The organism is Stutzerimonas sp. FeSN7 (assembly GCF_030263795.1).
Classification (GTDB): Bacteria; Pseudomonadota; Gammaproteobacteria; order Pseudomonadales; family Pseudomonadaceae; genus Stutzerimonas; species Stutzerimonas stutzeri.
Genome location: NZ_JARPMN010000001.1, coordinates 1 through 461,373, shown reverse-complemented (window position 1 = coordinate 461,373; position 461,373 = coordinate 1). Strand labels below are relative to the sequence as shown.

Here is a 461,373-nt window from a genome sequence, read left to right as displayed (position 1 = left end):
TTCTGCTGGCGCAGCCAGCGCAGCGCGGCCTCGGCGTCATCCACCTCACCCTCGACCATGTCATGCGCGCCGGCACTGCCGCCGACACCCCGGTAATTGAAGCGCAGCGTGCTGTAGCCGGCATCCCGCGCGGTGCGCTGCAGGGTCGAGACCACCTTGTTCAGCATGGTGCCGCCCTTGACCGGGTTCGGATGGCAGATCAGCGCCAGGCCGCGGGCCTGCGGCTGATCGAAATACAGCGCTTCCAGTACCCCGCAGGGGCCATCGATAGAGAGGGGCTCTTCGCGTTTCAACAAAACAGGAACTCCGTGACCTTGGGACGAGTCGACTCGTCTTGCTAACTAGCTGCCGATAACCGCCGCCTCGCGTTGCGGTATACAGAGCAGGTACGAGACGTTAACGTAAGCACAGCCGTTTATATAGAGGAAGGACTCGTGGAACAGACCCTCGCGACCTGGTTGCTCCCGATCGTCGGCCTGATCGCCGGCATCGCCATCGGTTATCTGGTGGCGCGCAGCAGCGCACCCAACCGCACACAGCGTCAGGTCGACGACCTGCAAGAGCGCTTCGACACCTATCAGAGCGAAGTGGTCACCCACTTCAACACCACTGCCAGCCTGCTGCGCAAGCTCACCCAGAACTACCAGGACATCCAGGAACACCTGTCCGATGGTGCCAGCCGCCTGGCGCTCGACGAGCAGACCCGCCAGCGCCTGATGGCCGCCCTGCACGAGGAAAACCATGGCTCGCGCGAGCGGCTCTCCTCGCCGGCCTTCACCGAACCGCCCAAGGACTACGCTCCCAAAGGCGACGATACCCCCGGCACCCTGCACGAAAACTTCGGCCTCAAGAGCCGTCACTGATCCATCGCCTGGCGCAGACACTGCGCCAGGCGCCCCTCTCCTACTGACGCAAGCGCATCGACAGGTCCACCGCCTGTACATGCTTGGTCAGCGCCCCGATCGAAATGTAATCCACGCCGGTTTGCGCAACGCTGCGTAGCGTGTCGTCGCTGATTCCACCTGATGCTTCGAGCTTGGCCCGGCCCGCCGTGATCGCCACGGCCGTGCGCATGTCGTCGAGCGTCAATTCGTCGAGCATGACGATATCCGCCCCTGCCCCCAGCGCCTGCTCGAGCTCGTCGAGGCTCTCCACCTCGATTTCCACCGGCTTGCCCGGCGCGATGCGATGCGCAGCCGCCACCGCCTCGGCGATCCCGCCACAGGCGGCGATGTGGTTCTCCTTGATCAGAAAAGCGTCATAGAGGCCGATCCGGTGGTTATGGCAGCCCCCGCAGGTCACGGCGTACTTCTGTGCCAGGCGCAGGCCTGGAATGGTCTTGCGAGTGTCCAGCAGGCGCACGCCCGTGCCCTCGACCATGTCGGCGTAGTGTCGGCAACGAGTGGCCACCCCCGACAGCATCTGCAGGAAATTCAGCGCGCTGCGCTCGCCGGTCAGCAACGCCCGAGCCGGCCCTTCCAGGTGGAACAGCACTTTGTCCGCCTCCACCCGGTCCCCGTCGGCGACCTGCCAGTGGACTGCGACCCGAGAGTCCACCTGCCGGAACACCGCGTCGACCCATGCGGTTCCACTGATCACCGCCGCCTCGCGCGTGATGACCGAGGCATGTGCCAACCGCTCGGCAGGGATCAGCTGCGCGGTGATATCTCCGCTGCCGACATCTTCGGCTAAGGCGCGGCGTGCATTGGCATCAATTTCTGCGGATAGATCGGCAAGGCTGAGATTCGGCATGTCGGGCTCCTCGAGTTTGCGCGGAGTATAAAGGCTCGCACCGACCGCGGCAGCGTCAAGCTGCCGACAGCCTACGGATCGCTCGACCGGCTTTTTTTACCTCCTGGCGGAAAACCTGCGAGCATCTGTGAGCCAGGTCATGTCCAATGAAAAACTGACCTTGGCAGGGGAGCACAATGCTTATAATCCCCTCCAAGAATATTGACGCCACCTAACTGACGATACTTGCTGACGAGGCGTCGTTGTAAAATCAAAGCGCTCGGCTATGCTGCGTCTGGATCCGGTTCGACAGAAGAAACCCGCACAAGATTGCGGGCTCGCCCGGTACCTTCCGCCTTGCCCTGCCGACTTGGTTACCTATATAAGACGCTGCCGAATTCAAGCGTTGTGACCGCCGCAAAGCAGGCGACCGCAGGAGAGTCTCGATGCGAACCGATGCGAAAGTGGTGCACCTGAACAAGGTTGCCCCTGAGCACAAGCCGTCTTCACCGGCAGGCCGCCTTCCGGTGGCGCTCATCAGCGTGCGCGACAAGGCCGCCCAGCAACTGCGTCAGGCGCTGCAATCGCTGTTCGACAACGCCGATGACTCGCTCTTCGAGATCGCCGATCGCGCGACCAGCAACGCCGAACAGAACGCTTTTTTCGAGGCTATGCGCGACCTGCGCATGAAGCGCCGCAACATCGAACGCGGCTTCCTGCAGCAGCTGTTCGAAGCATTCGCCAAGCTCAACCAGTATGAAATCGGCAAGCCGCCCGCGCTGGATGCCGTCTCCTTCGACAGCCTTTCCCTGGTGCAGAACGACGAGCTGGAAGAATCCGTAGCCGTCGACACCATGGTCGCCAAGGTCATGAGTCGTGCCGCCCAGCCGCTGGGCCACCTGACCACGCGCATGAACGCGCTGATCAGCAAGAAGCTCGACGACAAGAGCAACCCCCTCGGCCCTCATGCGCTCTGTGATTATTTCATCGAAGCCAGCAGCAGCCTGGGCGTGCAGATCAAGGTCAAGCTGATCATCTTCAAGCTGTTCGAGAAGCATGTTCTTGGCGATATCGACCAGCTATATGCCGAAGCCAATCAGACCCTGGTGGCTGCCGGCATCCTGCCCGAACTCCAGTCTGCACCGCCGCGCCGGCAGCAGCGCCCGGGCGGTCCGGCTGCCAGCCACACCTCGCCAGCGACGCATAGCCAGCCGGTCCATGTCGACGAGGGGCTACAGGAAGCCGCTTTCAGCGCCTTGCACAACCTGCTGTCCGACCTGCGCGGCAGTAGTGTTCTGCCTGCCCGCAACGTGCCCAGCGACGCCATTCCGATCTCCAGCGGAGACCTGCTCCGCCTGCTGTCGCACATGCAGACCCGCGCGCCACAGACGGTCGACGATTTCGATCTGCAAGAGCAGCTCGGTAGCCTGCTGAGCCGGGTAAGTGCCAAGACCGGAAAATCGCGGGTGGTTGGCGAGATCGATGACGACGTCATCAACCTCGTCTCCATGCTGTTCGAGTTCATTCTAGACGACCGTACCCTGCCGGATTCTCTCAAGGCCCTGATCGGGCGCCTGCAGATCCCGTTGCTCAAGGTCGCGGTAATCGACAAGACCTTCTTCAGCCGCGGCAGTCACCCTGCGCGCCGCCTGCTGAACGAAATCGCGTCGGCAGCGATGGGCTGGGGCGATCAGGACGAGGCGCAACGCGACAGCCTCTATCAGAAAATCGAGCAGATTGTGGCCCGCCTGCTCAACGACTTCGTCGATGATCCGGCGATCTTCTCCGAGCTGCTGGCCGATTTCCTCGCCTTCATTGGTGACGAGCGACGCCGCAGCGAACTGCTCGAGCAGCGCACCCGTGACGCCGAAGAGGGTCGCGCCAAGGCTGAAATCGCTCGCCAGGAAGTCGAGCACGCGCTGAACCAGCGCCTGCTGGGCAAGACCCTGCCGGAAGTGGTGGTGCGCCTGCTGCAGGAGGCCTGGAGCAAGGTTTTGCTGCTTACCTGTCTGAAGCACGGCACCCAGTCCGAGGAATGGCAGGCAGCCCTGGACACCATGGATGATCTTGTGTGGAGCGTGACTCCCCACGAGGACGACGAATCCCGCGCGCGCCTGCTGGAGCTGGTCCCGAGCCTGCTCAAGGCATTGCGTGAGGGCCTGGTCAGCGCCGCATTCGACCCTTTCTCCACCGGCGACTTCTTCACCCAGCTCGAAGCACTGCATGTACAGACCCTGCAGCGCATTCAGCAACCGCAAGCCACTCCAGGCGCATCCGGACCGGCCGCTGACGCGTCAGGCGAGTCGATCGCCGCCGCAGCGGTCGAGGCTGCGCCGGCCATGGTCGAGGTGGTGGACGAGATCGTGCTGCTGGCACCCGGCGAGAGCCGCGAGCCCGAGCCGGAAATCAGCCTGCCGGACAACGACGAAGCGCTGATCCAGGTGGACAATCTGCGAGTCGGCAGCTGGGTGGAATTCCAGGAGGATGAAGAGCACAAGCTGCGCTGCAAGTTGGCCGCGGTGATCAAGCCCACCGGCAAGTACATCTTCGTCAACCGCACCGGCATGAAGGTCCTGGAGAAGACCCGCATGGGCCTGGCCAGCGAGTTCCAGCGCGGCGCCATTCGCCTGCTCAACGATACCCTGCTGTTCGACCGCGCCCTGGAATCAGTGATCGGCAACCTGCGAAAGCTGAAGAACACCTGATCCGCGCCGAGCATGCCTGCCGGCATGCTCCTTCCCCTGCGCGGCAAAGCGCCGCACTTCGCGCTTGGCTTTTGACCCCGCGCAGCTAGAATGCCTGCATTCTACTCGAGGTGCCTATGCCCAGCCGCCTGAACCCCGAAGACCAGCAGCGCGTCGATGAATACCTCCGCGCCCCGCAGCATCAGGTCGAACGCCAGCCGTTTCGCCCCTGGATCCTGCTGCTCGTCGTGCTGGCGGTGGTAGTCGGCCTCGGGCTTCTGAGCCGCCTCCTGAGCCGCCTGGTGCTTTGAGCCTCGCTCGCCCCGTCGCGCCGCCGTTTCTCTTGCAGCTATGAGTCATTCCCATGTCACATCGAATCGTAATCGTCGGCGGCGGCGCTGGCGGCCTGGAGCTTGCTACCCGCCTGGGTAGAACCCTGGGCAAGCGCGGCAAAGCCAGGGTCACCCTGGTCGACGCGAATCTCACCCACATCTGGAAGCCGCTTCTGCATGAAGTGGCAGCCGGCTCGCTGAACTCGTCAGCCGACGAGCTCAACTATGTGGCGCAAGCCAAGTGGAATCACTTCGAGTTCCAGATGGGCCGCATGGCCGGCCTGGACCGTGCGAACAAGTGCATCCGCCTGGAAGCCACACGCGACGAGTTCGGCGTGGAGCTCGTGCCCTCGCGTGCGTTGAATTACGACACCCTGGTGATAGCGGTCGGCAGCACGACCAACGATTTCGGAACCCCCGGGGCCGCCGAGCACTGCATTTTCCTGGATACCCGCGAGCAGGCCGAACGCTTCCATCGCCAGCTGCTGAGCCGTTACATGAAGGCACATGCCGGTGAAACCGGGCCGAGCGGCATCAGCATGGCCATCGTCGGCGCTGGCGCCACTGGCGTCGAACTGGCCGCCGAACTGCTGCATGCAGCCAAGGAGCTGGCCGCCTATGGCCTCGATGGTATCAAGCCGGAAGATGTGAAGATCACGCTCATCGAGGCCGGCCCGAAGGTTCTGCCGGCACTGCCCGAGCGCATCAGCCAACCGGTACACCAGACACTGCTCGACCTGGGTGTGAAAGTGCTGACCGGCGCAGCGGTCAGCGAAGTCACCGCCGACGGCCTGCACACCAAGCAGGGTGAATTCGTGCCGGCCAGTCTCAAGGTCTGGGCGGCCGGTATCAAGGCACCCGCCTTCCTGCATGAAATCGATGGGCTGGAGACCAACCGGATCAATCAACTGGTCGTCCACCCCACCCTGCAGAGCACCCGCGACGAGAACATATTCGCCTTCGGCGACTGCGCCGCCTGCCCGCAGCCGGACAGCGACCGCAACGTGCCGCCTCGCGCCCAGGCAGCCCACCAGCAGGCGTCAATGCTGGCCCGGTCGATCCGCAACCGACTGGAAGGCAAACCCCTACCGATCTACCGCTACAAGGATTACGGCTCGCTGATATCGCTCTCGACCTTCTCGGCCGTGGGCAATCTGATGGGCAATTTGACGGGCAACGTCATGCTCGAGGGCTGGCTGGCGAGGATGTTCTATATCTCGCTGTACCGCATGCACCAGATTGCACTGTACGGCATGCCGCGCACGCTGCTGATGATGCTGGGCGACAAGCTCAGCCGTAGTACCGAACCACGCCTGAAACTCCATTGACGCATTGATGGCGCACCCGAGCGGTGCGCCATCTGGCAAGCACTAAACGGCAGGCAATAAAAAAGCTGGATGCCCGTATGGACATCCAGCTTTTCATGCTTGCCGAGCAAGCCTGTATGGTGGGTCGTGTAGGATTCGAACCTACGACCAATTGGTTAAAAGCCAACTGCTCTACCAACTGAGCTAACGACCCAAAAATGGTCGGGGTAGGGGGATTCGAACTCCCGACATCCTGCTCCCAAAGCAGGCGCGCTACCGGACTGCGCTATACCCCGATTGGAATTTGGCTCCGCGACCTGGACTCGAACCAGGGACCCAATGATTAACAGTCATTTGCTCTACCGACTGAGCTATCGCGGAACAACTAGCATTCCAGCTCCTTGGCGTTACGTTCCCGCCTCAGAGGCGCGCCATTTTACGGTTCCAAACCCTGCTGTCAACCCTAAAAATGCGATTAGCGACAACAGTTTGCGTCCGGCGCGCGACCGCGACCCGTTGATCGGACGACCGCATGGCATTCGTCATGCCATGCGGATTGCCCTGGGCCTCAATCGAAGACGATCTGCTCGCCCTCCACCCGAGCCTTGACGCTGCTGCCCGGGGCGAACTGACCCGCGAGGATCTGCTGCGCCAGCGGGTTCTCGATCCAGCGCTGGATCGCGCGCTTGAGCGGCCGCGCACCGTAAACCGGGTCGTAGCCGACGGCGATCAGCTTGTCCATCGCCTCCTGGCTCAGCTCCAGGCTCAGCTCGCGCTCGGCCAGGCGCTTGCGCAGCCGGCCCAACTGGATCTCCGCGATGCCGGCGATCTGCTCGCGGCCGAGCGGATCGAACACAACCACCTCGTCGATACGGTTGATGAACTCCGGACGGAAGTGGTGCGCCACCGCATCCATCACCGCAGCGCGCTGCGCATCGGGGTCGCCGACCAGCTCCTGGATCTGCGCCGAGCCCAGGTTCGAGGTCATGACGATCACGGTGTTCTTGAAGTCTACGGTCCGGCCATGGCTGTCGGTCAGACGACCATCCTCGAGCACCTGCAGCAGCACGTTGAACACGTCCGGATGAGCCTTCTCCACCTCGTCCATCAACACGACCGAGTAGGGTTTGCGACGCACTGCCTCGGTCAGGTAGCCGCCCTCCTCGTAGCCGACGTAGCCCGGCGGTGCGCCGATCAGACGTGCGACCGAATGTTTCTCCATAAACTCGGACATGTCGATGCGGATCATCGCCTCTTCGGTATCGAAGAGGAATTCGGCCAGTGCCTTGCACAGCTCGGTCTTACCCACACCGGTCGGACCGAGGAAGAGGAAGGAACCGCTCGGCCGGTTCGGGTCGGCCAGCCCGGCGCGCGACCGACGCACGGCATTGGCCACTGCCACTACCGCCTCATGCTGGCCGATGACACGTGTGTGCAGCATGTCTTCCATGCGCAGCAGTTTGTCCCGCTCGCCTTCGAGCATCTTCGACACAGGAATGCCGGTCCACTTGGAGACCACCTCGGCGATCTCCTCGTCGGTCACCTTGTTGCGCAGCAGCTGGTTTTCCTTCTTGCCGTGCTGGTCGACCATTTCCAGGCTGCGCTCGAGGTCTGGGATGATGCCGTACTGCAGCTCGGCCATGCGCGCCAGGTCGCCCTTGCGCCGCGCCGCCTCGAGATCGGCCTTGGCCTGCTCGATCTTCTGCTGGATCTGCGCGGAGCCCTGCACCTCGGCCTTTTCCGACTTCCAGATCTCCTCCAGATCCGAATATTCCTTCTCCAGCTTGGCGATATCGTCCTCAAGCTTGGCCAGGCGCTTCTTGGTGGCCTCGTCGTCCTCCTTCTTCAGCGCCTCGCGCTCGATCTTCAGCTGGATCAGCCGGCGGTCGAGACGATCCAGCTCTTCCGGCTTGGAATCGATCTCCATGCGGATGCGGCTGGCGGCCTCGTCGATCAGGTCGATGGCCTTGTCCGGCAGCTGACGATCCGTGATGTAGCGATGGCTGAGCTTGGCCGCGGCGATGATGGCGCCATCGGTGATGGTCACGCCGTGGTGCACCTCGTAGCGCTCCTTGAGGCCGCGCAGGATGGCAATGGTGTCCTCCTCGCTCGGCTCGTCCACCAGAACCTTCTGGAAGCGGCGCTCCAGCGCGGCATCCTTCTCGATGTACTGACGGTACTCGTCAAGGGTGGTGGCGCCGACACAGTGCAACTCACCCCGGGCAAGAGCGGGCTTGAGCATGTTGCCGGCATCCATGGCGCCCTCGGCCTTGCCGGCACCGACCATCGTGTGCAGCTCGTCGATGAACAGGATGACTCGGCCTTCCTGCTTGGACAGCTCGTTGAGCACGGCCTTGAGACGCTCCTCGAACTCGCCGCGGAATTTGGCTCCGGCGATCAGCGAGCCCATGTCCAGCGCCAGCAGACGCTTGTCCTTCAGGCCATCCGGCACCTCGCCATTGACGATGCGCTGGGCCAGCCCTTCGACGATGGCGGTCTTGCCGACACCGGGCTCGCCGATCAGCACCGGGTTGTTCTTGGTGCGCCGTTGCAGGACCTGAATGGTGCGGCGGATTTCGTCGTCACGGCCGATCACCGGATCGAGCTTGCCCTCCTCGGCGCGCTTGGTCATGTCGACGGTGTACTTGTCCAGCGCCTGACGCGACTCCTCGGCATTGGGGTCATTGACCGCCGCGCCACCGCGCAGGTTGCTGATGGCGTTCTCCAGGGCCTTCTTGCTCACGCCCTGGGCCAGCAGGAGCTTGCCCAAGCGGGTGTTGTTGTCCAGCGCGGCAAGCAGTACCAGTTCGCTGGAGATGTACTGGTCGCCCTTCTGCTGGGCGAGGCGATCGGCCTGGTTGAGCAGACGCGCCAGATCCTGCGACAGGTTCATGTCACCGGTGGGGTTCTGCAGCTTGGGAAGCTGGTCCAGCTCCTTGGTCAGGGCCTGGCGCAGCGCGTTGATGTCGAAGCCGACCTGCATCAACAAGGGCTTGATCGAACCGCCCTGCTGCTCCAGCAGAGCCTGCATCAGGTGCAACGGCTCGATGGAAGGGTGATCCAGGCCAACGGCAATGGATTGGGCATCGGAGAGCGCAAGCTGAAGCTTGCTGGTCAATCGATCGATACGCATGGATGTTCATCCTCAGGTAAAGCGGGCCGGCACCATGAATCGCGCCTTACAAATAACCCGCGAGATGGAGCATAGATGAGGATGATTGTTGGAGATTCAAGGCGGATGACATTGATGCAGGTCATGCCGGGACCGCGGAGTCACGGCGCTATCGAACCGCTAGGTAGGGCTAAGGCTGCAGCCAGATCAGACTGGCGAAGCGCCCCGTGCGTGAGGCACGGCGATAGGAATAGAAACGCGGATCGCTGAAGGTGCACAGCCCGCCGCCGTAGACGGCTTCGACTCCGACCGCGGCCAGGCGAATACGCGCAAGCTGATACAGATCGGCCATGAAGCGCCCCTCGTTGCGGCTCGGCACGAATGCCGCCGCAGCCGCCGGGTGCTGCGCGACGAATGCCTCGCGCACCTCGCCCCCCACTTCGAAGGCAGCGGGCCCGATCGCCGGCCCCAGCCAGACCAGCACGTCTTCGGCACGAATCGCCAGCGCCTCGAGCGTTGTTTCCAGCACGCCGCCAGCCAGCCCGCGCCAGCCGGCGTGCGCCGCCGCGACACGACTGGCGGCGCGGTCACAGAACAGCACCGGCAGGCAGTCGGCGGTGAGCACCGCACAGGCTTCGCCCGGCGTCTCGCTCCAGCTGGCATCGGCAGTGGCGCAGACACCGGGAAGTGCCTTCACGGCCACACAGGAATGCACCTGTTCCAGCCAGATCGGCTGGCAACCCAACACATCGCGCAGATGCTGGCGATTGCAGGCCACCGCAGCCGGATCATCGCCGACATGATCGCCGAGATTGAAACTGTCGAACGGAGCCGCGCTGACACCCCCCTGGCGGGTCGTCACGCAGGCACGAACGCGTGCCGGCGCCGGCCAGTCGGGCAACAGCCAATTCTCGTTGCCGACAGTCACCCGACGAAGGCCTCGCGATCCTGTTGCAGGAGCGTCAGCAGCCAGACGAAGTCGTCCGGCAATGGCGACTCCCACTTCATGCGCTGCCCGGTCACCGGATGATCCAGCTCGAGGAAGCGGGCATGCAGCGCCTGCCGTGGGAACTCGCGCAGCGTCTGCACCAGTGTCGGATTGGCAGCGGGCGGAATACGGAAACGCCCGGCATACAGCGGATCGCCCACCAGCGGGTAGCCGAGGTGGGTCATGTGCACACGAATCTGGTGGGTACGCCCGGTTTCCAGCTTGACCCGCACATGGGTGTGCGAGCGGAAGCGCTCGAGCACACGATAGTGACTGACCGCGGGCTTGCCCCCCTCCACCACCGCCATGCGCTGGCGCTGCTGGCCGTGACGGCCGATCGGCGCATCCACGGTGCCGCCGGTGATGATTACGCCGATGACGATGGCTTCGTAGATACGGCTGACACTGCGCGCCTGCAGCTGCTCCACCAGGCGGGTCTGTGCCTGCAGCGTCTTGGCCACCACCATCAGCCCGGTAGTGTCCTTGTCCAGACGATGAACGATGCCGGCGCGCGGCACGTTGATCAGGTCAGGTACGTGATGCAGCAACGCGTTGAGCAGCGTGCCGTCGGCATGCCCGGCCGCCGGATGCACCACCAGCCCGGCCGGCTTGTCGATCACCAGAATCTGGTCGTCTTCATAGACGATGTCGAGCGGAATGTCCTGCGCCACCCATTCGCCCTGCGCCTGCTGTTCGGCGCTCAGCTCGAGCACCGCACCGGCATGCACGGTGTCGCGGGGGCGCAGGACGGCGCCATCCACCGTCAGCAGACCATCCTTGATCCAGGCCGCGAGGCGCGAACGCGAGTGTTCGGAGAAGAGCTGCGCCGCGACCTGATCGAGACGTTGCCCGCCTAGGTCAAACGGCACCTCGGCACGGAGTTGAATGGCCTGTTTGGAGATCGTGGACATACGGCGAGATAGATTCGTCAGAGAGAGGCGAGCGGCATCCGTTGCTGATGGATGCCCGGAGGACCGCAGATGGCGGAGCGGCCTTTGGTTTCGGCTACACGCTTGTGTTTAAATACGGCGTCTTTGTCCCGGCGCACCGGGGCGCCCATCATAACAGGACGGCTCCGCGCGAGACAGCCAGCCGTCACAGGGACGCAAGCCGCCATGCAAGTGAAACACCTGCTGCTGATCGCCATTTTCGCCCTTACCGCCGCCTGTTCATCCAACGAAACCGTCGACGAAAACCTGGGCGAGGTCGAGCTGTACCAGCAAGCACAGGCCGACCTGGACAACAAGAGCTATACCAGCGCCATCAGCAAGCTCAAGGCGCTGGAGTCGCGTTACCCGTTCGGTCGTTTCGCCGAGCAGGCGCAGCTCGAGCTGATCTACGCCTATTACCGCAACGCCGAGCCGGAAGCTGCACGCTCGGCTGCCGAGCGCTTCATCCGCCTGCATCCGCAGCACCCGAACGTCGACTACGCCTACTACCTCAAGGGCCTGGCCTCGTTCGATCAGGACCGCGGCCTGCTCGCTCGCTTCTTGCCGCTGGACATGACCAAGCGCGACCCGGGCGCTGCCCGCGACTCGTTCAACGAGTTCGCCCAGCTCACCAGCCGCTATCCGAACAGCCGTTATTCGCCGGATGCCAAGGCGCGCATGATCTATCTGCGCAACCTCCTGGCAGCCAACGAGATTCACGTCGCCCACTACTACCTCAAGCGCCAGGCCTACGTGGCCGCCGCCAACCGCGGGCGCTATGTGGTGGAAAACTTCCAGGGCACACCGGCCGTGGCGGACGGTCTGGCTGTGATGACCGAGGCCTACCAGCGCCTCGGCCTCGATGACCTCGCCGATGCCAGCCTCAAGACCCTTCAGCTCAACTACCCGGATCATGCCACCCTCGAGGACGGCAAGTTCACCCCCATCGAGCGCGAAGAAGACACCCGCAGCTGGTTGAGCAAGGCCACGCTCGGCCTGATCGAAGGCGAAGCGCCGCGTCCCGACACCTCCCGCGCCAACCGTGACGTTTTGCGCCAGTACGAGAACGCTGCGCGTGACCTGCCGGAAGAACTGCGCCCCGTACTCAAGGAAGTGGAACAGCAGGAGCCGAAGCGCTCCTGGTGGAGCCGCCTGACCTTCGGCCTGTTCGACTGAAATGGGCTGACCATGCGCCGCTGCGTCGAGCCCTGTGCTCGTCACCGTCGGCGCACCGGGCCAGGACCGGCCCTGGCTCGACCAGTGGCCGGTCGCCACGCATAAACAGGAAGGAATCGATATGGGGCTGTTTCGACTGCTGTTCTGGATCGCACTGATCGCCGCCGCCTTCTGGCTGTGGCGCCGCCTGACCCGGAAGAAGACGCCTACCGCGCAACAGCAGGGCAGCCTGCCGATGGTCCGCTGCGCTCAATGCGGCGTGCACGTGCCGCAGAACCAGGCCCTGCAGGCCCATGACCGCTGGTACTGCAGCCAGGCTCACCTCGAGCAGGACAGCACCTCTGGTGGGCACTGAGAACCTCACCTTCCTCGGCGATCAGGGGCGGCGCATCCTTCGCCTGTATCACCTCTACCGCCTGACCATTGGCCTCGCGCTGGTGCTGCTGATCAGCAGCGACCTGCACAACGATCTGCTGCAGATGAGCAATCCGCAACTGTTTCAGTACGGCGCCTGGCTCTATCTGATCCTCAACATCATCGTCGCGGTGCTGGTGCAGAGCCCCGAGCGCGACCTGCCAGTGCTCAGCCTGGCGCTGATGGACGTGATCCTGCTGTCGGGATTGTTCTATTTTGGCGGAGGAACGCCGAGCGGCATCGGCAACCTGCTGATCGTCGCCGTCGCCATCGCCAATATTCTCCTGCGGGGGCGGGTCGGTTTCTTCATCGCCGCGGTCGCTGCCACCGGCCTGATCTACCTGACCTTCTACCTGAGCATCAGCCGTTCCGAAGCCAGCAGCCAATACGTCCAGGCCGGTGCGCTCGGAACGCTGTGCTTCGCCGCAGCCTTTCTCGTCCAGGGACTGACTCGGCGCCTGCAGGTCAGCGAGACTCTGGCCCGCCAGCGCGCCGAGGAGGTCGCCAACCTCGAGGCCCTCAACGCCCTGATCCTGCAGCGCATGCGCACCGGCATCATGGTGTTGGACCCGCAGGAGCGCGTGCTCCTGGCCAACCAGGGGGCGCTGCAGTTGCTCGGCCAGGAATCGCTGGCCGGCGAGCGCCTCGCGCCGCGCTGCCCGGAGCTGCTCAAGGCACTGCAGCACTGGCGTGGCAATCCTACACTGCGCCCGCCGAACCTCAAGGCCACCCCCGGCGGACCGACGCTGCAGCCGAGTTTCGCCGCCCTGCAGCACGGCAACAAGCTCGACACTCTGGTGTTCCTCGAGGACATCTCGCAGATCGCCCAGAAGGCCCAGCAACTCAAGCTCGCCTCCCTCGGACGACTCACAGCCAGCATTGCCCATGAAATCCGCAATCCGCTGGGCGCCATCAGCCATGCTGCTCAACTGCTACAGGAATCCGAAGAGCTGGACGGCCCGGATCGGCGGCTGGCGCAGATCATCCAGGACCACTCGCGGCGGATGAATCTGGTCATCGAGAACGTGCTGCAGCTTTCCCGGCGCCGCCAGGCGGAGCCCCAGCTGCTGGATCTCAAATACTGGCTGCATCGCTTCGTCAGCGAGTTCCGCCAGGGGCTCAGCCCGCAGCAGACGGTTCACCTGGAAACCATCGGCAGCTCGCTGCAGACGCGCATGGATCCCAACCAGCTGACCCAGGTGCTCACCAACCTGGTGCAGAACGGCCTGCGCTACAGCGGCAAGGAGCACGATCGCGCTCAGGTCTGGCTCCGCCTGTTTCGCGACGAAGCCAGCGATCTGCCGGTCGTTGAGGTCCTCGACGATGGGCCCGGCATCGCCGCCGAGCAGTTGCACAACGTTTTCGAACCCTTCTTCACCACCGAGAGCAAAGGCACCGGGCTCGGGCTGTACATCTCCCGCGAGCTGTGCGAGAGCAACCAGGCACGCCTGGACTACCGCGAGCGCGCCGAAGGCGGCAGCTGCTTCCGCATCGTCTTCGCGCACCCGCGCAAGCTGAGCTAGGCGCGGCAGAACAGTTGCCGGCAACGCATCACACATCGACCAAAGCGGCAGCCACGGCGGCGCCGGGAGAGTTAACATGCTCGCCAGCCGCCCGGAAGGCGACACCCGCTTCAGGAACCAGAGCAAGACCATGACCGCGCGCCAGAAAGCCCTGATCATCGACGACGAGCCGGACATCCGCGAGCTGCTGGAGATCACCCTCGGCCGCATGAAGCTCGATACCCGCAGCGCACGCAACCTAAAGGAGGCGCGCGAGCTGCTGGCACGCGAGCACTACGACCTGTGCCTGACCGATATGCGCCTGCCCGACGGCAGTGGCCTCGAGCTGGTCCAGCACATCCAGCAACAGTACCCGCAACTGCCCGTGGCGATGATCACCGCCTATGGCAGTCTGGATACCGCCATCGGCGCACTCAAGGCCGGTGCGTTCGACTTTCTCACCAAACCGGTGGATCTGAACCGCCTGCGCGAGCTGGTCAGCACCGCCCTGCGCCTGCGCGCGCCCGCAGCCGAGGCGCCGGTGGACAGTCGCCTGCTGGGCAGCTCGCCGCCGATGAAAACCTTGCGCAAGCAGATCGGCAAGCTCGCCCGCAGCCAGGCACCCGTCTACATCAGCGGCGAGTCGGGCAGCGGCAAGGAACTGGTGGCACGCCTGATTCACGAGCAGGGCCCGCGCAGCGAAAAGCCATTCGTGCCGGTCAACTGCGGTGCCATTCCGTCGGAGCTGATGGAAAGCGAGTTCTTCGGCCACAAGAAGGGCAGCTTCAGCGGCGCCATCGAGGACAAGCCCGGCCTGTTCCAGGCCGCGAACGGTGGCACGCTGTTTCTCGACGAGGTGGCGGACCTGCCGCTGCCGATGCAGGTCAAGCTGCTGCGCGCCATCCAGGAAAAGGCCGTGCGTGCCGTTGGCGGTGCGCAGGAAGTGATGGTCGATGTACGCATCCTCTGTGCCACCCACAAGGATCTCGCCAGCGAGGTCGCCGCAGGCCGTTTTCGCCAGGATCTCTACTACCGCCTGAATGTCATCGAACTGCGTGTACCGCCACTACGCGAACGCCGGGAAGACATCGGCCTGCTCGCCGATGTCATGCTGCGCCGTCTGGCGCAGGAATGCGGCGAGGCCACGGCCCGCCTGCATCCCGATGCCCTGGCCAAGCTGGAGAACTATCGCTTTCCGGGCAACGTCCGCGAGCTGGAGAACATGCTCGAACGCGCCTACACCCTGTGCGAAGGCGACGAGATCAAGGCTGGCGACCTGCGCCTGGCGGATAGCCCAGGCCTGCCGGAAAACGGCGAAGCCAGCCTGGCGCAGATCGACAACCTGGAGGACCACCTGGAGGAGATCGAGCGCAAGCTGATCATGCAGGCCCTCGAAGAAACACGCTGGAACCGCACCGCGGCCGCCCAGCGACTGGGGCTGACCTTCCGCTCGATGCGTTACCGTCTGAAGAAACTCGGACTGGACTGAGTGGCAGGCGTAGACGCCTGCCACCGGACACGAACGCTGCGTCCTACCCCTGCGACAGCAGGTTGCGCAGATCGATGATCGCCGCGTTGGCGCGGGAGATGTAGTTGGCCATCACCAGCGAGTGATTGGCCAGCACGCCGTAGCCGCTGCCGTTGAGCACCATCGGGCTCCACAGCGGCTCCTGCGCCGCCTCCAGCTCACGAATGATCTGCCTGACGCTGATCGTGGCGTTCTTCTTGGCCAGCACGTCGGCGAAGTCCACCTCGATCGCCCGCAGCAGATGTGACAGCGCCCAGGCCTGACCACGCGCCTCGAAGAATACATTGTCGATCTGCATCCAGGGCGTCTCGACCACCTGCTCCTTGACCTGCGGCACGATGCCGGCCCGCTCCTGCTCCGGTGCGATATCGGCATCCAGGCGCACCCGACCGACACTTGCCGACAGGCGCTGGGACAACGATCCGAGGCGGGTCGCCGCATCACCCAACCAGTTGTTCAGGTTGTCGGCGCGGGTATAGAACAACGCCTTGGGCTCCGGCTCGCTGAGGCGGGCCAGATAGCGATCCAGACTGCGGATGCCGTTGCGGTATTCACTTTCCGAGGCAGGCAGGGTCCAGCTGCGGTTGTCGAAGTTGAACAGCGGCTCGGCCTTGGCCAGATCCGGGTCCTCGGTGGACTGTGACTGCGAACGGGCGAAATCCTTGCGCAGCGCCCGCGCCAGATCACGAACCTGCACCAGCACGCCGTATTCCCAGCTCGGCATGTTGTCCAGCCACAGCCCCGGCGGGGCGATGTCATTGCTCAGATAGCCGCCGGGCTTGTCCAGCAGGGTACTGGCCACGCGCTTGAGGGTTTCCACCGTCGTATAGCCGCTGACCAGCTGGCGCTGCGAAGCCTCCGCCGCCTGGCGCGTATGCTGCTGTACCGGAAACAGGTCCGGCTCGCGACTCCAGTACCATCCCAGCAGCAGCGTCACCAGCAGGTAGATGCCCAGCAGAGCGGCAAGAATCAGCAGAAGCGGGTTGCCTGCGCGTTGGCCAGCCGCTCCGGCCGAGCCGTTGGAGCGGCCGAGGCGAGCGAAGCGATTCTTCCAATCCGACATGGGCTGTGTGTCCTTCTGGCGAGTTCAGGGGTTCGACCGCCCGGCACCGGAGACGTTGCGCAGGCATGCTTTTTTACTATAACGCAGGGCCCAGGCGTGCTCAGCGCCAAATTGAGAACCACTACCGCGCAATGCCCTTCCAAAGCGCACCGACGGTGATAGCATACAGCTATTACAACGCACCAGGGCAGCGCACCAGGGCAGCGCACCTGGCGCGCCAGGAATAGTCGCGATGTCGGATCAGGAAGAGCTTAAACAGCATTTCGCCCAGCGGGTCATCCACCAGGCACGGGAAGTGCTGGAGGTCTGGCAGCAACTGCAACGCAGCGAATGGAACGAGGACTACCATGCCGCGTTGACCGAAGCGACGACTCGTCTTCGGCGCTTTGCCGATCGCTTCGAGCAGACCGAGCACAGCGAGCTGGCGTTGAACATCGAGGATTGCCTGAGCGACATCCGCGACAACCGCGGACGCCTGTCCAGCAGCACCATCTCCACATTGAGTCAGCTGATCTATCGCCTTGCCCGCACCGGACTGCGCCACAGCGATCCGCACAACCAGGCGTTCCTGCCGCCGCTGAGCAAGCCGGTGTACATCGCCCTGCAAGACAAGGAGCGCGCCGAGCATCTGGTACGCCAGCTGGGCTTCTTCAGCATGTCCGCACAGGCCTTCAGCAATGTCGCCGCGTTCCGCACGGCGATGCATCGCCGGCACCCGGCCGCCATCGTGATGGAGGTGGACTTCAACGGACCGGGCGAAGGGCTGCGCCTCGCCGAACAGGTGCAACTCGGTCTGGAGCCGAAGCTGCCCATGCTGTTCTTCAGCCACGCCGAAACCGACACGCCGACTCGCCTGGCCGCCGTCCGCGCCGGCGGTCTGGAGTTCTTCACCGGTACCCTGGACGCCAGCAGCCTGCTGGAGAAGATCGAGATATTCACCCGCACCGCGCATTACGAGCCGATTCGCGTGCTGATCATCGATGACTCGCGTGCCCAGGCGACGCATACCGAACGGGTGCTGAACAACGCCGGCATCGTCACCCAGACCCTGACCGAGCCGATCCAGGCCATCGGCGCACTCGCCGAGTTCCAGCCGGACCTGATCATCCTCGACATGTACATGCCAGACTGCCAGGGCACCGAGCTGGCCAAGGTAATCCGCCAGCATGAGCGCTACGTCAGCGTGCCGATCATCTACCTGTCCGCCGAGGACGATCTGGACAAGCAGCTCGACGCCATGGGCGAAGGCGGCGACGACTTTCTCACCAAGCCGATCAAGCCGAGCCACCTGATCGCCACGGTACGCACCCGCGCCACCCGCGCGCGCAGCCTGAAGGCACGCATCGTGCGCGACAGCCTCACCGGTCTGTACAACCACACCCACAGCCTGCAGCTGCTCGAGGATGCTCACTTGCGCGCCCGTCGCGACAATCGACCGCTGAGCTTCGCCATGCTCGACATCGATCATTTCAAGCAGGTCAACGACACCTTCGGCCACCCCATGGGTGACCGGGTCATCAAGAGCCTGGCGCTGTTTCTCAAGCAGCGCCTGCGCAAGACCGATCACATCGGCCGCTATGGTGGCGAGGAGTTCGCCGTGGTGCTGCCAGACACCCCGGCGGAGGCCGCCTGCACGGTACTGAACGAGATCCGCCAGCGTTTCGCCGAGATCCGTTTCCCGGCACAGCCGCGCGATCTGAGCTGCACCTTCAGCTGCGGCATCACCGAGCTGACCGCCGATGCCGAGGTCAAGACGCTTACCCAGCAGGCCGACGAGGCGCTCTATCGTGCCAAGCACGCAGGCCGTAACCGCGTCGAGCGTTACTAGCCGCCAATACAGGCGCGGCCGCCAACGTCGCGGGTCGTGTAGCGATCGTCGGAGCGGCCGGCTGTCACGCAAACGACATCAAACTGCCATACCTTGCAAGGTCTCCGAATTGCTTTGCGAGGCGAGCATGCGCCTGAAGTCGCTCACCACTCTCAATACCCTGCTGCTGATCGCAGTGTGTCTGGCACTGGGCGCGACGCTCTGGTGGTCCGAGCGCGCCATGGAGCGCCCCTACCTGCTGATGGTGCGCTATCTGGCACTGTCCCAGCAGTTTCAGCAGCAGGCGGTGGACAACATTCACGGCTACCTCGCCAGCGGTGACGCGCTGCGCCACAGCCAGGCGCAGCAGGCACTCAGCGAATTCGCCGATGACAGCAGCGCGCTACCGCAGGACCTGGCCGCGCGGCTGCGTCCCAGCCTCGCCGAACTGGCGCGCTTCACCGCCAACGAGCTGCTGGCCGCGGGCAAGCTGGCCGGCGACCCGCAAGGGCTGCTGCTGCAGGCCGAGCGCGAAATGGCCGGCGTGCTCTCGCAGCTCGACGACTACCGCGCGCACGCCGATCATCCACGCGCCGCAGACTATCAGCGCCCCCTGTTCGCCGCCGGGCAGCAGCTGTTTCGTCTGAGCCACGCCCGCGCCAAGCTGGTGAGCAGCGGCCATGACGAGCTGGCCTCCGAGGTGGAGCAGGTGCTGCGCAGCCTGGAGCAGGAGGCGGCACGACTCGACACGCTGCCGCTGCTCGGCGTGCTCACCCAGAACCAGTCGGCCACCAGCACCTTTGCCGCGCTGCTCGACCTGGGGGCGGCAGCGGATCAGCACAGCGAAGACCGTGGCATCGCCCTCAAGCGCGAGTTCGCCAGCCTGATCAAGCGCTACCCGGCCGAGCTGCAGCGCACCCGCGAGCTGATCCGCCAGCGCAGCGCGCTGCTCGACAGCAGCGCGCAGAAGATTGCCAGCGTCGAGCAGGCGCTGGCCGAACTGGAGCCCGCCGTGCGCGCCGAGCACAGCCGCATCCAGAGCGAAGTGCGCCTGATCCAGATCGGCATCATCGCGCTGATCCTGCTCATCGCCCTGGCGATCGACCGCCTGCAGCGTCAGCTGACTCGAGCCCTCGGCCAACTGGTGCCGGCCCTCTCCAGCTGGGCGAAGGGCGATTTCGCCAGCGCGGTGCGCATCGAGACGAAAATAACTGAAATCACCGATATCGAGACCTCGCTCAACCGCCTGCGCAGCTACCTGCTGGAGCTGGTTGGGACGCTGCGCCAGCAGGCAACCCAGGTTGCAGCCAGCAGCCGCAACCTCGATGAAATGAGCAGCGATCTGCATGACGCGGCCCAGCGCCAGACCGGCGAAACCGCGCAGATTCGCGATTCGCTGGGCGAGCTGGAAGCGACCATCCAGCAGGTGGCCGATGGCGCTGGAGAAGCGGCTGAAGCGAGTCGCGCCGCCGCCCGAGCGGTGCAGCACGGCCAGCAGGTGATCGGCCAGAGCCTGACCGGCCTGCATGGGCTGGTCAGCGAGGTACAGGGCAACGCTGTGGCAATCGAACGACTGGCCGACGAAACCGTCACCATTGGCAAGGTCCTGACGGTCATTCGCGCGATTGCCGAGCAAACCAATCTGCTGGCGCTCAATGCGGCGATCGAAGCGGCCCGCGCCGGCGGGCATGGCCGAGGCTTCGCCGTGGTCGCGGACGAAGTGCGCTCACTGGCACAGCGCACCAGCGGGGCCACCGAGGAAATCCAGCAGCTGATCGGCCGTCTGCAGCAGGCCGCACGGCAGTCCGTAGAGGCGATGCGCAGTCAGGTCGAGCATGCCGAAAGCACCGCGAGTCTCGCCCAGAGTGCCGATCAGGCGCTGGACGAGATCGTCTCGACCATCGCCACCATCAGTCGCATGGCCGAACGGATCGCCCAGGCCACGGCCCAGCAGGGCGAAGCGGTGGGCGAAATCCGTGGCCACAGCGAACGCATCCACCAACTGGGCGACGCCAACCTGAACCACATCAGCCGGGGCCGTGAGCAGAGTGCGCAGATGCTACAGCTGGGCAGCGAACTGGATCGTGCGACCCAGGCGTTCAGGTTCTAAAAAAGAAAACGGAGCCTGGCGCTCCGTTTTCCTATGCCGAAGAACCGCTACCGCTAACGGGGTGCAACCGGGCGCTGCGGCTTGCGGCCCTTGCCGGCGGGCTTGCCACCGTTGGCCGCCTTGCGCCGCGCCTCGGCGGCGGCCTTGGCCTGCTCGCGCTTGTCCCAGACGTTGCCGTCGTGGCTGCGTGGCGGCAGGCCGTTGTGCTGGGTGAGGATCTTGCCACCCTGCCCGGCCTTCTTGCTGCCGACCGGCGTGGAGTTCTTGCGTCGCGCGCTCTGGTAGCCGTCCACCGCCGGCTGGTGCGCGGGGATCAGCTGATGCTTGCCGCTGCCGATCAGGTCGGCGCGACCCATGCGGATCAGCGCCTCGCGCAAGAGCGGCCAGCCCTTGGGGTCGTGATAGCGCAGGAAGGCCTTGTGCAGGCGACGCTGCTCCTCGCTCTTGACGATGGTCACACCCTCGCTCTTGTAGGTCACCTTGCGCAGCGGGTTCTTGCCGCTGTGGTACATCGCGGTGGCGGTGGCCATTGGCGAGGGATAGAAGGCCTGCACCTGGTCGGCGCGGAAGCCGTTGGCCTTGAGCCACAGGGCGAGGTTGAGCATGTCCTCGTCGGTGGTGCCCGGATGCGCGGCAATGAAGTACGGAATCAGGTACTGCTCCTTGCCCGCCTCTTTCGAGTACTTCTCGAACATGCGCTTGAAGCGGTCATAGGTGCCGATGCCCGGCTTCATCATCTTGTCCAGCGGACCACGCTCGGTATGCTCCGGCGCAATCTTCAGGTAACCGCCGACATGGTGGGTGACCAGCTCCTTGACGTACTCCGGCGACTCGACGGCGAGGTCGTAGCGCAGGCCGGAGGCGATCAGGATCTTCTTCACGCCCGGCAGTGCACGCGCCTTGCGGTACAGCTCGATCAGTGAGCCGTGATCGGTATCGAGGTTCTCGCAGATGCCGGGGAACACGCAGGACGGTTTGCGGCAGTGCTTCTCGATTTCGTGGCTCTTGCAGGCCAGGCGATACATGTTGGCAGTCGGGCCGCCGAGATCGGAGACCACACCGGTGAAGCCCGGCACGTTCTTCATTTCCTCGATCTCGTGCAGGATCGACTCGTGGGAGCGGCTCTGGATGATGCGCCCCTCGTGCTCGGTGATCGAGCAGAAGGTGCAGCCACCGAAGCAGCCGCGCATGATGTTCACCGAGAAGCGGATCATCTCGTAGGCGGGAATCTTCGCGCCGTGGTATGCCGGATGCGGCACGCGCGCATAGGGCGCGGCGAACACGAAGTCCATTTCCTCGGTGGTCAGCGGAATCGGCGGCGGATTGAGCCACAGCTCACGGTCGTCGTGACGCTGCACCAGCGCGCGGGCGTTGCCTGGGTTGGTTTCCAGGTGCAGCACCCGGTTGGCGTGGGCGTACAGCGCCGGATCGTTGCGCACCTTTTCGAAGGACGGCAGACGGATCACCGTGCGCTCACGCGTAAGCTTCGGGTGCGGCAGCAGCTCCACCGGCCGGGCTTCGTTCGGGTCGTCTTGCGGCCCCTTGTCCTTCTCGATGGCGCACGCGGGCAGGTCCTGCGTGTTGACGTAAGGGTTGATGAGCTTGTCGATCTTGCCCGGGCGGTCGATGCGCGTGGAGTCGATCTCGAACCAGCCTTCGGGTGTGTCCTTGCGAATGAACGCGGTGCCGCGCACGTCGGTGATCGCTTCAACCGGCTCGCCACGCGCCAGGCGCTGCGCCACCTCGACGATGGCGCGCTCGGCATTGCCGTAGAGCAGGATGTCCGCGGTGGCGTCCAGCAGGATCGAGCGGCGCACCTTGTCCGACCAGTAGTCGTAATGAGCGATGCGGCGCAGCGAGGCCTCGATGCCGCCGAGCACCACCGGCACATGTTTGTAGGCCTCCTTGCAGCGCTGGCTATAGACCAGGCTGGCGCGATCCGGCCGCTTGCCGGCCAGGCCTCCCGGGGTATAGGCGTCATCGGAGCGGACCTTGCGATCGGCGGTGTAGCGATTGATCATCGAGTCCATGTTGCCGGCCGCGACGCCGAAGAACAGATTCGGCTCGCCGAGCTGCATGAAGTCGTCTTTGCTCTGCCAGTCCGGCTGGCTGATGATGCCCACGCGAAAGCCCTGGGCCTCGAGCAGACGGCCGATGATCGCCATGCCGAAGGACGGATGATCGACATAGGCGTCACCCGTGACGATGATGATGTCGCACGAGTCCCAGCCGAGCTGATCCATCTCCTCCCTGCTCATCGGCAGGAACGGCGCCGGACCGAAACACTCGGCCCAGTACTTGGGATAGTCGAACAGTGGCTTGACGGCGTGCATGGCGGAAAACCGGGGCAACGAAAACGGGCGCGGAATATAGCACAAAAAATAACCAAGCCCGACCACTGTGCAGGGTCTTTATCGGCCTTGCCGACAGGCGCGCGCTGCGCTTTCGTCTCCCGCTATACTCGCGCCACCCGACCCACGCATCGAGCCCGGGAGATCCTGGTGCACGCCGTCCTCCTTGCCCTGCTGCTGTGCCTAGGCACGCTCTTGCCAGCCCATGCCGATACCGCCCTGATCGGCGTGCATGACAGCGGCCGAAGTCTGAATGCCCATGTGGAACTGCTGATGGATCCCGGCGCCGAGTTGAAGGTGACGGACCTGCAACGCCCTGAGGTGCAGGCGCGCTTTCAGCCGTCGCAGGGCAAGGCCAGCGTCGGCCAGAGCCCGCACCCCTGGTGGGTTCGGGTCACGCTGCAGCGGGCCAGCGACGCGCCGTCTCGATGGTGGCTGGAAGTTGGCTCGGTGACCCTGAAAGACCTGCGCATCTATTTGCCGGACGGCAACGGTGGCTGGACCGAGCGTCAATCCGGCGAGCTGGTCGGCTTTCACGAAGGGCGCGACCACGCGTACCGGCGCATGCTGTTCCGCCTGCCGGAGCTTAGCGACCAGCGCCCGCTGACCTTTTATCTGCGCAGCTACGATCCGGCCGGCAACTCCTTTCCGCTCAAGGTCTGGCAGCTCGACGCCCTGCAGGAGCAGGCAGTGGGCGAGAACCTGTTTCTCGGCCTGATCTATGGCCTGATCCTGGCCATGCTGCTGTACAACCTGTTCATCTTCCTCAGCCTGCGCGATACCGCCTATTTCTGGTACGTGATGACCACCAGCGGCGCGCTGCTGATGATCCTGGGCATGACCGGACACGGCTTTCAGTACCTCTGGCCGAACGGACCGGTGCCCTTCTGGCTGGATCGCATCAGCATCCCGGCGCTCTGGGGCTTCAGCGCCTGCCGCTTCACCCAGACCCTGCTGCAGACCCGCCGTTTCGTGCCCTGGGCCCATCGCCTGCTGACCTTCGCCCTGTGCCTCTATGTCACGGCCGTGCTGCTCAACATCTTCGGGCTGCGCGCGTTCGGCGCCTGGGTCTTCGTCGCGCTGGCCCTGACCGCGATCCCGGCCTCGCTCTGGGCCTCGTTCCGCCGCTGGCGCCAGGGTTACTTTCCCGCCCTGCTCTACCTCTGCGGCTTCGGCGTGATCCTGGGCAGCGTCAACCTGCTGTTGCTGCGCGCCACCGGCGTGATTCAGCCGGCGGCCTGGAGCGGCTACGTCTTTCCGCTGGCGGTGGCGGCCGAATCCATCCTGTTCTCCTTCGCCCTGGCCTCGCGCATCCAGATACTCAAGCAGGAACGGGCGGCGGCGCTGGAGCATGCCGACCGGGAGAAGTCCGCGCGACTGAAGCAGGTCCAGGCCAGCGCCGAACAACTCAGCCTGGCGGTGGAGGCGCGTACCGCCGAGCTGGCACAGGCCAACCGGGACCTCAGCGAACGGGAAATCGAACTCAAACAGGCCGCCTTCCACGACCCGCTGACCGAACTGCCCAATCGCCGCTACCTCATCGAGCGCGTCGAAGCGGCCATCGCCGAGGCCGCGCGGCGCGGTGAGTCGATTGCGCTGCTACTGATCGATCTGGACCACTTCAAGCCGATCAACGACGGCCATGGCCACGACGCCGGTGATCTCCTGTTGCGCACACTGGGCCAGCGACTGCGCAGCCTGGTGCGCAGCAGCGACATGGCAGCCCGGCTGGGCGGGGATGAATTCGCGATACTGCTGACCGGGGCAACCGTTGAACAGGATGCCGGGCAGGTCGCCGAACGCCTGTTGCACGAGCTGTCGTTGCCGGTGCCTTACCGGGGCACCAGCCTGGCGGTGACCGTGAGCGTCGGCGCCGCGTTCTTTCCGCACCATGCCGAGGAGTTCAGCCGGCTCTACAAGGCCGCTGACGAGGCGCTCTACCGCGCCAAGCAGCAGGGCCGGGCGAGCTGGGTCCAGCAGGACGGCCGCGCGCCGGCCGATCAGCCGACATAACGGCGCGGCACCCGCCCGGTCACCTTGGTCAGCAGCTCGTAGCCGATGGTGCCGCAGGCCTGGGCGAGCTCATCGATAGGCATCTGTGCGCCCCACAGCTCCACCGCGTCGCCGAGCTGCGCCTGCGGCAGGTCGGTCAGATCCACGGCGAGCATGTCCATCGACACCCGCCCGGCCAGCGGCACGCGCTGCCCATGGATCACCAACGAGGTGCCGGAAGGCGCGGTACGCGGATAACCATCGGCATAGCCGCAGCTGACGGTGCCGATACGCGAAGGGCGCTGCGCCACCCAGCTCGCACCGTAGCCAACGCTTTCACCGACCGGCACGTCGCGCACCGCGATCAGCGCGCCGGTCAGCGTCATCACAGGTTTCAGTCCAAGCTCCCGGGCGCTCAGCTCGGCGAACGGCGTCGCACCGTAGAGCATGATGCCAGGCCGGATCCAGGCCATATGCGCCTGCGGCAGGGTCAGCACGGCGGCGGAATTGGCCAGCGAACAGTGCTCGAACGGGAGCTCCAGCAGCTCTGCGTAGCGCTCCAGCTGGGTTTCGGTCAGCGCATGGCCACGCTCGTCGGCGCAGGCGAAGTGACTGATCAGATTGAGTTCGCCGACCTGGGCCCCTCCCTTGAGCCGCGCGTGACACTCGCGCAGGCCGTCCACGCTGAAGCCCAGCCGGTGCATGCCCGAATCCAGCTTGAGCCAGACGTTCAATGGCCGCGCCAGGTCGGCGGCCAGCAGCCAGTCGGCCTGGCGCGCGTCCTGAACGGCGATGTCCAGCCCCAGCTCGGCCGCGCGCAGATACTCGGATGGCTCGAAGCAGCCTTCCAGCAGCAGGATGCGCGCTTCGGGTGCGCATCCGCGAATCACCTCCGCCTCTTCCAGGCAGGCCACGGCGAAACCATCGGCAATCTCGCGCAATGCCGTTACCGCCTCTGGCGCACCATGGCCATAGGCGTTGGCCTTGACCACGGCGAAGGCCTTGCGCTGGGGTGCGCATTGTTTGGCGAGCAGGTAGTTGTGACGAAGCGCGGTCAGGTCGACCGTGGCAACCAGCGGACGCATGGGACTGTTCCTGTACAACGGCGGGTGAGGCTGGAATCTTACTCCGCTCGGCACGACCGTGCAGACCGGAACTCGGCGAGGGGCATGGACGACACCCTGCCCCGACGCCGAGCGAGGCGGACGACTAGTCGTCGTCGAACTGATAGCTGCCCGGCGCGAGGTTCTCGAAGCGCGAGTACTTGCCGAGGAAGGCCAGCCGGGTGGTGCCGATCGGGCCGTTCCGCTGCTTGCCGATGATGATCTCGGCGACGCCCTTGTACTCGGTTTCCGGGTGATACACCTCGTCGCGGTAGACGAACATGATGATATCCGCATCCTGCTCGATCGCCCCCGATTCACGAAGGTCTGAGTTCACCGGGCGCTTGTTGGGTCGCTGCTCCAGCGAGCGGTTGAGCTGCGACAGAGCGATCACCGGACAGTTGAATTCCTTCGCCAGGCCCTTTAGCGAGCGCGAGATTTCGGAAATCTCGTTGACCCGGCTGTCGCCGCTGGACCCTGGAATCTGCATCAGCTGCAGGTAGTCGACCATGATCAGCGCGATCTCGCCGTGCTCGCGGGCCAGGCGACGGGTCCGCGCACGCATCTCCGAGGGGCTGATGCCAGCGGTATCGTCGATGAACAACTTGCGATCGTTGAGCAGGTTGACGGCCGAGGTCAGTCGCGGCCAGTCATCGTCATCGAGCTTACCGGCGCGCACCTTGGTCTGGTCGATGCGCCCGAGCGAAGCGAGCATACGAATGACGATGGAGTCGGCGGGCATTTCCAGAGAGAACACCAGCACCGCCTTGTCGGTACGCAGCACGGCGTTTTCCACCAGGTTCATGGCGAAGGTGGTCTTGCCCATGGACGGACGGCCGGCAACGATGATCAGGTCGGCCGGCTGCAGGCCGCTGGTGGCTTCGTCCAGATCGGTGAAACCGGTGGACAGGCCGGTGATCGCCTCGCCAGCATTGAACAGGGTGTCGATGCGGTCGATGGCCTTGACCAGAATGTCGTTGATGCCGATCGGCCCACCGGTCTTCGGTCGCGCTTCGGCAATCTGGAAGATCAGTCGCTCGGCTTCGTCGAGGATCTCCTCGCCGGTGCGGCCCTGCGGGGCATAGGCGCTGTCGGCGATCTCGTTGCTGATGCCGATCAGCTGGCGCAGCGTCGCCCGCTCACGAATGATCTGCGCGTACGCCTTGATGTTCGCAACCGACGGTGTGTTCTTGGCCAGTTCGCCGAGATAGGCGAGGCCGCCCACCTGGGACAGGTGCCCCTCCTTGTCCAGCTGTTCGGACAGGGTGACCACGTCGAACGGCGAGTTGCGTTCGGCCAGGGCGAAGATGGCGCGGAAGATGAGGCGATGATCGTGGCGATAGAAGTCGCCGTCGGATACCTGGTCGAGCACACGCTCCCAGGCATTGTTGTCCAGCATCAGACCGCCAAGCACCGCCTGCTCAGCCTCGATGGAGTGTGGCGGCACCTTGAGCGCGGCGGTTTCCAGATCGTACTGCTGGGGGACACTGATGTCGTTCATGGCACTCGAAATTCGAAACTACGGAAAAAACAAAGGGCACGTTCCACTCGCGCGGAAACGTGCCCGATGTTACTCGTCAGGCACCAGCGGTGCCAGACGACGGCTTAGCCGGCTACGACGATCAGCTTGACGGTCGCTTCGACGTCGGTGTGCAGGTGCACAGCCACGTCGTATTCGCCGGTCTGGCGAATGGTGCCGTTCGGCAGACGAACTTCGCTCTTGGCCACTTCGACGCCGGAGGCGGTCAGGGCATCGGCGATGTCGGCAGTGCCGATGGAACCGAACAGCTTGCCCTCATCGCCCGCGGTAGCGGTGATGGTGACTTCCAGTTCGGCCAGCTGAGCAGCGCGAGTTTCGGCAGAAGCCTTCTTCTCGGCAGCAGCTTTTTCCAGCTCGGCGCGGCGGGCTTCGAACTCGGCGATGTTGGCCGGGGTCGCAGCGGTAGCCTTGCCTTGCGGCAGCAGGTAGTTACGGCCGTAACCGGCCTTGACGTTTACCTTGTCGCCCAGGTTGCCCAGGTTGGCGATCTTTTCCAGCAGGATGACTTCCATTTGAGTCTTACCTCTTAACTTTTAACCTTCACCGTTCGCAGGTCCCGCGCCGTTCTTGCCGGCCGCGCGACCACGAAAATCAAACAGACTGTCGACAATGGCCAAAACGGCCAGTAGCGGATAAATCAACTGCATGAACAGCACCAGCGTGACGTACAGCCCCACCAGCCAGAACCGCGGCAGACGCCCCTGAGCGACCAGTCCGTGCATCAGCGCGAGACCGGCGAACACCAGCGGCACACTGCACAGCGGCGTCAGCACGGCCAGCTGCGCACCGAGATTCGGCCCCAGCAGCATGCCCACCAACAGCAGCATCGCCAGCATCGGCGGAAACCGCAGCGCACGAAACTCGCTGCCGAAACCACCCGGGTTGTACAGCGCGGCCTGCCAGTAGCGCCCCAGCATCAGGCTCAGCAGAGTGACGATCTGCAGCAACGCGGCCAGCAGGCCGGTCAGCACGGGCACCAACAGCGACTCCAGACGCCCGCGCTCTTCCACCGAAAGCTGCTGATAGGCCCCCGACAGCGCGTCGGGCAACACTTTCTGCAGTTCGCTGGCCAGCGCCGCAATCGGCTCGCCGAACACCGCACCGAGCGCCCAGACATACAACAGTCCGAGGCCCACGCTACATACCATCACTCGCACCCACGACGCATGACTGCGCAGCAGGAGCGCCAGCCCCAGCGAACCGAGCAGTACCAGCAGGGTTCGCGGATCGCCGAAGTACCACCAGGCCAGGGCCGGTATCACCGCCCAGACCAGCACACTCAACGCATCGTTCAGCCCGCGTCGCAGCAGCACGAGACTGCCTGCGGCAGCGCTCAGCCAGAACAACATGGGCAGTGCCGCAGCACCGGCCACCACGAAGATGGCCTGCATGCGGCCGCGCATGATGAACTCAGCCAGGGCGCGCATGCGATTTATCCTTTACTTCTGTCGACCAGCCGGATCAACGGCCGTGGCTGTCGGTGTAGGGCAGCAGGGCCAGGTAGCGGGCGCGCTTGATAGCGGTGGCCAGCTGACGCTGATAACGTGCCTTGGTTCCGGTGATGCGGCTAGGAACGATCTTGCCGGTCTCGGAGATGTAGGCCTTCAGGGTGTTGAGATCCTTGTAATCGATCTCTTTCACGCCTTCGGCGGTGAAGCGGCAGAACTTACGACGACGGAAAAAACGTGCCATGAAATAGGCTCCTCAATAGATCCGTGGATTACTCGTCAGCGTTGTTATCGCTGTCACTGTCGTTCTCGTTGGAGCCGTCAGTGTTGTCAGGGCGATCACGACGCTCGCGGCGCTCGCTACGGTTTTCCTCGGCCTTGAGCATTTCGGACTGCTCGGTCACGGCTTCGTCGCGACGAATGATCAGGTTGCGGATGACGGCGTCGTTGTAGCGGAAGTTGTCTTCCAGCTCGGCCAGGGCCTTGCCGCTGCACTCGACGTTCAGCATCACATAGTGAGCCTTGTGCACGTTGTTGATGGCATAAGCCAGCTGACGACGGCCCCAGTCTTCCAGACGATGGATCTTGCCACCGTCTTCTTCGATCAGCTTGGTGTAACGCTCCACCATGCCGCCGACCTGCTCGCTCTGGTCCGGGTGAACCAGAAAGATGATTTCGTAATGACGCATAACTGCTCCTTACGGGTTGCAGCCTGCCGACGATGCGGTCAGGCAAGGAGTGAATGACTTGTTGTCTTGCTTGCAGAAAGGCGCGCAAACGCCTGCCATCCAGGCAAGGGGCGCCATTCTAGAGAAGGGGCAACAGCGGCGCAAGGCAAACTGGTGATTATTTGACCAGCACGTGGTAATCAGCCACGTAGCGCCTCGCGCTCGGCGCGAATGCCGTCGAGCAGCTCGCGCACCTGGTGGATATCGTAGGGTTTGAGCATGGTGCGCAACCGCTCGACGCCGACGTCCGAAGCGTTGACGGCGTAGCCCGAGGCGATCACCACGGACAGTCGCGGATGCCGCGTCGCCGCCTCGCGCGCCAGGTCGATGCCACTCATGCCGGCCAGACCGACATCGGTCAGCAGCACGTCGAACGGCTCCCGCGCGAGCGCCTCGAGCGCTTCCTCGGCTGTCTCGCTGGCCACGACATCATGACCGAGTTCCATCATCACCTCGCCGGTCAGCATGCGCAGCGTGGGATCGTCCTCGACGAAGAGAATCTTGAGCGCACCGCCATCGGCCTCTGGCGCGACAGCCCCGGAAGAGGACGGCGCGCCCGCAGACGCTGGCGCTGGTTCAGCCGGAAGCTCCCCATCAGCCGCGCATGCCTGCTCGTCAATATGACGGGGCAGATGCACACGCACGGTGGTGCCTCCGCGCTCGCCGCTTTCCAGGCTGACGAAACCGCCGCTCTGCTTGACGAAGCCATAGACCATGCTCAGCCCGAGGCCGGACGCGTTGCTCGCCTGCTTGGTAGTGAAGAAGGGCTCGAACGCCCGGGCGCGGACGTCCTCGCTCATGCCGCTGCCTTCATCGATCACGCTGAGCAGCACATAGTCGCCGCCCTGCCCCGACGGGGCATCAGCAGCGATCAGACGATTCTCCAGGCGCAGCACCACGCGGCCGCTGCCAGACATCGCATCACGCGCATTCGCGGCCAGATTCAGCACCACGCTCTGCAGATTGCCGACATCGACGAACACCGGCCAGGGCTGGCCGAGCACTTCCAGCTCCAGCTGTACGGCCGAACCCAACGCGCCGTTGAGCAATTCATGCATCTGCTCGAGCAGCTGGGGCAGATGCACCTGCCTTGGCAGCAATGGCTGACGACTGGCGAAGGCCAGCAACTGCGAAGCCAGCCGGGCGCCTTTCTCCACGCCGCTGACGGCCGAATCCAGACGCCGGGCAGCGGTCTCGTCGCCACCGAGGCTGCGACGCAGCAGCTGCAGGTTGCCACCGATGATCTGCAACATGTTGTTGAAATCGTGCGCGATGCCGCCGGTCAGCTTGCCCACCGCCTCCAGCCGCTGCGCCTGCTGCAGAGCCTGTTCGGCGACCTGCCGCTCCGCCTCGCTCTGCTCTAGCGCCAGGGTTCGCTCGCGCACCAGCTCCTCGAGATGTTCACGATAGCGCTGCAATTCCGTTTCGTTGCGCTGCTGCTCGGTTACATCCTGCCCCTGCACGAAGATGCCGGTGACGTTGCCCTCGTTCTCGATGATCGGCTGCAGCACGAAGTCCAGAATCGTCTCTTCCGGCTCCCGGTCCGCTTGGCGCTTGAGAAACAGCGACACGCGCTTGCCGATATAGGATTGCCCGGTGCGGTAGACCTCGTCCAGCAGGTCGATCAGCCCCTGGTCGACAACTTCGGGCAGGCCCTCGCGAACCGTCTTGCCCAGCAGCTGGCGATGCCCGGTCACCTCTCGGTAGGCATCGTTGACCAGCTCATAGACGTGATTCGGCCCGCGCAGGAAACAGACGAATCCTGGCGCCTGCGCGAAGAGGCGCCGCAACTGCTCGCCCTCGGATTGCAGCAGCCTGGCGCGGGACATGACGCCTTGCTCGAGCTGCTGCACAGGCTGATGCCCGGCAGCCTGCTTCAGCGAATCCTTCATGGCCTGCAGCTCGGTGATGTCGGAGGTGTGCTGCAGGATGGCCACGACTTCGCCCTGCTCATCCAGGATCGGCGTGTGCGTGGCGCTCCAGTAGCGATCCTCGTAGACAGACCCGAGCGGCGTGTGGCGGGCGATGGAATAACGGATTACCGGCAGCGTATCGATGGCCTTGCGGCTGAGCACGCGGGCAAAGGAGTCGAGCAGCTCCTGCACACGAGTCGTCTCGGGGCTGAGCGGGTCTGCTGCGAACGCTTCGTGAAGGCGCTGCCCCTGGATCTCCTCCAGCCTGCGGCCGGTCAGGGCCAGGTAGGCCGCGTTGGCATCCAGGATGACCAGATCGCGGTCGAGCAGAACATAGGCGTTCGGCGACAGCCGGAACAGGCTTTCAAAAGACGGGCGCTGCTGCATACAACCTCCATGGTACGAGCCTGACGCCGCGTAACGAACCCAGCAAGGCTCCGAGTCTGGAGCCCTCAAGCAATATGATGAAAAGACGCTATCCGGCGAACCAGCCTGTGACAGCGATTGACCACAAAAAGGTCAGTCGGTTTCCGAACGAACCGGAAGGATCGGTCCGGGATCAATCGGTCGCCGCACCCCGCCCACGCTGACGTAGCGCTTCGAACAGGCAGACACCGGTGGCAACCGATACGTTGAGGCTGCTGACGCTCCCCGCCATGGGCAGGCGCACCAGATAGTCACAGTGCTCGCGGGTCAGTCGACGCATCCCGCGTCCTTCGGCGCCCATGACGAGCACGATGGGGCCGGTGAGGTCCTGCGCATAGAGCGACTGCTCAGCCTCGCCAGCGGTTCCGACGACCCACAACCCTTTCTGCTGCAACTTTTCCAGGGTGCGCGCCAGGTTGGTGACCGCCACCAACGGAATCACCTCGGCGGCACCACAGGCCACCTTGCGCACCGTGGCATTGAGGGTGGCGGACTTGTCCTTCGGCACAATCACCGCCAGCGCGCCGGCCGCGTCGGCCGTACGCAGACAGGCGCCGAGGTTGTGCGGATCGGTCACCCCGTCGAGCACCAGCAGCAATGGCGGGCCTTCGGCGCGATCGAGCAGCTCGTCGAGCATCGCCTCACCCCACACCTGACTCGGGCTGACGTCGGCCACCACGCCCTGATGCACGCCCTCGACCCAGGCATCCATCTCGCGGCGCTCGCACTGGCCGACACTGACCCGCGCCTGCGCGGCCAGTTCGATCAGCACCTGCACACGCGGGTCGCCCCGGCCTTCGGCCAGCCATACCTGCTTGACGCGCTTGGGATGATGGCGCAGCAACGCTTCCACGGCGTGCAGGCCATAGATCTTTTCCAGCTGACTCATGACTTGGCCTTGCGCTTTCTGGGACCACCGCTGGAGGCTGGCGACTTCTCGGCCGACTTGCCAGCGGACTTCGGCTTGGATGTGCCAGACCTGGACTTGCTGCCGCCTGCCTTGTCGGCCTTGCCCTTGCGGCCGCCCGACTTGGCCTCGGCCATCAATGCCTGCTTCAGCTCACGGCTCTTGCGGATATCGGCGTTACCCGGCTCACGGCCGCGCTCGCCGCTGTCACGCTGGCCAGCTGTCTTGCTGCCCCCGGCGATCAGCTCGAAGTCGATCTTGCGTTCGTCCAGGTCGACGCGCATGACACGCACCTCGACGCTGTCGCCAAGGCGGAAACTGCGACCGCTACGCTCACCGGAGAGGCGGTGATGCAGCGGGTCGAAGTGGTAGTAGTCGCCCGGCATCGCCGTGACATGCACCAGGCCCTCGACATAGATGTCGGTCAGCTCGACGAACAGGCCGAAGCCCGTGACCGCGGTGATCACACCAGGGAAGGTCTCGCCGACGCGATCCTTCATGAACTCGCACTTGAGCCAGTTGACCACGTCGCGGGTGGCCTCGTCGGCGCGCCGCTCGGTCATCGAACACTGTTCGCCCAGTTGCTCCAGCGCCGCCTCGTCATACGGGTAGATGCGCGCCTTGGGCATGCTCGGGGCGCCTTCACGCCGCACGTGCGGCGTGTCTCGCCGGGACCGGATGACGCTGCGAATGGCGCGATGCACCAGCAGGTCCGGATAGCGCCGGATCGGCGAAGTGAAGTGTGCATAGGCTTCGTAGTTCAGACCGAAGTGACCATGGTTCTCGGCACTGTAGACCGCCTGGCTCAGCGAACGCAGCATCACCGTCTGGATCACATGAAAATCCGGACGCCCCTGGATCTTCTCCAGCAGCGCCTGGTAATCCTTGGGCGTCGGCCCCTCCTTGCCCTTGTGCAGGGAAAGCCCCAGCTCACCGAGGAAGGCGCGCAGCTTCTCCTGACGCTCCAGCGGCGGTGCGTCGTGCACGCGATACAGCGCAGGGATCTCATGCTTCTGCAGGAACGCCGCGGTGGCGACGTTGGCGCAGAGCATGCACTCCTCGATCAGCTTGTGCGCATCGTTGCGCTCGGTGGGCTTGATCGCGGCGATCTTGCGATCGGCACCGAAGACGATGCGGGTTTCCTGAGTCTCGAAATCGATCGCACCGCGGGTATGGCGCGCCTTGAGCAGCACCTTATAAAGCGAATAGAGCTGCTTGAGGTGCGGTAGCACTTCGGCATACTCGGCGCTGAGCCGCTTGCCTTCGGCAGACTTGGGCTGCTCCAGCATCGCGCTGACCTTGTTGTAGGTCAGCCGTGCATGGGAGTGGATCACCGCTTCGTAGAACTGGTAGTCGGTCATCTTTCCCGACTTGCTCAGGGTGATCTCGCAGACCATGGCCAGACGATCGACATGGGGATTCAGCGAGCAGAGGCCGTTGGACAGCTCCTCGGGCAGCATCGGCACCACGCGCTCGGGGAAGTACACCGAGTTGCCGCGAACCACAGCTTCCTTGTCGAGCGCCGAGTCCACCTTCACATAGTGCGACACATCGGCAATGGCCACATACAGACGGAACCCGCCGGTCAGCAGCTTCCAGCCGCCCGGCTTCTCGCAGTAGACCGCATCGTCGAAGTCGCGAGCATCCTCGCCGTCGATGGTGACGAACGGCAGATGGCGCAGGTCGACGCGCTTGTGCTTGTCCTTTTCCTCCACCTCGGGCTTGAGCCGCGCAGCCTCCTTGAGCACCGCCTCGGGCCATACGTGCGGAATATCGAAGCTGCGCAGCGCGACGTCGATCTCCATGCCCGGCGCCATGTAGTTGCCGATCACCTCGACGATATCGCCCTGCGGCTGGAAGCGCTGCGTCGGCCAGTGAGTGATCTTTACCTCGACGAACTGACCCGGCTTGGCATCCAGCGCCCGCCCGGGCGTGACCAGCACTTCCTGCTGAATCTTGGGGTTGTCCGGAACGACGAAACCGACATCGCTCTCGATGTGATAACGGCCCACGATGCTCTCGTGAGCGCGGCTGATCACCTCGACGATGGCGCCTTCGCGGCGCCCACGGCGATCGAGGCCCGCGACACGCGCCAGACAGCGGTCACCATCGAACACCAGGCGCATCTGCGCCGGGCTGAGGAACAGGTCGTCGCTGCCATCATCGGGGATGAGGAAGCCAAAACCGTCACGATGGCCGCTGACGCGCCCGCAGACCAGGTCCAGCTTGTCCACCGGGGCATAGGTGCCGCGCCGGGTGTAGATCAGCTGGCCGTCTCGCTCCATCGCACGCAGGCGGCGACGCAGCGCTTCGATATCTTCGTCGGACTCCAGCCCGAACTCTTCCACCAGCTCTTCACGGGCAGCTGGCGAGCCACGTTCGCCGAGATGCTGAAGAATCAGCTCACGGCTGGGAATAGGGTTTTCGTACTTTTCCGCTTCACGAGCGGCCTCGGGATCGAGGGATTGCCAATCGGCCATTAAGAGATGTCACCTTTCATTCATTTATAGAGGCAGAACGCCCTTTTTCTATTGAAGCGCGAATCGCTGCCGGACGGCAGCTTTCATGCGAATTATTTTTCGCCATCAGGGGTTTACAAGGCCAAACCTCGGCCGTATAGTTCGCGCCCACAATGTCTGGCAGACGTTGTAACACGGAAACGGCCAAGTATCATCGTTTCTCGTGCCCAGGTGGCGGAATTGGTAGACGCACTAGGTTCAGGTCCTAGCGGTGGCAACACCGTGGAAGTTCGAGTCTTCTCCTGGGCACCACTCTTCAAATGAAACCCGCATCATTGATGCGTGTCTCAGGCAGTAACGAAGATTGCCGACTTCGGCCGATTCGAATCGGCAAAATGGCAAAAAAGTCGGTGAGCAATCATCGCAATGTGCCCAGGTGGCGGAATTGGTAGACGCACTAGGTTCAGGTCCTAGCGGTGGCAACACCGTGGAAGTTCGAGTCTTCTCCTGGGCACCACTCTTCAAGAAAAAACCGAGCCCCCTGGCTCGGCTTTTTCGTTTCAGCCCGATAAAAATCCCCGTCGACCCAGACTCGCGTTGTCGCCAGCTCCAGTGAGCAAAAGACCGCCCGAAGGCGGTCTTTCTACCATGCGCGCTATCAGGCGTACGGATGACGCAACACGATGGTCTCGTTGCGGTCCGGACCAGTGGAGATGATATCCACTGGCGCCTCGATCAGCTCTTCCAGTCGCTTGATGTAAGCGCGAGCATTGGCCGGCAGCTCGTCAAGACTCTTGGCGCCAACGGTCGACTCGCTCCAACCCGGCATGTCCTCGTACACCGGCTGCAGACCGTCGTAGCTGTCGGCATCGGTCGGCGCATCGACCAACACTTCGCCATTGCGATCCTTGTAGCCGACGCAGATGCGGATGGTCTCCAGCCCGTCGAGCACGTCGAGCTTGGTCAGGCAGATCCCGGAGATGCTGTTGATCTCGATGGCACGGCGCAGGATGACGGCATCGAACCAGCCGCAACGACGCGCACGCCCGGTGGTCGAGCCGAACTCATGACCACGCTCAGCCAGGCGGGCGCCGACGTCATCGAACAGCTCGGTGGGGAACGGACCGGAGCCCACACGAGTGGTGTAGGCCTTGGTGATGCCGAGGATGTAGTCCAGGTACAGCGGACCGAAGCCGGAACCGGTCGCCGTGCCGCCAGCCGTTGTGCTGGAGCTGGTCACGTACGGATAGGTGCCGTGGTCGATGTCCAGCAGCGAGCCCTGCGCACCTTCGAACATGATGCAGGCACCCTGCTTGCGCAGCTCGTGCAGACGGGCGGTGACATCGGTGATCAGCGGCTTGAGGATTTCCGCGTAGCCGAGGGCCTCGTCGAGAGTCTTCTGGAAATCAACCGGCTCGACCTTGTAGAAGTTCTGCAGCACGAAGTTGTGGTAGTCCAGCAGTTCGCGCAGCTTGACCGTGAAGCGCTCCGGATTGAACAGGTCACCGATGCGCAAGCCGCGACGCGCCACCTTGTCCTCGTACGCCGGACCGATACCGCGGCCGGTGGTGCCGATCTTGCCTTCCGAGCGCGACGCCTCGCGGGCCTGGTCCAGCGCCACATGGTAGGGCAGGATCAGGGTGCAGGACGGGCTGATGCGCAGGCGCTCGCGCACCGGCACACCCTTCTCTTCCAGCTTGGTGATTTCCCGCAGCAGCGCATCGGGCGCGACCACTACGCCATTGCCGATCAGGCATTGCACGTTGTCACGCAGGATGCCGGACGGGATCAGGTGCAGCACGGTCTTCTCACCGTCGATGACCAGGGTATGACCGGCATTGTGGCCGCCCTGGTAACGCACGACCGCAGCCGCCTGATCGGTCAGCAGATCGACGATCTTGCCCTTGCCCTCATCACCCCACTGGGTGCCCAGGACCACGACATTCTTACCCATAACCCTTTGTCCTCTTCGGCGAAGCATGCCGGCCGCAACCGGCGATAATCGAAACCTGGCCGGCGCCGCGAGCATGCGGCGCCATAGCCATCAGGACGCCAGCGAAGCCACCGTCCAGATACCATTACTCAACTGCAGCTGCCGATCACAGCCCAACTGCGCGGCATCGGCTTGCGACTGGCCGTCCAGCGCCTGCACCACGCGCTCACCCTGGCGGCGCAGATCGCGAATCGCCCCCCAGAGGCCGGACTCGTCGCCGTGTGGCGCCCAGATTCCGGCAACCGGCGTGGTCAGATCGGCGTTACCCAGACCGACCAGCGTTTTCAGATCGGTGGAGAAGCCTGTCGCCGGGCGCGCACGCCCGAAATCGGCACCGATGTCGTCGTACCGCCCGCCCTGGGCGATCGACTGCCCCACGCCCGGCACGAACGCGGCGAACACCATTCCAGTATGGTAGTGATAGCCACGCAATTCGCCCAAATCGAAGTACAACGGCACCTGCGGATAGCGCAGCGCGAGCTGGTCGGCCACCGTCGCCAGGGTTTCCAGCGCCGCCTGTACGTCAGCGGGCGCAGCGGCCAGCGCATGCCGAGCGTCGTCGAGCGTCTCGCGCCCACCACACAGACGCGCCAGCGCGCGGAGCATCGAGGCGAGGGCCGGATCAAGCGCCGCGGTCAACTGCTCGATCTCGTCCATGGCCTTGCGCTGCAGCGCGTCGAACAGGCGCTGCTCGGCCTCGCCACTCAGTGCGGCCGCCTTTGCCAGGCCGCGATAGATGCCTACATGACCGAGGTCCATGTGCACGTCGGGCACATCGGCCAGTTCGAGCATCTCCAGCATCAGGCTGATGACCTCGAGATCGCTGGACGCAGACGCATCACCGTACAGTTCTGCACCGAGCTGAATGGGGCTGCGCGAGGTGGAAAGCGCCTGCGGCTTGGCATGCAGCACGCTGCCGGCATAGCACAGCCGGCTCGGCCCTTCACGACGCAGGGTATGCGCATCGACGCGGGCCACCTGCGGGGTGATATCGGCACGCAGCCCCATCTGACGGCCGGAGAGCGGATCGATGACCTTGAAGGTGCGCAGGTCCAGGTCCTGCCCGGAACCGGTGAGCAATGACTCGAGGAATTCCACGTGCGGGGTGATGACCAGCTCGTAGCCCCAGCGCTGGAACAGATCCAGCACGCGCCGACGCGCCGTTTCGATACGCGCCGCCTCTGGCGGCAGCACCTCTTCGATGCCATCTGGCAAGAGCCAGCGGTCTACCGTTGCCATTCGCGAAATCACCTCTCGTTCCGGTAAGCCCAGACGAAAACCGCGGCTGCAGCCTCAGCTGGCCTCCGGTCGCGTGCAGTTGTGTTCGAACCATGGCATCCGAGCCATGCCCCTGAGGGGTCGGCATGACCACCGCATGCCTGGGATAGCCTGCGACCTCAAGGGCACAGACGCAAAAAAGCCGGGATTTTCCCGGCTGGCGGATCATAGCAACCTTTTCCCCATGGGTCACCCGGCGACACGCGCGTGCCGCCGGAGAACCCCGGGCAAATGGCCGTGAAACGCTACTTGTTGCTCTGCAGATAGCGGAAGAAGTCGCTCTTCGGATCGAGCACCAGCACATCTTCCTTGCTGGAGAAGCTCTCACGGTAGGCCTGCAGGCTACGATGGAACGCGTAGAACTCCTGATCCTGTCCGTACGCGGCGGCATAGATCGCAGCAGCCCTGGCATCACCATCACCGCGCAGCTCCTCCGCCTCGCGGAAGGCCTCGGCCAGCAGCACCCGGCGCTGACGGTCGGCGTCGGCACGAATACCTTCGGCCAGCTCCTTACCCTTTGCGCGATGCTCGCGAGCCTCGCGTTCACGCTCGGAACTCATCCGCTCGAACACGCTGCGGTTGACCTCGCGGGGCAGATCGATGCCCTTGACGCGCACATCCACCACCTCGATACCGAGCTCCTGCTGAGCGGCGCGATTGAGACTGGTGGTGACCTGCGCCATCAGTTCGTCACGCTGGCCGGAGACCGACTCGTGCAGGGTGCGCTTACCGAACTGGTCACGCAGCGCCGCCTCGAGACGACGCGCCAGACGCTCATCGGCAATCTGCTTCATCCCCGACGTCGCGGTATAGAAACGCTCGGCATCGTCCACACGCCACTTGGCATAGGAGTCGACCATCAGCGCCTTCTTCTCCAGCGTCAGGAAGCGTGACGTGGTGCTATCAAGCGTCAGCAGTCGCGCATCGAACTTGCGCACCGAGTTCACGTACGGAATCTTCATGTGCAGCCCCGGCTTCACGTCAGGCTCGACGATCCGGCCGAAGCGCAGCAGCACGGCACGCTCGGTCTGGGAAACGATGTAGAAGCTGTTCCACAGAACGATGGCCAGCACCACACCGACGATCAGGGCGGTAAGGGATTTATTGCTCATCAGCGACTCTCCCTCGTACGAACTTCACGCGGATCCAGCTCCGGCGGCAGACGAGTGCCCTGGGTTGCCGCCGCACCCGACGCCACTCCGGCAGGTGCCGGCGTGCTTGCGCCACGGCTGTTGATCATCTTGTCCAGCGGCAGATAGAGCAGATTCTGCCCACCATCGCCACTCACCATGACCTTGCTGGTATTGCTCATGACTTCCTGCATGGTTTCCAGATACAGACGCTCGCGCGTGACTTCCGGTGCCTTGCGGTACTCGGCGACCAGCTTGCTGAAGCGGTCGGCCTCACCCGTCGCCCGTGAAATCACCGCATCGCGGTAACCGCTGGCCTCTTCCAGCATGCGCTGGGCCTGACCACGAGCCTCGGGGATCACGCCGTTGGCGTAGGACTCGGCCTGGTTCTTCTCGCGCTGCTCGTCTTCCCGCGCCCGGATCACGTCATCGAACGCTTCCTGCACTTCACGCGGCGCCGCAGCACTCTGGATGTTGACCTGGGTGACGACGATGCCGGTGCCGTAGTTGTCGAGGAAGCGCTGCAGGCGTTCCTTGACCTCGCCGGCCATGACCTCACGACCCTCGGTGAGCACCTGATCCATGGCAGTGGAGCCCACGACGTGGCGCACGGCACTGTCGGTGGCGTGCTGCAGGCTGATTTCAGGCTGATCGACGCTCAGCACGAAGGACTGCAGATTGCTGATCTTGTACTGAACGGTCAGCGGCACCTCGATGATGTTCTCATCCTCGGTGAGCATCTGCCCCTGCTTGCTGTACGAGCGCTCGCGCGTCACGTTCTCCTGGAACTTGCGGTCGATCGGCGGGAAGTAGATGTTCAGGCCCGGCCCCACCGTCTCGTGATACTTGCCGAAGCGCAGCACCACGGCCTGCTCCTGCTCGTCGACGATATAGATGGCGTTGAACAGCCACACGGCCAGCAGCACCACCAGCGCCACCCAGACAAGGCCGAAACCGCCGCGCTTGCCGGAGCCACCAAAGTTGCCGCCACCACGTTTCTTGCCGCCGAACATGCCGTTCAGGCTGTCCTGCAGCTTGCGGAAAGCCTCATCGAGATCCGGTGGCCCCTTCTGGTCGCCACCGCCGCCACGACGGCCGCCGCCACCACTGCCCCAGGGATCCTGGTTGTTCGAGTTGCCACCCGGCTCATTCCAAGCCATAGCGCTCTCCATTCAAATAAAGCTAAAGACGCGCCCACGGCGCGCCCGCCAATGCTACAGAAAGCCCCGAACGACCGGCAAAATTGCCGATCGAGGCTTTATTGCAAAGTGTGTTGCTCGATGAACTCGTCCACCCGCAACCCTTCGCGGCTGATCAAGCGATTCAGTTCGACCCGCGGCAAGCGAACTTCCAGCAGGCTGCCACCCTCCTCGTCGTGCGTCTCGCGCTGCACCGCACCCAGCTCGAAGAACTGCGCACGCAAGCGCCCCAGCCTCTGCGGAAGGCACAACGTGCCGACGAAGAGATCGTCGCCGAGCAGCTCGGCGACGGCCTGACGCAGCAGGTCCAGCCCCAAATCGTCACGGGCGGACACCCAGACGCGCTGCGGCTTGCCATCGGCATCGCGCTGTATCTGCGGCTCGATACCCTCGAGAAGGTCGAGCTTGTTGTACACCTCGAGCATCGGCAGCTCGTTGGCGCCGATCTCGCCAAGCACCGCGAGCACCTGCTCGATCTGCTGATCACGTTCGGGCTCGTGAGCATCGATCACGTGCAGCAGGAGGTCGGCGTTGCTGGACTCTTCCAGCGTCGCCCGGAACGATTCCACCAGCTTGTGCGGCAGATGACGGATGAAGCCCACCGTGTCGGCCAGGATCACCGGCCCGACATCCTCGAGCTCGAGGCGGCGCAGCGTGGGATCGAGCGTGGCGAACAGCTGATTGGCGGCGTAGACCTCGGATTCGGTCAGAGCATTGAATAGCGTGGATTTGCCGGCGTTGGTGTAGCCCACCAGCGACACGGAAGGAATGTCCGCACGACGCCGGCCACGACGGGCCTGCTCGCGCTGGCCACGGACCTTTTCCAGACGCTGCTTGATCTGCCGGATGCGCACGCGCAGCAGGCGACGGTCGGTCTCCAGCTGGGTTTCACCCGGCCCCCGCAGGCCGATACCGCCCTTCTGCCGTTCGAGGTGGGTCCAGCCGCGGACCAGCCGCGTGCTCATGTGTTCGAGCTGCGCCAGTTCGACCTGCAGCTTGCCCTCGTGGGTACGCGCCCGCTGGGCGAAGATGTCCAGAATCAGGCCGGTGCGATCGAGCACACGGCATTCGAGCGCGCGCTCGAGGTTGCGCTCCTGGCTGGGGGTCAGCGTGTGATTGAAGATCACCAGCTCGGCCTCGCCTTCCTTGACGAGGTCATGCAGCTCCTCGACCTTGCCGCTGCCGATCAGGAACTTGGCGGAGGGCTGGTGGCGGGAAACATTGACGAAGCCAACCGTTTCCGCCCCCGCCGAACGCGCCAGCTCCTGGAACTCCTGAGGGTCCTCGCGCGCCGCGGGATCCTGGCCGTCCAGGTGCACCAGGATAGCCCGCTCACCGCCACCGGGACGTTCGAAGAACAAAGAAACCTACCTCAGTCGTTACCCGACTCGGATTGCTCGGCATCGCCAGCGGTCGGCAGACGCACGGGGCGGCCCGGAACCACGGTGGAAATGGCGTGCTTGTACACCATCTGGCTTACGGTGTTTTTCAGAAGGATGACGAATTGGTCGAAGGATTCGATCTGGCCCTGCAGTTTGATGCCGTTGACCAGATAGATGGAAACCGGGACGCGTTCCTTACGCAGTGTGTTGAGGTAAGGGTCTTGTAGCGAATGCCCTTTTGACATGTGCCGCACTCCTTAGAGGATCTGTTTTCATTAGTGTTCTAAACGTACAACCGACGATCCACTTGTTGAGAATAGACGGTCAATTAGCAGTGTCAGCTCAATATGGAGAGCGATTGCAGGTATTTCAATGCGCGCGGCAGATTGTCGCAGGACAAACTGTCCAGCCAGTGAACCTCCCCCCAGCTTCGCAACCAGGTGAACTGACGCTTGGCCAGTTGCCGGGTGGCGATGATGCCGCGCTCCACCATTTCCTCGCGAGTCGATGAGCCGTCCAGGTATTCCCACACCTGACGATAGCCAACCGCGCGAATGGATGGCATGCCGAGGTGCAGGTCGCCACGAGACCGCAAGGCTTCGACCTCTTCGACGAAGCCCTGTTCAACCATGTGCCGGAAACGTCTCTCGATGCGCTCGTGCAGGATGTGGCGTTGCGCGGGAGCGATACACAGTTGCGCGACAGTATAAGGCAAGACGCCGGAGCCTGGCGCGTCTGGGCCGGCTTTTTGCGACCTTTGTCGGGCGCGATGCTCGCTCATGGTCAAGCCGCTGACACGATGGACCTCCAGCGCGCGCACCAGCCGCTGCGGATCGTTGGGATGAATGCGTGCAGCCGACTCCGGGTCCACCTGCGCCAGCCGGTCGTGCAGCACCTGCAGCCCCTCGCTTGCTGCCAGGGCTTCGAGTTCCGCGCGCACCGAAGCATCAGCCGCCGGCATGTCCGCCAACCCTTCCTGCAACGCCTTGAAATACAACATGGTTCCGCCGACCAGTAACGGAATGCGGCCGGCGGCGGTGATCTCCGCCATGGCCGCCAGCGCATCGCTGCTGAACTCGGCAGCCGAGTAGCTCTCAGCCGGATCGAGGATGTCCACCAGGCGGTGCGGGAACTGCGCCAGTACCTCGGCAGAGGGCTTCGCCGTGCCGATGTCCATGCCACGGTAGACCAGCGCCGAGTCGACGCTGATCAGTTCGCAGGGAAGCACGCGCGCCAGCTCCAGCGCCAGGTCAGTCTTGCCCGAGGCGGTGGGACCCATGAGAAAGATGGCGGGAGGCAGAGAAGACATCGGCGGGCTCGGCAGGCGTGGCCGCATAGTTTCCAGTGGCAGGCGGCAGGTCGCAAGCACGGCCTGCCGCCCGGAGCCGGGTCAGCGGCCGCGCAGGAACAGCTTGTCCAGATCGTCCATGCCCAGCTGCGTCCAGGTCGGGCGGCCGTGGTTGCACTGCCCACTACGCTCGGTGTGCTCCATGTCGCGCAGCAAGGCATTCATCTCCGGCAGCGTCAGGCGGCGGTTGGCACGTACCGCGCCGTGGCAGGCCATGGTCGCCAGCAACTCGTTGAGGTGTGCCTGGATGCGGTCGCTGGTGCCGTACTCCAGCAGATCGGCAAGCACGTCACGCACCAGCTGGGTGGCCTCGGCCTGCTTGAGCAACGAAGGAATCTGACGGATCGCCAGGGTTTCCGGACCGAGGCGCTGCAACTCGAAGCCGAGCATCTGGAACCACTGCGCGTGCTCTTCCGCGCAATCGGCCTCGCGCTGACTGAGTGCAATGGACTCGGGCACCAGCAGCGGCTGGCCGCGCAGCCCTTCGCTGGCCATGGCAGTCTTCAGCCGCTCGTAGGTGATGCGTTCGTGGGCGGCATGCATGTCCACCAGGACCATGCCCTGGGCATTCTCGGCGAGGATATAGACCCCCTTGAGCTGCGCCAGCGCGTAACCCAGTGGCGGCACGTCATCCTGGCTGGCCGGCAGCGGCGCCGCGGCGCTTTCGGGCAGCGGAGTGAAAAACTCGCGGTAGGCGCCCTGGGCCTCGGCGGTATAGCCGGCCGACGCCGGGCGTGGCGCCTGATAGCCCGCCCCCGCACCCCGCCAGGCGGATGTCTCGCCTTGCGGCCGCTCGAGCACGCTGGCCGACAGGCTCATCTCGCTCTGTCCGGCGAACTCGCCGGCAGCCAGTCCGGACACCTGGGTCATCGGCGCTACGCTCGCCGGCGCGGCCAGCTGGTCCTCGGGACGCACATCGCCCAGCGCGCGGTGCAGCGTGCCGTAGAGGAAGTCATGGACCATACGGCTGTCGCGGAAACGCACCTCGTGCTTGGTGGGATGCACATTGACGTCCACCACCGCCGGATCGACGTCGAGGAACAGCACGAAGGTCGGATGCCGGCCGTTGAACAGCACGTCGCGATAGGCCTGGCGCACCGCATGGGCGACCAGCTTGTCGCGCACCATGCGCCCGTTGACGTAGAAGTACTGCAGGTCCGCCTGACTGCGCGAGAAGGTCGGCAGTCCGACCCAACCCCAGAGCCGCAGCCCGTTGCGTTCGATCTCGATGGGCAGCGCCTGCTCCAGGAAGGCCGGCCCGCATACTGCAGCGACGCGCCGCGCACGGGCGCTGTCGTCGTTGGCCTGATGCAACGCCAGCACGCCCTTGCCGTTGTGGCGCAGATGGAAGGCCACATCGAAGCGCGCCAGCGCCAGGCGCTTGATGACCTCCTGCAGGTGGTCGAATTCGGTCTTCTCGGTGCGCAGGAACTTGCGCCGCGCCGGCGTGTTGAAAAACAGATCACGCACTTCCACCGAAGTGCCCACCGGGTGAGCCGCCGGCTGCACTCGCGCTTCCATTTCGCGCCCCTCGGTTTCCACCTGCCAGGCCTCGCTGGCATCGGCGGTACGCGAGGTCAGCGTCAGACGCGAGACGGAGCTGATCGAGGCCAGCGCTTCGCCGCGAAAGCCCAGGCTCATGACTCGCTCGAGATCTTCCAGATCGCGAATCTTGCTGGTGGCGTGGCGGGCCAGGGCCAGCGGAAGGTCGTCCGGCGGTATACCGCAGCCGTCGTCGCGAACCCGCAACAGCTTGACCCCGCCCTGCTCGACGTCCACCTCGATACGACCGGCGCCGGAGTCCAGGCTGTTCTCCAGCAGCTCCTTGATCACCGAGGCCGGGCGTTCGACCACCTCGCCAGCGGCGATCTGGTTCGCCAGCCGCGGGCTGAGCAGCTGGATGCGTGGCGCTTGCGTCATGGCTGGGACGCCAGGGTGGTAGCGGGAATGTTCAGCGTCTGGCCGATCTTGATCACATCGTTGCTCAGGTTGTTGGCGCTGCGCAGCGAGGCCAGGCTGACCTGATAACGCTGGGCGAGCAGCGCCAGGCTTTCGCCCGAGCGCACGACATGCTCGCGCGGGCCGGCGGCGATCTTGCCGGAATCACGCAGCCAGGCGACGTAGGTCCCCGGCGGCGGATTCTCGTGGAAGAACTGCCGCACGCCACTGTGAATGGAGCGCGCCAGCGCCTGTTGATGACTGGATGTCTGCAGTTTCTTGGCTTCCGACGGATTGGAGATGAAGCCGGTCTCGACCAGGATCGAGGGGATGTCCGGCGACTTCAGCACCATGAAGCCGGCCTGCTCGACGCGCCGCTTGTGCAGCGGCGTGATGCGCCCCATGTTGCTGAGCACCTTCTGCCCGACGTTCAAACTGGACGACAGCGAGGCGGTCATCGACAAATCCAGCAGTACGCCGGCGAGCATCTGATCCTTGTCGCCGAGGCTGACGTTTCCGGCACCACCGATGAGGTCGGAGCGGTTTTCGCTGTCGGCCAGCCAGCGGGCGGTTTCCGAGGTAGCGCCGCGGTCCGACAGGGCGAACACCGAGGCGCCGTACGCTGCCGAGCGCGGCGCGGCATCGGCGTGGATCGAGACGAACAGGTCGGCGCCCTTCTTGCGGGCGATCTCGGTCCGTTTGCGCAGCGGAATGAAGTAATCGCCGGTGCGCACCAGTTCGGCGCGGAAGCCTTTCTCGGCGTTGATCTGGCGTTGCAGCTCCTTGGAAATCTGCAACACCACGTGTTTCTCGTAGACCTTGCCGGGGCCGATGGCGCCCGGGTCTTCGCCGCCGTGGCCGGCGTCGATGGCGATCACGATGTCACGCTTGCCACCCGAGGTGGCCGGCAGCTTCACCGCCGGCAGGGTCGGCGAGACCGGAGCAGCCGGGGTGGACGGTGTGGCGGTCGCCGGCGGCTGGGTGGCGGCACGGGCCGCAGTGGCCTGGTCGAACAGATCGACCACCAGACGGTGTCCATACTGCTGGTTGGGCGCCAGGCTGAAGCTCTTCGGCGAAACGGGTGCATGCAGGTCGACCACCACGCGCAGCGTGTTGGCATCGTGCTGACCGGCGCGCAGGGACGCGACCGGCGTGTTCTGCAGAGCGAGCTTGTCGAGCTCGGTTTTCAACGTCGCGCCAGTGACGTCGATGACCAGCCGGTCGGGTGCGGTGAGGGTGAAGATCTTGTGTTCGACCGGCCCTGACAGGTCGAACACCAGGCGGGTGTTGTCCGGCGCACGCCACAGACGCACGCTCTGCACATCGCTGGCAGCAAACAGGTCCGTCGCCATCAGCGACAGCACCAGGCCAACAACCAGGGTGCGAATGCGCATCCCCAAACCCATGTTATTCATAGCTCTCCGTCGGTCAGGGCGACACACCAGGCTTCGCCCCGCGCGGTATGGGGCGACAGGCGCAGCGTTCGGCCGGCCTCATGCGGCGTAATGGTAATGTCCATGTCGGCCTTTGGCAAAACGCCGGCCCCGCGCTCCGGCCACTCGATCAGGCACAGCGCGTTGCCCTCGAAATAATCGCGGATGCCGAGAAACTCCAGCTCTTCGGGATCGACCAGACGATACAGATCGAAATGGAACACCTGGACCTCGCCCAGTTCGTAGGGCTCGACCAGCGTGAAGGTCGGGCTCTTGACCTTGCCCTCGTGGCCGAAACCACGGATCAGGCCGCGTGACAGCGTGGTCTTGCCGGCGCCGAGGTCGCCATGCAGATAGATAACGCCCCGACCACCGGTCACCCGGGCAATGCGCGCGCCCAGTGCGAGCATCGCCGCCTCGTCCCCGGCATACAGATTCACTTCAGGCATGGCGACTGCTCCTCGAACAACTGACGAATCACCGGAATCAGATCACTGGCGGCCAGGCCGCGACCCAGCGGGCCAAGGCGCTCACCGGCGGCGGCGTGCAGCCAGGCGCCCAGGCAGGCCGCCTCGAACGGCGCCAGCTGCTGCGCCAGCAAGGCACCGAGCACTCCGGCCAGCACGTCGCCGAGCCCGGCACTGGCCATCGCCGGATGGCCGCGATCGCACAGGGCCAGCCGGCCATCCGGCGCCGCGACCAGCGTGCCGGCCCCCTTGAGCAACGCGACGCACCCATAACGCTGCGCCAGCGCCCGCGCCGCCGCCGGGCGATCGGCCTGCACCTCGCCGACCGAGCACTTCAGCAGTCTCGCTGCCTCGCCCGGATGCGGCGTGATCAGGCAGCCGGACGGCAATTCGACGGCACCGGTAGCGAGCAGGTTCAACGCATCGGCATCCCAGACCTGCGGCTGCTCGCGCTGCGCAGCCGCGGAAATCAGGCTACGCCCCCACGGCGCCTGGCCGAGGCCGGGACCGACCACCAGCACATCGGCACGTTCCAGCAGCGCCGTCAGGCTGTAGGTGGACTCGACGCCATTGCACATGACCTCCGGCCGGCGCACCAGCGAAGCGCTGACGTGCTCCGGGCGGGTCGCCAGGGTCACCATGCCGGCCCCACAGCGCAGCGCCGCCTCGGCGCTGAGCAGCGCGGCGCCGCCGGTACCCAGATCACCGCCGATCACCAGCACCTGGCCGAAACTGCCCTTGTGCGCGGTCGGCGAACGAGGTGCGACCCGCGCCAGCGAGCCATGGTCGAGGCGCACGGCCTCACTGGCCACCTGCGCGACGGTTCCCGGGTCGGCCTGCAGGTCGTCGAACACCAGCGCGCCGACGCGATCCGGGCCGCCGGCGGTGAACAGGCCGAGCTTGAGGCCAATGAACGTCACGCTGAGATCGGCGCGCACTGTTTGCCCCAGCACCTGACCGGTGTTGGCGCAGAGCCCGCTGGGCAGGTCGATTGCCAGCACCGGACGGCCGCTGGCGTTGATCGCCGCGATCGCGCTCGCATAGGGCTCGCGCACCGCGCCGGTCAGACCGGTGCCGAGCAGCGCATCCACCAGCACGCCCTGCAGCGGCGCCTCCGCTCGCCAGGGTTCGATGGGCACTCCGCAATCTCGCGCTTCGGCGCAGGCCAGCGCCGCGTCGCCCTGCAGCGTCTGCGGATCGCCCACCGCCAGCACCCGCACCTGCCAGCCAGCGCGCTGCGCCAGCGCCGACAGCAGGTAGCCATCGCCGGCATTGTTGCCGCGCCCCGCGAGCACCGTGACAGCACCTGCATCGGGCCAGCGCCGGCGCAGCGCGCGCCAGGCGGCATGAGCGGCACGCTGCATCAGTTCGAAACCGGACGTACCGGCGGCAATCAGGCGCGCATCGAGTTCGCGCACCTGGGTGGCGTTGTACAGGGCGACGGGCAGAGAATCGGTCATCGGTGCAGGGATCATCGCGGCGGAATGTCTGGCAGAATTATACGCACCCGCTCACTTCCAGCCGCAGTCTCCGATGTCCAGCTCCGCTCTCGATCCCGTCGTACTCGCCGACTCCATCAAGGAGTGGGGCCGCGAGCTCGGCTTCCAGCAGGTGGGGATCACCGGCGTCGACCTTGGCGAGCACGAGGCGCACCTCGAGGCCTGGCTCCAGGCGGGCTATCAGGGCGAGATGGACTACATGGCCGCCCACGGCAGCAAGCGCTCGCGGCCGGACGAACTGGTGCCCGGTACGCTGCGGGTCATCTCGTTGCGCATGGACTACCTGCCGGGCGACACCCGCATGAGCCAGCAGCTGGCCGACCCGGAGAAGGCCTATGTGTCGCGCTATGCCCTGGGCCGGGATTACCACAAGCTGATCCGCAAGCGCCTGCAGCAGCTGGCCGAGCGCATTCAGCAGGTGGTCGGTCCGTTCGGTTTCCGCGCCTTCGTCGACAGCGCGCCGGTGCTGGAGAAGGCCGCCGGCCAGCAGGCCGGGCTCGGCTGGATCGGCAAGAACACCCTGCTGCTCAACCGCAAGGCCGGCAGCTGGTTCTTTCTCGGCGAGCTGTTCGTCGACATCGCGCTGCCGGTGGACGAGCCGGTGTCCCGCGATCACTGCGGCAGCTGCCACGCCTGCCTGGACATCTGCCCCACCGAGGCGTTCGTCGGCGAACGGCTGCTGGACGCGCGGCGCTGCATTTCCTACCTCACCATCGAGCTCAAGGGGCCGATCCCGGTCGAGCTGCGCGACAAGATCGGCAACCGCGTATTCGGTTGCGACGATTGCCAGATCGTCTGCCCCTGGAACCGCTTCGCACGCCCCACCGAGCAGAGCGACTTTCAACCGCGCCATAGCCTGGACAACGCTGAACTGGCGACCTTGTTCCGCTGGACGGAAGAGGAATTTCTCAGCCGCACCGAGGGCTCGCCGCTACGCCGCGCCGGCTACGAACGCTGGCTACGTAATCTCGCAGTGGGCCTGGGCAATGCGCCGTCGAGCATCCCGGTGCTGGAAGCGCTTCAGGCACGCCGCGACGATCCGTCGGAGCTGGTGCGCGAGCATGTGGAGTGGGCCCTGGCCCAGCACGCCGGTCGCGCACCGGCCTGAAACACCCGGCTAGGGCGCCGGGAGCGCCGCGGCGTCGGGCGCGGCGGCGCTCAGTTGGCGCAGCTCCTCGGCATCCAGCGTTTCCTGTTGCAGCAACTGCCGGGCGCAGCGCTCGAGCAGCTCGCGCCGTGCCTCGAGCAACGACAGGCTGCGCTGGAAAGCCGCCTGCACCAGCTCCTGCACTTCCTCGTCAATGGCCGTAGCGGTGCTTTCGGCGTAGTCGTGCTGCGGTTTGAGGCCGAGCAACGCTTCGTTGCCGAGAAAGGCGTTGGGCTCACGTTCCAGCGCCAGATGGCCGAGGCGCGTGGACATGCCGTAACGGGTGACCATGGCGCGGGCGATGTCGGTGACCTTTGCCAGGTCGTCCGCCGCGCCGGTGGACAGATGGGCGAACACCAGCCACTCCGCCGCGCGGCCGCCGAGCAGCACGGCCATCTTGTTTTCCAGCTCCTCGCGGGTCATCAGGAAGCGATCCTCGGTGGGCCGCTGAATGGTGTAGCCCAGCGCGCCCATGCCGCGCGGGATGATCGACACCTTGTGCACCGGATCGACGCCCGGCAGCGCCATGGCCACCAGCGCATGGCCCATCTCGTGGTAGGCGACGATCTCGCGCTCGCGCGGGTTGAGCAGGCGATTGCGCTTCTCCAGCCCGGCGATGATGCGTTCGATGGCCGCGGTGAAGTCCTGCATCGCCACCGCCTCGGCGTTGCGCCGGGTTGCCAGCAGCGTCGCCTCGTTGACCAGGTTGGCCAGGTCGGCGCCGGTGAAGCCCGGGGTCAGCGCGGCGATGGCCTGGGGATCGACATCGGTACCCAGCCGCGACTTCTTCAGGTGCACGTTGAGAATCTGCACCCGCCCGACCTTGTCCGGCCGGTCCACCAGCACCTGGCGGTCGAAACGGCCGGCGCGCAGCAACGCCGGGTCGAGGATCTCGGGGCGGTTGGTGGCCGCCAGCAGGACGAGCCCGCTGGAGGTGTCGAAGCCGTCCATCTCCACCAGCAGCTGGTTGAGCGTCTGCTCCTTCTCGTCATGCCCGCCGGACAGGGGGCCGGCACCGCGGGCGCGGCCGAGGGCGTCCAGTTCGTCGATGAAGATGATTGCCGGTGCCTGCGCCCGCGCCTGCTCGAACAGATCGCGCACCCGCGCCGCACCGACACCGACGAACAGCTCGACGAACTCGGAACCGGAAATGGAGAAGAATGGCACCTTCGCCTCGCCCGCCACGGCGCGCGCCAGTAGCGTCTTGCCGGTGCCCGGCGGGCCGACCAGCAGCACGCCCTTGGGCATGCGCCCGCCGAGGCGGCCGTAGGTTTGCGGGTCGCGCAGGAACTCGATGATTTCCTTGAGCTCGTCCTTGGCCTCGTCCACGCCGGCAACATCGGCGAAGCTCACCTTCATGTCGGTCTCGACGTAGACCCGCGCCTTGCTCTTGCCGATCTGCATCATGCCGCCGCCCCCCAGGCCGCTGCCGATGCGCTTGAGCAGGAACAGCCAGATGCCGAAGAACATCGCCGCCGGGATGATCCACGACAGCAGGTCGCGCACCAGCGTGCTTTCCACCTTGCCGGTGTAGCGTACCGGGTACTGCTGCAGATGCTCGGCCAGCTGTGGCTCGACGCGGTTGGTGATGAAACGACGCTGACCACCGGCCAGGGGCTCCTTGAGCCGGCCTTCGATGCGCCGGTCCGTGATGGCCAGTTCATCTATGCGCCCTTCCTTGAGGTGCTGCTCGAACTCGCTGTAGGGGATGGTCGCCACCTCCTGCTGCGCCGACAGCAGGTACTGGAGGCCGAGAAACACCAGGATGGCGATCATCCAGTAGTTGAAATGGAACTGAGCGCGGTCTTTCACACCGTTTCTCCTTGTGGCGCGGACCCGTCAACTATGCCTGTGCGGCCGCGAGCTTGCCTGGACCCAGATCAGTTATGCCGCGGTTGCCGGCAATCAGAGCCCGCCGCGTACACCGAGCCCGACGCCCAGCTCCGCCGCGACGGCGAAGGGCAGCAACAGCGTGTCCAGCAAGGCGCTGGCCGGCAGATCGAGCGCGGCATACTTGGGCGCCACGGCACCGAAGCGATCCAGCGGGCAGCAGCCGCCGTTGAGGCTGTACCAGTCCAGGCGCGTGCCGGAATAGATGATCGGCGCGCCAGGCTTGGCGGCATCCAGCGTGCGGACGCTGGCGCAGCCGCCGAGCAGACTCAGCGTCGTCAGTACCAGCAGCGCCCGGCCGATCATCTCAGTCGTCGCTGACGATATGGTGCTCACCCCAGCGCGGCAGCATGTCCTGCGGGATGTTGAGCAGATTGAGGATCCGCGCGACGACGAAATCGACCAGGTCGTCGATGGTCTGCGGCTGATGATAGAAGCCTGGCGAGGCCGGCAGGATCACCGCGCCCAGATTCGACAGCTTAAGCATGTTTTCCAGATGAATGCTCGAATAGGGCGCCTCGCGTGGCACCAGAATCAGCTGGCGGCGCTCCTTGAGGGTGACGTCGGCGGCGCGTTCGATCAGGTTGTTGCAGGCGCCGGTGGCGATTGCCGACAGGGTGCCGGTGGAACAGGGCACCACCACCATCGCCGTCGGTGCGCCGGAGCCGGACGCCGGCGGGGCCATCCAGTCCTCCTTGGCGAACACGCGGATCTGCCCGGCGGCGGCACCGGTGTACTCGGAGAGGAAGGCCTGCATGGCCTGCGGCTTGGCCGGCAGCACCACGTCGGTCTCGGTGGCCATCACCAGTTGCGCGGCCTTGGAAATCAGGAAGTGCACCTCGCGGTCTTCCTGGATCAGGCAATCGAGCAGGCGCAGACCGTACTGCGCGCCGGAGGCGCCGGTCATGGCCAAGGTGATGCGTTCCGGTCCGCTCATTCAATTTGCTCCTGATGCCATTCGCGTGGAAATGCCTGCGGCGATTTCCAACCTACGCCAGTGCGGCGGCCAATTGGCCGTGCAACCCACCGAAACCGCCATTGCTCATCACCACCACCTGGGTGCCCGGCACGGCATCGGCTTTCACTTTGGTAATGATCGCCTCAAGCGAATCGCAGACCGTGGTCGGCACCGGCGAGCCGGCGACGGTCGCGGCGAGATCCCAGCCAAGGTTGGCCGGTGCGTACCAGATCGCCTGATCGGCCAGCGCCACCGACTCGGCCAGGCCCTCGCGGTGCGCGCCGAGCTTCATCGAGTTCGAACGCGGCTCGACCACCGCGATGATCGGCGTATCGCCGACGCGCTTGCGCAGGCCGTCGAGGGTGGTGGCGATGGCGGTCGGGTGATGGGCGAAGTCGTCATAGATCGTCACGCCATTGACCTCGGCGACCTTCTCCATGCGCCGCTTGACGCTACGGAATTCGCTCAGCGCCTCGGCGCCCTGCTTCGGCAGCACGCCGACATGCCGTGCCGCCGCCAACGTCGCCAGCGCATTGTTGACGTTGTGCCGGCCGGTCAGCTCCCACTCCACCACGCCCTGCACCTCGCCGTCGAAGAACACTTCGAAGCGCGAGCCGTCGGCGCTGAGCAGCTTCGCCTGCCACTGGCCGCCGTCGCCGGTGGTCTGCACCGGCGTCCAGCAGCCCATACCGATGACGCGCTTGAGCGCCGTTTCCGGCTCGGGATGGATGATCAGCCCCTCGCCCGGCACAGTGCGCACCAGATGATGGAACTGCCGCTCGATGGCGGCGAGATCCGGGAAGATATCCGCGTGATCGAACTCCAGATTGTTCAGGATCGCGGTGCGCGGGCGGTAGTGGACGAATTTGCTGCGCTTGTCGAAGAAGGCGCTGTCGTACTCGTCGGCCTCTACCACGAAGAACGGCGTACCGCCGAGCCGCGCGGAGATGCCGAAGTTCTGCGGCACGCCACCGATGAGAAAGCCCGGGCTCATGCCGGCATGTTCCAGCACCCAGGCCAGCATGCTGCTGGTGGTGGTCTTGCCATGGGTGCCGGCCGCCGCCAGTACCCAGCGCCCCTGCAGCACGTGATCGGCCAGCCATTGCGGGCCGGAGACATAGGGCAGCCCCTTGTTCAGCACGTATTCCACTGCCGGGTTGCCACGCGACATGGCGTTGCCCACCACCACCAGATTGGGTGCCGGTTCCAGATGCGCCGGCTCGTAGCCCTGCATCAGCTCGATGCCCTGAGCCTCGAGCTGCGTGCTCATCGGCGGATAGACGTTGGCATCGGAGCCGGTGACGCGATGGCCGAGTTCCTTGGCCAGCACCGCGAGCGAACCCATGAAGGTGCCGCAGATGCCGAGAATATGGATATGCATTGATGACCTCTGAAGGACGCCGCGCCAGACGGCATGGCCGCGCATTCGACGCTGGAAAACTGCGGCGCAGATTAGCACAGGGTCCGCTGCGGGGCGGTCGCACCGCACGTCGCCTCGCCTGCCGACGAACGGAGCCTGTTCTACGCTGAAAGACAGCAGTCATCACAATTACAAGACCGGAGACTCATCATGCGTTACGCCCATCCCGGCAGCGAAGGCGCTGTCGTTTCCTTCAAATCCCGCTACGGCAATTACATCAACGGCCAGTTCGTCGAGCCGGCCGGCGGTCAGTACTTCACCAACCTTTCCCCGGTCAACGGTCAGCCCATCGCCGAGTTTCCGCGCTCCGACGCCGCCGACATCGAGAAGGCCCTGGACGCCGCCCATGCCGCCGCCGATGCCTGGGGCAAGACCAGCGTGCAGGCGCGTTCGCTGATCCTGTTGCAGATCGCCGACCGCATCGAGCAGAACCTGGAGATGCTCGCCATCACCGAGACCTGGGACAACGGCAAGGCGGTGCGCGAGACGCTCAACGCCGATATCCCGCTGGCCGCCGACCACTTCCGCTACTTCGCCGGCTGCATCCGTGCCCAGGAAGGCACCAGCGCCGAGATCGACGAACACACGGCGGCCTACCATTTCCACGAGCCGCTGGGCGTGGTGGGGCAGATCATCCCGTGGAACTTCCCGATCCTGATGGCCGCCTGGAAGCTCGCCCCGGCGCTGGCCGCCGGCAACTGCGTGGTGCTCAAACCGGCCGAGCAGACCCCGCTGGGCATCAACGTGCTGCTCGAATGCATCGGCGACCTGCTGCCGCCGGGGGTGCTCAACGTGGTGCACGGCTACGGCCGGGAAGCCGGCGAAGCACTGGCCTCGAGCAAGCGCATCGCCAAGATCGCCTTCACCGGCTCCACCCCGGTGGGCTCGCACATCATGAAGCGCGCCGCCGAGCACATCATTCCGAGCACCGTGGAGCTGGGCGGCAAGAGCCCGAACATCTACTTCGAGGACATCATGCAGGCCGAACCGGCCTTCATCGAGAAGGCCGCCGAGGGGCTGGTGCTGGGCTTCTTCAACCAGGGCGAGGTGTGCACCTGCCCGTCCCGCGCACTGGTGCAGGAGTCGATCTACGCGCCCTTCATGGAAGCGGTGATGAAGAAGGTCGGGCAGATCAAGCGCGGCGACCCGCTGGACACCGACACCATGGTTGGCGCCCAGGCCAGCCAGCAGCAGTTCGACAAGATCATGTCCTACCTGAAGATCGCCCAGGAAGAAGGCGCCGAAGTGCTCACCGGCGGGGCGGCCGAGAAACTCGAAGGCTCGCTTGCCACCGGCTATTACATCCAGCCGACCCTGCTCAAGGGCACCAACAAGATGCGCGTGTTCCAGGAGGAGATCTTCGGCCCGGTGATCGGCGTCACCACCTTCAAGGACGAGGCCGAGGCGCTGGCCATCGCCAACGACACCGAGTACGGCCTCGGCGCCGGCGTCTGGACCCGCGACATCAACCGCGCCTATCGCATGGGCCGGGCGATCAAGGCCGGCCGTGTCTGGACCAACTGCTACCACCTCTACCCGGCGCACGCGGCGTTCGGTGGTTACAAGAAGTCGGGCGTCGGTCGCGAGACGCACAAGATGATCCTCGACAGCTATCAGCAGACCAAGAACCTGCTGGTGAGCTACGACATCAATCCGCTGGGCTTCTTCTGATGGGCTGAGCGCGGTGGGCTTTGGCTCACCGCGCGTTCGAACAAGACACCTGCCGGGCTCCGCCATGGTGCTGTGGAGCCCGCAAAAGGTGCGTTCCTGCCGACATCCACCGACAAAACACCGGGAATCCCGTATTCCGTGCCGGGGCATGACGCTTGCTAGGGAGAGAGGTGCCAACCCGTCCAAGAGGATTCCCCCATGGCTCTCGAACACAGCAGTTCAACGCCACCGCACCACGCAATCGATTTCGAAACCGTTGGCAGTAGCTATTTCCAGGAACGCGAACTGAAGAAAGGCGCCGCCGGCTGGGTGCTGCTGGTCGGCCTTGGCGTCGCCTACGTGATTTCCGGCGACTACGCCGGCTGGAACTTCGGCCTCGCCCAGGGCGGCTGGGGCGGGCTGTTCATCGCCACGCTGCTGATGGCGACCATGTACCTGTGCATGTGCTTCTCGCTGGCCGAGCTGTCGTCGATGGTCCCGACCGCGGGCGGCGGCTATGGTTTTGCCCGCACCGCCTTCGGCCCATTGGGCGGCTTTCTCACCGGCACGGCGATCCTCATCGAATACGCCATCGCGCCGGCGGCGATCGCCGTGTTCATCGGCGCCTATTGCGAGTCACTGTTCGGCATCGGCGGCTGGATGATCTATCTGGCCTTCTACATCGTCTTCATCGGCATCCATATCTTCGGCGTCGGCGAGGCGCTGAAGCTGATGTTCATCATCACCGCGGTCGCCGCCCTTGCCCTGGCGGTGTTCATCGTCGCCATGGTGCCGCACTTCTCGGTGGACAAGCTGCTCGATATCGCGCCGACCACCGCTGCCGGTGCCAGCAACTTCCTGCCCTACGGCTACGTCGGCATCTGGGCGGCGATTCCCTACGCGATCTGGTTCTTCCTCGCCGTCGAAGGCGTGCCGCTGGCCGCCGAGGAAACCAAGAACCCGCAGCGCGACATGCCCCGCGGGCTGATCGGCGCCATGCTGATACTGGTCGCCTTTGCCGGGCTGATCCTCCTGGTCGGCCCTGGCGGCGCCGGCTCCAGCACTCTGGTGGCATCCGGCAACCCGCTGGTGGAAGCGCTGACCACGGCCTACGGTTCGTCCACCTGGATGAGCGGCTTCGTCAACCTGGTTGGCCTGGCCGGGCTGATCGCCAGCTTCTTCTCGATCATCTTCGCCTACTCGCGGCAGATCTTTGCCCTGTCGCGGGCCGGCTACCTGCCGCGCAACCTCTCGCTGACCAACAAGAACAAGGCGCCGGTGCTGGCCCTGGTGATCCCCGGTGTGATCGGCTTCCTGCTCTCGCTGACCGGCCAGGGCGACCTGCTGATCCTCGTCGCGGTGTTCGGCGCGACCATCTCCTACGTGTTGATGATGGCTTCGCACATCGTGCTGCGCCTGCGCCGGCCGGATCTGCATCGCCCGTACAGGACACCTGGCGGCATCGTCACCTCGGGCGTGGCGCTGGTACTGGCCTGCATCGCGGTCATCGCGGGCTTCCTGGTCGACCCGCGGGTGGTGATCGGCGCCGCGATCATCTACGGGATCTTCATCGCCTATTTCGCGATCTACAGTCGACACCATCTGGTGGCCGGCACGCCGGAAGAGGAATTCGCGGCGATCGAGCAGGCCGAGGCGACACTCAAGTAGGGAGAGCAGCCATGACGTACTCGCACAGCGTGGGCGGCACCACCTGGCGCTTCGACGATCTGCGCGAGGTGATGGCCAAGGCCAGCCCGGCGCGATCCGGCGACCTGCTCGCCGGGGTCGCGGCGGGCAGCGACGCCGAGCGAGTGGCGGCGCAGATGTGCCTGGCCAATGTGCCGCTCAGGCGTTTTCTCGAAGAAGCACTGATCCCCTACGAAAGCGATGAAGTCACTCGGCTGATCATCGACAGCCATGACGCCGCCGCCTTCGCGCCGATCAGCCACCTGACCGTGGGCGATTTCCGCAACTGGCTGCTCGGCGAGGAGGCGGACGAGTCGTCGCTGAAAGCCCTCGCACCGGGGCTGACGCCGGAAATGGTCGCCGCGGTGTCGAAGATCATGCGCGTGCAGGACCTGATCCTGGTCGCGCAGAAGGTCCGCGTCGTCACCCGCTTTCGCAACAGCATCGGCCTGGCCGGACGCATGTCCACCCGACTGCAGCCGAACCATCCCACCGACGACGGCGCCGGCATCGCCGCGAGCATTCTCGACGGCCTGCTCTACGGCAACGGCGACGCGGTGATCGGCATCAACCCGGCCACCGACAGCACCGCCGGCATCTGCGAGCTGCTGAAGATGCTCGACGCGGTGATCAGTCGCTACGAGATCCCGACCCAGGGTTGCATCCTCACCCACGTCACCACCTCCATCGAGGCGATCAACCGCGGCGCGCCGCTGGACCTGGTGTTCCAGTCCATCGCCGGCACCGAGGCGGCCAACGCCAGCTTCGGCATCAACCTGGCAACGCTGCAGGAAGGCTACGAGGCCGGCCTGTCGCAGAAGCGCGGCACCCTCGGCGACAACCTCATGTATTTCGAGACCGGCCAGGGCAGCGCGCTCTCGGCCAACACCCATCACGGCGTCGATCAGCAGACCTGCGAGGCCCGCGCCTACGCCGTCGCGCGCCGCTACAAGCCGCTGCTGGTGAACACCGTGGTCGGCTTCATCGGCCCGGAATACCTCTACAACGGCAAGCAGATCATCCGCGCCGGGCTGGAGGACCACTTCTGCGGCAAGCTGCTCGGCGTGCCCATGGGTTGCGACATCTGCTACACCAACCACGCCGAAGCCGACCAGGACGACATGGACATGCTGTTGACCCTGCTCGGCACGGCGGGCATCAACTTCATCATGGGCATCCCGGGCTCGGACGACGTGATGCTCAACTACCAGACCACTTCCTTCCACGACGCCCTCTACGTGCGTCAGGTGCTCGGCCTGCGGCCCGCGCCGGAGTTCGAGGAATGGCTGGCGAAGATGCAGATCCTCCGACAGGACGGCAATCGCCTGCAGCTCGGCCGTGACCTGCCCGAAGCCTTCCGCCGGGCGCTGGAGCAGCAGGCATGAGAGGCCAGGGCAAATCCGGCAGCGGCCTAGACCGCGCAGTGGCCGCGCACGGCTTCTCCGGCGAGGCCGCTACCATGAGCGTCCGACGCCTGGGCCAGCGTATCGACCATAGGGAGCCGCAATGAACCACATCCCCAATCCCTGGCAGCACCTGCGCCAGCTGACCCCGGCGCGCATCGCCCTTGGCCGTGCCGGCACCAGCCTGCCGACGGTGGCGCAACTGGATTTCCAGTTCGCCCATGCGCAGGCCCGTGATGCCGTGCACCTGCCGCTGGACTGCGCCGCGCTGACCGCCGAGCTGGACAGGCACGGCCTCGCCTGCCTGCCACTACACAGCGCCGCCAGCGACCGCCAGACCTATCTGCAACGCCCCGACCTCGGCCGACGCCTCGACGAAACCAGCGCCGCCACGCTCGACGCCGAGGCCGGCGACGGCTGCGACCTGGCACTGGTGATCGCCGATGGCCTCTCGGCCCTGGCCGTGCAGCGTCATGCGGCACCCATGGCACTGAAGATCGCCGAACAATGCCAGGCCGAAGGCTGGTCCCTCGGTCCCGTCGCGCTGGTGGAACAGGGCCGCGTGGCGGTGGCCGACGAGATCGGTCAGCGTCTCAAGGCGCGCATGGTGGTGATCCTGCTCGGGGAGCGACCGGGCCTCAGCTCGCCGGACAGCCTGGGCCTTTACTTCACCTGGGCACCGCAGGTCGGCCGGCACGATGCGCAGCGCAACTGCATCTCCAACATCCGCCCCGAGGGGCTGAGCTACAACCTGGCCGCGCACCGCCTGCTCTACCTGATGCGCGAAGCCAGCCGCCGACAGCTATCCGGCGTCCAGCTCAAGGACGAGGCCGACGTGCCGGCGCTGGACGGTCAGCCGCGCGCCGGCAACTTCCTGCTCGGCTAGCCGGCATCAGGCCGGCTGCCAGGGCTCCAGCGTCTGGCTGTAGACCACCGCGCCGTCGATGTCGCGCAGGCTCACGCTCAGCGCACCGCTCTGGGCATCGATCTCCACCTCGCCGAAGAACTGGAAGCCCGCCCGCGGCGAGCTGTTCGCCGTCGGCGGCGCCTTCTGGAACACCACTTCCGGGCCGAAGGTGCCGTCCAGCGGATTAGGCCCGAAGCTGCCGGCGTTCAAGGGGCCTGCGACGAACTCCCAGAACGGCTCGAACTGCTGGAAAGCGGCGCGGTTGGGGTGGTAGTGGTGCGCGGCGCAATAGTGCACATCGGCGGTCAGCCAGACGGTGTTGCGCACCCGTGCACGCTGGATGAAGGCGAGAAGCTCGGCGATTTCCAGCTCGCGACCGAGCGCCTGACCATCGTCACCGTTGGCGATCGCCTCCCAGCGACGCATGCCCTGGGCGTCCACGCCGTCCGGCACATGCAGGCCGATGGGCATGTCGGCGGCGATCACTTTCCAGGTCGCCCGCGAGGCGCGCAGCTCGCGTTTGAGCCAGCGCAACTGCTCACGGCCGAGGAAAGCCGTCTGCGCGCCCTGCTCGCTCTGCAGATTATCGGTGTTCGGCCCGCGGTAGCTGCGCATGTCCAGCACGAACACGTCCAGCAACGGCCCGTAGCTGACCTTGCGATAGATGCGCCCGAGCTTGTCGCCGCGGGCGATGCGCATCGGCGCGTATTCCAGGTAGGCCTGGCGCGCACGGCGGACCAGGGTGTCGATGTCGCGCACCTGCTGATAGCGATCGTCCAGCTCCTTGCTCGGCGACCAGTTGTTGGTCACCTCGTGATCGTCCCACTGCCAGATCTGCGGCACCTCGGCGTTGAAGGCCCGCAGGTTCTCATCCAGCAGGTTGTAGCGGTAGTTGCCGCGAAACTCATTGAGCGTCTCGGCAACCTTGCTCTTCTCTTCGGTGACCAGGTTGCGCCAGACGCTGCCGTCCTCGGCGGTCACCTCGGCGGGAATCGGCCCGTCGGCGTAGATCACGTCGCCACTGTGCAGGAAAAAGTCCGGCCGCCGCCGACGCATGCTTTCGTAGATGCGCATGCCGCCGAAGTCCGGGTTGATACCGTAGCCCTGGCCGCAGGTGTCGCCGCCCCAGACGAAGCGGATATCGCGCGGGCGCTTCGCGGCGCTGCGCAGGTGGCCGAACCAGGGCTCGCTGAGCACGCCGCTGCGGGCATCCTCGAAACGTGCCCGGTAGAAGATCGACTGATCCGCCGGCAGCCCACGCAGGTCGACGCGGGCGGTGAAGTCCTGACCGGCATCGGTTACGGAGGACACCATGCGCCGCGGGTTGCCGAAGCGGCTGCGCGTATCCCACTCGACGATCAACCGGCCAGGGCGGTCGCAGCGGCTCCAGATCAGCGCGCGATCGTCCGTCACGTCGCCGGACTGCACGCCGTCAAGCATCTGCGGGCGCGCCCGCGGCGCGGCGATGATGGCGGGCGCGACGCCCAGGGCCGGCAGGGCGAGGCCGGCGCCGATACCCTGCAGCAGCTGGCGGCGCTTTTGATCCGGTGCGGTCATTTCGGAAGTCTCCTGGCGAGTGGGGGGTCATTCCGATGTACCCGTCCCGCTTGACAGTCCCGTGACGCGCCGACCGACGGCACGCTCAGCCGGCCGCCAGCAACAGCACCGCGTCGATCTCGAACAGCATGCCGTCCAGTGCCAGACGCGGCACGGGAATCAGCGTACAGGCCGGCTTCGGACCCGGCCCCAGCGCCCGCGCGAGTTCGTCGCCGAACACCTGCAGCCGCGCTTCGCTGTGATCGACGATCAGTACACCGAGCCTGGCAATCTGCTGCGGTGTACCGCCCGCGGCCTCGATGGCGATACACAGGTTGCGCAGCGCCTGGCGCACCTGCTGGCGGAAGTCCTCGGACAGCTGTCCGTCGGCGGTTTCACCGCCCTGCCCGGCGATGAAGGCCAGTCGCGCGCCGGGCGGCAACAGCGCCACATGGGAATAGCCGTTCGGGGCGGGGTCGTACAAGCCCGGCGGGTTGATCAGGGAAAGTCCCCCTGGGCGGTTCTGTTCACGCATGGCAGGCTCCTCGTCTACAGGGTTCGGCGGGCAAGGCCAGCAGTAGCGCCGCTCGCCCGGAGTACTCACCGTAGCAGCCGCCCGGCGATCCCACCGGTGTTTCGCAGAGGCGGTCGCGGGCCTTCGTGGCAGCCGAGGTCCGGCTTGCCGCTGGTGAGCGCCGCGCTTATGGTGAGCGCCCCGCCCCGCTGGAAACATCAGCCATGTGGTCCTTTCGCGCCTGGCAGCGCAAACGCATCCTCGCTCGCAACCCGGTCGATGCCGATCTGTGGCAGCGGGTGCTCGACAGCCTGCCGATTCTCGACGGTCTCAGCGACGACGAACTCGCCCGCCTGCGTGAGCGCGCCGTGCTGTTCCTGCACGACAAGCGCCTCACCGCGCTGCCCGGCGTCGAGCTGCAGGCCGAGGACCGTCTGCGCCTGGCGCTGCAGGCGCAACTGCCCCTGCTGCACCTGGCGGACCTCGGCTGGTACCACGGCTTCCACGAGATCGTGATCTACCCCGATGATTTCCTCAGCCCGCAGAAGCACCGCGATGCCGCCGGCGTCGAGCATGAATGGGACGCCGAACACAGCGGCGAAGCCTGGCTGCAGGGCCCGGTGATCCTGGCCTGGCCCGGGGTGCAGGAAAGCGGCGGCTGGGAGGCCTACAACCTGGTGATCCACGAACTGGCGCACAAGCTGGACATGCTCAACGGCGATGCCAACGGCCTGCCGCCGCTGCATCGGCAGATGCGCATCGATGCCTGGGCCAGCGCCATGCAGGGCGCCTACGACCGACTCAACGCCGCGCTGGACGCCGACCCGGAAGCCGAGACGCCGATCGACCCCTACGCCGCGGAAAACCCGGCGGAATTCTTCGCCGTCACCAGCGAGTACTTCTTCAGCGCCCCGGACGTGCTGCAGCAGAGCTTTCCCGACGTCTACGCGCAGCTGGCGGCGTTCTACCGGCAGGACCCGCTCGCTCGACTGCAACGCCTGCAGGCCGAACATCCCGCCTATCGGGAACCTGCGTAGGCCTGGCGCGTCGAAGCCGGCGTGCATTGCGCGCGACATTGCGCCTATAATCGCGCCCACTTTTTCCCGCCCCCAGGCCGCGCTGGCCGATCAGGAGCCCATCGTTCATGAGCTACAGCAAAGTCCCGGCTGGCAAAGACCTGCCGAACGACATCTACGTCGCCATCGAGATCCCGGCCAACCATGCGCCGATCAAGTACGAGATCGATCACGACACCGACTGCCTGTTCGTCGACCGCTTCATGGCCACCCCGATGTTCTACCCGGCCAACTACGGTTTCATCCCGCATACCCTGGCCGATGACGGCGACCCCCTCGACGTGCTGGTCGTGACCCCCTATCCGGTTGCCCCGGGCTCGGTCATCCGCTGCCGTCCGGTCGGCGTGCTGAACATGACCGACGAAGCCGGCGGTGACGCCAAGCTGATCGCCGTCCCGCACGACAAGCTGACCCAGCTGTACAAGGACGTGAAGGAATACACCGACCTGCCGCCGCTGCTGATCGAGCAGATCAAGCACTTCTTCGAGAACTACAAGGATCTCGAGAAGGGCAAGTGGGTCAAGGTCGAAGGCTGGGAAGGCGCCGACGCCGCCCGTGCCGCCATCATCAAAGCTGCCGAGGCTTACCAGAAGTAAGTCGAGGCACTGAAGAAAAGCCGGCCACAAGCCGGCTTTTTAATGGGTTCTTCGCGGACTCTGGGGGAAGAGCGAGTTGACAGTCAGGGAAGCAGGTAAATTGGTAGTCGCCAAACCAACCATCCACCTGTCCCTGCTGTCGCCGTGCATCCTATTGATCTTGCCTCGTTCTGGCCAGGCTATGACGCCGTTGCCTGCCGTTCATCCGCCAACAACTCCCTTCTGATTGAGCTTGAGCCTCAAGCCGGTTCAGTGCCCAGGTGCGGGCGTTGTGGTCAGCTCAGCCCGTTGATTCACGAGCGCCGGATTCGTCTGGTGCGCGATCGTGATCTGTTCGATCAGCGCGTCTTGCTTCAACTACCCGTGCGCCGAGTCGATTGCCTGAGTTGTGGGCGGGTGACCGAGCGGATCGACTGGCTGGAGCCTGCATCTCGCCTGACCCGGCGGTTACGGGTCTGGCTCGAAAGCCTGCTGCGGCTGCTGCCGATCAGCCACGTCAGCCAGCTCACCGGCCTGCACTGGCACACCCTCAAAACGCTCGATAAACGACGCCTTCAAGCCGAGGTAGGCACCTTCGATTCAAGCGGTGTCCGCCGGTTGGTGATGGACGAGTTCGCCCTGCACAAGGGGCATCGCTATGCCACGGTCATCATGGACGCCGAGCGAACGCGGGTGTTGTGGGTCGGCCACGGCAACAGCCGTGAGGCGATCCGCCCGTTCTTTGAATTGCTCGGCGAGCACTGCCAGCAGATTGAGGCGGTGGCCATGGACATGAACACGGCTTTCGACCTGGAGGTGAAGAAGCATTGCCCGCAAGCCGAAGTGGTGTACGACCTGTTTCACGTCGTCGCGCGCTACGGTCGGGATGTGATCGACCGTATCCGGGTTGACCAGGCCAACCTCCTGCGCGAAGACAAGCCGGCACGAAAGGCGGTCAAGCAAAGCCGCTGGCTGCTGCTGCGCAATCGCAACAACCTGAAGGACGGACAAGCCGTGCAGCTTCAAGAACTACTCGCGGCCAACCAGCCGCTGGCTACGGTCTATGTCCTCAAGGATGCGCTGAAGGATGTCTGGTTCGCCCCCAGCGTACGAGAGGGCTGGCGCCGCTGGCGAACCTGGTTGCGGCACGCCCGGGACAGCGGCCTCGCGCCGCTACAGCGATTCGCTCGCAACCTGCGCAAATACGCCCGAGGCATCCTCGCCAGTGCCAACTTCCACATGCATACCAGCGTCCTTGAGGGCGTCAACAACCGCATCAAGGTGATCAAGCGTATGGCCTATGGTTTTCGGGACTCGGAATACTTCTTCCTGAAAATCAAGGCTGCCTTCCCCGGGAAAGCGCGATGAACCTTTTAATGCCCGCAAATCGGCCTTATGCCACCAGCCCCGCTTCGACTATCGCTAGCCCCGCACCTGGTTGCGCCCGCCACGCTTGGCTTCGTAGAGCGCCTGGTCCGCTCGCGCCATCAGCTGATCCACCTCGCCCGGTAGGCCCTCCATCTGCGCCAGACCGATGCTGACCGTCACCGTGATGTCACCGGCCGCCGTGGGCATCGGCGTCTGGGCCACGGCAGTGCGGATCTTCTCGGCCACGCAGCGTGCCCCTTCGGTATCGGTATGCGGCAACACGATGGCGAACTCCTCGCCGCCGAGCCGACCGAACAGGTCGTGAGCGCGCAGCATTCCGGCACAGGTCTCGCTGAACTGCTTGAGCACGGCATCGCCGATCGGATGGCCGTGCACGCCGTTGACGCGCTTGAAGTGATCGATATCGAGCATCAGCAGGCTCAGACTCTCGTTGTGGCGGCGCGCCCGCGCGAGCTCAGCCTCCAGACCTGCGAGAAAGGCCCGGCGACTGCTGACGCCGGTCAGTACATCGGTGTTGGCCAGCTGTGCCAGCTGGCCGTGGGCGAGGCGCAAGCGAGCGATGCTCTGGAAGTAGCGACTGCTCAGCAGAAAGATCAGCAGCGCCACCACCGACAATGCCAGGGAGATGACACCTGCCGAAACGGTCAGCAATGTCTTGCGCTCCTGGAATGCCGCCATGAAGTCCGTCGGCGACAACAGCACGACCACCACCACGCCTTGGTCAATCAGGCGCCGATAGGCGCCGAGGCGATACTCCCCATCGATGACGCTGACGCCTTCGTAGAAGCCCCGCTGGGGGGCCTCCGGATCGAAGTAGGGCTTGTCCTCCGGCACCTTGAAGCGCCCGTAGCGCCCCGGAATCTGCGTTCCGGAGGCGATGGCTCGCACGCTGCGATCGGTGCCCAGCAAAACGATGCTGCCGTTGGGGCCGACGTCGATCTGCTGGTAGTAGTCGGCGAAGAAGCTGGTGGGCACGGAAAGCACCAGTACCCCGGCAAACTCGCCGTTCTGGTGGATGGGGCGGGTGAACTGGATGGTCCACTGTTTCGAAACCCGACCAAGCACCGGCTTGCTGATGAACAGCCGATCCTCCTGCGGGTTGTCGCGATGCACGCGAAAGTGCTCGCGATCGCTCAGGTCCACATGCTTTCCGGACGGCCCGAGGTTGGAAAAGACCAGCCGGCCGTCCCGGTCGATCACCGCCAGCTGTGCAATGAAGCCGCCATAGGCCTTGAGCTCCTCGTCCACGTGGCGGCCGAAGTCCATGTGCTCCAGGACGTCTTCACGCATGTCCAGCAACACGATGTCCATCAGCCGGATGGTGCTGAGCACGTGGGCCTCGAAGGCGGTGGCGAGGTTCATCGCGTTGTTGCGCGCCGCCTGCACCGTCAGCGTACGTTCATGCTTGATCTCGTCCAGCACGAACGCCCACATCGGTCCCAGCGTCAGCACGAGCACCAGGGCTGCCAGAAGTCCTGCCTTGCGTTTCAAGCTTCACCCCGTCGCGTCCTACGCGAAGTTCTTGTTCTCGAAGCTAACAGACGAACGGTAGCGCCGGCCAGACACGTGACCGGACAACGCACCGGCACGACGCGCGCCCGCCCGCGCTTTGTACGCAAGGGCAACACAGCCATCAGGCTGGATCAGGCCATCGCCACTGGCTGGCGCACCGGAAGAAGTTCGTGGACGACCAGCACCTGCCGGGTCAGCGTACTCATCAGCAAGGCCGAGCTCTGGTACGCGCGCCGCTGACCATCACGGCCGTGCTCGTAGCTGAAGACAAACGGATCGCCAGTGCCGGCGAGCAGCGCCTCGATGCCGTCTGCCAGCCTGGCACCGGCATCGAACCCGTCGCCAGTGGCCGCACGGCAGCGCGCCAGGTAGTCCAGCGACTTGCATCCGGACAAGGCAGCCGGAGCGTTGCCGCCGGCCATCCAGACCTGATTGGCAGTGATCAGCCTGCCGTTGCCATCGACCACCCCGATGGCCAGCGGCAAGGCATCGATGATCCCGCGGGTGAACGCCTCGGCGTCTTCCAGACGTGCCTCGCGCCGCTGCTGCTCGGTCACATCCTGCAGGCAGCCGACCAGCAAACCGCCCAGAGCACCGAGGCCCTGGAAAACCTGCCCAGGTTGATCACCGACTATGCCCGTGCCACTTGCCGGAGTTGAGCACGGTGCCGCTGCAGACGAGCGTCGCTGATGCGATTCAGCGCACCGCCGATACGTCGCGCCTATATCCCCTGCTTTCGAAGGGATTCCCGTGACCGTACGGTTTCGCTATGGTGGCTAACAGGTATCACGGAGTGATCGCATGGTTCGGGGCTCAATCCTCTTGCTGTTGTTTGTCGCCTTGCTCGGCTGCCAGCCCGAATCGGATTCGATCCGTATCGGCAGCAACCGCTGGCTTGGCTATGCGCCGATCTATCTGGCGGACGATCTGGGCTGGACTGCCCCCAGTGGCATCCGTCTGGTGGAATACCCGAACACCACAGGTGTGCTGCGCGGCTTTCGCAACGGCATGCTGGACGCCGCCATGCTCACCCTCGACGAAACGCTGCTGCTGCAGGACAGCGCGGCGGAGCTCGACCTGGAGATCATTCTGGTCACCAACGTCTCAGCTGGCGCCGATGCGCTGTTCGCCCGCGCGCCGCTGACCAATCTCAAGGACCTGGCCGGCCAGCGCATCGGCGTCGAAAACACTGCGCTGGGCGCCTACTTCCTGTCCCGCGTGCTGGATCAGGCCGGGCTGCGGATCGACGATCTGCAGGTGGTCAGCCTGCCGGTGCATGAGCAGGCCGCCGCCTTCGCCGCCGGCGAAGTCGACGCTGTCATCACCTTCGCTTCGGAGGGCCCGGCGCTGGAAAGCAAGGGCGCCCGGCGCATCTTCGACAGCCGCCAGCTGCCGGGCGAGATCGTCGACGTACTGGTGGTCGACCGGCAACGCGTCACCCGCGAGCAGCGTCGGCGCCTCCGGGCCCTCTGGTTCGATGCGCTGCGCACCTGGCAGGACAATCGCGGCGAAACCGATCCGCGCCTGCATGCGCGCCTGGGCCTGACGCCGATGGCACTGCAGGTCACCCTCGACGGCCTGTTGATGGGTGATCGCGCCGTCAACCGTGAGTGGTTCGACGAGGGCCAGTTGCAGCAGAGCATCGGCCAGCTCAGCCAGTATCTGCGCGAACGCCGGCTGCTCAACGGTTCGAACCCAGCCAATCTGATCGCTCGCTGCGAGGGCCCAATATGCTGACAAGGTTGTCGCTGCGTCGATCAATACCCCTGCTGCTGGGCATCTTCGGTCTGCTGTTCACGGTCATGCTGACCGCCTGGCACCTGCCGACCCGTATCGAGGAAACCCTCGCCGGCTGGCGCAATCACACCTCGCAGCATCTTGCCCTGCTGCAGAGCAGCCTGAGCGATCATCGCCGCCTCGGCCGCAACGCCGAGCTGGAAACCGAGCTGGCCGATCTGGCCAGCCTGGAAGGTGTGCGCTGGGCGATGGTGATCGACCGCAGCCTACAGGTGATCGCCACGACCCAGCTGGGTCTGTCCCCCGAGCGCCTGACGCTGATCGATGCCGGCGAACTCGCGAAACAGGTGAACGGCGGCCGCGCGGGCTGGTTCGGCGAAGGCTCCAGGCAGCTGGCGATCTACCCGCTGGACCGCGTCGCCCAGGACGGCACGCCGCTGCGCGAAGCGCTGCTGGTGGAGTACGACTTCGCGCCGATGCTGGCGCAGACCAAGCGCGAGGCCTGGTTCTACCTGGCGCAGACGCTGACCCTATTGCTGCTGCTCGGATTGATCCTCAACCGCCTCTATGGCCGCCTGCTGACGCGCCGCCTGGCCCGCATCGACCAGGCCGCACGCCAGTTCGCCATCGATCAGCAACCGCAGAACCTGTCGGTCGGCGGCCGCGACGAGATCGGCCGGCTGGCCAGAACCCTCAATCAGATGATGAACCAGCTGCACGAGCGCCAGCTGGCGCTCAGCGAAAGCGAGCAGCTGTTCCGCGACCTGGTGGACACCGCGCCGATCGGCATGCTGGTGGTCGACCGCGAGCTGCGCGTGCTGCAGGCCAACCCTGCGGCAGCAGCGCTGTTCGGCTGTACTCCGGCGGAGCTGTTGGGCAACCTGCCGAGTGATCGCCTGCTGGAAAGCGATGCCACCACCCGGCTGCTGAGCACCCCGGCGAACACGCCGCTGGAGCTGACCGGTCGCCGTCATGATCGGGAGGTGCCACTGGAGATCAGCTGCACGCCATTCCAGCGCTACGGCGTTCGCCATTTCCTCGTGCTGCTGCGCGATATCAGCGACCGCCTGCGCGCCGAACAGCGCCTGCGTTTTCTCGCCCACTTCGATCCGCTGACGCAGCTGGCCAATCGCAACTACCTGGTGCAGCGCCTCGAACAGTTGCTCGCGGCGCGCCTGCCGCTGACACTGCTCTACCTCGACCTGGACCACTTCAAGCGCATCAACGACAGCCTCGGCCATGAGATCGGCGACAAGCTGCTGGTGCAGATCGGCGACCGCCTGGGCCGGCTGATGCCGGAGCATGCGCTGCTGTCACGCAGCGGCGGCGACGAATTCATGCTGCTGCTCGACGGCAGCGACCACGCCCGCGCCGAGCAGCTGGCCCAGTGCATCATCGAAGGCTTCCAGCCGCCGGTGCGCATCGGCCAGTACGAGTGCTACGTCAGCCCGAGCATCGGCGTTGCCATCAGCGACGGCCGGCACAGTGCCAGCGACCTGCTCAAGCAGGTGGACCTCGCGCTGTATGCGGCCAAGGACGCGGGGCGCAACTGCACGGTGTTCTACAACGAGTCGCTCAGCGATGCCGCCGCCGGCCGCCGCGCCCTCGAGCAGGCTCTGCGCCGGGCGCTGGACCGGGACGAGTTCGTGCTGCATTACCAGGCCCAGGTCAACGCCCAGGGCGAGCCCGAAGTCATGGAAGCGCTGCTGCGCTGGAATTCGCCGGAGCGCGGACTGGTACCGCCCGGAGAGTTCATCCCGGTGCTGGAAGAGAGCGGCATGATCATCGAGGCGACCCGCTGGGTGGTCCGAGAGGCCTGCCGCCAGGCCTGCCGCTGGCACGCCATGGGCCATCCGCTTCGCATCGCGATCAACCTGTCGCCGCTGGACTTCCGCCAGGCCGATCTGGCGGGCAGCCTGCTGGCGATCCTCGCCGAAGAGGGTGCATCGCCCGACATGCTGGAGCTGGAGATCACCGAAAGCGCGCTGCTGGAGGCCGACGAACATGTGCAGCAGACCCTCGGCCGTCTCAAGGCCGCCGGTTTGCCACTGCTGCTCGATGACTTCGGCACCGGCTATGCCTCGCTGACGTACCTGCAGCGCTTCCGCTTCGACGGTATCAAGATCGACCGTGAATTCGTCAGCGGGCTGCCCGACAGCGAGCAATCGGTAGCCCTGGTGCGGGGCATCCTCACCATGGCCAGCCACCTTGGGCTGCATGTGGTGGCCGAAGGGGTGGAGAACGAGCGTCAGGCGGCCTTCCTGCGCCTCAACGGCTGCCCCAGCCTACAAGGCTTCCACTATGCGCGACCGCAGCCGGCAGCGCAGTGCCGTCTGCAGCTGAATGGCCGGCCGGTCAATCTGCAGCTGCCGCTGGACGGCTGATCGGCATCGATAGCGGCAAAGCGCCTGCAATTGCGAAGCGTTCGCATCTGAGTTAGGTTCGTCCCCCCTCCCGGTGGCACGCACCCATGCGCAACAACAACAAGATTCCCGATGCCTGTCTGCAATGCTATGTCCATCACCGCCAACGGCTGGTAGCCCATCTGACCCGCCTCGGCGGCTGCCGAGCACTGGCCGAGGACCTGGCCCAGGATGCCTGGCTGAAACTGGCGCAGGTCATGCCCGAGCAGAGCCTCGCCAACCCCAAGGCCTATCTCTTTCGCATCGCCACCAATCTCTTGCGCGATGCCCTGCGCCATCGCGCGCTTGTCGGTGCTGGCGACGAGGCACCGCTGGAACTGATCGAGGCCGTGCAGGCCGACCCCTGCGGGCTGGTGGAACACCAGTGTGCGCTGCGATGCGTCCTGCGCCAGCTCGACGACTTGCCGCCACGCTGTCGCCAGGTGTTCGAACTGGCGCGGCTGGAAGGGCTCAGCCAGGCGGAGATCGCCGAGCGCCTGGGCATTTCGGTGAACACCGTGATCGCTCAGCTGGCCAAGGCGCGCCAGCGCCTGGAGCGCCCGTAATTTTTTTCTTCGACCCCGTAATGGTTTTTCCGCGCTGATTCGTCTTGCCTGTGCCCTTGCGCAATTGAGAGTAATTCTCGATTAAACGGCATCCTCGCAGATGCTTTCGTGCGGCCACGCCGCCAGACAAGAAACCACCGACGCCGCGAAAACGGCCCGCTTCGGGTCGCGGCCGCGCTCGGCCCGAGGAATGTGCATGACCCCGTCCAGTACCGTAGTGCCCTTCGCCCCCGGCCCCGCCAGCAACGGGCTGTTCACCCGCAGCAATCATGATGACTACCGCCGGCTCCTGCAGCAGGGTCTGAACCTGGTGCAGCAGTGCCTGCAGCGTCAGCAGCAGCCGTTCAGCGGCATCCTTCCGCAGGAGCTGGCAGCCGACTTCGAACGCGTCGATCTCGAGCGCCCGCTGGGCGACGCCGGCGCCGCGCTGCGCGAGCTGGATCAGCTCTATCTGCGCGACGCGGTGTATTTCCACCATCCGCGCTACGTCGCCCATCTCAACTGCCCGGTGGTGCTGCCGGCGCTGCTCGCCGAAGTGCTGGTGTCATCGCTCAATTCCTCGCTCGACACCTGGGACCAGAGCGCCGGCGGCACGCTGATCGAACAACGCCTGATCGACTGGACCTGCGCGCGCATCGGCCTCGGCAGTCAGGCCGACGGCGTCTTCACCAGCGGCGGCACCCAGTCCAATCTGATGGGGCTGCTGCTGGCCCGTGAGCACGTCTGCAACCGCTTGCCCGGCCACGGCGGCAACCTCCAGCACGGGCTACCGCCGGACGCGGGCCGACTGCGCATCTTCGCCTCCCGCGCCAGCCACTTCAGCGTGCAGAAATCCGCCGCGCTGCTGGGGTTGGGCTACGACGCCGTGCGCAGCATCGAAACCGACAGTGCCCAATGCATGAGCGTGCCGGCGCTGGCCCAGGCGCTGGCGGACTGTCAGCGCCTGGGCGAGCTGCCCATGGCCGTGGTCGCCACCGCCGGCACCACCGACTTCGGAAGCATCGACCCGCTGCCGGAGATCGCCGCGCTGTGCCAGCACTATGGCGTCTGGTTGCACGTCGATGCGGCCTATGGCGGCGGCCTGCTGGTCGCGCCGCGCTACCGTGGCTGGCTGACCGGCATCGAGCACGCCGACTCGGTCACCGTGGACTACCACAAGTCGTTCTTCCAGCCGGTCAGCTGCAGCGGCTTCTTCGTTCGCCAGCGTCAGCACCTGAGCTACATCACCCACCACGCCGACTACCTCAACCCGCGCAGCCAGACCCGCGAGGGCACGCCGAACCTGGTCAACAAGAGCATCCAAACCACCCGCCGCTTCGACGCGCTGAAGCTCTGGCTGACCCTGCGCATCCTCGGTGCCGAGCATCTCGGCGCGATGTTCGAGGAAGTCATCGACCGCGCCGCCGACACCCATCGCCTGCTCACCGACGACCCGGCCTTCGAGGTCTTCGCCCCCCGCCTGAGCACGCTGGTGTTCCGCTTCGTCGCCGCAGGCGTGGCGGACGAGCGCCTGGACGAGATCAACCGCGAGATCCGCAAAGCGATCTTCCGCTCCGGCGCGGCGGTCATTGCCGCCACCGTGGTCAAGGGCCGGCAGTACCTCAAGTTCACCCTGCTCAACCCGGAAACCACGCTGGACGACCTGTGCGCCATCGTCGAGCTGATTCGTGGCCACGGCACCCGCCTGCTCGATGACCTGCCCAGCAGCGCCAACCAGTAAGGAGATCGCACATGAACAAGATGTATGACTTCATCGGTATCGGCATCGGCCCGTTCAACCTCGGTCTGGCCTGCCTGGCCGAGCCCATCGACGGGCTCGACTGTCTGTTCCTTGACCGCGCCGAGGGTTTCAACTGGCATCCCGGCATGATGCTCGACAGCGCCACCCTGCAGACGCCGTTCATGGCCGATCTGGTGACCCTGGCCGACCCCACCAGCCGCTTCAGCTTTCTCAACTATGCCAAGCAGGTCGGGCGGCTGTACGCCTTCTACATCAAGGAAGACTTCTTCCTGATGCGCCGCGAGTACAACCAGTACTGCCAGTGGGTGGTCGAGCAGCTCGACAGCCTGCGCTTCGGGCATTTCGTCCAGCACGTCGACTACCTCGACGAGCGCCGCTGCTACCGGGTGCGCGGCGTGCACACGCGTAGCGGCGAGGGCTTCGAGTTCCTCACCCGCCGTCTGGTGCTCGGCACCGGCACCACGCCCCATCTGCCGACCTGTTGCGAGGCACTGGCCGAGCACGTCAGCCACAGCGGCAACTACCTGCAGGACAAGTCGCGACTGCAGGGCAAACGCTCGATCACCGTGGTCGGCAGCGGCCAGAGCGCGGCGGAGATCTACTACGACCTGTTGCAGGAAATCGACCGCCACGACTACCAGCTGAACTGGATCACCCGCGCGCCGCGCTTCTTCCCGCTGGAATACACCAAGCTGACGCTGGAAATGACCAGCCCGGAGTACATCGACTACTTCCACAGCCTGCCGCGCAGCACCCGGGAAAAGCTCATCGACAGTCAGAAGGGCCTGTACAAGGGCATCAACGCCACGCTGATCAACGCCATCTACGACGAGCTGTACAACCAGAGCCTCAAGGGCGAGGTGCCGACCCAGCTGCTGACCAACGCCGAGCTGCGTCGCTGCCAGCGCCTGAGCGATGGCACGCTGGAGCTGGAGTTCTTCCAGCATGAGCTGGAGCAGGGCTATCGCCACCGCTGCGACGCACTGGTGATGGCCAGCGGGTATCAGTACCGCCTGCCGCGCTGCATCCAGCCGATCGCCGAGCGCATCGCCTGGCAGGCACCGGAACGCTTTGCCGTGGCGCGCAACTACAGCATCGACCGCAACGGCGGTGAGGTCTTCGTGCAGAACGCCGGGCTCGTCGATCACGGTCTGGTCACGCCGGATCTCGGCATGGGCTGCTACCGCAACGCCTGCATCCTGCGCGAGATCTGCGGGCGCGAGCACTACGCGGTGGAGACGAAGATCGCCTTCCAGCAGTTCAGCCTGCCGCAGCCGCTCACGCCCCAGGGCGCGGTGGCGGCGCGATGACGCTGCGACGCGCACTGATCGGCATGACGCTGCTGGCCGTGCTCGGCGACAGCCTGCTGATGCCGTTCTACCCGCAATACTTCGCCGAGCGTTTCGGCGAGTTGCGCAGCGAGCAGGTCGGGCTGTACCTGGCCGCGGTGTGCCTGGTGGCGATGCTCGCACTGCCCGTGTGGGTGCGCCTTGCACGCCATGCCCACCCGCTGCGGCTGCTGATCGTCGGTCAGCTGGTAGCCGGCGTGCTGGCACTGGCCTGCGCGGCCATCGACCGGCAGTGGCTGTTCTGGCCGGTGTCGCTGGCGATGATCGCCTTCAAGGCTAGCTATCTGCTGATGTATCCCTACGTCATGGGTCTGGTAGGCACCGACCAGCAGGTACGCACCATCGGCCTGCTTTCGGTGGTGGTGCACCTGGGCGCAATCGCCGGCGCGACGCTGGGCGGCGGCGTGCTGCACTACCTCAGTCCGGCGCGGATGTTCGTGCTGATGGGCCTGATGGACTTCGTGCAGATGGCCGTCAGCCTGCTGCTGTTGCGCCATGCGCCGCAGCCCACCCGGGTCGATGCGAGCACACCACCGAGGCCACGGGAAGAACATCTGGCCATTGCCCGACTGTGCCTGCTGATGCTCGCGTTCTACTTCTGCATCTACCTGGCGCGGCCGTTCTTCACGCTGTACTGGGAGCAGCTCGGTGGGCCTCAGGCCAGCTGGATCACCGGTCTGGTCTATGCCATTCCCGGCATGCTGGCGCTGCTAGCCCTGGCCCTGCACTACCACGCCGGTCAACGACTGACCGCCTGGCTGCTGCTGGGGGCCGCCGGGCTGGCGCTGCAGGGCATCGAGCAGATGCCGACGGTGCTCGCCGGACGTGTGCTGTTCGGCTGGGCGCTGTACCAGCTCACCGTCGCGCTGGATGCGCGACTGTTCGCCCTCAGCCGGCCGGAGCATTACGGCCGCGACTACAGCCTGATCAACATCTTCCAGAACCTCGGCGTGCTCGCCGCTTCGTGGCTCGCCGGATTGGTGGTGCGCGATGCCGGCCTCGCCGCGCCGTTCTTCCTTTCCGCCCTCGGCCTCGTTCTCACCGCCTGCGTGCTGCGCTGGCTGCTGGTTTCAGCAGCGACGCGTGCGCCCCTCTGTGGAGCCAAATCATGAATACCGCTCTTTCCCGCGCGGATGGTCCGCGCTTCGTTCGCTACTGCGCGCTTGGCGCCATGCACTTTGAAACCGTGCAGCCAGAACATTTGCCGTTACTGCATGACTGGCTGCGCCGCGACTACGCGCGCTTCTGGGCCATGGGCCATTTGAGCTTGGCTCAGTTGACCAATTACGTCGACGAAATCCAGCGCAGCAGCCATCGCGACATTGCCCTCGGCATGTGCAACGGCGAGCCGGCGTTCCTGTTCGAGGGCTATCACCCGGCCCACGACCGCCTCGCCGACCACTACCAGGTGCGCCCCGGTGACCGCGGCATGCACCTGCTGCTCGCCCCCTGCGAGCGCCCGGTGCACGGCTTCAGCCTGGAAGTGATGCGCAGCATTCTCGCCTATCAGTTCGCCGACCCTTTCGCCCGCCGCATCGTCGTCGAGCCCGACGCCCGCAACGCCAAGGTCCATGCGCTCAACCGCCGGGTCGGCTTCGTCTATCAGTGCCTGCTGCATCTGCCGGAGAAGGACGCCTGCCTGGCGTTCTGCACCCGTGCGCAGTTCCTCGCCACCCTTCAGGAGAACCCGCAATGAATCAGCTCGTACGCCTGCCGACCGCTACCAGCGACCTGGCCACCGACCATCTGCAAGCCGAACTCTGGGCCCGCGCCAATCGCCTGCTGCTGAAAAAGGCGCTGGCCGAGTTCAGCCACGAGAAGCTGCTCAGCCCCGAGCCGCTGGGCGACAGCCACTACCGCGTCGCCGTGCCGGACAGCTCGACCGAGTACCGTTTCAAGGCGCGGCGGCTGGCGCTGGATCACTGGTCGATCGCCACCGACTCCATCGAAAAGCTCAGCAACGGGGAACCACAGCCGCTGGATGCCCTTGCATTCATCATCGAGTTCAGCGACGTCCTCGGCCTTTCCGAAACCAACCTGCCGCTCTACCTGGACGAGATCAGCAGCACCCTGTTCGGCAGCGCCTACAAGCTCGCCAACAGCCCGCTGAGCGCGGCCCAGCTGGCCCTGTCGGACTTCCAGCAGATCGAGACCGGCATGCGCGAAGGTCATCCGGGATTCGTCGCCAACAACGGGCGGATGGGGTTCGACGCCCAGGATTACCGCGCCTACGCGCCGGAAGCCGCCAGCCCGGTGCGTCTGGTCTGGCTCGCCGTGCACCGCAGCCGCGCCAGCTACAGCGCCATCGACGGGCTCGACCAGGCGACCCTGTTGCGCGAGGAACTGGGTGGCCAGCTCGGCGTGTTCCACAACCAGCTGCAGGCGCTGCAGCTCGACCCGGACGACTATCTGCTGATGCCGGCGCATCCCTGGCAGTGGCACAACATCCTGGCCATCGGTTTCGCCGCGGAGATCGCCAACCGGCAGATCGTCTATCTCGGCCTGAGCAACGATCGTTACCTGGCGCAGCAGTCGATCCGCACCTTTTTCAACCAGAGCGAGCCGCAGCGGCGCTACGTGAAGATCGCCCTGTCGATCCTCAACATGGGCTTCATGCGCGGGCTGTCGCCCTATTACATGCAGGCGACCCCGGCGATCAACGCCTACCTCGCGGGCCGCGTGGCGCGCGACCCGCTGCTGCGCGACTGCGGCTTCCAGCTGCTGCGCGAGGTGGCGGCGATCGGCTATCGCAACCCTTACTACGAGCAGGCGCTGCCGGCCAGCAGCCCCTACCGCAAGATGCTCTCGGCGCTCTGGCGCGAGAGTCCGCTGGGCCACATCGAACCCGGCCAGCGGCTGATGACCATGGCCGCGCTGCTGCACAGCGACGGCGACGAGCGCGCCCTGCTGCCGACGCTGATCAGCACCTCGGGACTCACCGCGGACCGCTGGCTGCGGCAGTACCTCAATGCCTACCTGAAGCCGCTGCTGCACTGCTTCTATGCCCATGACCTGGTCTTCATGCCCCACGGCGAAAATCTGATCCTGGTGCTGGAAGACCATGTGCCGGTCCGCATGCTGATGAAGGACATCGGCGAGGAAGCGGTGATTCTCGATGCCGAGGCGCAGATTCCCGAGGCGGTTGGCCGCCTCGCGGTATCGGTGCCGGACGAGCTCAAGGTGCTGTCGATCTTCACCGACGTGTTCGACGGCTTCTTTCGCTACCTGGCGCAGATTCTCGACGAACAGGGCGGCCTGCCGGAGCAGCGCTTCTGGCAGCAGGTCGCCGACTGCATCGCCGACTACCAGGCCAGCCAGCCGCAGCTGCGCGACAAGTTCGCCCGTTACGACCTGTTCGCCGAGGAATTCGCCCGCTCCTGCCTGAACCGCCTGCAGCTGGGCAACAACCGACAGATGCTCGACCTCGCCGATCCGGCCGGAGCGCTGAAATTCGCGGGCACCCTGAAGAACCCCGTGGCGCGCTATGCACCGGAGCGCTGAAGCGCGCTGGCCGGCCACGGATTCGCTGGGCAGCCTGCTGCTGCGCCTGCGTCGCGTGCTGCCGGGCCTCGATGGCCGGGTCGGCGCACCCCGCGCCGACGAGCTGACGCTGGAGCATCCGCAGTCTGTGGCCAGGCTGCTGGCGCACTGGCGGGCGGCCTGTCCGGAAGCGGGCCGCCACTACTGGGCGGCGCGCTGCTGGACGCTGCTGGTCTGGCAGCCCATCTACCTGCAGGTGCTCGCGGTGCGCCTGGCCGGCCAGGCCCCGTGCCTGGACGGCCTGGCGCAGGGCGTCGAACAGGGCTTCGTCGCCGGGTTCTGCCTGCCCGATCACCCGCCACTGCAGGGCGAGCCCCAGCGCCTGCTGCGCCATGCCGGCGCCCAGATCCGTGGCTTCTGTGAACAGGCCCAGGCCGTCAGCGGGCCGCTGCTCGGGCTGCATCCCAAGCTGGCGCAGCGGCTGGCGGCCGACTGCGTCATGGCCGCACTGCTGCATAGCCAGCGCCTCGACGGTTGCGGCAACCTGCAACTGTGCCGGGCGGCTGACGTCTGGCTGGCGGCTTGCGCCATGTCCGGCGCCAGCGGCCTGCTCGCGGTACCGCTGGCCGAAGGCGGTACGCGCCTGGGCCTGCAGCGCAAGGCGTGCTGCCAGCACTTTCGCCGCGCCGATGGCGAACTCTGCGACAGCTGTCCGAAGCTGCCGCTCGCCGAACGGGAAAGGCGACTGCGCGAGCAGGCCCACTGAGCGGCGGCGCGGGTTGACGGGCACCCCGCCGGGCTACGCAGGTTGATACACATCACGCGGGCAAACCTTGTGGCTGCCACCGGCGTTTCTTTGCTAATGTCGCGCCCGTTTCCGACTCGCCGCCGACGACAGGTTCCCGCCATGGCCCGCAAGAAAGCTGCACTCGATTTCGAACAATCCCTTGCCGAGCTGCAACAGCTGGTGGAGCGCCTGGAGAGCGGCGAGCTGTCGCTGGAAGACTCGCTGACCTGCTTCGAACAGGGCATCGGCCTGACCCGCGACTGCCAGGCGGCGCTGAGCCAGGCCGAGCAGAAGGTGCAGATCCTGCTGGAACGCGACGGCAGCCTGCAGGAAGCCCCCTTCGAGTCGGCCCCCGAAGCATGATGATCGGCGACTACCAGAAAGGCTGTCAGCAGCGCGTCGACGGCTGCCTCGAAGCCCTCTTCGTCCCGCCGCTGCCGCAGCTCGAGCGGCTCTACCAGGCCATGCGCTACAGCGTGATGAACGGTGGCAAGCGCGTCCGCCCGCTGCTGGTCTACGCCGCCTGCGAAGCACTGAATGGTGACAAGGCAAGCGCCGACGGCGCCGCCTGCGCGGTCGAGCTGATCCATGCCTATTCGCTGGTGCACGACGATCTGCCGGCCATGGACGACGACGACCTGCGTCGCGGCCAGCCCACCACCCACAAGGCTTTCGACGAGGCCTGCGCCATCCTTGCCGGCGACGGCCTGCAGAGCCTGGCCTTCGAGGCCATGGCCCAGGAACGCCACAACCCGCAGGATGCCGCCCTGCGCCTGCGCATGTTCGCCGTGCTGGCGCGCGCCGCCGGGCCTGCGGGGATGGTCGGCGGCCAGGCCATCGACCTCGGCTCGGTGGGCCTCAAGCTCGATCGCGATGCCCTCGAGCTGATGCACCGACACAAGACCGGGGCGCTGATCGAGGCCAGCGTGCAACTCGGCGCCCTCGCCAGTGGCCGTGCCGATGCCGACAACCTCGCCTCGCTGAGCCAGTATGCACGCGCCATCGGCCTGGCCTTCCAGGTCCAGGACGACATCCTCGACGTGGAAAGCGATACCGCCACGCTCGGCAAGCACCAGGGCGCCGACATTGCCCGGGACAAACCGACCTACCCGGCCCTGCTCGGCATGGACGCGGCCAAGGCCTACGCCCTGGAACTGCGCGACCAGGCATTGCACGCCCTGCGGCCTTTCGACTTCGCCGCCGAGCCGCTAAGGGAACTGGCGCGCTACATCGTTGAACGGCGCAATTGACCTTTCGCCGAAATCGCAGTCAAACCCCTACCGGACCCGGGGCCGTTCTTATCGAGGGGCCCATCGGGTAAACTGCCGCTCTTTTTTCAACGACAACGATCCGCCTGATGCCCAAGACGTTCCATGAGATTCCTCGGGTGCGCCCCGCGACGCCCGTTCTTGACCGAGCGGCGACCCCCGAGCAGCTGCGCCGACTGGGCGAGGCGGAACTCGAAGAGCTTGCCAACGAACTGCGCCAGGAGCTGCTGTACAGCGTCGGCCGCACCGGCGGGCACTTCGGCGCCGGCCTCGGCGTGATCGAACTGACCATCGCCCTGCACTACGTCTACGACACACCGGACGACCGGCTGGTCTGGGACGTGGGCCACCAGGCCTATCCGCACAAGATCCTCACCGGCCGCCGCGAGCGCATGGGCACCCTGCGCCAGAAGGACGGCCTGGCCGCCTTTCCGCGCCGGGTCGAGAGCGAGTACGACACCTTCGGCGTCGGTCATTCCAGCACCTCGATCAGCGCCGCCCTGGGCATGGCGGTCGCCGCGCGTCTGAAAGGCGAGCAGCGCAAGTCCATCGCGGTGATCGGTGACGGTGCGCTGACCGCCGGCATGGCCTTCGAGGCGCTCAACCACGCCCCGGAAGTCGGCGCCAACATGCTGGTGGTGCTCAACGACAACGACATGTCGATCTCGCGCAACGTCGGCGGCCTGTCCAACTACCTGGCCAAGATCCTCTCCAGCCGCACCTATTCGAGCATGCGCGAAGGCAGCAAGAAGATCCTCTCGCGCCTGCCAGGCGCCTGGGAAATCGCCCGCCGCACCGAGGAATACGCCAAGGGCATGCTGGTGCCCGGCACGCTGTTCGAGGAGCTGGGCTGGAACTATATCGGCCCCATCGACGGCCACGACCTGCCGACCCTGATCGCCACCCTGCGCAACATGCGCGACCTCGACGGCCCGCAGTTCCTCCATGTGGTGACGAAGAAGGGCAAGGGCTTCGCCCCGGCCGAGGCCGACCCCATCACCTGGCATGCGATCAGCAAACTGGAGCCAGTCGGCGCGCCGCCAGCGCCGAAGAAGCCCTCGGGGCCGAAATACTCCAACGTCTTCGGCCAGTGGCTGTGCGACATGGCCGCCGCCGACCCGCGCCTGACCGGCATCACCCCGGCGATGAAGGAAGGCTCCGACCTGGTGGCGTTCAGCGAACGCTATCCGGACCGCTACTTCGACGTCGCCATCGCCGAGCAGCACGCGGTCACCCTGGCTGCCGGCATGGCCTGCGAAGGCCTGAAGCCGGTGGTGGCGATCTACTCCACCTTCCTCCAGCGCGCCTACGATCAGCTGATCCATGACGTCGCGGTGCAGAACCTCGATGTGCTGTTCGCCATCGACCGCGCCGGCCTGGTCGGCGAGGACGGCCCGACCCATGCCGGCAGCTTCGACCTGTCCTACCTGCGCTGCATCCCCGGCATGCTGGTGATGACGCCCAGCGACGAGAACGAGATGCGCCGCATGCTCACCACCGGCTACCACTTCGAAGGGCCGGCCGCGGTGCGCTACCCGCGCGGCAGCGGCCCCAACGCCAGCATCGAGCCGGCCCTGGAACCGCTGGAAATCGGCAAGGCCGTGGTGCGCCGTCAGGGCAGCAAGGTGGCGCTGCTGGTGTTCGGCGTGCAGCTGCCCGAGGCGCTGCAGGTCGGCGAGGCGCTGGACGCCACGGTGGTCGACATGCGTTTCGTCAAACCGCTGGACGAAGCCCTGCTGCGCGAACTGGCGGGCAGCCACGAGCTGCTGGTGACGGTCGAGGAGAACAGCATCATGGGCGGTGCCGGCAGTGCGGTGGCCGAGTTCCTCGCTGCCGAAGGCGTGCTGCGACCGATCCTGCACCTGGGTCTGCCGGACTACTACGTCGAGCACGCCAAGCCCAGCGAAATGCTCGCCGAGTGCGGCCTGGATGCAGCCGGCATCGAAGCGGCGGTGCGCAAGCGCCTGGCGGCACTCGGCAAAGCCTGACGTCGTTTTGGTGGATGGGTGAAGCGTCATCCACCCTACGTCTGACGTGGCCGTAGGGTGGAAAACTGCGCAGCATTTTCCACCAGCCAACGCCTCGTCCACCTCCTCCCCACATTCAACGCAACAACAAATCACCCTCGATCGGCACGTAACGCGTTGCCGCACGGATCAATGACTGCGCGGTGAGCCCCGGCACGCCGTAGGCAGTGGCCTCGACGCCAGCGGCTCGCACCCGTTCGAGCAGCAGGTCGAAATCACCGTCACCGGATGCCAGCACCACCTCGTCGACCCGCGCCGCTGCATCCAGCACATCGATGGTGATACCCACGTCCCAGTCGCCCTTGGCCGAGCCGTCGCTGCGCTGGATATAGGGTTTGAGCTTCACCGTGAAGCCCAGCTTGCGCAGGATCTGCTGAAACTGCTGCTGGCGCGGATCGCCGCGCTCGATGGCGTAGGCATAGGCTTCGACGATAGTGCCGCGCCGGCTGACGTCGGCCCACAGCGCCGAGTAGTTGAAGTGGCAGCCATGGGCCTGACGCACGGTGTAGTAGAGGTTCTGCACATCGGCGAACAGGGCAATCTTCTTCACGCGGCGGCCTGAAATCTGAATGGACCGCCAGTATGGACGGCGAAATCGCGCATGTCCCGCCTCGCCCGCATCCGTTACAGTGGCGCCCCCGAAACGCTCCCTGACTGCGGACTGCAATGAACGTTCTTGCCATCCTGCGCGACGCCTGGTTTTTCTACTCCCGCCACTTCCTGACTATCGTCCGGCTCTGCCTGCCGCTGATCCTGCTGGAAAGTCTGACCCGTCTGGGGATCGATCACTGGCTCGGCGATAACGCACCGCCCGCCCTGGACCTGCTGGTGGGCCTGATCTTCTACCCGCTGTACGTTGGCGCGCTGATCCTCTTTCTGGACGCGCGCAGCCGTGGCCATGATCCGGCTCTGGGCGCGGTCTATGCCCGGGCGCTGCCATTGTGGCCAGCATTGGCAGTGCTTTCGGGGCTGGGCACGCTGTTGATCCTGCTCGGTGCCTCGCTGTTCGTGCTGCCGGGCATCTGGGTAATGGTCAAGATCGCCTTCGCCGAGTACCTGCTGGTGCTGCGCGGGCTGACGCCGCTGGCAGCGCTGAAGCAGAGCTTCCAGCTCACCCGCGGGCGTTTCCTGCTGGTCCTGGGCTGTGTGATGACCGTGCTGTTGCCGGTCTGGATGCTCGAGGTCTGGATCGCCGCTCAGCTGTTCGCTGACGAGACCCCGCCGCTATTGCCGGCGATGCTGCTCGATGGCGTGGTCGGCCTGCTGCAGCTGCTGCCGACCATCATGCTGTTCCGCTGCTTCATGCTTTGCAGCGAACCGCCGGCAAGGCAGTCGGAGCCCGGCTGAGTCGCCATTCGGCTGGACCCGCGGTCAGCCGTCGACGGCCTGCTAGGCTTGCTTGGCCATTCAAGGAGAACGCACCATGGCCGAACAGAACCCCAGCATCCTTTCCCACATTTCCCTGGGCAGCAATCGCTTCGACGAGGCGGTTGCCTTCTATGACCAGGTCCTCGCCACCCTCGGCTGCAAACGCATCCTCGAACACCCGGGTGCGGTCGCCTGGGGCCGCGAATATCCCGAGTTCTGGGTCCAGCGCCCCTTCGACGGCGGCACCGCCTCCGTCGGCAACGGCACCCACGTGGGCTTCTTCGCCGCCGATCAGGCTGCCGTGGATGCCTTCCACCGAGCCGCCATCGCCGCCGGCGCGGTCGATGAAGGCGCCCCCGGACCACGGCCGGAGTATGGCGAGCCCTATTACGGTTGCTTCGTCCGTGATCTGGACGGTCACAAGATCGAGGCGGCCTACTGGGACGCCGCGCTGATGGAGCAGCTCTACGGCAGCGGCGAGTGACCGCGGAGCATCAGGTTCGAGTGCCGAGCAGCCGTGGCAGCAGCAGGTGCTGGTACAGCCGCGGGCACCAGCGCGCCAGCAGCCGCGCCTTCCAGTCGAGATTGGAGTGCACCAGCAACGCGCGCCGACGCAGCGCGGCCTGGTAGATCGCCTCGGCGACATCCTGCGGCGAGGCGACCCGACCGATGTCCAGCACCGGCGACGGCGCGGTGGAGCCGTCGCCGACCAGCACGTTCTTGCGCAGGTCGGTGGCCGTATAACCGGGGCAGACCAGCATCACATGCACCCCGGTATCGCTCAGCTCGCCGCGCAGCGTCTCGAACAGCCCGTGCAGTGCGTGTTTGCTGGCGTTATAGGCGGCGCGGTTGGGCACAGGGGCATACTGCGAAAGCGAGCTGAGCACGATGATCTGCCCGTCCCGGGCTATCAGGCTGGGCAGTGCCGCCTGGGTGCAATGCAGCGCGCCGTAGAAATTCACCGCCATCACCCGCTGGAACACCGCCAGGCTGGTGCTCGCCACCGGGCTGCGATGGGTGATGCCGGCATTGTTGACCAGCACGTCGATGCCGCCGTAACGCTCGATCACCAGCGTCACCGCACGCTGCACCGCCTCGGCATCGCTGACGTCGCAACACAGCCCCAGAGCCTCGGCGTTGTGGTGATCGGCCAGGTGCTGCACCAGGCCATCCAGCGCATCCTGATGCAGATCGAAGATCACCAGCCGCGCGCCAGCCTGGGCCATGCGTACCGCCAGGGCGCGGCCGATTCCTGCGCAGCCGCCGGTGATCAGCACCAGCTTGCGGTTGAACACCTTGCGATCAAACACCTTGCGCTGCATACCTGTACTCCTCGCCCGCGACATCGCGCCTTGCCTTGAGCATAGGTCGAGATAAGCGGACATACCTCACGTCACGGCAAGATGCCTCATGGACAACAGCGCAACGCCTGCGCATGCTTGCCGGACCAGCGCAAGCCAGTGATCGATCTCTTGAAAGCATTCTTCCAACTGGCCGTGGCCCTGCTCTGCAGTCTGTCTGCCGGGGCCATGGCTTCGCAGCGAATTCTCAACGTCGGCTATTACGAATTCGCCCCCGCCATCTATACCGACGCCCACGGCACGGCGCGAGGCGAGCTGGCGGAGCTGACTCGGCGTGTCGCCCGCCAGGCCGGCTACGGCGTGCACTTTCGCGCGCTACCTGGCGCACGGCTCTATGCGGCGCTGGAGAATGGCAGCATCGACCTCTGGCCAGGCGCCCAGGGCAAGCCCGAGCTGGCCGCCCATACGCTGGAGGGTCGGCATACCCTCAGCCAGATCAACCTCAACCTCTATCACCGCGCCGGTACACCGGTGCCGCGTATTCCCGACGATCTGGCCGGCAAGGCGCTGATTCTGATCGGCGGCTACAGCTACTGGCCGAACATCAACGCGATCCTCGAAAACCCGGCGCTCGACCTGCGCCTGCTGCGCACCAGCAATCACCTGTCGGCGCTGGAAATGCTGCGGCGCAAGCGCGGCGACTACCTGCTCGACTACCAGATCCCGGTGGAGCAGGCCCGGCAGCGCCTGAACATGGAAGAGCTGCCCTACCTGCGCCTGACCCAGGTGCCGATCCACTTCATCGTTTCACGCCATACGCAAGACGCCGAAGCCATCGTCGAGGCACTGGATCAGGCCTACGAAACGCTGCGCCAGGCCGGCGAAGACCTCAGCCTGCCCTCCGACTGAGCCTCACTGCCCGCGGGGCTTGGCCCTGGCGGTGGGCTCGGCGATCAGCGGATCGTCCGGCCAGTAGTCATTGATATCACGTTACGTTCACTACATTGACACTGCCAAACCGTGCGGAATCCCTACCTATAACCGCTATATCGGCCTCTTCCAATTGACTGTCAAACTCGACCCCATGTATTGACACAAACTGACGCAGATCAAGAGCTGGTTTGACAGGCATAGCAGAGCGAGTCAGCTCTAACACCTCAAAAAGATTGACACCCTCGCAACTCGGCGCACCATCCCGGATGCACGCAAACTGAGCATGGGGCGGCGGCCTGAGCGCCCGCTATTTCTCGATCCAGGCCAGCCATGAATGGCCACTCTAGCCATTCGCGACCGGCAGAAACCGGCCAAAAGCGGCCTGTAGCAGGCAGCGTAAAAGGTCAGGAGCTGACGGCCACCGAACAATGTCTCCGTCCATGGCAGTTGGTTGCAATAGGTCTGAAGCGACCCTTGGCTCAGGATTGAATCGGTTAGCCTGCAGCTGCGCGAACCTCACCAATGCAGCTGCCTTGATGAGAGACTTGGGCGCTGTGGCTTGCTTAGGCTTGTCTGCGCAGGTCAAAAAACTGGCAACCAGAGTTGAGACCCACCAGCCAACCAACCCTAGAGTGGTATTCCCGATACTTTCAATAACAGGGAATGCGTATGAAACTCAAACTCTTGGCGACGGTTCTAGTGGGCGCCGCTCTGACCGCCGGGTATCAGTACCTTGCCGTCCCCGACCTGCAGAAGAAAGACCCCGACGCCGGCCTCAGCCGTGATGAAATCCGGCAGCGCGATGAACGTGCGCAGGAGAACTGGGCCTACTCACTGGGGCTGCAGGCCTATGTCTGGGGCCTGCCGCTGACCATCACCGACCGTGAACGCCTGCTGCGACTGAATGAGCGCAAGCTGAAATTCGTCACCGAGCGCCAGATCTGCCCCTGCGCCCCCATCAACCAGATTGGCCACATGACCAAGCTGGCTACCTCGCAGGATGAGCTGCCTTATACACCCAACAACGACACGATCTACAGCGGCGTCATGCTGGAGCTCAAGGATGATCCGGTGATCCTCAGCCTGCCGGATGTCCAGGACCGCTACTGGAGCGTGCAGGTCGCCGATGCCTATCTGGAGAACCTGCCCTATATCGGCACCCGGGCGACCCAGGGCAAGGGCGGTCACTATCTGTTCGCCGGCCCTGACTGGCAGGGCGAAGTACCCACAGGCGTCGAACTGCGGCGCCTGTCGACCAACTCCGGCGCCCTCGCCCTGCGCTACGGGGTGAGCAAGGAAGATCCTCAGGACCTGCCCCGCGTGCTGGAACTGCAGAAACAGGTGCACACCACCTCGCTCAGCAATTGGGGCAAGCCCGATGGCTTTGGCAAGGTGACCACCGTGAAGATGTCCCGCAAGGAATACAGCGGCGACCTGGCCCTCTTCGAGCGCATGGTCGATCTGCTGAATGAGAACCCACCGCGTTCGGAGCAGCGCGCTGCCGTGTCCATGTTCCAGAGCATCGGCATCGAGCTTGGCAAGCCCTTCGATGCCAGCCGGCTGCACCCGGCCACGGTGGCTGGCCTTAAGCGTGCACTGGCCGACAGCCAGGACCTGATGACTTGGAAGGTGAAGTACCGCGGCACGCCCTACCCGACCCGCTGGAACAACCTGCACGAGGGCAGCTACGGCTTCCACTTCATCAACCGCGCAGAGGGTGCGCTCGAAGGTCTGATGGTGCATGACCGCGAAGAAGGGGTGTACTTCAGCACCTATGAAGATGGCACCGGCCAGTTGCTTGATGGCCAGCAGCGCTACATCTTGCACTTCGAGCGTGATGCACTGCCCCAGCTTCAGGACAAGGGTTTCTGGTCCATCACCCTGTACGGCACCAACTTCCAGCTGGTGGACAATGCCATCGACCGCTACTCCATCGGTGACCGGACCCCGGGACTGACCTACAACCCGGACGGTTCACTGACGCTATATATCCAGCACCAGCCCCCCACCGGGCTCGAAAGCAACTGGCTGCCTTCACCTGATAAAGGGTTGTTCCGTTTGAACTACCGCATCTATCTGCCCGATGAGAAGACGCGCAATCCAAAGACGCTGCAGCAGTTCATTCCGCCCATCCAACCCCAGGCGCGCAGCTGAGCCCAACATGCCGGGGCGCCCTCTCGCCCCGGCTGACTCAGTGGCGCTCCCTGAGCGCGCGCCGGTACTGTCCGGGACTGCCACCGGTCCAGCGCTTGAAGGCACGGTTGAAGCTGCTCTGGTCGATAAAACCCAGATTGAATGCAATCTCGTTCAGGCTCATCCCCGACATGCCCAGATAGCGCAGCGCCAGGTCCTGTCGAATCTCATCCTGCAGTTCTTTGAATGATGTGCCCTCCTCGGCCAACTTGCGATGCAGGTTGCGGCCACTCATGTTCAGGCGCTCGGCAATGTGCTCTAGCCCAAGCTTGTCGCTACTGAGCAAGGCGATGATCTCCTTGCGCACTTGCAGGCTGACCTGCTCGTGGCGCATTCGCCCCAGATAATCGCGCAACAACTGCTCGTTCATTCCAGCAATCATGGCGTTGGCCGCCGGCAGCTCCCGATCCAGCACGCCGGAAGCCATCAGCATGACATTCGCCTCGGCGCCAAAGTACACGGGCACGCCGAAAAACTGTTCAAAAGCCTCTAAGCGGTGAGGTACCGGACGGCACAAACGAACCTCGAGCAGCCCTTCGGCAGCACTGGCTCCAAGTAACTCGCGAAAGGTTCTGAACAACACCCCCATGAAGGCATCAACAGGGAAAAATGGCCGCTGTGCCGAACCGGAGCTATCAGAGCCCAGTATCAATGCCACCCCCACAGGGCTCTCGACCACCTCGATTGCCGCGATGGTAGTGACCACCCGCACATAGCGCTGCAGCCGATCGAGCGCCTCTCGCAGGGTGGAGCTGGCCTGCAGCGCAAAGATCAGGGCATTGAGGTGAGTCGGATAGAGATTGGCAGCGACCTGAAGACCAAAAGAGTCATCGCCGGTCCGTTCGACACAAAGCCGCCAGAGCTTCCACATGTTGACCACGGCAACTCGCAGCTCTGGATCACGAATCACCCTGGGATCGATACCGGCCTCCAGCATCAGCGGCACCGCCTCGATGCCATACCCCTGCAGCGCTCGCTGAATAGCCAGCGCCCAGGTGGCAATGGTCGTATGGGCTAGTTCGTGGGGCGGACTGCTCATCCGAATTCCTGTCTGAAATTGTCAAAAACGCGGCTGTGCGCGCCAAGAAACAAGGGACTTACGCGGCCTATCTTAAGCCCCCCGGCAAGCGGGGCAACCGTTTGCACTCACAACAACAAAAACAGTTTCCGAGGCATACCATGCACCAATTACGCAGAGGCCATGGCGCCCTTGTGTTTACACTGCTGGCCGTCAACAGCACGCTCTGCCACGCCGCTACCTTCGAACTCGACAACGGCATCAGCGGCCGCTGGGACACCAGCCTGTCAACTGGCATGAGCATCAGCACCAGCGATCCAGACAGGAATCTCCTGCCCACTGTCTATGACGGACGCGCCGCCGGCATCAACGGTAACGACGGGCGCATGAACTTCAAAGCCGGAGACACCATATCAAGGGTGGTCAAAGGTACCACCGAACTGGCGCTTAGCCGGGACAACCTCGGGCTGCAGATCAGCGGCAAATTCTGGCACGACGACCTGCTGGAAAACGGCGACGCCCGCTTCAAGGACTTCGACGACTCGGGCTTCGATTCGCTGGCCAAGTTTTCCGGCGCCGAACTGATGGATGCCTACGTCTGGGGCGAATTCCAGCTCAATGACCGGCCGCTGGATCTCCGTCTCGGTCAGCAGGTCCTGAGCTGGGGGGAAAGCACCTTCATCCAGGGCGGCCTCAATGTGATCAACCCGATCGACGCCAACGCCCTAACCACGCCCGGGGTCGAGATCAAGGAAGCGCTGATTCCGGTCAACCTGTTCAATCTGTCGCTTGGCATCAGCGAGAATCTCTCGACCAGCGCCTTTTACCAACTGGAATGGCGCGCCACGGTACAGCCAGGTTGCGGCACCTTCTTCGCCCAGTCGGATGCCAGTCAGCCAGGCTGCGGCCCACTGTATGCCGTTTCAGGTCGAACGGAAGCGCAACAGGAGAACATGCAGCTGGTCAATCCGCTGCTGCCGGCCGGGGCCAACATGGTTATTCCGCGAATCAGCGACGATACCCCCGCAGATGCCGGGCAGTGGGGGGTGCGCCTGGACTACTTCGCCGAAGAGCTGAACAGCACCGAGCTTGCCTTCTACGTGATGAACTATCACAGCCGGCTGCCCTATACCAATGCGATCACCGCCGACTATTCCAAGCGTCCGGGCAGCGGCTTCTTCCTACCCGGAGTTACCAACAACCCGCTCTATGGTGGCAGCAACGCCAAGCCGCTGGCCCAGGCGCCGCTCTACCAGATGGCCTTCCCCGAAGACATCCGGCTGTACGGCATCAGTTTCAACACCTCAGGACCCTGGGGTATCTCTATGTCCGGCGAGCTGAGCCACAGGCCCAACCAGCCGATCGCCATCAACGGTCAGGACTTTCTCTACGCCAGCGGCTTTCTCGACACCGAGTCACCCATCGTCGACGAACTGTTTGGCCTGGACATTCAAGCCCCGGGAAGCGGCCCTATTCTGGCCAAAGCCGCCGGCCTCTATGGGACACAGGTGCAGGGCTATCGGCGCAAACCGGTTAGCCAGCTGCAACTGACGGCCATGCAAACTTTCAGCGACATCTGGGGCGCAGATAACCTGCTGTTGATTGCCGAAGTCGGCACCGTGCACGTGGCGGATCTGGAGCCGGTCGAGACCCTGGCCTATGGCCGCGACGCCGTCTACGGTTCCGGCGTAGAAGGTGCCGCCATTGCCTGCAAGAACCCGGCGTTGAAGCAGGACTACTGCCAACGGGAGGGATATACCACGCCCTGGTCCTGGGGCTATGCAGCCCGAGCCAACCTGACCTACAACGACCTGCTGCCGGGCACCGTGGTCACCCCATCGTTGGCCTGGCGTTATGACGTCGAAGGTTATGCCCCCTCTCCGGCTCCGCAATTCGTCGAAGGCCGCCAGGCCGTCACACTGGCCGTGAACTTCGACTATCTGGAGCGCTACAACGCCGCCGTCAGTTACACCGACTTCTTCGGTGGCGACTTCAATCCGCAGACCGACCGCGACTTCATCTCATTCACCCTTGGCGCCAAGTTCTGAGGACTTATCCATGCTTAATAGCCCAATCTCCCGCCACACACTCCTGGCACTAAGCCTGATGATCAGCATGCCCGCTTTCTGTGCCGTCTCGGCCGAACAGGCGGCACAGCTAGACCAGCAACTAACGCCCATGGGCGCCGAACGTGCTGGCAATACCGACGGCAGCATCCCCGCCTGGGACGGCGGATACAAGCCATCGACCTCAGGCGGAGCGCTGGTCGATCCCTATGCCGCCGAGCAACCGCTACAGCGCATCGACTCCGGCAACATGGCGCAATTCGCCCAGTGGCTGAGCCCAGGCACGCAAGCCATGCTCCGTCAGTACCCGCAGAGCTTCCATCTGCAACTGTATCCCTCGCACCGCAGCGCGGCCTATCCCGAGTCCATCCTGAAACAGAGCCGGCAAAACGCCACCCGGATCAGACTGAACGCCAGTGGTAGTGGCCTGGAGGGTGGCTACACCAGCGGCGTGCCGTTCCCCGTCCCCCTGCGTGCCGAAGAGGTTATCTGGAACCATGTCACCCGCTACCGTGGCGGGGCGGTCAAGCGCGAGGTTCACCGCATGCCGGTGCAAACCAGCGGTGCCTATCAGGCCAGCCTCATCCGCCAGACACAGGTCTTTGCCAGCAATGTCCGGGACAACACGCCAGACAGCAATCTGCTCTTCTATTTCATCGGCCAGACCCTGGCTCCGGCGCGCCAGGCCGGCAACATCGCCCTGATTCACGAGCCCCTGGATCAGGTACAAACCCCACGCCAGGCCTGGGCTTACAACGCCGGACAGCGGCGTGTCCGGCGAGCCCCTACACTGGCCTACGACTCACCACAGAACAGCTCGGATGGCCTGGCCACATCGGACAACATGGATATGTACAACGGTGCGTTCGATCGCTACGACTGGACCCTCAAAGGCAAGCGCGAACTGTTGATTCCTTACAACAACTACCGACTGCACGACAAAGGGCTGAAGTACGCACAAATCATCCAGCCTGCGCATTTGAATAGCGACTACGTGCGCTATGAGCGGCATCGGGTCTGGGAGGTAGAGGGAAAGCTCAAAGCAGGCCAGCGCCACATTTACGACAAGCGCACGTTTTTCATTGATGAGGACACCTGGCAGATTGCCCTAGCGGACCATTACGACGCCCGTGGTGAGCTATGGCGAGTATCGGCAGCCTACCAGTTGAACTTCTACAACGACCTGGTGCCCTGGATGACCGCCGAGGCTATTCATGATCTGCAGTCTCGCCGTTATCTGGTCAGCGGCCTGAGTAATGAGACCCCGAGCGAGGCCAGCTTCGGCCATGAGGCTCTGCGCCAAGACTTCAAGCCAGATGCCTTGCGCCGCTTGGGCGGGAAGAACTGAAGGATCGGTCTTCGGCGAGTCAGCCACCGGCGTCGGACGACGATCTGCTGCAGGTTGACCGCCTTGCCATGCCCTTCCCTAACGGGCCAACCAAGCATCTTGGCGCTGGCGCACGGTGGTATCGTGGGCCAGAAGCACCTCGATAAAGCATTGCGCAGCAAGTGATAGGCGTCTGCCGCGCAGATGAGCAATCCCGAAACGCCCGCGCAGGCCAGGGTCAAGGCTGCGTAAAGCCTGTAAGTCGCCGCGCCGCAGTTCGTCTTCCACCATAAACCAAGGCAATATTGCCAGCGCCTCACAGCCCTGTAGGAGCTGTTTGATAATGGCCGAGCTATCGCAGGTGATGGCCAGCTTCCACTGCTCACGCCAGGTGTTCTGTAAGGCTCTAGGTAGGCGCTTGAGCAGCTGCTCACGAATATCCTCGGGAAGGTTGGGTCCGGCCAGTGGATACTTCAACAGCATCTCCAGACTAGGCTCGGGGTGCTCAAGCAAGGGATGACCGGCGCGGCACATCGGCAGCGTGTGGTGCTCACCAAGGGCCTGTATCGTATAGCTGGGGTCGTCCTCGATCTCGTGCAAGTCGGCCACCAGCAGATCTATTTCCCGGCGTTGCAAACGCGCGGGCAGTTCTTGCCAGGGTGCCAACACCACCTCCAAATGCACGCCGGGGTGCGCGCGGTTCAAAATGGCCAGCACCGGGGCGACAAGCGCGGCGCCGGCAAACGGACCTACTCCCACACGCAACTCACCTTGCTCCAGGCCGCGCGCCAATTGTAGGTCACGCTGCAAGTCCTGGGCGTGCAGCAGCAGTTGCCGGGCATGCTGCAATAACAGTTCGCCCATCGTTGTGGGGGTCACTTCGCGGTGGCTGCGATCAAACAGCTGCTCGCCAACCTGAGCTTCCAGCGCTTGCAGGCTGCGGGTCAGCGCCGGCTGGGAGAGGTGCAGCGCCTCTGCGGCGCGGGCAAAGTTGCCATGTTCGACCAGGGCCAAGGCATGACGCAGGTGACGGAACTCTATATTCATGTCTTTTGCTCATCAATTAAATGATTTGATTGCATTGGACGCATAGTAGATCGCACGCCATGCTCTGACCAGACACTCTCTGGAGAACGCCGATGAACCTGCCCTATCGCTGGATGCTAACCAGCACCTTGTTGCTACTCAGTGCATGCAGCGACGGCCCTGCGCCCAGTCACAGCGCCGCCACGCCACGCACGCAAGCTGCCCAGGCCGAGGTGGCGCAGAGCTATGACCTGAGCCATGTCGAGGGCCTAGCCCAGGCACGCCGCGGCCTAATTGCCACGCCTCAGGGCCAGGTGCGCGATGCCGAAGGCGAAGTGATCTGGGACTTCGATAGCTTTGCGTTTATCCAAGGTGAGGCCCCCACTACCGTCAACCCCAGCCTGTGGCGGCAAGCGCTGCTGAATAACCAGGTTGGGCTGTTCAAAGTCAGCGACAAAATCTATCAGCTACGCGGCTTCGACCTAGCCAACATGACGCTGATCGAAGGCGACAGCGGCTGGATTGTCATCGACCCGCTAACCAGCCGGGAAACCGCCGCCTTCGCTATGGACTTCGTTGCACAACATCTGGGCTCACGCCCGGTGAGCGCGATGATCTTCAGCCACAGCCATGTCGATCACTTTGGCGGTGCTCTCGGCGTGATCAGCGCCGAAGACGCCAAGGTGCGTCAGCTACCGGTGATTGCCCCGGCTGGGTTTATGGAAGAGGCCACCAGCGAAAACCTGATGATGGGCATCGCCATGGCCCGCCGTGCCACCTTCATGTACGGCAAGCGCCTACCGCGCAGCGCCGAGGGCCTGGTAGACAACGGCCTGGGCAAGGCGGTTGCCTTCGGGCACATGGGCATTCTGCCGCCCACCCAACTGATCGACGGCCGCGAACAGACGCTGGACGTGGATGGAGTGCGCTTCGTCTTCTACAACGTACCCGAGAGTGAAGCCCCGGCGGAAATGACCTTCAGCCTGCCGGAGCTGAACGCCTTTGGCGGCGCCGAGCTACTCTCGCAAACCCTGCACAACCTGTACACCCTACGCGGCGCCAAGGTACGCGATGCCTTGCAGTGGGCCAACTACATCGACGCCAGCCGCGCGCAAGCCGCTGGCGCCGAGGTGCTGTTCAACCAGCACCACTGGCCAGTGTGGGGGCAGGACAACATCCAGACCTTCCTCACCACCCAGCGTGATGCCTACCGCTACCTGCACGATCAAACTGTTCGCCTGATGAATGCCGGCCTCACCGCGCCGGAGATCGCCGAGCAACTGCACCTGCCGCCCAGCCTCGACCGCCATCTGAACGTGCACGACTACTACGGAACCCTCAAGCACAACGTGCGCGGCATCTATCAGTTCTACCTAGGCTGGTTCGACGCCAACCCGGCCAACCTCGACCCACTGCCGCCGGTGGCCGCCGCCGCCAAGTACGTGGCCCTGGCCGGCGGCCGTGAGCCGCTGCTGGCAGCCGCCGAGCAAGCCTATGCCGAGGGCGATTACCGCTGGGCCGCGGAGCTGGGCAAACATCTGCTCTATGCCGATCCGGACAACCAGGGCGCCCGCGATCTGCAGGCACGCAGCTTCGAGCAACTGGGCTATCAGGCCGAGTCGGGGCCCTGGCGCAACTTCTACCTGAGTGGCACCTATGAGCTGCGCCACGGCCTGCCGGAAGAGGGTTTCACTCCGGTAATGATGCTCGATATGCTCAAACACACCGCTCCCGAGCGCTTCCTGGACGTGATGGCCACCAAGCTCAATGGCACGGCGGCAGCCGACAGCGCGCTGCGTATCAACCTCAACTTCACCGACAGCGGCGCGCGCTATCACTTGTGGATCGAGAACGCCGTGCTGCATCACCGCCGTATGAATGAAGGCGAAGTCGCCGAGGCCGACGCCAGCCTCAACCTGAGTAAGGACTTCTTCTTGCAGATAATCAGTGGGCAAGCCGGCGCCGCAGCCCTGCTCAGCTCCGATCAGGTGTCGATCGACGGCAACCCCCTGGCCCTTGGGCGCTTCTTCAGCCTACTGGATCAGCCAGACGGACGCTTCCCCATTGTCACGCGGTAGTAATTGGACTATGCCAACCAATTGCGCCGAGATAAAGTGGCGGGCTTGGCCGTACCCGCAAACAGGTCCAGCTATCGTAGAGCCCTCGATAGTTAGACTTAAGCCCCATGTTGCTGTGAGTGGAGCTGGCCGTTTTCACTCTGACTGGCTGCACAGGTGTTTTGAATCATCTTGGATAGGATGCTTCGGGCCGGAAGTAGCACCTAGCTAACGGCTGCTTTTGGCCGGTAGCCGCCCATAACTGCTACTGGAATCGCCGGTGTAAATCTGGGAAGAGCAGTTGAGCGAACCATACTGGGAAGCCAGGATAAAGGTCGCGAGACTTGGGTGACGGCGCTTCTACCACCCCAAGCAGCAGCAACTCCTTGAGCTGATTGGCCGCCGTCTTATCGTGCAGGTTGAAGTACGCCTTGAAGTCGGCGCGCGACACCTCACCCTGAATAATCAGTAGGTATAGCGCACGTGCCCCCTCAGGCTTGATGCCTGCATGGATGAAGCGGGGTTCGAATTGGACAATTCGTGCCAGCCGTTCGCGCAGGACTGGCATTGCCATAGCCTCACGCGTGTATTGAATCTGGTCCTTACATACCGAAAGCATGAAACGTACAAACTCAACCAACCCGGCCTGGGTCAACTGCCCATGCCCATCCAAGTAGGCCCGGCGGCCTTGATCAGCTGCACTGAGGCGCGCGTAATACTCGTCCTGCTTACGGGCCAGGCCCCGTGAGATGGACCACAGAGATGAGCCCAACCCGATTCTCGTTAGTTGCAAGTGCGTTGCCATCCGAACAACACGACCGTTACCGTCCTCGAATGGGTGCACGAACGCCAGTCGATGGTGATAGGCCATGCTCGCCAGCAGCTGGGAGCGCGGGTCAATTGCACTACCGTAAACCTGCTGCAGTCGGATCAGCATCGGCGTCACAGCCTCCCAGGCTGGTGCGTAATGCCCACCAACAACCACATCCTCTTGCGCCTCATCACGAAGTCGGCCGGGTACCATCAAACGGCCTTCACTCCCCCAGAGGTCAGGGTCCTTCGCACCCTCAAACAACCTGCGATGGAACGACTTCAGAAGATTCACTCCGAACATATCGCTCCACGTGATTTCACTGCGACGACGATCAAGCACTCGTTCAAAGGCTTCCTGTGCCTGGATATGCATAATCGCCAGAAGGCCCAGCTCTTTGGCCTCCCTACGCTTGATCCCTTGAGACAGCTCTGCAGGCTCGGTGTACTGACCTTCAATCAGGTTGCTGTAGTAGCTGTTGGTCAAACGCATCAGCTTACCCAGCCGTTTGGCTGTTTCAGGGGCTACTGAGCCTGCAAGCTGTCCAGCTAGAAAAGGCAGTGAGTCAGCCAGTTCCAACACATCAGGCGGGTACCCAGGATGGGCGGGAACAATGGGCTCAAGCCAGTGGATTCCTCTGATGAGCTGATCGTCCATGCCTTTTTATTTTCTGATTTATTTTCTGATTTATCAGGACTGTCAAGCCCCTTCAATGCCTGGCTTACAGGCTACTCACACACCAATCACAAGGGAATATTTTTCTCATTTCATTTCGGATTTAACGCTGATTTAGTTCTCCACTCACCTGCCCGATGTGAAGCCTTGCAATCCTGGGGAATTCACCTGGTAGGGACGGCCTGCTCTTTACGCAAAGCAACGACCAGCGAAGGTCCGAAAATCACTCGGAGGTGGAGCTGAATACATTCGACCAGCATGTAGTGCTTGCCAGGAGCTCTTCGCCTTTCCCTGCCATAAGAACATCACCAGCGCTCGGGTAATGGCGCAGCAGGTGCTTTGCACTGGATCGAACATCGTCCGGCAATTCAGCATTACGAGACAGCTCAATCAAAAAAGCTCTGGTATGGATTACAGCCCTGGTGCGCTCATGTGGCATGGTCATGCCAAGCCCTCCAAATACTGATCTACACCCAAGCTGATTGGGGCCAACAGGCGCCTGGTCAAACCGTTTAGCCTTCTCAACTTATACAACGCCGCCGTATTCGATGCAGCGCAATAACCGACGCACTTGGAGAGCGCCAAGAATGGTGGTGCATAAAGAATGTGGTGTCCTCCCATCCAGGGCAAAATTGGGAGATGCTAGCCATGCCATAGCGGTAGCACGGCTCCCGAATACCTCTGTAGCAAGCGCTTCGACCTGTTCAAGGCGCTCAGCAGTCCCTGATTCGCACATCAGCTCTTTTCCCAGTAGTTACCCTTGCAGACCAAGCCAAAATCCTCAGAGGAAAATGGCTGATCATCATCGAACATACCATTGACCATACGCTCTCGACGCAATCCACTCAGCACCCTGAAGAAACAAGGCTCGCAGAGATGCACCCGGTAGTGCTCGCCGTCATGCTGCGAGCCATATCCCCATTGGGCTTCAAGCTTACCGTGCTGAAGGCCATAGCCGGGAACACGCGTGCCAGAAGTGCACACGTCGCAGATCACATCTTCAATAACATCGACCAATGCCTGCGACTTAATCTCCATACGCACCTCTCGATTACGTTCCAGGCAGCAACAGCCGGTTATGGATTCATGCTCACTGGTATCCTGTGATCAGCTTCGACTGGGTGAGCATCAAAAACAAGCCAGTAGCTGCTGCCGGTAATGCTGGGAAAAGCTGACCTGGTAAGCGGGCTCAATTGCAAAGCCACTTAGCGAATTAATGAGCGTAGCCTGCGACCCAGTACCAGTTTCTGCACTCCCCAACCCTGCATCTTCGATACTTTCTGCATGCCCCAAAACCCCCACTGGCTCAGACCTGTAGCCTGGAGTAAAAACAGGCCTCTGCACACCGCTCATAACTGCAAGGTCATCAGGCAAGTCATCCGAAATTCGCTCCGCAAAACCCTGAAGCGTTGGCTCCGCCAACATGAATAGCCATGCCTGGTCGTCGGACTCACCTGTGCGCCGTAGCACTCGCCCCAGCACTTGCCGGTAATGCAGTTCGGTGCGGATACGGCTGAGGTAGCAGCACACTTGTAGGCGCGGGATGTCGGTACCTTCGCTGATCATTCCGACGGCCACAATCCAGCGGCAGGTGCTGCTCCGGAATGCATTGATCACCTGCTGCGCATCCGGGGTTTTGTTGGTCACGATGCGGCACTCTTCACCCATTGCTTCTAGAGCCAGTGCAACTTGCTGGGCGTGTTCGATGTCTGTGGCCACCACCAAACCAGCGGCATCAGGTTTGATCTGGCGTAGCTCGTTCAGCTTGCTGCAGCCAAGATCGAGGATTGGATTGATCACCTCGTCATGACGCAGAAGTTCCTCATAGGTGACAGGTGACTCCCCTAAAAGCTTGGCGATGCTGGGAAACAGCCTCACGGAGCTATCCGCGCCAAGCTCTTCCGTAAGTTTCACCTTCTGATTGTCGAGCAACACAATGCGAGGTGATCGGCACACGTCGTCGGCAATGGCATCTTTCAAGCCATAACGGTAATCACAGATCAAATGCCCCTCGGGCGAAGAGTAGCGAGCCAATGCGATGGCCTTGTCGTCCGAACGCCAGGGCGTGCCAGACAGGGCCAGGGTGAAGGCAGCCCGGTCCTGTATCCGATGCAGTATCTGCTGCCCCCAGGCATTGCTGAGCAGCGGATCGTGGCCGGCGCAATGGTGGATCTCATCGAAGACCACGAACACCCGGTAGTCATCAAGCAGCTGCCAGAATCCCTCATCACGGTATTCCATAGCCTGATAGGTATAAGCCGCGCCCACGGCACCTATCTGGCCGTCGAGACGCCTGCCTAGCACAGCCGCAAAGGTCGAACGAAAACCCTCCACGACCTGGCAGGACGGCGCAAAGCACAGCACCAAATCGATTCTGTCCTGCTCAAGCAGTCGGCTGGCCAGTTCTGCAGCCATGCGGGTCTTTCCGGCTCCCGGCGTTGCCTGGCAGAAGAAGTGCGGCGTGACGGTAAAGTGCTCCAACGCCCGAGTGATGCAGCTGTTCTGCCAGCTGCGTAACGAGCTGCTCATCGTGGTGCAGCGAGCGTTTTGAGGGTCTTTTCGATGGCGCGCAGATGCCCCAAGAGGCGAGAACTGCGATCCCTGGCTTCCAGGTAATCGCCTTCAAGCTTGTCCCGTAGATGCGGCATTTCGTCCAGAAGCAGTTTGAATCGCTCTGCCTCGCCCATTGAAGTGAGAAAGTCCAAGCGGATTTCCTTGTGGAGCGCTTCCAACTGCAAATCCGTATTGGCTGACGACTTGAGCGGCAAAGCTTCCACGTCGCGTGCTCCCGTGTCTAGTTCGGGCACTCCGGCAGCCATAAGGCTGTTCTCGAAACCGTTGTCGATCAATTCCAGTTGCAGATGTACCGGAATCGGCTGCAGGTGGTAGACCTGCCCTCGAACACGACGATCCTCATCCAGCACAAGCCAGCCTGCGCGCACTAATCGGCGGATCTGCTCATACACATAGCGGCGCACATCGGCGATACGGAATTGTGTGCCACTCAAGCGAGCGGCATAGGCATCGCGCAGTTCGCGGGTCGTAAACGATGTACGCCCAGGCTCCTGAAGCAGCTCATACAGACGCCTGTCGAAGATAAACGAGGCCGATTTCATTGAGGCACCAGAAGAAATAGCGCGAAAATGCGGATTATAATCCGTGGCCTGTACGTCCGCAAACGCACGATATTGCCGCCTCAAGTTGAATTGAGACGGTCATGGATAAGCTGGCGAAGGCGTTAGGGGAACGCATCCGAATGCAGAGGAAGGCCTGCCGGATTTCCCAGGATGCACTGGCGCTGGCGTGCAGTCTCGACCGCAGCTATGTAGGCCGGATCGAGCGTGGTGAGGTCAACATAACCGTAGAGAAGCTGTATCGCATCGCAAGCGTGCTTGAATGCGATCCATGCAAACTACTGCCTTAGGTGGGGTTCTACCCCGTTAACACGGAAACTTTCGAATAAGCTCACGCCGAGGTGAAGGTCATGTCATTGTTATTACGCAGCAGGGATTCGACCTTGGCCGAGCGGCCCGAGCGGCTATCAACCAGCGAGCGTTCCAGTTCGCGCACCCGTTTCCACAACTTCATATTCTGAGCCAGCACGTTGTCACGCTGCATCTGAGCGATTGATAGCTCTTTTTCCAGCGCGGCCAACTGACTTTCCATCTGACGGATTTGTTTGCCGCTCGATAAACCCGCCCCTTTGCTGGCCTCTGCCCGAACCGCCTCGATTTGAGCCAGTAGCGGTAAATGCGCTTTACGCGACCTCTTTAAGTACCCACGATCAAATCCAGCTTCCAGACTGACTATGCTTGCAGTGAGTTTCGACAGGTCTAAACCCACATGCTCTGGCACAACTGGCTTCCCAACCAGGAGGCGCTGCAAGGCTTCCTCGCAAGCGCCCAACCCCTTACTTTTTCCGTCACCAGACTTCATCGTTAAACCTCCACTGAGTCGATCAGTCGGACTTTGAAGGCGACTAGCCGATCAATCTCAGCCTTGACGATCTGATATTCGCCCGAGTCTTCTGAGTAATTGGACAACTCGTCCTGAGCATCCTCAATGGCAGCAACCAGCTTTTTACGCTGGATAATGGCGCCATCGCAGCTCGTACATTCTGTGTAGTCACCGAGCATAAAAGAGTCACAGCGGCCCACCTTTGAACAGCCACCCAGCAACGTCGGCCGGTAACTAATTTCACCGTTTTTCACCCGTTTTTCGGTGTCAGCGCGGACATCTTCAATCTGAATCTCACCTGCCTTGCCCCGCTCTTTCTGTTTCTCCATGTACGAGCCAGTGCCGCCGAACAGCGGTTCCTCATTAAACAGGAGATCGGCAATCAACTGGTTCGCCACCGACATGGGCATGGCCATCTGATACTCGAAGGCGAAGTGATTGCTTGGCAGGACAAAGTCTTTCTTCTTGTCGTCGTAGTAGCCAAAAACGGTGCGCAGGTTATCGTAGTGATTCGCGTAATAGCGCGACATTTCAATGGTCATGTGCTTGAACTGCGCCCGCACCGTCGGCAACGAAAGAAAACCGCTACTGCTGCCATAGAATGCCAGCGAGCGCCGAAACTGATGGCTTGTCAGCGGCCAGGGCCGGCCGACAGCAAACGCTGGCTCATTGTAAAAGTCCCGAGAAGGATCGCTCTGCGCCAGTTCCTGCAAGTCCTCTGCCTGGATCGACAGCCCGTGCAAAGCAGTTCCGTGTTTCGCTCTACACTTAAATGTCGTCACGCCAACCTCGGCACTGGTCCGCGCATAACAAACAATGGAAGGATTGAGAAACAGCGGACAGCGGGCATCCAACTCGATTTTGTAAAGTTTGGCGAGTCCGCGACAAATCGCCTGGGCGACTTCGACCGCCTTGACGACCTCCCCCGGCGCGAACCATGCGCCTTCTTTCTTGTAGCCGGCGAACTTCGTGGTGGTCGAGAGGACGTTTACTGACTGCGGCTTATCACGCTCAATGCCCTGGTCATCGACGACCACCGGCCTGACGACGTGATCGGACAAACAGTGATACGACATTCGCATCACCTCCTGATCGCGCATGCCGGTATAGAGGTGGATCACCGTTTTCACCACATACTGCATCTGGATCAAGACACGTTGCAGGTTCTTCTTATGAGAACACTCAAACTCACCGGCAAACACTGAAGTCAGATCGTGATCCTTGATCGCTTGCCCCATATCGGGCTGCCAGTATGCCTTACCACCGATACCCGATCTTCTCTGATGCTTATGCGTCGTGCCGTAATACTCATTAGCAAAGCATGCGATAAAAGACTCGAAAACCCCAACACCTTCATAAAACTGATCGAGCAGGTCGCCAGTAGAATTGATGAGATTCAAATAGATTCGAGTCGGAATGACTGGATGCTGCCTGAAGTCGGGCTGCGACTTACAAAAGTTGGCGGGATTGAGCACGGCATAACCCAGCCGTTCTTCGCCCACCCTGGTCAAGCCTTTCAAGATCCCAGCAAGAACTCGTTTTTCGGGGCTTTTTTGGCCAATAAATGCCGCCAGATAAACTGGCACAGTAAATATTTGCTGTAAGGACAGCACGCCAACCATGGGCTTCGGTTTTTGCTCATAGCAGAACTGCGTGGCCATGCGCAGCACAAACCAATACTGGAGCAGTGTGGTCACACTCAGCTTACCGAGTCGCCCGCCACCGGCAAAATAGATCAGGCAATACAGCAGATGTTTGGCCTCTTCTATCAGCGCCTGCTGCTGTTGGCCACTTTCGTCGAACACCGTATCAAAAAGTATTCGCCCGAGTTTTTTTGCACTCAGCCGGTATGGGTTAAAGTCCCAAACAGGCTCACCGTATACCGCCTTGGCGTTGCCGTTCTCATCACGACAAAGAACGAAATCGGGCGCGGGCTTGCCGTAGAGTTGCGGCGCGTTATCTGGCTCACTGGTAGGCGGAAACTGACCGCTGGAAAAGAGACTGCCGATGGACTGGACAACAGCGTTCAAAATACCACCCCCATTTTTTCATACCGGCTCAAGCGTCTTTCCCAGAACGGCGTAAGTTCACCGTATTCAAATACCCTAGCCTTGATCGCTTCAACCAACTGCTTCACCGCATCTGAACGTTCGCCAAGCGCCTCAAGGATGAACTCGATTCGGATCGACAATTCTTTGTAGAGCGCTTCAGCATGGGCCGCATCGGGCGCTGCTTTACGCACCGCATTGATCACATACTGCAAGCTCACAATCTTGTGCAGGTCTTCTTCATCGCTGTGACACATATAGTGCTCGCAGTACAAGCAGCCGTATTGGCTGCGGCAGTTCGGCTCAATTGCAACAGCCCCAAAATCGCGCACAGGGATAGGCTGGTTGAACCCGTCACAGTGGCCCGCCGCCGTTGCGATCTCGCCCTTTGCAGGCCTCTGGCTGCGCTCACGCACGACTTGGGCGGCATGGCGCATGACCTGCCAGAACTGTCCGAACTCGGCTTCCTGCTGCTCAGGCGTAGCCTCCGAATAAGTCGAAAGATTCACCGCCACGCTTTGATTCAAGGTTGCCGCTACCGTTGACGGCGACAGGCCAGCGGCGTGCATCCCAAGGCTTTTGTGCTTGCGCATCTTGCGCGGCGAAAGTCTCGGCACATTGGGGTCGAGGAAGGTGCCGCTGATGGTGTTAAAGAACCCAGACAGATATTGAGTTGTCTTAAGATCAGAAAATTCGTTATTGGTCCTTGCTCGTTCGTAATTCGCGGGCATCGTAAAGAACAACCGCTCATGCGTCGCGCCATTCAGAATCCACTCACGGAGCTTCAAGTATTCCTTGAGCAGCGGCAAACCCGTGCCCCGTCCGATGTTGTAGAGGGTTTCTTTCCCGCCCGCACGAAACTTCACAGCCGACAGCTCTTTCTTGATTGGAGACTTCTCAACCTCGAGCGCGTCTGCATAGCTAAACTGGTCAAACTCGGACGGCGTGGCGCCTGTGATCATCATGAAAAGACTTGCGTAGGCTTTCGCGGCAAGACCCGCCACTTGAAGCCGGTGCCAGTAGCTCTCATCTTCGTTGGCCACATCCAAGTTGGCCATTGCTCTTAATAGCGTGGCCTCTGCTGCCGATTTAATGGGTAGCCTTCGCCCCAATTTTTCATAAGCTGCACGGAATTCTTCGACTGTCGAAATCCGTCGCTCGCCGGCATTATATGAAGGCACCGATTCCTTGAATGGGCCAACCCAACCGTGGTTTGATGGAAACCCAACCACCTCATAATCCCTGATACTCACAACGAAAGGATATGACTGGCTGTTCAGGACGAAAGCGCTGCATTGCCGGGCAATAGCCAAACAAACGTCCCAGTAGACCTCAGCATTGACATCGCTGGCTGCCTCAGAGCCTCCATCCGAAATGATCCTGACCGCACCCGCAAGAATATGGTGGCTGTCTTCTGGGTAAAGCAGTTCAATCAACCTAGAAATATGGCGCTGTGTATTTTTCGCACTGACGGGTTTCAATGCCTGATGGGCTATTTGATGATTCAGGTGCGCGGTATAGTCTCGATAGGCTTGCTGGGCTTGCGCTGCACTGGCAAACATTTCCCTGTAGCCATGCGTGTTCAGCCAGTCGATAAAGTATTCGATAAATTTCAATCGCGTTAGAGCAGTCTCATCACGCTGACCGACTAAGGACTCCAGCAGTCTCACAATCAATTCACGGCGGCTTTCAACAAAAGACTCAATAACCACCGGCGTGCCACGATCATCGAAAACTTTTTCATTCTTACCACGCATCAAATATGCAAAACTGCCAATATCAAACGGCTTCTTCATCACCTTCGGAGACAGTTGCAAACGCAAGCGCTCAGGCTCGGCAAAATCTTGGGTAACTTCACTTAGCGTAATAATCTGCGTATTGGCACGATGCTCGAATTGCTGAAGACTATTCATCGTGCGCCTCCACCTTCAGCACTGCGTAGCCGCCATTGAACAACTTGCCCTCCCAAATCTCTTGGGCAATGACCTTTTCGTGAGTCATCTTGAACAATTTTAGGTAGTTCTCTGTCGTTTCCCTGGACTCGTGGTGCATGCGCTTCTGAATAAAGTCAATGTCTTCGCCCGGTTTCAACGGTCCTTCCTGAACCAATGGCTGCAAGCGCTGGTAGAGCTGATAGCCATAGGTCGCTCGCAGCCAGTGATATGAAAAGTCTTTCGGGAATGGGCTAGAGGCTTTTTGGATCAACTTGCGCTTAATCGTTTCCGTTACCTGTCCTGCCTGCCGCGACTTCACAATTTGATAGCGCGGATCGCTTTTGGCCATGTAATAGCAGTTGCCTTGATCGGAGAGAAACAAATACATATCGTCCTCGGCTACCGATAGGCCGGGATGACTGATCTCTAACTGAGCGCGGAACTTCTCCCGGCGCGCCTTCATCATCGGGCTTTTGGCAAGCGTGACCAGTTCTTCGGCAAGTTGCTTCGGAACGTACAGGACTTGCGGCTTGTCGTATTTCGTATCAATGCCTGTGCCCGGGCCGGCATGTAATTTATAGGCACCCTCTTTCTCCAGCCTGTCCTCTGTAAAGCCCTTCAAATGCTTCAAGCGCATGGTCAGAACGCTTTGCTTGCGGGCGCCCGTCATTAGTGCGGTCATCAGTATCAATCGCTCAAACGCAGACCATTCTTCTTCATTGCGAATGGAGGCAAGAAACGCACCCAACTCACGATTGGAAAGCGGCCGAAGATCTTCGCCGTCTTCCCGCACGAACCCCAGCGGCACTGAACTAACAGGCGGCGTGCGCCGAGTTTGACTACGCTTTTCTGCTTCTATGACCTTGTAGCCTTTAGAACCCTGCACCATGAACCGTACCTGCTTGATCGTATCGACACGCTTCATGTCGAGATCATGCCAATGCGCGGTAACGTACTTGTAAAAGTGGTAGACCTCAGAAGTGTATTGATTGATCACCTGATTACTGCGAGTGCCTTCGTTAATCAGGTGATAGAAGTATCGGTAGGTCGGACGAAGCGGAGGCCGAGCACCGGAGAAGTCGAGCCAATCAAGGTTGTTATCTTCACAGAACAATAGGTAATCAAGGAGTTTGCTGGCACGCCGCCGAACATCGTCAGTGCGCCGATTGATCGGAGCCTTGTTACTCATGATGCTCAGCAAATAATCGTTCGCTTCGTGCCAGGGATTGCCATCTGCATGAAACAAGAACGGGAAGTTAAATAAGTCCCGGTCATTCCCGCCAGCGACCTCGTCGAGTTGGAAAACGGTCTTGGAATCATTCCCTTCGAGCGCCAATGTGGCCGAACCGGGCGGGGCTTCATGGACATACAGACTGGCGAAGGCGTCACGTAGATGCTGGATGAGACCCAGGCGGCCTTCGTGACGCGGATTGGTGTAGGACATGATTCGCCCCCTCAAAGAATGAGTCAACCATAAATGTTACGCGAGGAATCACACAGCAGGATCAGTCAATCTTTTTATTGTTAAGGGATTCAACCCAAGGGTCCAACTTATGGAATAGCTTGGGATAGCGCCCCTTCAGATCCTTCTTCACCTCGGCATAGGTATTGGCCCAGAAGCTCGCCAGGTCCTGGGTGACCTGTACCGGCCGGCGCGCCGGCGACAGCAGATGCAGCTTGACGACCTGCCGGCCAGCGGCGATACGCGGCGTGTCGGCCAGGCCGAACAGCTCCTGCAGGCGCACCGCCAGCACCGGCGGCTGCTCGCTGTAGTCCAGCCGAATGCGCGAGCCGGAGGGCACCGTGACGGCCACCGGTGCCTGCTCCTCCAGGCGCTGCGGCAGCGGCCAGGGCAGCAGGGTGGCGAGCATCGCGGCGAGATCGAGCTGGGCGAAGTGCGCCAGCCGCGTGACCTTGCCCAGATAAGGCAGCAGCCAGTCCTCCAGGCGTGCCAGCAGTGCGGCGTCGCTGACATCCGGCCAGTCGCTGGTGTCGCCCGCATCCAGCTCGAGCTGGCGCAGCAGGCCGATGCGCGCCTGCCACTGGCGCAGCTCCGGCGTCCAGGCCAGCAGTTCCAGCCCCTTGCGCCGCACCAGAGCGAGCAGCGCCTTGCCACGTGCCTCTTCGTCCAGCGTCGGCAGCGGTTCGCGACTGAGCACCAGCTCGCCGACCCGCCGCTGCCGCTCGGCACGCAGCACGCCCTCGCGCTCGTCCCATTCCAGCTCGTCGCGCACGGCGACCTGCTCGGCCAGCGCGCTCTCGAACAAGGCCGGGTCCAGCGCCACGGCGCGATAGATGCGCTCCTCGCGCTGGCCCTGATGGCTGCCCAGCTCGGCGATCACCAACCAGGACTCCTTCATCAGCGGGTCCGGCTCGCCGAACTGCGCCGCGCGGCCGTTGGCCAGCCGATAGCCACCGCCGCCCTCGCGGCGCTGGCGGGCCACCCGGTCCGGATAGGCGAAGGCCAGCAGCGCGGCCAGCGCGTGTTGCTCATCGAGTTCAGCAGCCGGCGCCGCCGCGGCAGCGCGCAGCAAGCTGCGAAACTGCCGGGCCAGTTGCCGGACGCGCTGCACCCCAGCACCACGACCATCCTGCAACTGATGCAGGCGCAGGGCGAGATCGGCTCCGCCGCCGCGCGGCCCGCCGGATTGAATATCACGCTCGACCAGCAGCGCCGCCACGTCGGCAGCCAAGGCAGCCACGCCCAACGCCTGCCCGCGCAGCAGCATGTGCGCCAGGCGCGGATGCACCGGCAGCTCGGCCATCGCCTGGCCGTGGCGGGTCAGCTGCCAGCCGCCGTGCTCGCTGCGCTGCAGCGCACCGAGGCGCTCCAGCAGGGCCTGCGCCTGGCCGTAGGCGGCGGCCGGCGGACGATCGAGCCAGGCCAGCTCGTCGGGCTCGACGCCCCAGCGCGCCAGCTGCAGCGCGACGCCGGCAAGGTCCGCCTGGAGAATTTCCGCCTCACCGTAGGCCGCCAGCTGCCCGTGCTGCTCCTCCGACCACAGCCGGTAGCAGGCGCCCGGCTCCAGCCGCCCGGCCCGCCCCGCCCGTTGCGTGGCCGAGGCGCGGGAGATGCGCCGGGTTTCCAGGCGGGTCATGCCACTGCCGGGATCGAAGCGCGGCACCCGCGCCAGCCCGGCGTCCACCACTACCCGTACACCTTCGATGGTCAGACTGGTCTCGGCGATATTGGTCGCCAGCACCACCTTGCGCAGGCCCGCCGGTGCAGGCTCGATGGCCGCACGCTGCTGGGCCAGCTCCAGTTCGCCATGCAGCGGGCAGAGCAGGATGTCGCCGCGCCCCTCCAGCTGCTCGGCCAGCGCCTCGTTCACCCGACGGATCTCCGCCTGCCCGGGGAGGAACACCAGCACGCTGCCGCGCTCGTCCTGCAGCGCCTGCAGCACCGTCTGCACCACCCGCGGCTCGATGCGCTCGCCCGGCGCCAGCGGGCGGCCCCAGCGCTGCTCCACCGGGTGCATGCGCCCCTCGCTGCGCACCACCGGTGCCTCGTCGAGCAACGCCGACAGGCGCTGGCCCTCCAGCGTCGCCGACATCAGCAGGAGCTTGAGCGGCTCGTCGCGGAGCAGCTGACGCGCATTGAGCGTCAGCGCCAGGGCCAGATCGGCATCCAGGCTGCGCTCGTGGAATTCGTCGAAGATCACCAGCCCGACGCCTTCCAGTGCCGGGTCGTCCTGCAGGCGGCGCGCAAGGATGCCCTCGGTGACCACCTCGATGCGGGTGTTCGGCCCGACCTTGCTGTCCAGGCGGATGCGGTAGCCCACCGTCTCGCCGACCCGCTCGCCCAGCTCGCTGGCCAGGCGTTCGGCGGCGGCGCGGGCGGCCAGCCGGCGCGGTTCGAGCATGATGATGGTCTGCCCGGCCAGCCAGGCTTCGCCGAGCAGCGCCAGCGGCACGCGGGTGGTCTTGCCGAAGCCGGGCGGCGCCTCGAGCACGGCTTCGTCGCGCTGCTGCAGGGCCTGGCGCAACGCCGGCAGAACTTCGTCGATCGGTAGGGAATTCATGAGCACTCGCTTCGGGCAGACGATTCAACAACCGAAGCGCCCGCCCGAAGCTGGGCGCATCAGTTGACGCTGTAGCCGCGTCCGGTCAGGCAGGCACCGAGGGCGCGCTTGTAGGTGTCGGCAACGCTGGCCGCCGGGGCCGTCCGGGCGCTGGCCGGGTCGAAACCGCTCTGGCTGACCGCCCAGCTATGGCACTCGTAGCGGTCGCGGCTCTGCTGCTCGGCACTCTGGCCCTTGGCCGGATAGGCGATCACATCATATCGCGTGGCCTCGCTGGCCGGCAGCGGCGGCTGGCTGACGGGTTCGTAGACGTTGCGCTCGGCATTCCACAGGTAATAGGTTCCGGCGGCGACGAAGTAGAGCATGCTGCCGATCCACACTTCCCGCGCGCCGGCTGGCAGTCCGTGCCCATGACGCGGCCCTGGCGCAGGGTAGGGCCCCGGGCCGCCCGGCCCACGCTGCATTCCCGGCCCCGGTCCCGGCCCGGGCGGTGCGGCAAGGGCGGTCGCTGCAACGCAGAAGGAAAGGAACGCGCCGAGCGCGGCGCGCGGCAATGATCCGAACATGGTGGTGCACTCCGAGTGAGAGGAATCGCCACGCGATTATCCGCCGGAGCCGCGCCGGGCTCCGTCAATGCTCGGTAAGGACTGGGTAAAGCTGCCGGGCGCCGAACACCCGTGCATGCGGCATGGTCTGATGTCGAGAAAACATCATCCAGCCCTTGTATAGTTGCGCCACTTTTCCAGGAGGTCTTTATGCGTACCCGTAACCGAATCATCGGCGGCGTGTTGGCCGCGTCCCTGTTCACCCAGCTGACCGCCTGCGGCACGCTGTTCTACCCCGATCGCCGCGGGCAGATCGAAGGCCGCATCGACCCGGCCATCGCCGTGCTCAACGCCGTCGGCCTGCTGTTCTACGTCATCCCCGGACTGATCGCGTTCGGCATCGACTTCGCCACCGGTGCGATCTACCTGCCGGACAACCAGTACTCCATGGCGCCGGAGAAATTGCAGGAAGCGATCGGCGCCGATGGGCAGATCGACCAGGCCCGCCTGAAAGCCATCATCGAGGCGGAAACCGGCCGCAGCCTGCCGCTGGACGACCCGCGACTGATCCAGCACAACGGCAGCGTCGAGCAGCTGGCCGCCTTCGGCCTGCGCCCGGCCGCCTGATGCCCACGAGGGACAGCCGCCGCCGATGAGCATCAATCGCGACCACGCCCGGCTCATGCGCCGGGCCACCGCCGCGGCATTGGCGACGGCCATCCTGCTGGCGCTGAGCAAGGCCGTCGCCTGGTGGCTGAGCGGCTCGGTGAGCCTGCTCGCCGGTCTGACCGACTCGCTGCTCGATGGCGCCGCCTCGCTGCTCAACCTGCTGGCGGTGCACTACTCGCTGCGCCCAGCCGACGACGATCACCGCTACGGCCATGGCAAGGCCGAGGCGCTGGCCGGGCTGGGGCAGGCGGCATTCATCTGCGTCAGCGCGATCCTCGTCGGCGTGCAAGGCGTCGACCGCCTGCTGCATCCGCAACCGTTGGGCGCGCAGGGTGTCGGCATCGCGGTGATGATTTTCTCACTGGTGATGACCGCCGTGCTGCTGACCTACCAGCACCACGTGGTCAAGCTCACCGGCTCCACCGCCATCCGCGCCGATTCGCTGCACTACCGCTCCGATCTCCTGCTGAATACCAGCATCCTGCTCGCGCTGGTGCTGGCCAGCTTTGGTTGGGAGCGAGTGGACGCGCTGTTCGGCATCGCTATCGCGCTGTACATCTTCTGGAGCGCGATCAGCATCGTCCGCGAGGCCGGTGCCGTGCTGATGGATACCGAGCTGTCGCCAGAAATCAGCGAGCAGATGCAGCAACTGGTCTGCGAAGTGCCCGGCGTGCATGGCTGCCACGATTTCCGCACACGGGTTTCCGGCACGCGCTGGTTCGTGCAGTTGCATCTGGAGCTACCCGGGGACCTGCCGCTGTCACAGGCACATGATCTGTGCGTGGCGGTGGAGAACGCGATTCACGATCGCTATCCGAATGCGGAGGTGCTGGTGCATGCCGACCCGCTTGAGGTGGCGCCGCCGAGGCGGTGAGCCTTCGACCAGTGTCAGGCGTCGGGGCGATAGAGCCCCTGTCTGTATCGCTTGCAGGTTTGCAGACCTTCATCGCCGATCACATCCAACCCCCCACGACGCCCACAACGAAAAAGACCACGCCTGGGCGTGGTCTCTTCGATTCGTCTGGCCGATGGTAACGGCTGCTTCGCACGGTGCCTCGTGAGCGCCGGAGGCCCGGACCGTCGGTCTCGGTAAGACTTTCGGTGACCGCGGCGGGGATCGCGTGCCGTGGTCGTTCTGCCGGGGGCTGAAGTTGAGATAAAGCTTACGCCGCCCCGACCGGCACCGGATTGCGAAGATTGCTGATCACGGCATCACTTGCGCAATCAATAGCCCTGGATTCATCATCATGCGCAATCTGATCCCAAAGGCATCCCTCCGTGAGCAAACTCGACCGCTACGACTTGCGCATTCTCGCCGAACTGCAGCACGACGCCCGCATCTCGAACCAGGAGTTGGCCGAACGCATCGGACTGTCGCCCTCGCCCTGCTCACGCCGCGTCAAGCAACTGGAAGACGACGGCTATATCGCTCGCCAGGTAGCCCTGCTCGACCGCAAGAAGCTCGGCCTGACGCTGACCGCCTACGTGCTGATCGGCATGGACCGGCACACCCCGGAGCGCTTCGAGCACTTCGAGGGCGTGATCGGACGCTGCCCGGAAGTGCTGGAATGCAGCCTGGTCACCGGCATGGATGCCGACTACCAGCTCAAGGTGGTGGTGCCGGACATGGACCACTACCAGCAGTTCCTGCTCGGTACCCTGACGCGTATCGAAGGCGTCTCCAGCGTGCGTTCCAGCTTTGTCCTGCGTCAGGTGGCATCGAGCACCGAGCTGCCACTGGAGCATTTGCGCAGCTGAGACGCAGCGCACAGGCTGTACCCTACTTTCCGAAGGGTTACTGCCTATAATCCGCGCCCTTGTATCCGGTGTCGCCAGGCGCGCCGGACAGCCGAATGCGACGCCCCGTGCAGGCGCCGCTCCCGAACCTTCGTGCCAGGGATGCCCCATGAACGACACCAACCGCGTCATGCAGAGCTATGGCCGCTGCTGCGCGAGCCCCCGCTTCTTCGATGACTTCTACGCCACCTTTCTCGCCAGCTCGCCAGCGATACGGGAGAAGTTCGCCCGTACCGACATGACCGCGCAGAAGCAACTGCTGCGCGCCGGCATCCTCAACCTGGTGCTGTTCGCCCGCGGCATGCCGGATACCAAGCTCCGTGCGCTGGGCCAGAGCCATTCGAGGGCACAGCTGGACATCCATCCGGAGCTCTATGACCTGTGGATCGATGCCCTGCTCAAGACCATCGGGCAACACGACGAGGACCTGCAGCAGGCGGACCTGCAGGCCTGGCGCGCGGTGCTGAACAAGGGCATCGATGTGATCAAGGCGGCCTACTGAATTCGGGCGAGACATTTCGCCGCACCGGCCCCCGGTCGGTGCGATCCGAACGCTTTGCGAGCACGACCGTCCAACCAGCGGTGGCACACGCGCCGCTTTGCGCAGGCGTATACTGCCCCGCTTTCGCGCCCGGCCTGCCACGGGCGCCGTCGTCGAAGTCAGTCAGGAGAACCCTGTGGATCCCGAAGTTTTCGAAAAGTGGATGATGATCGTGCTGGTCGGCGGGCTGATGGCCTTCATGGCCTTCATCATCTGGGACCTGGCCAAGAAGTCGAAGGCCGGGCGCCTTGGCACCGCCATCCTCTTCCTCGGTCTCGGCCTGTGCCTGTTCGCGTTTCTCGCCAAGCCGGTCATCGGATACATCATCGAAGTGACTCAGGGCATCCCGCACTGAGTTGAGGCACCGGCCGGCGCGCTACAGCTGCGCCGGCACTTCCCGCCACTCGCCCGGCTGCAGGCCGTCCAGCGCCCAGGGGCCGATGCGCACCCGTACCAGGCGCAAGGTCGGCAAGCCAACCGTCGCCGTCATGCGCCTCACCTGGCGATTGCGCCCTTCGCGAATCACCAGCTCCAGCCAGCTGGTCGGTACGCTCTTGCGAAAGCGCACCGGCGGATTGCGCGGCCACAGCTCGGGCTCATCGAGCTGCCGCGCTTCGGCCGGCAGGGTCATGCCGTCGTTCAGCTCGACGCCCTGACGCAGCCGCTCCAGCTGTGTCTCGTCCACCTCGCCTTCCACCTGCACCCAGTAGGTCTTGGGCAGCTTGTGCTTCGGGTCGGCGATACGCGCCTGCAACCGACCGTCGTTGGTCAGCAGCAACAGACCCTCGCTGTCGCGATCCAGGCGCCCGGCGGGGTAGACGCCCGGCACCGAGACGAAGTCCTTCAAGGTCGCACGACCATCGGCATCGGCGAACTGCGTGAGCACGTCGAACGGCTTGTTCAGCAGCAACAGCCGCGGCTCGGCCGGCGGCGCCTTGGCGACGCGCCGCGGCGCAGGCGCTCTGGCAGGCGATCGCGAGGATGGAGAACGCGGTGGGCGGGGCATGGCGACGGGTCTCGGAGCGGGCCGGCCATGCTAGAAGCCAGGCCTGCAACGGGCAAGTGGCGGGCGGGCACCGAAATCGGGCAAAGCGGGCCCTGGCAGTGCACCACGCGCCCTGCGATGCACCAGCATGGCTCACCACGAAAGCTGCCGGATCAACCCAGGATCGGCGCAAAGCGGCGTCGTAGAAGGCTTTGCGCCATTTGGCACGGATGCTGCCATTGCTCCAGGCGTTCCGATGTACCCAGCCCACAGTTGCGCACGGACAGCCAAGGAGCCCCAAATGAAACGCCGTCCTCTGATCAAGACCACCCTCGCCGCCAGTGCCCTGATGCTCAGCGGTCTGTTCCCCTTCACCCTGCAGGCCGCCGAAACCATCAAGGTCGGCATCCTGCATTCGCTGTCCGGCACCATGGCCATCTCCGAGACCTCGCTCAAGGACATGGCGCTGATGACGATCGACGAGATCAACGCCAAGGGCGGCGTGCTCGGCAAGCAGCTCGAGCCGGTGGTGGTCGATCCGGCTTCCAACTGGCCGCTGTTCGCCGAGAAAGGCCGTCAGCTGCTGACCCAAGACAAGGTCGCGGTGACCTTTGGTTGCTGGACTTCGGTTTCGCGCAAATCCGTGCTGCCGGTCTATGAAGAACTCAACGGTCTGCTGTTCTACCCGGTGCAGTACGAAGGCGAGGAACTGTCGCCGAACGTCTTCTACACCGGCGCCGCACCGAACCAGCAGGCCATCCCCGCCGTCGAGTACCTGATGAGCGAAGACGGCGGCAGCGCCGAGCGCTTCTTCCTGCTCGGTACCGACTACGTCTACCCGCGCACCACCAACAAGATCCTGCGCGCCTTCCTGATCAGCAAGGGCGTGCCGGAATCCAGCATCGAAGAGGTCTACACCCCCTTCGGTCACAGCGATTACCAGACCATCGTCGCCAACATCAAGAAATTCGCCGCCGGCGGCAAGACGGCCGTGGTGTCGACCATCAACGGCGACTCCAACGTGCCCTTCTACAAGGAGCTGGCCAACCAGGGCCTGGACGCCACCGACGTTCCGGTCGTCGCCTTCTCGGTCGGTGAAGAAGAGCTGCGTGGCATCGACACCAAGCCGCTGGTCGGGCACCTGGCCGCCTGGAACTACTTCCAGTCGGTGGAGAACCCGGTCAACGAAGCCTTCGTCAGCAAGTGGAAGGCGTACGCCAAGGCCAAGAACCTGCCGGGCGCCGACAAGGCGGTGACCAACGACCCGATGGAGGCCACCTACGTCGGCATCCACATGTGGGCGCAGGCGGTCGAGAAGGCCGGCAGCACCGAGGTGGACAAGGTACGCGATGCACTCGCCGGGCAGACCTTCAAGGCACCGAGCGGCTATACCCTGACCATGGACGAGAAGAACCACCACCTGCACAAGCCGGTGATGATCGGCGAGGTCCAGGAGGACGGTCAGTTCTCGGTGGTCTGGGAAACCGAAAGCCCGGTCCGCGCCCAGCCGTGGAGCCCCTACATCCCGGGCAACGACAAGAAGCCGGATTACGCGGTGAAGTCCAACTAACCGCTGCGGTCGTCATGGTGGATAGGTGACGCACCGATTTCGCGTCCCGATCCACCACACGATCGCTCGGCTTTCGTTGGGCGGATCGGAACGCGTAGTCGAGACGTTCTCATCCGCCCGCCCATCGCCGCCACCTCCATCAAGAGAGCCCGCGGCGCCCCCTGGGGAATTCACGCATGAACACTGCCCTGCACCGATTATTGCTGCTGCTCCTGCTGGTTCTGCCCTGGGCAGCCCAGGCCGGAGACGCGGCCGACTACGCCAAGGCCAGCCCGGCCAAACAGGCCAGGCTGCTGGAAAGCTGGGCCGCCGCGCCCGCGCCTGAGCGGCTGCCGCTGATCGAAGCGCTGCGTGCCAATCGCGTGGCCATCGACCAGAACAAGACGCCCTTCATCGAGGAAAACGGGGCCTACCGTGCCCTCGAAGGTGATGCCGAGCCAGTCGGCACGCCGAAGAAGCTGCGCCTGAACAACCGCCTGCGCGGCCTGCTCAACACCGCCCTGGCCAGCCACCAGCTGTTCGCCGAAGACCCCGCACAGCGCCTCGCCGCGGCCAAGCGCCTGCAGCGCAGCGGCCAACCGGAACAGCTCGAGCTGCTTCAGCAGCGCCTGGACGCCGAGGACGATGCCGCCGTCAGCGAAGCGCTGACCCTGGCGCTGGCCAACCTGCAGCTGACCGCAAGCGACCCCGCAGTACGCCTCGCCGCGGTGCGCCTGCTCGGCGAAACCGGCGCGCCCATGGCGCGGGTGCGCCTGGAGAACCTACTGGCCGACGAGGCGGAAACCGACGCCAACGTGCGCAAGGCCGCCGAGACCAGCCTGGCTCAGGTCAAGCGCAAGCTCCTGATCGGCGAGCTGCTCGGCCAGGCTTTCAGCGGCCTGTCGCTGGGCTCGATCCTGCTGCTCGCCGCCCTCGGCCTGGCGATCACCTTCGGCCTGCTCGGGGTGATCAACATGGCCCACGGCGAGATGCTCATGCTCGGGGCCTATACCACCTACATGGTGCAGGTGCTGATGGCACGGCTCGCCCCGGAAGCCCTCGCCTTCTATCCGCTGGTGGCGTTGCCGGTGGCCTTCTTCGTCACCGCTGCGATCGGCATGGCGCTGGAACGCACGGTGATCCGCCACCTGTACGGCCGCCCGCTGGAAACCCTGCTGGCGACCTGGGGCATCAGCCTGATCCTGATCCAGCTGGTGCGGGTGCTGTTCGGCGCGCAGAACGTCGAGGTCGCCAATCCGGCCTGGCTGTCCGGTGGCCTGCAGGTGCTGCCGAACCTGGTGCTGCCGTACAACCGCATGGTGATCATCGGCTTCGCGCTGTTCGTGGTGCTTCTGACCTGGCTCTTGCTGAACAAGACGCGCCTGGGCCTGAACGTGCGCGCGGTCACGCAGAACCGCAACATGGCCGCCTGCTGCGGGGTGCCCACCGGGCGCATCGACATGATGGCGTTCGGGCTGGGTTCCGGCATCGCCGGGCTCGGCGGCGTGGCCCTGAGCCAGATCGGCAACGTCGGCCCGGACCTCGGCCAGAGCTACATCATCGATTCCTTCCTGGTGGTGGTGCTCGGCGGTGTCGGTCAGCTGGCCGGCAGCATCTTCGCCGCCTTCGGCCTCGGCATCGCCAATAAGATCCTCGAACCGCAGATCGGCGCCGTGCTGGGCAAGATCCTCATCCTCGCGCTGATCATCCTCTTCATCCAGAAGCGTCCGCAGGGGCTCTTCGCTCTCAAGGGGAGGGTCATCGATTGAACCAGCCACTTACCCTCACCGCCGCGCAGAAAGCCGGGCCGAAAGCCACGGTCATCGCCCTCGGCCTGGCGCTCGCCGTCCTCGTCGCCATGCCGCTGTTGCACCTGCTGCCGGCCGAGCATGCCCTGCACGTTTCGGCCTACACCCTGACCCTGGTGGGCAAGATCCTCTGCTACGCCATCGTCGCCCTGGCGCTGGATCTGGTCTGGGGTTACGCGGGGCTCTTGTCCCTCGGCCACGGCCTGTTCTTCGCCCTCGGCGGTTACGCCATGGGCATGTACCTGATGCGCCAGAGTGCCGGTGACGGCCTGCCGGCATTCATGAGCTTCCTCGCGTGGAACGAGCTGCCCTGGTACTGGTACGGCACATCGAGCTTCCTCTGGGCCATGTGCCTGGTGGTGCTGGTGCCCGGCGTGCTGGCCTTCGTCTTCGGCTTCTTCGCCTTCCGCTCGCGGATCAAGGGCGTGTACTTCTCGATCATGACCCAGGCGCTGACCTTCGCCGGCATGCTCCTGTTCTTCCGCAACGAGACCGGCTTCGGCGGCAACAACGGCTTCACCGATTTCAAGACCATCCTCGGTTTCTCGATCTCGGCGCCGGCGACCCGCGCCACGCTGTTCCTCGCCACCGTGGCGCTCCTGGCCGGCAGCCTGTACCTGGGCTTTCGCCTGGCGCGCAGCAAGTTCGGCCGGGTGCTCACCGCCCTGCGCGATGCCGAGAACCGGCTGATGTTCTGCGGCTACGATCCGCGCGGCTACAAGCTGTTCATCTGGACGCTGTCGGCGGTGCTCTGCGGCCTGGCCGGTGCGCTCTACGTGCCGCAGGTGGGGATCATCAACCCCAGCGAGATGGCGCCGACGCAATCCATCGAGGCCGCCGTCTGGGTCGCCCTCGGCGGGCGCGGCACGCTGATCGGCCCGCTGCTCGGCGCAGGCCTCGTCAACGGCATGAAGAGCTGGTTCACCGTGGCCTTCCCCGAATACTGGCTGTTCGCCCTCGGTGCGCTATTCATCGTCGTCACCCTGTACCTGCCCAAGGGCGTCATCGGCCTCATCAAGCGGAGGGGCGAAGAATGAAAACCGTACCCTGCAGCGCCGTCATCGACGGCTTCGACCCCACCGGCGGTGGCCTGACCCGCGATGCCATCGGCCTCGGCCGGGTCGCCGAGAAGGGCCTGGACGTACGCCACGGCACCATCCTCAGCCTGGAAGACATCAACGTCAGCTTCGACGGCTTCAAGGCGCTGACGAATCTAAGCCTGTACATCGGCGTCGGCGAGCTGCGCTGCATCATCGGCCCCAACGGCGCCGGCAAGACCACCATGATGGACGTCATCACCGGCAAGACGCGCCCCACCAGCGGCAGCGCCTGGTTCGGCGAAACCCTGGACCTGTCCCGCATGAGCGAGGTGGACATCGCCCAGGCCGGCATCGGCCGCAAGTTCCAGAAGCCCACGGTGTTCGAGGCGCTTTCGGTGTTCGAGAACCTGGAGCTGGCGCAGAAGACCGACAAGTCGGTGTGGGCGAGCCTCAGGGCCAGGCTTTCCGGCGAGCAGAAGGACCGCATCGACGAAGTGCTGGAGACCATCCGCCTCGGCCAGTCGCGTCATCGCCCGGCCGGGCTGCTGTCCCACGGGCAGAAGCAGTTCCTCGAGATCGGCATGCTGCTGATGCAGTCGCCGCAGCTCTTGCTGCTCGACGAGCCGGTGGCCGGCATGACCGACGCCGAGACCGAGTTCACCGCCGAGCTGTTCAAGTCGCTGGCGCGCAAGCATTCGCTGATGGTGGTCGAGCACGACATGGGCTTCGTCGAGACCATCGCCGACCACGTCACCGTGCTGCACCAGGGCCAGGTGCTGGCCGAGGGTTCGCTGCAACAGGTGCAGGCGGATGAGCGGGTGATCGAGGTGTATCTGGGGCGTTGAGCAAACAGGTGGATGGCTTCGGCCATCCACCCTACGCCCGTCGAATCGTAGGGTGGATAACGCCGCAGGCTTATCCACCGAAAGCGGCGCAGCTTTTTCCACGCGTCACGAAAGAAACAAGGACATCGACATGCTGCAAGTCCAGCAACTGCACCAGTACTACGGCGGCAGCCATATCCTGCGCGGCCTCTCGTTCGAGGCGAAGGTCGGCGAAGTCACCTGCCTGCTCGGACGCAACGGCGTCGGCAAGACCACCCTGCTCAAGTGCCTGATGGGCCTGATCCCGGCCAAGGAAGGCGCGGTGAACTGGGAGGGCAAGCCGATCACCGGCTTCAAGCCGCACCAGCGCGTGCACGCCGGCATCGCCTATGTGCCGCAGGGGCGCGAGATCTTCGGCCGCCTGACCGTCGAGGAAAACCTGCTGATGGGCCTGTCCCGTTTCAGCGCCAGGGAAGCCAAGGAAGTACCCCAGTTCATCTACGAGCTGTTCCCGGTTTTGCAGGAAATGAAGCACCGCCGCGGCGGCGACCTCTCCGGCGGCCAGCAACAGCAGCTCGCCATCGGCCGAGCGCTGGCGAGCAAGCCGCGCCTGTTGATCCTCGATGAACCCACCGAAGGCATCCAGCCCTCGGTGATCAAGGAGATCGGCGCGGTGATCAAGAAGCTCGCGGCCCGCGGCGACATGGCGATCCTCCTGGTGGAGCAGTTCTACGACTTCGCCGCCGAACTGGCCGACCAGTACCTGGTGATGAGCCGCGGCGAGATCATCCAGCAGGGCCGCGGCGAAACCATGGAAGCCGAAGGCGTACGCGGGCTGGTCGCGATCTGACCGGCCAGCGCACCACAACAGCGCATTTATCGCTCGACGCACCAGCCCGATGCACAAAAAGAACAACCTGAGACGCTGCCCAAGATGCCAATCCACGTCGAAAAAACGCCATAGCGCCGATCTGTCAGGCCGCGCACCAATGCAGCGCATAACGGGCATGGCGATTGCTCTGCTTTCCTGACCGACAGATCGAAAAGCCTGCACCCATGAACGCCCCTGCACCGCTGCTCACCCCCCATTGGCATGCCGAGCTGGAGCTCGGTTATGCGCCGTGCGCCGGCGCAACACGGCCGGTGCTGCGTCGCCACACGGGGCCGTTGCGGGTGCAGAAGCATCTCTATCCCGAGGGGCCGGAGGTTTGTCAGCACATCATCGTGCACCCACCGGGCGGCATTGCCGGTGGCGATCGGCTGGATATCAGCGCCACGGTTGCAGCCAGTGCCTGGGCGCAGCTGACCAGCCCCGGTGCAGCCAAGTGGTATCGCGCCGCCAGCCCGGCCTTTCAGGACCTGCAGCTGCGCGTCGAGGCCGGTGCCACGCTGGAATGGCTGCCGCAGGAGACCATTGTCTATTCCGCAGCGCAGGCCGAGCTGAGCACGGTCATCGAGCTGGAAGGCGATGCGCGGCTGTTCTACTGGGACATCGTCGCCCTCGGCCGGCCGGCAGCAGGCGAGCGCTTCGACGCCGGGCATTTCCAGGCGCGCCTGGATATCCGTCGCGATGGTCAGCTCATCTGGCACGAACGCCAGCGCATCGCCGGCGGCGACGGCCTGCTGGATTCGCCGATCGGCCTCGACGGGCATTCGGTGTTTGCGACCCTGATCGTCAGCGGCGAAATCGACGCCGAGCTGATGGAACGCTGCCGTGAACTACCCAGCCGCGTGCGTGGCGACCTGACCCAGCTGCCGGGCCTGGTGGTCGCGCGCTGTCTCGCGGACGAAGCGCTGCATGCGCGCGCCTGGCTGATCGATCTGTGGCGGCTGTTGCGCCCTGAACTGCTGGGCCGCGAGGCGGTACCGCCTCGCATCTGGAGTACCTGAATGACCGGTGGGCAAGGCTGCGCCGTTGCCCACCCTACGCCGGCGCTTGCCAAGTGCCGCCCGATGATCGCTGCGTGGTCTCGACCACGAGCCGGTGGATGTGAAAAGCGACATCCACCCTACGACTGGAGCTGTTATGGATTTATCGCCGAGAGAAAAGGACAAGCTGCTGATCTTCACCGCCGGCCTGGTGGCCGAGCGCCGGCTGGCCCGCGGTGTGAAGCTCAACTACCCGGAGGCCATGGCCTACATCTCCGCCGCGCTGCTCGAAGGCGCGCGCGACGGCCAGACGGTCGCCGAGCTGATGCACTACGGCACCACCCTGCTCAGCCGCGAGCAGGTGATGGAAGGCGTGCCCGAGATGATTCCGGAAATCCAGGTCGAGGCGACCTTCCCGGACGGCACCAAGCTGGTCACGGTGCATCAACCAATCGCCTGAAATATCGGTCAATGTCTACTGCCCACGACCTTGAACCGTTCTTGAAGGAAACCAACGTGCAGATACGCGACGCCCTGGACACCGACCTCGAAGGCATCCTGCAGATCTACAACGACGCGGTGCAGAACAGCACGGCGATCTGGAACGACCACTGCGTCGACCTCGCCAACCGCCAGGCCTGGCTGGCCGAGCGTCACGCGCAGGGCTACCCCGTGCTGGTCGCAATCGACGAGCTGGGCCGCGTGGCCGGCTATGCCTCCTTCGGCCCCTGGCGCCCGCATGACGGCTTTCGCCACACCGTGGAGAACTCGGTCTACGTCAGCCCCGACCATCGCGGCAGCGGCATCGGCCGCAGCCTGATGAAGGCACTGATCGAGCGCGCCCGCATGCTCGACAAGCACGTGATGGTTGCCTTCATCGAAAGCGAAAACCGCGCCTCGGTGCATATGCACCAGCAACTGGGCTTCATCCATGTCGGCCAGATGCGCCAGGTCGGCTGCAAGTTCGGCCGCTGGCTGGACCTGACCATGATGCAACTGACCCTGAACAGGACCTCGAAACCATGATTCCCGGCGAATACCAGATCCAGGACGGCGACATCGAGCTCAACGCCGGCCGCCGCACCCTGACCCTCTGCGTGGCCAACAGCGGCGACCGACCGATTCAGGTCGGTTCGCACTACCACTTCTTCGAAACCAACGACGCGCTCACCTTCGATCGCACCGCCTCGCGCGGCATGCGCCTGAACATCCCGGCCGGCACCGCGGTGCGCTTCGAACCGGGCCAGAGCCGCGAGGTGGAGCTGGTCGAGCTGGCCGGCGAGCGCCGGGTGTTCGGCTTCGCCGGGCGGGTGATGGGCGCGCTCTAGGGCACAGCGCTTTTCGTAGGGTGGAGAACGCCGAAGGCTTTTCCACCGTGAACAGGATCGGTGGATGGCTTCGGCCATCCACCCTGCGCGAGACGATACGGATGAAGATTTCCCGCCAAGCCTATGCCGACATGTTCGGCCCCACCGTTGGCGACAAGGTGCGCCTGGCCGACACCGACTTGTGGATCGAAGTCGAAAAGGACTTCACCACCTATGGCGAAGAGGTGAAGTTCGGCGGCGGCAAGGTGATCCGCGACGGCATGGGCCAGAGCCAGCTCTGCGCCGCCGAGGTGGTCGATACCCTGATCACCAACGCGCTGATCCTCGACCACTGGGGCATCGTCAAGGCCGACGTGGGCCTCAAGGACGGCCGCATCGCCGCCATCGGCAAGGCCGGCAACCCGGACATTCAGCCCGATGTGACCATCGCCATCGGCGCCAGCACCGAAGTCATCGCCGGCGAAGGCATGATCCTCACCGCCGGCGGCATCGACTCGCACATCCACTTCATCTGCCCGCAGCAGATCGAAGAGGCGCTGATGAGCGGCGTGACCACCATGATCGGTGGAGGCACCGGGCCGGCCACCGGCACCAACGCCACCACGGTGACGCCCGGCCCCTGGCACATGGCGATGATGCTCAAGGCCGCCGACGCCTTTCCGATGAACATCGGCTTCACCGGCAAGGGCAACGCCTCGCTGCCCGAGCCGCTGATCGAGCAGGTCAGGGCCGGAGCCATCGGCCTCAAGCTGCACGAGGACTGGGGCACCACCCCGGCGGCCATCGACAACTGCCTGTCGGTCGCCGATCAGTACGACGTGCAGGTGGCCATCCATACCGACACGCTGAACGAATCGGGCTTCGTCGAGACCACCCTCGGCGCGTTCAAGGGCCGCACCATCCACACCTACCACACCGAAGGTGCTGGTGGCGGCCACGCGCCTGACATCATCAAGGCCTGCGGCTTCGCCAACGTGCTGCCCAGCTCGACCAACCCGACCCGGCCGTTCACCCGCAACACCATCGACGAGCACCTGGACATGCTCATGGTCTGCCACCATCTCGATCCGAGCATCGCCGAGGACGTGGCCTTCGCCGAGAGCCGCATCCGCCGCGAGACCATCGCCGCCGAAGACATCCTGCATGATCTCGGCGCGTTCTCGATGATCAGCTCCGACAGCCAGGCCATGGGCCGCGTCGGTGAGGTGATCACCCGCACCTGGCAGACCGCCGACAAGATGAAGAAGCAGCGTGGCGCCCTGCCCGGCGACGGCGCGGGCAACGACAACTTCCGCGCCAAGCGCTACATCGCCAAGTACACCATCAACCCGGCAATCACCCACGGCGTCAGCCACGAGGTGGGCTCGATCGAAGTGGGCAAGTGGGCCGACCTGGTGCTCTGGCGCCCGGCGTTCTTCGGCGTGAAGCCGAGCCTGATCCTCAAGGGCGGCGCCATTGCCGCGAGCCTGATGGGCGACGCCAACGCCTCGATCCCGACGCCGCAGCCGGTGCACTACCGGCCGATGTTCGCCAGTTACGGCGGTTCGCTGCACGCGTCGAGCTTCACCTTCATCAGCCAGGCCGCCTTCGAGGCCGGCGTGCCGGAACAGCTGGGGCTGAAGAAGAAGATCGGCGTGGTCCGGGGTTGCCGCCAGGTGCAGAAAAAGGACCTGATCCACAACGACTACACGCCGGACATCCAGGTCGACCCGCAGAACTATCAGGTGCGCGCCGATGGCCAGCTGCTCTGGTGCGAACCGGCCGAAGTGCTGCCGATGGCGCAGCGCTACTTTCTGTTCTGATCAGTCTGTTCTGATCGACCGCTTCTGATCGGCAGCGCACCAGGGCTGGAAGGCCGCTTGCCTTCGACCCGGCGCGCGTTTTGACCATCGCCGCAAGGTTGATGCGCGCGCTGCACTTCGTCGGTTCGCGAGTGAATCAACCGTTCGATGGATTGGGAAAGTCAGGCATGCATTTACCGTCTGACAACCCAAGCGCAACGCTCTACCCAGGGATGCATGGATGCGCAGCGACCACCGGCCACCGTGGCTGGCGGAGGCATTGCCGGCGTCGCGTTCGGGGAAAGCGGGCGATTTCGGGTAACCGCGTCAGCTGAAAAACCAGCGGCGCGATTGACTGAATCCTACGGAGAAACAATCGATGTTCAAAATCAACGCGCTTTTCGCTGCTGTCCTCGCCGTCTCTGCCACCCAGGCTTTTGCGGCCAGCAGTGAAGCGGTTATCGAACAAAACGGTGTTGACCAGATCGCCGATGTCTATCAGGAAGGCGTCGGCCAGGCTTCGTACATTTATCAGACCGGCGCTTCGCAGCAGAACAGCGCCACGACCACCCAACTCGGCCAGGACAACTTTTCCGAGGTGACTCAGCAGGGTGCCTTGCACCAAGCCGATGTCATTCAAACCGGCGTCGAGGGCGAGGTGTTCATCAGCCAATACGACCGGGACAACAGCACGATCGTAGAGCAGGCGGGCTTCGCCAACAGCGCCGACGTGATCCAGGATGGCGTGAGCAACGATGTGGTGCTGATCCAGGACGGCGCGTACAACAGCACCATTGTCGATCAGTTCGGTGAAGGCAACGAAGCGCTGGTCTCCCAGAGCGGCCAGGAAGGCATCGTCGATCTCATCCAGACTGGCGACATGAACGTGGCCGATATCGATCAGGCTGGAATCGGCAACTCCGTCGATCTGGAACAGCAGGGCGACGGCAACCTCGCGCTGGTCGATCAGTTCGGCGATTCCAGCCAGGCTATGCTGCTGCAGAGCGGCACCGACAACTTCGCGACCGTGACCCAGGCAGGCTTTGCCGACTACGCCAGCATCAGCCAGACCGGCAGCAACAACACCGCGGTCGTTACCCAGCAGTAATCGCGTCCATCGGCCGATTCGGTCGGGAAGCCAGGCCCCCACGCAGGGCCTGGCTTTTTTATGCGCCATCGGAAAGCACCCTGCTGGTGCATTGCACGCACCTAAGGCTCTCGAGCGGCGCACCGTAGACAGGCCGCTGCACTCATCCCCGGCTAAATCCGCATCAGTTTCTGTATACAAAAAATTCAGGCGAACTGTCTGGGAGCGCCTAGAATTCAGGGGTTGGCGAAGTGGCGCGCTACGCCACGGCCGATAAATTCGCGAGCTCTGCCTTACGCGGAACAAGAACTGCATACAAAAACTCCACAGTCTTGCTCAGAGCGCCCTCCCATGAACCGTGACGACTTCCAGATCAAACAGTTCGATCCCAGCCTGTACAACGCCGATCTCGCACCACTCGCCCCGCCTGGGCGCAAATGGGGCTGGTTCGAGATCTTCAACGTGTGGTCCAACGACATACAGAGTCTGTTCGGCTACACGCTGGCCGCCACGCTTTTCATCAGCTACGGGCTCAATGGCTGGGCGGTTCTGACGGGTATCGTCCTGGCCGGCTTTATCGTGATGGGGCTGGTGCACCTCACCGGAAAACCGAGTGTGAAGTACGGCATTCCATTCCCCGTCATGGCGCGGGCGAGCATGGGCGTACGCGGCGCTAACTTCCCGGCGGTCGTCCGCGGCATCGTCGCGATCTTCTGGTATGGCGTGCAGACCTACTTTGCCTCGACTGCCGTTGCGCTGCTGCTCCGGGCCTTCATGGGCACCGATCCACAGGCGGCGACACTGCTCGGCCTGACTGCCATCGACTGGGCCGCCTACGTGATGGTCTGCGTGTTTCAGGTAGCGCTGTTCGTTCGCGGCGTCGACTGGGTAACGCGCTTTCTCAACTGGGCCGGCCCGCTGGTCTACCTGGTGATGATCGTGCTGATGATCGCCATCTGGTATCAGGCCGGCCCGAGCCTGCTGGGCGCCCTTGGCGACATCTTCAGCGGCAGCGGCGAACATGCCGGCGGTCCGATTGCAGCATTCGCGGCAGTGGTCGGCACCATGGTCGCCTACTTCGCAGCGGTGGTAATCAACTACGGCGATTTCGCCCGCTTCGTGAAAGACGAGCGGCAGATGCGCATCGGTAATTTCTTCGGCCTGCCTGTGAGCCTGGCGATATTCTCGATGATCGCGCTGGTGATCACCGCCGGCACCGTGGTCGTATTCGGAGAGACGCTGACCAACCCGACCGACATCGTGGCACGCATCGACAATGTCACCCTGACGGTGGTCGCCGCGATCACCTTCTTCGCCGCTACGGTGGGCATCAACCTGGTCGCCAACTTCATCCCTCCGGCCTACGACATCGCCAACCTGGCCCCCGCCAGGATCAGCGCCCGGACCGGTGGCTTCATCACTGCCGCCATCGCCTTTTTCATCGGCGCGCTGTGGGTGGCCTTCATCAGCGAAGTGGGCATCGCCGCCTTTGTCGATACGCTGGGCGCGGCGCTGGCGCCGCTGTACGGCATCATCGTCGCCGACTATTACCTGGTGCGCCGCCAGCACCTGGACCTGCAGCAGCTGTTCTCCACCGAGCGCAGCGGGATCTACCACTTCAATGCCGGCTGGAACCGCAAGGCGATGATCGCCTTCGGCGTCAGCGCGCTGTTTTCGGTGGCCTCGGTGTGGGTGCCGGGCCTGGAGAGCCTGTCCGGCTTCGCCTGGCTGCTCGGCGCGCTGTTCGGCGGCGTGCTGCACTACGGACTGATGCGTAACCAGCCGTTGCTCGCTCGGGCGGTGCAACCCGCTCCGCTCGGCTGACCGGCGCCTGCTGCAGAGGTCGGCCATGTTAAAGTGGCCGGCCTTTTTACGTCGCTCAGGGCCTGCAGATGGTGCGATCCATCCTCGACGACCTGCTTACCGTGCAACGCATCAGCGCTGTACCGGCCATCCTGCAGGTGGTCAGCGAAACCACCGGGCTGCGCTTCGCTGCGGTCGCCCGCGTCACCGAGTCGAACTGGACCGCCTGCGCCGTGCTCGATCGCATCGAGTTCGGTCTGAAGGTCGGCGGCGAGCTGGACATCACTACCACGCTGTGCAGCGAGATCCACGCCTCCCACCAGCCGATCATCATCAGCCAGGTCAGCGCCGACCCCGACTACCGCAACCATCACACGCCGCGGATGTATGGCTTCGAAAGCTATATCTCGGTACCGGTGCTGCGCGCCGACGGCAGCTTCTTCGGCACGCTCTGCGCACTCGATCCGGAGCCCCGCGACCTCTCCAGCCCGGCGACGCGGGCGATGTTCGAGTCTTTTGCCCGCCTGCAGACCCTGCAGATCGATGCCGAAGAGCAACAGCAGGCTACGCGTGCGGCGCTGGCTGACGAGCGCATCACAGGCTATCAGCGTGAGCAGTTCATCGCCTTGCTCGGCCACGACCTGCGCACCCCGCTGGCCTCGATCCAGGCGGCCAGCGACCTGCTGCTGCGCCGCTCGACGGAAGTCGGCACCCAGCAACTGGCCGAGCACGTGCGCACCGCCAGCCAGCGTGCCTCGCGCATGGTGGATGACCTGCTGGATTTCGCCCGCGGTCAGCTGGGCAACGGCATTCCGCTGAACTGGACGACGCCACCGGAGCTCAATCGCACCCTGCTCCAGGTGACCGACGAGCTGCGCAATGCGCATCCGCGACGGGTGCTGCTCGAGCGGCTGTCGCCAATGGAGATGTTCGAGTGCGATCCGGACCGCATCGCGCAGCTGCTCGCCAACCTGATCACCAACGCGCTGCATCACGGCGCCAGCACCGGCCCGGTGATCGTGACGGCGCAGACCGACAACGGGCATTTCGAACTCGCCGTGCACAACCGCGGCACGCCGATTGCGGCCGAACACCTCGAGCGGCTGTTCCAGCCCTACTGGCAGGACCAGGGAGGCTCCAGCCGAGGAGGCCTGGGGCTCGGCCTGTTCATCGTCGACCAGATCGCCCGTGCCCACGGCGGCAGCATGCGTGTCAGTTCCAGTGCCGAAGCGGGCACCACCTTCACTTTCTCGATGCCGATCCGCCGCGATTGATCAACGCAGCTGGCTGTCCTTGCTGCCGCGACGGTTGTAGCCGCTGAACCTGGCATCTTCCTTGTCCTGCGCCGCCTGGCACTTGATGCACAGGCGTACACCCGGCACCGCCTGACGGCGCGCCTCGGGAATCTTCTCTCCGCATTCTTCGCAGTGCTTCAGGCTTTCGCCCCGAGCGAGTCGGCTGCGGGCGCGCTGTACGGCATCTTCGACGGTGCTGTCGATCTGCTCCTGTACCGCGCCATCTCCTGCCCAACCGGTGGCCATCGCAACCTCCTCGGCCCGCCGGGCCAGTTCTTGGGTGTGCCTGCATTGGAACGGTATTCGCGCCGGGGGTTTCCAAAAAGCGGCGCCGTGAACCGCCGGATTTCCGTTAGGCCACGCACCGGCGCCGCCTGTCGATCCGCTGGCGCCAAATCGACGAGCGGGGCTCGCAGCCCGACCAGCTTGACTATCCTCGGCCCGGTTCAGGCAAGCCGTGGCAGCCAGCAGCGCTCCAGTCCGGTCTTGCCGCAGGTGGTCGTCACCGGTCGGCCGTTCAGTCTTCTCACCAGTGAAGCAGCATATGCACAGACGATATCTGCTCGCGCTGGCCATCGCGCTCGGCGGCTGCGCCAGCCAACCTGAAGTGGTGGAACGCGAGGTCGGCCAGTTCGACCTCAAGCTCGGCACCGCGCCGACTCGCAGCATGGCCCAGGGTCTGGTGCAGCCCACCACGGCCGGCACCTTTCGTGGCGGCCTCGATCTGACCCACGCCAGTGGCGTCTACCTCGGCCAGTGGTCGCCCAGCGTCGGACTGCTCGACGGCAGTCAGCTGGAGCTCAACAGCTATGTCGGTTACGCCCAGCCACGGCTCGACGATTCGCTGGGTTACGAGCTCGGCGTGATCCGCTATAGCTTTCCCGAGCTGCAGGCCAAGAACCGCGAGGAGTACTACGCCGGCGTCAACCTGGGCAGCAGCCGGCTGGGTGGCGCGCTGAGCAGCTCGCTGGGGCGGACCGACAGCACGCTGTTTCTCGACCTGGGTGCGCTGCGGCCGTTCGATGTCGGGGTACGCCTGAAGTACGCCAGCCACACCCTGGACAGCCCGCTGTACTACCCCGGCGGCAGCGTGCGGGTGTTCAACGACTGGTCTCTGAACCTGTCGCGGCGCCTACTCGGCATGCAGCTGGATCTGTCCTACACCGATACCAGCCTGCGCGGCGCGCAATGTGGCGTCTATTCGGGGCAGAACACCTATTGCGAAGGGTTCATGATGTTCAAGGCCGAACGCTCGTTCTTCTAGCGTCGCCGACGTCTGCCGGCGCTATCCCCATCGAAAGCGCAGCTGCGCATTGCCGACCGCCAGCAGGAAGGCCGCTGCGGCGAAGCCGTAGAGCAGCCCGAGGTTGCCATCCTGAAACAGCCAGGAGCCCAGCACCGGCCCGGTGGCCATGCCCATGAAGCGGAAGAAGTTGTAGCTGCCCACAGCGGTGGCGCGGTTGTGCTGGTACAGGTCCATCAGCAGACTGGTCTGCACCGGCAGCGACAGCCCGAGAAACAGCCCGAACGCCGTTACCGCCACCACCAGCGCGACCAGTGACAGAGGCGCCACCGCCACAAACAGCAGCAGGCTGAGCGCATTGAGCAGCGCCGTGATCAGCAGCATCGGCCGCGGTCGCCAATGCCCGAGCAGCCGACCGCCGACGTAGCTGCCGATCACCACGGCCACCGACAGCGGCAGAAACACCAGCCCTTTTTCGCTGGCGCTCAGGCCGTAGACCGCATCCAGCACCCGCGGCATGAACACCAGGTAGTTGTAGAAGGCGTAGTACTGCACGAAGCTCAGCAGCATGATCGCCAGCCCCTGGCGGTTGCCCAGTACCTCCAGGTACTGCGCCGGATGAAAGGCGCGCGGCTCCCCGGCCGGCCGGGTTTCCCGCAGCCAGATGGCGTTGCTCAGCAGCGCGGCCGCACCGACGAGGGCCAGCAGCAGGAACACGTAGTGGAAGTCCAGATGCTCGCCGACGAAACCGCCCACCACCGGGCCGACCACCGGCCCCAGCGCCACCATCATCTGGAACGAACCCATCGCCCGGCCGCGCGCGGCGCCTTCGAAGCGATCGCCGATCACCGTGACCGCCACCACCGCTCCGGCGGCGATGCCGACCGCCTGCAGCGCGCGGAACGCCAGCAGTGTCTCGATGCGATCGGCCAGGAAACAGCCCAGGGAAGCGACGATATAGATTGCCAAGCCGGCCAGCAGGGTGCGCTTGCGCCCACTGCGATCCACCAGCGGCCCGTAGATGAGCTGCATGAAGGCCAGCACCAGCGTGAAGATCGAGATGCTGAGGTTGATCAGAAACGGCGTGGTGCGCAGCGCACCACCGAGCTCCGGCAGGATCGGCGCATACACGGTCTGAGTGAACGGCCCGAGAAAGGCGGCGAAGGCGACCATGAAGGTCAACAGGCGTGGGCTCATCAAGGCTCCAGTGGCGGCGGTGTTGCCCACCCGGGCAGCGATGGCTGTCCGGGCGGGTCAGCGGCTTACTCCTTGACCTGCATGTACTCCTCGGCCCAGACGACGTACTCGTCCGCGGTGGAATACTTGACCGACAACTGCGAGGCGTTGAGGTCCAGGGCGTCGACCTGACGCTGCTCGCGCAGGCAGTCGTAGGTCGCCTTGATCGCTGCGAAGTAGGCTGCGTGGCCGTTGACCACGATGCGCACGCCGAGCGCGGCCAGCCGCGCGTTGTCGCGCAGGTTGGGGTTGCCGTAGGTAACCAGCATCAGCGGCTTGCTGAGCTGGCTGGCGATGCTTTCCAGGTGATCGAAATCCTCGATGCCGACCAGGCAGATGGCATCGGCACCGGCCTTTTCGTAGGCCTGGGCGCGTGCGATGACTTCCTCGAAGCCGATCACGCCGGCGTTGGTGCGACCGATGATGGCCATTTCCGAATCGACTCGCGCCTCCAGCGCCGCGCGAATCTTGCCGACGGCCTCGAACATGCCGATGAGGTCGGTGGAGCGGCGACCGAATTTGGGTGGCAGCAGGGTGTCCTCGATGGTCAGCGCGGAGATCCCGGCGCGCTCCAGCTCGGAAACGGTGCGCATCACGTTGAGCGCGTTGCCGTAACCGTGGTCGGCATCGGCCAGCACCGGCAACTGGGCGACGCGGCAGATGCGCGTGGCCTGCTCGACGAACTCGCTCAAGGTGATGAGGTTGAAGTCCGGCGCGGCCAGCACCTGCAGCGAGGCCACCGAGCCACCGAGAATGCCGACCTCGAAGCCGAGATCGGCGGCGATGCGTGCCGACATCGGGTCGAACACCGACGCCGTGTGGAAGCAGCGGTCGGCGTTGAGCAGCTCGCGGAAGTTGCGGCGCAGGTCATGATGAGAGAGTCGCGGCATATAGGCTCCGTTTGTTGTATGCGTTGCACGCAAGGGTCGAATCGCCCTGTCTGTTCATTTCAATATCGATGCTGAGAAGCTGTTCGGCCATCCGAATGGCACATTCGCCGTTTATCCGCCGGCGGCGGGCTGGCGGCGCTGCACATAGGCCATGCACAGCCCGCTGGCGATGATCACCGCCATACCGAGCAGCGCTCCGGCATCCGGTGCGTGATCGAAGGCGAGGTAACCCACCACCCCGGCGAACACGATCTGGCTGTAGGTGAACGGCGCCAGCGTCGCCGCGCTGGCGAAGCGGAAGGCGTTGGTCAGCAGCAGATGACCGAGCATGGCCATGCCACCGAGGGCGCCCATCAGCAGCGCGTCGTGCAGCGTCGGCGTGCGCCAGTTGAAGATCACCAGCACGCTCAGGGCCACGCAGCCGACCAGGCTGGTCAGGTAGTTGCTGGTCACCGGATGGTCGGTTCCGGCCAGGCGCCGCGTGATCAGCTGATAGACCGTGAACGACAGCGCCGCGCCCAGCGGCAGCAGCGCTGCCGGAGTGAACAATGCCGACCCCGGACGCACGATGATCAGCACGCCGAGCAGACCGAACCCCACCGCGATCCACTGGCTGGGATTGATTCGCTCACCGAGCAGCGCCGAGGCGACGGTCACCAGCACCGGCGTCAGGAAGATCACCGCGGTCGCCTCGGCCAGCGGGATGAAATGCAGGCCGTTGATGAACAGCAGGCTGACGCTGACCAGGCTCAATCCGCGCAGCAGCTGCGGCCAGGGCCGCAGGGTGCGGAACACGCGCTGCCCCATGCGCGGCACGAACAGCGCCGTCATCAGCACCGTCTGCGCCACGTAGCGGGCCCAGATGACCAGAAAGACGGGGTAGATCTCCGAAAGGTGTTTGGCCAACCCGTCATGGCTGGCCAGCAGCAGACCCGACAGCAGTATCAGCAGAACGCCATAGAGCGGGTGGTGATGATCGTTCAACGCTCGCCTCACTTGTTAGCAGACTAAGCATTATGCCTGCCAAGGCCTGCGGATGCTCCATCAATCGGCTGACTGGTGCTGCCACGGCGACGAGCCGGCTGGCCAGTTGACACCGTCTGACCGCGGACCTGTACACCCGCCCCGGCAGGCCGTCCGCTGGCGAGCAAAACACCGCCGTTTCGCGTATGATCGCCGGCTTTTTGCCGGGCCGCGTGGCGTTTCGCGGCGTTCGAGTGTAGTCGTGATGTACCAGTTGAGAGCGATGCAGGAGCGCGATATCCCTGCCGTCCTGGCGATCCAGGAAGAGTCCTATGCTGCCGAGGTACTGGAAGACGAAGCGGTGATCCGCTCGCGCCTGGCGGCCTGCCCGCACCTGGCCTGGGTAGCCGAGGACGCCGAGGGGGTCTGCGGCTACCTGTTCGCCTACCCGTCCCGCCTGGGCAAGGTCACGCCGCTGGACGGTGAATTCCATAGTGACGGTGAAGCCGATTGTCTGTACCTGCATGATCTGGCCGTGGCCCGTCGCGCCGCCGGTCGCGGCATCGGTCCGGCGCTGGTACGCCACAACCTGAAGCAGGCCAGCAGCATCAGGCTGCGCTATTCGGCGCTGGTGTCGGTACAGGATTCGACCGGTTTCTGGTCGCGCCTGGGCTACCAGGCCCATGACGAACTCGAACCGCCACAGGCCGGCAACCTGGCCAGCTATCAGATACCGGCGGTGTACATGGTGCGCAGCCTGCACCAGTAAGGCGCACGCTTGCGCCACGACCGCACGGCGCGCACCGTAACGGTGCGCGACAGGCCCCAATATCTGGCACAAAGATCCCTGTAGCCGCCACCAGCCCTGTCCGGACGCCCGATTGGCAAGCCCCTTGCTCTGCTTCGGCAAACGATCCGACCGGAACATTTGCAATGCTGGTGATTCGCCAACGCATCGCGGCCCGCCCTGAATGGCAGGCCGAACTCGAACTGACCTACGACGCGCGCAGCAAGAGTCGCCTGCGCTGCTTCAGCAGCAGCGGCGAAGACGTCGGCCTGTTTCTCGAACGCGGCCAGCCGCCGCTCGCCGACGGTGAGTGCCTGCTGGCAGCCGATGGCCGTGTGGTGCGCGTGCGCGCCCGCCCCGAACAGCTGTTGCACGTCACCTGCGCCAGCGCCTTCGAGCTGACCCGCGCGGCCTACCACCTGGGCAACCGCCATGTCGCCCTGCAGGTCGGCGACGGCTGGCTGCGCCTACTCGACGACTATGTACTCAAGGACATGCTCTTGCAGCTGGGCGCCCAGGTCGAACACATCGAGGCGCCCTTCCAGCCGGAGCATGGCGCCTACGGTGGCGGCCATCATCATTCCCACGCCGGCGAGGCGGAGTTCAGTTACGCACCGCGCCTGCACCAGTTCGGCGTACGCCCGTGAACGCGGCGGGCGCGCCCGTCCCGGCCTGGGCCCTGCTCCGGCTGGCCAGCCCGCAGCTGCCGATCGGCGGCTACAGCTATTCCCAGGGGCTGGAGATGGCGGTGGAGAACGGCCAGGTGAACGACCCGGACAGCGCCCGGCGTTGGCTGGAGGATCAACTGCTGCTCAACCTCGCCCGCTTCGAGGCGCCGCTGCTGCTCGCACACTGCGAAGCAGCGGCACAGGACGACTGGCCGCGCCTGTTGCATCTGGCTGCCGAACACCGCGCCAGCCGCGAAACCCGCGAGCTGCAGCTGGAAAGCCGGCAGATGGGCTATTCCCTCGCGCAGCTGCTCGACGGCCTGCCGGAACTCGACCAGCCGGGGCGTGACTGCCTGGCCGCCGCCGACGAGCCCGGCTTGACCCTGGCCTGGGCGCTGGCCGCCCGTGCCTGGCGGATCGAACCCGCCGATGCACTGGCCGCCTGGCTGTGGGGCTGGCTGGAAAATCAGCTGGCGGTGCTGATGAAGACCCTGCCGCTGGGGCAGCAGGCGGCGCAGCGGTTGACCTCGCAGCTGTTGCCGGTCCTGAGCCAGGCGCAGCGGGAAGCGAGTCAGCTGCCGGAAGCGGCCTGGGGCAGCGCGCCGTTTGGATTGGTGCTGACCAGCATGGCGCATGAGCGGCAGTACAGTCGGTTGTTTAGGTCATGAGGGTCACAAGCTTTCAGGCAACTCGGACCCCAACCCCCGTCAGGAAGCCGAGCGCAGTTGCCGTGGAGGGGGTTGAGCGGCATGGATGCCGCGAGAGCTGCGATGGGTCGGGGCCGCCGTCGGTAGGGATGGCCCTTCGCAGCGTGCCCCCGGAGCGGCGATGGAGTGAGGGCACCCTTCGCGCAGCGAAGGGCCGGATGTCGGCGTCGCCTTCTCTTTGGTTACTTTCTCTTGGCGAGACAAGAGAAAGTGACGCGCCGTGCAAGGCGCAACCTGCAGTCCCAGCCGAGAAAGCGCGGCGCCTGACAACACTGCGTACGCCACCGTCGATCACCCAAGGATTTCTATTCCCCCTGCCCCAATCGGCAGCAGCACCCTTCGCATCAACCCCGAGGCACCCACACTGCCTCCCAGAGGAGACCACCCATGAGCACACAACCCCTGCGCGTCGGCATTGGCGGGCCGGTCGGTTCCGGCAAGACCGCCCTGACCCTCGCCCTGTGCCAGGCCCTGCGCGACCGTTACAACCTCGCCGTGGTGACCAACGACATCTACACCCAGGAAGACGCCCAGTTCCTCGTGCGTAACGAGGCCCTGGCGCCCGAGCGGATCATCGGCGTGGAAACAGGCGGCTGTCCGCACACGGCGATCCGCGAGGACGCCTCGATCAACCTCGAGGCGGTGGAGCAGCTCAACCGGCGCTTTCCCGGCCTGGATCTGATCATCGTCGAGTCCGGCGGCGACAACCTCTCGGCCACCTTCAGCCCGGAGCTGTCGGACCTGACCATCTACGTGATCGACGTGTCCGCCGGCGACAAGCTGCCGCGCAAGGGCGGCCCGGGCATCTGCAAGTCCGACCTGCTGGTGATCAACAAGATCGACCTCGCACCCATGGTCGGTGCCTCGCTGGAGGTGATGGACCGCGACGCCCGCAAGATGCGCGGCGAGCGCCCGTTCGTCTTCAGCAACCAGAAGGTCGGCCAGGGTCTCGAGGAGATCATCGCCTTCATCGAAAAACAGGGAATGCTCAGCGCCGCCTGACGTCCGCCCGATCACCCAAGGAGTCTCTATGAACCTGCGCAAACCACTGCTCGCCACCCTTCTACTGCTCAGCCCGACCCTGGCACTGGCACACCCCGGCCACGATCACGCCGGCGTGCTGTCCGGTATCGCTCACCCCGTCTTCGGTCTCGATCACCTGCTGGCGATGGTCGCCGTCGGGCTATGGGCGGCCCAGCAGACCGGCAAGGCGCGCTGGGCGCTGCCGCTGATCTTCGTCGCCACCATGCTGCTGGGCGGCCTCGCCGGCTTTGCCGGTATCGAGATGCCGCTGATGGAAACCGGCATTGCCGGCTCGGTATTCGCACTGGGCTTGCTGGTGGCACTGGCGGTACGTCCGCCTCTGCCGGTGGCCGCCCTGCTCACTGCGCTGTTCGCCATCAGCCACGGCGTCGCCCATGGCCTGGAACTGCCGGAGCTGTCCAGCCCGTGGGGTTATGCCACCGGCTTCGTGCTGGCCACGGCCGCCCTGCACGCGGCCGGTTACGCAGCGGTGCGCTACCTGCCGCAGGCCGCCGCGCCGCTGGTGCGCATCGCCGGTGCCGCCTCGGCGCTGACCGGCGCCTGGCTGCTGGCCAGCTGAGCGCGGCGATGCGTCAGTGATAGTGCCGTCGCAGCGCTACGTTGAGGCGATCGACCACCTCGGCCCAGCCGGCATCCTCGAGGATCTCCTCACGCAGGAAGCTCGCCTGGGCCGGCGTCCAGAAGGGCGCGTCCGCCAGGTAGATGTCGTCCGCCAGGGGTGAGTGGGTTTCGATGAAGCGCCTGATCGACACGTCGTCGTTGGGCAGCCCCAACTGTTCGAACAGGTTGTGGAAGGCGTGAGTCGATGCGTCCATGTTGAGCCTCCGATGCTGACGCGGGGATGAACCTCTTGAGTATCGTCCATCCCCGCGAAAGCGCCGGCGCGAATCAGCGGAACGGCGGCTCGTCGAAGCTGCGCAGCTTGCGCGAGTGCAGCGAGTTCAGCTGGCTGCGCAACAGGTCGAGGGCGGCGATGCCGATCTTCAGGTGCTGGGTCACGGCGCGCTCGTAGAACGCATTGGCCGACCCGGGCAGCTTGATCTCGCTGTGCAGGGGCTTGTCCGACACGCACAGCAGCGTGCCGTACGGCACGCGCAGGCGATACCCCTGGGCGGCGATGGTGCCGCTCTCCATGTCCACCGCCACCGCCCGCGACAGGTTGATCAGCGGCCGCTCCTGGGCCCAGCGCAATTCCCAGTTGCGATCGTCGTAGGTCAGCACGGTGCCAGTGCGCAGACGCTTCTTCAGTGCCTCGCCCTGCTCCCCGGTGATGCGTGCAGCCGCATCCTGCAGCGCCTGCTGCACCTCGGCCAGCGCCGGCAGTGGAATGTGCGGCGGCAGCACGCGGTCGAGGATGCCGTCGCGCCGCATGTAGGCGTGCGCCAGCACGTAATCGCCGATGGACTGCGACTGCCGCAACCCGCCGCAGTGGCCGATCATCAGCCAGCAATGCGGTCGCAGCACGGCGAGGTGATCGGTGATGTTCTTGGCGTTGGACGGACCGACGCCGATGTTCACCAGGGTGATGCCGTGGCCGTCATCGGCAATCAGGTGATAGGCGGGCATCTGGTAACGGTGCCAGAGCACACCGCCGATGATCGCCTGCGCCTCGCCCTCCTCCATGCCACGCTCGATGATCACGTTGCCCGGCAGCACCATGCGGGTGAAACGGGTGTCGTCACGCAGCATGTCCAGGCCGTGGCGGATGAACTGGTCGACGTAGCGGTGGTAGTTGGTCAGCAGAATCCACGGCTGCACATGGCGCCAGTCGCTGCCGGTGTAGTGCACCAGTCGGCGCAGCGAGAAATCCACCCGTGCGCCGTCGAACAGTGCCAGCGGATAGGGGTCGGCGTGCTCCCAGTCGTAGAGCCCGTCGGCGATGTCGTCGGTCGCGGCGGACAGGTCGGTGCTGGGAAATACCCGCGCCAGCTCGGCCGCAGTCACGCCGGTGCCGGCCAGCTCGTCGCCCTGTTCGATCACATAGGGATAGGGAATGTTGCGGTCGCTCATGCCGACCTCAACGGTGACGTTGAAATCCTGGATCAGCGGCTTGAGCTGATCGAGCAGGTAGGCGCGAAACGCGGCCGGGTGGGTCACCGTAACGCTGTACACGCCGGGCGCCTGCACCTTGGCATAGGCGCGGGTCGAAGCCGGCACTTCGCCGTGGCATTCATAGGTCAGACGCAGCTGCGGATAGCGGAACAGGCTGCGCTCCTGCAGGCTCGGCTCGGCGCGGCTGGTCACGTAACGTTTGAGCGCCTGGTTGAGCGCCGTGGTGGCGCGCGCGTGCAGTTCGGCAAGGTAGTCCACTGCAGCTTCTGCGCTGGTGGCAATGCGGAAAGTATCACCGGCTGGATTCATGCTGGATTCCTTGTTCAGTCGTTGGAAACATCTTGCCTGCTCATCGATGACAGCGATAGCGCCGCAGACACCTCATCCGTTGCTCGCCTCACGCCAAGCCCCTCGGCCAATGCCTGCAGCGCCTGCTGCAATGGCACCAGCCCGGGCGCCGCACTCAGGCTGAGGCGAAGCGCATCCGGCGCATCGGGGCCGACGGCAAACACCTGTGCCGCCGCGCACTCGATGGAAGCGGCGTGGGCAATGCCGGCCAGGCCGACCTCGCCATCCGTGGCCGTCAACCAAAGGTGCGGCGAAGCGGGCCCCGTCACCCTTGGTCCTAGCAGCTTGCGCGCCATCTTCCAGCGCCGCTCGATCTGGCGACGCTGCCAGGCCAGCCGACGCAGCGCCGTGCCGTCCTCGATCCACTCACTTGCCAGGCGCAGGCACAGCGGCGAGAGCGCCCAGCCGGTGGCCTGCGCTTCCGGATCGATGCGCCCCAGCCATGACCCGGGCGTGGCGATGAAACCGAAACGCAGCCCGGGCGCGACGGTCTTCGACAGGCTGCCGACCAACACGCTGCGCTCACCCAGCAACGTCGCCAGCGGTGGTTCGTCACCGAGGGCTCCGTAGACATCATCCTCGATGATCAGCAGATCGTGCCGACGCGCCAGCTCCGCGATCGCCTCGCGCCGCCCGCGGTCCATGCTGACGCCCGTGGGATTCTGCAGGCAGGGCGTCAGCACCGCGACCCGCGCACCGGTGGCCCGAGCCTGGCGATCGAACTCCTCGGGCACGATGCCGTGCTGATCGAGCGCCACACCATGCAGAGGCAGGCGCAGCTGACGCGCAGCGGCCTTGATGCCGGGCGAGGTCAGCGCCTCGACCAGCACCGGTTCGCCCGGCGCGCACAGGCCCAGCATGGCGGCAAACACACCCTGCTGTGCACCGGCACAGAGCAGGATCTGCCCCGGCGGCAGCTCCAGCCCGCGACGCTGCAACCAGCGGCTGACCGCGACGCGCCCGCGCTGCAGCGCCGAGGCCGAGGGGTAGCCCTGCAACAGCGCAAGCTCTGACGATGCTCCCAGCGCCGCCAGGCTGCGGTGCAGATCCCGATCGTCCGCGTCCAGCACCGGCAGATTGGTCGACAGGTCCAGGCGCGCCGGCACGGCCTCCGGCTGCTTGAGCAGGAACAGGCTGGCCTCGCGGCTGCTTGCCAGCACAAAGGTGCCCCGGCCGACCTCACCGCCAACCAGATGCCGTCGTGCGGCCTCGCGATAGGCCTGCATGGCCGTGCTCGGATTGAGCCCCAGCGCCCAGGCCAGCCGGCGCTGCGGAGGCAGGCGATCGCCTGGCTTGAGTTCGCCGCGCTCGATTGCCGCGGAGATCGCATCCACCAGCGCCAGATAGCGCGGTTGATCGTTATCGCTAAGCTTCGGAAGCCACATTGTCTGCCATGCAATATAAGGATTTACCCATACAATGATCCGACCTAGGCTCTCCGTCAAACTACTGAAGGAGCCGCCATGTTCGATCTCACCGCACTGCGCCAGGCCGCCGAACTGATCGGCCGGCATGTTCCGCCGACCCCACAGTACAACTGGCCGCTACTGTCGCAACGCCTCGGCTGCGAAGTCTGGGTCAAGCACGAAAACCACACGCCGGCCGGTGCATTCAAGGTTCGCGGCGGCCTGCTCTACGTGCATGAGCTGCTCGGGCGCGAGCCACGACTGCCCGGCATGATCAGCGCCACCCGCGGCAATCACGGCATCAGCCTGGCGATGGCCGCGCGACAGGCCGGCGTGCCGCTGAAGGTTCTGGTACCGCAGGGCAACTCGACGGAAAAGAATGCGGCGATGCGCGCCTGCGGCGCCGAAGTCATCGAACACGGTGAGGATTTCGACACGGCGCGCCAGCAAGCCGCCGAGCTGGCGAGACAGAGCGGCTGGCATTTCGTCCCCGCGCTGCATCCGGACCTGATTCGCGGGGTCGCCACCTATGCCCTGGAGCTCTTCGAGGCCGCGCCGCCGCTGCGCCGCGTCTACGTGCCCATCGGCATGGGCTCGGGGATCTGCGGCCTGATCCGCGTCCGCGACCTGCTGGGGCTGGACTGCGAAATCGTCGGCGTCGTTTCCAGCGCAGCGGACGCATACGCACAGAGCTTCGAGCAGGGGCGGATCGTCTGCACCGAAACCGCCGATACGTTCGCCGATGGCATGGCCTGCCGGATGCCTGCTGCCGAAGCACTGGAGATCATTGCCGAAGGTGCCGCACGCATCGTGCGTGTCGATGACGGCGAAATCCGCCGGGCGATCGTCGCGCTCCACGAAGACACCCACAACACCGCGGAGGGCGCCGGCGCCGCCGCACTGGCTGCCGCCATTCAGGAACGCGCGCTTAACACGGGGGAACGCATTGCCGTCGTGCTCAGCGGCGCCAACATCGATCGCCGTGTGCTGGCGGGGATACTGGCGGGCCACGCGCGGTGTTCCGACTGACGTGTGCGATGCCAGCAAGGCAGAAGGCTGCCTGTTAAATCAGGAAACGAGTCCGTCGCCGCAGGCAATTCCCGTCTGGCCTGCGCAACGCCATACTCGCGCCCGCCCGGCTCAGCGTGCGCCTGCGAGGCGCCGGCCGGGGCATCGATCGACAGACAGGTAGGCATCATGCAGGTAGCACATCCGGAAACGAGCCGCAGTCGCCTCGGCCAGTTCATCGAACGGCCAGCGTTCCAGCGCGGCATTCTGCTGCTCATCGTGATCAACGCGGCGATTCTAGGCATGCAGACCTCGGCCGCGCTGGTGGCGCGCTGGGGCGAGGCGCTGGTACTGCTGGATTCGCTGATCCTGGCGGTATTCGTTGCCGAGATCGCCGCGCGCATCTATGTCCACCGTGCAGCGTTCTTCCGCGATCCCTGGAGTCTGTTCGACTTCAGCGTGGTCGCCATCGCCCTGGTGCCGGCCAGCGGTCCGTTCAGCATCCTGCGTGCCTTGCGCGTGTTGCGGGTGATGCGCATGGTGACCATGGTGCCGTCGATGCGCCGCGTGGTCGGCGCACTGTTGTCGGCAATTCCCGGGCTGGGCTCGATCGCCATGGTGCTGGCGCTGGTCTTCTACGTCTCGGCGGTGATCGCCACGGGCCTGTTCGCCGCCGACTTCCCCGAGTGGTTCGGCAGCCTTGGTCGTTCGGTGTACACCCTGTTTCAGGTCATGACCCTGGAAAGCTGGTCCATGGGCATCGTGCGCCCGGTGATGGAAATCTTTCCCTATGCCTGGGTGTTCTTCATCCCGTTCATCCTGATCGCCACCTTCACCATGCTCAACCTGTTCATCGCGATCATCGTCAATGCGATGCAGACGGTCACCGACGCAGACCGCGAAGCCACCCAGGCGAGCATCGAGGCGGCGCGCGAGCATATCGAAACCGACCTGCACGACGAGGTCCGCGCCCTGCGCGGGGAGATCGCCGAACTCAAGGAATTGCTGCGCCAGCAGCCTCGTCCCTGACGCTGCAGGCCCGACGGCAAGGGGCTGCCGCCGGACAAGGGCTCATAGATGCGGTGCGCTGCGCGCCAGCAGCGCGGCGATATCCAGCCCCCTCGGCAGGGTGCCGTGCACCCGCCCGTGGCCATCCAGCCGGCTGGCGATGAAGGCATCCGACACCGCGGCATCGCCCGCTTCGAGCAGCAGCTTGGCCTGCAGCGCCACGGCTACCTCTTCGGTCAGCTGACGGGCGCGGTACTGGATGTCCTCGGTGTCGCCGAAGGCCGCCTTCAGTCGCTGGATATGCGCCTTCAGGCGCGCGTCACCGTGGCCATCGCCGAGTTCGGCGAACAGCACCTCCAGCACGCCGGGCTCCTTGGACAGCGCGCGCAGTACATCCAGGCATTGCACGTTGCCGGAGCCTTCCCAGATGGAATTCACCGGCGCCTCGCGATAAAGCCGCGGCAGGATGGTTTCCTCGACATAGCCGGCGCCGCCGAGGCATTCGCTGGCCTCGGCGATCATGGTCGGGGCGCGCTTGCAGATCCAGTACTTGCCGATGGCGGTGACCAGGCGGGCGAACTTGTCTTCGTGCTCGTCACGGCGATGGTCCTGGGCGCGGCCCATGCGCAGGGTCAGCGCCAGCGCTGCCTCGCTTTCCAGGGCAAGGTCGGCCAGCACGTTCTTCATTAGCGGCTGATCAAGCAGGGCGCGCCCACCTACCCGGCGGTGCGCGCAATGATGCATGGCCTGTGTCAGCGCCTGACGCATCAGCGAGCTGGAGCCGATCATGCAGTCGAAACGGGTCGAGGCGACCATCTCGATGATGGTCGGCACGCCGCGGCCCTCCTCGCCAACCATCCAGGCCAGCGCGCCGCGGTACTCGACTTCGCTGGAGGCGTTGGCCCAGTTGCCCAGCTTGTTCTTCAGACGCTGGATATAGAAGGCGTTGCGCGTGCCGTCCGGGCGATGGCGCGGTAGCAGGAAACAGGACAGCCCCTTGTCGGTCTGCGCCAGGGTGAGGAAGGCGTCGCACATGGGCGCCGAGCAGAACCACTTGTGGCCGATCAGCTCGTAGGCCTGCCCCGGCCCGCCAGCACCGACCGCAAAGGCACGGGTCGTGTTGGCACGCACGTCGGTGCCGCCCTGCTTCTCGGTCATGGCCATGCCGATGGTAACGCCGGCCTTCTGCTCCATCGGCACGTTGCGCGGGTCGTATTCGCGGGCGAGGATCTTCGGCAGCCAGCGTTCGGCAAGGTCAGGCTGCAGACGCAACGCCGGCACGCTGGCGTAGGTCATGGTCAGGGGGCAGCTGCTGCCGGCTTCGGCCTGGTTGTGCAGGTACATCAGCGCCGCACGCGCCACCTGCGCGCCGGGCTGGGGATCGGTCCAGGGCAGCGAGGGGATGCCATGCTCGACGGCGGTGCGCATCAGCTCGTGATAGGCCGGATGGAATTCCACCAGATCGATCCGATGACCGTAGCGATCATGGCTCTTGAACACCGGCCTGTTCTCGTTGGCGAGAAAGCCGGCCTGCATCAGTGGCCCACCGGCCAGCGCGCCATAGACATCCAGCCGCCCCTGGGCCCAGCCGGCATGATAGCGCTGCGTCCATTGTTGCAACGGCAGGTCGAGGCGGTAGAGGTTGGCGCCTTCGAGCGGCGGCACCTGATTGGTGACCTCGTGGGTTTCGGCACAGGTCTGCGGAATCATCTGACGGCCCTCGTTTCGTTGCCGATGCGCGGCGGCTGTCAGCAAGCGTAGTCGGCGCATGCGAGCAACGGGCGGCGCGGTTGGATCAGCAGTGAAACACGCAGCGGCAGACCGCTTGAAGCGAGGTATCGGCCAAAAGGTCCGCGCCTCAGGCAATCGGCGCGGACGGCGGATTACCGTTCGGTTGACTCGCGAGCATCTGTTCGGGGCCATGCAGCGGGAAGCGCACGCGGATGCAGAAGCGACTGCCCAGGCCGGGCCGCGACTGCTGGCTCAGCTGCCCGCCGAACACTTCGATCAGCCCGCGGCTGATCGCCAGGCCGATGCCGAGCCCGCCGTAGCGTCGGGTCATGGAGCCATCCACCTGGCGGAACTGGTGATAGAGGTAGGCCTGATCGGCGTCGCTGAAACCGATGCCGCTGTCGATCACTTCTACCTCGAGCTGCACCTGGCGCTGTTCCATCGCGCCGCCGAAGCGCAACGTCACGGCGCCCCGCGAGGTGAACTTCACCGCGTTGTCGAGCAGATGACAGATGCTTTGCTCGAACTTCTCGCCGTCCCCGTACACGCGGTCCGGCAGCTTGCCGTCGAATTCCAGATCGAAGGCCAGCGCCTTGGCGCGCGCCTGGGGGCCGAACTGCTGCTCCAGCCGCACCGCCGTGTCGCGCAGGCTGAAGCGCTGGGCCTGCAGGCGCAGCTTGCCGGCGCGCAACTCGCTGAGCACGAGGATGTTGTTGACCAGGCGCATCATGTCCCGCGCCGAACCGGTGGCAATGTGCTGGTACTGCTGCAGTTCCTCCGGAGTTTCCGACGCCGGCAGCAGCTCGAGCGCGCCCATCACGCCCATCATCGGCGTGCGCAGCTCGTGGCTGATGTTGGAGAGAAACTCGTCCTTGAGCCGGTTGCTCTCGGCCAGCTCGCGGTTCAGCTGTTCCAGGTCGGAGCGGGCGTTCTCCAGGATCTTTGCCCGCTCGTCCTTCAGCGCGTTGATGCGATCGGCCAGCGCCATCGAAAGCAGCACCACCTCCAGCGCGGCCCCCAGCTGGCTGGCGTACATCGTCAGGAAGTTGTGCGGCAGGTGGCCCAGCACCATCAGGGTGTTGATCTGCCCTCCGACCAGCAGCGCGCTCCAGGCGATGATGAAATAGCGCGCCACACGCATGCCGCGCAGCCAGGCCAGGATGCCAGCGGCGAACACCGCCAGGGTGAAGAGCAGCGCCAGCGCGGTGGCCAGGCGCAGCGACAGGCCATAGTCGGTGGTCAGCGCCAGCACCATGACCACCACCGAAAAACCGATGATCAGCCGCAACAGCCGGTCCATCCAGCGGCTGTGCTCGGCGGTGCGCAGGAAGCTGCGGGTGAACAGGCAGCCGAACAACCCGGTGGCGCCGATCAGCAGGGGGGTCGCAGCGTTGGCCCACCAGGGCCGATCCGGCCAGAGAAACTGCACCCCGGCGCCGTTCACCGAGACCTGATAGAGGCCAAACGCGGCGATGTAGAGGATGTAGAACAGGTAGCTCTGGTCGCGGATGCTGATATAGATGAACAGGTTGTAGACCAGCATCGCCAGCAGCACGCCATAGATCATGCCCAGTACGTAGATGCGTCCCGGCTGCGCCTCCAGATAGGCGTGCTGCGACCAGAGGCTCAGCGGCACCTGAATCGAGCCTTCGCTCTCCACCCGCAGGTAGACGCGCTGCGGCTGCTCGGGCTGGAGCTCGAGTTCGAACAGGTAGTTGCCCTGACGGATCTCGCGACTGGCCCAGGGCCGGGTGTCGCCGGTATCCCGGGCGAGGCGGTAGCCACCCTGCCCGTCGGACAGATAGAGCTGCAGGCTGTCCAGTGGCGGATACGCCACTTCCAGCAACCAGCGCCTCGCCCCCTGGGCGATCTGCGGCCGGTAGCTCAGATCGATGCGAACCCAGTGCACGGAGCGTGAATAGCCGGCGTTGAACACCGGCGTTCGATTGCGCTGGAAATGGCTTTCGAATGCGGGCGACGCGATGTCCTCTATGCTGATCTCTCCGCGCGGGTCCTCGAACACTTCCATCACCTGCCCGAGCGGCAAATGACGGGTGTGTTCGTCGAGCTCGACGGCGGCGGCCAAGGCAGGCAGAACAGCCAGAAAGAAGAGGAAGACGTACCGCATGATGCCTCGTGCAGGCCAGGCGACTACTGCGAACCCACCGTCGGTGAACTCTGTCGCCCGGTCCGAAAACCAAAGTGCCAGCAATCTACCACAGCGGCGTGCGCACCCGGAAAAAGCCGATTCGCCAGGATGACTTGGCCGATGACCGGTGCGCGCGGCGGTGGCGGATAGACGCACAACTGCCGCGTCCCGCCAGCGCGGTTTGGTGATAAGCTCGCACGCCATGAAAAACTTCACTTCCCGTCCCGTCGTCCTCTGCCTGTCCGGCCACGATCCCAGTGGCGGCGCCGGCCTGCAGGCGGACATCGAAGCCCTGCTGGCACAGGCCTGCCACGCTGCGCCGACCGTCACCGCGCTCACCGTGCAGGACACCGTCAACGTCTCCGACTTCCGCGTGCTCGACCGCGAGTGGGTACTCGCCCAGGCCAACGCAGTGATCGCCGACCTGCCCATCGCCGCCGTCAAGCTGGGTATGCTCGGCTCGGTGGAGATGGTCGAGACGGTGCTCGAGATCATGGCCCGGCTGCCGGGCGTGCCGCTGGTCTGCGACCCAGTGCTGCGCGCCGGCGGTGGCGGTGCGCTGGGCAAGGAGGATGTCGGCTACGCCATGCGCGAGCGGCTGTTCCCGGTTTCCACCATCGCCACGCCGAATCTGCCGGAAGCTCGGATCCTTGCCGAACTGCCGGAGGGCAGCGCCGACGAGTGTGCCGAGCGCCTGCTGCCGCATATCCGCCACCTGCTGATCACCGGCGGCCATGGCGACGAGAGCGAAGTGCACAACCGCCTGTATTGCCGCGACGGCAGTCGTCACGACTTCACTTGCGCGCGCCTGCCGGGCAGCTATCACGGCTCCGGCTGCACCCTGGCCAGCGCCCTGGCCGGCCGTCTGGCACTGGGCGAGGAACTGACCAGCGCGGTCCGCTCAGCGCTCGACTACACCTGGCGTACGCTGCGCGATGCCGAGGCCCCCGGCCACGGCCAGTACGTGCCGCGCCGCCTGCCCCTGGACCTGGCCTGACTGGAGACCAGCGCATGAAGGAATCGTCCCGCCTGCGCGGCCTGTACGCCATTACCGACAGCAAATTGCTGGCCGATGGCCGCCTGCTGCCCTATGTCGAGGCGGCACTGAAGGGCGGCGCCCGCCTGCTGCAGTATCGAGACAAGACCAGCGACGAGGCGCGGCGGCTGCGCGAGGCCGATGCGCTGCAGGAGCTCTGCGCCCGCCACGGTGCTCAGCTGATCATCAACGATGATGCCGAGCTGGCCGCGCGCCTGGGCGTTGGCCTGCACCTGGGCCAGGAAGATGGTTCGCTGGCAGCCGCCCGGGCCCTGCTCGGCCGCCAGGCGATCATCGGTGCCACCTGTCATGCGCAACTGCCGCTGGCCGAGCAGGCGGCGCGTGACGGCGCCAGCTACGTCGCCTTCGGCCGTTTCTTCCAGTCCCATACCAAACCCGGCGCACCGGCAGCCAATCACGAATTGCTGCGTGAAGCCCGCGCCCGTATCGGCCTGCCCATCGTCGCCATCGGTGGCATCACGCTGGACACCGCGCCATCACTGATCGCCGAAGGCGTGCAGATGATCGCCGTGATCCACGCCCTGTTCGCCGCCGACAGCGCCGCCGAGGTCGAGCGCCGCGCCCAGGCCTTCAGCCAACTGTTCAACACGCCCTGATTCCGCCACGGTGGGTCGCTGATGCCGGCCCGCCCCTGTTTTGCGAGGCCCGCATGTCCCGTTCCGAAACCCTCTTTGCCAGCGCCCAGACCCACATCCCCGGCGGCGTCAACTCGCCGGTTCGCGCCTTCCGCAGCGTCGGCGGCACCCCGCTGTTCCTCAAGCACGCCGAAGGCGCCTATGTCATCGACGAGGACGACAAGCGCTACGTCGACTACGTCGGCTCCTGGGGCCCGATGATCCTCGGCCACAGCCATCCGCAGGTGCTGGATGCGGTGCGTCGCCAGCTCGAGCACGGGCTGTCCTACGGCGCACCGACCGCGATGGAAACCGAGATGGCAGAGCTGGTCTGCCGCCTGGTGCCGTCCATGGAGATGGTCCGCATGGTCAGCTCCGGCACCGAGGCAACCATGAGCGCGATCCGCCTGGCCCGTGGTTACACCGGTCGCGACGCCATCATCAAATTCGAGGGCTGCTACCACGGCCACTCCGACAGCCTGCTGGTGAAAGCCGGCTCCGGCGCCCTGACCCAGGGCGTACCAAGCTCAGCGGGCGTGCCGGCGGACTTCGCCAAACACACCCTGACCCTGGCCTACAACGACCTCGACGAAGTCGAAGCCACACTGAAGGAAAAGGGCGAGCAGGTCGCCTGCATCATCGTCGAGCCGGTGGCCGGCAACATGAACTGCGTGCCGCCGGCGCCGGGCTTCCTCGAAGGCCTGCGCCGCCTGTGTGACGCGCACGGCGTGGTGCTGATCTTCGACGAGGTGATGACCGGTTTCCGCGTCGCCCTCGGCGGTGCCCAGGCCTACTACGGCGTGACGCCGGACCTTTCGACCTTCGGCAAGATCATTGGCGGCGGCATGCCGGTGGGCTGCTTCGGCGGCAAGCGCGCCATCATGGAACGCATCGCCCCGCTCGGCCCGGTCTACCAGGCTGGCACGCTGTCGGGCAATCCACTGGCCATGGCCGCTGGCCTGACCACCCTGGAGTTGATCAGCCGCCCCGGCTTCCATGACGAACTGGGCGCCTACACCAGCCGCATGCTGCAGGGCCTGCAGGATCGCGCCGATGCCGCCGGCATCCCCTTCGTCACCACCCAGGTGGGCGGCATGTTCGGTCTGTATTTCAGCGGCGCTGACGACATCGTGACCTTCGCCGACGTCATGGCCAGCGATGCCGACCGCTTCAAGCGCTTCTTCCACCTGATGCTCGAGGGTGGCGTTTACCTGGCGCCGAGCGCGTTCGAAGCCGGCTTCACCTCCATCGCCCACGGTGATAAAGAGCTGGTCATCACCCTCGACGCCGCCGAGCGCGCCTTCGCCAAGCTCAAGTGAACGCGCCGATGGAACTGTTGCAGTCCCTGCTGCTGACGCTTGCCGCTGCTGCCAGCGCGATCCTGATCGGTCGCGCCCGGCGCCGTTACGGCGAAGCGGATCAACCGGCGCTGTTCAGCGCGATGCTCGCCTTCATCCTTGCCGCGGCCAGCGGGGCGACCGGCCTCGCTGGCGGATTGGCCGAGGCCCAGCAGTGGCTGGAACGCGCCACCCTGCTGCTCGGTCTGCCGCTGCTCGCGCTGGCGGCGCTGACCCTGGCACGACGCTGGGCCTGGAGCCGGCCGAACTGGGGCCGGGTGGTGCTCGGCCTGTGCGTATTCTTCGAACTGGCACGACAGCTGGGCTGGAGCGAGCCCTATGCGCTCGGCCTGCTGCTCGCCAGCGCGCTGCTGGTGATCTATGCGGCGGTGCTGCAATGGCCGGACCGCTTGCCGAGCGGTGCTGGCGTCGCGGCCGGCGTGCTGTTGCTGCTCATGCTGCCGATACCCGGCGGCAGTGCTATCGACAATCCGCTGGCCGGGGCAGAGCCACTGCTGCTGGCCATCGCCAGTCCGCTGCTGGCGCTGCTGTTGCTGCGCTTGCCGGGCAGCACAGGCGAACAACAGCCAACCGCGACATAAAAAGCCGATGGCAGGCGGTTAAAGGCTTTGTAAGCAGACTGCAGCTTATCCATAATGTGACGGCTGGCTCGTTCCAGCCTTTCATTATCGCCCTGCTCCTCGAGGCGCCAGATTTTCATGATCCGCACCGGCCGCATCCTGTCTTTGGGCTGTCTGCTGCTTCTCTCGCCTCTCACGGCCCTGGCCGGCGGGAACACCCTGCTGATCCCGGCGACCGCCCGTTGCGCGCTCAACACGCTCCCCGAAGAACTGCCCGAGGCGCTGCGCAGCTGCCAGCAGGCCGCCAGTGAAGGCGACGTGCAGGCCGCCTACGAACTGGGCGAATTCCACTACGATGGCCGCCGCGCACCGCGCGACCTGGCCAAGGCGCTGTACTGGTTCGAACAGGCATCGCTGCGCGGCCATGCGGCGGCGCAGCACCGCCTCGGCGTAATGTTCTTCCGGGGCGAAGGCGTCAAGGCGAACAACGTCCAGGCCTATATCGTGCTGAAGATGGCTGCGGTCAACGGCGAGGACGAGGCGCTGGACACCGCCGACCGTGTCTCCGCGCAGATGCGCCGCGACGAACTGGAGATCGCCACTCAGGTGCTCGGCCAGATCTTCCGCGACTATCTCATGCAGCTGCAGGCCGCCGACGCGCCGCTCATTCCCTGAGGCCTGGCGAGGCAGCCACCCTGCGGCATCCGTCCGCGCTTTCCCCTGCCCGGCGGTGGGCATATAATCGCCGGTCATTTTTTGCACAACGCCGGCCCGTAACATGACCCGCAAGCTTTTCATCGAAACCCATGGCTGCCAGATGAACGAGTACGACAGCTCGCGCATGGTGGACCTGCTGGGCGAACACCAGGCCATGGAGATCACCGAGAATCCGGCAGAAGCCGACGTGATCCTGCTCAATACCTGCTCGATCCGCGAAAAGGCCCAGGAAAAGGTCTTTTCCCAGCTGGGCCGCTGGCGCGAACTGAAACAGGACAATCCGCAGCTGGTGATCGGCGTCGGCGGCTGCGTCGCCAGCCAGGAAGGCGCGGCGATCCGCGACCGCGCGCCCTATGTCGATGTGGTGTTCGGCCCGCAGACACTGCACCGCCTGCCGGAAATGATCGATGCCGCGCGCACCACCAGGACGCCGCAGGTGGATATTTCCTTCCCCGAGATCGAGAAGTTCGACCGCCTGCCCGAGCCGCGCGTCGACGGCCCCAGCGCCTATGTCTCGGTCATGGAAGGCTGCAGCAAGTACTGCACCTTCTGCGTGGTGCCCTACACCCGCGGCGAGGAAGTCAGCCGGCCGCTGGCCGATGTGCTGGCGGAGATCGTTCACCTGGCCGAGAACGGCGTCAAGGAAGTCACCTTGCTGGGGCAGAACGTCAACGGCTATCGGCACGACGGCCACGACTTCGCCGACCTGCTGCATGCAGTGGCAGCGATCGATGGCATCGGACGCATCCGCTACACCACCAGTCATCCGCTGGAATTCTCCGACGCCATCATCCAGGCCCACGCGGACATCCCGCAGCTGGTGAAATACCTGCACCTGCCGGTACAGGCCGGTTCCGACCGCATCCTCGCAGCGATGAAGCGCAACCACACCGCGCTGGAATACAAGTCGCGCATCCGCCGCCTGAAGGCCGCGGTCCCGGACATCCTGATCAGCTCGGACTTCATCGTCGGCTTCCCCGGCGAGACGGACAAGGACTTCGAACAGACCATGAAGCTGATCGAGGACGTCGGCTTCGACTTCTCCTACTCCTTCGTCTACAGCGCTCGTCCTGGCACCCCAGCGGCGGACCTCGCCGACGACACACCGGATGAGGTCAAGAAACAACGCCTGGCGATCCTTCAGCAGCGCATCAACCAGCAGGGCTTCGAGAACAGCCGACGAATGGTCGGCACTACGCAGCGCATCCTGGTCAGCGACTACTCGAAAAAAGACCCCGGCATGCTGCAGGGCCGTACCGAGCACAATCGCATCGTCAACTTCCGCTGCGACAACCCGCGACTGATCGGCCAGTTCGTCGACGTTCACATCGACGATGCGCTGCCACACTCGCTGCGTGGCAGCCTGCTATCTTGAGAGTGACGGTCGCGGGCCCGTGTGATTGCATCGGCGCCGCGACCGGCTGCCCGACTGTGCTTTCCGCATTGCGCCCGCAGCGCTATTCTTTCCCTCACCACTTCGCCGATCACGGCCACATATAAAAGCCCTTGAACGCACCCATAGAACCGCATCGCTTCACCCTCGAACCCTTTGAAGCCCGTCGCTTCGCCAACCTCTGCGGCCAGTTCGACGAGCATCTGCGCCTGATCGAACAACGCCTGGAGCTGGAAATCCGCAACCGCGGCAACCAGTTCGAACTGGTCGGCCCGAGCAACGTGGCCAAGTCCGCCGAGAACCTCCTGCGCCGCCTGTACCGCGAGACCAAGACCACCGAGCTGTCTCCGGACATGGTGCACCTGTACCTGCAGGAATCCGGCATGGAGGAACTGGCCAACCCGAACGCCCAGCAGGGCGTGGCGCTGCGCACCAAGAAGGGCATGATCCGCCCGCGTGGCGCCAACCAGCAGCGCTACGTCAAGGCCATCCTCGACAACGACATCAATTTCGGCGTGGGCCCGGCCGGTACCGGCAAGACCTACCTGGCGGTCGCCTGCGCGGTGGACGCGCTGGAACGCGAGCAGGTGCGCCGCATCCTGCTGGTGCGCCCGGCGGTGGAGGCCGGCGAGAAGCTCGGCTTCCTGCCGGGCGACCTGGCGCAGAAGATCGACCCCTACCTGCGCCCGCTGTACGACGCGCTCTACGAAATGCTCGGCTTCGAGTACGTGGCGCGCCTGATCGAGAAGCAGGTGATCGAGATCGCTCCGCTGGCCTACATGCGCGGGCGTACGCTGAACAACAGCTTCATCATCCTCGATGAGAGCCAGAACACCACCCAGGAGCAGATGAAAATGTTCCTGACCCGGATCGGCTTCGGCTCCACCGCCGTGATCACCGGCGACATCACCCAGGTCGACCTGCCGCGTGGCACCAAGAGCGGCCTGGCGCACGTCATCGAGGTGCTCAAGGACGTCAACGGCATCAGCTTCACCCACTTCAAGCCCAAGGACGTGGTGCGCCACCCGCTGGTGCAGCGCATCGTCGAGGCGTACGAGTCGTTCGAGGATCGTCAGTCGCCGGCCAGCAAGCGCGCCGCACAGGATGCCGCCGGTGATTGAACTCGACTTGCAGTGCGCCAGCACTGGCGCCGCGCCCGCTGCGACGGACCTGCAACGCTGGTGCGAACTGGCGCTGCGCCAGCGCAGTGGCGACTCCGAGCTGACCATTCGCCTGGTCGACGAGGAGGAAGGCCGCGAGCTCAACCGCACCTGGCGACAGAAGGACTACGCCACCAACGTGCTGTCGTTCCCGGCCGATGTGCCGGACGAATTTCTCGACATTCCGCTGCTCGGCGACCTAGTCATCTGCGTGCCTGTGGTCGAGCGCGAGGCAGCAGAACAGGGCAAGGCCCTCAACGCGCACTGGGCGCATCTGGTCATCCATGGTTGCCTGCATCTGCTCGGCTACGATCACATCGAAGATGCCGAAGCCGAGGAGATGGAAGCGCTTGAGCGCCAGCTGCTGGCTGAACTGGGGCACCCCGACCCCTATGCTGAAGATTCGCCCGAAACGGGCATTTGCAAGGACTCTTGAGTCAACGACATGAGCGAAGATCGATCGATCAGCGGGCAGAAGACCTGGCTGGAAAGAATCACCCAGGCTTTTGCCCATGAACCCAAGAATCGCCAGGAGCTGCTGGAGATCCTGCGCGAGGCCCACCAGAACAAGCTGCTCGACAACGAGGCGCTGGCCATCGTCGAAGGCGCCATCCAGGTCGCCGACCTGCAGGTACGCGACATCATGGTGCCGCGGTCGCAAGTGATCAGCATCAAGGCCGACCAGTCTCCACGCGAATTCCTCCCCGCCATCATCGCTGCCGCGCATTCGCGCTATCCGGTCGTCGGCGAGAGCCTCGACGAGGTGATCGGCGTGCTGCTGGCCAAGGATCTGCTGCCGCTGATCCTCAAGGAGGACCAGCAGAACTTCGACATCAAGGACCTGCTGCGCCCGGCCACCTTCGTGCCCGAATCCAAGCGCCTCAATGTGCTGTTGCGCGAGTTCCGCGCCAACCACAACCACATGGCCATCGTCATCGACGAATACGGCGGCGTGGCCGGCCTGGTGACCATCGAAGACGTGCTCGAGCAGATCGTCGGCGATATCGAGGACGAGCACGACGTCGAGGAAGACAGTTATATCCGACCGTTGCCCAGCGGCGACTTTCTGGTCAAGGCGCTGACGCCGATCGACAGCTTCAACGAGTACTTCGGCAGCGCCTTCCCCGACGACGAGTTCGATACCGTTGCCGGCCTGGTGATGAGCACCTTTGGCCATCTGCCCAAGCGCAACGAGGTGACCGAGATCGACGGTTTCCGCGTTCGCGTATTGAACGCCGACAGCCGCCGCGTGCACATGCTGCGCCTGAGCCGCCTGGAAAGCGCTTGACCTGCGACTTGCCGCCCGCCCGCGGGCGGCAAGCGATCGGCCAGCTTGCCGGATCGCCTCGTTGCCCTTAGCCTGCGCCGCAATCCCCGCCCAAGGAAACCCCATGCACTGGTTCACCCGCCCCGGCTGGCCGGGCAATCTGCTGGCGCTACTGGCCGGCACGCTGACCACGCTCTCTTTGGCCCCCTTCGACATCTGGCCGCTGGCCCTGTTGTCGGTGGCACTGCTCTACCTCGGCCTGCGCGAAACCGGGCCGAAACAGGCGGCGCAACGCGGCTGGTGCTACGGCTTCGGCCTGTTCGCCTCGGGCGTCAGCTGGGTCTATGTGAGCATCCATGACTTCGGCGCGGCGTCGCCGCCATTGGCCGGGCTGCTGACGTTCGGCTTTGTCGCCGGCCTGGCGCTGTTCTTCGCCCTGCTCGGCTGGCTCTGGGTGCGGCTGCTGCGCAATCGCCATTCGGCGCTCGGTGACGCGCTGGCCTTCACCGCGCTCTGGCTGGCCTTCGACGCCCTGCGTGGCTGGCTGCTCACCGGCTTTCCCTGGCTCTATATCGGCTACAGCCAGCTCGACGGCCCGCTATCCGGCCTGGCGCCGGTGGGTGGTGTCTGGCTGCTGAGCTTCGCCATCGCCCTGAGCGCCACCCTGCTGGTCGCGCTGCCGCGACTGCGTGCCGACAAGCCGCGCCTGCTGGCTGGCGTCCTGTTGCTGATCGCCCCCTGGCTGACCGGACTGGCGCTCAAGGATCGCGCCTGGACCCAGGACAAGGGCAACCCCCTGAGCGTGGTTGCGGTACAGGGCAACGTCGAGCAGAGCATGAAGTGGGACCCCAAGAAGCTGGAGATGCAGCTGCTGTTGTACCGCGACATGACCTTTCGCAGCCGCCCGGCGGACCTGATCGTCTGGCCGGAAACCGCCGTGCCGATCCTCAAGGAACACGCCGAAGGCTACCTGGCGATGATGGCTGGCTTCGCCGAGCAGCGCGGATCGGCGCTGATCACCGGTGTGCCGGTGCGCCAGCCCAACGCCGACGGCGAGCTGCGCTACTACAACGGCCTGACCACCGCTGGCGAGGGTGCCGGCACCTACCTCAAGCAGAAGCTGGTGCCGTTCGGCGAGTACGTGCCGCTGCAGGAACTGTTGCGCGGGCTGATCGCCTTCTTCGACCTGCCAATGTCCGATTTCGCCCGCGGCGAACCCGGCCAGCCGCTGCTGCAAGCCAGAGGCCTGCAGATCGCGCCCTACATCTGCTATGAGGTGGTCTATCCGGAGTTCGCCGCGGGCCTCGCGGCGCAGAGCGACCTGCTGCTGACGGTGAGCAACGATGCCTGGTTCGGCCGCTCCATCGGCCCGTTGCAGCACCTGCAGATGGCGCAGATGCGCGCGCTGGAGGCCGGGCGCTGGATGATCCGCGCGACCAACAACGGCATCACCGTGCTTATCGACCCCTATGGGCGCATCACCGAGCAGATTCCGCAGTTCGAACAGGCCGTGCTGTATGGCGAGGTCACGCCAATGCAGGGGCTTACGCCCTACCTGCGCTGGCGCTCCTGGCCGCTGATCGCGGTATGCGTGTTGCTGCTCGGCTGGGCACTGGTCAGACGCAAGTCCGCATAGGGACGCTCTGTGTCCCTGCGACTGGGAGAGAGCATTCCGCTCATTCGTTCGCCGAGCGATAAACCAGCGGGTACACCGCCATCCCCACCACTTCGTTGAGCAGCAGGCCGTTCTGCCAGAATGCCTTGGATTCCGGCAGCCAGCCATTGAGCGGACGCGCGTTGTGCCCGCCCAGAAAGCCGACGGGCGCGGCGATCACCTCGATGCCGTTCTGCTCGAAGCACCAGCGCGAGCGCGGCATATGTGCGGCCGAGGTGACCAGCACCACCCGCTCGACGCCGGCGGCGCGCAGCATCTCGGCGCTGAACAGGGCATTCTCCCATGTGGTCCGGCTGCGCTCCTCGAGCCAGCGCGTGGCCACGCCGAAGTCGCGCTGCAGCACCTCTGCACCGAGCATGGCCTCGCTGGGCGGCTGCCCGTAATGCAGACCACCACTGGTGAGAATCGGCAGCCCGCTGGCCTTGGCCAGTCGTGCCGCATAGCGCAGGCGCTCCAGCGCGGTGTAGCCGGGCTGATCGCCGCCCCAGGCCGGATCGTTCTGCTCCCGGCCCGCGCCCAGCACCACAATGGCCCCGGCTTGCCCGCTCAGTTGCGACCAGCGTGCCTCCACCAGTGCCGGCTCGCGCTCCACCGCGCGCGCCGTCCATTCGACGACGATCGGCAGGCTCATCAGCCAGAGCCCGGTGAAGCCGGTGACGAAACACAGCGCCGCCAGCCTTGGCGAGCGGCGGCGCAGCCACCAGCCCAGCAGCAACAGAAGCAACAGCACACCTGGTGGCAACAGCAGTTGCTTGAAGAAATAACGAATCGGCATCCCAGCTCTCCGGCAAAGGACGACACTCTAGCGGCTGTCAGCCGATCTGTCGGCGCAGGCTGAGCTCAATGCCGCGGGTAGGTGTGCAGCCGTTGCCGGGCACGCAGCAGCTGTGAACCGCATGCCGGGCATGCCGCAGGCCCGGCACCTTCCGGCCAGCTCACCTCGGCGTTGCACAGGGCGCAGCTCAGGGTTTGCTGCAGATGCAAGGGGGCATGCCTGGGGCGCATGCCATGCCGCTGGCGACTGCCGCCGCGTACGGCGGGTCGCATTGCCTGGCGCGTGAGATGGGCCTGTTCCTCGGCGGCGGCATGCCAGCCGGAAAGCCATTGGGAATCGCGCTGCAGATAGGCACGGATCAACTCGAACTCGGCGGGGGTCAGCCCGCGCACCTCGAGCTCGCCAGCGACATCCGCCTCACCGGACGCGCTTCGCTCCGCCTCCTGCAGCGCCGACGTCAAACGCTGCAGCACCCGTGCATATAGACTGCTGTCCTCCGCTCGCGGCTCTCTGTCCATCTACCTCACCTCACGTTCGTCCCGCCCCTGGATCAAGCGTAGCTCAGCCTGGCCCGCTCAAGCCGGACACGACGGACGGAACCCAAGGCGATGACGGCAAATCGGGTTTCCCTAGGCTGCGGGGGGTCATGTATGCTACGGCGCTTCCATGCCTCCGCCCGCCATTCGCCGGGTCGCGTTTGCACAGGGTCCTTCGGACCTGCCTGCCGCGCCTGCGCCAGCGTATTCGCGGAGAGCCAGCCCCTACCCAACGCCAGTAGCCATGCACGAACAGTATCAGCCCCGCGAGATCGAAGCCGCCGCGCAATCCCACTGGGATTCGCAGAAATCCTTTGAAGTGAGCGAACAGCCCGGCAAGGACACCTTCTATTGCCTGTCGATGTTCCCCTACCCCAGCGGCAAGCTGCACATGGGCCACGTGCGCAACTACACCATCGGCGACGTGATCGCCCGCTACCAGCGCATGCAGGGCAAGAACGTGCTGCAACCGATGGGCTGGGACGCCTTCGGCATGCCGGCCGAAAACGCCGCGATGAAGAACCAGGTGGCGCCGGCCAAATGGACTTACGAGAACATCGCCTACATGAAGGCCCAGCTGAAAAGCCTGGGCCTGGCCATCGACTGGTCGCGCGAAGTCACCACCTGCAAGCCGGACTACTACCGCTGGGAACAGTGGCTGTTCACCCGTCTGTTCGAGAAGGGCGTGATCTACCGCAAGAACGGCACGGTGAACTGGGACCCGGTGGACCAGACCGTGCTGGCCAACGAGCAGGTCATCGACGGCCGTGGCTGGCGTTCGGGCGCGCTGATCGAGAAGCGCGAAATCCCGATGTACTACTTCAAGATCACCGCCTACGCGGATGAGCTGCTGGAGAGTCTGGACGAGCTGGACGGCTGGCCCGAGCAGGTCAAGACCATGCAGCGCAACTGGATCGGCAAGTCGCGCGGCATGGAGATCAGCTTCCCCTACGATGTCGCCAGCATCGGCAACGAAGGTGTGATGAAGGTCTTCACCACCCGCCCCGATACGCTGATGGGCGCCACCTACGTGGCGGTGGCCGCCGAACACCCGCTGGCGACCCTGGCCGCACAGAACAACCCCGAGCTGCAGGCCTTCATCGACGAATGCAAGCGCGGCGGCGTTGCCGAAGCCCACATCGCCACCCAGGAGAAGAAGGGCCTGGCCACTTCCCTGCGCGTGCAGCACCCGCTGACCGGCGAGCTGCTGCCGGTATGGGTCGCCAACTACGTGCTGATGAACTACGGCGAGGGCGCGGTCATGGCCGTGCCGGCGCATGACGAGCGCGACTTCGAATTCGCCAGCAAGTACGGCCTGCCGATCAAGCCGGTGGTACGCACCAGTGCCGGCGACGAGACACCCGCCCCCTGGCAGGACGCCTACGGCGAGCACGGCCAGCTGATCAACTCCGGGATCTACGACGGCCTGGATTTCGAAGGCGCCTTCGATGCCATCGAAGTGGCGCTGCAGAAGAAGGGCCTCGGCCAGGCGCGTACCCAGTTCCGCCTGCGTGACTGGGGTATCAGCCGCCAGCGCTACTGGGGCTGCCCGATCCCGATCATCCACTGCGACAGCTGTGGCGATGTGCCGGTGCCGGAAGACCAACTGCCGGTGGTGCTGCCCGAAGACGTGGTGCCGGATGGCGCCGGCTCGCCGCTGGCCAGGATGCCCGAGTTCTACGAATGCACGTGCCCGAAATGCGGCGCACCAGCCAAGCGCGAAACCGACACCATGGACACCTTCGTCGAGTCGTCCTGGTACTTCGCCCGCTACGCCAGCCCGAACTATGACAAGGGCATGGTCGACCCGCAGGCGGCCAACCACTGGCTGCCGGTGGATCAGTACATCGGCGGTATCGAACACGCCATCCTCCACCTGCTCTATGCGCGCTTCTTCCACAAGCTGATGCGCGACGAAGGGCTGGTGTCTTCGAATGAGCCGTTCAAGAACCTGCTGACTCAGGGCATGGTGGTCGCCGAAACCTACTACCGCACCCTGGAAAACGGCGGCAAGGACTGGTTCAACCCGGCCGACGTCGAGGTCGAGCGTGACGCCAAGGCCAAGGTCATCGGCGCCAGGCTCAAGACCGACGGCCTGCCGGTGGAGATCGGCGGCACCGAGAAGATGTCCAAGTCGAAGAACAACGGCGTCGACCCGCAGGCGATGATCGATGCCTACGGCGCCGACACCTGCCGTCTGTTCATGATGTTCGCCTCGCCGCCGGACATGAGCCTGGAATGGTCCGACTCCGGCGTCGAGGGCGCCAGCCGCTTCCTGCGCCGCGTCTGGCGCCTGGCCCACGCGCATGTCAGCGCCGGACTTCCGGGCGCGCTCGATGTGGCCGCACTTAACGATGAGCAGAAGGCCGTGCGCCGCGCGATTCATCTGGCGATCAAGCAGGCCAGCACCGATGTCGGCCAGCACCACAAGTTCAACACCGCCATCGCTCAGGTCATGACGCTGATGAACGTACTGGAAAAAGCGCCGACCGCCGGGGAACAGGACCGCGCCCTGCTGCAGGAAGGCCTGGAAACCGTCGCCCTGCTGCTGGCACCGATCACCCCGCATATCTGCCACGAACTCTGGCAGCAGCTGGGCAAGCCGGGCGCGATCATCGACGCGCAGTGGCCCAAGGTCGACGAAGCCGCCCTGGTGCAGGACAGCCTGACCCTGGTGGTACAGGTCAACGGCAAGCTGCGCGGCCAGATCGAAGTGCCGGCCAGCGCCAGCCGGGAAGAGGTGGAGACCGCCGCGCGCGGCAACGAGAACGTACTGCGCTTCACCGAAGGCCTGACCATCCGCAAGGTCATCGTGGTGCCGGGCAAGCTGGTCAACATCGTCGCTAACTGATTCGGTCCCGGCGCCTGCGCCGGGCCTGCAAGGGGATAACAAGATGAACAAACGGAATCTGGTGGTGCTGGGTCTGACATTGCTGCTGAGCGCCTGCGGTTTCCAGCTGCGCGGCACCGGTGATGTGGAGTTCGGTCTCAAGGAAATCGATCTGCAGGCCCGCAACAGCTATGGCGAGACGGTCCAGCAGCTCGAGAGCCTGCTGCAGAGCAATGGCGTGCGGGTGACCCCCAGCGCGAAGTACAGCCTCAACCTGGCCCGCGAGCAGACCCGCCAGCGCACCGCCAGCTACACCAGCTCGGCACGCAGCGCCGAGTACGAGCTGACCAGCACTCTCGATTACGAATTCCGCGGCCCGCAGAACCTGCTGTTGCTCGAAGACAGCATCGAGGTGCAGAAGGTCTACGTGCACGACAGCAACAACCTGATCGGCTCGTCCCAGGAAGGCGACCAGCTGCGCCAGGAAATGCGCCGCGAACTGCTGCAGCAGCTCGCCCTGCGTATCCAGCGCATCACGCCGTCACAGCTCGACCGCCTGCAGCAGGAAGCCGAAGCCAAGGCACGCGCCGAGGCGGAGGCCGTCGAAGCCGCCCGCCGCGCCCAGGACGCGCAACCGCAGCAGTCGCCCATCCAGCTACCCGTCCGCTGAGCCTGCACGGGGGCCGTAGCGCCCCCGTCTTCTGCCCATGAAGCTCTCCCCCGCCCAACTCGGCAAGCACCTGCAAGGCAGCCTCGCGCCCGTTTACGTGGTCTGTGGCGACGAGCATCTGCTGTGCCAGGAAGCCTGCGATGCGATTCGCGCTGCTACTCGCGCACAGGGGTTCAGTGAGCGCCAGGTCTTTCATGTCGAGACCGGCTTCGACTGGGGCCAGCTCATCGAGGCTGGCGCCAGCCTGTCGCTGTTCGCGGAAAAACGCCTGATCGAGTTGCGCATTCCCAACGGCAAGCCAGGGGACAAGGGCGCCGCGGCGCTACTGGACTATCTGGCGCGCCCGGCCGAAGACACGGTGCTGTTGATCAGCCTGCCCAAGCTTGATGGCAGCACGCAGAAGACAAAGTGGGCCAAGGCGCTGATCGACGGCAAGGACGTGCAGTTTCTGCAGATCTGGCCGGTAGACGCCGCGCAGCTGCCGCAATGGATCCGCCAGCGGCTGGCCCAGGCCGGTCTATCCGCCGATCAGGAAGCCGTCGAGCTGATCGCGGCACGGGTCGAGGGTAATCTGCTCGCCGCCGCGCAGGAGATCGAAAAGCTGAAACTGCTGGCCGACGCCGGCCAGATCAGTGCTGATACTGTGCAAGCCGCCGTAGCCGACAGCGCCCGCTACGACGTCTTCGGCCTCATCGACGCGGCACTCCACGGCCAGGCCGCCCACGCGCTGCACATGCTCGAAGGCCTGCGTGGCGAGGGTGTGGAAGCGCCGGTGGTCCTCTGGGCCTTGGCGCGCGAGCTGCGCCTGTTGGCCAACATCTCCCAGCAGTATGGTCAGGGCGTTCCGCTCGATCGCGCCTTCAGCCAGGCTCGCCCACCAGTCTGGGACAAACGACGCCCGTTGGTCTCCAAGGCACTGCAACGGCACGACGCCGCAGGCTGGAGCCGCTTGCTGATGGCTGCACAGCGCATCGACGAGCAGATCAAGGGCCAGGCCGAAGGCGACCCCTGGATCGGGCTGGCCAATATCTGCCTGCAGCTGAGCGGCCGCCGGCTGGGCGCGGGCTGACATCGCCGCCTGCTGGACATTTTTTGTACAAGCCCTATGATGCCCTCGCCCGATGCCGGGCTACCTGAGGGATACATCATGAGCACACGCAAGAAGCGGCCGAACAAGGCCAAACGGCTGGTCGCGCAACCGCTGTTCCGCCAGCGCCAGGAAACGCCCAAGAAAGGCAAAGGCAGCTACCGCCGCGAAGCCTCCCAGTCCACCAACTGGGAGGCTTCGGTCCTTCTGACGGCCTGAAAACCCAACACCCCGAAAGCGTGATAATGTCAGCGGCCGACGACACCTTTCGAGAGTGGTGCATGTATTACACCTTCGTTCCCGTTCTGCTGCTGCGAACGCTGGTCGCCGCCTCGGCGATGAGCCTGGTGGTCGCCTGTGCCGCCGAACCCCTCGCGCAGTCTTCTCTTGTCGACAACGCGGCCGCCCCCTCCGGTCAGCGTAGCGACAATGCCGTCGTCGACGCGCCAGCAGAAGCCACGCATCTCAGCTTCAGCCAGTGGCGCGAGCAGTTCCGTGCAGAAGCCCTGGCAGCGGGCATTTCCGCCACCACCTTCGACCGCGCCTTCGCCGGGGTGCAGCCCGATCCGGCGGTGATCGAAGCCGATCGCAGCCAGCCGGAGTTCACGCGCCCGGTCTGGCAATATCTGGAAAGCGCAATTTCGCCCCAGCGGGTCCGCAGCGGACAGCGCCTGTTGAACGAGCACGCCGCAACCCTGGACCGCATCGAGGCACGCTACGGCGTCGATCGCGAAACCCTGGTCGCCGTCTGGGGCCTTGAGAGCAGTTTCGGCCAGATCATGGGCGACAAGTCGGTGATCCGCTCGCTGGCCACCCTCGCCCACGAAGGGCGCCGCCCCGCCTTTGCCAAGAGCCAGCTGATCGCGGCGTTGGAGATCCTCCAGCACGGCGACGTGTCACCGCAGCAGATGCGCGGTTCCTGGGCTGGCGCCATGGGTCAGACGCAGTTCATCCCGACCACCTACAACACCCATGCGGTGGACTTCGACGGTGACGGCAAGCGCGACATCTGGAACAGCTCGGCCGATGCCCTGGCGTCCGCCGCTCACTACCTGCAGGCCTCTGGCTGGAAGCAAGGTCAGCCCTGGGGCTTCGAGGTGCAACTGCCCAGCGGCTTCGACTACGCCCTGGCCGACAACGAGATCCGCAAGCCACTGGCCGAATGGCGCCGCCTCGGCCTACGCGGCCTGCCCGGCGGACGAGACGAAGCCAATGCCAGCCTGCTGCTGCCAGCCGGACACCGTGGTCCGGCATTCCTGATCATGGACAATTTCCGCGCGATCCTGCGTTACAACAACTCCTCGGCCTACGCGCTGGCCATCGGGCTGCTGTCCGAGAGCTTCCAGGGCAAAGGCCAGGTAGCGGGTAGTTGGCCGCGTGGCGAGCAGCCGCTCAGCCGTTCGGAGCGCCTGGAGCTGCAGGAGCGCCTTGTCGCTCAGGGCTTCGACCCCGGCACCCCGGACGGCATCATCGGTGCCAATACGCGCAAGGCCATCCGCGGCTTCCAGCAGCGCCTCGGCTGGCCCGCCGACGGTCATCCCACCCAGGAACTGCTCGGCCGTCTGCGTGCGCAGCCCTGACTAAGCCCAGCCAACGAAAAAGCCCCGGCAGGTTATGCCGGGGCTTTTTTTTGCGTTCAGCCCTACGTGAGTGCCAGACGGCCTCAGTGCTTGATCGCGACTTCATAGAGGTAATCGGGAAGCGGATCGATCACCACCTGCTGCCCCTGGTAATAGGCCTTGACCGCTTCGCGCGGTACGACGCCATGGGGAACCCGCTGGTCGCCGCCCAGCCGCTGGCGAGCACGGTAGTCGATGACGCAGCCATCGGCTTCGACCCAGAAGTGTGGCGCAACCACCTTACCGTCCAGCTCGACCTGCCCCAACATCGCACGGTACGGAATACGCTGTTTGGCCAGACGCGTCACGACCAGGCGGCTCATCGCGTCGCACTCGACCTTTGCGGCATCCAGATCGTCAAGCAAGTCCTTCAACTGGGGTTCGTTCATCTGCAGTGGCCCTCGGTTGGCCTCATGGTGTAAACGAGCGCCACTATAGACCAAAGTCTAATGCGGCGTAATGCCGCAATTTTCTTGCCAACGCTTCGCTGGCAAACCGAACGGATTCCGCCACGCGGGCAGCAAAAAAGTGCCGGTGTCAAGTCTTTCGTGTAAATCACGAAGGGCTTGAAACCGTATGTGGGGCAGTAGGTTAGCTCTTTTCGGGGCCGCTTTGCAGCACTGCGGCTTCGTGGGCTAGGAGCCACATAAGAGCGTCGGGAGGGGAAGCCGCATCGCACTGTGTCGTGCTTGATTGCCGAGGAACGGCGGGCCTGCCGCATCATCATAGCCCAAGAGGCTTGGCGGCATCCAGAACGAAGAACGCGCAGCCTTGGGGCTGCGCGTTCGATGGATGCGGCGGGCGATGTACGACACCATCATGCCGGCTTCGATGGCGCGCTCCGCGTGGCCGTGCCCTTCCTGAATCCCCTGTCTCCCGCCATGAAGGCTTCCAGCATGTGCGGGATCAGCGTCATGGCATCTACCGCCTCGCCATACGCCTGCGCGTGCAGCGCGGCGTAGCGATCGAGGTCGGCTTTCAGGCTGGCCGGACAGGCGAAGGTCAGCTTGACGCTTTCGGTCTTGGGCAGCGGCCCGAGCCGCAGCTTCTTGGTCGTGCTCATTGCGAAGCCCCCCGGTTGAAGAACAGCGGCTGGTACGGCCGCAGCACAAGATCCCGGTTGACGATGATCCGCACCGGCAGGCCGGGCCGGCTGGTCAGCGTGGGTTGGATGTTCATGTTGCGCCGGGTCATCTCCTGGCCGACCTGATTGATGCTGTCCTGTGCGCTGTCGCGTCCGGCGATGACGATGCGGTTGCCGTCCTGGCGGTTCTCCGGCGCGGCCAGCTCGGCGCCAACGCCCAGCAGCGTCGTCAGCACAGCACCGGCGACGATGCGATCCCAATGCCAGTCCACGTCGTCTTCCAGGCCGGCGTAGCCGGCCGGGTCGGTGCCCACGAGGTTGTCGAGCGTCAGCGAGGACGTATCGGGCAGGATGATCCGGTTCCACACCACCTGCACGCGGCTCTGCCCGTAGCTGACCTGGCTGTTGTAGCGCCCGAGGATGCGCGATCCCTGCGGGATCAGCAGGAACTTGCCCGTGGCCGTGTCATAGACCGGCTCTGTCACCGTGGCGATCACGTCGCCCGGCAAGTCCGACTTGATACCTGTCACCAGCGCGCCGGCGATCACCGTGCTCGCCATCACCTGATAAGGCGATGCCGGCAGCGCCAGGTTGCCGGAATTGCGGGTTTCCGTAGAGCCGCCTTTCAGGAATGCCTCTTTCTGGTCTTGCCGGTTCTGCACGGCGGTCGGATCGGCTGGCTGTGCAGCCACAGAGGCCGGCCCGGCAGCGAGTGGGTCGAAGGCCGCGAGCGCGCTGGCAGCGCCAGGCACCCCCGGCGCCGCCTGCGCCACCGTGGCGGCGGCCTGGCCTTGGCCGCCCGAGCGGAAGAACACCGACGAAGCCGCCGCCGCATCAGCTTCCTTGCGCAAGGCATCCTCGGGATCGTGACCCGGAGGCGTATAGGCCGGTGTCACCGGCTGCTGCGAGTTCACGATGGCCGGGCCAAGATCGCCCGGTAGTGGCGGCCCCAGTTCGGGTGCGGCGGGCGGCAAGGCCGGCAGCTTCGAGTAATCGGTTGGCAGCGCGTCCAGCCCTTCGGACTTCGACACGCGATCGACGTTGTAAAGCTCGGCCTGCTCGCTGGCTCCGCGCCGCTGCGGCTGCAATGACCAGATCGTGGCCCCGAACACGGCGACCGACAGGCCGCCGGCAAGGATGGCCAGCGTGCGCCGATTCAGGCGCGTGACCGGGCGCGGCTGGGCGCGCAGCGCCACCGCCTCGGGCGCTACCTTGCCCGCCTGCGGCGTGGCAAGGTCAGGGGCGTCGTCTTGGCTCATGGTCAGTTCCTCCGCGCAACGCCGTCCGTGCGCTCGATTCGCACCACGTCGCCCTTGTCACTGCCCAGGCGCAGTTCGGCCGCGCCGAACAGCCGATCCACGATGTAGTACGGCGAGCGGAAGCGGTAGTTCACCAGTTGTCCATCGCCCTGCGCGCCGATGACGAACAGCGGTGGCAGCTCGCCTTGCGCGATGCCCGGCGGAAACTGGATATAGACCTTCTCGCCGTCATCGAAGGCGCGCAGCGGCTTCCACGGCGGATTGCTGCCGCTGATCGCGTAGCGGAACCGCAGCTTCTCCAGCGACAGTCCGGTATCGACCGGGGCGGCGGCACTGGCCGCCTGCGCCTGGCGCTGCAATGCCAGCATCCGGTCGCGCGGGTACTCCCATGACGCCGACGCCATCCACGTCTTTTCCGTCGAGGTCAGCTCAAGCAAATAGGTGCGGCGGCTGGTAGTGATGACGAGGTTGGTCTTGAGGCTCGAGCGAATCGGCTTGACCAGCACGTTCACGCGCAACTCGGCGCCGCTGCCGCTGGACGTGTCACCCACGATCCAGCGCACGGTATCGCCGGCGGCTACCGTCACCAGTTCTTCGCCCGGCTGGAGCGAAATCACGGTCACGCGACCCACGGCGGCATAGACCTGATACAGCGCGCCATCGGTGAAGGGCCAGACTTGAATCGCGTTGACGTAGCCCTCGCGCGTGGGTGCGACGCGGGCCTCGGCATTGGCGCGCGAGACGCGCACCTTCTCGTCGGCCGGTTCCGGCGTGGGTTTGGCGTCTTCTGCTTCGGGCGCTGGCTTCAACTGCGCCGGCATCGGCAACACCTCGGGTACGGCCACCACCTCCACCGGCGCGGGCGGCTCGGGCAGCGGCTGAGCCTGCACCGGCTCATCGAGCGAAATCACCGGCGGCGGTTTGCCCTGCGTGGCGCAGCCCGCCAGGGCCGCAAGCATCAGCACGGAAACGTAAATACGGAAAGACAGGTTCATGGCTTGGCTCCTTCGGAAGAATCCAGTTCTCGGCTCCACGACAAGCCGTTGACGTAGATGCCCAGGGGGTTCTTGCGCAGGCGTTCTTCGGTGCGCGGCGGCTGGAGCACGATGGACACCACGGCCGTCCACCGCTCTAGGCCAGCCGCGGCGCCGTTGACGTAGCGGCGTTCCGTCCAGCGCACGTTGAAAGACGTGTCGCTGGCGCGCACGACGCTGGCGATCTGCACTGTCACCGACTCCCTGCCGATGCGTGCGAATGGGTCGTTGACCCGCGCGTAGTCGTTGAGCACGGCTGCGCCCTTGTCGGTCGTATAGTCGTAGGCGTCCAGCCAGTTTTGGCGGACGACGATGGGGTCGATGGACAGCGAGCGCACCAGCGTCACGAAGCGCGCAATGTGGTGCGCGGTCTGCGCATCGTTGGGCCGGTAAGGCGTGGCGGCTTCGCCGACGGCGCGCACCTGGCCCGCGCTGTCCACCTCCACCACGTAGGGCGTCACGATGGACTGCGCCGAGCGCCACACCAGGCCGCCAGCCATCAGCAGCGCGAGTGTCAGGCAACCGAAGGCCATCAGCCGCCAGTTCTTCGCCTGCACGCGCGGCGAGCCGATACGCTCGTCCCATACCTGGCCGGCAGCTTGGTACGGCGTGGCAGGCTGCGGCGTGTCGGCATAGCGCACCTGCGGTTTCTTGAATCGCATTGTCAGTTCTCCTTATGAATCGGAATCGCGCAGGCTCGGCCCCTGGCCGGAGCCGCCGCCGTCGCCGCCGCGCAGCGCATGGGCGGTGGTGGTCGCGGCATGGGTGAGTTGCTGGCGGCGATGCAGCCGCTTGGCCCAAGCGGGCTGTGTATTGGCTGCGCCGGACGTGGCCTCGCCTGCGGCGGCCTGGCCGGATGCTCCGGCTGCCGAGTCGCCGTCAGCCGCCTGGCCGTTCCAACCAGAGCGGAAGGGAGCTGCCATGCGTTGCCCAGCAGCGGAAGCACGGGATGCGATGCCGCGCCCGGCGGACTGCGCGCCGGTCTTGGCGACGTTGCCCAAGCCGGCCATCGCGCCCTTCGCGCCACCGCCTGCGGCGGCGGAACCGGCCTGAAACGCCGAGCGTGCGCTGCTGGCCGTCGAGGCGGCAGCACGCGCGCCGCTGCCAGCGAGCTTGGCGGCGGCAGGCGCCATGCGCGCCCCGGCCATGACGGCGCCGCCTACGCCCGTCGCGGCAGCGCCGACGGCAACGGCCGTGCCGGCGGCGCCGACAGCGGCCCCGGCCATCGCGCCCGCGCCGAGTTGCGGCGCACCGGACACCAGGCCCGTGGCGATACCGGGGCCGAAGATCCCGAGCGCCAGCAAGGTGAGCGAGGCCAGCATGATGACCAGCGCATGGTCGATGGAAGGCTCGGCGGGATGGACTTGGAACTCCGCGAACACGCCCGAACCGATGCCGACGATGACAGCCAGCACCAAGACCTTGACGCCAGACGACACCACGTTGCCAAGCACCTTTTCCGCCAAGAAGCTCGTCTTATTCCAGAGCGCGAAAGGCACCAGCACGAAGCCTGCGAGCGTGGTCAGCTTGAACTCGATCAACGTGATGAATAGCTGGATCGCCAGCACGAAGAAGCTCAAGACCACAATCAGCCAGGCGAGGAACATCACCGTGATGGCGTCAAGATTGACGAACACCTCGGGGAAGCCGGCCATCTCGCCGACTTGCTCCAGAATCGGCGCTCCTGCGTCGATGCCGGTTTTCGCCAGCCGGCCCGGCTGCAAGAAGTTCTCCATCGTGATGGCCGAGCCGGTGGCGGTGATGCCCAGCCCGGCGAAGGAGCGGAACACGATGCCGGCCAGCCAGTTGAAGTTGCCGATGATGTAGGCGAAGGCACCGACGTAGAGCACCTTGCGCAGCAGCTTGGCGATGACGTCCTCGCCCTGGCCGGTGGCGTGGCTCATCGCCCAATACAGTCCGGCGATCGTCATGTCGATGACGATCAGCGTTGCGGTGAGGAAGGCCACTTCGCCCTGCAACAGCCCGAAACCCGAGTCGATGTAGGCGGCGAAGATACTGAGGAAGCGGTCGATGATGGTCACGTCATTCATGGCGCGTCCTCTTGATCGGATGCGGCCGGCGATTCGCTGCCGTCGTCCGATTCGGCCGGTGCATCGAAACTTGGCGGGATCGGCGGCAGGTCGGCCAGCGTCTGGTACTCATCCGGCCCGGCCTGGCCGGAGAAGAAGCGCCGCCGGAAGGCTTCGGCGGCGGCGCGGCAAGCGTCCTCGCCCGTGGCCTGCCGGTCGGCCGCGCATTGCGCGCGCAATGCCTTGAGCCGCACGGGATCGGCGGTCAGGGCATCGGCAAGGTTGTCGGTCGGCTGCTCGCTGCAAGCGGCCAGCAGCGCCACAAGCAGCGAAACCGACAGGGCGAGGACGCATCGCATGGCGGCCTCCGTCAGTTGCCGTAGAAGTCCACGCGCTGCGGCGTGTACGGCGTGCCTTCACCCAGGAAGCGCCGCCGCACCTCGCGGGCGCGTTCGGTGGCCGCCGCCTGCCGCGCCAGCTCCAGCGAGGCGGCCCGGTCTTGCGTGATCTGGAGCCGCTGCGACTGGATCGACTGCTTGGCCTGCAAAGCCAGCAACTGGTTCATGGCCTGCATCGCCTGCAACGCGCCTTCGGCCGACTGGCTCTTGCCCACGAGGTCGGCCAGCACGCTTTCGTCTTCGCCCAGGTTCTGCGATACCTGCGCTTGCATCTGCATGGTGGTCTGCAAGCCGTGGAGCGTGTTCCTCCAACGCTCCTGCGCGTCGCGGTACATCTGGTCGCCGCTGACGGTGGCGGCGTACTGCTCGGGATACAGGCGCGCGAACTCCCGATCCAGATTCGTCACGTCGTAGGCCAGGCCGCGCGCCTGGGCGATTAGCCGCTCGGTCGTCGCCAAATTGGCGCGCAACTGGTTCACCACGCTGGACGGCAGGCTGGCGAGGTTGCGCGCCTGGTTCATCAACATCTGCGCTTCGTTCTGAAGCTGCTGGATCTGGTTGTTGATCTGTTGCAACGTGCGGATCGCGGTCAGCGTGTTCTGCACGAGGTTCGTGGGATCGACCACGACCCATTGCGCATGGGCGGTGGCGGTGCAAAGCATGGCCGCGATGGCGGCGGCGATAAGGCGCTTATTCATGGCAGGTTCTCCAGAGGTTGGTCAGCGAGGGAACCCGGCGCGAGGCCGGGGAACGAGGGCAGCAGGTCGGCCGCCCAATCGAGGCCGCGATGGCGCAGCCAGGCGCCCGCGAAGCCGGGCACGCCGGCGTCCAGCAGCACGCGGTCTATGTCGCGCTGGTCTTGCGGCGTGGAAGCGCCCGCAAACGCCAGAGCCGCCGGCCCCAGGTCGAGTTCGAACAGGCGGTTGCCGAGGCGGGATTGGTAGTAGTAGTCGCGCTTGGGCTGCGCGGTGGCGACGATCTCGATCTGCCGCCTGTTGAGGCCGAAGCCCTCGTAGATCGTGCGGATCTGCGGCTCGGTGGCCTGCGGATTTGGGAGAAAGATCCGACTGGCGCAGCTTTCGATCACTGCCGGGGCAATGCTCGAATCCTTGATGTCGGCCAGCGACTGGGTGGCAAAGATGACGCTGACATTCTTCTTGCGCAGCGTCTTGAGCCACTGGCGAATGCGGGCGGCGAACACCGGGTCATCAAGGAACAACCAGGCTTCATCAAGGATCAGCAGCGTGGGCGCGCCGTCGAAGCGTTCATCGAAGCGGGCGAACAGGTAGCCCAGCACAGCCAGCACCGCCGCCTTGCTGTGCATCAGCTCTTCCATCTCGAAGCCCTGCACGCTGCCGGAACCCAGCCGGTCGGCATCGGCGTCCAGCAGCTTGCCGTGGGCACCGCCCAGCACATAGGGCGCGAGCGCCTGGCGCAGTGCGTTCGATTGCAGCAGCACCGACAGGCCCGTCAGCGTGCGCTGCTCCACCGGTGCACCGGCGAGGCTGCCCAGTGCCGACCAGATCGCGGCCTTCTCGTCCGGGCCGATGGCGACACCTTCATGCAACAGGCGGCCTTCCACCCATTCGGTCGCCCAGGTGCGGTAGCCCTCGTGGTCGATGCGGGCCAATGGCTGGAAAGCAATCGCCCCGTCATTGCCCAGGTCGTAATGCTCGCCGCCGAGTCCCAGGATGGTGGCGCGCATCGAGCGGCCCATATCGAAGGCGAAGATGCGTGAACCGGGATAACGGCGGAACTGCATCGCCAGCGTGGCGAGCAGCACCGACTTGCCCATGCCGGTCGGCCCCGCGACCAGCGTGTGGCCCACGTCGCCGATGTGCGTCACCAGCCGAAACGGCGTCGCGCCATCGGTGCGGGTGACAATCAGCGGCGGGCCATCCAGATGCGCGTTCTTCTCTGGGCCGGCCCACACGGCAGACAGCGGCATCATGTGCGCCAGGTTCAGCGTCGAGACGATGGGCTGGCGCACATTCGCGTAGGCGTTACCGGGAATGGACGACAGCCAGGCATCCACCGCATTCAAGGTTTCAGGGATGGTGACGAAGCCGCGCCCCTGAATGACGCGCTCCACCATGCGCAGCTTTTCATCAGCTACGGCGGCATCCGTGTCCATGACGGTGACGGTGGCCGTCAGGTAGCCGAAAGACACCTGATCGCTTCCCAGCTCCTGCAAGGCGGCATCGGCATCGGCGGCCTTGTTGTTGGCGTCGGTATCAACCAGCGGGCTTTCCTGCTGGAATACGGTTTCGCGCAGCAGCGCGACGACGTTCTTCCGTTTGGCGAACCATTGGCGGCGGAGGCGGCCGAGTTCTTTTTCTGCCTCGGCTTTGTCCAGGCACAAAAAGCGCGTGCTCCAGCGGTAGCCAAAGCCCAGGCGGTTGAGGTCGTCGAGAATCCCCGGCCAGGTCGAGGTCGGGAAGCCCCGCACCGACACCACGCGCAGGTGCTGGTCGCCCAACATGGGAGCCAGACCACCGACCAGCGCCGAATCGGCCAGCAGCGCGTCGAGGTGGAAAGGCACTTCGGGCACGGCCAACCGGTAGCGTCGCGTCGAGACCGTGGCGTGCAGGTAGGTCAGCGTCTGCGCGTCATCCAGCCAGGCGATTTCCGGCATCACGCCATCGAGCAGGTCGAAAACCCGATCGGTTTCCGCCACGAAGGCATCGAGTCGGCCCCGCCAGTCCACGCCATCGCCCGGCGCATGCTCGTAGAGCAGCTTGGCCGCACGGGCGCGCGATTCCTCCGGTGGCAGGTAGGCCAGGGTCAGGTGATAGGCGCTTTCATAGTGATGGCCAGATTCCTCGAAGGCCGCGCGGCGTTCTTCTTCCACCAGCCAAGACAGCGGTTCGGGAAACTCGGAACATGGGTAGCCCGCCGCTGCGCGGCGCTCGGCCTCGATAAACAAGGCCCAGCCTGAACCCAGACGGCGCAGTGCGTTGTTGAGCCGAGCCGACGTGGCGATCAGCTCGCCTTGCGTGGCGCTGTCCAGATCCGGCCCACGAAAGCGGGCCGTGCGCTGGAACGAGCCATCCTTGTTCAGCACCACGCCCGGCGCGATCAGCCCGGCCCAGGGCAACCAATCGGCCAGCAGCGCGGGCCGCTGGCGGTATTCGGCAAGGTTCAGCATGTCGGTTTCTCCCTATGCGTCCAGCAGCGGCTTGTGCTTGATGTGCCGGGCGAAGACCTGCATGAACTGCGGATCGACACGCGCACCCCAGACCGCCAGCGAATGGCCTGCGATCCACAGCACCACACCGGGAATCCAAAGCTGCAGGCCCAGCCCGACGGCGGCGGCCAGCGTGCCGTTGGCGATTGCCACGGTGCGCGGCGCACCGCCCAGCAAGATCGGCTCGGTCAGCGAGCGATGCAGCGGCACTTCAAAGCCCGGAAGATCTGTGGCCGTGCTCATACGACGGCCCCACCTGAGAAGCTGAAGAACGACAGGAAGAAGCTCGAAGCCGCGAAGGCGATGGACAGGCCGAAGACGATCTGGATCAGCTTGCGAAAGCCGCCACTGGTATCGCCGAAAGCCAACGCCAGGCCGGTGGCGATGATGATGATCACCGCGACGATGCGGGCGACTGGCCCCTGGATGGATTCGAGAATGGATTGCAGGGGACCTTCCCACGGCATCGAGGAACCGGCGGCCTGCGCAGTACCCGCCAGCAACAACATCAACACGGCGAGTAGCAGCCCTTGCCCTGCGGGTCGGGCCAGGCGGCGCAACCGCGCCATGCTGGACAGGCGAGAAAACGGATTTACGGAAAGACGGAAAGCATCAACGTGCGTCATGGCAGTTCTCCAGGTTGGTCAGTGGTCAGGGAAGGCGCAGCGGCAGCGGCTGCAAGAGGAACCGGCGGCAACTCGGGAAGCGGCGCTTCCAGTGCATCCGCCAGGCGGTAGCCCGCGCCGTCGAAACCGACGACGCGAGAAATGGTTTCGACGTGGCGTTTGCGGCCACGGCCTGCGATGTGGATCACCACATTGACCGCCTCGGCGATCAGGGCGCGGGGCGGATTCACCGCGACTTCAAGGATCAGTTGCTCTAGGCGCAGCAGTGCGCCCAAGGCAGAGCCGGCATGGATGGTGGCGATGCCACCGGGGTGGCCCGTGCCCCAGACCTTCACCAGATCCAGAGCTTCGCCGCCGCGCACTTCGCCGACGATCACGCGATCCGGGCGCAGCCGCATCGTGGCGCGCACCAGTTCCTGCATCGACACCACGCCTGCGTGGGTGCGCAGCGGCACATGGTCACGGGCCGCGCATTGCAGTTCGATGGTGTCTTCGAGCACCAGTACGCGGTCGCCGGTGGCGGCGATCTCGGCCAGCAAGGCATTCGCCAGTGTGGTCTTGCCGGTACTGGTGCCTCCGGCGATCAGGATGTTCTGCCGCTCACGCACGGCATGACGCAGGAACTCGGCCTGCCCTGCGCTCAGGATGCCGTCGGCCACATAGCGATCCAGACCGATGATGCTCACGGCACGCTTGCGCAGCGCAAAGGCCGGGCCGGGTGCGGCGGGCGGCAGGATGCCCTCGAAGCGTTCGCCGGTTTCTGGCAGTTCGGCGGTCAAGAGCGGTTGGCCGCGATGCACCTCCGCGCCGACATGGGCGGCGACCAGGCGGATGATGCGTTCGCCATCGGCCTCGGGCAGTTCGACGCCCAGCGGTGCGCGGCCAGAGGACAGCCGATCCACCCACAATGTCCGGTCGGGGTTGAGCATCACTTCCACTACGTCCGGGTCTTCCAGCGCGGCGGCAATCACCGGCCCCATCGCCGTGCGCAGCATCTGGATGCGGCGATCCTGGGACGCCGCAGCGGATGAACGCGGTTCGGGCGGGATTTGAGGAACGGCACTCATGGCGTACGCTCCGCTGTGCGTTCATGGGCGGCTACCATCGCCGCCGCGTCATCCATGCGCATGCCGAACTCACGATCTTGGGAGTGCAGCTCTTCCACCACGTCGCGCACCAAGCTGCGGCCACGCAGCAGGTGGCGGCCCAACTGTTCGACGAATTGCTCGAAGCGCGCCTTGCCCTGGGCGCGGGCTGCATCCTGATGGGCTTCGGGCACCGGCGTGCTGACGGTCAGGAAGTAGCGGATGAACAACGCCAGCGTTTCTATCTGGATGTTCTGATCACGCTCCAGACGCTCGGCCTGCCGCGACAGGCGGTCCAGCCGTTTGGCGATGGCGGCCTCGCGCTGGTCGCCCGCGTCTGGCGACAGCCAGGACGCCAGCGCCGCCGCGACGATGGACGACTTGGACACGCCTTTCTTGGCGGCCAGTTCATCGAGCCGCTTGGCGTGCTCATGCTGGATGAACAGGTTCAATCGGTATTGGCTCATAGGTCGATTCCGTCGTTGGGGTCGAGAGATGCCAGCCGCGCCGTGCGTTGCAGAGCGGGATCGAGCTGGCCGGGAAGCAGCTGGGGCATGTCGTCGTCATCGAGCAGCGACAGATCGCTGGTCGTGGCATCCATCTCGGGGGCATAGGCGATGGCTTCGGACAGTTCGGGCTGACGGCGGGGGCCGCCGTCATCGGTCGAACCCAGGGTCTCCAGGTCATCGGCGAATGCCGTGGCCGGTGCCGCAGGAACCGCAGGTATTGCCAGGTCGCTCCAGTCGTCAGGTCGTACCGGCGGCACATCGGCATAGCGGCCTGCTGCCACCGCAGGCGGCGGTAATACCCGTTGCTTGAAATTGGCGTCGGCGAAGTAGCGCAACTTCTTCGCCTTGATCGGCGCGACGCTGGACACCATCACCACCGCCTCATCGGTCGGTAGCTGCATCACTTCGCCTGGCGTCAGCAGCGGACGTGCCGTTTCTTGGCGCGACACCATTAGATGGCCGAGCCACGGTGCGAGCCGGTGGCCTGCGTAGTTGCGCTGGGCGCGCAACTCAGTGGCCGTGCCCAAGGTTTCGGAAATGCGTTTGGCCGTGCGTTCGTCGTTGGTGGCGAAGGTCACACGCACATGGCAGTTGTCCAGAATCGAATGGTTCTGGCCGTAGGCTTTGTCGATCTGGTTGAGCGACTGGGCGATCAGGAAGCTACGGATGCCATAGCCCGCCATGAAGGCCAGCGCCGTCTCGAAGAAGTCCAGCCGACCCAGCGCTGGGAACTCGTCGAGCATCAGCAGTAGCTTGTGGCGGCGCTCGATGCCGTCGGAGCCATCCAGCGATTCGGTGAGCCGTCGCCCGATCTGGTTGAGGATCAGCCGGATCAGCGGCTTGGTGCGGCTGATGTCCGAAGGTGGCACCACCAGATACAGCGACACCGGATACTCGGATGCGATCAGGTCGGCGATGCGCCAGTCACAGCGCGAGGTGACTTCGGCCACCGTCGGATCGCGGTACAGGCCGAGGAAGGACATGGCGGTGCTCAACACGCCCGAGCGTTCGTTGTCCGACTTGTTCAGCACTTCTCGGGCAGCGGATGCGACGATCGGGTGAGGTGCATCACCCAGGTGCTTGGTCGTCATCATCCGATGCAAGGTCAGCTCGAAAGGACTGGCCGGGTCGGAGAGGAAATTAGCAACGCCGCGCAGCGTCTTGTCCTCGCCGGCATAGAGCACGTGCAGGATGGCCCCGACCAGCAGCGCGTGCGAAGTCTTCTCCCAGTGATTGCGCTTCTCCAGCGCGCCTTCGGGATCGACCAGGATGTCCGCGATGTTCTGCACGTCGCGCACTTCATGCGCGCCGCGCCGGACTTCCAGCAGTGGGTTATAGGCTGCCGACTTCGCATCGGTAGGGTTGAACAGCAGGCAATGCGAGAAGCGCGAGCGCCAGCCTGCTGTGATCTGCCAGTTCTCGCCTTTGATGTCGTGGATGACTGCGGACGCGGGCCAGGACAGCAGCGTCGGCACCACCAGGCCTACGCCCTTGCCCGAGCGCGTGGGCGCGAACGTCAGGACGTGTTCCGGGCCTTCATGGCGCAGGTACTGCCCGGCATGCAGGCCGAGAAAGACACCAGCAGGCTGCGTGAGCCCGGCCTTGCGAATGTCGGCGGCATTGGCCCAACGTGCCGAGCCATAGGTCGTGACCAGGCGCGATTGCCGCGAGCGCCACACCGACATGGCGATGGCGACCGCCACGGCCAGTAGGCCGCTGCCCGCCGCGATCATGCCGCCAGTGTCGAAGACCTGCGGCGCGTAGGCGTCGAAGAAGAACCACCACTCGAACAGCTTCCACGGGTAATAGACCGGCGTGCAGTACAAGTCGAACCAGGGCGAGCCCAGGCGTAGCTGATAGCCCAATGCGGCGGCTGTCCATTGCGTGGCACCCCACACACCGGCGATCACAATGCCGAACACGGCGGCGATCTGCCCGAACAACACACCCTGAGCTTGCATACCCTGGCCTCCGATTTCTCCTGCGCTGATTCCCCGTGGAAAACGCGGCACAAAGGCGTGCCGCAGGCGTCAGGATCGGTGTCGGTTCAGTGCCGGTCAAAGACCGTTATCGGCAGTAAGGTGATACAAAAAGCATGGTTTCATGCAGGGACGAAACCAGTAAAAACGCCGCAGGCTTGAGCGCGCTGCGGCGTGTCGAGAAAGAAAGTCAGGATATGCGGCAAACCGCCAACGGTCAGAACTTCGGCGGCGTCTCCGATGGCGTGTAAGGCACCTTGCCGTCTCCGAAGAAGCGCTTGTTCGTTGCTTCGGCCACGCGGTTGCACAGCACATCGCCCATCGTCGGACGCTCGGTCTTGCATTGGCGGCGCAGCTCCTTCAAGCGTTCAGGGGCGGCAGCCAGTTCTTCGACGGTAGGCACATTGGCTTGCTGTTTCGGCGGCTCGGACGGTCCGCAGGCCGTAAGTGCAGCAACCAACAAGAACGGGGTAATCAGCTTCATGGTCATGGATCGTTGTCCTCCAGGGAGTCGGGTTCAACGGGTGATGTAGATCTGTAGCCTTCTGGTGATTCGATGGCCAACACGCGCTCGATGAAGCGCTCCAACACGTCCGAGGATTCGCCTTCCCGATGCAGCACATAGGTCGTCAGCATGGGCGCACGCCCCGCGAGTGGCCGGGCGACAACGCCGGATTCGCGGCTGGCCGCAATGTGCGGTGCTCCGGTGATCCCCAGCGCAAAGCCCGCTGATACCAGGGCCATCATCAAATCGCACGAAGACACACGCTCGGCAATCAGCGGTTCCGTGTCCGCCCGGCGTAGCACACGCTCGACCTGGCGCGCATGGCCTTCGCATGCTTGTGGATCGCACAGCACCAGAGGATGGCGCAGCACCTCTTCCAGCGGGATGCGTTTGTGCCTGAGCAGCGGATGCCGAGCAGGCACTGCCACCATCAGGGGATCACTCCAGACTGCTTGAGCCACGACGCCATCGCCCACTTCATCGGCCTGCGCGAAACCCACGTCGTACAGGTCGTCATGCAGCCCTTTGATCTGCTGAGACAACGGCACCTCGAACAGCCGGATCTCTACTTCGGGTTCCTCCTGCCGGCACAGCGCCAGCAACGCCGGCAGGCGCGAAGGCGTAATGCCGTCGGACAGGGCAATGCGCAATTGCCCATGAAAGCCGTTGGCCGCTGCCTGCACGCTGTCGCGGGCTTGCTGCAAGGCCGTGAAGATGCGCGGCACATGTTCCAGAAACAGCTTGCCCGCCCGTGTCAGCTGTGTGCTGCGGCTGGTGCGGATGAACAACTGTTCGCCCAGGTCTTCTTCCAGTTCCTTGATGGTGCGCGACAGCGGCGACTGCTCGATGTGCAGCCGCTCGGCGGCCCGGGCGAAGTGGAGTTCCTCTGCCACAGCCAGGAAACAGCGCAGATGCCGAAGCTCCATCGCGCGCCCTCCCGTCAGCCCGCTAACCGCTGCGTTCTCGCCAGCATCAGCAACAACACGCAGACCAGCAGGGCTGCACCGAGGTTGTAGAGCATGCCGGCCACGAAGGCCGAGGCGTACACGCCGGCCTGTGCGGCAACACTTTCATCGGCAGCCAGCGCCGCTGCGAACAGGATGCCGACCACGGCCACACCCAGCGCCGCACCGACCTGCTGCACGGTCGAGATCACGCCCGACGCCATGCCGGCCTGCGCTTCATCGACAAAGCCCAGCACCAGATTCAGCAGCGGCGTCATGATGAACCCTTGGCCAGCGCCAACCACGACCAGCACGGGGATCAGCCGCGCGGGCACCAGCTCCGCGCCAGCCATCCACACCTGTGCGATCAGCAGCCCGATGGACACCGCATAGACCATCGCACCCGCCACGATGGCCCGCGTCCCCCAGCGCGCCACCAAACGTGGCGCGGCCAGGGATGCCAGCACGAAGCCCACGCTGCACGGCGCGAAGATGCTGCCCGCCATGAAAGGGTCAAGTCCCAGTCCGGTCTGCACCAGCAAGGCGAAGCACAGGAAGAAGGAACTGGACGTGGAATAGACCAGCAGCACCAGCACCGCGCCCAGCGCGAAGCGGCGCTGGGCCAACAGGCGCATGTCCACCAGTGGCAAGCCGCCCGCCATACGCCGTTGCTCTTGCTGCCGATGGAACAGGGCCAGCAGCAGCACCGCCACACCTAGCGACAACAGGCTCCACGCCGGCCAGCCCTGCCCAGGCCCCTCGATCAGCGGCACCAGCAGCAACGTCAGCCCGGCGCTGACCAACGCCACGCCCATCCAGTCCAACGCCGGGCGCTGCGGTGCGCAGGACTCGGGGATGGTGCGTGCCGCCGCGATGGCGAACAGCCCAATGGGCACGTTGATGAGAAAGATACTGCGCCAGCCCAGGCCGAACAGATCGGCATGCACCAGCCAGCCGCCAAGCACCTGCCCGGCGATGGCCGCCAGGCCCAGCGTCATTCCCAGCAGGCCAAAGGCGCGGCGGCTGTCGTCACCGTCGAAGTTGACGCGGATGGACGCATAAACCTGTGGGAACAGCAAGGCGGCAGCCAGCCCTTGCAACACCCGCGCACCGATCAGGAATTCCGCGCTGGGCGCCAGCCCGCACAAGGCCGAGGCCAGCGTGAAGCCGGCCATGCCGGTGACGAACAGACGCCGTCTCCCGAACAGGTCGCCCAGCCGCCCGCCGGTAATCAGCAGCACGCCGAAGGCCAGTTCATAGCCAGCGACGATGAAGCCGATCTGCGCGAAGTTCGCGCCCAGATCGGCCTGCATGCTGGGAATGGCGACATTGACCACGAACAGGTCAAAGATCGTGACGAAACCGGCCAGCAGCAGCACGGATAAACCGAGCCACGGCGGGCCGCTGACGGCGCGCGCAGGCGGCGTCGAGAGGCAGGAATTCGAGTTCATCTTGCGTATCCAGGGTAAAGACGCGATCATTCTCAAACTCTTTTTAAACAATTACAATTTAACTATTTATGCTATTACTTAAAACAACGAGATAAATGATGCGAACTCTGGAACGAACCCGCTCCGATCTGGCGGCTTTCCTGCGGGCGCACCGCGAACGCCTTTCGCCTGCCGACGTGGGCTTGCCCAGCGGTGGCCGCCGCCGCACGCCAGGACTGCGGCGCGAGGAAGTCGCCGCGCTCGCCGGTGTTGGTCTGACCTGGTACACATGGCTGGAACAGGGGCGCGACATTGGCGTGTCGGCCACCTTTTTGGATAACCTGGCGCGGGTGCTAAAACTGGATGCTGCCGAACGCCGCCACCTGTTCCTGCTGGCCCACGAACGGCCGCCCGCCGAACCGGGCAAGACCTGGTGCGTGCTGCCGCCGATGGTGCGCCGCCTGATGCACGATTTACCGCACCCGGCCTTCGTGCTCAATCTGCGATGGGACGTATTGGGCTTCAATGCACCGGCTGATGCACTTTTCGGTTTCGGCAAGCACACGCCCGAGCGGCGCAATCTGCTCTGGCTGCTGTTCACCGATCCGGCCCTGCATGCCCGTTTCCACGAATGGGAAGCACAAGCCCCGCTGATGCTCTCCAGCTTCCGCCGTGACTTCGCCCGCGCCACGCAGGAAGCGGACATTCATGAACTGGTGGATGAGCTGGAACGGGTGTCGCCGGAGTTCAAGGCGTGGTGGCGGACGCATGATGTGCATGCGTCCTGCAACGGCGTGCGCAAAATGGTCATCAACGGTCAGGCCGAACCGTTTGAGCACACATCATTGACGGTTGACGAAGACCGGCACCTACGGTTGGTGGTGTATGCGCAGCAGCTCAAAACCGCTGACGGTGAATGATGAGTCGATAGCGTTATCCAATCGTTGGCCCACGCTGCCGTCCAATCTCCCACGACACCCCGCCGCCGCGTACTGTCGCAGCGAGCTGCTGCCCCAGCCGCTGTTCGATCACCGGCTTCCACGGCACGAGGCTGAACCCCTTGCCGTTGTCGAGCATGGCGTAACGCCCGCTGGCGAGCATGACCGAGCGCCGGTAGATACCGGCCAAACGCTGACCGTCCGTGACCGGGCGATGCTCCAGGCCGGTCTCGGCGGCAATGTCCTTCGCGGCTTGCGTCAGTTCCCGATTGCGCAGCGTCGCCAGCAGATTGCGGGCCAGGATCACGCGCTGGCCGCGCTTCTCCGCCAGTCCCTGTTCGGCTAGGAAGTTGGCGCGCTGCTGCATGGCTTGCTTAACGTCGCCGCCAAAGCCCAGATCGCCCAGCCCTTTGCCGCCGCCGATCAGTTGCTGGTCGAGCCAAGTGGCCCCGATCACGCGGGCCTGCCGCTCGATGGGAAGATGGGACTTCATTTCCACGGCCACGCCACCCAGGCGCTGCGCGTCGTACTGGCGGCCACGCTCGGCCAGGTCGTCCGGCACCTTCCATAGCCCTTCGGCCACGCGCTCCACGATGCCCGCCCGGCGCAGGGCTTCCAGCCGCCGAACGTGGGCGGCGACAACCTCCTGCGGGTTGCGTCCGGGCTTGACGCGGCCTTGCTCGATCGCCAGGTGGTGATCGGTGCGGTACAGGCCATCGCTTGCCAGTGCGGCGATGTTCTTGTCGGCCGCCCGTACTTCGGCGGAACCGCGCACCTCAACCACGGCTCCGGTGGGATAGTTCGCCAGCTCATCGCGGGCATTGAGCGCGACGTAGTGGGCCTTGCCGTCCACGCCGTCGATGACCAGATAGCCCCGGTCGCGCAGCTCGTCGGCCAGCCCCTTGGTGGCCACGCGGCCGACGATGGTTCGGCCACTTTCATTGTCATCTTGGCCCGGCTCGAACACCGCCAGCTCGCGCGGCTGGCCGCTCATGGCGCGCTGCATGGTGCGGATGATGTCGCCGCGCTCGCCCAGGGCGCGCAAGGTTTTCTCCGCGTCGGCATGGACAGCCCAGGTGCCCGGCTGCGTCTCGTCGGCTAGGCCCAGGCGCTGCAAGCGTTGCAGCCGGCCGATCAGCAGCAGGCGCTGGCGTTGCAGCGCCGGTGCGTTGAACTGTTCGATCTGCACCCTGCCATCGTCGCCGGCTTCGCGTTGCAGCGTCCGGTCGAGACTCGTCCACCGCTCCTGTTCCACCTCGCGCCCCAAGGTCTGCTGGATCTCCAGTTCGGTGCGCGGCCCCAGCCATTCCGTCGCCAGCTCGGCGGCCCGGTGGCGGAAGCCGTGGGCGATGTAGTCGCCGGCGATGATGAGGTCTTTGCCGGTGTCGTCGCGCCCGCGCACGATCAAGTGGGTATGCGGGTTGTCGGTGTTCCAGTGATCGACCGCCACCCAATCCAGGCGCGTGCCCAGGTCGGCTTCCATGCGGTTCACCAGATGACGGGTGTAGGTGCGCAGGTCGTCCAGCTCGGCGCCGTCCTCCGGTGAGACGATGAAGCGGAAATGGTGCCGGTCGTCGGCGGCCCGCTCCTTGAAGGCATCCAGGTCGGCTTCGTCGGTCTGCGACCCGTAGGCCCGCCCAGGTTCGCCATCGCGGCCGGCGCCGTCGCGCTCGATGTAGCGCAGGTGCTTGGCGAGCGACTGCGGGCTGGCGTTGCGCTGGTTGACCAGCAGGGTCTTGATAGTCACACGCCGCGACATGGGCGTCAGCTTCGCGCCCGCGAAACGCGCCGCCGTATGGCCGCGCCCCAGGCGCGAGCCGGGCCGCTGGCCTGCGCGCTGGCCGTTCCCGCCAGCCGCAGGACGGCGCACCGCCGACTTGCCGCCGCTGGCCTTGCCCGCCTGCTTGAGCACCTTGGAAACAAAGCTCTGCCCCTGGCCCTTGCCCCGGTTCTTCGGAGCACTCGGGCGCACCCGGAAATCGTCGTCGCGGCGGTCGGTCATCGCTGCTCTCCCCGCAAGCTCTGGCGTGTCCTGTCGTGCGAAGCACGCGGACATGCCTGCATTGGCGCGACCCTCGCGCCCCACGCGGCACGGCGGCGAAGCCGCTCCGTGCCGCGCCACCCCCATGTGCAGACAGGCTTTCGACGCGGCCCGGTGCCGCGTCCTTTTGTCTTGCCTTCCGCCTTTGCCCCTCGCTGTCGCTCCGGGCGTCGGCGGCCCGGCGGCGCTGCGCTGCTTGCAGCCAGCCCGCCGGCGAACGCGCCAATGGCCGCAGGCCGGGCGCGTTCGAGGCAAGACACCTGCACGCTGGACGGCTGCGCCGGATGTTGCGCGAGGCGCGGCGCGAATGCGCCCGCGCTGCACGCGCGACGACACGGCGGCAGCCACTGGAACGACATGCTCGATGGCACGACGAGAGGCACGGCAACGTGCAGCGAATCGACGGCCATCATGGGCGTGTCTCCAGCCAGACCGGGTGCGCGACGCCGATCACGGCGGATGCGCTGACCGGGCCGAAATAGCGGCTGTCGAACGATGCCGGATTGGTCACGCTCAACAGGAACAGCTCGCCCGGTTCGAGGCGGCGGCAAAGCTGCAAGGATGGCAGCGGCCGGCCCAGCCGGTCGGCAGGCAGCGAGGCGGCCGCAGGCACGCCGTCGATGCGTACCTGCCCGGCGACCATGCAAACGTGTTGCGGCGCGACCGCGCCCACACGTTTGAGCAGCGGAACGCGGGTCGGCAGGTAGCCGCGCTGCGCAGCCAGCATGGCGGCCCTGTCGGGCAGCGGCACCAGCACGATGCTGTCCACGGACAACGGACGTGGCAGCGAGGCGGTGCGCGGGTCGAACGGTTCGATGCGATACCAGCCGACCGCCACGCTGTCGGACGGGTTGTAGGTCAGACGCGGCAGCGGCGACACGAAAGCCGCCCAGGCCAGCGCAGCGAGGCCGACGGCAGCGAAGCCCGCCAGCACGATGCGAACGCGCAGGCGCGAGCGAGGATGCGGCGCGGCTTCGTGCGTGCATGTGGTGTTGGATTGGGTCGTCATGGCAGCGCCTTTCCGGCCAGCCAGGCGGCGTGCCGCTCGGCGGTGTATTCGGGCAGCGCCAGGCGGGCCGCCAGACGGTTGCCCAGCGTGCGCCAGTACGCGGGCGACACGTCGATGGCGGCGATGCCTTGCCCTTCGATGCCGTCGATGCGTTCCAGCACGGCAGGCACCGCGTTTTCGCCTTCGGCGTGCAGCAGCAGGCGTGCGCCCGGCCGCACGCCGGGGATGCGCTGCATGTCGTCCAGCGGCGTGGCGGCTTGCATCACCATGAGTTGCCAGCGGATCGTGCCGTAGTCGTTTGCTTCCCAGCGCACGCGGCAGAACATTGCACGCGGCAGGAACACCGCGCAGCGCCGCCAGCGGTCGAGCCGCAGCGTGCGCGCCGGCTCGCCGAAGCGCAGGTAGAGCTTGAAGCGCGGTTCGATGTAGGCGAGCGATACGCGAGTCAGCGGCACGCTGCCAGCTTGGTCGGCGAGCGTCGAAAGCGAAGGCGGCGGCGCAGCAGCCGGTGCAGCCGTCGCCGCATGAGCGGCAGGCAAGGCGGATCCGTTCATGGCAGGTTCTCCGGGCGCTTGTCGGGAAACTCCCGCTCCAGCAGGCCGCGCAGCAGTTCGGCCACGGTCACGCCCTGGCCGAAGGCGGCGATCTTGATGCGCGCGCGCAGCGCAGGCGTCACGTCGAGCGTCAGGCGTGCGGTGTAGAGGTCGCCTTTGTTGAGTGCATCGGCATCGCCCTGGCGAATCCACGCCTCGGCGTGCGGATTCGCGGGCGGACGTGCGCCGATGCCGACGCGCTTGCTGCGCGGGCTGCTCATGTCGGCCACCGCAGCAGTTCATCGGTGAGCACGGCAATCTCGCGTGCGGCGGCGCTGTCGGGCGCGGTTTCGCGGGCGAGCCGGCCAGCGGCCACGCTGTCGGCGAAGACGATGCGCTGGCGCACTTCGCTGTGCAGCGCCGGCAGCGGCTGTTCGGCCAGCGATTGCCGTGCTTCCCTGCCGATGATGGTGGTACTGACGCGCCGATTGATGACGAAGGCCGCGCGCAGCGCAGGCCGAAACACTTGCGCTTCGCGGATCAGCGCCACCATCTCGGCGCTGGCCCACAGGTCGTAGGGGCTGGGCTGCACGGGGATCAGCACGCGCTCGGCCGCCAGCAGCGCGGAGCGCGCCAGTGCCGCGATGCGTGGCGGGCCGTCGATGATGACGTGATCAGCCCACCTGGCGAGTTCTGGCGCCTCTTGATGCAGCGTTTCGCGTGCGAGGCCCACGGCGCTGAACAGCCGTGGCAAGCCTTGCTGGCTTCGGCGCTGTGTCCAGTCCAGCGATGAACCCTGCGGGTCGGCGTCCAGCAGCACGACGTGCTGGCCGCGCATCGCCAGCTCGCCGGCGATGTGGGTGGCGAGCGTGGTCTTGCCCACGCCGCCTTTCTGGTTGAGAAACGCGAAGATCATGGCGCGGCCCTCCCTGCTGGAAAGCCGGCCTGGCCGTGCCGTTTCGTGGTTGTCCACCGAAACGACGCGTTTCTACTAAAAGTTAGAGATTTATAGTTAGGTAAGTTAGAGGGGTCGCAAACCCGCGTCGTTACTGGCTTTGCGGCGTTTTCGTACTCCTGATAGCACGATAGGCGTACTCCCGATAGCACGATACCCGGCACTCCTGATAGCACGAGGCCGTCCACAGCTTTTCCCGCAGTTATCCCCGTGCCGTGAACGGCACGGGCCGGAAGGTCAGCAGTTCCAGCTTCTCGTCCGGCATCGACTCGATGCCCAGGACGTAGCCGGGCAGCGACTGCCGCGCGACCAGCACGCGCAGGTCGTAGGCGAAGTCCGAGAAGCGCGCCGCGCTGCCGGACTTGCGGTGCAGATGCCGGAAGTCGAATTGCCAGCCGTGTTCCTGCCGCCCGCCGTGCTTGCGCACCAGGCGATACAGCCAGCGTTCGATGCCACCTTTCAAGCGGAAATAGGCCGGGTCGATGGTCAACACCAGGGCGGCATCGAGCACGCCGGCATAGAACCAGTCCGGCAGGATCAGCTCGATGCCCAGCGGCGTGCCGCTGGCGTCGGCCAGCTCGCGCCATTCGTTCACCCACGAAAAGCGGTGCAAGCGCCTCCCGGTGGTTTCGCGGATGGAAGTCGCCACGCTGGTCGATTGCAGCCGGTCGAGCGCGGCTTTCAGGCGCTGGTAGTCGTTCAAGGACGTGCCGCGCCCGATGAAGCGCAGGATTTCGTAGGGCGTGGCGTGTATCCAGCGCGACGGGCGAATGCCTGCGTCGCGCGCCTCCACGATCTGCGAGGCCGCCCAAATCAACACGTCGGCATCCCATATCGTGGCGATGCCGTGCTCGGCCGTGCCTTCCACGCGGATGGTGATGTTCCCGCTGCGGAAGTCGATCGGCGCCGTGCGCCGCGACTTCGCCAGCGAGAAGAACGGAAAGGCCATCAAGTCCTGGCTGTCGCGCGGCGCCATGCCGTCGCCCGGCAGCGCGCGGAACAGGTCGAGCTGTTCCCGCTGCTGCGATCGCTGCCCCGACGGCAGCGATGGGCTGGACATGACGATGGCCACCGGCGAGCCGACGATCAGCGGCCATCACGGTAGTCGCCCGCGTGACGCTCGGCATATTCCGGGTCGGACGTGGCCTCGTAGCTGCGCTGGTCGGCCCAGGCATCGAGGTCGGCCACCGCGTACATGACGCGGCGGCCGAACTTGCGGAACTTCGGGCCGCCGCCGATCACGCGCTGTTTCTCCAGCGTGCGCGGCGACAGACGCAGGTATTCGGCGGCTTCGTCGTTGGTCAGGTAGCGTTGGGGCTGCACGGGCGCAGCGACAGCAGCGGCGGCAGGCCGCAAGGGAGCGGGTCGCATGGGATGTACCTCCATCAAGCCCGGCCACACCACGCGGCCGGATAGAGGCACTTTCAAGAAAGCAAGGCTTCCTGCTCAGGGACGTTTTGCAGGGGATGCAGCGCGTCCCTGTGCAACGGGCGGAAGCTGTGCCAGGCGGCGATAGCCGCCGCGCATCAGCGCATCGCCCCGGTGCACCAGTCGCCGCACGCGGGCGCGCAAGGCGCTATCGGCGTACCAGTCGGCGGCGACAGCATCGACGCCGAACAGCCCTTCGGCCACGTCGCGCAGGGACGCGCCCGCGAGGGTGCCGTCGAGCGCCTGGAGCGTGTTCAACTCCAGCAGCGCAGCGGGTGCCGGCCGCGACCGTGCCGTTCCCGCTGGCGCTGCATCGCCAGCGGCGGCCAGCTTGTCCAGTTCGGCCGCCAGCGCCTGATAGCGTCCGCAGGATGCGGCGCAGGCGCGAATGGCATAGGCGTAAGCCATGCCGTCGGCCAGGCCGGGAGCGATCACCAGCCGCAGGCAGCAGCCCAGCCAGCGTGTCAGCAGCACCAGGCGCTTGCCGTCGTGGATCAGGTGCTTCTGGCCGGGAAGGCACCAGAACGCGAAAGCCACCGCGTCGGGCGGCGGGTCGGCGTCCGGGTAGAGCTGCACTACCGCATCGTGATCGGGGAACCAGGCCGGGTGCGCGTCGCGCGCATCCAGGGCGGGATCTTCCAGCAGGCGCAGTCCCCAGCGCGCGGCGGCCTCTGGCCGGCGGCGGCGGCGCAGCCAGTCGCGGCGGTAGTCGGGGTGGCGACGCAGGTATTCCCACGCCAGCGCGGGGCCGTCGAGGTGCAGCATGTAGAGATACGCGGCGGTCGGATACCAGTGTTCGGCGCTCGGGTCAGCCATGACGCAGCCTCCTGTCATTCAGCAGGAACGTCGCCACGGATTCCGCTGTGCGGGAGCTATCGAGTCGCCATCAAGTCGTCATCGAAATCGGGGTACTCTGTAACTGCGGTGTCAAGACCGATTGGCTCCAGGGCATTGCGGAAATCGTCTGAATGCGACGGTTGCGCGCCACAAAAATGGTGCGCAGCATGGAGCACCGTGCAGCAGCCCGCGCCATAGATCATGACTGTTTGCATCAGAAGCGCACCGCTTCGGTGCAAGAGTGCGGATTCAGACCAATCAGGTCTTGGGTAAGACTGAAATAGTCAGAATGCGCCGTCGTTGGCTGGGACTGCTCAGTCGGTGATCGAACCGTTTTCCTCGGCCAGCCGCAGGTACTCCGACAGCCGCCGCACGGGCTGGAAGTAGCGATCGCGCATCACAGGTTGCTTGTGCGGCCCGACGATGGACGCCAGATCGGACAGCTTCACATGGCCCAGGCCGGGCATGCCTATTCCCAGGTCGATCAGCCCCCATGCCGTATCGCCATCGGCCGGGTCGAGCGCGGCCAGCAGCCAGGTGGCGTGCGCGTCGGGGGTGAACAGTCGCACCGCCGGCATTGGGTCGATGCTTCGGCCAGCGGCGCGTGCCGCGCCGACGGCGAGCAGTTGCGCCCGCTGTTCAGCGGTGACGAGCGGCTGGGTCATGGCCCGAATCCCCACGCATCCGAGGATGCACGGATACGATTTTCCACCGAAGCGCGGAACCGCCGAAGCGGATGCGTGCTTTGGCGGGAAAGCACGAAGGCGCAAGCCATCGAATCCGTACATGCACGGAAACGCGGAAGCGGAATTGCGCAGGCCAGGAAAGACACAGATGCGGTTCCCAGATTCTGTCGGAATCCGCCCATGCGGATTTCTGCAAAGGCACGAATACGGAAATCAACGACACCAAATGCGCACTATAGTTTGTAGCCCTATAGTGCGCAATCGGCTGTCATCTTGGTTTTCTAAGGAAAACCATAGGTGGCGGCGAAAGACTCATTGGCGACAGCAATACGGACGGTCAGGAAAGCGCGCGGCTTGAGCCAGGAAGCGTTCTCCGACGTGTCCAGCCGTACCTACCTGAGTTTGCTGGAGCGCGACCTGAAGAGCCCGACCATGCACAAGCTGACCGAGCTGTGCGAGGTCATGGACGTGCATCCGCTCACGTTGCTGACGCTGGCCTATGCCGGCGACAGCACGCGCAGGGCCGATCAGCTTCTGGCGCAGGTGCGCCAGGAGCTGGAGGCGGTGTTGAAGGAACGCGACACGCCGTAGGCGCGTGCGTGACGTGCTGCGCCAGCAGCACGGCGCCCCGCCGCAATGGACGGGGCGCGGTGGGCGGCCGTCAGGCTGCCTTGGGCTTGCTGCGCGACCAGATCAGGTCGTGCGTGCCGTCCTCGTTCTCGATCAGGCGGGCATAGACCGTCGCCGGGAACGAAGGGTCGTCGATGCTCACGGACAGGTACTCGCGCCCGGCCTCACTGGTCTTCTTCCACGCCGCGCCGATCTCGTGGCCGGCCGCCTGAAGGTGGAAGTCGGGGGCGTTCTCGCTGTCGCCCTTGTCGTTGGGAACCAGCTTGACCTTGACGTTCAGGGTCAGGGTGCGGAGCTGGCCGGTGAAGCCGTCTTTCTCTGCGGTGAAGGTGCCGATGTTAGCCATGATGTTTCTCCTTTCGGGTTGAACAAGGTCGCGCCAGTGCGTCCTTGTTGTGATCCGGCCGGCGGGGGATGGGCTGGCCGCACCGCGCAGCGGTCGCAACACCGTGGAGAACCTGGAAGCGAAAAGAATTTGCCGCGCGAGGAAGCCGCGCAGCGGCGGGGAAATTGTTTTCGCTGGAAGGTTGCGGCCATGAAGCCCAAGGCGTAGCCGTTCCCTCGCCAGGATTCACGACAAGCCAAGGACGCACGGGCCGCCCGCCCCCGAAAGGAGACATGGCCGACTCGGCATCCCCGCGTGACGGCTGCACCGGCTTGCGCCCTGACGCGAACCAGGTCAAAGCCCCGACGACAAGGCCAGAGCGCCCCTGCCGCAGCGCGCGACCACATGCTTGAGGCGTGGTGTGGATGCTCCATAGCGAGGCCGGGTGGCGTGTCGGTGAATCGCCCTTCGTGACGTACAGGCGCGAATCGCCAGCGTCGGGGACGGCACGCTATCGCACAACCTGCCGCAGCAAGCCGGGGCGTAGCCCTACAAGCCCCGCCCATTGCGGCGGGGCGCCATCGAAACCTTGCCCGCGCCAGCGGGCACCGATGGACGTGTCGCGTGCAAGGCACTTGCACGTCCGCCCCGTTGCCGCCTGGACGAAGGCGGCAACGGGGCGATTTTGACTTCGACGTTGGAACCGGGCGCGGCCACCGACGCCCCGGATTTTTGACCACCGGCCCCAAGGCGGAACGGCTTGGGGCCGGTGCTGCTCGTTATTCCTTGGTTTCGACAATCCACCACGCGGCACGCGGCAAGGTGTGGCCGGTAATGGGATGTAGGTCGGTCAGGTCGGCGCGGGCCGTCCAGCCACGCGGCGGACGGTAGCCGCGCACGTCGCCATCGCCGTGCCAGCGGCGGGCGCGTACCGTACCGGGGGCATAGATCGCCGCCATGCGCGGGCGGTCCGTGGTGTTGCGGCTCATGATAGGAATCCTTGGCGTGAAGCGCCCCGGCCGGAACCGGGGCGCTATCTGCGGTGCAGGATCACGCGGCCAGTGCCTCGGCCTGCGGCAGCTCATCCGCCACGGCGGCGACTTCCTCCGGCGCTTCGGCGCCCGCATCCACTGCCACGGCCTGCGCGTCCTGTTGCGGGCTTTCGGTGCGGAAGATGGCGGGCATCCAGCCCGTACCATCGGCCAGCCGTTCCGCTTCGCTGGCAATGTCGGCCTTCTTCAACTTCGCCAGCCGTGCAGCGTGCGACGGTGCGAACTCGCCCACGGCTTCCAGAATCGCGGCCTTCGGCACATGCTGGAAATACCCGTCTGCGGTGGGCTGCCACCATGCGGCCATGTCCAGCCCCACAGCCTGCGCCAGTTCCGCGCCCGGCTGGTGCGCAGTGGCGCGAGGCGTCACCACGTCCACGGTCGCCGCTACGCATACCGCCAGCAGCCGCACCAGTTCGCCTTGCTCCATCGCCAGCAGCGCGACGAACAGTTCGGCGCTGTCCTGCGGCAGCGCTTCGCCCGCGACCTGCTGCAACTCGCGCTGGGCGACGGCGGCGGGCGACTCGGGCCAGTCGGGGGCCATGCCTTCCAGCCGGTCTTGCACTTTCAGGCTCACGCCCAGCGGCAAGTCGTGGCCGTAGTGGTTGTCCTGCAAGACGCTCTGCACCATGCCATGCACCAGCGCGGCCAGCGCGACTTGCGGATGCCGGGCGACTTCGATTTGCAGCGCGGCGGTGCGGTGCGCGCTCAACCGCTGCGCCAGCCGGTCGGACAGGCTCGCGGCCTTGGGCTGCTCGGTGTCCTCGCCTTCGTCGTCGTTCCCGGCCTCGCCTTCCGCGCTGCCGAAACCCTGCCGCAAGCGTTCCAGCGTGCGCAGCGCCTTGGCTTCTGCCTCGCGCAGCAGCCCGCGATGAATCACGGCTTCGCCGCTGCGGTCGAGGGTGACGATGGCGCCGGCCACGGCGCGCACATCCGGGGCGTAGCCCTGCAAGGCTTCCTCCACGGCTTGCAGTTCCCCGGCAACCTGTTCGCGGCGCGGTTCCAGCGCTTCGGTCTTGTCCTCGTCCTCGGCGTCGTAGGCTTCTTCCAGTTCGGTGTCGATCTTGTCGAGGCGGGTTTGCAGCGAGGCGATGCGGCGGGCTTCGCGGGCGCTCGGTTCGCGGCGCTGGCGCGGTGCGTTCTGGAACGCCTGCCGCTCGGCGTAGCTCATGTGCGGCACGGCTTCGACCCACGCCCAACCCTCGGCGCGCACGTCCCCAGCCAGCGCATCCAGCTTGCCGCGCACCAGCGTTTCCAGCAGCGTGGCGTCGGTCAGGTAGGTTCCGGCATCGCCTTCCGCGAACAGGTCGCGGCGGATGCCGCCGCCCGCCGCCGTGTAGGCGTCCAGCCCGGCGAAGCGCACCAGCGGATGCGTGGCGTCGATTTCGCGTTCGGTCAGGCGTTCGCGCAGCGCGGACGCGCCACGCTGCCATTCTGGCGCACCGTAGAACGCGCTTTCCTGCGCGGCGTGGTCGTCGGTGATGGTCAGGGCCATCAACTGTTCCAGGGTGACGGCTCCGGCGCGGTAGTCGGCCAGCAGGCGCGGCGAGACGTTGGCGAGTTTGAGACGGCGCTGCACCACCAGCGGGGTCACGCCGAAGTCGGCGGCAATGTCTTCGATGGGGCGGCCTTCCTTGACCAGTGCGGCGAACGCCTCGAACTGGTCGGCCGGGTGCATCTGCTCGCGCAGCAGGTTTTCCGCGAGGCTGACGGTACGGGCCGAAGCATCGGGCACCAGCAGGCACGCCACTTCGTAGTCGGCAGGGATGCGCTTCTTCTTCGCCAGCAGCTTCAACGCGGTCAGTCGGCGGTCGCCGGCCACCACTTCGTACTGCTCGCCATCGGCGGCGAGGATGACGACGAGATTTTGCAGCAGGCCGATGCGGGCGATGCTCGCGGCCAGTTCGGGAATGGACAGGCGCGGGGTCTTGCGTGCGTTGCGCTTGGAGCGGCGCGGCAGCAACTGCGAGAGTGGAACCAAAATCAGGTTCTTGCTCGGGTCGGCCACTTCCAGCGGCGCGGCAGTTTCGATGGCGCGGGTTTCGGTTTGGGTAACGGCGTTCATGGTGATAACTCCTTGCGGTTAGGGATGCAGCAGCGAGAGAAGCGGCAAGGGCTGCTGCCTGCCCCTGCCGCGTGGGGGTTCAGGCTTTCAACTGGCGCATGCCATCGGCCAGCAGCCAAAGCGCACGGTTGAGGCGGATGTTCTGGTCGATGCCCTGTACCGGGCGGGTTTGCTGGCGGCGTCCGTTGGCGCTGCGCCCGCGCAGGCCGCCTTGGGTCAGGTTCTCTTGCGTGCGGTTGAACACGCTCCACAAGTCCGGGCGGCGGTCATCAAAGCGGCGCGGCATCAGGATTTGCGATTCCGTGATGGGCGCGGGCTTGTCGGGGTCGTCGTACTTGAGGGCCAGCGCGGCGCGGGCGAACACTTCGGATTCGCCATCGTTCAAGGTGATGGCGCGCATGGAATCGCGGGATTCCTGCACGCGGTCGAAGCCGCGCAAGACTTCGTAAGCGCCTTCGATGACGGAACCGGCCACGTCGCCTTTGTGGGGCACGCGCACGTCCGCCACCGTGTCGCCGCAGACAAGGCCATTGCTGCACACGAACCGGAACATTCCGGCCAGCATCTGATAGCTGCTCGTGCCGTCATGCGAGTTCAGCAGCACGATTTCGTTAGCCTCCGCGCCGTTGATCTGGCTGGCGTGGCGCAGGCGCAGCATGTGTTTGGTGTAGTCGCGGCGGTCGTCGTGGCGCACGCGGGTTTGCGCTGCCATGAAGGGTTCAAACCCTTCCTTGCGTAGTTCCGCCAGCACGGCGGCGGTGGGGATATAGGCGTACCGTTCGGAACGGCTTTCGTGCGGCGCGTCCGCGAAGATGGACGGGGCCACACGGCGGATTTGGTCATCGGACAGCGGGTAATCGCTGCGCAGCGACGGGGAACGGGAAGCGAATCGGGATGCGAGTTGCATTGCATTTCTCCTGACGAAAAGGGTTTGCTGTTCAAACCGCACACCGGATTCCTAGATTCGGAGCCCAGCCTTTCGGCTGTTCGGTGCGGTCGGCACGAGGAACCCGGTTGGCCCTGTTGCCACCGTCTTTCCTGAGTTCATCGCCCGCGGCCAAAGGAGCGCGCGGACGGGGGCCGTCAAGGAGACAAGCGCAGGGTTGGTGCGGCCCGCAGGCGCAGCCGAGGACACGGCCCTGCGCGCCTTGACGGCACACGGGAGCGGGCTACGGTCGCGGGTAAGGTGATGAAGTCAGGGGAGACGGCTGGACAAGGCAACGGCCATCCCTTTGTGCTGACCGCACGCAAGCGAAGCGCGCAGGCCCGAAGCTGGAAGCCGGGCCGGAGGCGTCAGGGATGTGGAAGGCTGGCGAATGCCAGTCCCGTCAGGGATGAGCGAATAGCGAACCTGGAGCAGCGCGGTCCGCGAAGCGGAGACGCAGGCGCACACTTTCAGCTATCATTTGTAAGGAAATTTACAAGAAAGTATTTCAAGCCAGCGATTAATTACGACTTCAGTTAAATAACTATCGCAATCCTCAATTCGAGATTTGCTTCATCGAAGCACCAACGACAAATGGAGATAAGTCATGGCGAATAAATGCTTTCTGAGCTTTCACTATAAACAGGATAGTTGGCGCGTGTCGCAAGTTCGGCAAATCGGAGCTATCGAAAAACAGCCTCTACTGGATTCGAACAAATGGGAAGAAATCAAGAAAGCAGGCGATGATGCCATCAAAAAATGGATCGCCGACAACATGAAAGGCAAAGAATGCCTTGTCGTACTTGTGGGCGAGAAGACTGCCAGCCGCCGCTGGGTCAAACACGAGATAAAGAAAGCCTGGAAGGACGGGCTGGGTGTACTCGCCATCCATGTCCACAATCTGAAAGACTCAGACGGAAATCAGTCGTCGAAAGGATCTAATCCGTTTACAGGCCTCACCGTTGATGGAGAAGCTGTCACGGGTAAAGTCTACGATCCGCCATACACCACCAGCACCAATGTGTATGACTACATCAAGTCGAATATTGAAACTTGGGTCAGCGACGCTATAAAGGCACGATGAACCGGCAATATCTGAATTGCATCCTGCGAGGTGTCGTTTGCTGTGGAGGATGCGGGTCACCTACATCCAAATTTGCCTGGGTTTAGTGTAATAGATGGAGTCAAAATGCCACGCAGAACATTCTTTTCTTTTCACTATGAGCCTGATGTATGGCGCGCCTGGAATGTCCGCAACAGTTGGGTTGTGAAGGAATCCGATGAGGAAAGCCGGGGCTTCTTTGACAGCAGCGTGTTTGAGGCATCGAAAAAAGAGAGTGACGATGCACTAAAGACTTTTCTCCGCAAGGGGTTGGAGAATACTTCGGTAACTTGTGTCCTTGCTGGAACCCATACATGGTCACGGCGATGGGTGCGCTACGAAATTGCTCGCAGTGTTATCAAGGGAAACGGCTTGCTAACCGTTTTCATTCACGGTGTCCAGAATAAAGACAAAGCGACATCTACAAAGGGTGCTGATCCATTGGCGCAGATGGGACTTTATAGAACCGATCGCGGCATATATCTCGCCGAGTGGAAGGACGGAAAGTGGGTGGCCTACGCAGATTACACGCTTGCGATTCCTGAGGGTGATCTGTGGTTCACAGCACCAAAAACGAATAGCGTAGTCCAACTGTCAAATCACTGCCTGAGTTACGATTTCATAGGCCAGGATGGCAGGAAAAATATTGGCGGATGGATTGAAACTGCTGCGGGAATGGCTGGCCGATGAGCGAGAACTCAAGCATGAGATCACCCTACCAGCTTATCCTGCTGGGTGCGGTCCATGGGCATGACACTCGCCTCCGCCGTAGCGTTGATCTGGCGCTTCAGGGGCTCGGGATTCCGAGCAACGCAATTACGTTTCTCAGCGATGCCAACGCCTCTAACCGCAGCTTAAAATCGCCGGTGATGGCAGTATTTTTCGGCTCGTCGGAAAGCACTGCCGATACCGCACTTGTGACGGAGTTGATTGATGACTCGATCGTTATCGCTCCGGTCGTTTCGGATTTGTCCCAGGTTCATGCAGAAATTCCGCCGCAGCTCAGACATGTCAATGCTATTGTATTGGGCACCAACGATGAAGGCATCACCCGCCTCGTTACGCTAGTCCTTGAGACATTTAGGCTGTTGCGACGTGAGCGACGACTTTTCATCAGTTACAAACGAACAGGGTCTCAGCCGCTGGCCGATCGGTTGTACGATGCGCTCGATGCTCGTGGCTTTGACGTTTTCATCGACGTGAGGTCAGTGCCTCCAGCCGCAGATTTCCAATCACAACTCTGGCACAGGATGTCGGATTCCGATGTCGTGGTGCTGATCGACACACCTGGCTTCAGAGAAGGTCGTTGGACGGCTGAAGAATTGGCGCGCGCAAACGCGACCAATGTGCAAATCTTGCACCTACTATGGCCGGGGCAAAAGGAAGACCCTGCATCGTCCTTCAGCCACTTCATGAAGCTTAGGCGTCGGGACTTCTTTGGATTTATTCCAATGCGGGGGCGTTGGGCCACGAAGGGATTGGTGACGAGAATTTGCGACGAGGTCGAACGGCTACGCGCACCAGCAATTGCCGCCCGCCACCGATATTTGGTCGATAACTTTTGCGACGCCGCCCGCGACGAGGGACTTGATCCAAGTGTTCAGATTGAAGGCTGGATTTCTCTCAAAACCGAGTCCAATCGAACGCTGGCGATCGTACCGGCAGTGGGAATACCAACCGCTGATCGCATCAACGAAGTGTTCGAAGCCATTACCAACCCCACTGTTGAGACGAGAGAAATATGGGTGATTTACGACAATAGAGGTGTACTGAGAACGTGGCTCTCTCACCTAGATTGGCTTGACTCGTATTTGCCGATCCGGGCCGTGCAAATGTCGAAGGCGCCACAACTTCTGAAGGAGCTCACCGCATGATAGATATATTTCTATCTGCCAGCGTGCCTTTGCCTGATCGCAATCGGGTATTTTTCGACACCGCCGATGTTCTTGCTATACGGGAAGCAATCAAGGCTTTGGTTGAAGTAGTGTTGCCGATTGGACGAATCACGTGCGGCGGCCATCCGGCGATAACGCCGCTATTGGCTCTCTTTTCCCGCGAGGCAAACCTTGACCGCAACAGGGTGGCGATTTACCAAAGTAAGCTTTTTGAGGGTCGATTGCCTCCTGAGCTAGCGGAGTTCGTCGACGTGCATATGGTGCCAGCGGTTGATGGCAACAGAGAAGCCAGTTTGACGGCCATGAGGCAAGCAATGATCGAAAGCCGCCGTTTCAGCGCAGCGGTGTTCGTCGGCGGCATGGAGGGGATCTATGAGGAGCATAAATTGTTCGTCGAACACCATCCCAAAGCTACAGTGCTCCCGCTTTCAACAACAGGGGCCGCCGCCAAAATAATTTATCAACAGGGAGAATATGATCCAATTTTTTCACGCGACCGAACCTATTCCAGCTTATTTCGTCGAAAGCTTCTGCCTGTGGATTAGCCGGGAAATTTTGCAGTAACTGCGTTCAGTAAGCTTGATGGAGCGAATAAAAAAATGGGGCCGCCTGTGCAGCCCCCTCGGTTCACAATAGCCCTCGCTCTGCAAATGAAGTTGTTTCCTGCCCGGCCACAACGACGTGATCCAGTGTGCGCACCTCCACCAGCGTCAGAGCCTCTTTCAGTCGCTGCATCAGTGAAAACCTGGCGAGTTGGATAGAAGGGGCGGTATCCGCTCGCTAAAATGCTGGAGCAATTCGTCAGAACAGCGATCCAGTCTTCATTGGATGTCCATACAGTTCAGAGATTTGCCCTTGAAACTGCGTCTGTCCGCCATAGCTCGGATGCCTCACGCAGATAACAGGCACGCTATCCGTGATTCGATGAGCGGCTGCGGCAGCATCGTTGCCGATGGCGACGATGCGCGAGGGACGAAGCAGAACGATGAGCTGTTGTAGTAGCTCTTCGCCGGCTCGCCTTTCACGGGCGTTGTGTTGCCGGTTGGTGAACGGATCCCCTGATTCATGAGGGTGAAGTGGGAAAACATTCCAGAGAAAGATGCGAGCATCAATGTGCTCTAGCATTCCCCATATAACCGCAGCGGTTCGCTCGGCTACGGCATTGCCGACTGTGGGCCGTTCTGGAGCCAGATCGACATTCCAACGTTTGGCATGTTGGCTCATGTGAACATCGTCAGTCAGGGCCAACCCAGTTCGGCGGCCTCCGCGATACCCCAAATCTCGACCGATCCAAATCGCATCTACAGGCTCCTCTGAAGCGCGACGCAATAATGCGGAAAGTGCGGCGGCGCGGCGGCGGGGCGCGTCTCGACGATCATGAACTTCACAGCGATCAGAATAAGGATTGAAGCAGTCCTCAAATTGCAGCGAGGAAACTGATTCAACAAAGGGGTGGATTTTCATTCTTAAGACTCAAGCGGCATATATTGTAGGGTGCGTTCTTTTCGGTTGCCGATGATCCAGCCGCCTTGATTTTTCTTGATTTGACGGAATACGGAATATCCGTCCATGATGGCTTTTTCCCAAAGCTTTAGCGGGCACTTCTCAACCTCATAGCCACTCACAAACTCTTCAATGGTTTTGAGAATCCCAAGGGAAACCTTTTCTTGATTCTCAAAATAGTTTAATTCCTTGGCTCTAGAGAAAATCCATGCCGTAAGCCCTTCCTCAACGACGATTGCCCGGCCGCTGTCTTGCTCTTCATCATATTTGGACTGGCTCTTTCGCTTGTGCTTGATCAATGCCCGTATTACAGGTGACCAATGCAAGATGGCTGCATATGCAAAATGGAAAACATCATGAAATCGGTAGCCATCTCGGTCAGCGATGTTGTCGGTCAGGGGATCACCTATGAATACGCCATTCCATTGGAGATAGCTTTTGCCGCTACCGCGTTGATTGACTCGGATCTTGAACTCTCTAGGGAGCTGCTCTTCTATTCCAAACTCGCTATCGAAATCAAGGCCAATCAGGTCAACCGCCTGTGGCTCCAAGAATGCACCCCTAGCTTTCCGGAGGTTCCCCCGCGCTACGTCCGAGAACGCCAACTCTGCGGCATGGATTGCATCGAGATAGGCTCGCGCGAAGGTGACCACGTCATTGCGCGCAGGCCCACTTCCCAGCAGAGCTGCGGCCGCCTGCCCCAAGCGTACCAAGGTAATGTCCAACGACGCAGGGGCCGCCACAGGCATGGCGATGTAAGCGAATGCACCTTCGGCTATGTCGCTTGCTGCCCCTATGTTCTTGAAGTTCCCGTGATTCGCCGCCTCGGCAAAGATATCTTCAAGTGGAGCTTGCATGCGCCGGCAGATCGCAGCCAAATACCAAAGCGTATCACCGAATTCTTCTTCCGCCGCCCTTCTGAAACCAGGGTACGCAGATTTTTCCCGGACATGTTTTTTGACAGTAGACATTATTCCACCGACTTCCCCATAAAGCCCTTGAAGGACAGGATTGAAATCGGTTGGACTGAGTACATCCGTAGCTGCAATTTCCGAAGCGTAGTCCGAAAGCAGCAGAGAACCTTCCTTGTGCATCGGTTACCTCCGAAGCGTCAGCCATTCGAATGGAGCGCCCTGATATCCATTCAGCCCAAAGCTACGAACCCATTGCTCTAGGTTCGCAATCAGTTTTGGATCGTCAAAAGTAGTTAGACCTATTCCTGTTTTGCATAGAGACCGGCCTTGCTGGTCTTTTAGCTCTTCCGGGAACTCCGGCCCCTCTCCTCCGAAGTACACGAAGTCATTGCTGATGAGAACCCTGTTTACACCCGTGTCGCGAGTGACGTGATCAGGATTAAGTGAACCATCGGGGCGAGAGTGAAAGGAATCTCGTTGCTGCCAGACGGCCGCTGGTGCGGCTCTGAAGTAGATATTGTCCCCGCAACTTTGCTTCCGACTACCGTTGCGATAGGGCTTTTTAGATTCAAACCGTGGATCTGCCCCATATTCATCAAATGTCATCGTTTCGGTGACTTGCATCGCATAAACCAGATACCCGCCTCGCCGAACACTTCGATCATTGCTGCCACTGCCTACCACCCAATCACCGATGTCAGCGCCCTTGCGGATATTTGGCTTGCAGGTTGCAAGCGTGCAGTATTCGTAAAAGGGATTGGGTGCGAAACCACTGTCGTACCGCACCACGTAGGAGTGGACACGTGCCATCAGCAGGGATGCCTTTTCAGAGGAACCGGATCACAGGCGCCACCGTCGGGTTTTTCCCATGTATCTTTTCCGTTGATCGCATCAATGATTGAGTCACCATTCCAGCCGACCAAGGCATCGGCGTATTCTTTCAGTGCCTCAGGAATGTCGCATTCCTTCTCACCATGCTCCCAGATGCCAACAATACGTTTGCCTTGCTTGGCTGCATATTCGATTTCCCAGGTCACCCAGTCGCTATCTTTCGTCTGGGGTGAGACGTAGCAAATAAATACGCCCGCCCAGTTTATCGCTGGGGCCAGAATCTGCGTCTTGATGTAATGCTCATCCGTGGCGTTGTTGAACTTTCCTGTATGGATGGAGGAGTCCCTTACATCCATCCCTTTCGGAGCCAGCAGATCTTTGAGCTTTTGGAGCCCATGATCGTCCTTATGGACATGGCTGATAAACACGTTCCTTTTCTCTGCCATCTGTCACCTCCATCGACGTTTTGATAGCGTAAAAGATCGTAACTGAAATTAGGTGGTTATGGCAGAAAACGCAGATCAATCAAAGGATCGCCCGGAGCCCCTTGTCGGCGATGATGTTGAGCAGCTTCAGCGCCGGGCCAGCGGGTCGGGTTTCACCTTGCTCCCACTTGCGCACGGTCGAGGCCGAGGTGTGCAGGTGATGCGCGAACACCGGCTGGCTGAATTTCAGCGTCTCCCGTAGGCGCCTAATGTCCTCGGCGCCAAACTCCCGCACTGGCGGCGGGCAGATCGCGTCGAACTCGCGCATCGTCACCTTGCTGATCGCACCCACTTCATGAAGCGTGGCCAGGTCGTCACGCAGGGATTCAATGATCTTGCTCACAATGCACCTCCAATAACACGCCCGACTGCAACGCCTTCGATAACGTTTCCCCGGACAGTTGCAAGAACGCTTTGCCGGCGAATTGCAGCGCCTTCTTCTCGTCCTGCGTGATGTTCGCCTTGTCGTTCTTCGGGAACCCATGCAGGAACACGTAGCGGCTGCCGATCCTGGCCGATACCAGTGTGCGGTAGCCGCCGCTTTTACCACCACCGGGGCGGGCCACCCGCTTCTTGTAGAGGGAGCCGCCCAAGTCCGCGTCGATCAGACCGCTTTCCATCTCCTGAACCGCCTTGCACAACGCGGCATCGGACAGCTTCTCGCCCGACTGCCAGCGTGCAAAGTCCTTGCGCTTGAGGATGACCGTCATTTCGACCTCCAAACTATACCCGAAACGGGCATACTTTTCCAGTCTCCGGTGTAGCACCTAGATAGAAGGGATGGCCCGCCCGATTGTCGTGACGCCGGCACGACAATCGGAGCCGACTGGACGGGATGCCGGCCACCGATCCGCGGGCATCCTTGACCGAAATCAGCAGCGCATAGGCCGACCACGGCAGCGTGAAGACCTTGGCCAGCTCGGCGAGGCCGAATTTCCCAGACACTGTCTCGGAAATTGCGGAACGGGGATAGTCGGCCGCCAAGGCAGCGGGGGGCGCCACCGAAAGCGTCCTCTTGCTCATGCCGTGGCCTCCGCAGGGCGCCGCGCGCCCGTGATGGCCTGCCGCCGACTCGCCACCAGTTCGGCAGCATCCCGCACCGGCTTGTCCTCGGTGTGGACGTAGTGCATGAACATCGCCACGGTCTTGTGGCCCGTCAGCTTCATGCCTACCTTGGTCGGCACTCCCGAATTGGCAATGTCGGTCGTGGAGCGGTGGCGGATGCCGTGCGTGCCGACGTGTGGGACGCCGGCTGCCTTGAGCACCCGGCACCATCCGCCATAGTGCTCGCCAAAGGTCAGGTGCTTGGTCGGGTCGTTGGGCGAAGGCAGGACGTAGGGGCAACCTTCTCGGCGCGGTGCCGTCGAGAACAGTCGATAGGCTTCCGCGCTCATGGGCTTGGAGAGGCCGCCGGTCTTGCTGTCGGGCCAGACCACGCGCCGGTTCTCCAGATCGACCCAATCCCATTCAAGCATGCAGATTTCGGAGCGGCGGCCGGCGAACTCGAATTGCAGGCGAATCGCCAGCGGGATGACGTAGTTCTCCAGTCCTTCCGCCTCCAGCTTCTCCAACTGGCGGAAGATCAGCGCCAGTTCGTCGTCCACGATGAGCCGGGTTTCCTCGCCGGGCGGGTACATCGGGACGTGGCGGCACGGGTTCGTGCCGTCCGGGCGGTAGCCCCACACTTCGGCCAGGTTGAACATCTTGCGCAGCACGCCGAAGGCGTTGTTCGCCTCGGCGGGCTTGTAGGCCAGTTTCTCCATCAGCCCGGCAATGTCGGGCCGCTTCACGTCCTGCACCTTCTTGCGGCCGATCAGCGGGACGATGCAGCGGTCGATGACGGCCTGATAGCCGCGCTGCGTGCTCGGCTTGTTGCGCTTCTTGGAGTAGTCCTCCATGAACTTCTTGCACAGCGCTTCGACCGTGGGCGCCTTGCGCGCCTCGGCCTTGGCGCCGCCGGGGTCGCCGCCTCGGCGAACCTCGGCCAGCCAGTCCTGCGCCATGACGCGGGCCTGCTCCACGGTCAGTTCCCCGAACAGGCCCAGCGAGGGCTTGCGGGGCTGCCCGGAGTTCGTGCGGTACTGGAGCATGAACACCCGACGGCCCTTCGGGGTAATCTTGCAGAGGAAACCCGGCACCACGGTATCCCGTAGTTCGATGTCCTTGGCCTGGGGTTGCGCCGACTCTACGGCGGTCTTGGTGAGCTTGATCTTCGCCATGATGACTCCTTGGAACGACCCGAATTCCAAGAGCCAGATAGGAGCGGCGCGAGGGAAAACCGGGTCAAGTTTCAGAAAGCACCGGCATATGATGGACGCGCGTAAGTCCTTGATAAACCTGCTTCATCGAGCTACGGCGCAGTCCAGCGAAGTACCGGGCTGGAGTCATCGTCAAACAAAAAAGCCGCGGAGGCGATTCGACGCCTGCGCGGCTTTCCTTGGAACGACCGGACCGCCGGGTCCGATCAGTCGTGCTTGGCGCCGTGAGCCTGCTGGTCAGCGTGGTACGAGGAGCGCACCAGCGGGCCCGAGGCGACGTTCTTGAAGCCCATCTTCATGCCTTCCTCGGCGAACCAGGCGAAGGTGTCCGGGTGCACGAAACGCTGCACCGGCAGATGGTTGCGCGACGGCTGCAGATACTGGCCAAGGGTCAGCATGTCGATGTCGTGCTCGCGCATGCGCTGCATGACCTCGATGACTTCCTCGTCGGTCTCGCCAAGGCCGAGCATCAGCCCCGACTTGGTTGGCACGCCCGGCACGCGCTGCTTGAACTTCTCCAGCAGATCCAGCGACCACTCGAAGTCCGATCCCGGGCGCGAGGACTTGTACAACCGCGGCACGGTTTCCAGGTTGTGGTTGAACACATCCGGCGGCTCAGTGGCGGTGATCTCCAGGGCGATTTCCATGCGCCCGCGATAATCCGGCACCAGGGTCTCCAGCTGAATGGACGGCGACAGCTTGCGAATCTCACGCAGGCAGTCAGCGAAATGCTGGGCGCCGCCGTCGCGCAGGTCATCCCGGTCCACCGACGTGATGACCACGTACTTCAGGCGCATGTCGGCGATAGCCTGGGCGAGGTTCTTCGGCTCATCCGGGTCCAGCGCGTTCGGCCGGCCATGGCCGACGTCGCAGAACGGGCAGCGGCGCGTGCAGATGTCGCCCATGATCATGAAGGTGGCGGTACCGCTGGAGAAGCACTCGCCCAGGTTCGGGCAGGAGGCCTCCTCGCAGACGCTGTGCAGCTTGTGCTTGCGCAGGGTCTGCTTGATCTGGTCCACCTCCGGCGATACCGGGATGCGCACGCGAATCCAGTCCGGCTTCTTCGGCAATTCATCGGTGGGGATGATCTTCACCGGAATCCGCGCGACCTTCTCGGCACCGCGCAGTTTGACGCCAGCCTCAACCTTGGCCGGGCGCTTGCCTGCCGTTTCTACACTACTCATAAGCTTCGATTCCGCCCGCGAGGGTCTTCTGTTGCGCGTATCCGAGCTGCCGGACCAGATGGTCACGCAGTCGATCGGCCACTTCAGAGATGTCGATCGGCCCGATCAGGTCACGCAACTGGGTCATGGGCAACCCTGCATAACCGCAGGGGTTGATGCGCCGGAAAGGTTCGAGATCCATGTCCACGTTCAGCGCCAGGCCGTGGAAGGACCGGCCGTTGCGAATGCGCAGGCCCAGGGAAGCGATCTTCGCGCCGCCGACATAAACGCCCGGTGCATCGGGCTTGGCCACCGCCTCGACGTCGTACCCGGCCAGCAGATCGATCAGACTCCGCTCGATGCGGCTGACCAGCTCACGCACGCCGATGCCGAGCCGACGTACGTCCAGCAACAGGTAGCCGACCAGCTGACCCGGCCCGTGATAGGTGACCTGACCGCCGCGGTCCACCTGCACCACCGGAATCTCGCCCGGAAACAGCAGGTGCTCGGCCTTGCCGGCCTGGCCTTGTGTGAATACGGGCGGATGCTGCAGCAGCCAGATCTCGTCGCCACTGTCGGCATCACGCGTATTGGTGAAATGCTGCATGGCCTGCCAGGCAGCCCGATACTCGATCAGCCCTAGCTCACGCACACCCACGTCGTGGGTCATCACAGCACCATGTGGACACGACCGGTGGCCCGCAGGTCGACATGGATAGCCTGCAGCTGCTCGACACCGGTGGCGGTGATCAGCACCTGCAGCGAAAGGAAGCGTCCGTTGCGGCTGTCACGGGTGACCACGGTAGTCTCGTCGAAGTCCGGCGCATGGCGCTGAATGACTTCGATCACCACCTCGCGGAACCCCTCGCCGGCCTCGCCGATCACCTTGATCGGGTAGCGCTCGCAGGGGAAGTCGATCTTGGGTGCAGCGATATCGTCTTGGCTATCGGTCATGGCGTAACGGACTCGTGATCCGCACGTGCGCCGCGGCGGGGTCAGCCGGAGCGCACTCGAGCGTGGTCAGTTGAACAGGCTGTAGAAGAACAGGCGAATGCTATCCCAAAAACGGCGGAACAGCCCACCCTCTTCGACGGTTTCCAGCGCCACCAGATCGGTGCTGCGCACGACCTTGTCGTCCAGCTTGACCTCGACCTTGCCGATCACGTCGCCCTGCTGGATCGGTGCGGTCAGCGTGCCGTTGAAGCTCATGACAGCCTGCAGCTTCTCTACCTGGCCGCGTGGCAGAGTCATGGTCAGGTCCTGAGCCAGACCGGCCTTGAGCTTGCTCTGCTGCCCCTTCCAGACCTGGGCTTCGGCCAGCTCGGTGCCTTTCTGGTAGAAGGTGCGGGTCTCGAAGAAGCGGAAGCCGTAGGTCAGCAGCTTCTGGGTCTCCGCGGCACGGGCCTGCTCGCTGTCGGTACCGAACACCACGGAGATCAGGCGCATGTTGTCACGCACGGCGGACGCCACCAGGCAGTAGCCGGCCTCTTCGGTGTGGCCGGTCTTCAGGCCGTCGACGGTCTTGTCGCGCCACAGCAGCAGGTTGCGGTTGGGCTGCTTGATGTTGTTCCAGAAGAATTCCTTCTGCGCATAGATCGCGTAGTGCGCAGGGTCTTCGTAGATGATCGCCCGCGCCAGCTTGGCCATGTCATTGGCCGAGGAGTAGTGCTCCGGATGCGGCAGGCCGGTGGCGTTGACGAAGTGAGTGTTGCTCATCCCCAGGCGCTGCGCGGTGCTGTTCATCATGTCGGCGAAGGCTTCTTCGCTGCCGGCGATGTGCTCGGCCATTGCGACACTGGCGTCGTTGCCCGACTGGATGATGATGCCGTGCAGCAGGTCATCCACCGAAACCTGGGTGTTGACCTGGATGAACATGCGCGAGCCGCCGGTACGCCAGGCCTTCTCGCTGACGGTGACCATGTCGTTGTCGCTGATCTGCCCTTTCTGGATCTCCAGGGTGGCGATATAGGCGGTCATCAGCTTGGTCAGGCTGGCCGGTGGCAGGCGTTCGTCGCCGTTGTGCTCGACCAGCACCTCGCCGCTGGCGGCGTCCATCAGCATGTAGGACTTGGCCGCCAGCTGCGGAGCCGACGGCAGGATCTGGGCCGCCCAGACGGTCGGAGCGACCGTCAGCAGAGTCAGGACAATGAAGCGTTGCACGAGGCTGGTGATGTTCATCCGAATCTCAAGTTAGTCAGGTAAAACAAGGCAGGGATTGCAAAGGCTCAGTCGGCCGCGACCCGCCGCGGCTGCCCGAGGTTGGCCAGGCGAACGCTCTGCTCGAGCTGCACGGCCTCATCCGGCGTGTCGATGGGCCCCAGCCGCACCCGGTGCAGGGTCTGCTGGTTGTGTACCACCGAGCTGATGAACACCGGTGCAGACACCACGCCGCTCAGCTTGTCCTTGAGCAGCTGTGCCGCATCCGGATTGGCGAAGGCGCCAACCTGGAGAAACAGGCCAGAGGCTGCGGGCGAAGCGTTTTTTTTTGCGTCGATTTCCAGCGGCACCGTCGCCGCAGCGTGCTGCTGCGGCGGCGGGGTGTACTGTTCGATCGGCTGGGCGATGCTGGTGGCCGGCTTGCTCGCCGCCATCTGCGGCTGCGCCATCATCGCCGGAACGGGGCGCCCCTGTGCCGCCCACCACTGCTGCGGATCGATGCCCTCGACCTTGACCCGCGCCGTGCCGGTCTCGGCGAACCCCAGTTTCTTCGCCGCGGCGAAGGACAGGTCGATGATCCGGTCGGAATAGAACGGGCCGCGGTCGTTGACGCGCAACGTCACGGTGCGTCCGTTATCCAGGTTGGTGACCTTGACGTAGGTGGGCAGCGGCAGGGTCTTGTGCGCCGCGCTCATGCCGTAGAGGTCGTACTTCTCGCCATTGGCAGTGGGCTGCCCGTGGAACTTGGTGCCGTACCAGGATGCCGTCCCGGTGGCCGAGTAACGATGGCCATCGCTGATGGGGAAGTAGGTCTTGCCCAGCACCGTATAGGGGTTGGCCTTGTACGGTCCGTAATGCGGCATCGGCACGGCGTCCGGGATCTGCGAGACGTCCACGTCCCACCAGGGCGCGCCATCCTTGTGCGGCCGCGCGTAATCGCCAGGGCCGCTACTGGTGGTGCTCTTGCTCGGCGTGGTGCTCGGCGCCGGGGTCGAGGAGCAGCTTACCAGCAGGGCTCCCGTCACGCCCAAGGCGACCAGTCTTGTCCAGAGAGGGCTCATTGTTCGCCTCGCGCGTCAGCCAGCAGCTGGGACAGCTGATGTACGGCCATGGCGTACATCACGCTGCGGTTATAGCGGGTGATCACATAGAAGTTGGGCAGGCCCAGCCAGTATTCGTCGCCCTCGGCGCCTTCCAGGCGGAAAGCGGTCACGGCGGTCTGGTCTGCCACCGACTTGTCGAACTGCCAGCCAAGGGCGCGCATTTCTCCGGCGTTCTTCTGCGACTCGAGGCCGACGGTCAGGCCTTCCTCGAAGCGCTCGCCAGAGACCTTCGCCCGTGCCACTACAGGTTCACCGGCGGCCCAGCCATGCTGTTTGAAATAGCTCGCGGCGCTGCCGATGGCGTCGGTGGGGTTGTTCCAGATGTCGATGTGGCCGTCACCATCGAAGTCCACGGCATAGGCGCGGAAGCTGCTCGGCATGAACTGCGGCAGGCCCATGGCCCCGGCGTAGGACCCCTTGAGAGTCAGCGGGTCGACCTGCTCCTCGCGGGTCAGCAGCAGGAATTCCTTGAGCTGCTGGCGGAAGAAGGGCTGACGCGGCGGGTAGTCGAAGCCCAGGGTCGACAACGCATCGATCACGCGATGGCTGCCGGTGTTGCGACCATAGAAGGTTTCCACGCCGATGATCGCCACGATAATTTCGGCCGGCACGCCGTACTCGGCTTCGGCACGGGACAGCGCCGCCTCGTTCTCGCGCCAGAAGTCGACACCCTGGGCGACGCGCGAGTCGGTGAGGAAGATCGGCCGATATTCCTTCCACGGCTTGACCCGTTCGGCCGGCCGCGAAATGGCGTCGAGAATGGCCTGCTTGCGCTCGGCCTGCTTGAACAGATCACGCAGCTGTTCGCTGGCGAAACCGTAGTCGCGGGTCATCTCCGCGATGAACTCGTCCACGTTGGCGCCGGTGTAATCCGCGGCCTGCAGCGGCACGCTCCCCAGCACAGCGCCGGCCAAGCCTACGCTACCCAGCATCCGTGCCACCCAGCCCCGCCGTAATGAAGTCAACAAAGTCACTCTCGTCAAACCTGTGCGATCCACTTGCGATGGGTGTGGATCGACATCAAAACCCCGAACCCTGACAGCAGGGTCACCAATGAAGTTCCACCGTAACTGATGAAGGGCAAAGGCACCCCCACCACCGGCAACAGCCCACTGACCATACCGATATTGACGAAAACGTAAACAAAGAAGGTCATCGTCAACGCACCGGCCAGCAGTTTTCCGAACAGCGTCTGGGCCTGCACCGTGATCACCAGGCCGCGGGTGATCAGCAGGATATACACCAGCAGGAGCAGGCAGACTCCGACCAGACCGAACTCTTCGGCGAGCACGGCGATGATAAAGTCAGTATGGCTTTCCGGCAAAAAATCCAGGTGCGACTGGGTACCGGCCAACCAGCCCTTGCCGAACACCCCGCCCGAACCGATCGCCGCCTTCGACTGGATGATGTTCCAGCCGGTGCCCAGGGGATCGCTTTCCGGATCGAGGAAGGTCAGCACCCGCTGCTTCTGGTAGTCGCGCAACACGAAGTACCACATCGCCACGGCGATCGGCACCACCGCCGTCACCGCACCGATGATCCAGCGCCAGCGCAACCCGCCGATGAACAGCACAAAAGCGCCGGAAGCCAGGATCAGCAACGCGGTACCCAGATCGGGCTGCTTCAGGATCAGCACGAAGGGCACCAGGATCAGCGACAGGCTGATCGCGGTGTGCTTGATGCTGGGCGGCAGGCTGCGCGAGGACAGGTACCAGGCGATCGTCATCGGCATGATGATCTTCATGAATTCCGACGGCTGGAAACGAATCACGCCGGGGATGTTGATCCAGCGCGTCGCCCCCATCGCCGTGTGTCCGGCCACCTCGACCGCGACCAGCAACGCCACGACGCCGAGATAGCCCAGCGGCACCCAGCGCGCCATGAACCGCGGTTCGAACTGGGCGATCACCAGCATGGCGCCGAGGCCGAGTCCGAAGGAGGTGGCCTGCTTGATGACCAGATCCCAGTTCTTGCCACTGGCCGAATAGAGGATGAACAGGCTGCCGGCGGCCAGTACCAGCAGCAGCACCAGCAGCAGCCCGTCGATATGCAGGCGCTGCAACAGGCTGGCGCGGCGGCGCAGCACGTCCTCGCGGGACAGGGTACGGTCGAAATTGCCGCTCATGGCTTCTTCCCTTCGGCAGTCAGCGGCGGCGCGAACTCGGCCTTGAGCTTGCCCTCCTCGTCGAGCAGCCAGGCATCCATCACCTGCTTGGCCACCGGTGCGGCGACGCCGGAACCGGACTCGCCGTTCTCCACCATCACCGCCACCGCGATCTTCGGGTCATGCACCGGGGCAAAGGCAACAAACAGGGCATGGTCGCGATGGCGCTCGGCCAGCTTGGCACTGTCGTATTTCTCGCCCTGGCGGATCGCCACGACCTGCGCAGTACCGCTCTTGCCGGCGATGCGATAGACCGAGCTTTCGCCGACCTTCCGCGCCGTACCCCGGGCGCCGTGCAGTACCTGCTCCATGCCATGGGTCGCGTAATCCCAGAAGCGCGGATCGCGCAGCTGGATATCCGGCAGCGGCTCCGGATCCACCGGCGGCTCGCCACCGATGCTGCGCGCCAGGTGTGGGCGAATCCACTTGCCACGGGTCGCCATCAGCGCCGTGGCCTGAGCCAGCTGCAGTGGCGTGGCCTGCATGTAACCCTGACCGATGCCGAGAATGACCGTCTCGCCGGGATACCAGGGCTGGCGATAACGCGCCCGCTTCCAGTCACGCGACGGCATCAGCCCGGCGGTTTCCTCGTACATGTCCAGCGACACGCGCTGGCCAAGACCGAAGCGGGTCATGTAGTCGTACATGCGATCGACGCCCAGCTTGTGCGCCATGTCGTAGAAATAGGTGTCGTTGGAACGGGCAATGGCCAGGTCGAGATCGACCCAGCCGTCGCCGCTGCGATTCCAGTTGCGGTACTTGTGCTGCACGTTGGGCAGCTGGAAGAAGCCCGGGTCGAAGACCCGGCTGGTGGGCGTGATCACCCCGGCATCGAGGCCGGCCACGGCCATCATCGGCTTGATGGTCGAGCCCGGCGGATACAGCCCGCGCAGCACGCGGTTGTACAGCGGCCGGTCGATGGAGTCGCGCAGCTCGCCATAGTCCTTGAAGCTGATACCGGTGACGAACAGGTTGGGGTTGAAGCTTGGCTGGCTGACCATCGCCACCACCTCGCCGGTGTCCGGCAGCAGCGCGACGATCGCACCACGGCGCCCGCCCAGCGCCTCCTCGGCGGCTTCCTGCAGATCCAGATCGAGGGACAGGGTGATGTCCTTGCCGGGTATCGGATCGGTCCGCTTGAGCACCCGAAGGACCCGTCCGCGGGCGTTGGTCTCGACTTCCTCGTAGCCGACCTGGCCGTGCAGCTCGTCCTCGTAGAACTTCTCGATGCCGGTCTTGCCGATGTGGTGCGTGCCGGCATAGTTGACCGGGTCGAGCTGCTTAACCTCCTGCTCGTTGATCCGCCCGACGTAGCCTACCGAATGGGCGAAATGCGGCCCCTGCGGATAATGACGGACCAGCTGCGCCGCCACCTCGATGCCCGGCAGACGGAACTGGTTCACCGCGATACGGGCGATCTGTTCCTCGGACAGCTCGTACATGATCGGTACCGGCTCGAACGGCCGCCGCCCCTGCAGCACGCGCTTCTCGAACAGCCCGCGCTCCTCCTCGCCCAGCTCCAGAATCTCCACCACCGCGTCGAGCACGACCCGCCAGTCGCCAGCGCGCTCGCGGGTGACGGTCAGACTGAAGCTCGGGCGGTTGTCGGCGATGACCCGCCCCTGGCGGTCGAAGATCAGCCCGCGGTTGGGCGGGATCGGCTGCACGTGAACGCGGTTGTTCTCCGACAGCGTCGAGTGGTGCTCGAACTGCACGACCTGCAGGTAGTACATGCGCGCCACCAGCACACCGATCAGCAGCAGCACGAAAACGAGGCCCACGATCACGCGTTGGCGCACCAGCACGGCGTCCTTTTCATGATCCTTGAGCTGAATCGGTTGCGGCATATCGAAGGCGTTCGCGTACTACTTGTGATAGGGGTGACCGGACAGCAACGTCCAGGCGCGATAGATCTGTTCGCCGATCAGGATTCGTACCAGCGGGTGCGGCAGGGTCAGCGGCGACAGCGACCAGCGCTGCTCGCTGCGTGCACAGACCTCAGGTGCCAGCCCTTCCGGGCCGCCCACCATGAGGTTGACGTTGCGAGCATCGAGCCGCCAGCGTTCGAGTTCCGCGGCCAGCTGCTCGGTGCTCCAGGGTTTGCCGTGCACCTCGAGCGTGACGATACGCTCGCCCGGCTGGACCTTGCCCAGCATGGCCTCGCCTTCCTGGCGAATCAACCGTGCCACGTCAGCGTTCTTGCCACGGGTGTTGAGCGGGATTTCGTGCAGCTCCAGCGGCAGCTCGGACGGCAGGCGCTTGACGTATTCCTGCCAGCCGTCCTCGACCCAGCGCGGCATCTTCGAGCCGACCGCGACCAGCTTGATCCGCACGGTTTACTCCGGGTCGTGGGCGTGCTGCGCGCGGCTCTGCTCGGCGCCCTGCCACAGACGCTCGAGGTCGTAGAACTGGCGAGTCGGCACCTGCATCACGTGGACGACCACATCGCCCAGGTCGAGCAGCGCCCACTCGCCGCCGTCCAGCCCTTCGCTGCCGAGCGGGCGTACACCCTGCTCCTTGGCCTTTTCCAGCACGTTCTCGGCCAGCGATTTGACGTGCCGGCTGGAGCTGCCGCTGGCGATGATCATGTAGTCGGTGACGCTGGTCTTGCCCTGGACATCGATGGTGGTGATGTCCTGGCCTTTCAGATCTTCCAGGGCGGCGACCGCCAGCTGGACCAAAGCTTCAGTTTGCATAACGTGAAAACAACCTCAGTTCGACGCCCGGTACAGTCCGTGCGCGTTGATATAAGCCAGTACGGCATCGGGAACCAGGAATCGGACCGACTTGCCGCTGGCCAGCAATTGGCGAATCTGCGTGGCGGACACTTCCAAGGGTGTCTGCCAGACGAAGGCGATCTGTCCGCTGCCGCCGCTGAGCGCCTGCGGGTCCGGCACGCTGCGCGCGGCCAGCAGATCACGTAGTTCCTGCGGTGCCTCGCTACCGGCATCCGGTCGCTGTAGCACGAGGATGTGGCAGTAATCGAGCAGCTCCTCCCAGCGATGCCAGGTCGGCAGCCCGCAGAAGGCATCCCAGCCCACCACCAGCAGCAACTGGTCATCCGCCGCCAGTTCGGCGCGCAGCGACATCAGCGTATCGATGGTGTAGGACGGCTTGTCCCGCTCCAGCTCGCGGGCATCGACGCACAGCGGCGGCAGATCCTGCACCGCCAGGCGGACCATTGCCAGGCGATCCTGCGCCGAGCAGTTGGGCGTATCGCGGTGCGGCGGCCGCGCATTGGGAATCAGCCGCAGCTCGTCGAGCCCGAACATCTCGGCCACTTCCAGCGCGCCGCGCAGGTGACCGATGTGCACCGGATCGAAGGTGCCACCAAGTATGCCGATGCGCCGGGCGCCGCCTGCGTGATTCATCAGGTACGGACGTGACCGTCGCCGAAGACCACGTACTTTTCGCTGGTCAGCCCTTCCAGGCCGACCGGACCGCGGGCGTGCAGCTTGTCGGTGGAGATGCCGATCTCCGCGCCCAGCCCGTACTCGAACCCATCGGCGAAGCGGGTCGAGGCATTGATCATGACGGACGCCGAATCCACCTCGGTGAGGAAGCGGCGGGCATCGGTGAAGTTCTCGGTGACGATCGCATCAGTGTGCTGCGAGCCGTAACGATTGATGTGTTCGATGGCCTCGTCCAGCGAGTCGAGCATGCGGATCGACAGGATCGGCGCGTTGTACTCGGTGGACCAGTCCTCTTCGCTGGCCGCCAGCACTTCGTTGCCGAGCAGCGCGCGCGTGCGCGGGCAGCCCCGCAGCTCGACGCCCTTGTCGCGGTAGATGGCGGCCAGCGGCGGCAGCACCTGCTCGGCGATGCCCTGGTGCACCAACAGCGTTTCCATGGTGTTGCACGGCGCGAAGCGCTGGGTCTTGGCGTTGTCGGCGATGCGGATGGCCTTGTCCACATCCGCCGCAAGGTCGACATAGACGTGGCAAATGCCGTCCAGGTGCTTGATCACCGGAACCCGGGCGTCGCGGCTGATGCGCTCGATCAGGCCCTTGCCACCACGCGGCACGATCACGTCGACATAGTCCGGCATGCTGATCAGCGCGCCGACCGCGGCGCGGTCGGTGGTATCCACGACCTGCACGGCAGCAGCCGGCAGACCGGCTTCGGCGAGGCCGAGCTGGATGCAGCGGGCAATCGCCTGATTGGAATGGATCGCCTCGGAGCCGCCGCGCAGGATGGTCGCGTTGCCCGACTTCAGGCACAGGCTGGCCGCGTCGATGGTCACGTTGGGCCGCGATTCGTAGATGATGCCCACCACGCCCAGCGGCACCCGCATCTTGCCGACCTGGATGCCGGATGGCATGTAACGCATGTCGCGAATCGCGCCGATCGGATCAGGCAGCGTGGCGACCTGGCGCAGGCCCTCGATCATGCCGTCGATCACCTTTGGCGTCAGCGCCAGACGATCGAGCATGGCGGCGTCCAGGCCATTGGCAAGACCGCCGGCCAGGTCCAGCTCATTGGCCCGCACCAGTTCGTCGCGAGCGGCATCGAGCGCCGCGGCGGCGGCCTGCAAGGCGCGGTTCTTCTGCGCCGTGCTGGCGCGCGCGAGCACCCGCGAGGCCTCGCGCGCGGCGCGGCCCAGGCGGGTCATGTAGTCGAGTACTGACTCGGTCATGGATCTAGCTGGCCTGACTGAAGGGAAAGCGGCTGATTATAGCCACGCTGCGCGCCCGCGCACAGCGGCGCCGGGCGAAAGGCATGCGGTGCCGCACGGCATTCGTCCGCCGCGACGGCAGCGTACGCATGGCAGTCCCGGCGAGTATGCTTTGCCGAGGAAACCCCGCGCCCTCTGGCCGGGTCGAAAGGCGGTCTTGCTTCAAGGAAACCGGCATGGGCCAATGGCTCGAAACCCTTACCCAATGGCTGGCCGCCAACCCCCAATGGCTGGGGCTGGCGCTCGTGATCGTCGCCTGCATGGAGTGCCTGGCGGTGGTCGGGCTGATCGTGCCGGGGACGGTGATGGTCTTCGCCATCGCGGTGCTGGCCGGCAACGGCGTGCTGACCCTGGGCGAAACCCTGGTGCTGGGCTTCATCGGCGGGCTGCTCGGCGATCTGTTGTCCTACGCCCTGGGCCGCCGTTATCACCAGGGCATCCGCAGCCTGCGCGGCCTGCGCGACCATCCCGAGTGGCTGCTACGTGCCGAGCATTACTTCCAGCGCTACGGCGTTGCCAGCCTGCTGGTCGGTCGCTTTATCGGCCCGCTGCGGCCGATGCTGCCGATGACCGCCGGCATGCTCGACATGCCGTTCGGGCGTTTTCTGCTGGTCAGCCTGTGCGCCGCCGCCGGCTGGTCGATGGCCTATCTGCTGCCCGGCTGGAGCGCTGGCGCCGCCATGCGCCTGCCGCTGGAGGAAGGTTTCTGGAGCGAGGCGGCGGTGGTCGTCGGCGCGTTGTTGACGCTGATCGCCACCACTGCCTTCGGCAGTCTGCGCCAGCTGCGCTGGGTCACTGCACTGGCGACCGGCCTGAGCATCGCGATCCTGCTCGGACTGTTTCTGGGCTGGCCGCACCTCAAGGAGCTCGACGAAGGGCTGCTTGCGGTGATCCAGGGCGAACGCAGCATCACACTCGATCGGGTCATGGTGCTGATCACACGCGTGGGCGACTTCCAGACCCAGCTCTGGGCCGGCGTATTGCTGTGCGTGCTGCTCCTGGTCCTGCGCCAGTGGCGTGCCGCGATCTTTTCCATCCTTACCCTGCTGGGCACGGCCATGGCCAACGGCGCACTCAAGGCCTCCTTCGCCCGTGTCAGGCCGGAGGTTCTGATGGAGCCGCTGAGCAGCTACAGCTTTCCCAGCGGGCACAGTTCGGCCGCGTTCGCCTTTTTTCTCACCCTGGGCGTACTCGCCGGCCGCGACCAGCCGCCGCGCCTGCGCCTGGCCTGGCTGGTGCTGGCCAGCCTGCCGGCCACGGCGATAGCGCTTTCGCGGGTTTACCTGGGGGTGCACTGGATGACCGACGTCACCGCCGGTGCATTGCTCGCGGCGAGCATCTGCGCACTCAGCCTGACCCTGGTGCAATGGCGCGCACCGATGGCGGCGCTGCCGGCCAAGGTGTGGTGGCTGATCCTGCCGGCCTGCCTGGGCCTGCTCGGTGCGTTCAGCGTCTGGGCGCTACCGACGGCGATGCAGATGTATCGCTATCAGTAGTACGACGGCTCGACCGCTACGCGCCTTCCTGCAGCTGCTCGAGCAGGTTCTGAATCTGCGCCAGTTGCAGCTCCGGGTCATCCAGCCCAAGCAGTTCGACCTTCTGCCGGGCCTCGAACGGCAGCAGATAGGCCAGCTGGCTGGCCAGCGCGGCCTGATCGCGCACCGGGCCGCCGAGCCCCAGAGTCTTCACCATGGGGTGCTGACCGAGCGCCTCGAGCAGCACCAGCAGGTCGGCGTGTTCGTCCGCCAGCGGCAGGGCATCGCCCTCGTTGCGCCAGGCGACCTGAGCGACGGTCAGCTGATCGCGCAGCACCTCGAAGGTCTGGACGTCGAAGCGGCGCCCACCCTCGACCCGGATGCCGAGCAGACCATTGGGCAGTTGCTGCCAGTCGCGAATCAGCGCTTCGCAGCCGACGCGCGCGAAGGACGCCGGCGCCGCGCCGACCTCGCTGCCGTCGAGGATATGCACGACACCGAAGCCGTGGCCGGCCTTGAGGCACTGGCTGACCATGTCGAGGTAGCGCGCCTCGAATATCTGCAGATCAAGCATGCAACCGGGGAACAGCACGGTATCCAGCGGAAACAACGGCAACTTCATGCGGACTCCATCACAGCAGCAGGGCGACCGCCAGCGGCAGCAGTACCGCCGTCATCACCCCCATCAGGCTCATGGCCAGCGCCGCGAAGGCACCGCATTCGTCGCTTTCCTGCAGCGCCTGCGCGGTGCCCACGGCGTGGGCGGTCAGCCCCAGCGCAATGCCGCGGGCCGCAGGATGCTGAACGCCAAACCGGCGCAACAGTTCCGGACCGAGAATCGCGCCGAGCACGCCGGTGATCATCACGAACACCGCTGCCAGCGCCACCACGCCGCCGATCTGCTCGGCCACCAGCATGGCGATCGGCGAGGTCACCGACTTGGGCGCCAGGGTCATCAGGATCATCTCGTCCGCGCCGAACGCCCAGGCCAGCGCCATGCCCAACGCCGTGGCGAACACACCGGCGACGAGCAGGGTGATCACAATCGGCCCGAACAGCTCGCGGATGCGCCGCAGGTTCAGGTACAGCGGCACGGCCAGGGCCACGGTGGCCGGCCCCAGAAGCAGCGTCAGCCACTGGGCGCTGATGCGGTACTCCGCATAGTCGATGCCGCACAGCAGCAGAATGCCGACCACAAGCAGCATCGATACCAGCACCGGCTGCAGGAACACCCAGCGCGTCTTCTCGTAGGCGGCGAACGCCAGCTGGAATGCCGTCAGGGTGATGCCGACGCCGAACAGCGGATGATGAATGAGCGCCTGCCAGGCCGCGTGCCAGTGCAATTCCATCATGCGTCCTCCTGGCGGCGCTGTTTGCGCCGGATCAGTGCCTGCATCAGCCAGCCGGTGAAAACCAGCGAGATCAGCAACGAAATCACCAGCACACCGACGATGGCCCAGAAGTCGTCGAGAATCGCCTCGGTATAAGCCATCACGCCGACTGCCGGCGGCACCAGCAGCAACGGCAGGTAGCGCAGCAGGCTGCTTGCCGCCAGCTGCAGCGATTCGCTGGCGCGGCCGCGCGCCAGCAGGCCGGCGAACAGCAGCACCATGCCGATGATGGGTCCCGGCAGCATGGGCAGCAGCAACACGTTGAGAACGGTGCCGAGCAGCTGGAACGCGACCAGCCAGGTCAGGCCTCTGAGCAGCATGGGAGCCTCCCGCAAAATGGCGACAGTATAAGGGGCAACGCGCACAGGCGCCCGCGCTGCGCTATGACGGCCCATTCGCGCTGCCGATGCTGGTTTGCCAGGGCTGCGCGCCGTGCTGATCTAGCCCGGTGCCAGGACGCGCTTCGGCGCGTGCCGCTCCCTACAGCCTTCCATGCTGGATCACAAGAACAATCCGGAGGACACATGCCACAGGTACCCGTCGCGCAACTCAAGGACTACATCGGCAAGGAACTGGGCCATTCCGAATGGCTGACCATCGATCAGCAGCGCGTGGATCGGTTCGCCGACTGTACCGGCGACCACCAGTTCATCCATGTCGACCCCGAGAAGGCCGCCCAGACACCCTTCGGCGGCACCATCGCCCACGGTTTCCTCTCGCTCTCACTGCTGCCGATGCTCTCCGGAGACCTGCTGGTCGTGCCCGAGGGCACGCGCATGGGGGTCAACTATGGCCTGGACAGCCTGCGTTTCATTCAGCCGGTGCGCGTTGGCTCGCGGGTTCGGCTGGGGCTGACGCTGATCGATGCCCACGAGAAGAATCCCGGCCAGTGGCTGCTCAGGGCCCGCGCTGTGATGGAGATCGAAGGCTCGGAGAAACCGGCCTACATCGCCGAAACGCTGGCCCTGTGCATCCTCTGAGCAGCGCGCCTGCCCGGATGTCGCAGGCCGTTGGGTTTGCGGCATACTGCGGGCCTCCTGCCTGAGCGGATGCCCGCATGCTGCGCCTCGTTCCCCTGCTGTTGATCGGCCTGCTCACCGCCTGCGGCGAGGGCGAGCCATTCACCCCTGCCGATGCGGTGCTGCCCGACGGCGGCCGCTACCGCGGGGAGATCGTCGACGGCCTGCTGCAGGGCAGCGGACGTATCGACTACCCGAACGGCAGCTACTACTTCGGCGAGTTCAAGCACGGCCAATGGCACGGCTTCGGCACCTGGAACGGCGCCACCGGCGATCGCTACGAGGGCGAGTTCAAGCACGGCCTGTTCGACGGCCTCGGCCGTTTCAGCTACGCCGAAGGCGGCGTCTATCAGGGTGAATTCCATGCCGGCCGCATGCACGGTCACGGTCGCTTCAGCCAGGACGGCACCGTCTACGAAGGCGAGTTTCGCAACAACCTCTACCACGGCATGGGCCGCCTGGACTATGCCGACGGCCTCAGCCATCGCGGCCAGTTCAGCCAGGGTCAGCCGGAGGGGCCGGGCATCCGCCGCGACGCCGACGGCGAGCTCAGCGGCTACTTCAGCGCCGGCAGCCTGAACGGCGCCGGCAGCTACGTGACCGGCCAGGGCGAGCGCTACAGCGGCGAGTTCGAGAATGACCAGTTCCATGGCCAGGGCCGCTACGAGGATCTCGACGGCAACCTCTGGAGCGGCACCTTCGTCCGTGGCGAGCTCAATGGTACCGGCAGCCACATCGCAAGCGATGGCAGCCGCTACGTCGGCCAGTTCCGCGGCTGGCGCTATCACGGCCAGGGCCGCCTCGATCGCGCCGATGGCAGCTTCTATACCGGCGGCTTTCGCCTCGGACGCTTCGACGGTGAAGGCGTGCTGACCGCTGCCGACGGCAGCGAAATGCGCGGCACCTGGCGCAACGACCGACGCGTCCGCGACGAACAGGGCCGTGCCCTGCCCGATCCGCTGGAAATCGCCTTGCTGGAGCAGGGCGACCTGCTCGACAGGGCCATCGACGCCCTGCCGCCGTCCACGCCGGCGGCGGAGCTCTATACGCTGACGCTCGCCGGCGATGGTCGCCAAAGCGTGTTCATGCGCGAGGCGGATTACGTGCAGCGGCTGCTGGCCGAACGTTTCCATGCCCACGGCCAGCTCAGCCTGGTCAACCATCGCGACCACCTTGCCGACCGCCCACTGGCGACGCGGGAGAACCTGGGACGTGCCATCCGTGCCCTGGCCGAGCGCAGCGGCGAGGAAGACCTGATCTTCCTCTACTTCACCAGTCACGGATCGGCCGAACACGAACTGGTGCTGAGCCAGCCGCGCCTGAGCCTGGACGATCTGCCTGCCCGCGACCTTGCCGGACTGCTCGCGCCGCTGGCCGGACGCAAGGCGGTGGTGGTGATCTCTGCCTGCTATTCCGGGGGCTTCATCGAGCCGCTGAAGAACCAGCAGACCCTGATCATGACCGCCGCGCGCGCCGACCGCGTGTCGTTCGGCTGCTCGGAACAGAGCGACTTCACCTACTTCGGCCGCGCGCTGTTCGCCGAAGCCCTGCAGGAAACCGACGATATCGTGCAGGCCTTCACGCTCGCTTCGGCCAAGGTTGCCGAACGCGAGCAGGCCGACGACTATCAGGCATCGGAACCGCAATTATGGGCACCTGAACCGGTCGTCCAGCGCTGGCAGGAACTCCAGCAGCGGCGCGCCGCCCAATGATCGCCACAGGAGCACAACCATGTATTTGACGCCACAGCGCATTCTGCTTGCCGGCGCCACCGGACTCACTGGCGAGCATCTGCTCGATCGACTGCTCAACGAACCCACCGTCGAGCGCGTACTGGCGCCCACGCGCAAACCGCTGGCCGCGCATCAGCGCCTGGAAAACCCGGTCGGCGAGCTGCCGGCGCTGCTGCCGACGCTGAGCGGCACGATCGACACGGCCTTCTGCTGCCTGGGCAGCACGCTCAAGCAGGCCGGCAGCCAGGAGGCCTTCCGCGCCATCGATCATGACCTGGTGCTGGCATTCGCCCGCCGCGCCAAGGAAATGGGGGCCCGGCATCTGCTGGTGATCAGCTCGCTCGGCGCCAACCCGGACAGCTCGATCTTCTACCTCAAGGTCAAGGGCGAGATGGAAGCGGCGCTGCAGCAGCAGGACTGGCCGCAGCTGACCATCGCGCGCCCGTCGCAACTGCTCGGCCCGCGTCTGGAAATGCGCCTGAGCGAACGCATCGCCGCGCCGCTGTCGCAACTCTTGCCAGGCAAGTACCACGGGATCGAAGCCTGCACCCTGGCGCGGGCGCTCTGGCGCCTGGCGCTGGAGGAAGGCGATGGCGTGCGCATCGTCGAGTCGGACGAACTGCGCAAGTTGGGGAAATAACAGGCGGGAAGCTGCAAGCGGCGTAGCGTGGATGTCGTTTCTCGCATCGACGCTACGCCCATCAGGTTTTTTCTGCGGCTTGTGGCTTGCCGCTGAAGCGGCTCTATCAGACCTTGATGAAATGCTCGCGGTAATGACGCAGCTCGGCGATGGAGTCGCGGATGTCGTCCAGCGCCAGGTGGGTACCGCCCTTCTTGAAACCTTCCATGATCTGCGGCGCCCAGCGTGCTGCCAGTTCCTTGAGCGTCGAGACATCCAGATTGCGGTAGTGGAAGTAGGCTTCCAGCGTCGGCATCTGCCGGTAGAGGAAACGACGGTCCTGGCAGATGCTGTTGCCACAGATCGGCGACTTGCCCTTGGGCACCCACTGCTCGAGGAATTCCAGGGTCAGGCGCTCGGCCTCCGCCGTGGAAATCCGGCTCTCGCGCACACGCTGGGTCAGCCCCGAACCGCCGTGCTGGCGAGTGTTCCACTCATCCATGCGGGCGAGGACTTCGTCGCTCTGGTGCACGGCGATGACCGGTCCCTCGGCCAGCACGTTGAGCTGGCTGTCGGTGACGATGGTGGCCATCTCGATGATGACGTCGTTGTCCGGATCCAGACCGGTCATTTCCAGGTCGATCCAGATCAGGTTCTGCGGGTTCTGCATGAGGGGCTCCTTGGCTGTGCGGCGCAGTTTAGCCGCTCGTGCCGGTGCCGTCAGGTGGCGGGCCGGCCGGGTACCAGATCAGCAAACGTGAACCGCGCCAGTCGTCGATCGACAGCACCTCGGCCGGTTCCACGCCGGGCACTGCGAAACTGTTGCTGATCAGCATCGCACCGGGGCGCATTTCCGCCCGCGCCTTTTCCCACAGCGCCGCCATGGGTGCCGGTGACAGGAAACAGTAGACGACATCGTATTCGCCGAGGTCGACGCGCCACAGGCTGAGCGGGTGGACCTGGCAGTTGCGCCGCGGCAGGCAGCGCAGCCAGGACAGGGCGAAGGTCAGCGGCGCGGTTTCCACCCCGACGAAGCGCGCCGCAGGATATGCCCGCGCCAGCCGCACCAGGGTACCGGCCAGCCCACTGCCCAGATCGATGAGGCGAAAATCCGTCGGCAACACCGCCAGCCGCGCGCGCAACCGGCGCTCGGTCTGCGAGCCGGTCAGGTAGAGCGGCACCCGCTCGCCGAAAGCGTTCCAGTTGAGCAGCAAGAGCAGCGCGAAGCCGCTCAGCGGCGCCCATGCCGGCACGTCCAGATCGCGGAACAGCAGCAGACCGGGCACGAACAGCAGGTTGATCGGCAGCCACCAGACCGACAGGCCGAGCCGCGCCCCGATCAGTGCGGCCAGGGCGCCCTGTGCGAACGCCGCGAGGAGCAGTCCCGGGCGCACGGCAAAGCCCCAGACCAGGCCGAGCGACAGCAGCCAGACGAGCGGCAGCGCCAGCAGCTGGGCCAGCAGCGCGCGCAGGACGGGCAAACGAGTGAGCGTGGTGGCGGACATGGCCGGCAATCATCTAACCAGGGTCACCCAGTCTAGCCGCCTACCGACGCGCCATACAGGCCGCAGCCCGCCGGGTTCGGCATGCTAGACTCGCCGACCAAAACTCCGAGACAGCCCCAACCCATGGCCAAACGCCAACTCAACCGCCGGCAAAGCTGGCGCATCGAGAAGATCCAGGAAGAGCGCGCCGCCCGTGCCGCGCGTCGCGAGAGCCGTGCCCTCGAGGAGCTGGAGGGCGGAGACCTGGGCCCGGAACAGACCGGGCTGGTCATCGCGCATTTCGGCGTACAGGTCGAGGTCGAGGCACTGGAGGGCGAACACAGCGGGCAGGTGTTCCGCTGCCACTTGCGGGCCAACCTGCCGGCACTGGTCACCGGCGACCGCGTGGTCTGGCGCCCGGGCAACCAGGGCATCGGCGTCATCGTCGCGCAGCTGCCGCGGCATTCGGAGCTGTGCCGGCCGGACATGCGCGGTCAGCTCAAGCCCGTGGCGGCCAATGTCGACCTTATCGTCATTGTCTTCGCCCCGCTCCCGGAGCCGCACGCCAACCTGATCGACCGCTATCTCATCGCCGCCGAGCACGCGGGCATCGCGCCGCTGCTGCTGCTGAACAAGGCCGACCTGATCGACGAACACAACGAGGTGGCGCTGAACCGGCTCCTGGACGTGTACCGCCAACTGGATTATCCGCTGCTGGAGGTCTCGGCCCATGGCGGCGCCGGCATGGATGAGCTGAAGGCGCGCCTGGACGGCCATGTCAGCGTGTTCGTCGGGCAATCCGGGGTGGGCAAGTCGTCGCTGGTCAACAGCCTGTTGCCGGGCGTGGACACCCGCGTCGGCGCGCTGTCGGAAATGACCGGCAAGGGTACGCACACGACCACCACCGCGCGACTGTTCCACTTCCCCGGTGGCGGCGAGCTGATCGACTCACCCGGCATTCGCGAATTCGGCCTCGGCCACGTCAGCCGCGCCGATGTGGAAGCGGGCTTCATCGAATTCCAGGAGCTGCTCGGCCACTGTCGCTTCCGCGACTGCAAGCATGATCGCGAACCGGGCTGTGCACTGCTCAAGGCGCTGGAAGACGGCCGCATCCAGCCGCAACGCATGGCCAGTTACCGGCACATCCTCAGCAGCCTGCCGGAATCGGACTACTGATAAGCGGGCTGCTCAGCGCGCACCGGGTTCACTGAACTTCAGCACGCCATCCTCGAAGATGTTCAGCCGCTCGCGCAGCTGTTGCGGCTGCAACGGCTCATTGAGCGCCGGCGCGCCACCGCCACCGCCGCTTGCTGGCGGCTGAGCCGCCTCGCCCGCATCGGACTTCTGCGACGCATCGGGCTGCTCGCCCTCGATGGAGCGCTGCGCCTTCTTGGTCAGCACAAGGATATCGATGCGACGGTTCACCGGATTGAACGGGTCCTTGCGATCGAACAGCGCAGAGGATGCGTAGCCAACCACCCGCGCGATCTGCTCTTCCGGATAGCCACCGTACACCAGCGTTCGCCGAGCCGCGTTGGCGCGGCTGGCCGACAGCTCCCAGTTGCCGAAGTCACCACGCCCGGAAAACGGCTTGGCGTCGGTGTGCCCGCTGATGCTGATCTTGTTCGGCACCGCGGCGATGGTGTCCACCAGCGCCAGCAGGATGTCCTCGAAGTAAGGCTGTAGCTGGGCGCTGCCGAGGGCGAACATCGGTCGGTTCTCGGCATCCATGATCTGGATGCGCAGGCCGTCCTGGGTGATCTCGAAGAGGATCTGGTCCTTGAACTTCTGCAGCTCGGGGTTCTCGTCGACCTTGTTCTGCAGTTCCTGCAGCAGCAACTCCAGCCGCTCGCGCTCGATCTGCTCGGCGAACGTCTCGGCCTGCTGGGCGTCGATCTGCGCCTCGCTCTGCGCCGGCTCCAGCTCGGGATTGAGGGTGCGGTCCGGCGAAGGCGTCGGCGTGCCGCCCAGATCGATGACATGGGGGCTGGCGCTTTCGGTGAACCCGATGGGGTCCTGAAAATAGCCGGAGATGAGTTTCTTCTGTTCCGGCGTGGCCGAACTCATCAGCCACATCACCAGGAAGAACGCCATCATCGCCGTGGCGAAGTCGGCGAAGGCGATCTTCCAGGCGCCACCGTGATGACCGCCAGCGACCTTCTTGACCCGCTTGACGATGATCGGTTGGGTATTGTTCATGGCGAACCTTTAGCTGCCACGCATGGCTTGCTCGAGCTCGGAGAAGCTCGGGCGGTGCGCCGGATAGAGAACCTTACGGCCGAACTCGACGGCCAGGCTCGGCGGCATGCCGGACGCCGAGGCCACCAGGGTCGCCTTGATGGATTCGTATACGTTCAGCTCCTCCTTGGCATCGTGCTCCAGCGCCGCCGCCAGCGGGCCGAAGAAGCCGTAGGAGGCGAGAATACCGAGGAAGGTACCCACCAGCGCCGACCCCACCTTGTAGCCGATCATCGCGTTGTCCGCCTCAGCGAGGATGGACATGGTGATCACGATACCCAGCACCGCCGCGACGATACCCATCGCCGGCAGACCGTCGGCCACCTTGCTGACCGCGTGGGCCGGATGATCGAGTTCCTCCTTCAGGCTGGTCAGCTCCATGTCGAACAGGCCTTCCAGCTCATGGGGCGCCATGTTGCCGGAAGACATGATGCGCAGGTAGTCGCAGGTGAAGGCGGTCATCCGCTCGTCCTGCAGGAAGCCGGGGTACTTGCTGAACAGCGGGCTCGCGGCCGGGTCCTCGAGGTCAGCCTCGATGGCCATCATGCCTTCACGGCGGCTCTTGTTCAGAATCGCGTAGAGCAGGCTGAGCACTTCCAGGTAATAGGCGTGGGTGAAGCGCGTGCTGAACATCTTCAGCGACTTCTTGAAGACGATCATGGTGGTGCTGCCCGGGTTGGCCTGCAGGAAGCCACCCAGCGCCGCGCCGCCGATGATCATCACCTCGAAGGGATGGATGAGCGCGCCGATCTTGCCGCCGGATAGTACGAACCCGCCCAGCACGCTGGCGAACACGACGATGATGCCGATGATTTTGACCATAGGAGGTACGTCTGGAACCTGATTACGAGCCGTTCGGACTGCGGCAACAACTGCCGCAAAACCCCGCCGTACGGCCTTGCAGAAGGAATGTTGGAAGAATTGTTCTGGTTATCGGAACTTTTGCGCCAGACTAAAGGCCATCCCGATGAAAAGCTAGTTCGGCCATGACCACCACACCCCCGCTGCCCCGTACGCTACCTGCCTGGATCAAGGCACTCGACGACGCTCCCCTGCCCGCCTTCGCCGCCGTTCATGGCAAGGTGCGCCTGGCGCTGCGCGACGCCAGCAAGTCGATGCGGCAGATTGCCGAGCTGATTCAGGACAGCCCGGTGCTGGCGCTGCGCTTCATTCAGGAAGCCAATCGCGGCATCGGCGATGGCCAGCCAGCGGAAAGCCTCGAGGTCGCGCTCAGCCGCATCGGCCTGCAACGCGCCGAGGCGCTGCTGGCTCGCATACCGGCGATGGAGGCCCAGGACATGCCGCGGCCGCTGCGTCAGGTGGTGCTGATCAGCCGGCATGCCAGCCAGCAGGCCAACGGACTGTTCGCCGCCCGCCTCGCACGGCTGTGGCAGGACATCCACTGGGGCAGCCTGCTGTTTCTCGCCCCGGCCTGGGCGCTGGTCGGCGCCTATCCGCATCTGCTGGACGCCTGGGAGCAGCGAGTGCTGGTCAAGGGCGAGCCGGCCAGCCGCGTCGAGCGCGAACTGCTCGGCGTTTCCCTGCTTGAACTGTGCCTCGCGCTCGCCGAGCACTGGCGCCTGCCGGACTGGATCATTCAGGGCTACCGCCTGCTGGGCGCCGACCGGCGCAGGCTGATCAAGGCGCTGCACATCGCCCACGACAACGAGCACCCGCTGCACCAGCAGCAGATGCTCGACGCCGATCCGGAATTGCGGCGCTGGCTGACGCTGCCGAGTAACACCATCGTACTGGCCAACGGCCTGGCGCTGTCGGCGCACCACAGCTGGAGCGGCATCCACAGCCTGCGCTGGCAACGCCTGGCCGGGCTGTATCTGCAGGTCCCGCTGGGGGAATTGCAGCAGATGGTGCACCAGCAGGCAGTCATCAGCGCCCGCGATTTCGGCGCGACCGATCTCTGGCACCCCGCCCAAGGGTTGCTGTGGCCGAGTGGCAGCCGCTTCCAGGTGTTGCGCGAAGTACCCGCGGCCACATCTGCACCGACGGCCGATCTGACCGAATGGCGCGAACACTGCCGCCGCCTGCTTGCCGAACCCAGCCCGTTCAGCAACGTGCTGCAGCTGACCGCCACCGCCAGCCAGGCCCTGACCAGCGCCGGCATGCAACGCTCGCTGGTATTGCTGGTGGATCGCAAGCAGAACCGCCTCGTCGCCCAGCAATGCGTCGGCCTGCCCGGCGATGCCGCACGGTTGACGCTTGCACCGGAGCAGAGCCAGGTCGTGCGTCGCCTGCTGGAAAAACCGGCCCAGCTGCGTCTGCAGCCGGCCAACATGGCACAGTTTTCCGCTCTGCTGCCCGGCGGCCTCAAGGCACTGTTCGCCGGCGAACACCTGCTACTTCGCTCACTGGGCGTCGACGGTCGGGTATTGATGCTGGTCGTGGCCGATCAGAACGGCGCGCCGCTGTCCGACGCCAGCGTGCAAACATTCGCTAAAACATCACAATGCATCGAGCGCGCTTTGAGTCTGTTCGGCAGGCGCGGGGGCTGAGCTTTTTCGCTAGACTTCGCCCCTTCAACGACTAGTCGAGGCCTGCCGTGTCCGCCTTTTCCAATCTGCCACTGGTGATCGAGCCCGCCGATCTGGCCACCCGCCTCGATGCGCCCGAGCTGATCCTGGTCGACCTGACCAGTGCTGCCCGCTATGCCGAAGGCCACCTGCCGGGCGCCCGCTTCGTCGATCCCAAACAGACCCAACTGGGCCGACCGCCCGCACCAGGCCTGCTGCCCGAACAGGCGCAGCTGGAACGGGTGTTCGGCGCGCTGGGCCATCGCCCCGATGCGGTGTACGTGGTGTACGACGACGAAGGCGGCGGCTGGGCCGGACGCTTCATCTGGTTGCTCGACGTGATCGGCCACCGGCACTACCACTATCTCAACGGCGGGCTGCATGCCTGGCTGGACGAAGCCCGTCCGCTGAGCCGGGAGATACCCGAAGCGGCGACCGGTACACCACACCTGGTCGTGGACGACGCCCCGACCGCCACCCGCCACTACATCGAGAGCCGCCTCGGCGCCGACGACCTGGTGATCTGGGACGCCCGCTCGCCGGCCGAATACCGCGGCGAGAAGCTCTTCGCCGCCCGCGGAGGCCATATCCCCGGGGCGGTCAATTTCGAGTGGACCGCCGCCATGGACCCCGCCCGCGCGTTGCGCATCCGCGAAGACATCGCCGAGCGCCTGCTGGCACTGGGCATCGTTCCGGACAAGGAAATCGTCACCCACTGCCAGACTCACCACCGCTCCGGCTTCACCTACCTGCTGGCCAAGGCGCTGGGCTATCCCCGCGTCAAGGGCTATGCCGGTTCCTGGGCCGAATGGGGCAACCTGCCTGACACCCCGGTGCAGCAATGAAAAGGACACACATGAAAGACCGCCTGTTCGTCATCAGCCAGTATGTGCTGCCGCATCACCTGATTTCCCGCCTGGCCGGCTGCCTGGCCGAATGCCGCCTGCCCTGGGTGAAGAACACGTTCATCAAGTGGTTCGTCCGGCATTTTCAGGTCGACATGCGCGAGGCGCAGATCGAGGAGCCGACGGCCTACGGACATTTCAACGCCTTCTTCACCCGCGCCCTGAAGGACGGCGCCCGTCCGCTGGACAGCACGCCCGGCGCGATCCTCAACCCCTGCGACGGCGCCATCAGCCAGCTCGGCAAGATCGAGCAGGGCCGCATCTTCCAGGCCAAGGGCCACAGTTTCAGCGCCATGGAGCTGCTCGGCGGCGATCATGAGCGTGCAGCACCGTTCATGGGCGGCGCCTTCGCCACAGTGTACCTATCGCCCAAGGACTACCACCGCGTGCATATGCCGGTCAGCGGCACGCTGCGGGAGATGGTCTATGTGCCGGGCCGGATCTTCTCGGTCAACACCGTCACGGCGCAGGGCGTGCCGGAGCTGTTCGCGCGCAACGAGCGGGTCGTCTGCCTGTTCGACACCGAGCACGGCCCCATGGCGATGGTTCTGGTGGGCGCGATGATCGTTGCCAGCATCGAGACCGTCTGGGCCGGGCTGGTGACCCCGCCCAAGCGCAGCCTGAAGACCTTCCGCTACGACGAAGCGGCTCGCGCGCCTATCCACCTGGAAAAGGGCGCGGAGATGGGCCGTTTCAAACTGGGCTCCACCGTGATCCTGCTGTTCGGGCCGGACCGCGTGCGCTGGGCCGAACAGCTCGGCCCGCTGAGCCCGGTGTGCATGGGCGAGTCGCTGGGTCAGGCGGCGATCACCGCAGCCGCGAGCAAGGCCATCGAGCTTCAGTAAAAGGCGGGGCGCGACATTTCGGTAGCCCTCGGCTGCCGAATATCGGGTAATATCATCGAGCCATCATTTAGTCCTGCCCGTGCCGGCAGATATTGATAGAGTTCACATTACCCATGCCCTGAGCCGCCGCGGAGTCCGCCCGTTTTGGATAGACAGAGCCATCATCTGCTGTTGCGCGCACCCGCACCGACTCGGCAGACCCTGTCCTTCTGTGACGCCAGCGTTCGCGGTGTGACCGGCTGGCTCGCCGGCCTGCCGAAAGCCAACATCGGCGAGACCGCGCGCCAGCTCTATCAAGCGCTGATCGAGCTCAATCAACTGCGCATCGCCTCCGACACCCGCCTGCAGTTGCTCGAGCTGCTGCGTCCGGATGTCGACTTCGTCTGCAACCAGCTGGAAAAACACTTCGTCAACCAGCCGATCGTGCTCAGCGAGCGCCCGCGCAAGGTCGCCGGGCTCTGCCAGGCGTTGCAGAACCACTTGGCGGTGGGCTACAAGCTGATCGTGATACGTGTGGTCTCGCAACCCGATCGCGAGCGTCACCAGCTGCTGTCCATCGCGCTGCAGCGGGCCATCCACTGCCTTGGCGCACTGCTGATCCGCTCGACCCAGCTTTACGGGCCAGCGGCACCCGGGCTATGGCTGGAGCTGCACCAGCTCTACCAACTGGCAGTGGAACAGGGCACCGAGCGCCTGCTCATCCGCGACCCGCTGGCCCGTCATGCCAAGGGGTTGAGCGCGGAACAAAGCTATCTGGCATCCCTGCTGCTCGGCTGTGCGCGCTGCAATCAGATGCGTCAGCAGAGTATCGTCAAGCTCGCCGCCGCACTGGAGGCGTGGAGCGGCATGGCGCAGATCCAGGCGGTCGGTGCCGCCGGCAGCCTGTTCCTGTTTTCCCCGCTGGTCGATGGGCCACCGCGCTACCGCTCGCTGTTTCCCGAGCGGGAGCAGCAGAACCTGCTCGGTATCAGCACCCAGCCACTGGTGGAAGTCATCGAGGAGCATCTTCGTCTGGCGCCGGACAATCGCCAGCTGACCCGCCTGCCCGCGGCGGCGGGGCTGGACGATGACCTGCTGCGGCACCTCTGCTCCGCCTGGGGCGCAATTTCCGAACGCACCTTTCAGCGCATCCCTGCCCAAGGCAGCCTGACCCTGTGCATCGGCATGACCGCGCTGCACTATCAACTGGCCGGCCAACGCCCGTTCAACGAAGTTCTGGAGCTGCAAGGCACCTCCAACCGTGCGGTGTTCAAGCTGCATAACGGCGCGGCGGATGTCTGGGCGAATGCCTTCGACGCGCAGAGCAGTACCGTCGAGCTGCTGCCGACCCATGACCATATCGAATTCGTCAGCCCGAACCTGACGCGCACGGCCGCCGCCGTCAAAACCGCCGCGCCTGCCAGCGCTCAACCCAGGCGGCCGAGCGAGACGGAAAACCATCCCCTGTATCAGGTGCAGCTGGTCGACCACAGCCCCGGCGGCTACTGCCTGGCATGGGAAGGCGAAGTGCCCGGCCAGCTGCAGACCGGCGAGCTGCTGGGGCTGCGCGAGGGCAGCTCGCAGAGCTGGAGCATCGCCGTGGTGCGCTGGATACGTCAGGTGCGCGGCGGTAGCACGCAGATGGGGGTCGAGCTGATCGCGCCCCAGGCCCAGCCGTGCGGGTTGCGCCTGCTGCGCAAGGACGACCAGGGCAGCGAATACCTGCGCGCCTTGTTGCTGCCGGAGATCGGTGCGATCTCCCAACCCGCCATGCTGATCGCACCGCGCCTGCCCTTCCAGGAAGGCCACAAGGTTCTGATCAAGCGTGAGGGCGAGGAACAGCGCGCCGTGCTCAATCGGCGGCGCACCGGCACCGGCAACTACAACCAGTTCGAATATCGCTCGCTCGGGCAGGTGGCGCCGGAGCGAGAGACACCTGTCACAGGCTGGAAAACCCACACGGCGGGCGGGGATGAAGATTTTGACTCACTCTGGAAGTCGCTGTAGATTGCCGACTCTCGCATTCTTGCCTGCCCGCGCCGCACCGGCGCGCACTTAAGCTGTTGCCATGGCCCTGCAAAAGAAAACCATCCGCCTGCTGATTCTCGAAGACTCGCAGAACGAGGCTGAGCGTCTGGTCAGCCTTTTCCGCAATGCCGGACAGGCGACCCGGGTGCATCGACTGACGTCCAGCGACGACCTGGCCGAAGCCCTGACGCAGACCTGGGACCTGCTGATCAATGCACCGCAAAGCGAGAACCTCGACCCCAGCGAGGCGATCGGCGCCATTCGCCGGCAGGCCAAGGACATCCCGATCATCCAGCTGACTGCCGGCAACGATGCCGAAGCGATCACCGAAGCATTGATGCTCGGCGCCCAGGATGCGCTGCCGCAGGGCGAGGATGAGTGGCTCCTGCTGGTGGCCAACCGCGAGCTGGCCAACCTGGAAGAGCGTCGCGCACGACGCTCGGCGGAAGTGGCGCTGCGCGAGGCCGAAAAGCGCTGCCAGTTGCTGCTCGACAGCTCGGTGGATGCCATCGCCTATGTGCACGATGGCATGCACATCTACGCCAACCGCGCCTACCTCGAGCTGTTCGGCTACGACGACGTGGAGGATCTGGAAGGCATGCCGATGATCGACCTGATCGCCGGCACCGACCAGAGTCGCTTCAAGACGTTCCTGAAGAACTACCAGACCCTCGAAGGCGCCGCCGAGCTTGCCTGCGGTGGCGTGCGCGCCGACGGCGACACGCTAAAGACACGGATGATCTTCTCGCCGGCGGCCTACGACGGCGAGCCCTGCATCCAGGTCGTGATCCGTGCCGAGAACGACAGCGCCGAACTGCAGAAACTGCGCGAAATCAGCAGTCAGGACCCCGTGACCGGCCTGCTCAACCGCAACAGCTTCCTCGAAGTGATGGATGCCGCCGTCGAGCGCGCCGTGAACGCCGGACAGAGCGCCAGCCTGGCCTATGTTCGCGTCGACCGCTTCGCCGCGCTGCAGGCGGACATCGGCCTGGCCGACTCGGATGAGCTGCTCAGTCAGCTGGCCACCCTGCTGCGCGGACACTTTTCCGGCGACAGCCAGCTGGCACGCTTCGCCGACGACGTGTTCACCGTGCTGCAGCCCGGCCTCACTCCGCAGCAGGCCGAACCCGAACTGCGCAAGCTGCTGAGCAAGGTCGAAGGCCATCTGCTCGACGTCGGCGGCCGCACGGTGCAGACCACCCTCAGCATTGGCGTCGCCGGCCTCGACGAAAAGACTGCCAAGGCTCAGGACGCCATCGAGCGCGCACACCGCTGCGCCGATGACCTGAGCGATGGCAATGCGCTGAAAATCTACAACCCGGCCGACGAGCTGGCCGCCGCCGCCAACCGCGGCGACATCATCGCCATGCTCAAGCAGGCCCTGGAGAACAACAGCTTCCGCCTGCTGTTCCAGCCGATCATCAGCCTGCGTGGCGACAGTTTCGAACACTACGAAGTGCTGCTGCGCCTGCTCGATCCGCAAGGCGTGGAGGTACCGCCCAGCGAGTTCCTCAGCGTCGCCAGCGAGGCGGGCCTGGCCACCAAGATCGATCGCTGGGTCATCCTCAACTCCATCAAGCTGCTGGCCGAACACCGGGCCAAGGGCCATCGCACACGGCTGTTCCTGCACCTGTCGGCTGCCAGCATCCAGGACGCCAGCCTGCTGGCCTGGCTGGGCGTCGTGCTCAAGGCGTCGCGCCTGCCGGGCGATTCGCTGGCCTTCGAATTGGGCGAAGCCGATGCCGTGGCCTACCTGAAGCCGGCCAAGGCGCTGGCGCAGGGGTTGGCCGGGCTCGGCTGTCGCATCGCGCTGTCCCAGTTCGGCTGCGTGCTCAACCCGTTCAACACGCTCAAGCATCTGGACGCCGAGTTCATCAAGGTCGACGGTTCCTACACCCAGGACCTCACCCGCCAGGAGAACCAGGAAGCCCTGAAGGCACTGCTGGCCGAGCTGCATGAGCAGCAGAAGCAGAGCATCGTGCCCTTCGTCGAAAGCGCCACGGTACTTGCCACCCTCTGGCAGGCCGGCGTCAGCTATATCCAAGGCCACTACCTGCAGGGCCCGAGCCAGTCGATGGACTACGACTTCTCCTCCGACGAAGAATGACCTCCGGGCTGGCTCCCACCAGCCCGAAGACAGCCTTCTGCGCCAACTCGCCCTGACTTGATCGCGGTCATCCGCCGGCTTCCACGCTGGGCTAGAGTGTCCGGACGTCTTCACTTCCAAGAGGAGTCGCACCATGGCCATGATGAAAGCCGCCGTGTTCGTCGAGCCGGGCCGCATCGAACTGCAGGACAAGCCCATCCCCGAGATTGGTCCCAACGATGCGCTGCTGCGCATCACCACGACCACCATCTGCGGCACCGACGTCCACATTCTCAAGGGTGAATACCCGGTCGCTCCCGGCCTGACCATCGGTCACGAACCGGTGGGCATCATCGAAAAGCTGGGCTGCAACGTGAAGGGCTACCAGGAAGGCCAGCGGGTGATCGCCGGCGCCATCTGCCCCAGCTTCACCTCCTACGCCTGCCAGGACGGCCTGCCCGCTCAGGATGGCGGCTGCTCCTGCCATGGCTACAAGCCCATGGGCGGCTGGCGATTCGGCAATACCATCGACGGCACTCAGGCCGAATACGTGCTGGTGCCCGACGCCCAAGCCAACCTGGCGCCGGTGCCGGACGCGCTGACCGACGAGCAGGTGCTGATGTGTCCGGACATCATGTCCACCGGTTTCGCTGGCGCCGAGGCGGCCAATATCAAGATCGGCGATATCGTGGTGATCTTCGCCCAGGGCCCGATCGGGCTGTGCGCCACCGCCGGCGCCCGGCTGCGCGGCGCTGGCACCATCATCGCGGTGGACGGCGTGGATGCGCGGCTGGATATCGCGCGCAAGATGGGTGCGGATGTGACGCTCAACTTCCGCAATGTGGATGTGGTGGAGGAAGTGCTGAAACTGACCGGTGGCCGCGGCGTCGACGCCTCGATCGAGGCGCTGGGTCTGCAATCGACCTTCGAAAGTGCGCTGCGGGTGCTCAAGCCGGGCGGAACCCTGTCCAGTCTGGGCGTCTACTCCAGCGACCTGAGCATTCCGCTGGGCGCCTTCCATGCCGGCCTGGGCGACAACAAGATCGTCACCTCGCTCTGCCCCGGCGGCAAGGAACGCATGCGCCGACTGCTCAATGTGGTGGCGTCCGGCCGCGTCGATCTCGCCCCGCTGGTCACCCATCACTACGCGCTGGACGACATCGGTGCCGCCTATGACCTGTTCGCCAATCAGCGCGACGGTGTGCTGAAGGTGGCGATCAAGCCCTGACGGCCGTGTGCTGGCCGGGCGCGCCGTTCGCCGCCCGGCCGGTGCGCATCACTCCGAACCCTCGCGGTCGCGGAAGCCCAGCAGATAGAGGATGCCGTCCAGGCCCAGGGTGGAGATGGCCTGCTTGGCCGACTGCTTGACCAGCGGCTTGGCACGGAAGGCGACGCCGAGCCCGGCGAGGCCGAGCATCGGCAGGTCGTTGGCTCCATCACCCACGGCGATGGTCTGCTCCAGGCACAGTCCTTCCTGCTCGGCCAGTTGGCGCAGCAGATCGGCCTTGCGCTGGGCATCGACGATAGGCTCGACCGCCACGCCGGTGACCTTGCCGTTTTCGATCTGCAGCTCGTTGGCGAATACGTAGTCGATGCCCAACTTGGCCTGCAGCTGCTTGGCGAAATAGCTGAAGCCGCCGGAGAGGATCGCCGTCTTGTAGCCCAGGCGCTTGAGCTCGGCGAACAGCACCTCGGCACCCTCGGTCAGGCGCAGGCTGGCGCCGATATCGGCCAGCACGTTTTCCGACAGTCCCTCGAGCAGCGCCAGGCGTTCCTTGAAGCTGGCGCGGAAATCCAGCTCGCCGCGCATCGCGCGCTCGGTGATCTCCGACACCTGCTCGCCAACGCCAGCGGCCTTGGCCAGCTCGTCGATGACCTCGGCCTCGATCAGCGTGGAGTCCATGTCGAACACGGCCAGGCGACGGTTGCGCCGGTAGACCGAATCGCGCTGGAAGGCGATATCGACGTTCAGCTCCTGCGCCACGCTGAGGAACTCGGCACGCAGTGCGGCCGTGTCGGCCGGTTCGCCGCGCACGGAGAGTTCGATGCAGCCCTTGCCCCGCTCTTCGGGCATGTCCAGCGGCATACGCCCGGACAGCCGATCGATGTGGTCGATGTTGAGCCCGTACTTGGCGGTGATCGAGCTGACCCGCTGCAGCTGCTCGGCGGTGACCTTGCGCGTCAGCAGCGTGACGATGTGCCGGGCCTTGCCTTGCCCCGCGACCCAGTGCTGGTAGTCAGCCTCGGAAACCGGCGTGAAGCGCACCTGCTGGTCGTGCTTGTAGCCCATGAAGAGCACGTCCTTGAGGACCGACGAAGCGCGCTCGTTATCCGGAATCTCGATCAGGATGCCGAACGACAGCGTGTCGTGGATCACTGCCTGGCCGATGTCGAGAATGTTCACGCCACCCTGGGCGAGCACGCCGGTAATGGCCGCGGTCAGGCCCGGGCGATCTTCACCGGTGATATTGATCAGGACGATTTCGCGCAAGGCGCAGCTCCCATGGCAGGCAATGAAGGCCGGCATTCTACATCAGCTGGCAAGGGGGCTGGACAGCCGCCACCGCCTCCGCACGCGCAGCGCCGGCGGCGCAATTCGTCAGCTTACCGTTGCAGACCTTTAGCGCCCCCCGCGCTATCCGTATACTGCTCGGCAATTTCCCGACGAGAAGAGCCGCGCTCTGTGAACCGGCCCGCATCCGTAAAGCCAGACAACTTCTTCCTCATGCTCTATCGCGCCGTGCGCCAGCACCGCGTGCCGCTGGTGTTGCGCATCGCCGCCCATACGCTGCTGCTCGTGGCGTTGGCGCTGATCATCTACGCCTGGGTGATCGGCATGCAGTTCAAGCACGCCATGGCGCAGCAGGCCGATGCCCTCGGCCAGAGCCTGGTCACGCAGACTGCCGCCTCGGCCACCGATCTGCTGGTGGCCAACGACATCCTCAGCCTGAACGTGCTGCTGAGCAATCTGGTGAAGAATCCGCTGGTCGCCCACGCGGCGATCTACAGCGTCGACAACCGCGTGCTGGCCGAGTCCGGCACGCGCCCGCAGAAGGGCCTGCTCGGCGATGACAGCGGCCTTTATTCGACCCCGATCAGCTTCCAGGAGGTAATCGCCGGCCACCTGCGCGTCAGCCTCGACATGCAGCAGTTCCAGCAGCCGATGACCATCAGCCTGCAGAGCATGGGCCTGCTCAGCCTGATCCTGCTGGCCCTGACGCTGATGCTGAGCCTGCGCCTCGGCCGCCAACTGGCGACACCGTTGATGCAGATGCGCCTCTGGCTGCGCGATCCGGACGATCCTGCGCCGGGTGCCGGGCGCCAGGACGAGATCGGTGACCTTGCGCGCCAGTTGCAGGCACGGCTGGTGCCGGAAAAGCCCGAGCCGGAACTCGACCTCAGCGATGCGCTCGATGACGATTATTTCGAGCGGGATGACGATCGCGCTATCCCGCAGCGCACGCAGTCTCGCCCCGAACGCTTCGACATCGATCTGGACGATGACGAGCCGCAGCGCCCGGCACGACTGTCGGCCAACTTCGACGACGACGAACTGGAGATCGCCGACGACGAACCGCCATTCGATAGCCCGGCGCCAGCCAGCAGCGCGCCGCAGCCTAGCGTTCCGCGTTCGACCCGTAGTGCCGTGCTGGCCATCCAGCTCGGCGCCCAGGACCAGCTGCGCCGCCTGCCGCGGCCTCGCCTGACCGAGCTGCTGCAGCGCTACCGCGATTGCCTGCAACAGGCCGCCACGCTCTACCAGGCCGAGCTGCACACGCTCAACGACGGCAGCAGCCTGATGCTGTTCCACAGCCAGGACGACGAGCAGAACTACCTGACCCATGCGATCTGCTGTGGCGAGCTGATGCGTGCGCTGGCCCATGCACTGCAGATCGACGTCGCCGACAGCGGCATCACGCTGCAGCTGCAACTGGGCCTGACCCAGGGTGATGGCCTGTTCGACCTGAGCCAGGGCGATCTCTTGCTCAGCGAGCCGGCACAGGCGGCACTGGACATGTCGCTGCACAGCCGCAACCTGTTGCTGGTCGAAAGCAGCATCAGCGAAGACCGGCTGATCCAACAACGAGCCCGCATCCGCCCGATCGCCAGCCCCGAAGGTGCCTGCTGCGTCGAGCGCCTGCTGGACCCCTACCCTTCTTTGCTGGAACGCCAGCTGGCCCGGATGCACGAGCTGCGCAGCCGCACCTACTGACGCGCTCGCGGGCGAGCCCCCGCTGCCTGCAAGGCGGGCTGACGATTGGCGAAGGCGGCAGCGCATCTCGCCGGCCCCTTCCACCCGCAAAAAGAAAAGGTTCATCGCGCTTTCCCGGGGAAGGCGGCCTTGATTTTCAGGAAGAAGTATTCCGAGTCCCGGAATCCATAGGCCATGCGCTTGATCACCTTGATGCGGTTGTTAACACCCTCAAGGACGCTGGTATGCATGTGGAAGCGAGCACTGGCAAGGATGCCTCGGGCGTATTTGCGCAGGTTGCGAGCAAAGCGTTGCAGCGGTGCGAGGCCGCTCTCGCGAGCATGTCGCAGCCAGGTTCGCCAGCGTCGCCAACCCTCTCGTACGCTGGGGGCGTACCAGACATCCTTCAGGGCATCCTTGAGTACATAGACCGTAGCCAGCGGCTGGTTGGCCGCGAGCAGTTCCTGTAACTGCACGGCCTGTCCGTCCTTCAGGTTGTCGCGATTGCGCAGCAGCAGCCAACGACTCTGTTTGACCGCCTTTCGTGCCGGCTTGTCTTCGCGCAGGAGGTTGGCCTGGTCGACCCGGATTCGGTCGATCACATCTCGCCCGTAGCGCGCCACCACATGAAACAAGTCGTACACCACTTCGGCTTGAGGGCAATGTTGCTTCACCTCCAGGTCGAAAGCCGTGTTCATGTCCATGGCCACCGCTTCGATCCGTTGGCAGTGCTCGCCGAGCAATTCAAAGAACGGGCGGATCGCCTCGCGGCTGTTGCCGTGGCCGACCCACAGCACCCGTGTTCGCTCGGCATCCATGATTACCGTGGCGTAGCGATGCCCCTTGTGCAAGGCGAATTCGTCCATCACCAAGCGGCGGACGTCGCTCGAATTGAAGGTGCCTACCTCAGCTTCCAAGCGGCGTTTGTCGAGCGTTTTGAGGGTGTGCCAGTGCAGGCCGCTGAGGCGGCTGACGTGGCTAATCGGCAGCAGTCGCAGCAAGCTTTCGAGCCAGATCCGTAACCGCTGGGTCAGGCGAGATGCAGGCTCCAGCCAGTCGACCCGCTCGGTCACCCGACCACAGTTCAGGCAATCGACTCGGCGCACTGGTAGTTGAAGCAGGACGCGCTGATCGAACAAATCACGATCGCGCACCAGACGAATCCGGCGCTCATGAATCAAAGGGCTGAGCTGGCCACAACGCCCGCATTTGGGAACCGAGCCGGCTTGAGGCTCAAGCTCAATCAGAAGGGAGTTGTTGGCGGATGAGCGACAGGCAACGGCTTCATAGCCTGGCCAGAAAGCAGCAAGATCAATAGGATGCACGGCGACAGCAGGGACAGGTGAAGGGTGTGTTTGGCGACTGCCAATTTACCTGCTTCCCTGACTGTCAACTCGCTCTTCCCCCAGAATCCGCGAAGAACCAAAGAAAAGCCCGACCAGGATCACCAGTCGGGCTTTTTCAGTCGTACTTCACCACTCAGCGGTGTCAGAAGCGGAAGACTTCCAGGTCGGTTCGGATCGGCTCGGCCGCCGGAATGCGCGGTGCCGGCGGTTCGGCCGACTTGCTCACCTGTGGCTTGGCCGGCGCCGGCTTGGGCGGCGTCTTGGCGACCAGCGCGGGCTCGACCGCCCCGGCCACCATCTCGCTCAGGCGCTGCAGCAGGGCGCTCTGCGCGCGCACCTGATCGGCGGTGGTGCCGAGGTGCTCTTCCTGCAGGCGCACCAGACGGCTGCCCAGATGCTTGCCGGCCTTGTCGCGCAGACGCCACTGCGCCTCGAGTACCGCCGGATACGCAGGCCCGGAATCGAGGCGGGTGATGGACAGCTCGATCTGTACCTCCGGCGCGAAGCCTTCGTCGGCGGGACCGAGCACCAGACTTTGCGTATCCAGGCGCCAGGCCAACTGGCGCAGCATGAGCTGCTCGATATCGGCCTTGAGGCTGCCCGCCCAGCGGGCCTGCTGGTCATCGGCAGCCAGGCTGCCGTCGGCCAGACGCTGCAGCAGCGCATCGCGCTGCAGATAATCGGCGAGGGTAACCGGCGCCAGCAGCACGGCCGCGCCATCGATCCGCTCCGGCACCTCGGTGGTACCGCTGTCCAGGCGATACATGGGTGCCGGCTGCAGACCGACACAGCCGGTCAGGCCGATGCTGGCCAGCAACAACACAGTCGGAACACGCAGCAAGTTCTTCATTACCGTCATAACACCACAGTTCAGGCCACTGGCGACCCTCTCGGCCGCCGTCGCCTCGTGCCCATGTCGCGTCGGACAGCATGTCGTCGACGCGCAACTAGGCACCGGGCAAAACGCCGCAGGCTGGAAAGGCCGCTATCTTCCGTGAATCTGGCCGTCGATTCCAGCGCCAATGCACATTGTCACACTTCTACCAGAAGGCCTTCGACGCGCTGGAAGCCTCGCGGCAGCTTGTTGCCGCGCCTGCCACGTTCGCCCTTGTAGTGCTCGAGATCCTCGGCCTTGAGCGACAGCGTGCGCTTGCCAGCCTGCAGAACCAGGGTGGCGCCAGCCGGCAGCACGGCGAGATCGACCAGGTACTCCTCGCGACTGGCCACCCGCTCCCCGGGAATGCCGATGATCTTGTTGCCCTTGCCCTTGCCCAGCTGCGGCAGATCACGCACCGGGAAGACCAGCAGGCGGCCTTCGGTGGTGACCGCGGCAAGCCAGTCGTCCTCGCGGCTGGCCAATGGTCGTGGTGCGACGACGCGGGCGCCGGCCGGCAGGGAGAGCAGCGCCTTGCCAGCCTTGTTCTTGGCCTGAAGGTCCTCGCCCTTGACGACAAAACCATAGCCGGCATCCGAGGCGATCACATAGAGCGCCTCATCGTCGGGCAGCAGCACGCATTCGAAGCTGGCGCCTGGCGGCGGAGTCAGCCGGCCGGTGAGCGGCTCGCCCTGGCCACGTGCCGATGGCAACGTGTGGGCTGCCAGCGAGTAGCTGCGGCCGGTGGAGTCGATGAACACTGCATACTGGTTCGAGCGGCCCGCCGCCGCCGCCTTGAAGTTGTCGCCGGCCTTGTAGGAAAGCCCGCCAGCATCGATGTCGTGACCCTTGGCGCAGCGCGCCCAGCCCTTCTCGGAAATCACCACGGTGACCGGCTCGGACGGCAGCAGCTCGTTCTCCGTCAGGGCTCGGGCCTCGGCGCGCTCGACAATCGGCGAGCGGCGGTCATCGCCATAGGTTTCGGCGTCTTCCAGCAGTTCCTTGCGCACCAGCTTCTTCAGCTTGGCTTCGCTGCCGAGCAGTGCCAGCAGCCGCTCGCGCTCCTTGGCCAGCTCGTCCTGCTCGCCGCGGATCTTCATCTCTTCCAGACGCGCCAGCTGGCGCAGACGGGTGTCGAGGATGTAGTCAGCCTGAAGTTCGGACAATTCGAAACGCGCCATCAGCACCGGCTTGGGCTGATCCTCGGTCCGGATGATGTGGATCACCTCGTCGAGGTTGAGGAACGCCACCAAAAGGCCTTCCAACAGGTGCAGGCGCTTTTCCACCTTGTCCAGGCGGAACTGCAGACGACGGCGCACGGTACCGATGCGGTAGGTCAGCCACTCGCTGAGCAGGGTGCGCAGGTTCTTCACCTGCGGCCGGCCGTCGAGGCCGATGACATTGGTGTTGACCCGGTAGCTGGATTCCAGGTCGGTGGTGGCGAACAGGTGCTGCATCAGCGCCTCGACATCGACCCGGTTGGAGCGCGGGATGATGACGATGCGGCAGGGGTTCTCATGGTCCGACTCGTCACGCAGGTCGGCCACCATCGGCAGCTTCTTGGCCTGCATCTGCCCGGCGATCTGCTCGAGCACCTTGGAACCTGACACCTGGTGCGGCAACGCGGTGACCACGATATCGCCGTCCTCGACCCGGTAGACGGCACGCATGCGCACCGAACCACGGCCGGTTTCGTAGATCTTCAGCAGGTCCGCACGCGGCGTGACGATCTCGGCCTCGGTCGGGAAATCCGGTCCCTGCACATGTTCGCAGAGCTGCTCGACGCTGGCACTCGGCTCGTCGAGCAGACGCACGCAGGCGGCGGCGACTTCGCGCAGGTTGTGCGGCGGTACGTCGGTGGCCATGCCCACGGCGATGCCGGTGGTGCCGTTGAGCAGCAGGTTGGGCAGCCGCGCCGGCAGGGTCGCCGGTTCGTCCAGGGTGCCGTCGAAGTTCGGCACCCAGTCCACCGTGCCCTGCCCCAGCTCGGACAGCAGCACCTCGGAATAGCGTGACAGGCGCGCCTCGGTGTAGCGCATGGCGGCGAAGGACTTGGGATCGTCCGGAGCACCCCAGTTGCCCTGACCGTCGACCAGCGTGTAGCGGTAGCTGAACGGCTGTGCCATCAGCACCATGGCCTCGTAGCAGGCGCTGTCGCCGTGCGGGTGGAACTTGCCGAGCACGTCACCGACGGTACGCGCGGACTTCTTGTGCTTGGCGTCGGCGTTCAGGCCGAGTTCGCTCATGGCATAGACGATGCGCCGCTGCACGGGTTTGAGGCCGTCGCCGATATGCGGCAGCGCGCGATCCATGATCACGTACATGGAATAGTTGAGGTAGGCCTGCTCGGTGAAGTCGGCGAGGGAGCGCCGCTCCACGCCGTCCAGGCTCAGGTCGAGGGATTCGCTCATGGTCGATCCGTTACATGCTGGCGCAGCACCAGGGTGCCGGCGCGCTGGGTGAATTCAAGTTGTTTCAGGGCGCTCATGCCGAGCAGAACCTGTTCGCTGCGAAAGCCGGGGGCGACGATGGCGCGGACGTCGCGCAGCACGATGTCGCCCAGGCTGAGGCTGTTCAACACGGTGCGATAGCCGGTGGTCTGGCCGTTGGCGGTGTGCAGCATCACCGGCGCACCGCGGGACAGGCCCAGCCGCTCGGCCAGCTCGGCCGGCACGGCGACGTCCGTGGCGCCGGTGTCGAGCAGAAAGGTGACCGTTTCGCCATTGATCTTGCCGCTGGCGACGAAATGCCCCTGGACGTTGCCAGCCAGCTGCACCTCGATCTGCTCGCCATGCAGCTGGGATACCGGCTGGCGGTTCGGGTTGAGGCGATCCTCCTCCCAGGCAGCGAAGAAGCGCGTCGCCAGGTACAGCCCGACGCCCCAGGCGAGCACCAGCATCACCCGCCCGGCACGACGCCCGGCCGTCTGGCTCACGGCCGCGCCATCCAGCCGCCGCTCGGTGCGGCGAAACGCCAGACGATGGGTCGCTTCTCGCCGTCGCCGCGCGCCTTGCCGTTGTTGTCGACGCCGATCCAGGCCCCTTCGGCGTCGATCCACAGCGCCTCGGCATTACCGAACGGCTCGCGGTAGCGGCGCTCCTCGGTCAGCGCCTCGGCGGCAAACGACCAGCAGCGTTCGACCGTCCCGTTCGCCGGGCTGCGCCGGCAGACCCGATATGCAGAGGGCTCCAGCACGAACAGCTTGTCGTTGAAATAGGCCAGGGCCGAGAAGCTGCGCGGCAGCGGCGTATCGCCGAGCGCCGCGGGGGGCTGCTGATGCCCGCCCTGCGCCATCAGCACACAACCGCCGGTGCACTGCCAGCTGCTCTGCTTGCGGTGCATCACCAGCAGCCCGCGGCGTTCGCGCTCGGCGGCCAGCCACATGCGTTCGGCCTTCGGGTCGACTGCAATGCCCTCGAACAGCGCGTTGAAATGCCAGAGCATGCCACTGGCCCGTGCCTGACGAACCAGGGACTCGGGCAGACGCAGCCATTCCGCCGTGCCGGCCGGGCTCACCCGCAGCACGGCGGCATGCGCCTCGCTGACGACGTAGCGATTGCCCAGCGCATCGCAGCTCAGCCCTTCGAAATCGAGGTGGCCGCCGCGCACATGGCCACTGAGCCAGGCGCGCATGCGCATGCCCCAGGGCAAACCACTATTGGGCGGCGGGCCGGCTTCGAAGCGCTCCGGTACGGCCTGCCAGGGCGAGACGCTGGTATCGAGCCGGTACACCACGTCGTCTTCGCGGTCGGATACCGCCCACAACGCATCTCCGCACCAGGCCATTCCGGACAGATTGCCGCCGCTCATGCCCTGCACGGGATGCTCGCTCAACAGCTTCAGCTCGGGCGCCGGTTCGTTGGCCCAGAGCGGTGCCGAAACCAGGCTCAGCAGCGCCAGCCCACGGCGGATCAAACCAGCACCTCCGCCAGGTTGCCCTTGGACTCGAGCCAGCTCTTGCGGTCGCCAGCGCGCTTCTTGGCCAGCAGCATATCCATGACTTCGCGGGTGCCCTCGAAGTCATCCAGGGTCAGCTGCACCAGCCGGCGGGTGTTGGGGTCCATGGTGGTCTCGCGCAGCTGTGGCGGGTTCATTTCGCCGAGCCCCTTGAAGCGCGTCACCTGCGGCTTGCCGCGGCGCTTCTCGGCCACCAGCCGCTCGAGGATGCCGTCACGCTCGGCCTCATCCAGCGCATAGAAGATGTCCTTGCCCAGGTCGATGCGGTACAGCGGCGGCATGGCTACGTAGACATGACCGGCCTCCACCAGCGGGCGGAAATGCTGGACGAACAGGGCGCACAGCAGGGTGGCGATATGCAGGCCGTCGGAGTCGGCATCTGCGAGGATGCAGATCTTGCCGTAGCGCAGCTGGGCCAGGTCGGTGGCGCCCGGGTCGACGCCGATGGCCACGGCGATGTCATGTACTTCCTGGCTGGCGAGCACCTCGCCGCCGTCGACCTCCCAGGTATTCAGGATCTTGCCGCGCAGCGGCATGATCGCCTGAAACTCCTTGTCCCGCGCCTGCTTGGCGGAGCCGCCGGCCGAGTCGCCTTCGACCAGGAACAGCTCGGCGCGCATCGGGTCCTGCCCGGCGCAGTCGGCCAGCTTGCCCGGCAGCGCCGGCCCTTGAGTGATCTTCTTGCGCTCGACCTTCTTGCCGGCCTTCAGTCGACGCCCGGCATTGCTGATTGCCAGCTCTGCCAGTTGCATGCCCAGCTCCGGGTGGGCATTGAGCCAGAGGCTGAAGGCATCCTTGACCACGCCCGAGACGAACGCCGCCGCCTCGCGTGACGACAGGCGCTCCTTGGTCTGCCCCGAGAACTGCGGCTCCTGCATCTTCATCGAGAGGACGAAAGCGATGCGCTCCCAGATGTCTTCCGGGGCCAGCTTGAGCCCGCGCGGCAGGAGGTTGCGGAACTCGCAGAATTCGCGCATGGCGTCCAGCAGGCCCTGGCGCAAGCCATTGACATGGGTGCCGCCCTGAGCCGTGGGAATCAGGTTGACGTAGCTTTCCTGAACGCTCTCGCCGCCCTCCGGCAACCAGAGCAACGCCCAGTCCACCGCCTCGGTATTGCCCGCCAGGGCGCCGACGAAAGGCTCGTCGGGCAGGCGCTGGTACTCACTGACCGAGTCCACCAGGTAGGAGCGCAGGCCATCCTCGTAGTGCCACTCGACCTTTTCGCCGGTGCTCTTGTCTTCGAAGCTGACGCTCAGCCCCGGGCAGAGCACGGCCTTGGCCTTGAGCACGTGCTTGAGCCGGCTGATGGAAAACTTCGGCGAGTCGAAATACTTGGGATCGGCCCAGAAGCGCACGCTGGTGCCGGTGTTGCGCTTGCCGACGCTGCCGATCACTTCCAGATCACTGGCCTTGAAGCCGTCGGCGAAGCTCATGCGGTACTCGCTGCCATCGCGCTTGACGGTCACCTCGACACGGGTCGACAGCGCGTTGACCACGGAGATGCCGACCCCGTGCAGACCACCGGAAAACTGGTAGTTCTTGTTGGAAAACTTGCCGCCCGCGTGCAGCTTGGTGAGGATCAGCTCGACACCCGGCACCCCTTCCTCGGGGTGAATGTCCACCGGCATGCCGCGGCCGTCGTCGATCACTTCCAGCGAGTTGTCTTGGTGCAGGATCACCTGGACCGAGCGGGCATGCCCGGCAAGGGCTTCGTCGACACTGTTGTCGATGACTTCCTGGGCCAGGTGATTGGGCCGCGAGGTGTCGGTGTACATGCCCGGGCGCTTGCGCACCGGATCGAGGCCGGAAAGAACCTCGATGGCTTCTGCGGTATAAGACATCTGTCGGGTACGGTCCTTATGTTCTGAACAATCAGCCCGCTACGGGCTGCAAAAAACCAGCGCACCGGCCGGGCTCCATCGCTGCAGTTCTCCTGGCGAACCCGTTCGGGTCGCCTGGGCCCGCACCTCCATCCCGGCTCAGAGTTTTCCCAGCCAGGCCTGCGGCTCGAAGCCGGCGAACGCCAGCAGCGCCGGCAGGCGCTCGGCGAAGCCCTGGAAGCCGTGGTCGCCGCCGGCCTGGATGCGCAGTGCGCAGCCCCGGTAGAACTGCGCCGCGTCACGGTAGTCGAGCGTTTCGTCGCCGGTCTGCAGCCACACCTGATAGCGTTCGGCATCTTCGGGTGGCGCCGTTTCCAGCTCCGCCAGCGCGGTCACGTGATCCTCGGTAAGCTCCCAGACCTCGCCGCTGTACAGGTTGGTCTGTGGTCCGAGATAGCCGTCGAAACGGCGGTGTGGCATCACCGCCGGATTGATCAGCAGGGCCTTCAGTCCATGGCGCTCGGCAAGGTGCGTCGCATAGTAGCCGCCAAGCGAGCTGCCGACCAGCAACGGTCGCCCAAGCTCGGCCAGACAGGTCTCGAGTTGCCCAATGGCCTGACGCGGGTGGTGATGCAGGGCGGGAACCCGCAGACGCTCGGCCTGGCCGAGTCGCTCCAGCGCCGACGACAGCTGGCTCGCCTTCTGCGAGAGCGGGGAGCTGTTGAGCCCGTGGATATAGAGGATCGAAGGCGGATAACTGGACATGGATACAGTTCTTGAAAAAACCGCAAGGCTACTAGGCCCATGCTGCGCTCTGCAAGCGACCCGCCCTGGCGTCACGCCTCGCTCGCGCCACAGGTGTCGGCAGTCGCCAACCGCGATCAGTAGCCTTTCACGCTGTAGTCGATCTCGAAGTCGATACCGCTGACCCGCGACACATCGGTCTCCAGCCGCCCATCGGCGTACAGGCGCAACCAACGATAACCGGGTGCCGCGCTATCGACTTGGAAGTCTTCGCTCTGCGGCGTGAACTGCACGCCCGTCGACGGCGTGGCCAGCAGCCGAACCCCATTGCGCGACTGATCGAACGCCTGATGGATATGACCCCAAAGCAGCGCACGCACGTTGTCGTGGCGGTCCAGCACCTCGAACAGCGCCTCGGGATTGCGCAGCCCGATGCCGTCCATCCAGCGGCTGCCAATGGATACGGGATGGTGATGCAGACAGACCAGGTGATGCCGCTCGGGCGCCTCGCCCAGGGCGCGATCCAGCAGCTCGAGTTGATCGCCACGCAGCATGCCATACACCGAGCCTGCAACCAGGGTGTCGAGCATCACGACGCGCCAGCCACCGATCTCAAGCACCGGCTCCATCAGCTCACTGCCACGGGTGGCCTCGCGCATGGCGCCGAGTTCATCATGGTTGCCGGGACACCAGCGCGCTGGCGCCTCGATGCGCCCGGCCAACTGGCGGAAGCGCTGGTAGGACGCCACCGAGCCGTCCTGGGACAGATCACCGGTAGCCAGGATCAGGTCGATGCGCGGCTGCTCGTCGATGGCCAGTTCGACCACCCGTTCCAGGCTGTCACAGGTATTCATGCCCAGCAGCTTGCCGTCCGCTTCGGCAAACAGATGGCTGTCGGTGAGCTGCACCAGCAGAACCGAATCTTCAACAGTCAGGGACGCACCAGGCAATGCCCTTCTCCTTGAGCTAAATCGCAACGGAATTATGGTAGGTGCCCGGCAGGGGGGTAAACCTCAGGATGTGGGCTTGGGTCACAGAACGGCGCAGCGCATCCAGGGCGGATCACATGCAGTATCAGCCCATCAAGGCTGGACGCAAGGGGTCAGAGCACAGGCTCCAGCTCATGGCCGCAGGCCAGGCAGTGTCCCAACCACTCGCCGAGAAAGAGATTGAGCTGGTTCTTCTCATCAGGCTGGTGCATCTGCGCGTTGGGGTAGTGGTAGATGCCACGAAAGCGCCGCGCGTTTTCGGCACGAACCACTTCGGCCATGCGCGCGTCGTGGTAGACGCGCACTTCCATCTTCGGCACCGGCAACCAGCTCAGACAATGCTCCTGACTCACCCGCACGGTGGTGGTATAGGGGCAGCTCTCCAGTACCTCGAGCACCAGCACGCCGAGCAGCAGGTCACCCTGGCTGATCGCGATGCGCCGCGCCTCGCAACCGCTACGCATGCCCGGCAACAAACGCATCAGTCGCAGGTAGTTGGCTTCGCAGGCCGCCTGCAGTTCGAGCAGATCGACTCGGTATCGCTCGCGCGTCTTCCTCATACCCACTCCCCCCGCACCTGCTCGCGATTCAAGGCCAGCCACTGCAGTGCAATGATGCTGGCCGCATTGTCGATTCGACCGCTGGAAACAGCACCCAGTGCCTCTTCCAGCGACCAGACATGCACCCGGATGTCCTCGCCCTCTTCGGCCAGCCCGAACACACCGTCGGCCCCTTCGCTGTCGCAGCGGCCTATATAGAGGTGTACGCGCTCGTCGCTGCCCCCCGGCGAAGGGAAATAGCGTGTGACCGGCCACAAATCGGCCAGCTCCAGCCCGGCCTCTTCCACCGCTTCGCGACGGGCGACTTCATCCGGTGACTCGTCCTTGTCGATCAGCCCGGCGACCAGTTCGATCAGCCAGGGGTTGTCGACCTTGCCCAGCGCCCCGACGCGAAACTGCTCGATCAGCACCACGCGATCGCGCTGCGGATCGTAGGGCAGCACGCATGCGGCATCGTGGCGCACGAACAGTTCGCGGCTCAGCTCGTCCCCCATGGCACCACTGAACTGACGGTGGCGCAGGTGAACGCGCTCCAGCCGATAGAAACCGCTGAAGCATTGCTCTCGACGAAGGATCTGGACATCATCCGGACCGGGTTTGAAGGTCTCGCTCATGGGCACACTCAATATCGGTTTGATCCGCGCCTGGGCCGGCGGCGAATGACTGCAACCGTCACATCGTGAGCGGCTTCGCGATCATCCTAGCGCGCCATCGTCTCTGGCGCAGCCCTTTGCAGACCACCGTAACCGAAGCATACGCATCTGCCGCGTGCGCACGAACTTCACGAGCGAGCAACGATCGAAAGCGCACTGCCATGCCTGGACCAACCATGTATCCAACCGCACCCATCCGCAATCTCCTCATTATGGGCAGCCTTCTCGTGCTGCTGAACGGCTGTCAGCACTTTGTCTCGGAACCTCCTGTGAAGGTCGACCAGACGGTCACCGAGCATCGTCCTCAGGGCTGTGAGGGCGACAGCTGCCCACTGGTGAACGTCGATACTCTGACCTTTGCCGACGAACCTGAACTCAACCGCCTGATCGACGCACGGCTGCGGCGGATGACCATCAACGGCCCGGATGACCGCCTGCCCGCGTCGCTACAGGATTACCAGCAGCGCTTTCTGAGCATCGCCGAGCCAGGCTGGAGCAGCTACCTGCAGGCCAAGCTGCGCGAGCAGCACGGCGACATCCTGGTGGTCGAGTTTTCCAGCTACCTGTATGTCGGCGGCGCCCATGGCATGCCCGGGCGTGGCTTCATCAACTACGATCGCGAGCTGAACCGCGAGCTGCGCCTGGAGGACCTGCTGATTCCGGGACAGGAAGGTAACTTCTGGCGTGTCGCACGCCAGGCGCACCAGCGTTGGCTGGTGGAGAACGAACACGATCAGGACGCCGAGTTCGTGGAATTCTGGCCCTTCCAGCAGACCCCGCATATCGCGCTACTGAAAGATCAGGTGCTGCTCAAGTACGACGTCTACAGCATCGCGCCCTATTCGAGCGGGCACCCTGAACTGGTGATTCCACGCGAGGCATTGGTCGATGTGCTAGCGCCGGCCTACCGATAGACTGGCCACCAAGCCGCAGGTGCCACTATGGGCTGCCCTTTCCGTGCCGCTGGCAAAAGAGCCAATCGACAATATCGCCCTCGGGGTGATAACCATCGACCACGCCGTGCAGGACCTGCCGCACATGCGCTAAATCGTTCTGCTCCACCGCTTGCCCAAGAGCAGCGATGATGGAGCAGAACTCGCTCCATGGCATAAATCGTTCGTTCGCACGCATGATCATCGGATGCGCGGTCGGCGTCACATTTTCCCCGATCAGCAACTCCTCATACAACTTTTCTCCCGGCCGCAAGCCGGTGAACTCGATGGCGATGTCGCCTGCGGGGTTGTCAGCGTCGCGCACGGAGCAGCCGGACAGGTGGATCATTTTGCAGGCCAACTCGAGGATCTTTACCGGCTGCCCCATGTCCAGCACAAACACGTCGCCCCCTTGCCCCATGGACCCAGCCTGCAACACAAGCTGGGCAGCCTCGGGAATAGTCATGAAGTAACGGGTTATGTTGGGATGCGTGACGGTCACCGGACCACCAGCGCGGATCTGCTCGCGAAATAGCGGAATCACCGAACCGGACGACCCCAGCACATTGCCGAATCGCACCATGGTGAAGCGGGTCTGATTGACATGGTTGATACCTGCCTCGTCACCGAACAGCACAGGCGCAGCTTCGGCACTGAGCGCCTGCAGCGCCATTTCCGCGAGCCGCTTGGTACCCCCCATTACATTGGTTGGTCGCACGGCCTTATCGGTAGAAATAAGCACGAAGTTACGCACGCCTGAGCGAACCGCTGCCTGGGCGCAGTAGAGCGTGCCAAACAGGTTGTTCAGTACGCCTTCGCCGACATTGTGCTCGACCATCGGCACATGCTTGTAGGCCGCCGCGTGGTAGACGGTATCGACCTTCCAGCTCTGCATCACGTCAAGCAGTCGTTGCGAATGTCGGACCGAGCCCAGCACCGGCACCAGCTCCAAAGCTGCCCCGCGTTGCAGCGACAAGCGCTCGAGCTCAGCATGGATTTGGTACAAACCATATTCATTGTGATCAAGCAGGATGAGAACGCGGGGGGCAAGATCCAGGATCTGACGACTCAGCTCCGAGCCGATCGATCCACCGGCGCCGGTCACCAGAACCACCTTGGTGCGTATGCACGACTCAAGCAGATCGATGTTAGGTGCCACTGCGTCACGCCCTAGCAGGTCGGCGATGTCGACTTCCTGAATATCCTCGACCTTGACCCGCCCGCTTGCCAGATCCATGAACCCTGGCACAGAGCGTACATGAACAGGGTACCCCTCCAGAGCGGCGAGGATCTCGCGCCGCCGCGCTCGGCTCGCCGAAGGGATGGCAAGCAGCACTTCGCTGGCACCAGTTTCCTCGATCAGCTGATCGATGCGGCTAGGTTTATATACTTGCAGGCCGGCAATCACTCGATTGACGATGTCAGGATCGTCATCGATAAAGGCCATCGGACGCATGGAGCGGCCGGCACGCAGGGCAGCGGCCAGTTGATTACCGGCCGCACCTGCCCCGTAGATTGCCACCCGGGGCAATCCATCCTGCCGGGAAAGCGGATTAATAAGACGAACGCTGTACCAGTCGCCGAGCACGTACTGCCGCAAAAGCAGGCGCAGCCCTCCAAGCAGGATCAGGCTCAGCCACCAATAGTTGAACACCAACGAGCGCGGCACAATCGCCGGTGCTCCGCGGTACCAGTAGATGACCAGCGCCAGTAGCAGCGAAGACAGCGTGACGGCCTTCGCAATGGCCAATAGGGCGTCGTTACCCAAGTAGCGCATCACCGCGCGATACATACCAATGCGGATGAAGATTGGAACGGCGATCAGCGGCGCGGCGAGGAATAGCCAGGCATGCCCCGAGAGCGGCTCGACCTTGCTGAACGAGCCCAACCGCACGACGAAGGCTAGCCAAAGCGCCAGCCAAACCAGCACCACATCGGTCAGCACCTGCAGAAGGCGCTTGTAGCGCCGCGGCAGGTTCAGCAATCTGTCACGCAGCATCGCGGTTCTCTTTCACCTGGTTCGCTCCGGGGTGCCTGCGCCAAGCCAAATGGCGAGAGCCAGCAAGGGCAAATAGGCCACAATCAGTCCCGCTAAGCCCTCTAGCCTGCCCACGGCTACCAGCGCCGCAATCGGGCCCAGCCAGCCCAGATTGATAGCCACCACACCGAGCGTGATCGGCACATGCCGGCCGACCCGTCGCGCGGCGATCTGATACGCGTGACTGCGATGGGCCTGATGGATAGCCTCGCCCCGCTGCAGACGACGCAGCAGCGTAAAAGTTGCATCGACAACGAATACGCCAGCCAGAACCATCCAACACCACAACAGCACCGGTGCCTGCCAAGCGGCATGCAGCGCAAGTGCGCCGAAAACCAACCCAAGAAAGCCACTACCCACATCGCCCATGAAAATTCGCGCACGTGGAAAGTTCCAGAACAGGAAACCCAGCGTCGCCGCAGCAACCAGCCACTCGACCGAGGCATCACCCGGCATGCCGGCAAGCGTATAACACAGCGATGCGAGCAGGCCGAGGGTGAGCGCCTCGGCACCAGCGATGCCATCGATCCCATCCATGAAGTTGAACAGATTGAGCCCCCAGACCAGGCCCACACTCGCCAATGCAAACCCCATCGGCCCAAGGTCAAGCGTATGGCCGAATAGTGCAATTGCCGGCAACCCGCCAAGCCAGGCAACCACCCAGATGGCCGCGACAAAATGGCCAAGCAACCGCCAGCCGGCCGCAACGTGCCCATGATCGTCGACAAATCCAAGTAGCGCGACGCCGGCTCCGCCCCCTAGCACCGCCCAGGCAAGCTCCCGACCCACGGAGCCCCAAAGGAGCAAGGCTGCGATGCCAGCCAGCACGACGAGCACAATAGCCAGCCCGCCACCGCGGGGAGTGGCTATGCGATGCGAGCTGCGCGCATTCGGAATATCGATCAGCCGACGACGTTCTGCATAAATTCGAAGCCCGCCTGTCAGCGCCCAGGAAGCCAATACCGCAAGCAGGATCACCGGTTCGATCACAGGTGGCGCTCCGCAAGAAACCATCGAGCGGTGGCAGCCAATGCCTGGTCTACCGAAACCGGGGGCCGCCACTGCAGCAACTGCCGTGTCGCGGCATCATCCACCTCCAACGAGCCACACAGACGCTCGTACAAAGCAGGGCGACGGACCAGACTGGCCCCGGCCTTGAGCCATATTGGCGGCACCCCCACTAAGCGTGCCGGGCGCCCAAGCGCCCGCCCGATGCCTCTCAATAACTCGGGAGTGGACATCGGCTCGCCGTCACTGATCAGCAGCACCTGACTCGCTGCGGCAGGATGGTCCATGCAGACCACCAGCAGATCCACCAGATTGTCCAGCGCGACCAGGCTGCGCCGATTGCGAACACCACCCAGCGGCAAAGGCCATCCATGCTGCACCGCCCGAAAGAGACTCAAGAAGTTGGCTTTCACGCCTGGCCCATAGATCAACGGCGGTCGCACGATGACGATTTCCATGCCTGTCTCGGCGGCCAGGGTGCCGAGTGCCCGCTCGGCCTCCAGCTTCGACAGCGCATAGGGCTCGACCGGAGCGGCAACATCCGAAGCGGTGAAAGGCTTCACCGACGTCTGCTCACCGTTGACCTTGATGGTGCTGACAAATACGAAGCGCCGGGCGCCCAGCCGTGCGGCCTCCCGAGCCAATTCCACGGTGAGCTCGAGATTGACCTGGCGATATTCTGCAAGGGGGTCTGTTGAACGCTCCTGCAGCACATGCGCTCGACCAGCGCAGTGGACCAGGACATCCAGCTTCTCCGGGGCCGCCCCGGCGGCGAACAGACGCTCCCGCGACGCAGGCACCGGCACAACCCCGGCCGGCAGTGACGCATCGCTTCGCCGAACCCAGCCCAGCACTTCCAGGCCGGGTTGCGTGGCCAGCCGGCGCAGCAGTGCCGCTCCGACGAAACCTGAGCCGCCAGTGACCAACACCTTCTGCTTTGTAGTCAATTCCACGATTCCCTGCTGGAAGGTTCAGTCACCACCGACACCTTGCGGCGATAGAGCGGGGCACATAACAACGCTCAGTTGGCCGGAACGCGTCCATAGCGATCCTCGAAGCGCACGATATCGTCCTCACCGAGGTACGAACCGGATTGCACTTCGATCAGCTCCAGCGGCACTTTGCCCGGGTTGGAGAGCGAGTGCTTGACGCCCAAGGGAATATAGGTCGACTGATTTTCGGTCAGAATCGTCTCCTTGTCGCCACAAACCACCTTCGCCGTACCGGACACCACGATCCAGTGCTCGGCTCGATGATAGTGAAGCTGCAGCGACAGACACTCGCCGGGCAGCACCTTTATGCGTTTGACCTGATAGCGGTCGCCTTTGTCGACCGTGTCGTAATGCCCCCATGGCCGGCTCACCAGCGGATGACTTGCGAATTCTTCGCGCTGCTCAGCCTGCAATTGCTGAACGATCTGCTTGACCTGCTGGCATTTGTCGCGATGCGCCACCAGCACGGCATCCTTAGTTTCAACGACTACCAGATCGTCGACACCCACGGCCGCAACCAGGCGGTGATGCGACTGCAGCAACGAATTGCGTGTGTCGAACGTCAATACATCGCCCTGCAGGCCGTTGCCATCGGCGTTGCGCTCGCTGACGTCCCAGATTGCCGCCCAACTGCCCAGGTCGTTCCAGCCAGCATCAAGTGGCACAACCACCCCTGCATTGGTATGCTCCATGACCGCGTAATCAATCGACTCGTCATCGCAGCGGGCGAATTGCTCGGCCGGCACGTGCAGGAAATAGCTGTCTTGCTCGGAAGCCGCCAGCGCATCTCGGCACGCAGCCAGGATGTCAGGGCGATGGCGGTCAAGCTCCGCCAAAAAACGCGAGGCACGGAACATGAACATGCCGCTGTTCCAGAGGTAATTGCCGGCCGCCAGATAGTCCTTAGCAAGCTCAGCAGATGGCTTTTCCTTGAACCCGGCAATGGCGTGCCCCCCCTCTCCGAGCACATCACCACACTGGATATAGCCAAAGCCGGACTCTGCGTGAGTTGGAGTGATGCCGAAGGTTACCAGACGCCCTTCGTGGGCCTGGCCTAACGCGACTTTTATCGCCTCACGGTAGGCAGCTTCATCCTGAATATAGTGATCGGCTGCCAGCACGAGCAGAACAGGATCATTTCCCTCTGCAATGACATCGAGCGCGGCGAGCGCAATAGCTGGAGCCGTATTGCGTGCCATAGGCTCAAGAATGATGCGACGGCTCTTATGCTTTGCCAGACGCAACTGTTCTGCAACGACGAAACGATGATCCCCGTTACTTACGACCAGCGGCGCGGTGTGTTCCAACCCGTCCAAACGAGCCAACGTGCGCTGAAACATGGTGCCCTGCGCCTGGCCGTCAAGCTCCAGAAACTGCTTGGGCATACGCTGGCGCGAAAGGGGCCAGAGGCGTGTGCCGCTGCCGCCAGCAAGGATTACGGGCGTGAACATAGAAACTCCGAAAAGCCATCGATGGCAAAGCGTGTCATTATCGAAGCGCTCCGGTGACTATGCAACGCCCGGCACCCAGCCTGAGCCCGGTCCCAGTCAGCTCGCATGCCTTTGGAACGACCTGTAAACTAACCCGCACTCACGGGCCGGAGGGGAAGGTCATGCAACGCACGCTAGTCACAGGCGCAAATGGGTTCGTAGGACAGCAACTCTGCAGAACGCTGCTGGAGGACGGCCAGCATGTCATCGCGTTGACTTCCGGCACACCGGCATCGCCTGGGGCCGCCTGTCCGCAGCTGCAGTGCGACATACGCGATTCCGAGGCAGTGGCGCGTGCCATAGCACTGGCCCGCCCGACACATGTAGTACACCTGGCCGCCATCTCGAACGTACCGACAAGCTTCGCTAACCCAGAGTTGACCTGGCAGACCAACGTGCTGGGCAGCCTCAACCTGATGGAGGCGTTGCGTCTTCATGCACCCGAGGCATTTACGCTTTATGTCAGTTCCTCGGAAGTCTATGGCGCAAGCTTCAAGCAAGGGCAGGCCGTCGATGAACAGACAGCCTGCCACCCCATGAACCCTTACGCTGCCAGCAAGCTCGCTGGCGAGATAGCGGTCAACGAATATTTCCGTCAAGGCATGCGCGGCGTAATAGCGCGGCCGTTCAACCACATTGGTGAACACCAGTCTCCCAAGTTCGTGACCGCCTCTTTCGCACGTCAGATCGCCATGGCCGAAGCCGGGCTGCAGCCGCCGATCATACAAGTCGGCAACCTTGAAGCTCGCCGGGATTTTCTCGACGTCCGGGATGTGTGCAACGCGTACCTGCAATTGTTGAAACCGTTGCGCGAGAACACCGGGCCCGCACGCTGCTTCAATATTGCTTCAGGGCAAACGCACCGCATCCGCGACGTACTCGAAGCACTATTGGCAATGAGCCCGCGAGCGATAAGCATCGAACAGGACCCCAAACGCCTGCGCCCATCGGACATCCCTATCGCCACCGGAAACAGCATGGCCATCAAGCAAGCAACAGGCTGGCAACCGACAACGCCGTTGCACGAGACTCTGGAAAGGCTTCTGCATTACTGGCGCGCGCAGTTCGCTCTTTAACCAATACCGTCTAAGCGCTCACGCCAAGCGCACCCAGGTAACAATCATTGAAACTGTTGATCAACACCGAGTCACTACTGCCGCCCATTACCGGAATTGGCACCTATACGCAGAACCTGCTTGAACAATTTGTAGCGATGCAAGCACTTGAAACCATCGAGTGCTTCTCCGGGCACCACTTCACCTCAGCTACTCAGGCCCTGCAACAATGCGGCGACAGCATAGAGCGCGCCGCACCGTTAGCATCATCGCGAGGCCATCTGGTTCAGTTTCTACGCAACTCGAGCCTGGCTTACCGCGCTCGCGAAACGCTACGCAACAGCTTGCTGCGCCTGAAGTCCGCACGCTTACGCAATTTCGTTTATCACGAGCCCAACTTCATTTTGCGTACGCACAAGGGACCATGCGTTGCCACCATCCACGATCTCTCCTTCATTCATTATCCGCACTACCACCCCCCTAAACGAGTGGCCTGGCTGACCCGTGAACTGCCGAGGACGCTGGCTCGTGCCGACTCGCTGATCACAGACTCCGAACACATCCGCAGAGAACTGATCGAACACTTCTGCGTTCGCGAGGAACGCGTACGCGCCATTCATCTCGGCGCAGCCAGCTGTTTCGCACCACGCACCGCAGAACAAACCGCGCAAGTACTGGACAAGCATCAACTCTGTCATGGCCAATATCTGCTTTTTGTCGGTACGCTTGAGCCCCGAAAGGGTATCGATACGCTTCTTAGGGCGTGGAGCAGCCTGCCGGACTCTCTCACGCAGGCGTTTCCCCTGGTAGTCGCAGGCGCACCAGGTTGGGGCAACGACACAACGCTGGCGACTATCGCTAAACTCAAACAAAGTCGCGGCTTACGTCACTTGAACTTCGTTTCCTCGGCCGACCTACCAGAGCTTTATGCCGGCGCACGGGCATTCGTCTACCCGTCTCACTACGAAGGTTTCGGCCTGCCAATATTGGAGGCCATGAGCAGCGGAGTACCAGTGATATGCACGCACGGCACATCGATGTGTGAAATAACTGGTGACACCGCACTACTCGTCGAGCGCGGCTCCGTCGAGCATCTCGTGACGCAACTTCAATGGTTACTGGAAGACGATAGCGCTTGCGAATACTTTGCCGTTAGCGGCCTCAAGCGCGCTAAACGTTTTTCCTGGGCACGCTGCGCCAGCGAGACCTTAAGCGTCTATCGACACATTAGCGCATGAGGAGTAAGGAGGTGTGACGCATATAGCAGGCCATGAGGAAAAGCACTGAGGGCGCCAGCGCCGACCAGCCTTACCGTCTTGCGGCTTGAAAGGTGTCGTTGCCCCGCCACATCCTGCACCGCAAAACCGCCGAGAATTCAAAACAAGCTCTCACCCAGCGCGGCCTGAATAGTGACCCAATGGCTCATCGCATTGAGATGCACATACTGAAATTGCGAAACAAGCCAGGCACAACGAGCGCGCCGGCACAGTACGCTGGCAAATTGGAGTAGAAACCTTGACCTATCCGATATTTTTATCCGTCGTAATGGTACTGCGCGATAGTCAGGATGCATTGGAGCAGATCCTGTCCGATGCCTGCCAGCTGTTAGGCAGGATCGCCAGTGACTACGAACTCATTATCGTGGATAACGCCTCCGAAGATTCCAGTGCCGCTGTGCTTGAACAGCTCACAGGAGAAACGGGTCTGCCGAATCTGCAAGTCTATGCTCTTACGAAGCAAGTCGATACTGACACCGCCCTGTGGGTCGGTTTAGAGAACGCGCTGGGTGATTTCGTTGCGGTTATGGATCCATTGACAGATAGCCTGGATTTCCTTCCAGACATTCTGGAAAAAGCACTTGAAGGTGCAGATGTCGTTTTTGCGAAGAATGAACGGCGAGCCGTCCAGACGTTACCCTATCGAATAGCAGAGGACGCTTTCAATTGGCTGTATCGACACTTGGGAGGCATTCATCTAAGTAACGAAGCGCCGCAATACCGAGTGCTGAGTAAAAAAGTCATTAATTTTATCGTGAGGCATCCACGGCCATCTGTTACCTATCGACATCTTCCTGCGACGGGAGGCTTCAGCAAGGCCATTCTTAGCTATGACGCTCCGGCCAGGGCAATTCAAAAAAAACGGCTCTCAGACAGTATCGAAAAAGGCGTTCAACTACTTGCGTCAACAACACGCACGCCTATGCGCTTGGTCACCGGCCTCTCTCTTTTCGGAGCGGCAGCCAATCTTCTCTATTCCATCTATGTAGTTTTGATCGCCATATTTAAAACGAATATTGCTCCTGGCTGGGTAAGTCTGTCACTGCAACAGTCCGGAATGTTTTTTCTAATATCTCTCGTGTTGCTCGTGTTAGGTGAGTACATATTAAATATGGCTAGCCTATCTAATGAAGGCCCCACATATCACATCGCACAGGAGTTCACCAGCGCCAAGCTCACTCGCCAGGAAAAGCTCAATATTACCGAGTCGCGAGAACCTGGCATCGAGGGCGCTCGATAGTGGACTCGCGCCATACAGATTTTGATGCTGTAGTCATTGGTGCCGGCTTTTACGGCAGCGTCATAGCGTCCTATCTGGCTGACCAGCGTGGACTAAAACGCGTTCTGATTCTGGAGCGAGAGAACAGTATTCTGAGTCGCGCATCGCTTAATAACCAGGCGCGAGTGCATAATGGCTACCATTATCCACGTAGTTTCACGACTGCCTATCGCAGCAGAGTAAATCTCCCGCGCTTTGTTCGAGACTGGCCTCAGGCGGTAAAAAAGGACTTTATCAAGCTCTACGCTATAGCGAGACGCAATTCGAAGGTAACGGCCCGTCAGTTCGAACGGTTTTGCGGTGAGATTGGTGCGAGAATCACACCCGCCTCGCCAGCGCTGCAGAGTATGTTTGAAAAAAGCCTCATCGAAAGCGTATACGAAGTTGATGAGTATGCATTCGACTCTACCCAACTAAAATATTGGGCTCTTTCTCAATTCAAACAACTTGGAATTGTTCTGCGTTCGTCTTGTACTGCCAAAAGCGTAACCCGAGAGCCTGAAAACCTAAGGGTGCTTGTAGAAAGCCATGGCCTCGAGGAAGTCGTGACGAGCCGCTATGTGTTCAATTGTACATACAGCGGCTTGAACCAGCTCTCCGGGGATTTTTCTGATCTGCAGGTCGAACTTAAGCACGAGCTCACGGAAATGTGCCTTATCAAACCCCCGCCGCAGCTGACGCATGTCGGGATCACCGTGATGGATGGCCCATTTTTTTCCTGCATGCCATTTCCCTCACGCGAGCTGCACAGCCTTTCACATGTTCGCTACACGCCGCACCTCAGCTGGAAAGACAAGAAGCATCTGGACCCCTACCAAAAGATAAATAGCCATCGGGCTGAAAGCCGGGCAAGCCGAATTCTGCGCGACTCCAGCCGCTACATTCCGCTGCTCAACGACTCTGTTTATATCGACTCGCTGCTGGAAGTTAAAACAGTGCTTTCCAGAAGTGAAGGAGATGATGGCAGGCCCATTCTTTTCGAAAAATCACATAACCTGCCCGGCTGCTTTTCAATTCTGGGCGGCAAGATAGACAATATCTATGACATTCTTGAAAAGCTGGACTCCGAGCCAATCCAGGCCAGCTATCAATCGTCAAGGTGAACATATGACAAACGCACTCATTGGCTACAGCGGTTTTGTAGGCAGCACCCTGCTGAAGCAAACGGCATTTGACAAGCTGTATCGGTCCAACAATATCCATGAAATAGCCGGACAGACCTTTGACATGGTGGTGTGCGCTGGCGCGCCCGCACAAAAGTGGAAGGCCAACCAAGCCCCCGAGCATGATCGGCAAGTCATAGATAACCTGATCAGCCGCTTGAAGACCATTGCTTGCGAAAGGTTCGTTCTCATTAGCACCGTTGACGTATTCAAATCCCCGTTAGCGGTCGACGAACGCAGCGAAATCGATACTGACAACCTACATCCCTACGGACTTCATCGGCGTCAACTGGAAAATTTTGTGTTACGCCACTTCGACAGACCGACGATCATACGGCTGCCGGGCCTGGTAGGACCGGGGTTGCGGAAAAACGCGATCTACGACCTGCTCAACAACAATGACTGTACTAAAATCGACAGTCGCGCCGCCTTTCAATTCTACCCAATGGTCAACTTGTGGTCGGACATACAGACCACCCTGCAGGCCCGTCTGGATGTAGTGCATCTGGCTTCGGAGCCGGTCACCGTTGGTGAAATTGCCGACCAGGGTTTCGGCTTCACCTTTGAGAACGTTCTACCGCAGCCGCCAGCACAATATGACATGCGCAGCGTCCATGCCCGGCATTTTGGCCAGGCCGGCAACTATCAGTACAGCAAGCGTGAAGTCCTGCTTGCGGTCAGGGCATATGCTCAGTCAGAGCCCCTTCACCATTGAACTAGGCGGAAGATCACTTGAAACTTTCCATATCCAATATCGCCTGGGACATCGAGCATGACGCCTCGGTTGCCAACTTACTGAACAGCTTGTCCGTTCAGGCCATCGACATCGCGCCCGGGAAATATTTTCCCGTCCCGCAAGCGACCACGTCAGGCGAAATGCACAGGGTCAGAAGCTGGTGGGCGGATCACGGCATCCAAATCATCGGAATGCAGTCACTTCTGTTTGGCACCGTTGGACTAAACATATTTGGCTCAGCGGAAGTTCAAAAGAGGATGCTCTGCCACCTGACTGACATCTGCCGAATCGCCAGCGGTCTGGGCGTCACCTGGTTGGTATTCGGCTCGCCTAAAAACAGAGACCTTAGCGGCCTATGCCGCGCAGAAGCGGGTGATCGCAGCGTGGCCTTCTTCCGCCAACTGGGGCAGGTAGCCCACGACCAGGGCGTAGAGATATGCCTTGAGCCAAATCCTGAATGTTATGGTGCAAACTTCATGACCACCGCCCGCGAAACGCTGGAAGTGGTAAAAGCCGTGGCGCATCCTGCAATAAAAATGCAGTTCGACACAGGAGCGATGACGATTACCGGGGAAGATCCTGTTGCGCTTCTTACCGATGGGGCTGACCTGATTGCCCATGTACACGCGAGCGAGCCGGAGTTAGTACCAATAGGCACTGGCACAACGGATCATCGACAGATGGCTGAGGCCTTAGAGCGATACCTGCCGGAGCGCTTTGTCACTGTCGAGATGCTAAACAAGGGCGGTGAAGTCATTCCCACCTTGAGCAATGCCTTGAATACGGTCCGGCAATACTACGGAATTCGTAACGGGCACCATGGCCTATGAAATGGCTGATTCTTTTTCTCGGTATTATTTCCAATGCATGCGCCAGCGTACTGATCAAACTGGCGGTCATGCCTCCCAGAAAACCGCCTTCGATCTTTGAACTGCCGGAGCTTTGGCGCAATTGGCCGTTTTGGTTGGGGCTCTTTCTCTATGGCTCCGCTTTTCTTCTATATACGGTGGCGCTGTCGCGCTTTCCGCTGAATGTTGCCCATCCGGTGCTGACTGCCGGCGCCATCGGCACTGTCGCCATTTTTTCCGTAGTTGCATTCCACGAACCATTCACCTGGACTACCGCTGCAGGGATAGCCCTGATTGTCTTCGGTGTGATCTTGTTAACTTCGCGCGTGGTTTAGGGCCAAGAAATGTCTGTTGAAACCGTTTCATCGAACGAGTGGCAAGTACCCGCTTATATAAAAAACGTATGGGCAGCGCGATCAGGTCCCTGGTGCGTAGTTATTCCCGTCATTAATGAGGGTGACCGGATAAAGCGCCTGCTTGAAAGAATGAATGTTGCTGGAGTTCATACGCTCGCAGACATTATCATCGTTGATGGAGGCAGTACCGATGGCTCGCTGGTGCCTGCCCAACTCCAGCAGTTAGGGGTGGCGGCTCTACTGGTCAAGACCGGTGTCGGCAGGCTCAGCGCTCAACTACGCTGCGCATACGCATTTGCGATGAACAGCGGCTATGAGGGCATCATCACAATAGACGGGAACGACAAGGATGACCCTGCCGCCATTCCTAGCTTTATCGCAGCTCTTGAGCAGGGCGTGGATTTTATCCAAGGGTCACGCTTCATCGCGGGCGGCGAAGCCATAAATACTCCGCTCGTCAGACATGTTGCCATTCGTCTCCTGCATGCACCGCTGCTGGCGCTGTTCTCCGGTTACAAGTGGACTGATACTACGCAGGGGTTTCGCGGCTATAGCAGAAAGATGCTGCTTGATCCGCGGGTCGCACCGTTTCGGGAAATATTCACTGAATATGAACTGCTGGCGTATTTATCCTACCGAGCACCCAGGCTTGGCTTCGACTGCCTCGAGCTTCCGTCTACAAGGCGATATCCGCCCGGCAAGCCTCCGACCAAGATCAGTTTCGTCAGAGGAAACGTGAAGGTATTCAAAACCTTAATCAAAGCCTGCCTCGGGCAGTACAATCCAAGCGGCCCGCATGATCAATAAAATGTTCCTCAAGCGCCGGCCGGCGAACAAGGCATATATCGGCTTTGCTGCGATAGCGCTTGCTTATGCCCTCTTGTTGCACCATCAACTTGGCATGGACGCCTTTTATGACACGGCCAACTATCACATTTACATAGGCTGGGCTGCCTCAAGGCTTTCGTCATATGTATATGGCGCCGTTGCGCAATACCATACCTATCTCAACCCGCTGCTGGATGTCGTCAACTTCACGCTGTTCAGCCTACACCCGTTGGTGGGGGCGACCTATCATGCGCTGGCTTTCGCCTTACTGCTCTGCACGGTATTTGCAATTGCCAACCGTGTAACAGGCGTGGGCGGGGAAGAACGGCCGCTTCTTGCCGGCGCTGCAGTAGCTATCGGCGCGACTGCCGCCATGACGGTGTCGCTCTACGGTTCCTTCACCAACGAGCATCTCGTCGCGCTGGTTTTCATGCCGGCGTTGTGGCTGGTTCTCTGCTATCTCGATGGCGGCCCGCCGCGCTGTCTTTTTCTCGCCGGGCTTCTTTCCGGATTCGCCGTTGGGCTGAAGCTGACGGCGGCGCCTCTGATGGCAAGCCTGCTGCTCAGCGTCTTCATCATCAAACCCTCCGCTATTCGCGGATGGTTCCTTGCCGGCGTTTTTGCCGGCGTTGGCGTACTGCTGGGCGACGGCCTGTTCATGCTGTTGCGATGGGATCTTACTGGCAATCCGATATTTCCATTGGCGAACAACATATTTCAGTCGACGCTATACCCCAGCCAATGGGTTTCCTTTGGCGAGTTTCGCATGGCAGAACTGCCGCAGTACCTAGCGCTGCCCTTTCACTGGCTGAGCAACGGAACGTACTCGGAAGTCGACACCGTGCGTGACGGGCGCCTGCTGCTTGCCTATAGCGGTCTGTTCAGCTTCTGTGTCGGCCTGGTCCTGCATAAGCAAAAGCCGACGCGCAAAGAGTTGTTCCTCATCCTGTTTTTTGTCTTGTCCTGGGCATTATGGATCGCTCTGTTCAGGATCTATCGCTATCTGGTAGTGCTCGAACTGCTCAGCGGCATCATTTTTTTGCTTGGTCTCAACAGACTTTTGCCTGGGAAGTCGATCACGGTTCCGGCCGTCATTCTTCCGCTGGCTTGCTTGTTCCTCTACGTCACCACGGTTTATCCCAACTGGGGACGCCGCCCATGGAGCAGCGAGTTCAGCCAGACCGATATACATGAAAGATTGAGCAAAGGCGCGACTGTCCTGTTTGCTGAAAACCGTACCTCTTTCTTGGCACCTGAACTGCATGCACTAGGGGTGAATTTCGGCAATCTGCTCTCGCAGCCCTGGTATGACGCTGATCGCCAGAGAAATCCAATCGATCCCAAGGCAACGGCGATCGATTCCGGTCAGCCGTTATACTTCGTGCAATATACGGAGACGGATCTCAGGGAGCACAGCCCCACACTCAGCGCGATGTTCGGTACGCGCCTGTTCGTATGTGAGGATATCCAGACCAACATGAACCTGAATCCGAAGTTATGCGCTTACCTCAGCGCCGAACAACTACCGCGCCTGGAGCCAGGCAAGCGCTATGATTTCCGCAGCCAAAGCATCACGTTCGTATCCGGCTGGTCATACCCCGAGCAGACGCATCGCTGGAGCAATGACAAAGAGGCGGTGCTGGAATTCAGGCTCACCAGCGACGCCTTCACGGAGTGCGCTAAGCCTGCCGCATCACTATCGGGCTTTAGTATTGATGAACAGCGCGTTGCCATCGCTACCCCCACGCGCGAGCGTATGTTCCGCACCGTGCAAGGGCCGTTCGAGATCGCCATACCGCTAAGCCTGGAAGGCGCTGACTGGCTTGCCCCACTGCAGATCAGGCTGGAACTGCCGGATGCCCACCCGCCCAGCCCCTCGGACCAGCGGCTGCTAGGGATAGCCCTTCAAGGCATAGGCCTGCAGTGTGACCAGCCGCAATAGCGCCGGAAACCGCGCAAGGCTTCCGGCGGATATCGAGGCTACGCCTGATTCACCAACGCCTTACAGGCCGCGGTGAACTGCCGGCCGACTTCGCTCCAATGATAATGCTGCAGCTGCTTCGCACCTTCAGCGGCCAGCTGAGCGCCCAGGCCGGGCTCCTGAAGCAATCTGAGCAGGGCCGGCTTGAGCCCCAGACCATCGACCAGCAGCGCATTGACACCATCGACGGCCATATCCTGGAACGCCGCGCATTGCTCATTAGCCACCACCGGCTTTCCGGCCATCCAGGCCTCAAGCAGCACGATGCCGAAGCTCTCGCTGTCGCTCATGTTGACCAGCGCCACGCAAGACAACAGCGCGCCACGCACTACCTCTCGCGGCTGGCGGCCCAGATAGCTGGCGTAAGGCGCCTTCACCGGTAGCCCGTCATCATCGGGGCCGATCAGAACCACGTTGAGTTTGGCCTCGGCCTGAAGCCTGCCCACAGCATCGATGATTTTTTGATAACCCTTGGCTCCGGCCTTGCGCCCCAGCACCAAGACGAAGGGCTCGTCACTAGGATAAAGCTCCTTGAAAGCCTGCCTGTCTGCATGCGTGAAGGTCTCATCAGGATCTATACCCGCAGGCAAATACTCCACATGGCAGCCTTTTCGCTCGAAGAACTTGCAGGCCGCCCGGGGCGCTGCCATGACCAGACTCGCCTCCAGCGCGCAGCCAGTCACGTCCGGGAAGTGGTAGTAGTCATCATCAAGATGCGCATGCGGAATCAGAATACTGGGCACCGAGCAACGACGCGCATGTTCGATCGCCGCGATGGCCGGTCGAAACACGCTGTTATGGGTAACGACCAGGTCGTACTTACCCACATTCGCCTCAAGAAAGCTTTCAAGCGCTGCCGACCATGGCCCGCGGAGGTCAGTAAGGCGCAGATGCGCCGCATTCCGGGTCAGGCGAGCGGCCTCATCGAGGATATCGAAGCCGCCGGCGGCCCGCTTTCCGGCCGTTTGGCAAATGGGCGAAAGGCTCAGGTCTAGCGCTTCGCCGCCAAGGGTTATGGCCCGCGCAAGAAAAGCGAGCGGCCTAGGGTCGCCGGTCATTTCAGCAGCCGAAGAAAACAGCTCGACCATGCCGGCAGGTGCATCGAAGCGGATGCTGAACCGTCCCGAGACCTGCTCGTTATAGAGTTGCTGGCCATTGGCATCCTGTACCAGCAATGCAACGGGAACGGGCGCCTCACCCTCGATGCACACTTCACCAGCGCTGCCCAGATGCAGGCCGGCCGAACTGAAGGCCCATGGCGAAACCTGCCCGCCACCATCCTCGCCGGGACTCCAGCCCCAGGCCAGCGCGCTCTGCGTGCATTGCGCAGCCACCGCCGCATATACACTGCGCTCAAAAGCGCACTGCAACCGCCAAGCCCGAGCCAGACGGCCATCGCTGTTCGCCGGCGGCGCATCGACTTCGAAACGGGCGAAGCGCGTATGTTGCAGCCCGACGAAGGCCCGGGTAGCTGCCTCGAAGCCATATGTCTCCGCGAAGCGCCCCACATTGCTCATCGAGCTCACGGCAGTAGCCACAACATCCACCTCGAAACAGCCGCTGCTGTCCAGCGAGCGCAGCAACTGTTCGCACATCACCTCAGCCCCACCTAGCGCCGGAGCCGTGTAGCGGTAGGTGACGAAGAGAACGCGCTTGCGTGGCAATTCAAGCGCCTGAAGAAAGCGTGAATACTCTTCACCCAGCGCGCGCATCGACAAACACTCATCGAACAGCCTGCGGCGCTCGTGCCGGCCTTGCTCACCCTGGCGCTCCAGGCGCTCCAGCGCAGTACGCAACGCAGGGGCAAAACCCTCAAGCTCGGTGACCACGACATGTGGCTGGATAGCTGCCGGATAGCCACGCTGTCCGAACTCGGTCGTAATGGTGAACAGGCCGTTGGCGAAGAAGTCGGCCAGTTTTACGTTTGAGCCGCTACCTGAAGACATCGGATTGAGCGCCAGCGTGCACGATTGCATCACCGCCGCCTTGCGTTGTTCATCAAGCACTCCCCACAACCTCACATTGCCGCGCGAGCTTTCGCCAACCGAGCTGCAGACTGAGCCGATCAGATGGAACTGCACGTCCGGGCACAGCGCCGCCAGGCGCTGGATGATGAAGCGAGCCGCTTCGGCATTTGGCGGATGGGCCGACCCCAGGAAAACGGCCGAGCGGGGCCAGATCTGCCGTTGAATCTCCTGCAGCACCTCGTGCTCCGGCACTGCAGGGGCTTCGGCGCCATTGCGCACTACCACCAGCGGCCCCGCAGTCCTGACGCCGATGGAAAGCGAAGCTGCGTCCTCCTCGGAAACCGCAATAACCGCAGCAGCCTGCTCCACCGCGCGCTGCTCCATTTGCCGGACCACCGGAATCAATGGCCGCAGCACTTCGTATGGTTCGAACAGGCGGGCCTTCAACAGGGTTTCGCTGTTCTGCGACGAATAAACGAACCGATCACCATACAGCGCCGGAACGCCCGCCATGTACGGATGCTCAGCAACAATCACCCTGGCGTGCGGCTTGATGGCGAGATAAACGGCCAGCAACAGCGTATTCCGGGTCGCCTGCTGCCCTGCCACGACGTCGTCCACTGCCACGGGCGACAATGCGTTTTGCCGCATCAGTTCAGCCTGATGCTCCGGCGTGCGCGGTATAGATATCACCGTGATACCAGGCTCGAAGGTCTCGATACCCAGCGCATCGCTGCCAGAAAAACAGATAAACACCACCGGTTCCCACTGCGCCACGGCGGCGTACAACCCCCGGGTGCGTGTTGCGCCGCCGCCAATGGAGGTAAACGAGTTATAGTCGTTCAGCACCAGCACGGCGCGAGGCGCCTCATTAGCGACGCGCTCACAGGCCTGCTCACAGTATTCGGTGACCGGGTGTGTGATGTTGTCCCAGGTGTAACGCTCGCCAACCAGTTTTTGCCCGGCAGAGCCGATGTGCTGCCATTGCGCATACTGCTCGCGCCATCGCCCCAGCAGCTTAGCGAATTGCTCCACTGGCGCCAGCAGGCAGTGCTCGCCGTCAACCGCCTCGACGCCGCGCATGCCGGTCGGCGTCGACAATACCGGTAGCCCGTAGCTGAAATAGTCAAACACCTTAACGTTCGAGCCACTGCCGGACATCATCGGATTGAGCGCGATGTCGGCGCCGGCCAGCAGCTCTGCCTTGCGCTGGGTGGAAACCAGGCCATGGCGCACCACATTGTCCGGGTATCGTCCCTCCGGCAAACAGCTACCGAGAATATCGAAGACTATATCCGGCAGGCTGGGCGCCAGCGTCTGCGCCACGAACAGCGCAGCCTCAACGTTCGGAGCATGGGCGCTGCCCATGAACACCGCGCGAAACGCATCCGGTGCACCCCCGGCACGCCTATGCGGCGGGGTCGCCTGGGCCAGCACGCCGTTAGGCACGAACAACGTGTCAAAAGAGGCGCCGGGCGCCACATCCGCGAAGCCTGCAAGGTCGGCCTCGTTACAATACAGCACGCAGTCGGCTACCTGCAGCAGGCGGCGCTCCGCTTTCTCCACCCGCGCATGCACCGGTGCCGACCGGGCATCGGGATGCAGCGCCCGGTACAGCTCGGTTTCGCAGTTATAGGCGTTATAGATCCGGACCTTGCCATCCACCCCAGCGAACAGATCGTAATCGACCGTGAAAGGCGAGTCGTGGATGATCACGTCCGCCCCGGCGTACTCTTCCAGATAAGCCTTGTGCAGCAGCGACACCGTAGAGGCCGCCTGGGCGAGGCAGGGCCCCGACATATCGGCTTCGCCGGCATAAGGCTGCAACTGCATCCAGGCCTGGGCGAAGCCGTCGTCCTTGGCAATGCGGCGCTCCAGAAAATTCGCACCATGGATGATGCGCTCCTCACCGACACCCCTGTGCCCGGAGGACAGCAGGACGACATCATGATAACGGCTCAGCGAACGATAGAAGTTGAACAGACGGGTTTCGCCACCGCTGGTACAGGGCACGAACGCAGGAAAAAAGCTGAATACCAAAATCTTTTTCACGAGCATCAAACCTTATTGCTGGCTGAACCAGGATTCCAGCGGGCTCTTGCGCTCCGCCTGATGGCCGATGCGCTGGCCCAGCGCGAGCGGTGCCAGCCCATCGTCGTCGCACGGCATGCCGAAAAGCTCGGAGGCATCCGCCTTGCTCCGCGCGAAAAGGCCCTGCAGGCGATGGTCCAGATAGCGGAACCGACGCAGCCGAGCCTTCAGCCAGGGATACTTGCGCACTATCGGCAGCAACCGCGAGCGCATACCCAGCAACGCGCGCGCCATAACGGGTCGTACTCGCCCCGCAGCGCCCAGCCGTGGTCGTGGTCGTGGTCGTGGTCGTGGTATGGAGATGCGTACCTGCCGGACCTTTCGTGCCAGCAACACGGCCCTACGCAGCGGGCCGGTGATGCGCCACGACATACTTTGCAGCATCGCCTGCCGCTGCTCAAGCGCCTGGTCACGCTCGCGTTCCAGGCGCGCGATGCGCTCTTGCGCCTGCGCCAGGGGCGCCGCCACCACCTGTTCGAGCTGCATCACCAGCATCTGGTTGATCCGGTGATCGACGCTGGCGTCGTACTTGCGGGCCAGCGTGTCCAGCGCCACCCCATAGTGCCGCGAGAAGGCCTCATCCAGCGCCGCCATCTGCTCTTCCGGGGCCTGCTTCTGGGCCACGATGGCGTAGTCGGGGCTTGCTCCGGTCAGCACATCGAGCACGCCGATCTCTTCCCGCGCGAGCAGCTGCGGGTCTTCCTGCAGACGGATCACCCGCGTGCGGGCAAAGCCGGAAAACTCCGCCATGAAGCTCAGCAACTGGTGCGGCAAGGGGCGTTCGTGGGTGGGGTCGAGATAGAAACTACTGCCGGCAACCACGATGTTCTCTGGGTTTGGCGTTTCCAGAATCAGGATGCCGCCCGGCCGCAATGCCCGCAGCGCCTCGGAAATCAGCACCTGAGCACTCTCGAACGGAATGTGTTCGACGATATGAAAGCCCGACACCAGCGCCTGGCTGTCATCGTCCAGCGCCTGCAGCGCGGCAATCGCCTCCCCCTTCTCAGCGGGCAGTCCCAGCGCCTCGCAGGCTTCGAGCATGCCCGCATCAAGGTCGACGCCCCTGGCGGCGAAACCGTTCTCCAGCAGTACTTCCAGCCATTCGCCCCGGCCACAGCCAAGGTCGAGCGCCAAGGGCGGCTGCGTGGTGTCGGCCAAGGGCTTGAGAAACGGCAGATAGGCCTGCTGCCGCGCCTTGATCATCTCGCGCGAGCCGCGATAGCGCTCTTCGAAGGCGCGGTAGAAAGAATCGCTCATCTGATGCACTCCACTTTCGGAGGCATCCAGGCCGTTCCCACGAACTGAGGTTTGTCGAGATTCACGACACTGAATACCAGCGCAAGATCGCGCCATTCATAGTTCTTCGCAACATGACTTTCCGAGGCATGCAGGGCGAGCGCGACCGAATACGAACCCACCCCAAGCGCGGCGTTGAACGCAAAGCGGTATTCGACCGTCTCGCCGGCCTGCAGATCGCGCTGGGTGTGCTGCAGGTAACTTGTGTTGGTGCCATAGACTGCCTGCCCATAGCGGTCCTTGATCACATAGCCGACCACCAGCTCGGGAATATCGCGCTCGACGCTGGCGCAGATGCGCAGTGTCACCGACTCACCCACGGCCAGGGTATCCACCGGTTCGCCGCGTGCGTTGCACAGCGTCACGCTCTCGATGCGCGCCTCGCCGCTACCGGAGCGAGTCTGCATGCTGCCATCGTCCAGTTGCGAGACCTGCACGGTCGCCTGCTCCTTGTCAGCTATCAGCGCATTGTAATAGTCCATCACCTCCTCCGGCGGACCGTCACGCAGCACTCGCCCCGCCTCCAGCAGAATCGCACGGTCGCACAATGACAGGATGGAGTCCCGGTCATGGGAGACAATCAGCAGCGTCGTGCCCTGCTGGCGGAACTCGCGGATGCGCTCGAAGCACTTGTGCTGGAAGTACAGATCACCCACCGACAAGGCCTCGTCGACAATCAGGATTTCCGGGCGAAAGGCCGTCGCCACCGCGAACGCCACCCGCACTTGCATGCCGCTGGAATACATACGCACCGGCTGATCAAAATAGCGACCGATCTCGGCGAACGCCTCGATCTGCTCGATCACGCCATCGATCTGTTCGACCGTGAAGCCCATCAGCCCGGCAGCGTGATAGGCGTTCTGCCGCCCACTCAACTCGGCGCTGAAGCCCATCCCCAATTCAAGGATCGCCGCAATCCGGCCATTGATGGTAACCGCGCCCTCGGTGGGCTGCAGCGTACCGGCAATCAGCTTGAGCAGCGTGGATTTGCCCGCGCCATTCTGCCCCACCAGCCCAACCGCTTCGCCAGGCTCAATGGCGAAACTCACCTCGCGCAGCACCCAGTTTTCCTTGCGAGCACGAATCGACATACCGAACCAGCTCGCCACCCGATGCAGCTCCGAGGCATAGCTGCGGTAGGCCTTGCCCAGTTGCGTCACAGTCAACAGGCTCATAGCACATCCACCATTTCCGGTGCCGCACGGCGGAACATGAATAGGCCCAGTCCCATCAGCAGCAGCCCCACCAGGCACAGCAGCAACACATGCTGTCCATCCGGTGCGCGCCCGTAGACCAGCACCTCATGGTAGGCATTGACGATGGGAAACATCGGGTTGAACGCCAACGCGCCCCGATAGGCCTCCGGGATGATATTCACCGGATATATGATCGGCGTGAACCAGAACCACATCTGCAACAGGATCGGCACCACCTGCCCGATGTCGCGCACGAACACGTTCAGGATGCCCAGGATCAGGCCGATCCCAAGTGCGATCACCATGCACGCCAATGTCAGCGGCGCCAGCCACAGCATCTGTACGTGGGGCAACTGCCCCAGCAGGGCGAATACCAGCAGCAGCGCCAGCAACAGCAACAGGTTATTCAGCAGGCTGGACCCCATCACGATCACTGGCAGGGTGATGCGTGGAAAACGCATCTTCTTCATCAGCGAGCCCTGCTCGATAAACAGGGTCAGGCAGCGCGTGACAATCTCCGAAAACAGCGACCAGGCCAGGATGCCGGCCAGCAGGTATTGCGCATAGCCGTACTTGCTCTCGATGCCTGGCAGCCGTGCGGCTAGCACGTTCGACAGCACCAGCGCATAAATTGCTACCTGGGCCAATGGATGGATGATCATCCACAACCCGCCCAGCCGGCTGCGCGCAAAGCGCGAAACAAACTCGTTGCGGATGGAGGACACGATAAAGCCCCGGTACGCCCAGAGACTCTTCAACAAAGCAAGCATATTGACTCCTACGACCCGCCTGGCAGGCGGTCGGCAATCATACGACGATGCGCACTCCTAGCCCAACAGCGGCTCACTGGCGCGGCTCCGCAAGGCAATATTCGATAAGCCGCGCGGCGCTCTGCTCCCAGCCCGGCCAGTACGTTGTGCCCGGCCTCGGCATCATCCCGTCAGCCAGCCACAGGCGCAGCGCCCGAGCCAGCTCTCCGGGCGTGCCGGCCTGGAAGAAACGCGCCCGGCCGCCGGTCACTTCACGGAACACTGGGATATCGCGTGCCAGCGCCGGCAGCCCGAAGCGGGCCGCCTCAATCAGCGGCAGCCCGAAGCCCTCATCCCAGGAAGCCGCCAGCAGGCCGTCCGCACGGGCATACAGCGTGGCCAGTTGCTGATCGTCGACATCCTCCAGCCAGAACAGCCGACGCTGCCAGTGGGCATGGCCACGCAGCGCTTTCAGCAACTCGACCACCGGACCACGCTCACTCGCGTTGACGCCCTGCCAGCCTTCGGCCCCAACCAGCAGCAGATTGAACTCCACGCCAGCCTGCCACAGCAACGAACAGGCCTGCAGCGCCTGCAGATGCCCCTTGCGCGGCTCCAGCGTACCGACCATCAGCACTGTAGGGCCGCTACCCTGCCAAGGCTCGCGCCACTCGCCCTGGCTTGCCCCTGACGGAGAAAAATCAGCCCCGTGCCAGGAGCAGTGGACGGGCAGGCCAGCACGCTCCGGGCGGTGCTCGCGCAGCCACTGGCGTAACTGCACACGGGCGGCATGGGTCACACAGATTGCCGCGTCCCAGCCCAGCACGGCATCCAGCCACGCCAGGAAATGCGCTCGCATCGAGGCGGGGAACAGCTCCGGCCGGATCGCTGGCAACACATCGTGGATCATCACTCGACAGCTGACACCGCTTTGGCGCAGCCGCTCGTATAACCCCTGTGCCTGCGCCTCGACCAGCGGGCCGGCACAGATGTCCAGCGCCAGCAGGTGATCGCCTGGGGAAAACCGCACCAGTTCATCCGCAGAAACCGCCTCGATATTCATCAGCGCCGCACCGAATGCTCGGGCGTAATGGTATTGCCACTGCCCCCCGGAACGCTTGAGGTACACCGGCTCGATCCGCACGGGGGCGTCAGCGTCAGCCAGCCACTCGCGCAGCAGGGCACGGGCCACACGCTCGATCCCGGTGATGCGCGAGGCCTGGCACGTCGCGCTGACATCCACCAACAGCTGCCGGCGGGGCAGCATCGCCAGGCTGTCGGCGCCCGGCGCGGCGGCGTGAATCGCCTGCAATGCCTGATGGCAAGCCTGCGCGCACCGCGCCGGTGCATGTTCACGGGCGACAAACGCCCGCGCGCGTTCGCCCAGCTCACGGCGCACCCGCGCGTCGGCACGCAAATACTCCAGTGCGGCCGCCAGCTCGCCGTTCACGAACCGATCCGGCATCTGCAACACGGTCGCTGCGGGCAGCTCGGCCATGCTGCCGTGGGCATTGACGATGGTCGGCAGCCCATGCCCCATGCAATCGAGCACGGCTGCCGAGCTCTCGCCGCGGGAACAGGCACGCAGCTGTACCGCCACATCGGCCGCCGCGAGGTACAGCGCATAGGTGGCATCATCCACCCAGCCGGTAACGGTCATTCGTTCCGCCCGGCCGGCATGTGAGGCCCGGTCCCGCAGGCGCTGCACGTAGTCGTCATCGGCCGGTGCGCCGACAAAGCGCAACTGCGCGAGAGGCTCGCCGGCCAGGTCGCTGGCCAGCCATGCCTCAAGCAGCCGGTGATTGAGCTTGGTGGGCGCCAACAGCCCGAAGCTGCAGACCACAAAGGCATCTTGCGCCAGCCCCAGGGCGGCCCGTGCCTGCCGCCGCGACACGGGCCTGGGCACCTCCCGCGCCAGTGGCAGCCGCCACCAGCCCCTGCCGCCCTGCTCACCCAGCCAACGCCGTGCCAGCCGTTGCGATTCGGCGGAATGCACCAGCACCCCCCGAGCATGCCCGAGCACCGCGAGGTTGCAGGGATAACGTGCGTTAACGGCCGCTGGGTCATCGCGCAACTGGAGCAGCGGCGGATAGCCGTGCGCATGAAACAACGCCCTGGCCTTCACGCCCGCCCCGCCAGGCTGCCGCGCAAGCGCGTCGAACAATCCGCCCAGAAAAAAATCATGCAACACCACCACACCGGGCACCGCGCGCAACAGCTCAAGCATCCAGTCGTGAAAGCCGGAATTGCCGAATTGATAGAGCACAAGGTCAAACTGGCTGGCATGCCGGCGCAACCAGTCTGCATCTCGTACAGGCCCGCATCCCGGTATCGGGCGGCGCCCCGGCTCGGCCTGCTGGTCGATCAGCTCGATGCGGAAAAACGCACGCAAGGCTGGCACCAGCGCAGCGCTATAACCGGCGATACCCGTGCGGGCGGGAGGCGTAGGCGACACATAGGCCAGCCGCAGCCGCGCTGCCCGCACGGGGGCGGGGCCTGTACAGGCAAGAGGCGTCACGATGTCAGTCATGCGGCCGATTATGCCATGCACCTGTCTAGCTGCCCGCCACACAGCAGCGCGCCGCCGTGATGCCCAATGCACGGATGGCCCAAAGCAGCACAGCTCCTGCTTTTGAGGCGCGCCTTTCCGGCATGCCCCGCCATTTGGCTATCGTCGTCGCCCCGGCACGGCGCGCCATGAACGCGCACCAGGGCGTCTCAAGGAGGAACCATAAGCGGGATGAGACAGAGACTGGCGCCAGGCGACCCCGACACTGCCCGCTGGGTGCGGGCGGTCAATGAAGCGTGCGCGGAAGGCTACTTCAGCAACAACAAGGCGGCTGTTCTTTTGCTGGTGTTTCCCGCCATCTAGCTATCGCCGTACCAGTTCATCGTGGAAACCTCAGGGTAAAGGCCACTGCGCTTTCCGGTATTGAAAACCAGCAGATCCCGACGATGCCTATTCCCGCCCTTCTTCGACTTGACGTTGTAAGCGAGCTGGTGAGAGTAGATCAGAAGCGACTCGATCTCTTCGATCACCTCACGTGGTGGCGGCGGGTAGTCTTCCTTTCGGGCGACGTCCTCCCAGCACGTCATCTCGGAAATGGCGGCTGCGTACACCATCGGCGGGTCCGATTCGTCTTGCAGCCACTCCTTGTGCTGGAGCATTCGCTCACGGATTCCCTGCTCCGTCATACCCAGGTACAGCGGCATATTGTGGCCATACACCCCATGGGTGCCAGAGACCATGTACAGAACGAGGTTTGGGTCGTCGTGTAATTCGTCGAGCTGATCATAGGGAAACGGCCCATACCAATGGACATCAAAAAAGTGCGGCTGGAATGCTGTCATCCGTGAAGCCTCGGGAAAATGTACCTACCGGAAAAGGCGGAAAGTACGCTGCGGAACATGTACCTGAATCCTTTTTTGCTCAGGCTGTGTCATGGCGGCGGAGCTGCCGTGCCCGCTGGGTGCGGACGGTCAATGAAGCGTAGCGCGGAAGGCTAGGCTAGCAACAACAAAGTGGGTGTCCTTTTATTGCCTGGGAGTAACCCTACTGGGCACACAAGAAAACCCCCCGCCTCTTGCGAAGCGGGGGGGTCTTTACAGCGTTGACTCAGGAAACAGTGGATTAAATAAATCCGGCCCCTTTTCCCTAGCACCAGACAAAAAGCAAAAAGCCCGCCCCTGAATGGGCAGGCTTTTCACAATTGACTCAGAAGGAGCCTCGCAGGCCCCCTAACGGGTCAATTAGGCAACGGTCAGATAACCGTCTGCAGACAGTTCCACGCCTCCGGTTACACCGGCCAGGGTGATTTCGACAATCTCGCTAGTGCCAGCGCTGTTGCCACCGAAGGCCTGCTTTTCTACATAGAGCTTAGCCTGATCAGCGTCGTAGAAAATCTCCAGTGCGGAAGAGCTGCCCAGATTATCGGTAATCACTTGATCATCAGCCAGGGTCACCAGAGTGAAGCCAGTGCCAAAGTAGATCTTGTCGTTACCCTCGACACCAAATGCATTGATAGTGCCGCCAGTCGTGCCATCAAAGACAAACAGATCGTCAGCGGATGAGCCGTGGTTAGTCCCAATGACACCGACGGTGGCCATAGTATCGAGCACGTCAGACGCATCGGAAGCAGCCTTCTCCAAAGCAGCCAAAGTAGCAGCATCGCCACGGACAGCCTCAACACCTGCAACAGCCTCATCAAATGCAGTCTTGGCAGCAGCGTGATTAGCAAGAGCTGTGACCGCATTCTCATAGGTAACAGCCGCGCCAGTCAAAGCATCACCGAAAGCAGAAGCGCCAGTAGCGCTAGTCAGGGCATTATCGACAGCTTCGATTTTGGTCAGTTCAGCCACAACAGCTGTTTCAGCTGCGTCGGTAGCGGCAATCGCTTCAGCACTTGCAGCAGCAGCGTCCAGAACGCTCTTGGCAGCAGCGTTTGCCAGAAGCTTCTGCAGATTCGCTTCAGCGGCTACGCCTGCGTCAGTAAGAATTACATATGTGGATCCGGTGCTGTCGTACTTAGCATACGTCCACTTGTCAGTGGCAGCATTGTAAGTGGCCTGGTAATCACCGAATGCATCAACGGCGGTAGTAGCATCCTTGAAAGTGACGACACCACCCGTGGCGGAAACGTCAATTGTGTAATTTTTAGCCGAGGCACCAGGAACATCGAAAGCAGTATCCAATACCACGTCAGCTTCAGCTACTTTGCCGGCCAGAGCAACGAGAGCAGCATCTTCTGTAGTTTGAGCAGTGCTAGCCGCCTTGACTTTGGCCAGATAGTTATCAATGAGCGCTTTCAGCGAGCCAGGCTTGTCGCTCGTCGAAACAGCTTCAAGGCCAGTAACTGCAGAGCTCAGAGCACCATCCAAAGCCAATTTCTTGGTTGCGATTTCGGAGCGAGCAATGTTTAGCGCCAGAGCTTCGGCCGCATCTGCTGAGTTGTAAGTAGCGAACCCGGCTGTTTCTGGAGCATTAAGCGCGGACTGAGTGGTACCAGAGATACCGAGAGCAGCATCAGCAGCAGCTGTCGCGACTGCGGTTTCTGCAGCTTCCAGTGCACCATAAATTTTTGCAGCAGACGGAGCAGCATCGTTATTAGCCTCGCCCCAGGCTTCAACGTTTGCCTCAACTGCAGCGTTCGCGTTCAGCAGTTTAACAACCGCTGCGTGAACAGTTGCATTGCTAACCGGCAGGTTATTCAGCGCAGTGCTAACGGATGCAGCAGTGCCATCGACATCAGCAATGATCGCAGCTGCATCATCCAGATCATAGTCAGCGCCAGCAGCTTCAGTGTAGTACTGGGCAACGGTAACCTTGTTGTTGATCACAGCCTGGTCAGCTGGGGAAGCGTAGGTCAGGAAGGCGGACAGCAGCTGGTCAGCCGGACGGCCATCATTGACCCAGTAGGCTACTTCTTCAGCGGAAGGAGTACGCTCGAACAGGTTCGAGTAAACGGCGGTTACCAGCTCAGCACCCTGCAGACTGCCGTAAGTGGAGACGAACTCTTCGGAAGTGGTAAAGGCAGCAGCGGCCTCTTCCAGAGTACGCTCGCCCGGAACGCCCTCGGTGCCGTTGATGTTTTCCAGCCACCAGTCCAGGCCCGGCTTGTCGGCAGCGCGGCCCAGCAGGGCGATATACAGTTGTTGCACTTGTGCGGAAGTAGCCATTACTTGTTCATCTCCAATATGAGTCGAATCGACATCAGGCTTCCACTCCGGAACGGAACCCGTCGGTTCCAAGCCTGTTGCCATGCCCCCACCGGGGCACGGCCCCCTTGATGGGATGTCGGCTTAAGCCGACCGGTGCAGATTACAGACTCGAAGGCTTTTTTCAAGCCTGCCAGTCATATAACCGCACATTTCGCCGCGCCATCATAAGCGGCAGGTGAAGCATCGACAATAGTCCAGCGACGTCCTTCTGTCGTGAAAAGTTCCCTTTGCAAGACATCCAGTCCCCAAAAAACACCGCTATCCGCGTCTCTCATTAATAGGTGTGTATGCAACTCCAACCGATAACTGCATTTATAACCCTGGTTCCAGACGAGCTACGGCGGCGGCCTGGGCTCGGATAACAAGGCGTTGGGCAGTGCGCATTCCGGCTGTCAATAGCCTGCGACAATAGGACGTTGGTCGCGCGTGCCAATCGTCGTGACAAGTGTCGACAGCTGCGTGACACCGTGGCGCAGCAGGTAGGCCAGCAGGCGTTGCGCAAGGGATGCGTGCTCGAACGCATGCAATCGCAGACGCCCTCGCTCGACCAGCTCCATCCGCCGGGCAGGGCTACGCACCAGCTCATCCAGTGCGGCTGCACATTCGAGCGGCCCGCAGCCAGGGAGCAGCACGCCTGCACCACCCAGGGTATCGGCAACATTGCTGCCGGGGGCGTCGTAGGCGACTACCGGCAGGCCGTATGCCATGGCCTCGATGAAGGGCATGCCGAACCCCTCATGCAGGCTGAGCCCGACAAACAGATCGCTGTTGCGGTAGTGCTCGGCCAGCACCGCGTCGCTGACCTTACCGGTGAGGGTCACAGCCGATTCGAGCCCCAGTGCGCGGATACGCTGCTGGACCTGCTGCGCATATTCGGGAACGGTGAAGCCACCCACAAGATCGAGCCGCAGCGGCTGCCGGGCTCGCTGCCTGAGCGCGGCAAAGGCCTCCACCAGCGCCAGCTGGTTCTTGTGCGGCATGACCCGGCCAACGAACAGCAGGGTGAAGGGGCGGGGCACCGCTGCATCGGGCTGGCGAATGGGTTTGACGATGCGGTCGAGGTCAATCAGCAGGGGCAGCTCGATGAGCCGCTCGGGCTCATGGCCTCGCTGCAGCAGCTCCTGCAGGTTCTGTCGCGAATCGGCAATCGTGCCAGCCAGCCAGTGTCGCCAGCTGGCCACCTGTTCCCAGCCCTGGGCCAGCAGGGGCTGGATCGGGTGGTCCGCGGGGAACAGGTGGCCGGGGGTGATGTTGTGGAAGACCATGAACCTGGCTTCGGGCAGGCTGCGCAACCAGGCCTCATGCGGGTTACCCAGGCCGTGGTGGACCAGCAGCGCGCCCGCGCAACCGGGACGGTAATCGGCCATGGGCAAGACATCGCCGCACAGGTCCGGGTGAATCTCGGCACAGTAGATATCCGACACAACGCCAGCGCCGCGCAGCAGCTTGCGGGTGAGCAGCATGCCGTTGGTGATGCCGTCGCCAGGCGTGCAGTCGTTGGCGAACTGGTGAACTGCGGGCGGGTTAAGAGATGGCATGATTGGCCTGACCGACTGGAACGAACAAACAAGTACAGAACCCGGCCCCCGGCGCAGGGGCGGGCCCATGGCCGCTAAGGATGATCCGACCACCGTGCGGAGCCGTTCGCGGCCAGGAGCCGCCTCCAGGAAACCCTGCCCACGCCGCAGGAGCGAGCCATATCGGCGAGGGAGAGCTGTAACTAGAACGATTTGCCGTTTTGCACGCGCTGCAGATCCGCCTCAACCATCAACTGGCAAAGCTCTTCAAGCGTGGTCTTCGGCCCCCAGCCCAAGACTGCCTTGACCTTGTCAGGATTACCAATGAGCAGGTCCACTTCAGCCGGCCGATAGAAGCGCGGATTGACCTCAACGAGGATCTTTCCGGTACGACTGTCAATCCCGCGCTCGCCCTCAGCGGCCCCCTGCCAGTCGAGCTGGATATCCACAGCCTTGAACGCCATGCTGACGAAGTCGCGCACGGTCTCGGTACGGTTGGTAGCCAGCACGAAGGTGTCTGGCTCGTCAGCCTGAAGCATACGCCACATGCCTTCGACGTACTCCTTGGCAAAGCCCCAGTCGCGCTTGGCGTCAAGGTTGCCAAGTTCTAGAACATCCCCCTTGCCGAGAGCGATGCGTGCCACGGCGTCGGTGATCTTGCGGGTAACGAATTCCTTACCGCGCAGTGGAGACTCGTGGTTGAAGAGAATGCCGCTCGCACCGAATATGCCGTAGGACTCACGGTAATTGACCGTCATCCAGTGGGCATACAGCTTGGCCACACCATAGGGGCTGCGCGGATAGAAAGGAGTGGCTTCGGTCTGCGGTATCTGCTGAACCTTGCCGAACATCTCAGAGGTCGAGGCCTGGTAGTAACGAATCGCCGGGTTGACGATACGGATAGCCTCGAGCAGGTTTACCGCGCCAACACCGGTAATCTCAGCGGTGGTGATCGGCTGATCGAAGGACACGCCGACGAAACTTTGTGCGGCAAGGTTGTAGACCTCGGAGGGCTGCGCGCGCTGCATCAGGCGGATGCTCGATGACAGGTCCGTCAGGTCATGCTCGACCAGCTCCAGTGAGGGGTGCTCGAGCACGCCGACCTCCTCAAGTCGCCAGAAGTTGACCGAGCTGGTCCGGCGATAGGTGCCGTAGACCTTGTAGCCCTTGTTCAGCAGCAGTTCGGTCAGGTAGGCGCCGTCCTGGCCGGTGACGCCGGTGATGATCGCGGTTTTACTGTTCATGCTCATTCCGTTGTTTTTCTTCCAAAGCCCGTGCAGATTCGCCACGAGCCAACCAGAGATTAACGTTGGCAACGCTCTGCTCGGACAAGCCGCCGGCCCAACGATTCAATATCAAAAGATTAGTGATGAAATCGTACTGCGCCTTGAGCAGATCACGCCGAGCCTTGTATTCATTCTGTACCGCAGTCAGCACATCAACCGCGTTGACGACGCCGAACTCGAAGCCGCGCTCGGCAGCCACGCTGGACCGCTCTGCCGACTCCAGCGCATTACGTGAGGCACGGATCCTTTCCACGCTGGATTGGGCGGTCAGGTAGGCGCTGGTTGTTTCCTTGACAACTTCTCGCCGCACCGCTTCCATCTGCTGCTCGGTCGAAAGCCGGTCGTTGTAGAGCGCGCGGCTACGGGCCGAGGTGGAGCCGCCACTGTAGATCGGGATCTGCACGCCAAGGCTGGCGACATAGCTATCCGAGCGAGGCGCAAGGGTATTGTCGTAACCGACATCACTGCGCTGAGCGCTGAGGTTGAGACTTACCGAAGGGTAATGCCCACCCCGCCCTTCACGAAGGGCGGCCTCGGCAGCCGCCAGAGCCTGCTCCTGGGCCTTGAGCGCAGGGTTCGCGGCGACAGCACGTTCGACCCAGACGCTGACGCTTTCGCCCGGCACCTGCAGCTCGATGTCCTCGCGTATACGACTGAGGCGCTCGGTCACGGGGCGACCGATGATTTCGGACAACTCCTCGCGGCTGACGCGTACCTGATTGCGCGCCTCGACCTCCTGCGCAGCCAATGCATCGACGCGCGCCCGCAAATCGAGTACGTCGGTCACCATGGCGAGCTGTCGCTCGTACATTGCCTCAACGCGGTCGAGATTCTTCTGCGTGGCACGGCGCTCGGCCAGCACCAGCTCCAGTTCGTCGTCCGACGCCAGGGCAACAAAATAGCGCTGAGCCAGGTCAACGGTCGCCTCCGCCTGCGCATCTTCCGCTTCGTACTCGCCCTGCCGCGCCCGGGCCTTGAACTCCTGGTAATTCTCCCAGGCCTGTTTGTTATACAAGTGCTGGCTTAGCGAGAGAGCGTAGCGCTCGTTGTTGAAGCTTTCGGTGTAGGTTTCCACGTCGCGATTGGTGCGGTTGAAGCTGCTGCTTGCGGTGACCTGCGGCAGCAGTCCGCCAAAAGCTTCACGCTCGCGCTCCTTGCCTGCCTGGGCGCGAGCGTAGGCGGCGAGGACACGCGGATCCTCGAGGCGGGACTCGCGATAGAGTTGCATCAGGTTGGCCGAGTAGTTCGAGGCCGTAACCTCGCCCGGCGGCGCCGCCGGTGTTTCGGCGGCTTGAGCCTGAACGAGGCCGAAGAACAGGCTGAAGCAAAGAGAAGCGAAGCAGCGCACCATCAGTCCTCGATCAATGATCTGGCAAAGGCATCGGTCGCCGGCTGCATCAGATACTGCAACATGGTCCGGTTGCCGGTATTGATCAGCACCTCCGCAGGCATGCCCGGCTGGAGCGTGAGCGAGCCCAGCGCCCGCGCGCCCTCCTCGGTCAGCGCGACGCGCGCCAGGTAGTAGGGCATGCCCGTTTCCTCATTGATCAGGCGGTCCGCCGATACATGCCGGACAACACCCTTGATCACCGGAGTGGTCGAACTCTTGAAGGCACTGAAGCGGATATCGGCGGGCTTGCCCACGCTTACACGGTCAATGTCGATAGGCGACACCTGAGCCTCGACGATAAGGTCGGATACCGAGGGCACGATATCGAGCAACGGCGTGGCCGGGCTGACGACACCGCCGATCGTGTGGACCTTCATGCCCAGGATCATGCCGTCTTCGGGGGCACGGATGACGATGCGGCTCAGGCGATCTTCCAGAGCGGCCTTGCGCTCCTGCAGGTCGAACACCTTTGTCTGCACCTCGGAGAGCTGTGCCACCACTTCCGAATTGAAATCCTTGTTCAGCTGGAGTATCTGCAGCTCGGTTTCACTGATCTGCAGGCGGGTCTTGGTAACCTCCGATTGGTGATCGGCGACCTCGGCCTTGAGCATGTCGAGGCGGCGCTGCTGTTCGAGCAGACGCTGCTTGTCGACATAACCCTCTGCCAAGAGCTCCGTCAGTTCGCCAATTTCATCGCGGTAGGACTTTTCCAGATTGCGCTTGGTAGCGACCATCGATTGCAAGCCAGAAATCTGCTCCTGCAGCTGTCCGACACGCTTCTGCAGAACAGCGACTTCTCCAAGCCGGGAACCACGACGGGCATTGAACACCTGGGTTTCCCCGTCCTGGGCCTCGATCGCGCGATGGCTGCTGGTTTCGATCATTCCGCTGAAGTCGATCTGCTCCCGCCCGTCGCGCTCGGCCTGCAGCCGCGCTTCCATGGCCTGGGCAGCCACCAGCTGGCTGAGCGTCATGCCGTATTCGGCACGGACCTGGGTGTCGTCAAGCACGATCAGCGGATCGCCTGCAGCCACGACGTCTCCGTCACGGGCATGCAGTTCCTTGACGATGCCGCCTTCCAAGTGCTGGATGGTCTTGCGATAGGACTGCACGGTCACTACACCGGGCGCCAGTGCGGCGCTGCCTAAAGGGGCGAAGGTGGCCCAGGCACCAAAGAGCCCAAACGTCACGAAAACGATGGCAAAACCGATCAGGCGAGCCTTGCGGTCCGACGCCGGCAGGCTGGCAAGGCGATCTTCGATGGCATTGTTCATGCTGGTCATGATGGTCTCGGTTACGAGCGTGCCGCAGATTGCCCAGGCGTTACCTGGGCAATCTTCTGGGCGCTGGCTTGTTGCTTGTTGAGTTCGGCCATGACCTTGTCGCGCGGCCCATACAGGCCGATTGCTCCGTTGCTCATAACCAGCAGGCGATCGAGCTGGGCCAGGATGCTGGTGCGGTGGGTAATGATGAACACCGTGGCGCCACTGGCTTTGAGCTGCTGGATGGCCATGGCCAGTGCGCGCTCTCCGACCTCGTCGAGGTTGGAGTTGGGCTCGTCAAGGATAATCAGCCGAGGGCTGCCGTAGATCGCCCGCGCCAAGCCGACACGCTGGCGCTGGCCACCGGACAGGTTGACACCGTCCGAGCCGATCACCGTGTCATAGCCCTCAGGCAGTTGCAGGATCATCTCGTGCACGCCGGCAGTCTTGGCTGCCTGGATGACCTTATCCGGCTCTACTTCGCGGAAGCGGGCGATGTTTTCGCTGATGCTGCCTTCGAACAGTTCGATGTCCTGCGGCAGATAACCGACATAGGGGCCCAGCTCGCGCTTGTCCCAATTATTGATATCCGCGCCATCGAGCCGCACGACACCATGCTGCGGCGCCCAGACGCCAAGCAGAGCGCGGGCCAATGTGGACTTGCCGGAGGCGCTCGGGCCTATGACACCCACTACCGAGCCCGCCGGCACGGCGAAGCTTATGTTCTTGAGAATCGGCGTCTTGGAACCGGGCGCACTGACGATGAGGTTTTCTACCAGCACATGGCCCTCGGGTGCGGGCAAGGACATGCGTTGCGGCTCAGCCTGCTGCTCGTCGAGGATCTCGTTCAGTCGTGCGTACTGGGAGCGGGCCGAAATGAAGCCCTTCCAGCTGCCGATCATCAGGTCGATCGGTGCCAGCGCACGACCGAGCAGAATGGAGCCGGCAATCATCAGGCCGGGAGTGATCTCCTGCTTGACCGCCAGATAGGCACCAATACCCAGAATGAGCGACTGCGACAGCATGCGGAATGTCTTGGAGAACGAGGTAACCACTCCACCCTTGTCGCTAGCCTGCGATTGCAACAGCAGAACCTGGCGCTGACGCTCGCCCCAGCGCCCCATGAGCGTTTCCAGCATGCCCATGGACTCGATCACTTCGGCGTTGCGCAGATTCTTGTTGGTGTGCAGGCTCGCTGCGATGTTCTGCTTGTTGGCATCGGCGATGGCCTTGCCGGTCAGCTTTTCGTTGACTACCGCAAGCATGAGCAGAACGATGGCGCAGCCGATGGCAAACCAGCCGTACCAGGGGTGAAAGAGGAACATCACGCCGATGTAGACCGGTAGCCAGGGGGTATCGAAAAAGGCAAAAAGACCGTTCCCCGTAAGGAACTGGCGCAGCCCGGTAAGGTCATTAAGAGGCTGCGCCGACGCATCCATGCCACCGCTGTCCAGGGCCTTCTTGAAGCTCGCCCGGTAGACGTCACGGCTCAGCAGGACATCAAGCCGGGTGCTCAGGCGCACCATGATGCGCGAACGCACCCACTCCAGCGAGCCCATGGTGCCCATCAGAATGGTCATGATGAGCGTGAGCATCACCAGCGTCGGGATGCTGCCGCTGGTCACGACACGGCCATAGACCTGGAGCATGTAGAACGACGGCACCAGCATCAGGGCATTGACGAAGAAGCTGAAGAAGCCGACCGAGAGGAAACTGCCCTTGCACGCCTTGAGCGCGGTCTTCAGGCTGTTTTCGCGAACATTACGCATGGATTCGGTACTGCCTGGCATATTCGAAAGCGGCGGAGTCTACCACCGTTATATCCACTGGAGAATGTAAACCGAGGCGGCACGATGAATGACGCCCTTGTCGGGACACTGGGACGCAAGGTAGATTTCCGACCCGGGGCCTCATGCTGGCCTCTGTCCCATTTGGGGCCGGCCCGATCGCTCAGCGCATTCAGGCGGCCCGACAACCTGCCTCGAGCCCCCATGCGCGTCCTTCACTTCTTCAAGACCTACCTGCCGGATACCACCGGCGGCATAGAACAGGTCATTTATCAGCTGTGCCAGGGCAACCGCGAACTGGGCGTCGAAAGCCGCGTGCTGACGCTGAGCCCTGACGCTTCGCCGCAGCGCCTGTGGGTCGCGGACCATGAGGTGGTCAGGGCCCGTCAGGATCTGGTCATTGCCTCCACCGGTTTTTCCCGGGAAGCATTCGCGTTGTTCAGCGACGCGGCTCGGCAGGCCGATATCATCCATTTCCATTTTCCCTGGCCGGTAATGGATCTGGTGCACTTCGTAAGCCGGCACAGGCGGCCATGCGTCGTCAGCTATCATTCGGACATCGTCCGCCAGCGCACGCTGCTCACCTTATACAAGCCGCTGATGCAGCGCTTCCTGGCGAGCATGGACCGCATCATCGCTTCCTCGCCGAACTATCTTGAAAGCAGCGAGGTCCTGGGTCGGTTTGGCGGCAAGACGGTAGTCATACCCTATGGCCTGGATCGCCAGGCCTACCCCGAGCCTTCGACCGAGCGCTTGACCTATTGGCGCGGACGCCTGCCGGCGCGCTTTTTCCTGTTTGTCGGCGTACTGCGTTACTACAAGGGGCTGGAGTATTTGCTCGAGGCGGTGGCCGGCACTGGCTGGCCAGTAGTGATCGCTGGCGCAGGTCCTGAGGAAGCCAACCTCAAGGAACAGGCACGCCAGCTCGGACTTGCACATCTGATCTGGACCGGGCGGATCACCGATGAGGACAAGGCCTGCCTGCTGCAACTCTGCCACGCATTCGTCTTTCCATCACACCTGCGCTCGGAGGCATTCGGCATTTCTCTGCTGGAGGCAGCCATGTATGGCAAGCCGATGATCTCCTGCGAGATCGGCACGGGGACGACATTCGTCAACCTGGACGGCGTTACCGGTATGGCCGTCCCGCCGGCCGACTCGCCAGCATTGCGACGGGCCATGGGCCAGCTCTGGGAGAATCCGGCTCTGGCCGCCGAACTGGGCGCGAATGCGGCGCGCCGCTTCGAGGAGCAGTTCAGTGCGCAGCGCATGTGCGAGCAAACGGTACAGGTCTACCGGGACGTATTGCAGGGCCGCTAGAGCGAAACTCAGCGCTCGGGGACCAGCACGTCTACCCTTCGCCCCTTGGCCGCATAGGCTGACATAAGGCCCTCGCGCAGTTGCTGCTTGGCGCGCGCCTCGCCATGCACCAGCCGCACCTCGCTCGGCCAGCGCCGCATCGTGGTGATGAAGCCAAGCAGCCCATTCCGGTCGGCATGCGCCGAGTAGCCACCAATGCTTTCAATACCGGCGCGGATGTCCAGTCGCTGGCCATCGAGCTCGACGTAGCCACCGCGAGGGCCGAAGCGCTGGATGGCGTGCCCAGGGGTGCCGGCAGCCTGGTAACCGACGAAAAGAACGTTGTGCCGCCGATCTTCGAGCATCGCCTTCAGATAGTTGACGATGCGCCCGCCGGCGCACATGCCGCCACCGGCGATGACCACGGCCGGCCGCGCCGTTTCGGCCAGGTGGCGGACCATGCTCAGATGCTGGTCGTGGCTGTCGACGGTGAGCAGCTGGTCGAATGCCATCGGATCGCGCCCCTCGCGCAGCCGACCCTGCGCTTCGTCATTCCAGAACGGGCGCAGCTCGCGGTATGCCTCGGTGAAGCGACTGGCCAGCGGCGAGTCGAGGATGATCGGCAGCTGCCGCCAGCCGGCACCAGACGCAGGGCCGGCCCCGGCATGGGCCTCGAAGATGATCTGTTCCAGCTCGTAGAGCAGCTCCTGAGTGCGGCCAATGCTGAAGGCCGGGATCAGCACGCTGCCGTCGTCGGCCAGCGCCTTCTCGATCAGTCGCTTCAGGCGTTGTCGGCGCTGCATTCGATCCTCGTGCTGGCGGTCGCCATAGGTGCTCTCCAGCACCACCACGTCTGCACCGGCCGCCACTTGCGGCGGGCGCAGCAAGGGCGCATGGGGCGCACCGAGATCACCCGAGAACAGCACACGCCGACGTGCCTGGCCAGGACGCCTGATGTCCACCTCGACATAGGCCGAGCCGAGGATATGCCCGGCGCGCCGCAGGCGGATGCGCGCCCGCAACGACGACGTGTCGCTGAGGGTGAACCAGCGGTTGTAGGGCAACGCGATCAGACGCCGCTCGACGAGCGCGAGATATTGCTCGACCTTGTGCTGGTCACGACTGATGCCGAGACGAAAGGCGTCCTCGAGCACGATCGGCAGCAGCCGGGCAGAAGGCTCACTGCAGAGGATGGGGCCACTGAAGCCTGCGGCCAGCAGGTAGGGAATGCGGCCGACGTGGTCGATATGCACGTGGGTTGCGACCAGCGCACGAATGCCGGCCAGGTCGAACTCGATATCCAGACTGCCGGCCCCGGCCCGTCCCGGCGAGGTATCGGCCCCCTGGAACAGCCCACAATCGACCAGCAGGCTGAAACCGGTATCCAGGCGCAGCTGATGACAGGAGCCGGTGACGCCATCGGCGGCGCCGTGATGAAGGATTTCCATGACTCGTCCCTGAGTGTCGAAAACACAGGGGACCTTAGCCGGAAAATGCTGCAGCGGCCATTGGCCAGGTCACAGTTAACGACTGCACCCGCCAAACAATGGAGCCCATGGGCGGACTTGAACCGCCGACCTCTCCCTTACCAAGGGAGTGCTCTACCGCTGAGCTACATGGGCATAACGAAGGGCGAGCACTCTAAGCGTCTAATGCAGGAAAATCAACAAGTTGCAGGTCGCCTCGGGTAGCGCTGGGCGGGCAATCCGGTGGATGGCTTCGGCCATCCACCCTACGCCTGTCGGCAGCACAAAGCGAAGCTTCCCGCAGGGTGGATAACCGCACAGCGTTAGCCGCGCTCATGATCAGCGCAGGCCCGCCCTCGCCGGTCACACCTGTTTGTAGATCACCGAGCCTTCGTCCTTGAAGCGCGAGGACTGCTCGGCGAAACCCGCCTCGATGGCCTTCTGCTCGTCGGTCAGGCCGTGCTCGGCAGCATACTCGCGCACTTCCTGGGTAATCTTCATCGAGCAGAACTTCGGCCCGCACATGGAGCAGAAGTGCGCCACCTTCGCCGACTCCTTCGGCAGCGTCTCGTCGTGGAAGGCACGCGCGGTGTCCGGGTCGAGGCCGAGGTTGAACTGATCCTCCCAGCGGAACTCGAAGCGCGCCTTGGACAGCGCGTTGTCGCGGATCTGCGCGCCCGGATGACCCTTGGCAAGATCAGCAGCGTGCGCGGCGATCTTGTAGGTGATGATGCCGGTCTTCACGTCATCCTTGTTCGGCAGACCGAGGTGCTCCTTCGGCGTGACGTAGCAGAGCATGGCGCAACCGAACCAGCCGATCATCGCCGCACCGATGCCGCTGGTGATGTGGTCGTAGCCCGGGGCAATGTCGGTGGTCAGCGGGCCGAGGGTGTAGAACGGCGCCTCGTCGCAGCATTCGAGCTGCTTGTCCATGTTCTCCTTGATCATGTGCATCGGCACATGGCCCGGGCCTTCGATCATGCACTGCACGTCGTGCTTCCAGGCGATCTTGGTCAGTTCGCCGAGGGTTTCCAGTTCGCCGAACTGCGCGGCATCGTTGGCATCGGCGATCGAGCCCGGACGCAGGCCGTCGCCCAGCGAGAAGCTGACATCGTAAGCCTTCATGATTTCGCAGATTTCCTCGAAGTGGGTGTAGAGGAAATTCTCCTGGTGATGCGCCAGGCACCACTTGGCCATGATCGAGCCGCCGCGGCTGACGATGCCGGTCACGCGCTTGGCAGTCAGCGGCACATAGCGCAGCAAGACGCCGGCATGGATGGTGAAGTAGTCCACGCCCTGCTCGGCCTGTTCGATCAGGGTGTCGCGGAACAGCTCCCAGGTCAGGTCTTCGGCAACACCGTTGACCTTTTCCAGCGCCTGGTAGATCGGCACGGTGCCGATCGGCACCGGCGAGTTGCGGATGATCCACTCGCGCGTCTCGTGGATGTGCTTGCCGGTGGACAGGTCCATCACGGTGTCCGAACCCCAGCGGATGCCCCAGGTCAGCTTGGCCACTTCTTCCTCGATGGAGGAGCCCAGCGCCGAGTTACCGATGTTGCCGTTGATCTTCACCAGGAAGTTGCGGCCGATGATCATCGGCTCCAGCTCGGTGTGGTTGATGTTCGCCGGGATGATGGCGCGGCCGCGCGCGACTTCCGAGCGGACGAATTCGGGGGTGATTTCCTTGGGAATGGCCGCGCCGAAGCTCTGCCCGGCATGCTGCTCGACCAGCAGGCCGGCTTCACGCGCCTCGGCGAGCTTCATGTTCTCGCGGATGGCGACGTACTCCATCTCCGGCGTGATGATGCCCTTCTTTGCATAGTGCATCTGGCTGACGTTGTGCCCGGCCTTGGCCCGGCGCGGGTTGCGCACATGGGCGAAGCGCATGGCGGAAAGTTCGGCATCGTTGAGGCGACGCTGGCCGAATTCGGAGGTCAGCCCCGGCAGCTTCTCGGTGTCGCCGCGGTCCTCGATCCAGGCGCTGCGCACGTCGGCCAGGCCCTTGCGCACGTCGATGGTGACGTTCGGGTCGGTGTAGGGGCCGGAAGTGTCGTAGACGGTAACCGGGGCGTTGATCTCGCCACCGAAGTCGGTGGGCGTCACGTCCAGGCTGATCTCGCGCATGGGTACGCGGATGTCCGGGCGTGAACCCTGCACATAGATTTTCTGCGAACGCGGGAAGGGTTGAATGGACTGCTGGTCGACCTGGGCGGACTCACTCAGGTTCTTGTTGCTTTGCACGCTCATCGGCTTCTCCTGGGATGTGTCGGAGCGAACCTGAGCAACACGGCGGATCAAGGGCGTCGGGCACCGCAACTGCGGTGGAGAGACTCGTCACGTTCGAGACGAGGACATCTTGTTCCCTACGCAGGCCTTAACCTGATCAGGTTCAACGGGATCCGGAACTTTCCGATCTCAGCCTTCGCTTCAAGGCACCCCGACAAGAACGCCGTCGAGTCTAATCAAGACCTTGGGCGAACACCATGGCAATGGCGAAACTAGTCGACCGTTCGGTCATTTGCCCGGACCGCCATCGCCGCCTCACACCACGGCGCACGCGCGCCTTGACCCCCTGACAGCTGCCGCTTAGCCTTGCCCATCAGCTCTATTCAGGATGGACCCAACATGCTGCGCAGACTCCCCCTGGCTCTCGCCGTGGCCACCCTCACTGCCGGAGGGGCCTGGGCGCAAGAGACCGTCCCCCTCGCCAGCAAGACCGATCTGGTCAGCGTCTACCAGCAAGCCGTCAACAACAACGCCGACCTGGCGGCGGCCCGGGCGCAGTTCCGCGCACGCCAGGAAGTGGTGCCACAGGCACGCGCCGGCCTGCTGCCCAACCTCAGCGCCGGCGCCGAGCTGAGCGACACCGAAACGGACGTCGACACCAGCATGGGCTCCACGTCGCTATCACGCAGTGGCACCGCCTATCAGGCGACGCTGAGCCAGCCGATCTTCCGTGCCGACCGCTGGTTCCAGCTCAAGGCCGCGGAAGCCGTGAGCGAGCAGGCCGCAATCGAATACTCCATCGCCGAGCAGGACCTGATCCTGCAGAGCGCCCAGGCCTATTTCGCCGTGTTGCGCGCGCAGGACAACCTGGCGGCGGTGAAGGCCGAGGAAGCCGCGTTCAAGCGCCAGCTCGACCAGGCCAACGAGCGCTTCGAGGTGGGCCTTTCCGACAAGACCGATGTGCTCGAAGCCCAGGCCGGCTTCGATACCGCGCGCGCCAATCGCTCCATCGGCCAACGCCAGGTCGAGGACGCCTTTCAGGCCTTGTTCACCCTGACCAACCGCGAGTACGTGGCGCTGGAAGGGATCCGCCATACCCTGCCGGTGCTGGCGCCGGTGCCAAACGAGGCCAAGGCGTGGGTGGATACGGCGACGCGGCAGAACCTCAACCTGCTGGCGGTCAATTACGCCGTGACCGCCGCCGAGGAAACCCTGCGCCAGCGCCGCTCCGGCCATGCACCGACGCTCGACGCAGTGGCGTCCTATCGCAAGGGCGACAACGACGCGCTCGGATTCAGCAACACCCAGGGCATCCCGGGCTTCGACATGCCGCGCTACACCGGCGACGTCGAGCAGCGCAGCATCGGCCTGCAGCTGAACATCCCGCTCTACAGCGGCGGGCTGACCACCTCGCAGAGCCGCGAGGCCTATTACCAGCTCAGCCAGAGCGAGCAACAGCGCGAAAGCCTGCGCCGCCAGGTGGTGGAAGCCACACGCAACCTGCACCGCGCGGTGAACACCGATATCGAACAGGTCCAGGCCCGCCGGCAGTCGATCATCTCCAACCAGAGTGCGCTGGAAGCCACGGAGATCGGCTATCAGGTCGGCACCCGCAACATCGTCGATGTGCTCGACACCCAGCGGCGCCTGTATGCCGCGGTACGCGACTACAACAACGCCCGCTACGACTACATTCTCGACAACCTGCGCCTGAAGCAGGCGGCCGGCACGCTGAATCCGGACGACCTGCAGCAGCTGGCGGCCTACCTGAAACCCGATTACAACCCGGACACCGACTTCCTGCCGCCGGATCTGCCGCAGACCATCGGTCAGCCGGTGCGGGTGGATTATTGAGCCAGGGGGCTCGCTTGAATCGTAGTTGGGTGGGCTAAAGCCCACCAGGCGCTCGCCCCCCAGACGGCGCAATGACGCCGACAGCTGATCCGGCCTCCTCGCGGACCAGACACACCGACTAGCCGAGCAGCCTCGCCAGTCCTGTCAGCAGACGCTGCAAGGCGCCCTGATTGGCCTTGAGCACGCCCAGCCCGGCGTCACGCATCCGTTGCGCGGCAGCCGAATCGCGCCAGAGCTCACCGACAGCATCAGCCAGCTGATCGGCATCCTGCACTTCGCGCAGGGCGCCGGCATCGCGCAGCTGCGCGGAGATTTCGAGAAAGTTGAACAGATGCGGGCCACTGAGCACCGGCTTGCCCAACGCCGCAGGCTCCAGCAGGTTGTGTCCGCCATTGGGCACCAGGCTGCCACCGACGAAGGCCACGTCGGCCAGGGCATAGAGAAACAGCAGCTCGCCCATGGTGTCGCCGACCAGCACCTGCGTGCCGGCGCCAACCGTCTCGCCCGTCGAGCGGCGCACCGCGGCAAAGCCTTCCTTGCACGCCAGTTCAAACACCGAGATGAAGCGTTCCGGATGCCGTGGTACCAGGAGCAGCAGGGCCTGCGGAAACCGCTCCAGCAAGCGTCGGTGCGCGGCCAGGATGATTTCGTCCTCGCCGGCATGGGTGCTGGCGGCGATCCACAGCGGCCGATCCTGCGCCGCCCATTGATCGCGCAAATCGGTCGCCCGCGCCAGCAGTGCCGGGTCGATGGCCAGGTCGAACTTGATCGAGCCAGTCACTTCGACGCATTCGTGGCGTGCGCCGAGCTGGCGATAACGCTCGGCTTCAGTCTCTGTCTGCACGGCGATCAGGCTCAGCTCGGCCAGCATTGGCGCGGTCAGCCGGGCGAAACGCGCGTAGCCGCGGGCCGAACGTTCGGACAGCCGCGCGTTGGCCAGCGCCACGGGTATGCCGCGCCGGGCGCACTGATGGATATGGTTGGGCCAGAGCTCGGTCTCCATCACCACCGCCAGCTTCGGCTGCAGGCAATCCAGAAAACGCGCCGCGGTCCAGGGCAGGTCATAGGGCAGGTAGCAATGCTGCACGCTGTCTCCGAACAGCGCCTGGATGCGCTCGGAGCCGGTCGGGGTCATACAGGTGACGGTGATCGGCAAGTGTGGGTAGCACGCCATCAGCTCGCGGACCATCGGCGCCGCGGCGATGCTTTCGCCCACCGAGACCGCATGCACCCAGATGCCACCCGGACGCAGCCGCGGCAAACCGAAGGCGAAACGCTCGCCGATACGACGGGAGTAGGCCGGGGCGCGCCAGGCGCGCCACAGCAGGCGCAGGAACACCAGCGGCAGGGCGAGGTGAAACAACAGGGTATAGAGGGTGCGATTCATGGGCGCGGAGCTTAGCAAGCTGCCTGCTCGCGAGCCATAACCGCCCTGCCGGCGAACTTGTTGGCGAGGTCGGAACCGAACGAAGTTGCCCGCCCATAATCAGGATCTCGCCATGTCCGGCTATGTTTACCTGGCCATCGCCATCTGCGCCGAGGTGGTCGCCACCACCTCGATGAAGGCACTGGCCGGCTTCAATCGTCCGCTGCCACTGCTGCTGGTGGTGACGGGCTACAGCCTGTCGTTCTGGATGCTCGCGCTGGTGGTACGGACCATCCCGGTAGGCATCGCCTATGCCATCTGGGCCGGGCTCGGCATCGTGCTGGTCAGCGTCGCCGCGGCGGTGCTCTATCGTCAGTACCTGGACCTGCCGGCGGTACTGGGCATGGGGCTGATCATCGCCGGCGTGGTGGTCATCCAGTTGTTCTCCCGCAGTGCAGGCCACTAAGCTGCCGGCGGACTGCAGTTATACTGCGCGACCGTTTACCCAATGAGGTCTGCACATGCCCGAATCCCTCAGCACCGACGTCCTGATCGTTGGCGGCGGCGTCGCCGGCCTTTGGCTGAACGCGCGCCTGCGCCGACTGGGTTTTGCCACGCTGCTGGTCGACAAGGGAACACTGGGCGGCGGGCAGAGCGTGAAGTCCCAGGGCATCATCCATGGCGGCACCAAGTACGCGCTGAGCGGTGCGCTCACCGGTGCCTCCGAGGCGATCGCCGATATGCCGCGGCGCTGGCGCGAAGCGCTCGAAGGCAAGGGCGAGCTGGACCTTAGCGGCGTACGCCTGTTGTCCGATGCACACTATCTGTGGTCGCCAGGCACCCTGGCCGGCAACCTCACCAGCTTCTTCGCCAGCAAGGCAGTGCGCTCGCGGGTCGGCCAGGTCAAGGGCGATGAGCTGCCACCTGCGCTGCAGCATCCACGGTTCAAGGGCAAGGTCTACCGCCTCAGCGAACTGGTGCTGGACGTGCCCAGCCTGATCGCCCGTCTGGCCGAGCTGGCTGGCGACAGCCTGCTGGCCTGCCAGCAGATCGAACCACTGCTCGACGACAACGAGCTGGTCGGGTTGCGCGTCGATGGTCGCGAGATCCGCGCCCAGCGCATCGTGTTCAGCGCCGGGGGCGGGACTGCCGAGCTGCTCGCGTCGCTCGGCCTGCAACAACCGGCCATGCAGCGCCGTCCGCTGCACATGGTCATCGTCAAGGCGCCCACGCTCAAGCCGCTCTATGCCCATTGCCTGGGCGGCGGCACCAAACCGCGGATCACGGTCACCAGCCATCCGACAGCGGACGGCGAGTGGCTCTGGTATCTCGGCGGCGACCTGGCCGAAGCCGATGGCGTGGCGCGCGACGAAGCCACTCAGATCGCCGCGGCGAAAAAGGAACTGGCCGAACTGGTGCCCTGGATCGACCTGTCCTCCGCGCAATGGGCCACGCTGCGTATCGACCGCGCCGAGCCTGCACAATCGGCACTCGCCCGTCCGGACAACGCCTTCCTTGCCGAGCAGGGCCGACTGCTGGTCGGTTGGCCGACCAAGCTGGCGCTGTCCCCCGACTTCTCCGACCGCGTCGAAGCCGCCCTCGCCCGTGACGGCATTCGTCCGGCCAACCATCCCGCGCTACCTCAACTGCCACGTCCGCCGCTGACCGGGCCGTTCTGGGAAGGGCTGCTGCCATGAACGCGACGCTGCATGACCTGCACCGCCCGCTGGGCAGCACCGGCCTAAGCATTTCGCCACTGGGGTTGGGCACGGTGAAGCTGGGCCGCGATCAAGGGGTGAAGTATCCCAACGGTTTTTCCATCCCAGACGACGCCCAGGCTCGCCAGCTGCTGACCCTGGCCCGCGAACTGGGTATCAACCTGATCGACACCGCGCCGGCCTACGGCGTCAGCGAGGAACGGCTCGGCCCGTTGCTGGCCGGACAGCGCGAGGATTGGGTGATCGTCAGCAAGGTTGGCGAGGAGTTCGAGAACGGCCAGTCGCGTTTCGACTTTTCTGCCGCCCACACGCGCTTCTCGGTGGAGCGCAGCCTCAAGCGTCTGCGTACCGACCGCATCGAGCTGGTGCTGGTGCATTCGGACGGCAACGACCTCGATATCCTGCAGCACACCGAGGTCTACCAGACCCTGGCCGAGCTCAAGCGCGAGGGCAAGATCCTCGCCTTCGGCCTGTCCGGCAAGACGGTCGATGGTGGACTGCTTGCGCTGCAGCAGGGCGACTGCGCGATGGTGACCTACAACCTCAACGAGCAGGCCGAACGACCGGTCCTCGACTACGCTGCTGCACACGGCAAGGGCATCCTGATCAAGAAAGCCCTCGCCAGCGGGCACGCCTGCCTCAAGCCAGGCGAAGACCCGGTCCGCCGCAGTTTCGAGCTGCTGTTCGGTCACCCAGGTGTCAGCGGCGCGATCATCGGCACTATCAATCCGCAGCATTTGACGGCTAACGTACGGACTGCTGCTGCCGTTCTGACCGGCAACTGAAACGGTCCTGGCGGCAACGTTCATCCGCTGCGCGGAAGCGCATTACGCTGATGCCGCGCGGTTACTTTCTTCGCCGCAAGGAGAAACCGAATGCCAAGAGTTCTGGTGCGCAAGAGCCCTGCCGCATTCAAGACTCTGCCTCTCTACGTCGAGGCCAGCCAGGACAACCTGAGCTACCAGAGTCTGGGCCGGCCGTTGAACTTCAGCGAAGTGATCGAGCGCCGCCGCCCGGTGGAGGTGTCCGATCCGGGCCGTTTTGCCATCGAACTGGCCAATCTCGGCGTTTCGGTGCGTCTGACCATGAGCTGGCAGGGCCGCGAATACTGGGTGCTGGTCCGTCAGCAGCGGCCGGACCGTGGTGACGTTGTGCTCAAGCTGATCTCCGGCTACATCCCGGCCCATGAGCTGAACCTGCCATTGCTCACCGCCATCCAGGAAATTGCCGAAGAATGCCTGCTGGAAACTCCTGAAGGCTGGCTCGCCGGTCGCTTCGGCGATACGTGGCTGCCCACTCCGTACCAGGCCAGCCTGCACTACCGCGAGGCGGTGCACTTCAAGCTCGCCTCGCAATCCGGCGCCACGCGCCCGGTACAGTGCGGCAACATGGTGCTGATGGAGCGTCCTCGCGCCTATGTACACCTGCCGACCGCCTCGCTGCAGCTGGTCTATGACATGCGCATGGAACTACCGAAAGAGGCGCGTCAGCTGAGCCTGTTCCACGTCGACGAGCGCCTGGAAGACGGACAACTGGTTGCGCGCCTGGAGCGCAGCCGGCCGGACCTCTACCTGATACCGCTGAAGCAGGGCCAGCCGCAGGATCAGCTGCTGCAACTGCGTAATGGCCAGTTCAGCCCGGTGAACACTCGCGGCCTATGGCTATCGGAAAGCTTTGCGCCGCAGGAAGGCTGGGTGGTGCGCGACGAGCGCGTTCGCTGGAGGGACTGGTGGGCCGCCAAGCCGGTCGCCGTGGCGCGCTGAACCGCTTGGCCCCCCGCCAGCGAACGGACGGGGCCATGCTCGCGAAACCCGGACCTGCAGAGCTATCGCGGGCATGGCGCCTCCTACAAACAGACTCCATACGCTGGAAATAAGCACTAAAATACCTATTTAATCACTCAGCAGCGCAAAAAAGGTAATTTATTGCCTTTTAGCGAGATGAAGGCTACTTTTAAGGCAGTAAAATGCCGGTAGCAGACATGTACCCGCTCACCCTACAGATTCATACAGGCCACGCATGGCACGACGCCATGCAACTGACCTTCGAGCAACCCACGTTGGGGCTGGAGGGCACCTGCTCGTATGGATACAAGCAGGCATATCTGGTTGATGCCTTGGACGTCATGGGTAGCAGATTGAGCAATGCGGTCAGCGCCACGTTACCCCTGGGCTGGGATCTCTGGCGCCTTCCCCATGCGCCCTCCTTTCTCTTCGACATCCTGCCCGCCGGAGCGGCTCGTCGTTCCCTGCTCAAACGTCTGGGGGGCGAGCGCCCCGGGGATCTGGATCTTGATCTTTTCCTACTGAGTCGCTGCACTCCCGCACCTGTCGGCAATCTGCGCATCAAGGAGGCGGCGGATGCCATCGCCAATAGCCCGATGCTGGGCTTCTCGCGGGAGGAAGTCATCAGCCGCGACTCGCGTTTCCTGGAATACGCCTACGAACAGGGAGCAGCCATCGGCGGCGCCACTGGCGCAGGCGGCGAAGCGCCCAAGTTGCTACTGACCGAAGACCGACGGGGAGCGCTGCACCCCGATGCAGCTCTTCCTGACGCGGAAGCCGCTCGGCATTGGTTCGTAAAATTCGCACGCAACCGGGCCAGCAAGACTGACCAGGAAATACTGCGCAGCGAATTCTGCTTCTACCGAGGCCTTCAGAAACTGGGGCTGGATACCGTCGATGCTGAAGGATTGTCGCTGGAAGAGGGGCGCAAGCCCAGCCTGTGGATGAAGCGTTTCGATCGCAACGTCACCGTCGATGGGGTCGTCCGGACTGCTGTCGAGTCCATGTATTCACTGGCGGGCGTGACCGAGCCCGGTAGCTATATGTCGCACACCAATGTACTGCGACACCTCGTCGAGCTATGGCAAAGCGTGGGTCAAGGTCAGCAGGTCGGCGATCTGGTGTTCGAATACCTGCGGCGCGACCTGCTGAACCTGATCTTGGGCAACTCGGACAACCATGGTCGCAATACATCGATTCTACGCATGGACAAAGGCGTGAAGCTGGCCCCTATATATGACCTGGCCCCCATGGTCATGGACGATGAAGGCGTAACACGCACAACCAAGTGGCCGCAGCCCATTGAGCTGGCTGGCGAGGTAGACTGGCGGAAGGCCTGCGAAGAGGTAGGCATATGGGCCGATGCCGAAGAACTGTTCGAGCGGCTCAGAACAGCCGCACGTGACTTCATGGCCTTGCCCGACCTGTTGACCGACGAAGGCCTGCCTCTGGCGACCATGAATCATCCACGTATCGCGCTACGCAGCCTTCCTCAACGACTCGCCAGATGGAGGCTTACCTGAATGGATATCACAGAGCGCGACCGCATCCTGACGGAGATACGGACTCAACTGGCATCCGGCGATATCACCATCGGACAAGCCGTCCGCAGGCTCCGCAAGGAAATCACCGGCCTGCAGCAGGCCAGGTTCGCCCAGATGTGCAAACTCTCCCTGCGCGCTCTGCGTCAGTTGGAGCACGATGAAGCCAATCCGACCGTGCACACCCTGAACAGCGTATTCGGCCCCTTCGGCATGCAGGTCGGCATCGTGCCGAAGCCTCAGCGCTGATACCTATGCTGGGACTGCTGCAATACGAGGCACGCGGCGAGTGCAGGCCACGGGACTGCCAGACGCTTGAAGCTTGAAGCTCAAAAGCATCGCCCCGAGGCCGGGCAATCCACGGGGATGTGATGAATGCCGCAGACCCGCCGGGAGCGGGCGCGGCCTCCCACAAAAGCAGCGAGCACCACCGAACCCAGTGGGCGCGCCCTCTCGGCGATACAGGTCGCAGGACTGCCAAAGGCCTGAAGTCTGAAGTCTGAAGTCTGAAGTCTGAAGTCTGAAGAGCATCGCCCCGGGGCGGGCCCTTTCACAAAGCAGTAGCCGTAGTACGGGTTTCACCCGCCCTACGCCTTGCGGATCTTCTCGACGATGGCCGTGGTCGAGCTGTTTTCCACCAGCCCCAGCACCTTCACTACACCGCCGTAGGCCTTGACCAGATCGGCACCGACGACCTGATCGACGCCATAGTCGCCGCCCTTGACCAGCACATCGGGTCGCACCTGGGCCAGCAGGTTTTCCGGCGTGTCCTCGGAAAAGCACACCACCCAATCCACCGCTTCCAGACCAGCCAGCACCGCCATGCGTCGATCCACCGAATTGATCGGCCGGCCCGGGCCTTTGAGGCGGCTCACCGAGCCATCATCGTTCACCGCCACCACCAGCCGGTCGCCCTGGGCGCGGGCCTGCTCGAGGTAGGTCACATGACCGGCGTGCAGGATGTCGAAACAGCCATTGGTGAAGACGATTTTCTCGCCCTCGGCGCGGGCATCCTCGACTGCGGTGAGCAGCTGTTCGACGGTCATCACGCCACGCTCGGAGCCTTCCTCGCGTTGCACCGCGCGGCGCAGCTCCGGCGCGCTGATGCAGGCGGTGCCCAGCTTGCCGACCACGATACCGGCGGCCAGGTTGGCCAGTGCCACGGCCTGTGGCAGTTCCTCGCCAGCCGCAATCGCAGCGGCCAGGGTTGAAATGACGGTATCGCCGGCACCGGTGACATCGAACACTTCGCGGGCACGGGCCGGCAGGTGCAGCGGCGCGTGATCGGGACGCAGCAGGGTCATGCCGTGCTCGCCACGGGTGACCAGCAACGCATCCAGCTCGAGCCGGCTCATCAGCTCGGCACCCTTGCTGACCAACTCGGCCTCGTCGGCACAATGCCCGACGATCGCCTCGAATTCGCCCAGGTTCGGCGTGATCAGCGTAGCGCCGCGATAGATGTCGAAATCCTTGCCCTTGGGGTCGGCCAGCACCGGAATGCCACGGTGCCGCGCCGCCTGGATCAGCGCCTGATGGTTCTTCAGCGCGCCCTTGCCGTAGTCCGACAGCACCAGCACCTTGACCCCGGCCAGCAGCCCTTCCACCTCGGCCAGCAACGCGGCCGGATCGGTGTTGAACGGCTCCTCGAAATCCATGCGCAGCAGTTGCTGATGGCGACTCATCACCCGCAGCTTGACGATGGTGGGCTGGTCATCGATGCACTGGAAATGCGCCTGCACACCGGCGGCCGCGAGGCTGTCAGCCAGGCTCTGACGCGCCTCGTCCTCGCCGGTCACACCCACCAGCGCCGCGGCAGACCCCAACGCTGCGATGTTCAGCGCGACGTTGGCCGCACCGCCTGGGCGATCTTCGATCTGCTCGACCTTCACCACCGGCACCGGTGCCTCGGGCGAGATCCGCGACGTGCCGCCATGCCAGTAACGATCGAGCATGACGTCACCGACCACCAGAACGGCGGCTTGGTCGAAACGGGGCATGGACAGCTTCATTGGGGCTCCGGGGTGTTCGAAAAACGCTGCAAAGCATACCAGCATGGAGCCATCGAATTCTCCCGGTAACGCAATGCCTTGCCGCGAACACCGAACATGATCGGCCATGCGGACTACAAGGTTCGCCACATCGAGTCCCAGTTCGCCCAACTCCCATGCAAGGTCCCGTACAGCCTGGGATAGCGCTCACGCGATGAATACGTTCCGCTTGTGGCAGGCTAATGTCATGGATACTGTTTCCATATCCAGTTTATCCGCTTTGAAGCCCACTGCTCGTACAAGGACGTACACGCATGCCCCACCAGCCCCTGCTAGATCCCAAGCTCGACGTGATCTTCAAGCGCCTGTTCGCCGAGGCGCCGGACCTATTGGCCGACCTGATCAACGCGGTGCGCAGCGACGAGCCGCCCATCGTCGAGCTGCGGGTACTCAACCCGCAGATCGCTCCGGAGGAGTTGACCGGCAAGTTCATCGTGCTGGACATTCTCGCCCGCGACCTGACCGGCCAGTTGTTCAACATCGAGATGCAGACCCGCAACCACGCCGGCTGGCCCTCGCGCAGCCTCTACTACCTGGCCCGCAACCTGGGCCGGCAACTGCAAGCGGGCGAGAGCTATCATCAGGTACAGCCGGTGATCGGCATCCACCTGATGGACTTCGACCTGTTCGAGGAGACGCAGGCCTGCTGGGCCTTCGAACTGCGCGATCGCCAGCTCCCCGAGGTGCGGCTGGATCGCAGTCTGCAACTGCACCTGATCGAACTGCCCAAGGCCGATCGACTGCATTCCCAGGCGGGCAGCGCTCTGGCAGACTGGATCACCTACCTCAAGCATTGGCGGGAGGACAAGCTCATGCAAAGCATCGAAAGCCCTGCGGTCCGGAAGGCCCGTGAGCGCCTGCAGGCGCTGTCGGATGACGACGAAGCTCGGCGCCTGGCGTTCGTCCGTGAGCGCGCGCTGCATGACGAAGTGACGGAGAAGGCCGAGGCCAGAGCTGAAGGAGAGGCTATCGGCCAGACCAAAGGCCAGGCCAATACCCTGCGCCGCCAATTGCAGATCAAGTTCGGCGAGTTGCCCGACGCCGTCGAACAGCGGCTGCAGGCCGCCAGCGAGGCCGAGTTGAACGCCTGGACCGAGCGGATATTGTTCGCGGAGCGGCTGGAGCAGGTGTTTTCGGGCTGATCGGGCGGCGACGGTTGCAACCCACCGTTGCGAGACCGGTCGATGTTGTCGAGGATCGGCCTGTGCACCCCTGCACCCCTGCGCCACGACGCGCTCGCCGGACTTCTCGGCAGCAAGCCGAATCAGCTCACCGAAACGCCCCGTCAGCGTCGCATGCTCACCATGCCCCAAGGGTCTGCTCGTTGTCGCGGAGCAATTCATGAATACGGGTATCCCGCGTTGCCCGCGAATCGATCACACACCACCACCAAAACCGATACGAATCAACCGGAAACCGGCGCTCCCAGTTCCACTTGTCATGCGGATCGCCCGCTCTCGGAACGATGCTTTCGAGCGTCTGGGCAGGCCCGCAGCACCATTACGGTTTGCGCACCCAGAACAGCTCATGACGACGCACGGCCTTGCGGAAGAAGTCGTCCTGACCGAACTCCGGCCAACGGCGACCTGCCAGCACCCATTGAATGATCCGGCGCAGGCGCTTCTTCAGCGGCAGGGGGGTCTGCAGGTCGTGCTGCATGGCCAGCGCCTGGGCCTTGTCCAGACGAGCAGAGGCGTTCAGCACCGGGCTCCATAGACCATCCGCCGGCAATGGCTCCTGCCGCGGTGGCAAAGCCACGCCACTACCCACCGGTCCCATGGGCCAGCGATCGTTGTCATACAGGTGATTGGCATAGAGCAAGCGGAGCTCGGGACACCAGTCACCGAGCGCGATGGCTTCGTCCAAGGCCCGACTAGCCTGGATATGGTCGGGATGGGGGTCCAGTTCAGGGTGCGGCAGCACCACCACTTCGGGCCGAAACAGCTTGAGCAACGCGGCGAGGTCGCTCACCAGATTGTTCCAGCTGGGCACACCGTCCATGTCTCCCGGTAATGCCAGGGGGTTGAAACGGCGCACGCTGCGGATATCCGAATCGCCGGATTCAAGCGAAGGGAAAGCCTTGTCCGGCTCGGCGACCATGGGTGCCAGTTGTAGACAGTAATACCCCAGCTGCACACAGCGAGTCTCCGGCACACCACCCCAGAGCGGCACAGCCAGACTGCTCCAGCTACGCAGTCGCCCCTTGAGGCGCGCTGCGGCAGCCTTGTCGAGGCCGAGCCGGCGGTAGTTCTGAGCCTCGATCTCACCTTGGGTGAGGGTGACTATGCTGGCCTGTGCGCTACGACTGTAGAGGCCGAAGGCAGCAAGCTCGGCATCGTCCGCGTGAGGGGCGATGACCATCACCCGGCGCGCTGCGTAGTCCGGATTGCTGAAAACATGCAGGCAGACTTCGGGGGCCAGGCGACAGAAGCGCGTCCGCAATTGTACGCGCCCCGCCCTCAGAGCCGGCAGCAGGCCGGAAAGGTTGAGGTAACGGCGCCCCCATGCGCCGCGCTCGAAGTCCTGGCGATCGCAGGGTTGGCCATCGGCGATCAGTACATGAGGGTCCAGCCAGCGACCGAGCCAGGTGGTACGCACCTGCACTTCGAGCATCAGGGTATCGGCATCGTCGGACAGCTCTCCAGGCTCCAGCACCAGCCGCCCCTTGTTCAGGCGGCCGCCTATCTTCTGCGCAGAGTCGGGGAAGGCATAGCGATAGTCCTCCCTCGGCGAATAGAACAGATGGTCGGCGAGCCAGGCCTCATGGGCGATCCAGGCCAGGATCAGCAGTACCGGCAGACTGTTCCAGCCGGCGAACCAATCCAGCGCGACCAGAACCAGCAGAGCCAGGACCATGAAGATACGTTTGCCGCGCCGGTGACGGCGCAGCAATTGCTGCTTGCGTGTTTCCATTCATTCACGTCCGAAACGCGGCGACCCTGTTGCACCAACGATCCTTGTAGTCCCGATCGGCCCGGCCGAACGAATAGCGCAGTGCCTTGCCCCGATGCCGCGCCACGTCCCAAGCGGCCTGGGTATTGATGAAGCTGAGAACGCTGCCGGGGCTGAGGTGATGGGCACGAGGGTCGACACCACCATTGATGTACTCGTAACTGATCCAGCCTAACGACTCGACGCTGTACAGCACCTGAACGGCCACGGGAAAACCGTCCAGCATCAGCAGCGATCCACGCAGGAACTCCCGCAACAGGCCGAAGACTTCGGTCAGATAGGGCTTGCCTGGCACCTCGAAGCCCCAGCGACGCTCGAACAGGTCGGTATAGATGGCAGCCAGCTCGGCGGGGGTGAACTCCGCCACCGAGCGCACCACGCCGCCTGCCTCTTCGAACAGACGCAATTCGCGCCGCTGGTTGTAGCGGAATTTCTTCGAGTACTCCTCGGGTTGGCGCGCCAGCGCCAGGCCCTCGGGCTGCTCGCGCAGAGTGGCAATGCGCCCGGCATTGAGCTCGGAGACATAGCACAGACGCTGGCGTACCGGCACGCAGGCATCCTCGGCCACCGGCAGGATGACCTCGGCATTGCCCAGGTCGAATAGGCCACGCTTGCCGGTCTTCTTCAGGACATCCTTGGACAGTGCCAGGTGACGGCCCCAGCAGGGGACCGCAGCGACCCACTCGTCCTGTTGCTCCCAGGCTAGATAGCGCACCGGAATATCAGCGAGACGAGCCAGACGCTCGACGACGTCAGGATGCGTGGCAACGCTGCCACCGTAACGCTGCCAGATCTCGGCATAGGTGGAGGCATCGATAGTGTGCCAGCCACGTTCGCGCCAGGCACGCCAAGGGTTCAGCATCATTCGCGCCTTCTGAAGCGGGGTAAGGGCCATGTGAAACTCTGGCGGTAACCCTCGATGAAAGCTGTCCAGCGTTCTTCCTTCCAGCCGGAGCGGCGAGCGATCTGGCTCAGATCATGACGTGCGGCCTGGAACCGACTCAGGCGGATACGGCTCTTTTCCAAGTCGATCAGTGCGACCTGGAAGGTGCCCTCACTAACGCTGACGAAAACGTGCTTCAGATAGAGGCAGCCATGCTGGCGGTGTGCTGCGTTCAAGAGCCCGATCACCCGGCCGACCTCACGAATGATCTTCAGATGCAGCGCTTCTCCCCAACGCTGTTCGGCCTTTCGCCGATAGCAATCATCCAGGCTCTCGAAGCCTTCAAGCCCCTCCGTGAGCAGGACTGCCTGCCAGACGCCCTTCTGCTTGTGGCAACCGGCGAAGACCAGGGCAGGCACCGGTACACCCAGACGCCGACAGTGCACCAGCGCATCCTGCTCGCGCATCACGGTGGGATAGCCCAAGGGCCTGCTCAGGCTGCGGTAGACATGGCCGGTCTGCTCTTTGCGATAAAGCAGCTGGCCATCATGGGTGTAAATGCGCTGAACACCGCTGAGTCCGCCCCGCCGTTCATTCGGCGGCTCGACCCATTCACCCGGAACGGCAAGCCAGCGCTCGATTTCTTCCTGCTGGCTCATGACAGCAGTTCTCCATTCTGTGTTTGCCCCGAGTTCGGGGTTTCGTCCTTGAACTGCGTGGCATGCAGGCGCGCATAGGGGCCATTGGCAACCAGTAGCTCGGCGTGGGTACCATGCTCGACGATGCGCCCCTGCTCCATCACCAGAATGAGGTCGGCCCTCTCGATGGTGGAGAGGCGATGGGCGATGACCAAGGTGGTACGGCCCTTCATCAGCTCTTCGAGCGCCGCCTGTATGTGCCGCTCGGACTCGGTATCCAGCGCCGAGGTCGCCTCGTCCAGAATCAGCACCGGCGCATTCTTCAGCAGTGCACGAGCGATCGCCAGGCGCTGGCGCTGGCCACCGGAAAGCAGCACGCCATTCTCGCCAACCGGGGTCTGGTAGCCCTGCGGCATCTGTTCGATGAACTCGTCGGCATAGGCTGCCTGGGCAGCGCGACGGATATCCTCGATCGGTGCGCCTGCGAGATCGCCATAGGCGATGTTGTTGGCAACCGTATCGTTGAACAGCGTGACCTGCTGGGTGACCAGTGCGATATGCCGGCGTAGATTGCGCAGCCTGTAGTCTTCGACCTCCGCGCCATCCAGCAAGATTTGCCCCCGATAATGGTGGTAGAAACGCGGAATGAGGTTAGCCAGGGTCGACTTGCCGCTACCCGAGCGCCCGACCAACGCCACCATCTGGCCCGGTTCGGCGGTGAAGCTGATGTCGTGCAGCACCTGTTTGTCGGTGCCCGGGTAAACGAAGCTCAAATCATTGACTTCCAGACGCCCGGCAACACGTTCGCGCTCGAGCGTTCCGCTGTCGGTCTCGGGCGACTCGTCCAGTTGCTCGAAAATGCTCTCCGCACCAGAAACGCCCTTCTGAATGGTGGAGCTCACCTCCGAAAGCTGCCTGATCGGCTTGGGCAACAGGCCGGCAAGCGTGATATATGCCACCAGATCGCCGGCCGACGCATCTCCACGCATGTACAGCACCAGGAACATCAGTACGGCCATGGCACTGTAGATCACCAGTTGCAATGTCGGCGTGTAAACCGCGTTCGTCTTGACCATGCGTAACTGCTTGCCGGTATTGTCCCTGCTGGCGTCGAGAAAGCGGGCCTGCTCGTAGGCCTCGCCACCGAAGCTGCGCACCACCCGGTAGCCCTGGATGGTCTCGGATGCGACATGGGTGACGTCACCCATCGCGACCTGAATCTTCTTGCTTTGCTTGCGGAATTTCTTGCTGGCGCTGGCCACCATAAGGCCTATGAGCGGCAGGATCGCCACCATCACCATGGTCAGCTTCCAGTTCATCCAGAGCAGCGTGGCGAACAGGAAAATAACGGTCATACCCTCGCGCACCACCACCTTGATCGCATCCGTCGCGGCGCCCGTCACCATCGTCACGTTGTAGGTGATGCGGGAAATCAGATGGCCGGAGTTGTGGCTGTCGAAGTAGCGATTGGGCAGCGTCAGCATATTGTTGAACAGTGCGATGCGCAGATCATGCACCAGGCCCAGCGAAACCCTGGCCAGAAAATAGTTGCCGAGAAACGAACCGATGCCTTGCAGCAGGGCGATGAACACGATCAGCAGAGGCACTGCCTGCAATAGCTTCAGTCCCGCCAGCCAGGCCTGATCCTGGAGATAGGGAACCTGAGCGAAAAAACTGGCGTCCGGGTTGTTCAGTCCATCAACGAAAAACTTGAGAATGTAGCCGAGCATCGGCTGGGTGGAGGCGAAAATCAGGAAGCCAAACAGGCTGACAGCGAACAGTCCCCAGTAGGGGAGCACGTAGCGCAGCAACCGCAGATACACCTTTACACTGGATTGCTGGGTAGAATTGGCCATTCGGCAAGCCCCATGAACTGGCTAGAGGAACAAGATGCGGATTGTAGCAGCGCAGGAACTGGAAAGCTGGCTCGCCAGTGGCAAGATATTGGAGCAAGACGCTCGAGGGGCTAAGGTAGTCGCGTTGGAGAATGGTCTTTATTTGAAGATTTTCTATACTCGCCGCACTCCACTGCTAGCACGCCTAATGCCGTCGGCACGACGCTTCCAGCGCAACACCATCAAACTTCAAGCTTGCGGCATAGCTGCGCCCGAAGTTATCGATATCTTTTGGATAGACAAAAAAAGCGGCCTTAGCGCGTGCCTATACTATCCGCTACCTGGCCGAACTTTGGAACAATTATACCTAACAGACCGCGAGAGCTTCGATACTAGAATACCAGCTATCGCTAACTTCTTTAAATTTCTGCACATCCATGGGATTTATTTTCGCTCCCTGCACCTCGGCAATATAGTCGAACTCCCAGGCGGACACTTCGGCCTCATCGACTGTCTAGACTTACAACATAAACGAGGCCCACTATCTCAATCGCTAACACGCCGTAACCTTGCCCACCTTCAGAACTACTTACAGCGCAGAGGGCTCTTACCAGATTTCCCCTGGAAATCTTTGACTGACGCCTATGAGAAAAGCCAACCCTAACCCCCAACAATCCACTCATCAAACGAAACTAAAAAACATAACGAGCAGCTCAAGCTGAATTTTCGGGAACAGATCCGCCAGACACCTCCTCATATCGAAAATTTATAATCAATGCGGCAGGAAGTAGAACTAATAGCCAAAGCTCATTAGGATTATCGACAAATCTATCACCATCAAAATTCAACATTATCAAAGCAAGCAGCAAATACCCCCCCCACGGATCGCGCCTCCTCCATGCCTCCTGCAAAACCACCACCATCAGCAGCACGAAAATAAACAGCGAAAAAAAACCACCATAAATGCCAAGCGCTAAAAAAATATTATGAGGATGCTGGATAGGCATTCCGCTTGACAAAACCACATCAATATTTGGGCTCGTCCCGCAACCAAGCCATAATCCACACGCCTCCCATTCAGCTAAAAAAATTCTCCACAACTCAAATCGCCCTGCGTCTGCCCGAGCGAACAGCCGAGCAACCTCGGGGATTTCAAGCACCGCCCAATAAACCAAAAGACATCCCAAAAGCGCAACCAGCCCTAACCAAAAAATAAAACGGGCCTGCCTTAAGATCAGCCAAACTGCCACTAGACCTCCAAGCGCAGCCATCCCCAATAAACCTGAGCGGCTTTGCAAAACATAAGCCATACAAAAAACAGCTAACAAAATAGCGAAAGATAGCTCAACCCAGCGACGCTGCTCTACCCATACCGGCAATGCAAGCGTAAAACAGCAAGCCAGCCACATACTAGTATAAATAGGACCTGTCATCCGGCCAGGCAGCCATAGTACGCGCTCACCTGGCGCGTAGCGTCCTACAACCCAATAAACGATAGCGGAGATCAGCACATAAGCACCAACAACCCAAAACAACCCACGCGCGAATTGCGGTGTCCGAAACGGCCGAGGATCAACGAACTGACTAACTAACACCACAAATACTGTTACATAAAGCACGTACTTCAACCACTTTAAATCAGCAGAGAAAACTCCAACCAGCATTAAGCAGGAAAACAGCCCCCCCCACAGCGCCAACCCTGTCGAAATCTTAACTGACCGCCCTCGGCCAAACACTATCAGCCCCAACGCAGGAATAGCCAAAAAAATATAATAAACGTTATTTACCATCTTACTAGTTGGCAAAACCAAAAAACTTAAGATAAAGACCAGCAGCGAGACCGTAAAATAACCTGACTCCCCATAAAACCCTTTAAAGCGACGAACCAAACCCATAAAAACACCAGTGAAAGCAAAAAATTAAGAAAGATTGAAGATCACAAAAGAACGACTAAAAGCCCGATGCCAGATCACTTAAAGCCATAAGGCTTCAGATTCAACTCGATAAGCCCCAGATACTTTTCTCGGAACAAGCCAATCTCATGATTTTCTATAAGATATCGATAGGCTTGTTCGCCTTTATCACGCAACTGCGAATCACTTAATGAAAGGTAGGAGTCTAACGCCTCGCTCAGTGCATCAGCATTCGCTGGCGGCACAGCAATTCCGCCAGCACCCTTAATTAACGGAAGCATGGCGGGAACATCAGTGGCAATCACAGGCAAAGCACCGCTCATCCCTTCCAGCAGTGCCAGACCAAGACCTTCAGCCAACGAAGGCATAGCCCAGATATCAAAAGCCCGAACGTACTGTAAAGCATCCTCACGGAACCCAAGCAGATGAACTCTGCCTGCCAGACCCAACCGGTCGATCTCGGCCAGCAAATTGGCATCTTCGCGTCCAGCCCCGATAATCGCTAACTGTGCATGTAAATACCGATCCTTAATGGAGGCAAAAGCTCGGATCAGATATATATGGCCTTTCACAGGAACAAGCCGACCTAAGGCACCAATGAGGCGCGCATTTGGATCCAGCCCCAGCTGTGAGCGTGCATCCTCTCGCGACAGCTGCAGCGCTTTCGCTTGTTCGATATCAATAGCGTTGGTAATCGCTACTGTATTGAACTCAGTAAAACCGCAGTCACAGTCCAACAGGTACTGTTTAACTGCAGGTGACACCCCGACAAAGCGCCAGGACTTATCAATCAGCCGCTTAGTCTGGCGACGTCGATAGAACCGGTCATATTCCCCAAAGCCATGGGCAATGCCAATGCACAGCGGCACTTTCAGCCAGCGATTGAGCTGCAGCATCATGTTGACCGGCTTAAAACGATTGCAGATCACCACGTCGAATTGCTCGGCGCGGCAAAACTGGTACAAGCGCCACATAGCGCGGACACGCATACCCTTTAGTTGGGCATCAGTGAGTCCAAAGTATACTGATCGATCGGCTCGGCTCACCGGTGCTCCCGGTGCTGGCTGACCTCGCAGGAACGCATTGACCGTCTCGTAACGATCAACCGGCAGAGCTTTGAATATCTGCTCACCCAAATCGGCAAAGTCATGTGCTTTGATGTTGTAGTCAGGATGCAATTGCAAGACTTTTATACGACGCCCAATCATTGCACGCACTCCGACAGACCGTTTTCATCAATCTTCCATGCAGGACGGGATGCAAGTGTCCGTACCGCTTCCGGCAACGGCGCTGTTCGCTCAGACCATGCTCCCCGCTTCCAGATCGCAAAGTGAAAATAAGGAAACTCTCGACTCCCATCAAGATCGTTGGTTAGCGATCCTTCATTCCAACACCAACGCTGCGGAAAACGGAACGTACCATCAATCCACGGAATGCAACCGTTAGGAGTACTGAATGCCTCGATAAACTCACTACGCCGTCGCAGCGGGTTGAGCAGCCCAACCAGCTTGAAAAGCGGCTCCGGAAAATTCTTGCGCCATAGAAAAAGGCGGCTAAAAGCGCCTTCGTCTAGGGCATGGTGCTCTTGGTCCATGAAGCGCTCCTTCCAGCGAGGCATCTTCATGAATAGCTCTCTCATTTGCGAGGTGTTCCGTATCAGACACAGGTGCCCCGAAACACGACGCGCATGTGTCGAATAAAGGTCGTATCGGGCAAGCCGCTCGGCAGTAAAATATGCGCGCAACCTACCGTAAATAACATCTAGATCTCCGAATGCCCAAAAATCATAACCCTGTAGCTCATCTTCGTGGATATGACCTAATGAGGGCTTGATATCGCAGAGTTTGTAGGCGTTATCAGGTGCAAAATTGATTCCGAGGCGTTCCGACACCAACGAGCAATAATCGTCGTAGCTGACATGCGCTACACGCACGTTGTGCGGCAGGACAGGCGGTGTGCCGCAGTCAGTGAACAAGAGCCAGTCGATATCTGAATTGCGCCTGCAGGACTCGAGAAACAGCGGCATCCAAAAGGGCCAACTTCCAAAGTATGGAATTACAAAGCAGATACTAGGTTTTCCAGCCACATTCCCTGACCTCGAATCAAACATCAGCTCACTATCCAGCCCCGGGTCCAGAAGCGCTCGCGCACAGCCTGATCACTAAAACACTCTTGTAGGCGGCGTGCGGCTGGCAACGGATCCTCGAACTTTATCAGCAGGACACTCAAGGACTTCGCAAGCGCAGCGGGCTGAGCAAAAGGGAATAATTCACCTACGCCCTGAACAACTTCCGCACCACCGCCACAGTCGCTGCAGATCACCGGCACCCCCGCCGCCATAGCTTCCAGCAGCACCATGCCGAAAGGTTCATGATCGGAAGTCAGAGCAAACACATCGAAGGCCTTGAAGTAGCGGCGGCCTTGCGGTACCTGGCCAAGAAAGCGCACCTGCTCCGCTACGCCCAGCTCTGCGGCCAGGGACTTCAGCGATGTCTCCAGACGACCGCTGCCCATGATCGCCAACAGACTTCCAGTCGGCAGGTTAGGTAAGGCCAGCGCAAAGCCTCGAATCAGCGTTGCCTGATCTTTGTCAGGATGCAGCCTGCCGACATTCCCTACTACCCACGCTTCCTGCGGCAGGCCCAGATACTCGCGGGCGGCCTGGCGCGAAACCTGCTCAGCCTGCACAGCTCCGATATCGATCCGGTTGTACAGCGTCTCGATATGCTCGGCAGGCCAGCTCGGCAGGCAGGCACGAATCTCATCTCGCACCGCATTGGACACGCCCAGCAGTTTCAGGCGCTTTCGATAGAAATTGGCAAATAGCCGACGCGAACGGCGCTGATAGTCGCCAAAGGCATGATGAACCCCGATCACCGGCAGGCGTGTGCCCAGCAAGGCCACATAGACGGGCTTGAAGCGGTGCGCAATGCAGAAGGCAAAGTCCCGTGTAGCCGCAATCCGTCGAATATCGCGAATCGCCGCCAGCTTCAGACCACCTACCTGGGCGCTGGAGTAGTTGAGGAAAATAACCTCGTCGGAAGCCGAGCCTTGAACCACGTGTTCACTCGGCGTGCCCGTCAGGTAGACGGTGCAAACCTTGTACGACGTACCAACGAAAAGCGCGGCGTACTGCCGCGCGCAATCGAGGAAGGGGCCGTCGTAGCTGTGACAGAACTGCAGAACCCAGCGCTGCTTCGAGGCTGTTTCCTGCTTAGACACCGTCATACCAACCCTTACCTTCCTTCACCACCAACACATCTTCCATGATCAGGTACTGCAGGTCCGACCCATAGAACATGTTCAACGCATCGGTCGGCGAGCAGACCATGGGTTCGCCGCGGCGGTTGAGCGAGGTGTTCAGCGACACGCCGTTGCCGGTGAGTTTTTCCAGTTCCAGCATCAGGTCGTACCAGCGCGGGTTGTGGCGGCGTTCGAGGACCTGGGCGCGGGAGGTGCCGTCTTCGTGGACCACTTCGCCAACGCGCTCCTTCCAGCCTTCGTTGACCTCGAAGGTGAAGGTCATGAAGGGGCTCGGGTGGTCGACCTTGAGCATCTGTGGCGCGACGGTGTCGAGCATGGACGGGCAGAACGGCCGCCAGCGTTCGCGGAACTTGATCTGTTCGTTGATGCGGTCGGCCACGCCCGGCACGCTAGGGCAGCCGATGATGGAGCGACCGCCAAGGGCGCGCGGGCCGAACTCCATGCGCCCCTGGAACCAGGCCACCGGGTTGCCGTCGACCATGATCCTGGCGATGCGCTCGGGGGTGTTGGCGATCTGCTTGAACACTGGCTTGTTCGGATGCCGGGCACAGGCAGCGATGACATCTTCGTTTGAATAAGACGGGCCGAGGTAGACGTGCTCCATCTTCTCTACCGGAACGCCGCGCTGCACCGACACATAGGCCGCCGCACCGACAGCGGTTCCGGCATCACCGGAGGCCGGCTGGACGAACAGCTCCTTGACCTCCTCGCGGGCGATGATCTTCTGGTTGAGTTTGACGTTGAGCGCGCAACCTCCGGCGAAAGCAATCTTGCCGGTCTCGCGGATGATGTCACCGAGGTAGTAGTCCATCATCTCCAGCGCAAGCTTCTCGAATAGCGCCTGCATGCTGGCCGCGTAATGAATGTACGGGTCGTCGGCGATATCGCCTTCGCGCTTGGGTCCCAGCCACTCGATCAGCTTGGGCGAGAAGTAGTAGCCCTTGCCCTTCTCCTTGTAGCGACGGAAGCCGATGACGTTGGCGTATTCGGTATTGATGGTCAGCTCGCCGTTCTCGAAGGTCGCCAGGCGCGAGAAATCGTACTTGGCCGCGTCGCCGTACGGCGCCATGCCCATGACCTTGAACTCGCCATCGAGCATCTCGAAGCCGAGGTATTCGGTGATCGCGCCATACAGCCCGCCCAAGGAATCCGGGTCGTAGAACTCCTTGATCTTGTGGATCTTGCCGTTCTCACCCCAGCCGAAAAAGGTGGTGGCGTACTCGCCCTTGCCATCGATGCCGAGAATCGCGGTTTTCTCGGTGAAGCCGGAGCAGTGATAGGCGCTGGAGGCATGAGCCAGGTGATGCTCTACCGGTTGGATCTTGACCTTCTTCAGGTCGAAGCCCAGCTGCTGGAGACACCATTCGATGCGTTTCTTGTAGCGGTAATAGCGGCGGTTGCCCATGAGAATGGCATCCAGCGCGCGATCCGGTGCGTACCAGTAACGCTTGGCATAGTGCCAGCGCGCCTTTTCGAAGATGCTTATGGGGGCGAACGGGATCGCCACCACATCGACGTCGGACGGTTTGATGCCGGCCTGCTCCAGGCAGAACTTGGCTGACTCGTAGGGCATGCGGTTCTTGGCATGCTTGTCGCGCACGAAGCGCTCTTCTTCGACGGCGGCGATCAGCTTGCCGTCGATATACAGGGCGGCGGAAGGATCATGACTGAGGGCGCCGGAAAGGCCGAGAATCGTCAATGCCACGGGTATTGCCTCTTAATCTTCGATGCTGGTGCCGGGCACCGCGGGTAAACGTTGGTCAAGCAGCCGGTACAGGGCGCTGTCGGTCGGCCAGTTGCGCAGGAATCGCGCACGATCCTTGGCATACGCCCGAGCGAAGCTGGCATCGCTGCCATGCTGCTGCACGGCATCCAGGTCGATTAACGACCAGCGATCATGCTCCCAGAACAGGTTGTGCCCTTTGAGATCACCATGACTGATTCGCTCGCGGATCAGTGCCGCGAACAGCCGGTCCAGGGCAACCAATTCCTGCTCTGGAGGACAGCCATCCAGATACGGCTGAAAACGCGCAATTATATCTTCTCCGCGCAGCAATTCGGTAATCAGCCACGCCGGACCGCGCATCCACAGCCAGCGGCGCTCGATCACGGCCAGCAAACGAGGAGTGGCGATCCCGAGAAAATCGAGCCGATTACCCTCGACCCAGCTGTGCCAGGCGCGGCTCGGCCGCCAGAAGCGCTTCAACCAATGCAGCGGACTCTTGATGTTGTAGCGCTTGATAAGCAGGGCCCGGCCGTCCAGCTCGATACTGGCTACCGTCGCGCTACCACCGCCCTTTAACAACTTGCCTCGAGCGATGAATTCATTGGGGTCATCGATCACCGCCTGCAGCGCTGCCTGCTCGTCACGCCGAACCACTTGCGCCCTGAACGCCCCGATGCTCGCACTGAACAGGCTGCAGTCCCGCACGACCTTCTTCAAATAGTCAGTTAGACGCCAGTCACGGACTTTGTGAACCTGCTTGAGCAACGCCTCCAGCGGCAGGGCGTGCTCGCTGTTGGTCAGCAGATAGGGCACCAGCAGCTCTTCGATGAACGGCTCGATCTCTGCCGGTAGCTGCGCGAAGAAGACGCCCAGGTTCTCCAGTACCTGCTCACGCGACAACGGCTCCCCGGGCGTCTCGGCCTTTACACCGCCGCCGTCGACCACGTAGAGCTGACCGTCGGCCGTGAGGAAGTTATCCAGATGCAGATCCGCCTGCCAAAGGCCTTGCGCATGCATCCTGGCGATCAGCTCAAGCGCCTCACCGAGCACGCCACGCTGCCCGTCTGTCAGCACAGGCTCCGCCTCGACGGAGCGCCAGCTCTCCCACAGGCTTTTGGCGGAATCGAGCCAGTCGAACAGCAGCCAGCCACCCTCACCCTCGTGCCAGCCCTGCCCCACCAGCGCAGGTGTTGGCAAATGCTGGTCGATCAGCAGCTTCGCACCAGCCAGCTCGCGTCGATAATGACGCTGCGCCTTGCCACCCACCATCAGCTTGGCCAGGACCTGGCGCCCGTTCCAGCGCGCGCGACAGACATAGCGCTGCCCCGGCAGGATGCGCAGCCACGAATCGACATGCAGACTTGCCTCACCCGATAGCTCGACGAGCGCAGGGCAGGCTGGCTCGCGCCCGGCGACCGTCAGATCGGTCAATCTCATCAGCGCGCCTCCTTGGCTTTGTGTCGCCGCTGCAACTGCAACAGCCATGGCTCGACCAGGCGAGGATCGTCCAGATAGGCATTCAGCAAGTGCCGCACGCCTTGGTCACCGATGCAGCTTGCACGCCGCACGAGCGGCTCCAGATCCTTGATCCGGTCGCGCCGCCCTAACAACAGAGGTCGGGTTTTTTCCAGGTCGATCAGGCAAGCCTGCCAATGCCCGTCCTGCTCACGGAGAAAGATGTGCTTGGGATAGAAGCAGCCATGCATCTGGCCGGCCTGATGCAGCGTGTGCGCCAGCGCACCGACCGCACCGATGATGGCCTGGCGTCGAGGTTCGTTCAGCTCGGGCCATCGTTTCAGCCATCCGTCCAAATCCATCCAACCATCCAATGCGCGGGTCAGGAGAATTGCACGCCTTTCGCCATCAACCTTGCGCTGCCCGAAGAAGCTGGCCTGAAGCGCCGGCACGCCAAGCTGCGCATAACGACGGATATTGCGAAACTCCCGGGCAAAGGTCGGCTCACCGAACGGGTGTGCCAGGGTGCGGGTCAGATGATTGCTCTGCCGCTTGAGGTAGAACGCCGAATCATCGAGCTCCAACCTGAAAACACTGCTCCAGCCGCCGCGTTCGACATTGGGCTCATCCACCGCCGTCAACTGGACCGACCAGAGCGCATCGAAGCTCGCCAAGCCATGGCGCTCGAGCGTTGGACGATCGGCCTGCGCAATGAAATCGTTCATTCCCGCCCCTGGAAATAATTCAGAATCTGCCGGATGCGCGGCTTGTCCTTGTCAACCAGTCGCTTTCGCTGGCAATACTGCAGATAGAACCGCAGGCGCTGGGTTCGGCTGAGCTGGTACTTGGCCACCTTGTCCAGACATGCCAGGTCCTTGACTATACGCCGCTGCAGAAACGGACCATGCCAGAAGGCGCCGGTAGGGCAGTCAATCAGATACAGACGACGCTGCGGATCGACGAGCAGGTTGCGCCACTTGAGGTCATTGTGGGCGAAGCTCCGGTCGTGCATCGCTCGTGTCGAGCGCGCCAGTTGCAGGCTGACCTCCTGCACCCAACGCGGATCGCGAAGACGGGCATCATGAGTAGTCGCCAGCAAAGCCAGATCATCGGTTTGCTCCAATTCACGCGTAATCAGGGCGCCGCGGAGAAAAGCACCGCCGCGCCGCTCCATGCCGTAAGCCACGATCGGCGCCGTGGGGATGCCCCAACGGCGAAAAAGCATCAGGTTCTGCCACTCCGCCTTGACCCGCGGTCGCCCGAGGTAACGCCGCAGGCCTTTGCCCGCACTGGAGTAGCGTTTCACGTAATAGCGCACCCCGTTGCGCTCGACACGAATGACTTCTGAAAGTGGGTCTTTGGTAAGCCGTTCACCTTCCAGCGCGAACACGCTTGCGAGACTGCCGAAATCATCATGCAGGTCGGCATACGCAGCGTCCAGCGTCCAGCCGGCCATCAAAGCGCATCCCCGTAGCGCCGCTTACGATCCAGCAGCTTTTCCGCCCTGCGCTGAAGCCACGCCAGCAAGGCAGCCTCGTCGCGCAGGACTTCACGCAGCGGCCGCTGGAAGTAATCGCGCAGAAAGCGCAGCTTGTCGCGGCCGGTCAGACCGATCTCAAGGGCCGAGAAGTACAGCCCAGCCAGATCCTTGTTGCGCCAGCGAACAGGTGTGTGACTGCGAGTCTGGGCGCGGTGCAGGTCGATCAAGGACAGGCGCAGATCGCTGACCGTCACCGGCCGGTCGGTATGCAGCAGAAAGTGGCAGATGTAGAAGTCGCGGTGATTGACCCCGGCGCGGTGCATGGTGCCGGCCATGCGGGCGACTTCGGCGATCAGGGCGCGCTTGAGTGCCGGCGGTGGTGGCTGGTCGCGCCAGTTCGCCGAGAAATCCTCGAGGCTGACAGTCGGCGCCAGTTCTTCCGTGATGATGAACGAGTGCTGGCTTGCCGGATTGCCACCGCGCTCGCCATAGGCCACCGCGGTCATGGTCGGCACGCCGACTTCCTTGAGGCGCTGTATGGCTCGCCATTCCTGGCCGGCGCCAAGCACCGGCGCCTTGGCCGTGAGCAGGTTCTTGGCAATCTCGCCCCAGCCGATGCCGCGATGAATCTTGACGAAGTAACCGCGCCCGGCAACCTCGGTACGCAGCGTGCGGCGACCTTCCAGTTCCCGGTAGACCTGGCCCTGCAGACGCTCGACCTCTTCGAAGGGGTCCTTGCCCTGCCACAGACTTTCGAATGGCTCGGTCAGCATCAGGCGCATGGAGCCCCCAATGACGACGCCCGCCGGAGACACACGACGTTCATGCGCTTTCCCCGAGAATCACGTCGGCGGCCTTCTGCGGCATCGAGTAGAGATCGGCCGTCTCGGCAAAGGCCAGCGCGTTGCGACTCCAGGCCGAGCGCTGCGCGTCATCGGCGAGCATCTGCGCCAGCATCTGGTCGAGCACCTGCTGCTCGAAGGGGCTCGGTACCACGCGACCGCAATCGGCGTCGGCAATGTAGTGGGCATAGCCGCACACATCGCTGACCAGCACCGGCAGCCCGGCGACCAGCGCCTCGAGCAACACGGTGCCGGTATTTTCGTTATAGGCCGGATGGATCAGCAGATCGGCGCCGAGCAGAAAGCGCGGGATGTCGCTGCGCCCCTTGAGAAACTCGACCATGCCGGAAACGCCCAGCGCCTTGGCCTGCAGCTTGAACGGCTTGGGATCGTCCTGGCCGATCACCAGCAGCCGGGTGCGCTGGCTCAGTTCGCGCGGCAGCGCAGACAGGGCCTTGAGGCTGCGGTCGACCCCCTTGGTCTTGAAGCCGGAACCGATCTGCACCAGCAGCAGCTCGTCGGGCCGCACTTCGAACTCCTCGCGGAACTCGGCGCGGATCTGCGCGGCATTGGCCGGCGCGCGGCGATCCTGGGCAATGCCCGGCGGCAACAGATGAAAACGTTCGGCGGGCGTGCCGTAGTGCTTGACGAACAGCGGCTGCTGCACCTCGGAGATCATCAGGATTTCGGTCTTCGCCTCCGGCGCGAACACTGCGCGCTCGTACTCGGCGAAGTGCTTGTAGCGGCCCCAGCGCCGATAGATCGGGTTGCGCAGCGTCTGCGCCTTGTCCTCGAAGCAAGGGTCGGCGGCGTAGTACACGTCCAGCCCCGGCATCTTGTTGAAGCCGATCACCCGGTCCACCGGCCGCTTGGCCAGATCGGCCTCGACCCAGGCGGTGAAGCGCTCGTTGCGGGTGTGGTTGAACAACGCCTTGACCGGCGCGATCAGCACTTCGAAGCCGTCCGGCACCTCGCCTTCCCAGATCATCGCGTAGACGCGAATGCTGTGCCCGCGACGCTGGCATTCCAGGGCGATACGCATGAAATCGCGCTGCAGACCACCGAATGGAAAGTACTTGTAGAGAATGAAGGCCAGTTGCATCAGACGGACTCCGGGGCCCGCAGCAGGGCTTTCAGTTCGGTGACGACGCGCTCGGGGAGCAGGTCGTCGAAACAGGGCTTGTGCCGGTCACCGCGACCAGCGTTCGGTCCGCTGGCACACAGGTGCACCTGGGAGCGGCCATAGGCACCGACCCGCCCGGGCAAGGTCGGACCATAGAGAGAAATACTCGGCACATCCAGCGCCGCAGCCAGGTGGCCGAGGCCGGTATCCACCGCGACGCAGGCGCGCGCGCCGGCGATAACCCGGGCGACACCGGCAAGATTGAGCTTCGGCAGCACCGCGGCGTTGGCTATGCCGCTGACGATGCGTTCGGCACGCGCCTTCTCCTCGGCATTGCCCCACGGCAGGCGGATCGCCCAGCCGAAATCGCTCATGCGCTCGGTCAGTTCGCGCCAGTAGGCTTCCGGCCAGTGCTTGCTCGGCCAGGTGGTGCCGTGCAGAAACAGCAGGTAGGGCTGGTCGCTAGGCGCCGCCATCTGCTCGCGATCGAGCCCGTAGTCGGCGACATCCTGCGGCAGCGGATACGCGAGCGCCTGGGCGAACAGCTGACGCACCCGCTCCAGCGCATGCTGGTCACGCGGCACTGCGTAGCATCGGTCATAGAAGCGTGCGGCAATGGGCTCACGCGCAGACTTCTGGTCCAGTCCGGCGACCGGAGCCTTGACGTAGCGGGTCAGCCAGGCGCTTTTCAGCAAGCCCTGGGCATCGATCACCAGATCGTAACGGCCTTCTCGCAGGCGTGCCTTGAAGCGCTGCCATTCACCCTTGCGCAGGGTCTGCAGCGGGTGCTTGCGCCAGCGACGGATCGCTACCGGGATCACCTGTGCCACCGCCGGATGCCAGGCCGGGATCTCGGCGAAGCCCTCCTCCACCACCCAGTCGAACTGGATGCCGGGCAGCGCCCGCTGCGCATCGGTCAGGGCCGGCAGGGTATGCACGACATCGCCCAGCGACGAGGTCTTGACCAGCAGGACCTTCAATCAGCGTACCTCGACCGACTGCGGGACCAGACGATCCAGCGCCTCGATCACCGCGCGCGGCTTCAGCTCGCGCATGCAATTGTTGTGGCCGAAGCGGCAGGTGCGCTCGAAACAGGGACTGCAGTCGAGCCCCAGGCGCACCACTTCGACCTGCTCGGAAAGCGGCGGGGTGAAGGCTGGCGAGGTGGAACCATAGACCGCCGCCAACGGCCGGCCGAGCGCTGCGGAGACATGCATCAGACCGGAGTCGTTGGACACCACGGCATCGGCACAGGACAGCAGATCGATCGCCTCGGCCAGGCTGGTCTCCCCGGCCAGGTTCACCGCCTCTTCGCGCAACCCCGGAATCAACCGCTCGAGGATCTGCTCACCGACCGGGTGATCGTTCTTCGAGCCGAACAGCCAGACCTGCCAGCCCTCGCGAATCCTCGTCTCGGCGACGCTGGCGAAATGTTCCGCCGGCCAGCGCTTGGACTCGCCGAACTCGGCGCCGGGACACAGCGCCAGCACCGGCCGGTCCAGGCTCAGGCCGAAACGCGCCAGGGCCGCATCGCGCGTCTGGGCATCGATGCGCAGCGACGGATTCGGATAAGGCCTGGGCAGCTCGGCGCCCGGCTCGAAGGCCAGCGCCATGAAACGCTCGATCATCAGCGGGTAGCGCTGCTTGTCGAGCTTGCGCATGTCATTGAGCAGGCCGAAACGCATCTCGCCGCGCCAGCCGGTGCGCTTGGGAATGCCGGCGAAGAACGGCACCAGCGCCGATTTCAGCGAGTTGGGCAGCAGGATCGCCTGCTCGTACTGGCCGCGCAGGCTCTGCGCGACCTTGCGCCGTGTCGCCATGTCGAGCACGCCGTGGCCGAGCGGAAAACTCAGGGCCTGACGCACCTCGGGCATGCGTTCGAGGATCGGCCGGCTCCATTCGGGCGCCAGCACGTCGATCTGGCAGCCGGGATGGCGCTGTTTCAGGCAGACGAACAGCGTCTGCGCCATCACCATGTCGCCGACCCAGCTGGGTCCGATGATCAATATGTTCATAAGCACGACATCGGTAGGTTGGGTTGAGCGCAGCGAAGCCCAACGGAGGCGACGCAGCGGCATCGGGTATCGCTCGTTGGGCTTCGACGCTGCGCGTCTCAACCCAACCTACTACGGTTATTTGACCAAGGTCCGCCATTCGGCGTGGGTGTCGGTCTTGCCGCTGACCAGGTCGAAATAGGCCTTCTGCAGCCTCTCGGTGATCGGCCCGCGGCGGCCGATGCCGATGGCGCGGCCGTCCACTTCGCGGATCGGCGTGACTTCGGCGGCGGTGCCGGTGAAGAAGGCCTCGTCGGCGATGTAGACCTCGTCGCGGGTGATGCGCTTCTCGACCACCTTCAGGCCCAGCTCGCCGGCCAGGGTCAGCACCGTGCCGCGGGTGATGCCGTTCAGGCAGGCGGTGACTTCCGGGGTGTAGATCACGCCGTCCTTGATGATGAAGATGTTCTCGCCCGAGCCTTCGGCGACGTAGCCTTCCGGGTCCAGCATCAGCGCTTCGTCGGCGCCGCCGGAGATGGCTTCCTGCAGGGCCAGCATCGAGTTGATGTAGGCACCGTTGGACTTGGCGCGGGTCATGGTGATGTTGACGTGGTGGCGAGTGAAGGAGCTGGTGCGCACCTTGATGCCCAGTTCCAGTGCCTCGTCGCCCATGTAGGCGCCCCAGTGCCAGGCGGCGACGATCACGTGCACCTTCAGGCCGGCGGCGCGCAGGCCCATGCCTTCGCTTCCGTAGAACACCATGGGGCGGATGTAGGCGCTTTCCAGCTCGTTCTCGCGCACCGCGGCACGAGTCGCCTCGTTGATCTCGTCCTTCGAGTACGGGATCTGCATGTTCATGATATGAGCGGAATCGAACAGGCGGTCGGTGTGCGCCTGCAGGCGGAAGATCGCCGTGCCGGCCGGGGTGTTGTAGGCGCGCACGCCTTCGAACACACCCATCCCGTAATGCAGGGTGTGGGTCAGCACATGGGTGGTCGCATCGCGCCACTGCACCAGTTCGCCGTCATACCAGATCACACCATCACGATCGGCCATCGACATCGTTTGCCAGCTCCTCAGAATTCGATATTGCTCGTAGCCCGACGCGGGCTCAGCTGAGCCCCAGCTCGCGCCAGATCCGCATGACTGCGCGACGCTCGTCGTGGAATTGATCCCCACTCACCACTCCGGGCTGCTTCTGCAGTGATTGCCGGTGGGCCGCGGCACGGTACGCCTTGTAGGCGTCCTGCAGCAGCCGGACCTCATCGCCGGTCATCAACCCGGCCTGCTCCAGCCCATCGAGAATGCGGATGTTATCGGTATAGCGCAGCAGTTCGGGATGCTGGTGCGACCACGCCAAAGCGGCGTATTGCACCATAAATTCGATATCCACGATACCACCGGCGTCCTGCTTGAGATTGAACTCGACGGCGGCCTCGAAGGCATGCGCGGCGGTGCCGGCCAGGGTCGCGCGGGTGCCGAGGTTGTCGCGCATCTTCGCGCGCATCTCGCTGACTTCGCGGCGCAGCACCTGCAGGTCGCGTTCGCGGCCCAGCACGCTGGCCCGTACCCGCTCGAAATCCGCCGCCAGGCGCGGGCAGCCGACCAGCACCCGGGCGCGCACCAGCGCCTGGTGCTCCCAGGTCCAGGCTTCCTGGCCCTGATAGCGCTCGAAGGCGCCGAGCGAGCTAACCAGCAGGCCGGCCGCGCCGGACGGTCGCAGGCGCATATCCACTTCGTAGAGCTGGCCCGAGGTGGTCTGGGTGGTCAGCAGGTGGATGATGCGCTGGCCCAGGCGAGTGAAGAACTGCGCCGTGTCGATGGGCTTGGCGCCGTTGGTTTCGCCAGCCGGATCGCCGTCGTGGATGAACACCAGGTCCAGGTCCGAGCCATGCCCCAGCTCGATGCCGCCGACCTTGCCGTAGCCGACGATGACGAAGGCCGGATCGCACAGCGAGCCGTCGCTGCGCTGCGGCTGGCCGTGACGCGCCACGCTATGGCGCCAGGCCAGGGTGAAGACTTCCTGCAGGATCGCCTCGGCGAGCCAGGTCAGATAATCGCTGACCTTCATCAGCGGCAGTGTGCCGGTGATCTCCGAGGCGGCCACGCGCAGGCGGTGCGCCAGCTTGAAATGGCGCAGCGCTTCCATCTGCTGTTCCAGATCGTCCTCGGGTATGCGCATCAGCCGCTCGCGCAACTCGGCGGCCAGTTCCGGCGCCTGCGGCGGACTGTACAGGCGGCCGGCATTGAGCAGTTCGTCGAGCAGCAGCGGGAAACGCGCGATCTGCTCGGCGATCCACGGGCTGGCGGCACAGAGTTCCAGCAGCCGCTGCAGGGCGCCGGGATTTTCGCTCAGCAGCACCAGATAGGCCGAGCGCCGGGCGACCGCCTCGATCAGCGGCAGCACGCGTTCGAGCACCAGGTCCGGATCGTCCTGCTCGACGATCTGCGCCAGCAGGCGCGGAATGAACGCGTCCAGCCGCTCGCGGCCGAGGCGCTGCATGGTGCGTACCTGGCTGGCGTTGCGCAGCGCGGCCAGGCGCTGGCAGGCGCCCTGGCCGTCGCGAAAGCCCGCCTCGGCCAGCTGCCGGCAGGCGAATTCCTCGTCCCAGTCCTGCTCCCACAGCGGCAGCCATTCGCCGCCCGCCAGGGTCTCGCCCTCGACGTTCTCGTCCTCGTCCGGGTCGGCGATGACCTGGCGGAAATGCCAGTCGATCCGCCCGCGCCAGTGCAGCAGTCGCTCGTGAAACGCCGGCCAGCCGTCGAAGCCGAGCATGAAGGCGACCCGCGCGCAATCCACCTCGCTCTCCGGCAGCATCTGCGTCTGCCGGTCGGCGATGGCCTGCAGCGCGTGCTCGGTGTAGCGCAGGAACTCGTAGCCCTCGCGCAGTTCCGCGACCGCGGCGGGCGGCAGATAACCCTGCCCTTCCAGCGTCGCCAGCACGCCGAGCAGCGGCCGCTGCTGCAGGCTGAGGTCGCGCCCGCCGTGGATCAGCTGGAACGCCTGGGCGATGAACTCGACCTCGCGGATGCCGCCGGCGCCGAGCTTGATATTGGCGGCCATGCCCTTGCGCCGGACTTCCTGCTGGATCAGCTGCTTCATGCTGCGCAGCGCCTCGATGGCGGAGAAATCCAGGTAACGCCGATAGACGAAGGGCCGCAGCATCTGCAGCAATTCCTTGCCGGCCTGCTGGTCGCCGCCGATGACCCGCGCCTTGATCATCGCGTAGCGTTCCCAGTCGCGGCCCTGGTCCTGGTAGTACTGCTCCAGCGCATTGAAGCTGTAGACCAGCGGGCCGGACGAGCCATACGGCCGCAGGCGCATGTCCACGCGGAACACGAAGCCGTCGACGGTGATCGCATCCAGCGCCTTGATCAGCCGCTGGCCGAGCCGGACGAAGAACTCCTGATTGTCCAGCGAGCGCTTGGCCCCGACGGTTTCGCCGCCTTCCGGATAGCCGAAGATCAGGTCGATGTCCGAGGACAGGTTCAGCTCGTGGGCGCCCAGCTTGCCCATGCCGAGGATGACCATGTGCTGCGCGGCGCCGCTGCGCCGTCCGGTGGGCACGCCGAACTGCTCGCAATGGCGAGAGTAGAGCCAGTGATAGGCCAGGTCGACGCAGGCATCGGCGAGATCGGAAAGGTCGCGGCAGGTCTCGGCCAGGTCGGCCTGGCGGGTCAGGTCGCGCCAGATGATGCGCACCTGCTGGCGATTGCGAAAGCGTCGCAAGGTCAGCGCCAGTGCCTCCTCGCCGTCGCACGCGGCGATCAGGCCGGCCAGCGCCGTGCGCATTTCGCCGGTTTGCAGCGGCCGCTCCAGCCAGCCCTGCTCGCCCAACTGCAGCAACATCGGCGAATCTCGGCTAACCTGTTCGCTGACGAAATCGCTGGCCGCGCAAACCCGGGCGAACGCCTCGCGATGGCCCTCCAGCCAGGCGCGGCAACGCGCCGCGTCGGCGTCCGGCAGGCTGCCGGCGGCAGCGAGGAACGACTCTTCGGCACGACTGACAAAAGGCAGGAGCGAGGGAGGCAATGCAACCAGCGTTGGCAGACTCATTGAAGGTTTCCTTTCACGGCAGCGAATACAGTGACACCGCGCGATTCAGAGCCCCGCCCGTGCCGTTTGAAACGCACGACGACGCCGCTGACCTGTAGTTTTACTACTAAAGAGTATTTCGGGGGGCTGATCCCGACGTCGTTTTGTAGTAAAACTACAGACGTCCGGTCCTACCTCCGGCACTCATCCAAGAACATTTCACGCGCCGCCCACAAAGCCGGCAGCGAAGCAGGCGACCGATTCTGGAAGCCTTTGCGCCATGGAGCAAGCCATGCAAGATCTCGATCCCGTCGAAACCCAGGAATGGCTGGACGCCCTCGAGTCCGTCCTCGACCGCGAGGGTGAAGACCGCGCTCACTACCTGATGACCCGGATGGGCGAACTGGCCACACGTAGCGGTACTCCGCTGCCCTACGGCATCACCACGCCGTACCGCAACACCATCCCCGTCACCCGTGAAGCCAAGATGCCCGGCGACCTGTTCATGGAGCGTCGAATCCGCTCCCTGGTCCGCTGGAATGCTCTGGCCATGGTGATGCGTGCGAATCTGAAGGATCCGGACCTGGGCGGCCACATCTCCACCTTTGCCTCCAGCGCGACGCTCTACGACATCGGCTTCAACTACTTCTTCCAGGCGCCGACCGAAGAGCATGGCGGCGACCTGATCTACTACCAGGGCCACGCCTCCCCCGGCATTTACGCCCGTGCCTTCCTGGAAGGCCGCCTGACCGAAGAGCAGATGCTCAACTTCCGCCAGGAAGTCGATGGCAAGGGTCTGTCGAGCTACCCGCACCCGCACCTGATGCCAGACTTCTGGCAGTTCCCGACCGTGTCCATGGGCCTCGGCCCGATCACTGCGATCTACCAGGCACGTTTCATGAAGTACCTGGAAAACCGCGGCTTCATTCCGAAAGGCAAGCAGCGCGTCTGGTGCTTCATCGGTGACGGCGAATGCGACGAGCCGGAAACCCTCGGCGCCATTTCCCTGGCCGGCCGTGAGAATCTCGACAACCTGGTGTTCGTCATCAACTGCAACCTGCAGCGTCTGGACGGCCCGGTGCGCGGCAACAGTAAGATCATTCAGGAACTGGAAGGCGTGTTCAAAGGCGCCAACTGGAACGTCAACAAGGTGGTCTGGGGTCGCCTGTGGGATCCGCTGTTCGCCGCCGACGAAGACGGCCGCATGCAGCGGCGCATGGACGAGGCGATCGACGGGGAATACCAGAACTACAAGGCCAAAGACGGCGCCTATGTGCGCAAACACTTCTTTGGTGCTGACCCCGAGCTGCTCAAGCGTGTCGAGAGCATGTCCGACGAGGAAGTCTGGAAGCTCAACCGCGGCGGCCACGATCCGTACAAGGTCTATGCGGCCTATCACCAGGCGGTCAACCACAAAGGCCAGCCAACGGTCATTCTCGCCAAGACCATCAAGGGCTACGGCACCGGTGCCGGTGAGGCGAAGAACATCGCCCACAACACCAAGAAAGTCGATATCGACAGCCTGAAGAAATTCCGCGATCGCTTCGACATCCCGGTCAACGACTCGCAACTCGAGGAGCTGCCGTTCTATCGCCCGGCCGAAGACAGCGCGGAAATGAAGTACCTGCGCAAGTGCCGCGACAAGCTGGGCGGGCATCTGCCGCAGCGCCGGCCGAAGAGCTTCAGCATCCCGACACCGCCGCTGGAGACCCTCAAGGCAGTCCTCGACGGCTCCGGTGACCGCGAGATTTCCACCACCATGGCCTTCGGCCGCATCCTCTCGCAGCTGGTCAAGGACAAGGATCTCGGCAAGCGTATCGTGCCGATTCTCGCCGACGAGGCGCGCACTTTCGGCATGGAAGGCATGTTCCGCCAGCTGGGTATCTACTCACCGGTGGGGCAGCTGTACGAGCCGGTCGACCGCGACCAGGTGATGTACTACCGCGAAGAGAAAGACGGCCAGATCCTCCAGGAAGGTCTGAACGAAGCCGGTGCGTTCTCCTCGTTCATCGCCGCAGGTACCGCCTACAGCAACTACAACCAGCCGATGCTGCCGGTCTACATCTTCTACTCGATGTTCGGCTTCCAGCGGATCGGCGACCTGGCCTGGGCGGCCGGCGATGCCCAGACCCGCGGCTTCCTGCTGGGCGGCACTTCCGGGCGCACCACGCTCAACGGTGAAGGCCTGCAGCACGAGGACGGCCACAGCCACATCCTCGCCAGCACCATCCCCAACTGCCGCAGCTATGACCCTACCTACGGCTACGAGCTGGCGGTCATCATGCACCACGGCATGCACGAGATGATGGAGCAGCAGAAGAGCGTCTACTACTACATCACCGTGATGAACGAGAACTACCAGCAGCCGGCCATGCCGCAGGGTGTCGAGGACGGCATCATCAAGGGCATGTACCTGCTCGAAGAAGCCAAGGGCGACTTCAAGCACCGTGTGCAGCTGCTGGGTTCGGGCACGATCCTGCGCGAAGTCCGCGCCGCGGTGGACATCCTCGCCAAGATGGGCGTGGGCGCCGACGTCTGGAGCGTGACCAGCTTCAACGAACTGCGCCGTGACGGTCTGGCGGTGGATCGCTGGAATCGTTTGCACCCGACCGAGGAGCCGCGCAAGAGCTACGTCCAGCAGTGCCTGGAAGGTCGCGAAGGCCCGGTCATCGCCTCGACCGACTACATGAAGCTGTTCGCCGACCAGATCCGTCAGTGGGTGCCGTCGCGCGAATATCAGGTGCTCGGCACTGACGGCTTCGGCCGCAGCGACTCGCGCGCCAAGCTGCGTGATTTCTTCGAGGTCGACCGTCGTTGGGTGACTGTGGCCGCACTGCAAGCACTCGCCGATCGCGGCGCCATCGAACGCACCGTGGTGGCCAACGCCATCACCGAGTTCGGTATCGACCCCGAGAAGCGCAATCCGCTGGATTGCTGATGCGTGCGCACAGGAGAACCTATTGTGAGTGAAACCATACGCGTACCCGACATCGGCAGTGGTGAGGGTGAAGTAATCGAATTGTTCGTCAAGGTCGGCGACCGTATCGAAGCCGACCAGAGCATCCTGACGCTCGAGTCCGACAAGGCCAGCATGGAAATTCCAGCGCCCAAGGCGGGCGTGGTGAAGAGCCTGAAGGTCAAGCTCGGCGATCGTCTGAAAGAAGGCGACGAGCTGCTGGAGCTGGAAAGCGAAGAAGGCCAGGACAGTGCGGCTCCGGCACAGGCTGCAGCCGAACCTGCTGGCGCAGCGACCGGCGGCCCGACAGATGAAGCCGAAGCGCCGACGCCTCCGGGCGACGACGACGCTTCGGCCTCGGCCGGCGAAGGCGAGACACAGGAGATCAAGGTTCCTGATATCGGCTCCTCGGGCAAAGCCAGCGTAATCGAAATTGCGGTCAAAGCCGGCGATACCATTGCCGCCGAACAAGCGTTGATCACGCTCGAGTCGGACAAGGCCAGCATGGAGATTCCGTCTCCGGCCGCCGGCGTGATCGAGAGCATTTCGGTCAAGGTGGGCGACGAAGTCGGCACCGGCGATCTGATCCTGATTCTCAAAGGCGCAGCGTCCAGCAAGCCAGCAGCAGGCAAGGCGCCAGCGAGCCAGGCCGCAAGCGCTCCGAAGCAAAAGCTGAGCGAGCCGGCAGCTGAAGAGCCTGCCGAAGCCGCCGGCGAATCCGTGGAAGAAGTGCGTATCCCGGACATCGGTTCCAGCGGCAGCGCCAATGTCATCGAAGTGATGGTCAAGGCCGGGGACAGCGTCGAGGCGGATCAGTCGCTGATTACCCTTGAGTCCGACAAGGCCAGCATGGAAATTCCTGCGCCCAAGGCGGGCGTGGTGGAATCGCTGTCGATCAAGGTCGGTGACGAGGCCAAGACCGGCGATCTGATCCTGACCCTAAAGGTCCAAGGCACCGCACCGGCGAAGAAACCCGCTCCCAAGACGGAAGAGGCTGCGCCGCAGCAGCAGGCCGTCGCACCAAACAAGCAAGGCGTTCCCGAGGCGAAGGCTGCCGCGACGCCGGCTCCGGCGGTCAGCGGCCCGAGCAAGGCTGGCACCAAGGTGCATGCGGGGCCGGCGGTACGCATGCTTGCACGCGAGTTTGGCGTAGAACTGACTGATGTTCCGGCCACTGGCCCGAAGGGACGCATCCTCAAGGAAGACGTCCAGGCCTACGTCAAGAACATGCTGCACAAGGTGAAGCAGGCTCCTGCCGAAGGTACTACCGGCGGGGCGGGCATTCCGCCGATCCCGACGATCGACTTCAGCAAGTTCGGTGAAGTCGAAGAAGTGCCGATGACCCGCCTGATGCAGGTAGGTGCCGCCAACCTGCATCGCAGCTGGCTGAACGTACCGCACGTGACCCAGTTCGAGTCGGCCGACATTACCGAGCTGGAAGCTTTCCGCGTTGCGCAGAAGGCGATCGCCGAGAAGGCTGGGGTCAAGCTCACCGTGCTGCCGCTATTGCTCAAGGCGTGCGCGCACCTGCTAAAGGAACTGCCGGACTTCAACAGTTCGCTGGCCCCGAGCGGCAAGGCGCTAATCCGCAAGAAGTATGTGCACGTAGGGTTCGCCGTCGACACGCCGGATGGCCTGATGGTCCCGGTGATTCGCAACGTCGACCAGAAGAGTCTGCTGCAACTGGCCGGCGAGGCTGCGGAGCTGGCTGAGAAGGCCCGCACCAAGAAGCTTTCTCCGGATGCGATGCAGGGCGCCTGCTTCACGATCTCCAGCCTCGGCCACATCGGCGGCACCGGCTTCACGCCGATCGTCAATGCGCCGGAAGTGGCGATCCTAGGCGTCTCCAAGGCGGCCATGCAGCCGGTGTGGGATGGCAAGGCCTTCCAGCCCCGCCTGATGCTGCCGCTGTCGCTCTCCTACGACCACCGGGTGATCAACGGTGCCGCGGCGGCGCGCTTCACCAAGCGCCTGTCGGAGCTGCTGGCCGATATCCGCACCATGCTGCTGTAACGGCGCGCGAAAAAACGCCGCGTTCTCACAGAGAGACCGCGGCGTTTTTTATTGAGCGGGAAGAAGGTGAAGGCTTGGTCGCGGCAGACGAACCCTAGTGTCCGCCGTCAGGCGTTGCTTCAGCCTTTCTGCAGATTGCGGATCAGGAAGGACAACGCCTTGGCCAGCTCTTCTGCTCCTTTGGGGTCGCGCACGATGACCACCAGCGGGAGACCGTCGACGGGGCTGTTGATCGAACAGCTCGGACCTTGGGGAGGACACTGATATTGCAGGTACGGATCGAGGCCAAAGACCGACAGGCTGCGATTGCGCACGGCAACGCCGCCGCCGCTGCCACGCACTTCCTCGCGAATGCGCAGCTCGCCGGGGGCGGATACGCTCAGCTCGTAGAGGAAGTCCTGCGGATTGCTCTGCCCGACCTGATAACCGGCGCGTAATGCATAGGTATCGAGCATTCCGTTACTATGCGCCAGCAGCGCTTCACGATCGCTGTTGGTCAGGTAAAGTTTCTTTAATTCAGTGAGATAGCGCGCCGACTCGTCGGAGCCGAATTCGACGGTTTCACTCGCCATCAGCGGTGTTCCGATCACGCAGAAAACCGAGACCATCACTAACTTCGCAAGCCGACTTGTCAGTCCCTGTCGCATGATGCACCCTTGCCTGAATTAATATTATTTAGCCATCGTCCTTCGCTGGAACGGCACCTGGAGCTCAGGCCCGCCCAACTCCGTGGAGCATACTGGAAGCCAGCCGCTCGATGAAAATACATACCGATGCCGCCAGTCGTCTGGCGACCGAGGTTGTGACGCAGTTGCCAGTGCCATCACGGCTCGGCATGCTGCGTTTCGAGCGCCTGAACGAATCCAGTTGGACATTATTGTTCCTCGACCCTGCTTGCGAACGATCCATCGGCGTCTGTGCCGCCGACCTGTGCTCTCTGGTCGACTCCCCCTACGCCAGCCTCATGGAGCCCAGCGCCCGCCACCAGCTGCATGAGGACATCCAGCAACAGTTGGCCGAACGCGGCCACTACTCGGTGAGCTATCGCCTGCACGGCCCAGAAGGCGTGCTGGAGATCACCGAACTCGGCGAAGCCTTCCAGCAGTACGGCCGCGAGCTGCTCAGAGGCTATCTGATGTCCGGCGGCCAGCCCGAATCGGAGCAGGATCTGCGGGTACAGAACGCCAGGCTCCGCGCCGCGCTGCAACAGCATGAGCAAGCCCAGGACGAGCATATCGAGCACATGCTGCGCTCACGCACCCAGCAGAACCTGATCGTCCGGCTGGCTCGGCATCGCTACGGCTCCACCAACCCACAGCAGGAGGCCGCGCAGCTGATCACCCAGGCGGCCTGCGAGGTCTACGAGCTGGGCCGTGCCACGATCTGGCATCTGAACGGCACGCGCCTGGAGCCGGTGGCGTGCTACCGACTCGACGGAGACCATTACGAAACGCCACCCGCGCTGGAGCTCGCGCCCTATCCGCGCTATCTGCAGGCGCTGCAGAGCGGCCGCGCCATAGATGCCCAGGACGTTGGCCAGGATCACCGCACCTGTGAACTGGACGAATGCGTCTATCGCCCGCAAGCCATTCGCTCGATTCTGGATGCCAGCATACGGGTCGGTGGTGAAGTGATCGGCGTGCTCAGCCTGCAGCACAGCGGCAAGCCACGGGCCTGGCATGCCGACGAAATCGCCTTCGCCGGTGAACTGGCCGATCAGTACGCGCAGGTACTGGCCAACCAGCAGCGCCTGAGTGCGACCCACATGCTCGGCCTGTTCCAGCGCGCAGTGGAGCAGAGCGCCAGCGCCTTCATCCTGGTGGACCGGGACGGTCGCGTGGAATACGTGAACCCTGCCTTCACCGCCATCAGCCAATTCTCCGAGTCCGAAGTGCGCGGTCAGCGCCTGGCCGATCTCAAGGCTCTGGAAAACCTCGGAGAGCTGCTGTTCGACACCTCGTCGGTACTCGCCCACAGCAACAGCTGGCAGGGCGAGTTTCGCTCAAGGCGAAAGAATCTGGAGCCCTACTGGGGGCAGCTGTCGATCTCGAAGGTCTTCAACGACGACGGCATGCTCACCCACTACATCGGCATCTACGAGGACATCACCCGCAGCAAGCTGGCCCATCAGCACATCGAGCGCCTGGCCTACACCGACAACCTGACCAACCTGGGCAATCGTCCTTTCTTCATCCGCAGTATCGAGGAGCGCTTCGCCGCAGGCGCCGAGCCGAGGCTCTGCCTGCTGCTGGTGGACATCGACAACTTCAAGCGAATCAATGACAGCCTGGGCCACCAGACCGGCGACAAGCTGCTTACCAGCCTCGCACGCCGGCTGCGCAACGGCCTCAGCCAGCAGAGCGTGCTGGCACGTTTCGCCAGCAACGAGTTCGCCCTGCTGTTCGATGACAAAGGCCTGGAGGAAGGCATCAGACTGGCGGATCAGGTGCTGCGCATCCTCGACAAGCCACTGTTCGTCGACAAGCAGCTGATCAGCGTCAGCGGCTCGCTGGGACTGGCCTGCTCACCGCAACACGGGCGCGACCCGGAAACCCTGATGAAGCATGCCGGGCAGGCGCTGCACAAGGCCAAGGCGAACGGCAAGAACCAGGTGCAGATATTCACCGAAGCCCTGCATGCCGAGGCCAACTACAAGCTCTTCGTCGAGAACAATCTTCGCCGCGCGCTGCTGCAGAACGAGTTGGAGGTGTTCTATCAGCCCAAGCTGTGCCTGCACACCGGCCGGCTGCAGGGGCTGGAGGCGCTGCTGCGCTGGAACCACCCGGAAAAAGGCATGATCCGCCCGGACCAGTTCATCAGCGTCGCGGAAGAGACCGGGTTGATCATTCCGATCGGCAAATGGGTCGTTCGCGAAGCCTGCCGCATGGGCGTTACGCTGTCGGAACTGGGTCTGGGCAAACCCCAGATCGCCATCAACCTGTCACCCAAGCAGTTCTCCGACCCGGACCTGCTGAGCTCCATCGCGGCAATTTTGCTGGAGGAAAAGCTCCCCGCCGGGCAACTGGAACTGGAGCTGACCGAGAGCCTGCTGCTCGATGCCACCGAGGAAACCCGTCAACAGCTGATCGGCCTCAAGGCGCTGGGCCTGACCCTGGCCATGGACGATTTCGGCACCGGTTACTCCTCGCTCAGCTACCTGAAGAAATTCCCCATCGATGTGATCAAGATCGATCGCAGCTTCATCAAGGACATCCCTGACAACCAGGACGACGTGGAAATCACCTCGGCGGTGATCGCCATGGCGCGCAAGCTGCACCTCAAGGTCGTCGCCGAAGGCATCGAAACGCCGGAGCAGCTGAAGTTCCTCCGCCGACATCGTTGCGATATCGGCCAGGGCTATCTGTTCGACAAGCCGATCCCGGGCACCGGACTGACCGATGCCCTGCGCCGCTACCCTCACTGGTGCTGATAAGCGGAAAGCGTGGCGACGCACGGTCGCTGGTGCGCTTTCGCTGCCGGCCTGCCTTTTTGTAGCCTAGGGCTCAGCTACCGTCCCCCGATCGAGGCCCGCATGTCGCTACGCTCGCAGATACTGGTCAACAAACAAGCACTGCCCACGGCAGAACAGGCGCTGCCCGGCCGCTCGACGGCGATGCCGGTCCCGCCGGCGCACCATGTGAACGGCAATCCGCTGCAGCCACCATTCCCGGCCGGCCTGCAACAGGCGGTCTTCGGCATGGGCTGTTTCTGGGGCGCGGAACGTCGCTTCTGGGAACAACCCGGGGTATGGACGACTGCGGTGGGCTACGCCGGAGGGATTACGCCGAACCCGACCTACGACGAAGTGTGCTCCGGACTCACCGGTCACACCGAAGCGGTGCTGGTGGTGTTCGACCCCAAGGTTATCGATTACGAAACCTTGCTGCGCATCTTCTGGGAAGCACACAACCCGACCCAGGGCATGCGTCAGGGCAACGATGTGGGCAGTCAGTACAGGTCGGCGATCTACTGCATGGACGCGCAGCAGCGCAGAGCGGCCGAAGCCAGTCGTGAGCGCTTTCAGCAGCGCCTGAGCCAGGCGGGCTTTGCGCAGATTACTACCGAGATTGCCGACGCCCCGCCTTTCTACTATGCGGAGGCGTACCACCAGCAGTATCTGGCGAAGAATCCAGGAGGTTATTGCGGACTCGGCGGGACCGGCGTCTGCATGCCGGATTGATGCGGTGCAGTCGAGCTAATGCTGCCCTTCGCCAGGCGTCCCTGCTGCTTGGCAAACGGCGGACTTGGCAGAAAAGAAAAACCCCGCCGAAGCGGGGCTCTGCAGACTGAATCCTGACATCCTTGATCGCGCGCCGTCCTGGCACCGCTCCCTGTGTGGTCCGTGTTGTTTGATCGCGCTTCCTGCGCCACATTCCTGATGCGGAAGATTACTGCCAGGCCTTGTGAGCCAGTAGTAGCCATTTTACATCACGCTTTGTAAGCCTTTTCCTACACCGCGTCATCCATGACGCAGGGCTGTAAGTCCAGGCTTACATTGCGCGAGTTTTATGACCTGAGGCCCGGCTTAATCGTTCCGCGTCATGGCCAAATAATTTCATATTGCCTTTAGATTAAGCCGGCTCGACCTCAAAACTGCGCGGCATCCAGCAGGTAGAGCGACTCGCTGCCGGCCTTGACTGACGCCGTCAGCGAGTGGATGCGCGGCAACAGCCGGGCAAAGTAGAAACGCGCCGTGCCCAGCTTGCTCTGATAGAACTCGCCCTCGCCCTGCTTCGCCAGTGCCACCGTTGCCATGCGCGCCCACATGTAGGCGTACGCGGTGTAGCCGAACACGTGCAGGTACTCGACCGAAGCGGCGCCGATCTCGTTCGGATTGGCCTTGGCCTGATCGATCACCCAGGCGGTCAGCTCGTCCAGATTGTCCAGCGCAGCCTTGAGGGGCTCGGTGAACTCGCTCAGGTCCGCACCGGCACTGGCGACGAATGCGCGGATCTCATCGACGAACGCCTGATACATGGTGCCGCCGCTGCCGACAATCTTGCGTCCGACCAGGTCCAGCGCCTGGATGCCGTTGGTGCCTTCGTAGATCTGGGTAATACGGCAATCGCGCACCAGCTGCTCCTGGCCCCATTCGCGAATGAAGCCGTGGCCGCCGAACACCTGCTGACCGTGCACAGTGGTTTCCAATCCCATGTCGGTGAGGAAGGCCTTGGCCACCGGAGTCAGCAGCGCAACCTGCGCCTCGGCCCGCTGCCGTGCCGCTTCGTCGTCGCTGAACTTGGCGATATCGAGCTGCAGCGCGACGTAGCTGGAAAACGCACGCCCACCTTCGTTCAGGGCCTTCATGGTCAGCAGCATGCGCCGTACATCGGGATGCACGATGATGGGATCGGCGGCCTTGTCCTGCGCCACCGGGCCAGTCGGGGCACGGCTCTGGATGCGCTCGCGAGCGTACTCGATGGCGCTCTGGTAGGAACGCTCGCCAGTGGCCAAGCCCTGGATACCGACGCCCAGACGTTCGTAGTTCATCATGGTGAACATCGCCGCCAGACCCTTGTTGGGTTCGCCAACCATCCAGCCGGTGGCACCATCGAAGTTCATCACGCAGGTGGCGGACGCCTGGATGCCCATCTTGTGTTCGATCGAACCGCAGGACAGCGAGTTGCGCTCGCCGAGCGAGCCGTCGTCGTTGACCAGAACCTTGGGCACCAGGAACAGGGAGATGCCGCGCGAACCGGCCGGCGCATCCGGCAGCTTGGCCAGTACCAGATGGATGATGTTGTCGGTCAGGTCGTGCTCGCCGCCCGTGATGAAGATCTTGGTGCCGCTGACCTTGTAGGAGCCATCGGCCTGCGGCTCGGCCTTGGTGCGGATGATGCCGAGGTCGGTACCGGCATGCGGTTCGGTCAGGCACATGGAACCGGACCAGACGCCGGCGTACATGTTCGGCAGGTACTTCTGCTTAAGCTCTTCGCTGGCATGGGCGTAGATCGACAAGCAGGCGCCGGACGTCAGCATCGGATACAGACCGAACGCCAGGCTGGCGGAGTTCATCATCTCCTCCACCTGCGCCGAGATGACCTTGGGCATGCCCATACCACCGAATGCCGGGTCACCACCGACACCCACCCAGCCACCTTCGGCGTACAGCTGATAGGCCTCGCGATAGCCGGCCGGTGTCGACACCGCACCGCCGTCCCAGCGGCAACCCTCTTCGTCACCACTGCGGTTGAGCGGGGCGATGCTGTTGGCGGTGATCTTGCCGGCCTCTTCGAGGATCGCGTCGGCGGTTTCCGCGTCGACCACCTCGGCCAGGGCTGGCAGCGCCTGCCAGAGCTTCGGCGCATCGAAGACTTCATTCAGGACAAAACGCATGTCGCGCAGCGGCGCTTGGTAGTCAGCCATGGCAAGGTTCCTCGCAAGACACTGGGTTGCAGCCACTGTGGGCCGTTTCCAGCGAGTCTAACCGAACAACCAAGACAGGATTAAGCGTCTTTTTATGACCAGATAGTTTTGTGCGGTCATAAGCGAACCGCTACAGCCCTAACGCGAATGGCCGGCCATACGCACTGCGCCGCGCCCGCTGCCATGCACCCGAACGCAATTGCGTCCGGCCTTCTTGGCGCCATACAGCGCCTGATCGGCCGCCTTGATGACTTCCTCCGGGCTGCGTTGGTCGCCCTGCCGCTCGGCCACCCCGATACTGATGGTCACCGACACCTGCGCTGTCGATGAATGACCACGTGCCATACGTCCCTGGCGGTCATCCTTGGGTCGCTTGCTGGCGTCACGCAGTTGCAGGGCGTACCCCTCAATCGCTTGGCGGACAGCCTCCAGGTGCGGCAGACACTGCTCGATGCTACGCCCCGGAAACACCAGAGTGAACTCCTCGCCACCGTAGCGATAGGCGCGCCCGCCACCACCGACCTTGCGTAGGCGGCTGGCCACCATCTTCAGCACCTGGTCGCCGACATCATGGCCATGGGTATCGTTGAAACCCTTGAAATGATCCACGTCCGCCATGGCCAGCACGTACTGCCGGCCGAGGCGCTGCAGTCGCTCGTTCAGCGCACGCCGCCCCGGCAGACCGGTCAGCTCGTCGCGAAAGGCCATGAGATAGGCTTCGTGAGCGATCGCCACGACCAGCATGAGCAACACGTGGCTGCTGAGGATGTTCAGTGCGGCGATGCGACTGAACGTCTGAGGCAGCATCAGCAGCAAGGCGATCAGCGCGACGATCTGCGCCGCATGTGAAGGCCTGGGCTGCCGCAGGTACTGCACCACCAGCATCGCCAGCGCAACGATGAAAGCGGGATAGGCCAGCTGGATGAGCGGCAGCCAATCGGCCTGCAGCGATGGCCAGCGGATCACCACCAGCCAGGCGTGCAGCGCCTCCGGAAATCGCTTCGCCAACGCGACCGCAACGACGCCCAGGGCAAACAGCACCGACGCCCGGGCCAGACCATCCTGTGCCAGGTGGCTGCGCTCTCGCCACAGGCCATACAAGCCATATAAAAGCGGTAGCAACAGACTGCACAGATGGAACGTCAGGGCCGCGTCGTCCAGCAATCTGCCATGGGCCCGGTAATAGTCGGCGTGAGTGTCGAGCAGGAAATAGACGATATAGACGCACAGTAGCAGGAACAGCTCGCGAATGCGGCCGTACATCGCGCACAGCGCCCCACCGAGCAGCAACAGTACCGTCGGCAGCACGTTGTACAGCGAAGTGAAGAACTCGTTCAGCACGACCTGGCGTGCGATCGCCTCGCCGCCAAGCAGCAATGCCAGCGGTGCAAGGAAGTGGCTGAAGCGAGGCGAATAGGGGCGCGACAAGAGAATACCGGCGCAGCGAGAAAAGCTGGCATTTTGCCTTAACGGTTACGGATGTGCAGCCAAAAGGTCGAAAAGCACAGTTGTCTTGCAGACCGGCCGAAATCGGCGCAAAAAAAAAAGCCGCTGCAGATGCAGCGGCCTTCTTCAGCAGCAACCGATCAGTAGCCGAGGGCGAAATCTTCCTCGGCCATCTCCATCAGGTTGTCGGCGCCGGACAGCATGGCGTCCACATGGGTACGGGTACGCGGCAGGATGCGCGCGAAATAGAAGCGGGCAGTCTGCAGCTTGGCCTTGTAGAAGCCCTCTTCCTCGGTGCCGGCCGCCAGCTTCTCGGCTGCGACGCGCGCCATGTCGGCCCAGAAGTAGGCCAGGCATGCATAGCCGGAGTACATCAGATAGTCGACCGATGCGGCACCGACTTCCTCGCGGTTCTTCATGGCGGCCATACCGACCTTCATGGTCAGCTCGCCCCATTCCTTGTTCAGCTTGGCCAGCGGCTCGACGAATTCCTTGACGGTATCGTTGCCTTCGTTGGCCTGGCAGAACTTGTGCACGATCTTGGTGAAGCCCTTGAGCGCCTCGCCCTGAGTCATCAGCACCTTGCGGCCGAGCAGGTCGAGCGCCTGGATGCCGGTGGTGCCTTCGTACAGACAGGAGATGCGGCTGTCGCGCACGTTCTGCTCCATGCCCCACTCGGCGATGAAGCCGTGGCCACCGTAGATCTGCACGCCGTGGTTGGCCGCTTCGAAGCCGACTTCGGTCATGAACGCCTTGGCGATCGGGGTGAGGAAGGCCAGCATGGCGTCAGCCGCCTTGCGCTGCTCCTCGTCCTGGCTGCGCTGCATCACGTCGACCTGCTTGGCGGCGAAGTAGAGCATGGCGCGGTTGCCTTCGGCGAAGGCCTTCATGGTCAGCAGCATGCGGCGCACGTCCGGATGCACGATGATCGGGTCGGCGGCCTTTTCCGGAGCCTTGGGGCCGGTCAGCGAACGCATCTGCAGGCGCTCGCGGGCGTACTTGATGCCGCCCTGGAAGGCCACTTCGGCGTGGGCCAGGCCCTGCAGTGCGGTGCCCAGGCGCGCGGTGTTCATGAAGGTGAACATGCAGTTCAGCCCCTTGTTCGGCGGGCCGATCAGGAAGCCAGTGGCGCCGTCGAAGTTCATCACGCAGGTGGCGTTGCCGTGGATACCCATCTTGTGCTCGATGGAGCCGCAGGACACGCCGTTGCGCTCGCCCGCCTCGCCTTCGGCATTCGGCAGGAACTTCGGCACGATGAACAGGGAGATGCCCTTGGTACCGGCAGGGGCGTCGGGCAGGCGAGCCAGTACGATGTGGACGATGTTCTCGGCCATGTCGTGCTCGCCAGCGGAGATGAAGATCTTGGTGCCGGTGACCTTGTAGCTGCCGTCGGCCTGCGGTTCGGCCTTGGTGCGCAGCATGCCCAGGTCGGTACCACAGTGCGGCTCGGTCAGGCACATGGTGCCGGTCCACTGGCCGGAAACCAGCTTGGTCAGGTAGGTCTGCTGCTGCTCGGGAGTGCCGTGGGCATGCAGGGTGTTCATGGCGCCGTGGGACAGGCCGGGGTACATGCCCCAGGACCAGTTGGCTTCACCGATCATTTCACTCATGGCCATGCCGAGAGACTCCGGCAGGCCCTGGCCGCCGTGCTCGACGTCGTGGGCCAGGCTCGGCCAGCCGCCTTCGACGAACTGCTGATAGGCCTCCTTGAAGCCGGTCGGCGTCTTCACGCCGGACTCGCTCCAGGTACAGCCCTCGGTATCACCGACGCGGTTCAGCGGTGCCAGCACCTGCTCACAGAACTTCGCGCCTTCATCGAGAATGGCATTGACCATGTCCGGGGTGGCGTCTTCACATCCCGGGAGGCTCTGATAGTGCGCCTCGTAGCCGAGCAGCTCGTCACGTACGAAGCGGATATCGCGCAAGGGGGCCTTGTAATCGGGCATAGCGTAAACCTCAGCGGTGAGTTCTTGTTGCAGCTGACCGGCAAGTCCGGCCATTCGAATTCGATTCCGACCGTCGGACGATACGCCCGATGGGTCAAACAGGCGTTTGAAACATACGTTTCGACCTGAGCGATGTCAAGCAGGGGAAGGGTCGTCGTCGATCGGCTGAATCGGCCAGATTACGGGCACGGTCGCACCGGCCTCGACGCCAGGCAAGGCAGATGGGTCTACTGGAAATGCATTGTTGCAATCACTTGTCGGGGTGGCGTAAGCGATGGCGAGCCAGACAACGAGCGTGGAGCCAGCCGAACAGGCGCCTGGCAGAGCGGCGCGCTCGCAGCAAGAGAAAGGGGAGCGGGAAGCTCGATCAGGCCTGAGTGTCGATCAGCGTACCGAGCACTTCGTCGGCGCTCTGGATCATGCGGGCGCCGAGCTTGGCAGTGTGCTCGCCGACCTTCAGCTGGATCAGCTCTTCGGTGAGCTCGGCGACCGCCTGGGAGTTGCCCAGCGCGGGCGCACTGGCGGAGGCGATGCTGGATGCGGCCTGCTCAACGCGCTGCTGACCGTTCTGGAAGGCGCTCAGCCCGGCGCCCATGAGGCTGTTGGTGATCTGCATGGCTCGCTCCACGCGCTATCAGGTTGCCAGCATTCAAGCAGATACCGGGTGCGCCGGCAAGGCGCTAGTTCGTGGAACCTCGACCGCTCGGCAGTTGCAGGGCGCCGAGCGACAGATGGCGGGCGACCTGCTGCGCATCTGGCTGGTCCAGACGCGGCACACGGCCAAGACAGGGCGCTGGCAGCAGCTCGGCCAGCGTCGCCAGATTGTCATCCAGGCGCGAGGTTGCCGGGTCGACGATGTTGGCCACCCAGCCGGCCAGTGCCAGCCCATCCCGGGCAATCGCCTCGGCACTGAGCACCGCGTGATTGATGCACCCCAGCCGCACGCCGACGACCAGGATCACCGGCAAGCCCAGCGCCTGCACGACCGCCGAAAGACTTTCCTGCGCGTTGAGCGGCACGCGCCAGCCGCCTGCACCTTCCACCAGGGTGAAATCGGCCTGCCGCGCCAAAACCGGCCGTACCACTTGAACCAGACGCTCGGCGCTCAGCTCGACACCGGCTTCGCGTGCGGCGATATGCGGCGCAATTGCCGGCGCGAAGGCGAACGGGTTGACCGTGGCGTAATCCAGCGCTGGACTGCACTCGGCCTGCAGCGCCAATGCGTCGCTGTTGCGCAGACCGGCGTCGGTCAGTTCGCAGCCGGAGGCGACCGGCTTGATCGCCGCGGTGGACATCCCCTGCGCGCGGGCGGCATGCAGCAGGCCGGCGGCGATGGTGGTCTTGCCGACATCGGTATCGGTACCGGCGACGAAGAAGGCCAGACTCATTTCAGGGTTCCTTGCGCAGCAGGCCGTAGACGACCTGATAGGTGGCCGGCAGCCCCTCGGTCTGGCGGTAGCGCTCGTAGGCGCTGACCAACGCGCGGATACGTGCACGGCCGGTGAGCCCGCCCGGGCGACCGGGATTGAGGTTGTGCGCGCCGAGCGCCTTGAGTTCGTGGGTCAGCTGCCGCAGATCGGCAAAATGCAGCACCTCGGGGCGAACCTCGAGGCCGAGCAGTTGCAGACCGCTGTCCCGGCAGAGTCGTTGGTAGGTGTCCAGGGTGCGAAAACGGTTGACGTGGGTAAAACCGTCCACCGCCTGCCAGCTGTCACGCAGCTCTTGCAGGGTGCCCACACACAGGCTGCTGAAGGCAAAGGTGCCGCCCCGGCGAAGCACCCGTCGCGCCTCGCCGAGCACGCTGGCGAAATCTTCGCACCACTGCAGGGCCAGGCTGGAAAAGATCAGGTCCAGGCCAGCACCGCGCAGCGGCAGGCGTTCGGCGTCGCCAGCCACGAAATACCGCGCGCCTCCCTGCGGTCGGGCATGGCGCAGCATGCCCTCGGCGATATCCAGCGCGATGCCGTCGCCCTGGGGAAACGCTGCTGCCAGTGCGCGAGAGAAATAGCCGGTACCGCTGCCCAGGTCGAGCCAGCTGGCGACCTGCAGATCGGCGGGCAGGCGCGCCAGCAGCTGATTGCCGACCTGTCGCTGCAGAGCGGCGACACTGTCGTAGCTGGCCGCAGCACGGGAAAAGGACGCGGCGACCTGGCGCTTGTCCGGCAACACGGCGGCGCAGTCAGTCATCCTCGCCCTCGCCCATGAAGGCCAGCATGGCCGTCGCCACGTCTTCGGCGCGCTCCAGCGGCAGGCCATGGCTGGCATTGGCCAGCACATCGACCTCCACATCCGGCAGGCAGGCCAGCAAGGCCTCGGCCGCGGCCGCCGGTACCAGCGCATCGCTGCCGGCGAACAGGTGCAGCTGCGGCCCGACATAGCGCTGCAGCGCCGCGCGCCCGTCCAGTTCGGCGAGCAGGCGCAGACCCGCGGCCGACACCGCCTGCGGCTGATCCAGCAGGCTCACCTGCAATTGCCGGGCAAGGGTGCGTGGATCGTAGGCGCCGCGACTGCAGAGCAAGCTGAAGCGCTTGCGCGTATCGTCCGGACCGAGGCGGAAGGCCTCTTCGAAGGCATCGAACACTTCCGCTTGCATGGCCGTCGGCCAGTCGTCGCGACTGCGAAAGCAGGGGTTGCTGCAGATGGTGATCAGGCCGGGGCAGCTGTCGCCGCGACGCGCGGCCAGTTGCGTGGCCAGCATGCCGCCCAGCGACCAGCCGGCCAACCAGCTGTCAGGCGGCACTCGCGCATCCAGTTCGTCAAGCCAGGCGCCGGATTGCGGTTGCGTTGGCAGCAACGCGATCTCGACCTGCAACCGCGGTTCACGCTCGCGCAGCAGTTCGGCCAGGGGTTCCAGCGCCGCCGGGCCAAAGGCCCAGCCGGGCAGCAGAATCAGTCGATCACGCATCGTCGCACTCCTCGGGCAACAGGGCCCAGCACTCGGCCAGCGCCTCCAGCAGGCGCTCGAGCTGCGCATCGCTGTGACTCGCGGTGAGGGTAATCCGCAGCCGCGCGCTACCGGCCGGAACGGTCGGCGGACGTATGGCGCCGACCAGGATGCCGCGCTCGCGCAGCAAGGCCGACAACCTCAGCGCCCGCGCGCTGCTGCCCACCAGCACCGGCTGGATCGGCGTCGGGCTGGCCATCAGCGTCAGGCCGATCTGCGCCGCGCCGGCCCGAAAGCGCGCGACCAGTCGGTTCAGCTGGTCTCTGCGCCAGCCCTCGCTGCGCAGCAGCTCCAGGCTTTTCAGTGTGGCACAGGCCACCGCCGGCGGCTGGCTGGTGGTGTAGATGTAGGGACGGGCGAACTGGATCAGCGTTTCGATCAGTTCCTCGCTGCCGGCGACGAAGGCACCCGCGGTACCGAAGGCCTTGCCGAGGGTGCCGACCAACACCGGCACCTCGTCGATCCCGAGACCGAAATGCTCGGCGATGCCGCCGCCGGTGGCGCCCAGCGGGCCGAAGCCGTGGGCATCGTCGACCATCACCCAGGCGCCATGTCGCTTCGCCTCGGCGCAGAGCGCCGGCAGGTCGGCGAGGTCGCCGTCCATGCTGAACACGCCATCGGTGACCACCAGGGTGTTGCCGCTGGCCTTCTGCAGTCGCTTGGCGAGGCTGCTCGCGTCGTTATGCAAATAGCGAGAGAAGCGCGCACCACTGAGCAGACCGGCATCGAGCAGGGAGGCGTGATTGAGGCGATCTTCCAGCACCGTGTCGCCCTGCCCGACCAACGCGGTCACCGCCGCCAGATTGGCCATGTAGCCGGTGGAGAACAACAGCGCACGCGGCCGGCCGGCGAACTCGGCAAGCGCCTCCTCCAACTGGTGATGCGGCGTGCTGTGACCGATCACCAGATGCGAGGCACCGCCGCCCACGCCCCAGGTCGCGGCGCCCTGCTGCAGCGCCGCGATCACCTCGGGATGGTTGGCCAGGCCCAGGTAGTCGTTGGAGCTGAACGCCAGCAGGCGTTCACCGTCGACCGTCACCTCAGGCCCTTGCGGACTCTGCAGCAGCGGACGCCGGCGATAGAGGTGCTCGGCACGACGGGCGGCGAGGCGGGAAGCGAGATCGAATGTCATGGCAGGAACCGGAGACCGTGAACAACCGCAAGCGGGCCGTCACTGCGAAGAAACCAGAGCAGGCACCGGGAGGACGAACGCGACGCTCATCCCCCCGGCGAGAAGATCAGACCGCGGCGTTGTAGAACAGCTTGCTGTCGCGCTGCTCGATCAGCGCCTGCTCGATGGCTGCCTGGTGCACCTCGTCGGCGTGCTCCTGACGTTCTTCCGGCTTGATGCCCAGACGCGCGAACAGCTGCATGTCCCTGTCCGCCTGCGGGTTGGCGGTGGTCAGCAGCTTCTCGCCGTAGAAGATCGAATTGGCACCCGCGAAGAAGGCCAGGGCCTGCATCTGCTCGTTCATCTGTTCACGCCCGGCCGACAGACGCACATGGGATTTCGGCATCATGATCCGCGCCACGGCGAGCATGCGGATGAAGTCGAACGGATCGACGTCCTGTTCCTCGGCCAGCGGCGTGCCCTTGACCTTGACCAGCATGTTGATCGGCACCGACTCCGGGTGCTCCGGCAGGTTCGCCAGCTGGATCAGCAGGCCGGCGCGATCGTCCAGCGACTCACCCATGCCGAGGATGCCGCCCGAGCAGATCTTCATCCCCGCCTCGCGCACGTAGCTCAGCGTCTCCAGACGCTCGGCGTAGGTGCGGGTGGTGATGATGTTGCCGTAGAACTCCGGCGAGGTATCCAGGTTGTGGTTGTAGTAGTCCAGGCCCGCAGCGGCCAGGGCGCGGGTCTGCTCCTGATCCAGCTTGCCGAGGGTCATGCAGGTTTCCAGGCCCATGGCCTTGACGCCCTCGACCATCTTCAGCACGTAGGGCATGTCCTTGGCTGACGGATGCTTCCAGGCCGCGCCCATGCAGAAGCGGGTGGAGCCGATGGCCTTGGCCTCGGCTGCGGCCTCCAGCACCTTCTGCACTTCCATCAGTTTCTCTTTATCGAGACCGGTGTTGTAGTGACCGGACTGCGGGCAGTACTTGCAGTCTTCCGGGCAGGCACCGGTCTTGATCGAGAGCAGCGTGGAAACCTGAACACGATTGGGGTCGAAGTGCTGGCGATGCACGGTCTGCGCCTGGAACAGCAGGTCGTTGAAGGGTTGCTCGAAGAGCGCCTTGACCTCGGCGAGGGACCAGTCGTGGCGGGTAACGGAAGCGGAGGTGGCGCTCATGGGCATTCCTTGTAATTAATAGCGGCGCGGCGGCCTGACACGGATGCGGAATGGTTAGCCAAGCCCGATACGCTGTCAACCAGGAACGGAATCATGGTTTACAACTGGTCAATTATTGAACACCACTGCCTGCTCTGCGACGAGCGCTGCGAGGGTCAGCCACTGTGCAGCCCCTGCGAGGCGGATCTGCCGTGGCTCGACGGTCGGTGCACGGTCTGCGCGGTCCCGCTGCCCAGCCGCGGGCTGGTCTGTGGCGAATGCCTGAAGCGACCGCCCAGCTACGATCACGTCGAAGTGCCCTGGCGCTTCGCCTTCCCGGTGGATGCGCTGATCACCCGCTTCAAGCACCAGGCACGCTGGCCCTATGGCCGGCTGCTCGGCGAACGCCTGGCCCATCATCTGGAGCATGCCTTCGCCGAGGGGCTGCCGCGGCCGGACCTGCTGCTGCCGGTGCCTTTGGCCCGTCGTCGCTTGCGCCAGCGCGGTTTCAACCAGGCGCAGATGCTCGCCGACTGGCTGAGCCGCCCACTGGGCATCGCCACCGACGCCCGCGCGCTCGAACGTGTGCTCGACACCCCGGCTCAGCAGCAGCTGGACGCCGCCACCCGCCGCCGCAACCTGCGTCAGGCCTTCGCCATCGCAACCGGTGCCGACGTCAAGGGCCGGCATCTGGCGCTGGTCGACGATGTGCTGACCACCGGCGCGACAGCCGAAGCCCTTGCGCGCCTGCTCAAGCGCGCCGGCGCCGAACGGGTCGATGTCTATTGCCTGGCGCGCACCCCGAAACCAGGCGAATGAAGCCGCCGACCGATGGAGGGCGTACACTGGACGACCTAGTCAGCGGAGCCGGTCATGTCCCATCCCTTCGACACACTCACGCCGGACCTGGTCCTCGACGCCGTGGAAAGCATCGGCTACCTCAGCGATGCCCGCGTGCTGGCGCTCAACAGCTACGAGAACCGCGTCTATCAGGTGGGCATCGAAGACGAAACGCCGCTGATCGCCAAGTTCTATCGTCCGGGTCGCTGGAGCGACGCGGCGATCCTCGAGGAGCACCAGTTCAGTCTGGAGCTGGCCGAGCACGAGGTGCCGGTGGTGGCACCGCTCGAGCGCGACGGCAGCACGCTGTTCGAGCACGCCGGCTTTCGCTTCGCCCTCTTCCCGCGCCGCGGCGGCCGCGCACCGGAGCCCGGCAATCTCGACCAGCTCTATCGCCTCGGCCAGCTGCTGGGCCGCATGCATGCGGTAGGCGCCAACCGCCCGTTCGAGCATCGCGAAACGCTGGGCGTGCAGAACTTCGGCCATGATTCGCTGAGCACGTTGCTGGAAGGCGACTTCGTGCCGCGGAGCCTGCTGCCGGCGTACGAGTCGGTGGCGCGGGACCTGCTCAAGCGGGTCGAGGATGTCTTCGCCAGCACAGACTTCACCCCGATCCGCCTGCATGGCGATTGTCACCCGGGCAATATCCTCGCCCGCGACGACGCCTTCTATCTGGTCGACCTGGATGACTGCCGCATGGGCCCAGCAGTACAGGATCTGTGGATGATGCTCGCCGGCGAGCGACACGAGCGGCTCGGCCAGCTGGCCGAACTGGTGGACGGCTACAACGAATTCCACGATTTCGCCCCGCGCGAGCTGCCGCTGATCGAGGCCCTGCGCGCGCTGCGGCTGATGCACTACAGCGCCTGGCTGGCACGACGCTGGGACGACCCGGCCTTCCCCATGAGCTTTCCCTGGTTCGGCAGCGAACGCTACTGGGGCGACCAGGTGCTGATCCTGCGCGAGCAGATGTCGGCGCTGCAGGAAGAGCCACTCAGGCTGTTCTAGTGGCGAGCCGGTTTTGGCCGGCTGAAGCCCACCGAGCCGGCCAATGCCTACACGGGCGAAGGCCCTCTTCAGGCCTCTTCGATCAGCCAGTCCAGCCGCCAGCCACCCTGGCTCTGCGCCAACTGCTCGGCCAACCAGGGCAACAGCTCTCGCAGTTCATCCTCCAGCCCCCACGGCGGGTTGACGATGGCCAGGCCCGAGCCGGCCAGGCGGCTGGCGTCGTCGGCGGGATGGACGAACAGTTCGGCACGCAGCAGTTTCGGGGCGCCGCTGCGGGCGAGGTCCTGATAAAAGCGTTTGAGCTGGCGCTCGTCCTTGATCGGATACCAGATCACGCCGATGGTCTGGCGCATGCGGCCGAGCGCTTCCTTGAGCGCCGTGACGCATCGGCTCAGTTCGTCGGCCTGTTCGAATGGCGGGTCGATCAGCAGCACCACGCGCTTCTCGCGGGTCGGCATCAGCGCCCGCGGTACATGCCAGCCCTCGCCCCGGTGCACCGCCACGCGGCGGTCGCCGGACATGTTGTCCTTGAGCAGGGCGCCATCCTCGGGATGCTTCTCGTTGAGCTGCAGCCGATCCTGCTCGCGGGTCAGCTGCCGCGCCAGTTCCGGCGAGCCCGGGTAGTAGCGCAGCGCGCCGTCCGGGTTGAGCGAGCGGATCACGCCGAGGTAGTCGTCTAGCAGCGCCGGGCGGGTTTCGGCCTGCCAGATGCGGGCGATGCCCTGCAGCCACTCGCCGGTGCGGCTGGCCTGGTCGCCGGCCAGGTCGTAGAGGCCGACGCCGGCGTGGCTGTCGAGGTAGGCGAACGGGGCCTCCTTGCGCGACAGCAGGGCGAAGATCCGGCTCAACACCAGGTGTTTGAGCACATCGGCGTGGTTGCCGGCATGGAAGGCGTGGCGGTAGTTCATCTGATCCTCCTGGAGAGCGGCGCAGTTTACCTGTCGGCCCTGCCCAGCGCAGGCCCGGCATGACCGGCGTCGTTTTCCCCGATCACCGACACGGGCTACAGTGGCGCCCCACGACGACTGAACGGAGCTGCCCCATGGACCTGCGCGATCTCTTCGGCATCGAGCACCCGATCATCCAGGCACCCATGGCCGGTGCGCAGAATCACCTGCTGGCCGCGGCGGTGTGCGAGGCCGGCGGGCTGGGTTCGATCCCGGCCGGCATGCTCGATGCGGCAGCGCTGGACGCCGAGCTGACCGCCATCGAGGCGCTGACCGACCGACCCTACAACGTCAATTTCTTCTGTCACCAGACGCCAGCCGCCGACCCGACGGCCTTCGACACCTGGCACCGGATGCTCACACCGTTGTTCGCCGAATTCGACGTCGACCCAGCCAACATTCCGGCCGGCGCCACCCGCCAGCCGTTCGACGTGGCAATGGCCGCGGTGCTGGAGCGGCACAGGCCCGCACTGGTCAGCTTCCACTTCGGCCTGCCTAGCCCCGACCTGTTGCAGCGCGCCCGCGCCACCGGGGCGAAGATCGCCTCCAGCGCGACAACGGTCGCCGAAGGCCTCTGGTTGCAGCAGCACGGCGTCGACCTGGTGATCGCCCAAGGTCTGGAGGCCGGCGGCCACCGCGGCATCTTCCTCAGCGAGGACCTGACCACCCAACTCGGCACCTTCGCCCTGCTGCCGCAACTGGTCGCCGCGCTGGACGTACCGGTGGTCGCCGCCGGCGGCATCGCCGATGCCCAGGGCGTGACGGCAGCGCAGGCCCTGGGCGCCGCTGGTGTGCAACTGGGCACCGCCTACCTGCTGTGCCCGGAGAGCCGCACCAATGCGCTGCATCGCGCCGCGCTGAAGAGCCCGCAGGCAGTGCATACCGCGCTGACCACCCTGTTCAGCGGGCGTCCGGCACGCGGCATCGTCAACCGCATCATGCGCGAACTGGGTCCGCTGCCCGAAGGGGTTCCGCCCTTTCCGCTGGCCGGCAACGCCATCGGTGCGCTGCGCGCCCAGACCGAGAAGCAGGGCCTGGATCACTGCACGCCGCTGTGGGCCGGGCAAAATGTCAGCGGCTGCCGGGAGATCCCGGCCGGCCAGCTGACTCGTGAACTTGCCGGCGGCTGGCAGGCCTGAGTCATTACGCATTCCGTCGCGGCGAGCCCTGAGCCGCCGCGACGGGGCGTAGAATCGACCGCACGTCACACGGAATCCCGTCATGAGTCCACTGACCAATACGCTCGTCTTCCTGGCCACCCTGGCCGGCATGGAAGTCTTCGCCTGGTGGGCACACAAGTACGTGATGCACGGCTGGGGCTGGGGCTGGCACAAGTCGCACCACGAGCCGCGCAACGGCTGGTTCGAGAAGAACGACCTCTATGCGGTGGTGTTCGCTGGCGTGGCGATCCTGCTGATCGCCCTGGGCACGGCCGGTTATCACCCGCTGGAATGGATCGGCGCCGGGATGACGGCCTACGGTTTTCTCTATTTCGTCGCTCATGACGGGCTGGTCCATCACCGCTGGCCGCTGCGCTACGTGCCGCGCAACGGCTATCTCAAGCGGCTGTATCAGGCGCACCGTCTGCACCATGCGGTCGAAGGCAAGGAGCGCTGCGTATCCTTCGGCTTTCTCTACGCGCCGCCGCTGGCGGTGCTCAAGCGCCAGCTGCGCGAGCTGCACGACGGGCCGCTGCGCAAGCACCAGGGTGCATCTAGCGAGGACGTCTCCAGAGATCGTCAGGACGCGGCCTGACCTGCATCCGCCGCGAGGCCAGCGCCAGCACGCCGCCCCCCAGCAGGAACTGCAGCTTCTGCCCTTTGCTGGTCGACACCCGCGCATCCCAGGCCGCCGCGCCGCGCGCTTTCACCTCGACGCCGATCTGCCGGTAAACGCCATGAGCCGTGGCAATCGACCAGGCCGAGCGTAGCGGCAGGTCGCGCAGGCCCTGAGACGCAGAGCGATAGTAGGGCTCGGCCAGATCCACCAGTCGCGCCGCCAGCGTCGCCAACGCGGCGCGATGCTGAGGCAGCGCGACCTCGTCCTCCGGAATACCCACCTCCGCCAGCCACTCGGCCGGCAGGTAGACGCGCCCGATCTGCGCATCCTCGACGATATCGCGGGCAATGTTGGTCAGCTGAAAGGCCAAGCCCAGATCACAGGCGCGATCCAGCGTCGGCTCCGCCTCGGCGCCCATCACCCGCGCCATCATCAGGCCCACGACGCCGGCAACGCGGTAGCAGTACAGCAAGGTGTCGTCGAGGGTCTGGTAGCGGTAGCCCTGCACATCCATGCGAAAACCCGCCAGGTGCTCCAGCGGATGGGCCTTGGGAATCCGGTGCCGCTGGATCACCTGCTGGAAGGCGGCGAACGCCGGATCGGCCATCGGCTCGCCAGCGTAGGCGCGCTCGGTGAGGTCGACCAGCTCGGCCAGCCGCGCCTCACCGCTGTTGCGATCGCCCTCGACCTGGCCATGCCCCAGCGTCTGGCCGTCGATCACATCGTCGCAATGACGGCACCAGGCGTAGAGCATCACCGCGCTCTGGCGGGTGCGCTCGTCGAACAGCTTTGCCGCGGCGGCGAAGCTCTTGGAGCCGACATTGATCGCCTGAGTGGAGTGATCGATGACCTGATCGTTCATCCGGCCTGCCCCTTTAACATGAAGTCCTCCAGCATCAGCCCGGCGGTGGCCTTGGCCGAACCGACGACGCCCGGCACGCCGGCACCCGGGTGAGTGCCGGCGCCGACGATATAGAGGTTGGGAATCACGTCGTCGCGGTTGTGCGGGCGGAACCAGGCGCTCTGGGTGAGGATCGGCTCCAGCGAAAACGCCGAGCCCAGATGGGCGTTGAGCTCGTCGCGAAAATCCTGCGGCGTGAAGATCCGGTGAGTCACCAGATCGCCACGCAGCCCCGGCATGTAGTGCCGCTCCAGGTACTCGAAGATGCGGTCGCGGTACTTCGGCCCCTCCTCCGCCCAGTCGATATCCGCCGTGCCCAGGTGCGGCACTGGCGCCAGCACGTAATGGCTGGCGCAGCCTTCCGGCGCCAGCGAAGGATCGGTGACGCAGGGCGCGTGCAGGTAGAGGGAAAAGTCGTCGGCCAGCGTCTCGCGCTTGAAGATCTCGTCGATCAGCTCGCGATAACGCGGACCGAAACACACCGTGTGATGCTGCAGGTGCTCATGGCGGCGCTTGAGGCCGAAATGGATGACGAACAGCGACATCGAGAAACGCTTGCCGGAGAGCCGTTTGGCCTCGTCGCGACCACGCTCCTCATGCCCGAGCAGCTGCTTGTAGGTGTTGACCACATCCGCGTTGGACGCCACCGCATCGGTGTCGAAGCGGCGCCCGTCACCGGTGATTACGGCCTTCGCGCGTCCAGCCTCCAGCTCGATCCGCACGACCTCGGCGTTCAGCTCCAGCCTGCCGCCCAGATCTTCGAACAGCCGGACCATCCCCTGCACCAGCGCCCCGGTGCCGCCGCGGGGAAACCAGACACCGCCCTGGCGCTCCAGGGCATGGATCAGCGCGTAGATGGACGAGGTCTCGAACGGATTGCCGCCCACCAGCAGCGAGTGAAAGGACAGCGCCTGGCGCAGCCGGTCGTTCTCCACGAATTTGGCCACCATGCTGTACACGTTGCGCCAGGCCTGCAGCTTGGCCAGCTGCGGCGCGACGCCGATCATGCTGCGAAACGACAGGAAGGGCACGGTGCCGAGCTTGACGTAGCCCTCCTCATACACCGCCCGCGAATAGGCGAGAAAGCGCTGATAGCCGGCCACGTCGCGAGGGTTGAGCGCGTGGATCTGCCGGTCCAGCTGGGCCTGGTCGTTGACGTAGTCGAAGCTGTAGCCGTCCTCCCAGCACAGCCGGTAGAAGGGGCTGACCGGCAGCAGCTCGACATAGTCGGCCATGCGCTTGCCGGCGCCGCTGAAGAGTTCTTCCAACGCCGGCGGATCGGTGATCACCGTCGGCCCGGCGTCGAAGGTGAAACCCTGGTCGCGGTAGACGTAGGCGCGGCCGCCCGGCTTGTCGCGCTTCTCCAGCAGCGTCGTCTGAACGCCAGCGCGCTGCAGGCGGATCGCCAACGCCAGCCCGCCGAAACCGGCACCGATCACCACCGCCCGCCTCACACCGCCTGTTGCCTGGTTCATCGTCTGTCCTTGTGCAGATTGCTGGCGGCCAGCGCCCGCAGCGCCTCGCCCACCGGCACGGGAGGTTTGCCCGAGACGATGCGCAAGCGGTCCCAGGCAGTCAGCTCGGCCGCGTAGAAGCGCTGGATCAGCGGTTCGCGCAGCCGGTAGAAACGCTGCATCACCGCCCAGCGGCGATCCGCCGGGCCGGCCATGAACAGCATGCGATTGAGCAGGCGGAAGAAGCCGCGCCGGCGCCACTGCAGCGTGGAATAGTCGCGAATCGCGGCGAACAGGCTGCCTGCGTCCCAGCGATCGAGGGCAACCAGGTGGTCGGCCAGGCGCACCGCATCGGGCAGCGAATAGCCCGTGGTGGGGTGGAACAGCGCGGCCGACAGCCCGCTCTGCGGCACGCCACGCGACTCGTCCAAGAACGCCGCGATATCGCCGGACAGCACGATGGGCAGCACGCCCTGCTCCTCGCGCAGCACCTCGCGGATCGCCCAGCCGCGGCCCTCGGCGTAGCGCTGGATATTGGCGCGCAGTGTCTCCGGCGCCACCGCGTCGCCGTCGGCGTAGTAGGTGTCTTCGATCAGCAGGCTGTCGACGCTGAGCGGCAGCACGTAGACGAAGCGATAGCCGTCTTTCTGGGCGACGCTGGCGTCCATGATGATCGGCACCTGCAGGCCATGGGGCTGCTGCAGACGCAGCTCCTGGCCGAGAAACTTCTGGAAGCCCAGCGCCAGCTGAGCGCTGCGCCGCACGCCGCGCCCGTCGATCACCGCCCCGGCCTCCAGGCTCTGCCCGCCGAGCAGCTGAACGCGTTGCGGCTCGACCGCGGACACCTCCACGCCCAGGCGAATCTGCCCGCCGAGCTCAGCCATCAGGTGCTGATGAAAGCGCGACGAGAAAATGCTCGCGTAGCCGCTGCCGAGCTGCCGTCGCAGGGCGGGAAAGATCACCTCGTAACCCGGCCAGCGCTGCTCCACCAGCGGCGCCAGCCAGGCCTGCTGCGCCGGAGTCAGGTCGTGCTGGTGGAACGACCAGGTGTGGTTGCCGCCGAGGGTTTCGCCCTGCTCCAGGAGCAGCACGCGCAGCTCCGGTCGCTGCTGGCGCAAGCGCAGGGCCAGCAACCCGTTGGCCAGGCCACCGCCGACCAGGATCAGGTCTGCATCAGGCGTCATCGGCCACCTCCGACCGAGGCCGAACGCAGCCGAGCGCGCTTTCGATCAGCTCGGCGGCGCGGGCCGCGCCACCGGCCTGGCGAACCTCTTCACCGAGCGCCGCGGCACGCTGGCGGAAGGCCGCTTCGTCGAGCAGCCGCCGCAGCGCATGGGCGATACGCGCCGGGCTGGCCAGCGCCGGAAGCAGGCGCAGCCCGACGCCGGCGTGCTCGATACGCGCGGCGACACCGGGCTGGTCGAAGGCGATCGGCAGCGCCAGCATCGGCACACCCGCCTCCAAGGCGTCGAGCACGGTGTTCAGCCCGGCATGAGTCACCACGGTCGACGCCTGCGCCAGCACGGCCCGCTGCGGCGCGAAGTCGGTGACCCAGCATGCGCCTTCCTGCCGGAGCCTGGCGGCCGTTGCGGCATCCAGCCCACCGCAATGGGCGATCAACAGCTGCACATCGAGCCGCCGACAGGCGCGGGCGATACTGCGCAACAGGCCGTAGCGGTGGCCCTGCAGCGTGCCCAGCGAGGCGAAGACGAAAGGCCATGCACGGTCCAGCGGCCACTCCAGCCCGGCCGCCATCGGCAGCGGCTGGCGCAGCGGGCCGAGCGCATGGAAGTGTGGCGGCAGGGCCTGCCGCGGAAAGTCGAAGCCGTTCACCGTCTGGCTGATCTGCAGCAGCGGCGACAGACAGTCGCTCAGGCTCGTGCGTCTGGCCAGGCCGAACGCCCGGCAATAGCGCTCGATCACCTCGGCATGCGGCCGCATCAGCCGATCGTAGACGCCGCTGCTGTGCCGGTTGAGCTGCTCGCCCCAGTCCGTGGCCCGGTAGCGCCAGGGCATCACCGGCAGCGGCACCAGCGGCTCGCGGTTGAACGGCAGGGCGCAGGCGATGGAAACGAATGGCAGCCCGAGGTGCTCGGCCAGCAGCGCACCGGCCGGCTCCATCTGGTCGGCCAGCACCGCCTCCACTTCCAGCGCCCGCAACACGGCAGGCGCCTCGCGGCAGAACAGCTCGGTGCTCGCCGCCATGTCGGCGATCACCCGGCGAATGCCGAACGGTCCGGGGCTGGCGGCACGACGCACCACCGCGGCCAGCGAGCCCGGCGGATGGGTGTCGCTACCGATGGCGGCGAAGCCCGCCGCGGGTAGGGCCAGCAGCGCGCCGACATCGGCCTGCTGGATAAAGGTCACGCGGTGGCCATGTTGCTGCAGCTGCCAGGCGATCGCCTCGAACGCCCGCAGATGGCTGAGAAAGGGCGGCACAATTGCCGCAAAATGTGTCATCGGCGCGCCGGGCCGCGCATCAGCATGCGGACAGCTGCAGCAGCCGCGCCTGCCGCAGCGCGGCGAGATCGGCCGAGCCGGTGCAGAAGCAGGCGATGCGCAACTGCTCGATCAGCACCTCGAAATGGCTGACCACCGCCTCGCTGCTGTGCATCGCCGCCTGCAACACGCCGGCCGCCTGCCCCACCAGATCGGCGCCCAGGCGGATCGCCTTGGCCGCCTCGACGCCATCGCGGATACCGCCGGAGGCGATCAGCGGCGTGTTTGGGCAGGCCTCTCGCACCGCCAGCAGTGCTTGCGCCGTGGGTATGCCCCAGTCGGCGAAGGCCTGGGCGACGGCCTGCTGGCTGGCGTCTGCCGCCCGCGCGGCCTCCACCGCAGCCCAACTGGTGCCGCCGGCACCAGCCACATCGATGGCGGCCACCCCGGCATCGATCAGTCGCCGGGCCACCGCTGCGGATATACCCGCGCCGACTTCCTTGATCACCACCGGCACCGGCAGGCGCGCGGCCAGTGCCTCGATCGCCTGCAGCACGCCGCGCCAGTCCCGATCGCCACCGGTCTGCACGGCCTCCTGCAGCGGGTTGAGGTGCACGATCAGCGCGTCGCCTTCGATCATCTCCACCGCCCGCCGCGCCTCGTCCACGCCATAGCCGCGAACCAGCTGGGCGGCGCCGAAGTTCGCCAGCAGCAGGATGTCCGGCGCCAGCTGGCGCAGCTGACCGGTGAGCCCCTGGTCGCCGGCAGTTTCCAGCGCCACCCGCTGCGAGCCGACAGCCATGGCGATGCCCAGCTGCTGAGCGGCCTCGGCCAGATGCGCATTGATCGCCGCCGAGCGCGCCGCGCCACCGGTCATGGAGCTGATCAGCAGCGGTGCCTGTAGCGGCCGCCCGAACAGCTGACTGCGCAGGTCGATCTGGTCCAGGTGCAACTCGGGCAGGGCGCAGTGCTCAAAGCGGAAGGCAGCGAAACCGTTCCCTGCTGCGCTCGCCGCGCGCCCGGGATCGAGGACGATGTCCAGATGATCGTTCTTGCGGCTGACCAGCGATTGCTTGCTCATGGAATCGGCTCCCCGGAATGACTTCATTGGACGTGATGACCTGAAAAAAGTGCTATGCGATGGCACGAGTTGTACAAGTTTCTGTCAAACCTTCACCAGGTTGTACAACCTATCCGCCATCCTGGCTCGTGCCGGGACGCCAGCGAGGGCAGCGCCATGCAAACGCCGAATACCAGCCTCCCGCTCCCGTCATGCGACAGCCTGCTGCGCCTGCGCCGGCAAGTCGACGAGCGCCTGGCGCTGCGCCTGCCGTTTCCCGAATCGGAGCTGGACACGGTCACGCTCGCGCTTCGCGAGGGCACCCTGGCACCCGGCAAGCGGCTCAGGCCGCTCTTGCTTCTGCTGGCACTGGGCGATCTGGATGCCGATCCGGCGATCGGCCTGGATCCGGCCTGTGCGCTGGAGATGATCCATGCCGCGTCGTTGTTTCTCGACGACATGCCCTGCATGGATAACGCCAGCCTGCGCCGCGGCCAGCCGACCCTGCACCTGCGTTTCGGCGAAGACGTCGCCGTACTCGCCTCGGTGGCCCTGCTCAGCCACGCCTACGGCATCACCGCGACCGCGCCGGGCCTGACGCCCAGACAGCGCAACGAAGCGGTCGCCATCCTGGCTCGCGCCGTCGGTGCGCAGGGTCTGGTGCGAGGGCAGTTCCGCGACCTGCACGGTGCGCAGCAACAGGCTCACCCACTCGATGCAGCCACCACCACCAACCAATTGAAGACCGGCTCCCTGTTTAGCGCTGCGCTGACCCTGGCCGGGCTGCTGGTCGGGGCCGATCGAACGCTGATGCGGCATCTTCACGGTTTCGCCGTCGAACTGGGCCTGGCTTTCCAGCTGCTTGACGACATCGCCGACGGCCTCAGCCCCGAGCAGACCGGCAAGGACTGCCAGCAGGATCGGGCCAAGGCCACGGTGGTGTCGCTGCTCGGTCCCCAGGCCGCGCGCCAGCAACTGGCAACGCATCGCGAAGCGGCACTGATGCACCTGGAAGCGGCCGGGCTGGCCGAGGGCGAACTCGCCTCGCTGATGCGTCAGTTGCTCGACTAGGAGGAGGTCGCCCGTGTTGACGCTCCATCAGTGCAATGGATGGAGCTAGGCAATGGAAAACGGGCGTCCTTAGACTCGGGCCGATAGAAATGGAGGTTGACCATGACCGAGACCCTGCTCTGCCCGCGCAACCTGGCCTTCGAACTCTACGAGGTGCTGGACGCCGAGGCCCTGACGCGCCGCGAGCGCTTCGCCGATCACAGCCGCGAAACCTTCGATGCCGCCATCGGCACCGCCCGCAGCATCGCCGAGAAATATTTCGCGCCGCACAACCGCAAGTCCGACGAGCACGAGCCGGTCTACCAGAACGGCGAGGCGGTGCTGATCCCGGAAGTCAAACCGGCGGTCGACGCCTTTATCGAGGCGGGTTTCCACAATGCCCAGCGCAGTTTCGACGACGGCGGCATGCAGCTGCCCAACCTGCTGTCGCGTGCCTGCTTCGCCCACTTCCAGTCGGCCAACATCGCCACCAGCTCCTACCCGATGCTGAGCATGGGCGCCTCGCACCTGATCGAGACCTTCGGTTCCGAGGAGCAGAAGCGGCGCTTCCTGCAACCGATGCTCGAGGGCCGTTTCTTCGGCACCATGGCGCTTACCGAGCCGCATGCCGGCTCCTCGCTATCGGACATCCGCACCCGCGCCGAACCGGCCGGCGACGGTAGCTACCGGCTCAAGGGCAACAAGATCTTCATCTCCGGCGGCGACCACCCGCTGTCGGAAAACATCGTGCACATGGTGCTGGCCAAGCTGCCGGACGCACCGCCCGGGGTTAAGGGCATCAGCCTGTTCATCGTGCCGAAGTTCCTGATCAACGACGACGGTTCGCTGGGCGAACGCAACGACGTGCTGCTGGCCGGCCTGTTCCACAAGATGGGCTGGCGCGGCACCACCAGCACCGCGTTGAACTTCGGCGACAACGGCAACTGCGTCGGCTACCTGGTAGGCGAGCCGCACAAGGGCCTGGCCTATATGTTCCAGATGATGAACGAGGCGCGCATCGGTGTCGGCATGGGCGCGATCATGCTCGGCTACGCCGGCTACCTCTACTCGCTGAACTACGCCCGCGAGCGTCCGCAGGGCCGACTGCCGGACGGCAAGGACCCGGCGTCGACCCAGGTGCCGATCATCGAGCACACCGACGTCAAGCGCATGCTGCTGACGCAGAAGGCCTACGTCGAGGGCGCCTTCGACCTCGGCCTGTATTCCGCGCGGCTGGTGGACGACGAGCACACCGCGGAAAGCGAGGAGGCGCGGCGCAGTGCGGCGGAATTGCTCGACCTGCTCACCCCCATCGTCAAGTCCTGGCCATCGGAGTTCTGCCTGAAGGCCAACGAACTGGCGATCCAGATCCTCGGCGGCCACGGCTACACCCGCGAGTACCCGGTGGAGCAGTACTACCGCGACAACCGCCTCAACCCGATCCATGAAGGTACTCACGGTATCCAGTCGCTGGACCTGCTCGGCCGCAAGCTGATGCAGAACAAGGGCGCCGGCCTGCGCCAGCTGCTCGGGCTGATCCAGGACTGCTGCCAGCGCGCCGCCGAATACGACTCGCTCGGTGCCTTGCGCCAGCCACTGGAACAGCACGTCGCCCGGCTGACCAGCGTGACCCAGGCGCTTCTGGGCGACCTGATGGCAGGGAAGGTCAACCAGGTACTGGCCAACTCGGCGCTGTATCTGAAGGTGTTCGGCCACGCAGTGATCGGCTGGCGCTGGCTGGAACAGGCACTGCGTGCCGAGCGCGGGTTGGCCGAGGGCAATCCGGCAGATGCCGACTTCTACCGCGGCAAGCTGCAGGCGGCGCGCTATTTCCTGACCTGGGAAGTGCCGGCCTGCGCCCACGAGCTGGCGCTTCTGGAAGCCCGCGACGACACCTGCTTAGGCATGCAGGACGCCTGGTTCTAGCCCACTGGAGATATTGTTACAACGCCCCGCCGATGCGGGGCGTTTTTTTGACAGCCCGTCAAATCATCAGGTTAGAATCGCTGGCATATCCCGTGCATGGGCGCGAGGCGGCTTTCTCTAACGGAGTGTTCATTTGGACGTCGGCAACATCAACCACCTGTTCTTCATCGGTGCCTTGTTGGTGGCTGCAAGCATCCTGATGAGTTCGCTGTCGAATCGCCTCGGCGTACCCATCCTGGTCATCTTCCTTGCCGTCGGCATGCTCGCTGGCGTCGATGGCGTCGGCGGCATCGTCTTCGAGGACTACCGCCTCGCCTTCGTCATCAGCAACCTGGCGCTGGCGGTGATCCTGCTCGACGGCGGCATGCGCACCCGCACCGCCACCTTCCGCGTCGCGCTGAAACCGGCCTTTTCCCTGGCCACCCTCGGGGTCGCCATCACCTCGGGCCTGACCGGCCTGGCCGCCGCCTGGCTGTTCGACCTGCCGCTGCTGCAGGGCCTGCTGATCGGCGCCATCGTCGGCTCCACGGATGCCGCGGTGGTGTTCAACCTGCTCAACGGCAAGGGCCTCAACGAGCGGGTCGGGTCGACCCTGGAAATCGAATCGGGCAGCAACGACCCGATGGCGATGTTCCTGACCGTCGCACTGATCGAGATGCTGCTCGCCGGCCAGTCCACCTTTGGCTGGGATTTCCTGCTCAGCCTGCTGCAGCAGTTCGGCATCGGCACCGTGCTCGGCCTGCTCGGCGGCTGGCTGCTGCTGCAGCTGATCAACCGTCTGTCGGTGGCCGACGGCCTCTACCCGCTGCTGGCGGTGGCCGGCGGCCTGATGATCTTCGCCCTGTCCGGCGCCATCGGCGGCAGCGGCATCCTGGCGATCTATGTCTGCGGCCTGCTGCTGGGCAACCGGCCGATCCGCAACCGCCACGGCATCCTGCACATGTTCGATGGCCTGGCCTGGCTCAGCCAGATCGGCATGTTCCTGGTGCTCGGCCTGCTGCTCACGCCCAGCGAGCTGCTGCCCATTGCCATCCCGGCGCTGCTGCTGTCGCTGTGGATGATCCTCTTCGCCCGGCCGCTGGCGGTGTTCGTCAGCCTGCTGCCGTTTCGCAGCTTCCACCTGCGCGAGCGCCTGTTCATCTCCTGGATCGGCCTGCGCGGCGCGGTGCCGGTGATCCTCGCGGTGTTCCCGCTGATGGCCGGGCTGGAAAATGCCCAGCTGTTCTTCAACGTGGCGTTCTTCATCGTCCTCGTATCGCTGCTGCTGCAGGGCTCGACGCTGGCCTGGGCGGCGAAGAAGGCCAAGGTGGAAGTCCCGCCGTCGCCGATGCCGGTCTCGCGTACCGGCCTGCAGGTGCACACCACCAGCCAGTGGGAGATGTTCGTCTACCGCCTGAGCGCCAGCAAATGGTGCGTCGGCGCCGCGCTGCGGGAACTGAAGATGCCCCCGGGCACGCGCATTGCCGCCCTGTTCCGAGGCAAGGAGCTGCTGCACCCGTCGGGCAGTACCCGCCTGCAGGTGGATGACATCCTCTGCGTGATCGGCCATGACGAAGACCTGCCGGCCCTTGGCAAGCTGTTCAGCCAGGCACCCACGCGCGGACAGGACCTGCGTTTCTTCGGCGACTTCATCCTCGAGGCCGACGCCCAGCTCAATGCCATCGCCGCGCTCTATGGGCTCAAGCTCGGCGAGGTGGATGGCGAGCAGACCATCGGTGACTTCATGGCCGAGCAGGTCGGCGGCCGGCCGGTGGTCGGCGACCAGGTCGAATGGAACGGCCTGACCTGGACCGTGGCGGCGATGGACGCGGGCCAGGTGCGCAAGGTCGGCCTGAAGTTTCCGGAGGGCGACAAGCCCGGCCCGCAGCTGATGTTCTAGCGTCTGGGGCGGTCCACCGATCGCCCCGTTTCGCCGGCTAGCGAACCGGCGCCGCGAACCACTGCATTGCTGCGAACCGCCCGGCCAACGAGCCCGTCCGTCGACCCGTTGCACGGTACTCGCGCTCGGCTGGCGCAGCCCGTAGACTTTCGCACTTTCGGTCACCCGCCTGCGTCTGCCTCCATGTCATTTCTGCGCACCCTGCTGCTTTCCACGCTCTGCCTGTTCGTTGCCCCGCTGCACGCCCAATCCCTCGACAGCCTGACCGGCACGCCGCCCGCCGCCGAAGGCGAAGCCAAGCCGGCGTTGTCGCTCGGCGAGCAGACCCAGCGTCTGCTCCAGCAAACCGAAACCAGCAACAAGCGCGCCGAGGAACTCAAGGCCCTGCTGGCTCAGGCCCCGAAGGAGATCACCGAGGCCCAGCGCGAGCTGGCCAAGCTCAAGGCCAGCCCCGACGAAGACGCCGCCGAGCGCTACGCCAAGCAGTCGGTCGAGGCGCTCGAGCAGCGCCTGAGCGCGCGGGTCGAGGAACTGTCGGAGTGGCAGAAGCAGTTCAGCGCGGCCAACAGCATGATCATCACCGCGCAGACCCGTCCGGAACGGGCCCAGGCGCAGATCGGCACGGCGCAGACACGCATTCAGGAAATCAACAACCTGCTCAAGAACGGGCGCGAGTCGGGCAAGCCGCTGAGCGAGGAACGCCGCGCCCTGCTGGACGCCGAGATCGTCTCGCTCAATGCCCAGATCGAGCTGCGCCGCCAGGAGCTTGCCGGCAACAGCCAGCTGCAGGACCTGGGCAAGGCACGCCGTGACCTGCTGGCCGAACGCATCGCCCGTGCCGAAAAGGAAACCCAGGCACTGCAGGCCCTGATCAACGAGAAGCGCCGCGCCGAATCGGAGCAGACCGTCGCCGAGTTCTCGGCACGGGTGCAGCAGGCCGGCTCGGACAAGCTGCTCGCCGCCGAGAGCGCCGAGAACCTCAAACTCTCCGACTACCTGCTGCGCGCCACCGAGCGCCTCAACCGTCTCAACCAGCAGAACCTGCAGACCCGCCAGCAGCTCGACACCCTCAACCAGACCGACCAGGCGCTGGAGGAGCAGATCTCGGTGCTCGAGGGCAGCCTGCTGCTGTCGCGCATCCTCTACCAGCAGAAGCAGGCATTGCCGAGCCTGCAGCTGGACAAGAACCTCGCCGACGAGATCGCCGACATCCGCCTGTACCAGTTCGAGCTGAACCAGCGCCGCGAGGCCGCTGGCAATGCCAGCGCCTATGTCGAGCAGCTGCTGGCCCGGCAGAACGAGGAGGATGTGACCCCGGAGCTGCGGCGCACGCTGCTCGACCTGGCGACCACCCGCAGCGAGCTGCTCGACCGCCTCAATCGCGAGCTGGATGCGCTGCTCAACGCCTCGATCACCCTGCAGCTGAACCAGAAGCAGCTGCAGGACACCGCGCGCGCGCTCAGCGATACCCTCGACGAGCAGATGTTCTGGATTCCCAGCAACAAGCCGCTGGATCTCAGCTGGCTGCAGGGCGCCCCCCAGCGCCTCAAGGCCCAGCTGGCGTCGATGCCCTGGCTGTCGGCGCTGCAGGAACTGGGCGCCGGTCTCAAGGAGCGGCCGCTGTTCTTCCTGCCGCTGCTGCTGCTGATCGCCGCCCTGCTCTGGTGGCGCAACAAGATCGACGCCAAGCTCAGCTCGCTGAGCGAGCAGATCGGCCACTTCCGCAACGACAGCCAGCTGCATACACCGCTGGCGCTATTGCTCAATCTCTTGCTGGCCTTGCCTGGCGCATTGTTCCTCGCCCTCTGCGGCTATCTGCTGCAGATGGATGCACGCGGACAGAACTACGTGCTCGGTGCCGCCCTGTTCGAAATGGCCCAGGCCTGGCTGGTGTTCTACAGCGCCTACCGCATGCTCTCGCCGGGGCGTGTCGCCGAGCTGCACTTCGGCTGGTCACGGCCGCAGGTGGCCTTCCTGCGCGACGAGATCCGCCGCCTCGGCCTGATCGTCATGGCCCTGGTGGCGGTGGTCAGCGTCGCCGAGCACCAGCCGGCGCGGTTGGCCGACGACGTGCTCGGCATCCTCGTGGTGCTGACCTGCTTCGCCCTGATGAGCTGGCGTCTCAACCGCCTGCTGCTCAAAGGCCCATCGAGCCAGAATGCGCCACCAGTGAGACTGATGATCGGCCTGCTGTTCAGTGTGCTACCGATCGCGCTGATCGTCGCGGTGGGCTTCGGCTACTACTACACCGCGCTGAAGCTGACCGACCGGCTGATCGACACCCTTTACCTGCTGATGATCTGGATCGTCGTCGAGGCCGCGCTGATCCGCGGGCTGACGGTGGCGGCGCGGCGCCTGGCCTACAAGCGCGCACTGGCCAGACGGCAAGCCATGGCCGATGAGCAGAGCGATACGATCGAAGCCCAGGGCGAGCCTGGGCTGGACATCGAGCAGGTCAACCAGCAGTCCCTGCGCCTGACCCGCCTGACCATGTTCGGCGTGTTCCTGGTGGCGCTGTACTGGGTGTGGTCGGACCTGATCTCGGTGGTCTCCTACCTGGACAACATCACCCTCTATGAATACACCACCGGCAGCGGCGAAACGCTGACCACCGCGGCGATCAGCCTGAACAACCTGCTCGGTGCGCTGCTGATCATCGCCATCACCGTGGCCCTGGCACGCAACCTGCCGGGCCTGCTTGAAGTCATGGTGCTGTCCAAGCTGCGCCTGGCCCAGGGCAGCGCCTATGCCACCACCACGCTGCTGTCCTATGCGCTGGCCGGCTTCGGCATCGTCGCCACACTGTCCACCCTCGGGGTCAGCTGGGACAAGCTGCAATGGCTGGTGGCGGCGCTCTCGGTCGGCCTGGGTTTCGGCCTGCAGGAGATCTTCGCCAACTTCATTTCCGGTCTGATCATCCTCTTCGAGCGCCCGGTGCGCATCGGCGACGTGGTCACCATCGGCAACCTGTCCGGCACGGTCAGCCGGATTCGCATCCGTGCCACCACCATCACCGACTTCGACCGCAAGGACATCATCGTCCCGAACAAGACCTTCATCACCGGCCAGCTGATCAACTGGTCGCTGAGCGACACCGTAACGCGCGTGACGATCAAGGTCGGCGTCGCCTACGGATCGGACCTGGACAAGGTCAAGGCGCTGCTCTACAAGGCAGCGCAGGACAACCCGCGGGTGCTCAAGGAGCCCGAACCGCAGGTGTTCTTCCTCAATTTCGGCGAAAGCACGCTGGACCACGAGCTGCGCATCCACGTGCGCGACCTCGGCGACCGCAACCCTGCCACCGACGAGATCAACCGCTTCATCGATCGCGAATTCAACAAGGCGGGCATCAGCATCGCTTTCCGCCAGGTGGATATCTTCCTCAAGAATTTTGCGGGGCAGCAGCTGCAGCTCAGCGCCGCTACCAAACCGGCCGATGGCGACAAGCCGGCAACCGACGATCGCGCCTGAGGAACGTCCAGGCGTCCGTCGTCCTCCAACGTCCTGAACAGGCTCGGCTCCGGCCGAGCCATGCTTGCCCGCATGCCGCGCCGGAGGCGACTTGAAGACCCTGACCCAGCTCCATTTCGACAATCGCTTCGCCCGTCTCGGCGATACCTTTTCCACCCGGGTATCGCCGCAGCCGCTGGAAGCGCCGCGCCTGGTGGTGGCAAGCGAGGCGGCGATGGCCCTGCTGGATCTCGACCCGGCCGAAGCCGAGCAGCCGCTGTTCGCCGAACTGTTCTCCGGGCACAAGATCTGGTCCACCGCCGAGCCGCGCGCGATGGTCTATTCCGGCCACCAGTTCGGCAGCTACAACCCGCAGCTCGGCGACGGCCGAGGCCTGCTGCTCGGCGAGGTGGTGAACGAGGCCGGCGAGTACTGGGACCTGCACCTCAAGGGCGCCGGCAAGACACCCTATTCGCGCATGGGCGATGGTCGCGCGGTGCTGCGCTCGTCGATCCGCGAATTCCTCGCCAGCGAGCACCTGCACGCCCTCGGCATCCCCAGTTCCCGCGCGCTGTGCGTCACCGGTTCGGACACCCTGGTCTACCGCGAACGCCCCGAGCGTGGCGCCATGCTGCTGCGCCTGGCGCCGAGCCACGTGCGTTTCGGCCACTTCGAGTTCTTCTACTACACCCGCCAGCACGGCGAACTGAAGCAGCTGCTCGAGCATGTCATCGAGGCGCACTTCCCCGAACTGCTGGAACATCCCGAACCGTTCCACATGTTCTTCCGCACGGTGCTCGAACGCACCGCCGCGCTGATTGCCCGCTGGCAGGCCTACGGCTTCTGCCACGGGGTGATGAATACCGACAACATGTCGATCCTCGGCATCACCTTCGACTTCGGCCCCTACGCCTTCCTCGATGACTTCGATGCCCGCTTCATCTGCAACCACTCCGACGATACCGGCCGCTACTCCTTCGAGAATCAGGTGCCCATCGCCCACTGGAACCTGGCCGCGCTGGCCCAGGCGCTGACGCCCTTCGTCGAGGTCAAGGTGCTGCGCGAAACCATGGAGCTGTTCCTGCCGCTGTACGAGGTCGAATGGCTCGATCTGATGCGCCGCCGGCTGGGTTTCAGCCAAGCCGAGGATGGCGACGCCGAGCTGATCCGCCACCTGCTGCAGTTGATGCAGGGCAGCGCGGTGGACTACACGCGCTTCTTCCGCGAACTCGGCGAGCGTCCGGCCGAACAGGCCGTGCAGCGGCTGCGCGAGGACTTCATCGACCTGCAGGGCTTCGATGCCTGGGCGGCGGAATATTGCGCGCGCAGCGCCCGCGAGGGCGGCGATCCGGTCGCGCGGCAGGCACGGATGCACGCGGTCAATCCGAAGTACATCCTGCGCAACTACCTGGCGCAGCAAGCGATCGAGGCGGCGGAGAAAGGCGATTACGCGCCGGTGCGCGAGCTGCATGCGGTTCTCAGCCGCCCCTTCGACGAACAGCCCGGGATGGAGCGCTACGCCGAGCGGCCGCCCGAGTGGGGCAAGCATCTGGAAATCAGCTGCTCGTCCTGAGACCGCCGCCCTGGGGCTGCGAGGCTGGCTATTCGCCCAGCGGCAGCAGCACGCGGAACACGGAGCCGCGACCTTCCTCGCTGTGCACCTGGATACGCCCCTGGTGCGCACGCACGATCTGATCGGCGATGAACAGCCCCAGGCCCAGTCCGGCGCTGCTTTCGCTGCCTTCGGCCCGCTCGAACTGGTGAAAGATGCGTTCCAGGCTCTTCGGACTGATGCCGATGCCATGGTCACGCACTTCGATGCAGGCTCCTTCGGCACAGGCGGCGACGCTCACCTGCACCGGCCTGCCGGCACCGTAGCGCATGGCGTTGGTGAGCAGGTTGGCCAGTACCTGCTCGATGCGGAAGGCATCCCAGACCCCGACGATGGGTTCGTTGCGCTCCAGCCGCAGCTCGCAGCCGCAGGCTTCCATCTGCGCCGCGAAGCTTTCCACCACGTTGCCCACCAGTGCGGCGAGATCGGTGCGGCTCGGGCGGATCGACAGCTTGCCGGTGCGGATGCGCGAGACGTCGAGCATGTCGTCGATCAGCCGGATCAGGCTCTGGATCTGTCGCTCGTCCTTGTCCACCATGCCGCGCAGGCGCTCTTCGCTGAAAGCGGCGAGGTTGTTGCGGCTGAGCTGCAGCTTGCGCAGCTGAACCTCGAGGATCAGGGTATTGAGCGGCGTCTTCAGTTCGTGGGAAACGATGGACATGAAGTCATCGCGCATGCGCACCGCATCTTCCAGTTCGGCCTTGGTCTGCCGCAATTCGTCGAGCAGCACCTCCTGCTCGCGACGACTCTGCTCCAGCGCCTCGAGCTGACGGGCCAGGCGCTTGCGGCTGCGGTACAGGTCGACGAACACGCTGACCTTGCTGCGCACCGCATGGGCATCCAGCGGTTTGTGCATGAAATCCACCGCACCGCTCTCGTAGCCCTTGAAGGCGTAGTTGAGCTCACGGCCGGCGGCGCTGACGAAGACGATGGGGATCTGCTTGGTACGCTCGGTGCCGCGCATCAGCTCGGCCAGCTGGAAGCCGTCCATGCCCGGCATCTGCACATCGAGAATGGCCAGGGCGAACTCATGTCGCAGCAACAGCTCCAGCGCCTGCTCGGCCGATTCGGCCTGGTGCACCCGGACGCCCGGCGCCTGCAGCAGCGCATCCAGAGCCAACAGGTTCTCCGGCAGATCATCGACGATGAGCAGGTTCACCTCGTCGTTACGGTCGGGCATGGTCACTCCAGTTCTCGCAACAGTCGGTGAATGTCACGTAGGGGCAAGATGTAGTCCGGTGCGAAGCGCTGCAGCGCCGCGCGCGGCATGGTCGGCACCGCCGCTTCGGCAGGGTCCTGGATCACGGTCAGGCCACCGACCCGATGGATCGCCTCGAGGCCGGCAGCGCCGTCCTCGTTGGCGCCGGTCAGCAGCACGCCCGCCACCTGCGGCCCCCAGACATCGGCCGCGGATTCGAACAGCACGTCGATCGAAGGCCGCGAAAAGTGCACGGCATCATCCTGGCTCAGCGACAGGCTGCGGTCGCCTTCGACCAGCAGGTGATAACCGGGCGCCGCGAAACACAGCATGCCCGAGCTTAGCGGATCCTTGTCTTCTGCTTCCTTGACCCGCAACCGGGTTCTGCGCGCGAAGATCTCCACCAGCTGGCTCCGGCCGTGGGCCGGGACATGCTGCACCACCAGGATCGGCGGGCGGTAGGTGCTTGGCAGGCCCTCGAGCACCACGCCCAGCGCCTCCAGCCCGCCAGCCGAGGTGCCGATCACCACGGCCTCGATGGGCGACTGGCGTCTGGCCTGCAGGATCGCCTGATCGGAGCTGCTCATAGCTTGCGGAAGATCCTTTCCGATTTATCGAACGGCTCGTAGAGACCGGCGTAGCCCGAGAACTCGACGGTCTCCTTGCTGCCCAGGCCGAGGAAGCCTCGGTGACAGAGCGACTCATGGAACAGACCGAAGGCGCGATCCTGCAGCGGCTTGTTGAAATAGATCAGCACGTTGCGGCACGAGATGAATTGCGTTTCGGAAAATACGCTATCGGTCGCCAGACTATGATCGGCAAACGTAACCTTTTCTTTCAGTGACTTGTCCATGATCGCCGAGTCGTAGGCGGCGGTGTAGTAGTCGGAAAAACTGCGGGTGCCGCCGGCCTGCTGGTAGTTGGCGGTGTATTGGCGCAGGTGGTCGATGGCGAAGATGCCCTGACGTGCCTGCTCCAGCGAGCGCGGGTTGATGTCGGTGGCGTAGATGATCGTCCGCTCCAGCAACCCCTCCTCCTTGAGCAGGATGGCCATCGAGTAGACCTCCTCGCCGGTGCTGCAGCCGGCGACCCAGATCTTCAGCGACGGATAGGTGCGCAGCACCGGCACCACGTGCTCGCGCAGCGACCGGTAGTAGCTCGGGTCGCGGAACATCTCGCTGACCGGGATGGTGAGGTACTGCAGCAGGTCCATGAAGGCGTGCGGGTCGTAGAGGATCTTGCGCTGCAGTTCCGAGATGCTGTCGCAGTCGAGCTGCTTGAGCGCCAGCAGCACCCGGCGCTTGAGCGAGGCGCTGGAGTAGTCGCGAAAGTCGTAGCTGTACTTGAGGTAGATGGCCTCGATCAGCAGCTTGAGTTCGATCTCGATGTTGCGGTCGCCCATTTCACAGCAGCTCCACTTTCGGCAGCCAGACGCGGATCAGCGAGAACAGACGGTCGAGGTCGATGGGCTTGGCCAGGTAATCGTTGGCGCCGGCACGCAAACAGCGATCCTGATCGTCCTTCATCGCCTTGGCGGTCACCGCGATGATCGGCAGCTTGGCGAAACGCGTCTCCTTGCGGATTTCCTGCATGGCGGTGAAGCCATCCATCTCCGGCATCATGATATCCATCAGCACCAGGTCGATGGTCTCGTCGTGCTGCAGCTTGTCGATCGCCTCCAGGCCGTTGCGGGCGATTTCCACCAGCGCGCCCTTCTGTTCCAGCGCGCTGGTCAGGGCGAAGACGTTGCGCACGTCGTCGTCCACCACCAGGATCGTGCGGCCCTCGAAGGCCTTCTCGCGGCTGCGTGCGCTTTTCAGCATCTTCTGCCGCTCGGGCGGCATGTCCGACTCGACCTTGTGCAGGAACAGGGTGACCTCGTCGAGCAGGCGCTCCGGCGAGCGCGCCCCCTTGATGATGATCGAGCGCGAGTACTTGAGCAGCGCCGCTTCCTCGTCGCGGGTCAGGTTGCGCCCGGTGTAGACGATCACCGGCGGGAAGGAGCAGATGTCCTCCTTGGCCATGCGTTCGAGCAGTTCGCTGCCATCCATGTCCGGCAGTTTGAGGTCGATGATCATGCAGTCGAACATGGTGCTGCGCAGCAGTTCGAGGGCCTGCTCGCCGAACTCGACGGCGGTGATCTCGATGTCCACGTCCTCGATCAGCCGCGACATGCTCTCGCGCTGCAGGGCGTCGTCCTCCACCAGCAGGATGCGTTTGACCTTCTGCGCCAGCTTGGCTTCCAGGCGACCGAACACGTCCTTCAGTTCCTCGCGGGTGGTGGGTTTCATCGCGTAGCCCACCGCGCCCATCTGCAGCGCGGCTTCCTTGCGATCCTCCACCGAGACCACGTGCACCGGAATATGGCGGGTCGCCGGGTTTTCCTTGAGGCGCTCGAGCACGGTCAGGCCGGAATGGTCCGGCAGGCGCATGTCGAGCAGGATGGCATCGGGCTTGTACTGCACCGCGGTGTCGAAGCCGTCGTCGGCGTTCTGCGACAGCAGGCAGCTGTACTCGAGTTCGTGGGCCAGGTCACGGAGGATGCGCGCGAACTGCGGCTCGTCCTCGATGACCAGCACGCAGCGCTCCTTGAACGGGTACTTGTCGCGGTCGTCGGGCAGGCGCTCGTAGGACACGGCGCCGCGGTTCGGCAGCTCCGGCTCGTCGCGGCGCGCCGGCGGCGTGATCGCTTCGGCCATGGTGACCGGTGCGCGGCTCGGCTGCGGCGCGGTGGTCTGCTCGACGGCGAGCGGCTCGCTGTAGCTCTGCGGCAGCACCAGGGTAAAGGTACTGCCGGCGCCCGGCGCGCTCTGCACTTCGATCTGGCCGCCCAGCAGGTTCGCCAGCTCGCGGGAGATCGACAGGCCCAGGCCCGTGCCGCCATAGCGTCGGTTGGTGGTGCCATCGGCCTGGCGGAACGCCTCGAAGATCGCCGCCTGCTGCTCCGGCGCGATGCCGATGCCGGTGTCGCGCACCGCGAAGGCGAGCATGCCGCCATCGCGCGGCTCGACGCGCAGAGTGACCGAGCCCTTCTCGGTGAACTTGAAGGCGTTGGCCAACAGGTTCTTGAGGATCTGCTCCAGGCGCTGGCGGTCGGTGAACAGGGTGGGCGGCAGGTCGTCGGCCAGTTCGACGCTGAAGCTCAGGGCCTTCTCCATGGCCTGTGGCAGGAACAGGCTCTTCATGCCATCGACCAGCCGCGCGAGGATGGTCAGTTCCGGGTGCACCTCGAGCTTGCCGGCTTCCACCTTGGAAATGTCGAGAATGTCGTTGATCAGGGTCAGCAGGTCGTTGCCAGCCGAATAGATGGAGCGGGCGAACTGCACCTGCTCCTCGCTCAGGTTGCCGGCCGGGTTGTCCGCCAGCAGCTTGGCCAGGATCAGCGAACTGTTCAGCGGCGTGCGCAGCTCGTGGGACATGTTGGCGAGGAACTCGGACTTGTAGCGGCTGGCACGCTGCAGCTCGTCGGCGCGCTGCTCGAGCATCAGCTGGGCCTCGTTCAGGCGCTGGTTCTTCTCGTCCATCTGGTCGCGCTGGCGAGCCAGCGCTTCGGTCTGCTCGGCCAGCTGTTCGTTGGTCTGCTCCAGCTCGGCCTGCTGCTCTTCCATGTGCGTCTGCGACTCGCGCAGGGCATTGGATTGCTCCTCCAGCTCCTCGTTGGCGGCACGCAGTTCTTCCTGCTGCACCTGCAGCTCCTCGTTGAGCTGCTGGGTTTCGGCCAGCACCTTCTGCAGTCGCTGGCGGTAACGCGCCGCTTCGATGGCCGAGCCGATGCTCGGGGCGATGCGTCGCAGCAGCTCGCTGTCCTGCTCGCGCAGCGGTCGCAGGAAGCCCAGTTCGATCACGCCATTGAGCAGGCCGCTGTCTTCCACCGGCACGATCAGCACCGCGCGTGGTGTGGTGTCGCCCAGCGCCGAGGTCACCTTGAGATAGCCGGCCGGCAGGTCTTCGAGCGCCATCATCCGACGCTCCAAGGCGGCCTGCCCTACCAGCCCCGTACCGACCTCGAGGCTACGCGCGCTCTGCAGATGTTCCGGGTCGTAGGCGTATTCGGCGACGCGCTGCAGCTTGCCGTCCTGCACCACGTACAGCGCGCCGACGGCGGCATCGATGTAACGCGAGAGGAAGTTCAGCACGCCCTGGCCCAGCGCCGGCAGCGCCAGTTCGCCGATGATCGACTCGCTCAGCTGGGTCTGGCCGGTGCGGTACCAGGCCTGCTTTTCCAGCGCCTCGGCATGCGCCTGCTGCTTGCGCAGCGATTCGGAGTAGGTCGCCGACAGCGTGGTCAGGTCACGGCGACCGAGAAAGACCAGCAGGCCGCTGAAGATCAGGCTGAACAGCAGGAAGCCACCGATCAGCGCCGTGGTGACGATTTCCGAGGTGTCGGTACGCTCGGCACGCAGCTGGCGCTCGGTGGCGATGAATTCGTTGAGCAGCGTGCGGCGCTGGTTGGTCAGGTCGAGGCCGCGGCGGGTGCGCACGTACTCGACGATCGACTCGCCGGCGCTACGCCGCGCGATCCCTTCTTCGGCAAAGGTGAGCCAGAGATGATGCGCCGCCTCGACCTTCTGGATGCGCGACAGCTGCAGCGGGTTGTCGCCGGCGAACTCCTTGAGCTCGCCCAGCTCCTGCTCGATTTGCTCCAGGCCCTGGCGGTAAGGATCGAGGAACGGCTTTTCGCCGGCGATCAGGTAGCCACGCAGGCCGGTTTCCAGATCGGCGATCAGGCGCAGCGCTTCATGGGCGTGGGCCACCCCCTTGACCGACTGATCGACCCAGTGGCTGACGCTCAGCAGGTAATAGACGATGGCACTGAAGAAGAAGGCGCTGAGGAAGCCGAAGCCCAGGGGCACGGCCACATTGCGATTGAGGATGCGCCTGAAATTGTTCTGATCGATGAAGGACTCGCTCATCTGGTTTCCTTTCCGTGTACCGGGGCAGGTCTGACGCAGCGCGGGGGCATCACCTGCGGGCGATGGCGCTCGGTTTCCGGCGTTTTCTTGAGTGTTTCGCGCCTAATAGGTTCCGTAGCGCAGGAGGCGCGACTCTACACGGCCAGCGGAGGGAGTTCAAAAGCGGGCCCGGCCGAGCCGGGCTCTGAGCGATCAGCGGCGGGCGATGATCCAGACGGCGTGAATGATGCCCGGAATGTAACCCAGCAGCGTGAGCAGGATGTTCAGCCAGAAGGCACCGGCAAAACCGACCTGGAGAAAGACGCCAAGCGGTGGCAGCAGAATCGCGAAGATGATGCGGATAAGGTCCATCAGGGTCTCCGTCAGTCAGGAATTGGCCATTACGAGGCTCACTGAATCGACCTGATCGACGCCAACGGGTTCCTTCGTCAGCGGGGCAGACCCGCCGCCCTCAGGGCAGCGGGAACGAGTCCGAAGGCGACCGGATAAGCCGCCGAGGGCATCTGATGGATGCACAGAGGGGGAAGACGCAGCCACCACGGTGGCATCGTTGCGTCATGCCGCTTCGCCTTTTGAGCCAAGGGGCGGCGCCAGCTATCGCTTAGCCTGCTAACCATCTCAGACCAAAGGAGTAGCCGCCATTGGCCATTGGTCGATAGCCGAGCGATCCACTGGGGCAAGCGGCGAACTCGGCCGGGCCTGGGCGGGTCGTCTAAGCAGCTGCGGGCCACCGAAAGCGCCCGTTCATTGCAATGACCAGAGGACTTCCCATGCCAGAACCAACCGCGGTGATCTGTGGCGCGACTGCCGGTGTCGGCCGCGCCAGTGCCGAGGCCTTCGCCAGAGCCGGCTACCGCGTCGCGTTGATCGCGCGCGGCGAGCAGGGCCTGAGCGACACCCAGGCGCAGCTCGAAGCGCTGGGAGCCCGTGTGCTGGCGATCGCCGCCGATGTCGCCGACGCCCCGGCCTTGGAAGCGGCCGCCACGCGCGTCGAGGCCGAGCTGGGGCCGATCGACGTCTGGGTAAACGCGGCGATGGCCACGGTGTTCGGCCCGTTCTCGGCACTGACCCCCGAAGAAATCCGCCGCGTCACCGAGGTGACCTACCTGGGCAGCGTGCACGGCACCCTGACCGCCCTGCGCCACATGCGCCCACGCAACCGCGGCACCATCGTCCAGGTCGGCTCGGCGCTGGCCTATCGTGCGATTCCGCTGCAGTCGGCCTATTGCGGCGCCAAGTTCGCCATCCGCGGCTTCATCGATTCACTGCGCTGCGAGCTGATTCACGACAAGAGCGCCATTCGCCTGACCATGGTGCAGTTGCCGGCGCACAACACGCCGCAGTTCGACTGGGCGCGCAACCGGATGAGCCGACGCGCGCAGCCGGTGCCGCCGATCCACACGCCGGACGTCGCGGCCCGCGCCATCCTGCGTGCGGCCAGGAACGCGCCACGGGAACTCTGGCTGGGCGCCGCCAGTTTCAAGGCGATCCTGGGTACGCAGCTGATGCCCGGCCTGCTCGATCGAATGCTCGCCCGTCAGGCCTGGGATGGTCAGCTGACCGCGGAACCTGCCCCGTCCGAGCGACCCGACAACCTGTTCGAGCCGGTAGAGGGTCTGCATCGGACCGACGGGCGTTTCACCGAGCAGGCCGTACCCCGGGCCGTATCGCTCAGTGCGGCGACCGCCAGCGGACTGGCCGTTGGCGCCGGTGCGCTGTTGGCGCTCGGCGTTGGCCTGTTGCTCGGCAGGCGCCGGCGCTGAGCTGTCGTTACCGGCGCGGCTCGCGTTTGCGGCGGATGTTGATCCAGGAGAGCACGGCCAGCGCCAGCATGGCGCCGGACATGCTGTAGTTGCCGATCGCCGCATAGCCGAGCGCGGCCAGCGAACAGGCGCCGAAGCCGATCCAGCGCACGGCGGCCATCATCCGTTCCACCGCCCGGCTGCGTGGCGCCGCCATCAGTGCGCACCACGCTGCATGCGCGCCAGCTCCTGCGCGTCATGGCTGCAGAACAGCGTGACCTCGTCGCGGTGCTCCAGCGACAGCGTCCACAGCCGGTGCTGATTGGCCAGCCGAGCGGTGCGATCGACCTCCATCATGCGCTGGTAGAAGCGCAGCCCCGGCGTGCAATGGCGCTCGTTGCGGCCGACCTCCTCGCGGAAGAAATAGGCGTCGCCGGCATGCAGCAACCAGCCGCTGTCGGTCTGCACGGCGACCCCGGCGTGACCATGGGTATGCCCCGTCAGCGGGATCAGCTGGATTTCCGGCCGCAGCCCGCGCAACTCGCGAACGGCCTGGAAGCCGAACCAGAGATCGCCGCCCGGCTCGTAGAACTGCCAGTGGCGCACCTCGTCCCACTGCCGGTGACGGTAGCGGCTGTGGCCGATGAAGCTGCGTGTCGCCCGGGCGGCATCCATCTCGCGCTGCAGCACGTGCACCTGGGCCTGCGGAAAATCCGACAGCCCCCCGGCGTGGTCGAAATCCAGGTGGGTGAGCACGATATGGCGCACGTCCTCGGCGGCGAAACCGAGCCGGTGCAGCTGTTCCAGCGCGGTGTAGCGCGGCTCCAGGCGGATGTTGTTGAGCGCCCGGAAGAACGGACTGAGCCGCTCGCCGGGCCGCCGCACGTCTTCGGTGCCGAAACCGGTATCCACCAGCACCAGCCCGTGCTGGTCGGTTTCCAGCAGCAGGCAATGGCAGACCAGCTGCGCCGTCAGGCCCTTGCTGAAACCATCGAACAAGGCCCCGCCGAGCGGACACATGCAGCCACAGTTCAGGTGATGGATGCGCATGAAGACTCCTCGATCGGCATGCAGGCCGCGAAGGCCGGCCCTTACTGGTTCTGAGGCCGCGGCCGCGACTGGAGTTCAGCCCGGTCGGCGGATACGCGGCGTCCTGCCTCGCCGCGCCACGACGGCGGTGGTCTAAGCTGCCAGCAAGGGCACGACACTGTGCCGTGCCGCTGCCAGAGGACATCCGCCATGCCTCGCCATCCCGCCCGCTGGCTGCTGGCCCTGCTGTTCGCGCTCGCGGTCCAGAGCGCGAGTGCCGCCGATCCGGTGACGCTGCTGCGGGTCGATGGCGCCATCGGTCCGGCCAGCGCCGATTACATCCTGCGCGGCCTGCAACACGCCCGCGACGAGGGCGCACAGCTGGTGGTGCTGGAACTGGACACCCCCGGCGGGCTGGATACTTCCATGCGCGCCATCATCAAGGCGATTCTCGCCAGCCCCATTCCGGTGGCCACCTATGTCACCCCCAGCGGCGCCCGCGCCGCCAGCGCCGGCACCTACATGCTCTATGCCAGCCATGTCGCCGCGATGGCACCGGGCACCAATCTCGGCGCGGCGACGCCGGTGCAGATCGGCGGCATGCCCGGTGCACCGCCGGAGCAGCCGAAGGGCGAGCGTGAAGACGACGCCAAGGCCTCCGGCGACGCCCTCGCCCGCAAGCAGGTGAACGATGCGGCGGCCTATATCCGCGGGCTGGCCCAGCTGCGCGAACGCAACGCCGAGTGGGCCGAGCAGGCGGTGCGCGAGGCGGTCAGCCTGTCGGCCAGCGAAGCCCTGAAACTCAAGGTGATCGATTACCTGGCGCGCGACGTGGCCGACCTGCTGCGTCAGCTCGACGGCAAGACGCTGGCCACCATCGAGGGCGAGGTCAGGCTGCAGACGGCCGATGCGCGCCTGATCGAACACGCGCCGGACTGGAGGGTGCGCCTGCTGGCGGTGATCACCAACCCCAGCGTGGCGCTGATTCTGATGATGATCGGCATCTACGGGCTGATCCTCGAATTCTCCAATCCCGGCATGGGTGCCGGCGGCGTGCTGGGCGGCATTTGCCTGATCCTGGCGCTGTATGCGCTGCAGCTGCTGCCGGTGGACTACGCCGGGGTGGCGCTGATCCTGCTCGGCATCGCCTTCATGGTGGCCGAGGCCTTCCTGCCCAGTTTCGGTGTGCTCGGCATCGGCGGGGTCGCCGCGTTCGTCGCCGGCGCGGTGATTCTGATCGACACCGAGGTACCCGGCTTCGGCATTCCACTGTCGCTGATCGTGCCACTGGGCTTCGCCAGCGCGCTGCTGGTGTTCGCTATCGTCGCCATGGCACTGAAGGCGCGCCGCCAGCGGCTGGTCGGCGGTGATGCCGAGCTGATCGGCAGCCTGGCGCCGGTCACCGGCATCTCCGCGCAGGACCCGCACAGCGGCTGGGTACATCTGCAGGGCGAGAACTGGCAGGTACGCAGCGCCACCCCGTTGCAGGTCGGCCAGCAGGTACGGGTGGTCGCCCGGGAGGGTCTGCAATTGAACGTCGCGGCACAGCCATCAAGCAATCGAGAGGAGCTGAACCATGGGTTATGAAATGAGTTTTCTGGTGCTGCTGGTGCTGGTCGTGGGGCTGCTTGCCTCGGCGTTCCGCATCCTGCGTGAGTACGAGCGCGGCGTGGTGTTCATGCTCGGGCGCTTCTGGAAGGTCAAGGGACCCGGCCTGATCATGATCATCCCCGGGCTGCAGCAGATGGTGCGGGTCGACCTGCGCACCCTGGTGCTGGACGTGCCGACTCAGGATGTGATCTCCCGTGACAACGTCTCGGTGAAGGTCAACGCAGTGGTGTACTACCGCGTGCTGGACGCGCAGAAGGCGATCATCCAGGTCGAGGACTACCACTCGGCCACCAGCCAGCTGGCGCAGACCACACTGCGCGCAGTGCTCGGCAAGCACGAACTGGACGACATGCTGGCCGAGCGCGAGCAGCTCAACAATGACATCCAGCAAGTGCTCGATGCACAGACCGACGCCTGGGGCATCAAGGTGTCCAATGTCGAGATCAAGCACGTCGACCTCGACGAATCCATGGTCCGCGCCATCGCTCGCCAGGCCGAAGCGGAACGCGAGCGGCGCGCCAAGGTCATTCATGCAGAGGGCGAGCTGCAGGCTTCCGAAAAGCTGATGCAGGCCGCCGAAATGCTCGGCCGGCAATCGGGCGCCATGCAGCTGCGCTACATGCAGACGTTGAGCAACATCGCCGGTGACAAGAGCTCGACCATCGTTTTTCCGTTGCCCATCGAACTGCTGCAGGGCATCAAGAACCTCGACAGGAAATCCTGAGTGCATCCATCCGCCACGCTCCACCTGCCATGGCAGCCGCTGCGTCTGCTGCTGATCGCCCTGCTCGCCCTGACCCTGGGCGCCTGCGCGGCACTGTCCCCGCGCGACCCGCTCAACGTTCAGGTCGCCGGCATCCAGCCGCTGCAGGGCGAGGGCCTGGAGGCTCGCTTCCTGGTCAAGCTGCGCCTGCAGAACCCCAACGAGGGCGCCATCGACTACAGCGGCGTCGCCCTCGACCTGGAAGTCAACGGCCGGCGGCTGGCCAGTGGCGTCAGCGACCAGCGTGGCACGGTGCCGCGCTTCGGCGAGAGCGTGCTCGAGGTACCGGTGACCATCTCGGCCTTTTCCGCGGCACGCCAGGCGCTGGGGCTGGCCGAGCACATCGGCCTCGACGAAGTGCCCTATGTGTTGCGCGGCAAACTCGCCGGCGGCCTGTTCGGTACCCAGCGCTTCATTGAGAAGGGCACATTCGACCTGTCACCCGTGAACGACTCGCCCTATCGACGCCCCTGAGCAGCTGCTCCACACGCATGGCTGCGCTTGCAAAAATGCACGCGAGGGGGCCGTGAAGCGACCTTACCGGCATAATCGAGCACCGCAGCAGGTGGATCACAACTTCCATGCAGACGACCGCCACGCCATTTCCGCGCCATACCTCCGTGCTGATCCTCGCCGCACTGGCCAGCTCCTTTGCCGCCAATCATATTGCCGCACGCATCGCCTTCGACCATGACACTGGACTGCTACTGGCCGTGCTCTGCCGCGCCGGGGTGACGATGCTGGCGCTGGCCACACTGGTGTTCTGGCGCCGCGAGTCGTTGCAGCTGAGCCCCGCCACCTGGCGCTGGCAAGTCCTACTAGGCCTGCTGATCGCAGTGCAGAGCATCTGTATCTATTCGGCTGTAGCACGCATTCCGGTGGGGCTTGCACTGCTGGTGGTCAACCTCTCGCCGATCCTGCTGGCACTGCTGACCTGGCTGCTCGGCGGCCCCCGGCCGACCCGCCAGACACTGGCGGTCATGGGCCTGATCCTGTTCGGCCTGGTGCTGGTGCTCGACGTGCCTGCACGTCTGGTCAGCAGCGAGGCGCCGGACGGCCAGTGGGTCGCCGGCATCCTGTTCAGCCTGACGGCGGCCGCGGTGTTCGCGGTGGCGCTGTGGGTCACCGAGCACAAGCTCTCGCAGATGGCCGGCTCGGTACGCAGCATGCTGACCCTGATCGTGGTGTTCCTCGCCTCCGCCGCGCTCGGCAGCAGCAGCCTGATTCCCGGCGGGCTCGGCCTACCCAGCGCCAGCGCCGGCTGGATCGCCCTCGCATGCCTGGTGCTGCTCTATGGCGCCGCCTTCTCGACGCTGTTCATCTGCATGCCGCGACTGAACATTGCACGCAACGCTCCGGTGATGAACATGGAACCGGTCGCCGGCATGCTGCTGGGGTGGCTGGTGCTTGGCCAGCTGCTCGGGCCCTTGCAAGTGCTCGGTAGCCTGATCGTCGTAGGGGGGATCGTTCTGCTGGCGTACCGCCGCTAGGGCCGGCGCCCGCCGTTGCCGGAACCCAGTCGTTCGCGTCCGCTGCGGTCAATCTGCGGGCATTGCCCGGCACGACAGCGGTTGGCCTCGTGATTGGGATCTTCCTGCATCAGTTTGCGGGTGACGCCGTTGGTCCAGCCGAAGCCGTCCTGCAACGGGTATTCGCCGCCGCCGGCGTGCTCGGTACAGGGTCGCAGCACGTACTTCTCCACCAGCTTGTTCTCGCGCTCGAACAGGTGGCTGACGATGGTCAGCCAGCGCTCCTCGATGTCCAGCGCCAGCGCATCGTGGCCGTAGTGCTGCAGCCCACGAATACCGATCCACTGCAGCGGCGCCCAGCCGTTGGGCCGATCCCACTGCTCGCCGCTGCCACCGATTTCGGTGGTGGCCAGGCCGCCTGGCGCCAGCAGGCGCTCCTGCACCGTCGCCGCCACCGCCGCGGCCTGCTCGGCGCTGGCCATGCGCACGAACAGCGGGGCCAGCGTCGCGGCAGTGAGATTGTCGCGCTGCCGGCCGCGCTGCCAGTCGTAGTCGAAATAGGCGCCAGCGCGGGAATTCCACAGGTACTGATCGATGGCCGCCAGGCGCGCCTCGGCCCGGCGGGCAAAGGCTTCGGCACAGGCGTGCTGGTTCTTCACCGCAGACAGCTCGGCGATCTGCCGCTCCAGCTTGTAGAGCAGCGCGTTGAGGTCGACCGGCAGGATGCTGGTGGTGCGGATGGTCGCCAGCCGGTGGGCGTCGTCGAGCCAGCGCGAGCTGAAATCCCAGCCCGACTCGGCACCGGCGCGCAGGTCGCGATAGACCTCGTGCCGCGGCCGGCAGCTGGAGCGCGCGGTTTCCACATCTTCGCGGTAGGACTCCTCGCGCGGCGTTGCGCGCTCGTCCCAGTAACGGTTGAGCACCATTCCATCGGCCAGACACACGCAGCGTCGATGCGCCTCGCCCGGGCGCAGCACGTCGGCACCCTCCATCCAGAAGGCGTATTCCTTGTGCAGTTGCGGCAGGTAGTCGCTGGCGCGGTGGACGCCGGTTTCCTCGAAGAGCTCGGTCATCAGGGCGAACACCGGCGGCTGCGAACGGCCCAGATAGTAGGTGCGGTTGCCGTTGGGCACGTGGCCGTAGGTGTCGATCAAGTAGGCGAAGTTGTCCGCCATGGCCCGCAGCAGGTCGCAATGCCCGCTCTCGTCCAGGCCGAGCATGGTGAAATAGGAATCCCAGTAGTACAGCTCGGTGAAGCGCCCGCCCGGCACCACGTAATCGTGCGGCAGCGGTAGCAGCGAGGAGTGCTCGGGGTGGTCCTGAGGGTGACGGGTGAGGATCGGCCAGAGCCGGTCGATATGCTCGGCCAGGCTGTCGTCGGGGTTGGCGACGAACGCCTTGACCGGCATCTCGTACAGGCTGAAATGCTCATGGACGAAGGCCTCCAGGTCGAAGCCCGGCTCGCCGCAGCGGGCGCGATAGTCCTCGAGGATGGCTTCGGGGTGCCGACGCGGCGCACAGTCGACGAAGGTCTTGCTGTCGGGAAATACCCGCTGCATCTGCACCGCGACGAAGAGTTCCTGATAGCGCTCGGCAGGCGTGAGCGTGTCGGCCCGCGAGATGGCGCTGGTGTCGTGGCTGAACGGCTGGCACGGCGGGATATCGGTCATTGCTCGCTGTAGTTCCATAGCAGGCCGCCATCGACCACCAGTGTAGTCCCGGTGATGTACTCGGCGTCGGGTGAGGCCAGAAAGGCAACGACGCCGGCGACGTCGTGCGGGCGGCCGAGACGGCCGGCAGGGATGTTCTGCAGCAGGTTGGCGAGCTTGTCCGGCTGATTCATCAGCTCGCGGTTGATCGGCGTTTCCACCGCGCCGGGCGCCACGTTGTTCACCGTGATGCCCAGCGGCGCCAGCTCGATGGCGATGTTGCGCATCAGCATCTTCAGTCCGCCCTTGCTCGCGCAGTAGGCGGTGAAGTTGGGATGCGGCAGCTCTTCGTGCACCGAGCTGTTGTTGATGATGCGTCCGCCGCGGCCCTGCTCGCGCAAATGGCGGGCAAACGCCTGGGCGAGGAAGAACGGCCCACGCAGGTTGACGTTCAGCACCTGATCATAATCGTCCGCCTGCGCGTCGAGGAACGCCGCGTGCCGCTGCACACCGGCATTGTTGACCAGGATGTCCAGCTGCCCCATCTGCGCGATGCTCTCGCGCACCAGCCGGTGGCACTGCTCGACGTCACCGACATCGGCGGCGATGAAGCACACCCTCCGGCCCAGGGCGCGGACCTGCTCGAGGCTCTCGCGGGCCTGTTCGTCGTTCTCGCGGCCGTTGATGACAATGTCGGCGCCCTCTTCAGCCAGGCGCACGGCAATGCCGCGGCCGATGCCCTGGGTGCTGCCGGTGACCAGAGCCACCTGATTCTGCAAGCGCATTGCCACCCTCCGCACGCGCCGATCCGCGTGCTGCCGTTTCGATTAGCGATGCAGATGAGACGAGCACAAGCCGCCGAGCGTTCCCCCGTTTCTGACCAATTGGGCAGCCCGTCACGCGGCCCCGCTCTGTTAGCTGACTAACCTTTCTCTCCTCTGGCCAAAAGCGCAAAATGGCCGGCTCTCCGCTGCTCGTCGAAGGACGTCATGGCTACCGCCAATCTGCGCAAGGGTTATCTGCTGGGGCTGGCCACCTTCAGCATCTGGGGCATGTTCCCGCTCTACTTCAAGGCACTCGAACAATACGGCGCGCTCGAGATCGTCACCCAGCGCGTGATCTGGTCGGCCGTGTTCGGCTCGCTGGTGCTGCTGGTCTGGCGTCATCCGGGCTGGTGGCGCGAACTGCTGGCGCATCCACGCCGCCTCGGCGTGCTCGGCATCTCCAGCGTGCTGATCGCGGCCAACTGGCTGATCTACGTCTGGGCGGTGAACCACGACCGAATGGTCGAGGCGAGCCTTGGCTACTACATCAATCCGCTGGTCAACGTGCTGCTCGGCATGCTCGTGCTACGCGAGCGGCTACGCCCGCTGCAGTGGCTGGCCGTGGCCATGGCCACCGTCGGCGTCAGCCTGCAGCTGCTGATGCTCGGTGAATTTCCCTGGATTTCCCTGGTGCTGGCGCTGAGCTTCGGCACCTACGGCCTGCTGCGCAAGCAGGCACCGGTGGCCGCGCTGCCGGGGTTGGTAGTGGAAACCTGGCTGCTGCTACCGGTGGCGCTGATCTGGCTGTTCTGGTTCGGCAACGGCGCGAGCACGGAACCGGCGTTCTGGACCAGCACCGATGCGCTCTGGCTGATGGCGGCAGGCCCGGTGACCCTGATCCCGCTGCTCGGCTTCAACGCCGCCGCGCGCCACCTGCCCTATTCGACACTGGGCTTCCTGCAATACCTGACGCCGACGCTGCTGCTGATCCTCGCCGTGCAGCTGTTCGGCGAGCCATTTCCGGTCGATCGCCAGCTGGCATTCTTCTGCATCTGGGCCGGCCTCGCGGTATACAGCCTGGACGCCTGGCGGGTGATGCGCAAAAGCACCGGCTGAGTGCTACGCCTGCTCGGCCGGCTGCAGCTTGAGCTCCACCATCAGGTCGTCGGCGAGGGTTTCCAGGCGCTCCTGCAGCCGCTCCAGCGACAGGTCGCTGGGCACCGCCAACCGTACTTCGGCACGAAACAGCAGCTCGCTGCTCATCGGCGCCGGCAGCACCTCGGTATCCAGGCTCTCCAGATTGACGCCGTGCTCGGCGAGCAGGTGGGTGATGTCGCGGACGATGCCCGGCCGGTCGTTGCCCACCAGCTCAAGCTGGATTTCCTGCCAGCTCGCCGTCGGTTCCGCGCCGCTGTGAGCCAGCAGCACGCGTATGCCCTGCGCCTGCAGGCCTTCCAGCGCGGCGGTCAGCTCGGCATGGGCGTCCGCTGGCACCGCCACCCGCAGGATACCGGCGAACTGCCCAGCCATGCGCGACATGCGGCTCTCCAGCCAGTTGCCGCCGTGATCGGCGATGCACTTGGCCAGTCGTTCGACCAGACCGGGCTGATCGTCGGCGATGACGGTGAGAACGAGGTGATCCATGGACGGGCTCCTGTAGTGAAGAAAGCGCCTGCGCAGGCGACAGCCCATTAGGTATAGCAGGCGGGCCGGGCAACGGCAGGCCGCGGCACTGGCGGGCCGCTTCGCACGGCCGAGGCAACCGGCCCTTTCAGCGGACTGATTTTCCCCGACGCTTCATGTAGTATCCGGCGACCTCGGACTACAAAAAGCGAAACCGTCCGGCGAATTAGAAGAACCAAGTGAGGCGAGTAATGACTGAGCGCGTTCAAGTCGGTGGCCTGCAGGTCGCCAAAGTCCTGTACGACTTCGTGAACAACGAGGCGATTCCCGGTACCGGCGTCGATGCCGCCGCCTTCTGGGCTGGCGCCGACAGCGTGATCCACGACCTGGCGCCGAAGAACCGCGCCCTGCTGGCCAAGCGCGACGAGCTGCAGGCCAAGATCGACGCCTGGCACCAGGCCCGCGCCGGCCAGGCCCATGACGCCGTGGCGTACAAGGCCTTCCTTCAGGAAATCGGCTACCTGCTGCCGGAAGCCGAAGACTTCCAGGCCACCACCGAGAACGTCGACGAAGAAATCGCCCGCATGGCCGGCCCGCAGCTGGTGGTGCCGATCATGAACGCGCGCTTCGCCCTGAACGCCGCCAACGCCCGCTGGGGCTCGCTGTATGACGCGCTCTACGGCACCGACGCCATCTCCGAAGCGGACGGCGCCACCAAGGGGCCGGGCTACAACGAGATCCGCGGCAACAAGGTCATCGCCTATGCGCGCAATTTCCTCAACGAAGCTGCACCGCTGGAAACCGGCTCGCACGTCGATTCCACCGGCTATCGCATCGAAGGCGGCAAGCTGGTCGTTTCGCTGAAGGATGGCAGCACCACCGGCCTGAAGAACCCGGCCCAGCTGCAGGGCTTTCAGGGCGACGCCAGCGCACCGATCGCCGTGCTGCTGAAGAACAACGGCATCCACTTCGAGATCCAGATCGACCCGGCCAGCCCGATCGGCCAGACCGATGCCGCCGGCGTGAAGGACATCCTGATGGAATCGGCACTGACCACCATCATGGACTGTGAAGACTCCATCGCCGCCGTCGACGCCGACGACAAGACAATCGTCTACCGCAACTGGCTCGGCCTGATGAAGGGCGATCTGGTCGAGGAGCTGGACAAGGGCGGCAAGCGCATCACCCGCGCCATGAACCCGGACCGCGTCTACACCAAGGCCGACGGCAACGGCGAGCTGACCCTGCACGGACGCTCGCTGCTGTTCATCCGCAACGTCGGTCACCTGATGACCAACGACGCCATCCTCGACAAGGCAGGCAACGAAGTGCCGGAAGGCATCATGGACGGCCTGTTCACCAGCCTGATCGCCATCCACAACCTCAAGGGCAACACCACCCGCGCCAACAGCCGCACCGGCTCGATGTACATCGTCAAGCCGAAGATGCACGGCCCGGAAGAAGTCGCCTTCGCCACCGAGCTGTTCGGCCGCGTCGAGGACGTTCTCGGCCTGCCGCGCAACACCCTCAAGGTCGGCATCATGGATGAGGAGCGTCGTACCACGATCAACCTCAAGGCCTGCATCAAGGAAGCGCGCGAGCGCGTGGTGTTCATCAACACCGGCTTCCTCGACCGCACCGGCGACGAAATCCATACCTCCATGGAAGCCGGCCCGATGGTGCGCAAGGCGGCCATGAAGTCCGAGAAATGGATCAGCGCCTACGAGAACAACAACGTGGACGTGGGCCTGGCCTGCGGCCTGCAGGGCAAGGCGCAGATCGGCAAGGGCATGTGGGCCATGCCTGACCTGATGGCCGCCATGCTTGAGCAGAAGGTCGGCCATCCGCTGGCCGGCGCCAACACCGCGTGGGTACCGTCGCCGACCGCAGCCACCCTGCACGCGATGCACTACCACAAGATCGACGTGCAGGCGCGCCAGGCCGAACTGGCCAAGCGCGAGAAGGCTTCGATCGATGACATCCTCACCATCCCGCTGGCACAGAACACCAACTGGAGCGAGGAAGAGAAGCGCAACGAGCTGGACAACAACTCGCAGGGCATCCTCGGCTACATGGTGCGCTGGGTCGAACAGGGCGTTGGTTGCTCCAAGGTGCCGGACATCAACGACATCGCGCTGATGGAAGACCGTGCCACCCTGCGCATCTCCAGCCAGCACGTGGCCAACTGGATGCGCCACGGCGTGGTAACCAAGGACCAGGTGATCGAGAGCCTCAAGCGCATGGCCCCGGTGGTCGACCGCCAGAACCAGGGTGACCCGCTGTACCGCCCGATGGCGCCTGACTTCGACAACAGCGTGGCCTTCCAGGCTGCGCTGGAGCTGGTCCTCGAAGGCACCAAGCAGCCCAACGGCTACACCGAGCCGGTCCTGCACCGTCGCCGCCGCGAGTTCAAGGCCAAGAACGGCCTGTAACCGCCAGCCGCGACAGAAGAACCGCCCTTCGGGGCGGTTTTTTTATGCCTGCGCCCTCGCAACAGCCCGAAACACCGGGCTGACCCTGATCAGCTTCCGCAGCGCCCGGCCTGACTAGACTTACGTCCAATTGGGTCCGACCGACCCGCAGCCCACCATGAACAAAAAATGGAAGCCGACCATGAGCACACCTGACGCCTTCGCCCAAGCTGGGAAGACGGCCGTACTGCAGAACATCCACGGCACCATGGAGTTCCTGCGCAAGTACGCCCCCTTCAACCAGATGGAGCCGGCCCACCTGGCCTATCTGGTGGAGAACTGTGAGCTGCGCTTCTATGCCGAAGGCGACTGCATCATTTCTCCCGAAGACGGCGTGGTGCAGCACTTCTATATCGTCAAGCAGGGCCGCGTGCACGGTCAGCGCCCGCACACCGCCAAGCGCGGCACCGACACCACCTTCGAGGTCATCGTCGGCGAGTGCTTCCCGATGGCGGCGCTGATGGGCGAGCGGGCGACCCGTACCGCACACCTGGCTGCCGAGGACACCTTCTGCTTCCTGCTCAACAAACCGGCCTTCGTCAACCTGGTGTCCAACTCGCCGGTGTTTCGCGACTTCGCCATGCGCGGCGTGAGCAGCCTGCTGGATCTGGTCAATCAGCAGGCGCAGATGCGCGCGGTGGAGAGCCTCGGCGAGAACTTCTCGCTGGAAACCAGCATCGGCGAGCTGGCCCTGCATCATCCCGTCTCCTGCCTGCCGTCCCGCCCGCTCAACGAAGCGGTGGCGATGATGCAGGAGGAGAACGTCGGCAGCATCGTCATCGTCGACGAAGCGCTGCATCCGCAGGGCATCTTTACCCTGCGTGACCTGCGACGAGCCATCGGTACGGGCACCACGGACCTGAGTCAGCCGATTGCCCAGTTCATGACTCACGATCCGTTCTACCTGCCGCCGGACGCCACCGCGTTCGATGCGGCCATCGCCATGACCGAGCGGCATATCGCTCATGTCTGCGTGGTGGACAACGGCTTGCTGCGCGGTGTGATCTCCGAGCGCGACCTGTTTTCCCTGCAGCGCGTGGACCTTGTGCATCTGGCCCAGACCATCCGCCACGCCGATCGCGTCGACGCCCTGGTGGTCATCCGCAACCGCATCAAGCAGCTGGTCGACAACATGCTGGCCCACGGCGCCTCGTCGACGCAGATCACCCGCATCGTCACCCTTCTCAACGATCACACGGTGTGTCGGGTCATCGAACTGGCCATCGCGCATATGGGCGATCCGGGCGTGCCGTTCACCTGGCTGTGCTTCGGCAGCGAAGGGCGCCAGGAGCAGACCCTGCACACCGACCAGGACAACGGCATTCTCTTCGAGGCCGCCGATGCCGCCGAGGCCGCGCACATCCGCGGTCGCCTGCTGCCGCTGGCCGAGCGTATCAACCGTGACCTCGACACCTGCGGCTTCACCCTGTGCAAGGGCAACATCATGGCCAGCAATCCGCAGCTGTGCCTGTCGCGGCAGGAATGGAGCCGCCGCTTCAGCTCCTTTGTCCGTGAGGCGACGCCGGAAAACCTGCTCGGCAGCACCATCTATTTCGACCTGCGCAGCATCTGGGGCCCGGCCGAAGGTTGCGAGCAGCTGCGCCAGGATCTGCTCGACGAGATCAAGGACAACAGCCTGTTCCAGCGCATGATGGCGGACAACGCCCTGCGCCATCGTCCCCCGGTCGGCCGCTTCCGCGACTTCGTGGTGGCACGCAAGGGCGAAGGCAAAGACACCCTGGACCTGAAGGTGCAGGGGCTGACTCCGTTCGTCGACGGCGCACGCCTGCTGGCGCTGAGCAACGACATCGGCACCTGCAACACCCTCGAGCGCCTGCGCAAGCTGGTGGAAAAGGGCGTGATCGAACCCAAGGATGGCGCGGCCTACGAAGAGGCCTACCACTTCATCCAGCAGACCCGCATGCAGCAGCATCAGCAGCAGGCACGCGATGGACTGCCCTATTCCAATCGCCTGGATCCGGATACGCTCAATGTGTTGGATCGACGCATCCTGCGCGAGTCCTTTCGCCAGGCCCAGCGTCTCCAGGCCAGCCTCGCGGTGCGCTATCAACTATGAGCATGTTCTGGTTCAACCCACGCGGTCCGAAGTTGCCTCCCGAGCAGCAGCAACGCGTTGCCGAGCTGCCGCGCCCGGAACTGCCGCAGCCCGTTCCGCTACGCCAGCAACGACTGGTGGTGCTGGATCTGGAAACGACCGGGCTGCACCTCAAGCGCGACCTGGTCATCGCCATCGGCGCGGTGGTCATCGAGGACGGCGCGATCAATTATTCGCAGCAGTTCGAATGCACGCTGTGCCGTCAGGTCAAGGTCAATGAAAGCGTGCTGATCCATGGCATCGCGCCTAGCGAACTGGCCAACGGGCTACCGCCGGCCGAAGCGCTGCTCAGTTTCATGGAGTTTGCCGCGGGCAGCATCGTCCTGGCCTTTCACGCCCCCTTCGACCAACGCATGCTGGGCCGCGCGCTGAAGAACGAGCTGGGCTATTCGCTGGAGAACAGCTTCCTCGACGTGGCCGACCTGGCCCCGATGCTGTTCCCCGAAGCGATGATCCACCGCGGCAGCCTGGACCACTGGCTCGACTACTTCAACATCCATATCCCGCAGCGTCACAATGCGTCCGCCGACGCCATGGCGACAGCCGAGATCGCGCTGATCCTGCTCAATCGTGCCCAGCGCATCGGCCTGACCACGTTCGACGAGCTGGCGCAGCGCCTCAGGTGCTGGCAGCGCGCCCGCAAGGCGGCATTCAACTCGATCTGAACCTGACGACACGACCGCGGCCGTTCGGACCGCGATGACGGACACAGACGCAGCCATGTCCGAAAGGACGGGACGACCCAAATCTCGGGCCGCCCACGCATGAAGTGACGGTGCGCCTCAGATCACGCTGATGCGCGTACGGAATCAGCGCCCGCTTTCGCAGATGGACCGATACAGCGGCGAATCCTGCTCGAGCTGGGTCAGTGTCTCGACCTTCGCCTCGCCGGCTTCATTCAACCGGAACATCGCCTTCTCTCTGCACAGCAACTGATAGCGTCCACTTTGCACGGTGGACATCAGGCTGGTCTTTTCGAAGCGATACAGCACGAAGCGGGCAACGCGTCCCTGATCGGTGTCCTGGATCTGCGCATTGGCTTCATCCAGCACGGTGTAGGCCAGCGGCATCGGGAACGCCAGGGTCCAGGGTCGCCAGAGCATGTTGCCTTTCTCGCTCGATACCACCACCGAACCCTCCGGCAGACGGGCCTGGGTGCTCTCGAACCAGGTGTATTCGTAGTGGATTGTGTACGCCAGCATGCCCAGGCCAGCACCTACCGGAATGATCCACTTCGGCAGGCGCTTGCGCGTCAAGGAGCGCAGCGCCAGTGCAATCCCCGCACCCGCCGTACCGGCGACAATTGCAGCAATCAGATGCCAGAACATATACAACTCCCCTAAAAAAATCGGGCTTCCAATTGGAAGCCCGACTTCTACCTCAACCTTGTTTCAGACGGGGTCTGATGTCTGGTTGCATTATCGATCAGTGATCAAGCGCAGCGCCAGCACCTTTCGGGGTACGCACGCTCTCGACCAGATCCTGGATTTCCTGTGGCGGAGCCTGAGTCGCCAGGGACACGGCATAGGCCACGATGAAGTTCAGGATCGCACCCACGGCACCGAAGGCCTGCGGGGAGATACCCATCCACCACTGATCAGGCGTGTTGGCCAGGCTGTTGGTGCCAGGGATGAAGAACCAGCCCAGGTACAGGAAGATGTACACCGCGGTGGACACCACACCTACCAGCATACCGGCCACAGCACCTGCGCTGTTCACGCGCTTGGAGAAGATACCCATCATCAGCGCCGGGAACAGGCTCGCTGCAGCGAGACCGAACGCCAGTGCCACTACCTGAGCCGCGAAGCCCGGCGGGTTCAGACCCAGATAGGTCGCCAGGAGAATGGCTGCCGTCATGGACAGACGAGCGGCCAGCATCTCGTTCTTCTCGCTGATCTTCGGATTGATGAGCGTCTTGATCAGGTCATGACTGATTGCCGAGGAGATCGCCAGCAGCAGACCAGCCGCAGTGGACAGCGCCGCCGCGATGGCACCCGCCGCGATCAGACCGATGACCCAGCCTGGCAGGTTGGCGATTTCCGGGTTGGCCAGAACGATGATGTCGTTGTTCACGGTCAGCTCGTTGCCGTTCCAGCCACGCTCCTGCGCAGTCGGAGTGAAGGCAGCGCTGGCGTCGTTGTACATCTGTACGCGACCGTCGCCGTTCTTGTCTTCCCACTTGATCAGACCGGTACGTTCCCAGGTCTGCACCCACTCAGGACGATCTTCGTAGCGGATTGCTTCAGCCTGCGGGCCTTCCGGATAGATGGTCTGAACCAGGTTCAGACGAGCCATGGAGGCAACAGCCGGAGCGGTGAGGTACAGCAGGGCGATGAACACCAGAGTCCAGCCAGCGGACCAGCGAGCGTCAGCTACCTTCGGTACGGTGAAGAAGCGGATGATCACGTGCGGCAGACCAGCGGTACCGATCATCAGCGACAGGGTGAACAGGAACATGTTCAGCTTGTTGTCGATGTCGGCGGTGTAGGCAGCGAAGCCCAGGTCGGTTACGACCTGATCCAGCTTGTCCAGCAGCGGCACGCCGGAGTCGACGTGAGTGCCGAACATGCCGAGCATCGGGATCGGGTTGCCAGTCAGCTGCATGGCAATGAACACGGCCGGAATGGTGTAGGCGATGATCAGAACGATGTACTGAGCCACCTGGGTGTAGGTGATGCCCTTCATGCCGCCGAATACCGCGTAGGCGAACACGATCGCGGCAGCGATCCAGATACCAGCGGAGTTGCTCACTTCCAGGAAGCGGGAGAACGCCACACCAGCACCGGCCATCTGACCGATTACGTAAGTAACGGAGATGAGGATGAGGCAGATGACGGCTACCAGGCGCGCACCACGGCTGTAGAACCGGTCACCGATGAAGTCCGGTACGGTGAACTTGCCGAATTTGCGCAGATAGGGGGCCAGCAGCATGGCCAGCAGCACGTAGCCACCGGTCCAGCCCATCAGGTACACGGAGGTGGCATAACCGCCGGAGGCGATGATACCGGCCATGGAGATGAAGGATGCCGCAGACATCCAGTCTGCCGCAGTCGCCATACCGTTGGTTACAGGGTGAACGCCACCGCCGGCGACGTAGAATTCCTTAGTCGACCCGGCGCGAGCCCAGACCGCGATCCCGATATAGAGCAGGAACGAGGCGCCCACGAACAACATGTTGATCCAATATTGGCTCATGGTGGTTACTCCTCAACCCCGAATTCCTTGTCCAGTTTGTTCAGCCGCCACGCGTAGTGGAAGATGATCGCAATGAACACGATGATGGAACCCTGTTGAGCGAACCAGAAGCCAAGATCCGTTCCCCCTACAGGGATACCGGATACCAGCGGACGCAGGAGGATACCGAAACCATATGAGACAAGAGCCCAGACCACTAAGCTCCAAGTGATAAGGCGAACATTCGCCTTCCAGTACGCAGCAGCATTTTCTTTATCGTTGTCGGCCATTGACGTTCTCCGCCTTATTTTTATTGCGTGTGAAGGGAACCCACATGCTGAATTTAACAGGGCAGGGTTTATGAATGAAAGCCCCGACTTTAGTCTGACAAACAACCCGCAAAGACCAATCCAGATGCCGAAAAGCGCCGCCGCAAAGCGTCCCAGGCTGGCGATTTGCCACGAACCGACCTGCTCGCCGTAACCTTTGTGGCAGACGGTTTTGACGCATGCAGGTGCGGCGGGCTGACGCGGCGCTCCTCCCACCTTCGGGCAGTCGCCTCGGACGCATATCGAGACCGACCGGTCACGAAATTAAATTCACCGCGTAATTATCATCCCCAAGTTCGAAAAGTATAACTTGGAGATTGAACTCTTAATGAAAGATAAATATTTAAAAAACAAGAGCAATGAACTTAAGAAAACGATGTAATTAACTTATCGTCAGTTCATTGCCTTTTGATTGCAAACGAAGCGGCCGCCACACTCCATCGAGGCAGCCTCCTTCAAGCAGATTTCCAGAGGTCGTGGCGCGCGGATAGACGGACGTCGAGCCGCACGTCGACGCCCAAATGCCAGCAGCGCCCTGCAGGCACCCTCGAGCCTGGCTCGGAGCCGAACAGGGCTGGCTACGGCAGGCCTTGCGGCCTATCGGCAGGCGCGAAGCGGAGAGACGTCCTGGCCGGACAGATGCCGTTCGACGCAGGTCGCGTACAGTTGGTGACCTGCGTCTAACAGGCAGGCTGACCCGCCGTGTATTTCTCGGTCGGGTAGATCGCCGCGTTGAGATCACGAATGGTCTCTGCGCCGATCAGCAAGGGGTAACTGAAGTGCGTCCGGTCGGTGAGGTTGACCTGCACCTCGCGCAGCTGATCGCCGATGCATAGCTGCATGCCCACGACGGGGCGCTCGGCCCGCGGCGGCTCGCTGTCGGGATCGACGTTTCCGGCCTCCTCGGCGCGGGTCTTGATACGACTGATACCGAGCAGCCGCTGCTCATAAAGGGTGTCATCGGCACCATCGACGGCCAGACGGAAGCGCACCCAGTCCTCGCCATCGCGTTTGAACTGTTCGATGTCGCGGGCCGACAGCGATGCGGTCATGGCACCGGTATCCATCTTGGCGGGCAGGATCTTGCCGATCTCTTCGACCTTGATGTGCTCGTAGCGGCCATAAAGGGTGGGTTCGGCCGCGAACGCCGGTAGCGCCAACAGCCCGGCAAGGAAAAGAACGCGAGACAAAACAACCTCCTGGGAGCGAATGATGGACAGTTTTCGATCAGCCGCCCCCCGCTGGGTTCAGTCTTCGCGCCTTTCAAAACGTTTCACCAGGCAGGCAGATAGCCATGCCGACCGCGCCGAACGCTCCTGCCGGCAGCCTGATAGACTGCAGACCGATTTCCATCCGAAGGCTCCAACCGTGTCCAGTCCCGCCTTTTCCACCCTGCCCCTTTCCGCCGCCATGCTGGCCAACCTCGAAGCCCTCGGCTACGCGACGATGACGCCGATCCAGGCGCAGAGCCTGCCGCTGATGCTCAAGGGGCACGACCTGATCGCCCAGGCCAAGACCGGTAGCGGCAAGACCGCAGCCTTCGGCATCGCCTTGCTCGACCCGCTCAATCCACGCTATTTCGGCTGCCAGGCGCTGGTACTTTGCCCGACCCGCGAGCTGGCCGATCAGGTCGCCAAGGAGCTGCGCCGACTGGCGCGGGCAGCGGACAACATCAAGATCCTCACGCTGTGCGGCGGCGTCTCCATCGGCCCGCAGATCGCATCGCTGGAGCATGGCGCCCATGTGATCGTCGGCACGCCGGGGCGGGTGCAGGAGCACCTGAAGAAAGGCACCCTCAAGCTCGACGGCCTCAACACCCTGGTGCTCGATGAAGCCGACCGCATGCTGGACATGGGCTTCTACGACGCCATCGCCGAGATCATCGGCCAGACCCCGGCCAAGCGGCAGACGCTGCTGTTCTCGGCCACCTACCCCGCCAGCATCGAGCAGCTTGCCGCCAGTTTCATGCGTGCGCCGCAGCAGGTGCGGGTCGAGTCACTGCACACGGACTCGCAGATCGAGCAGCGCTTCTACGAGATCGACCCCGAGCAGCGTCTGGATGCGGTGGCGCGCCTGTTGGCCAGCTTCCGCCCGGAAAGCTGCGTGGCCTTCTGCTTCACCAAGCAGCAATGCCAGGAGCTGGTCGAGTACCTCAACGCCAAGGGCATCTCGGCAGCGGCACTCAATGGCGATCTGGAGCAGCGTGATCGGGATCAGGTCCTGGCGATGTTCGCAAACCGCAGCCTGTCGGTGCTGGTGGCTACCGATGTCGCCGCCCGCGGGCTGGATATCGACGCTTTGGACATGGTGATCAACGTCGAGCTGGCCCGCGATCCGGAAATCCACGTCCACCGCATCGGCCGGACCGGACGCGCCGGCAACCAGGGCCTGGCCGCGAGCCTGGTGGCCCCGGCCGAAGCCCATCGTGCCCAGGCCATCGAGAAGTTGCAGAAGTCGCCGCTCAACTGGCATTCCCTGGACGAGCTGAAAGCCGGCGCGGGTGCGCCGCTGCAACCGCCGATGGTGACGCTGTGCATCGCTGCCGGGCGCAAGGACAAGCTGCGCCCGGGCGACATCCTGGGGGCCCTGACCGGCGACGCCGGCCTGCCGGGCAGCCAGGTCGGCAAGATTGCCATCTTCGACTTCCAGGCGTTCGTGGCGGTCGAACGCGATGCGGCCAAACAGGCCCTCAAGCGCCTGAACGAAGGTAAGATCAAGGGCCGCTCGCTGAAGGTCCGCGTGCTGCGCTGAAGCCAGCCGCCGCCAAGCCGATAGCAAGCAGGCCAGCATCAGGCGGCCGGAGGGTTGAGCCCCGGCCGCGGCCGTGACAGCGTATGCGCTGGCGCTGCCCTATCTGCCCGTCCCCAACCGGATCGCTCCATGCCGCAACCCTCGCTCAGCCAGTACTTACGCCGCCTCTGGGCGCTGGAGAAGTTCGGCTACAGCCTGCGCGTGCTGATCGCCATGGCCGGCAGCATGGGCCTGGCCTGGTACCTCGGGCAGCCATCGCTGATCATTCCGCTGTTCCTCGGCATCATCGCCAGCGCCCTGGCGGAGACCGACGACAGCTGGCTGGGCCGGCTCAGCGCCCTGCTGGTGACCCTGCTGTGCTTCAGCATCGCCGCGGTAGCCGTCGAGTTGCTGTTTCCCTATCCGTGGCTGTTCGTTGCCGGCCTGGCGTTGTCCACCTTCGCCCTGGTCATGCTCGGCGCGCTCGGCGAACGCTACGGCGCGATCGCCCAGGCCACGCTGATCCTCTCCATCTACAGCATGATCGCCGCCGACCAGCGCAACGGCGAGCTGCAGCAGTTCTGGCGCGACCCACTGCTGCTGGTGGCCGGCGCCGCCTGGTATGGCCTGCTGTCGGTATGCTGGAACGCGCTGTTCGCGCACCAGCCGGTGCAGCAGAGCCTGGCGCGGTTGTATCGCGAGCTGGGCCTGTACTTCCGCTACAAGGCAGCGCTGTTCGAACCGGTGCGCCAGCTGGACGTCGAACAGCGCCGGCTCGAGCTGGCGCAGCAGAACGGCCGGGTGGTCAGCGCCCTGAATGCGGCCAAGGAAACCCTGCTGCACCGCCTGGGCAGCGGCCGCCCCGGCAGCAGGATCAATCACTACCTGAAGCTTTACTTCCTCGCCCAGGACCTGCACGAGCGTGTCAGCTCTTCGCACTACCCTTACCAGGCCCTCGCCGAAGCCTTCTTCCACAGCGACGTGCTGTTTCGCTGTCAGCGCCTGCTGCGTCTGCAGGCCAGCGCCTGCACCGAACTCGGCGAGGCCATCCAGCTGCGCCAGACGTTTCGCTACAGCGATGCCAATGCCCAGGCACTGGAGGACCTGCAGGCGTCGCTGGAGCACCTGCGCGAGCAGAACAACCCGGCCTGGCGCGGCCTGCTGCGCTCGTTGCGGGCGCTGTCGAGCAACCTCTCCACCCTGCAGCGCCAGCTCGCCAGTGCCAGCGACCCCGCCGCGCTGGAAGGCACGCAGGACAGCAGCCTGCTGGATCGCCAGCCGCAGACGCTGCGCGAGGCATTCAACCGCATCCGCCTGCAGCTGACGCCGACGTCCCTGCTGTTCCGCCACGCCTTGCGCATGGCCATCGCCCTGGTCGCGGGTTACGCCGCGCTGCACGCCATCCATCCCGAGCAAGGCTACTGGGTGCTGCTGACCACCGTATTCGTCTGCCAACCCAACTATGGCGCCACCCGGATCAAGCTGGTGCAGCGGATCAGCGGCACCGTGCTGGGCCTGGTGGTCGGCTGGGCGCTGTTCGATCTGTTCCCCAGCCAGCCGGTGCAGGCACTGTTCGCCGTGGTCGCCGGAGTGGTGTTCTTCGCCACCCGCAGCACGCGCTACACCCTGGCCACGGCCGCGATCACGCTGATGGTGCTGTTCTGCTTCAACCAGGTCGGCGATGGCTACGGGCTGATCTGGCCGCGCCTGTTCGATACCCTGCTCGGCAGCCTGATCGCCGCCGCCGCGGTGTTCCTGATCCTGCCGGACTGGCAGGGCCGGCGTCTGAACCAGGTGGTCGCCAACACCCTCAGCTGCAACAGCGACTACCTGCGCCAGATCATGCGCCAGTACGACAGTGGCAAGCACGACGACCTGGCCTACCGCCTGGCCCGGCGCAACGCCCACAACGCCGATGCCGCGCTGTCGACCACCCTCTCGAACATGCTTCTGGAGCCCGGCCACTTCCGCAAGGATGCCGAGACCGGCTTTCGCTTTCTGATCCTCTCGCACACCCTGCTGAACTACCTGTCCGGCCTCGGCGCCCATCGCGAAAGCCTGCCTGACGATGCCAGCGATGCGCTGCTCGAGCGCGCCGCGGAGCAGCTGGCGGCGAGCCTCGACGATCTGGCCACGGCGCTGGCACAGAACAAGCCGGTGGCCATCTACAGCGAAGAGGAAGAAGCGCTGGCGCAGCAGCTCGAACAGATTCCGGAGGAGATGGACGATGCCCATCGCCTGGTGCAGACCCAGCTCGGGTTGATCTGCCGTCAGCTGGCACCGCTGCGCAGCATGGCCGCGCACCTGATCAAGCAGCAGCCGGTCCAGCGCTAGTACTGGGGCAACGCGTCCGGGGCGGGCATGGCGTGGCGGCGAAAGATCGCCGCGTAGCTGCCGTCCTCGAGCATCGCGGCGATCTCGCGCTCGAAGGTCGCCACGATGTCGGTCGCCTGCGGGTGGTCGCTGCGCACCACCAAGGACAGCCCGGCCCGCCTGAACTCACCGGGGACGAAGGAAAGCTCATCCCGCTCATGGCCCAGCTCGCGCTCGAGATGGAACAGTACGGTGCGCTCATCCTCCAGCGTCAGGTCGACACGTCCGGCGAGCACCATCGCCGCCGCCTGGACGAAACTCGCAGCGTAGCCCTTCTGCAACCGTGCGTTGTCGTCCAGTTCGTCGCTGTACATGTAGCCCCGGCTCAAGGCAATCGGGTGGCCGATCAGGCTATCGAGGCCGTCATAGCGAAAGTCGCTTCCGCGTCGCTGGACCCAGCGCATCCGGTTGACCAGAAACGGGCGAGAGCTCAGCGTGTAGTCGACGCGCTTGAGCGTCGGCCAGCCATTGACCATGTCGTAGCTGCCGTTGCGCAGGCCGAACAGAGCGCGCTCCCAGGGCACCTCGATGTACTCGACCCGGTAGCCCCCGCGCTCCAGCGCGGTGCGGATCAGCTCGACGGACAGCCCCTCGCCGGGCAGGCTCTTGTCCGTATAGGGCGGCCAGATGTTGCCGGCCAGCCGAAGCACTTCGGCGGGCAGCGAAGCGCTCGCCAACAGCAGCATCAGTCCGAACAATCGTCGCATGGCCATCACGTCCACCCGCCCCTCTGGCAAAGCGCTATCAGCCCATCAGAACACAATGCAGGTCGATTGACGTCGGCGCCTCGTCGGATGCCTGGCTGCAGCGAAACCGCGAGCGGAGTACCATCGCGCGTTTTCGAACGAGGTATGCATTGGTGCAGACTGACGTGGTGGTAATCGGCGCCGGTGCCGCCGGCCTGATGTGTGCATTCACCGCCGCCGCGCGCGGCCGCCAGGTGCTGCTGCTCGACCACGCCAACAAGGCGGGCAAGAAGATCCTCATGTCCGGCGGCGGGCGCTGCAACTTCACCAACCTCTATACCGAGCCGGCCAACTTCCTTTCCAGCAACCCGCACTTCTGCAAGTCTGCCCTGGCGCGCTACACCCAATGGGACTTCATCGAGATGGTCAGCCGCCACGGCGTGCCCTATCACGAGAAGAAGCTCGGCCAGCTGTTCTGCGATAACAAATCCAGCGACATCCTGGAGATGCTGCTGGACGAGTGCGGGCGGGCCGGAGTCGATCTGCGCCTGGACACCGCCGTGACGGCGATCGAGCGGCTCGATCAGGGGTATGCGCTGCAGACCGGCATCGGCGCGGTGCGCTGCCAGTCGCTGGTGATCGCCACTGGCGGGCTGTCGATCCCGACCCTGGGCGCCAGCGGCTTCGGCTATCAGATCGCCCGCCAGTTCGGCCACAACGTGCTGCCGACCCGCGCGGGCCTGGTGCCATTCACCATTACCGAACCGCAGCTCAAGACCCTGTGCAGCGAACTGTCCGGCACCTCGGTGGAGGATTGCCTGGTCAGCTGCAACGGGCAGAGCTTCCGCGAGAACATCCTCTTCACCCATCGCGGGCTGTCCGGCCCGGCGATCCTGCAGATCTCGTCCTACTGGCACCCGGGCGACGTGGTGCATATCGACCTGCTGCCGCACCTGGATCTGGTGGAATGGCTGACGGCGCAGCGACAGGAACGCCCCAACATCGAGCTCAAGACGCTGCTGGGTGAGGTTTTCACGCGCAAGATGGCCGGCCTTCTGTGCGAGCAGTGGTTCAGCTCACGGCCGCTGAAGCAGTACGGGCCCAGCGAGCTGGAAGCGATCGCGAACAAGCTGGCGGACTGGCAGGTGGTACCCGCCGGAACCGAGGGCTACCGGACGGCGGAGGTCACGCTGGGCGGTGTGGATACGCGGGAAGTGTCGTCCAAGACCATGGAGTCGCAGAAGGCGCCAGGGCTGTACTTCGTCGGCGAGGTACTCGACGTCACCGGCCATCTGGGCGGCTTCAACTTCCAATGGGCCTGGGCGTCGGGCTACGCGGCCGGACAGTTCGTCTAGCCGGCGCAGCGCCGGAACCGCTACTCGTTGGTCCGGTTGGACGGCGGCGAGATTTCCCGCGGGCCGGCGGGATCGGTAGCGGTGTTCTGGTATTCCTGCTGGTTGCGGCTGTTGTTATCCAGCGCAGACTCCTCGTCGTCCGGCGAGCAACCCACCAGCGCCAGGGCAGCCAGTGCACCAGCCAAGATAAAACTCGACTTCATCGCTTTTCTCCTGCGCATGACACCCTGAGCCCGCGGCCCAGGGTGCCGGGCCGCGCTTACTGCGAAGTGCCGGTGCCGGTGCCGGTTCCAGTGCCAGTGCCAGTGCTCGGCGCGGTACCGGAGCCGGACTCGGTGCCCATGCCGCTGCCATTGTCGGCAGGCGGAGTGGCCATGTCGCCCGAAGTACCGGTGCCAGTGCCCGTTCCGGTGCTCGGTGCAGCGCCGGTACCGGTGCCGGTCCCAGTGCCTGCAGGCGGCGTGGTGGTGTCAGTGGAGGGTGCGGCCGGCTGCTCGGTGGTGGCCGGCGGCGGGGTCGGCTCGCGGTCGCGGTCTTCGTCCGGGCCGCAACCGACCAGCAGAAGTCCGAGTACGGGGGGCAGCAGATAGGTAAGACGCATGGTTAACCTCCTTCAGAGTGATCCGGCGGGTGGCCGGAGAATTCTTGAATCGTCAGATTCACAGAAGGTTGACCTTGTTAAGGCGCAAGAGTGCCCCGGCCGTCTCATTCCTGGCGGCGCGCAGATGCCGGTCAGCCAGGCAGACAGGCCGGGAGCGGGTCGTTCAGCGTCGTCCCGGGCGTGACCGGATGCAATGCCCAGAGCTCGTCGAAACGATGCTCGCGATCGAACATCCGCTGCAGTTCTGCCGCCGAGCGCGGAGGACTGAACCAGTAACCCTGCACCAGCTGACAACCCTCGGCGCCGAGAAAGGCCACCTGTTCGGGGCGCTCCACGCCTTCGGCGACGACCGCCAGGCCGAGGCTCTGGCCGAGCCCGATGACGGCGCGACTGATGGCCACCGAGTCGGGATCCTCCGGCGCGGCGGCGATGAAGCTGCGATCGACCTTGAGCACGTGCAGCGGATAGCGTTTGAGGTAGCCGAGCGAACAGTAGCCGGTGCCGAAATCATCCAGGGCCAGGCGCACGCCGAGCGCCGCGATCTCGTGCAGGCTGCTCATGGTCGCCTCGCTATCCTGCATCAGCAGCGTCTCGGTGATCTCCAGCAGCAGGCTGTCCGGTCGCAGCCCGGTCTCCCGCAGCACGCGCGCCAGCAGATCGGTGAAACCGGGCTGCTGCAGCTGACGTATCGACAGGTTGACCGCGCAGTACAGTTGCGTCTGACCGGCCTGCTGCCAGCGACGGACCTGGCAGCAGGCCTCGCGCAGCACCCACTCGCCGACGCGAACGATCTCGCGCGACTCCTCCAGCACCGGAATGAACTCGTGCGGCGCCACTGGCTTGTCGTTGAAGCGCCAGCGCAGCAGCGCCTCGACGCCGACGACATAGGGTCGGCCCTGCTCGACGCGGCAGATCGGCTGATAATGCAGGGCGAATTCCCGCCGCGTCAGCGCCTGGGCCAGCGCGCTCTCCAGTTCCAGCTGACGGGCCGCCTTGGAATGCAGGCCGTCGCAGAACAGGGCGAACTGGTCCTTGCCCGCACTCTTGGCGCGATACAGGGCCAGGTCGGCCGCCTGCAGCGCATTCAGCGCCTGACCATCACGCTGCAGCGGCGCGATACCGATGCTGGCGCTGACCGACAGGGTGCGCTCGCCCAGCTGCAGCGGTTGGCGCAGGGCCACCAGCATGCGCTGGGCGACGCGCTCGGCATCGGCTTCGCAGGCCAGATCGCCAAGCAGGGCGACGAATTCGTCGCCGCCGAAACGGGCCAGGTGGTCACCCGGCCGCAGACATCTCAGCAACCGCTGCGCCACTTCCACCAGCACCTGGTCGCCAGCGCCGTGGCCGAGGCTGTCGTTGATCAGCTTGAAGCGGTCCAGATCGACGAAGAGCAAGGCCGTGGCCCGACCGTGCGGTCGCTGCTGCACCTCCTTGAGCAGTTCGTCCAAGTGCAGACGGTTGGCCAGGCCGGTCAGGGCATCGTGGCGTGCCGCATGGCGCAGGCACTCCTCGGCGGCCTTGCGTGCGCTGATGTCGGTCTGCGAACCGGCCATGCGCAGGGTTCCCTGCTCGCAGCGCTCGGCGACGCCGCGCACCAGCACCCACAGGTAGCCACCGCCCTCGATGCGCACGCGGTATTCATGGGCCAGCGACGGCGTTCGCCCGTTCAGGTGATCGGCGATCGCCTCGCGCAGCCCAGGCAGGTCGTCCGGATGTACCCGCTCGAACCAGCTGCGGCTGGTATAGCTCGGCTGCGCAGGCATGCCCAGCATGGCGGTCCAGCGCTCGGACAGGTGCAGCTGGTCGTGCTCCACGTTCCATTCCCAGATGCCGTCCTCCGAGCCGCGCAGCGCGCGCGTCAGCCGCGCCTCGCTGTCCTCCAGGGCGTGCCGCTGAGCGGCGCTGTAGGTGTCGATGGCGAGGATCATGTCGAAGAAGACGATCTTCAGCAGGCTGTCGTACAGCCTGTGCTGCTCGTTGTCGCCGAGCAGCGTGCGCAGCATTTCCGACAGGTAGAAGCGATAGGCACCGAGGTACCATTCCAGGTCGACGCCGACCCGCTGATGGACCAGCCCCACCAGCAGGCGGTCACGCACGTAGTCGCGCTCGTAGGGACCGTTCCACAGGCGCCGGTAGTATTCCTGCTGGCGCTGCTTGAGCCGCATCAGCCCGGCGCAGTCACTGTGCAGGGTGGCTGGCTGGCCGAAGTCGGCAAGGTGTTCGTAGAGCTTGTCGATGAAGGCGCGATGAGCCGCGTCCAGCTCGGCCGCGGCGCGGTTCAGGCGCAACGCGTCGCCGGTCTGCCACTGCAGGAAGCGCTTGCGGGTCAGGATCTGTTCGAGGCCCAGTCCCACTCGTTGCAGCAACGCCTTCAGCTCGTCTTCCATCCACGCCCCTTGCTTCCCTGCCGCACCCATGCGCCTGAGAACATCATCCAGGCCTGAGCAACGGAAGTTGATACTAGAAAGCCATCAAGGGTCGCAGCGACGCCTGGTCGCACTATTGATGCACGTCAGCAAAGATGCAGGTGCCGCGGGGCGGAAGCAGAGCGGACCGGGGCAGGGAGCCCCGGTGGCCGGTAGGCGAGGTTCAGGCTGCCTGCTTGGCAGTGAACTCCTTCTTCAGACGATTGCGCAGCTCGATCATCTGCGCACCCATTTCCTCGAGGCGCTTGGCGTCGAACAGTTCGCGCGCCTGCGGGAACATTTCCGATTCCTCTTCCTCGATGTGGTGCTCCAGCAGCTCCTTGCAGACCTTGGCCCGTCCGGAGAACTGGACGCTGCCCGGATCGGTGGCCTTCAGATCCGGCAGCACCAGCGAATCCACGGCTCGGTGCTCTTCCTTGGCCTCGTGATACATCTTCAGCTCTTCCTTGCCGCCGGCTTCCTTGTAGGCGGGGTAGAGAATCTGCTCTTCCAGCTGGGTATGGATGGTCACTTCCATTTCCAGCTTGCTGAGCAGCTCGGTGCGCGTCTTCACGGCGCGCTCGGTGGATTCGGTCAGGCGCGTCAGCAGGTCCTTTACGCGCTCATGATCCTCGATCAGCAGGTCGATGGCGTTCATGTGGCTGTCCTCTTCGGCTTCACGGGCTTGATGACCGGGCTCTGGCGGCCCGGTTTGCTACGGCTGCGGCATGGGCCGCAGCCGTAGGGCTCAGGCGTACTCGTAGGTCGGCAGTGCGGTACGGCTCTGGCTCTGCAGATGGGCGATGGAAGGCGACATGCCGGCTTCCAGTGCCAGATCACGGCGAACCGAGCTGACGACCCATTCCAGCTGAATCCGCGTCTGAGTCTGGCCTTTCGACAGCGCGCGCTTTACCAGCGTGCGGTCGTCGTTGCGCAGGGTCAGCAGCAGGCCGCCATCGGGACGGGGCTCGGTGAGCACTTCGAACTCAGGGAATGCGGCAGTAAGAAATTGTTGTGCAGCGGTCATTGTTCTGTACTCCAAGAAAGTTCCAGCGAACATTAAAGGAGCAGCGTTCGTGCCAACCCGCAAAACAATTAATTTTCTTTTAATAACAAATACTTAACTAAATCCAGCCAGGAATTAGACCGTGCAAAACGCAATACAAAGCGTGACGCAGGTTGCATTCTGCGGCCTGCGTCAGCCGCGAGATGCCTTGCGCCAGACACTGGCGAGCCAGGGTTGCTGGGCCCGAGGCAGCCCGGCAGGACGATAGTAGTGCTCCAGTTCGACGAAGCCCGCGGCCAGCAACCGCGCCCGCCAGCTTGGCCAGCTATACCAGACACCGTAGCGGTCACCGCTCCAGCCCTCCTCGTCCTGACCGCGGGGATTGGAGCAGAACAGCACGCCGCCCGCCTTCAGCGCCTCGTGCAGACGGGCCAGCACGCCGGGCAGCTCCGCGCTCGGAACATGGAACAGCACGGCGTTGGCGAAGATGCCGTCGAAGCTCTCCGTCGGCAGCTGCAGCTGCAACAGGTCCTGCTGCCAGACCTCGCAGCCGCTGTCCGCTCGCGCCATCTCGACGAATGCCTCGGTGCCGTCGAGGCCCACCGCGACGTGCCCTCGTGCGGTCAACGCCTTGAGATCGCGTCCGGGCCCACAGCCGAGATCGAGAATACGCAGCGGCGCCGGCGCCTGAATGTGACGCAGAAGGGCATCGATGTTCTGGCTGACGTCGTGGTCGCGGGTGCCGTCGCGAAAAGCCTCGGCATTGAGGCGGTAATAGTCGAGGGTGCGCTGTGCCGCGCGGTCCGGATCGCTCATGGCATTCATCTCCTGCAGGGCATCGCCCACCCTAGCGTGCATGCGCGCCAGCTGCCAGCCCATGGCCCCGGCGAAGGTCGGCATTGAGTCGCGCGCCGGAAGCGGCGAGGATAGCGGCGACAAAACCGTGCGTTACTGCACAGCAGTGGACGGAAAACGACGACCGTCCGGCCGCAGGACTGAAACTTGCAGCGTGCAACCTGTCGAAATCCTGTCCGGCCCCATGACGGCGGGCTGGATATGCAGCACGTAACGCAACATCGAGATCCATCATGAACCACGCACTGCCAAAAATCGTTCTGCTCGTCGAAGACGAGCCGCATATCCTCAGCCTGCTCTCGGACTATCTGGCCAGCGAGGGCTATCAGGTGCTGGAAGCGGACAGTGCGCCCAAGGCTTTCGAGATCCTGGCGACCAAACCGCATCTGGATCTGCTGGTCACCGACTTCCGCCTGCCGGGCAATGTCTCCGGAGTGATGATCGCCGAGCCCGCACTCAAACTGCGGCCGGAGCTGAAGGTGATCTTCATCAGCGGCTATCCCATCGAGATCTACGAATCCGGTAGCCCCATCGCCCGCTCGGCACCGGTGCTGGCCAAGCCCTTCGCGCTGGACACCTTGCGCTGCCAGATCCAGGAACTGCTCGCCAGCTGAGCACGCATGCAGCGCAGAAACGAAAAAGCCCGCAAACGCGGGCTTTTTCATGTCCGATCGATCAGTTGATCTTCGGATCCAGCTCGCCGTTGGCGTAACGCTGGAACATGCCTTCCAGCGAGATCGGCTTGATCTTGCTGGCATTGCCGGCGGTGCCGAAGGCTTCGTAGCGGGCGATGCAGATGTCGCGCATGGCGGCGACGGTCTTGGACAGGTACTTGCGCGGGTCGAACTCGCTGGGGTTCTTCGCCATGAACTCGCGGATCGCGCCGGTGGAGGCCAGACGCAGGTCGGTGTCGATGTTGACCTTGCGTACGCCGTACTTGATGCCCTCGACGATCTCCTCGACCGGCACGCCGTAGGTTTCGCCGATCTCGCCGCCGTACTCGTTGATGATCTTCAACCACTCCTGCGGCACCGAGGAGGAACCGTGCATTACCAGGTGGGTATCCGGGATGCGCGCGTGGATTTCCTTGATGCGCTGGATCGACAGCGTGTCGCCGGTCGGCGGCTTGGTGAACTTGTAGGCGCCGTGGCTGGTGCCGATGGCGATCGCCAGGGCGTCGACCTTGGTCTTGGCGACGAAGTCGGCGGCTTCTTCCGGATCGGTCAGCAGCTGGCTGTGATCGAGCACGCCCTCGGCGCCGACGCCGTCTTCCTCGCCGGCCATGCCGGTTTCAAGGCTGCCCAGGCAACCCAGCTCGCCTTCCACGGAGACGCCACAGGCATGGGCGAAGGCCACGGTCTGCTGGGTCACGCGCACGTTGTACTCGTAATCGGCGGGGGTCTTGCCGTCTTCGCGCAGCGAGCCGTCCATCATCACCGAGGAGAAGCCGAGCTGGATCGAACGCTGGCAGACGTCCGGGCTGGTGCCGTGGTCCTGGTGCATGCACACCGGGATGTGCGGGAATTCTTCGATCGCCGCCAGGATCAGATGACGCAGGAACGGCGCACCGGCGTATTTGCGCGCACCGGCGGAAGCCTGGACGATCACCGGGGAATCGGTCTTGTCGGCCGCTTCCATGATGGCGCGCATCTGCTCGAGGTTGTTGACGTTGAAGGCCGGCACGCCGTAGCCGAACTCGGCGGCGTGGTCGAGCATCTGGCGCATGCTGATGAGTGCCATGTTTTCCTTTCTCCCGGTCTGGGTCGTTTGATCGTGTAGAGCCTGCCGCAGTGGCCGACGCTGTTCAAGCGCCGCACGCTGGGCGCGGCATTGTAGAGGCGGGAGCGACAAATGCCAGCGTCCCGCCAGCGCTTTAAAAAACGTAGCCTCGCATCGCGAGGCCGCAGTAACCGATGGTCCGCTAGATACTGATGAGCGACGCGCTGCAGCCGTGGGCCAGCACCTTGTCATCGGCGACGCGATACACCAGCGCCTCGTTGCCCTTGTCATGGAAGGCAACTACGCCATCGCTATAGAAAGTGCCATGCGTTGCAGGTTCCTTGCGCAACGTATGAACCTGCTCGCTGTTGCCGATCTTCAGGTCGATGGCGTTGCGCTGATCATCGGCGTAGCGCCAGGCGATGTGCTGCTGGCTCTGGCACTTCCAGCGCACGAACGGCGCGTCCGGGCCGGACTGCCAGTGGCCGCAGCCGCCGAGCAGCAGCGCGGCGAGCAGCATGGGCAAGCCTTTGTTCATTCCATCTCCTTGGGAGTCAGTCGGGGCAGTCCTGCAGACCACCCTGGGCGACGGTCGGATCGCCGGTGGCCTGCATCTCAACGCGCTGGTCGTGTTCGGCGGTCGGGCCAAGCACCGGCGGCGGGTCGAGCACCTGGCAGGCGGTATCCGGCGAACTGCCGGCGCAACCGGCCAGGCCCAGGCAACAAACGGCAACAGCGACGTAACGCATGGCGAATCCCCTTTCCTTGTTCCGATAAGAACAGAGACCACGGCGAGCCGCCGGGGTTGCCGTCTGCATCAGCGGGCTGCCAGCGCCGAGGGCGCCGCCGGCAGCCCGCCCGGCCATCAGCTGGCGCGTTGCTCCAGTACCTCGACCGCCGGCAGCACCTTGCCCTCGACGAACTCGAGGAAGGCGCCACCACCGGTGGAGATGTAGGAGATCTGTTCGGCCACGCCGTACTTGTCGATCGCCGCCAGGGTGTCGCCACCGCCGGCGATGGAGAACGCCGGGCTCTGGGCGATGGCCTGGGCCAGCACCTTGGTGCCGTTGCCGAACTGATCGAATTCGAACACACCGACCGGTCCGTTCCACAGGATGGTCTGCGAGGCCTTGAGCATCTCGCCGAACATGGCCGCGGTCTTCGGCCCGATATCCAGGATCATGTCGTCATCGGCGACATCGCCGATGGCCTTGACCGTGGCCTCGGCGCTTTCGGCGAACTCCTTGGCGACCACCACATCCACTGGCAGCGGCACGGCAACCTTGGCCGCGATGGCCTTGGCGGTGTCGAGCAGATCGGCTTCATGCAGCGACTTGCCGACCTTGTAACCGGCCGCGGCGAGGAAGGTGTTGGCGATGCCGCCGCCGACGATCAGCTGGTCGCAGATGTCGGCCAGCGAGGTCAGCACGTCGAGCTTGGTCGATACCTTGGAGCCGGCGACGATGGCCACCATCGGCCGCTGCGGCTTGTCCAGCGCCTTGCCCAGCGCGTCCAGCTCGGCCGCCAGCAGCGGGCCGGCGCAGGCGACCTTGGCGAACTTGGCCACGCCATGAGTCGAGCCCTGGGCACGGTGGGCGGTGCCGAAGGCGTCCATGACGAAGACGTCGCAGAGGGCAGCGTACTTCTGCGCCAGCTCGTCGGTGTTTTTCTTCTCGCCCTTGTTGAAGCGCACGTTCTCCAGCAGGACCAGCTCACCCGGCTTGACCTCGACACCGTCCAGGTAATCCTTGACCAGCGGCACCTCACGGCCGAGGGCCTTGGACAGGTAATCGGCGACCGGCTTGAGGCTGTCTTCCTCGCTGTAGACGCCCTCTTCCGGACGGCCCAGGTGCGAGCAGACCAGCACCGCGGCGCCTTTTTCCAGCGCCAGCTTGATGGTCGGCAACGAGGCCAGGATGCGTGCATCGCTCTTCACCGCGCCATCCTTCACCGGCACGTTGAGGTCCTCGCGGATCAGCACGCGCTTACCCTGGAGGTCGAGATCGGTCATCTTCAAAACGGTCATGTTGGTCTTCCTTAAGGTCGAGAAGCAGCGATGTTCCAAGCGCGTGCCACTACGGGCGATGGGCCACGCGCAGGTAATGGTCGGTGACGTCGAGCATGCGGTTGGCGAACCCCCATTCGTTGTCGAACCAGGCCAGCAGATTCACCAGGCGCGGGCCGGAGGCACGGGTAAGGCTGCCGTCGACGATCGCCGAATGCGGGTCGTGGTTGAAGTCGCAACTGGCATGCGGCAACTCCGTGTAGGCCAGCAACCCCTGCAAGGGGCCGCTTTCGGCGGCCTCGCGCAGCACCTTGTTGATGGTCTGCGCATCGGTATCGCGCGCCGTCTGCAGCGTGATGTCCAGGCAGGAGACGTTCACCGTCGGCACCCGCACGGCTTTGGCCTGAATCCGCCCGGAGAGTTCCGGCAGCAGGCGTTCGATGCCCCGGGCGAGCCCCGTGGATACAGGAATCACCGACTGGAAGGCCGAGCGGGTGCGGCGCAGATCCTCGTGGTGGTAGGCGTCGATCACCGGCTGGTCGTTCATCGCCGAATGGATGGTGGTGATCGAGGCGTACTCGATACCCACCGCATCGTTGAGCAGCTTGAGCAACGGCACGCCGCAGTTGGTGGTGCAGGACGCGTTGGACACCAGCCGCTCGGTGCCGCTCAGCTGCCCCTGATTGATGCCCATCACCACGGTGGCGTCGACATCCGCCGCACTGGCCATCGGCTGGGAAAACAGTACCCGCGGCACACCCGCCGCGAGGAAGCGCTCGCCATCGGCACGGCTGGTGTAGGCGCCGGAACATTCCAGCACCAGATCGACGTCCAGTGCCCGCCAGTCGATGGCTTCTGGCGTCGATGCACGCAGCACCTTCACACAGTCGCCGTTCAGATGCAGGCAGTCGCCCTCCACGCCCACGTCGCCGGGAAAGCGGCCGTGAGTGGAGTCGAAGCGGGTGAGGTATTCCAGGCTGGCCATGTCGGCCAGGTCGTTGAGGGCAACGAACTGAAAATCGAAGGCGGCGCCGCGCTCATAGAATGCACGCAGCACGCAACGGCCGATGCGGCCGTAGCCGTTGAGAGCGACGCGATAGGGACGGGCGTTGGCCATGGGTTCTCGTCGGTCCTGCAGGTGGAAAGCGGCAGTTGGCTCTCCACCCTACGCGGATGGGGCTTGATGGGATGGATGACCGCAGCCATCCGCCCATGTCGCGATCAGTCCTCCAGCAGCTCTTCGGCGACCGCGAGGATGTTGTCGACGGTGAAGCCGAATTCCTCGAACAGCTGGCCGGCCGGAGCCGACTCGCCGTAGGTGGTCATGCCGATGATGCGACCGTCGAGGCCGACGTACTTGTACCAGTAGTCCGCATGCGCCGCCTCGATGGCGATGCGCGCACCGACTTCCACCGGCAGCACCAGCTGCTTGTAGGCCGCGTCCTGGGCGTCGAACACGCTGGTGCAGGGCATGGAGACGACGCGCACCTTGCGGCCCTGCTCGGCCAGCTTGTCGGCGGCCTGCACCGCCAGGCTGACTTCCGAACCGGTGGCGATCAGGATCAGCTCGGGCTCGCCGGCGCAGTTCTTCAGGATGTAGCCACCGCGGGCGATGGCCGCTTCGGTTTCGTTGTCACGCACATGGAACGGCAGGTTCTGCCGCGAGAAGATCAGCGCGCTCGGACCGTCCTTGCGCTCGACCGCATGCTTCCAGGCCACCGCGGACTCGACCGTGTCGGCCGGACGCCAGGTATCCAGGTTCGGCGTGGTGCGCAGGGCGACCAGCTGCTCGACCGGCTGGTGGGTCGGTCCGTCTTCGCCGAGGCCGATGGAGTCGTGGGTGAAGACGTAGAGCACGCGCTGCTTCATCAGTGCCGACATGCGCACGGCGTTGCGGGCGTATTCCATGAACATCAGGAAGGTCGCGCCGTAGGGAATCAGGCCGCCGTGCAGGGCGACGCCGTTCATGATCGCGGCCATGCCGAACTCGCGCACGCCGTAATACATGTAGTTGCCCGAGGCATCCTCGGCCACCACCGGCTTGCAGCCCTTCCACAGGGTCAGGTTGGAGCCGGCCAGGTCCGCCGAGCCGCCGAGCAGCTCCGGCAGCAGCGGGCCGAAAGCGTTCAGGCAGTTCTGACTGGCCTTGCGGCTGGCGATGGTTTCGCCCTTGGTGGCGACTTCACGGATGAACTCGCTGGCCTTCTCGGCGAAGTCGGCCGGCAGCTCGCCGGCCATGCGGCGTTTGAATTCAGCGGCCAGTGCCGGGAATTCGGTCTCGTAGGCAGCGAAGCGCTTGTTCCACTCGTTCTCGGCGTCGGCGCCCTTCTGCTTGGCATCCCACTCGGCGTAGATCTCGACGGGGATTTCGAACGGCGGGTGGTTCCAGCCCAGCGCTTCGCGGGTCAGGGCGATTTCGGCATCACCCAGGGCAGCGCCGTGGGATTCTTCCTTGCCCTGCTTGTTCGGCGAGCCGAAGCCGATGATGGTCTTGCAGCAGATCAGCGTCGGGCGGTCGCTCTTGCGCGCGGTTTCCAGCGCCATCTGAATCTCGTCGGCGTCATGCCCGTCGACATTGCGGATCACCTGCCAGCCGTAGGCCTCGAAGCGACGCGGGGTGTCGTCGGTGAACCAGCCATGCACCTCGCCATCGATGGAGATGCCGTTGTCATCGTAGAAGGCGATCAGCTTGTTCAGGCCCAGGGTACCGGCCAGCGAGCAGACCTCGTGGCTGATGCCTTCCATCATGCAGCCGTCGCCGAGGAACACGTAGGTATTGTGGTCGACGATCTCGTGGCCGGGGCGGTTGAACTGCGCGGCCATGACCTTCTCCGCCAGGGCGAAGCCGACGGCATTGGCCAGACCCTGACCCAGCGGGCCGGTGGTGGTCTCGACGCCGGCGGTGTAGCCGAACTCCGGGTGGCCCGGGGTCTTGCTGTGCAGCTGGCGGAAGTTCTTCAGGTCATCGATGGACAGGTCGTAGCCGGTCAGGTGCAGCAGCGAGTAGATCAGCATCGAGCCGTGGCCGTTGGACAGCACGAAGCGATCGCGGTCGGCCCACTGCGGGTTGGTCGGGCTGTGCTTCAGGTGGTCGCGCCAGAGCACTTCGGCGATGTCCGCCATGCCCATGGGGGCACCGGGATGGCCGCTGTTGGCTTTCTGCACGGCATCCATGCTGAGGGCGCGGATGGCATTGGCTCGCTCACGACGGCTGGGCATCGCTGAATCTCCTGCGGGGGTGTACCTGGAAAAAGGCGGCCATTTTCCCCTACCGAGGGTGGCCGGGGCAATGACTGAATGGCCTGGCAAGCACCGTCAATCCAACAGCTCGATGCCCTGCCCGGTGACATCCGGCAGGTGCTCGAGCAGATAGTCGCGCATGCGCGTCAAGGTGGAAGACTCGTTGTCGCCGGCCGGCCAGACCAGGTAGTAGCTGTCGCCGGATTTCACCGCCTGCCCGAACGGCAGCACCAGACTGCCGCGCTGCAGCTCGGCACCGACCAGCGCCAGATCGCCGATCGACACGCCATGCCCCTGGGCAGCGGCGGAGATGCCCAGCTCCAGGGTGTCGAACAGCTTGCCCTGCTGCCAGGCGACCTCATCCGCCCGCCCGGTGCGCTGCAGCCAGCGCCGCCAGTCACGGCAGTCACGCGACGGGTGAATCAGCTCGGCCGCCGCCAGCTGCTCGGTGCTCCAGGGCGCCGCGCCGAGCAGTTCCGGCGCGCAGACCGGCACCAGCCATTCGTCGAACAGCTTGACCCGGCGCCAGTCGGCCGGGAAACCGCCATTGCCCAGCAGGATCGCGCAGTCGAACGGCTCGCTGTGGAAATCCACCGCATCCAGATCCATCCAGGCGCTGGTGAGCTGCACACGATTCTGCGGATGCGCCAGCTGAAAGGCGTTCAGCGCGCCGAGCAGCCAGCGCATGGTCAGCGTCGAAGGCGCCTTGAGGCGAAGCGCGCCGCGCTGGCGCGTCACCGCGACGCAGGCGTTCTCGATGGTACGAAAACCGATCTTCAGCTCCTGCGCCAGCAGGCGGCCGGCATCGGTCAGCACCAGCCGCGAGCCATGTCGCTCGAACAGCTGGCAATCCAGATGCTCCTCCAGGGTCTTCACGTGCCGGCTCACCGCACTCTGGGTGATGAACAGGCTCTGCGCCGCCTGGGTGAACGAGCCGAAGCGCGCCGCCACCTCGAACGCACGCAGCGCATACAGAGGCGGCATGCGCGGTACTGCCATAACGGATTCCGGCATGACTAAAACTCATCCTTAGCGGCTGTTTTTTCCATTTTTCAATCCTCATGCACCTCCCAATACTGCGCCAGCTAAGGGTCGCAGGCCAACCCCGCCAAAACACCCATCACGCCAGCACATACAAAAGTCAGGGAAGGATGTCATGCACAACGATCATTACGAGACGCTTTTGGCCCGCGCCGTGACCAAGGGCGCGCTGCAGCATGAGCAGATCGGCGAGATCCTCAATTTCAGGCTGTTCGGCAACAAGCGCGGCTACCTGACACTGGAAAACCTGCCGGTCGGCGATATCCCGCCCACCCCGCCCAGCCGCGAACAGCTGAACAAGCCCGACGAGAGCAGCGAACGCCTGTTGCTGCAGGCGACGGCGCTGCTGGGCGAGCCGATCGGCTACCTGCAGGAGTCCGATGGCTGCATCGTCAACAACTTCTTCCCGCTGCAGACGCAGTCCCGAGCGGCGAACTCCGACAGCTTCGACACCGAACTGGATCTGCACACCGAAAATGCCTTCCACGCCGTGGTACCGGACTATCTGGTGCTGCTCTGCCTGCGCCAGGACCCCGCCGCCGAAGCGGTGACCTACATCGCCTCCATCGAGCGCATCCTCGAGCGTCTGACCTTCGAAGAGCAGGCCTTCTTCCTCACCGAGCCGTACAACTTCCTGTCCGACTACGGCCCCACCGGCAAGAACCAGCGCATCGACATCAACCGCCACCAGACCATCCTCTATGGCGATCCGGACGCGCCCTTCTTTCGCTTCGACCCGCAGTTCATGCTGGCTTTCAGCAGCCGCGCCCAGCAGCTGATGGACAAGCTGCGCAACATCGCCTGGGAAGTGGTCGAGCCCGTGCGCCTGAACCGCGGCGACATGCTGATCATCGACAACCGCCGCACCGCCCACGCGCGCAGCCCCTTCAGCGCGCGCTTCGATGGCAGCGACCGCTGGATCCAGTGCGCCTTCGCCATCACCAATCCCAACTTCTACGCCGAGCGGCTGGGCAAGCGCAGCCGCGTATTCGGCCTGGTGACCGAACTATGAACGCCACCTACCTCGCCTTCGCCGCCGCGGTCGCACTGCTGATCGCCTCCCCCGGACCGGTGGTCGCCCTGGTGGTCGCCGATGCCCGGCGCCGCTGGCCGCTGTGGACGATCCTCGGCGGCGTGGTGTCCGCCCAGGTGCTGATGGTCGCCGCGCTGGCGATGATCTATCTGGCGCTGGATCTGGAACCGGTGGTGCTCGAGGCCGGTCAGGTACTCGGCGGGCTCTACCTGATCTGGCTGGGCTGCGATGGCCTCTGCGGTGGCGCCGGCGAGGCCACGCCCCCGCGCCGCAGCGAATCGCACTATTTCTGGCGGGCCATGGCGGTGGGCCTGTCCAACCCCAAGGACATCCTGTTCTTTCTCGCCTTCCTGCCCGGCTTCATCCTGCCCGCGCAGCCGTTCGCTCCGCAGGCCACGGTCCTTATCGTGATCTGGCTGGTGATCGATCTGAGCATCCTGCTGGCCTACAGCCTGCTGGCGCGACGCCTCTGCGGCAGCGGGAGGATCCAGCGCCTGCTGGATATCCTGCCCAACTACTTTCTGCTGGGGCTCGGCCTGGTGTCCTGCACCCTCGGCCTGTCCCGCCTGATGCAGTAACCCCACGCCGCCAAGGGCAATATCAAAACTTTTTGATACTGCCCTTGCTGTACGAAAAGTGACCGACTAGACTGCGCGGCCTATGAGCCTGCGCTTTCCTCAGATCCGTTACGACGCCAGCGACCAGCTCGCCGCCCTGTGCAAGGCCGGCGGCGATGCGCTGCGCCTGAACGTGCTGCGCGTGCTGGCCAGCGACTCCTTCGGCGTGCTCGAGCTGGCGCAGATCTTTGCCATCGGCCAGTCGGGGATGAGCCATCATCTCAAGGTACTCACCCAGGCCGGCCTGCTGGCCACCCGGCGCGAAGGCAACGCGGTGTTCTACCGACGCAGCCTGGCGCAGCTCGACAGCCCTGGCGGCCGGCTGCACGCGGCATTGCTGGAGGAAGCGGACCGACTGGAACTGCCACGCGAGATCGACGCCCGCATCGCCGCCGTACATGCCCAGCGCAGCGCCGCCAGCGAGGATTTCTTCGCGCGCATGGCCGACAGTTTCCAGGCCCGCCAGGACCTGATCGCCGGCCTGCCACAGTACCGCGACAGCGTGGTGGCCCTGCTCGACGCGCTGAACTTCGACGCCGAAGCCACGGCGCTGGAAGTCGGCCCCGGCGACGGCAGCTTCCTGCCGGAACTGGCCCGGCGCTTCGCCCGGGTGGTGGCGCTGGACAACAGCCCGGCGATGCTCGACCTGGCCCGCGCCCATTGCGAACAGACCGGGCTCGGCAACGTCGAACTCAGGCTGGCCGACGCCTTGCACGATGACTGCCCGGCGGCCGACTGCGTGGTACTGAACATGGTCCTGCATCACCTGGCTGCGCCGGGTGAGGCAATGAAACAACTGGCGCGGCTGGTAAAGGCGGGCGGCAGCCTGCTGATCACCGAGCTGTGCAGCCACAACCAGAGTTGGGCCAGGGAGGCCTGCGGCGATCTCTGGTTGGGCTTCGAACAGGACGATCTGGCCCGTTGGGCCGATGCCGCGGGGCTCACGCCCGGCGAGAGCCTCTACATTGGCTTGAAGAACGGTTTTCAGATCCAGGCCCGGCACTTTTCCCGGCCCGCTCCTGACGACCGACTCACCCACCGGTAATAGGAAACCGATAGATGAGCGAATACTCGATTTTCACCTCCGAGTCCGTGTCCGAAGGGCATCCGGACAAGATCGCCGATCAGATCTCCGATGCGGTGCTCGACGCCATCATCGCCGAGGACAAGCACGCCCGCGTGGCCTGCGAAACCCTGGTCAAGACCGGTGTAGCCATCGTCGCCGGTGAAGTGACCACCAGCGCCTGGGTCGATCTGGAGCAGCTGGTCCGCGACGTCATCGTCGACATCGGCTACAACAGCTCGGAAGTCGGTTTCGACGGCGCCACCTGCGGCATCATCAACATCATCGGCAAGCAGTCGGTGGACATCGCCCAGGGCGTCGACCGCACCAAGCCGGAAGACCAGGGTGCCGGCGACCAGGGCCTGATGTTCGGCTATGCCAGCAACGAGACCGACGTACTGATGCCGGCGCCGATCCGTTTCTCCCACGCCCTGGTCGAGCGCCAGGCCGAGGCGCGCAAGAACGGCCTGCTTCCGTGGCTGCGTCCGGACGCCAAGAGCCAGGTCACCTGCCGCTACGAGAACGGCCAGGTGGTCGGCATCGACGCCGTGGTGCTGTCGACCCAGCACAACCCCGACGTCAAGCAGAGCGATCTGCGCGAAGCGGTGATGGAGCTGATCATCAAGCACAGCCTGCCGGCCGAGCTGCTGCACAAGGACACCCAGTACCACATCAACCCGACCGGCCAGTTCGTCATCGGCGGCCCGGTAGGCGACTGCGGCCTGACCGGACGCAAGATCATCGTCGACACCTACGGCGGCATGGCCCGTCACGGCGGCGGCGCCTTCTCCGGCAAGGACCCGTCCAAGGTCGACCGCAGCGCTGCCTACGCCGGACGCTACGTCGCCAAGAACATCGTTGCCGCCGGTCTCGCCGATCGCTGCGAGATCCAGGTGTCCTATGCCATCGGCGTGGCGCAGCCGACGTCCATCTCGCTGAACACCTTCGGCACCGGCAAGCTCGGCGATGACAAGATCATCGCCCTGGTGCGCGAGCACTTCGATCTGCGCCCCTATGCGATCACCCGCATGCTCGACCTGCTGCACCCGATGTATCGCGCCACCGCCGCCTACGGCCACTTCGGCCGCACCCCCTACGAGATGACGGTGGGTGCCGACACCTTCACCGCCTTCACCTGGGAGAAGACCGACAAGGCCGACGCCCTGCGCGCCGCCGCCGGGCTGTAAGCAGCCTCCGGTCAACGGAAAACCCCGCCAGCCTGAGCCGTGCGGGGTTTTCTGCTTTCTGGACCGGATACATCCAGCGTCACGCAATCCGCACCAGGTCACGAAACCTGCATGCCAGCGCCTTTGCGCACCAGAAGCAAAACGCTATCATCGCCGCCCTTTTCGAACGGACTCGATCGATCACCTGTCGTGATCGACATTACAAGGAGCTTATCCATGCGTATTTCCCACCTCTTCGGCTGCGCCCTGCTCGCCCTCTCGAGCGCCTCGCTGCAGGCGGCTACCAGCGATGTGCAGGCCAAATGCGAACAACAGCTGAACGCCCAGCAAGGCAACCTGGAAACCGGCAAGCTGCTCGGCCAGATGCTCGGCAACGAGAAGCTCAGCAACGCCATCGCTCAGGTGGAGGGTGGTTGCGCACAACTGAACGGCGAAGAACTGGCGGCCAATGCCAACGCCACCGAACAGGGCGCGGCGATCGACGAGAAGGTCCAGGCCGTGACCCAGGCCAAGGATGCCGTGCTCGGCCTCGGCAAGATGTTCGGCAAGTAAGCTTGAAGTGCTGTAATTGAAAACGCCCGCATCTGCGGGCGTTTTCGTGTGCGGCTCAGTTCTTCAACCGATAGCCGGTCTTGAAGATCCACCACACCGCCAGCAGGCAGGCGGCGAGAAAGCCGAGGATCATCGCCAGGCTGATGCCGACACTGATGTCCGAGACGCCGTAGAAGCTCCAGCGGAAGCCGCTGATCAGGTACACCACCGGGTTGAACAGCGTGATCTTCTGCCACAGCGGCGGCAGCATCTCGATGGAGTAGAAGCTCCCGCCGAGAAAAGCCAAAGGCGTGACGATCAGCGCCGGGACGATCTGCAGCTTCTCCCAGCCGTCGGCCCAGATGCCGATGATGAACCCGAACAGGCAGAAAGTAACCGCCGTCAGCACCAGGAACAGCGCCATCATCAGCGGATGCTGGATCTCATAATCGACGAACAGGCGCGCGGTAAGCAGGATGATCACGCCGAGAATCAGCGATTTGGTCGCTGCTGCGCCAACGTAGCCGATGACGATCTCGACATAGGACACCGGCGCCGACAGCACCTCGTAGATGGTCCCCGAGTAGCGCGGCATGTAGATGCCGAACGAGGCGTTGGAGATGCTCTCGGAAAGCAGCGCCATCATGATCAGGCCGGGAATGATGAAGGCGCCGTAGGGGATGCCGTGCATGGCCTCCATGCGCGCGCCGATGGCCGAGCCGAACACCACGAAGTACAGCGAGGTGGAGATCACCGGGGTGGCGATGCTCTGCAGCAGGGTGCGCCAGGTGCGCGCCAGTTCGAACAGGTAGATCGCGCGGATCGCGTAAACATTCATGCAGTTGTTCCTTCAGCGACCGTGAACGAGGTTGACGAAGATTTCCTCCAGCGAGCTCTGGCTCGACTGCAGGTCCTTGAAGTCGATGCCGTGGGCGGCCAGGCGCTTGAGCAGCTCGGCGATGCCGGTGTCCTCGTGCTGGGCATCGAAGGTGAACACCAGCTGGTTGCCGGCATCGGTCAGCTCCAGCGGATAGCCGGCCAGCTCTTCCGGGATCGCCGTCAACGGGCGCTGCAGGTGCAGGGTCAGCTGCTTCTTGCCGAGCTTGTGCATCAGCACATGCTTGTCCTCGACGAGGATGATCTCGCCCTTGCTGATCACCCCGATGCGGTCGGCCATCTCCTCGGCCTCCTCGATGTAGTGGGTGGTGAGGATGATGGTCACGCCCCGTTCGCGCAGGCCGCGGACCATCTCCCACATGTCCCGGCGCAGCTCGACATCGACGCCAGCGGTGGGCTCGTCGAGGAACAGGATCGATGGCTCGTGGGACAGCGCCTTGGCGATCATCACGCGGCGCTTCATGCCACCGGAGAGTTCCAGAATCCGGGCATTGCGCTTGTCCCACAGGGACAAATCGCGCAACAGTTTCTCGAGGAACGAATCGTCCGGCGCCTTGCCAAACAGCCCGCGCGAAAAACGCACCGTCGCCCAGACGCTTTCGAACCCCTCGTTGAACAGCTCCTGCGGCACCAAGCCGATCTTCGAGCGGGCTGCGCGGTAGTCCTGGACGATGTCGTGGCCGTCGACCACTACGCGGCCGCCGCCGGGGTTGACGATGCCGCAGATGATGCTGATCAGCGTGGTCTTGCCGGCGCCGTTGGGTCCGAGCAGGGCGAAGATCTCGCCCTTGCGGATCTCGAGGTCGATGCGTTTGAGCGCGGGATGTCCGGACGCGTAGGTCTTGGTGAGCTGCTCGATGGCGATCACTGGGTACACGGGCTCGTCTCTTCGAGGAATTGAGGGGCGAATTGTAGATAAAAAGCGCGTCCTCCCGTGTCGCCGATTTCGGCCGACCGCTGTGCTACTGACCACGGTCATGGCAGTGGCATGGCAGCAGGGGGATGCTCAAGGAAGCTCGAAATAGGGATGTCAGCTGGGAGGCTTGCCCAAGATGAGACAGATAAAACTCACCTACGTCGCGCTGTTCGTCGGACTGACGCTGCTCTGGCTGCTGGTCGACAGCTTCGTCATGGCGCATTACCAGATCTGGCCGCTGCGCAAGGTGATGGTGCACTACAGCGGTGTGCTCGGCATCGCCGCGATGAGCGTGGCGGTGATACTGGCGGCGCGGCCACGGCGCTTCGAACACTTCTTCGACGGCCTGGACAAGACCTATCGGCTGCACAAGTGGCTGGGCATCAGCGCCCTGGTGATCGCCATCTTCCACTGGGGCTGGGGCCAGATTCCGAAATGGCTGGTGGGTTTCGGCTGGCTGGAGCGACCGGCTCGGCGCGCCGGCGAGGGCCAGGTTCACGAAGGCATCTTCGCCCTGCTGCAACGCTTTCGCGGCATCGCGGAGACCATCGGCGAATGGGCCTTCTATGCCGCGGTCATCCTCATCGTGCTGGCACTGGTCAAGCGCTTCCCCTACCGCTGGTTCTTCCGCACCCACCGCTGGCTGGCACTGGTCTACCTGGCGCTGGTGGTGCACGCGGTAGTGCTGACGCCGCCGGATTACTGGACGTCGCCGCTGGGCCTGGTTCTGGCTGTGCTCATGGCCGCCGGCTCGCTGGCCGCCTGCATCTCGCTGCTGCGCCGCATCGGCCGCAAGCATCAGGTGGTAGGCCGCATCGAAAGCCTGACCCATCACCGCGACAACCGCGTGCTGCGTGTCGACATCAAGCTCGATGGCGCCTGGCCGGGACACAAGGCCGGGCAGTTCGCCTTCGTCACCTTCGACGACAAGGAAGGGCCGCACCCCTTCAGCCTCTCCTCGGCCTGGTGCAACGACGGCCGGCTGGCCTTCTCCATCAAGGGCCTCGGCGACTACACCCGCACCCTGCCCCAGACACTCAAGGTGGGCGACCCGGTGAAGGTGGAAGGTCCCTATGGCTGCTTCGATTTCCACAGCCGCAAGCCGCGGCAAATCTGGGTCGCCGGCGGCATCGGTATCGCGCCGTTCATCGGCCGCCTGCAGGCGCTAGCCGACAGCGGTAACGGGGACAACGTCGACTTCTTCTACTGCACCAGCGCGCCCGACCAGGGCTTCATCGAGCGCATCCGCGAGCTGGCCGAGCGCGCCCGGGTGCGCCTGCATGTGCTGGTCGCCAGCGAAGGCGGGCGGCTGACGCCCGAACGCCTGCGCCAGCTGGCGCCGCAGTGGCAGGACAGTGACGTCTGGTTCTGCGGCCCTGCCGGTTTCGGTCAGGACCTCAGCCGTGACCTGCAGCGGCGCGGCCTGCCGGCGCGGGATTTCCATCAGGAACTGTTCAACATGCGCTGACGCACGGTCGGCTTGCGCCTGGCAGGCGACAATCCGGCATCGGTCCGCCGGCGTCGGCGGGCCGCGCCCCCGTCACCAGAGCAAGGATGCTCGCCATGCCACGCCTGATCGCGCTATCGCTGTGCCTGTTCGCCCCTGCCTGCCTCGCCACCTGTCCGAACTGGGACGACGCGCGGGCACGCCAGGAAATCCACCAGCTGCAGGCGCAGCTCGCCCAGTGGGACGATGCCTATCACCGGCGCGGTCAGTCGCTGGTGGACGACGAGATCTATGACCAGAGCCGGGCGCAGCTGGACGGCTGGCGGCGCTGCTTCGTCGGCACCGGCGCGGCACCTGATCCGCTGCAGGATGCCGGCGGTCCGCTGCGCCATCCGGTCAGACAGACCGGCCTGGTCAAGCTCGCCGACGAGCAGGCGGTTGCGACCTGGATCGCGCGGCGTCGCGACCTGTGGATTCAGCCCAAGATCGACGGTGTTGCGGTCACCCTGGTCTATCGTCACGGCGCCCTGCAGCAGGCCATCAGCCGTGGCGATGGCCTTACCGGACATGACTGGACAGCCAATGCCCGCAGACTGGCGGCGATCCCTGCGCGCCTGGCGGTACCCGACGAGGTCATCCTGCAGGGCGAGCTCTACTGGCGACTGGACCGGCATGTCCAGGCATCGCATGGCAGCGCGGGGGCTCGCGGGCGCGTGGCCGGCGCCATGGCCAGCAACGGCCTGGACAGGAACACTGCCGCGCGGATCGGCCTGTTCGTCTGGGACTGGCCGAACGGCCCGGACAGCATGAACGCCCGACTCGGGCAGCTGGCGGCACTCGGCTTCCCCGATACGCAGGCGTTCAGCCAGCCCGTGGAGACACTGGAACACGCCCGCCACTGGCGCGAGCACTGGTATCGCCAAGCGTTGCCGTTCGCCACCGATGGCGTGGTGCTGCGCCAGGAGCAACGTCCGCCGGCCGAGCGCTGGCAGGCCGAGCCCCACTGGGCCGCAGCCTGGAAGTACCCGCTGCGCAAGGCGCTGACCGAGGTGCGCGACGTCGAATTTCGCATCGGCCGCACCGGGCGGATCACACCGCTGCTGCAGCTCGCTCCGGTCCAGCTGGATGATCGACGCGTGCGCATGCTGAGCCTCGGTTCGCTGGATCGTTGGCAGGCGCTGGACGTGCGCCCCGGTGACCGGGTCGCGGTTGCGCTGGCCGGGCATAGCATTCCGCAGCTGGACAGCGTGGTCTGGCGCCACACCGAGCGGGCTCCGGTCGCCGCGCCCGATCCGCGGCGCTATCACCCCGACAGCTGCTGGCGGCCAGCGCCCGGCTGCGAACAGCAGTTTCTCGCCCGTCTGGTCTGGCTGGGCGGCAGGCAAGGCTTGGCGCTCGAGGGCGTCGGCGCCGGCAGCTGGCAGGCATTGCTGGAGGCCGGCCTGCTACCCGACCTGCTCGCCTGGCTGGAATTGGATGCCGCCGCACTCGAGCAGGTGCCCGGCATTGGCAAGGCGCGCGCCAACAAGCTCGCCGCGAGCTTCGCCCGAGCCCGGCAGAGGCCGCTGGCGCAATGGCTGAAGGCGCTCGGCCTGCCGGCCAAGCAGCTGCCGCCAGCAGCGGACTGGGACGCGCTCGCCGCACGTGACCTGGCGCAGTGGCAAGCCGAAGCGGGAGTCGGTCCGGCGCGGGCGAAACAGCTGCAGGCGTTCTTCCGCGCGGCGGAGCTGCCCGCGCTGCGCGAACGACTACGCGCCGTCGGGGTTCCGGGCACCTGAGGGACTTTCGCCCGAACCCTGCGGTCGATAGAAGCTGGATAACAACTATGGAGGCGTGGCATGTCTTTGCGACATCTGCCCATTGCCCTGCTGACCGCCTGCGCTGTCGTCAGCCCGCTGCTCGCCGCCGCTCCGCAGGCCGACCCTCAGTGCCATGCACAGCGCCAGGCGCTGCGCGAGCAGCTGCAGCAGGCACGCCTGCAAGGCGACAAGCTGCAGCAGACCCAGCTCAATGCCGAGCTGCAGACCCTGACCAAGCAGTGCCAGGGCCTGGTCGCGCTGCACCCGCGCCAGGTGGAATACGAGCACGTCAACCGCCAGGTGGAGCGTCGCGAAACCCTGCTCCGTGAAGCACTGGGCACCGGCAATGCGCAGCTGATCGAGCTGCGCCGCGATCAGCTGGCCAAATCCCGGGAAAAACTGGAAACCCTGCGCCGCTGAGCCGCCTCAGTAGGCGCGGAACTCCTTGTGGCAGGCCTCGCAGGCATCCTCGACACGCTGGAAGGCCGGGACGACACGCTCAGCGGTCACCGGACCCGCGGTCGTCACCTCCACCAGCGCAGCCGTGTCGGCCTCCAGCGCGCGGGCCAGTTCCTGGAAGCGCTCCTGGCGCTGCCAGACATCGTCACGCGCGTCGCTCTGCTTTTCCTTGACCTCCGGATAGTGCTGCCAGGGTTGGCGCGACAGCTCGTCGAGCTTGGCGGCGCCGCTGGTGAACGCCGTGCCGTCGAATGGGATGCGCCCGCGCAGCATGCCGCCGAGGTCTTCCTTGGTATCGAGCATCGCCTGATAGATCGCCTTGCGCTTGCCCAGCGGCGAGTCAGGGTCGACACGATCACAGCCTGCCAGCAGCAGCGCGGCGAACAGGGGAAGGCACAGCAATCTCAACAACGTCATGGTTCGGCCACTCACGGATACGAAGCGCGGGATTATCCCCGCCCATGGGCGGTTGAACAAATCAGTCGGGCTTGGACTTCGTCAGCAAAGATTGCGCACCGCCTTTATTGCGACCATCTGCCGCCGGCACTTTCGCAGTCGATCTTGGCCTGGGCGCGATCGCTGGCGTGATAGTGATACGTGACGATGGTTGCGTCCTCGCTGATCTGGGTCGGCAAGGTACCGTTCTTCGCCTGGGAACCGGTGGCGCGCTCGTTGGCGAGGGTTTCCGGCGTCATCGGCGCGGTACAGATGCCGAAGTGCCCGTCCGGACAGCTGTCACGGATCTCACGGCGGGAGTTCTTCACCGCCTCGTTGTCCTGACAGACCCAGTTGATGGCGTCGTCCTTGTCCACGCCGTGGAACTCGAAGCACTGTTCGGTCACCACCGGCGCCGGTACCGCACCGGAGGTTTCGCTGTGGACATAGCAGGACTGCGCTGCGGCCGGCAGGCTGATCGCACCCACCAGCAGGAAGGGGGCAAGGCGAAGCATGGGGTTCATGGCGGTCTCCTGAAACGGTTTCGCCCGGCAAGGGTCACCGAACCTTCAACTTCGACCGCCCGGTCATCCGTGGAGTTCGCCGTGCAGCGGGCTTGGGATTGCCGGACGGCGCGGCTATAATCGCCGGGTTTTACCCGATCGACTCCGCTTCGATCGTGCCCGCCACCCACCCGAGGGGCGCTGCAGCAGGTTCCAGAACCTGTCAGGCTCGGATGGGGCGTTTCCTCGAACGCATCAACGGCGCCCATTCGCAACCATACGAATGGAGAACTCTTCGATGAGTGCTGTCATGACGCCTGCCGGTTTCACCGACTTCAAGGTCGCCGACATATCCCTGGCCGCCTGGGGCCGCCGCGAGATCATCATCGCCGAATCGGAAATGCCCGCCCTGATGGGCCTGCGCCGCAAGTACGCCGCCGAGCAACCGCTCAAGGGCGCGAAGATCCTGGGCTGTATCCACATGACCATCCAGACCGCGGTGCTGATCGAGACGCTGATCGCCCTCGGCGCCGAGGTACGCTGGTCCTCCTGCAACATCTTCTCCACCCAGGATCAGGCCGCTGCCGCCATTGCCGCCGCCGGCATCCCGGTGTTTGCCTGGAAGGGCGAGACCGAGGAAGAGTACGAGTGGTGCATCGAGCAGACCATCCTCAAGGACGGCCAGCCGTGGGACGCCAACATGGTGCTGGACGACGGCGGTGACCTGACCCAGATCCTGCACAACAAGTACCCGCAAGTGCTCGAGCGCGTCCACGGCGTCACCGAGGAAACCACCACCGGCGTGCACCGCCTGCTCGACATGCTCAAGGGCGGCACGCTGAAGATCCCGGCGATCAACGTCAACGACTCGGTCACCAAGAGCAAGAACGACAACAAGTATGGTTGCCGTCACAGCCTGAACGATGCCATCAAGCGCGCCACCGACCATCTGCTGTCGGGCAAGCAGGCGCTGGTCGTCGGCTACGGCGATGTCGGCAAGGGTTCGGCGCAATCGCTGCGTCAGGAAGGCATGATCGTCAAGGTGTCGGAAGTCGACCCGATCTGCGCCATGCAGGCCTGCATGGATGGCTTCGAGCTGGTCTCCCCCTATAAGGACGGCATCAACGATGGCACTGAAGCCAGCGTCGACGCCGCGCTGCTGGGCAAGATCGACCTGATCGTCACCACGACCGGTAACGTCAATGTGTGCGACGCCGGCATGCTCAAGGCGCTGAAGAAGCGCGCCGTGGTGTGCAACATCGGTCACTTCGACAACGAGATCGACACCGCCTTCATGCGCGCCAACTGGGGCTGGGAAGAGGTCAAGCCGCAGGTGCACAAGATCCACCGCACCGGCAAGAGCGTCGACCCGACCAACGATGACTACCTGATCCTGCTGGCCGAAGGCCGTCTGGTGAACCTGGGCAACGCCACCGGTCACCCGAGCCGGATCATGGACGGCTCGTTCGCCAACCAGGTACTGGCGCAGATCCACCTCTACAACGAGAAGTTCGCCGACCTGCCGGTGGCCGAGAAGACCCAGAACGTCACCGTCATGGTCTTGCCGAAGAAGCTCGACGAAGAAGTGGCGCTGGAGATGGTCAAGGGCTTCGGTGGCGTGGTCACCCAGCTGACCGCCAAGCAGGCCGAGTACATCGGCGTTGCCGTCGAAGGTCCGTTCAAGCCGGACAGCTACCGCTACTAAGCAGGTCATGCCGCCGACCACCGAGCCCTGGCGCTCGGGGGTCGGCGACGTGCAGCTCAAGGAATTTCTGTATGACCTCTTCGAACCGCCCGTCCATCAGCTTCGAGTTCTTCCCCACCAAGACCGAAGCCGGGCATGAAAAACTGCTGAACGTGGCGCGCCAGCTGGCCGGCTACCAGCCCGATTTCTTCTCCTGCACCTACGGTGCCGGTGGCTCGACGCGCGACCGCACCCTGAACACCGTGCTGCAACTCGACGGTGAGGTGAAGATCCCCACCGCGCCGCACCTGTCCTGTGTCGGCGACACCAAGGCCGAGCTGCGCGAGCTGCTGAACCTCTACAAGAGTGCCGGCATCCAGCGCATCGTCGCCCTGCGCGGCGACCTGCCGTCCGGCATGGGCATGGCCAGCGGCGAGCTGCGCTACGCCAACGAACTGGTGGAGTTCATCCGCGCCGAGACCGGTGACCACTTTCATATCGAGATCGCCGCCTACCCGGAAATGCATCCCCAGGCGCGCAACTTCGAGGACGACCTGGCGAACTTCGTGCGCAAGGCCAAGGCCGGCGCCGACAGCGCCATTACCCAGTACTTCTTCAACGCCGACTGCTACTTCTATTTTGTCGAGCGTGTACGCAAGCTGGGCGTCGAAACGCCGATCGTTCCGGGCATCATGCCGATCACCAACTACAGCAAGCTGGCACGCTTCTCCGACGCATGCGGCGCCGAGATTCCGCGCTGGGTTCGCAAGCAGCTGGAGTCCTACGGGGACGACATGGAGAGCATCCAGACTTTCGGCAATCAGGTCATCACCGAGATGTGTGAAGAGCTGCTTGCGGGCGGCGCACCCGGATTGCACTTCTATACCCTGAACCAGGCCGAGCCCAGCCTGGCGATCTACAACAATCTGGGGCTAACCGCCTGATGTGATCGTGTAGCCCGGCAGCGCAACGCGGCTGGGCTGCTCTCTCGGCTGAAGGCGCCCCTTCGTCACTTTAGTCGCCACAGGCGCTGTTCGGCTCGATTGTTGCTGCGCCGGTGCACATGGAGCTGATCGCCCAGCGTATCGTGCTGTTCCTAACGTAACGTTGAATGCCAGGGTTCGAGTACTCAGGGGCCGTTTCGCCGACGATTGCAACAGGCGAAAGTGCGCACAGTGCGCCATTGTGCAGATGCCCTGAAAGCCTTCCGACGGGCAACAGCGCAAAGCGACGCGACTTGCCCAGGGCGAGCTCAGGGCTCCAAACCGATCCCACGCAACACCACCGCCGTGATCGTCTGCACAGCCTGCTCGAACTGTTCGTCCGAGAGGGGCCGATTGTCGTTGAGAGCGGTGACCTGGGGCTCGAAATCGGCGTAGTGCTGCGTCGACGCCCAGATCATGTAGAGCAATGCGGACGGCTCAAGCGGCAGAATCCGCTTCTCCTCCACCCATTGGCGGATCTTCGCCTCCTTGGTCTTGGCACCGGCGGCGAGGTTTTCATCGAGCATGTCTCGGAACAGTGGTGCACCGTGCATGATCTCGTTGGCCCAGAGTCTGGAGCCGTGCGGCCTGTTGCGCGAGTGGGTCATCTTCTCGCGGATGTAGCTGGTCAGAACCACTCTGGGATCGTCGAAGTAGTGAAAGCAGGCGCCCTCTTTTTCCCACAGCCCCAGCAGGTTAACCAGCGCCTCACGGTACAGTTCTTCCTTGGTAGTGAAGTAGTAGTGCAAATTGGAGCGTGGCAGCCCGGCATGCCGTGCGATATCGGCCATCGAAGTGCCTGCATAGCCCTTCTCGGCAAACACCACTTCAGCCGCGAGAAGAATCTTTTCTACGTTCTTGCGGCGAGTTTCAATCTTTTGGTTCGTCATTCCATGCCTGGCGTTCATTTGGAGAAACAAGACTACTCCAAAGGGCATTTCTTCTGTACGACCTGGCCTGACGGCGCGGTCAAAAGGCCGCTGCGGCGGCCTGGTCTAGCCTGGCGATTCATCGGCCGATGCGTTCCTGCCAGCTTCTGGCATTGGCGACCAGCATCTTCTCATCCTGGCGCAGCAGTCGACCGTTCTCCAGTAGCTGCTCGCCAGCCACCCACAGGTGCCGGACACGATCTCGCCCTGTGGCGTAGATCAGTTGCGAGACGGGATCATACATTGGCTGTTGCGCCAGGCCTGTAAGGTCGACGGCGATCATGTCCGCCGCCTTGCCCTCTTCCAGCGAACCAGTCAGCTCACCCATGCCCAGCGCACGGGCGCCGTTGAGCGTCGCCATGCGTAGCGCGCGATGAGCATCCAGCGCGGTCGCAGAGCCAGCCACGGCCTTGGCTAGCAGGGCTGCGGTCCGGGTTTCGCCCAGCAGGTCGAGGTCGTTGTTGCTTGCTGCGCCATCGGTACCGATTGCAACGTTGACACCGGCCTGCCAGAGCCGCTCCACCGGGCAGAAGCCGCTCGCCAGCTTAAGGTTCGACTCGGGGCAATGCACGACGTGGCTGCCCGTGGCCTCTAGCAGCGCTATATCGGACGCATCGGTTTGGGTCATGTGTACCAACTGAAAATGAGGGCCAAGGACACCCAGCCGGCCGAGGCGCGCAAGCGGCCTTTCCCCGGTAACGCTTACAGCGCTCTCTACTTCATGGGCGGTCTCGTGTACATGCATCTGAACGCACGCGTTATGGCGCGCCGCGAGTTCCGCGACCTGTAACAGACTCTTGTCACCCACGGTATAGGGTGCATGCGGGCCGAATGCGGCACGAATCCGAGCGTGCCCTTCGAGCCGCTCGATCAGCGGAACGCCATGGCGAAGCGATTCTTCGACGTCCACCGCGCCGGGAATGGAAAAGTCCAGCACTGGAATAGTGATCTGCGCGCGGACTCCGGTCGCCTCGACAACATCGGTTACCACATCCGGGTAAAAATACATGTCTGAAAAGCAGGTGATGCCACCCTGGATCTGCTCGGCGATTGCCAGTGCGGTGCCGTCACGGACGAAGGTACGATCAACCCATTTCCGCTCAGCTGGCCAGATATGATCTTCCAGCCAGTTCATCAGCGGCAGATCATCGGCCAACCCGCGAAACAGGCTCATTGCCGCGTGACCATGGCAGTTGATCAGACCCGGCGCCAGGAGCATACCGGGCAGCAGCCTGACCTCTTTTGCCTGCAGCGCCAGCAACTCCTGGCGCGGCGCGATCCGGGCGATGCGGCCTCCCCGCACGGCGACTCCATGATCATGTAGAACCACGCCGGCCGGCTCGACAGGCACTAGCCAGGTCGGCAGCAGGATCAGATCCATTGGCTGGGATTTCTCGTTCATCTGGCCAAACTCCGTTGAGGGGCGACGGCATGCGCCGCCTCCTGCGATATCAATCGAACTCTGATGCGGGCAGACCGCGGTCACTGGCCCGGCGGCCAACACTCCCTTAGGATCGGCCACTGTCGCAGAGGGCATCCAGCGTCAGGCGCAACATGACGTGAAAATCTTCCTGACGCTCATGGGCTGTGAGCTTCTCACCAGTGAGGATGTGATCGCTGACGGTTAACACGGTCAGCGCCTGCTTGCCCAGTTCAGCGGCGACGCCGTACAACCCCGCCGCTTCCATCTCAACCGCCAGAATTCCCATTTTCTGCATGCGCTGGAACAACTCGGGATCCGGCTCGTAGAAGAGATCGGCCGAAAAAATGTTGCCGACATGCACGTCCTGCGCAACGGCATCGGCGTGGCGAACCAGGCGCTCGAGCAGCCGATAGTCGGCGATCGCGGCGAAATCGAAGCCACCTAAGCGCTTTCGGTTGGCTACCGAGTCGGTGCTCGCTCCCATCCCGAGAATGATGTCGCGCACCTTGACGTGGGGCTGCACAGCCCCGCAACTGCCGACACGAACGATGCGCTCGACACCGAACTGGCTGAACAGCTCATGGGCATAGATAGATAGCGAGGGAATGCCCATACCGGATCCCATCACCGATATGCGCTGGCCTTGATACGTGCCGGTAAAGCCAAGCATGTTGCGCACCGTGTTCACCTGCACGACGTCGCTCAGGTAGTTCTCGGCCAGCATCTTGGCGCGCAACGGGTCGCCGGGCATCAGCAAGGTTTCGGCAAAATCACCCGGCTGGGCCTGTATATGAGGGGTCGGCATAATCAAACAGTTCCGGTTAACTCAGGGTTGAGAAAGGATTGACCGAAAGAGCACGGCGGCAATCCGAAGAAATCGGCCAACGTCTGCCCGATGTCGGCAAAGGTTTCGCGCTCGCCCAAGCTGCCGGGGCCGACGCCATGCCCCCAGGCCAGCACCGGTATATGTTCACGGGTGTGATCGCTGCCCGGCCAACTGGGATCGCAACCGTGGTCGGCGGCGATGATTAGCAAATCCTCGGGCCCCATCTGCGCCAGCAGTTGTGGAAGGCGCAAATCGAAGTGTTCCAAAGCCGCGGCGTAACCGGCGATGTCGCGGCGGTGACCGTAAAGCATGTCGAAGTCGACGAAATTGCTGAAAATCAGTGTTCTATCCGGCGCCTCACGCAGCGCCCGTTGCGTGGCCTCAAACAGCGCCTGATTGCCATCGCCCTTATACAGCCGTGAAATGCCGCGATGAGCAAAGATGTCGCCGATCTTGCCTACAGCGAGGACCTGGCCGCCGCTCTCGCATAGGCTGACGAGAACGGTAGGCGCCGGTGGCGGCACCGCATAGTCGCGCCGGTTCGCGGTACGGGCAAAATTGGACGCGCTGTCGCCGTCGAACGGCCGCGCGATGACGCGCCCTATGTTGTAGGGGTCGCACAACCTACGGGCGATTTCGCATAAAGCCAGCAGCCGCTCCAAGCCGAAGTGTTTTTCATGGGCGGCAATTTGCAACACGCTGTCGGCAGAGGTGTAGCAGATCGGTTTGCCGCTGCGAATGTGCTGTTCCCCCAACTGCTCGATGATGGTGGTTCCCGAGGCGTGGCAGTTTCCGAGAATCCCCGGCAGGTCTCCTAAGCGGATCAAATCGTCCAGGAGGGACTGGGGGAAACTGTTCTGGGGCTCGGGGAAATAGCCCCAATCAAACAGCACCGGCACGCCAGCCATTTCCCAGTGGCCGGACGGTGTGTCCTTGCCTGTCGAGATTTCGCGGGCGTAACCGTAAGCGCCTTGCACCGGCACACTCGCCGCGAAGCCCGGAGGGAAAACACCCCCACTGGCCGCTGCCGCATGCCCGAGCCCCAGACGCGCCAGATTGGGCAGCTTCAGTTCGCCGCTTCGCAGGCTGCTGTCGGCATCTCCGCGTGCGCAAGCCTGGGCGATATGCAGCAGCGTATTGGCGCCCACGTCGCCGAAACGATCCGCATCGGCACTTGCACCGATTCCAAAGGAATCCAGCACCAGCAGTAGTGCGCGTCTTTTCATGATTCCTCCTGGCATATTTCAAGGATGGCACGCTCTGGCTGGCAGCCCTGGCTTCCCGTTTGGAAGGCGCTGAGGACCGCCGCCACCGCCTCCTCGGCACTCGCCTTATCTCGAGCATGGACCCGAGCCAGGGGCCGACTGCTGTCGACCCACTCTTCCGGAAAAGCGAGATCACTGAGGCCCACCGCTGGATCGATGCCGTCCTGAGGCCGGCGCCTGCCACCACCAAGTGCGACCACAGCGATGCCGATGGCCCGGGTATCTATGGCCTGCACGAAACCCTCGCCCGGCGCGAAGACCGGCAATACGACGGGCGCTTTCGCCAGATAGGTGTCGGGCTGCTCCACCAGATCTGTTGGCCCGCCCAATGCCGTGACCATCCGCGCGAAGCGTTGTAGCGCCTCGCCGCTCTGCCACGCAGACAGGAGAAGTTGGCGAGCCTGCGGGCGATCCTTGGCCAGGTTCGCCACCAACAGCATTTCCTCAGCAAGCGCCAGGGTAACCTCCCAAAGCCGTGTGCTGCGGACATCGCCTCGCAATAGCGCGATCGCTTCCTCGACCTCCAGCGCATTGCCGGCACTACGCGCCAGAGGCTGGTTCATATCGCTGATCAGCGCCCGGGTTTTCACACCCGCGCCATCGGCTACGGCGACGATGCTGTTTGCCAGCTCACGGGCATCCTCTGGCAGCGCCATGAAAGCGCCATTGCCGACCTTCACATCGATCACCAGCGCATCGAGACCCGCCGCGAGTTTCTTGCTGAGAATCGATGCAACGATCAGATCAATGGACTCGACGGTGCCGGTGACATCGCGAATGGAATACAGGCGTTTGTCCGCCGGGGCGAGTACGCCTGTCTGGCCGATGATGGCGCATCCCACGTCGGCGACAACTTCGCGCAGGCGCTTGATGTCAGGCTGGCTGTCATAGCCGGGGATGCTGTCAAGCTTGTCCAGGGTACCGCCGGTATGGCCCAGGCCACGCCCGGAGATCATCGGCACGAAGCAACCACAGGCGGCAAGCAGCGGTGCCAGTACCAAGCTCACCAGATCACCGACCCCGCCGGTGGAATGTTTATCCACCACCGGACCGGGAAGATCCCAGCGAAGCACATCCCCCGAGTCACGCATGGCCATGGCCAGCGCTACCCGCTCCGGCACTGTCATACCTTTGAGAAAGACCGCCATGGCAAACGCCGCCACCTGACCCTCACTGACGCTGGAATCGGCGATGCCCGCAACGAACCGAGCGATGTCTTCGTCGCTCAGGACCATGCCGTCGCGTTTACGGCGGATTACTTCTTGCGCGAGCCACATATCAGTAACCCCCCTTGCCGGAGGCGCCGTCGCTCAAGGCTAACTGCCGCAACAAGTCGTCCAGCAGGCTGGAAGCCCCGAGCCGCAGATGCTGTGGCGTAACCCAGTCGGTTCCCAGATGCGCTCCAGCCAATTCGATGTACATGCGTGCATCGGCTAGGGTACGAATGCCGCCTGCGGGCTTGAAGCCGACCCGCCCGCCGTTAGCCGCAATCTCCGCCAACATGACGTTCGCCGCTTCGGGCGTCGCATTGACAGCCACCTTTCCCGTACTGGTTTTAATGAAGTCCGCGCCTGCTGCGATGGCGTCCCGACTGGCCTGGGCAATGATAGCCGGGTCCGCCAGCTCTCCCGTCTCAAGAATTACCTTGAGCAGCACCTGGTGACCACAGGCTTCTTTGCAGGCGCGAACCAATTCCCGTCCCGCCGTGTCATCGCCTGCGAGTAACGCGCGGTAGGGATACACCACATCGACCTCATCGGCGCCGGCATTCACAGCGTCGCGGGTCTCAGCGGCCGCTGCCGTGACGTCGTCGCGTCCTGCAGGGAAGTTGGTGACCGTTGCCACCCTTACCCCGGTCCCACCCAGCTCATCGAGCGTCCGTCGCGCCAACGTCACGAAACGGGGGTAAACGCACACCGCGGCGACGTGACCGACAGGTGTCAGCGCACGGTGGCAGAGGGCACGGATCAGCTCGTCATTGTCGCTCTCGTTAAGGGAAGTCAGGTCCAGCAGGCCGATAGCCCGCCGCGCCAACTGACGGTCAGCATCAATCATAAATAGTGTCTCTGGCAGCTCAAAAAAAGCTGGCGAGCTTTGTACGCCCGCCACCGGTGAAGCAATCATTAGAAGTTGTATTTCACGGTATAAATGGTCGCGTTCTGGTAATCGTCGGGCGTTCCCAATTTGTTCATCGAATAGCGGTATTGGACGCCGGCAGTGATTTGTTCGATGGGTCGCCACCACAGTGACAATGCGCCGTTGTTGCCCATCGCCCCCGCGCTGCCGGCCACGTAATTCTCGCTCAGATAGTCTTCGTCGCGCTTGAATGTCAGTTCATGCCAGTTGGTCAGGCTGAAATCCTGTTCGAATGCCTTGAAATCGTAACCCCATACCCAGCCGAGCATATATCCGTTCATTCCACTGTAACTGGCGCTATTAACGTGTGCCGCACCGACGAAGGGCTTGAGCCACAGGCCGTTTTCAAAGGTATGCCGGTAGCCGAGGCCGACGATCTGGTCCTGCTCGCGGCTATCGAAACCGTAGTCGCGGAAATCATAGACATGCAAATAGACAGAGAACGGCGACTCGCCCAGATACAGGTGCGAGGTGATCTTGGCAGCGCTGCGACGGTTGTCGCGTCCATCGTCTTCGCGCCTATCGTTGCCGGGATTCTCAAGGTCGGCAAAACCGTAGAATTCGCCCCATTCGAAGCCGGCGCCGCCTTCAAGCTCCAGGAAAAAGAAATCACCCTTGCCTGCATTGCTGGCAGTCCGCTTTTCTGTGCCACGAGACCAGTCCAGATAGTTGAGCGACACGTTGGAAAACGACCACTGCGGGGTGAAGGCATCGGCCCCTGCGTCGGGCGCGGCAACCAACAGCGCACCGGTTGCCAACAGAGCCCACCCACCATGGATAACACCCGCTTTCTTCGTAAGCGCTCCATAAACCCCACCTGCCTATAGCCCGCAGATCAGCGGATGCTGAACTCCTGTTTTCTCTGGAGTTCATCCCATGATGCGTCCCGACGCCAAGGTCCAAAAGGTTTATCTGTATCCCAAGCCTGTCGACTTCCGCAAATCCATCAACGGACTGGCTGCGCTGGTCGAGCTGGACATCAAGGTGGAAGTGTTCAACCCGGTGCTGTTCGTGTTCCTCAATCGCACCCGCAGCCAGGTCAAGATTCTCTACTGGGAGCGCAATGGCTTCTGCCTGTGGCTCAAGCGTCTGGAAGCCGAGCGCTTCAAGACCAAACCCGATGGCGGTGACGAGGCCATTGAGCTGACGGTCGACGAACTGAACTGGCTGCTCGACGGCATCGACCTGTGGCGTAACCGCCCGCACCAGATACTGACGCCGCGCTTCGTGACCTGAGCTGGGGCGGTTGCAGAAGCTGAGTGCAACACGGTTATTGATTTGAAGCTGGAGCATGATGCCGCATAGCCATGGCTTCCTGCATCACCTCGCCCATGACTTCGATCGGGCACTTGAAATCGAAGCGTTTACGGGGCGCATATTCAGCTCCAAGGCGATGGCATTCAATTGCTCTTGACTGTGTACCGACAAGTCAGTCCCCTTGGGCAGGTACTGGCGGATCAGGCCGTTGATGTTTTCGTTGCTACCGCGCTGCCAGGGGCTGTGCGGGTCGCAGAAGTAAATAGCGACCCCTGTCTGCTGGGTGATTTCAGCATGCCGCGCCATCTCCCGGCCCTGGTCGTAGGTCATGCTCTTGCGCATCGCCAGCGGCATGCTGTTGAGCGCTGCACTGAAGCCCTCCATCGCCGAGGTCGCCGTTGCGTCGTTCATCTTCATCAGCATCAGGTAGCCACTGGTGCGCTCCACCAACGTGCCTACCGACGAGGCGTTGGCCTTACCCTTGATCAGGTCGCCCTCCCAATGCCCCGGCATCAGCCGGTCTTCGATCTCTGGCGGGCGAACATGAATGCTGACCATCTCAGGGATCTGGCCGCGCCGATCCACGCCACCAGAGCGCGGCCGGCGCGTCGTCTTGCCTTGGCGCAGGCAGACGATCAGCTCCTTGCGCAACTCGCCGACCGGCAAGGCATAGATCGCGTTATAGATCGTCTCACGACAGACGTAGGCATCTCTGAGGTTGGGTATGGTCATGCTGCGCAGCTTGCCGGCAATCTGCTCGGGAGACAAACGCTTACGCAGCATGTGGGCCACCAGTTCGAAGCGCTCGCTGCCCGGCACAAGCTTGCGCTTGGGGCGACAAACCTGGCGCCGAATGTTCATCTGTTGCTGGGCGCAGCGGGCCGAGTAAGCACCACTACTGCCTCGATTGCGCTTCAGCTCTCGGCTGATGGTCGAGGGCGACCTGTCAATCAGGCGAGCAATGCCGCGCAGGCTGAAGCCTTGAGCTTGACTGAGTTGAATGATGGCGCGCTCTTCGACGCTGAGTTCGGAATAGGACATAGGGGCAGCACCGTACCGGAAAGGTCAGGTGTTGCACTCAGTTTTCGCGGCCGCCTGGTATAATCCACGGCCATGATCGCCGTGCCCGAATCCCTTCCTGACGACCCAATCCTGCTCAAGCATTTACTGCTGCTGGCCAGTGAACAGGCGGCTGCGAAAGATGCTCGCATAGAACAACTTCAAGAACAGGTCGCCCTGCTGCGCCACAAGCTGTTCTCGCCCAAGTCCGAGCGCAGCCCTGAAGATGCCGACTCACCGCAGTTGGCCATGTTCAACGAGGCCGAAGAGCTGATCGAAGCGCTGGCCGCCGAGCCAGCCGAAGCCGAAGCCGAAGAAGTCGTTGCGCCGGTCAAGCGCCGTGGCAAACGCAAGCCGCTGCCGGCCAACCTGCCGCGTGTGGAGGTCATCCATGAGCTGCCCGAGCATGAGCGCACCTGCGTCTGCGGTGCCTGCAAGCAGGTGATCGGCGAGGAGACCAGCGAGCAGCTGGAGATCATCCCGATGCAGGTGCGGGTCATCCGCCACATCCGCAAGACCTATGCCTGCAAGGCCTGCGAAGCTGCGCCGGTCATCGCCGACAAGCCGGCCCAACTGATCGAGAAGAGCCTGGCCAGCCCCAGCGTATTGGCGATGCTGCTGACCACCAAGTACGCCGACGGCATCCCGCTGTACCGCTTCGAGAGGATGCTCAGCCGCCACGGCGTCGACATCCCACGGCAGACGCTGGCGCGTTGGGTGATCCAAAGTGGCGAGCAACTGCAACCGCTGCTCAACCTGATGCGCGACAAACTGTTCGAATACCCCGTGTTGCACTGCGACGAAACGCGTCTGCAGGTGCTGGCATGAACCGGGACGCGACCCCTCGGCACAATCCTGGATGTGGGTGCAAAGCGGTGGGCCGCCGGACAAGCCGGTGATCCTTTTCGACTACACAGCCAGCCGTGCGCAGGAGGTGCCGCTACGCCTGCTCGATGGCTACCGCGGCTACCTGATGACCGACGACTACGCCGGCTACAACGCCGTGGCCGTGCAAGAGGGCATCGAGCGGTTGGCCTGCTGGGCGCATGCGCGGCGCAAGTTCGTCGAGGCGCAGAAAGTGCAGCCCAAGGGCAAGACCGGCCGTGCCGACATGGCGCTGAACCTGATCAACAAGCTTTACGGCATCGAGCGCGATCTTAAAGAGGTCGACGACAGCGAACGCCTGGCCGTCCGCCAGCAACGCAGCCAGCCGCTGCTCGACCAACTCAAGGCCTGGCTGGACAAAACCCAGCCGCAGGTCGCTGGGCAGACGGCCTTGGGCAAGGCGGTGAACTACCTGGCCAGCAACTGGAGCAGGCTGGTGCGCTACATCGAAGGTGGGCATCTACCGATCGACAACAACCGCGCCGAGAACGCCATCCGACCGTTCGTCATCGGCCGCAAGAATTGGCTGTTCAGCGACACGCCCAAGGGTGCCACGGCCAGCGCGCAGATCTACAGCCTGATCGAAACCGCGAAAGCCAACGGGCAGGAGCCCTACGCCTGGCTGCGCCACATCCTTGAACACCTGCCTGCGGCACAGAGCGTCGAAGACTACGAAGCGCTGCTGCCGTGGAACTGCTCGCCAGCTTCTGCCTCTGCTTCCTGAAAACAAACCCGTCCGCCAGGACGGGGTTTATGGAGCGCTTACCTTTCTTCTGGCTAAAATCGTTAATCATTCGAGCTCCCTGTCTTTATCACGGTTGCGCGGCGTCCGAGGCTCGAACCGCCATCGCGGGTCTAGGCTTTAAGAGAGATACCGGCCAGCCCGTTGCGGGCCAGTCTCGGTGTCCAAGTCAGATAGAAACGAAAAGGCCTGCCAACGCTGCGCTCATCAGATTGCTGAGGCTGCCGGCAAGCACCGCCTTGAGGCCGAGTTGCGCCAGGTCATGCCGTCGACTCGGCGCCATCACACCCAGGCCGCCGATCAAGATGCCAACCGACGACAGGTTGGCGAAGCCGCACAGGGCAAAGGTCACAATCACCTGGGTCTGTGGTGACAGGGTCGTGCACGTCGCAGGGTCCAGGTAGCGGACGAAATCGATATAGGCGACGAATTCATTGAGCACTAGCTTCTGACCAATGAAGCTTCCGGCCAGTACCGACTCGCCCCAGGGGACCCCAATCACGAACGCCAGGGGGGCAAACAGGTATCCGAGAATCAGCTGCAAGCTGATATCGCCATAACCGAACCAACCACCGAACCAGCCCAGCAATCCGTTGAGCACTGCGATCAGAGCAATGAAAACCAGCAGCATGGCGCCCACATTAAGCGCGAGCTGTAGTCCGCTGGTTGCGCCGCTGGCAGCGGCATCCAGCACGTTGATCGGTTTGTCGTCCACCAGAGAATCGATGTCGCCGGGGTTGTCTTGCGGCTTCGCCGTTTCCGGCTCCATCAATTTCGCCATCAGCAAGCCGCCAGGGGCCGCCATGAAGCTCGCAGCGATCAGATATTTAAGCTCGACACCCAGGCTCGCGTAACCGATCAGCACCGAGCCGGCCACTGAAGCAAGACCTCCCACCATCACCGCGAACAACTCGGAACGAGTCATGCGTGGAATAAAGGGGCGCACCACCAATGGCGCCTCGGTCTGGCCGACAAATATGTTGGCGGTGGCCGACATCGATTCAGTGCGGCTGGTGCCGAGAACCCAGCGCAATGCGCCACCGATGACTCGAATCACCAGCGTCATCACCCCGAGGTGATAAAGCACTGCAATAAAGGCGCTAAAGAACACAATCAGCGGCAACACACGAATGGCAAACACGAACCCTTGATTGCCGAATACTTCAAACATCTTGTCGCTGCTAAGGATGGTCTGAAGTAGCCATGTATTTCCCCGGCATACCACCTGGCGCAACTTTTAAACTCGCCAAATGACCAAAAAACAATCAATTCGACGAGTATTTCTTACGTTTTCGCCACCCGGACCCCACTCCGGTGGCCATTTCCCGCATTACAGGCGCACCTCTCCTGCATTCGTCAGTAAATGTCGGCGCGCCATCCACAGGTTCGACAGAGCGAACAGTGTCACCAGTTGCGCCGTGTTTTTGGCCAAGCCGCGAAAGCGCACCTTGGTGTAACCGAACTGGCGCTTGATTACCCGGAACGGATGCTCGACCTTGGCGCGCACCTGAGCCTTGGCCTTTTCAATCTTGCGCTTGGCTTTGTACAGCACGCTGCGCTTATCGAGTTTTTTGTAGGTGCTGCGGCGTGCCGCCACCTGCCAGATAACTTCACGTCCTTCATGCTCGGGCCGCTTTTCGACACCGGTGTAGCCTGCATCGGCGCAGACCACGTTTTCGTCGCCATGCAGCAATTTGTCCACCTGGGTGACATCCGCCACATTGGCCGCCGTGCCCACTACGCTGTGCACCAGACCCGATTCGTCATCGGCGCCGATGTGGGCCTTCATGCCGAAATAATACTGGTTTCCCTTCTTGGTCTGGTGCATTTCCGGGTCGCGCTTGCCGTCCTTGTTCTTGGTCGAACTGGGCGCATTGATCAGCGTTGCATCGACGATGGTGCCCTGGCGCAGCGACAGGCCGCGGTCGCCCAGATAGCCATTGATGACAGCGAGGATGCCGGCCGCCAGCTCGTGTTTCTCCAGCAAGCGGCGGAAGTTGAGAATGGTGGTTTCGTCGGGGATGCGCTCCAGGTTCAGCCCGGCAAACTGGCGCAGGATCGTGGTTTCGTACAGCGCTTCCTCCATCGCTGGATCGCTGTAGCCGAACCAGTTCTGCAGCAGATGCACACGCAGCATCGCCATCAACGGGTAGGCCGGACGGCCACCTTCACCCTTCGGATAATGTGGCTCGATCAAAGCAATCAAGCCCTTCCACGGCACCACCCGATCCATCTCGATCAGGAACAACTCCTTGCGGGTTTGCTTGCGCTTGCCAGCGTACTCGGCGTCGGCGAAGGTCATCTGCTTCATCGGGAAACTCGGTGGGTGGGGTCGCGGTATTTTGCCAAATCAGAAAGTCTTTTTCAGAGTTTCCCTAAGTGCGCCGAACAGAAATGAAATACCCTCATTCGCGTATCCCTGCAGCGAGACCACTGATCCTGAAACACTCGTCAGCATCTCTATGCCCCAAGGGACATAAAGCACGAAGGCGCCAATGCCTGCCTGGAGTAGAAAAGCCCCCACCACGGTGCGTAGGCGAATAGCGCTGCGGTTGCTGGAAAACGCCAACGCAATCAATAGCAGTACGAAGATACCAACGAGACTCATATGGAGCTCCGATATAAGGAAGAAGAACAAGCCGATTACGCAACCCGACAGACACCCTGTCCGCCCTGTCCCATCAAAATGAAAACGCGCCCGGCAGTAACTCTTCGCTGCTCCAAACCCGGTACTGCTCGGTATCGCTGCCGCAGCAGCAGACGGGGCAGTCAGGCGCCAGCAATTCGCTAATGACCTGACGGCACGCCCCGCAGGGGCTGATGTGCTCCATTTTCGGCGCATATACAACCAGCGCCTTGAAGCTTCTCGGCGCGTATCCCTGACTGATCGCTGCGCAGAGCGCAGCGCGTTCGGCGCAGTTGGTGAGTCCGAAGGACGCGTTCTCCACATTGCAGCCAACAATGGTCGTGCCGTCGGCAGTCAACAGCGCGGCGCCTACCGGGAATTGCGAGTAAACGCAGTAAGCGTTTTCCGCGGCCCGTTTTGCCGCGTCCAACAGCGGCAGAATGCCTGCATCAATCGTCTCTTTTTTACTGCTCATCTTTACTCGATCCTCAATGATCAGGAAAACTGCCACTACAGACAGGAATCATGCAAACCCTGGGCCATTTGACCAATATTTATAATTATCCTTCTTTATCAGACACTTAACGTTTAACTCGGGAAAACAAAGCCCATCGAAATGGCATCAATGTCATGTAATCGCACCAAAATATAGACGTAGCTGTCACTTAAGACAGCTTTATTGGTGCAACGAGCCGATCAGGTTCGTCAGGGCTTTTTTACTACGGGTCCGGTTCGGGACGCCCGGCCTCGCGACGCCGCCTCGCAAGTGAAGGCTCACGCCGGGCAGGGCAAATCGCTGCAGCTGCCTTGCAATAGGTGCTGGCGCCTGAACGAAGGAAGTGCCACACTGTCAGAGCAATGCGGCGTTGACAGGCTCTGTTATACTCCGCGCTTCCGCCAGGCTTACGCCCGGATGCCGCCATCACCATGCGCGGCAGGACCGGACGGGATCGCACGCCAGTCGCGATTCGGGCCAGGCATGATCATCCCAGGGCATCGCCCCTTACAAGACAGGATTACTCATGTCCTTTGCTTCCCTCGGTCTCTCCGAGGCTTTGGCCGGTGCCGTCGAGGCCGCCGGTTACACCCAGCCTACTCCCGTGCAACAGCGGGCCATTCCCGCCGTGTTGCAAGGCCGTGACCTGATGGTCGCCGCCCAGACCGGAACCGGCAAGACAGGCGGCTTCGCCCTGCCGGTACTCGAACTGCTGTTTCCGGGTGGTCACCCGGATCGTGAACACCGCTACGGCCCGAAACAGCCGCGCGTGCTGGTGCTGACACCGACCCGCGAACTCGCCGCCCAGGTTCACGACAGCTTCAAGGTCTACGCCCGCGACCTGCCGCTGAAAAGCGCGGTGATCTTCGGCGGCGTCGGCATGAACCCGCAGATCCAGGCCGTGGCCAAGGGCCTCGACGTGCTGGTCGCCTGCCCCGGTCGCCTGCTCGATCTGGCCAACCAGAAGGCCATCGACCTGTCGCACGTGGAAATTCTCGTCCTCGACGAAGCCGACCGCATGCTCGACATGGGCTTCATCCATGACGTCAAGAAGGTCCTGGCCAAGCTGCCGGCCAAGCGCCAGAACCTGCTGTTCTCGGCCACCTTCTCCAAGGACATCACCGACCTCGCCGCCAAGCTGCTGCAAAACCCGGAGCGCATCGAGGTTACCCCGCCGAACACCACCGTCGAGCGCATCGAGCAGCGCGTGTTCCGCGTCGCCTCCAGCCACAAGCGGGCCCTGCTCGCCCACCTGATCACCCAGGGTGCCTGGGAGCAGGTGCTGGTCTTCACCCGTACCAAGCACGGCGCCAACCGCCTGGCCGAGTACCTGGAGAAGCACGGTCTGCCGGCTGCCGCGATCCATGGCAACAAGAGCCAGAATGCCCGTACCAAGGCCCTGGCCGACTTCAAGGCCAACCAGGTGCGCATCCTGGTGGCCACCGATATCGCCGCCCGCGGCCTGGACATCGACCAGCTGCCGCATGTGGTCAACTTCGAGCTGCCCAACGTCGAGGAAGACTATGTGCACCGCATCGGCCGCACCGGCCGTGCCGGGCGCAGTGGTGAAGCCATTTCGCTGGTAGCGCCGGACGAGGAGAAGCTGCTCAAGGGCATCGAGCGCATGACCAAGCAGCGCATTCCCGATGGCGATCTGCAGGGCTTCGACGCCAGCAGCATCGAGGCGGAGAAGCCGGAAGTCCGTGAGCCCCGCCAACCGCGCCCACAGCGTGGCGAGCGCAAGGCACGTGGCGAGCGCGACAAGCCGGCGGAAAAGGGTGCCGAGCAGAAGGAGCGCAATCGCCGCAGCAAGAGCAAGACGCGCAAGCCGGCCCGCGATGGCGTGGCCAGCGAAGCTCAGGGCGTCGCCCGGCCACCGCAACTGCCGCCGGATCGTGCGCCAGACGAGTTCCTCGATGACGAAGTGGACAACTTCGGCAATCGCGTCGATTACGTCAGCCCCTATCAGAACAAGCAGAACCGCGGACGCCGTACCGGCGGTCAGGCCCAGCCGGGCTCCGCACCGCGCGCAGCTGGAGCTGGAGCTGGAGCTGCCCGCAACGGCGGTGGCGGCGCAGCGGGAAGCAAGGGCAAGCGTCCCGCCGCTGGCCAGGGCCAGGCGGCGCGCAGCGGCCAGCCACGCAATGGTCAGCCTCGGCGCAAGAACGAGGGTCGGCGCATCGATGAGCCGGTCGTGACGCGTCAGGAAATGGCCAAGCCGCGCGAGAAGCAGCCGGTGATCATTCACAAGGAATCGAAGATCGATCGTCTGCCCAGCCTGGAGCAGCTCGAGCAGTTGCCGTCCCGCCCGCGTGGCGAGAAACCGGCCCTGCTGACGCGCAACCGCGAAGCCTGACCCGCGCCGGAACGAAAACGCCGCCCACTGGGCGGCGTTTTCTCATCTGCAGCACGGCGACGACCTCTTCAGGGCTGCGGCGCCATGATCCTCAGCCCTCGGGGGTGGCCTGCACTGTCTCCTGCCAGCCGCCACCCAGCGCCTTGAACAGGTTCACCTCGCTGGTCAGCTGCGCCAGACGGTCGCTGATCAGCTGCTGTTGCACGCTGAACAGCTGGCGCTGCGCGTCGAGCACGGTCAGGTAGCTGTCGACACCGGTGCGATAGCGACGCTCGGCGAGGTTGTAATAATCCTCGCTGGTCTGCAGCAGATCACGCTGGGCCTGCACCTGGCGCACATAAGTGGCCTGGGCGGCGAGCCCGTCGGCGACCTCGCGGAACGCCGTCTGGATGGCCTGCTCGTATTGCGCCACCTGGATGTTCTTGCTGATCTGCGCGTAGTCCAGGTTGGCCCGAAGCTGGCCGGCGTTGAAGATCGGCACGCTGATGCTCGGTGAGAAGCCCCAGTAGCCGGAACCGCCGTCGAACAGACCGGACAGCTCGCTGCTGGCGGTCCCTGCCGCGCCGGTCAGGCTGATGCGCGGGAAGAACGCCGCACGCGCGGCGCCGATGCTGGCATTGACCGCACGCAGCTGGAACTCCGCCTGGAGAATATCCGGGCGTTGCTGCAGCAGGTCCGAGGGCAATCCGACCGGCAACGTCGCCAGCTGGGTGCGCTCGAGACCTTCGCCGCTCGGCAGACCGGCCGGCAGGCTCTGGCCCAGTAGCAGGGTCAGGGCATTGCGGTCCTGCGCCACCAGGCGGGTGTACTGCTCGATGCTCACCCGCGCACTGTCCACCGCACTGCGTGCCTGGCGCAGTTCCAGCGCCGAGGCGACGCCGACATCGAAGCTGCGCTGGGTCAGGCCCAGGCTTTCTTCGTAGGTCTTGAGCGTGTCACGGGTAACCTGCAGCAGCGCTTGATCCGCCTGCAGTGTCAGCCAGGCATTGGCGACGCTGGCAATCAGGCTGATCTGGGTACTGCGCTGCGCGGCTTCGCTGGCGAAGAATTCCTCCAGCGCCTGGTCGCGCAGGCTGCGTAGGCGACCGAACAGATCAAGCTCCCAGGACACGCCAAACGTCGCGCTGTACTGACTGCTGATGCCCGGCTCGCCCGTCATGTTCATATCGCCAGGCGTGCGGCTGCGCGTCCCCGCGCCGTCGGCACTCACCGCCGGCAGCACATCGGCGCGCTGCACGCGATACAGCGCGCGATAGGCATCGACGTTGAGCGCCGCCACACGCAGGTCACGGTTGTTCTCCAGCGCCACCTCGATCAGCTGCTGCAGCGCCGGATCACGGAAGAACTCGCGCCAGCCAAGAGCGCGCTCGGACGCCTGCGTCGTGTCTTGCGGATAGGCCTCGCCTTGCGGCCAGGCGACCGCGACCGGTGCGTGCGGACGTTCGTAGTCAGGGATCAGCGAGCAACCGCCCAGCGCCGCCATCAGCGCCAGGCTCAACAGAAACTTGTACATCACTGCGAATCCTCCTTCACACCCTCGTTGGCGGACTTCGAGCGGTCGAAGAACGTGCAGATCATCACGTAGAACAACGGAATCCAGAAAATCGCCAGCACCGCAGCGGAGATCATCCCGCCGATCACGCCAGTACCGATGGCGTGCTTACTGCCCGCGCCAGCCCCGGAAGCAAGCGCCAGCGGCACCACCCCGAGAATGAACGCCAGCGACGTCATGATGATCGGCCGCAGACGCATGCGGCATGCCTGCAATGCCGCATCGACATGGCTCATGCCCTGCTCGTGCAGCGCCTTGGCGAACTCCACGATAAGGATCGCGTTACGGGCCGACAGACCAATGGTAGTGACCAGGCCCACCTGGAAGAACACCTCGTTAGACAGCCCGCGCAGCAAGGTGAAGGCCAGCGCCCCGACGATACCCAGCGGCACGACCAGCATGACCGAGAACGGAATCGACCAGCTCTCGTAAAGCGCCGCCAGGCAGAGGAACACCACCAGCAGCGACAGGGCATAGAGCGCCAGCGTCTGCGAGCCAGCCAGGCGTTCCTCGTAGGACTGGCCTGTCCAGGAATAGCCCACTCCAGGTGGCAGCTGGGCGGCGATGCGTTCGACCTCGGCCATGGCATCACCGGAACTGTAACCAGGCGCCGGCTCACCGAGCATCTCGATCGCGCTGACGCCGTTGTAGCGGGACAGCTTCGGCGAACCGTAAGTCCATTCGCCGCTGGCAAAGGCGCTGAACGGCACCATCTCGCCGGCATCGTTACGCACATACCACTTCTGCAAATCCTCAGGGCTCATGCGCGCGTCCGGAACGCCCTGCAAATACACCTTCTTCACCCGCCCTCGATCGATAAAGTCATTGACGTAGCGCCCACCCCAGGCGATCGACAGGGTGCTGTTGATCTCCGCCAGCGAAATGCCCAGTGCCCGCGCCTTTTCATCGTCGATAAGCACCTGATACTGCGGTTCGTCGCGCAGGGTATTGGGCCGCACCCGGGTCAGCACCGGACTCTGGCTGGCCAGCTGCATGAACTTGTCGCGGGCCTGCTGCAGCACTTCCTGGCCAACGCCGGCGCGGTCCTGCAGGAACAGGTTGAAACCGGTGGCGTTACCCAGCTCCATCACCGCCGGCGGCGCAAAGGCGAATACCTGAGCGTCACGGAAACTGGCGAAATGTTGCTGCGCACGCTGAGCCAGGGCGAATACGCCGTCCTCCTCGTTGGTCCGCTCGCTCCAAGGCTTCAGGCTGATGAAGGCGATACCCGAGCTCTGACCGCGGCCGGCGAAGCTGAAGCCGGTCACGGTAAAGACGGAACGAACGATGTCGCCCTCCTCTTCCAGCAGATAGCTGCGCATGGCGTCGATGCTCTGCTGGGTGCGCTCGGCAGTCGAGCCCGACGGGGTCATGACCTGAGCGAACAGGACGCCCTGGTCCTCTTCCGGCAGGAAGGCGCTGGGAATGCGGTTGAACAGCACCACCATGACGCCGACGATCAGCACATACAGCAGCAGGAACGGCGCCTTGCGCTTGAGCACGGCTTTCACACCGCGCTCATAGCCATTGACGCTGCGCTCGAAGGAGCGATTGAACCAGCCGAAGAAACCGCGTTTCTCGTGATGGTCGCCCTTGTCGATCGGCTTCAGCAATGTGGCACACAGCGCTGGCGTGAAGATCAGCGCCATCAGTACCGAGAGCACCATCGCCGATACGATGGTGATCGAGAACTGCCGGTAGATGACCCCGGTCGAGCCTCCGAAGAAGGCCATCGGCAACAGTACCGCCGACAGCACCACACCAATGCCGATCAGCGCACCCTGGATCTGGCCCATGGACTTGCGCGTGGCTTCCAGCGGCGGAGAGACCCTCCTCGCGCATCACCCGCTCGACGTTCTCCACCACCACGATGGCGTCGTCCACCAGCAGACCGATTGCCAGAATCATGGCAAACATGGTCAGCGTGTTGATGCTGAAGCCGAACACCGCCAGTACGCCGAAGGTGCCCAGCAGCACCACCGGTACCGCGAGCGTCGGAACCAGCGTCGCGCGGAAGTTCTGCAGGAACAGGTACATCACCAGAAACACCAGCACGAACGCTTCGAGCAGCGTTTGCATGACACCGGTGATGGAGGCGGAGATGACCGGCGTAGTGTCGTACGGGTAGACCACATCGACGCCCGGCGGGAAGAACGGCTTGAGCTCCTCGATGGTCTTGCGCACGCCTTCGACAGTATCCAGCGCGTTGGCGCCAGTGGCCAGTTTCAGCGCGAGGCCGGCGGCTGGCTTGCCGTTGAAGTGTGCACTGACGGAATAGTTTTCCCCCCCCAGCTCGACCTTGGCGACATCACCCAGGCGCACCTGCGAGCCGTCGCTGTTGACCTTGAGCAGGATGTTGCGGAACTGCTCCGGAGTCTGCAGACGGGTCTTGCCGATCACCGTGGCGTTGAGCTGCTGCCCGGGCAGCGCCGGCAAGCCACCCAACTGGCCGGAAGACACCTGGACGTTCTGCGCCTGGATCGCCGAGCTGACATCCTCCGGCGTCAGACTGAAGTTGTTCAGCTTGGCTGGATCGAGCCAGATGCGCATCGCGTACTGGGCACCGAACACCTGAAAATCGCCCACGCCCTTGGTGCGGGAAATCGGGTCCTGCATGTTGGCGACGATGTAGTTGGCCAGGTCGCGTTGATCCAGACTGCCGTCAGTCGATACCAGACCGATGATGATGAGGAAGTTGCGCACGGCCTTGGTGACGCGGATGCCCTGTTGCTGAACCTCTTGCGGCAGCAGCGGCGTTGCCAGCTGCAGCTTGTTCTGCACCTGGACCTGAGCGATATCGGGGTTGGTGCCCTGATCGAAGGTCACGGTGATTTCCATGCTCCCGTCGGAGTTACTCGACGAACTGATGTAGCGCAGCCCGTCGATACCGTTGAGCTGTTGTTCGATGACCTGCACCACGGTGTCCTGCACGGTCTGTGCAGACGCGCCCGGGTAGCTCACCGAGATACCGACCGCGGGTGGGGCGATGCTCGGATACTGGTTGACCGGCAGGTTGAGGATGGACAGGCCGCCGGCGAGCATGATCACCAGAGCAATCACCCAGGCGAAGATCGGCCGGTCGATAAAGAAGTTGGACATGACTAGGAACCCCTCAGCCTTCTTGGCCTTGGGGTTGTGCAGACACCCCACCGCGATTATCGACATTGGTAGCCGGAGCCACCTCGACCTCGACCCCCGGCTGGATGAACTGCAGGCCTTCGGTGATCACCCGATCACCCGGTTGCAGCCCTTCGCCCACCAGCCAGCGATTGCCCACCGCGCGCTCGGTCTTGATCGGGCGCAGCTCGACCTTGTTCTCTGCATTGACCACCATGGCGGTCGGCTCGCCCTTGGTATTGCGCGTCACGCCCTGTTGCGGCACCAGGATCGCCTCGCTCTTGAGACCGGCGACCAGCTGCGCATGGACGAACATGCCCGGCAACAGAATCTTGTCCGGATTGGGGAAGACGGCGCGCAGGGTCACCGAACCGGTACCAGGGTCGACCGTCACTTCGCTGAATTCGAGCTTGCCCTCATGGCCGTAATCGCTGCCATCTTCCAGTTTCAGGCTGACCCGCGCGGCGTTCTCGCCGGACTTCTGCAGCCGGCCTTCGGCCAGATCGCGGCGCAGCGCCAAGAGATCACGGGCAGGCTGGGTGACATCGACATAGATCGGATCGAGCTGCTGAATGGTCGCCAGCTCCTGCGCCTGGCCATTGCTGACCAGCGCACCTTCGGTGACGGCGGAACGGCCGATGCGGCCGGAGATGGGCGCCAGCACCTTGGTGTAGCGCAGGTCGATGCGCGCGCGCTCCAGCTCTGCTTCGGCCTGCAGGCTGGCTGCGCGGGCCTCGTCATAGGCCTGCTTGCTGACGGCCTGGTCCTTGACCAGCTCGGCATAACGGTCGGCCAGCGACTTGCTGGACGCCACGCTCGCCTGGGCGCTCTTCAACGTGGCTTCGTATACCGATGGATCAATCTGATACAGCTGCTGCCCGGCCTTTACGTCACTGCCTTCGGTAAACAGGCGCTTCTGGATGATGCCGTTGACCTGCGGTCGCACCTCGGCGATGCGGTAGGCGCGGGTACGCCCGGGCAGCTCGGTGGTTACCGCGAACGGCTCCGCCTGCAGGGTCACGATACCGACCTGGGGCTTCTGCTGGGCCGGAGGTGCTGCTTCTTCCTGACAGCCGGCCAGGAAAACAGCCATGGCGAGAATGGACATCAGGGCAGCATTGGCTGACTTGATTGGCATGGTTAGACCTCTTGAAAACCTGGCAGGCGGGAGTGGGCAACAGCACACCGCAGACGCGGAGAGCGGAAAGGGCCGAAATATACTTACATCCATGACTGTCTGTAAACCTGAAAAGACTCGTCGGACCTGCTGCAAATATTGCAAAAGGTGTGTTCATAGGCCCGTTCGCCACAGCTTTGTCCGCTGCGCAATCCGCGCCGATACATAATCCAGGCAAACGCAGAACGCCGGCAAGATGCCGGCGTTCGGGTTCCACGGGGAGCGTTTACTTGCGCACACCTTCGACCGAGATGATCAGATCGACCGTTTGCGACGCCGGCCCGAGGTCCATCTTGATGTCGAAGTCCTTCAGGGTCAGGGTTGTGCTGCCCTCGAAACCGGCGCGGTAGCCGCCCCAGGGATCGTCGCCCTCACCGATGAACTTGGCCGCGATCACCACCGGCTTGGTCACACCGTTAAGGGTCAGATTGCCGGTGATATCGGCGGTGCCTTCACCCGTGGACTTCACCGATGTCGATTCGAAGGTGGCCGTCGGGTGCTTGGCGACATTGAGGAAGTCATCGCTGCGCAGATGCTTGTCGCGCTCGGCATGATTGGTATCGACGCTGGCGGTCTTCAGCGTGACCTTGACCTTGCTCGCTTCCGGCCTGTCCGCATCGAAGCTGAAGCTGCCATCGAAATCCCTGAACGTGCCCCACAGCCAGCTATAGCCGAGGTGGCTGATCTTGAAGTTGACGAAGGCGTGCTGGCCTTGCTTGTCAATGGCGTAATCGGCCGCGAATGCCTGGCCGCCGACCAGTGCGGACCCAAGGAACAGTGCCGCGAGGGTTTTCTTGAGCATCAGTGATTCTCCTGTCTTTGATGATTAATCGGCATTGAAACCAAGCATGCGCCTGAGCGTCGCATCGCGATCGATGAAATGATGCTTGAGCGCGGCGAGGGCATGCACGACGGCAAAGATCACCAGCGCCCAGGCGGCATACTCGTGAACCAGCCCGGCACGATCGGCCTGGTCCGGAATGGAGGTGATGAGCGCCGGTACGTCGAACAGGCCGAACACACCGATCGGCCGGCCGTCGGCAGTGGAAATCAGGTAGCCGGAGATCATGACGACGAACAAGCCGAGGTAGAGCAGCCCATGCCCGAGCTTGGCAGCCCTTTGGGTTAGCCGGCCCTGGCTTGCCAACGGCCCCGGTGCCGGACTGATGAAGCGCCAGAGCACCCGCAGCAGCATGACCAGAAACAACACAATGCCAATGCTCTTGTGTAGATCCGGCGCGGTGCGGTACCAGCTGCTGTGGTAGTTCAGCCCGACCATCCAGAGGCCCAGGGCGAATAATCCGAAGACCGCGACGGCCACCAGCCAGTGCAACGCGATACTGGTCAGCCCGTAGTGCGTGGAAGAGTTGCGCCAGCGCATCGAATCCATCCTTTAATTTCGAGGGTTAGAAGCCTAGCCGGTTACCTATCGGAATAGAGCGCATTTTTTCGCTTTGAAACATCGAGCAAATCGATAACTGATCGCATCGAGTGTCACTTGCAAGTTCTGCTAGGCTTCGCGACTTACTGCGGAGGACCCAACATGAGCCTGAACGACAGCTGGATGCAACGCGACCTCGCCGTGCTCTGGCATCCCTGCACCCAGATGAAGGACCACGAGCAGTTACCGCTGATTCCCATCCGCCGCGGCGACGGCGTGTGGCTGGAGGATTTCGACGGCAAGCGCTACCTGGACGCCGTCAGCTCTTGGTGGGTCAACGTGTTTGGTCATGCCAATCCACGTATCAATCAACGCATCAAGGATCAGGTCGATCAGCTTGAGCACGTGATGCTCGCAGGCTTCAGTCACCAGCCAGTGATCGAGCTGTCCGAGCGGCTTGTCGCGCTGACGCCGGCCGGGCTGGACCGGGTGTTCTACACCGACAACGGTTCGACCGGTATCGAAGTGGCGCTGAAGATGAGCTTCCACTATTGGCGTAACAGCGGCCGTGGGCAGAAGCAGCGATTCGTCACCCTGACCAACAGCTATCACGGCGAAACCGTTGCTGCGATGTCGGTGGGCGATGTCGCACTCTTCACCGATACCTACAAGCCCATGCTGCTGGATACCTTCAAGGTACCGAGTCCGGATTGCTATCTGCGTCCTGAGGGTGTCAGCTGGGAGGAGCACTCCCGGCAGATGTTTGCGCACATGGAGCAGACGCTTGCCGAGCATCATCAGGACATCGCCGCGGTCATCGTCGAGCCTTTGATCCAGGGTGCCGGCGGCATGCGCATGTATCATCCGATCTACCTCAAGCTGCTGCGCGAAGCCTGCGACCGCTACGAGGTGCACCTCATCCACGACGAGATCGCCGTCGGCTTCGGGCGCACCGGCACGATGTTCGCCTGCGAGCAGGCCGGCATCACGCCGGACTTCCTCTGCCTGTCCAAGGCCCTTACCGGCGGCTATCTGCCGATGGCCGCGGTGCTCACCACCGACCGCCTGTATCAGGCGTTCTACGACGACTACTCGACCCTGCGCGCCTTTCTTCATTCGCACACCTACACCGGCAATCCGCTGGCCTGTGCCGCCGCACTGGCGACGCTGGACATCTTCGCCGAGGACAACGTCATCGAGGCGAACAAGGCGCTGGCCGCACGCATGGCCAGCGCCACCGCGCACCTGGCCGAGCATCCACATGTGGCCGAGGTGCGCCAGACCGGCATGGCGCTGGCCATCGAGATGGTTCAGGACAAACCCAGCCGTACGGCCTACCCCTGGCAGGAACGTCGCGGACTGAAGGTCTACCAGCATGCGCTGGAGCGCGGCGCCCTGCTGCGCCCGCTGGGCAGCGTGGTGTACTTCCTGCCGCCGTACTGCATCACCGAAGAGCAGATCGACTTCCTCGCCGCGGTTGCCAGCGAAGGGATCGATATCGCCACCCGCGACACCGTCCAGGTGGGGATGCCGAGCGGCCTCTATCCGGGCTTCCGCGATCCGGGCTGAACACCACGCAGCGTGCGGCGGCCTGCTGAGCGGGCTGCCGATGCTTTAGACTTGCCGTTCCATCCACCACGCCCTGCCGTTGCCCTATGCGCCTATCCCGCTTCTTCATCGACGCCCCTCTTTCCCTCGGCCAGCATGCGTTACCCGAGGCATCGGCTCATTACATCGGGCGGGTCCTGCGCCTGTCGGCCGGCAGCGCGGTGCAACTGTTCGACGGCAGCGGTGCCGAGTACCGCGGCGAACTGCTGGAGGTGGGCAAGAAGAGCGTCAGCGTGGAACTGCACGAACGCCTGACGGGAATGCCGGAATCACCGCTGCGAATCAACCTCGGTCAGGGCCTGTCCCGTGGCGAACGCATGGACTGGGCGATCCAGAAGGCCACCGAGCTGGGCGTCAGCGAAATCACCCCGCTGATCAGCGAGCGATGCGAGGTCCGCCTCAACGATGAGCGCGCCGACAAGCGCCTGGCCCATTGGCGACAGATCGCCATCAGCGCCTGCGAGCAGTGCGGCCGCTCGGTACTGCCGATCATCCATGCGCCGGTCACGCTGCGCGACTGGCTGGACGTCGAGGCCGACCTCAAGCTCGTGCTGCACCCGGTGGCCGAGCCGCTGGCAAGCCATGCCAAGCCGCAGAGCCTGGCATTTCTGATCGGCCCGGAGGGCGGCCTGAGCGATAGCGAAGTCGAGCTGGCCAGCGGCCAGGGGTTTCTGCCGGCCCGGCTCGGCCCGCGAGTACTGCGCACCGAGACCGCACCGGTGGTGGCATTGAGCGTGGCGCAGCAGCTGTGGGGCGACTTCTAGCCGCGGACCGCAGTCAGATCAGGCCGGCGTCTGCCAGCTTCTGCTCCAGGCCGACCAGGTCGGGAATACGTGCCTGCATATCACCGAGGTTGACCGCATCCAGCTCCAGCGGTGCAAGTTCTACGTCCGCCCGCGCCAGGCTCGCATCGACCTTGATCGAGTGCGGAATGCCCTGCACCAGCAGGGCAATGAACTTGACGTGATCGCGCCCGCCGACAGCGTTGAGCACGGCCACCCGCGCGGCGCTGCCCACCGGCTGCGGCTCGCCGCTGGAGGCGGCCTCGAATGACAGCAATGGCAGACTCAGGTCGCGCCACTGCACCTGGCCGAGAAACCAGGCCGGCATGCCCTGTACCGCCTGTGGCGCACGGTACGGAATCAGCTCGGCTACCGCCACGTTGGGTACCAGCAGCATGCGATCGGCAAGCGGCATCAGCAGCCCGGTAAGGCTTTCCGCGTCCTGAGAAATGACCGTCTGACTCATGAATTATCCCGTTGAAAAGACGTGGTGGGCGCCCCGGCCTGGTTCACCAGATGATTGACTAGCGCCTGCGCCAGTTCTCGTGGATCACCGCTGTAGGAGCTGTAGCCGCCCTCGCGAAGGTTGTCCGGCATGCTCGAGCAGGCGCAGGAGTCGGCGCGCTGCGTCCATACCTTGCCGCCCTGACGCAGCACGTACGCCGCCGCGGCACTGCCGTCGCTTCCCATGCCGCTGAAGGCGATGACACCGCAGCGGCCGCCGAACTGCTGGGCCAGGTTCAGCATCATCTGGTCGATCGAGGGGCTGTACGGCTCTGGCCAGCAGCGGCCGGTCAGGCGCGCGCTGCCATCGTCCTCGAACGCCAGCTCCTCACTGATCGGGGCGATTACCACCTCGCCGCAGCGAACCGGCTCACCCGGGCGGACCTGCCGCACCTGCCACTGGCTATGGCGCCCCACGGCCTGGGACAGCGCCGACTCGAAGCTCGCCTCGATATGCTGGGCGTAGACGAAGCCCACCGGCAACCCGCCGGGCAAGGCATCCAGAAAGGCCTTCACCGCCTCCGGCCCGCCCAGCGAGGCTGCCAGCAGCCAGACCTGATGTGCCGGTTCTCCGGCACGCAGCGCGGAATCGGCCAGCACTGCAGGCAGCGTCAGTCGCTCCGGACGCTGCCCTTCGCCCTGCAACACGTCCAGCCGTGGCCCGACGGCACGCGACGGATCGCCCACCAGGCGCTTGAGCTTGCTGAACAGGCTGCGCTCCCAGCGTGGGTAGAACTCCGAATGGCGTTCCGGCGCATGCCCTTCGCCGAACAGCACCCGCGTGGTGTCGCGCTCCAGCAAGGCATCCACCAGCGGGGAGTCTTCGGTCTGGGCCAGATCCACCAGCCACAGGTCCGCTTCGGTGCTATCCAGATCGGCAGGTTCAAGACGCGCCGGGTCGTTGTTCAGCACCACCTGATAGCCACTTCCGGTCAACGCCTGCTGCAGCACGTGACGCTGCAGCGAGGTATCGGCGAGTACCGCAATACGGGTGGAGAGCACTTCAGACATCGGCGTGGACCAGGCGCTGGATGGCCTCGAGCAGGACGGACTCCTGGTACGGCTTGCCCAGGTATTCGTTGACGCCGATGCTCAACGCGCGATCCCGGTGCTTCTCGCCGGTACGCGAAGTGATCATGACGATCGGCAGGTCCTTGAGGCGCTCGTCATGGCGCACCAGCGTGGCGACCTCGAAGCCGTCCATGCGAGGCATCTCGATATCCAGCAGCATGATGTCCGGCTTGCGCTCCTGCAGCTGGGTGATCGCATCCACCCCATCCTTGGCGGTCAGCACGTTCATGCCGTTGCGCTCCAGCAGGCGGCTGGTGACCTTGCGCACAGTGACCGAGTCGTCGACCACCATGACCAGCGTCGGCCGCTCGCTTTCCACCTCGACGGATTCGGGCAGCTGATCGATCAGCCTCGGCTGTTGCTGCTGAATGATCTGATGCGCATGCAGGACACGAATGGTGGCCAGCAGATCGAGAATCACCACCACGCGACCGTCGCCGAGGATGGTCGCGCCGGAGATGCCATGGACGCCGGCGAACTGCGGGCCGAGGCTCTTCACCACGATCTCGCGCGAGCCGGCCAGGCTGTCGACCTGCACCGCGACACTGTGCTCCTTGGAACGCACCAGAATCACCGGCAGCGGCAGACTCTGTCCGACCAGCTTCGGCTTCTGCCCGTTGTTCAGCAGATCGCCGAGGTAACGCAGCTCGTAGGCCTGACCGGCATATTCGAAGCGCGGCGCATCCGGCTGGTAGTAAGCCTCCAGCTCGTACGGCGAAACCCGCACGATACCTTCGATGGTGTTCAGCGGGATCGCATAGAGGTCCTCGCCCGAGTAGACCATCAGCGCCCGGTTGACCGACACCGTGAACGGCAGGCGAATCAGGAAACGCGTGCCCTGGCCCAGCGTCGATTCGATGCTCATGGAGCCACCGAGCTGCTTGACCTCCGAATGCACCACGTCCATGCCGACACCACGGCCGGAGATCTGCGTGACGCGCTCGGCGGTGGAGAAACCGGCCTCGAGGATGAACTGCAGGATCTCGTGTTCGGACAGACCGCTGTCGGCGGACATCAGGCCGCGTTCGATCGCCTTGCGCCGCACCGCCTCGAGGTTGATGCCGCCACCGTCGTCCGCCAGCGTCAGGACGATATCGCCGCCTTCACGCGCCAGATCCAGGCGGATCGTGCCCTGCTCGGATTTGCCGGCGGCACGGCGCCGCTCGACCGACTCGATACCGTGGTCCACGGCATTGCGCAGCATATGTTCCAGCGGCGCGACGATTCGCTCGAGCACGCTGCGGTCCATCTCGCCGGTGGCGTTGCCGACCAGGAACTCGACCTGCTTGCCGAGTTCACCGGCCACCTGCCGGACGATACGACGCAGACGCGGCACCAGCCGCTCGAAAGGCACCATGCGCGTACGCATGAGGCCTTCCTGAAGCTCGGTATTGACGCGTGCTTGCTGCAGCAGCAGGGTTTCGGCATCGCGGTTACGCGCAGCGAGGGTTTCCTTCAGGTCGAGCAAGTCGGAGGCCGACTCGAACAGCGCACGGGACAGCTGCTGCAGCTGCGAATGGCGGTCCATCTCCAGCGGATCGAAATCGTCGTAGCCGGCCCGCTCGGCCTCGGCCTGATAGCGGCTGAGAATCTGCGCCTGGGTTTCGGTATCCAGGCGGCGCAGCTGATCGCGCACGCGCTCGATGGTCGCTTCCATTTCGCCGAGCGTGAACCCGACGTCGCTGACTTGCTGCTCCACCCGACCACGGAAGATCGAGGTTTCACCAGCCAGGTTGACAAGCCCTTCCAGCAGTTCCGCCGGCACCTTGACCAGTTCCTGTGGTGCTCGACGCGCAGCGGCTTCCTGAGCGGCCTGCTGGGCGCGCCGAATAAACGGCAGGACCTTTGCCGGCGCAGCGCTTGGCGCCGGCTGGCTGCTCGCCGCAACGATCGGCTGCGGCAGTGTCAGCGGCTCGCTCGGCAACGGCGACTCGGTCTCCTGCAGCTCCGCATGCTGTGGCTCCGAATACAGCGGCTCGGCGCTATCGCTGGCAAGGCTGTCGCGCAACTGCTCGACGTCCTTGAGCAGCGCGTCATAACCCTGTTGTACATCGAGGAACAGACTGTCCGGCCAGGGGGCGCCCTGTTGCTGCGCCTCGCTCAGGCGCTGCTCCAGATCATGGGCCATGTTGCCCAGGGCAGTCTGCCCCGCCAGGCGTGCCCCGCCCTTGAGGGTGTGCAACACGCGAAGCATGTCAGCCAGGGGCGCCGCGTCCTCGCGGCCAGCATCCCAGCGGCCCAGGGCCGACTCCATCTCTTCCAGCAGGTCGTCCGCTTCCTCGACGAAGATATCGAGGATCTCGGCCTCGGCCGACTGCTGCGCATCCTCCTGCGCAGCCTTCAGCGATACGCTGCTGGGGATGCTCAGCTGTTCCTCGGGGTTGTTGCGAAATCGGCGAATCGTCTCGATCAGCGCATCACCGCTAGGGATCGGATTGTGCGCCCGCACCGCTTCGAGCATCTCCGCCAGACGGTCCTGGCAGGCCTGCAGGAGGCCGAACAGCTCGGAACTGGCTCGGTAGCTGCCCGCGCACAGCCCCTCATAGAGAAACTCGAGTTCATGGGCGAGATCACCGATCTCGCGGATATCCGCCATCCGTGCGCCACCTTTGAGGGTGTGCAGGTCCCGCTGCAGTGCTTCGAGCTCGAAGCTGTTGTCGACATCCGCCATCCAGCGCTGTAACCCGCCGGCCGCGCTTTCGATAAGGTCGAAGCCCTCCTCCAGGAAGATCTCCACCAGCTCGGGGTCGCGATCTACCAGCTCTGGCTGACGATCGACCGCTTCGGCTCGCGGGGCATCCGCAGCCACCTCGAACGACGCGGGCGCGTCTTCGATTTCAGGCAATTCGAGCTCGATCTCGTCCTGCGCTTCGCTGAACGAGGCCTCGGTGGCTTCGACGTCCTCCAGGGGACTGACTGCTTCACCCTCTTCGCTGGTGAATGACTCATCGATGTCAGCCAGTGGCAGATCGATGACCTCCATGACCGGAGGCTGGTCCGGCACAGCGTCAAAAGCGTCCTCGCCCTCGAGTGGCTCCTCGAACGTATGGGACTCATTACCCTGATCCGGCTGCGCCTCGGCCACTACGTCCTCGGCTTCGAACGCAGGAAAAGCGCCCTGACGAAAGGCGCGCATCGACTCGATCAGAGCATCGGCGCAGCTCATCGGCAGCTGGCGTTGCAGTTGTTCGAGCTGCAGGGCCAAGTGATCGTGGCTGCGCTGCAACAGCGTCGCCAACTCGACGGAGTGGACGTAACGGCCGTCGGAGAGACCTTCATAGAGCGATTCAAGCTCGTGCGCCAGGTCACCGATCGGGCGAATGGAGGCCATCCGGGCGCCACCCTTGAGGGTATGCAGGTCGCGCAACAGCGCCGAGAGGGCCATCTGATTGGCGGGATCGGCAAGCCAGCGATCCAGCGCCTGGCCTGCGCTCTCCATGAGATCGACCGCCTCATCGAGAAATATCTCGACCATTTCATGGTCGAGATCATCCTGCGCTTCGTCAACCACAGGATCGGCCGGCCACGCTTCGGCTTCGGCTTCGGCTTCGGCTTCGGCTTCGGCTTCGGCTTCGGCTTCGGCTTCGGCTTCGGCTTGCAATTGTGTAACGGGCGCGGGCGCGGACGATGCAACCTGCGGCTCGGCAAATGACTGCGCAAGATCCAGCGGGTCTATCGCCTCGTCCAGCAGCGCCTCCAGACGTGCCAGCAGTTCAGACTGCTCGCTGACCTGCAGCGCTGCCGCCACCTGGTCCATCATCCCGACCAGCGCTTCATGGCCGCGCTCGACATCATCGAAGAAGCGCTCGCTGACGGCGAGTCGGCCCTCTTCGACGACGGCATACAGGCGCAGCAGGACCTGACACAGGGCCTCCATCTGCGGCAGATCGGCCATCTTGGCGCCCTGCCCGAGCGTGGTCAGCTCCTGCAGCAGAGCGGACAGCTCCTGGCGCTCGGCCGGATGCTCACGCCAGCTGCGCAACAAGTCTTCTGCGTCCAGCAGAATATCCATGCCTTCGGAGAGGAACAGCGCAATCATGCTCGGATCGCGCGCCTCGCCTGCATCGTTCTGCTGGCGGGCACCCGCCTCGACCAGTCGCGCCTGATGCAACGCATGCACCTTGGCCAGGAACGCGGGAGCCCCTTCGATCGGTGCCAGCGGTTCATGGTCGAGATTGACCAGCCCCTGCCGCAGCAGCGACTCGGCCTCGTGCAGCAACTCGGCTTCCGCCAGGTCCATCTGGATCAGGTTGGTCTTGAATTCCTTGACCATCTTTTCCAACGGCGTCGCGATTTCCGCAACGGGCAGGATGCCGGCCATGTGCGCACTGCCCTTGAGGGTGTGCAGCGCGCGCTGCAATGCATCGGTCACCGGTTGGGGCAGGCGTTGCGCGCAATCTGCGAGAAAGCTGACGAGCGTGGTCAGGTGCGACTCTGCCTCGTTGCGAAAGATTTCCAGCAACTGCGGGTCCAGCGCATCGTCATCATTTTCAGGCAGAACCGCCTGAGGCGCTTCGGCGATCGGTGCGGGCTCTGAGTCGACGTCAGGCACAAAGGCCTCGACAACCTCAGCGACGGGCTGAGGCAGCGCTACCGGCTGCCCCTTGGCCAGCGCATGTGCGGTGGCGGCCAATCGATCGACATCGTCACGCTGGCGCTGCGCCTTGGCGGCGAACTCCTCGACCAGCGCTGGCATCAGCTCGACGACGTCACGCACCACCTGCCTGACCGAATCGCCGGCGACGATGGTGCGATCCAGGACGCGATTGAGCAGGTTCTCGATGGACCATGCGAGTTCGCCGATGATCAGCGCCCGCACCATCCGTCCGCTGCCCTTGAGGGTGTGGAATGCACGGCGGACTTCACCCAGTGCATCCTTGTCATCACTGTCGGAGAACCAGCGCGGCAGGTATTCGCCGATGGTTTCCAGGACTTCAGCGGCCTCTTCGATGAAGACTTCAAGCAGGTCTTCATCGACCGGCTCCTCGTCGGCAGGCGGAGGCAGGAGGCTTGGCGGAGCATCCTGTGCCGGCGGATCGATGGCGGTAACCGGCGCGGCCATCACCTGCTCCAGGCCGATTGCCGGCTCGGGTTCGACAACGGGAGCTGCTTCGGGCTGCGTGAAGTCAGGCAGGGTCACTTCGGGAAGATCGAGCTCGGCAACCTGCGCCACGCTCCAGTCGTCCAGGCTCGGCTCCTCGCCCGCCGTCTCGGCAAGGGCCGGAGCAGCCGACGACTCATCATCCGGCAGACTGAAGACGATCTCATCGTCCGTGGAGGTTGAATCCCCAGCGTCCACTCGGGCTCGAATTCCACCGCCTCGATTTCGGGTTCGGCTTCCGCGGCGTCGAGCAGCAATTGCGACTCGCTGACGAACGCCGGCTCCGATGCGTCCGGTTGTTGTTCTTCAGAGGGCTCGGCAAAGGCAAACGTGTCGGGACTCACCTCCAGCTCTTCCGGAAGCACTTCGATCTCGTCCAGTGGATCCAGCATCTCGGATTCGGCGATCTGCTCTACCGGTTGCGGCTTCTCTTGTCCCAGCGAATAACCCAGGTTCTGCAGACTCTCCTCGGCCACATCGAGAATCAGGTCGCCTTGCGTCCCGCAGTCTTCCGACAGTCGCTCCAGGTAGTACTCGACGCTGGTGATCGCATCCGCCAAGGTGTCCAGGCTCTGCCAGTCAGGCACAGCCTGGCGGGCCAACAGCTGGTCCTGAATGTAGCTGTTACAAGCCTGCAGCAGCGCTGCAGCACGCTCCAACGGAATCATGGCCAGGCCGCCACGGACCTGGGTCAGCAGATCGGGAACGCGCGCCAGGTGCTCGTGATTCCATTGCGAGGCGATGAACTCGATGATCGCATCCTTCGCCTGCTCCAGCCCGTTGCGCGCTTCGCGAATAACCAGCTGGTGAATCTGAGCCACATCGGTGGTCGGCAGATGATTCGCTTCGCTGCGCTCCTCCGCAGGGCCTCCGACCATGCCGGCGAGCGTGGCCTCGACATAGAGCAATGCTCCGGCGATATCCATCAGCACGGCGTCGTCGGGCGCCTGCCGTCCCTGCGCAACGGACTGGACCAGGGCGATCTGGTCGAGAATGATCTTGCGCGGCTGCGCGAAGCCGAGCACCGCCAGGGTGTCGGCGATCTGCTTGAGCGGCACTTCGAGGCTCGCAAGCTCGGAAATGACCTTGCGATCGCTACGCACGAACAGGTCAAGACTGTCCTTCACGCGGACCAGTTCTTCGCACAGTGCCGTGACCACCGAGCGCATCGCGCCTCGGTCCGGGCCAGCCAGCTGGGCGCGCTCCTGATCAACCACGGCGCTGTCCGGCAGCGCTTCATCGAGGCGATAGTGCTGCTTGAGCGTCTGGATGCGCGGCGTCTGCCCGGGCGCCTTGGCGACATAGAAGAGCAGATTCTTGATCAACTCATCAGGCGCAGCCTGGTTGATACCATCTGCGCCCTCCTCGACCAGCCGCTTGAGCTGCTTGTCCACCTGCCGCAGCAGGGTGCGAACCGATGTACCGTTGCTTACACCACCACTGGCCAGCCCTTCGACCAGCCCCGACGCGATCTGCCAGAGCGCAGCCAGCGGCGCATCCTTGCAAAGCTGTTCCAAGCGGGCAAATACCCGAGCCATATAGCCCAGATTGGTCGGAAGATCCTGGTTGCGGATCACGCCCACCAGTGCGACTTGCAGCATCTGGCGCAGCTTGCGCAGCAATGCCGGGAGCTCCTCGGTGCGCAGGCGCTCGACGGACTCGCGAGAAAGCGCCGGGGTGCGCCCGGAGAGATCGGGCGAGAAAAGGCTGGTTTCCGAGAGCAGCTTTTCGCCACGGGCGGCACGCAGATCATTGAGCAACGGCAGGACGACCATCGGCAGGTCGCGACGGGCGCTCTGGATGCGATCCAGATAGACGGGAAGCTGCAGGATGGCCTGCATCATCACCTCGAGCGCTTCGCCCTGGTTGGCCACGCGGCCTTCGAGCAGCGCACGCGCGAGCTGCTCCATTTCCTCGGCGAGCAGTGCCGCGCCGAAGAACTCGACCATCTGCAGAGTGCCATGTACCTGATGCACATAGGTCACGCAAAAGCTCATCCGAGTCGAGTCCTGTGGATTCTCGACGAACGCCTCCAGCGCCTGACGCGCCTGCTTAAGCGTTTCGGCAATCTCGCCTTTCACCCACTCCAGGGCGACATAATCGTGCCGATCACCCATAGCGACTCCGCTCATAAACTTTTCCGGGTAAAAGCCAGAACCTGATCATTGGCAACCGGAAGCAGATCCGGATGTTGCCAGCCGACCACCTCGCCTACGCCTATCACCAGCAGCCCCCCAGGGGCCAGGCACTCGGCCAGGCGATTGAGGATGTCGCGACGACGCCAGCGGCGGAAGTAGATCAACAGGTTCTGGCAAAAAATGACATCCATGCCGGAGATCGGCGAATTCGCCAGCTCCAGCACATTGAGCCTTGCAAAGCAAACGCGTGCAGCGAGATCAGGGACGACTTGAAAACGATCATCGGGTAACGACAGGAAGTAGCGCTCACGCCATGCCGGCTCGACCTGCTCCAGCCGACGGGCGCTGTAGACCGCCGCGCGACACTTGGCCAGGGCGCTGAGGCTGATGTCGGTGCCGGTAACCCCGAAACCCACCTTGACCGAGCTATGCGCCTGTGCCTCGGCAGCGGTCATCGCCAGCGAGTAGGTCTCCTCGCCACTTGCACAACCCACGCTCCATAACGTCAGCGGCCGATCGCCCGCCCTTTGCTCCAGACACTGGTCCAGATGAGCCTTCAGCAGCTCGAAGGAAGCGGGATGGCGAAAGAAGCGCGTCTCCTGGACCGTCAACCGATCCATGAGCGTCGACCATTCGACCGCACCTCGCGGACCGGACGTGACCTGACGATAGTAGGTGGCATAGTCGGGAGCCCCGACTTCGCGCATCCGTGCACTCAGGTTGGCCTGCAGGAAACTGCGCCGCTGCTCGCTGACGACCATGCCGGAACGCTCTTCGAGAAGCGTCTGCCAATCATGGAATTCCGCCGGCGACATATCGGCCAGGGGCTCCAATGCCCAGTCCAACCTCGGCTGCATGCCCTGCCCCTCGCTCGTGATCATCGGCGGCAGCCATCAATGACTGCCGCACCCATCAAGTCAGGCCTGATCCTGAGCATCCGGCAGGGTAAAACCGGAAACGGAATGGCGCATCTCGTTGGCCATCTTCGCCAGGTTACCAATGCTCTTGGCAGTAGCGGTGGTACCCGACGACGTTTGCGAGGTGATCTCCTGGATCACGTTCATGGTGTTGGAGATGTGACCAGCCGAGGAAGCCTGCTGGCGTGCCGCGTTGGAAATGTTCTGGATCAGCGCCGCCAGGGTCTTGGATACCTTCTCGATCTCTTCCAGTGCCACCCCGGCGTCCTGCGCCAGACGGGCTCCGCGCACCACCTCGGCGGTGGTCTGTTCCATCGAGATGACCGCCTCGTTGGTGTCGGTCTGAATGGTCTTAACCAGCGCCTCAATCTGCTTGGTCGCCGCCGACGAACGCTCCGCCAGACGCTGTACTTCGTCCGCTACCACCGCGAAGCCCCGGCCTGCGTCACCCGCCATGGAGGCCTGGATCGCCGCGTTGAGCGCGAGGATGTTGGTCTGGTCGGCAATGTCGTTAATCAGGCTGACGATGTCACCGATCTCCTGGGACGATTCGCCGAGACGCTTGATCCGCTTCGACGTGTCCTGGATCTGCTCGCGAATGTTGTCCATGCCGGTGATGGTGTTGTGCACCACCTCGTTGCCCTTGTTGGCAATTGCTACCGAGCGCTCCGCTACCGCCGACGACTCCGCGGCGTTGGCCGATACCTGGTCAATCGACACCGCCATCTCGTTGATTGCCGCCGACGCACCGGCGATCTCCTGCGCCTGATGCTCGGAAGCCTCGGCGAGGTGCATGGCCGTCGCCTGGGTTTCCTGGGCCGCGCCCGATACCTGCACGGCAGTCTGGTTGATGGTGGCTACCAGTTCACGCAGCTGGTCGATGGAGTAGTTGATCGAGTCGGCGATCGCACCGGTGAAATCCTCGGTTACGGTGGCGGCTACCGTCAGGTCACCGTCAGCGAGGTCGCCGATCTCGTCCAGCAGTCGCAGAATCGCTGCCTGGTTACGTTCGTTCTTCTCGGCGGTTTCGCTCAGGCGGCGACGTGCCTCCTGAACCATCACCAGGCCGATGAGAATGATCGCTGCCAGTGCAAGCGCACCCAGCACGTAGCCGATGATGGTGTTGATGTAACGCGCATCGGCGCGATTCTGCAGGCCTTGCGACAGCGCAGAGGTCTTGTCCAGCAGGGTCTGGGAAACTTCGAAGATGCTGTTCGCCGATTCGCGCACCTGGAACAGTTCCGGCGACGTCTCGAGAATCTCGTCCACCGAGCCGGATACGAACTGGAACAGCTCGGAAATTTCGGAAAGGCGATCGCGTGCTTCTTCGTCGGCAACCGCGGTGATGCCCATGGCGACGTTGCCTTCGATCATGGCGTTCAGAACCCGCCCGAACAGACTGGCATCACGACCGAACATGTCCGCCGCCTGGACCGAATCCTGGTCACCGGAAAGCACCTTGTTCACCGAACCGAGGATACGCTCCGCCAGCAACGACTGACGCTGTGCTACCGATACCTGAGCCGCAGGCGCACCGCTCTCCAGCAGGATGTCGACGACTTCCTCGTATTCGACCTGAAGCTGGGGAATGGTTTCTGCCAGGGTGCTGGCAACCTGATGCAGCGAGAGAACGGTTTGTTCACTGGAGAGGATGGCGTCGGTGTCGCGACGCAGCGTGCTCCAGTCCTGCTCTACGGCATTGACTTCCGCGCGCAGCGACTCGGGCACGGCGGGCAGGCCAATGCTGTCGTTGCCCTGAGACAGATAACCCCAGCGCTGGTTGAAGTCGTTACGAGCCTGTTTCAGGGAAGCGAAAGCCTCCTGTGTTCCCGTTGCCGCTTCCACGGCGTCCTTGGCGATCTGCTGGGACAGTACGCGCAGCTCTCCAGCGTGAGCGATGTACTCGTTATCGTGATCCGCTTGCGTATTTACGTACGCGAAGTTCGCGAACAGCAATACGATCGAAACGATCAGCACGATAAACAAACCGGTGATCAGCGTATTGCTGCGCACCCCGCTCAACAAAGCATTAGCATTCATTTTGATCATTATCCGGCCCCCGCCTGGACCTCCGTGCGCTTCCATCCAAGAACCAAAAGGCCGACCTCGGTCGACCCCACCTACAACTCAATAAGCGACGTCTAGAAACGCCTGATGTGTTGCCAGAGCGTGCGGGCTGAAGACCAGCCAGGGCTGCTCGCGCTGGAACACACCATGAATGAACGGTTGAATCGATGCCTCGATCGGAGGCAGCTCCTCGGAAAAGGTCTCCACCGGGAAGTGCTGCATGCCGAAGACTTCGTCGACGGTCAATCCGGCAAACACTTCCTGATGATCAACGACCAGAACCCTGCGCTGCTTTCGCAAAGGCGAGAGCTCAAGTCCGAAATACCCACAAAGGTCCATCACCGGCAGCAATCTGCCACGGACGTTCGCTACGCCCTTGACCCAGCTCTTGACGCCGGGCAGCAACGTATATCGAGGCTCATGCAGGATTTCACCGACCTCTCCCATCGGAGCGACGAACAGTCGCCCGCCCATCCGGAAACCGATCCCTCCCCAGGTTTGTACGGCTTCCTGCTGCGAAGGCAGACCGGCCGCATAGCTGCGGCATCGTTTATCTAGCTCCAGCAACTGCTGAAACGGCGTTTGCATGTCAGGCATGCTGGCCACGTCCCTTTGTCCGAGTGTTGGCTACCCCGGCATCAGCCTGCCAGAACGGCATTCAGGGTTTTCAGCAGTGTCGCTTCGTCCACCGGTTTGGTCAGGTAATCCTTGGCCCCCTGGCGCTTGCCCCAGACCTTATCGGTTTCCTGATCCTTGGTGGTAACGATGATCACTGGAATGTGACTGGTTTCAGAATCTTTGGTCAGCTGGCGCGTAGCCTGGAAGCCGTTCAAGCCAGGCATGACGATATCCATCAGCACGGCGTCCGGTTTTTCCTGGCGAGCCAACGCTACGCCGTCGGCCCCATTCTCGGCCTTGAGCACCACATGACCATGCTTCTCCAGCATGGCGGTGAGCTTGTACATTTCGGTCGGCGAATCATCAACAATCAGAACGCGAGCCATGATTTCTCCATTAGGAAGGCTTCAGCGGCAAACAATGCCGAACTTCAGGACGCTTGCTCCACCGGCGCGAAATCAGGGACATGAGCCTTGATTGCACCGAGCAGCTCTTCTTTGCTGAACGGTTTGGTGAGGTATTGATCGGAGCCGACAATGCGCCCCTTCGCCTTGTCGAACAGGCCGTCTTTGGAAGACAGCATGATCACTGGCGTCGACTTGAAGGAACTGTTGTTCTTGATCAACGCGCAGGTCTGATAACCGTCCAGCCTGGGCATCATAATATCGACAAAGATGATGCGGGGATGAGTATCCGCAATCTTGGCGAGGGCATCGAAACCGTCCACTGCGGTGATGACATCGCAACCTACTTTCTTCAGCAGGGTTTCAGCAGTGCGACGAATCGTTTTCGAATCGTCGATCACCATGACCTTCAAGCCCTCGGAGTGCTGTTCCATTTCGCCCTACCATCGCCTCGGTGAGTCGTAGTTTATCGTTATGTCAGTGCGCCGGAGGCCCTGCCACCGATGGGCTGCACCCAATCGCCGGACCTTTTTAGCACACTCCTCCTAGCCACGCTATCAACCGGAAAAGCATCCGGATTTTCCTTGACCCAGTGCACAACCACGGCCAATCTGCAGCGACCTTTTGCGCCACCGGCGGCACGTTGCCGCCCATAGCTGGAGAAACTCTCATGACCGTTCGCGTCGGGATCATCATGGACCCTATCGCGCAGATCGCCTTCAAGAAGGACAGCTCGCTTGCCATGCTGCTGGCCGCCCAGGCGCGAAGCTGGACACTCTTCTATATGGAGCAGCGAGACCTTTATCAGCTCGGCAACCAGGCCCGCGCACGCATGCGCTCGCTGCAGGTCTTCGACGACCCGCAGCACTGGTTCGAGACAGGCGAGGAGGTCGACATGGCCCTTGCCGACCTCGATGTGATCCTCATGCGCAAGGATCCGCCATTCAACAGCGAGTACGTCTACGCAACCTATCTGCTGGAACTGGCGGAAAAGGCGGGAACGCTGGTGGTCAACCGTCCGCAGAGCCTGCGCGACTGCAACGAGAAGTTCTTCGCCACTCAGTTCCCGCAGTGCACACCGCCGACCTTGGTCAGCCGACGCTCCGACATTCTCCGCGAGTTTGCCAACGAGCACCGTGACATCATTCTCAAACCCCTGGACGAAATGGGCGGCGCCTCGATCTTCCGTCATCGCGAGGGCGACCCCAATCTGTCCGTGATCCTCGAAGTGCTGACCGAACATGGAAGCCGGCAGATCATGGCGCAGCGCTACATTCCGGCGATCAAGGATGGCGACAAGCGCATCCTGATGATCGATGGCGAGCCAATCCCTGACTGCCTGGCGCGGATTCCCGCGGCTGGCGAGACACGCGGCAACCTGGCCGCCGGCGGCCGCGGCGTGGCGCAACCGCTGTCCGATCGCGACCGCGAGATCGCGGCTATCGTTGGGCCGCAGCTGCGTGAACGTGGCCTGCTGTTCGTCGGCCTGGATGTCATCGGCGATTACCTCACCGAGATCAACATCACCAGCCCGACCTGCATCCGCGAAATCGACAATGCCTTCGATACCCGTATCGGCGAACGCCTCATGGACGCGATCGCGGCCAAGCTGCAAGCTTGAACCAGCTAACAGCTTTGAGTTCGGAGCTTGCGACGGCGAGCTCAAAGCCGGCAGACTGCGCGGCACTTCGAGCCGACCCGACACGCGATGAACGCCGCTATCCGCCATCCTGCGCCTGAAACGACCCGAGTCCGCCCCGCGGACCGGCTCGGCTTCACGCTTTTCCTGGCTGCCGCACTGCACCTGGCCCTGATCCTCGGCCTGGGCTTCACGCTGTCCGAACCGAAGCAGATCAGCAAGACGCTGGAAATCACCCTCTCGACGTTCAAGAGCGAGGAAAAGCCCAAGGACGCGGATTTCCTTGCTCAGGACAACCAGCAGGGCAGCGGTACGCTGGAGCACAAGGCGTCGCCGAAGACCACCGAGCAGGCACCCTTTCAGGACACCGAAGTCCGCAAAGTCACTCCGCCCGCCGCACCCCCGCCCAGCACCCGGCCTGAGCCGGCCAAGACGGTCGTCACCACGCGCAGCCCGCAGCAGCAGAAGGCAGAGGTCAAGCAGCAGACGCAACCACAGCCCGAGCCGCAGTCCGCCCCGGCATTCGACAGTTCTCAGCTGAGCGCCGAGATCGCCAGCCTTGAGGCCGAACTGGCGAAGGACGTCGAGCGCTACGCCAAACGACCGCGGGTCAGCCGACAGAACAGCGCGGCCACGATGCGTGACATCAGCGCCTGGTATCGCGACGAATGGCGCAAGAAAGTCGAGCGCATCGGCAACCTCAACTACCCCGACGAAGCCCGCCGCCAGCAGATCTACGGCAGCCTGCGCATGCTCGTCACCATCAACCGCGACGGCACCGTGCAGGAACTGGCGCGTGATCGAGTCGTCCGGCCAGCCGGTGCTCGATGATGCCGCACTCCGCATCGTTCGCCTGGCCGCGCCGTTCGCCCCCTTCACCGGCGAACTGGCGCAGAAGTACGATCAGGTCGAGATCATCCGCACCTGGCGCTTCGAACGCGGTGACCGGCTGTCCAGCCGCTGAGACGCACGCGGGACCAACGGTCGCAGCTGTAGCCGGAATGCGGTGCAACGCTTAAGCTAACGCGCATGAAAAGCACCGCGCCCAGCTACCTCAAGCATCACTTTCTGATCGCCATGCCGCAGATGGCCGATCCGAACTTTGCCCAGACGCTGATCTACCTGATCGAGCACGGCCCGGAAGGCGCCATGGGGCTTATCGTCAACCGTCCAAGTGGCCTGAGCCTGGCCGATGTGCTCGAGCAGCCGCGCCGGACGAACCGAATCCGGCACTGTGTCAGAGC

General features: G+C 64.0%; 399 protein-coding genes, 6 tRNA genes, 6 pseudogenes and 2 riboswitches (1 of these 413 only partly in view). Of the genes and pseudogenes, 163 read left to right on the top strand and 248 right to left on the bottom strand.

The features are described 5' to 3' along the window. On the bottom strand, positions 1 to 296 hold the start of the coding sequence (locus tag P5703_RS02050) for an alpha/beta hydrolase (protein ID WP_020305933.1). It extends 331 nt beyond the left edge of the window; the window shows 296 of its 627 coding nt (coding positions 1-296); its start codon is at positions 294 to 296; its stop codon lies beyond the left edge, outside the window. 138 nt (positions 297 to 434) lie between these two features. On the opposite strand from P5703_RS02050, the gene P5703_RS02045 reads away from it, so the two are divergent. After that, positions 435 to 863, top strand: coding sequence for a Z-ring associated ZapG family protein (locus P5703_RS02045; protein ID WP_013984067.1), 429 nt, complete (start codon positions 435 to 437; stop codon positions 861 to 863). Between the two features lie 40 nt (positions 864 to 903). Here P5703_RS02045 and nadC read toward each other — a convergent pair whose 3' ends face one another. Further along, the gene (nadC, locus tag P5703_RS02040) at positions 904 to 1,752 is read right to left on the bottom strand and encodes a carboxylating nicotinate-nucleotide diphosphorylase (RefSeq protein ID WP_014597750.1); all 849 of its coding nucleotides are present in this window, start codon (positions 1,750 to 1,752) and stop codon (positions 904 to 906) included. Between the two features lie 425 nt (positions 1,753 to 2,177). Between nadC and P5703_RS02035 the strand changes: the two genes are divergently transcribed. The 3 genes from P5703_RS02035 (at position 2,178) to P5703_RS02025 (ending at position 6,075) form a co-directional block, all read left to right on the top strand. Beyond that, a complete protein-coding gene (locus P5703_RS02035) occupies positions 2,178 to 4,436 on the top strand; it encodes a DUF1631 domain-containing protein (RefSeq protein ID WP_017244510.1) in 2,259 nt (752 codons plus the stop codon). A 116-nt stretch (positions 4,437 to 4,552) separates the two neighbouring features. After that, on the top strand, positions 4,553 to 4,726 hold the full coding sequence (locus tag P5703_RS02030; protein ID WP_017244511.1) for a DUF3094 family protein: 174 nt from the start codon (positions 4,553 to 4,555) through the stop codon (positions 4,724 to 4,726). A 53-nt stretch (positions 4,727 to 4,779) separates the two neighbouring features. Further along, a complete protein-coding gene (locus P5703_RS02025) occupies positions 4,780 to 6,075 on the top strand; it encodes an NAD(P)/FAD-dependent oxidoreductase (protein ID WP_125871593.1) in 1,296 nt (431 codons plus the stop codon). Between the two features lie 117 nt (positions 6,076 to 6,192). Here P5703_RS02025 and P5703_RS02020 read toward each other — a convergent pair. From P5703_RS02020 to rluD, 6 genes are all read right to left on the bottom strand, one after another. Further along, positions 6,193 to 6,268: transfer RNA gene (locus tag P5703_RS02020), tRNA-Lys, on the bottom strand. Positions 6,269 to 6,273: 5 nt separating this feature from the next. Continuing rightward, positions 6,274 to 6,350, bottom strand: a tRNA-Pro gene (locus P5703_RS02015). Between the two features lie 9 nt (positions 6,351 to 6,359). Next, positions 6,360 to 6,435 (bottom strand) — tRNA-Asn (locus P5703_RS02010). A 187-nt stretch (positions 6,436 to 6,622) separates the two neighbouring features. Continuing rightward, the gene (gene clpB / locus P5703_RS02005; RefSeq protein ID WP_020305930.1) at positions 6,623 to 9,187 is read right to left on the bottom strand and encodes an ATP-dependent chaperone ClpB; all 2,565 of its coding nucleotides are present in this window, start codon (positions 9,185 to 9,187) and stop codon (positions 6,623 to 6,625) included. 169 nt (positions 9,188 to 9,356) lie between these two features. Further along, on the bottom strand, positions 9,357 to 10,094 hold the full coding sequence (pgeF, locus tag P5703_RS02000) for a peptidoglycan editing factor PgeF (RefSeq protein WP_045159695.1): 738 nt from the start codon (positions 10,092 to 10,094) through the stop codon (positions 9,357 to 9,359). Continuing rightward, positions 10,091 to 11,065, bottom strand: a complete 975-nt coding sequence (gene rluD, locus P5703_RS01995; protein ID WP_011914661.1) for a 23S rRNA pseudouridine(1911/1915/1917) synthase RluD — start codon at positions 11,063 to 11,065, stop codon at positions 10,091 to 10,093. The genes pgeF and rluD overlap by 4 nt, the downstream gene beginning before the upstream one ends. A 204-nt stretch (positions 11,066 to 11,269) precedes the next feature. Between rluD and P5703_RS01990 the strand changes: the two genes are divergently transcribed. The 4 genes from P5703_RS01990 (at position 11,270) to P5703_RS01975 (ending at position 15,664) form a co-directional block, all read left to right on the top strand. Next, entirely contained in the window at positions 11,270 to 12,259 is a 990-nt protein-coding gene (locus P5703_RS01990; protein WP_013984073.1) for an outer membrane protein assembly factor BamD, read from the top strand. Positions 12,260 to 12,380: 121 nt separating this feature from the next. Beyond that, on the top strand, positions 12,381 to 12,614 hold the full coding sequence (locus tag P5703_RS01985; RefSeq protein ID WP_013984074.1) for a PP0621 family protein: 234 nt from the start codon (positions 12,381 to 12,383) through the stop codon (positions 12,612 to 12,614). Then, a complete protein-coding gene (locus tag P5703_RS01980; RefSeq protein ID WP_017244514.1) occupies positions 12,604 to 14,196 on the top strand; it encodes a sensor histidine kinase in 1,593 nt (530 codons plus the stop codon). The genes P5703_RS01985 and P5703_RS01980 overlap by 11 nt, the downstream gene beginning before the upstream one ends. A gap of 130 nt (positions 14,197 to 14,326) precedes the next feature. Then, a complete protein-coding gene (locus P5703_RS01975) occupies positions 14,327 to 15,664 on the top strand; it encodes a sigma-54-dependent transcriptional regulator (RefSeq protein WP_026006503.1) in 1,338 nt (445 codons plus the stop codon). A gap of 43 nt (positions 15,665 to 15,707) precedes the next feature. On the opposite strand, the gene P5703_RS01970 is transcribed toward P5703_RS01975, so the two are convergent. Next, entirely contained in the window at positions 15,708 to 16,766 is a 1,059-nt protein-coding gene (locus P5703_RS01970) for a DUF2333 family protein (RefSeq protein WP_011914666.1), read from the bottom strand. A 232-nt stretch (positions 16,767 to 16,998) separates the two neighbouring features. On the opposite strand from P5703_RS01970, the gene P5703_RS01965 reads away from it, so the two are divergent. After that, a complete protein-coding gene (locus P5703_RS01965) occupies positions 16,999 to 18,594 on the top strand; it encodes a diguanylate cyclase (RefSeq protein ID WP_279641544.1) in 1,596 nt (531 codons plus the stop codon). A gap of 127 nt (positions 18,595 to 18,721) precedes the next feature. Then, complete coding sequence (locus P5703_RS01960; RefSeq protein WP_279641543.1) at positions 18,722 to 20,683, top strand: methyl-accepting chemotaxis protein; 1,962 nt, start codon at positions 18,722 to 18,724, stop codon at positions 20,681 to 20,683. Between the two features lie 53 nt (positions 20,684 to 20,736). Here the strand turns inward: P5703_RS01960 and P5703_RS01955 are convergent, their stop codons facing one another. Continuing rightward, on the bottom strand, positions 20,737 to 23,016 hold the full coding sequence (locus P5703_RS01955) for a YgiQ family radical SAM protein (RefSeq protein ID WP_279641542.1): 2,280 nt from the start codon (positions 23,014 to 23,016) through the stop codon (positions 20,737 to 20,739). Between the two features lie 168 nt (positions 23,017 to 23,184). Between P5703_RS01955 and P5703_RS01950 the strand changes: the two genes are divergently transcribed. Next, positions 23,185 to 25,047, top strand: a complete 1,863-nt coding sequence (locus P5703_RS01950) for a diguanylate cyclase domain-containing protein (RefSeq protein ID WP_279641541.1) — start codon at positions 23,185 to 23,187, stop codon at positions 25,045 to 25,047. Here the strand turns inward: P5703_RS01950 and alr are convergent. The 9 genes from alr to rnr form a co-directional block, all read right to left on the bottom strand. Beyond that, positions 25,035 to 26,111: an alanine racemase gene (gene alr / locus P5703_RS01945; protein ID WP_256043377.1), complete on the bottom strand. Its 1,077-nt coding sequence runs from the start codon at positions 26,109 to 26,111 to the stop codon at positions 25,035 to 25,037. The two genes, P5703_RS01950 and alr, sit on opposite strands and share 13 nt — an antisense overlap. A 124-nt stretch (positions 26,112 to 26,235) precedes the next feature. After that, positions 26,236 to 27,630: a replicative DNA helicase gene (gene dnaB, locus P5703_RS01940; RefSeq protein ID WP_013984082.1), complete on the bottom strand. Its 1,395-nt coding sequence runs from the start codon at positions 27,628 to 27,630 to the stop codon at positions 26,236 to 26,238. A gap of 104 nt (positions 27,631 to 27,734) precedes the next feature. Further along, positions 27,735 to 28,181: a 50S ribosomal protein L9 gene (gene rplI, locus P5703_RS01935; protein WP_011914672.1), complete on the bottom strand. Its 447-nt coding sequence runs from the start codon at positions 28,179 to 28,181 to the stop codon at positions 27,735 to 27,737. 21 nt (positions 28,182 to 28,202) lie between these two features. Beyond that, positions 28,203 to 29,096, bottom strand: a complete 894-nt coding sequence (locus P5703_RS01930) for a YybS family protein (protein ID WP_013984083.1) — start codon at positions 29,094 to 29,096, stop codon at positions 28,203 to 28,205. Positions 29,097 to 29,130: 34 nt separating this feature from the next. Beyond that, positions 29,131 to 29,361: a 30S ribosomal protein S18 gene (rpsR, locus tag P5703_RS01925; protein WP_003283112.1), complete on the bottom strand. Its 231-nt coding sequence runs from the start codon at positions 29,359 to 29,361 to the stop codon at positions 29,131 to 29,133. A 28-nt stretch (positions 29,362 to 29,389) separates the two neighbouring features. Continuing rightward, entirely contained in the window at positions 29,390 to 29,806 is a 417-nt protein-coding gene (gene rpsF, locus P5703_RS01920; RefSeq protein ID WP_011914674.1) for a 30S ribosomal protein S6, read from the bottom strand. Between the two features lie 179 nt (positions 29,807 to 29,985). Then, positions 29,986 to 32,145, bottom strand: a complete 2,160-nt coding sequence (locus P5703_RS01915; protein WP_279641540.1) for a PAS domain-containing protein — start codon at positions 32,143 to 32,145, stop codon at positions 29,986 to 29,988. A gap of 172 nt (positions 32,146 to 32,317) precedes the next feature. Beyond that, positions 32,318 to 33,073 (bottom strand): 23S rRNA (guanosine(2251)-2'-O)-methyltransferase RlmB, encoded by a 756-nt coding sequence (gene rlmB, locus P5703_RS01910; protein ID WP_011914676.1) that lies wholly within the window; start codon positions 33,071 to 33,073, stop codon positions 32,318 to 32,320. After that, positions 33,070 to 35,571 (bottom strand): ribonuclease R, encoded by a 2,502-nt coding sequence (rnr, locus tag P5703_RS01905; protein ID WP_279641539.1) that lies wholly within the window; start codon positions 35,569 to 35,571, stop codon positions 33,070 to 33,072. Before rnr ends, rlmB begins: the two co-directional genes overlap by 4 nt. A gap of 204 nt (positions 35,572 to 35,775) precedes the next feature. Between rnr and P5703_RS01900 the strand changes: the two genes are divergently transcribed. Together P5703_RS01900 and P5703_RS01895 are read left to right on the top strand one after the other, a co-directional pair. Continuing rightward, a tRNA-Leu gene (locus P5703_RS01900) sits at positions 35,776 to 35,862 on the top strand. Positions 35,863 to 35,980: 118 nt separating this feature from the next. Continuing rightward, a tRNA-Leu gene (locus P5703_RS01895) sits at positions 35,981 to 36,067 on the top strand. A 141-nt stretch (positions 36,068 to 36,208) separates the two neighbouring features. Here P5703_RS01895 and P5703_RS01890 read toward each other — a convergent pair. From P5703_RS01890 to P5703_RS01840, 11 genes are all read right to left on the bottom strand, one after another. Beyond that, a complete protein-coding gene (locus P5703_RS01890; RefSeq protein ID WP_014597763.1) occupies positions 36,209 to 37,504 on the bottom strand; it encodes an adenylosuccinate synthase in 1,296 nt (431 codons plus the stop codon). A 90-nt stretch (positions 37,505 to 37,594) separates the two neighbouring features. Continuing rightward, positions 37,595 to 38,782, bottom strand: coding sequence for an ATP phosphoribosyltransferase regulatory subunit (locus P5703_RS01885; RefSeq protein WP_020305920.1), 1,188 nt, complete (start codon positions 38,780 to 38,782; stop codon positions 37,595 to 37,597). A gap of 284 nt (positions 38,783 to 39,066) precedes the next feature. Next, a complete protein-coding gene (hflC, locus tag P5703_RS01880) occupies positions 39,067 to 39,933 on the bottom strand; it encodes a protease modulator HflC (protein WP_197860851.1) in 867 nt (288 codons plus the stop codon). Further along, positions 39,933 to 41,111 carry an FtsH protease activity modulator HflK gene (gene hflK / locus P5703_RS01875; RefSeq protein WP_011914682.1) on the bottom strand — a complete coding sequence of 393 codons (1,179 nt, stop codon included), beginning with the start codon at positions 41,109 to 41,111 and terminating at the stop codon, positions 39,933 to 39,935. Before hflK ends, hflC begins: the two co-directional genes overlap by 1 nt. A 98-nt stretch (positions 41,112 to 41,209) precedes the next feature. Continuing rightward, positions 41,210 to 42,511: a ribosome rescue GTPase HflX gene (hflX, locus tag P5703_RS01870; RefSeq protein ID WP_014597765.1), complete on the bottom strand. Its 1,302-nt coding sequence runs from the start codon at positions 42,509 to 42,511 to the stop codon at positions 41,210 to 41,212. An 11-nt stretch (positions 42,512 to 42,522) separates the two neighbouring features. Next, positions 42,523 to 42,777, bottom strand: a complete 255-nt coding sequence (gene hfq / locus P5703_RS01865) for an RNA chaperone Hfq (protein ID WP_003283098.1) — start codon at positions 42,775 to 42,777, stop codon at positions 42,523 to 42,525. Positions 42,778 to 42,869: 92 nt separating this feature from the next. Further along, positions 42,870 to 43,841, bottom strand: coding sequence for a tRNA (adenosine(37)-N6)-dimethylallyltransferase MiaA (miaA, locus tag P5703_RS01860; RefSeq protein WP_279641538.1), 972 nt, complete (start codon positions 43,839 to 43,841; stop codon positions 42,870 to 42,872). Positions 43,842 to 43,922: 81 nt separating this feature from the next. Continuing rightward, positions 43,923 to 45,800, bottom strand: coding sequence for a DNA mismatch repair endonuclease MutL (gene mutL, locus P5703_RS01855; protein WP_014597767.1), 1,878 nt, complete (start codon positions 45,798 to 45,800; stop codon positions 43,923 to 43,925). Further along, positions 45,797 to 47,212 (bottom strand): N-acetylmuramoyl-L-alanine amidase, encoded by a 1,416-nt coding sequence (locus P5703_RS01850; RefSeq protein WP_041772003.1) that lies wholly within the window; start codon positions 47,210 to 47,212, stop codon positions 45,797 to 45,799. Before P5703_RS01850 ends, mutL begins: the two co-directional genes overlap by 4 nt. Positions 47,213 to 47,229: 17 nt before the next feature. Further along, complete coding sequence (gene tsaE / locus P5703_RS01845; protein WP_197860850.1) at positions 47,230 to 47,700, bottom strand: tRNA (adenosine(37)-N6)-threonylcarbamoyltransferase complex ATPase subunit type 1 TsaE; 471 nt, start codon at positions 47,698 to 47,700, stop codon at positions 47,230 to 47,232. After that, positions 47,688 to 49,178, bottom strand: coding sequence for an NAD(P)H-hydrate dehydratase (locus tag P5703_RS01840; RefSeq protein ID WP_279641537.1), 1,491 nt, complete (start codon positions 49,176 to 49,178; stop codon positions 47,688 to 47,690). The genes tsaE and P5703_RS01840 overlap by 13 nt, the downstream gene beginning before the upstream one ends. A 73-nt stretch (positions 49,179 to 49,251) precedes the next feature. On the opposite strand from P5703_RS01840, the gene queG reads away from it, so the two are divergent. Beyond that, a complete protein-coding gene (gene queG / locus P5703_RS01835; protein ID WP_014597769.1) occupies positions 49,252 to 50,325 on the top strand; it encodes a tRNA epoxyqueuosine(34) reductase QueG in 1,074 nt (357 codons plus the stop codon). A gap of 9 nt (positions 50,326 to 50,334) precedes the next feature. Here the strand turns inward: queG and ftsH are convergent, their stop codons facing one another. The 4 genes from ftsH to mpl form a co-directional block, all read right to left on the bottom strand. Beyond that, positions 50,335 to 52,176: an ATP-dependent zinc metalloprotease FtsH gene (gene ftsH, locus P5703_RS01830; RefSeq protein WP_106442370.1), complete on the bottom strand. Its 1,842-nt coding sequence runs from the start codon at positions 52,174 to 52,176 to the stop codon at positions 50,335 to 50,337. Positions 52,177 to 52,269: 93 nt separating this feature from the next. Next, a complete protein-coding gene (locus tag P5703_RS01825; RefSeq protein WP_048329945.1) occupies positions 52,270 to 52,560 on the bottom strand; it encodes a YceK/YidQ family lipoprotein in 291 nt (96 codons plus the stop codon). Position 52,561: 1 nt separating this feature from the next. Beyond that, positions 52,562 to 53,191 (bottom strand): flavin prenyltransferase UbiX, encoded by a 630-nt coding sequence (gene ubiX, locus P5703_RS01820; RefSeq protein ID WP_017246067.1) that lies wholly within the window; start codon positions 53,189 to 53,191, stop codon positions 52,562 to 52,564. A gap of 52 nt (positions 53,192 to 53,243) precedes the next feature. After that, positions 53,244 to 54,593 carry a UDP-N-acetylmuramate:L-alanyl-gamma-D-glutamyl-meso-diaminopimelate ligase gene (gene mpl / locus P5703_RS01815; protein ID WP_045633881.1) on the bottom strand — a complete coding sequence of 450 codons (1,350 nt, stop codon included), beginning with the start codon at positions 54,591 to 54,593 and terminating at the stop codon, positions 53,244 to 53,246. Between the two features lie 189 nt (positions 54,594 to 54,782). Here mpl and exaC point away from each other — a divergent pair, with 189 nt between their 5' ends. From exaC to eutC, 4 genes are all read left to right on the top strand, one after another. Next, a complete protein-coding gene (gene exaC / locus P5703_RS01810) occupies positions 54,783 to 56,303 on the top strand; it encodes an acetaldehyde dehydrogenase ExaC (protein WP_013984100.1) in 1,521 nt (506 codons plus the stop codon). A gap of 198 nt (positions 56,304 to 56,501) precedes the next feature. Then, positions 56,502 to 57,950 carry an ethanolamine permease gene (gene eat / locus P5703_RS01805; RefSeq protein WP_013984101.1) on the top strand — a complete coding sequence of 483 codons (1,449 nt, stop codon included), beginning with the start codon at positions 56,502 to 56,504 and terminating at the stop codon, positions 57,948 to 57,950. 11 nt (positions 57,951 to 57,961) lie between these two features. Beyond that, on the top strand, positions 57,962 to 59,353 hold the full coding sequence (locus tag P5703_RS01800; protein WP_045633880.1) for an ethanolamine ammonia-lyase subunit EutB: 1,392 nt from the start codon (positions 57,962 to 57,964) through the stop codon (positions 59,351 to 59,353). Positions 59,354 to 59,474: 121 nt separating this feature from the next. Continuing rightward, positions 59,475 to 60,257, top strand: coding sequence for an ethanolamine ammonia-lyase subunit EutC (gene eutC / locus P5703_RS01795; RefSeq protein WP_014597771.1), 783 nt, complete (start codon positions 59,475 to 59,477; stop codon positions 60,255 to 60,257). 6 nt (positions 60,258 to 60,263) lie between these two features. Here eutC and P5703_RS01790 read toward each other — a convergent pair whose 3' ends face one another. Both P5703_RS01790 and P5703_RS01785 read right to left on the bottom strand, forming a co-directional pair. Then, complete coding sequence (locus tag P5703_RS01790; protein ID WP_020305911.1) at positions 60,264 to 61,835, bottom strand: alkaline phosphatase D family protein; 1,572 nt, start codon at positions 61,833 to 61,835, stop codon at positions 60,264 to 60,266. 85 nt (positions 61,836 to 61,920) lie between these two features. Beyond that, on the bottom strand, positions 61,921 to 62,349 hold the full coding sequence (locus tag P5703_RS01785) for a RidA family protein (protein ID WP_014597772.1): 429 nt from the start codon (positions 62,347 to 62,349) through the stop codon (positions 61,921 to 61,923). Between the two features lie 203 nt (positions 62,350 to 62,552). Between P5703_RS01785 and P5703_RS01780 the strand changes: the two genes are divergently transcribed. The 3 genes from P5703_RS01780 (at position 62,553) to P5703_RS01770 (ending at position 65,347) form a co-directional block, all read left to right on the top strand. Further along, on the top strand, positions 62,553 to 63,365 hold the full coding sequence (locus tag P5703_RS01780; protein WP_014597773.1) for a M90 family metallopeptidase: 813 nt from the start codon (positions 62,553 to 62,555) through the stop codon (positions 63,363 to 63,365). A 107-nt stretch (positions 63,366 to 63,472) separates the two neighbouring features. After that, positions 63,473 to 64,000, top strand: coding sequence for an inorganic diphosphatase (ppa, locus tag P5703_RS01775; RefSeq protein ID WP_003290517.1), 528 nt, complete (start codon positions 63,473 to 63,475; stop codon positions 63,998 to 64,000). Positions 64,001 to 64,144: 144 nt separating this feature from the next. Continuing rightward, positions 64,145 to 65,347 (top strand): ISL3 family transposase, encoded by a 1,203-nt coding sequence (locus tag P5703_RS01770; protein WP_161612779.1) that lies wholly within the window; start codon positions 64,145 to 64,147, stop codon positions 65,345 to 65,347. Positions 65,348 to 65,401: 54 nt separating this feature from the next. Here P5703_RS01770 and P5703_RS01765 read toward each other — a convergent pair whose 3' ends face one another. Next, positions 65,402 to 66,859: a sensor domain-containing diguanylate cyclase gene (locus tag P5703_RS01765; RefSeq protein WP_185776061.1), complete on the bottom strand. Its 1,458-nt coding sequence runs from the start codon at positions 66,857 to 66,859 to the stop codon at positions 65,402 to 65,404. 152 nt (positions 66,860 to 67,011) lie between these two features. Further along, positions 67,012 to 67,461 (bottom strand): PAS domain-containing protein, encoded by a 450-nt coding sequence (locus P5703_RS01760; RefSeq protein WP_026006637.1) that lies wholly within the window; start codon positions 67,459 to 67,461, stop codon positions 67,012 to 67,014. A 220-nt stretch (positions 67,462 to 67,681) separates the two neighbouring features. Here P5703_RS01760 and P5703_RS01755 point away from each other — a divergent pair, with 220 nt between their 5' ends. The 12 genes from P5703_RS01755 to dxs all read left to right on the top strand — a co-directional run bounded on the left by P5703_RS01755 (position 67,682) and on the right by dxs (position 82,198). Further along, on the top strand, positions 67,682 to 68,617 hold the full coding sequence (locus P5703_RS01755; RefSeq protein ID WP_019405370.1) for an ABC transporter substrate-binding protein: 936 nt from the start codon (positions 67,682 to 67,684) through the stop codon (positions 68,615 to 68,617). Further along, complete coding sequence (locus P5703_RS01750) at positions 68,611 to 71,001, top strand: EAL domain-containing protein (protein WP_279641536.1); 2,391 nt, start codon at positions 68,611 to 68,613, stop codon at positions 70,999 to 71,001. Before P5703_RS01755 ends, P5703_RS01750 begins: the two co-directional genes overlap by 7 nt. Positions 71,002 to 71,087: 86 nt before the next feature. Then, positions 71,088 to 71,585 (top strand): RNA polymerase sigma factor, encoded by a 498-nt coding sequence (locus tag P5703_RS01745; RefSeq protein WP_013984111.1) that lies wholly within the window; start codon positions 71,088 to 71,090, stop codon positions 71,583 to 71,585. A gap of 196 nt (positions 71,586 to 71,781) precedes the next feature. Continuing rightward, positions 71,782 to 73,305 (top strand): pyridoxal phosphate-dependent decarboxylase family protein, encoded by a 1,524-nt coding sequence (locus P5703_RS01740; protein WP_285585371.1) that lies wholly within the window; start codon positions 71,782 to 71,784, stop codon positions 73,303 to 73,305. An 11-nt stretch (positions 73,306 to 73,316) separates the two neighbouring features. After that, positions 73,317 to 74,636 (top strand): lysine N(6)-hydroxylase/L-ornithine N(5)-oxygenase family protein, encoded by a 1,320-nt coding sequence (locus tag P5703_RS01735; RefSeq protein ID WP_285585369.1) that lies wholly within the window; start codon positions 73,317 to 73,319, stop codon positions 74,634 to 74,636. Next, entirely contained in the window at positions 74,633 to 75,787 is a 1,155-nt protein-coding gene (locus P5703_RS01730) for an MFS transporter (protein WP_285585368.1), read from the top strand. The genes P5703_RS01735 and P5703_RS01730 overlap by 4 nt, the downstream gene beginning before the upstream one ends. Continuing rightward, on the top strand, positions 75,784 to 76,371 hold the full coding sequence (locus P5703_RS01725) for a GNAT family N-acetyltransferase (RefSeq protein ID WP_285585367.1): 588 nt from the start codon (positions 75,784 to 75,786) through the stop codon (positions 76,369 to 76,371). Before P5703_RS01730 ends, P5703_RS01725 begins: the two co-directional genes overlap by 4 nt. Continuing rightward, the gene (locus tag P5703_RS01720) at positions 76,368 to 78,176 is read left to right on the top strand and encodes an IucA/IucC family protein (RefSeq protein WP_285585365.1); all 1,809 of its coding nucleotides are present in this window, start codon (positions 76,368 to 76,370) and stop codon (positions 78,174 to 78,176) included. Before P5703_RS01725 ends, P5703_RS01720 begins: the two co-directional genes overlap by 4 nt. Beyond that, on the top strand, positions 78,160 to 78,921 hold the full coding sequence (locus tag P5703_RS01715) for a siderophore ferric iron reductase (RefSeq protein WP_285585364.1): 762 nt from the start codon (positions 78,160 to 78,162) through the stop codon (positions 78,919 to 78,921). Before P5703_RS01720 ends, P5703_RS01715 begins: the two co-directional genes overlap by 17 nt. 141 nt (positions 78,922 to 79,062) lie before the next feature. Next, positions 79,063 to 79,305, top strand: coding sequence for an exodeoxyribonuclease VII small subunit (locus tag P5703_RS01710; RefSeq protein WP_003298517.1), 243 nt, complete (start codon positions 79,063 to 79,065; stop codon positions 79,303 to 79,305). Continuing rightward, entirely contained in the window at positions 79,305 to 80,192 is an 888-nt protein-coding gene (locus tag P5703_RS01705; protein WP_011914720.1) for a polyprenyl synthetase family protein, read from the top strand. Before P5703_RS01710 ends, P5703_RS01705 begins: the two co-directional genes overlap by 1 nt. Positions 80,193 to 80,299: 107 nt before the next feature. Continuing rightward, positions 80,300 to 82,198 (top strand): 1-deoxy-D-xylulose-5-phosphate synthase, encoded by a 1,899-nt coding sequence (dxs, locus tag P5703_RS01700; RefSeq protein WP_279642157.1) that lies wholly within the window; start codon positions 80,300 to 80,302, stop codon positions 82,196 to 82,198. Positions 82,199 to 82,313: 115 nt separating this feature from the next. On the opposite strand, the gene P5703_RS01695 is transcribed toward dxs, so the two are convergent. Continuing rightward, positions 82,314 to 82,787: a LabA-like NYN domain-containing protein gene (locus P5703_RS01695; protein WP_045633344.1), complete on the bottom strand. Its 474-nt coding sequence runs from the start codon at positions 82,785 to 82,787 to the stop codon at positions 82,314 to 82,316. 116 nt (positions 82,788 to 82,903) lie between these two features. On the opposite strand from P5703_RS01695, the gene P5703_RS01690 reads away from it, so the two are divergent. Together P5703_RS01690 and P5703_RS01685 are read left to right on the top strand one after the other, a co-directional pair. Continuing rightward, positions 82,904 to 83,584, top strand: a complete 681-nt coding sequence (locus P5703_RS01690) for a YciC family protein (protein ID WP_126525926.1) — start codon at positions 82,904 to 82,906, stop codon at positions 83,582 to 83,584. Positions 83,585 to 83,660: 76 nt separating this feature from the next. Beyond that, the gene (locus P5703_RS01685; protein WP_011914724.1) at positions 83,661 to 84,089 is read left to right on the top strand and encodes a VOC family protein; all 429 of its coding nucleotides are present in this window, start codon (positions 83,661 to 83,663) and stop codon (positions 84,087 to 84,089) included. Between the two features lie 10 nt (positions 84,090 to 84,099). Here the strand turns inward: P5703_RS01685 and P5703_RS01680 are convergent, their stop codons facing one another. Next, a complete protein-coding gene (locus P5703_RS01680; RefSeq protein ID WP_126525924.1) occupies positions 84,100 to 84,927 on the bottom strand; it encodes an SDR family oxidoreductase in 828 nt (275 codons plus the stop codon). An 81-nt stretch (positions 84,928 to 85,008) separates the two neighbouring features. Between P5703_RS01680 and P5703_RS01675 the strand changes: the two genes are divergently transcribed. Next, positions 85,009 to 85,815: a substrate-binding periplasmic protein gene (locus tag P5703_RS01675; protein WP_125886547.1), complete on the top strand. Its 807-nt coding sequence runs from the start codon at positions 85,009 to 85,011 to the stop codon at positions 85,813 to 85,815. A 693-nt stretch (positions 85,816 to 86,508) separates the two neighbouring features. After that, complete coding sequence (locus P5703_RS01670; RefSeq protein ID WP_011911464.1) at positions 86,509 to 87,993, top strand: DUF1254 domain-containing protein; 1,485 nt, start codon at positions 86,509 to 86,511, stop codon at positions 87,991 to 87,993. Between the two features lie 37 nt (positions 87,994 to 88,030). Here P5703_RS01670 and P5703_RS01665 read toward each other — a convergent pair whose 3' ends face one another. Further along, complete coding sequence (locus tag P5703_RS01665) at positions 88,031 to 89,071, bottom strand: AraC family transcriptional regulator (protein WP_003302555.1); 1,041 nt, start codon at positions 89,069 to 89,071, stop codon at positions 88,031 to 88,033. 173 nt (positions 89,072 to 89,244) lie between these two features. Between P5703_RS01665 and P5703_RS01660 the strand changes: the two genes are divergently transcribed. Continuing rightward, positions 89,245 to 91,098 carry a DUF1302 domain-containing protein gene (locus P5703_RS01660; RefSeq protein WP_003302556.1) on the top strand — a complete coding sequence of 618 codons (1,854 nt, stop codon included), beginning with the start codon at positions 89,245 to 89,247 and terminating at the stop codon, positions 91,096 to 91,098. A 10-nt stretch (positions 91,099 to 91,108) separates the two neighbouring features. Beyond that, entirely contained in the window at positions 91,109 to 92,464 is a 1,356-nt protein-coding gene (locus tag P5703_RS01655) for a DUF1329 domain-containing protein (RefSeq protein WP_036999587.1), read from the top strand. Between the two features lie 78 nt (positions 92,465 to 92,542). Here P5703_RS01655 and P5703_RS01650 read toward each other — a convergent pair whose 3' ends face one another. Continuing rightward, entirely contained in the window at positions 92,543 to 93,490 is a 948-nt protein-coding gene (locus P5703_RS01650; RefSeq protein WP_003302559.1) for a LysR family transcriptional regulator, read from the bottom strand. 92 nt (positions 93,491 to 93,582) lie between these two features. On the opposite strand from P5703_RS01650, the gene P5703_RS01645 reads away from it, so the two are divergent. Beyond that, complete coding sequence (locus tag P5703_RS01645) at positions 93,583 to 95,547, top strand: alkyl/aryl-sulfatase (protein ID WP_003302560.1); 1,965 nt, start codon at positions 93,583 to 93,585, stop codon at positions 95,545 to 95,547. Positions 95,548 to 95,791: 244 nt separating this feature from the next. Here the strand turns inward: P5703_RS01645 and P5703_RS01640 are convergent, their stop codons facing one another. The 6 genes from P5703_RS01640 to P5703_RS01620 all read right to left on the bottom strand — a co-directional run bounded on the left by P5703_RS01640 (position 95,792) and on the right by P5703_RS01620 (position 100,128). Next, entirely contained in the window at positions 95,792 to 96,994 is a 1,203-nt protein-coding gene (locus P5703_RS01640) for a Fic family protein (RefSeq protein ID WP_285585354.1), read from the bottom strand. 241 nt (positions 96,995 to 97,235) lie between these two features. Beyond that, complete coding sequence (locus P5703_RS01635; protein ID WP_180705838.1) at positions 97,236 to 97,457, bottom strand: BPSL0761 family protein; 222 nt, start codon at positions 97,455 to 97,457, stop codon at positions 97,236 to 97,238. An 81-nt stretch (positions 97,458 to 97,538) separates the two neighbouring features. Beyond that, positions 97,539 to 97,748, bottom strand: a complete 210-nt coding sequence (locus P5703_RS23920) for an antitoxin Xre/MbcA/ParS toxin-binding domain-containing protein (protein ID WP_179576008.1) — start codon at positions 97,746 to 97,748, stop codon at positions 97,539 to 97,541. Further along, positions 97,748 to 98,050, bottom strand: a complete 303-nt coding sequence (locus tag P5703_RS01630; RefSeq protein ID WP_285585352.1) for a hypothetical protein — start codon at positions 98,048 to 98,050, stop codon at positions 97,748 to 97,750. The genes P5703_RS23920 and P5703_RS01630 overlap by 1 nt, the downstream gene beginning before the upstream one ends. A gap of 90 nt (positions 98,051 to 98,140) precedes the next feature. Continuing rightward, a complete protein-coding gene (locus P5703_RS01625) occupies positions 98,141 to 99,541 on the bottom strand; it encodes a DEAD/DEAH box helicase (RefSeq protein ID WP_180705577.1) in 1,401 nt (466 codons plus the stop codon). Further along, positions 99,538 to 100,128 (bottom strand): VspR family transcription factor, encoded by a 591-nt coding sequence (locus P5703_RS01620; protein WP_180705578.1) that lies wholly within the window; start codon positions 100,126 to 100,128, stop codon positions 99,538 to 99,540. Before P5703_RS01620 ends, P5703_RS01625 begins: the two co-directional genes overlap by 4 nt. Before the next feature lie 101 nt (positions 100,129 to 100,229). On the opposite strand from P5703_RS01620, the gene P5703_RS01615 reads away from it, so the two are divergent. After that, complete coding sequence (locus tag P5703_RS01615) at positions 100,230 to 100,436, top strand: helix-turn-helix domain-containing protein (RefSeq protein ID WP_180705579.1); 207 nt, start codon at positions 100,230 to 100,232, stop codon at positions 100,434 to 100,436. 41 nt (positions 100,437 to 100,477) lie between these two features. Here P5703_RS01615 and P5703_RS01610 read toward each other — a convergent pair whose 3' ends face one another. The 6 genes from P5703_RS01610 to P5703_RS01585 form a co-directional block, all read right to left on the bottom strand. Continuing rightward, positions 100,478 to 100,948: a hypothetical protein gene (locus tag P5703_RS01610; RefSeq protein ID WP_180705580.1), complete on the bottom strand. Its 471-nt coding sequence runs from the start codon at positions 100,946 to 100,948 to the stop codon at positions 100,478 to 100,480. Between the two features lie 2 nt (positions 100,949 to 100,950). Beyond that, positions 100,951 to 102,999, bottom strand: a complete 2,049-nt coding sequence (locus tag P5703_RS01605; protein ID WP_180705581.1) for an integrase — start codon at positions 102,997 to 102,999, stop codon at positions 100,951 to 100,953. Next, a complete protein-coding gene (locus P5703_RS01600) occupies positions 102,996 to 104,930 on the bottom strand; it encodes a hypothetical protein (RefSeq protein ID WP_180705582.1) in 1,935 nt (644 codons plus the stop codon). Before P5703_RS01600 ends, P5703_RS01605 begins: the two co-directional genes overlap by 4 nt. After that, a complete protein-coding gene (locus tag P5703_RS01595; RefSeq protein WP_180705583.1) occupies positions 104,923 to 106,395 on the bottom strand; it encodes a site-specific integrase in 1,473 nt (490 codons plus the stop codon). The genes P5703_RS01600 and P5703_RS01595 overlap by 8 nt, the downstream gene beginning before the upstream one ends. Before the next feature lie 61 nt (positions 106,396 to 106,456). Continuing rightward, positions 106,457 to 108,973, bottom strand: a complete 2,517-nt coding sequence (gene hrpB / locus P5703_RS01590) for an ATP-dependent helicase HrpB (protein ID WP_285585341.1) — start codon at positions 108,971 to 108,973, stop codon at positions 106,457 to 106,459. Between the two features lie 59 nt (positions 108,974 to 109,032). Next, positions 109,033 to 109,539, bottom strand: a complete 507-nt coding sequence (locus P5703_RS01585) for a hypothetical protein (protein ID WP_260468768.1) — start codon at positions 109,537 to 109,539, stop codon at positions 109,033 to 109,035. A 189-nt stretch (positions 109,540 to 109,728) separates the two neighbouring features. On the opposite strand from P5703_RS01585, the gene pmcY reads away from it, so the two are divergent. From pmcY to P5703_RS01560, 5 genes are all read left to right on the top strand, one after another. Continuing rightward, positions 109,729 to 110,145, top strand: a complete 417-nt coding sequence (gene pmcY / locus P5703_RS01580; protein ID WP_011914729.1) for a periplasmic Zn2+ metallochaperone PmcY — start codon at positions 109,729 to 109,731, stop codon at positions 110,143 to 110,145. Positions 110,146 to 110,170: 25 nt separating this feature from the next. Further along, complete coding sequence (locus P5703_RS01575) at positions 110,171 to 111,061, top strand: cation diffusion facilitator family transporter (protein ID WP_285585340.1); 891 nt, start codon at positions 110,171 to 110,173, stop codon at positions 111,059 to 111,061. Between the two features lie 404 nt (positions 111,062 to 111,465). Beyond that, positions 111,466 to 111,945, top strand: a complete 480-nt coding sequence (locus P5703_RS01570; RefSeq protein WP_017246503.1) for an Lrp/AsnC family transcriptional regulator — start codon at positions 111,466 to 111,468, stop codon at positions 111,943 to 111,945. Positions 111,946 to 112,093: 148 nt separating this feature from the next. Beyond that, positions 112,094 to 112,486 carry a globin gene (locus P5703_RS01565; protein WP_014597796.1) on the top strand — a complete coding sequence of 131 codons (393 nt, stop codon included), beginning with the start codon at positions 112,094 to 112,096 and terminating at the stop codon, positions 112,484 to 112,486. Between the two features lie 175 nt (positions 112,487 to 112,661). Then, on the top strand, positions 112,662 to 112,880 hold the full coding sequence (locus tag P5703_RS01560; RefSeq protein WP_013984129.1) for a DUF2788 domain-containing protein: 219 nt from the start codon (positions 112,662 to 112,664) through the stop codon (positions 112,878 to 112,880). A 21-nt stretch (positions 112,881 to 112,901) separates the two neighbouring features. On the opposite strand, the gene P5703_RS01555 is transcribed toward P5703_RS01560, so the two are convergent. Continuing rightward, complete coding sequence (locus tag P5703_RS01555; RefSeq protein WP_254161904.1) at positions 112,902 to 113,531, bottom strand: pseudouridine synthase; 630 nt, start codon at positions 113,529 to 113,531, stop codon at positions 112,902 to 112,904. Between the two features lie 280 nt (positions 113,532 to 113,811). Between P5703_RS01555 and urtA the strand changes: the two genes are divergently transcribed. From urtA to P5703_RS01490, 13 genes are all read left to right on the top strand, one after another. Further along, on the top strand, positions 113,812 to 115,080 hold the full coding sequence (gene urtA / locus P5703_RS01550; RefSeq protein WP_011914735.1) for an urea ABC transporter substrate-binding protein: 1,269 nt from the start codon (positions 113,812 to 113,814) through the stop codon (positions 115,078 to 115,080). Between the two features lie 176 nt (positions 115,081 to 115,256). Then, positions 115,257 to 116,828, top strand: coding sequence for an urea ABC transporter permease subunit UrtB (gene urtB, locus P5703_RS01545; protein WP_020305874.1), 1,572 nt, complete (start codon positions 115,257 to 115,259; stop codon positions 116,826 to 116,828). Next, positions 116,825 to 117,904, top strand: a complete 1,080-nt coding sequence (gene urtC, locus P5703_RS01540) for an urea ABC transporter permease subunit UrtC (RefSeq protein ID WP_003283037.1) — start codon at positions 116,825 to 116,827, stop codon at positions 117,902 to 117,904. The genes urtB and urtC overlap by 4 nt, the downstream gene beginning before the upstream one ends. After that, the gene (gene urtD, locus P5703_RS01535) at positions 117,901 to 118,752 is read left to right on the top strand and encodes an urea ABC transporter ATP-binding protein UrtD (protein ID WP_256043830.1); all 852 of its coding nucleotides are present in this window, start codon (positions 117,901 to 117,903) and stop codon (positions 118,750 to 118,752) included. Before urtC ends, urtD begins: the two co-directional genes overlap by 4 nt. A 130-nt stretch (positions 118,753 to 118,882) precedes the next feature. Continuing rightward, positions 118,883 to 119,581 (top strand): urea ABC transporter ATP-binding subunit UrtE, encoded by a 699-nt coding sequence (gene urtE, locus P5703_RS01530; protein ID WP_126527177.1) that lies wholly within the window; start codon positions 118,883 to 118,885, stop codon positions 119,579 to 119,581. A gap of 206 nt (positions 119,582 to 119,787) precedes the next feature. Then, entirely contained in the window at positions 119,788 to 120,621 is an 834-nt protein-coding gene (locus P5703_RS01525) for an urease accessory protein UreD (protein WP_256069129.1), read from the top strand. Between the two features lie 136 nt (positions 120,622 to 120,757). Beyond that, positions 120,758 to 121,060, top strand: a complete 303-nt coding sequence (gene ureA, locus P5703_RS01520) for an urease subunit gamma (RefSeq protein WP_003283033.1) — start codon at positions 120,758 to 120,760, stop codon at positions 121,058 to 121,060. A gap of 11 nt (positions 121,061 to 121,071) precedes the next feature. Beyond that, the gene (locus P5703_RS01515; RefSeq protein WP_017246510.1) at positions 121,072 to 121,626 is read left to right on the top strand and encodes a GNAT family N-acetyltransferase; all 555 of its coding nucleotides are present in this window, start codon (positions 121,072 to 121,074) and stop codon (positions 121,624 to 121,626) included. Then, positions 121,623 to 121,928: an urease subunit beta gene (locus P5703_RS01510; RefSeq protein ID WP_013984136.1), complete on the top strand. Its 306-nt coding sequence runs from the start codon at positions 121,623 to 121,625 to the stop codon at positions 121,926 to 121,928. Before P5703_RS01515 ends, P5703_RS01510 begins: the two co-directional genes overlap by 4 nt. Before the next feature lie 101 nt (positions 121,929 to 122,029). Next, positions 122,030 to 123,730, top strand: a complete 1,701-nt coding sequence (ureC, locus tag P5703_RS01505) for an urease subunit alpha (protein WP_221292666.1) — start codon at positions 122,030 to 122,032, stop codon at positions 123,728 to 123,730. A 358-nt stretch (positions 123,731 to 124,088) separates the two neighbouring features. Further along, the gene (locus P5703_RS01500; RefSeq protein WP_256069127.1) at positions 124,089 to 124,817 is read left to right on the top strand and encodes a hypothetical protein; all 729 of its coding nucleotides are present in this window, start codon (positions 124,089 to 124,091) and stop codon (positions 124,815 to 124,817) included. Positions 124,818 to 125,147: 330 nt separating this feature from the next. Beyond that, positions 125,148 to 126,620, top strand: coding sequence for an NCS1 family nucleobase:cation symporter-1 (locus P5703_RS01495; RefSeq protein WP_256069126.1), 1,473 nt, complete (start codon positions 125,148 to 125,150; stop codon positions 126,618 to 126,620). Between the two features lie 68 nt (positions 126,621 to 126,688). Next, positions 126,689 to 127,873: a GAF domain-containing sensor histidine kinase gene (locus P5703_RS01490; protein WP_256069125.1), complete on the top strand. Its 1,185-nt coding sequence runs from the start codon at positions 126,689 to 126,691 to the stop codon at positions 127,871 to 127,873. On the opposite strand, the gene P5703_RS01485 is transcribed toward P5703_RS01490, so the two are convergent. Continuing rightward, the gene (locus P5703_RS01485) at positions 127,874 to 128,140 is read right to left on the bottom strand and encodes a DksA/TraR family C4-type zinc finger protein (protein WP_013984140.1); all 267 of its coding nucleotides are present in this window, start codon (positions 128,138 to 128,140) and stop codon (positions 127,874 to 127,876) included. 298 nt (positions 128,141 to 128,438) lie between these two features. Here P5703_RS01485 and P5703_RS01480 point away from each other — a divergent pair, with 298 nt between their 5' ends. After that, positions 128,439 to 129,158 carry a TorF family putative porin gene (locus P5703_RS01480; protein ID WP_017246516.1) on the top strand — a complete coding sequence of 240 codons (720 nt, stop codon included), beginning with the start codon at positions 128,439 to 128,441 and terminating at the stop codon, positions 129,156 to 129,158. Positions 129,159 to 129,179: 21 nt separating this feature from the next. Here the strand turns inward: P5703_RS01480 and P5703_RS01475 are convergent, their stop codons facing one another. The 3 genes from P5703_RS01475 to P5703_RS01465 all read right to left on the bottom strand — a co-directional run bounded on the left by P5703_RS01475 (position 129,180) and on the right by P5703_RS01465 (position 132,247). Further along, positions 129,180 to 130,334 carry an MFS transporter gene (locus tag P5703_RS01475; protein WP_285585333.1) on the bottom strand — a complete coding sequence of 385 codons (1,155 nt, stop codon included), beginning with the start codon at positions 130,332 to 130,334 and terminating at the stop codon, positions 129,180 to 129,182. Positions 130,335 to 130,399: 65 nt separating this feature from the next. Further along, the gene (locus P5703_RS01470; protein ID WP_234493430.1) at positions 130,400 to 131,263 is read right to left on the bottom strand and encodes an oxaloacetate decarboxylase; all 864 of its coding nucleotides are present in this window, start codon (positions 131,261 to 131,263) and stop codon (positions 130,400 to 130,402) included. Positions 131,264 to 131,374: 111 nt separating this feature from the next. After that, positions 131,375 to 132,247 carry a DMT family transporter gene (locus P5703_RS01465; protein ID WP_019405392.1) on the bottom strand — a complete coding sequence of 291 codons (873 nt, stop codon included), beginning with the start codon at positions 132,245 to 132,247 and terminating at the stop codon, positions 131,375 to 131,377. Between the two features lie 262 nt (positions 132,248 to 132,509). Here P5703_RS01465 and P5703_RS01460 point away from each other — a divergent pair, with 262 nt between their 5' ends. The 5 genes from P5703_RS01460 to P5703_RS01440 all read left to right on the top strand — a co-directional run bounded on the left by P5703_RS01460 (position 132,510) and on the right by P5703_RS01440 (position 135,991). Beyond that, positions 132,510 to 132,995, top strand: a complete 486-nt coding sequence (locus P5703_RS01460) for a GNAT family N-acetyltransferase (RefSeq protein WP_014597809.1) — start codon at positions 132,510 to 132,512, stop codon at positions 132,993 to 132,995. A gap of 164 nt (positions 132,996 to 133,159) precedes the next feature. Further along, the gene (gene ureE, locus P5703_RS01455; protein ID WP_014597810.1) at positions 133,160 to 133,660 is read left to right on the top strand and encodes an urease accessory protein UreE; all 501 of its coding nucleotides are present in this window, start codon (positions 133,160 to 133,162) and stop codon (positions 133,658 to 133,660) included. Next, a complete protein-coding gene (locus P5703_RS01450; RefSeq protein WP_014597811.1) occupies positions 133,657 to 134,349 on the top strand; it encodes an urease accessory protein UreF in 693 nt (230 codons plus the stop codon). Before ureE ends, P5703_RS01450 begins: the two co-directional genes overlap by 4 nt. 426 nt (positions 134,350 to 134,775) lie before the next feature. Continuing rightward, on the top strand, positions 134,776 to 135,390 hold the full coding sequence (ureG, locus tag P5703_RS01445) for an urease accessory protein UreG (RefSeq protein WP_013984147.1): 615 nt from the start codon (positions 134,776 to 134,778) through the stop codon (positions 135,388 to 135,390). A 28-nt stretch (positions 135,391 to 135,418) separates the two neighbouring features. Further along, complete coding sequence (locus P5703_RS01440; protein WP_125853286.1) at positions 135,419 to 135,991, top strand: HupE/UreJ family protein; 573 nt, start codon at positions 135,419 to 135,421, stop codon at positions 135,989 to 135,991. A gap of 13 nt (positions 135,992 to 136,004) precedes the next feature. Here P5703_RS01440 and P5703_RS01435 read toward each other — a convergent pair whose 3' ends face one another. From P5703_RS01435 to P5703_RS01425, 3 genes are all read right to left on the bottom strand, one after another. Further along, positions 136,005 to 136,247 carry a DUF2789 domain-containing protein gene (locus P5703_RS01435; RefSeq protein ID WP_285585328.1) on the bottom strand — a complete coding sequence of 81 codons (243 nt, stop codon included), beginning with the start codon at positions 136,245 to 136,247 and terminating at the stop codon, positions 136,005 to 136,007. 73 nt (positions 136,248 to 136,320) lie between these two features. Then, the gene (amn, locus tag P5703_RS01430; protein WP_017246521.1) at positions 136,321 to 137,793 is read right to left on the bottom strand and encodes an AMP nucleosidase; all 1,473 of its coding nucleotides are present in this window, start codon (positions 137,791 to 137,793) and stop codon (positions 136,321 to 136,323) included. 14 nt (positions 137,794 to 137,807) lie between these two features. Continuing rightward, positions 137,808 to 139,217, bottom strand: coding sequence for an aminotransferase-like domain-containing protein (locus P5703_RS01425; RefSeq protein ID WP_111481540.1), 1,410 nt, complete (start codon positions 139,215 to 139,217; stop codon positions 137,808 to 137,810). 78 nt (positions 139,218 to 139,295) lie between these two features. On the opposite strand from P5703_RS01425, the gene P5703_RS01420 reads away from it, so the two are divergent. Then, on the top strand, positions 139,296 to 140,267 hold the full coding sequence (locus P5703_RS01420; RefSeq protein WP_014597815.1) for a threonine dehydratase: 972 nt from the start codon (positions 139,296 to 139,298) through the stop codon (positions 140,265 to 140,267). Between the two features lie 168 nt (positions 140,268 to 140,435). Continuing rightward, entirely contained in the window at positions 140,436 to 141,275 is an 840-nt protein-coding gene (locus tag P5703_RS01415) for an ion transporter (protein WP_013984153.1), read from the top strand. 42 nt (positions 141,276 to 141,317) lie between these two features. Here P5703_RS01415 and P5703_RS01410 read toward each other — a convergent pair whose 3' ends face one another. Beyond that, positions 141,318 to 142,964, bottom strand: coding sequence for an acyl-CoA dehydrogenase family protein (locus tag P5703_RS01410; protein WP_285585326.1), 1,647 nt, complete (start codon positions 142,962 to 142,964; stop codon positions 141,318 to 141,320). Positions 142,965 to 143,112: 148 nt separating this feature from the next. Further along, on the bottom strand, positions 143,113 to 145,113 hold the full coding sequence (locus P5703_RS01405) for a sensor histidine kinase (RefSeq protein WP_014597817.1): 2,001 nt from the start codon (positions 145,111 to 145,113) through the stop codon (positions 143,113 to 143,115). A 223-nt stretch (positions 145,114 to 145,336) separates the two neighbouring features. On the opposite strand from P5703_RS01405, the gene P5703_RS01400 reads away from it, so the two are divergent. From P5703_RS01400 to lnt, 10 genes are all read left to right on the top strand, one after another. Continuing rightward, complete coding sequence (locus tag P5703_RS01400; protein ID WP_014597818.1) at positions 145,337 to 146,131, top strand: hydroxymethylpyrimidine/phosphomethylpyrimidine kinase; 795 nt, start codon at positions 145,337 to 145,339, stop codon at positions 146,129 to 146,131. Between the two features lie 14 nt (positions 146,132 to 146,145). Next, the gene (gene thiE, locus P5703_RS01395; protein ID WP_011914765.1) at positions 146,146 to 146,787 is read left to right on the top strand and encodes a thiamine phosphate synthase; all 642 of its coding nucleotides are present in this window, start codon (positions 146,146 to 146,148) and stop codon (positions 146,785 to 146,787) included. Positions 146,788 to 146,840: 53 nt separating this feature from the next. After that, positions 146,841 to 148,124 (top strand): glutamate-1-semialdehyde 2,1-aminomutase, encoded by a 1,284-nt coding sequence (hemL, locus tag P5703_RS01390; RefSeq protein ID WP_111481544.1) that lies wholly within the window; start codon positions 146,841 to 146,843, stop codon positions 148,122 to 148,124. A gap of 8 nt (positions 148,125 to 148,132) precedes the next feature. Then, positions 148,133 to 148,744 carry a hypothetical protein gene (locus P5703_RS01385; RefSeq protein ID WP_020305851.1) on the top strand — a complete coding sequence of 204 codons (612 nt, stop codon included), beginning with the start codon at positions 148,133 to 148,135 and terminating at the stop codon, positions 148,742 to 148,744. 117 nt (positions 148,745 to 148,861) lie between these two features. Then, entirely contained in the window at positions 148,862 to 149,398 is a 537-nt protein-coding gene (locus P5703_RS01380) for a tetratricopeptide repeat protein (RefSeq protein ID WP_011914768.1), read from the top strand. A gap of 103 nt (positions 149,399 to 149,501) precedes the next feature. Further along, positions 149,502 to 150,815, top strand: a complete 1,314-nt coding sequence (gene miaB / locus P5703_RS01375; RefSeq protein WP_017246528.1) for a tRNA (N6-isopentenyl adenosine(37)-C2)-methylthiotransferase MiaB — start codon at positions 149,502 to 149,504, stop codon at positions 150,813 to 150,815. A gap of 131 nt (positions 150,816 to 150,946) precedes the next feature. After that, positions 150,947 to 151,954, top strand: coding sequence for a PhoH family protein (locus P5703_RS01370; RefSeq protein ID WP_013984159.1), 1,008 nt, complete (start codon positions 150,947 to 150,949; stop codon positions 151,952 to 151,954). After that, a complete protein-coding gene (gene ybeY / locus P5703_RS01365) occupies positions 151,947 to 152,429 on the top strand; it encodes an rRNA maturation RNase YbeY (RefSeq protein WP_264886581.1) in 483 nt (160 codons plus the stop codon). Before P5703_RS01370 ends, ybeY begins: the two co-directional genes overlap by 8 nt. Before the next feature lie 9 nt (positions 152,430 to 152,438). Then, on the top strand, positions 152,439 to 153,281 hold the full coding sequence (locus P5703_RS01360; RefSeq protein ID WP_011914772.1) for a CorC family transporter: 843 nt from the start codon (positions 152,439 to 152,441) through the stop codon (positions 153,279 to 153,281). A gap of 103 nt (positions 153,282 to 153,384) precedes the next feature. Further along, positions 153,385 to 154,896, top strand: coding sequence for an apolipoprotein N-acyltransferase (gene lnt, locus P5703_RS01355; RefSeq protein ID WP_013984161.1), 1,512 nt, complete (start codon positions 153,385 to 153,387; stop codon positions 154,894 to 154,896). A gap of 40 nt (positions 154,897 to 154,936) precedes the next feature. Here lnt and P5703_RS01350 read toward each other — a convergent pair whose 3' ends face one another. Both P5703_RS01350 and P5703_RS01345 read right to left on the bottom strand, forming a co-directional pair. Continuing rightward, the gene (locus P5703_RS01350) at positions 154,937 to 155,710 is read right to left on the bottom strand and encodes a YdcF family protein (RefSeq protein ID WP_049339725.1); all 774 of its coding nucleotides are present in this window, start codon (positions 155,708 to 155,710) and stop codon (positions 154,937 to 154,939) included. A 65-nt stretch (positions 155,711 to 155,775) separates the two neighbouring features. Then, positions 155,776 to 156,228 carry a TFIIB-type zinc ribbon-containing protein gene (locus P5703_RS01345; protein WP_011914775.1) on the bottom strand — a complete coding sequence of 151 codons (453 nt, stop codon included), beginning with the start codon at positions 156,226 to 156,228 and terminating at the stop codon, positions 155,776 to 155,778. Between the two features lie 262 nt (positions 156,229 to 156,490). Between P5703_RS01345 and leuS the strand changes: the two genes are divergently transcribed. From leuS to P5703_RS01320, 5 genes are all read left to right on the top strand, one after another. Continuing rightward, on the top strand, positions 156,491 to 159,097 hold the full coding sequence (gene leuS, locus P5703_RS01340; protein ID WP_279641347.1) for a leucine--tRNA ligase: 2,607 nt from the start codon (positions 156,491 to 156,493) through the stop codon (positions 159,095 to 159,097). A gap of 43 nt (positions 159,098 to 159,140) precedes the next feature. Further along, complete coding sequence (locus tag P5703_RS01335; RefSeq protein WP_011914777.1) at positions 159,141 to 159,746, top strand: LPS-assembly lipoprotein LptE; 606 nt, start codon at positions 159,141 to 159,143, stop codon at positions 159,744 to 159,746. Positions 159,747 to 159,783: 37 nt separating this feature from the next. After that, entirely contained in the window at positions 159,784 to 160,815 is a 1,032-nt protein-coding gene (gene holA, locus P5703_RS01330; RefSeq protein ID WP_234492632.1) for a DNA polymerase III subunit delta, read from the top strand. 78 nt (positions 160,816 to 160,893) lie between these two features. Continuing rightward, entirely contained in the window at positions 160,894 to 161,052 is a 159-nt protein-coding gene (arfA, locus tag P5703_RS01325) for an alternative ribosome rescue factor ArfA (RefSeq protein WP_013984167.1), read from the top strand. Between the two features lie 62 nt (positions 161,053 to 161,114). Then, the gene (locus P5703_RS01320) at positions 161,115 to 162,413 is read left to right on the top strand and encodes a lytic murein transglycosylase (RefSeq protein ID WP_230485282.1); all 1,299 of its coding nucleotides are present in this window, start codon (positions 161,115 to 161,117) and stop codon (positions 162,411 to 162,413) included. 83 nt (positions 162,414 to 162,496) lie between these two features. Here P5703_RS01320 and P5703_RS01315 read toward each other — a convergent pair whose 3' ends face one another. The 17 genes from P5703_RS01315 to P5703_RS01235 all read right to left on the bottom strand — a co-directional run bounded on the left by P5703_RS01315 (position 162,497) and on the right by P5703_RS01235 (position 178,543). Next, positions 162,497 to 162,841, bottom strand: a complete 345-nt coding sequence (locus P5703_RS01315) for a hypothetical protein (RefSeq protein ID WP_230485281.1) — start codon at positions 162,839 to 162,841, stop codon at positions 162,497 to 162,499. Positions 162,842 to 163,269: 428 nt separating this feature from the next. Then, positions 163,270 to 163,515, bottom strand: a complete 246-nt coding sequence (locus tag P5703_RS01310; protein ID WP_028240142.1) for a DUF2274 domain-containing protein — start codon at positions 163,513 to 163,515, stop codon at positions 163,270 to 163,272. After that, complete coding sequence (locus tag P5703_RS01305; protein ID WP_028240143.1) at positions 163,512 to 164,795, bottom strand: TraB/TrbI/VirB10 family type IV secretion system protein; 1,284 nt, start codon at positions 164,793 to 164,795, stop codon at positions 163,512 to 163,514. The genes P5703_RS01310 and P5703_RS01305 overlap by 4 nt, the downstream gene beginning before the upstream one ends. Positions 164,796 to 164,797: 2 nt before the next feature. After that, on the bottom strand, positions 164,798 to 165,790 hold the full coding sequence (gene trbG / locus P5703_RS01300) for a P-type conjugative transfer protein TrbG (protein WP_028240144.1): 993 nt from the start codon (positions 165,788 to 165,790) through the stop codon (positions 164,798 to 164,800). Next, entirely contained in the window at positions 165,787 to 166,491 is a 705-nt protein-coding gene (trbF, locus tag P5703_RS01295) for a conjugal transfer protein TrbF (protein WP_028240145.1), read from the bottom strand. Before trbF ends, trbG begins: the two co-directional genes overlap by 4 nt. Positions 166,492 to 166,503: 12 nt before the next feature. After that, entirely contained in the window at positions 166,504 to 167,880 is a 1,377-nt protein-coding gene (gene trbL / locus P5703_RS01290; protein ID WP_028240146.1) for a P-type conjugative transfer protein TrbL, read from the bottom strand. Further along, a complete protein-coding gene (locus P5703_RS01285) occupies positions 167,877 to 168,218 on the bottom strand; it encodes a hypothetical protein (protein ID WP_028240147.1) in 342 nt (113 codons plus the stop codon). Before P5703_RS01285 ends, trbL begins: the two co-directional genes overlap by 4 nt. Before the next feature lie 11 nt (positions 168,219 to 168,229). Beyond that, entirely contained in the window at positions 168,230 to 168,955 is a 726-nt protein-coding gene (gene trbJ, locus P5703_RS01280) for a P-type conjugative transfer protein TrbJ (RefSeq protein ID WP_028240148.1), read from the bottom strand. After that, a complete protein-coding gene (trbE, locus tag P5703_RS01275) occupies positions 168,952 to 171,405 on the bottom strand; it encodes a conjugal transfer protein TrbE (RefSeq protein WP_279641348.1) in 2,454 nt (817 codons plus the stop codon). The genes trbJ and trbE overlap by 4 nt, the downstream gene beginning before the upstream one ends. Before the next feature lie 12 nt (positions 171,406 to 171,417). Next, complete coding sequence (locus P5703_RS01270; protein WP_003462917.1) at positions 171,418 to 171,687, bottom strand: VirB3 family type IV secretion system protein; 270 nt, start codon at positions 171,685 to 171,687, stop codon at positions 171,418 to 171,420. Next, positions 171,684 to 172,070, bottom strand: coding sequence for a TrbC/VirB2 family type IV secretion system protein (locus tag P5703_RS01265; RefSeq protein ID WP_003462919.1), 387 nt, complete (start codon positions 172,068 to 172,070; stop codon positions 171,684 to 171,686). The genes P5703_RS01270 and P5703_RS01265 overlap by 4 nt, the downstream gene beginning before the upstream one ends. Continuing rightward, positions 172,067 to 173,137, bottom strand: coding sequence for a P-type conjugative transfer ATPase TrbB (trbB, locus tag P5703_RS01260; RefSeq protein WP_003462920.1), 1,071 nt, complete (start codon positions 173,135 to 173,137; stop codon positions 172,067 to 172,069). Before trbB ends, P5703_RS01265 begins: the two co-directional genes overlap by 4 nt. Further along, the gene (locus P5703_RS01255; RefSeq protein ID WP_003462937.1) at positions 173,134 to 173,622 is read right to left on the bottom strand and encodes a ribbon-helix-helix protein, CopG family; all 489 of its coding nucleotides are present in this window, start codon (positions 173,620 to 173,622) and stop codon (positions 173,134 to 173,136) included. Before P5703_RS01255 ends, trbB begins: the two co-directional genes overlap by 4 nt. Then, entirely contained in the window at positions 173,619 to 175,625 is a 2,007-nt protein-coding gene (locus P5703_RS01250) for a conjugal transfer protein TraG (RefSeq protein ID WP_003462945.1), read from the bottom strand. The genes P5703_RS01255 and P5703_RS01250 overlap by 4 nt, the downstream gene beginning before the upstream one ends. A gap of 235 nt (positions 175,626 to 175,860) precedes the next feature. Beyond that, positions 175,861 to 176,127, bottom strand: a complete 267-nt coding sequence (locus P5703_RS01245) for an EexN family lipoprotein (RefSeq protein WP_026031985.1) — start codon at positions 176,125 to 176,127, stop codon at positions 175,861 to 175,863. Positions 176,128 to 176,129: 2 nt separating this feature from the next. Continuing rightward, a complete protein-coding gene (locus P5703_RS01240; protein ID WP_003462948.1) occupies positions 176,130 to 177,074 on the bottom strand; it encodes a LysR family transcriptional regulator in 945 nt (314 codons plus the stop codon). Positions 177,075 to 177,088: 14 nt separating this feature from the next. After that, positions 177,089 to 178,543: an MFS transporter gene (locus P5703_RS01235; protein WP_019439188.1), complete on the bottom strand. Its 1,455-nt coding sequence runs from the start codon at positions 178,541 to 178,543 to the stop codon at positions 177,089 to 177,091. 98 nt (positions 178,544 to 178,641) lie between these two features. On the opposite strand from P5703_RS01235, the gene P5703_RS01230 reads away from it, so the two are divergent. After that, on the top strand, positions 178,642 to 179,442 hold the full coding sequence (locus tag P5703_RS01230) for a helix-turn-helix transcriptional regulator (protein WP_019439189.1): 801 nt from the start codon (positions 178,642 to 178,644) through the stop codon (positions 179,440 to 179,442). A gap of 13 nt (positions 179,443 to 179,455) precedes the next feature. Here P5703_RS01230 and P5703_RS01225 read toward each other — a convergent pair whose 3' ends face one another. From P5703_RS01225 to P5703_RS01185, 9 genes are all read right to left on the bottom strand, one after another. Continuing rightward, the gene (locus P5703_RS01225) at positions 179,456 to 181,462 is read right to left on the bottom strand and encodes a relaxase/mobilization nuclease and DUF3363 domain-containing protein (RefSeq protein ID WP_003462955.1); all 2,007 of its coding nucleotides are present in this window, start codon (positions 181,460 to 181,462) and stop codon (positions 179,456 to 179,458) included. Positions 181,463 to 181,910: 448 nt separating this feature from the next. Continuing rightward, positions 181,911 to 182,510 (bottom strand): S26 family signal peptidase, encoded by a 600-nt coding sequence (locus P5703_RS01220; protein ID WP_028240158.1) that lies wholly within the window; start codon positions 182,508 to 182,510, stop codon positions 181,911 to 181,913. Further along, the gene (locus P5703_RS01215) at positions 182,507 to 183,064 is read right to left on the bottom strand and encodes a DUF2840 domain-containing protein (RefSeq protein WP_015476696.1); all 558 of its coding nucleotides are present in this window, start codon (positions 183,062 to 183,064) and stop codon (positions 182,507 to 182,509) included. Before P5703_RS01215 ends, P5703_RS01220 begins: the two co-directional genes overlap by 4 nt. After that, positions 183,061 to 183,324: a hypothetical protein gene (locus P5703_RS01210; protein WP_023094609.1), complete on the bottom strand. Its 264-nt coding sequence runs from the start codon at positions 183,322 to 183,324 to the stop codon at positions 183,061 to 183,063. Before P5703_RS01210 ends, P5703_RS01215 begins: the two co-directional genes overlap by 4 nt. Then, the gene (parA, locus tag P5703_RS01205) at positions 183,321 to 183,959 is read right to left on the bottom strand and encodes a ParA family partition ATPase (RefSeq protein ID WP_279641350.1); all 639 of its coding nucleotides are present in this window, start codon (positions 183,957 to 183,959) and stop codon (positions 183,321 to 183,323) included. Before parA ends, P5703_RS01210 begins: the two co-directional genes overlap by 4 nt. 241 nt (positions 183,960 to 184,200) lie before the next feature. Then, entirely contained in the window at positions 184,201 to 185,058 is an 858-nt protein-coding gene (locus P5703_RS01200; protein ID WP_156867395.1) for a replication initiator protein A, read from the bottom strand. A gap of 26 nt (positions 185,059 to 185,084) precedes the next feature. Next, the gene (locus tag P5703_RS01195; RefSeq protein WP_003488056.1) at positions 185,085 to 185,354 is read right to left on the bottom strand and encodes a helix-turn-helix transcriptional regulator; all 270 of its coding nucleotides are present in this window, start codon (positions 185,352 to 185,354) and stop codon (positions 185,085 to 185,087) included. 90 nt (positions 185,355 to 185,444) lie between these two features. Next, positions 185,445 to 186,242 carry a DUF2285 domain-containing protein gene (locus tag P5703_RS01190; protein WP_028240160.1) on the bottom strand — a complete coding sequence of 266 codons (798 nt, stop codon included), beginning with the start codon at positions 186,240 to 186,242 and terminating at the stop codon, positions 185,445 to 185,447. Positions 186,243 to 186,577: 335 nt separating this feature from the next. Continuing rightward, positions 186,578 to 186,928 carry a DUF2958 domain-containing protein gene (locus P5703_RS01185; protein WP_015476702.1) on the bottom strand — a complete coding sequence of 117 codons (351 nt, stop codon included), beginning with the start codon at positions 186,926 to 186,928 and terminating at the stop codon, positions 186,578 to 186,580. A gap of 318 nt (positions 186,929 to 187,246) precedes the next feature. Here P5703_RS01185 and P5703_RS01180 point away from each other — a divergent pair, with 318 nt between their 5' ends. Beyond that, positions 187,247 to 187,540, top strand: coding sequence for a helix-turn-helix domain-containing protein (locus P5703_RS01180; RefSeq protein ID WP_015476703.1), 294 nt, complete (start codon positions 187,247 to 187,249; stop codon positions 187,538 to 187,540). 70 nt (positions 187,541 to 187,610) lie between these two features. Here P5703_RS01180 and P5703_RS01175 read toward each other — a convergent pair whose 3' ends face one another. The 4 genes from P5703_RS01175 to P5703_RS01160 all read right to left on the bottom strand — a co-directional run bounded on the left by P5703_RS01175 (position 187,611) and on the right by P5703_RS01160 (position 191,925). After that, a complete protein-coding gene (locus tag P5703_RS01175; protein ID WP_014646114.1) occupies positions 187,611 to 187,925 on the bottom strand; it encodes a DUF736 domain-containing protein in 315 nt (104 codons plus the stop codon). A 758-nt stretch (positions 187,926 to 188,683) separates the two neighbouring features. Beyond that, a complete protein-coding gene (locus tag P5703_RS01170; RefSeq protein WP_028240162.1) occupies positions 188,684 to 188,893 on the bottom strand; it encodes a hypothetical protein in 210 nt (69 codons plus the stop codon). A 61-nt stretch (positions 188,894 to 188,954) separates the two neighbouring features. Then, positions 188,955 to 191,018: a ParB/RepB/Spo0J family partition protein gene (locus P5703_RS01165; RefSeq protein ID WP_028240163.1), complete on the bottom strand. Its 2,064-nt coding sequence runs from the start codon at positions 191,016 to 191,018 to the stop codon at positions 188,955 to 188,957. 79 nt (positions 191,019 to 191,097) lie between these two features. After that, positions 191,098 to 191,925 carry a DUF932 domain-containing protein gene (locus tag P5703_RS01160; protein WP_028240164.1) on the bottom strand — a complete coding sequence of 276 codons (828 nt, stop codon included), beginning with the start codon at positions 191,923 to 191,925 and terminating at the stop codon, positions 191,098 to 191,100. A 625-nt stretch (positions 191,926 to 192,550) separates the two neighbouring features. Here P5703_RS01160 and P5703_RS01155 point away from each other — a divergent pair. From P5703_RS01155 to thcA, 4 genes are all read left to right on the top strand, one after another. Continuing rightward, positions 192,551 to 193,027, top strand: a complete 477-nt coding sequence (locus tag P5703_RS01155; protein ID WP_033041353.1) for a TIR domain-containing protein — start codon at positions 192,551 to 192,553, stop codon at positions 193,025 to 193,027. A 105-nt stretch (positions 193,028 to 193,132) separates the two neighbouring features. Further along, a complete protein-coding gene (locus P5703_RS01150) occupies positions 193,133 to 193,735 on the top strand; it encodes a TIR domain-containing protein (RefSeq protein ID WP_033041352.1) in 603 nt (200 codons plus the stop codon). After that, complete coding sequence (gene thcB4 / locus P5703_RS01145; protein ID WP_033041350.1) at positions 193,732 to 194,919, top strand: Thoeris type III anti-phage system protein ThcB4; 1,188 nt, start codon at positions 193,732 to 193,734, stop codon at positions 194,917 to 194,919. Before P5703_RS01150 ends, thcB4 begins: the two co-directional genes overlap by 4 nt. Continuing rightward, entirely contained in the window at positions 194,916 to 195,485 is a 570-nt protein-coding gene (gene thcA / locus P5703_RS01140; RefSeq protein WP_033041349.1) for a Thoeris type III anti-phage system protein ThcA, read from the top strand. Before thcB4 ends, thcA begins: the two co-directional genes overlap by 4 nt. 82 nt (positions 195,486 to 195,567) lie before the next feature. Here thcA and P5703_RS01135 read toward each other — a convergent pair. The 21 genes and pseudogenes from P5703_RS01135 to P5703_RS01035 form a co-directional block, all read right to left on the bottom strand. Next, a pseudogene (locus P5703_RS01135) lies at positions 195,568 to 195,678 on the bottom strand (JAB domain-containing protein); the annotation flags it as partial. 63 nt (positions 195,679 to 195,741) lie between these two features. Then, positions 195,742 to 196,404 (bottom strand): uracil-DNA glycosylase, encoded by a 663-nt coding sequence (locus P5703_RS01130; RefSeq protein WP_071534888.1) that lies wholly within the window; start codon positions 196,402 to 196,404, stop codon positions 195,742 to 195,744. Between the two features lie 2 nt (positions 196,405 to 196,406). Next, the gene (locus P5703_RS01125; protein ID WP_028240166.1) at positions 196,407 to 197,537 is read right to left on the bottom strand and encodes a nucleoside triphosphate pyrophosphohydrolase family protein; all 1,131 of its coding nucleotides are present in this window, start codon (positions 197,535 to 197,537) and stop codon (positions 196,407 to 196,409) included. Positions 197,538 to 197,540: 3 nt separating this feature from the next. Continuing rightward, positions 197,541 to 198,167 (bottom strand): Nmad2 family putative nucleotide modification protein, encoded by a 627-nt coding sequence (locus P5703_RS01120; RefSeq protein WP_033045760.1) that lies wholly within the window; start codon positions 198,165 to 198,167, stop codon positions 197,541 to 197,543. Next, positions 198,167 to 198,634: a TIR domain-containing protein gene (locus P5703_RS01115; RefSeq protein ID WP_028240167.1), complete on the bottom strand. Its 468-nt coding sequence runs from the start codon at positions 198,632 to 198,634 to the stop codon at positions 198,167 to 198,169. The genes P5703_RS01120 and P5703_RS01115 overlap by 1 nt, the downstream gene beginning before the upstream one ends. 79 nt (positions 198,635 to 198,713) lie before the next feature. Further along, on the bottom strand, positions 198,714 to 199,016 hold the full coding sequence (locus P5703_RS01110) for a helix-turn-helix domain-containing protein (RefSeq protein WP_028240168.1): 303 nt from the start codon (positions 199,014 to 199,016) through the stop codon (positions 198,714 to 198,716). Next, positions 199,000 to 199,383 (bottom strand): type II toxin-antitoxin system RelE/ParE family toxin, encoded by a 384-nt coding sequence (locus tag P5703_RS01105; RefSeq protein ID WP_028240169.1) that lies wholly within the window; start codon positions 199,381 to 199,383, stop codon positions 199,000 to 199,002. The genes P5703_RS01110 and P5703_RS01105 overlap by 17 nt, the downstream gene beginning before the upstream one ends. Before the next feature lie 13 nt (positions 199,384 to 199,396). After that, positions 199,397 to 199,696 (bottom strand): hypothetical protein, encoded by a 300-nt coding sequence (locus P5703_RS01100; RefSeq protein WP_033045758.1) that lies wholly within the window; start codon positions 199,694 to 199,696, stop codon positions 199,397 to 199,399. Next, positions 199,693 to 200,892: a tyrosine-type recombinase/integrase gene (locus P5703_RS01095; protein ID WP_028240170.1), complete on the bottom strand. Its 1,200-nt coding sequence runs from the start codon at positions 200,890 to 200,892 to the stop codon at positions 199,693 to 199,695. The genes P5703_RS01100 and P5703_RS01095 overlap by 4 nt, the downstream gene beginning before the upstream one ends. A 245-nt stretch (positions 200,893 to 201,137) precedes the next feature. Further along, positions 201,138 to 202,115 carry a lipoyl synthase gene (lipA, locus tag P5703_RS01090; protein ID WP_020305844.1) on the bottom strand — a complete coding sequence of 326 codons (978 nt, stop codon included), beginning with the start codon at positions 202,113 to 202,115 and terminating at the stop codon, positions 201,138 to 201,140. Then, on the bottom strand, positions 202,108 to 202,764 hold the full coding sequence (lipB, locus tag P5703_RS01085) for a lipoyl(octanoyl) transferase LipB (protein ID WP_013984170.1): 657 nt from the start codon (positions 202,762 to 202,764) through the stop codon (positions 202,108 to 202,110). Before lipB ends, lipA begins: the two co-directional genes overlap by 8 nt. Then, complete coding sequence (locus P5703_RS01080) at positions 202,764 to 203,048, bottom strand: DUF493 domain-containing protein (RefSeq protein ID WP_014597830.1); 285 nt, start codon at positions 203,046 to 203,048, stop codon at positions 202,764 to 202,766. Before P5703_RS01080 ends, lipB begins: the two co-directional genes overlap by 1 nt. 66 nt (positions 203,049 to 203,114) lie before the next feature. Then, entirely contained in the window at positions 203,115 to 204,272 is a 1,158-nt protein-coding gene (locus tag P5703_RS01075) for a D-alanyl-D-alanine carboxypeptidase family protein (protein WP_014597831.1), read from the bottom strand. A gap of 47 nt (positions 204,273 to 204,319) precedes the next feature. Further along, positions 204,320 to 205,312: a septal ring lytic transglycosylase RlpA family protein gene (locus P5703_RS01070; RefSeq protein WP_285585276.1), complete on the bottom strand. Its 993-nt coding sequence runs from the start codon at positions 205,310 to 205,312 to the stop codon at positions 204,320 to 204,322. Continuing rightward, positions 205,309 to 206,286, bottom strand: a complete 978-nt coding sequence (gene mltB, locus P5703_RS01065) for a lytic murein transglycosylase B (protein WP_011914787.1) — start codon at positions 206,284 to 206,286, stop codon at positions 205,309 to 205,311. The genes P5703_RS01070 and mltB overlap by 4 nt, the downstream gene beginning before the upstream one ends. A 47-nt stretch (positions 206,287 to 206,333) precedes the next feature. Beyond that, positions 206,334 to 207,479, bottom strand: a complete 1,146-nt coding sequence (gene rodA, locus P5703_RS01060; protein ID WP_011914788.1) for a rod shape-determining protein RodA — start codon at positions 207,477 to 207,479, stop codon at positions 206,334 to 206,336. Continuing rightward, positions 207,476 to 209,365, bottom strand: coding sequence for a penicillin-binding protein 2 (gene mrdA / locus P5703_RS01055; protein WP_011914789.1), 1,890 nt, complete (start codon positions 209,363 to 209,365; stop codon positions 207,476 to 207,478). The genes rodA and mrdA overlap by 4 nt, the downstream gene beginning before the upstream one ends. An 18-nt stretch (positions 209,366 to 209,383) precedes the next feature. Then, positions 209,384 to 209,851, bottom strand: a complete 468-nt coding sequence (gene rlmH, locus P5703_RS01050; RefSeq protein WP_011914790.1) for a 23S rRNA (pseudouridine(1915)-N(3))-methyltransferase RlmH — start codon at positions 209,849 to 209,851, stop codon at positions 209,384 to 209,386. A gap of 3 nt (positions 209,852 to 209,854) precedes the next feature. Continuing rightward, positions 209,855 to 210,214 (bottom strand): ribosome silencing factor, encoded by a 360-nt coding sequence (gene rsfS, locus P5703_RS01045; protein WP_011914791.1) that lies wholly within the window; start codon positions 210,212 to 210,214, stop codon positions 209,855 to 209,857. 15 nt (positions 210,215 to 210,229) lie between these two features. Beyond that, complete coding sequence (gene nadD / locus P5703_RS01040; protein ID WP_013984174.1) at positions 210,230 to 210,889, bottom strand: nicotinate-nucleotide adenylyltransferase; 660 nt, start codon at positions 210,887 to 210,889, stop codon at positions 210,230 to 210,232. Continuing rightward, complete coding sequence (locus tag P5703_RS01035; RefSeq protein WP_285585275.1) at positions 210,889 to 212,154, bottom strand: glutamate-5-semialdehyde dehydrogenase; 1,266 nt, start codon at positions 212,152 to 212,154, stop codon at positions 210,889 to 210,891. The genes nadD and P5703_RS01035 overlap by 1 nt, the downstream gene beginning before the upstream one ends. Positions 212,155 to 212,369: 215 nt before the next feature. On the opposite strand from P5703_RS01035, the gene P5703_RS01030 reads away from it, so the two are divergent. After that, complete coding sequence (locus P5703_RS01030) at positions 212,370 to 213,689, top strand: bifunctional DedA family/phosphatase PAP2 family protein (protein ID WP_013984177.1); 1,320 nt, start codon at positions 212,370 to 212,372, stop codon at positions 213,687 to 213,689. 16 nt (positions 213,690 to 213,705) lie between these two features. Here the strand turns inward: P5703_RS01030 and P5703_RS01025 are convergent, their stop codons facing one another. Genes P5703_RS01025 through P5703_RS01015 form a run of 3 tightly spaced genes read right to left on the bottom strand, consistent with a single transcriptional unit; the run spans position 213,706 to position 215,379 of the window. Continuing rightward, entirely contained in the window at positions 213,706 to 214,290 is a 585-nt protein-coding gene (locus P5703_RS01025; RefSeq protein ID WP_013984178.1) for an LON peptidase substrate-binding domain-containing protein, read from the bottom strand. Positions 214,291 to 214,300: 10 nt separating this feature from the next. After that, complete coding sequence (locus tag P5703_RS01020) at positions 214,301 to 215,011, bottom strand: LrgB family protein (protein WP_026006669.1); 711 nt, start codon at positions 215,009 to 215,011, stop codon at positions 214,301 to 214,303. Between the two features lie 5 nt (positions 215,012 to 215,016). Continuing rightward, entirely contained in the window at positions 215,017 to 215,379 is a 363-nt protein-coding gene (locus P5703_RS01015) for a CidA/LrgA family protein (RefSeq protein ID WP_285585274.1), read from the bottom strand. 204 nt (positions 215,380 to 215,583) lie between these two features. Here P5703_RS01015 and P5703_RS01010 point away from each other — a divergent pair, with 204 nt between their 5' ends. The 3 genes from P5703_RS01010 to P5703_RS01000 all read left to right on the top strand — a co-directional run bounded on the left by P5703_RS01010 (position 215,584) and on the right by P5703_RS01000 (position 218,451). Beyond that, positions 215,584 to 216,039 (top strand): MaoC family dehydratase, encoded by a 456-nt coding sequence (locus P5703_RS01010; RefSeq protein ID WP_125855839.1) that lies wholly within the window; start codon positions 215,584 to 215,586, stop codon positions 216,037 to 216,039. 77 nt (positions 216,040 to 216,116) lie between these two features. Further along, positions 216,117 to 217,790 (top strand): C13 family peptidase, encoded by a 1,674-nt coding sequence (locus tag P5703_RS01005; RefSeq protein WP_125855840.1) that lies wholly within the window; start codon positions 216,117 to 216,119, stop codon positions 217,788 to 217,790. 19 nt (positions 217,791 to 217,809) lie between these two features. Then, complete coding sequence (locus P5703_RS01000) at positions 217,810 to 218,451, top strand: oxidoreductase (protein ID WP_013984182.1); 642 nt, start codon at positions 217,810 to 217,812, stop codon at positions 218,449 to 218,451. Between the two features lie 106 nt (positions 218,452 to 218,557). On the opposite strand, the gene orn is transcribed toward P5703_RS01000, so the two are convergent. Then, positions 218,558 to 219,100: an oligoribonuclease gene (orn, locus tag P5703_RS00995; RefSeq protein ID WP_011914801.1), complete on the bottom strand. Its 543-nt coding sequence runs from the start codon at positions 219,098 to 219,100 to the stop codon at positions 218,558 to 218,560. A 28-nt stretch (positions 219,101 to 219,128) separates the two neighbouring features. Next, the gene (locus tag P5703_RS00990) at positions 219,129 to 219,935 is read right to left on the bottom strand and encodes a class I SAM-dependent methyltransferase (RefSeq protein WP_011914802.1); all 807 of its coding nucleotides are present in this window, start codon (positions 219,933 to 219,935) and stop codon (positions 219,129 to 219,131) included. A 123-nt stretch (positions 219,936 to 220,058) separates the two neighbouring features. On the opposite strand from P5703_RS00990, the gene rsgA reads away from it, so the two are divergent. Then, positions 220,059 to 221,090, top strand: a complete 1,032-nt coding sequence (gene rsgA / locus P5703_RS00985) for a small ribosomal subunit biogenesis GTPase RsgA (RefSeq protein ID WP_013984184.1) — start codon at positions 220,059 to 220,061, stop codon at positions 221,088 to 221,090. A 12-nt stretch (positions 221,091 to 221,102) separates the two neighbouring features. Here rsgA and motB read toward each other — a convergent pair whose 3' ends face one another. Both motB and motA read right to left on the bottom strand, forming a co-directional pair. After that, complete coding sequence (motB, locus tag P5703_RS00980; RefSeq protein ID WP_285585273.1) at positions 221,103 to 222,113, bottom strand: flagellar motor protein MotB; 1,011 nt, start codon at positions 222,111 to 222,113, stop codon at positions 221,103 to 221,105. Positions 222,114 to 222,122: 9 nt separating this feature from the next. Then, positions 222,123 to 222,974 carry a flagellar motor stator protein MotA gene (gene motA / locus P5703_RS00975; protein WP_011914805.1) on the bottom strand — a complete coding sequence of 284 codons (852 nt, stop codon included), beginning with the start codon at positions 222,972 to 222,974 and terminating at the stop codon, positions 222,123 to 222,125. 164 nt (positions 222,975 to 223,138) lie between these two features. Between motA and P5703_RS00970 the strand changes: the two genes are divergently transcribed. From P5703_RS00970 to P5703_RS00945, 6 genes are all read left to right on the top strand, one after another. Continuing rightward, the gene (locus P5703_RS00970) at positions 223,139 to 224,662 is read left to right on the top strand and encodes an HDOD domain-containing protein (protein WP_068506139.1); all 1,524 of its coding nucleotides are present in this window, start codon (positions 223,139 to 223,141) and stop codon (positions 224,660 to 224,662) included. Positions 224,663 to 224,709: 47 nt separating this feature from the next. After that, positions 224,710 to 225,525, top strand: coding sequence for a rhodanese-like domain-containing protein (locus P5703_RS00965; protein WP_014597842.1), 816 nt, complete (start codon positions 224,710 to 224,712; stop codon positions 225,523 to 225,525). An 11-nt stretch (positions 225,526 to 225,536) separates the two neighbouring features. Next, positions 225,537 to 226,430 carry an archaetidylserine decarboxylase gene (asd, locus tag P5703_RS00960; RefSeq protein WP_285585272.1) on the top strand — a complete coding sequence of 298 codons (894 nt, stop codon included), beginning with the start codon at positions 225,537 to 225,539 and terminating at the stop codon, positions 226,428 to 226,430. A gap of 144 nt (positions 226,431 to 226,574) precedes the next feature. Next, positions 226,575 to 228,416 (top strand): cyclic-di-GMP receptor FimW-related protein, encoded by a 1,842-nt coding sequence (locus tag P5703_RS00955; RefSeq protein WP_011914809.1) that lies wholly within the window; start codon positions 226,575 to 226,577, stop codon positions 228,414 to 228,416. A gap of 61 nt (positions 228,417 to 228,477) precedes the next feature. Next, the gene (locus P5703_RS00950; protein ID WP_014597845.1) at positions 228,478 to 230,544 is read left to right on the top strand and encodes a GGDEF/EAL domain-containing response regulator; all 2,067 of its coding nucleotides are present in this window, start codon (positions 228,478 to 228,480) and stop codon (positions 230,542 to 230,544) included. A gap of 133 nt (positions 230,545 to 230,677) precedes the next feature. Further along, a complete protein-coding gene (locus P5703_RS00945) occupies positions 230,678 to 231,751 on the top strand; it encodes an NAD(P)-dependent alcohol dehydrogenase (RefSeq protein WP_011914811.1) in 1,074 nt (357 codons plus the stop codon). A gap of 48 nt (positions 231,752 to 231,799) precedes the next feature. On the opposite strand, the gene serB is transcribed toward P5703_RS00945, so the two are convergent. Next, a complete protein-coding gene (gene serB, locus P5703_RS00940) occupies positions 231,800 to 233,014 on the bottom strand; it encodes a phosphoserine phosphatase SerB (RefSeq protein ID WP_026006670.1) in 1,215 nt (404 codons plus the stop codon). Positions 233,015 to 233,206: 192 nt separating this feature from the next. Here serB and P5703_RS00935 point away from each other — a divergent pair, with 192 nt between their 5' ends. Further along, complete coding sequence (locus tag P5703_RS00935) at positions 233,207 to 234,736, top strand: AhpA/YtjB family protein (protein WP_279647980.1); 1,530 nt, start codon at positions 233,207 to 233,209, stop codon at positions 234,734 to 234,736. A 101-nt stretch (positions 234,737 to 234,837) separates the two neighbouring features. Here P5703_RS00935 and P5703_RS00930 read toward each other — a convergent pair whose 3' ends face one another. From P5703_RS00930 to P5703_RS00885, 10 genes are all read right to left on the bottom strand, one after another. Beyond that, complete coding sequence (locus tag P5703_RS00930; RefSeq protein WP_079761896.1) at positions 234,838 to 236,040, bottom strand: ISL3 family transposase; 1,203 nt, start codon at positions 236,038 to 236,040, stop codon at positions 234,838 to 234,840. Between the two features lie 163 nt (positions 236,041 to 236,203). Next, the gene (locus P5703_RS00925) at positions 236,204 to 236,911 is read right to left on the bottom strand and encodes a PqiC family protein (RefSeq protein ID WP_017246547.1); all 708 of its coding nucleotides are present in this window, start codon (positions 236,909 to 236,911) and stop codon (positions 236,204 to 236,206) included. A 182-nt stretch (positions 236,912 to 237,093) separates the two neighbouring features. Further along, on the bottom strand, positions 237,094 to 239,346 hold the full coding sequence (gene parC / locus P5703_RS00920) for a DNA topoisomerase IV subunit A (protein WP_011914815.1): 2,253 nt from the start codon (positions 239,344 to 239,346) through the stop codon (positions 237,094 to 237,096). Next, entirely contained in the window at positions 239,343 to 239,870 is a 528-nt protein-coding gene (locus P5703_RS00915; RefSeq protein ID WP_017246549.1) for a retropepsin-like aspartic protease family protein, read from the bottom strand. Before P5703_RS00915 ends, parC begins: the two co-directional genes overlap by 4 nt. Further along, positions 239,867 to 240,850 (bottom strand): esterase-like activity of phytase family protein, encoded by a 984-nt coding sequence (locus P5703_RS00910; protein ID WP_279647979.1) that lies wholly within the window; start codon positions 240,848 to 240,850, stop codon positions 239,867 to 239,869. The genes P5703_RS00915 and P5703_RS00910 overlap by 4 nt, the downstream gene beginning before the upstream one ends. Further along, entirely contained in the window at positions 240,847 to 242,733 is a 1,887-nt protein-coding gene (gene parE, locus P5703_RS00905) for a DNA topoisomerase IV subunit B (protein WP_045633170.1), read from the bottom strand. The genes P5703_RS00910 and parE overlap by 4 nt, the downstream gene beginning before the upstream one ends. Before the next feature lie 138 nt (positions 242,734 to 242,871). After that, positions 242,872 to 243,477, bottom strand: coding sequence for a YqiA/YcfP family alpha/beta fold hydrolase (locus P5703_RS00900; protein WP_017246552.1), 606 nt, complete (start codon positions 243,475 to 243,477; stop codon positions 242,872 to 242,874). Between the two features lie 116 nt (positions 243,478 to 243,593). Beyond that, the gene (gene cpdA / locus P5703_RS00895) at positions 243,594 to 244,406 is read right to left on the bottom strand and encodes a 3',5'-cyclic-AMP phosphodiesterase (RefSeq protein WP_285585271.1); all 813 of its coding nucleotides are present in this window, start codon (positions 244,404 to 244,406) and stop codon (positions 243,594 to 243,596) included. 152 nt (positions 244,407 to 244,558) lie between these two features. Further along, on the bottom strand, positions 244,559 to 245,005 hold the full coding sequence (locus P5703_RS00890; RefSeq protein WP_011914821.1) for a DUF1249 domain-containing protein: 447 nt from the start codon (positions 245,003 to 245,005) through the stop codon (positions 244,559 to 244,561). After that, positions 245,002 to 245,619, bottom strand: coding sequence for an NUDIX domain-containing protein (locus tag P5703_RS00885; protein ID WP_285585270.1), 618 nt, complete (start codon positions 245,617 to 245,619; stop codon positions 245,002 to 245,004). The genes P5703_RS00890 and P5703_RS00885 overlap by 4 nt, the downstream gene beginning before the upstream one ends. Before the next feature lie 215 nt (positions 245,620 to 245,834). Here P5703_RS00885 and P5703_RS00880 point away from each other — a divergent pair, with 215 nt between their 5' ends. Further along, the gene (locus tag P5703_RS00880; protein WP_285585269.1) at positions 245,835 to 246,572 is read left to right on the top strand and encodes an RsiV family protein; all 738 of its coding nucleotides are present in this window, start codon (positions 245,835 to 245,837) and stop codon (positions 246,570 to 246,572) included. 25 nt (positions 246,573 to 246,597) lie between these two features. On the opposite strand, the gene P5703_RS00875 is transcribed toward P5703_RS00880, so the two are convergent. The 4 genes from P5703_RS00875 to P5703_RS00860 form a co-directional block, all read right to left on the bottom strand. Then, entirely contained in the window at positions 246,598 to 248,589 is a 1,992-nt protein-coding gene (locus tag P5703_RS00875) for a polysaccharide biosynthesis protein (RefSeq protein ID WP_125865919.1), read from the bottom strand. 12 nt (positions 248,590 to 248,601) lie between these two features. Continuing rightward, positions 248,602 to 249,615 carry an MraY family glycosyltransferase gene (locus P5703_RS00870; RefSeq protein WP_376780598.1) on the bottom strand — a complete coding sequence of 338 codons (1,014 nt, stop codon included), beginning with the start codon at positions 249,613 to 249,615 and terminating at the stop codon, positions 248,602 to 248,604. Beyond that, a complete protein-coding gene (locus P5703_RS00865; protein WP_502989179.1) occupies positions 249,615 to 250,565 on the bottom strand; it encodes an NAD-dependent epimerase/dehydratase family protein in 951 nt (316 codons plus the stop codon). The genes P5703_RS00870 and P5703_RS00865 overlap by 1 nt, the downstream gene beginning before the upstream one ends. A 92-nt stretch (positions 250,566 to 250,657) precedes the next feature. Beyond that, a complete protein-coding gene (locus tag P5703_RS00860; RefSeq protein ID WP_285585267.1) occupies positions 250,658 to 252,079 on the bottom strand; it encodes a mannose-1-phosphate guanylyltransferase/mannose-6-phosphate isomerase in 1,422 nt (473 codons plus the stop codon). Positions 252,080 to 252,240: 161 nt separating this feature from the next. Here P5703_RS00860 and P5703_RS00855 point away from each other — a divergent pair, with 161 nt between their 5' ends. The 9 genes from P5703_RS00855 to P5703_RS00815 all read left to right on the top strand — a co-directional run bounded on the left by P5703_RS00855 (position 252,241) and on the right by P5703_RS00815 (position 261,602). After that, positions 252,241 to 253,194, top strand: coding sequence for a GDP-mannose 4,6-dehydratase (locus P5703_RS00855; protein ID WP_285585266.1), 954 nt, complete (start codon positions 252,241 to 252,243; stop codon positions 253,192 to 253,194). A 47-nt stretch (positions 253,195 to 253,241) separates the two neighbouring features. Further along, positions 253,242 to 254,411, top strand: coding sequence for a glycosyltransferase family 4 protein (locus tag P5703_RS00850; protein WP_285585265.1), 1,170 nt, complete (start codon positions 253,242 to 253,244; stop codon positions 254,409 to 254,411). Positions 254,412 to 254,688: 277 nt separating this feature from the next. Continuing rightward, positions 254,689 to 255,690 (top strand): glycosyltransferase, encoded by a 1,002-nt coding sequence (locus P5703_RS00845; RefSeq protein ID WP_312953579.1) that lies wholly within the window; start codon positions 254,689 to 254,691, stop codon positions 255,688 to 255,690. Next, positions 255,690 to 256,832, top strand: coding sequence for an FAD-dependent oxidoreductase (locus P5703_RS00840; RefSeq protein WP_278400577.1), 1,143 nt, complete (start codon positions 255,690 to 255,692; stop codon positions 256,830 to 256,832). Before P5703_RS00845 ends, P5703_RS00840 begins: the two co-directional genes overlap by 1 nt. 4 nt (positions 256,833 to 256,836) lie before the next feature. Beyond that, positions 256,837 to 257,607, top strand: a complete 771-nt coding sequence (locus tag P5703_RS00835) for an NAD-dependent epimerase/dehydratase family protein (protein WP_285585264.1) — start codon at positions 256,837 to 256,839, stop codon at positions 257,605 to 257,607. A gap of 17 nt (positions 257,608 to 257,624) precedes the next feature. Then, on the top strand, positions 257,625 to 258,458 hold the full coding sequence (locus tag P5703_RS00830; protein ID WP_285585263.1) for a sugar phosphate isomerase/epimerase family protein: 834 nt from the start codon (positions 257,625 to 257,627) through the stop codon (positions 258,456 to 258,458). Continuing rightward, on the top strand, positions 258,455 to 258,811 hold the full coding sequence (locus P5703_RS00825) for a DMT family transporter (protein ID WP_285585262.1): 357 nt from the start codon (positions 258,455 to 258,457) through the stop codon (positions 258,809 to 258,811). Before P5703_RS00830 ends, P5703_RS00825 begins: the two co-directional genes overlap by 4 nt. Positions 258,812 to 258,820: 9 nt before the next feature. Next, positions 258,821 to 259,639, top strand: a complete 819-nt coding sequence (locus tag P5703_RS00820) for a glycosyltransferase family 2 protein (RefSeq protein WP_285585261.1) — start codon at positions 258,821 to 258,823, stop codon at positions 259,637 to 259,639. Beyond that, the gene (locus tag P5703_RS00815; RefSeq protein ID WP_278400586.1) at positions 259,629 to 261,602 is read left to right on the top strand and encodes a hypothetical protein; all 1,974 of its coding nucleotides are present in this window, start codon (positions 259,629 to 259,631) and stop codon (positions 261,600 to 261,602) included. The genes P5703_RS00820 and P5703_RS00815 overlap by 11 nt, the downstream gene beginning before the upstream one ends. A 38-nt stretch (positions 261,603 to 261,640) precedes the next feature. On the opposite strand, the gene P5703_RS00810 is transcribed toward P5703_RS00815, so the two are convergent. From P5703_RS00810 to P5703_RS00755, 12 genes are all read right to left on the bottom strand, one after another. Then, on the bottom strand, positions 261,641 to 265,660 hold the full coding sequence (locus P5703_RS00810; RefSeq protein ID WP_285585259.1) for a glycosyltransferase: 4,020 nt from the start codon (positions 265,658 to 265,660) through the stop codon (positions 261,641 to 261,643). A gap of 12 nt (positions 265,661 to 265,672) precedes the next feature. Then, positions 265,673 to 266,956, bottom strand: a complete 1,284-nt coding sequence (locus P5703_RS00805) for a class I SAM-dependent methyltransferase (protein WP_285585257.1) — start codon at positions 266,954 to 266,956, stop codon at positions 265,673 to 265,675. Next, positions 266,953 to 268,170, bottom strand: coding sequence for an ABC transporter ATP-binding protein (locus tag P5703_RS00800; protein WP_285585255.1), 1,218 nt, complete (start codon positions 268,168 to 268,170; stop codon positions 266,953 to 266,955). The genes P5703_RS00805 and P5703_RS00800 overlap by 4 nt, the downstream gene beginning before the upstream one ends. Further along, positions 268,167 to 268,961: an ABC transporter permease gene (locus P5703_RS00795; protein ID WP_285585254.1), complete on the bottom strand. Its 795-nt coding sequence runs from the start codon at positions 268,959 to 268,961 to the stop codon at positions 268,167 to 268,169. Before P5703_RS00795 ends, P5703_RS00800 begins: the two co-directional genes overlap by 4 nt. Before the next feature lie 73 nt (positions 268,962 to 269,034). Beyond that, positions 269,035 to 271,332: a glycosyltransferase gene (locus P5703_RS00790; RefSeq protein ID WP_285585253.1), complete on the bottom strand. Its 2,298-nt coding sequence runs from the start codon at positions 271,330 to 271,332 to the stop codon at positions 269,035 to 269,037. Between the two features lie 476 nt (positions 271,333 to 271,808). Further along, on the bottom strand, positions 271,809 to 272,291 hold the full coding sequence (locus tag P5703_RS00785; RefSeq protein WP_285585252.1) for a hypothetical protein: 483 nt from the start codon (positions 272,289 to 272,291) through the stop codon (positions 271,809 to 271,811). A gap of 399 nt (positions 272,292 to 272,690) precedes the next feature. Further along, the gene (locus tag P5703_RS00780; RefSeq protein WP_285585251.1) at positions 272,691 to 274,700 is read right to left on the bottom strand and encodes a DUF4214 domain-containing protein; all 2,010 of its coding nucleotides are present in this window, start codon (positions 274,698 to 274,700) and stop codon (positions 272,691 to 272,693) included. Between the two features lie 350 nt (positions 274,701 to 275,050). Next, complete coding sequence (locus P5703_RS00775; RefSeq protein ID WP_285585250.1) at positions 275,051 to 276,196, bottom strand: glycosyltransferase family 4 protein; 1,146 nt, start codon at positions 276,194 to 276,196, stop codon at positions 275,051 to 275,053. 182 nt (positions 276,197 to 276,378) lie between these two features. Continuing rightward, positions 276,379 to 277,425, bottom strand: a complete 1,047-nt coding sequence (gene gmd / locus P5703_RS00770) for a GDP-mannose 4,6-dehydratase (protein WP_285590030.1) — start codon at positions 277,423 to 277,425, stop codon at positions 276,379 to 276,381. Then, positions 277,409 to 278,815: a TolC family outer membrane protein gene (locus P5703_RS00765; protein ID WP_502989185.1), complete on the bottom strand. Its 1,407-nt coding sequence runs from the start codon at positions 278,813 to 278,815 to the stop codon at positions 277,409 to 277,411. The genes gmd and P5703_RS00765 overlap by 17 nt, the downstream gene beginning before the upstream one ends. Then, on the bottom strand, positions 278,812 to 280,125 hold the full coding sequence (locus P5703_RS00760) for an HlyD family type I secretion periplasmic adaptor subunit (RefSeq protein WP_285590026.1): 1,314 nt from the start codon (positions 280,123 to 280,125) through the stop codon (positions 278,812 to 278,814). Before P5703_RS00760 ends, P5703_RS00765 begins: the two co-directional genes overlap by 4 nt. 20 nt (positions 280,126 to 280,145) lie before the next feature. Then, complete coding sequence (locus P5703_RS00755; protein WP_285585246.1) at positions 280,146 to 281,882, bottom strand: type I secretion system permease/ATPase; 1,737 nt, start codon at positions 281,880 to 281,882, stop codon at positions 280,146 to 280,148. A 222-nt stretch (positions 281,883 to 282,104) separates the two neighbouring features. On the opposite strand from P5703_RS00755, the gene P5703_RS00750 reads away from it, so the two are divergent. Continuing rightward, the gene (locus tag P5703_RS00750; RefSeq protein WP_285585244.1) at positions 282,105 to 283,220 is read left to right on the top strand and encodes a glycosyltransferase family 4 protein; all 1,116 of its coding nucleotides are present in this window, start codon (positions 282,105 to 282,107) and stop codon (positions 283,218 to 283,220) included. An 8-nt stretch (positions 283,221 to 283,228) separates the two neighbouring features. Here the strand turns inward: P5703_RS00750 and P5703_RS00745 are convergent, their stop codons facing one another. From P5703_RS00745 to thiC, 3 genes are all read right to left on the bottom strand, one after another. Further along, a complete protein-coding gene (locus tag P5703_RS00745) occupies positions 283,229 to 284,647 on the bottom strand; it encodes an MBL fold metallo-hydrolase RNA specificity domain-containing protein (RefSeq protein WP_224110431.1) in 1,419 nt (472 codons plus the stop codon). Between the two features lie 99 nt (positions 284,648 to 284,746). Continuing rightward, positions 284,747 to 284,821 (bottom strand) — tRNA-Thr (locus P5703_RS00740). A gap of 207 nt (positions 284,822 to 285,028) precedes the next feature. After that, complete coding sequence (thiC, locus tag P5703_RS00735; protein WP_017246570.1) at positions 285,029 to 286,912, bottom strand: phosphomethylpyrimidine synthase ThiC; 1,884 nt, start codon at positions 286,910 to 286,912, stop codon at positions 285,029 to 285,031. Between the two features lie 96 nt (positions 286,913 to 287,008). Beyond that, positions 287,009 to 287,115, bottom strand: a riboswitch (TPP riboswitch). Between the two features lie 175 nt (positions 287,116 to 287,290). Here thiC and P5703_RS00730 point away from each other — a divergent pair. After that, on the top strand, positions 287,291 to 288,745 hold the full coding sequence (locus tag P5703_RS00730) for a TolC family outer membrane protein (RefSeq protein WP_285585238.1): 1,455 nt from the start codon (positions 287,291 to 287,293) through the stop codon (positions 288,743 to 288,745). Between the two features lie 118 nt (positions 288,746 to 288,863). On the opposite strand, the gene waaA is transcribed toward P5703_RS00730, so the two are convergent. Next, a complete protein-coding gene (gene waaA, locus P5703_RS00725; RefSeq protein WP_049325418.1) occupies positions 288,864 to 290,132 on the bottom strand; it encodes a lipid IV(A) 3-deoxy-D-manno-octulosonic acid transferase in 1,269 nt (422 codons plus the stop codon). Positions 290,133 to 290,244: 112 nt separating this feature from the next. Between waaA and P5703_RS00720 the strand changes: the two genes are divergently transcribed. The 6 genes from P5703_RS00720 (at position 290,245) to P5703_RS00695 (ending at position 295,403) form a co-directional block, all read left to right on the top strand. Next, positions 290,245 to 290,577, top strand: a complete 333-nt coding sequence (locus P5703_RS00720; RefSeq protein ID WP_017246573.1) for a DMT family transporter — start codon at positions 290,245 to 290,247, stop codon at positions 290,575 to 290,577. A gap of 55 nt (positions 290,578 to 290,632) precedes the next feature. Continuing rightward, on the top strand, positions 290,633 to 291,808 hold the full coding sequence (locus P5703_RS00715; RefSeq protein WP_279644653.1) for an NAD(P)/FAD-dependent oxidoreductase: 1,176 nt from the start codon (positions 290,633 to 290,635) through the stop codon (positions 291,806 to 291,808). Continuing rightward, positions 291,805 to 292,614 (top strand): aldo/keto reductase, encoded by an 810-nt coding sequence (locus P5703_RS00710; protein ID WP_234492645.1) that lies wholly within the window; start codon positions 291,805 to 291,807, stop codon positions 292,612 to 292,614. Before P5703_RS00715 ends, P5703_RS00710 begins: the two co-directional genes overlap by 4 nt. A 90-nt stretch (positions 292,615 to 292,704) precedes the next feature. After that, complete coding sequence (locus P5703_RS00705; protein WP_049325421.1) at positions 292,705 to 293,592, top strand: hypothetical protein; 888 nt, start codon at positions 292,705 to 292,707, stop codon at positions 293,590 to 293,592. 218 nt (positions 293,593 to 293,810) lie between these two features. Then, positions 293,811 to 295,136, top strand: a complete 1,326-nt coding sequence (locus tag P5703_RS00700; protein WP_037004355.1) for a type II toxin-antitoxin system HipA family toxin — start codon at positions 293,811 to 293,813, stop codon at positions 295,134 to 295,136. After that, on the top strand, positions 295,137 to 295,403 hold the full coding sequence (locus tag P5703_RS00695; protein ID WP_020305806.1) for a helix-turn-helix domain-containing protein: 267 nt from the start codon (positions 295,137 to 295,139) through the stop codon (positions 295,401 to 295,403). 338 nt (positions 295,404 to 295,741) lie between these two features. Here P5703_RS00695 and hldE read toward each other — a convergent pair whose 3' ends face one another. Beyond that, positions 295,742 to 297,163 (bottom strand): bifunctional D-glycero-beta-D-manno-heptose-7-phosphate kinase/D-glycero-beta-D-manno-heptose 1-phosphate adenylyltransferase HldE, encoded by a 1,422-nt coding sequence (gene hldE / locus P5703_RS00690; RefSeq protein ID WP_279647027.1) that lies wholly within the window; start codon positions 297,161 to 297,163, stop codon positions 295,742 to 295,744. A gap of 293 nt (positions 297,164 to 297,456) precedes the next feature. Between hldE and P5703_RS00685 the strand changes: the two genes are divergently transcribed. Then, on the top strand, positions 297,457 to 298,344 hold the full coding sequence (locus P5703_RS00685) for an Rpn family recombination-promoting nuclease/putative transposase (RefSeq protein WP_011914834.1): 888 nt from the start codon (positions 297,457 to 297,459) through the stop codon (positions 298,342 to 298,344). Between the two features lie 358 nt (positions 298,345 to 298,702). Here the strand turns inward: P5703_RS00685 and P5703_RS00680 are convergent, their stop codons facing one another. From P5703_RS00680 to glnE, 18 genes are all read right to left on the bottom strand, one after another. Then, positions 298,703 to 300,115, bottom strand: a complete 1,413-nt coding sequence (locus P5703_RS00680) for a PIG-L deacetylase family protein (RefSeq protein WP_041755814.1) — start codon at positions 300,113 to 300,115, stop codon at positions 298,703 to 298,705. Between the two features lie 4 nt (positions 300,116 to 300,119). Continuing rightward, positions 300,120 to 301,016, bottom strand: coding sequence for a GNAT family N-acetyltransferase (locus P5703_RS00675; protein WP_125865116.1), 897 nt, complete (start codon positions 301,014 to 301,016; stop codon positions 300,120 to 300,122). Further along, entirely contained in the window at positions 301,016 to 301,696 is a 681-nt protein-coding gene (locus tag P5703_RS00670) for a lipopolysaccharide kinase InaA family protein (protein WP_011914837.1), read from the bottom strand. The genes P5703_RS00675 and P5703_RS00670 overlap by 1 nt, the downstream gene beginning before the upstream one ends. Continuing rightward, the gene (gene msbA, locus P5703_RS00665) at positions 301,693 to 303,531 is read right to left on the bottom strand and encodes a lipid A export permease/ATP-binding protein MsbA (protein ID WP_125865086.1); all 1,839 of its coding nucleotides are present in this window, start codon (positions 303,529 to 303,531) and stop codon (positions 301,693 to 301,695) included. The genes P5703_RS00670 and msbA overlap by 4 nt, the downstream gene beginning before the upstream one ends. 692 nt (positions 303,532 to 304,223) lie before the next feature. Next, positions 304,224 to 305,405: an O-antigen ligase family protein gene (locus P5703_RS00655; protein WP_111481577.1), complete on the bottom strand. Its 1,182-nt coding sequence runs from the start codon at positions 305,403 to 305,405 to the stop codon at positions 304,224 to 304,226. A gap of 74 nt (positions 305,406 to 305,479) precedes the next feature. Continuing rightward, on the bottom strand, positions 305,480 to 306,628 hold the full coding sequence (locus P5703_RS00650; RefSeq protein WP_043942365.1) for a glycosyltransferase: 1,149 nt from the start codon (positions 306,626 to 306,628) through the stop codon (positions 305,480 to 305,482). Further along, positions 306,628 to 307,533, bottom strand: coding sequence for a DUF6625 family protein (locus P5703_RS00645; RefSeq protein WP_080558877.1), 906 nt, complete (start codon positions 307,531 to 307,533; stop codon positions 306,628 to 306,630). Before P5703_RS00645 ends, P5703_RS00650 begins: the two co-directional genes overlap by 1 nt. Further along, complete coding sequence (locus P5703_RS00640; RefSeq protein ID WP_014597888.1) at positions 307,533 to 308,651, bottom strand: glycosyltransferase; 1,119 nt, start codon at positions 308,649 to 308,651, stop codon at positions 307,533 to 307,535. The genes P5703_RS00645 and P5703_RS00640 overlap by 1 nt, the downstream gene beginning before the upstream one ends. Continuing rightward, positions 308,638 to 310,392, bottom strand: coding sequence for a carbamoyltransferase family protein (locus tag P5703_RS00635; protein ID WP_014597889.1), 1,755 nt, complete (start codon positions 310,390 to 310,392; stop codon positions 308,638 to 308,640). The genes P5703_RS00640 and P5703_RS00635 overlap by 14 nt, the downstream gene beginning before the upstream one ends. 12 nt (positions 310,393 to 310,404) lie before the next feature. Beyond that, the gene (locus P5703_RS00630; protein WP_014597890.1) at positions 310,405 to 311,850 is read right to left on the bottom strand and encodes a lipopolysaccharide kinase InaA family protein; all 1,446 of its coding nucleotides are present in this window, start codon (positions 311,848 to 311,850) and stop codon (positions 310,405 to 310,407) included. Continuing rightward, positions 311,850 to 312,593, bottom strand: a complete 744-nt coding sequence (locus tag P5703_RS00625) for a lipopolysaccharide kinase InaA family protein (RefSeq protein ID WP_014597891.1) — start codon at positions 312,591 to 312,593, stop codon at positions 311,850 to 311,852. Before P5703_RS00625 ends, P5703_RS00630 begins: the two co-directional genes overlap by 1 nt. Continuing rightward, on the bottom strand, positions 312,590 to 313,324 hold the full coding sequence (locus P5703_RS00620) for a lipopolysaccharide kinase InaA family protein (RefSeq protein WP_200632535.1): 735 nt from the start codon (positions 313,322 to 313,324) through the stop codon (positions 312,590 to 312,592). The genes P5703_RS00625 and P5703_RS00620 overlap by 4 nt, the downstream gene beginning before the upstream one ends. After that, positions 313,324 to 314,130 carry a lipopolysaccharide core heptose(I) kinase RfaP gene (gene rfaP / locus P5703_RS00615; protein WP_013984223.1) on the bottom strand — a complete coding sequence of 269 codons (807 nt, stop codon included), beginning with the start codon at positions 314,128 to 314,130 and terminating at the stop codon, positions 313,324 to 313,326. The genes P5703_RS00620 and rfaP overlap by 1 nt, the downstream gene beginning before the upstream one ends. A gap of 40 nt (positions 314,131 to 314,170) precedes the next feature. Next, positions 314,171 to 315,292: a glycosyltransferase family 4 protein gene (locus P5703_RS00610; protein WP_014597894.1), complete on the bottom strand. Its 1,122-nt coding sequence runs from the start codon at positions 315,290 to 315,292 to the stop codon at positions 314,171 to 314,173. Beyond that, positions 315,292 to 316,293: a lipopolysaccharide heptosyltransferase I gene (gene waaC / locus P5703_RS00605; RefSeq protein WP_019405445.1), complete on the bottom strand. Its 1,002-nt coding sequence runs from the start codon at positions 316,291 to 316,293 to the stop codon at positions 315,292 to 315,294. The genes P5703_RS00610 and waaC overlap by 1 nt, the downstream gene beginning before the upstream one ends. Continuing rightward, positions 316,294 to 317,328, bottom strand: coding sequence for a lipopolysaccharide heptosyltransferase II (waaF, locus tag P5703_RS00600; RefSeq protein WP_285585212.1), 1,035 nt, complete (start codon positions 317,326 to 317,328; stop codon positions 316,294 to 316,296). 117 nt (positions 317,329 to 317,445) lie between these two features. Beyond that, positions 317,446 to 318,369, bottom strand: a complete 924-nt coding sequence (gene ilvE / locus P5703_RS00595; RefSeq protein ID WP_011914858.1) for a branched-chain-amino-acid transaminase — start codon at positions 318,367 to 318,369, stop codon at positions 317,446 to 317,448. A 49-nt stretch (positions 318,370 to 318,418) separates the two neighbouring features. Continuing rightward, positions 318,419 to 321,364, bottom strand: a complete 2,946-nt coding sequence (glnE, locus tag P5703_RS00590; protein ID WP_285585207.1) for a bifunctional [glutamate--ammonia ligase]-adenylyl-L-tyrosine phosphorylase/[glutamate--ammonia-ligase] adenylyltransferase — start codon at positions 321,362 to 321,364, stop codon at positions 318,419 to 318,421. Positions 321,365 to 321,635: 271 nt separating this feature from the next. On the opposite strand from glnE, the gene aceE reads away from it, so the two are divergent. Beyond that, a complete protein-coding gene (gene aceE, locus P5703_RS00585) occupies positions 321,636 to 324,281 on the top strand; it encodes a pyruvate dehydrogenase (acetyl-transferring), homodimeric type (RefSeq protein ID WP_017245452.1) in 2,646 nt (881 codons plus the stop codon). A gap of 24 nt (positions 324,282 to 324,305) precedes the next feature. Beyond that, positions 324,306 to 326,312, top strand: a complete 2,007-nt coding sequence (gene aceF, locus P5703_RS00580) for a dihydrolipoyllysine-residue acetyltransferase (protein ID WP_125882048.1) — start codon at positions 324,306 to 324,308, stop codon at positions 326,310 to 326,312. A gap of 119 nt (positions 326,313 to 326,431) precedes the next feature. Here the strand turns inward: aceF and P5703_RS00575 are convergent, their stop codons facing one another. Beyond that, entirely contained in the window at positions 326,432 to 326,920 is a 489-nt protein-coding gene (locus P5703_RS00575) for a hypothetical protein (RefSeq protein WP_013984230.1), read from the bottom strand. A 149-nt stretch (positions 326,921 to 327,069) separates the two neighbouring features. Between P5703_RS00575 and P5703_RS00570 the strand changes: the two genes are divergently transcribed. Both P5703_RS00570 and msrA read left to right on the top strand, forming a co-directional pair. Then, the gene (locus P5703_RS00570; protein ID WP_125843256.1) at positions 327,070 to 329,742 is read left to right on the top strand and encodes a putative bifunctional diguanylate cyclase/phosphodiesterase; all 2,673 of its coding nucleotides are present in this window, start codon (positions 327,070 to 327,072) and stop codon (positions 329,740 to 329,742) included. A gap of 102 nt (positions 329,743 to 329,844) precedes the next feature. Further along, entirely contained in the window at positions 329,845 to 330,492 is a 648-nt protein-coding gene (msrA, locus tag P5703_RS00565; RefSeq protein ID WP_265662555.1) for a peptide-methionine (S)-S-oxide reductase MsrA, read from the top strand. A 407-nt stretch (positions 330,493 to 330,899) separates the two neighbouring features. On the opposite strand, the gene P5703_RS00560 is transcribed toward msrA, so the two are convergent. The 9 genes from P5703_RS00560 to bioB form a co-directional block, all read right to left on the bottom strand. After that, a complete protein-coding gene (locus P5703_RS00560; RefSeq protein WP_095460212.1) occupies positions 330,900 to 332,678 on the bottom strand; it encodes an acyl-CoA dehydrogenase C-terminal domain-containing protein in 1,779 nt (592 codons plus the stop codon). A 138-nt stretch (positions 332,679 to 332,816) separates the two neighbouring features. Next, positions 332,817 to 334,106 carry a GGDEF domain-containing protein gene (locus tag P5703_RS00555; RefSeq protein ID WP_242100339.1) on the bottom strand — a complete coding sequence of 430 codons (1,290 nt, stop codon included), beginning with the start codon at positions 334,104 to 334,106 and terminating at the stop codon, positions 332,817 to 332,819. 158 nt (positions 334,107 to 334,264) lie between these two features. Continuing rightward, entirely contained in the window at positions 334,265 to 336,070 is a 1,806-nt protein-coding gene (locus P5703_RS00550; protein WP_020305770.1) for a phenylacyl-CoA dehydrogenase, read from the bottom strand. Positions 336,071 to 336,437: 367 nt separating this feature from the next. Beyond that, complete coding sequence (locus P5703_RS00545; RefSeq protein ID WP_017245459.1) at positions 336,438 to 336,686, bottom strand: hypothetical protein; 249 nt, start codon at positions 336,684 to 336,686, stop codon at positions 336,438 to 336,440. A 64-nt stretch (positions 336,687 to 336,750) separates the two neighbouring features. Then, the gene (gene bioD, locus P5703_RS00540; protein ID WP_200632554.1) at positions 336,751 to 337,458 is read right to left on the bottom strand and encodes a dethiobiotin synthase; all 708 of its coding nucleotides are present in this window, start codon (positions 337,456 to 337,458) and stop codon (positions 336,751 to 336,753) included. A 1-nt stretch (position 337,459) separates the two neighbouring features. Further along, entirely contained in the window at positions 337,460 to 338,257 is a 798-nt protein-coding gene (gene bioC / locus P5703_RS00535; RefSeq protein ID WP_285585188.1) for a malonyl-ACP O-methyltransferase BioC, read from the bottom strand. Further along, positions 338,250 to 338,975 carry an alpha/beta fold hydrolase gene (locus P5703_RS00530; protein ID WP_125865077.1) on the bottom strand — a complete coding sequence of 242 codons (726 nt, stop codon included), beginning with the start codon at positions 338,973 to 338,975 and terminating at the stop codon, positions 338,250 to 338,252. The genes bioC and P5703_RS00530 overlap by 8 nt, the downstream gene beginning before the upstream one ends. Then, positions 338,968 to 340,146 (bottom strand): 8-amino-7-oxononanoate synthase, encoded by a 1,179-nt coding sequence (gene bioF / locus P5703_RS00525; protein ID WP_013984240.1) that lies wholly within the window; start codon positions 340,144 to 340,146, stop codon positions 338,968 to 338,970. Before bioF ends, P5703_RS00530 begins: the two co-directional genes overlap by 8 nt. 106 nt (positions 340,147 to 340,252) lie before the next feature. Next, entirely contained in the window at positions 340,253 to 341,308 is a 1,056-nt protein-coding gene (bioB, locus tag P5703_RS00520) for a biotin synthase BioB (protein WP_013984241.1), read from the bottom strand. A gap of 93 nt (positions 341,309 to 341,401) precedes the next feature. On the opposite strand from bioB, the gene P5703_RS00515 reads away from it, so the two are divergent. Beyond that, a complete protein-coding gene (locus P5703_RS00515) occupies positions 341,402 to 342,106 on the top strand; it encodes a ComFC family protein (RefSeq protein WP_011914875.1) in 705 nt (234 codons plus the stop codon). Between the two features lie 54 nt (positions 342,107 to 342,160). Continuing rightward, positions 342,161 to 343,135, top strand: a complete 975-nt coding sequence (locus P5703_RS00510) for a serine/threonine protein kinase (protein ID WP_011914876.1) — start codon at positions 342,161 to 342,163, stop codon at positions 343,133 to 343,135. 68 nt (positions 343,136 to 343,203) lie between these two features. On the opposite strand, the gene P5703_RS00505 is transcribed toward P5703_RS00510, so the two are convergent. Continuing rightward, complete coding sequence (locus P5703_RS00505; protein WP_011914877.1) at positions 343,204 to 344,043, bottom strand: 23S rRNA (adenine(2030)-N(6))-methyltransferase RlmJ; 840 nt, start codon at positions 344,041 to 344,043, stop codon at positions 343,204 to 343,206. Between the two features lie 134 nt (positions 344,044 to 344,177). On the opposite strand from P5703_RS00505, the gene P5703_RS00500 reads away from it, so the two are divergent. Next, positions 344,178 to 345,221, top strand: coding sequence for an NAD(P)H-dependent flavin oxidoreductase (locus P5703_RS00500; RefSeq protein ID WP_019405456.1), 1,044 nt, complete (start codon positions 344,178 to 344,180; stop codon positions 345,219 to 345,221). An 82-nt stretch (positions 345,222 to 345,303) separates the two neighbouring features. Beyond that, positions 345,304 to 345,837 (top strand): sterol desaturase family protein, encoded by a 534-nt coding sequence (locus tag P5703_RS00495; protein WP_011914879.1) that lies wholly within the window; start codon positions 345,304 to 345,306, stop codon positions 345,835 to 345,837. Here the strand turns inward: P5703_RS00495 and crtB are convergent. From crtB to fni, 5 genes are read right to left on the bottom strand one after another with little or no spacing between them, the layout of a single operon-like run. Continuing rightward, entirely contained in the window at positions 345,797 to 346,723 is a 927-nt protein-coding gene (gene crtB, locus P5703_RS00490) for a 15-cis-phytoene synthase CrtB (RefSeq protein WP_125460182.1), read from the bottom strand. The two genes, P5703_RS00495 and crtB, sit on opposite strands and share 41 nt — an antisense overlap. Beyond that, positions 346,720 to 348,237 carry a phytoene desaturase gene (locus P5703_RS00485; protein ID WP_019405459.1) on the bottom strand — a complete coding sequence of 506 codons (1,518 nt, stop codon included), beginning with the start codon at positions 348,235 to 348,237 and terminating at the stop codon, positions 346,720 to 346,722. Before P5703_RS00485 ends, crtB begins: the two co-directional genes overlap by 4 nt. Then, the gene (gene crtY, locus P5703_RS00480) at positions 348,234 to 349,400 is read right to left on the bottom strand and encodes a lycopene beta-cyclase CrtY (RefSeq protein ID WP_014597915.1); all 1,167 of its coding nucleotides are present in this window, start codon (positions 349,398 to 349,400) and stop codon (positions 348,234 to 348,236) included. The genes P5703_RS00485 and crtY overlap by 4 nt, the downstream gene beginning before the upstream one ends. Next, positions 349,390 to 350,676 (bottom strand): glycosyltransferase, encoded by a 1,287-nt coding sequence (locus P5703_RS00475; protein ID WP_285585171.1) that lies wholly within the window; start codon positions 350,674 to 350,676, stop codon positions 349,390 to 349,392. Before P5703_RS00475 ends, crtY begins: the two co-directional genes overlap by 11 nt. Before the next feature lie 19 nt (positions 350,677 to 350,695). After that, positions 350,696 to 351,736, bottom strand: coding sequence for a type 2 isopentenyl-diphosphate Delta-isomerase (gene fni / locus P5703_RS00470; RefSeq protein ID WP_285585168.1), 1,041 nt, complete (start codon positions 351,734 to 351,736; stop codon positions 350,696 to 350,698). 156 nt (positions 351,737 to 351,892) lie between these two features. Here fni and P5703_RS00465 point away from each other — a divergent pair, with 156 nt between their 5' ends. The 5 genes from P5703_RS00465 (at position 351,893) to selO (ending at position 361,593) form a co-directional block, all read left to right on the top strand. Further along, entirely contained in the window at positions 351,893 to 352,786 is an 894-nt protein-coding gene (locus P5703_RS00465) for a polyprenyl synthetase family protein (protein ID WP_285585166.1), read from the top strand. Positions 352,787 to 352,888: 102 nt separating this feature from the next. Further along, entirely contained in the window at positions 352,889 to 354,691 is a 1,803-nt protein-coding gene (locus P5703_RS00460; protein ID WP_285585162.1) for an acyl-CoA dehydrogenase, read from the top strand. Positions 354,692 to 354,824: 133 nt separating this feature from the next. After that, positions 354,825 to 356,570, top strand: a complete 1,746-nt coding sequence (locus P5703_RS00455) for a potassium/proton antiporter (RefSeq protein ID WP_192475342.1) — start codon at positions 354,825 to 354,827, stop codon at positions 356,568 to 356,570. A 183-nt stretch (positions 356,571 to 356,753) separates the two neighbouring features. Then, the gene (mscK, locus tag P5703_RS00450) at positions 356,754 to 360,041 is read left to right on the top strand and encodes a mechanosensitive channel MscK (protein WP_014597920.1); all 3,288 of its coding nucleotides are present in this window, start codon (positions 356,754 to 356,756) and stop codon (positions 360,039 to 360,041) included. Between the two features lie 91 nt (positions 360,042 to 360,132). Further along, positions 360,133 to 361,593 (top strand): protein adenylyltransferase SelO, encoded by a 1,461-nt coding sequence (gene selO / locus P5703_RS00445; protein WP_285585158.1) that lies wholly within the window; start codon positions 360,133 to 360,135, stop codon positions 361,591 to 361,593. A gap of 28 nt (positions 361,594 to 361,621) precedes the next feature. On the opposite strand, the gene P5703_RS00440 is transcribed toward selO, so the two are convergent. The 5 genes from P5703_RS00440 to P5703_RS00420 all read right to left on the bottom strand — a co-directional run bounded on the left by P5703_RS00440 (position 361,622) and on the right by P5703_RS00420 (position 368,094). Beyond that, a complete protein-coding gene (locus P5703_RS00440; RefSeq protein ID WP_045159803.1) occupies positions 361,622 to 362,812 on the bottom strand; it encodes a hybrid sensor histidine kinase/response regulator in 1,191 nt (396 codons plus the stop codon). 2 nt (positions 362,813 to 362,814) lie between these two features. Then, positions 362,815 to 363,417 carry a chemotaxis protein CheB gene (locus tag P5703_RS00435; RefSeq protein WP_079329389.1) on the bottom strand — a complete coding sequence of 201 codons (603 nt, stop codon included), beginning with the start codon at positions 363,415 to 363,417 and terminating at the stop codon, positions 362,815 to 362,817. Continuing rightward, on the bottom strand, positions 363,414 to 364,232 hold the full coding sequence (locus P5703_RS00430) for a CheR family methyltransferase (protein WP_125852672.1): 819 nt from the start codon (positions 364,230 to 364,232) through the stop codon (positions 363,414 to 363,416). The genes P5703_RS00435 and P5703_RS00430 overlap by 4 nt, the downstream gene beginning before the upstream one ends. A 1-nt stretch (position 364,233) precedes the next feature. Beyond that, positions 364,234 to 367,743, bottom strand: coding sequence for a response regulator (locus P5703_RS00425; RefSeq protein WP_285585150.1), 3,510 nt, complete (start codon positions 367,741 to 367,743; stop codon positions 364,234 to 364,236). Between the two features lie 192 nt (positions 367,744 to 367,935). Then, positions 367,936 to 368,094 (bottom strand): YqaE/Pmp3 family membrane protein, encoded by a 159-nt coding sequence (locus tag P5703_RS00420; RefSeq protein WP_003286662.1) that lies wholly within the window; start codon positions 368,092 to 368,094, stop codon positions 367,936 to 367,938. 419 nt (positions 368,095 to 368,513) lie between these two features. Between P5703_RS00420 and P5703_RS00415 the strand changes: the two genes are divergently transcribed. After that, the gene (locus tag P5703_RS00415; RefSeq protein WP_279642594.1) at positions 368,514 to 369,506 is read left to right on the top strand and encodes an SDR family oxidoreductase; all 993 of its coding nucleotides are present in this window, start codon (positions 368,514 to 368,516) and stop codon (positions 369,504 to 369,506) included. Positions 369,507 to 369,513: 7 nt separating this feature from the next. Here P5703_RS00415 and P5703_RS00410 read toward each other — a convergent pair whose 3' ends face one another. Together P5703_RS00410 and P5703_RS00405 are read right to left on the bottom strand one after the other, a co-directional pair. Continuing rightward, positions 369,514 to 369,702, bottom strand: coding sequence for a hypothetical protein (locus tag P5703_RS00410; protein ID WP_133455459.1), 189 nt, complete (start codon positions 369,700 to 369,702; stop codon positions 369,514 to 369,516). Then, positions 369,702 to 370,535, bottom strand: a complete 834-nt coding sequence (locus P5703_RS00405; RefSeq protein ID WP_234492664.1) for an MBL fold metallo-hydrolase — start codon at positions 370,533 to 370,535, stop codon at positions 369,702 to 369,704. The genes P5703_RS00410 and P5703_RS00405 overlap by 1 nt, the downstream gene beginning before the upstream one ends. A 189-nt stretch (positions 370,536 to 370,724) precedes the next feature. Here P5703_RS00405 and P5703_RS00400 point away from each other — a divergent pair, with 189 nt between their 5' ends. From P5703_RS00400 to P5703_RS00385, 4 genes are all read left to right on the top strand, one after another. Next, a complete protein-coding gene (locus P5703_RS00400) occupies positions 370,725 to 372,101 on the top strand; it encodes an NfeD family protein (protein WP_234492663.1) in 1,377 nt (458 codons plus the stop codon). After that, entirely contained in the window at positions 372,091 to 372,849 is a 759-nt protein-coding gene (locus P5703_RS00395) for a slipin family protein (RefSeq protein WP_011914898.1), read from the top strand. Before P5703_RS00400 ends, P5703_RS00395 begins: the two co-directional genes overlap by 11 nt. Next, entirely contained in the window at positions 372,850 to 373,362 is a 513-nt protein-coding gene (locus tag P5703_RS00390; RefSeq protein WP_011914899.1) for an LEA/WHy family protein, read from the top strand. A gap of 107 nt (positions 373,363 to 373,469) precedes the next feature. Next, positions 373,470 to 374,378, top strand: coding sequence for an EamA family transporter (locus P5703_RS00385; RefSeq protein ID WP_011914900.1), 909 nt, complete (start codon positions 373,470 to 373,472; stop codon positions 374,376 to 374,378). Here P5703_RS00385 and treF read toward each other — a convergent pair. Then, positions 374,375 to 376,027 (bottom strand): alpha,alpha-trehalase TreF, encoded by a 1,653-nt coding sequence (gene treF / locus P5703_RS00380; RefSeq protein ID WP_049341389.1) that lies wholly within the window; start codon positions 376,025 to 376,027, stop codon positions 374,375 to 374,377. The two genes, P5703_RS00385 and treF, sit on opposite strands and share 4 nt — an antisense overlap. Continuing rightward, positions 376,024 to 376,791 carry an SDR family oxidoreductase gene (locus P5703_RS00375; RefSeq protein ID WP_011914902.1) on the bottom strand — a complete coding sequence of 256 codons (768 nt, stop codon included), beginning with the start codon at positions 376,789 to 376,791 and terminating at the stop codon, positions 376,024 to 376,026. Before P5703_RS00375 ends, treF begins: the two co-directional genes overlap by 4 nt. 204 nt (positions 376,792 to 376,995) lie before the next feature. On the opposite strand from P5703_RS00375, the gene rarD reads away from it, so the two are divergent. After that, positions 376,996 to 377,886, top strand: a complete 891-nt coding sequence (rarD, locus tag P5703_RS00370; protein WP_011914903.1) for an EamA family transporter RarD — start codon at positions 376,996 to 376,998, stop codon at positions 377,884 to 377,886. 3 nt (positions 377,887 to 377,889) lie between these two features. Here the strand turns inward: rarD and P5703_RS00365 are convergent, their stop codons facing one another. Next, a complete protein-coding gene (locus P5703_RS00365; protein ID WP_011914904.1) occupies positions 377,890 to 378,414 on the bottom strand; it encodes a glycine cleavage system transcriptional repressor in 525 nt (174 codons plus the stop codon). Between the two features lie 230 nt (positions 378,415 to 378,644). Between P5703_RS00365 and P5703_RS00360 the strand changes: the two genes are divergently transcribed. From P5703_RS00360 to P5703_RS00350, 3 genes are all read left to right on the top strand, one after another. After that, positions 378,645 to 380,825: a malate synthase G gene (locus P5703_RS00360; RefSeq protein WP_011914905.1), complete on the top strand. Its 2,181-nt coding sequence runs from the start codon at positions 378,645 to 378,647 to the stop codon at positions 380,823 to 380,825. A 181-nt stretch (positions 380,826 to 381,006) separates the two neighbouring features. Beyond that, positions 381,007 to 382,941 (top strand): putative nucleotidyltransferase substrate binding domain-containing protein, encoded by a 1,935-nt coding sequence (locus P5703_RS00355; RefSeq protein ID WP_017245514.1) that lies wholly within the window; start codon positions 381,007 to 381,009, stop codon positions 382,939 to 382,941. Beyond that, entirely contained in the window at positions 382,938 to 383,645 is a 708-nt protein-coding gene (locus P5703_RS00350) for a 3'-5' exonuclease (RefSeq protein WP_125872049.1), read from the top strand. Before P5703_RS00355 ends, P5703_RS00350 begins: the two co-directional genes overlap by 4 nt. Positions 383,646 to 383,789: 144 nt before the next feature. Here the strand turns inward: P5703_RS00350 and P5703_RS00345 are convergent, their stop codons facing one another. The 4 genes from P5703_RS00345 to rloA2 all read right to left on the bottom strand — a co-directional run bounded on the left by P5703_RS00345 (position 383,790) and on the right by rloA2 (position 387,673). Then, positions 383,790 to 384,308, bottom strand: coding sequence for a hypothetical protein (locus P5703_RS00345; RefSeq protein ID WP_045159831.1), 519 nt, complete (start codon positions 384,306 to 384,308; stop codon positions 383,790 to 383,792). Between the two features lie 97 nt (positions 384,309 to 384,405). Continuing rightward, positions 384,406 to 386,175, bottom strand: coding sequence for a sodium:solute symporter family protein (locus tag P5703_RS00340; protein ID WP_011914909.1), 1,770 nt, complete (start codon positions 386,173 to 386,175; stop codon positions 384,406 to 384,408). A gap of 5 nt (positions 386,176 to 386,180) precedes the next feature. Further along, a complete protein-coding gene (locus P5703_RS00335) occupies positions 386,181 to 386,444 on the bottom strand; it encodes a DUF4212 domain-containing protein (protein ID WP_017245397.1) in 264 nt (87 codons plus the stop codon). Between the two features lie 719 nt (positions 386,445 to 387,163). Then, complete coding sequence (rloA2, locus tag P5703_RS00330; protein ID WP_011914911.1) at positions 387,164 to 387,673, bottom strand: retropepsin-like aspartic peptidase RloA2; 510 nt, start codon at positions 387,671 to 387,673, stop codon at positions 387,164 to 387,166. Between the two features lie 178 nt (positions 387,674 to 387,851). Between rloA2 and dbpA the strand changes: the two genes are divergently transcribed. Beyond that, positions 387,852 to 389,234 carry an ATP-dependent RNA helicase DbpA gene (dbpA, locus tag P5703_RS00325; protein WP_014597967.1) on the top strand — a complete coding sequence of 461 codons (1,383 nt, stop codon included), beginning with the start codon at positions 387,852 to 387,854 and terminating at the stop codon, positions 389,232 to 389,234. A gap of 129 nt (positions 389,235 to 389,363) precedes the next feature. Beyond that, complete coding sequence (yccS, locus tag P5703_RS00320; protein ID WP_017245398.1) at positions 389,364 to 391,547, top strand: YccS family putative transporter; 2,184 nt, start codon at positions 389,364 to 389,366, stop codon at positions 391,545 to 391,547. Here the strand turns inward: yccS and P5703_RS00315 are convergent. After that, positions 391,544 to 392,308, bottom strand: coding sequence for a substrate-binding periplasmic protein (locus P5703_RS00315; RefSeq protein ID WP_049341398.1), 765 nt, complete (start codon positions 392,306 to 392,308; stop codon positions 391,544 to 391,546). The two genes, yccS and P5703_RS00315, sit on opposite strands and share 4 nt — an antisense overlap. A 134-nt stretch (positions 392,309 to 392,442) precedes the next feature. On the opposite strand from P5703_RS00315, the gene P5703_RS00310 reads away from it, so the two are divergent. After that, complete coding sequence (locus tag P5703_RS00310) at positions 392,443 to 393,627, top strand: BaiN/RdsA family NAD(P)/FAD-dependent oxidoreductase (protein ID WP_041755825.1); 1,185 nt, start codon at positions 392,443 to 392,445, stop codon at positions 393,625 to 393,627. A gap of 20 nt (positions 393,628 to 393,647) precedes the next feature. Here the strand turns inward: P5703_RS00310 and P5703_RS00305 are convergent, their stop codons facing one another. The 6 genes from P5703_RS00305 to P5703_RS00280 all read right to left on the bottom strand — a co-directional run bounded on the left by P5703_RS00305 (position 393,648) and on the right by P5703_RS00280 (position 398,539). After that, positions 393,648 to 393,830: a hypothetical protein gene (locus P5703_RS00305; RefSeq protein ID WP_011914916.1), complete on the bottom strand. Its 183-nt coding sequence runs from the start codon at positions 393,828 to 393,830 to the stop codon at positions 393,648 to 393,650. A gap of 56 nt (positions 393,831 to 393,886) precedes the next feature. Next, positions 393,887 to 394,228 carry a hypothetical protein gene (locus P5703_RS00300; RefSeq protein ID WP_014597972.1) on the bottom strand — a complete coding sequence of 114 codons (342 nt, stop codon included), beginning with the start codon at positions 394,226 to 394,228 and terminating at the stop codon, positions 393,887 to 393,889. A gap of 131 nt (positions 394,229 to 394,359) precedes the next feature. Then, positions 394,360 to 396,615, bottom strand: coding sequence for a putative bifunctional diguanylate cyclase/phosphodiesterase (locus tag P5703_RS00295; RefSeq protein WP_049325471.1), 2,256 nt, complete (start codon positions 396,613 to 396,615; stop codon positions 394,360 to 394,362). Between the two features lie 202 nt (positions 396,616 to 396,817). Continuing rightward, positions 396,818 to 397,291 carry a PA2171 family ribosome-binding persister protein gene (locus P5703_RS00290; RefSeq protein WP_011914919.1) on the bottom strand — a complete coding sequence of 158 codons (474 nt, stop codon included), beginning with the start codon at positions 397,289 to 397,291 and terminating at the stop codon, positions 396,818 to 396,820. A gap of 90 nt (positions 397,292 to 397,381) precedes the next feature. Beyond that, on the bottom strand, positions 397,382 to 397,660 hold the full coding sequence (locus P5703_RS00285; protein ID WP_013984288.1) for a DUF3509 domain-containing protein: 279 nt from the start codon (positions 397,658 to 397,660) through the stop codon (positions 397,382 to 397,384). Between the two features lie 171 nt (positions 397,661 to 397,831). Then, positions 397,832 to 398,539 carry a class I SAM-dependent methyltransferase gene (locus P5703_RS00280; protein WP_017245402.1) on the bottom strand — a complete coding sequence of 236 codons (708 nt, stop codon included), beginning with the start codon at positions 398,537 to 398,539 and terminating at the stop codon, positions 397,832 to 397,834. Positions 398,540 to 398,727: 188 nt separating this feature from the next. Between P5703_RS00280 and P5703_RS00275 the strand changes: the two genes are divergently transcribed. Beyond that, entirely contained in the window at positions 398,728 to 399,108 is a 381-nt protein-coding gene (locus tag P5703_RS00275) for a response regulator (protein ID WP_011914922.1), read from the top strand. A gap of 61 nt (positions 399,109 to 399,169) precedes the next feature. Here the strand turns inward: P5703_RS00275 and fba are convergent, their stop codons facing one another. From fba to P5703_RS00240, 7 genes are all read right to left on the bottom strand, one after another. Then, positions 399,170 to 400,234, bottom strand: a complete 1,065-nt coding sequence (gene fba, locus P5703_RS00270) for a class II fructose-bisphosphate aldolase (RefSeq protein ID WP_011914923.1) — start codon at positions 400,232 to 400,234, stop codon at positions 399,170 to 399,172. Positions 400,235 to 400,415: 181 nt separating this feature from the next. Beyond that, on the bottom strand, positions 400,416 to 400,751 hold the full coding sequence (locus P5703_RS00265) for an MliC family protein (RefSeq protein WP_011914924.1): 336 nt from the start codon (positions 400,749 to 400,751) through the stop codon (positions 400,416 to 400,418). A gap of 16 nt (positions 400,752 to 400,767) precedes the next feature. Continuing rightward, complete coding sequence (locus tag P5703_RS00260; protein WP_014597977.1) at positions 400,768 to 400,962, bottom strand: hypothetical protein; 195 nt, start codon at positions 400,960 to 400,962, stop codon at positions 400,768 to 400,770. A 116-nt stretch (positions 400,963 to 401,078) separates the two neighbouring features. Then, the gene (locus tag P5703_RS00255; RefSeq protein WP_084903337.1) at positions 401,079 to 402,239 is read right to left on the bottom strand and encodes a phosphoglycerate kinase; all 1,161 of its coding nucleotides are present in this window, start codon (positions 402,237 to 402,239) and stop codon (positions 401,079 to 401,081) included. Positions 402,240 to 402,288: 49 nt separating this feature from the next. Beyond that, complete coding sequence (gene epd, locus P5703_RS00250) at positions 402,289 to 403,335, bottom strand: erythrose-4-phosphate dehydrogenase (RefSeq protein ID WP_285585118.1); 1,047 nt, start codon at positions 403,333 to 403,335, stop codon at positions 402,289 to 402,291. Positions 403,336 to 403,439: 104 nt separating this feature from the next. Continuing rightward, a complete protein-coding gene (gene tkt / locus P5703_RS00245; RefSeq protein WP_285585115.1) occupies positions 403,440 to 405,437 on the bottom strand; it encodes a transketolase in 1,998 nt (665 codons plus the stop codon). A 96-nt stretch (positions 405,438 to 405,533) separates the two neighbouring features. Further along, positions 405,534 to 406,457 carry a LysR substrate-binding domain-containing protein gene (locus tag P5703_RS00240; protein ID WP_020305689.1) on the bottom strand — a complete coding sequence of 308 codons (924 nt, stop codon included), beginning with the start codon at positions 406,455 to 406,457 and terminating at the stop codon, positions 405,534 to 405,536. Between the two features lie 157 nt (positions 406,458 to 406,614). Between P5703_RS00240 and P5703_RS00235 the strand changes: the two genes are divergently transcribed. From P5703_RS00235 to P5703_RS00215, 5 genes are all read left to right on the top strand, one after another. After that, positions 406,615 to 407,511, top strand: coding sequence for a TauD/TfdA family dioxygenase (locus tag P5703_RS00235; RefSeq protein WP_020305688.1), 897 nt, complete (start codon positions 406,615 to 406,617; stop codon positions 407,509 to 407,511). Next, the gene (locus P5703_RS00230) at positions 407,508 to 408,110 is read left to right on the top strand and encodes a LysE family translocator (RefSeq protein WP_285585113.1); all 603 of its coding nucleotides are present in this window, start codon (positions 407,508 to 407,510) and stop codon (positions 408,108 to 408,110) included. Before P5703_RS00235 ends, P5703_RS00230 begins: the two co-directional genes overlap by 4 nt. An 82-nt stretch (positions 408,111 to 408,192) precedes the next feature. Further along, positions 408,193 to 409,194: an ArsR/SmtB family transcription factor gene (locus tag P5703_RS00225; RefSeq protein WP_013984299.1), complete on the top strand. Its 1,002-nt coding sequence runs from the start codon at positions 408,193 to 408,195 to the stop codon at positions 409,192 to 409,194. Between the two features lie 14 nt (positions 409,195 to 409,208). Next, on the top strand, positions 409,209 to 410,399 hold the full coding sequence (gene metK, locus P5703_RS00220; protein WP_011914933.1) for a methionine adenosyltransferase: 1,191 nt from the start codon (positions 409,209 to 409,211) through the stop codon (positions 410,397 to 410,399). 216 nt (positions 410,400 to 410,615) lie between these two features. Further along, a complete protein-coding gene (locus tag P5703_RS00215; RefSeq protein ID WP_011914934.1) occupies positions 410,616 to 410,951 on the top strand; it encodes a hypothetical protein in 336 nt (111 codons plus the stop codon). Positions 410,952 to 411,006: 55 nt separating this feature from the next. On the opposite strand, the gene P5703_RS00210 is transcribed toward P5703_RS00215, so the two are convergent. Both P5703_RS00210 and P5703_RS00205 read right to left on the bottom strand, forming a co-directional pair. Further along, a complete protein-coding gene (locus tag P5703_RS00210) occupies positions 411,007 to 411,768 on the bottom strand; it encodes an ABC transporter permease (protein WP_011914935.1) in 762 nt (253 codons plus the stop codon). 12 nt (positions 411,769 to 411,780) lie between these two features. Continuing rightward, entirely contained in the window at positions 411,781 to 412,704 is a 924-nt protein-coding gene (locus P5703_RS00205) for an ABC transporter ATP-binding protein (RefSeq protein WP_017245410.1), read from the bottom strand. 175 nt (positions 412,705 to 412,879) lie between these two features. On the opposite strand from P5703_RS00205, the gene P5703_RS00200 reads away from it, so the two are divergent. The 3 genes from P5703_RS00200 to P5703_RS00190 all read left to right on the top strand — a co-directional run bounded on the left by P5703_RS00200 (position 412,880) and on the right by P5703_RS00190 (position 416,409). Further along, entirely contained in the window at positions 412,880 to 414,211 is a 1,332-nt protein-coding gene (locus P5703_RS00200; RefSeq protein ID WP_053527182.1) for a ferredoxin reductase family protein, read from the top strand. A gap of 95 nt (positions 414,212 to 414,306) precedes the next feature. Beyond that, positions 414,307 to 415,968 (top strand): NAD-dependent DNA ligase LigB, encoded by a 1,662-nt coding sequence (ligB, locus tag P5703_RS00195; protein WP_053527145.1) that lies wholly within the window; start codon positions 414,307 to 414,309, stop codon positions 415,966 to 415,968. A gap of 60 nt (positions 415,969 to 416,028) precedes the next feature. Next, positions 416,029 to 416,409 (top strand): DUF1090 domain-containing protein, encoded by a 381-nt coding sequence (locus P5703_RS00190; RefSeq protein ID WP_011914939.1) that lies wholly within the window; start codon positions 416,029 to 416,031, stop codon positions 416,407 to 416,409. A gap of 6 nt (positions 416,410 to 416,415) precedes the next feature. Here P5703_RS00190 and P5703_RS00185 read toward each other — a convergent pair whose 3' ends face one another. Beyond that, positions 416,416 to 416,865: a c-type cytochrome gene (locus P5703_RS00185; RefSeq protein WP_011914940.1), complete on the bottom strand. Its 450-nt coding sequence runs from the start codon at positions 416,863 to 416,865 to the stop codon at positions 416,416 to 416,418. A 104-nt stretch (positions 416,866 to 416,969) separates the two neighbouring features. Further along, positions 416,970 to 417,407, bottom strand: a complete 438-nt coding sequence (locus P5703_RS00180; RefSeq protein WP_011914941.1) for a hypothetical protein — start codon at positions 417,405 to 417,407, stop codon at positions 416,970 to 416,972. A gap of 166 nt (positions 417,408 to 417,573) precedes the next feature. Further along, positions 417,574 to 417,660, top strand: a riboswitch (S-adenosyl-L-homocysteine riboswitch). A 24-nt stretch (positions 417,661 to 417,684) separates the two neighbouring features. Here P5703_RS00180 and ahcY point away from each other — a divergent pair. Continuing rightward, positions 417,685 to 419,091, top strand: coding sequence for an adenosylhomocysteinase (gene ahcY, locus P5703_RS00175; RefSeq protein WP_285585103.1), 1,407 nt, complete (start codon positions 417,685 to 417,687; stop codon positions 419,089 to 419,091). A gap of 71 nt (positions 419,092 to 419,162) precedes the next feature. Beyond that, positions 419,163 to 420,014: a methylenetetrahydrofolate reductase [NAD(P)H] gene (metF, locus tag P5703_RS00170; protein ID WP_279642744.1), complete on the top strand. Its 852-nt coding sequence runs from the start codon at positions 419,163 to 419,165 to the stop codon at positions 420,012 to 420,014. A gap of 308 nt (positions 420,015 to 420,322) precedes the next feature. Here metF and P5703_RS00165 read toward each other — a convergent pair whose 3' ends face one another. The 7 genes from P5703_RS00165 to P5703_RS00135 all read right to left on the bottom strand — a co-directional run bounded on the left by P5703_RS00165 (position 420,323) and on the right by P5703_RS00135 (position 427,390). Further along, positions 420,323 to 420,943, bottom strand: coding sequence for a TetR/AcrR family transcriptional regulator (locus P5703_RS00165; protein ID WP_042919762.1), 621 nt, complete (start codon positions 420,941 to 420,943; stop codon positions 420,323 to 420,325). Between the two features lie 118 nt (positions 420,944 to 421,061). Next, the gene (locus P5703_RS00160) at positions 421,062 to 422,384 is read right to left on the bottom strand and encodes a TRZ/ATZ family hydrolase (RefSeq protein WP_042919761.1); all 1,323 of its coding nucleotides are present in this window, start codon (positions 422,382 to 422,384) and stop codon (positions 421,062 to 421,064) included. 106 nt (positions 422,385 to 422,490) lie between these two features. Then, positions 422,491 to 423,210: a purine-nucleoside phosphorylase gene (deoD, locus tag P5703_RS00155; RefSeq protein WP_042919760.1), complete on the bottom strand. Its 720-nt coding sequence runs from the start codon at positions 423,208 to 423,210 to the stop codon at positions 422,491 to 422,493. A gap of 2 nt (positions 423,211 to 423,212) precedes the next feature. After that, positions 423,213 to 424,457 (bottom strand): phosphopentomutase, encoded by a 1,245-nt coding sequence (locus P5703_RS00150; RefSeq protein WP_042919759.1) that lies wholly within the window; start codon positions 424,455 to 424,457, stop codon positions 423,213 to 423,215. Beyond that, positions 424,454 to 425,773, bottom strand: a complete 1,320-nt coding sequence (deoA, locus tag P5703_RS00145; protein ID WP_042919757.1) for a thymidine phosphorylase — start codon at positions 425,771 to 425,773, stop codon at positions 424,454 to 424,456. The genes P5703_RS00150 and deoA overlap by 4 nt, the downstream gene beginning before the upstream one ends. Position 425,774: 1 nt before the next feature. Continuing rightward, positions 425,775 to 426,551 (bottom strand): deoxyribose-phosphate aldolase, encoded by a 777-nt coding sequence (deoC, locus tag P5703_RS00140; protein ID WP_095460251.1) that lies wholly within the window; start codon positions 426,549 to 426,551, stop codon positions 425,775 to 425,777. A 68-nt stretch (positions 426,552 to 426,619) separates the two neighbouring features. Beyond that, on the bottom strand, positions 426,620 to 427,390 hold the full coding sequence (locus P5703_RS00135; RefSeq protein ID WP_285585089.1) for an outer membrane protein OmpK: 771 nt from the start codon (positions 427,388 to 427,390) through the stop codon (positions 426,620 to 426,622). Positions 427,391 to 427,508: 118 nt separating this feature from the next. Here P5703_RS00135 and tnpB point away from each other — a divergent pair, with 118 nt between their 5' ends. Next, positions 427,509 to 427,868 carry an IS66 family insertion sequence element accessory protein TnpB gene (tnpB, locus tag P5703_RS00130; RefSeq protein WP_023098947.1) on the top strand — a complete coding sequence of 120 codons (360 nt, stop codon included), beginning with the start codon at positions 427,509 to 427,511 and terminating at the stop codon, positions 427,866 to 427,868. A 34-nt stretch (positions 427,869 to 427,902) separates the two neighbouring features. On the opposite strand, the pseudogene P5703_RS00125 reads toward tnpB, so the two are convergent. After that, positions 427,903 to 428,930 (bottom strand): annotated as a pseudogene (locus P5703_RS00125) (IS30 family transposase). A 72-nt stretch (positions 428,931 to 429,002) separates the two neighbouring features. Here P5703_RS00125 and tnpC point away from each other — a divergent pair. Then, a pseudogene (tnpC, locus tag P5703_RS00120) lies at positions 429,003 to 430,557 on the top strand (IS66 family transposase). 187 nt (positions 430,558 to 430,744) lie between these two features. Here the strand turns inward: tnpC and P5703_RS00115 are convergent. From P5703_RS00115 to cdd, 4 genes are all read right to left on the bottom strand, one after another. Next, complete coding sequence (locus tag P5703_RS00115; RefSeq protein ID WP_285585086.1) at positions 430,745 to 431,746, bottom strand: NupC/NupG family nucleoside CNT transporter; 1,002 nt, start codon at positions 431,744 to 431,746, stop codon at positions 430,745 to 430,747. A gap of 159 nt (positions 431,747 to 431,905) precedes the next feature. Continuing rightward, positions 431,906 to 432,886: an IS5-like element IS1384 family transposase gene (locus P5703_RS00110; protein ID WP_010466230.1), complete on the bottom strand. Its 981-nt coding sequence runs from the start codon at positions 432,884 to 432,886 to the stop codon at positions 431,906 to 431,908. Positions 432,887 to 432,925: 39 nt separating this feature from the next. Then, complete coding sequence (locus P5703_RS00105; RefSeq protein ID WP_285585074.1) at positions 432,926 to 433,183, bottom strand: Na+ dependent nucleoside transporter N-terminal domain-containing protein; 258 nt, start codon at positions 433,181 to 433,183, stop codon at positions 432,926 to 432,928. Positions 433,184 to 433,256: 73 nt separating this feature from the next. Beyond that, positions 433,257 to 433,676 carry a cytidine deaminase gene (gene cdd / locus P5703_RS00100; protein ID WP_095460254.1) on the bottom strand — a complete coding sequence of 140 codons (420 nt, stop codon included), beginning with the start codon at positions 433,674 to 433,676 and terminating at the stop codon, positions 433,257 to 433,259. A gap of 547 nt (positions 433,677 to 434,223) precedes the next feature. Between cdd and rhlE2 the strand changes: the two genes are divergently transcribed. Next, positions 434,224 to 436,053 carry an RNA helicase RhlE2 gene (rhlE2, locus tag P5703_RS00095; RefSeq protein ID WP_285585072.1) on the top strand — a complete coding sequence of 610 codons (1,830 nt, stop codon included), beginning with the start codon at positions 434,224 to 434,226 and terminating at the stop codon, positions 436,051 to 436,053. Between the two features lie 91 nt (positions 436,054 to 436,144). On the opposite strand, the gene P5703_RS00090 is transcribed toward rhlE2, so the two are convergent. From P5703_RS00090 to P5703_RS00070, 5 genes and pseudogenes are all read right to left on the bottom strand, one after another. Further along, entirely contained in the window at positions 436,145 to 437,566 is a 1,422-nt protein-coding gene (locus P5703_RS00090; protein WP_285585070.1) for an AdeC/AdeK/OprM family multidrug efflux complex outer membrane factor, read from the bottom strand. Continuing rightward, a pseudogene (locus tag P5703_RS00085) lies at positions 437,566 to 440,704 on the bottom strand (efflux RND transporter permease subunit). Before P5703_RS00085 ends, P5703_RS00090 begins: the two are co-directional and overlap by 1 nt. A 13-nt stretch (positions 440,705 to 440,717) precedes the next feature. After that, positions 440,718 to 441,860, bottom strand: coding sequence for an efflux RND transporter periplasmic adaptor subunit (locus P5703_RS00080; RefSeq protein ID WP_285585066.1), 1,143 nt, complete (start codon positions 441,858 to 441,860; stop codon positions 440,718 to 440,720). 265 nt (positions 441,861 to 442,125) lie between these two features. Further along, positions 442,126 to 442,701 carry a YceI family protein gene (locus P5703_RS00075; RefSeq protein WP_285585063.1) on the bottom strand — a complete coding sequence of 192 codons (576 nt, stop codon included), beginning with the start codon at positions 442,699 to 442,701 and terminating at the stop codon, positions 442,126 to 442,128. A 24-nt stretch (positions 442,702 to 442,725) separates the two neighbouring features. Next, complete coding sequence (locus P5703_RS00070; RefSeq protein ID WP_285585061.1) at positions 442,726 to 443,280, bottom strand: cytochrome b; 555 nt, start codon at positions 443,278 to 443,280, stop codon at positions 442,726 to 442,728. 162 nt (positions 443,281 to 443,442) lie between these two features. Here P5703_RS00070 and P5703_RS00065 point away from each other — a divergent pair, with 162 nt between their 5' ends. Both P5703_RS00065 and P5703_RS00060 read left to right on the top strand, forming a co-directional pair. After that, complete coding sequence (locus P5703_RS00065) at positions 443,443 to 444,849, top strand: adenosylmethionine--8-amino-7-oxononanoate transaminase (RefSeq protein ID WP_285585059.1); 1,407 nt, start codon at positions 443,443 to 443,445, stop codon at positions 444,847 to 444,849. An 86-nt stretch (positions 444,850 to 444,935) separates the two neighbouring features. Next, positions 444,936 to 445,652: a 16S rRNA (uracil(1498)-N(3))-methyltransferase gene (locus tag P5703_RS00060; RefSeq protein WP_125865050.1), complete on the top strand. Its 717-nt coding sequence runs from the start codon at positions 444,936 to 444,938 to the stop codon at positions 445,650 to 445,652. 13 nt (positions 445,653 to 445,665) lie between these two features. Here P5703_RS00060 and P5703_RS00055 read toward each other — a convergent pair whose 3' ends face one another. From P5703_RS00055 to pilG, 9 genes are all read right to left on the bottom strand, one after another. Beyond that, positions 445,666 to 446,136: a chemotaxis protein CheW gene (locus P5703_RS00055; protein ID WP_011914952.1), complete on the bottom strand. Its 471-nt coding sequence runs from the start codon at positions 446,134 to 446,136 to the stop codon at positions 445,666 to 445,668. Then, positions 446,133 to 447,185 (bottom strand): chemotaxis protein CheB, encoded by a 1,053-nt coding sequence (locus P5703_RS00050; protein ID WP_014597991.1) that lies wholly within the window; start codon positions 447,183 to 447,185, stop codon positions 446,133 to 446,135. The genes P5703_RS00055 and P5703_RS00050 overlap by 4 nt, the downstream gene beginning before the upstream one ends. Continuing rightward, positions 447,178 to 452,307: an Hpt domain-containing protein gene (locus P5703_RS00045; protein ID WP_502989184.1), complete on the bottom strand. Its 5,130-nt coding sequence runs from the start codon at positions 452,305 to 452,307 to the stop codon at positions 447,178 to 447,180. Before P5703_RS00045 ends, P5703_RS00050 begins: the two co-directional genes overlap by 8 nt. A 74-nt stretch (positions 452,308 to 452,381) precedes the next feature. Beyond that, entirely contained in the window at positions 452,382 to 454,478 is a 2,097-nt protein-coding gene (locus P5703_RS23995; protein ID WP_502989178.1) for a FimL-related protein, read from the bottom strand. After that, the gene (locus P5703_RS00040) at positions 454,475 to 455,341 is read right to left on the bottom strand and encodes a CheR family methyltransferase (protein WP_079328555.1); all 867 of its coding nucleotides are present in this window, start codon (positions 455,339 to 455,341) and stop codon (positions 454,475 to 454,477) included. Before P5703_RS00040 ends, P5703_RS23995 begins: the two co-directional genes overlap by 4 nt. A 60-nt stretch (positions 455,342 to 455,401) precedes the next feature. After that, on the bottom strand, positions 455,402 to 457,450 hold the full coding sequence (locus P5703_RS00035; RefSeq protein ID WP_020305670.1) for a methyl-accepting chemotaxis protein: 2,049 nt from the start codon (positions 457,448 to 457,450) through the stop codon (positions 455,402 to 455,404). 78 nt (positions 457,451 to 457,528) lie between these two features. After that, positions 457,529 to 458,065, bottom strand: a complete 537-nt coding sequence (locus tag P5703_RS00030; protein ID WP_013984316.1) for a chemotaxis protein CheW — start codon at positions 458,063 to 458,065, stop codon at positions 457,529 to 457,531. A 41-nt stretch (positions 458,066 to 458,106) separates the two neighbouring features. Next, on the bottom strand, positions 458,107 to 458,472 hold the full coding sequence (gene pilH / locus P5703_RS00025) for a twitching motility response regulator PilH (RefSeq protein ID WP_003297216.1): 366 nt from the start codon (positions 458,470 to 458,472) through the stop codon (positions 458,107 to 458,109). 44 nt (positions 458,473 to 458,516) lie between these two features. Further along, a complete protein-coding gene (gene pilG, locus P5703_RS00020) occupies positions 458,517 to 458,924 on the bottom strand; it encodes a twitching motility response regulator PilG (RefSeq protein ID WP_003282729.1) in 408 nt (135 codons plus the stop codon). Between the two features lie 236 nt (positions 458,925 to 459,160). Between pilG and gshB the strand changes: the two genes are divergently transcribed. The 3 genes and pseudogenes from gshB to P5703_RS00005 form a co-directional block, all read left to right on the top strand. Further along, entirely contained in the window at positions 459,161 to 460,111 is a 951-nt protein-coding gene (gene gshB, locus P5703_RS00015; RefSeq protein WP_285585050.1) for a glutathione synthase, read from the top strand. Between the two features lie 87 nt (positions 460,112 to 460,198). After that, positions 460,199 to 461,093 (top strand): annotated as a pseudogene (locus tag P5703_RS00010) (energy transducer TonB). 65 nt (positions 461,094 to 461,158) lie between these two features. Next, positions 461,159 to 461,373, top strand: a pseudogene (locus tag P5703_RS00005) (YqgE/AlgH family protein); the annotation flags it as partial.

Coding starts and splice junctions, on each gene's coding strand:
- P5703_RS01970 (WP_011914666.1), bottom strand. CDS start 16,766: ATGTCGGATTGGAAGAATCGCTTCGCTCGCCTCGGCCGCTCCAACGGC.
- ppa (WP_003290517.1), top strand. CDS start 63,473: ATGAGCTACAGCAAAGTCCCGGCTGGCAAAGACCTGCCGAACGACATC.
- P5703_RS00640 (WP_014597888.1), bottom strand. CDS start 308,651: ATGACGGTGTCTAAGCAGGAAACAGCCTCGAAGCAGCGCTGGGTTCTG.
- bioD (WP_200632554.1), bottom strand. CDS start 337,458: ATGAGTCTGGCCTTCTTCGTCGCCGGTACCGATACCGATGTCGGCAAG.
- dnaB (WP_013984082.1), bottom strand. CDS start 27,630: ATGAACGACATCAGTGTCCCCCAGCAGTACGATCTGGAAACCGCCGCG.
- P5703_RS01500 (WP_256069127.1), top strand. CDS start 124,089: ATGTTCAAAATCAACGCGCTTTTCGCTGCTGTCCTCGCCGTCTCTGCC.
- P5703_RS00075 (WP_285585063.1), bottom strand. CDS start 442,701: ATGCTCAAGAAAACCCTCGCGGCACTGTTCCTTGGGTCCGCACTGGTC.
- P5703_RS01100 (WP_033045758.1), bottom strand. CDS start 199,696: ATGAGCAAGAGGACGCTTTCGGTGGCGCCCCCCGCTGCCTTGGCGGCC.
- P5703_RS00275 (WP_011914922.1), top strand. CDS start 398,728: ATGAACCACGCACTGCCAAAAATCGTTCTGCTCGTCGAAGACGAGCCG.
- P5703_RS01685 (WP_011914724.1), top strand. CDS start 83,661: ATGGCCGAACAGAACCCCAGCATCCTTTCCCACATTTCCCTGGGCAGC.
- P5703_RS01800 (WP_045633880.1), top strand. CDS start 57,962: ATGACGTACTCGCACAGCGTGGGCGGCACCACCTGGCGCTTCGACGAT.
- P5703_RS00115 (WP_285585086.1), bottom strand. CDS start 431,746: ATGTTTGAAGTATTCGGCAATCAAGGGTTCGTGTTTGCCATTCGTGTG.
- P5703_RS00295 (WP_049325471.1), bottom strand. CDS start 396,615: ATGGAAGACGAGCTGAAGGCGTTGCTGCAACGAGTGGGACTGGGCCTC.
- deoC (WP_095460251.1), bottom strand. CDS start 426,551: ATGATTGATGCTGACCGTCAGTTGGCGCGGCGGGCTATCGGCCTGCTG.
- P5703_RS01575 (WP_285585340.1), top strand. CDS start 110,171: ATGAGCATCAATCGCGACCACGCCCGGCTCATGCGCCGGGCCACCGCC.
- P5703_RS00510 (WP_011914876.1), top strand. CDS start 342,161: ATGTCCCATCCCTTCGACACACTCACGCCGGACCTGGTCCTCGACGCC.
- P5703_RS01680 (WP_126525924.1), bottom strand. CDS start 84,927: ATGCAGCGCAAGGTGTTTGATCGCAAGGTGTTCAACCGCAAGCTGGTG.
- P5703_RS01080 (WP_014597830.1), bottom strand. CDS start 203,048: ATGACCGATAGCCAAGACGATATCGCTGCACCCAAGATCGACTTCCCC.
- P5703_RS00675 (WP_125865116.1), bottom strand. CDS start 301,016: ATGCTGAACCCTTGGCGTGCCTGGCGCGAACGTGGCTGGCACACTATC.
- P5703_RS00755 (WP_285585246.1), bottom strand. CDS start 281,882: ATGCGTAATGTTCGCGAAAACAGCCTGAAGACCGCGCTCAAGGCGTGC.
- P5703_RS01475 (WP_285585333.1), bottom strand. CDS start 130,334: ATGAGCCCACGCCTGTTGACCTTCATGGTCGCCTTCGCCGCCTTTCTC.
- P5703_RS00550 (WP_020305770.1), bottom strand. CDS start 336,070: ATGCCCGATTACAAGGCCCCCTTGCGCGATATCCGCTTCGTACGTGAC.
- P5703_RS00385 (WP_011914900.1), top strand. CDS start 373,470: ATGCAGACGACCGCCACGCCATTTCCGCGCCATACCTCCGTGCTGATC.
- P5703_RS01070 (WP_285585276.1), bottom strand. CDS start 205,312: ATGAGCCCTCTCTGGACAAGACTGGTCGCCTTGGGCGTGACGGGAGCC.
- P5703_RS00505 (WP_011914877.1), bottom strand. CDS start 344,043: ATGAACTACCGCCACGCCTTCCATGCCGGCAACCACGCCGATGTGCTC.
- urtB (WP_020305874.1), top strand. CDS start 115,257: ATGAACACTGCCCTGCACCGATTATTGCTGCTGCTCCTGCTGGTTCTG.
- parE (WP_045633170.1), bottom strand. CDS start 242,733: ATGTCTTATACCGCAGAAGCCATCGAGGTTCTTTCCGGCCTCGATCCG.
- P5703_RS01985 (WP_013984074.1), top strand. CDS start 12,381: ATGGGGCTGTTTCGACTGCTGTTCTGGATCGCACTGATCGCCGCCGCC.
- trbL (WP_028240146.1), bottom strand. CDS start 167,880: ATGAATGACGTGACCATCATCGACCGCTTCCTCAGTATCTTCGCCGCC.
- deoD (WP_042919760.1), bottom strand. CDS start 423,210: ATGCCGACCCCTCATATACAGGCCCAGCCGGGTGATTTTGCCGAAACC.
- trbG (WP_028240144.1), bottom strand. CDS start 165,790: ATGAACCTGTCTTTCCGTATTTACGTTTCCGTGCTGATGCTTGCGGCC.
- P5703_RS00560 (WP_095460212.1), bottom strand. CDS start 332,678: ATGGCTGACTACCAAGCGCCGCTGCGCGACATGCGTTTTGTCCTGAAT.
- P5703_RS23995 (WP_502989178.1), bottom strand. CDS start 454,478: ATGAGCGGAGTCGCTATGGGTGATCGGCACGATTATGTCGCCCTGGAG.
- P5703_RS01585 (WP_260468768.1), bottom strand. CDS start 109,539: ATGTTCGGATCATTGCCGCGCGCCGCGCTCGGCGCGTTCCTTTCCTTC.
- ureE (WP_014597810.1), top strand. CDS start 133,160: ATGCTGGTGATTCGCCAACGCATCGCGGCCCGCCCTGAATGGCAGGCC.
- P5703_RS01235 (WP_019439188.1), bottom strand. CDS start 178,543: ATGAACTCGAATTCCTGCCTCTCGACGCCGCCTGCGCGCGCCGTCAGC.
- asd (WP_285585272.1), top strand. CDS start 225,537: ATGAAAGACCGCCTGTTCGTCATCAGCCAGTATGTGCTGCCGCATCAC.
- P5703_RS01380 (WP_011914768.1), top strand. CDS start 148,862: ATGATCCGCACCGGCCGCATCCTGTCTTTGGGCTGTCTGCTGCTTCTC.
- P5703_RS01755 (WP_019405370.1), top strand. CDS start 67,682: ATGGTTCGGGGCTCAATCCTCTTGCTGTTGTTTGTCGCCTTGCTCGGC.
- P5703_RS00265 (WP_011914924.1), bottom strand. CDS start 400,751: ATGAACAAAGGCTTGCCCATGCTGCTCGCCGCGCTGCTGCTCGGCGGC.
- trbB (WP_003462920.1), bottom strand. CDS start 173,137: ATGAGTGCCGTTCCTCAAATCCCGCCCGAACCGCGTTCATCCGCTGCG.
- P5703_RS00710 (WP_234492645.1), top strand. CDS start 291,805: ATGAACGCGACGCTGCATGACCTGCACCGCCCGCTGGGCAGCACCGGC.
- alr (WP_256043377.1), bottom strand. CDS start 26,111: ATGCGTCCGCTGGTTGCCACGGTCGACCTGACCGCGCTTCGTCACAAC.
- P5703_RS00750 (WP_285585244.1), top strand. CDS start 282,105: ATGCGCGTCCTTCACTTCTTCAAGACCTACCTGCCGGATACCACCGGC.
- tkt (WP_285585115.1), bottom strand. CDS start 405,437: ATGCCCAGCCGTCGTGAGCGAGCCAATGCCATCCGCGCCCTCAGCATG.
- P5703_RS01120 (WP_033045760.1), bottom strand. CDS start 198,167: ATGGCACGTGTCCACTCCTACGTGGTGCGGTACGACAGTGGTTTCGCA.
- P5703_RS01220 (WP_028240158.1), bottom strand. CDS start 182,510: ATGACGACCCAATCCAACACCACATGCACGCACGAAGCCGCGCCGCAT.
- P5703_RS01915 (WP_279641540.1), bottom strand. CDS start 32,145: ATGCAGCAGCGCCCGTCTTTTGAAAGCCTGTTCCGGCTGTCGCCGAAC.
- P5703_RS01715 (WP_285585364.1), top strand. CDS start 78,160: ATGCACCGGAGCGCTGAAGCGCGCTGGCCGGCCACGGATTCGCTGGGC.
- P5703_RS01435 (WP_285585328.1), bottom strand. CDS start 136,247: ATGGACGCATCGACTCACGCCTTCCACAACCTGTTCGAACAGTTGGGG.
- P5703_RS00430 (WP_125852672.1), bottom strand. CDS start 364,232: ATGGGCGACCGCAACATCGAGATCGAACTCAAGCTGCTGATCGAGGCC.
- P5703_RS01630 (WP_285585352.1), bottom strand. CDS start 98,050: ATGGAGATTAAGTCGCAGGCATTGGTCGATGTTATTGAAGATGTGATC.
- P5703_RS01625 (WP_180705577.1), bottom strand. CDS start 99,541: ATGAGCAGCTCGTTACGCAGCTGGCAGAACAGCTGCATCACTCGGGCG.
- P5703_RS01025 (WP_013984178.1), bottom strand. CDS start 214,290: ATGAAGTTGCCGTTGTTTCCGCTGGATACCGTGCTGTTCCCCGGTTGC.
- P5703_RS00335 (WP_017245397.1), bottom strand. CDS start 386,444: ATGGCCGACAACGATAAAGAAAATGCTGCTGCGTACTGGAAGGCGAAT.
- P5703_RS00425 (WP_285585150.1), bottom strand. CDS start 367,743: ATGAGCGAGTCCTTCATCGATCAGAACAATTTCAGGCGCATCCTCAAT.
- P5703_RS00655 (WP_111481577.1), bottom strand. CDS start 305,405: ATGGGTTTGGTTCGTCGCTTTAAAGGGTTTTATGGGGAGTCAGGTTAT.
- P5703_RS00435 (WP_079329389.1), bottom strand. CDS start 363,417: ATGAGCAGCTCCGATCAGGCGATCCTGCAGGCCAGACGCCAGTCGCCC.
- P5703_RS00235 (WP_020305688.1), top strand. CDS start 406,615: ATGCACAACGATCATTACGAGACGCTTTTGGCCCGCGCCGTGACCAAG.
- P5703_RS01320 (WP_230485282.1), top strand. CDS start 161,115: ATGTATTACACCTTCGTTCCCGTTCTGCTGCTGCGAACGCTGGTCGCC.
- P5703_RS00645 (WP_080558877.1), bottom strand. CDS start 307,533: ATGTTTGATTCGAGGTCAGGGAATGTGGCTGGAAAACCTAGTATCTGC.
- rluD (WP_011914661.1), bottom strand. CDS start 11,065: ATGTCCACGATCTCCAAACAGGCCATTCAACTCCGTGCCGAGGTGCCG.
- P5703_RS01960 (WP_279641543.1), top strand. CDS start 18,722: ATGCGCCTGAAGTCGCTCACCACTCTCAATACCCTGCTGCTGATCGCA.
- glnE (WP_285585207.1), bottom strand. CDS start 321,364: ATGAGTCTGCCAACGCTGGTTGCATTGCCTCCCTCGCTCCTGCCTTTT.
- P5703_RS01665 (WP_003302555.1), bottom strand. CDS start 89,071: ATGAGCAGTCCGCCCCACGAACTAGCCCATACGACCATTGCCACCTGG.
- P5703_RS01735 (WP_285585369.1), top strand. CDS start 73,317: ATGAACAAGATGTATGACTTCATCGGTATCGGCATCGGCCCGTTCAAC.
- P5703_RS00150 (WP_042919759.1), bottom strand. CDS start 424,457: ATGAAAAGACGCGCACTACTGCTGGTGCTGGATTCCTTTGGAATCGGT.
- P5703_RS00950 (WP_014597845.1), top strand. CDS start 228,478: ATGGCCCTGCAAAAGAAAACCATCCGCCTGCTGATTCTCGAAGACTCG.
- amn (WP_017246521.1), bottom strand. CDS start 137,793: ATGAATCCAGCCGGTGATACTTTCCGCATTGCCACCAGCGCAGAAGCT.
- trbJ (WP_028240148.1), bottom strand. CDS start 168,955: ATGAATAAGCGCCTTATCGCCGCCGCCATCGCGGCCATGCTTTGCACC.
- pilG (WP_003282729.1), bottom strand. CDS start 458,924: ATGGAACAGCACTCCGAGGGCTTGAAGGTCATGGTGATCGACGATTCG.
- P5703_RS01115 (WP_028240167.1), bottom strand. CDS start 198,634: ATGGCAGAGAAAAGGAACGTGTTTATCAGCCATGTCCATAAGGACGAT.
- P5703_RS00620 (WP_200632535.1), bottom strand. CDS start 313,324: ATGGCCGGCTGGACGCTGGACGCTGCGTATGCCGACCTGCATGATGAT.
- mscK (WP_014597920.1), top strand. CDS start 356,754: ATGTCATTTCTGCGCACCCTGCTGCTTTCCACGCTCTGCCTGTTCGTT.
- P5703_RS00705 (WP_049325421.1), top strand. CDS start 292,705: ATGCCAAGAGTTCTGGTGCGCAAGAGCCCTGCCGCATTCAAGACTCTG.
- motA (WP_011914805.1), bottom strand. CDS start 222,974: ATGGTCAAAATCATCGGCATCATCGTCGTGTTCGCCAGCGTGCTGGGC.
- P5703_RS00055 (WP_011914952.1), bottom strand. CDS start 446,136: ATGAGTCAGACGGTCATTTCTCAGGACGCGGAAAGCCTTACCGGGCTG.
- P5703_RS01345 (WP_011914775.1), bottom strand. CDS start 156,228: ATGGACAGAGAGCCGCGAGCGGAGGACAGCAGTCTATATGCACGGGTG.
- P5703_RS01510 (WP_013984136.1), top strand. CDS start 121,623: ATGATTCCCGGCGAATACCAGATCCAGGACGGCGACATCGAGCTCAAC.
- P5703_RS00300 (WP_014597972.1), bottom strand. CDS start 394,228: ATGCGTCTTACCTATCTGCTGCCCCCCGTACTCGGACTTCTGCTGGTC.
- P5703_RS01405 (WP_014597817.1), bottom strand. CDS start 145,113: ATGCGGTACGTCTTCCTCTTCTTTCTGGCTGTTCTGCCTGCCTTGGCC.
- P5703_RS00855 (WP_285585266.1), top strand. CDS start 252,241: ATGCAACGCACGCTAGTCACAGGCGCAAATGGGTTCGTAGGACAGCAA.
- P5703_RS01385 (WP_020305851.1), top strand. CDS start 148,133: ATGGAACTGTTGCAGTCCCTGCTGCTGACGCTTGCCGCTGCTGCCAGC.
- P5703_RS00345 (WP_045159831.1), bottom strand. CDS start 384,308: ATGTTCTGGCATCTGATTGCTGCAATTGTCGCCGGTACGGCGGGTGCG.
- epd (WP_285585118.1), bottom strand. CDS start 403,335: ATGGCCAACGCCCGTCCCTATCGCGTCGCTCTCAACGGCTACGGCCGC.
- P5703_RS00050 (WP_014597991.1), bottom strand. CDS start 447,185: ATGTCTGAAGTGCTCTCCACCCGTATTGCGGTACTCGCCGATACCTCG.
- P5703_RS01470 (WP_234493430.1), bottom strand. CDS start 131,263: ATGCCGCGACTCTCTCATCATGACCTGCGCCGCAACTTCCGCGAGCTG.
- P5703_RS01265 (WP_003462919.1), bottom strand. CDS start 172,070: ATGACGCACGTTGATGCTTTCCGTCTTTCCGTAAATCCGTTTTCTCGC.
- P5703_RS01780 (WP_014597773.1), top strand. CDS start 62,553: ATGTGGTCCTTTCGCGCCTGGCAGCGCAAACGCATCCTCGCTCGCAAC.
- P5703_RS01705 (WP_011914720.1), top strand. CDS start 79,305: ATGATCGGCGACTACCAGAAAGGCTGTCAGCAGCGCGTCGACGGCTGC.
- P5703_RS00185 (WP_011914940.1), bottom strand. CDS start 416,865: ATGACGTTGTTGAGATTGCTGTGCCTTCCCCTGTTCGCCGCGCTGCTG.
- P5703_RS00395 (WP_011914898.1), top strand. CDS start 372,091: ATGGGTTATGAAATGAGTTTTCTGGTGCTGCTGGTGCTGGTCGTGGGG.
- P5703_RS01595 (WP_180705583.1), bottom strand. CDS start 106,395: ATGTCCTACACCAATCCGCGTCACGAAGGCCGCCTGGGTCTCATCCAG.
- rsfS (WP_011914791.1), bottom strand. CDS start 210,214: ATGCAAACTGAAGCTTTGGTCCAGCTGGCGGTCGCCGCCCTGGAAGAT.
- P5703_RS01125 (WP_028240166.1), bottom strand. CDS start 197,537: ATGCACAAGGAAGGTTCTCTGCTGCTTTCGGACTACGCTTCGGAAATT.
- P5703_RS01190 (WP_028240160.1), bottom strand. CDS start 186,242: ATGGCTGACCCGAGCGCCGAACACTGGTATCCGACCGCCGCGTATCTC.
- P5703_RS01425 (WP_111481540.1), bottom strand. CDS start 139,217: ATGTGGCTTCCGAAGCTTAGCGATAACGATCAACCGCGCTATCTGGCG.
- P5703_RS00880 (WP_285585269.1), top strand. CDS start 245,835: ATGTATCCAACCGCACCCATCCGCAATCTCCTCATTATGGGCAGCCTT.
- P5703_RS01255 (WP_003462937.1), bottom strand. CDS start 173,622: ATGAGCCAATACCGATTGAACCTGTTCATCCAGCATGAGCACGCCAAG.
- P5703_RS00875 (WP_125865919.1), bottom strand. CDS start 248,589: ATGCTGCGTGACAGATTGCTGAACCTGCCGCGGCGCTACAAGCGCCTT.
- gmd (WP_285590030.1), bottom strand. CDS start 277,425: ATGAGCATGAACAGTAAAACCGCGATCATCACCGGCGTCACCGGCCAG.
- fba (WP_011914923.1), bottom strand. CDS start 400,234: ATGGCACTCATCAGCATGCGCCAGATGCTCGACCACGCCGCCGAGTTC.
- P5703_RS00030 (WP_013984316.1), bottom strand. CDS start 458,065: ATGCCTGACATGCAAACGCCGTTTCAGCAGTTGCTGGAGCTAGATAAA.
- P5703_RS00820 (WP_285585261.1), top strand. CDS start 258,821: ATGTCTGTTGAAACCGTTTCATCGAACGAGTGGCAAGTACCCGCTTAT.
- P5703_RS01525 (WP_256069129.1), top strand. CDS start 119,788: ATGAACGCCCCTGCACCGCTGCTCACCCCCCATTGGCATGCCGAGCTG.
- P5703_RS00225 (WP_013984299.1), top strand. CDS start 408,193: ATGAGCCTGCGCTTTCCTCAGATCCGTTACGACGCCAGCGACCAGCTC.
- P5703_RS01745 (WP_013984111.1), top strand. CDS start 71,088: ATGCGCAACAACAACAAGATTCCCGATGCCTGTCTGCAATGCTATGTC.
- P5703_RS00515 (WP_011914875.1), top strand. CDS start 341,402: ATGGTTTACAACTGGTCAATTATTGAACACCACTGCCTGCTCTGCGAC.
- P5703_RS00405 (WP_234492664.1), bottom strand. CDS start 370,535: ATGCGCATCCATCACCTGAACTGTGGCTGCATGTGTCCGCTCGGCGGG.
- pilH (WP_003297216.1), bottom strand. CDS start 458,472: ATGGCTCGCGTTCTGATTGTTGATGATTCGCCGACCGAAATGTACAAG.
- P5703_RS00695 (WP_020305806.1), top strand. CDS start 295,137: ATGGATATCACAGAGCGCGACCGCATCCTGACGGAGATACGGACTCAA.
- P5703_RS01305 (WP_028240143.1), bottom strand. CDS start 164,795: ATGAGCCAAGACGACGCCCCTGACCTTGCCACGCCGCAGGCGGGCAAG.
- P5703_RS01230 (WP_019439189.1), top strand. CDS start 178,642: ATGCGAACTCTGGAACGAACCCGCTCCGATCTGGCGGCTTTCCTGCGG.
- P5703_RS00230 (WP_285585113.1), top strand. CDS start 407,508: ATGAACGCCACCTACCTCGCCTTCGCCGCCGCGGTCGCACTGCTGATC.
- P5703_RS01480 (WP_017246516.1), top strand. CDS start 128,439: ATGCACAGACGATATCTGCTCGCGCTGGCCATCGCGCTCGGCGGCTGC.
- P5703_RS01730 (WP_285585368.1), top strand. CDS start 74,633: ATGACGCTGCGACGCGCACTGATCGGCATGACGCTGCTGGCCGTGCTC.
- P5703_RS00040 (WP_079328555.1), bottom strand. CDS start 455,341: ATGCAGCCGAGGTTGGACTGGGCATTGGAGCCCCTGGCCGATATGTCG.
- P5703_RS00835 (WP_285585264.1), top strand. CDS start 256,837: ATGACAAACGCACTCATTGGCTACAGCGGTTTTGTAGGCAGCACCCTG.
- lipA (WP_020305844.1), bottom strand. CDS start 202,115: ATGAGTAGTGTAGAAACGGCAGGCAAGCGCCCGGCCAAGGTTGAGGCT.
- P5703_RS00355 (WP_017245514.1), top strand. CDS start 381,007: ATGAGCACACCTGACGCCTTCGCCCAAGCTGGGAAGACGGCCGTACTG.
- eutC (WP_014597771.1), top strand. CDS start 59,475: ATGAACCACATCCCCAATCCCTGGCAGCACCTGCGCCAGCTGACCCCG.
- P5703_RS01210 (WP_023094609.1), bottom strand. CDS start 183,324: ATGAGCAGCCCGCGCAGCAAGCGCGTCGGCATCGGCGCACGTCCGCCC.
- holA (WP_234492632.1), top strand. CDS start 159,784: ATGAAGCTCTCCCCCGCCCAACTCGGCAAGCACCTGCAAGGCAGCCTC.
- P5703_RS00780 (WP_285585251.1), bottom strand. CDS start 274,700: ATGGCAACAGGCTTGGAACCGACGGGTTCCGTTCCGGAGTGGAAGCCT.
- P5703_RS01335 (WP_011914777.1), top strand. CDS start 159,141: ATGAACAAACGGAATCTGGTGGTGCTGGGTCTGACATTGCTGCTGAGC.
- P5703_RS00160 (WP_042919761.1), bottom strand. CDS start 422,384: ATGAACGAGAAATCCCAGCCAATGGATCTGATCCTGCTGCCGACCTGG.
- crtB (WP_125460182.1), bottom strand. CDS start 346,723: ATGAACGATCAGGTCATCGATCACTCCACTCAGGCGATCAATGTCGGC.
- P5703_RS00080 (WP_285585066.1), bottom strand. CDS start 441,860: ATGCCAATCAAGTCAGCCAATGCTGCCCTGATGTCCATTCTCGCCATG.
- P5703_RS01215 (WP_015476696.1), bottom strand. CDS start 183,064: ATGAACGGATCCGCCTTGCCTGCCGCTCATGCGGCGACGGCTGCACCG.
- rhlE2 (WP_285585072.1), top strand. CDS start 434,224: ATGTCCTTTGCTTCCCTCGGTCTCTCCGAGGCTTTGGCCGGTGCCGTC.
- P5703_RS00165 (WP_042919762.1), bottom strand. CDS start 420,943: ATGACGAACCAAAAGATTGAAACTCGCCGCAAGAACGTAGAAAAGATT.
- P5703_RS02030 (WP_017244511.1), top strand. CDS start 4,553: ATGCCCAGCCGCCTGAACCCCGAAGACCAGCAGCGCGTCGATGAATAC.
- P5703_RS01720 (WP_285585365.1), top strand. CDS start 76,368: ATGAATCAGCTCGTACGCCTGCCGACCGCTACCAGCGACCTGGCCACC.
- dxs (WP_279642157.1), top strand. CDS start 80,300: ATGCCCAAGACGTTCCATGAGATTCCTCGGGTGCGCCCCGCGACGCCC.
- P5703_RS00545 (WP_017245459.1), bottom strand. CDS start 336,686: ATGCAGATCACCAACAGCCTCATGGGCGCCGGGCTGAGCGCCTTCCAG.
- arfA (WP_013984167.1), top strand. CDS start 160,894: ATGAGCACACGCAAGAAGCGGCCGAACAAGGCCAAACGGCTGGTCGCG.
- rlmB (WP_011914676.1), bottom strand. CDS start 33,073: ATGAGTCAGCTGGAAAAGATCTATGGCCTGCACGCCGTGGAAGCGTTG.
- ubiX (WP_017246067.1), bottom strand. CDS start 53,191: ATGAGCGGACCGGAACGCATCACCTTGGCCATGACCGGCGCCTCCGGC.
- rpsR (WP_003283112.1), bottom strand. CDS start 29,361: ATGGCACGTTTTTTCCGTCGTCGTAAGTTCTGCCGCTTCACCGCCGAA.
- P5703_RS01890 (WP_014597763.1), bottom strand. CDS start 37,504: ATGGGTAAGAATGTCGTGGTCCTGGGCACCCAGTGGGGTGATGAGGGC.
- P5703_RS01200 (WP_156867395.1), bottom strand. CDS start 185,058: ATGTCCAGCCCATCGCTGCCGTCGGGGCAGCGATCGCAGCAGCGGGAA.
- hfq (WP_003283098.1), bottom strand. CDS start 42,777: ATGTCAAAAGGGCATTCGCTACAAGACCCTTACCTCAACACACTGCGT.
- P5703_RS00630 (WP_014597890.1), bottom strand. CDS start 311,850: ATGAGATTGACCGATCTGACGGTCGCCGGGCGCGAGCCAGCCTGCCCT.
- P5703_RS01635 (WP_180705838.1), bottom strand. CDS start 97,457: ATGACCATGCCACATGAGCGCACCAGGGCTGTAATCCATACCAGAGCT.
- P5703_RS01185 (WP_015476702.1), bottom strand. CDS start 186,928: ATGACCCAGCCGCTCGTCACCGCTGAACAGCGGGCGCAACTGCTCGCC.
- metK (WP_011914933.1), top strand. CDS start 409,209: ATGAGCGAATACTCGATTTTCACCTCCGAGTCCGTGTCCGAAGGGCAT.
- P5703_RS01035 (WP_285585275.1), bottom strand. CDS start 212,154: ATGACCGAGTCAGTACTCGACTACATGACCCGCCTGGGCCGCGCCGCG.
- P5703_RS01270 (WP_003462917.1), bottom strand. CDS start 171,687: ATGAGCACGGCCACAGATCTTCCGGGCTTTGAAGTGCCGCTGCATCGC.
- P5703_RS01515 (WP_017246510.1), top strand. CDS start 121,072: ATGTCTACTGCCCACGACCTTGAACCGTTCTTGAAGGAAACCAACGTG.
- nadD (WP_013984174.1), bottom strand. CDS start 210,889: ATGAATCACGCAGGCGGCGCCCGGCGCATCGGCATACTTGGTGGCACC.
- eat (WP_013984101.1), top strand. CDS start 56,502: ATGGCTCTCGAACACAGCAGTTCAACGCCACCGCACCACGCAATCGAT.
- P5703_RS00685 (WP_011914834.1), top strand. CDS start 297,457: ATGCCCCACCAGCCCCTGCTAGATCCCAAGCTCGACGTGATCTTCAAG.
- P5703_RS01460 (WP_014597809.1), top strand. CDS start 132,510: ATGCAGGAGCGCGATATCCCTGCCGTCCTGGCGATCCAGGAAGAGTCC.
- P5703_RS01360 (WP_011914772.1), top strand. CDS start 152,439: ATGAGCGAAGATCGATCGATCAGCGGGCAGAAGACCTGGCTGGAAAGA.
- P5703_RS01000 (WP_013984182.1), top strand. CDS start 217,810: ATGTATTTGACGCCACAGCGCATTCTGCTTGCCGGCGCCACCGGACTC.
- P5703_RS00090 (WP_285585070.1), bottom strand. CDS start 437,566: ATGTACAAGTTTCTGTTGAGCCTGGCGCTGATGGCGGCGCTGGGCGGT.
- P5703_RS01015 (WP_285585274.1), bottom strand. CDS start 215,379: ATGCTGCTCAGAGGCCTGACCTGGCTGGTCGCGTTCCAGCTGCTCGGC.
- hemL (WP_111481544.1), top strand. CDS start 146,841: ATGTCCCGTTCCGAAACCCTCTTTGCCAGCGCCCAGACCCACATCCCC.
- P5703_RS00420 (WP_003286662.1), bottom strand. CDS start 368,094: ATGGACCTTATCCGCATCATCTTCGCGATTCTGCTGCCACCGCTTGGC.
- queG (WP_014597769.1), top strand. CDS start 49,252: ATGTCCAGCTCCGCTCTCGATCCCGTCGTACTCGCCGACTCCATCAAG.
- P5703_RS00375 (WP_011914902.1), bottom strand. CDS start 376,791: ATGCGCTTGCAGAATCAGGTGGCTCTGGTCACCGGCAGCACCCAGGGC.
- P5703_RS01240 (WP_003462948.1), bottom strand. CDS start 177,074: ATGGAGCTTCGGCATCTGCGCTGTTTCCTGGCTGTGGCAGAGGAACTC.
- P5703_RS01600 (WP_180705582.1), bottom strand. CDS start 104,930: ATGAATAGTCTTCAGCAATTCGAGCATCGTGCCAATACGCAGATTATT.
- treF (WP_049341389.1), bottom strand. CDS start 376,027: ATGACCGATATCCCGCCGTGCCAGCCGTTCAGCCACGACACCAGCGCC.
- P5703_RS00110 (WP_010466230.1), bottom strand. CDS start 432,886: ATGAAGCAGATGACCTTCGCCGACGCCGAGTACGCTGGCAAGCGCAAG.
- tnpB (WP_023098947.1), top strand. CDS start 427,509: ATGATGCGTCCCGACGCCAAGGTCCAAAAGGTTTATCTGTATCCCAAG.
- P5703_RS00485 (WP_019405459.1), bottom strand. CDS start 348,237: ATGAACCAGGCAACAGGCGGTGTGAGGCGGGCGGTGGTGATCGGTGCC.
- ahcY (WP_285585103.1), top strand. CDS start 417,685: ATGAGTGCTGTCATGACGCCTGCCGGTTTCACCGACTTCAAGGTCGCC.
- P5703_RS00890 (WP_011914821.1), bottom strand. CDS start 245,005: ATGAGGAAGACGCGCGAGCGATACCGAGTCGATCTGCTCGAACTGCAG.
- P5703_RS00720 (WP_017246573.1), top strand. CDS start 290,245: ATGTCCGGCTATGTTTACCTGGCCATCGCCATCTGCGCCGAGGTGGTC.
- P5703_RS00495 (WP_011914879.1), top strand. CDS start 345,304: ATGAGTCCACTGACCAATACGCTCGTCTTCCTGGCCACCCTGGCCGGC.
- P5703_RS01990 (WP_013984073.1), top strand. CDS start 11,270: ATGCAAGTGAAACACCTGCTGCTGATCGCCATTTTCGCCCTTACCGCC.
- P5703_RS00180 (WP_011914941.1), bottom strand. CDS start 417,407: ATGAACCCCATGCTTCGCCTTGCCCCCTTCCTGCTGGTGGGTGCGATC.
- P5703_RS01285 (WP_028240147.1), bottom strand. CDS start 168,218: ATGCGATGCGTCCTCGCCCTGTCGGTTTCGCTGCTTGTGGCGCTGCTG.
- mpl (WP_045633881.1), bottom strand. CDS start 54,593: ATGCATATCCATATTCTCGGCATCTGCGGCACCTTCATGGGTTCGCTC.
- P5703_RS00900 (WP_017246552.1), bottom strand. CDS start 243,477: ATGTCCAGTTATCCGCCTTCGATCCTCTATATCCACGGGCTCAACAGC.
- P5703_RS01975 (WP_026006503.1), top strand. CDS start 14,327: ATGACCGCGCGCCAGAAAGCCCTGATCATCGACGACGAGCCGGACATC.
- P5703_RS00680 (WP_041755814.1), bottom strand. CDS start 300,115: ATGGAAACACGCAAGCAGCAATTGCTGCGCCGTCACCGGCGCGGCAAA.
- P5703_RS01005 (WP_125855840.1), top strand. CDS start 216,117: ATGCTGCGCCTCGTTCCCCTGCTGTTGATCGGCCTGCTCACCGCCTGC.
- P5703_RS00990 (WP_011914802.1), bottom strand. CDS start 219,935: ATGTCCGCCACCACGCTCACTCGTTTGCCCGTCCTGCGCGCGCTGCTG.
- rnr (WP_279641539.1), bottom strand. CDS start 35,571: ATGGCCGATTGGCAATCCCTCGATCCCGAGGCCGCTCGTGAAGCGGAA.
- P5703_RS01350 (WP_049339725.1), bottom strand. CDS start 155,710: ATGCCGATTCGTTATTTCTTCAAGCAACTGCTGTTGCCACCAGGTGTG.
- P5703_RS00045 (WP_502989184.1), bottom strand. CDS start 452,307: ATGGCCGCGCCGGTTACCGCCATCGATCCGCCGGCACAGGATGCTCCG.
- thiE (WP_011914765.1), top strand. CDS start 146,146: ATGAAGGAATCGTCCCGCCTGCGCGGCCTGTACGCCATTACCGACAGC.
- P5703_RS00035 (WP_020305670.1), bottom strand. CDS start 457,450: ATGATCAAAATGAATGCTAATGCTTTGTTGAGCGGGGTGCGCAGCAAT.
- P5703_RS00760 (WP_285590026.1), bottom strand. CDS start 280,125: ATGAACAATGCCATCGAAGATCGCCTTGCCAGCCTGCCGGCGTCGGAC.
- tsaE (WP_197860850.1), bottom strand. CDS start 47,700: ATGCCTGAAGTGAATCTGTATGCCGGGGACGAGGCGGCGATGCTCGCA.
- P5703_RS01620 (WP_180705578.1), bottom strand. CDS start 100,128: ATGAAATCGGCCTCGTTTATCTTCGACAGGCGTCTGTATGAGCTGCTT.
- msrA (WP_265662555.1), top strand. CDS start 329,845: ATGTCGCTACGCTCGCAGATACTGGTCAACAAACAAGCACTGCCCACG.
- bioF (WP_013984240.1), bottom strand. CDS start 340,146: ATGACATTCGATCTCGCTTCCCGCCTCGCCGCCCGTCGTGCCGAGCAC.
- P5703_RS00460 (WP_285585162.1), top strand. CDS start 352,889: ATGACCGAGACCCTGCTCTGCCCGCGCAACCTGGCCTTCGAACTCTAC.
- P5703_RS00805 (WP_285585257.1), bottom strand. CDS start 266,956: ATGAGCGATTCTTTCTACCGCGCCTTCGAAGAGCGCTATCGCGGCTCG.
- P5703_RS01165 (WP_028240163.1), bottom strand. CDS start 191,018: ATGAACGCCGTTACCCAAACCGAAACCCGCGCCATCGAAACTGCCGCG.
- P5703_RS01675 (WP_125886547.1), top strand. CDS start 85,009: ATGCCTCATGGACAACAGCGCAACGCCTGCGCATGCTTGCCGGACCAG.
- hldE (WP_279647027.1), bottom strand. CDS start 297,163: ATGAAGCTGTCCATGCCCCGTTTCGACCAAGCCGCCGTTCTGGTGGTC.
- P5703_RS00060 (WP_125865050.1), top strand. CDS start 444,936: ATGCGCCTATCCCGCTTCTTCATCGACGCCCCTCTTTCCCTCGGCCAG.
- parA (WP_279641350.1), bottom strand. CDS start 183,959: ATGATCTTCGCGTTTCTCAACCAGAAAGGCGGCGTGGGCAAGACCACG.
- hrpB (WP_285585341.1), bottom strand. CDS start 108,973: ATGAATTCCCTACCGATCGACGAAGTTCTGCCGGCGTTGCGCCAGGCC.
- P5703_RS00360 (WP_011914905.1), top strand. CDS start 378,645: ATGACTGAGCGCGTTCAAGTCGGTGGCCTGCAGGTCGCCAAAGTCCTG.
- hflC (WP_197860851.1), bottom strand. CDS start 39,933: ATGAGCAATAAATCCCTTACCGCCCTGATCGTCGGTGTGGTGCTGGCC.
- P5703_RS00415 (WP_279642594.1), top strand. CDS start 368,514: ATGCCAGAACCAACCGCGGTGATCTGTGGCGCGACTGCCGGTGTCGGC.
- leuS (WP_279641347.1), top strand. CDS start 156,491: ATGCACGAACAGTATCAGCCCCGCGAGATCGAAGCCGCCGCGCAATCC.
- P5703_RS00800 (WP_285585255.1), bottom strand. CDS start 268,170: ATGAGCCTGTTGACTGTGACGCAACTGGGCAAGGCCTACCGCAGCTAT.
- hflK (WP_011914682.1), bottom strand. CDS start 41,111: ATGGCTTGGAATGAGCCGGGTGGCAACTCGAACAACCAGGATCCCTGG.
- metF (WP_279642744.1), top strand. CDS start 419,163: ATGACCTCTTCGAACCGCCCGTCCATCAGCTTCGAGTTCTTCCCCACC.
- P5703_RS01785 (WP_014597772.1), bottom strand. CDS start 62,349: ATGCGTGAACAGAACCGCCCAGGGGGACTTTCCCTGATCAACCCGCCG.
- P5703_RS00290 (WP_011914919.1), bottom strand. CDS start 397,291: ATGAACGCCATCGACCTGCTGATCGAGGATCATGAGCGCGTAAAGGAC.
- P5703_RS00745 (WP_224110431.1), bottom strand. CDS start 284,647: ATGGAAATCCTTCATCACGGCGCCGCCGATGGCGTCACCGGCTCCTGT.
- rplI (WP_011914672.1), bottom strand. CDS start 28,181: ATGGAAGTCATCCTGCTGGAAAAGATCGCCAACCTGGGCAACCTGGGC.
- P5703_RS00885 (WP_285585270.1), bottom strand. CDS start 245,619: ATGAGCGAGACCTTCAAACCCGGTCCGGATGATGTCCAGATCCTTCGT.
- rpsF (WP_011914674.1), bottom strand. CDS start 29,806: ATGCGTCATTACGAAATCATCTTTCTGGTTCACCCGGACCAGAGCGAG.
- P5703_RS01420 (WP_014597815.1), top strand. CDS start 139,296: ATGTTCGATCTCACCGCACTGCGCCAGGCCGCCGAACTGATCGGCCGG.
- mutL (WP_014597767.1), bottom strand. CDS start 45,800: ATGACGCAAGCGCCACGCATCCAGCTGCTCAGCCCGCGGCTGGCGAAC.
- bioB (WP_013984241.1), bottom strand. CDS start 341,308: ATGAGCGCCACCTCCGCTTCCGTTACCCGCCACGACTGGTCCCTCGCC.
- P5703_RS00215 (WP_011914934.1), top strand. CDS start 410,616: ATGCGTATTTCCCACCTCTTCGGCTGCGCCCTGCTCGCCCTCTCGAGC.
- P5703_RS01315 (WP_230485281.1), bottom strand. CDS start 162,841: ATGAACGAACCCCAGTTGAAGGACTTGCTTGACGATCTGGATGCCGCA.
- P5703_RS00625 (WP_014597891.1), bottom strand. CDS start 312,593: ATGAACGATTTCATTGCGCAGGCCGATCGTCCAACGCTCGAGCGCCAT.
- yccS (WP_017245398.1), top strand. CDS start 389,364: ATGCCGCAACCCTCGCTCAGCCAGTACTTACGCCGCCTCTGGGCGCTG.
- mrdA (WP_011914789.1), bottom strand. CDS start 209,365: ATGCCGCAACCGATTCAGCTCAAGGATCATGAAAAGGACGCCGTGCTG.
- P5703_RS00500 (WP_019405456.1), top strand. CDS start 344,178: ATGGACCTGCGCGATCTCTTCGGCATCGAGCACCCGATCATCCAGGCA.
- P5703_RS01750 (WP_279641536.1), top strand. CDS start 68,611: ATGCTGACAAGGTTGTCGCTGCGTCGATCAATACCCCTGCTGCTGGGC.
- P5703_RS00860 (WP_285585267.1), bottom strand. CDS start 252,079: ATGTTCACGCCCGTAATCCTTGCTGGCGGCAGCGGCACACGCCTCTGG.
- P5703_RS01725 (WP_285585367.1), top strand. CDS start 75,784: ATGAATACCGCTCTTTCCCGCGCGGATGGTCCGCGCTTCGTTCGCTAC.
- P5703_RS01790 (WP_020305911.1), bottom strand. CDS start 61,835: ATGACCGCACCGGATCAAAAGCGCCGCCAGCTGCTGCAGGGTATCGGC.
- P5703_RS00570 (WP_125843256.1), top strand. CDS start 327,070: ATGAAAATACATACCGATGCCGCCAGTCGTCTGGCGACCGAGGTTGTG.
- thcA (WP_033041349.1), top strand. CDS start 194,916: ATGATAGATATATTTCTATCTGCCAGCGTGCCTTTGCCTGATCGCAAT.
- urtD (WP_256043830.1), top strand. CDS start 117,901: ATGAAAACCGTACCCTGCAGCGCCGTCATCGACGGCTTCGACCCCACC.
- trbE (WP_279641348.1), bottom strand. CDS start 171,405: ATGCTGAACCTTGCCGAATACCGCCAGCGGCCCGCGCTGCTGGCCGAT.
- P5703_RS01615 (WP_180705579.1), top strand. CDS start 100,230: ATGGATAAGCTGGCGAAGGCGTTAGGGGAACGCATCCGAATGCAGAGG.
- P5703_RS01740 (WP_285585371.1), top strand. CDS start 71,782: ATGACCCCGTCCAGTACCGTAGTGCCCTTCGCCCCCGGCCCCGCCAGC.
- P5703_RS02035 (WP_017244510.1), top strand. CDS start 2,178: ATGCGAACCGATGCGAAAGTGGTGCACCTGAACAAGGTTGCCCCTGAG.
- P5703_RS01490 (WP_256069125.1), top strand. CDS start 126,689: ATGGTGCGATCCATCCTCGACGACCTGCTTACCGTGCAACGCATCAGC.
- P5703_RS01655 (WP_036999587.1), top strand. CDS start 91,109: ATGCTTAATAGCCCAATCTCCCGCCACACACTCCTGGCACTAAGCCTG.
- aceE (WP_017245452.1), top strand. CDS start 321,636: ATGCAAGATCTCGATCCCGTCGAAACCCAGGAATGGCTGGACGCCCTC.
- P5703_RS00365 (WP_011914904.1), bottom strand. CDS start 378,414: ATGGATCACCTCGTTCTCACCGTCATCGCCGACGATCAGCCCGGTCTG.
- P5703_RS01010 (WP_125855839.1), top strand. CDS start 215,584: ATGCCACAGGTACCCGTCGCGCAACTCAAGGACTACATCGGCAAGGAA.
- P5703_RS01690 (WP_126525926.1), top strand. CDS start 82,904: ATGAACGTTCTTGCCATCCTGCGCGACGCCTGGTTTTTCTACTCCCGC.
- P5703_RS00255 (WP_084903337.1), bottom strand. CDS start 402,239: ATGACCGTTTTGAAGATGACCGATCTCGACCTCCAGGGTAAGCGCGTG.
- trbF (WP_028240145.1), bottom strand. CDS start 166,491: ATGCGATTCAAGAAACCGCAGGTGCGCTATGCCGACACGCCGCAGCCT.
- nadC (WP_014597750.1), bottom strand. CDS start 1,752: ATGCCGAATCTCAGCCTTGCCGATCTATCCGCAGAAATTGATGCCAAT.
- P5703_RS02025 (WP_125871593.1), top strand. CDS start 4,780: ATGTCACATCGAATCGTAATCGTCGGCGGCGGCGCTGGCGGCCTGGAG.
- P5703_RS01250 (WP_003462945.1), bottom strand. CDS start 175,625: ATGCAAGCTCAGGGTGTGTTGTTCGGGCAGATCGCCGCCGTGTTCGGC.
- gshB (WP_285585050.1), top strand. CDS start 459,161: ATGACCGTTCGCGTCGGGATCATCATGGACCCTATCGCGCAGATCGCC.
- P5703_RS01415 (WP_013984153.1), top strand. CDS start 140,436: ATGCAGGTAGCACATCCGGAAACGAGCCGCAGTCGCCTCGGCCAGTTC.
- P5703_RS01495 (WP_256069126.1), top strand. CDS start 125,148: ATGAACCGTGACGACTTCCAGATCAAACAGTTCGATCCCAGCCTGTAC.
- P5703_RS00400 (WP_234492663.1), top strand. CDS start 370,725: ATGCCTCGCCATCCCGCCCGCTGGCTGCTGGCCCTGCTGTTCGCGCTC.
- P5703_RS00945 (WP_011914811.1), top strand. CDS start 230,678: ATGGCCATGATGAAAGCCGCCGTGTTCGTCGAGCCGGGCCGCATCGAA.
- P5703_RS01410 (WP_285585326.1), bottom strand. CDS start 142,964: ATGATTCCGCAGACCTGTGCCGAAACCCACGAGGTCACCAATCAGGTG.
- msbA (WP_125865086.1), bottom strand. CDS start 303,531: ATGGCCAATTCTACCCAGCAATCCAGTGTAAAGGTGTATCTGCGGTTG.
- P5703_RS01400 (WP_014597818.1), top strand. CDS start 145,337: ATGAAAAACTTCACTTCCCGTCCCGTCGTCCTCTGCCTGTCCGGCCAC.
- exaC (WP_013984100.1), top strand. CDS start 54,783: ATGCGTTACGCCCATCCCGGCAGCGAAGGCGCTGTCGTTTCCTTCAAA.
- P5703_RS01645 (WP_003302560.1), top strand. CDS start 93,583: ATGAACCTGCCCTATCGCTGGATGCTAACCAGCACCTTGTTGCTACTC.
- P5703_RS01170 (WP_028240162.1), bottom strand. CDS start 188,893: ATGAGCCGCAACACCACGGACCGCCCGCGCATGGCGGCGATCTATGCC.
- P5703_RS01885 (WP_020305920.1), bottom strand. CDS start 38,782: ATGGCAACGGTAGACCGCTGGCTCTTGCCAGATGGCATCGAAGAGGTG.
- P5703_RS00200 (WP_053527182.1), top strand. CDS start 412,880: ATGAGACAGATAAAACTCACCTACGTCGCGCTGTTCGTCGGACTGACG.
- clpB (WP_020305930.1), bottom strand. CDS start 9,187: ATGCGTATCGATCGATTGACCAGCAAGCTTCAGCTTGCGCTCTCCGAT.
- P5703_RS01555 (WP_254161904.1), bottom strand. CDS start 113,531: ATGCCCCGCCCACCGCGTTCTCCATCCTCGCGATCGCCTGCCAGAGCG.
- P5703_RS01310 (WP_028240142.1), bottom strand. CDS start 163,515: ATGAGCACGACCAAGAAGCTGCGGCTCGGGCCGCTGCCCAAGACCGAA.
- P5703_RS01130 (WP_071534888.1), bottom strand. CDS start 196,404: ATGAAAATCCACCCCTTTGTTGAATCAGTTTCCTCGCTGCAATTTGAG.
- P5703_RS01825 (WP_048329945.1), bottom strand. CDS start 52,560: ATGATCGGCCGGGCGCTGCTGGTACTGACGACGCTGAGTCTGCTCGGC.
- P5703_RS00465 (WP_285585166.1), top strand. CDS start 351,893: ATGCAAACGCCGAATACCAGCCTCCCGCTCCCGTCATGCGACAGCCTG.
- P5703_RS01670 (WP_011911464.1), top strand. CDS start 86,509: ATGAAACTCAAACTCTTGGCGACGGTTCTAGTGGGCGCCGCTCTGACC.
- parC (WP_011914815.1), bottom strand. CDS start 239,346: ATGAGCGAATCCCTCGACCTGAGCCTGGACGGCGTGGAGCGGCGCTCC.
- P5703_RS01160 (WP_028240164.1), bottom strand. CDS start 191,925: ATGCAACTCGCATCCCGATTCGCTTCCCGTTCCCCGTCGCTGCGCAGC.
- P5703_RS01095 (WP_028240170.1), bottom strand. CDS start 200,892: ATGGCGAAGATCAAGCTCACCAAGACCGCCGTAGAGTCGGCGCAACCC.
- P5703_RS00350 (WP_125872049.1), top strand. CDS start 382,938: ATGAGCATGTTCTGGTTCAACCCACGCGGTCCGAAGTTGCCTCCCGAG.
- P5703_RS01955 (WP_279641542.1), bottom strand. CDS start 23,016: ATGCACGCCGTCAAGCCACTGTTCGACTATCCCAAGTACTGGGCCGAG.
- P5703_RS01930 (WP_013984083.1), bottom strand. CDS start 29,096: ATGCGCGCCCTGGCTGAGTTCATCATGCGCGGCCGCATGCAGGCCATC.
- P5703_RS00285 (WP_013984288.1), bottom strand. CDS start 397,660: ATGACCGCTGCACAACAATTTCTTACTGCCGCATTCCCTGAGTTCGAA.
- ureC (WP_221292666.1), top strand. CDS start 122,030: ATGAAGATTTCCCGCCAAGCCTATGCCGACATGTTCGGCCCCACCGTT.
- rfaP (WP_013984223.1), bottom strand. CDS start 314,130: ATGCGCCTGATGCTGACCGAGCCATTCGAAAGTCTGTGGCAGGGCAAG.
- P5703_RS00190 (WP_011914939.1), top strand. CDS start 416,029: ATGTCTTTGCGACATCTGCCCATTGCCCTGCTGACCGCCTGCGCTGTC.
- P5703_RS00105 (WP_285585074.1), bottom strand. CDS start 433,183: ATGAGTCTCGTTGGTATCTTCGTACTGCTATTGATTGCGTTGGCGTTT.
- P5703_RS00775 (WP_285585250.1), bottom strand. CDS start 276,196: ATGCCATCTCTTAACCCGCCCGCAGTTCACCAGTTCGCCAACGACTGC.
- bioC (WP_285585188.1), bottom strand. CDS start 338,257: ATGACTGACTGCGCCGCCGTGTTGCCGGACAAGCGCCAGGTCGCCGCG.
- P5703_RS01030 (WP_013984177.1), top strand. CDS start 212,370: ATGGGCCAATGGCTCGAAACCCTTACCCAATGGCTGGCCGCCAACCCC.
- motB (WP_285585273.1), bottom strand. CDS start 222,113: ATGAACAATACCCAACCGATCATCGTCAAGCGGGTCAAGAAGGTCGCT.
- miaA (WP_279641538.1), bottom strand. CDS start 43,841: ATGTCTTCTCTGCCTCCCGCCATCTTTCTCATGGGTCCCACCGCCTCG.
- P5703_RS00785 (WP_285585252.1), bottom strand. CDS start 272,291: ATGACAGCATTCCAGCCGCACTTTTTTGATGTCCATTGGTATGGGCCG.
- ureG (WP_013984147.1), top strand. CDS start 134,776: ATGAGCACACAACCCCTGCGCGTCGGCATTGGCGGGCCGGTCGGTTCC.
- P5703_RS00730 (WP_285585238.1), top strand. CDS start 287,291: ATGCTGCGCAGACTCCCCCTGGCTCTCGCCGTGGCCACCCTCACTGCC.
- P5703_RS01245 (WP_026031985.1), bottom strand. CDS start 176,127: ATGAAGCTGATTACCCCGTTCTTGTTGGTTGCTGCACTTACGGCCTGC.
- rodA (WP_011914788.1), bottom strand. CDS start 207,479: ATGAGCGGCAATTTCGACCGTACCCTGTCCCGCGAGGACGTGCTGCGC.
- P5703_RS01225 (WP_003462955.1), bottom strand. CDS start 181,462: ATGACCGACCGCCGCGACGACGATTTCCGGGTGCGCCCGAGTGCTCCG.
- P5703_RS01075 (WP_014597831.1), bottom strand. CDS start 204,272: ATGAACATCACCAGCCTCGTGCAACGCTTCATTGTCCTGACTCTGCTG.
- P5703_RS00065 (WP_285585059.1), top strand. CDS start 443,443: ATGAGCCTGAACGACAGCTGGATGCAACGCGACCTCGCCGTGCTCTGG.
- P5703_RS00070 (WP_285585061.1), bottom strand. CDS start 443,280: ATGCGCTGGCGCAACTCTTCCACGCACTACGGGCTGACCAGTATCGCG.
- ligB (WP_053527145.1), top strand. CDS start 414,307: ATGCCACGCCTGATCGCGCTATCGCTGTGCCTGTTCGCCCCTGCCTGC.
- P5703_RS01850 (WP_041772003.1), bottom strand. CDS start 47,212: ATGCGCATTCGCACCCTGGTTGTTGGCCTGGTGCTGTCGCTGATGGCG.
- P5703_RS01840 (WP_279641537.1), bottom strand. CDS start 49,178: ATGACCGATTCTCTGCCCGTCGCCCTGTACAACGCCACCCAGGTGCGC.
- P5703_RS01640 (WP_285585354.1), bottom strand. CDS start 96,994: ATGGACGATCAGCTCATCAGAGGAATCCACTGGCTTGAGCCCATTGTT.
- P5703_RS01650 (WP_003302559.1), bottom strand. CDS start 93,490: ATGAATATAGAGTTCCGTCACCTGCGTCATGCCTTGGCCCTGGTCGAA.
- P5703_RS00340 (WP_011914909.1), bottom strand. CDS start 386,175: ATGAGCCAATATTGGATCAACATGTTGTTCGTGGGCGCCTCGTTCCTG.
- P5703_RS01710 (WP_003298517.1), top strand. CDS start 79,063: ATGGCCCGCAAGAAAGCTGCACTCGATTTCGAACAATCCCTTGCCGAG.
- rsgA (WP_013984184.1), top strand. CDS start 220,059: ATGGCCAAACGCCAACTCAACCGCCGGCAAAGCTGGCGCATCGAGAAG.
- P5703_RS00715 (WP_279644653.1), top strand. CDS start 290,633: ATGCCCGAATCCCTCAGCACCGACGTCCTGATCGTTGGCGGCGGCGTC.
- P5703_RS00670 (WP_011914837.1), bottom strand. CDS start 301,696: ATGAGCCAGCAGGAAGAAATCGAGCGCTGGCTTGCCGTTCCGGGTGAA.
- P5703_RS00280 (WP_017245402.1), bottom strand. CDS start 398,539: ATGCCGACCTTCGCCGGGGCCATGGGCTGGCAGCTGGCGCGCATGCAC.
- orn (WP_011914801.1), bottom strand. CDS start 219,100: ATGCAGAACCCGCAGAACCTGATCTGGATCGACCTGGAAATGACCGGT.
- P5703_RS01440 (WP_125853286.1), top strand. CDS start 135,419: ATGAACCTGCGCAAACCACTGCTCGCCACCCTTCTACTGCTCAGCCCG.
- P5703_RS00925 (WP_017246547.1), bottom strand. CDS start 236,911: ATGAAGAACTTGCTGCGTGTTCCGACTGTGTTGTTGCTGGCCAGCATC.
- urtA (WP_011914735.1), top strand. CDS start 113,812: ATGAAACGCCGTCCTCTGATCAAGACCACCCTCGCCGCCAGTGCCCTG.
- P5703_RS00970 (WP_068506139.1), top strand. CDS start 223,139: ATGACCACCACACCCCCGCTGCCCCGTACGCTACCTGCCTGGATCAAG.
- P5703_RS00825 (WP_285585262.1), top strand. CDS start 258,455: ATGAAATGGCTGATTCTTTTTCTCGGTATTATTTCCAATGCATGCGCC.
- P5703_RS00440 (WP_045159803.1), bottom strand. CDS start 362,812: ATGCCCGACCGTAACGACGAGGTGAACCTGCTCATCGTCGATGATCTG.
- P5703_RS01485 (WP_013984140.1), bottom strand. CDS start 128,140: ATGGCCACCGGTTGGGCAGGAGATGGCGCGGTACAGGAGCAGATCGAC.
- P5703_RS01105 (WP_028240169.1), bottom strand. CDS start 199,383: ATGACGGTCATCCTCAAGCGCAAGGACTTTGCACGCTGGCAGTCGGGC.
- P5703_RS00410 (WP_133455459.1), bottom strand. CDS start 369,702: ATGGCGGCGCCACGCAGCCGGGCGGTGGAACGGATGATGGCCGCCGTG.
- waaF (WP_285585212.1), bottom strand. CDS start 317,328: ATGAACATATTGATCATCGGACCCAGCTGGGTCGGCGACATGGTGATG.
- P5703_RS01150 (WP_033041352.1), top strand. CDS start 193,133: ATGCCACGCAGAACATTCTTTTCTTTTCACTATGAGCCTGATGTATGG.
- P5703_RS01965 (WP_279641544.1), top strand. CDS start 16,999: ATGTCGGATCAGGAAGAGCTTAAACAGCATTTCGCCCAGCGGGTCATC.
- fni (WP_285585168.1), bottom strand. CDS start 351,736: ATGAGCAAGCAATCGCTGGTCAGCCGCAAGAACGATCATCTGGACATC.
- waaA (WP_049325418.1), bottom strand. CDS start 290,132: ATGAATCGCACCCTCTATACCCTGTTGTTTCACCTCGCCCTGCCGCTG.
- P5703_RS00795 (WP_285585254.1), bottom strand. CDS start 268,961: ATGCTTGCTTTGTTGAAGAGTCTCTGGGCGTACCGGGGCTTTATCGTG.
- P5703_RS01565 (WP_014597796.1), top strand. CDS start 112,094: ATGAACGACACCAACCGCGTCATGCAGAGCTATGGCCGCTGCTGCGCG.
- crtY (WP_014597915.1), bottom strand. CDS start 349,400: ATGACGCCTGATGCAGACCTGATCCTGGTCGGCGGTGGCCTGGCCAAC.
- cdd (WP_095460254.1), bottom strand. CDS start 433,676: ATGAGCAGTAAAAAAGAGACGATTGATGCAGGCATTCTGCCGCTGTTG.
- deoA (WP_042919757.1), bottom strand. CDS start 425,773: ATGTGGCTCGCGCAAGAAGTAATCCGCCGTAAACGCGACGGCATGGTC.
- P5703_RS00530 (WP_125865077.1), bottom strand. CDS start 338,975: ATGCGTGATCGACTGATTCTGCTGCCCGGCTGGGCCTTTGGCCCGGCG.
- lnt (WP_013984161.1), top strand. CDS start 153,385: ATGCACTGGTTCACCCGCCCCGGCTGGCCGGGCAATCTGCTGGCGCTA.
- ureA (WP_003283033.1), top strand. CDS start 120,758: ATGGATTTATCGCCGAGAGAAAAGGACAAGCTGCTGATCTTCACCGCC.
- urtE (WP_126527177.1), top strand. CDS start 118,883: ATGCTGCAAGTCCAGCAACTGCACCAGTACTACGGCGGCAGCCATATC.
- P5703_RS01155 (WP_033041353.1), top strand. CDS start 192,551: ATGGCGAATAAATGCTTTCTGAGCTTTCACTATAAACAGGATAGTTGG.
- P5703_RS01610 (WP_180705580.1), bottom strand. CDS start 100,948: ATGAAGTCTGGTGACGGAAAAAGTAAGGGGTTGGGCGCTTGCGAGGAA.
- P5703_RS00240 (WP_020305689.1), bottom strand. CDS start 406,457: ATGGCAGTACCGCGCATGCCGCCTCTGTATGCGCTGCGTGCGTTCGAG.
- P5703_RS00475 (WP_285585171.1), bottom strand. CDS start 350,676: ATGACACATTTTGCGGCAATTGTGCCGCCCTTTCTCAGCCATCTGCGG.
- P5703_RS00700 (WP_037004355.1), top strand. CDS start 293,811: ATGTACCCGCTCACCCTACAGATTCATACAGGCCACGCATGGCACGAC.
- lipB (WP_013984170.1), bottom strand. CDS start 202,764: ATGACCCACGACGTGGGTGTGCGTGAGCTAGGGCTGATCGAGTATCGG.
- P5703_RS01175 (WP_014646114.1), bottom strand. CDS start 187,925: ATGGCTAACATCGGCACCTTCACCGCAGAGAAAGACGGCTTCACCGGC.
- P5703_RS00210 (WP_011914935.1), bottom strand. CDS start 411,768: ATGAATGTTTACGCGATCCGCGCGATCTACCTGTTCGAACTGGCGCGC.
- P5703_RS00815 (WP_278400586.1), top strand. CDS start 259,629: ATGATCAATAAAATGTTCCTCAAGCGCCGGCCGGCGAACAAGGCATAT.
- thcB4 (WP_033041350.1), top strand. CDS start 193,732: ATGAGCGAGAACTCAAGCATGAGATCACCCTACCAGCTTATCCTGCTG.
- rarD (WP_011914903.1), top strand. CDS start 376,996: ATGGCTACCGCCAATCTGCGCAAGGGTTATCTGCTGGGGCTGGCCACC.
- P5703_RS00260 (WP_014597977.1), bottom strand. CDS start 400,962: ATGCGTTACGTCGCTGTTGCCGTTTGTTGCCTGGGCCTGGCCGGTTGC.
- pmcY (WP_011914729.1), top strand. CDS start 109,729: ATGCGTACCCGTAACCGAATCATCGGCGGCGTGTTGGCCGCGTCCCTG.
- P5703_RS00575 (WP_013984230.1), bottom strand. CDS start 326,920: ATGGTCTCGGTTTTCTGCGTGATCGGAACACCGCTGATGGCGAGTGAA.
- P5703_RS00610 (WP_014597894.1), bottom strand. CDS start 315,292: ATGCAACTGGCCTTCATTCTCTACAAGTACTTTCCATTCGGTGGTCTG.
- miaB (WP_017246528.1), top strand. CDS start 149,502: ATGACCCGCAAGCTTTTCATCGAAACCCATGGCTGCCAGATGAACGAG.
- P5703_RS00305 (WP_011914916.1), bottom strand. CDS start 393,830: ATGAAGTCGAGTTTTATCTTGGCTGGTGCACTGGCTGCCCTGGCGCTG.
- mltB (WP_011914787.1), bottom strand. CDS start 206,286: ATGCTGGGTAGCGTAGGCTTGGCCGGCGCTGTGCTGGGGAGCGTGCCG.
- ilvE (WP_011914858.1), bottom strand. CDS start 318,369: ATGTCGATGGCCGATCGTGATGGTGTGATCTGGTATGACGGCGAACTG.
- P5703_RS23920 (WP_179576008.1), bottom strand. CDS start 97,748: ATGTGCGAATCAGGGACTGCTGAGCGCCTTGAACAGGTCGAAGCGCTT.
- thiC (WP_017246570.1), bottom strand. CDS start 286,912: ATGAGCGTGCAAAGCAACAAGAACCTGAGTGAGTCCGCCCAGGTCGAC.